This is a genomic window from Mediterraneibacter massiliensis (genome assembly GCF_001487105.1).
GTDB lineage: Bacteria > Bacillota > Clostridia > Lachnospirales > Lachnospiraceae > Mediterraneibacter > Mediterraneibacter massiliensis.
Window position 1 is genome coordinate 1 of record NZ_LN913000.1, and the last position, 461,373, is coordinate 461,373.

Genomic DNA, 461,373 nt, shown 5'->3' on the forward strand with positions numbered 1-461,373 from the left:
TAGTACGAGAGGACCGGGATGGACTGGCCGCTGGTGTATCTGTTGTTCAGCCAAGAGCATAGCAGAGTAGCCAAGCCGGGACGGGATAAACGCTGAAGGCATCTAAGCGTGAAGCCCCCCTCAAGATAAGATATCCCATAACGTAAAGTTAGTAAGACCCCTTGAAGACGACGAGGTAGATAGGACGGAGGTGGAAGTACAGTAATGTATGGAGCTGACCGTTACTAATAGGTCGAGGGCATAACCAAGCAAGGTGATAGGAGAATGGATGGAGAAAAGATCTTTTGTATGTAGTTTTGAAGGTATATACCTTCTATAGTTGAAATGCTTATCGCATGGCCCAGTGGCTCAGTTGGTTAGAGCGCCGCCCTGTCACGGCGGAGGTCGAGAGTTCGAGTCTCTTCTGGGTCGTATGTGGGGTCTTAGCTCAGCTGGGAGAGCATCTGCCTTACAAGCAGAGGGTCATAGGTTCGAGCCCTATAGGCCCCACTTAAAAAATATGGATGGATTCCCGAGTGGCCAAAGGGGGCAGACTGTAAATCTGTTGGCAACGCCTTCGAAGGTTCGAATCCTTCTCCATCCATTAGCCGATTTAATTCTTAGAACCGGGCGCCGCAGACTACTGAGTTCGCAAATGCTCACTAAGGGCATCGGTGAGTATCGCATAGGTGCGATTATAAGTAAGCCGATGTGGCTCAATTGGCAGAGCAGCTGATTTGTAATCAGCAGGTTATCGGTTCGAGTCCGATCATCGGCTTTATCTCGAAAGAGATAAAAAATTTCATATCGCGGGGTGGAGCAGTCTGGAAGCTCGTCGGGCTCATAACCCGAAGGTCGTAGGTTCAAATCCTGCCCCCGCAATTTACACGAGAAAGTTCAGCATATATATGGACTTTAGTGTATATGCCCAGATAGCTCAGTTGGTAGAGCAGAGGACTGAAAATCCTCGTGTCGCTGGTTCGATTCCGGCTCTGGGCATTTTCTCTGCAAAGAGAAAAAATTGAATATGGGAGTGTAGCTCAGGTGGTAGAGCACTTGACTTTTAATCAAGTTGTCCGGGGTTCGAATCCCCGCACTCTCATAAAACCAAACAGCGTAATCCACTTGTGGCTTGCGCTGTTTTGCTATATATAATAGGTAAGACCTGTTATCAGGAGGTGAAAATTATGAAATCATTGTATGAAGAATTGAAGAAATACAGTAAATCTGATTATTATGGTTTTCATATGCCAGGACATAAAAGAAATGCATCTGCAATGCAGGCGGATTTGCCATATAGCATGGATATTACGGAAATAGAAGGTTTTGACGATCTGCATCATCCAACCGGCATATTGCAAGAAGTACAGCGACGTGCTTCTAAAATTTATCATGCAGAGGAAACGTCGATTTTGATCAACGGAAGTACTGTGGGGATATTAAGTGCAATCATGGGATGTACTTGTGAGGGGGATAAAATACTGATTGCCCGGAATAGTCATAAATCTGTTTATCATGCAGTTTTTTTAAACAAATTAGTTCCTATATATGTATATCCTACATTTTATCCGGATAAAGGGCTAAATGGCGCTGTAGATCCAGAAAAAATACAAACGATATTGCAGGAAGAGCAGGGGATAAAGGCGGTTGTAATTACTTCACCTACTTATGATGGGGTACTTTCGGATATAGATAAGATCAGCACGATCGTGCATGCACATAAAATTCCGCTTATTGTAGATGAAGCACATGGTGCACATTTTGGTTTTCATCCCTACTTTCCTGAAAATGCCAATCAAAAAGGGGCAGATATAGTGATCCACAGTTTGCATAAGACATTACCTGCTTTAACACAGACAGCTTTGCTGCATAAAAATGGCAGCATTGTAGACTGGAGCCGAGTATGCTATTATTTAGATATGTTGCAGACAAGCAGTCCTTCTTATATTTTGATGGCATCGGCTGATGTGTGCATTTCAGAAATAGAAAAAAAGGGAAAACAATACTTTGAGTTCTATGTAAAATTGTTAAAAGCTGCACGAAACAGACTGCAGGAACTGGAAAATCTCAGACTTGTGCAGACAGAAGAATATGATTTTTCAAAGCTGGTAATTTATACAGGGAACACAGAATATACAGGAAAATACATATATGATATTCTGTTAAAAGAATATCATCTGCAAATGGAGATGGCGGCAGGAAATTATGTGTTGGCAATGACGTCTCCTGCCGATACGCCAGAGGGCATGGAACGATTTTGTAGTGCGATCATGGAGATAGACAGGAAAATAGTTTCAGAAGAAAGAAAAAATAAGAATACAGTGGAAATACAAAGTTCCTTACCTGAACTTGAACGAAAATATACAAGTGCAGAAATAAAAGAGAAGATAGATCTGTATAATAGGAGAGGATGCACGGGAAATATAAAAAGTAAAACATGGAAGACAAGCGTGGGACATATTTCTACAGAGTATGCGTATATGTATCCACCGGGTATTCCATTGGTCGTACCGGGAGAAATCATTTCAAAAGAAATTTCGATGAGTTTATGCAGATTCGAGGAAGCAGGATTTGAACTACAGGGGACGAGAAAAGCAGGAGAAATAGAGGTATGGATAGATGAATAGAATTTATTATATTATGGGAAAAAGTTCTTCTGGAAAAGATACCATATTTAAAGAACTCAAAAAGAGATGTCCACGATTAAACACGGTAGTTCCTTATACAACACGTCCCATTCGTTTTGGAGAAAAGGATGGAGAGGATTACTATTTTGTCGATGAAACGGTTCTTATGAGTTTACAGAGTAAAAATAAGGTGATTGAATTAAGAGCGTATAATACGGAATGTGGTATATGGAAATATTTCACTGTAGATGACGGGCAGATCGATCTGCAAAAGGACAGTTATCTGGTGATTGGAACACTGGAATCTTATAAGGAAATGTGTATATATTTTGGCGAGGAAAATCTCCTTCCTATTTATATTGAAGTCAGTGATGGCATGAGGTTAGAACGGGCTTTAAAGAGAGAACATTTACAGCAGAATCCTAAATACGCAGAAATGTGCAGAAGATTTTTGGCGGATGAACAAGATTTTTCAGAAAAGAAGTTGGAGGAGGCTGGAATCAAGAAACGTTTCCAGAATATAGAGCTTGAGAAATGTCTTGATGAAATCGAGGCATATATGATAAAAAGTGAATAGGATTTTGTAAGGGGCAGGGCTATATCTTCACATAAAAGTATGATATACTTATCAAGAAGTTCATATTTTTGTAAGAAAATTGTTGTAAAATATACTTTATATAAACAAACTTACAAATAAGAATGATTTTATATGAAAGAAACAGCAGGTGATAAGATGGGCAGTTTTAAAGATGTAGTAGGTCATAAAAATATTATAAAATATATAGGAAATGCGGTGAAAGCAGATGTTGTTTCTCATGCCTATATCTTAAATGGAGAAAGAGGCGCAGGAAAGAAAATGCTGGCAAATTTATTTGCTATGAGCCTGCAATGTCAGGATCGCGATGAGGATGGAGAGGCTTGCGGGAAATGTCAGTCATGCAGACAGGCGTTAGGGGGAAACCAGCCGGATATTATCCGAGTGACCCATGAAAAACCGAACACGATCAGTGTAGATGATATTCGTGAGCAGGTAAATAACGATATTGTTATCAAGCCTTACAGCAGCAAATATAAGATTTATATTATTCCGGATGCAGATCTGATGAGTGTACAGGCGCAGAATGCCCTTTTAAAAACGATCGAAGAACCACCGGAGTATGCGGTCATTATGCTTCTTACAGAAAATGCGGAAGTATTGCTGCCTACGATCCGCTCCCGGTGTGTTATGATGAAGCTGCGGAATATTAAGGATCAACTTGTGAAAAAATATCTGATGGAGCAGATGGAGATTCCGGACTATAAAGCAGATGTATGCGTCGCTTTTGCCCAGGGGAATATGGGGAAAGCAATTATGCTCGCTACATCTGAATACTTTAATGAGATAAAAGAAGAAGCGGTACATTTGCTCCGTAATATTGACGATATGGGCGTCAGTGAGCTGATAGAAGCCCTGAAGAAATGCATGACGTATAAGTTGGAGATCAATGATTACCTGGATGTTATTGCTATTTGGTACAGAGACGTTCTTATTTATAAAGCAACGAAAAATGTAGATCGGGTTGTCTTTTCAGATCAGCTTAGATATATTAAAGAACGTGCAAGTAAAAGTTCCTATGAGGGGATTGAAAATATTTTAGATGCGTTGGAAAAGGCAAAAGCAAGAATGAAAGCAAATGTAAATTTTGAATTGACAATGGAACTGCTTTTATTGACGATAAAGGAGAATTAAGTAGAATGACGAAGGTAATTGGCGTGAGATTTCGAACTGCCGGGAAGATTTATTTTTTTGCACCAGGGAAATTAACAGTCAGACAAGGAGATCATGTGATCGTGGAGACCGCGCGTGGCGTAGAATACGGCAGGGTTGTAAGCGGTCCCAAGGAAGTCAGGGATGAAGAGGTAGTACAGCCATTGAAACCTGTCATCCGGATCGCGACAGAACAGGATAAAAAAACAGTAAGTAAAAATAAAGAAAAAGAAAAAGAGGCATTCCGGATCTGTTTAGAGAAGATTCGGAAACATGGGTTGGAGATGAAACTCATAGATGCAGAGTATACATTTGACAATAATAAAGTTTTATTTTATTTCACAGCAGATGGAAGGATTGACTTTAGAGAATTAGTAAAAGATTTGGCGGCAGTTTTCAGGACGAGGATTGAATTGCGGCAGATTGGCGTCCGAGATGAAACAAAGATCCGTGGCGGGATTGGAATATGCGGTCGTCCTCTTTGCTGCAGCACTTATTTATCAGAGTTTGCTGCTGTCTCTATTAAGATGGCAAAAGAACAAAATCTTTCTTTAAATCCGACGAAAATATCAGGTGTATGCGGTAGGCTGATGTGCTGTCTGACAAATGAAGAAGAAACCTATGAAGAACTTAACAGCCAGCTTCCTTCTGTCGGAGACAATGTCACTACAGTGGAAGGGTTGACAGGGACTGTACATTCTTTGAGTGTTTTGCGCAAGCAGGTCAAAGTAATCGTGAATCTGGAAAATGATGAGAAAGAGATACGGGAATATAAGGCAGAAGAACTGCGATTTAAGCCGAGACGGAAAAAGTCCAGGATTTCAAAAGAAGAGATGAAAAAGCTTGCTGAACTTGAGAAAAATGAAGGAGCGTCTAAGTTAGATGACAAATAATTTGCTGCCGGGAGAACGGCTGGATGATCTGCAGTTAAATGGACTGGAATTGATACAAGATCCGGAACGTTTTTGCTTTGGCGTAGACGCAGTGCTGCTTTCCGATTTCGCAAGGGTAAAAGAAAATGAAACAGTACTGGATATGGGGACTGGTACAGGCATCATCCCTATTTTGCTATCGGCAAAAACAAAGGGAAAACATTTTACAGGTCTGGAAATACAGGAGGAGAGTGCACAGATGGCACGGCGCAGTGTTGCGCACAATCATCTGGAAGATAAGATTGAAATTGTCACTGGAGACATAAAAGAGGCAGCACAGATTTTTAAGCCTGCCTTTTTTGATGTGATCACAGTAAATCCTCCTTATATGCTGCACCAACATGGTTTACAGAATCCAAAAGATGCGATCGCGATCGCCAGGCATGAAATATTATGTTCGCTGGATGATATTTTGCGGGAAAGCATGAAGCTGCTCCAGGATAAAGGAAGGTTTTATATGATACACCGTCCTTTTAGACTGACAGAAATTTTGATAAAAATGAACCAGTATAAAATAGAACCTAAAAAACTTCAATTTGTACATCCATATATTCACAAAGAACCGACCATGGTATTGATAGAGGGCGTACGGGGCGCAAAATCCAGAGTCAGAATAGAGCCGCCTCTCATCATGTATCAATAGAAAAAAGTATATAGGAGTATTTTATGTCAGGAACACTTTACTTATGCGCAACGCCAATTGGAAATTTGGAAGATATGACGTTTCGTGTGATACGTATTTTAAAAGAAGTAGATTTAATTGCTGCAGAAGATACGAGAAACAGTATAAAATTACTTAATCATTTTGAAATACAGACTCCCATGACCAGTTATCATGAGTATAATAAATATGAAAAAGGGAAGAAATTGATCGAAAAACTGCAGGCAGGGCAAAATATTGCATTGATCACAGACGCAGGCACGCCGGGAATTTCAGATCCGGGAGAAGAATTGGTGCGTATGTGTTATGAGGCGGGTATCACGGTGACATCACTGCCTGGCGCAGCCGCATGTATTACGGCGCTGACACTTTCAGGGCTTTCTACCCGGAGGTTTGCATTTGAGGCATTTTTGCCGTCAGATAAAAAAGAACGGGAGTGTATCCTAAAAGAACTTACTGCCGAAACAAGAACGATTATTTTGTATGAGGCGCCGCACAGACTTTTAAAGACATTGGTACTATTAAGAGAAACACTTGGAAACAGGAAAGTCACTGTATGCAGAGAATTGACAAAAAAGCATGAAAACGTGATGACATTTACTCTGGAAGAGGCAACGGCATTTTATGCGGAACATACGCCAAAAGGGGAATGTGTACTGGCGATAGAGGGAAAAAGTGCAGAAGAAGTAAAGCAGGAAGAACGGGCTAAATGGGAGGAAATGAGTATAGAGGAACACATGCAGTTCTACATGGAAGCAGGAAAAGAGAAAAAGGAAGCCATGAAGTGTGTTGCAAAAGACAGAGGAGTATCCAAAAGAGAAATATATAATTATCTGCTGTAAAATAAGCCAGTGCCAAATCGGTACTGGCTGTTTTCTTATAGTCGTGCGTGCTGCGCACGATAAGGTATACCCATGCGGGCATCCCGTAATACATGCCTTGCAGGCAGGCGTGCTGCGCACGATAAGGTATACCCATGCGGGCATCCCGTAATACATGCCTTGCAGGCAGGCGTGCTGCGCACGATAAGGTATACCCATGCGGGCATCCCGTAATACATGCCTTGCAGGCAGGCGTGCTATGCACGATAAGGTATAGAGTATGCCGAATTACGGTGTTTCATTGGCCGGCTGTATGTGTGTGATACTGCCGTCTTTCATAAAAATAATTTTTTCTTTGAGGGAGACTGCCTCCTCATAATCATTGGTTACATATAAAACGGTGATTCTGAAGACTTTGTTGATTTTTAAAATATCTGCAATCATTTCCTTGCGGCGATGTTCATTTTGACGTGCGAAATCTTCATCTACCAGGAGAACTTTGGGATGACAGACGATCGCTCTGCCAAGCGCTACTTTTTGTTTGTCTGCTTCAGAAATGGCTTTTAGTTTTTTATTTAATATATCGGTAATTCCGAAAAAAGAAGCCGCGGTTTTTATGCGGGAATCTACAACGGTACGGGGGAGATTGCGCAGCCTTAATCCCAGAGCCATATTATCATATACATTGAGATGACGGTAAAGCTCATAGTTTTGAAACGCCATAGCGAGTTTTCTGTCACGGGGGAGAATATCATTTAGCAAATTTTTGCCAAGATAAATTTCTCCGGAAGAAATATCCTCCAGGCCTCCGATCATCCGCAGGATCGTAGATTTCCCACACCCGCTGGGACCGTGAAATACAACAAATTCTCCGTCCTCAATATGGAGAGATACATCTTTTACAGAAATAAAACCATTAGGATATGTCTTGGTCAAGTGCTCAAATGTCACGCTTGCCATAAAAACACCACCTTTTTGTACATTGATATTAACTTTATTCTAGCATAACCTATGTGACAAGACAATCCTGAACCCGCTGGATTCTATCAGACCCTAAGCCTGCCGGATCGTATCAGGCGGAGAAAATCTTTTTGTACAGGGCAAGGAATATAGAATCATAACATCATATCGGCAAGTATCACACTGGCAGCCAGACCGGCAAATGTGGCGATCATGGCGCCGGTAAGGGTATAACGGGATTTCTTAATACGTGCTGTCATAAAGTAGACACTCATAGTATAGAAAATGGTTTCTGTACAGCACATAGAAATGGAAGCGATCAAGCCTAAGCGTGAGTCTGTGCCATACTCTTTAAAACTGTCCAAAAGAAGTCCGGTAGCGGCAGAAGAAGAAAACATTTTCACAATGGTAAGTGGAACAAGTTCGCCTGGAAATCCGATAGAAGAAGTAAATTCTCCAAGTAAACGTCCAAGAAAATCCAGAAAGCCGGAAGCACGTAAAATGCCCACAGCCGCCATAAGGCCGATCAATGTCGGCATGAGTCGAATGACAGTGAGAAATCCATTTTTTGCTCCTTTAATAAAACAGTCATAAACATGGACTTTCATAAGAACGCCATATACTACAACAGACAGAACAAGGAAGGGAACAATAAAATCAGCAATATAAAGAAAAAGCTGCATATCAGATCCTCCTACTAGTTTGTGCGCTTTTTTTATTTATATGTCTGTGGAAAAAGTACGATTCCTGCTATTTAAGAATATCGTCTGAAAAGATTTCATAAGATATTACAAACAGATCAGGGGATTTTCTATGTCATTTCTATTTTCCCGGAATATAAAATCCGAAACAAACAGAATACGTTTTGATAAAAAGAGAGCAGGAGCATTAGCACTTGCTTTTCTTTTCCTATTTTCGCTTACAGCAGTCGGGTGTCATGTAAATACGCCACAGGACGAGAACAGTGCATTTCGCAGATACACAAAAATGGTATTTGCTCAGGAGGCGGCTTCTAACACGGTTAACCTTCATTATACGCTAAAAAATCCTGAGAATTATGGAATTGAAAATGCGCCGGTCACATTTGGAAATTTTCTTACGGATGAAACAGCTATGCACGTATCGATAGAAAATATGAAGGAATCTTTGTCTGCATTTTCTTATGAGGATCTTTCTGTGCAAAACCAATTGACATATGATGTAATGCGTGCATATTTCGAAATACTAGAAGCGGATGCCGATTACCTGTTATATGAAGAACCATTGGGACTAGTCAGTGGAATTCATACGCAGCTCCCGGTACTATTGTCAGAGTATCAGTTTTATGAAGAAAAGGATGTGGCGCTGTATCTGGAATTAATGCAGACGACCCCGGAATATTTTGACAGTCTGATCGCCTTTGAGAAGAAAAAATCAGAAAGGGGACTATTTATGGCAGATTATGCAGCAGATACGGTCATAGAACAATGTAATGCTTTCGTAGATATGGGAGATGGAAACTATTTGATTTCTACCTTTGTGAATAGAATACAGGAATTAGATGAGTTGACAGAGAAAGAAAAAAGTGACTATATACAAAAAAATGCCTTAATTTTAAAAAGCTATGTATATCCGGCTTATCATAAACTGGTGTCGGAAATACAGAAGCTAAAGGGAACAGGAAAAAATGAGAAAGGGCTGTGTTATCTTCCGGAGGGAAAAGCGTATTATGCACAGATCGTAAAAGAGTATACAGGTTCTGACAGAGATATTTCCGAACTGGAGGATATGACGCGCAGGCAGATCATAGCGGATCTGGAAGCTATGGAAACGGTTCTGGGGATCACGGCAGAGGAAGTACAGGAAACACTTTCCATGACAGAGACAGATCCGGAGGTGATCTTAAGTGATCTGAAAGGAAAGATCACAACTGCTTTTCCGGCAGAGCCAAAGACAGAACTGCAGGTAAAATATGTTCCTGAAGCGATGGAGGAACATTTAAGTCCGGCCTTTTATATGATACCGGCTATAGATGATATAAGTGAAAATGTCATTTATGTAAATCAGGCACATATGAACAATAGTCTGACATTGTTTACGACACTGGCGCATGAAGGGTATCCGGGACATTTATATCAAACGGTGTATTACGCCGGAACGGATCCGGATCCTGTAAGAAATATTTTTCATTTTGGCGGGTATATAGAAGGATGGGCGACCTATGCGGAAATGTGCAGCTATTATCTTGCCCCGCTGTCTAAGGAGCAGGCAGTGCTGCTGCAAAAAAACAGTTCTATTATTTTAGGCTTGTACGCTCTTGCGGATATGGGAATCCACTATGATGGATGGGATCGGATGGATACAGTGGCATTTTTCAAAAATTATGGGATAAAAGATACGGAAACGATAGAAGAGATTTATGAGCTGATTATCGGTTCACCCGGAAATTATTTGAAATATTATATTGGATATGTGGAATTTCTGGAGTTGAAACAAGAGTGGGCAAAGGAAAAGGGAGAAGATTTTTCCCAAAAAGAATTTCATGAAGCGGTTCTCTCGGTCGGACCTGCGCCGTTTGCGATCGTGGAAGAATATATGTGGAAAGATCTGAAAGGAGAGTAGAGGATGCTGAATTATCTGTGGGCAGGTATGATCCTTGTCGGAATCATCTTTGGTGCTTTTAACGGAAAAATGCCGGATATTACAAATGCCGCGCTGGATTCTTCAAAAGAAGCGGTTACGCTATGTATCACGATGATCGGAGTCATGTCTTTTTGGACCGGGATCATGGAGATTGCCTCGGAGGCAGGAGTCATAACAATGGCTGCAAGAAAAATGCGCCCTTTGATACGATTTTTATTTCCGAATATTCCGCAGGGACATAAGGCGAATGAACATATCACAACGAATTTTATCGCGAATTTTCTAGGACTTGGCTGGGCAGCCACGCCTGCCGGTCTAAAAGCGATGGAAGAACTGGAAAAGCTGGAGGAGGAAAGAAGGAGAAAGAAAGCGCCGGGACAAATGCGCAGTAAAGGGATCGCAAGCAACGAGATGTGTTCTTTTCTGATCTTGAATATTTCTTCTCTGCAGCTGGTTTCGGTCAATGTGATCGCATACCGCAGCCAATACGGAAGCGTCAACCCTGCGGCGATCGTAGGGGCGGGGATCATAGCGACGGCGGTAAGTACAGGAGCGGCGGTCATTTTCTGCAAGATCATGGATAGAAAAAGAAATGTTGACAGAAGATAGGAGAGGGGATATACTGGCAGATCGTAAGGCGGAATATAAAAGGCGCGCCGGATTTTGTCCTGGAGGTGATCTCTCCGGGAACAAGCAAAAGAGACTATGTATTCAAGCTCCAGAAATATGCGAATGCGGGGGTCAGAGAATACTGGATCGTAGCCCCTTACCAGAAGCGGGTACTGGTATATTTCTTTGAGAGCGAGACGGAACCTGCGATCTATCCGATCGATGCGGACATCCCCGTACATATTATGGAGGGCAAGCTGACGATCAGGATGGCATATGCGGCTAAATGGCTGGAATAAGAACGGCAAAATAAAAATATACAGCAGAAACAGCAGAGAAGAAACAGAGGAAAGTCTAATGAGGCGGATCCTCTGTTTTCTTTTCTTTCTTAATATATGTCAGATATGGTATAATGAAAAAGCAGTATACAGATAGATGATATAAAGTCAGAGGTACATATATGCAGATGCGATTTGATATACCGGATTCATTCTGGAGCTTGTTTCGATCGGTAAATCGAGAAATTTATATAGAATCATTATTATATATTAATGAGGAATATCAGTACAGTAATTATTTTCTTACAAAAGAGATCTGTGTACAGATATTGGGAGATATGAACGCCAAAAAGCGGATCCGGCTTATGCGGGAAGAAGATGAGACGGAGATCGATCTTTTGGAAACAACGGCTTCCAGAATTTTAAGATGGCTTTTGAAAAGCGGATGGCTGAAAAAGATCGAGGATTACAATACAATGACAACCAATATTGTCATACCGGATTATGCGGCTGTATTTATTGAGGCGTTTGAACGTCTGACTTCAGAGGAGATGGAAGAGACAGAAGTGTATATCCAAAATGTATATGCAACACTTTTTTCCTTTCAGAATAATCCCAGAGTGAATCTGAACATGCTCCGTACAGCGCTTATAAATACGAGGAAATTAAATAAGGCGCTGCAGGATATGCTTCACAATATGGACAAGTTTTTTGAAAGATTATTAAATAAAGAGACGTATGGGGAACTATTAAAGGAACATTTAAATGGATATGTGGAGGAAATCGTAAAAAAGAAATATCATATATTAAAGACTTCAGATAATTTTTATATCTACAAGATGGATATTAAAAAATGTCTGCGGGAAATGCGTGATAATGAAGAATGGGTGGAACGTATCCGCAAGAAAGCACAAAATACCGGAGATACAAAGGAAGACGTGCTGGAACTTCTTGATCTGATCGAGCGGGGGTTTGATGATATTGAGCACCGTATCTCGAACATGGATAAAGAACACTCCAAGTATGTAAGAGCGACGGTGACGAGGCTGAATTATTTGTTAAGCGGCGAGACAGATACCAAAGGGCTTGTGGTCAAATTGTTAAATCAGTTGGCACAGACAGAGGAGAAGGAAGAAGTTCTCAGCGTGATTTCAGAGAGAATGAATCTGTCCCATCTGGAAATCCTGTCAGAGAAATCCTTGTATAAGCGGCGGAAAAGCAGGGTTAGTTTTATTAGTCAGATGGCGGCAGAGGAGGAAACCGAAGATCTGTCCCGCGACGCCGTTTTGAAGCTCAACAGGATACAGACAAGATACAGTGTGTCAGAGATAGAAGATTTTATACAAAGACATATGCAGGACGGTATCATGGACGCAGGACAACTGGGCGAGATGGATGAGGAAGCGTTTGAAAAACTGATCCTTGCCTATGACTATAGTACAAAAAGGCACAGTAAATATCAGACCCTGGAGGAGGAGCCCGCCATGATAGAGAATGGAAAGTACCGTTATCCGGATCTGAAATTTATACCGCGGGGAAGATAAGGAGGAGTTCATGATCACATATTATGAAGAACTGGACGAAGAAGAACAGGATCGTTTAAAAAACGTGATACAGACATTGTACCGGCAGACTTTTCTTCTGGAAAGAAAATTTGACAAAAGAACCGGGAGGATGGCTGTGTCAGGAGAATATAGGACAGCCGGCAGGCATTTTACATTTTTAAAAGAATATTTCGCGGTTGCCGGTATTACTTTGCAGGAAAATGTGCATATGGGGCTGTTCTATATACAGGGAGAGACATTATGGGGAGAAAAACTTCCCCGGTTGGCGACCATTTATCTTCTGGTATTGAAACTTCTCTATGATGAACAGATGGCAGCAGTCTCATCCAGCAGTTCGGTCTGTGTCACCATGGGTATGCTCAATGGGAAGGCAGGAGAATTTCACGTATTGCCGGCGCTTCCATCACCAACTGAGATGCGAAGAACGATCGCGCTGCTGAAAAAATATCAGATCATAGAACCTATGGATGTGTTGGAAGAATTGAATGAAAATACACGTTTTATGATTTACCCAAGCATCCATGCGGTACTGCTAGGAGACGACGTCAGAGAATTGCTGAGTACATTTAGTGAGGAGGAATACAGTGGAGAAGAAGCAGTCGTTCAAAGCACTTTCGAAGATATGCCTGAATAACTGGCATTATATAGATCGGAAAATACTTTCGTTTCACAAAGAAATTAATTTCTTTACAGGACATTCGGGCAGTGGAAAGTCTACGGTGATCGATGCCATGCAGATCGTTCTATATGCCAATACAGACGGGAGAGGTTTTTTCAATAAAGCGGCAGCGGATGATTCCGACCGTTCTTTGATCGAATATCTTAGAGGAATGGTAAATATTGGGGAGAATAATGAATCCCAGTATCTTAGAAACAAGAATTTTTCCAGTACGATCGTATTAGAATTTACGGAGACTGGGACGGGAAAGAAACAATGTGTCGGTGTTGTATTTGATGTAGAGACGGCAACCAATGAGATTGGACGCCTTTTCTTCTGGCATGAAGGAGGATTGCTGGAGAATCATTACCGTGCGGATAAGAGGTGCCTGACGACGTCAGAAATACGTGAATATCTGCAGCGAAATTTTACTTCTGAAGAATTTTATTGCGGGCCCAGTAATGAAAGGTTTAGAAGACAGCTTTACAATATTTATCTGGGCGGGCTGGATATGGAGAAATTTCCGCGGCTGTTCCGTCGTGCGATCCCGTTTAAGATGAATATCAAACTGGAAGATTTTGTGAAAGAATATATCTGTATGGAACAGGATATTCATATAGAAGACCTGCAGGAAAGTGTCATGCAGTATGGAAGAATGCGCGGTAAGATTGAAGAAACCATAGAGGAAGTCCGCTGTTTGAAGGAGATTTCCCAGGAATATGACACATATGCAAAGAGTAGAGAAGAAGCAAAAGAGTGCTCTTATGCGATCGATAAATTGGAAATGCTGCAGATGAAGACGAAGCTGCAGGAATTTACAGATAGAGAAAAAGAAATTGCGTCTGTACTGCAAGAGCAGAAAGCAGAAGCTGAAAAACTAGAAAAAGAGCGTAAGAATTTACAGGAGGAATATGAAAACATTCTTTTGCAGATCGCAAAGAGCGGATATACAGCTCTTGAAGCGGAATTGAAGAATGTCAATGAAACCTTGGAACGGCTGGAGAACAGCAAGGCAAAATGGCAGAAGACAGCAGTGCAGCTGAAGAGATGGATGGAAGTCGAAGCGGCTCCAAATCAGACATTGTGGGATATTGAGCGTTTTGTGAACCAGAAGATCACAGAAGGAGAGTTAAGACGTTTAAAGGAAAGTCTGGCAGAGATACGCGAAGAACTGGAGGAAGAAAGACGAGATACAGACAGCAGACTCAGAGCAGTCAAGAGAGAAGAGAAAGCAGCGAGAGAGGAATTAAAAGAACTCAAACAAGGGAAAAAGGCATATCCATCAGAAGTGGAAGAAGCCAGATTCGAGCTGCGTACCCGTCTTAGCCGGCAATATGGAAAAACCGTACAGGTGCAGATACTTGCAGACCTTCTGGATATACGGGATGAGAGATGGCACAATGCAGTGGAAGGGTATCTGGGAAATAATAAACTGCTTCTAGTCGTAGAACCAAAGTATGCAAAAGCGGCGCTTGAGATCTACCGCGATATGGATAAGAGAAAATTCTGTCGTGCCGCAGTTCTGGATACAGAAAAGGTGATGGAGGGACAATTTCTTGCCAAAGAAGGTTCACTGGCGCAGGAAGTAGTGACAAAAGAAGAGTATGTGCGGGCTTATATACATTTCTTCCTGGGGAATGTGATGAAGTGTGAGAATGTAGAGCAACTAAGAAGATATAAGATCGGGATCACAGCGGACTGTGTGCTGTATCATAGTTTTCGTCTGCAGCATATCAACCCGGAAAATTATACAAGACGTGCCTATATCGGCGAGACAAGCATGCGCATGCGTGTCCGACAGCTGGAAGAGAAATGCCAGAATTTGCAGGCAGAAAGACTTCCTATGCAGGAGACGTTAGAAGAAATCAAGAGGGTACTTGATCTAGAATCTCTTACGCGTCCTTCTGAAGAATATATGGAATGGGCAAGTGATATGGAAGCAATAGCAGCGAAAGAGAAGAAAAAACGATCTCTGCGGGAACAGATGGATATACTCAGAGCGGAGTCCCTTTCTCTTTGGGAGGAGAAAAAGCAGATTCTGCTAAAAGAACAGGAAGAAAATACGAAAGCGGCAGAGAAGCTTAAGAAAGCTATATGGAACAATGAAGCGGCAGAGAAGCAGATAAAGGAAAAATACCTGGAAGCAAGTGAAAGGTTGACATGGAAAGAAAAAGATTTCTGTTATGATGAAAAGCAGGAAGAAAAATTTCTGGTATTTCTAAATAGCCACCGCTCCGGAAATTATGAATATTTAAAAGGTGAACGTTTGCGAGAGAAAAGTATGATCGAGCAAAAGAAAGAAAAAAATTATCAAACCTTGATAGATACACGAACGCATTACATTCAAAAATATCCAAATCGTACAATGTCGACGACAATAGAGAGCAATGCGCCTTATGAGAAACTGCTGCAGTCTCTTACGTGTGAAGATTTGGAAATGTACAGAGCGGCAGCCAAAGAACAGGCGTCATTTGCGGTGGAACATTTTAAAGAGGATTTCATCTATAAAATACGAAGCGCGATACGGGAAGCATACCAGCAGAAAGACGAGCTGAACCGGATCATCAGCAGACTGGATTTTGGAAAGGATAAATATCAGTTTGTGATCACGAAAAATAAAGGGCCGGATGGGAAGTATTACAAAATGTTTATGGACGAATCACTTGATATTAAACCTTCCCAGTTAAGTGACCATTTGGAAGATCAGATGGATCTTTTTACAATGGAACATGAGGAAGAATATGGAGATATGATGAATGAATTGATCCAGATTTTTCTTCCTCCCGACAATGCGACGCGGGAAGAGCTGGAAGAGGCAAAGAGAAATATGGAGAAATATGCGGATTACCGTACCTATCTTTCCTTTGATATGCAGCAGATCGTGCATGGAGAGAAAGAAATGCGGATCGGCTTAAGCCGTATGATCAAGAAGAATTCCGGGGGTGAAGGGCAGAATCCGCTGTATATCGCTCTGCTCGCAAGCTTTGCGCAGATCTATAAGATCAATCTGCCGGCAAAACTCAAAAGACCGTCTACGATCCGGTTGGTCGTACTTGACGAAGCATTTTCTAAGATGGATGCGGAGAAGGTAGCAAGCTGTATTTCTCTGATTCGTGGGCTGGGCTTTCAGGCTATTATCAGTGCAACCAATGATAAAATACAGAACTACATAGAAAACGTGGATAAGACTTTTGTATATGCGAATCCCAATAAACGGCATATCTCTATTCAAGAATTTGAAAGACAGGAGTTCGACCAACTATCAGATGGAGAGCAGACAGATGAAGAAAGACAATGAGAGAACATATATAGATGAGAAAATTTTGGACTCTGCTATCTGGGAGGACAGGGAATGTTTGTATCTTCTTGAAAAAATGATCGGACAGGGGAAAATAGCACTAGTCAGTGGAAACAGGGGAGTATAGGGAGGAAAAGTCTGGATATATAAGATGGGGCAGCTTTGCGACAGGGAGCATCTGCAGTCAGATGTATTGTCAGCGGCAGAAAAAATGGAAAGCGCAGGCATTTTTACGATCAAGTGGAGCAAAGGGTACAAAGGGTTTGAGTTTGCCGCTCTTACGTATCAGCTGGAAGATATGCCGCTGTTTTATGAAGTCTACAGAAAATATGTGGATGAGGATTTTCAGCCACGCTGGTATTGGACACAGAAGTATCAGTTCCTTTTGCGTCAGGAACTGGATGTGTGTAAAACATCCTGGATCCGAGCTTATTATACAGAGTTGTTTACCACTTCGATGAAAAAGGGACGGCAAAAGGAAAAGACGGGGGAAAAATTAGGCAGAAAGTGGCGGGAGGAATATGCTGCTTTGCAGGAGAGATGCCCGCTTTTTCGAGGATTAGATGTGCAGAAAGAACCAGTGTTTAAACGTCTTTTCAGTAAAAAATATCTAGGTTCTTCTAAAAAGTTTGAGAATACTTATCAATCCTATGTGATCGCACAGGCGAGAAGATTTTGTGCAGATGTAGATGAAGAGATGGATGACACAGCGGTGTTGTCCCAGATTTTTATCGAGGAATATGCGCAGGAACTTTCCATAAAAGGACCGCTGGAAGTGGAAATGAAAACGAGACAGGGAGAATTACGGCGTGTCAGTACAAAGAATTGGATATATGGGGCGACTTTTAACAGCGAAATGTTAAAGCGTACACAGATTCTTTCAAAACAGCCTGATCTGAAACGGATCATTACGATAGAAAACAAAGCGAATTTTGTATCGGTTCCATACAGAAAGGATACGCTTTATATATTCAGTCACGGATATTTTGCACCGAAAGAAAAAGAGTTTCTTAAAAAACTATATAGTGTATTAGAAAATGAAAAAGTGACATATTTGCACAGCGGAGATTTAGACTACGGCGGCATAAAAATCTTTCAGAATATAAAAGAAAAGGTGTTTCCGCAATTGCGGCCTGTATATATGAACACAGAAGTATTTGAAAAATACCAGGAATATGCAGAACCACTGGAGAAGCAGAAACTGGAAAAGATACGCAAACTAAAAGAGCCGCTGCTGCAGCCGCTCATTGAAAAAATAGCGGCGACGGGGCTGGGAATCGAGCAGGAGAGCTTTTTGCTGAAAGGAGAATATGATTTATGAAACTTATGATAGCGTCAGATATTCATGGCTCAGCATACTATTGTGGAGAGATGCTGGGGGCATATAAACGGGAGGGGGCAGACAGGCTTCTGCTTTTGGGAGACATTTTGTATCATGGTCCCCGCAATGATCTTCCGGAAAGATATGCGCCAAAGGAAGTAATCGCCATGCTGAATCCTCTGCGCCGGGAAATTATGTGTGTGCGTGGCAACTGTGATACAGAGGTGGATCAGATGGTACTGGAATTTCCGATCATGGCGGAATATGCATTTTTAGAATTGGGCGGTACGACTATTTTTGCTACCCATGGGCATGTATTTAATCCTCATAAGCCGCCTATGTTAAAGCAAGGAGATATCTTGCTGAACGGACATACCCATGTGCCGGCTTGCGAAGAGATATATGGGGAAGAGGGGGAGACATTCTGGTATATGAATCCGGGGTCTGTTTCTATTCCGAAAGAAAATTCAGCACACAGCTATATGCTATATGAGAATGGAAAATTTATGTGGAAAACTTTAGAGGGAGAGGAATATAAAGCATGGAAGATCGATATGCACTGTTGATCGATTCGGACAATGTGTCGGCAAAATATATCAAACCGATCTTGGACGAGTTGTCAAAATACGGGAATGTAACTTATAAAAGGATTTACGGAGACTGGACAAAGACGAATAATGCCGGGTGGAAAGGTGAACTTTTGCAGAATTCTATCACGCCGATTCAGCAATTCAGCTATACTTATGGGAAAAATGCCACAGATTCGGCGATGATCATCGATGCTATGGATATGCTGTATACGAGTGAATTGGAAGGATTTTGCCTGGTTTCCAGTGACAGTGATTTTACAAAACTGGCCAGCCGTCTAAGAGAAAGCGGCAAGACAGTGATCGGTATGGGGGAAGTGAAAACGCCGCAGCCATTTCGTAAAGCATGTGATATTTTTACAGAGCTGGAGCTTCTATTGGAAGATAATACATTAGAGAAAGAAGAACGCGCAAACAGCCATGCGCCGTCAGGAAAAGACAGTGACAAAGTAAACCGGGATATGGCAGTTTCTAAAAATCAGATTGAGGAAGCTGTAGTGAAGATTATCACAGAGAATCAAAATGATAATAAAGAAACGGGTTTGGGCGAAGTGGGAAGCCGGCTTGTCAAGCTGTATCCGGATTTTGACGTGCGTCGGTATGGATACAGCCTGCTTTCTAAATTTTTGGAGACTTTTCCAAAACTGAAACTGATCCAGGATGGTACAAAGGTCTCGGTGACATTGTATGAAGACAGAAGCAAAAAAGAGATGTTGGAAGAATATATTTTGCAGCTGCTGCGGGATGCAGGACGCCAGGGGGTGTCGCTGGGAACGCTGGGAAACAAGATCAGAAACCGGTTTGGGGATTTCAAAGTCCGGGATTATGGATATTCACAGTTTAAGCAGTATATTGAAAGCTTTCCGGATGTGAAGATAGAAGAAAATGGAGAGAAAAATACAGCGGTGTACAGTGGGAGGACAAAATAAGAAATAGAGAGTGCAACAGCCAGCCTTTCCGGTTTTATATTTCCGGAAGGGCTGGCTGTGTGTCTGCGATAATGACTTCCACGCCGGTTTGACGTATTTTCTCTAGTTCACAAGGGTCGCACTCTGCATCTGTGATCAGACAGGAAACATCCGATAAGTTTCCAAAGAAAAAGCTATGTTGGATCCCTACTTTCCTGTGATCTGCCACGACGATCACAGGGCCGCTGCAGTGGCGGATCATCGCCTGGTTGACGGCAGGATCTTGTACAGCCATAGAAGTAAGACCACCTTTTGCGCTGATGCCGCTTACTCCAAGAATACATTTTGTTGCGGATATTTTTTCTATTGCCTCGACTGCGAGAGTACCGGTCGTATACATTTTAGAATTGCCCATTTTTGTATTCCCGATCACTTCACCCCCGATCAATACAAGTTCTGTGCTTGAATCTCTGTCGGTAAATAAACTCCGTCCATTGTTTGTAATAATTGTGACAGCTTTATTTTTAATATATGGGATGACTCTAAGAGCAGTAGAACTACTGTTAAAAAAGACAGTATCCCCGTCTTCAAGTAAAGTGGCCGCATATTGGGCGATTTTATCTTTTTCTTCCGTGCAGGCGGAAGCACCTTTTTCGTCGTCGAATCTCGGATGACTTCTTTTTATATCCAGCATACAGATATTGTTTTTACATCGTATCGCTTCTCCATAATTGGCCAGAAGGTGTATATCTCTGCGTATCGTTGTATCCGATACGCCAAACATATCCGCAAGTTCTGTTATTTTTATGCAATTATTTTTACGCAGATAATTAATGATCTTATTCTGACGTGAAATGATTTCGCTTTTGCTTGTTTTCATGATAGCGTCCCTTCTATATGCAAAAATCATAATTATTTATAAATATGCTAATACAAAACAGAGATTTTGTAAATAAAATATATGCAATAAATGTGTAAAAAGAAGAAAAGTGTCGGAATAAACAAAATTATAAATGAAAAAATATACAAAATAAACAATATTTGCATAAAACAATAATTATATAAAAATATTTGACGTATATGACAAATTAAATGAAAAAATTATATTGAAAATGCGAATATTATTTTCATAAAAACAAATATATAATATTTCATATCAAAAAATTCACCGGCAAAACCGATGGGAAACAGGAGGGGAAAATGGGAACAAGTGAAGAGTTAATGCCCAAAATTGACAGAACACATATTTTTGAAAAAAACAAAGAATATGAAGATATGGACTTTGCGACCCGTGCAATTGATGTGGGAAATTATACAGACCGTTCAGCGGTACCGATCTACGCATCGGTTACATCAGGTACGACTTACCAGAGAAATGGAGATCCCAGTAGGGATGCACTGTGCGCGAATATCGCTTCCCTGGAAGGAGCAGCGTATACATTAGCGACGGCGAGCGGAGTGTCTGCAGTGACACTGCCGATCTTAGCGCTTCTTAATCATGGCGAACGCATTATCTGTCATAAGGATCTGTATCTTTGGACATATTTCTTTGTAAGAGAAGATTTGCCAAGACTGCTCAACGCAGATGTCGTCATGGTAGATATGACCAAGGAAGAAGAACTGGAAAAAGAATTGAAAAAAGGCGGCACAAAATTAATCCTGTCAGAGACAGTTACGAATCCGATGCTGGAAGTGATCGATCTGAAAAGGTGCAGTGAATTGGCTCATCAATATGGCGCTAAACATATCAATGACAATACTTTTGCCTCTCCCTATCTATGCAGGCCGCTGGAATTGGGCTGCGATGTAGTCTGTGAAAGCGCTACGAAATATATAAACGGGCATGGAGATGCACTGGGCGGCGCTATCAGCACAAACGAACATGAAATCTATTATAAACTTCAGAGGATGATGGGAGAATTAGGACCTTGTCTGAGTCCTTTTGGTTCTTTTTTGATCATGCGCGGCATACAGACTTTGCCTATGCGTATGGAGAGACACTGCGATAATGCGGAAAAGCTGGCGGCTTATTTGGCTGCAAAGCCGTTTGTGAAAAACCTGATCTATCCGGGACTTGCAGAACATCCGCAGCATGAACTGGCGAAAAAGCAGCTGAAAAGATTCGGCGGTATGCTGTGTTTCCAATTGGATGTAGATCATGAGACACTGCATGAAAAATTTATCCCGGAACTGAAATTGTTTAAACACTGGGTAAGCTTAGGGGAAGCGCATTCCCTGATCAGTCCGAAAGATGCAGATGACGAAAAGGGAATCCCAGCAGACCTGATCCGTGTCTCTGTCGGTTTGGAAGATGTTTCAGACTTGATCGACGATCTGGAGAACAGCTTTAAAAAGATAGGTCTGTAAATGATTTATAAAGAAAGCAAAAGAAAAATTTAAAGGAGAGAGATGATTATGGGAACTGAAAAGACAACAAACAGAAAAACGCCGTCATGGCAGTACTCGATCATAGCATTTACAGTGATCGTACTTTTTATAGCATTGGGTTTTGCTATTTTTAAAATTGATTTTGCGATTTTATTGTTTATATCATGGCTGCTTGCAGGCCTTTTTGCAATGCCTTTGGGATTTAAATTCCGGGAAATAGAAGATTTTGCCTATGAGTCTGCCAAGAAATGTATTCCTTCTTCAGCTATCATTCTGGCGGTAGGAATTATGATCGCGGCATTTATGGCAGCAGGAACGATTCCTTCTATCTTAGTTGGAGGTATGGAGATTATTACACCAAAATTTTTCCTGCCTTTTACCTTTTTATTCTGCTGTGTGATTTCTGTCGCTACAGGTACTTCCTGGGGAACTGCGGGAACAGTCGGGGTGGCGATGATCGGTATCGGAACAGCCTTAGGGATCAATCCGGCTTTTACATCAGGAGCAATCATATCAGGCGCATATTTTGGAGATAAAATGTCTCCACTTTCTGACACAACTATTCTGGCATCTACATTGACAGAGACAGATATTTTCGTACATATTAAAGCAATGTTATGGACTACGATCCCGGGGGCTCTTCTTTGTGTGATCGTGTATGCGGTCATGGGGATCACAACAGCAGGAGACACATATGACAGAGCTGCGGCAGACGCATTCGTGGAAGCTTTACAGGGACTGTATCACATTAATTTCCTGCCGGTTATCCCATTGATTGTTGTTATTGTCATGATCTTGATGCGGAAATCTACGGTGGTTTCTTTGTTGGTCGGCTCTTTGATCGCGGCAGTGATCGCTGTTGCATATCAGGGTGTATCTATTACGGAGCTGGGAACTTTCCTGACCAGCGGTTTCGTAGCAAATACAGAGGATACAATGGTTACCTCTATCTTAAACCGTGGTGGTTTGACAAGTATGCTGAAACTTTTGTCTATCTTCATCAGTGCATTGGGGCTGGGCGGAATTTTGACAGGTACAGGTATTTTACAGCCAATCTTTGCTATGCTGGTAAGAAAGATCAAGACAGGAAAGGGAGTTCTTGTATCCGCTTATGTTACTACATGGCTTGGGATTACTTTAGTACCTACATATAATTTCCCATTTGTTATGGATGCGACATTATTTAATCCTTTATTAAAGCGCTATAATCTGAAATCGGAAAATCTCTCCAGAATTATGGAAGATGTCGGAACCCTGGGGGGAACATTGATGCCATGGAGCACAGGACCGGTATTTGTGGCTGGCGTCTTAGGAGTATCTGCCGCTTCTATGTGCAAATACAATTTCCTTGCGATGTTTGTACCGGTGATTTCATTGATTTATATTTTGACTGGATTTGGGCTCAAGAAGATCGATCCTTCCCGCGATTTTTCCGCAATTGAAGGGGAGGCAGAAGAATAAAAGATAAAGTACCGCAAAAGGAGCAGACATGAAGATTTTTATATACGCTATGCGTGAATTTGATGAACTGGATGTAGCAGAGAGAGTAAAGCAAGAATATGGAATAGACTTTGGATGGAGCGAAGAGTATCCTACGATGGAGAATGCAGATCTGGCACAAGGGTATGACGCTGTCAGCACGACGCCTTGCGAAATAGGAGCCGAACTGTTAGAAAAGTTTCATGACCTAGGTGTGAAGTACATTACCACACGTTCTATAGGATATGATCATATTGATCTGAAGAAGGCAAAAGAGTTGAACATGCGTGTCAGCAATACAAAATATGATCCGGACGGAGTGTCGAATTATACGGTCATGCTGATCTTGATGTGTCTGCGGAATATGCCGTATATTTTGAAATGTGCTGAGGTACAGGATTATACGCTCAGAAAAAAGATCGGTAAAGATTTGTCTTGCTGTACGGTGGGAGTGATCGGAACCGGACAGATCGGCGCGAATGTAATACGGAATCTTTCAGGATTTGGATGCAGGATCCTGGCATATGATCTATATGAAAAGGAAGGGCTGCCCTGCGAATATGTGACATTAGAGGAACTTTACAAGGAATCGGATGTGATCACGATACATACGCCGGCAACGCCGGAGAGCTATCATATGATCAATTCAGAGACGATATCCCGTATGAAGAAAGGCGTAGTGCTGATCAACTGCGCACGCGGAAGTATGATAGATACAGAAGCCCTGATCGCTGGCCTTGAGTCTGGGCAGATCGGCGGCGCGGCTCTGGATGTGCTGGAAAAGGAGGATGGTCTGTATTATTACAACCGGATGGGGGATGTGATCGAAAACAGGACGATGGCGATCCTCCGCTCTTTCCCGAATGTTATCCTTTCTCCGCATACGGCGTTTTATACAGAGAGGGATGTGGAGAATATGATGCGGTATAATTTTGACAGCCTGTATCGTTTTGAAAATGGACTGGACAATCCACTGGAAGTGAAGCTTACAGTCTAAAATATGCATATAAATAGAGAACCTCAAACCAGAATGAACTTTAAAAAGTGAAATGGTTTGAGGTTTTTTGGTAAATGCAAAGCTGTCAACTTGTGTGTCTTGTCACATGTAAAAACATGTGGTATAATGATGTGAATTTACTGGGAGGAAGAGTATAGTTATGTCAATAGTAGATGAAATACATCAATTAAAGAAAGAAAAGAAAGCCGTGATCTTGGCCCATTATTATGTGCCGGGTGAGGTACAGGAGATTGCTGATTATATAGGAGATTCTTTTTATTTAAGCAAGATAGCTGTATCCTTGCAGGCAGATACGATCGTATTTTGCGGAGTTTCCTTTATGGGAGAAAGCGCCAAAATCCTCAATCCGGAGAAAACAGTGCTGATGCCGGACAGACAAGCAGATTGCGCTATGGCACATATGGCAGTGAAAGAAACGATCCAGAAAGTAAGAGAAAAGTATGAGGATCTGGCAGTTGTCTGCTATATCAATTCTACTGCGGAGCTGAAACGATATTCGGATGTGTGCGTAACGTCGGCAAATGCAGTGAAGATCGTGAAAGCGCTTCCGAATAAGCATATTTTTTTCATACCGGACAGAAATCTGGCACATCATGTAGCTAAACAAGTACCGGAAAAGCATTTCATTTATAATGAAGGATATTGTCCGATTCATGATGAAGTACGGGAAAAAGAAGTACGGAAGTTAAAAGACCTTCATCCGCAGGCACAGATCCTGACACATCCGGAGTGTTCGGAGAAGATCTGCCGTATGTCAGACTACATAGGGAGTACTTCCGGGATCATTGCATATGCAGGAAGAAGTCCGCAGAAGGAATTTATCATCTGTACAGAAGAGGGCGTAAGGTACATGCTGGAAAAAGAAAATCCGGAAAAAATCTTTTACTTTACAGATACAGTTCCAATCTGTAAAGATATGAAGAGTATTACTTTGGAAAAGATCAAACATGTGCTTAAAACCGGTGAAAATGAAGTACAAATGACAAAAGCTGAGGCGGCAGTGTATGAAAAGCCATTGAAGCGTATGCTGGAATTGGCAAAATAGATATGGGGGATGGGCATATGAAAATACAGGCGGATGTGGTGATCGTAGGGACCGGAGTGGCCGGACTTTTCAGTGCGCTGAATCTGCCTTTGGACAAGCAGATCATCATGCTGACAAAAGCAGATGTACAAAGCAGTGATTCTTTCCTGGCACAAGGCGGGATCTGTGTACTGCGGGATGAGAACGACTACGCAGGGTACTTTGAAGATACGATGAAAGCCGGACACTATGAAAACAGAAAAGAATCGGTGGATATTATGATCCGAAGCTCCAGAGAGATCATAGAAGATCTGGTTGCCTGTGGAGTTGAATTTGAGAAAGAAAACGGTGAATATATATATACAAGGGAGGGGGCTCATTCCAGACCTCGTATACTTTTCCACGAGGATATTACCGGAAAAGAAATCACGAGCAAGCTGCTTAAGCAAGTGCAGGAGCGGGATAATATACAGATATTAGAGTATACGACAATGACAGATATTATCGAAGCAGAGGGAATATGCAGAGGAGTATATGCTGTCAATAAAGCGGCAGAAGAACTGGAATTACATGCAGAGCATACAATCCTGGCAAGCGGCGGTATTGGAGGATTATACGAACATTCAACGAATTTTCCTCATCTGACAGGAGATGCGCTCACTGTTGCGAAAAGGCATGGGATACGTCTGGAACATCTGGATTATGTACAGATCCATCCGACGACATTATATTCAAAGAAACCGGGAAGGCGTTTCTTGATCTCGGAGTCTGTCCGGGGAGAGGGCGCAGTGCTGTATAACAAGGCCAAAAAACGATTCGTAGATGAACTGCTTCCGAGAGATGTAGTAACAAAGGCTATCCGGGAACAAATGGAAAAGGATGGAACAGAGTATGTATGGCTTTCTATGGAAAAAATGGACAAAACAGAGATCTTGAAGCATTTTCCAAATATATATAAACATTGTTTGGAAGAAGGATATGACGTGACTAAGGAGTGTATTCCGGTCGTACCGGCGCAGCACTATTTTATGGGAGGTATCTGGGTGGACTCGTACAGCCGGACCTCCATGGAACGGTTATTCGCTGTAGGAGAGACAAGCTGCAACGGTGTGCATGGAGCCAACAGGCTGGCGAGCAATTCCTTATTGGAAAGTCTTGTTTTCGCAAAACGTGCCGCAAGGAAGATTACGGCGGCATATGGACAGAAAGAAAAGGAGAGAAAGTAAAAGATGAATCACATAACTATGACGCTCCAGGCGGAGCATTTGATCTTAGAGGCATTGAAAGAAGATATATCCAGTGAGGATGTGAGTACCAATGCGGTAATGAAAGAGGCAGTAAAAGGAGAAGTAGAATTGATCTGTAAGCAGGACGGTATTATAGCCGGGCTGGATGTATTCAAGAAGGTGTTTGAACTGCTGGATGCAGATACAAAAGTGGAGTTTTACTGCCAGGATGGAGATGAAGTGAAAAAAGGACAGCTAATGGGAAAAGTTATGGGAGATATCCGTGTGCTGTTATCTGGAGAGCGGGTGGCGCTGAATTACCTACAGCGGATGAGCGGGATCGCTACTTATACACATTCTGTGGCAGAATTGCTGAAAGGAAGCAAAACGAAGCTTTTAGATACGAGAAAGACAACGCCGAACATGCGGATTTTTGAGAAATATGCGGTGCGTGTAGGCGGCGGATATAATCATAGATATAACCTGTCAGACGGCGTTTTGCTTAAAGACAATCATATCGGAGCAGCAGGCAGCGTGACAAAAGCAGTAAAGATGGCAAAAGAGTATGCTCCATTTGTAAGAAAAATAGAAGTAGAAGTGGAAAATCTGGACATGGTGCGTGAAGCGGCGGAGGCAGGCGCGGATATTATCATGCTGGACAATATGACGACAGAGGATATGGCAGAAGCTATACAGATCATAGATGGAAGAGCACAGACAGAGTGTTCTGGAAATGTGACAAAAGACAATATCAGCCGGCTTACAAGTCTGGGAGTAGATTATATTTCCAGCGGGGCATTGACACATTCCGCGCCGATCTTGGATATTTCCTTGAAACATCTGCATGCGGTATAGAGTGACAAGAGAAGGAGAAGAAAAAGAGGATGACTGGGCAGGAAAGACGAAATGCAATCGTGAGACAGATCAAACAAAGCGATGTTCCTGTATCCGGAAAAAGGCTGGCAGCGGATTATCATGTGAGCCGCCAGGTCATTGTACAGGATATAGCCTTGATCCGGGCAGCGGGACATGACATTCTTTCTACGAACAGGGGATATATTTTACAGGAGCCGTACCATGTGAGCCGTGTCTTTAAAGTGAAGCATACAGATGAGCAGTTGGAAGAGGAACTGATCTCAATCGTAGATCTGGGGGGAAGTGTCAAAAATGTCATGGTAAATCACAGAGTGTACGGACATCTGGAGGCAGAACTAAATATTACATCCCGCAGAAAGGTCATGCGGTTTCTGGATGACATAAAGAGCGGCAAATCCAGTCCTTTGAAAAATATTACATCGAATTATCATTATCATACGGTAGAGGCGGACAGTGAAGAAACACTGGATATGATAGAAGAAATGCTGGCGCAGAAAGGTTATTTGATCGAACCGGTTGAGATGTAGGAAGAGGTATATGCAAAATCGGCTGATTGGGAAAAACTTTAAAATCAAAGATCGTTTATAGAAATAAGTGCAAGGAGGAATCTCTCTTTGCGCTTATTTTTGTGTGCGCCTTGCGGCGCACGTCGCTAATGGGTGAAAGTCCCTAATCCGCCCTAGTAGTGGGAAGGATACAGCCAAGACCAAGGGTGTCGTGGGTGACTGCGAATCTGAAGGAAGGTGGAGGCAAATCTCTGGTCTGACGAACAGAAATCACATGAGGCTATAGTTAAGGATAAGGTTGCACAACAAACTAAAGTCCAATAACTACTCGGAATTAACTATAGTATATGTGGCAGATATATGGAGAGAAAGTGACGTGTGGTACCAAGGGAGATCTTGTCAGCAAGTGGAAACAGAGTAAGAAACTTGTAGTAACAATGAATGGCGAGAAGTCAGCAGAAGCCATAGTAAACCGATGGTTGCAAACATCGGCGAAGGGCTGAACTTTAGGAGGCACAAGCAATGAATGTAACTGAAAGTAGATTTAAGAACAGACAACTTCATATAGAGGACTATCTGCAAATGGTATCTGCGGAACAGAGAGAGTATGCAGAAGTGTTCGACTACTCTAAGATTACTGAAAAGAGCGGTGTCATCACAGACTATTGGACGAACAATCTTTTGGAATTGATTTTGCGGAAAGATAATCTTAACAATGCCTATAAGCAAGTCAAAAGAAACAGAGGCAAAGGCGGAATCGATGGTATGCAGGTGGATGAACTTCTGCCCTTCCTTAGAGAAAACCAAGAAACCTTAATCCAAGAGATAAAGGGAGGGAAATATAAACCCAACCCAGTGCGAAGGGTAGAAATACCCAAAGAGACAAAAGGCGAGTACAGAAAGCTGGGAGTACCTACGGTTGTCGATAGAGTGATTCAACAGGCAATCGCTCAGGAACTGTCTCCAATCTTTGAGGAGCAGTTCTCAGAGAACAGTTTTGGTTTCAGACCGAAAAGAGGGGCACACGATGCCCTAAGACAATGCCAAAAGAATGTAAATGATGGCTACGTATATGTAGTGGATATGGACTTGGAAAAGTTCTTTGATACCGTATGCCAGAGTAAGCTAATCGAGGTGTTGTCACGAACCATCAAAGACGGCAGAGTGATTTCATTGATACACAAATACCTGAATGCGGGAGTGATAGCAAACGGGAAGTTTGAGCGTACAGAAGTAGGAATGCCACAAGGTGGACCATTGAGTCCGTTGCTCAGTAACATAATGCTAAACGAATTGGACAAGGAACTGGAACGCAGAGAGGACAGATTTGTCCGCTATGCAGATGACTGTATGATTTTCTGTAAGAGCAGGAAGAGTGCAGAAAGAACCCTGAAGAACATCATTCCGTTTATTGAAGGAAAGCTTTTCCTAAAGGTGAACCGGAAGAAAACAGAAGTGGCTCATATCAGCAAAGTTAAGTATCTCGGTTATACCTTTTATAGATACAAAGGCAAATGCAGATTCAGAGTACATCAAAAGTCAGTAGTCAAGATGAGAAATAAAATCAGAGAGCTTACTGATAGGAACAAAGGCATTAGCAATGCAGAACGGGAAAGGAAATACCAGGAGTATGTGCGAGGATGGGTAGAATACTTTAGACTTGCAGATATGAAAGGACTTCTCAAAATAACGGACGAATGGGCAAGGCGTAGAATCCGGGCGGTCTATTGGAAACAATGGAAGAAAATCAAAACAAAGTATCGAATGCTGAAAGCATTGGGAATGGAACATTGGAAAGCAAAGGAACTCGCTTGTAGCAGAAAAGGTTACTGGAGAATGGCGAAAGTCTTGAACCAAATCTTTTCAAAGAAAATAATAGCCAAGCTAGGATATACATCCATGCTTGACTATTATCTGGTAGTTTGTGAAAACTAAGGAACCGCCTAGTACTGAACGGTATGCTAGGTGGTGTGAGAGGTCGGCTAATCAATTAATGATTAGCCTCCTACTCGATAATATAGAAAGGTGTTTTGTCCTATTTACAAGATTTTTTGTTGAAGTGGCTTTACAGGTTGCGGGAAGCGGCGGATTGTTTTACAATGTATAATTGAAAAAGCGCTGAAAAGAGGTGCCGGATATGGATGAATTAAAGAAGATATTAGAAAAGGTTATGGATATAAATTTTGTACGTGCAGTGATAAGTAATCCGCGGACAAAAGGGGAAATACTAAAGATAAAGGTACGACCGATAGAAAAGAAAGATGGTCTGTATTTTCAGTTTGAGTCGTATACGAAGACGCAGGTGTTTCACGAAAATATACCTGCTGTAAAGGCGGCAGAGCGGATCCTTTCCTATATAAATGTATTTAGACAGATGCAGATGACGGCAGGCGGGAAGGAATATACTGTACTGGTGAGCAAAAAAGGGAAAATGACTGTGACAGAAAAAAGGAATAAAGACAATTTGCCAAAGGTAGATCTTTCCCATAACAGGAGCAAAAAATATATATTAGAAGAAGGTAAAGCAGTTCCTTTTCTGGTAGATCTGGGTGTCATGACTAAAGAAGGGAAGGTTGTACATGCAAAATTTGATAAATTTCGTCAGATCAACCGTTTCTTAGAATTTATAGAAGATATTCTTCCACAGCTGGATAAACATAAAGAACTGACAATCTTGGATTTCGGATGCGGCAAATCATACCTGACCTTTGCAATATACTATTATCTGCATGAATTAAAAGGTTATGATATAAAAATCATAGGACTGGATCTGAAACAGGAAGTGATCGAGCGCTGCGGCAGTCTGGCGGTAAAATACGGCTATAAAAAGTTGTCCTTTTTGATGGGGGATATCGCAGAATATGAAGGCGTGGACTGTGTCGATATGGTCGTGACGCTCCATGCATGTGATACGGCAACCGATCATGCTCTTGCGAAAGCAGTTGGATGGAATGCAAAGGTGATCCTCTCGGTTCCGTGCTGTCAGCACGAACTGAATAGGCAGATAGGTAATGCAGATCTCAGCCCAATCCTGGATTATGGACTTCTAAAAGAACGCGCGGCGGCGCTTGTGACAGATGGACTGAGGGCGAAATATCTAGAGAGAGAGGGGTACGATACACAGATCCTGGAATTTATCGATATGGAGCATACCCCTAAAAATATATTGATACGCGCAGTAAAGAAGCCTTCCGGCAGCAATTGCAAAAAGGCGGCAGAAGAAATCAGAAGATGTGAGGAACTGCTCTGTGTACATCCCGTTTTGGGTACACTTCTGGATGAGAAAAAGGAGAAATAAATGAGAAAAAAACTGATAAAAGCAGGAGTGCTGCTAGGTGTATTTCTGACGGCGCTTGTGGTCAGCAGTCTGATCATAAACAGAGGGACGGAAGATGCCACTGTAGATATGGGAGACCCTACTCTGCCGCGTGTGTATTTTTCTGTAGAAGGATATAAGATCAATACACTTTTCGGTTATGTGGAAGAGATGGATATTACCGCAATGCGTGATACGATCACTCCGTTGGATGCCAAAGATTCTCTAACACTGGGGATAGAGAAGGGAAAAGAGAAAATCACACAGGTCAAGTATGAAGTATACTCCTTGGATGGGGAAGAAGTATATAAGACTGGTAAGGTGGAGGACTTTTCGGCAGAGGAAATACAGATCTGCCTGGACAGCGCCCTGGGGGAAGATGTACAGGAAGCAGTGCTGCGCATGATTTTAGTGACAGAAGAAAGAGAGATTTATTATTATACAAGGATTGAAAGACCGGATGAACTCTCTGTAAAAGAATGTCTGCAGTTTGCGCAGGATTTTCATGATAAGACCTTTGATGAATCTAAAGCAGAAGCGTTGAGTGTTTATCTGGAACCCGATGAGACAAGTGATAATACGACTTATCAGACGGTAAATATTCATTCGGATATCCACCATATTTCCTGGGGGGAGCTGCAGCCTGAAATTACCGGAGAGGTAGAATGGAGCCTTAAGGAAAGCAACACAGTGTATACATCTGTTCTCGCCAAATATCAAGTGGCTTGCAAGGGGGAGAGCAGTGAAGTTGAGACGTATAATATCAAAGAGTTTTTCAGAGTGCGCTTAAGTGAAGGGGAAATGTATTTGTTGGACTATAATCGAAGCATGAACCAGGTATTTGACGGAACTGCGAAAGTGTTGGATCAAAATGGGATATTGCTTGGAATCACACCACAGGATATTGCCTATGAGACGAACAATGAGGATACGATGCTCGCTTTTGTCCAGGAACGCGATCTTTGGCTGTATAACAAAGAAGAAGATACATTTACCCAGATATTTAGTTTTGCCAATAAAGAGGGATATGACGTGCGCAGTAGGAATGACCAGCATGCAGTACGCGTTATCAGTATGGAAGAAGACGGGAGTATGGTGTTTGCCGTATACGGCTATATGAATCAAGGGGGACACGAAGGAGAAGTAGGTGTTGCTGTGTATGATTATGACAGCAAGAAAAATGCCGTGGAAGAAAAAGCGTTTATCCCAAGTACCAAATCATTTGCGGTTGCGGAAGATGAATTTGGGAAAATGGTATATTACAGTAATGAACAGGAAGTATTGTATGTATTGGCAGGAGGAACATTGTATCAGATCGATCTGGACAAAGACAAGAAGGCTGTGCTGGCAGAGGATCTGGAGGAAGGGCAGTATATAGTATCGGCAGACGGCCATTTGCTGGCGTATCAGACAAATGGCTCTTTGAACAGCGCTTTGGAGATCAAAGTATTGGATCTGTCAGTGGGAGATTCCTATACGATAGAAGCGAAAAAGGGAGAGGCTGTCCGCCCGTTAGGTTTTGTGGCAGAGGACTTTATCTATGGCAAGATTCATCCAGAGGATGCCGGGAAATCTGTGGCCGGCGACGAGATAGCGCCTATGTATGAGTTAGAAATCCGTGATACAGAAAATAGAGCAGTAAAAAACTATGCGTCTGAAGATACATTTATTTCGGATATTATCGTGGAAGACAATCTTGTGACGATCAACCGAGTAGTAAAAAGCGGAGAGGTCTATCACGCGTCAAGTCCGGATTATATCACTAATAATGAAGAAAGAAACGACAGTGGGGTTGTTCTGGAAACAGTTGCGACAGACTTAAAAGAGACACAGATGCGCTTTACTTTTGAAAAAGAACTGAAAAGCCAGTCGCCGAAGATCCTTCGGGCAAATCAGGTGTTAAAAGAACGCCCGATCACAGTCAGCTTAAGTGATAAGAGCAGGCAAAAGAAATATTATGTATACGGAGTGGGGGAACTGGCAGCAGTATATGATAAAGCAGGATATGCGATACAGAAGGCAGAGCAAGTCTCCGGTGTGGTGATTTCTTCGGATCAGTCCTATGTGTGGGAAAAAGGAAACAGAGATTTAGTCTATTATACAGATGCGGGTACATTTAAGAAAGAAGAAGGTGAAAGTTCCCTGGAGGCGTGTGAAAGATATATGGAACAGTATGCGCCGGAAGCTGAGAAAATGGACTTAACCGGCTGTACATTAAACCAGGTGCTGTATGTGATCAATAAAGGCTGTCCGGTGATCGCGCTGACAGATTCCAGTCATGCGATCCTTTTGACCGGTTATTCTACAACAGATGTGACGTATGTAGACCCAAATACAGGAGAAGAGAACACCGTGAGTGTCAATGACATGGAGGCTATGATCAGCGGCAGCGGCAATACATTTATCGGCTATGTAAAATAAAAACTATACACAGATAAGACTTTTGTACAGTCCCTCTGCCAATTGTCAAAGGCAGAGGGACTGCTGTATTATAATAGGATTAATCTAAAAATGTTACACTGTCATCTTCGCCGATACCAAGTTTTAGATATGTAAGAGTATCTCCTTCATATAAGCTGTAGATACCGAGGAAATCTGTCTTTGGTGTAAGATCGTTTTTACTGTATGTTGTACCATTCAAGACAATAGCAGGTCCATCTGTCAGCACGCCCATGGCTGCTTGTGTTTCTACTGTCACTCCATCGCAGGCTGTAAACAATTTGATGAGGTTATCCTCCAGTGTGGTATCCTTTGCGGCATCTGGATCGACTGCCTCGCAGGAAACAATAGAACCGTCACCAAAAGAACAACCGTCATCCAAACTGATCATGGCATGATAGTCTCCTACAATCGTAAGACCACTGTTAAAGGTACAGCTCCCAAAAAAGATATCGCTGCGCATATCCTGAGCTCCATCTCGTGTGCTGTCTGGATCTACGGTGACGGTGACCATTTTGTCAAAAGTCATATCATAGACTTCGATCGGTTCGCCGGCTTTGAGTTGATAATTATATTGTATCTTGGTCTGCTCTTTCGTGTGGCCAGTGCCGGGCGTTTCAGTTTGCGCCGGTTTGTTTGCGTTTGTACAGGCACTGAGTGTCAGCAGCATGCATCCGGCAAGACAAAAGGCAAAATATTTGTGTTTTCTCATGTGGTAACCTCCCTCATATAGCAGCTTTGACTGCGTTTTTTTCACCATACCATATAAAGAACAAAAAGTGGTACGCCGGCAGCGGACTCTATTGGTATTGTATCTCAAATGATGTATGAGACAGCTGCGCCTCAGCCAAGGGCTGTTGTTCTTTGCTTAAGATTAAAAGTGTGAGCCAGGGGCAATCTGACAGAGGAGTAAGGTCAGTGAGTGGGTTCTTCCGCAGATCCACATCTGTTATGGCAGGTAATCGTGATAAAAAGGACAACTCATTTATGCCTGTTCCCCCCACATTTAGATAGTGCAGAGTAGGCAGTTGTGCAAGCTTATCTAAGTGAGAAATGGTGCTGCCGTACAGATCAAGATTTTGGAGCTTATGAAAACCGACAAAATAGGATAGATCAACATCTGGGGTAGAGTACAGACGAAGTTCCGTCAGATTCGTAAGTCCTTTTAGTGTTTCAGCTGTTCCGCTGGGCAGTTCTCCCACGATCAGGCGTGAGAGACTAGAACAGGATTCCAGCGGGGAAAAATCAGTAACCCAAGTGCTGCGCACATTGAGGGATTGAATATCACTTCCTTCAAAGAAATCTACAGACGTGATGCCGGTGGCCTCCAGAGTGATATCCCGCAGAGCGGGCAGTCCGGTTAACACTTCTGCCGAACGCACAGGATTTTCTCCCAAATCCAGCACCTGCAGTCTTGTTAGAGCAGACAGAGGAGTTAGATTAGAAATCTGATTGCCAGTAAGACTGAGATACTCCAAAGGCAGTTCAGAAAGAGGAGACAGATCCGTTATCTGTTGATAGTCCAGTACCAGTATCTGCAGATTGGTACATTGAGCCAGTAGTTCTAGATCATCGTCGCTGATATCTCCATGGTTTGTTTTTTCTGCATAGTAATCGTGAGTAGAATTGGCTAATTCCTCATGTTCTTGGAGTGTTCCAACCAGTGTCTGTCCACATACCAGCAGCTGTTCCACCTCATCCAAACGCTCTATGGGAATGGAGGCGCGCGCATCTAGCTGTAGTTCTTGTCGAAGCGCGTCTTCTAAAAGAGAAGAAGGGGGCTGCATCTTGGGCGTATAGATCTGGAAAAGACAGAGGATGACCGCTGCACAAATTATACTAACAGCAGCGGCGATAACACAGCGTTGCTGTCGATATTTCAGAGTTCGGTATACTGAGCGGATAGAGGCGTACCGATTCTTAGGATCAAAGGCAGTACAGCGTCGGATCACGCGATCTAGAAATCTAAAGTTGCTATCTGTTGATACTGGATCAAAATGTCCTGTGTGCAGAAAACGCATGAGCATACCTAGACTGTAGACATCGGAACGCGCATCTGTTTGCTGATAGCCGAATTGTTCTGGCGGAGCAGTCACCTGTGTTCCGAGGAATACCGTATCCTCCAGTTTTTCCGGCCGATGACGGCGGGCAGCTCCTAAATCTATGAGGTGGCAGCAGCCGGACGGATCAAGAATGACATTTTGAGGTTTTACATCCCGACATATGATCGGAGGATGCTGGCTGTGCAGATACTGAAGCGCCTGACACACAGAGAGGGTAAGTGTACGGACTTTATTAGACGGAACATGTCCTTGCGATGTGACAAGCTCATAAAGACTTACTCCTTCTACATACTCTCGAACCAGATATTCCTTCCCTTTCCATTCCAGATAAGCCAGAGGACGGGGGATCTGAGGGTGCCGCAGTTCCTGTAGTAAATGATATTCTTGACGCAGGGTATCCCTGCGTCCTGAAGACTGTACTTTCAGCACTGCCGGCCAACCTTCCCGATCTTGCATTAGATATACCTGCCGTTTGCCGTCCTTTAAACAGGATAAGATGTTGTACTGCGCACTTAAGCAAGGGGGAAGTACTATGTGCTCTAAAACCTGTGTTTGATATTCTTGTAAAAATTGTTCGCGTATTTTCATATCAGCTATCCTTTGCAAAGAGACTTCGTTCGGGAAGAGAGGCAAGCAGTTCTTCAGTTTCCAGAAGAGACATTTTTTGATTGAGCGCAAAAATTACAGCGGCATCCCGGCGTATTTTGGGATAGAGTGCTCCACAGTCTCCCACTGCCAGCAACCGCTGCGTTTCTTTCAAAGAAAGCTGTAACACAAGTGATGTACGCAGCAAGATATCGCGTCCGGGTATCCGATCTCCATTAAGGATCTGATATCCGTAAGATTTACTGATATCTGTACCGGCTATCCATTCCGGGGCCGACATTTTTGCGTTTTCCAATAATTCCCGTAAAATCCGGGCACAGGTAGGCGTATTCTGCGTTTGCTTTAAGAAGTTGGTTCCGCTTTTGCGGCTGCGCAGCTTATCAAACAGTGTACTTGTAGTTTCCATGATCGGCTTTCCTCCTCCCAAGAATTGTATTTATTATAACAGAAATCCTGTTTTTTTGTGAAAAAAAGCTCTGCACTGTGAAACAGTGAGAGCTAAAAAGTTTAGGTATAACTGTAATTTTGTCAAAGATATATTATGATTGAATTTTGAACAAAGTATATTTGTATTTAGCCAGTGCGTAATACAGGAGCATTCCCAGGATACCGCAGGAAACAATTTCTCCGATTCCAACTGTCAGCATCATAAATGGGATGGGAAGAGGAACCTGATATCCGTATTTCAGCACGAAAGGGACGATGAGAATATTGGCGGTGATCGGGGGGATCGGAGCAAAGAACTTGTTCAGATTCCGGAGTTTCCAGGTGAAAAACGCACCGAGCAGAGTCGCCAGACTGCCGAAAATAATGTCTGGGACGATACATCCGCCCAGGATATTGCTGAGCAGACAACCGATAAATAAACCTGGGATTGCCGCAGGGGTAAATACCGGAAGAATCGTCAGCGCCTCTGACAGACGAACTTGAACTTCACCATAGCTAAATGGAGCGAACAGAAGTGTGATCACTACATAGATGGCAGCAATCATCGCTGCCTGTGCCATAAACAGCACGGGGGTGTTTTTTGATACTTTCATTTTGTTATTCTCCTTTAGTTTTGTTTTACGTGTGGAAGGTCTCGAACACACGATTCATTTAACGCCGGAAATCGGCGGCAAGCCCGATAAGACCTTGGTTTTTGTGGGCTTTGCTACGGGTGGTAGTATAGCATGGAGCGGAATAAAATTCAAGTTGTACCCACAATTTACCCACAATGAAATAAAAAAGCACTCTATTTATAATTTTTAGATTGCTTTAATGAAATGGTAGCATTAGGAAAATCCTCTTTTAACGCTTCTAATTGACGAGTTAATGATAAAGACTCTCGTCGTTCCTTTTCTGCATCGTTAATAGCAATGTGGTAAATCCGTCGCTCTTTTCGGTCTGGGAGCTGTGAAATCAAGAAATGAGTATAATTATTAATATCTTCTATCAAATCTAAATAATCCACTAAATCCATTTCAATTTTATTTATTGAAACTTTGACGTTATGCGCAATAGCTGATTTACCATTTATTGTTATTTTAAGATCATTGCTGTATGTTGTATGTGATAGTTCTTTTTAGATGATATGAGAAATCATAGGCCTATAGAAGCAAATGAACAACTATTTTGTAATCATTTGCGAATATATTTAAAAGTAGAATGGATGGAGTAAAATCAATCGAGAAAGTAAGGCATTTTCTTGAAGATTACAAGAAAAAGTGAGTGTATATCCAACCATCAATAGGTGGTTGGTTTTCTTATGCCTTAGACTATGTAATGCTGTAAAAAAGCCGCCCCACTAGTTATGGTGTGGAGCGGCAGCCTTTTACTTAGATATCTATTGAACTGAAATCAATCTTCAGATCATCATAGATCCCGGCTTTAACAGCCTCAGAGAATGTGTAGTCTCCGGTGTCTTCAGATGCGAAGTTGTAAACGAGAATTCGGTTTTTGTCAGGGTCAACAATCCAGTATTCACGAACTCCGGCAGTACGGTATTTGAACAGCTTGGTATAGTAGTCTGTTCGTCTGCTGCCCGGTGAGACAATCTCAATAATCCAGTCCGGCGCACCTGTGCAGCCTTTGTCTGTGAGCTTGTCAGGGCTGCATATAACGCTTATATCCGGCTCGACATAGTCTTTATCATCTGCGTTGAGAAATACGGCAAATGGGGCAATATCGACCTCACAGGAGCCGCCTTTCTTGTCGATGTAGTCCGCAACCTTACGATAGAGGGCGCCAAGTATCTGCTGATGCTTCCGCGTGGGCGGCGCCATCATATATATCTGGCCGTCGATCAGCTCTGCCCGTTGTCCATCCGGAAGGGCATAGATATCATCAATGGTATACTCTTTGTTCTGCTGCAGTAATGGCATAGTAACACATCCTTTCTTGAAAATAAGATTGCTATTTGATAAATTCCCGGCTCATACTGCCAATGTCCATAATCCATGAGGCCCCGCAGGAATGGCAAAATATTGTGTGAAAAATAATCCCATGCTCAGGATCAAAATAAGCTTCTCCGTCCTCAGAATCAAAACAAGTGTCTATTAATTCTTCTGTAAAATCCACCTTGTTTCCGCAATTTGGACAGCGCCACCATAGTTTCATAAAATGCACATCCTTTCATGGTGAGAGTGTTTACAGTTGCGTTGTGGTTATTCTTCATCTTCCCAAAAGGCTTCGTCAGGCTCATCTTCGTATAATACCAAAATGGCTCGAGGGAAAAGAATAAATAGCAAAAAGAGAAAAAGTCTGTTGCTGGGAATTTTGCATATATCAAACTTCGGTCTGAGGAAAAAGAACATTATTGTTCACGCTCCATTCGTTCATCAATCGCTTTTTTGATATATCCATTTACGGATTCTCCGGCGTGTCCCGCTGCCGTTTTAATCTCCTCGTATTTCTCTTTTTGAACATCCAGAGGAATACGCTTAAGTTTCGTTTTGGCATACTGGATATCATATTTTGCCTTATCTTCTTTTGTTGGCATTCCTTCACCTACTTTCGTACACAACTTAATGGAGCGCTCAAATATTATGTTATCTTCTCCACCTTACGTTAAAAGTATAGCATATATTCAAGACTATGTACATAGTGAAATATGATGAAAAACTATGTGCATAGTATAATATAATCAAGATAAAGGTAAGGCAAACGAACAGCCCGAAAAGCTGTGAAGCTGAAGACCATATACCTGTGAGCGAAGTCGTGGACGAGGTGCAATAGTCAGGAAGATGATTCAGCCGGATGCAGCCACTATCTTGAAAAATCAATGGAAGGAGACGGGACTATGAAATACAATCTCAGGGCGATCATGCTGAGGGCATGGAAGAACTACCACAAGATGCGGCTTTCATTCGCAGAGTGCTTACATAGGGCATGGATCTCCGCGAAAGCGGAAGCGGTGAATGAGAAGCGTATCCAGAGAGCGAAAGCAGAAGCAGGGATCAGTGAGGACATGAACACATGGAGCGGATGGAAGGCTCTTGGTTATGAAGTGATACACGGCAGCAGGGCACTGTTTGGTACAGAACTGATCTGGGGCAGCAGGGGAGACGGAGCTGTATATAAGGCGAGATTCTTCGGACGCTCACAGGTGCAGGAGATAGCAACAGCATAAAGAAAATGCCCTTGCCAGTGCTGTAACATTGACAGGGGCGAGCATAGCCGGAGCTATACCAAATTCAACAGACATAGTATAGCAGAGATTCGGCGGAAAGAGCAAGAAGTAAATGAGCACAATTAGAATTAAACATAGCATTTATTCTTGCAATCTTACAATCTCCAGAGTATCATCACGCTGTATCCATTGAAAAAAAGACTCTGAAATGTTATCGTTAAGAGACCAAGACAAAAGGGAAGTGATGGTGTGTGAAACTGACAGTTAATGACATCAGACAATTATGGGAAAAGGGACAGGCAGAATTAGTGGCAGGAAAAGAGGGACTTGCTCATACTGTTGAAGTCTATGACATGATGGAGCAGCCGGATATCAAGCCGTGGCTTAGAAAGGATATGCTGTTGATCACTACAGGATATGCGATCCGCAACGATAAAGAAAAACTGCTGGACCTGATCCGGAATCTGCATGAGGCGGATGCCGCAGCGCTGGCGATTAAAACACGCTTTTTTGGAGAGTTTCCCAAAGAGGCGTTAAAGTTGGCAGATGAACTGCATTTCCCCCTCTTTTTTTTAAACAATGCTTTAGGCTTTATGGAAACGGTTTATCCGGTCATGACGGCAATAGTGAAAGCGAACAATGGAATAGAAATGCAGGATTGCTGTCAGATCGGACAGAGCGAAAAGAGGGAATTAGACCGAACATTTTATTTTGCTCTGGTTCAAGGAAAGATGAAAGAGGAGAAAGAGGCGCAAGTAAGGGCGCATTCTCTTTGCTGGCCAAAGGTACCGGTGCGTTGGATGGAAATCCGTCCCTTATATACAAAGAAAGGATGGGGTGGACAAAACAAAGAGAGAATGGAAGAGAAGGCGGAGTCGTTCTTTCAGAAACAGCAACTGCCCTATATTAAACTTTCATTTCCTGAGAAAACGACGATCTTGTTCTGCGAGCCGAAATATATACTTCCCTTTAAGAAAGCTTTGAAAGAGAGGCTGGAAAAGCTGGAGGAAGCGGCGCATACGGAATTGTGCATGTTGATATCTGACAGTATAGGCAGATACCTAGATATGCCAAAAGCGGCCGGGCAGCTGTCTGCCCTTTCACGGATCGCCGGAAATGTTTCTGTGGAAGAGAAAGTCCTGTGGAGAGAAGAAATGCAATATGAAGAGCTTCTGCTGGAAATCGCGAAACTGCCGCAGGTGAAGCTCTATGTGGAGGAGCGTCTGTACTGCCTGAAAGAATATGACAGGGAACATGGTACAAAATTAATAGAAACATTGGAAATGATGATGCGAAATGGAGGCTCAAAAAAGCAAACGGCGGAAAAGCTGTATCTTCATAGGAATACGATGCTGTATCGAGTGAAAAAGATAGAAGAAATACTGAAATGTGATATGAGAGATTTCAAAACGCTGCAGGAACTGGAATTTCTTTGCCGGGTGAAAGCGTATTTCTCAGAAAGTGAAGAAGGATAAGAGGGATATGTGCATGGAGCACAAAGAGTCTGTTTAAAAATTGTTTACATAGAATAAAGACTTTATTGAGATAAAGTGGTATGTTGTTATTAAATAGAAAACGTGTAAAGGAGAGTAAAAATATGTTGATGAAACAGATCATGGAAGCGTACGATATTCTGGATGATGGGAACGTAACAGGGAAGAAAGTGGAGGCATATCTAAGAGGCATAAAATCAGATGCAGATATCGAGGTGTATGAACTAAAAGGACCAAAGGGTTCTACTGATATGCTCAAGGTACGTATCCCTGGTTCTAAAGGAAAAACAAATGGCGGAACTGCGCCGACGATCGGGCTTCTTGGCAGACTGGGCGGGCTGGGAGCACGCCCGGAACGGATCGGTTTTGTATCTGATGGTGACGGAGCTCTTGCGGCGGTTGCCCTTGCCGCCAAAATTTTGGATATGCAGAACAAAGGAGATATGCTGGAAGGAGACGTATTGATCTCTACGCATATCTGTCCGGATGCACCGACGCAGCCTCATGATCCGGTTCCTTTTATGGGTTCTCCAGTAGAGATGTCTCAGGTGAACAAAGAAGAAGTATCGGATGATTTGGACGCTATTCTTTCTGTGGATACAACAAAAGGAAATCGCGTGATCAATACAAGAGGATTTGCCATTTCTCCTACTGTGAAAGAAGGGTATATTTTAAGGACTTCCGAGGACCTGCTGGATTTGATGCAGATCACGACGGGCAGACTTCCATATGTATTTCCGCTGGCTACGCAAGATATCACGCCTTATGGAAATGACGTGCATCATATCAACAGTGTATTGCAGCCATGCACGGCGACGAAAGCTCCGGTAGTGGGGGTTGCCATTACGACAGAGGTCATGGTGCCGGGATGTGCGACGGGAGCTACACATGCGACAGATGTAGAAGAAGCGGCACGGTTTATGTTGGAAGTTGCGAAAGCCTTTGGGCGCGGACAGTGTAAATTTTATGATGAAGCAGAATATGCCCGCATTGTGAAATTGTATGGGACTATGGAACATTTGCAGACGCTGGGGAAAGAGTAAGAGGTGAGTATATTGAAGATCGGTGCGATTACCATCGGACAAGCTCCAAGAACAGATGTGACAGCAGATATCATGGATATTTTTGAAGGGCAGGCTGAGCTTATACAGGCTGGCGGACTGGACGGTCTGTCTAGGGAAGAAATCGCTGACTTCCAGCCGAAAGAAGGAGACTATGTGCTTGTCTCCCGTCTGACAGACGGAACGTCGGTTACTTTTGCAGAATGGCATATCCTGCCAAGGCTGCAGGAGGCGATCGATACGATGGAGGCAGAAGGCTGCCGGCTGATCATGTTCTTTTGCACAGGGAAATTTCCCGAAACATTAACAGCCAGGCATATTCCCTTGATCTATCCGTGCGACATCCTAGATCGCCTGGTTCCTTTGATGACGAAAAAATCGAATATAATCTGTGTGACACCTTCTCCATTGCAGCTTGCGCAGACAGAGGAAAAATGGAGGCAATATGTAGATAAGGTGACTTCAGTCGCGGCTTCCCCTTATGGAGCATGGGAGGAACTGGAAAAGGCGGCAGAACGGGTGAAAGACATGGAGGCAGATCTGGTCGTTTTGGATTGTATTGGCTATACACAGGAAATGAAGCGTATGTTTGAAGAAAAAACAGGGAAAATGATTGTTCTTCCCCGTACTCTTCTCGCGCGGGTCGTATCTGAACTGACAGATTTAAAGAAAAGAGGATAAAAAGATAATGGAAGATTTAGTAAAGATCGCGGAGCAGGTGCTGGTATCCTGTCTGGGAGTCAGGCGGGGAGAAGAAGTTCTTGTGATCACTGATGATACGAGAAAAGAAATCGGAGAGGCATTGTATGAAGCTGCCGGTCATCTTGGCTGCGAAGGAATGCTGTTTGTCATGCGGGAAAGAGACGTCAGCGGGCAGGAACCGCCCAGGGCGATCGCAGAAGCCATGAAGGCGGCAGATGTCGTGATCGCGCCTACGGCAAAATCGCTGACTCATACAAACGCAAGGATCCAAGCGGCAAAAGCAGGAACCAGGGTGGCGACAATGCCGGGGATTACCAGAGAAATGTTCACTAAAGGAGCGATGACAGCAGACTATACAGCAGTAGAGAAACTGACTGCAAAGATCACGGATATGCTGTCAAAAGCAGACTGTGCGAGAATTGAAAAGAGTGGAAAGATATTACATATTTATTTAAAAGGAAGAAAGGGTGTTCCCAGTCCGGGTGTATATAGGGAAAATGGACAATGCGGGAATCTTCCTTCCGGGGAAGCGTATATCGCTCCTTTGGAAGATGGAGCAGATGGAGAAATGCTCATAGACGGTTCTATGGTAGGGATCGGGAAATTAGAAAGTCCGTTGTATATGCAGATCCGCGGAGGAAAACTTTGCCATGTGACAGGAGAAAAAAGTGAGAATCTGGACATCCTGCTGAAAAATCAGGAAAATGCGACGTTGTGTGAACTAGGAATAGGGACCAATGAGGCTGCTGTTTTAAACGGCATTATCTTGGAAGACGAGAAAGTGTATGGAACAGTGCACATTGCCTTTGGGACGAATACTTCCTTTGGCGGGGTAAATAAAGCAGATTGCCATATGGACGGCATTATTTTGCGGCCCACACTCTATCTGGACGATACATTGGTGATTAAAGAAGGAGTATTTCAAGTATAAAAATAACCCCCGCAGCCGGCAGAAAAGCTGTGGGGGTTTGTTGTGAGCCTGGTTTGGGCATTTGAAGGAGGAGACAAATGAGTAAGCAGGAAAAAGCATTTAAAATAGGATTGATCCGTGTCCTGACTAGTGAAGATCCGGAGGTACTATATGCTCATCAAAAGCAGATCATGGAGAAATTTCCTACTTTGACGGTAGAGACAAAATGTATTCCGGATCAGCCGGAGGGAATACACAGTCCCGAACTTTGTGAGATTGCAGTTCCCAAGATAGTAGAGACGGCAAAATCCTTTCAGAATGTGGATATGATCATTGTCAGCTGTGCGGATGATCCGGGAGTCAGGCAGATACGAAAGGCAATGCCGGGTATGCCGGTGACCGGAGGCGGGGAGACAACGGCGGCTCTGGCTCTGCGTTACGGGGAAAAAGTAGGCGTGCTGGGAATCACAGAGTATGCGCCGGACGCTTACAGAAGACTTCTGGCAGGAAAAATGATCCTGGAGAAGCCAAAAGGTGTGGACAGTACGTTGGATCTGATGACGCCGGAAGGAAGAAAACAGGTAATCGCCTCCGGCATGCGTCTGAAAGAAAAGGGAGCAGAAGTGATCGCTCTTGCCTGCACAGGTCTTGCGACGATCGGTGCGGCACAAGAGTTGGAGGACGTTACAGGGCTTCCTGTTATCGATCCGGTGATGGCAGAAGGTCTATTTGCCTACTATGAGAGTATCCGGTAATACGAAAAATCCGATTCGGCAGGTTTTGCCAGTTTTTAGGTTTATAGTTGTATTTCATGCGGGTTCAGTGTTATAATAATACCATTACCCAAAACAGCTGTTCTTGGGCAGCTTAAAAAGAAGAAGGAGTATTGGTTATGGAATTGGTAACGATTCGGGAGTTATTTAAAAACAGAGAGAAGTATCTGGACCAGAAAGTGACCGTAGGAGGATGGATACGCAGTATCCGCGACTCGAAAACTTTTGGCTTTATCGTAGTAAATGACGGTTCTTATTTTGAGCCGCTTCAGATCGTATATCATGATAAAATGGAGAATTTCGGCGAGATCTCGAAACAGAATGTAGGCGCGGCGATCATCGTGACAGGTACGTTGGTAGCGACACCGCAGGCAAAACAGCCTTTTGAGATCCAGGCGGATGAGGTGACGGTAGAGGGAACTTCCGCGCCGGATTATCCGCTGCAGAAGAAACGCCATAGTTTCGAATATCTTAGAACAATTTCGCATCTTCGTCCTAGAACAAATACATTCCAGGCGGTGTTCCGTGTTCGGTCGCTGGCCGCATATGCGATCCATAAGTTTTTCCAGGAGAGAGGCTTCGTCTATGTGCACACTCCGCTGATCACAGGGAGCGACTGTGAAGGCGCCGGAGAGATGTTCCGTGTGACAACACTGGATATGGGAAACGTGCCGAAGAATGAGGATGGAACGGTTGATTACACGAAAGACTTTTTCGGAAAAGAGACAAGCTTGACTGTAAGCGGTCAGTTAAATGGCGAGACATATGCGCAGGCATTCCGCAGTATTTATACCTTTGGTCCGACTTTCCGCGCGGAGAATTCGAACACGACAAGACATGCGGCGGAATTCTGGATGATCGAGCCGGAGATTGCGTTTGCTGATCTGGAGGATAATATGGATCTGGCAGAGGCAATGCTGAAGTATATTATTTCCTATGTGTTAGAAGAAGCGCCGGAGGAGATGAATTTCTTTAATTCTTTCGTGGATAAGGGTCTGCTGGAGCGTCTGCACAACGTGGTGAATTCAGATTTTGCCCGCGTGACATATACAGAAGCCGTAGAGATTCTTGAGAAGAATAATGATAAATTTGAATATAAAGTATCCTGGGGCTGTGATCTGCAGACAGAGCATGAGCGTTATCTGACAGAGCAGGTATATAAACGTCCGGTATTTGTCACGGATTATCCAAAGGAGATCAAGGCATTTTATATGAAGCTGAATGAAGACGGAAAGACGGTCGCTGCGGTAGACTGTCTCGTACCGGGGATTGGAGAGATTATCGGGGGCAGCCAGAGAGAAGACGACTATGAGAAATTAAGAGCCAGAATGCAGGAATTAGATCTGTGCGAGGAGGATTATAAATTTTATCTTGACCTCCGAAAATATGGTTCTACGAGACATGCAGGATATGGACTCGGTTTTGAAAGATGTGTCATGTATCTGACAGGTATGTCCAATATCCGTGATGTCCTTCCGTTTCCGAGAACGGTCAATAACTGTGAGTTATAAGCAGAAATATAAAAAGCAGGAAATACAGAAACGACCAGAGAGGCGCGGCGGATTGCCGCGCCTTACGTGTATAAGAAAGGAAAAAGAGCAATGCGGTTTATTCATATAGCAGATATACATCTGGGGGCGACCCCGGACGCGGGAAAGGCATACAGCGCAATACGTCCAAAAGAACTTTGGGATACATTTGAATATGTCATAGAAGTCTGTGAAAGAGAAAAAATAGATTTGCTGCTCATCGCCGGGGATTTATTTCACCGCCAGCCGCTGCTTCGCGAACTGAAAGAAGTGAATTTTTTATTTTCCAGCCTTTCCCATACAAAAGTGGTGCTGATCGCAGGCAATCACGATTATATCAGAAGAGATTCTTATTATCGTACATTTCAATGGAGCGAAAATGTATATCCGTTGTTTGGAGAAGAGATGGAATATGTTGCATTTTCGGAGCTTCAGACAGCAGTGTACGGGTTTAGTTATTACAGTAGGGAGATTGTGGAGGCGAAATATGATACGGCGGTAGCATGCGGCGTACAGCCCTTTGAGATCCTGCTGGCGCACGGAGGAGATGAGAAGCACATTCCTATACACAGAGAGAAACTGGAAAAAAGTGGTTTTGCCTATGTGGCGTTAGGGCATATCCACCAGACAGCGGAAAAACAGGAGAGAGGTTCTGGTTTTCTGAAACGACAGCGGATCTTGTATGCTGGTTCATTGGAACCTATCGATAGAAATGATATAGGCATACATGGTTTTGTCGAAGGCGAGATACGACAGGAAGGGGTATGCTGCCGCAGGGTGCCATGTGCAAAGAGGCAGTATATACATATGCAGATCCCAGTCGATGAGAGACAGACGGCAGGAAGCCTGTACAGGCTTATGAAGCAGGTGGTAGAAGAGACAGGCGTGGAAAATATATACAAGATCACCCTTAGGGGCAGCCGGGATGCGGACATCGTATTTGACACGGCAAATATGGATGCATATGGAAATATTCTGGAGATCCTGGATGAAACACATCCAGTATACGACTTTGCCCGCCTGGCTGAAGAAAATTCCCATAACCTTTTGGGAGTATACATCCGCATGCTGCAGGGCTGTCCCGAAAACAGTGTGGAATATAAAGCACTCTGTGAGGGCGTAGAGGCCATTCTGACAAATATGCATGGAGAAAAGGAAAAGCAGATATGATCATCAAAGAAGTGTACATACAAAATTTTGGAAAATTTTCAGAACAGCATTTTTGGTTTGAACCCGGAGTGAATATCATCTATGGGGAGAATGAATTTGGGAAAAGTACGCTCTGCGCTTTTATACGTGCCATGTTGTTTGGCTTGGAGAGAGGAAGGGGAAAAGCGGCGGCAAGAGATGATTTCAGCAGGTATGAGCCGTGGGATAACCCGAATCACTATGCGGGGAGCATGCGGTTTACCTGTGGTGGGAGGAATTTCCTGCTGGAGAGAAATTTTGACAGATATAGAAGATCTGCTGTTTTGATCTGCGAGGATGATGGGGAGGAATTGTCCGTAGAACAAGGAGACCTGGAAATCCTTTTGGGAGAGATGACGCCGGCTGTGTTTGACAACACTGTCCTAATCCGACAGATGTCGGCAAAGCCAGGACAGGAGTTAGCGGATAGTCTGCGGAATTATGCGGCCAACTATTATGAAACCGGAAGTGGAGAGGTCGATCTGCAGGGGGTGCTTAAATGCCTGAAGGAGAAACAAAAAGAGGCAGAGAGAAAGGTACAATATATAAGCAAAGAAGAGGAGCAAAAAAAAGAAAAGATCCGGCAGGAATGTAGATATATCGAGCAGGATATGGAAAAGATCCGGCAGGATTTCGCGGAAAATCAAAGCAGATATAATGTACAAGTCCGGATCGAAGCAAGCTTGCGTACCCGGCAGGAGCAGGCTGCAAAAAGCCGGGAAGAGGATGTGCCAGGTGCTGAAGATCCTAAGAAAGGACAGGAAAACAGGACTCTTCTTGCAGAAGGAGCTGCCGGGATCCTGGTCGGACTGATAGCAGTGATGGCAGGCTACTTTCTCAAACAGCAGGAGTGGTTTCCGGGCAGTGTGCCGCTCATGGTGCTGTCCAGCGTGATCCTGGTGATCGGCATAATCCTGCTTGGTGTGGGGCTGGTAAGAGAGATATATGCAGATAGATCTGCCGGACGCCAGAAGATGCAGGATATACAAAGGCAAGAGCAGGCTGAGGAAGAAAAAAGAGAGGCAAAGCAGGAGTTAAGCAAGGCGGAAGAAGAGAAGAAGAAACTGATGTGGCAGCGGGAAAAGCTGCAGTCTGACTGGAAAGAAAAAGAAATACGTCTGGAAAATCTGCGTGAGGAAGCCATGGATTTTTCTGTGCCGGAAGAATTGGCCCTGTCAGAAGAAAGTGTAAGAGCATTGAAATTGGCAGAGGAGACGATGCTTACAGCGTCGAAAAAACTGCGATACAGCATAGATGAGAGGATGAATGACAAGGCTTCTGAAATTTTAAGCATTGTGACAGGCGGACGTTATAAAGGATTGAAAATAACAGAAACGTTTGACATATCTGTGTGGGACGGAAAGCAGAGGATCCCTCTGTATCGTCTGAGCAGAGGGACGGTGGAACAGATCTACTTTTCTATAAGAATGGCAGCCTCTGCATTCTTAGGGGAAGAGGAGATGCCAGTCATTTTAGATGACGTATTTGCGTTTTATGATGAGAAAAGAGTAAAAAGTGCATTAAAATGGTTGAGGGATACGAAAAAGCAGGCTATAATATTTACTTGCCAAAAGAGAGAACAAGAAATTTTTTATAGACATATGGAAGGAAGATAGTAGATGAAAATAGCATTGCCGAAAAAGGTGCAAATGATCATTCAGAATCTGCAGCTGCATGGATATGAAGCGTATGCGGTTGGCGGCTGTGTGAGGGATTCTATCTTGGCACGGCGGCCGGAGGATTGGGATATTACGACGTCTGCTAGACCGGAAGAAATCAAACGTCTGTTTAGAAGAACAGTAGATACGGGGATCGAGCATGGGACAGTTACTGTGCTTATCGGAAAAGACAGTTTTGAAGTGACAACATATCGGATAGACGGGCTGTATGAAGACAGCCGTCATCCTAAAGAGGTCATTTTCACTAACCAATTAGAAGAAGACTTGCGCAGACGAGATTTTACGATCAATGCCATGGCATATAATGATGAAGTACGCCTGGTGGATGTGTTTGGAGGAATGCAGGATTTAAACCGCCATCTGATACGCTGTGTGGGAAATCCTAAGGAACGATTTTCAGAAGACGCGCTCAGAATATTGCGGGCAGTCCGGTTTTCTGCGCAGCTTGGGTTTCCGATCGAGGATAATACGGCAGAGGCGGTAAAAGAACTGGCGCCTACGCTTAAAAACATCAGCGCGGAGCGTATCCAGGTAGAATTAGTCAAACTTTTGACCTCGAATCATCCGGAAAAAATAAAAGATGCGTATGAACTAGGGATTACCAGGGTAGTTTTGCCGGAATGGGACGCAATGGTCGGTGTAAAGCAGAATACGCCGCATCATAAATACGATGTAGCAGAGCATACGCTGCATGCTTTAAAAAATGTAAAAAGAGATAAGATATTAAGGCTTACAATGTTGTTCCATGATATGGGCAAGCCCTCCATGAAAACGACCGATGAAAAGGGGATCGATCATTTTAAGGGACATGCGTTGGTGAGTGAAGAGATCGCGCGGAAAATACTGCGTCGTTTGAAATTCGATAACGATACAGTGAAAAAGGTGACCCGTCTGGTGTGCTACCACGATTACCGTATCGAGGCGACGCCTAAGAATGTTCGGCGCGCCATGAACCGGATAGGGGTGGAACTGTTCCCATATTATCTGGCAGTGCGGATGGCAGATGCGAAAGCCCAGAGTCCATATAAGAGAAGAGAAAAGATTGAGAATATTGTCGCCATGCGAGAAGTATATCAGGAGGTACTTCTTAATCAAGAGTGTGTTACACTAAGAGATCTGGCGGTGAGTGGAAGAGATCTGATGGCGCTTGGCATGCAGCCGGGAAGAGAACTGGGCAGCATGCTCTCAGAACTTTTGGAATGGGTCATCGATGATCCAGAGTGCAACAAAAAAGAGATTTTGTGTGAATATGTGAAAGAAAAACTTGGTTTATAGCATACTTGGGCTGTTCCCTTCATAGATTAGAAAGAACTATGAATCGCATAATGCAGGGGGCAGCCATGAAGGAGTATGAATTAGAAGTATTGGAACAATATGACATGGAAGTGAGAAGCACCCGCAGGATCAGGGGTGCGTTTTTTTGCGAAACAAATGAGGGGACGATGTTGCTGAAGGAGACAAAGATATCTGCGCGTCGTGCTCCTCTTTTGTATAAGTTGTTAAGCCGTCTGGAAGAGGAAACAAAGTTTAAAGTAGATACGCCGGTTTTTACAAAAAATGGCGAGCTGTTATGTTTGGGCAGAGACGGTACAAAATATATGCTGAAAAAGTGGTTCTCCGGGCGAGAGTGTGAGGTGAAACGAGAAGCAGATATTTTAGAAGCAGTCCGACAGTTGGCACGCTTGCATGAAGTGTTAAACTGGGATGAAAATTTTGGAGTTTCAAAAGAATGTATTCCGTTTACAGGCCGCGTGCCCGAAGAGGAAGTAAAAAGACACAATAGAGAATTAAAAAAAGTACGCGCCTTTATCAGAGGCAGAGTAACAAAAAATGAATTTGAATATTTGTTTCTGGAGCATTTTGAGCGGATGTATGAACTGGCAGAGAAAGTGACTGTCCGGCTGGGAAGTGAAACGTGCAGAAAGCTGTATGAGAAGTGTATAGAGAAAAAATATCTCATACACGGTGACTATAATTATCACAATGTTTTACTGCCCGGAACGGGCATGCCTGCAGTGACAAATTTTGAACATTTCCGGATGGATGTCCAGGCACAGGATCTATACTATTTTCTGAGAAAAGTGATGGAAAAGCATCAGTGGAATGAACGGCTTGGCAGGAAAATGTTGGATTGCTATCAGGCGGTAAGACCCCTGTGCAAAGGAGAGAAGGAGTATATTGCGCTACATCTTGCGTACCCGGAAAAATTTTGGAAAACAGCGAGCGGATATTATCATTCTAATAAAGCATGGATACCGGAAAAGAGTGTTGAAAAATTGCAGTTATCTGTTTTGCAGGCAGAAGAAAAGTTGGAATTTATAGAAAATATATTTACTTTAAATTTATAAAGGCCTGTTGTATAATAAAAATAGATTTATTATATGTCAGGAGGTACCAGTATGGACTACAGAAAAGGCTATGAGCAGTGGCTTTCCGATTCTTATTTTGACGATGAGACAAAGGCAGAATTAGAAGCTATCAAAGAAGATGATAAGGAGATCAAAGAGCGTTTCTATACGGAACTGGAATTTGGAACAGCCGGGCTGCGCGGCGTGATCGGCGCAGGAACGAACCGGATGAATATTTATACAGTGAGAAAGGCTACACAGGGGCTGGCAAACTATATTTTGAAAAAGAACGGGGAGAAAAAAGGTGTGGCGATTGCTTTTGATTCCCGCCGGATGTCGCCGGAATTTGCGCAGGAAGCAGCCTTATGCCTGGCGGCAAACGGAATCAAGGCATATGTGTTTGAGTCTCTGCGTCCTACGCCGGAACTTTCGTATGCTGTGAGAAAATTAGCGTGTATTGCCGGTATTAATATAACGGCAAGCCATAATCCGCCTGAATATAACGGATATAAGGTATACTGGGAAGATGGCGCGCAGATCACCCCGCCTCATGATAAAGGGATCATGGATGAGGTGAAAGCGGTAGAAAGTTATACAGAAGTAAAGACGATGTCACTGGAAGCGGCGAAAGAAGCAGGACTTTATGAGACGATCGGGGCACAGATAGACGATGCTTATATTGCGGAACTCAAAAAGCAAGTATTGCATCAAGATGCGATAGACGCAGCAGGAAAAGAACTGAAGATTGTATACACGCCGCTTCACGGAACCGGAAATATTCCTGCGCGCCGTATTTTGCAAGAACTCGGTTTTGAAAATGTCTATGTAGTGAAAGAACAGGAACTTCCGGACGGAGAATTCCCAACCGTATCCTATCCGAATCCGGAAGCGGAAGAGGCATTTGATCTGGGATTGAAACTGGCAAAAGAGGTGGACGCGGATATCGTCCTTGCGACAGATCCAGACGCAGACCGTCTGGGTGTACGTGTGAAGGATAAAAATGGCGAATACCATACGCTGACCGGTAATATGTCAGGATGCCTGCTTGCAGATTATGAGATCGGACAGAGAAAGGCGATCAAAGGACTGCCGGAGGACGGTTTCCTGATCAAAACGATCGTAACGACGAATATGGCAGACGCGATCGCAGACGACTATCACGTAGGGCTGATCGAGTGTCTGACAGGATTTAAATATATAGGACAACAGATCCTGGGATTTGAGACGAGCGGAAAAGGTGAGTACGTATTTGGTTTTGAGGAAAGCTATGGCTGTCTGATCGGAACACATGCAAGAGACAAAGACGCGATCGTTGCCACAATGGCGCTGTGTGAGGCGGCAGCATATTATAAGACAAAGAATATGACACTGTGGGATGCGATGATCGATCTCTTTGAACGTTATGGATATTACAAAGATGACATCAAATCTATCACGTTGAAGGGGATTGAAGGGATCGCGAAGATCCAGGAGATCTTGGAGACTCTCCGAAAGGATCCGCCTACAGCGATCGCAGGCTTAAAAGTATTAAAAGTAAGAGATTATAAGGCAGATACGATCAAGGATATGCAGACAGGAGAAGTGACAGGAACAGGGCTGCCTAATTCCAACGTACTTTACTATGATCTTGCAGATGGAGCATGGGTGTGTGTAAGACCTTCCGGAACAGAGCCAAAGGTAAAATTCTACTATGGAATAAAAGGAAATTCCCTTACAGATGCAGATGAAAAGGCGGAAAAGATGGGAAAAGAAATCCTTGCTATGATCGATACCATTATGTAAATGTTTATTATTGCGAAAAACAGTTTAAAAAGGCGCAAAAACAGTAAAACTTCTTGACAAAGAAGAACGAAACCGTTATAACATACATAAGGGTGCTTCGTGTGGCCGTTTATACACGAAACCTTTATAAAAGGGCAGAATATTTGTATTCTAGTACAATTAAGAGGAGGACATGATCCATGAACAAAACAGAATTAGTAGCAGCGATCGCTGAGACAGCAGAAATTTCTAAAAAAGACTCTGAAAAAGCATTGAAGGCTTTTATCGATGTAGTAACAGAACAGATGAAAAAAGGAGATAAAGTACAGTTAGTAGGTTTCGGAACATTTGAAGTAAGCGAAAGAGCTGCAAGAGAGGGAAGGAATCCTCAGACAGGCAAGACAATGAAGATCGCTGCTTGCAAGGCTCCGAAATTCAAAGCAGGAAAGGCATTAAAAGACGCTTTGAACTAATGAGTGTATAAAAAGAGGACAGGTTGTTGTCCCCTATAAGAAAGATATGAGAGCACTTATGATGTACGGCATTGTAAGTGCTCTTTATTATGACAGCGACAGAGTTGTCCGATTGGTTTTAAGGGAGGAGAAAGATGCGACTTGATAAATTCTTGAAAGTATCCCGTCTGATCAAAAGAAGGACGGTAGCCAATGAGGCTTGTGACGCAGGCAGGGTGTTGGTAAATGGGAAATCTGCAAAGGCATCCGTAAAGGTAAAACCGGGAGATGTCATAGAAATCCAGTTTGGAACAAGATCTGTGAAAGTGGAAGTTCTGGCTATACAGGATACAACAAAAAAGGAAGAAGCAAAAGAACTGTTCAAATATCTGTAAATTACAGACATAATCGAACATAACCCCTCATATATATAAAAAAGCACAGGAAGGGGGCGTCTGTATGGAAGAACAACGGATCATGAAAGCACATAAATTGATCATAAATAACCGAAAAACCAGTATGGTGACAGGAGTACTGGATGTCCTTTCATTTGATTTGAACGAGATATTGCTGGAGACAGAGATGGGAATGCTAATGGTAAAAGGAACAGACCTGCATGTGAACCGGCTGAGCGTAGAAAAGGGAGAGGTGGATCTGTCCGGGAATATTGACAGTGTCGCGTATTCCAATGCAAATCAGGCGAGCAGACAGAATGAGAACTTTTTTGCAAAATTGTTTAAGTAGGTGAGCACCTATGATGCTGGGAATAGAGACAGAAGCAATGATCTTTCTTTTTGCCGGATTGTCTGGAATCACGGTGATGCTTGTGTATGATATACTTGTGTTATTCCGCAAACTGATCCGGCACAGGTATTGGGCAGTCAGTGTGGAGGATTTCCTTTTTTGGTTTTTTGTCAGTATTTATCTTTTTTATCAGATGTATAGGACAACGTATGGCAGTATACGCTGGTTCTTTATTTTAGGGATCGTGTCAGGATGTCTGTTTGTATATTTTTTTCGTATGTTTTTAAAAAAAATATGGATGAAAGAACAGAAAAATCTTGAAAAGTATAAAAAAAACAGATAGAATATTTTTTATAACAAGGGGAAAATATTTTTAAATAGGGTGAGTATAAATGACGAAAAAGAAAAGCGGAAAAGTGGACAGGCAGCGTTCCAAGAAGATGTCACAGCTTCGCCATCATAAGAGAAGTATGATCGGGATCGGTTTTATTCTTTTGCTTTTAGCAGGGGTACTGACAGTCAATTCTTTCATGCTGCAGGCGAAAAATAAAGAATACAAATCGCAGGAAGCGGAATTGGAAGCAGAGATCCAAAAGGAAAAGGAACGTTCCGAGGAAATTGAAGATTACGAAGAATACGTGAAGTCAGACGAATATATAAAAGAGACGGCGGAAGAAAAATTGGGGCTTGTCGACCCTGATGAAGTGATTTTTAAGCCGGCGGAATAAGAACAAGTACGAAAGAAAACTCCAGGAGAAATTCTCCTGGAGTTTTTGCGTGCATGTGCAGGCGACAGGCCAAGAGGAAGGAGTATGAATACAATGAATGAAGGACAAGTATTACATAACAGCCCGTATGTTGCCCAGATAGAGAAATTTGCGGATTCTTTGAAACAGCTGTCTCGTACTTTTCTGGAACTGGAAGAAAAAAAGCAGGCATTTTCCAATGAAGAGATCGAGGATATGTTTCAGCGGGTAAAAGAAAAAGTATGCGGAAACTGTGAAAAATGCAGTTGGTGCTGGGGAGAAAATTTTGTACATACCTATCAGATGGGATATGAAATTTTATCTGCAATAGATCATTATGGCAATGAGATGAATATGGAAACAAAAAGAAAACTACAGCAGAAATGTATCATGGCACCCAGGTTCCTGCGGGAGATGCTGGAGGCATTTCATGATGCTAGACAGAATATGATCTGGGTCAATCGAATGGCAAGAAGCAGAGAAGGATGTGCGATCCAGATGGATACATTTGCGGATATGATACGCGTGACGGCGAAAGAGCTGGAAGACAGTATGTTTACGGATGAACGGTTGGAAAAGAAGATCAGTTCCGGATTAAAGAAAAGGGGGATCCGTGTATTATATACGCATTTTTTTATGAACCGGGAAGGAAAATATGAGATACACGTTACTGCGAGAGCTGTACAGAATCGTTGTGTCACACAGAGAGAACTAGTAAAAGGCGTGTCAGATATATTGGGAAGAAGATTTATTTTGGAAGAAAACAGTGGGCAGATGCTCGGAAAAGAATATGCCACAGTCGTCTGTATAGAAGGCCCGGCCTATTATATCATGCACGGAGTAGCTCGGATCGGCAAAGGATGCAGTCAAGTGTCAGGGGACAATTTTATGATGGTGGAACTGCCGGGAGGAAAACTGGCAGCAGCGCTCTCTGATGGAATGGGTTCCGGTGAGAAGGCATGCAGGGAAAGCACGCTGGTGATAGAATTGCTGGAGGAATTGTTGGAAGCAGGGTTTCCGGAGAAAACAGCGATCCAGATGATCAATACGACTTTGGTGATGGGCAGAGAGGAGATACAGTATTCGACGATCGATATGAGCGTGTTTGATCTGTACACAGGGGAATGCGAGCTGATCAAGGCGGGCGCGTCTTCCACATTTATCAAGAAAGGAGACGTGGTGGAGCATCTAAGTTCTACCAGTCTGCCGATCGGAGTCCTTCATTCGATTGAGATCGACACTGTAAAGAGAAAATTACAGGCAGGGGATTTTGTTATTATGGTGACAGACGGAGTACTGGATGCGCTTCCGGTGGGGGAACAGGATATTCTTCTGGAGACGATCATACAGGGCAGCGCGATCGTGAATCCCAAAGAAATGGCTCATCATGTACTGGAGCAGGTTTTAAATTGGACGGGAGAGGCGCCGACAGATGATATGACTGTGCTGGCGATTGGGTTATGGGAATGCTAAGGCAGAGATTCTTGCAATTTTGTCATAGATTGAGTATAGTTTACATATGATGAAAAAAATACAAGAGTTTATTCAAAAATATCATATGATACAGGAAAAAGATGTGGTGGTCACAGGCGTATCGGGCGGCGCGGATTCGGTATGCCTGCTTTTCGCGCTTTTAGAGCTGAAGCAGACATTGGACTTTCAGATCGTGGCATGTCATGTCAATCATCAGCTCCGTGGGGAAAGCGCAGATGCAGACGAAGCTTTTGTGAGACAGTTGTGCCGGGAGAAAGGAGTTCCCCTCAGAGTTTTTCGGGAAAATGTAGAATTAATCGCAGCAAAAAGGAAACAATCTCTTGAGGAAGCAGGACGCACAGTACGCCGAGAAGCCTTTTGGAAAGTATGTCAAGAGGTCGGCGGCACAAAGATCGCGACAGCGCATCATCGGAATGACAATGCGGAAACGATGCTTATGAATCTGGCAAGAGGGAGTGGGCTAAAAGGGATGCGTGGGATATGCCCGGTAAATGAGATTTTTATAAGACCACTGCTCTGCCTAGAGCGAGCGGAAATTGAACAATGGCTTGCCGGTCAGAGGCTCTCCTTTTGCACAGATGAGACAAATGATGAGGATGCATATACAAGAAACCGTATACGGCATAAGATCATACCGGAGCTTGAAAAAGGGGTCAATGCCTGTGCTGTCCGGCATATATGTGAAGCTTCCGTGCAGATACAGGAGGTATGGGAATATCTGGAAGAGCAGACGGAGAGGGCGTACTGCGATTGTATACGGCGTCAGGAAGAAGGTATTTTGATCTGCAAAGAAAAATGGGAAGCTCTGTCCGCCGTTATCCAAAAGCTTCTGGTGAAAAAAGTGATGGAACGCACAGCAGATTCGTGTCGGGATATTACTTCTGTCCATATTGAGGCAGTGCAGGATCTGCTTGCCGGTCAAGTGGGAAGACAGATCGATCTTCCCTACCACATAACCGCACGCCGTGTTTATCCGGGTGTTCTTATCAGACAGAAAAAGTCCGGTAAGGACAATACAGGAACAAAGGCATACAAAAAAGAACTATGCATACCGGGGGAGACGGAAATAGCAGAGCGAAGATTAAAAGTTTCATGTAGGATTTTTAGGAAAGAAGCGGATTTTTCTTTCTCTTCTATACCACAAAAAGGCTACACTAAATGGTTTGATTATGCTATAATTAAAAATAGGCTGCTTATCAGAACTCGTGAACCTGGAGATAGGATCGCGATTGACAAAAAGGGCAGCACACAGAAGTTGAAGAAGTATTTGATCAATGAAAAGATCCCGGAAGAAAAGAGAGGAACTCTTTTATTTATAGCAGATGGACAGCAGGTCATATGGATACCGGGAATGCGGCAAAGTCAGGTTTATCAAGTGACAGAAGAGACAAAACAAATATTAGAAATAAAAATAACGGAGGAAAAAGCAGATGTCAGAGACAATTCGAGTATTAATATCTGAGGAAGAAATAGAGGATAGAGTCCAGACATTGGGAAGACAGATCAGTGAAGATTATGCGGGAAAACAGGTGCATTTAATCTGCATCTTAAAAGGCGGCGCTTTCTTTATGTGTGAACTGGCAAAGAGAATCACAGTGCCGGTTTCTATGGATTTTATGAGTGTTGGAAGTTATGGAGACGGTACGGCGTCGAGTGGAGTTGTGCGTATCGCGAAAGACCTGGATGAGGCGATCGAAGGAAAGGACGTCCTGATCGTAGAAGATATTATCGATTCAGGCCGTACTTTGTACTATCTGATCGATGTTTTAAAACACAGAAATCCGAAAAGTGTGCGTTTATGCACCTTGTTGGATAAGCCGGACCGCAGAGTGAAAGATGTAAAAGTGGATTATGTCGGGTTTGAGATACCAGATGAATTTGTGGTAGGATATGGTCTGGACTATGCCCAGAAATATAGAAATCTGCCCTATGTAGGTGTGGTAGAAGGCGTAGAATAAACAGGAAGGAGACAAAACGGATTGAACAATAAGAAATACAGGGGCGTAAGCGGAGTTACGGTCATGACGTTTGCCCTTATCGTCGTGCTTGCATTTTGGTTGATGAACCGTATGCAGATGCATCAGCAGGAGCTGACTTACACCCAGTTTGAACAGGAAGTAGAAGACAAAAATGTGACAGATGCTGTGATCGGCCAAAATAAGGCTGTTCCTACAGGTTCTGTAACAGTCACTTTAAAAAATGAAGACAATGCCAGGACAGTGTATGTGTCGGATGTAAAAGAAGTACAAAAACTTCTGGAAAAATACGGCGTGGATTATAAAATGTCTAATGTGCAGCAGGATTCTGTTATGACGACAGTCATGCTGCCGCTTTTGATCACATTTGCGGGGATCGCGCTGATCTTTTTCCTTATGAATCGGCAGGGCGGCGGCGCTAATGCCAAGGCGATGAATTTTGGGAAAAGCCGTGCAAAAATGAGCACGCAAAGCGATATAAAAGTGACCTTTGCAAATGTGGCAGGTCTCAAAGAGGAAAAAGAAGAACTAGAAGAAATTGTCGATTTTTTGAAAGCGCCTAAGAAATATATCCAGGTCGGGGCGAGAATCCCCAAAGGCGTCTTGTTAGAAGGACCTCCGGGAACGGGAAAGACACTTCTGGCAAAAGCAGTTGCCGGAGAGGCGGGAGTACCGTTTTTTAGTATTTCCGGTTCGGATTTTGTAGAAATGTTTGTAGGTGTGGGAGCTTCCCGTGTCCGTGATCTATTCCAGGATGCAAAGAAAAATGCCCCCTGCATCATTTTCATTGATGAGATCGATGCCGTTGCGAGAAGGCGTGGAAGTGGTCTGGGCGGCGGACATGATGAAAGGGAGCAGACATTGAACCAGCTGCTTGTGGAGATGGATGGTTTTGGTGTAAATGAAGGAATCATCGTAATGGCAGCGACGAACCGCAAGGATATCTTGGATCCGGCGATATTAAGACCGGGTCGGTTTGACAGAAACGTGATCGTGGGTCGTCCGGATGTTGGAGGACGCGAAGAAATCTTAAAGGTGCATGCAAAGAATAAACCCCTGGGGGATGATGTGGATCTGAAACAGATCGCGCAGACAACAGCAGGTTTTACCGGTGCTGATCTGGAAAACCTTTTAAATGAAGCGGCGATACTGGCAGCAAAAGAAAACAGAGTATATCTCCAGCAGTCAGATATCCGCCATGCATTTGTAAAAGTAGGGATCGGGCCGGAGAAGAAGAGCCGTATCGTCTCTGAAAAAGAACGCCGTATTACAGCGTATCATGAGGCAGGGCACGCCATCTTATTCCATGTACTTCCAGATGTGGGGCCGGTGTACAGTGTATCCATCGTTCCTACAGGGGGAGCAGGCGGTTATACGATGCCGCTTCCTGAACGGGATGATATGTTTAATACAAAGGGGCATATGCTGCAGGAGATCACGGTATCTCTCGGCGGCCGTGTGGCGGAAGAAGAGATTTTTGATGATATTACAACAGGGGCTTCACAGGATATTAAGCAGGCAACAGCGATAGCCAAATCTATGATCACAAAATTTGGTATGTCAGAGCGTCTGGGACTTATCAACTATGATAATGACAGCGACGAGGTATTTATAGGAAGAGATTTCGGTCATACTTCCAGAGGATATGGAGAAAAGATCGCAGGTACGATAGATGAAGAAGTAAAGCGTATCATTGACGAGTGCTATATAAAAGCAAGAGCGCTGCTTAAAGAATATCATGCGGTATTAGAAGCTTGCGCACAGCTGTTGCTGGAAAAAGAGAAAATCACAAGAAGCGAGTTTGAAGCGCTTTTTGAAGAAGATAAGCTGGAAAATAAACCACAGCTTTCCGGCGGGGAATCCTAAGAGCGATTCCCTTGTGCCGGATGAGGAGGTTTGTATATGAACAAGGACGCACTATTTAGCGACGGCACATCAGGATATGTATGCCCTGCCCAGCCGGCTGAAAATGAGAAAGTCAGGCTTCGTTTCAGGACAGCCAAAAATGATGTGGATGAAGTGCGTATTCTGTTGAAAACCGGGAAAGATATTATGCGGAAAGTGTGTACAAAAGGAAGCTTTGACTATTATGAGATAGAATGTCAGCTTACAAAAGAACCTTTCCGCTATTCTTTTGAAATCCAGAAAGAAAATAGCGTCTGTTATTATAATCGGTGCGGTGTGTCAGAGGAAATAAAACCGTTTTATGATTTTGCCATCGTTCCAGGTTTTCAGACGCCGGATTGGGCAAAAGGCGCTGTAATGTACCAGATATTTGTCGATCGGTTTTATAATGGGGATACGTCGAATGATGTAGAAGACAGAGAATATATCTATATAGGGGAACCGTGCGGGAAAGTATGCGATTGGAACCAGCCGCCGCAGGCAATGGATATTCGTCGTTTTTATGGCGGCGATCTGGCAGGGGTTCTGGAAAAATTAGATTATCTGCAGGAATTGGGAGTAGAAGTGATCTACTTTAATCCGCTGTTTGTTTCTCCGTCTAATCATAAATATGACATTCAGGATTACGATTATATCGATCCACATTATGGAAAGATTGCAGAGGACGGCGGCGAAGTACTTTCAGAAGACAGCTGTGATAATCTGCGGGCGACAAAATATCAGGTCCGTACAGGAAAAAAGGAAAATTTAGAGGCAAGCAATGCTCTGTTTGCAAGGCTTGTGGAGGAAATGCACCGGCGTGGGATGCGTGTGATCTTAGACGGTGTGTTTAATCATTGCGGTTCTTTTAATAAGTGGATGGACAGAGAGAGGATCTACGAACAGCAGCCGGAATATCCAAAGGGGGCTTATGTGGATGCGAACAGCCCGTATCGTAAATTTTTTCATTTTTTTGATGAAAGAGACAGTGCATGGCCATATAACGAGAAGTATGACGGCTGGTGGGGGCATGAGACATTACCGAAACTGAATTATGAAGACTCACCGGAGTTGGAGCAATATATTATAGAGGTAGGAAAAAAGTGGGTCTCTCCGCCCTATAATGTGGATGGGTGGCGTCTGGACGTAGCAGCAGATCTAGGTTACAGTAATGAGTTTAATCATATGTTTTGGAAGCGGTTCAGAAAAGAAATCAAAAGCGTGAATCCGGAAGCTCTGATTCTAGCAGAGCATTATGGCGATCCGGCAGAATGGCTGCAGGGAGATGAGTGGGACAGTGTGATGAACTATGACGCTTTTATGGAACCGGTCACGTGGTTTCTGACTGGTATGGAAAAGCACAGCGATGAGAGAAGGATGGATCTGTGGGGCAATGCAGACAATTTTGTCAACACAATGAATCACTTTATGGCCTGCATGCTGACCCCTTCCCTCCAGGTAGCCATGAACCAACTTTCCAATCATGATCATTCTCGTTTTTTAACGCGGACGAACCATATCGTAGGAAGAGTAGAGAACCTGGGGACAAAGGCGGCAGAAGAAGGAATCAATACAGCTGTTATGCGCGAGGCAGTCGTCGTGCAGATGACCTGGCCTGGAGCTCCTGCCGTTTATTATGGAGATGAGGCAGGTGTCTGCGGCTTTACAGATCCGGACAATAGGCGAACCTATCCATGGGGGCATGAAGATAAGGAATTGATCGCTTTCCATAAAGAGATGATAGGTATACACAAAGAAGAAAAACCACTGCGCACAGGCTCTTTGAAGATGTTGTATTGGGGAAAAAATATTCTTGCTTACGGAAGGTTTCAGGAAGAGGAGCAGATTATTGTTGTATTGAATAACAGTAAAGAGTTAAAGGAGGTAACTGTGCCGGTATGGCAGGCAGAAGTTCCGGAAAAGGGCAGAATGATCCGTCTCGTGTATTCATATGAGGAAGGATATACAACGGAACAAGATGAATATATTGTGGAAAATGGCGAAATCGTACTGAATATGGGACGTCACTCCGCAATTGTGCTGAAGCCTTTGCATTTACAAAAAGCAGAGGGAGATTTTTGATATAGATTTTATTATATAAAACTGGACTGTATAAATATGATAGAACTGGTTATTTTGATATAACCAGTTCTATGTTATTATAACAGAAAATGCATAGTCGGATACAGAGTTGATTGCTGTGACGATGAAAGAGTCAGGAGATAAAATATGACAAAAAAGATAGCGGTTATTAATGATTTATCGGGATTTGGAAAATGCTCTCTTACAGCGGCGATCTCGGTGATCGCGGCAATGGGAGTACAGCCATGTCCTCTGCCTACGGCGGTTTTAAGCGCGCAGACAGGATATGACAGTTATTTCCTAGATGATTATACAGACAAAATGGAACCCTTTTTTCGAGAATGGGAGAAGATGGGGGCTGCCTTTGACGGTATCTATACCGGCTTTATGGCAGGAAGCAGACAGATAGAGCAGGTATTTGCCTTTTTAGACATATTTTATAAAAGAGATACATTTTTGCTAGTCGATCCGGTTATGGGAGATAATGGGAAGCAATATGCTATTTTTACGCCGGAGCTTTTGCGTCTTATGAAGCAATTAGTTTTACGGGCAGATATCATTACACCGAATCTGACAGAACTTTGTCTTTTGACGGATACAGATCACCGTATGATAGAAAATATGACAGAAGAAAGGCATTTGTTGACAGTTATTTCTCAAATGGCGCGAAATATCATGCAAAAAGGACCGAAGATGGTGATAGTGACGGGAATACAATTTTTGGATGAAGCGGACGGAAAGGAGAAAATGGGCAATCTGTCTGTCACAAAAACAGAGGAACATCTCTGTGCATTTCCGTATATAGGAGGCAGTTATTCCGGAACGGGTGATATTTTTGCTTCCGCAGTGGCAGCAGGGACTGCGAAGAAAGAAGAAATCACATCTGTAATGGAAAAGGTGGGAGCAATGATCGAATGTGCCATGCGGGATGCTGTACAGGAACAGATTCCGAGAAATGATGGTATAGAATATGAAAAATATCTTTGGATGCTGAAAGGAGAACAAGAATGAAATCTAATACTTCAAAAATCGTAACTACCGGTCTTTTTGCGGCGATGATCACGGTGATGACAGCGTATATTTGCCATATACCATATGGGGCAAACGGGGGATATATCCATTTCGGAGACACATTGATCTATCTGGCGGCAGTATTTCTGCCAAGACCATATGCCCTTGCCGCGGCGGCGATCGGAGGAGGTATGGCGGATATTCTGACAGCGCCTATGTGGGCGCCGGCGACTATTGTGATCAAGATGCTGATCACCCTTCCTTTTACAAGCAGACAGGAGAAAATCCTGACGGCCAAAAATATAGCGGCTCCTTTTATTGCACTGCCGATCTCAGCCGCAGGCTATTATCTGGCTGAGGGAATTTTATTTGGTTCTTTTATTGCTCCGATTGCATCGCTTACGGGCAGCCTGATCCAGTCGGGAGGAAGTGCCTTGATTTTCTTTGTGCTCGCCTCAGCACTGGATAAAGCTCACGTAAAAGGGAAAACAAGACAGATGCTACATTTACAGGACTGACAGGAAACAGCATGAGGAGGATTAAATAAGATGGCAGATATATTATATACATATAAAGAAAATGTCTATGTAAATTTGACAAATAAATGTGACTGCAGCTGCAAATTTTGTATTCGCAGCCATCGGGACAAAGTAGGAGATGCAGATACACTGTGGCATGAGAAAGATCCTACATTGGAGGAAGTGATTTCTGCGATAGACGCATTTGATTTCAGCGGATATAAAGGATTGGTTTACTGCGGATATGGAGAACCCACCTGTGCGTTGGAAAATCTTCTGCATTCTGCAAAATACGCAAAGGAAAAATATGGGCTTAAGATACGGGTGAATACAAACGGACTTGCAAATCTATATTATGGAAGAGACATCATATCAGAACTGGCAGGAATTGTTGACAGTGTATCTATCAGTTTGAATGCCCCAGATAAAGAAAAATATATGGATGTTACAAGACCCCAGTTTGAAAATGCGTTTGAGGGTATGCTGAAATTTGCGGAAGAATGCAAAGAATATGTGCCGGAAGTCAAATTTACGGTAGTAGATGTACTCTCGGAAGAAGAAATCCAAAAAAGCAGAGAATTGGCAGAAAAAATAGGGGTCGATCTGCGTATCAGGAAGTTTGTATAAAAATATAAATAAGGAAGAATAAAAGTTAGAGCTGGTATAGGAGAAAATCTCCTACACCAGCTCACTTTTATGCCGCCTCAGATAGTGCCCATCGCCTTTTTTTCCTAGAAATTGGTTATTCTTTACGATAGTATTCCCCCGGAGCATGACAAGTTCTATATCGCCTTTGACCTTCCAGCCTTCGTAACAGGTATAATCTCCGGCTCCGTGCATATCTGCCTGGGTAAGGATACGTTCTTTGGACGGATCCAGAATCACGATGTCTGCGTCTGATCCGGGCAGCAGAGTTCCTTTTTGCGGATATAGGCCATACAAGCGGCTTGGATTGGTGCACAGATATTTTACCATCTGTGGCAGTGTGATGCGCTTTTTCAGGACACCTTCGGAAAACAGGATGCGGAGGCGTTCTTCTACGCCAGGCGCTCCGTTGGGACAAGCGGTAAAATCATCTGCTCCAGCCTGTTTTTCTCTAGAGAACAAGAAAGGACAGTGATCGGTCGCCACGACGTCGAGTACATCGTCGTGAAGCGCCTGCCACAGAGCCTGTGTATCTTCTTCCTTTCTAAGAGGCGGGGACATGATGGCTTTGAGCCCTTCTTGATCGTCCTGATAGAGTGCGTCGGTTAAGGTAAGGTATTGCGGGCACGTTTCCACTGCAAAATGCTTTTGCTGGGCAGCCTTTGCCTTTTGAATTTCTAAAAGTCCCTCTTTGCTGGACAGATGTACGATATAGACAGGTGCGTCCCCGGCCATTGCCGCTAAGTGCAGCATACGGTTTACAGCCTCGGCTTCACAGCGCGCCGGACGGCTTAAAGGATGGTATTTCGGCTGTGTGCAGCCTTGTTCTATGTAAGAGCGTCGGAGATGATTTACGACGCCGTCATTTTCACAATGTACGGCAATGACGATGTCCTCCTTTTTCGCTTGTTTTAGCACCTGGTATATTTCGTCATCTTTCAGCATAAAATCGTAGGTCATATAGATTTTAAAGCTGGTGATCCCTTCGTTGTCAGCGATTTCTTTCATTTCTTTTAGAACAGAGGGATCCACATGCTGTATAACGCCGTGAAAACCGTAGTCCACGACGGCTTTGTTATCAGCCAGGCGGTGATATTCTTCTACCTGATGCCAGAGACTGCATCCTTGCGGACCGAACGCCATGTGATCGACGATCGAGGTCGTACCGCCGCACGCGGCTGCTACAGTTCCGCTGAAAAAGTCATCTACAGCACGGTATTTCCCTGCCTGCAGATCCATATGAGTGTGTACATCTACAGCGCCCGGGATCACATATTTTCCGGAGGCATCTAGTATTTCGGCGTCCGGGGCGGACAGAGATTCTCCGATTTCCCGGATGATACCGTCTTCTATCAGAATATCACTTTGAAATATATGAGAGTCTGTCGCGATGGTTCCGTTTTTGATTATTTTTTTCATATTGCGTCTCCTTTCAACAGATTACTTTAGAAATATCATACCATTTTTCGGATATATATGTATATGTAAAAATTATATTATCTTCTTGATTCACATTTTGGTGAGTATTATAATGCAAAACATGAGGATATAAGACAGAAAGGGAAATGACATGCTTCAGATTCAACACATATGTAAAGAATACAGGACAGGCAAATTGGTGCAAAAGGCGCTGGACGACGTAAGCTTGAATCTGCGGGACAATGAGTTCGTGGCGATCTTAGGTCCCAGCGGTTCGGGAAAAACGACACTTCTAAATATTATCGGGGGACTTGACCGTTATGATAGCGGAGATCTGATCATTAACGGTATTTCGACGAAAGAATATAAGGATAGAGATTGGGATTCTTATCGAAATCATACGATCGGCTTTGTGTTTCAGAGCTATAATCTGATCCCGCATCAGACGATACTGGCGAATGTGGAACTGGCGCTGACAATTTCCGGGATTGGCAAAGCAGAGCGCAGGGAGCGTGCGCAGAAGGCATTAGAACAAGTCGGATTAGGAGAACAGGTGCATAAGAAGCCCAGTCAATTATCGGGCGGACAGATGCAGCGAGTGGCGATCGCAAGGGCGCTTGTCAATGACCCGGATATCGTACTTGCGGATGAACCTACAGGTGCGCTGGACAGTGAGACCAGTATCCAGGTCATGGAACTCTTGCGTAAAGTCGCTAAGGATCGGCTTGTGGTGATGGTCACGCATAATCCGGAACTGGCCGATGCATACGCTACCCGTATCGTGAAATTAAAAGATGGGAAGATACGTGCGGATTCCGATGCGTTTACAGTGGAGGAGAGGCTCCTGGAAGCGCCGGAGCATAAAAATATGGGAAAAGCGTCCATGTCTTTTCTCACGGCGCTGTCTCTGAGTTTCCATAATCTGCGGACAAAGAAGGCAAGGACTTTGCTTACCTCCTTTGCAGGTTCGATTGGGATCATAGGGATTGCACTGATCCTAGCTCTTTCTACAGGCGTGAATAATTATATTCAGTCGGTGGAAGAAGAAACTCTTTCAGAATATCCGCTGCAGATACAAAGTACAGGAGTCGATCTGACGACTATGATGACAGGCGGAGAAGGACAAGGCACGGCCGCAAAGCCAGATGACGGAGAGGTGCATGTGATCCAGATGGTCACGGATATGTTTTCTACCATGGATTCCAATGATCTAGAATCACTAAAGCAGTATCTAGACAGCGAGGAGAGCGGCATTGAAAACTATACGAATGCAGTAGAATATTCTTATAATATCATGCCCCAGATATACAGGCAGGATGGGAGCGAGATACGGCAGGTCAATCCAGACAAGACGTTTTCCGCGTTAGGGCTTGGATCTTCCACATCTTCAAACAGCCTGATGTCCTCTATGATGAGTACGGATGTGTTCTATGAAATGCCGGAAAATGAAAGTCTTTACAAGGGACAGTATGATGTGAAAGCAGGACGCTGGCCCAAGAATTATAACGAATGTGTGTTAGTGCTTACTTCCAGCGGAAGCATCAGTGATTTCATGTTATATACCATGGGTCTGCGTGATGTAGAGGAATTACAGGATATGATTGAGCAGTTCCTGGCAGAAGAAAATATCGATGTACCGGAAGATATGGGAACATACACCTATGAAGATATTGTAGGGATCACATTCAAGCTGGTAAACAGTGCAGACTATTATGCCTATGACAGTCAATATAAAGTCTGGAAGGATAAGTCCGACAATAAAGAGTACATGAAGCGGCTTGTGGAGAATGGAGAAGATCTGACCGTTGTAGGTGTGGTACAGCCTGCAGAGGATGCCAATGCAGTGTCCCTAACCCCGGGTATCGGTTATCCGGTATCTTTGACAAAACATGTAGTGGAACAGGCAAAGGAAAGCGAGATCGTAAAGCAGCAGATAGCAGATCCGGATGTGGATGTGTTCACAAATGAGCTGTTTGGAACGGAGAGCGAGAAGGAAGAATTTGATATGAATTCGCTTTTTACTGTAGACGAAGCGGCGCTTCAGAAGGCCTTTCAGTTTGATGAGAGCGCGCTTTCCGGCGGAATGGAAAACAGCAATATCGCAGAGGCCTTTACAGTGGATAGTGGAACGTTTGATATGTCCGGCATGCTTGACCTGGACGCAATCTCGTTAGACACACCGGATATGCCCGGTATGAGCCTGGGAGATATGCTGGAGGATCTGGAATTGACGGTTACAGAAGAAGGGATGGCAAACTTGTCTGCGGGTCTGGTGGCGGGATATCAGGCGTATGCGGCACAGCACCCGGAAGCAGATTATTCCCGGCTAAATGAATTTTTTCAGGCGTATCTGCAGACGGAGGCTGCACAGCAGATTTTAAAAAATGCGGTTGCAGAGATCATACAGGCCAATGGAAATGTTGCCGTCTCTACAGAGCAGCTTAAGCAGATGACCCAGGATATCCTGACAGGGTATCAGAGTTATGCAGAAGGCGCAGGATATACACAGACAGAGGATTTTGGAAAATATCTTGCAGAATATTTGCAGACAGAAGGGGCGCAGGGGATCCTTTCACAATATACAGGCGGTATTTTTCAAGTTAGCCAGGATGTAGAGATCACACAGGAGCAGATCGCAAAACTGTCCAAAGAACTGACAGACGGATACAGCACATATGCGGCAGAGAATCACTTTCCGGATCCGGCTATGATGGACGATCATTTTATGGAATATCTAAACACGGCAGAAGGAAAAAAGATACTTTCCTATGGCGTGATGGGGATGTTGGATATGGAGAGTCTGGGCGATCAGATCTCCGGCGCCGTAGGCAGCTACATGCAGGAGGCAATGGGAGTTTATACAAGCGCTTTATCAGAGGAAATCTCCGGTCAGGTATCTTCTGTAATGCAGCAGGTGATCAGCCAGATCAGCGCAAACCTGCAAAGCGCGATGCAGCAGGCGCTTAACCAGGTAGGCAGCCAGCTGCAGGAGAGTATGGGAAAAGCGCTCCAGATCGATACCACTGCTTTCGCAAACGCTTTTCAGATGAATATGAGTGAGGAAGAACTCACAGAGCTTCTAATGTCCTTTGCGTCCAAAGAAGATGCTTCCTATGATGGAAACCTGCAGAAACTGGGATATGTAGATTTTAACAGTCCCAGCGCGATCGACATTTATCCGACGGATTTTGAGAGTAAGGAACAGGTTGTAAAGATACTGGATGCGTATAACAGCCGTATGGAGAAGGAAGGAAAAGAAGAACAGGTGATTACCTATACAGATATGGTAGGAACTCTGATGTCCTCCGTGACGGATATTGTTGATATTATCAGTTATGTACTGATCGCGTTTGTGGCGATCTCACTGATTGTTTCCTCGATCATGATCGGAGTCATTACCTATATCAGTGTGTTGGAGCGAAAGAAAGAAATTGGAATCTTACGGGCGATCGGCGCGTCAAAAGGAAATATTTCTCAGGTGTTTAATGCAGAAACCTGTATTATCGGTCTGTTTGCGGGTTTGATGGGGATCGCGATCACGCTGCTGCTCTTGATCCCGGGGAATGCTTTGATCCACCATTTGGCAGGAAATCAGGATATCAGCGCGGTGCTTCCGGCAGTTCCGGCGGTCATATTAGTTGTGCTGAGCATAGTGCTTACGCTTCTCGGCGGTTTGCTTCCCTCCAGGAAAGCGGCAAAGAGTGATCCGGTCGCTGCGCTGCGGACAGAGTAGTATGGGAAATCACGGAAAATAAAGGAAAAGATATGAAAATTCAGTATAGGATACAAAACCAGGAAATCGAAGTGGTCAGGTGCTTTGGGACAGACAGTAAGATCTGGGTGCCGGCAGCGATAGAGGGTATGCCGGTGACAAAGATTGCCGCATATGCTTTTTCGGCGAGGAAAGATAAAGAGGAAGAGGACGTACTGCTCTATGAGACAAAAGGAGTCTTAGCATTTGTAGAAGAACAACGTGTATTGGCAGGGGAAGAAGTAGAAGAAGTCAGGCTGCCGGATACATTGAGAGAAATTGGAAATTATATTTTCTACGGCTGCAAAAATTTAAGAACCTTAGCATTTTCCGATAGCCTTACACAGATCGGAAGCGGCGCGTTCACAGGGTGCAGCGGTCTTTCTAAACTACATGTACACATGCTGACGGGAGACAAATCTTGTGTGAAAGAGATCCTGGGTGATCTATGGCAGCGGATAGACGTTGTATTTTCCTATATAGATGGACGCAGGATACAGCTTGTATTTCCAGAACATTATGAGGAAGCTGTGGAAAATACTCCTGCCCGGATTTTATTTACACAGCACCATGGTTCCGGCAATAATTACAGACAGTGTTTCTATGATAAGAAAGTGGACTGCCGGAAATATGATGAACTGTTCCCGGTTGCAAAGGCGCGGGATAAGATTCCTGTCCTTACAGACTTGGTGTTTAGCCGTCTGTGTTATCCGGCAGAACTTACAGAAAGTGCGCGCCAAAGCTATGAACAGTTTGTAAGGGACAGGCAGAAAGAAGTACTTACTTATCTGATCGAGGCGGAGAAGATAGAGGAGTTAAGGGAGCTGTCCAGGCGGAGACTCTGGACTAAGGAAGGAATGGAAAGGGGAATTGAGGCGGCGGCAGGACAGCAGAAAACAGAAGTCATGAGTTTTCTTATGCAGGAGAAGCATAAGGCGTTTCCGGAGCAAAGAAAGAAATTTATACTATAGAACAGGAGGACTCTATGGAAAAATGGAAAGAAGGCGCAGAAGAGAGAATACAGAAAGAAGCGGCTGAGAAGCTTCAGCAGATCGGCTGTCAGATCCTGCGGGCTTCCAGAGATGAACTGTATCTTGGCATGCGTTTTCTGGATGTGGCTCTGAGCAGTTTTTTGTATGTGATGGATCCGTCTGTCACACCTTTTGGAACAGACGGGTATACGATGTATTTTCATCCGTCTCAGCTGGGTGGAATGTACAGACAGAATCGTATCCTCGTCAACAGAGGGTACCTGCATATGGTTCTGCACTGTATTTTCCGTCATATGGTAAAACGGGGGATGGACAACAGATACTGGAATGTAAGCTGCGATATAGCGGCAGAACATATCATAGATGGATGTGATCAGCGGGCGGTGCGTTTCTCCAGAAGCCTTTTGAGGAGGGAGACGTACCGGCGGTTAGAAAAAGAACAAAAAACACTTCATGCGGAACGAATCTATCAGCTGTTAACGGAGTGGGAACTTTCGGGAAAAGAGATAGAAAAATTGGAACAGGAGTTCTGCGTGGATGACCACTGTTATTGGGAAAATCAAGATCCACAGAAGAAACCGGATTCCAATCTGCAGAAAAAGTGGCAAAAGATCGACGAGAAGATGGAGACAGATCTGGAGATATTTTCAAAAGAAGCCTCAAAGAAAAGCGGAGATTTTTTAGAACAGCTGAAGGTACAGAATAAAGAACGCTGCGATTATAAAGAATTTTTGCGGAAATTCTCTGTATTTCGGGAAGAAGTCTCGGTAGATCCGGACACCTTTGATTATCATTTCTATAGTTACGGATTATCTTTGTACGGCAATATGCCGCTTATTGAGCCCCAGGAGACAAAGGAGGTCAAAAAGGTCAAGGAGTTTGTGGTCGTCATTGATACTTCTATGTCTTGTTCCGGCAGTCTTGTAAAGAGATTTTTAGAGGAAACATACAGTGTACTGACAGAGACGGACGGTTTCTTTCAAAAGGTCAATGTCCATATCATACAATGCGATGAAGAAGTACAGTCTGATGTAAAGATCACCTCCGCAGAAGAATTAAAAGAATATATGGAACATCTGCGGCTTTTCGGAGAGGGCGGGACGGATTTCAGACCGGCATTTTCCTATTGTACACGTTTGCTTGAGTCCGGCGAATTTGAAAACTTGAAGGGGCTTATTTATTTTACGGACGGATATGGTATATATCCGCATAAAATGCCGCCCTATCAGACTGCGTTTGTCTTTCTGGAGGAGGAGTATGAGGATGTAGATGTGCCTCCCTGGGCGATGAAATTAATATTGACCGAAGAAGAGTGGGAACAAAAATAGAAAGGGAGAAACAAGATGGATATAAAACGGGCAAAACAAGAGATCAAAGACTCTATAGAAGCTTATTTGAAAAAGGATGCCTTTGGGGAGTATGTGATCCCTGCTGTGCGCCAGCGTCCGGTCCTTTTGATGGGGGCGCCGGGGATCGGGAAAACACAGATCATGGAGCAGATCGCCAAAGAGCTGCATATCGCTCTGGTGGCCTATACGATCACACATCATACGAGGCAGAGTGCTGTGGGCCTGCCGTTTATCAAAGAAAAAGAATTTCAGGGACAGACGGTTTCTGTGACGGAATATACGATGAGCGAGATCATCGCCTCTGTCTATGAGAAAATGGAAAAAACAGGGATGAAAGAAGGCATTTTGTTTATCGATGAGATCAACTGTGTGTCAGAGACTCTGGCACCTATGATGCTGCAATTTTTACAGGGCAAAACATTTGGAAATCAGGCGGTACCGCAGGGCTGGATCATTGTAGCGGCGGGAAATCCGCCGGAATATAATAAATCTGTGCGTGAATTTGACGTGGTGACGCTGGACCGTTTGAAGAAAATAGATGTAGAGCCGGATTTTGCCGTCTGGAAAGAATATGCTTACAGACAGGAAATACATCCTGCCGTCATCTCCTATCTGGAACTTCGCGGAGAAAACTTTTACCGGATTGAAAATACAGTAGATGGAAAACTTTTTGCGACAGCACGGGGATGGGAAGATCTTGCCAGATTCATAGAGGTGTATGAACAGCTTGGGAAAAAGGTGGATCGAGACGTGGTATCCCAATATATCCAGTATCCTACCATCGCAAAAGATTTTGCCAACTATCTGGAACTCTGGTATAAATATAAGCAGGATTACGCTGTGGAAGACATACTAAAAGGCAGATGGACGGAGAACGTTTTAAAGAAGATCAAGGAGGCGGCTTTTGACGAGCATTTAAGTATCATCAGCCTGTTAAACGGAAAACTTTCCTCTCTTTTTACAGAGTGTTTTAAAATAGATGCATTTGTATCTAAACTGTATGAATATCTTGTATATTATCGGGACAACAAGGCGGTAATGATGCTGGAGGATGTAAAGAATCTGGCGCAGAAGGATCTGGAAGGGCAGAAAAAGGCGGAGAGCCTGACAAAGCGGGAAGAACAGATCTTTCTAAAAGTGATCGATACGCTGGAGCGGTATGCACGGGACCTGAAAGGGGAACTTTCTATCGGAGACGCCGCTTTTGACAAAGTGCGCAAATTCTTTGCGCATGAGACAGAAGAAAGAGAGATATATGTGGAACAGACCGGCGCGGCGCTGACTCATGTGTTTGATTTTATGGAAGCAGCATTTGGAGAAAGCCAGGAAATGGTTGCTTTTATTACAGAATTAAACGCGAACTATTACAGCGTCTGGTTTATCAAAGAAAATGGATGTGATCAGTATTACAGATATAACAAAGGTCTGTTATTTGATAACAGGCAGCAGGAGATATTAAGTCAGATGGATGAAGCGGAGGAGTTTTTGAATATGGGAATCAAATAGATTCCATTTGCAGGATGTGCTATAATATAGAAACAGGCGCATAGCGTGTGAATATGCAGTTGACGAGTATATCTGTCAAAGCGCCGATCGGGTTGTAGAATAGAAAGGAGCAGGGAAAATGGATGTCAGAGAGAAGAGAAACGACGCATTGGGAAAGCGGGTCGTAAAGGCGCTGGAATCCCGGAATATGGAAGCATATTATGTGAAAACAAAAGAAGAGGCAGTCTGTAAGGCACTGGAGCTGATCCCAAAAGGAAGTACTATCAATATGGGCGGTTCTGCGTCTGTCCGTGAAATCGGACTGACAGATGCGCTTTCCGGAGAAGAATATAGATTTGATGATCGTGACAAAGCGGGAAGCCCTGAAGAAAAACAGGCGATCGCAATGCGGGCATTTACCTGTGACTACTATCTGGGCAGTGTCAACGCCATGAGTGAGGACGGTATTCTGATCAACATTGATGGAAATGCAAACAGGATTGCGGCATATTCTTTCGGACCTAAGAATGTGCTTTTGATCGTTGGCATGAATAAGGTTGTAAAAACCGAGCAGGACGCCATGAGCAGAGCAAGAAATGAAGCTGCGCCTGTCAATGCGCAGAGGTTCGGGATCGATACGCCTTGTGTAAAGAACGGGAGCTGTTTTAATTGTAAAAGTGAGCAGTGCATCTGCTGTCAGATCTTAGTTACGCGGTTTTCAAGGATACCCAAAAGGATAAAAGTGATATTAGTAGGAGAGGACCTGGGATTTTAAGGAGCAAGAGATAAGATGGATAGAAAAAAAAGAAGCGGCGCACAGGATAACAGACAGCGCAGAAAACATGCACATTCTTCTGGACAGAAGAAAAAAGCGCAGGGTGGCAAAAAGACCTTTAATGTTATATCTACGATCGTTTTACTGGCAGCAGTCTGTGTCTTTGTTTTTTCGGCATATCAGTTGATCATGATGTTGGCGCCGTATTATGTAGGCGGAAAAGAATATGATGAGATCAAAGAGTTGGCGATCACGACAGATGATAAGGGGCAAGGATTTTCAGTAGATTTTGACGCGCTTCTGAAAGAGAATCCGGATACAGTGGCGTGGATTCGGTTTGACGAACCTTCTGTCATCAGCTATCCGGTGGTCAAGAGCAAAGATAATGAGGAGTACCTCACAAAGACCTTTACGGCCAACGACAATAAGTTGGGCGCGATCTTCATGGATATGAGAAGTAATTCCAGCTTTTCAGACAGGAATACGTTTATATACGGGCACCATTTGAACAGTGGAGGAGAAATGTTCTCCAAACTCAATGAATATGAAGAAGAAAGTTTTTGCAAGGAGCATCCATATTTTTATATTTATACACCGGATGGAAAAACAAGGACATATCAGGTATTCATGGCAGGGGTTATAAAAGATACAGCAGAAAACTATACAATGATGTATGCTACAGAAGAGGACTATGTAAAATATCTGGAAACCTGCCGGCAGTCATCGAATTATACAGTGGATGTGGAGCTGAACGCGCAGTCCAAAGTCGTGAGTCTTTCGACCTGTACGAATGTCCGGGATGATGAAAGATTTCTGGTACAAGGTGTGTTGGTAGAAGAAACAGGCGGAGAATAAAGGCGGGAGAGCAGAGAAAATGGCAGAAAAAACAGAAAAATATGAAGTCGGCGATACGATCCGGATGAAAAAACCGCATCCCTGCGGCAGCCATGAATGGGAAATCCTGCGGGTAGGGGCTGACTTTAGATTAAAGTGTACAGGATGTGGACATCAGATCATGGTGCCGCGCAGACTGGTAGAAAAAAATACAAAAGAAATTAAGAAAAAGGCTTGAAACAAACGGAACCTTATGGTATGATAGTTAACCGTGACATACTGTCGTTTAATGACAGAATTTAACAATCCTTGCTCCCGGTTTATCCGGGGGCCAAAAAGACCATAAGGAGGTGCAAGAACACATGAACAAGTATGAATTAGCTGTTGTTGTCAGCGCAAAACTTGAAGATGAGGCGAGAGCAGACGTCATCGAGAAGGTAAAGGCATTGATCGCACGTTTCGGCGGCAATGTAACAGATGTTGACGAATGGGGCAAGAGAAGATTTGCTTACGAGATCCAGAAGATGAAAGAAGGATATTACTATTTCGTCCACTTCGAATCTGACGCGACTGTTCCGGGCGAAGTGGAACAGCGTATCCGTATCATGGACAATGTTGTCAGATATTTGTGCGTGAAACAGGAAGCATAGAGAAAGAGGTATATATGAATAAGGCGATTTTGGTAGGAAGGTTGACAAGAGATCCTGAGATTCGTTATTCACAGGGGGAAAATGGAACAGCAGTCGGCAGATATACAGTAGCTGTAGACCGCAGATTTAAGCGGGACAATGAACCTACTGCAGATTTTATCCCGTGTGTTGTATTTGGGCGTTCGGCGGAATTTGCGGAGAGATATTTCCGCCAGGGAATGAGAGTTTCTGTTTCCGGGCGTATCCAGACGGGAAGTTATACGAATAAAGATGGCATCAAGGTGTATACGACGGAAGTTATCGTAGAAGAGCAGGAATTTGCAGAGAGCAGAGCCGAAAGTGAAGCAAATAGAGGCGCTTTCCAGCAGTCAGCTCCGAGTCCGGCGCCAAGTGTTGACGCAGGAGACGGATTTATGAATATTCCGGACGGAATTGACGAAGAATTGCCGTTTAATTAGAGAATTGTGAAAGGAGAGACTGATCATGGCTTACGAAAAAGGAAGCAGACCAGAGGGCGGTTTCAAGAGAAGAGGCCCGGCGCGCAGAAGGAAAAAAGTATGTGTTTTCTGTGGAAAAGAAAACAATGAAATTGACTATAAAGATGTAGCAAAATTAAAGAAATATGTCTCTGAAAGAGGCAAGATCCTTCCTAGAAGGATTACAGGAAACTGTGCAAAACATCAGAGAGCTCTTACAGTAGCGATCAAGAGAGCAAGACATATCTCTTTGATGCCGTATGTACAGGACTAATTCTATAAGAAATACAGCAGGATACTATATGGAAATAAAATTCCGTATAGTATCTTTTTTTGTTGACAAAAATTTGAGGGGGGGGGTATACTAAAATTATTATGGATAAAGAGCTATTAAGAAAGGGGAATTTTTAGGGTATGAGAAAGAAAGTATTACCGATGCTGTTGGCTCTATGCATGCTGGTAGCACTTCTTCCTATTACAACACATGCGCAGGACTATACCGAGTGGAATGACAGTGCGAACCTTCCGACGAGCGACGGCGTCTACAAGCTGACGACAAACGTGACTTTAGAAACAGAATTTTCCAAGTATCCCAGTGTTAGGGGAAATGTCGTTCTGGATTTGAACGGACATACGGTAACGGTTGCGGGATATGGACAATATGCATATTTTCTGTATTCCGGTGCAAGCCTGACGATCGAGGATAATCTGGGCGGCGGAAAGATCACGAATGCAGGAACGGGATCCATGAAAACGCTGATCCAGGTAAATGGCGGCAGCCTGACGTTGGCAGGGGGAACTCTGGAAAATGGCAGCGCTAATGGGTATGCACTCTTTGCAAACAGCGGAAGTGCGGTACAGATATCCGGCGGAACCGTGATCAACAACGCATCCGGCGGACATGCCCTGCAGGTAAACGGAGATGGTACGGCTGTCACAATGACAGATGGTGTCATTGAGAATACGGCAGAAGGCGCAGATGCAGTATATGTCAATAACGGCTCCTTTGCTCTGGGAGGAGGCACAGTTAAGACAAGCGCGACCTATTCTTCCAAAGCAGCAATTTATGCAAATAACGGTGCTGCGGCTGTGACGATCTCAGGAGGAAATATTGAGTCTGCATCAATGGGTGTCTATGCAGCGCTTACGCCTGTTTCCGTGACCGGAGGAACGATCACTTCTACAGGACATCCGTTCCAGACGCGATATACAACGATCGAACCGGCAGATGGCAGCGAGGTTATTGTCAACAGTGACAAAGAATTGTTCTATACATTCAGCGGTTCGAACAATAGTGTGCATGGCGGCGATTTTTATGTGCCGGGGATAACAAAGGCATATACAAGTGAGAACCCAAGTACGACTACGATCACAGCAGGTGTATTTGAGACGCCTCCGACGGACTATGTATCCGGGGATGAGATTGTATTGGGATATACAGGAGAAAATGGGAATCTGTATGTTGTCGGAACGGAAGATCTGATCAACGCAGCGATCGATGTGATGGCAGAACCAGGGTCTCAGCTGGAGATTTTAAAGGGAGACGCAGATCTGCAGATTGATAAAGCGGGAATAACGGTATCCAATTCCGGCGGCGGTTCTGTAAGTGTCAATGGTCAGGAAGTAACAGGACAGGATCCTGTTGTTACACATATCAATGTAAAGAAAGTTGAGAGAAAAGAAGCTACTTGTACAACAGACGGGAATATTGCATACTGGTATTGTGAAGATTGCGGAAAGTATTTCAAAGATGCCCAATTGACAGAAGAGATCACGCAGGAAGAAACCGTCCTGAAGGCAAAAGGACATACGGCGGTAAAAGTATCGGCAAAAGCAGCTACTGCGAAAGAAGCAGGAAATATTGAATATTGGTACTGCAGTGCTTGTGACAAGTATTTTAAAGATGCGGCTCTTACACAGGAAATCTCACAGAAAGATACGATCCTTCCGGCAACGGGAAGCAAGGATCCGGGAAAAGATACTGGCAAGACAGAGGAGAAAGCACCGGCTAAGACTTCCTCCGTGCCAAGCACGGGAGATCATGCGAACGTATCCGTTTTGTGGATCTTACTGGCGGCAGCAGCGGTGTGTGGAACAGGAGCTTTCGTAGGTATCAGAAAGAACAGAAGAAAATAAAACATATATGGCTCCGCCAAAGATGGAGTTGAAATATGCGGCCCTTGTCGTCTGAAAAATACAGACGGCAGGGGCGTTTTTCTTCTTGTTTTTTTTATTTTGTATACCCTGCGGCGACAATGGGGAGTTCACAAGTGTTTGTTTTGTGGTAAAATAATAGCGTCAGCATATAGCGGCGCCGACGATTTTTTATACAGGCAGAAGAAAGTGAAAATGTTACATTCCGACTAGGGAGCGAGAAGAAAAGGAGCAGGGCGGGAATATGGCAAAGAACTTAACGGGTATACAGCATATATTGCTGGCCGAACAGGTAGAAGAACAAATTTATGAATATATCACACAGCAGGATTTAAAGAGCGGAGAACGTCTGCCAAACGAGTTTAAGCTTGCTGAGAAATTTGGGGTCGGCCGCAGTACGATACGAGAGGCGGTGAAACTCCTTGTTTCCCGTGGAGTACTGGAGACGAGGCGGGGATCAGGAACCTATGTGCAAAATCTTGTGCCCTCTGATCTGGATCCGCTGAATCTTAGAAACGTCGAGGATAAGGTGGCTTTGGCCATGGAGCTGGTAGACCTGCGTATGATATTGGAGCCGGGGATTGCGGAACTGGCGGCCTACAATGCTACCGAAGAAGAAATTCAGATACTGCTTGCGAAGTGTGATGATACAGAGGCACGTATACGAAATAAACAGCCATATATCCAGTCAGATATTGCTTTTCATACACATATCGCGCTTTGCAGCAAGAACAAAGTGATCGAGCAGCTGGTGACGATCATTGAGACGGCAGTCATGATGTTTGTGAATGTGACCCATAAACAGCTGAGAGACGAGACAGTCACTACGCACCGTGCGATCGCGGAGGCGATCGCCGAGCATGATCCGATCGGAGCGAGAGCGGCGATGACGATGCATATCACGTATAACCGCAGTCTTATAAAAGAGATACTGAAAAAGGAAAAAAGGGTATGATAGTGAGAACGCTGGAGTTAGAGTTCCGAGTCAGGAACTCTTTTTCTTTGCGCAAAAGTAGTCAGACTAATTTTATACTAGAAAAGGATAAAATATATCAAAAAATGCAAAAATTAGCGAAAAGTACTAAAATAAAGCGGCGGAAATAGGAGAAAAACAAATTTTTTTAGTCAGAAAGTAGAACGAATATGTGACAACTTGATATGACAACTTTGAGATGTTATATTTTTTTTGAACAATATATATAACAGAATGAGAAAGGAAGGGAAAGGCAATGAGCTTGAAAACAGGAATCATAGGCTGCGGAAAAGTGGGAGATTTTCATGCGAAGGCGTATGCGGGACTGGAAAATAGTACTTTTACTGCTGTATGTGACGCAAATTACGAGCGTGCAAAGGCTTTTGCGGATGCATATCATGTAAAGGCATACACAGATATTGCAGAGATGATCCAGACAGAACACTTGGACGTAGTCAGTGTCTGTACACCGCATCCGTTACATGCGAATCCGGCAGTCATAGCAGCAGAAAATGGTTGTAATGTACTGATCGAAAAGCCCTTGGCTTCTACTCTTGCTGATTGTGATAAGATCATTGAAGCAGGCGACAAGAATCATGTGACGATCGGCACGATGGTACAGCGGCGCTTCTATCGTCCATGTATGCGTATCCATCAGGCGATCGAAGACGGCAAGATAGGCAAACCTGTGTTGGGCATGGTCACAATGCTCGGATGGAGAGATGAGGCCTATTACCAGAGTGACGCATGGAGAGGCACATGGGATGGCGAAGGCGGCGGTGTGCTGGTCAACCAGGCGCCTCATCAGTTGGATCTGCTTCTGTGGTATATGGGGGATGTAGATGAGGTCTACGGCGTATGGAAAAATCTGAACCACCCATACATTGAAGTGGAAGATACGGCAGTGGCAGTCGTGAAGTTTAAGAGCGGCGCGATTGGAAATATCGTGACAAGCAACAGTCAGAATCCGGCGCTGTACGGAAAAGTACATATCTTTGGCGAAAATGGAGCCGGAGTCGGTGTGCAGACAGACGGAGGAGCTATGTTCATCGCAGGTATGTCTACGATCACAGAGCCGCCGTATAACGACTTATGGACGGTGCCCGGTGAGACAGAGATGCTGGAAGAGTGGAAGAAAGGGGACTGTGATTTCTTCAATAGTGTAGATTCCATGTATCATTACCACCGTGAGCAGATAGAAGACTTCCTAAAAGCTGTGGAAAATGGTACGAAACCGCTTGTAGACGCCAGAGACGGACGCAAGACAGTAGAACTGTTTACAGCGATCTATCGCAGCACAGAGAGTGGAATGCCGGTGAAATTTCCGTTGAAATAAAGAAAAGAGGAAGACTATGTATACATCTTATAATGAAGCCTGCGGCAGAGACTGTTCAGATCTGATGACGGATCTGCAATTATGCGAGAAAGCAGGGATGGACTATATCGAGATCCGACTGGATATGCTCAGAGATTTTCTCAAAACGGGAACAATAGAAGAATTACAGAACTTTTTTGCAAAAAGCCATGTAAAGCCACATGCGATCAATGCTGTATATCTGCGTCAGGATTTTTTGAGAGAAGGACAGGAGGGAGCGGAGGATCCGGTTATGCAGGATTTCCTTTTATCCTGTGAAGTGGGAAAAGCAATCGGCAGCCATTATGTGATCATTGTGCCGCCGCTTGATCCAAGCGGAGTATTCACAGGCGATGTACAGGAGGCAGAAAAGGATTGTGTACGCATCCTCAAAAAACTTTCCCAATTGGCGCGTCCGTATGAAATGAATCTTTGTTTCGAGCTGGTGGGATTGAAAAAGAGCTGTGTACGGACGATCGAGGCTGCAGACCGTATTGTACGAGCCGTGGATGAAGACAATGTAGGGTTTGTCTTTGACTCTTACAATATCTATCTATGTGGGAAATGTAATGATTTCTCCAAGATAGAAGAGGTACAGTCTGAAAAGATATTTGCCGTTCATCTGATGAGCGCGGATGACGTGCCGGAAGAAGAGATGGGACAGGATAAGCGCTGTTTCCCAGGTGAGGGAGTTGTCGATACAGACGCTTTTTTGAAGACTCTGAAAAAGGCAGGGTACAACGGGATGGCATCTGTGGAAACGTTCCGGCCGCAGTATTGGCAGCAGACACCCGAATGGGTGATCGAGAATGCCTACAGGACAGTATATGCAGCTTTGCAGAAAAATGACTGCCTGTAGAAGTATATATAATTATCTAAATCAAGAAAGAGAGGAATTAAAAAAATGACACCATTACAATTTGTGATCATGTTGGCCGTAGCCATTGTTATTTTGACGATACTGACGTTGAAATTCAAAATGCATCCGGTCATGGTACTGTTTCTGACCGCTACATTCTGCGGTCTTGCATCTGGAAAAGGAATCGTAGATACGTTTGCTTCCATAACAGAGTATTTTGGTTCAACATTAGGCTCCATCGGTGTTATGATCATCTTTGGAGCGATCATCGCATCCGGTATCAACGATACAGGCGCTGCTACCAGTATGGTAAACTACTTTATCCGCCTGTTTAAAGGAAAATGCCTGGAGCTTGCTCCATCTTTGACAGGCTTCATCATGAGTATCCCGGTATTCGGCGATATCGCTATCATCCTGAACGCACCGATCTCTGCAATCCTTGCAAAGCGTAAGAAAATGGGTATGCAGCAGGTGGCTCCTTTTGTCAACTTAGGTCTGACACTGACACATGGACTTGTACCGCCTACACCGGGTATCCTGGCAGTATCTGTTCTGTTGGGCGCGGATATCGGTACAGTGATCATCTTGGGCCTGATCTGTTCTGTTATCTCTTTTGCAGTTGTATACCTTGGACTTCGTCCAATCTACGCAAAGAGCGAGTATGTAGCTCCATTGCCGCAGTATACAGAAGGAATAGAAGAAGTAGAAGATACGAAAAATGTAGAAGCGCTGCTGATCAAAGAAGACAATGTTCCAAAATCTATCGCAGCATTTACACCACTGCTTTTGCCGGCAGTTATGATCGCGGTTGGTTCTATCGGTAAGTTATTCTGTGAAGAAGGATCTGGCTTATACACATTCTTTAACATTTTCGGAAACACGGTACTGGCCCTGTTTGTTGGTATCTTGGCTGTAGGCTTCATGGCGCTTGGACGTAAGAAGAAAGTCATTGACAAAGCAAATGAGGATGGAAATGGCTGTGCATTGACAGAAAAGAGCAGCTGGTTTGAGATTGTTATGAATAACTGGGTAGAGCGTGCGTTAAAGATCGCTATCGGCGCCCTTCTTATTACAGCTATGGGCGGCGCTATGGGCGGTATCCTTCGTGAAAATGAAGCGATCCAGACAATCGGAGAAATGATCGGAGGAAGCTCTTTCCCTGCACTTCTTGTACCATTTATCATGGGGGCGATCCTGATGACAGTATGTGGTTCTATGACAACAGCGTCAATGACAGCAGCCGGACTGATGGCTGGATTGATGCCGGTTCTGGGATTGAACCCAGTCGTTACAAGTCTTGCTATCGGATGTGGTTCTATGGTAGGATGGCATGTAAATAACAGTGGATTCTGGATTTTCTCTTCACTGTATGGATTCAACGCGAAACAGGGACTCAAATATTTTACGACAACAAATGCTCTTGGCGGAATCGTTGCATTTATTGTTTTAGCTATCCTGGTCATGGTAGGTATAGCGTAATAGGGAAATAAGGCAGGAGGTTTAGAAGAAAGACACATGGAATTAGTAAGTCAGAAAATGAGGAAGTTAGCTCCCGAATTAGATCCGCTGCGGATCGGAACAGGCTGGAAAAAGGAGGAGCTGGACAAACCACAGATCATAATTGAAAGCACTTTTGGAGACAGCCATCCGGGAAGCGGGCATCTTGACAAGCTGGTAGAACAGGTACAGCGTGGTGTCCAGGATGAAGGAGGCAAAGGAGCGCGCTACTTCTGTACAGATATCTGTGATGGAGAGAGTCAGGGAACAGACGGTATTAATTATAGTCTTGCAAGCCGTGAGATCATTGCGGATATGATAGAGATCCATGAGAAAGCGACCCCTTTTGACGGCGGTGTTTTTCTTTCCAGCTGTGACAAAGGAATGCCGGGAAATCTGATGGGAATGGCGCGGGTCAATGTGCCGTCTCTGATGGTGACTGGCGGTACTATGAGCGCAGGACCTAACCTTCTGACTCTGGAGCAGCTGGGCATGTACAGCGCGAAATATGAGCGCGGTGAGATCGATGAGGAGACATTTAACTGGGCAAAATGCAACGCTTGCCCAAGCTGCGGCGCATGCAGTTTTATTGGTACGGCGTCGACTATGCAGATCATGGCAGAGGCTTTGGGGCTTACTCTGCCGGGAAGCGCTCTGCTTCCGGCGACCAGCCCAGATCTGCTGGAATATGCGTACCGCGCCGGCAGACAGGCAGTGCGCCTTGCATTGGCAGGATTAAAGCCGTCTGATATTGTGACAGAGAAGAGCTTTGAAAATGCGATTCTCGTACATGCGGCTATTTCTGGAAGTACGAATGCACTTTTACATATACCGGCGCTGGCACATGAGTATGGGCTGGAGATTACAGGCGAGACCTTTGACCGGCTGCACAGGGGCGCTCATTATCTTCTGGATCTGCGTCCGGCAGGACGCTGGCCGGCAGAATTCTTCTACTATGCAGGCGGCGTGCCGGCTATTATGGAAGAGATCAAAGATATGCTGCATCTGGATGTGATGACTGTGACAGGAAAAACACTGGGTGAAAATCTGGAAGAACTGCGTCAGAATGGCTTTTATGAAAAATGTCAGAAATGGCTGGAGCAGGCAAATGAGAAATATGGCATATCTCTGACGAAAGAAGATATTATCCGGCCTTACGATCAGGCAATCGGAACAGAAGGCAGCATTGCCATTTTAAAAGGAAATCTGGCTCCGGAAGGGGCGGTGATCAAGCATACCGCCTGCCCGAAAGAGATGTTTGAGGCTACACTGTATGCTCGTCCCTTTGACAGTGAGGAAGAATGTTTGGATGCCGTACTGCATCATAAAGTACAAAAGGGAGACGCGGTTATGATCCGATATGAAGGACCGAAAGCCAGCGGTATGCCGGAAATGTTCTATACATCAGAAGCAATCAGTTCAGATGCAGAACTGGGAAAAAGCATTGCCCTTATCACAGACGGACGTTTTTCTGGGGCATCTACAGGTCCCGTAATTGGACATTGCAGTCCTGAAGCAGCGGACGGCGGTCCGATTGCACTGGTAGAGGAAGGCGACCTGATCTACATCAACGTACAGGAGAGAAAACTGGAGATCGTAGGAATAAAAGGAGAACGCCGTACTCCAGAGGAGATCGACGATATCCTGGCAGAGCGCCGCGCAAAATGGACGCGCCGTGAGCGTAAGTATAAAAGCGGCGTACTTCGGATGTTCAGCGAGCATGCAGCTTCTACAATGAAGGGAGCATATCTGGAGTTTGATGATTAGAGAAAAGTTCTTTTGGTAGGATATAGCGTATATTTTACAGACACTTACGGGAATGACAGCTGTGAGTGTCTGTTTTTTTGTGCGTTCTGGGAATCAATTTGTGTAGGTGCGTGATAATAAAAGAAAAAGGAGTGCTGTTATGGCACAGATTAATATTAGAATAGAAGATGAAGTGAAAGCGAGTGCGGAAAGAACATGAAACGATATTGGCATGAGTATGTCTACGGCGATTAATGTATTTTTGAAAGCTGTAGCAAGAGAGCATCGGAGCCCTTTGGAATTGTCAGCAGAGCCCCTGAAAGGGAATTTATCGGGCTTTGGAATCGGTTATGACGAAAAAGTAGAATAATTATAAAAAAGGTGGTATAATAGGAGCACTTGGCAGGAGACTGCCTGTATGGGGAGCAGCGGCGGACTTTGAAGAAAGGCGCCGGTAAAATGTCTGTACTTGAAATGAGGAAGGAACAATGAAGAAAAATAAGATGCGTTTAAAAGGGCAGCTTAGGATGTATATGCGCTGGCCGCTGATCATGACGATCCTATTGCTTGCTATGGACATATGGATGTATGTGATAGACAAAAAAGCCGGAGTGATGCTGTCTATATTTATCATAATCTATTTTGTGATCGCAGGCGTGCTGTATTTTTACAATCGTTCTCTTATACTGGCTGATCTGATCCAGTTTTCTACACAGTATAAAGGCATACAAAATACACTTTTAAAGGAACTGGCTCTTCCGTATGCGATCGCATTGGAGGATGGAAGGATACTCTGGAAAAATGACAGCTTTGCGGCGCTTGTAGAGAGCAGGAAACGAGAGCAGTATTTAAATAAGATCATTCCAGAACTAAACAGAGGTGTGTTTCCTAAGGATGATATAGAGCACGTGGAACTGGAAGTTGCTTTTAAAGAAAGAAATTATCAGGCGGTACTTAAGAGAGTTTCGCTGGAAGGCTTTAGTAAAACAGAACAGCTGTTGCAGCTGCCGGAAGAAAAAGAGTATTTTATCGCCGTATATTTAAAGGATGTCACCGAACTGAATGCATATATCAAGGAAAATGAAGAACAGCGGCTGATTGCCGGCCTGATCTATATTGATAATTATGACGAAGTGATGGAAAGTGTGGAGGAAGTGCGTCAGTCTCTATTGGTCGCGCTGATCGACAGGAAGATTAATAAATATATCGGAGATCTTGACGGTATTGTTAAAAAACTGGAAAAAGATAAGTATTTTATTGTCATTAAAAAGAAAAGTTACAGGCAGATAGAGGCGGACAAATTTTCTCTTTTAGAAGAAGTAAAACAGGTCAATATTGGAAATTCCCGCTGTGCGACTTTAAGTATTGGGCTGGGATTAAATACTGCGACCTATGCGCAAAGTTATAATTACGCACGTGTTGCGATCGATCTTGCACTCGCCAGAGGCGGGGATCAGGCGGTTATTAAAGACTGCCGCGGCATTACGTATTTTGGAGGCAAGAAGGAGCAGACGGCAAAGAATACCCGCGTGAAAGCCCGAGTCAAAGCGGAGGCGCTAAGGGAATTTATAGAAGCCAATGATCAGGTCATTGTCATGGGACATAAGATCGCCGATGCGGATTCTTTCGGCGCCTGCATGGGTATCTACCGTGCTGTCGTAAGTCTGGAGAAGAAGGCACATGTCGTCATCAATGAAGTGACAAGTTCTATTCGTCCGCTCTATGATGAGATCGCAGAGAGTCCGTCTTACGAGGATGATATTTTCCTGACATCCGAACAGGCGCTGGACTGCATTTCAGATAATACGATGGTTATTGTAGTGGATACGAATAAGCCGCAGATGACAGAATGTCCGGAACTTTTGAAGCGTTCCAGGATGACAGCGGTATTAGATCATCACCGGCAAAGCAGCAATATTATCGAGAATGCGGTATTGTCTTATGTGGAGCCGTACTCCTCGTCTACTTGTGAAATGGTAGCGGAAGTACTGCAGTATATGGTAGATGATATTAGATTTCCGTCGGTGGAGGCGGACTGTCTGTACGCAGGTATTATGATCGATACACGAAACTTTATGAACCGGACAGGCGTGCGCACATTTGAGGCAGCGGCTTTTCTCAGGAGATGCGGAGCGGATATTACGAGAGTACGTAAGATGTTCCGTGATGACATGGCATCCTACCGGGCGAAAGCGGAGGCTGTCAGACAAGCAGAGGTATATCGGAAAGAATATGCCATCGCGGTATGCCCAAGTAATATAGACAGTCCTACCGTACTTGCGGCGCAGGCAGCGAATGAACTGCTGGATATAGGCGGCATTAAGGCATCCTTTGTGCTTACGGTATACGAAGGGAAGATTTATTTAAGCTGCCGTTCCATAGACGAAGTGAACGTGCAGATCATTGCAGAAAAACTGGGCGGAGGCGGACACATCAATGCTGCGGGCGCGCAGTTTGAGCATACAGATATAGACGAGGCAGTCAGTGCCTTGAAAGAGACAATAGACCAGATGATTGAGGAAGGAGATATTTAAAATGAAAGTAATTTTACTGCAGGATGTGAAATCTCTTGGAAAAAAAGGAGAGATTGTCAATGTGAACGACGGATATGCCAGAAATTTTATTCTGCCTAAAAAAATGGGAGTGGAAGCTACAGGAAAGAACCTAAATGACCTGAAACTTCAGAAGAACAACGAGGAAAAAGTGGCAAAAGAACATTTAGAAGCTGCGAAGGAACTGGGGGCGAAGATAGCAGCGGGAAAGGTAACACTGCAGATCAAAGTCGGGGAAGGCGGAAGAACTTTTGGCTCCGTATCCAGCAAAGAGATCGCAGCAGCAGCAAAAGAACAGATGGGACTGGATATTGATAAAAAGAAGATTCAGCTCAAGGAGACGATCAAGATGCTTGGCACGCATATTGTGCCGGTGAAACTACACCCGCAGGTGACGGCGGAATTAAAGGTTGTTGTGACAGAGGAAAATTGACAGGTACAGTAAGGAGATACATGCATTATGGAAGCAGCCATAAAGAGAATACTTCCGCACAGTGCGGAAGCGGAGCAGGCAGTTGTCGGTGCCATGTTGATGAACAAAGACGCGATCATCGCGGCTTCCGAGATCGTGACCGGCGACGACTTCTATCAATCAGCATATGGGATCCTGTTTGACGCTATGGTGGAATTGTTTCAGGCAGGGAAGCCGGTAGATCTGATCACCCTGCAGGAACACTTAAAAGAAAAGAATGTACCGCCGGAAGTAAGCGGGATGGAATTCGTCAGAGAGTTGATCGCAAATGTACAGACCTCTGCCAATGTGAAATACTATGCGCAGATCGTGCAGGAAAAGTCGATCTTGAGAAAGATGATAAAGATCAATGAAGAGATCGCCAATACCTGTTACCTGGAAAATCAACCGTTAGAAACGATTCTGGAACGGGCGGAAAAAGGGATCTTTGAGCTTGCGGAGCATGGAAGTGTACAGGAATACACACCGATCAAGCAAGTTGTGCTCAATGCGCTGGACGTCATAGAAAAGGCTTCTAAGACAAAGGGCACCGTGACAGGGATTCCGACAGGTTTTATTGATCTGGATTACAAATTGTCGGGTCTGCAGCGTTCTGACCTGGTTCTGATCGCAGCCCGTCCTTCTATGGGGAAGACGGCGTTTGTACTGAATATCGCGCAGCATGTGGCTTTCAGGCAAAATCTTGCTGTTGCTATCTTCAGTCTGGAGATGTCAAAAGAACAGCTGGTAAACCGTTTGTTTTCATTGGAGTCCCATGTAGATGCGCAGGTATTGCGTACGGGGAATCTAAAGGATACAGACTGGGAAAAGCTGATCGAAGGGGCCGGTACGATTGGAAAATCTAAAATGATCATCGATGACACATCAGGCATATCTATTGCGGAGATGCGTTCAAAGTGCCGCAAATATAAGCTGGAGATGGGGTTGGATCTGATCATCATCGACTACCTTCAGCTGATGAGCGGAAGCGGTGGGAGAAGCAACGAGAGCCGCCAGCAGGAGATTTCGGAAATCTCCCGTTCTTTGAAGGGTCTGGCTAGGGAACTCAATGTCCCGGTCATTGCGCTGTCACAGCTGAGCCGGGCGGTGGAGCAAAGAACAGATAAGCGTCCCATGCTTTCGGATCTGCGTGAGTCTGGGGCGATTGAGCAGGATGCGGATGTATGTATGTTTATTTACAGAGAAGATTACTATATTCCGGATACAGAAGATAAAAATATTGCAGAGATCATCATTGCGAAGCAGCGCAACGGCCCGGTAGGAACCGTGCGGCTTGCCTGGATGCCGCAGTACACGAGATTTGGGAATGAACTGCGGCAGCAGGATCGTATGTGAAAAAAGCACAGCTGACAGAGTGCGAACTTGTCGGCTGTGCTTTTTATTTTACGAAAAAATGTACGAAAAATATTAGCGAAAATATTATAGTAATGACTGAAAAGTTGTGCGATTTGTCGGAAAATACTTTCGTTATTTGCAGATATTGCAATATAAACTGCGCAATAATATAATCGGAATTGTTAAAAGACAATAAAAATTTTAACGGAAAAGGATACAAAATGAATATTCAGGAAATTGCAAAACTGGCTGGTGTTTCGGTCTCAACTGTATCGAAAGTGATGAATGGAAAAGACAAAGATATCAGTGAAAAAACAAGGAAAAAAGTTTTACAGATCATTAAAGATACTAGTTATATGCCTTATGCGAAATATAGAGCGAAGGAAGGATTGATCAATCGATTTATCGGTTTGATCATTGAGAAAAATAATCCGTATTACGCAGAACTGATAGCGTTTGTAGAAGAAGCACTCCGTGTACGTGATTTTTATCTTATTGTTTATACGATAGATTCTAGTGAAGAAGAAATCGAAAAAACTCTCAATGAATTACAGAAGCGAGGTGTGCCGGGGGTCATCATAGACAGTCCAAAGGTGATCCTAAGCAGTACGGAAGAATGTAAACTGGTTTACTTAGCTCACACAGGGAACTTTGAAAGCGAGCAGAAAAATACATTTTACTATCGTTGTTATGATGCCGGAAGACTTGCGGCGAAAACGCTTTTTGAAGCGGGGCATCAGAAAATCAGCTGTATGCTTCTGGAAACAGAAAAAACGATATTGGATGGTGTGGAAGCTGTTTCCAGAGAAAGAAACCATCGAAAAGAGTTTATTACTTCATACATTGCAAATTCAAAAGAGGAGATTTATCAAAACGCGCTTGAAATCTGTGTCGGCGACAATGCAACGGCTGTAATTTGTTCAGATGCCGAAATGGCGGGAGCGATTGTCGAGTATGCAAAGAAGATCGGTTTGAAAATACCAGAAGAATGTTCCCTTCTCTGTACAAGAGATCAAGAAGTTTTGAAATATCTTGCAGGAGGGATTTCAGCGATTGATTATCCGATTCATCAGATTGCGGAAGACGCTGTGTCGCATTTATTGAAAATGATAATTGAGAAGCAGGAAAGCGAGATCGCAAGACGATTTTTTCCGGAACTGCATGAGAGAAACAGCATTTGGAATATTTGCGCAGAATCAAAGACGGAAAAAATCATTGTTATTGGAAGTATGAATATGGATAACAGCATTGAAGGCACGCTTACACCTGTAAATGGAGAGACAACGATCGCGACAAATATTCTGATGATGCCGGGCGGCAAAGGCGCCAATCAGGCAGTCGGTGTTGGAAGGCTGGGCGGGGCCTCCTATATGATAGGGAAAATCGGTAAAGATGTTGACGGCAGAAGAATATACAAAAGTCTGATCGACAATAGTGTTCGAACAGAAGGAGTTGAATTTGATGAGCATGCATCCAGTGGCAAAGCATTTGTCCATATTGATAAAAAAGGCGAAAACGCAATTGTCGTATATAGAGGAGCCAATGGAAATCTGGATGAAGCACAATTGAGAAGACATGAGGATCTGTTTAAAAGCGCGAAGTATTGTCTGCTATCTTGTGAGTTATCCGGGGATATTTTAATTGCTGCAAAAAATATATGTAAAATAAATGGTGTTGAAATTATTTTAAAGCCTTCAGCGATAGAAAACATCGGAGAAGATTTTCTTGAAGGAATTGAGTATATTGTTCCAAATGAAAAAGAAATGGAAAGGATTTATCCAACAGACGACCTGAACCTGGAGGAAAGAGCCGAAAAACTTTTAGAACTTGGAGTGAAAAATATAATTGTTACACGCGGAAGACAGGGAGTCTACTTAAAAAATAAGCAGTATTCAAAATATTTTGATAAAAATCCATTTACTGCGATAGATTCGACAGGAGGCGCTGATGCATTTATCAGTGCGATGGCGGTTTCCCTCAGCGAAGGAAGAGATTTGATATATTCAATTGTATATGCATCATATGCAGCCGGTATAACGGTAACACGTTATGGTGTACAGGAAGCACTGCCGGATCGAAAGACAATGCATATCTATCATGATGAAATTGAAAGGCAATATAGAAAGGAAAAGGACGGAGGGGACTGAAAATGAAAAAGATAATGGTACTGGGAAGCTTGAACATGGATTTTGTGATTAGCGTAAAAGAGATGCCCCAGGTCGGTGAAACGATTCTTGGAAAAGATGTTCAGTTGGTTCCGGGCGGAAAAGGAGCGAATCAGGCATATGCTGCCGGTAAATTGGGCGGAAATGTTATGATGATGGGCGCTGTGGGAAAGGATCTGTATGGGGACAAGCTTTTAAATAATTTAAGCCGGGTGCATGTGGATACGAGCGCCATCCAGAAATTGGATGATGTTCCGACAGGCCAGGCGTTTGTATCCGTTTATGACACCGGGGATAATTCCATTATTGTAATACAGGGTTCAAATGGCTGTGTTGATCGAGCAATGGTTGATGCGAATAGGAAATACCTTGATGAATGCGAATACATTATTATGCAGTTGGAGATACCGCTGGAAACAGTTCGATATGTGAAAGATCTGGCGGTGAGCAAAGGAAAGAAAGTGATAATCGATCCGGCGCCGGCAGTGCCAGATCTGCCGGATGAATTTTGGAAAAATGTTACATTGATCAAGCCAAATGAAACAGAGATAGGAATACTTACAGGGAGAAAAGTTTCTACAGTGGAAGACGCAAAAGAAGCCGCTAAAATTCTTGTGGGAAAAGGGGTAGAGACTGTAATCGTTACATTGGGCGGAGATGGCTGCTTATTGGTAGATAAAGAAAATGAAAAATATTTTCCGGCCAATAAAGTCGAATGTATAGACACGACAGCTGCAGGTGATAGTTTTATTGCATCATTGGTTGTAGCATTGAGCGAAGGCAAGGATTACGAAAATGCGATCGCTTTTGCTCAGAAGGTTTCGTCAATTGTAGTTACACGACAGGGCGCGCAGACATCTATTCCGTGCAGAACAGAGATACAGGATGGTGAAAACGATTGAAAATCAGAAAGAACGTATTCTTTCCAACTGTGCTTGTGATTTTGGTGTTTTTAATTCTTTATGTGGTAGACGCTGAACGCTTTGATCGCGGACTGGAGTTTTTAAATAGTAGTTTAAATGCCACTTTTGGAGGCGTGTATTTAATCATCGCGCTTTTTCTGGTCATTGTTTCGGTGCTCGTCTTATTTTCCAAAATGGGAAAAATGACGATCGGCGGAGAAGGAGCAAAGCCGCTTTTATCAACCGTAAACTGGTTTACAGTTGTTCTTTGTACAACAATAGCGGCCGGCTTGATCTTCTGGGGCTCCTCGGAGCCGGTGTTTCATCTGATGGCACCGCCTGAGTTTGCGGACGTTGAACCGGGAACGCATGCTTCAGCAGTATTTTCGATGACAACGATGTTTCTGCATTGGACGATCACTCCGTATGCAATATATGGAATACCGGCATTGATGTTTGCAATTGCGGTATACAACGAGAAGAAACCTTTTAGTTTTTCTTCTTGTATTTCAGGAGTATTTCCAAAAGCAGGGACTCCGGTGAGTGCATCCATCATAGATTCTATGTGTGTGTTTGCGACAGTTATGGGAATGATCGCATCCTTAGGTCAGGGGATTCTGAGTATTGCGGGAGGAATTACACAGATCACAGGAAATAATAGTACAAAGGCGATGTGGACGTTGATCGGTGTTGCGATTGCGATTGTTTTTACCTTATCGGCATGCAGTGGTGTGTTAAAAGGAATTAAATGGATTTCCAATATCAATACGGGATTTCTGTTGGCACTGCTGGTTATGGTATTTCTGGTAGGACCTACCTCATATATTGTGCAGTTATCTTTAGAGTCATTTGGAGTCTATGTGGATAACTTCTTTACAAGAAGTCTGATGATAGGGGCAGGAACGGGAAGTGACTGGTCGTATTTCTGGACAATCTCTACATTTGCCAATTGGATGGCGTGGGCGCCTATTACAGGAATGTTTCTTGGAAAGATTGCTTACGGACATTCAGTCCGCAAGTTTATTGCCATCAATATAGGAGCAGCGGCTATGTGTTCTGGGCTTTGGATCAATGTATTCGGCGGAACGTCCATTTATCAGCAGTTAAATGGCGTTGAAATATATGAAACAATGCAGACAGCAGGAACAGAAAGTGCTGTATACGAAATGTTAAAAGCGCTTCCGTTTGGAAATATCTTAATACCGCTTCTTGTGTTTGCGGTTGCATTGTCAGTGATTACAGCGGCAGATTCAACAACCAATGTTTTGGGAGATTTGTGCTGTACAGTTGATGATACAGGGACCTGCATTGATGGAGAACAGCAGGGAAAAAGCAATAAAAATTTAAATCTGGTAAAGATTGTTTGGGGGCTTCTTCTGGGAAGCATGTCGGTGATCATGATTTGCTTCAAGGGGGTGGCAGGCGTAAAAATGATCTCCATGATCGGAGGTCTTCCGGCGGTAATTTTGCTATTGCTGTCAGGAATAGGACTTTTAAAAGTAACATTTAGGTATTTGCGGGAGTAAGCCCGTTGATGCATAGAAGGTTTTTCAAAAAGAAACAAAATCATATTTCAGAAATGGGAGGTAACAAAAAATGAGTGAAACAAAAAGAATTCCTATCGTGATGGATTTTGACACAGGTACAGATGATGCAATTGCATTGATTTCAGCGCTGATGCACAGAGATATTCTTGATATTTGCGCAATTACAGCAGTAGCAGGAAATGTACCTATCGAGGGGACCGCAGCAAACACATTGAATATCGTAGATATGCTTGGACATACAGATATTCCAGTGGCAAAAGGAGCAGCAGCGCCGTTAAAGAGAGAACTGCATTGTGCGATCTCACATGGGAAAACAGGACTTGGGGATGTGGTTGTACCGGATTCAGAAAGAGATTTTTATGAAAAAGACGCAGCGGATACGATTTATGAGGCAGCAGTGAAACACAAAGGGGAATTGATTGTTTTGGCAACAGGCCCACAAACGAATATGGCACTTGCAATCCAGCGTCATCCGGAAATTGTAGACATGATCAAACGAGTTTATATCATGGGCGGATGTCTTGTAGGTGGAAATATGACACAGGCTTCAGAGTTTAATGCTTATGTTGACCCGGAAGCAATCCAGATCCTGTTCCGTTCCGGTTTGGATATTGTGATGGTAGGTCTTGATGTAACACTTCAGACAGAATTACCGATGTGGGTAAAAGATAAACTTGCTGCATTACCTTCCAAAGAAGCAAAATTAGCCGTTCAGGTTATGAACTTTATGCTTCGCAGAAACAAAGATTTTGGATTTGACGTTGCAAATCTCCATGATGTAGTTGCATTTTGTGCAATCGTTCATCCAGAAGTGTTGAAACTTAAGAGATATTATGTGGATGTCGAGACAGAAGGTACAATTACGCGCGGAATGACAGTGGCAGATTTCAGAGATGTTTGCCCGGAAAAAGAAAAAAATGTGGATTGTGCGGAAGATATTGATGTTGACGCATTTTGGAGCTGGTTTGTTAAGATTTTTGAAGAGAGAGGAACGGTGTAAAGCATATGGCACAAAGTAGAAAAAAAATGTGGCTGATGTTACTTGTTATTTCCTTTGGCGGAAGTATCATTTACATCTTCCCGTATTTACAGTATACGTTTTATGACAGCATGATGGCGGAATTGAATTTCACACATACACAGATGGGAAATATCATGTCTATATATGGAGCATTGAACTTAATTGCTTATTTTATGGGTGGAATTATAGCAGACCGTTTTTCAAGCCGTAAATTGATTACATTTTCATTGGTAGTTACAGGTATTACAGGATTTTGGTTTGCAACTTTCCCATCGTATATTTCTATGATGGTCATCAGTGTGATCTGGTCATTTACTACAATTTTCACATACTGGCCGGCGGTTATTAAGGCAGTCAATCAGCTGGGAGAAAGTGATGTACAGGGAAGACTTTTTGGCTTCCGTGAAGCGCTCAACTCTTTGGGTGCGTTGATCTTCTCTTCAACAGCAATGTGGATTTTTACAAAGAGTGGAGAAAACTTTAAAAACGTAGTTATTTTCTATAGTATTGTATACGTAGTAATCGGTATCGTTAGCTTTATCTTCCTTCCACATGATAAGGGGGAAGAAAAGAAGGAAAAAGTAAATCTTTTCGCAGGTTTAGGTTATGTTTTAAAGAGCCCTATGATCTGGACAATTGGTTTTGTGATTTTCTTCGGTTACGCAGTTGGTTCTATCATGGGAAGACTTACACCATATTTGACCTCCGTATTTAAGATGGGTGTCACAACAGCAGGAATTGTTGGGATTATCAATACATATGGCGTGGGAAATGTCGGAGCTGTTGCAGGTGGTCTTATTACAGATAAAATGAAATCCTCAACAAGATTTCTTAGATGGTGTTTTGCGATCATGGCAGTTCTCCTCGTTATCTTCGTTGCAGTACCCGGTATCCCATCACTCCTTATGGTCGCTATTATCATGGGACTTTCGATCAGACTTGTGCAGACAGCTGTCAGAGGCGTGTACTTTGTACCGTTGGATGAAGCAAAGATTCCGGCTAAATATATGGGGACAGCAGCAGGTGTTGTAAGTGTTATCGGCTTTGCGCCGGACGCATTTTTGTTTACGGTATACGGAAAAATAATTGATAGTATGTCAGAAGTTGCCGGATACAAAGTAATGTTTGGTTCCTTGATCGGATTCTGTGTAGTTGGCTTTGTTTTAACAACTGTATTGATCAAAATGTTTAAGAAACGTACTGCAGAAGTAGGGGCGGCAAGTGCTGAATAGAGCGTATTAAATTGTAGATGGAAAAATGAAATAGGCGGATCGGTATAACGATCAAATTATCGATAAGAACATTATGGAGCATATCGCAAAAGTGATATGCTCCGTTTTGTTATCATATATACGAATAGTGTGCTTCTTATTTTATATATGGCCTAAGTAAGCATCTTTTTGAATTTCATGAGGGGATTGATTTTTACAGCTTCTTTGCGGTTTGCCTGCTGCTGCCGTATGAGGCAGTCGAGTTTGCGGAAGTGTTCTTCCTCCTGCCGTTCTTTTGCCTGGAAGAGAAAATCCATTTCACGTATCACATCCGTGGTGACAGATCTGCTGATTTCTTTTTTTAGTGTTTCGTTGTTGGCAGATACGACATCCGTCAGAACATCGCCGATCAGAGAACGCACTTGTTCTAATTGTGTGATTGGAATGACCTCGGCTGCAGTGCTTGTCGATACCGCTGAGGCAGGCAATGCAGATCCTGTGGCAATTTCCTCTTTTTCTGTTTCCGCCGCTTTTAGCTTCATGCGGGTCTTGGTCAGTTCAGGTATCAAGGGTTTTAAATCTTTTAAAAGCATACCTTCATCTTTTAGTTTTTTTATACAGCAAAACAGTTGTATATCCTCTTTGGTATAATATCGGTGTCCCATTTCCGTGCGTCCAATCTTCAGATCCAGTTCTTCTTCCCAGTATCTTAATACATGAGATTCCACTGCGACTTGTTTAGCGGCTTCGGAAATCATAAATCTGACTTCACCCATTCACTATTATACCTCCTTAAAACAATCTGAGAGCATGTCCATCAGTCTGGTACTATTATAGCATAGGTATCCGTACTATATAGAAGGAATCGTTCGTCAAATTCTGTCAGCAGAGGACAGAAAATAAACAGGACTCCAAATAGGATCGGGGTCCTGTTTTAAATCGTTATAAGAATGGAAAGCTTTAGTTTTCTGGAGTTTCTGCAGGAGGAACTGGGGCTGGTTCAGTTGGTTCAGTATAGCAGGCATTACAAGGTTCACACAGACTACATTCGTTTTTTAAATTTTTTTCATATTTTGGAGGACCTAATTCTAAAGGTTTGATCTCATAATCCAGCAGATCTCCGGATACAAAATCAAGACATACGCTGTCTTCATCGGGAACTACGCTGCCTTTTGGCACAACAGCCCTTCCGTTATGTGGAATCAAGTACTGTGAGAAGTATACGCTTTTTATATAGAAGGTGATCCCCACTGTGAGGGAAGGCGTTGTGGTATCAAAATTCAGTATTTTTGGGATCGCGATCATATTGAGTCCCTGCTGCAGCGTATTGTTGGTCGTGCTGAAACCAATATAGTTGATGGCAGGATCTGCTGTATTTGCATCTTGATAAGTCAGACCATAGGGGGCAAAAATTTCAAGCTCTACATTTGAAGGATTGGTCTCCTCATCGTGATATTGATAATCCGGAACAGAAGAACCGGAAGCCAGATATGTCGCAGTTTCGGTCAAGACACTGACTGTACGTTTGGAACAGTCGTAGATGGTCACGGCGAAAGTTACGGCAAGGTTTGTCAGCGTGATAAGATAACAGTTTGGACGGCCAGGGATCCGCTCTATGGAAGTAGCTGCTCCGTTCTGTGGTGCGAAGGATACTGTTAAGACCTGTACAGAAGCGCTCAATGGAAGTCCGGCGGTAGGAAGCGTACCTGTGAGAGGGACTTCTCGGCATAGGTTAATGCCGATCTCGTCATATACAATAGGCGCCAGCAATGTTAGATTATCTGCGGTTCCACAGATGGGAGCTGTGCAGACATCTATACAATCAGGATAGTTGGCGATACCACTGCTTACATACCGTTTTTTAGAAGCGCATTTGCAGCCTTTCGGCATATATTTTGGCATAGGAAAAATCCTTTCTCGAATATTACTTTGGTATAGTTTATGCATAGAAAATCTTTTTGTTCCGGCTTTTCTCTGCACATCTAAAAAAATGTGTTTTCCTGCATGTCAGGCAGAAAATAGAATATACTTAAAAAAAACAGGTGTATCAGTGATGAACAGTGTATATGATCTGCCGGATGGAAGAAAGAGTGTTATATATACAGAAGGGAACCGTATTATGCTGCATGCCTTTCCGGCGCGTAGAGGAACTTCGCTTTTTGCGTTAAAAGACGATTATTTATCGGATCTGACTTCCGTATCTTTTTATGGAATCATTTATTTTGCTTATATCAATCTTCAAGGGCAGGTTGTTTTTGATGGAATTGGAGAAGGAGAAGAAAAGGTTTTTGCCTGCCAAAGCAGGTTGGATGAAATGGAAATGCAGTCATGGTCTCATCTGAACCTTATTGCAGTGGGCGGAGAACTTTGGCTTTTGTGCAAGCGGTATGAGCCGGAACGAAAGAAATGGGGATTAAAAGCTCTGTCTCCTTTTGATGAAACGAAAAATTACGAGGTCATAGAACGGGATACAAATTTTATGTATCTGGCAGGAGCAATAGGGGGACGACAGATTGTTTGGGTCTTAGCAGGCGCAGACTTGGAAGCCTATATCTGGGAAAAACAGCATTTCCGGTTATACAAGGATGAAAAACAACAGACGATGTTGGCAGAGATAAAAGAAGCGGCAGGCAAGGCGGAAGAACAGAGAAAAAAAGAACAAAGAGAAAAGGCTGTGCTGCGGGAAAAGCTGGAACAGGAAAATGAGATGTTAAGAAGCCGGTTACAGAAGGCAGAGAAAAATCTGCGCTATGCAAAAGAAAGATATGACGATCTGGCCGCTATCGCAGTGAAATTACAGGAAGCGTGCCGTAGATGGCAGGAAGCATACGGAGGAGAAGAAAAGTGGATGATATGATTTGGTTTTCATTGACAAAAATATAAAAGAAGGAATAAAATTAAAACGTATAAATGTTTGTATATGTATAAACAAAGGAACGAAAGGGGAACATGATGAAGAAAACAAGGTATGGAAAATGGTCGGTATGTTTGGCCGCCGCAGCAGCGCTCCTTACAATGACTGCCGGCATGAAGGTATCAGCAGAAGATACCGATATACAGAAAAATGGTACGCAGAAAGCTCCGAGTAATATAATCTGTAGTGTAGACGGCGTTGGGTACTCCTCTTTGCGGGAGGCAGTGGATGCAGTTTCCGGTAGTGGAGCGGTCGTATTGGAAAAAGATATTACGAACTTGAAAACGGCAGATATTGTGACTATACCGGAAGGAAAAGACGTGACTTTTGATATGGCAGGCAAAAGCATTGCCGTAGATTCTGCAGACTTTGACGGGCGTGTGTTTGTCAACCGAGGAAGTCTGACGATCACAGGAAATGGTACGATCGATACAACAGGGAATATAAAAGGGCTTGGTCCGGTAGAAAATTACGGGACGCTTACCATAGAAAATGGAACATACAAAGGCTCTAGAGATACGAATGCTGTAGGTATCTGGAACCGTGCAGGCGGAACGGCGTATTTTAAAGGTGGTTCTTATGAGAATTTTCCAACCGTGATCCGTACAGCTTTTGGTTCTACAACCGTGATCAGCGGCGGAATATATACCAACGATCTGTATCCAGCTATTGACAATGATGGAGAGATGACGATTACAGGAGGAACATTTAAAAATACATCCTGCAGTTCTTGTGATTCTGTCAGATGGGGCTATACAGTGCGAAATGGTATTGGCGGGCAGGCGTCACATCTTGTGATCGAAGAAGCGGCGGCAGGTTCTGTTTCTATTACAGGTGTGCAGGGCGCCTTGGCAAATTCCTGCGGACTTTTGGAAGTAAAGAGTGGATCCTTTGAAACGATTGCCTGTGCGGTCCATGGAAGTGGTCCGTCCCATTATGCGCTCTATGTAGCGGGAGAGCGAGGCGATTCAAAAGCAGTGGTGACAGGAGGTACATTCCGGTCTGTATCTAAGACGGCTGTCCTGGTGGGAAATGACAATACGAACGGCGACGGTGGGATCAATGCCAATGCTACGACAGAAATAAAAGGAGGCACATTTATTGCGCCGGAAGGAGAAAAAGCAGTTACAGGAGCGCCTAAAACAGGAAATCCCAGTGTGACAGGAGGTACATTTTCCAGTGATGTAAGTGAATATATTCCGGAAGGGGCAGAAGTTGTTCCGAATGAAGACGGTTCTTTTGACGTACATGTCCATCAGATCGTGTATGTGGAAGGCACGAAAGCGGATTGTACACAGGATGGATACGGCGCTCATTGGGAATGTACGGAATGTAAAAAGTATTTTCAGGACGAAAAGGGCGAAACAGAAATTGATCCGGATAGTATAAAGGAAGCAGCAAAAGGACATACGCTTCAATATGTGGCAGAGAAAAAGGCTACAGAGAAAGAAGCGGGGAACAAAGCGTATTGGTTTTGCTCTGTATGTGGAGGATATTTCTTTGACGAAGAGGGGAAAGAGGCAACTACACTGGAAGCGGTTACGATTCCGGCATTAGGAGTGCAGAAACCGGATACAGACGGAAATTCCGGCACAGCGGGACAGAATGGAAAGACGCCTGATAAAAATAATGGTCAGTTATCGCAGGCTGTACAGACGGGAGATTCTGCACATCCTGTTCTGTGGATCGTTCTTGCGGCGTTGGCTGTAGGAACTGTAGTGTGTGTGGCGTTTGTAAGAAGACATAAGAGGTAGGAAAGAAAGATAAGAAACATAAAAAGGAGATGCATATATGGGTGCATCTCCCTTAAATTAGGCAGATCTTCAAACAGATATAAGGGTATCTGTTTGAAGGTTTTTTTATTTGCTTGTTAGTTTTTCTCCCAGACAGGAGATCAAGATTTCTATAAAAATCATATTTATCGGCTGGAGATCAAAAAAGTAATCAGAGCTAAAAGCCTTTGTAGTTGGAAGCTGTATGAGAAGATCCGTATACTTTTTCATTTTCGTGTTTCCATTCATTGTGATCAGCACGGTATATACCTTTTGTTGGCAGCTTGCTTTGATCGCCTCAAAAATGATCGGCGTTTCACCTTGTGTGGAAAAATAAAGATGCAGATCGCCAGGGCGTCCTTGGTTGGCAATTTCCGGGATCAGCACATAATCGGTGACTGCTTCTGCATCGAAATTGATTTTATGGAAACGCTGACGCAATTGTTGGGCAGAATGCCCGGTACGGTTTAACCCAAATATTTTAACCCGATCAGCAAGAATTAATTTTTCAGCAAGCAGATTCACGTCTGTATCATGTAGGAATTCGCCCATCAGACCAATTGTTTTTTGATAAATATCGGCAATTTCCTCTGTCTTTTCCCGATTTTCTGATGGCGTATGAAAGGAACCGCCATGGACGTAACGGGAGAAGTCATATTTGAATTCGGAAAAGCCATTGTAACCAATCTTCTGGGCAAAGCGTAATATAGCAGATCGGGAAACACCGGTCCATTTAGCAAGATCGTAAATATTACTATGAACGACACGGATCGGGTCTGCAAGGATATAATTGTAAATAACAAAATCGGTCTTGGTAAAATTGTGGGAAGCTAGGTTCATTTTTTCAATAGGGGTCATCTTCTATCCTCATTTCTAAAAATCATATATATGTTAAATATACGTCTTGTTTTTCCTTTTTACAAGAATCTAAAAAGAAAAATCTTTCTGATAGTAATTTTATAAGATATTTTGATAGTTTTCAAGATATATCACAAAAAATAAAAGAAAAATTGTGATATATATTGAAATATATTTTAAAATGTGATATAAATTAATAAAATAAATCACGAAGGAAGGAGAAAAAAGATGAATACACAGGAGAGGATGAATAATTTCCTGGGAAAGATTGCAACGTTTTTTAATACACAGCCACATATATCTGCAATCAAAGACGGGATAGTTACAGTAACACCATTTACCATCATAGGAGGAATTGCTTTAGTTATAGCTAATCCGCCCATACCAGAGAATATGGATATGACGTCATTTATAGGAACAATACTGGGAGGATGGAAAAAAATAGCAGAAGCATTGTCAGAGTATACAACTTTGGCCAACAGTCTTACGTTGGGTATATTATCCGTATATCTTACATTTACGATTGCCTATCTTTTGGCAGGGAAAAGAAAGTTAAATCAACTGACTACAAGTATAGGAGCCTTGATGGTATTTTTTGCAATCGCTGCGCCTGTTACAGGTTTTGACGGAACGAATGCGATTCCCGTTTCTTATCTGGACGCAAAAGGAATGTTTACGGCGATTTTGGTAGCCTGTGTTACCGTGGAAGTTACCAATTTCCTGATGAAAAAGAATATTCATATTAGGCTTCCGGAGGCAGTGCCGCCTATGGTAGCAGCGCCCTTTGAAGCGCTGATCCCATTTGTAGCTAACCTGATTTTATTTATGGGGATTGATGCAATATGCCAGAGTGTATTTAAGATGCAGATACCGGCATTGATCATGCAGATTTTTTCTCCGCTTGTGGCAACGTCAGATACGTTATGGGCGGCTATATTGTATGCATTTTTGATTAATGCATTCTGGTTCTTGGGACTTCATGGCAGTAATATCGTCGGCGCCATTATCAACCCCTTCCTTCTTATTAATTTAACAGCTAATGCGGAAGCTATGAGTGCAGGGAAGGAACTGCCTCATGTGTTGGTTCAGAACTGGAATATACTGGCAGTCAATTTTGGGGGATGCGGAGCAACATTGGCAATTGTAATCGCCTGTCTGCTCGTCGCAAAATCAAAATATATCCGATCAATTACAAAAATAGGAGGTTTTCCAACTATTTTTAATATAAGTGAACCGGTAACGTTCGGTATGCCGTTAATGTTGAATTCTTATCTTATGTTGCCTATTCTTTTAGTACCTACTTTAAACAGTGCAGTGACATATCTGTGTATGAGTTGGAATGTGATCGGACGGGCGTTTGTTCCAGTGCCATGGACACTGCCGGGACCTATAGCAGCATTTCTGGCAACGTTAGACTGGAAGGCGGCCGTTTTATGGGTACTTTTGGTCATAGTAGATATCCTGATCTATATGCCATTTATTAAAATGTATGACAGGACAAAGCTGAAAGAAGAAAAGGGAGAAGCGCAGGAAGGCTAAGTCCGTGCGCATATAGTGGGAGGCATCAAAATGAAAACAATGATGGACTATATTTCTGGGGCGCCTGACAAGATAAAAGAGAATCTGTCTGACAGTGGATGGTGTGAGAATCTGGTTGGTTTTATGAAACGGGAAAAAGAGAGGCTGGTCATTGTAGCTTCAGGCTCTTCTTGCAATGCTGCTAATTGTGCGAAAATGTTTATGCAGAAAACATTGGATATAGAGATAGAAGTAGTGACGCCGTATACGTTCAGCCATTACTATATACCGGTTAAAAAATGGTCTTATCTGTTGATTTCACAGTCAGGCAATAGTACCCATATATTGCAGGTCTTAAAAAAATTGAAAGAAGAAGAGTGTTCTCTTCATATCATAACAGATAATCCAAATATAAAAGAGGCTACAGGTAGAGGTGTATCTTATCTGGGAATCCATGGAGAGGAGATACCGTTTGTTACAATAGGATTTGACATGACTGTATTAATGCTTATGGCAGGCGCCTTGAAGGTGGCTGGAAAAGACGTAGCTTTGTTGGCAGATATGGCAGAATGTGCGGGAAAAAGTTATGAGAATGGCAAACGTTTTTATGCAGAGAACAGTATATGGCTTAAAAACGTGAAGCGGATCCATATATGCGGTGCGGGAATTGGACAAGGGATAGCACAGGAATGTGCATTGAAATTTTGTGAGACGCTGCAAATCGCTGCAACGTCATATGAAACGGAAGAGTTTCTGCATGGCGGCTTTTTAGAATTAGAAGAAGAACATGTGGTATTTTTACTTTCAACGGAAAGCGTGAAGGAGAGGACCCAACAGCTGGAAAAATATCTTCCTATGTTATGTAAGCATGTAGTGCTGGTTACCGGTGATCGGAAAATACCGGAAGAATTGCAGACGTTGAGTATAGTTCCATTTTTTCAGACGATTGTAGCACTGATGAACACAGGATGCGGCAATCCTATTCCAAAGATGCAAAAGAAATATATCGAATTTGAAAAAAAATTAAAATCTAAGATAGTTCCTTATGATGAGGTGAGAGATCATGTGTGAGAAGAAACTGAAGATTGTGACGATTGGCGGGGGCAGCAGTTATACGCCTGAATTAATAGAAGGATTGATCAATCGCTGTAAGAGTCTGCCTGTTACAGAACTGTGGCTGACGGATGTAGAAGAGGGAAAATATAAATTAGAAATTATCGGCAAACTGGCGCAAAGAATGGTAAAAAGGGCAGGAGTACCAATTAAGATATACTGGACTTTGGATAGAAGGGAGGCTCTGCCAGGCGCTGATTTTGTAACAACACAGTTCCGTGCAGGACAGCTGGAAGCAAGGGATAATGATGAACGGATTCCTTTGAAATATGGGGTCATAGGACAAGAAACAAATGGACCGGGCGGTATGTTTAATGCCTTTCGGACTATTCCGGTTTTATTTGGATTGATTGAAGATTGCAAAGAATTATGTCCGGATGCATGGATCATTTCCTTTACAAATCCTTCCGGGATGAATGCGGAGGCTGTAAGGAGATTTACAGATTGGGAGCGTTTTATTGGTCTGTGTAATGGGCCGGTAAATATGCAGAAAGATATAGAAAAAGTGCTGGGATTGACGAAAGAGGATCAGCTGGACGTAAAGTTCGGAGGCATCAATCATATGGTTTTTGCTCTGGAAGTCAAGGTGAATGGAAAAGACGTTGGAGAAGAGCTGATTGATAAAATGACAGGAGATGGGATACGGGAATCCCTGAAAAATATTGTAGATATCCCCTGGTCAGAAGAATTCCTGAAAGGGTATGGATACTATGGAATCGGGTATCTGCGGTATTATCTGCAAAAGCAGCAGATGCTTGCGCATTGTATGGAGGAGGCACAGGATCAACGCAACAGGGCGAGAGTTGTAATGGAGATAGAAAAAGAGCTGTTCCGTAAATACGCAGAGGAGTCCTTGGATATAAAACCACCGGAATTAGAGCAAAGAGGCGGGGCGTATTACAGCGATGCTGCCTGCAATCTGATGGATTCTATTTACAATGACAAACAAGATATTCAGACAGTAGATACGCTGAATCAAGGGGCTATTTCGAATATGCCGGATGATGTAGTCGTAGAAGTAAGCTGCCGGATTACTAAGGATGGACCCATACCGGTTCCGGGACTGATGCTGCCGATACAGGCTGCTGGCTTAGTGCAGCAGATGAAAGCGTTTGAGATCCTGACGACAGAAGCGGCAGTCAGAGGAGACTATAGAAAAGCACTTGTAGCCATGACGATCAATCCTCTTGTGCAAAGCGAACAGACGGCTCGTAAAATACTGGATGAGATGCTTTTGAAAAATGAGAGATATTTGCCCCAGTTTCGGGAAAAAATACTGGAATTAAAAAAGAAGTAGGAGGGGAGCGGGGTTGACTAATAGAGAAAAGAACACGGAAAAACGTCCGAATATAGTACTGTTTGTGAGTGATCATTTCCGAAGGGAAGCGTTAGGACATACTGGCAACGAAGTAAAGGCTACCCCCTTTTTAGATACATATGCAGGAACAGAAGCCGTAAGCTTTAAACATGCATTTTGTCAAAACCCTGTGTGTGTACCTAGTCGATGTAGTTTCCTGTCCGGGAGATATCCTCATGTAGAAGGCTTTAGGACCATGCACCATTTGCAGTCTGCAAGGGACCAGAATATTTTGAGGGAATTAAAAAAAGCTGGATATTATGTGTATTTTGGCGGGAAGAATGATGTTTTTAAAAAAGAAATACCGGTCAATGAATATTGTGATTATCGGTCAGATGCATTTCACGAGTATAATTGTATCCGAGATGGAGTGCCTTTGGAAGCTGAGTTTCATTCTGTTTTAGGAAAGTTTACGAAGGAAGAGATTTTAGCGGCAGAGAAAGAGAAAGAAAACTCCAGATATGAAAAAAATAAAAGAAATTACTATGCCCTTTATCAAGGCCTTATGGAGACGGACAATCCGTTGGCTGTAGGTTATACAGGACTGGAGGATGCGCAGATAGAAGATGCCCTCCGTTTTATCAAAGAATATAAAGGAGACAGACCGCTGTGCATATATCTTGCCCTTATGTTGCCTCATCCGCATTATGCTGCGACGGAAGCGGACTATCGTGCAATCGATGCAGATAAAATAGAGATTCCTGTAAGATTGGATGAAAAACAGAGAAAGAATAAAGCGTCAATATTAGAGGGGATACGGAAAAACCATAGATTGTATGAATGGAAAGATGAAGAATTGAAAGAATTCAAACATATGTATTATGCTATGGTGCATCATATCGATCATAATTTCTCCAGGATGATCACATGTTTAAAAGAAAAGGGTATTTATGATGATACAGATGTGTTGTTGTTTTCGGATCATGGAGACTATGCAGGAGAATATGAAATTGCAGAAATTAATCAGAATACATTTGAAGATGTGCTGACTAATATTCCTTTGCTTATTAAACCCCATAAAGGAATTGCATGTACACCCCGCATTTCAGAAGCTTTGATAGAATTGACAGATGTAGCGATAACTATAGCAGAATTAACGGGCATAAGGCTTCCGGAATCGCATTTTGGTATTTCCCTCCTGCCGCTGTTAGAAAAAGAAGAAGAAATCCGGGATGCGGTATTCTGTGAAGGCGGCAGGCTGGAAAATGAGATTCACTGTACAGATGGGGGGCATAAACCAGAAGCGCTGTATTGGGCAAGGACTTCGGTGCAGGAATCGATTCCCGAACATACAAAGGCAGTTATGATCCGTGATAAAGAATATAAGTATATTTATCGTCTTTATGAAGGTGATGAATTTTATGATTTGGAAAATGATCCTAAAGAAATGTATAATGAGATAAAAAATGTACATTTTGAAGAGAAAATTGCTATAATGAAGGAACGACTGCTTCGATTTTTGATCGAAACAACGGACTGTGTCCCAAAGTATAGAGATGAGAGGTAGTAATCTAGCGGAAAGGAGAGAAAAATGGGAAAGAGAAGGATCATGTTAGCGTGTGTGGCAGGAATGAGTACGAGTCTGCTAGTGAGTAAAATGCAGAAAGCAGCACAAGAGAAGAATATGGACATTGAAATTTTTGCTGTTCCTGCGCCAGAGGCAATGGAGGAAATAAAAAAGGAACTTGTAGATGCGGTGCTTTTAGGACCGCAGGTGAGATTTATGGAACCTGATTTTAAACAGCAGTTAGAACCGCAGGGGATTGTTGTGGGAGTCATACCTATGCTGGACTATGGGATGATGAATGGAAGTAAAGTCTTGGAGTTTGCAGTGAATTTACTGGAGAAATAAGAGGAAGAAAAATGGAAGAAAAAAATATAGAAACGATTATGCAGTTGATCGTGTATGGGGGAAACGGGAAAAGCTGTTCGATGGAGGCAATCCGCGCTGCAAAGTCAGGAGATTTCAAGTTGGCAGATGAGAAAATTAAGGAAGCGGAGGAATCTTTGCTACAGGCACATCACGCACAGACAGAAATGCTAACGGGAGAAGCGAATGGTGAGAAGGTAGAACTTTCGTTGCTTATGATACATGCGCAAGATCATTTGATGACAGGGACTGCGTTTAAAGATCTGGCAAAAGAAATCATTGATTTGTATCGGGTAAAATAAAGTCAGGGAGAGCGGCATTCTGCAAAATATAAAGAAAAGGCGGCAGAGCCGGAGACAACGGAGTAATAGAAGAGACGAGGGATATAAATCCTTCGTCTCTTTTGCTTGTGATCACTTTGCGATTTATTTCAAAGATTATTCTGCTGAAATAGCACCTGTCGGGCATGCAGCTTCACATGCTCCACAGTCTACGCATGCATCAGCGTCGATTTCATATTTGCCATCTCCTTCAGAAATAGCTCCTACTGGACATTCGCCTTCGCAAGAACCACAGCTTACACATTCATCACTGATTACGTGTGCCATAGTATGTACCTCCTTTATAAATTTACAACAGATATTTGCACCTGTTATCCCCATTCTAATACAATTAAAATAAATATACAAGCAGTTTTATGCTCTAAATTAAATACAAAGTAATAAAAAATTAAGAAAAATTTCCTTTCTTTTTTTTAAACTTTCATGTATTGTATATAGGTAGTGTACGTATCAGACAGGATGATATGAGATGGATTTATAATACTGGAGGCTGCAAAATGAAAAAGAGATTTGTTATACTTACATCGGCTGCCGTTTGTATAACAGCACTTATAGGCGGATGTGGTTCGGATCATGAAGGGAATACCTTTACGGGAGATAAGAAGGAGGAACCTGTGTATCAGGCGAATCTAAACGCTGTTTCTCCTGCGGCATACAGAAATGTAAAAGGCTTGGAACTTGAGCCGGGCACATATATTTCGATCATCGGGAAGGATGACAGTTCTTCCTATTGGAAAGCGGTACGCGCCGGTGTCGAACAGGCGGCGGCGGATTTAAATGAGGTGCTGGGCTATAGCGGGGATGAGAAGATAAAGGTCACCTATAATGCTCCAGATAGTGTGGAGAATATTGACGAACAGGTGAATATTCTGGATGAAGAATTGTCGAGGTATCCAAATGCACTGGGTATTGCGAGTATTGATGAATCTGCGTCCAGCGTACAGTTTGACCTGGCTACAGAAAATGGGATCCCGATCATCGGACTGGATTCCGGTAATACCTATCAGGGCATACAGTGCATATGTAAGACAGATAATGCTGATGCCGCTAAGACAGGAGCCTATAAACTTTGCGATGAACTGGAGGATGAAGGGGAAGTGATCCTGTTTGTCCATGATTCTGTATCAAGTACGGCGAAAGAACGGGAAGCAAGTTTTAAGGCGGAGATAGAGGCTGCGCATCCGGGCATGAAGGTTGTGGAAACAATCTACTGTGACCAGTTGGAAGAGATGAAAAAGACGGCAGCAGAAGAAATGAACGTCAAGAAAGCGAAAGAAAAGGAAGAAATCACGGCTGATAGTATGAGTGATGAGGATGTGATCCAGTATTATCTGGAAAAATATCCGGAAGTGAAAGGGTATTTTGGCACGAATGTTACGGCTACACAATTGATCGTTACAACATTGAAGCAGATGGAAACCAGAGAAGATGTCGTTGTGATGGGGTTTGATGCGGGAGAAGCACAGCTGGAATCTCTGAAAGACGGGGAAGTAGAAGGGCTGGTCGTGCAGAATCCATTCGGCATTGGGTATTCTTCTGTTGTAGCGGCAGCAAGAAGCGCATTGGAAATCGGAAATGAAGCTGTTGTGAACACGGGATATATCTGGGTGACAAAGGAAAACATGGAAGAAGATTCGATAAAGAACATGTTGTATGAGTAATATGTACAAGATGAAGCGATAAAAATACGAAAACCGGCGTACAGGCAGGAGGAGAAAGCTGCTGTATGCCGGTTCTTTTATTTAGTGTTATACTCCGTTATAGATTAATTTTTTTTCAATGACTTCATCCAGTTTTGCTTTTGCCGCAGTGTCCAGAGGAAGCAGCGGACGACGGACATTTCCAGCATGTATTCCCTGCCGTTTAAGGATATATTTGATGGAAGCAGGAAGACCGACAGTAAGGAGTGTTTGAAGAATATCTGTGGAAGCGGAAAGGATTTTATAAATCTCACTTTTCCGGGGCGTATCATATAATGCAACAATCTGTTTGTATTGCGGCAGCATGAAATTGAAAGTGCTTCCGATAAAACCATCACAATGATAGTTCAGCATGGGGATCATCCGGCTTTCAAAACCTCCCATGATTTTAATAGCAGGGTTGATGGATTTGATACGTTTCATTCTGTAGGACTGAAGATTGGTATGTTTTATCATTCCGACCGCACCAGATTTCAAAAGAGCGCGGATTTCTGCGTCATCCGTATTCAGATCTACATGTGTGCTGGAAGGAATATCATAATACAGGACAGGTTGTCCAGCAGCTTCTGCCAGATTATAATAGTAGTGTGCCAGTTCTTTTGTAGTAAATGCAAAATAAAAAGGCGGCGTGGAGGCAATCTGTTTTATGCCGCAGGCAAGAGCGGCTTTCGTCATTTCTATTGCGTGATCTGTGCTGATGGAACCAACGTGTGCAAAAGTTTCAAAATCCGGTAGAGTATTGGCAGCTAGTTCAAACATGTGGATCCGTTCTTCTGTAGAAAGTAAGAAACATTCGCCTACACTTCCGCCGATAAAGAAACCATCTGCCCCTTCTTTTATATTTTTTTTCCACAATTTTTGCATTTCCATATCATTGATTTGATTATTTTCATCGAAGATCGTAACGGAGGCTGCAATCATTTCTTTATGGTCTGTCATAATTCTCTGTTCCTTTCTATTGACCTCATATCAAGATCAAAGTAGTAAAATTGGCGTGATTGATTTTAAGGAAATAAGTAGTTATTTTTACCTTTTGCCTAAGCCTTGCTCAGAGAAAAAATAAATTCGGTTCCTACCCCTTCAGTACTGATCACATTGATGTGTTCGTCATGGGCGGAGATGATTTCCTTGACAATGGACAGCCCAAGTCCGGTCCCTTTTTTATCCTTGCCGCGGGAGAGATCTGATTTATAGAAACGCTCCCATATTTTATTCAATTCTTTTCTTGGTATTCCGATACCAGAGTCCTTTACGGAAATAAAAAGTTTATCATTTTTCTGCGTTACTTCTACGACAACAGAAGAGTCGTTGTCACTAAACTTAACGGCATTATCTACCAGATTGTACAGAACCTGCTGTATTTTACGTTTATCTGCATATACCTTCGGAGGAACGTGCAGAAGCAGCAGCTGTATAGAGACATGTTTGGCAGTACAGACGCCTTCGAAGGAGGCGGCTGTATTTTTTATGACATCCTGTATATCAAAGGCTGTTTTATCCAGCAGCAGTTCTTGTGTATCGAACTCATTCAGAGTAAGCAGATCTTTTGTCAGATCTGTTAAGCGTTCTGTTTCAAATAGAATGATCTTCAAGTATTTTTCGTGCAGTTCGGGCGGAATGGTGCCATCGGTCATTGCTTCCACATATCCCTTTATGGAGGTCAGAGGAGAACGAAAGTCGTGAGACACATTGGCGACAAACTTTTTCTGGTAGTCCTCCATGTCCTTTAACTGTGAGGACATATAGTTTAGAGAAGCGGACAGGTACCCCATTTCGTCATGGGTATAGACCGGGATTTCGTAATCCAGGTTGCCCAGGGCATACTGTTTGGCAGCTTCCGTGACCTGTGCAAGAGGACGGAAGATGAAAAAATGAAAGCCAAGCAGGAAGATAAAGGAGAGGATGTAAATGACGAGCAGGGTGATATAGATCGTAAACATCAGATCCTGGCAAGTTTTGTCAATAGAAGAAATAGGACTGTGTATGAGCAAATATCCTTTTGTTGCAAAACCTTGTGTGACAGGCGCCATGACGGTGATAACATCCTCATCAAAATAGCCATGATAATCCCCGATGATATACTGGTTGTTTCCAATCTCAGCAGGATCAAAATCTTCTATTGTCTCCGGGGCAATATTGTCATCCAGATTCGACGAAGTGATCAGGACTCCCGCTTTATCTACGAACCATAGAGAAGAGCCGAGATAGAGCTTCATTGCCGTTAACTGTGAGTGCACGGACCAAGACGTCATGTTTCCGGAGAAATAGGAAGGCAGGTACTCGTTAGAGATCAGATGTGCTTCCTTAAATAATGTCTGGGAGGTACTTTCTTCCAGTCGGTCTTTGATCAACTGCGGAGAAAGTGTGGCAGTTGCGAATATACTTAAGAATCCAAATATGATATATAAAATGATAAATTTTAAGTACAGAGTACTTTTCATAGAGCACTTCCTTTGGATATATAGTGTTTATTTCACTTCAAATTTATAACCGATCCCCCATACAGTGCTTAAACTCCAGGAGGCATGATCCTTGATCTTTTCGCGCAGACGCTTGATATGGACGTCTACGGTACGGGTATCTCCGATATATTCATATCCCCAGATACGGTCTAAGAGCTGCTCTCTTGTAAAGACCTGATTGGGGGAGGCTGCGAGAAAATAGAGTAATTCCAGTTCCTTCGGCGGCATTTCGACAGGTTTTCCATCGCAGAGAACGGAATAATTTGTCAGGTTGATGACTAAACCGTCATATTCTACACATTTTGTTTTCTCTTTCTCCGGTTCTTCGGTTTTGACCGGTTGGTAGCGGCGGAGGACTGCGCGGACACGCGCTACCATTTCCTTGGAGTCAAAAGGCTTCATGATATAATCATCAGCGCCCAGTTCTAGTCCTAAGACTTTATCAAATACTTCGCCCTTTGCGGACAGCATGATAATCGGGGTAGAAGATTTTGCCCGGATCTCTCGACATACCTGGTATCCGTCGATACCGGGAAGCATCAGATCGAGTAAGATAAGATTCGGACGGTAGGTTTCAAAAGCCGTCAGGGCATCTTCTCCGTTGTAAACCATTTTTGTATCAAAACATTCTTTTGTAAGATAGAGAGAGATCAGTTCTGCAATATTTTCGTCATCATCTACTATCAGAATTTTTTGTTTTCCTATCATAGCGTCCTCCTTATTATTTGTTTTGTGTTTTTATACTTATTTTAGTTCTACAATCGTGACGCCGGCATCTCCTTCTCCGAATTCTCCGAGGCGATATGACTTGACATGCTTTTGCCGGCGGAGATACTCATGTATGCCCTTTCGTAAAGCTCCTGTCCCCTTTCCATGTACGACGCGGACTGTATACAAATGGGATAAAAGCGCGTCATCTAAGTATTTGTCCAGTTCCATAACCGCTTCGTCTACTGTCTTGCCAAGAAGATTGATCTCTGGACGGACCGACAGGGATTTATTCATTTTCAATTTTCCCTTATTTGTATGTTTCAGGTTTTTAGCCGTATAAGATACAGGTTCTTCAATGATTTCTAAGTCGGAGATATGGGCTTTTGAACGCAGTATTCCCATCTGTACGGTTACATTTCCGCGGGCATCCGGAAGAGAGAGTACTGTTCCGGTCAGATTCATGCTCAATATTTTTACAGACTCTCCGAGCTTGAAATCGGAAGGCTTGTGCGTCTTTTTAGGTTTTTGTACCTGTATGGAAGAGGCAGAAGAAGTATCTTTCATTTTTTGACGGAGCCGTTCACGTTCTTTTTCCATCTCTGAGGCAGAGATATTTTCTTTTCCAAATCTGCGGAAGTTTTTCATTGTCTCGTCTGCAAATTCTTTCGCCTCACGTAAGATGCCGGCAGCTTTCTCATTTGCTTCCCGGATAATCCGGTCTTTCTGTTCTTCTAATTTTTCCTGCTTCTGTAATGTTTTTGCCTTTAAAGATTCGATTTCCCGTTTATAGGCTTCGATTTCTGTGCGTTCCTTCTCTATTGTATGCCGGCTCGTCTCCAGGTCTGTCAGCAGATCTTCAAAAGAAACATCCTGTTCGCTCAATCTTTTTCGGGCATCTTCGATGATATACGCAGGAAGACCCAGTTTACCGGAGATAGCAAAAGCATTGCTCTTGCCGGGGATCCCGATCAAGAGACGGTAGGTAGGACGCAGACTTTCTACATCAAATTCACAGCAAGCATTTTCTACGCCTTCTGTTGACAAAGCATAGACCTTTAATTCACTGTAATGTGTTGTTGCCATTGTGCGGATATCCCGGTTATGCAGATGAGAAAGGATCGCAATGGCAAGAGCCGCCCCCTCTGTCGGATCCGTTCCCGCGCCTAGCTCATCAAATAAAACAAGAGAACGCTGGTCTACTTTTTTTAAGAAAGAGACGATGTTGGTCATATGGGAAGAAAAGGTACTTAAACTCTGTTCAATACTTTGTTCATCTCCGATATCAGCGTAGACTTGACGGAAAACAGCAAGTTCGCTGCGGTCTCTGGCCGGGATGTGAAGCCCAGACTGTCCCATCAAGGTAAAAAGTCCGACAGTTTTCAAGGATACGGTTTTTCCGCCTGTATTTGGTCCAGTAATAATGAGCAGGGAGAAATCTTCTCCCAGAGAAACGGTGATGGGAACGACTTTTTTTACATCCAGAAGAGGATGACGCCCCTCTCGTATATGGATCCTGCCTTCTTCATTTAAAATCGGGCGGCTTGCGTTCATGGACAGGGCAAGGGCGCCTCTGGCAAAAATGAAATCTAAATCTGTCAGGATCCGGTAATCTGTGCGTATTTCTTCTATATAAGAAGCCGTGTCCTCACTTAACCGGGCAAGGATCACCTGTATTTCTTCTTGTTCTTTTGCGTAAAGTTCTTTTAAGTCATTGTTTAATTTTACCACTGCCATTGGTTCGATAAATAAAGTAGAACCGGTAGAAGACTGGTCGTGTATAAGACCCTGCACCTGCCCCCTGTACTCTGCTTTGACAGGGAGACAATAGCGGTCGCCGCGCATAGTGATAATGGGATCCTGCAGATAGGTGCGCAGAGGCCCGTTGACAAGACCATTTAAAGTGGCGTGTACTTTCCCGTTGAGGACTTCCATATTTCGGCGGATACTCTTGAGCGTGCTGCTGGCATCGTCGCTGATCTCTTCTTCAGAGATAATGCAGCGCTCGATTTCGCCTGACAGCAGTGTGAGCGGTTCCAGTGCTTCAAAATAGTTGTCCAGACAGTCTGCCAATTCCTCCTGCGTATCGTGCCTGCCGTAAGATTTGATTCGTGCAGTATTAAGGAGAAGACGGCAGATGCGGAGAAGTTCTCCACTTCCCAATGCGCCGCCGATCTCCAGACGTTTCATAGATTCTTCTACAGGGGAGGCATCGCCGAAAGAAGGGCGTCCCTTCTTGACAATGCGGGTAAACGCGGCGGCGGTCTGTTCCTGCCATGTATTGATCTTTTCTATATCTGTCATTGGTTTCAGGCGCCGACAAAGCTGTCTGCCGCGAAAAGAAGAGGCCTGTTCTTCCAATAAAGCTGTGATCTTATCATATTCTAGTTTCAGTAATGTTTTTTGGTTCATGTCGGTATATCTGCCTTTCTTTGTCAAAGGGGAGGTCGTAGTCCTGTTTGTTTTACTGCTCTTATCTTATCATATCGTTATTGGGCAGGCAAATCTTTTCGCTTTGCATAGCGCGAACCGTGAGAAATGAAGTTGAACAATTGCGGGGAATCGGTTATACTATTGACTGAAGGAGACCGAGTCTATGCTGTACGATGAAGACCCGAAACAGAATCTTAAAGAAGGTTCTGAGAAAAAAGAGGGAGAACATTTTTCTTTTTTACAGGAAACGATCAAGCCACAGCCTCTAAGCAGGGAAAAAATCTTGAGCCAGTTAGCGCGTATTGCGATATATGGACTGATTTTTGGCGCTTTTGCCTGCTTTAGTTTTTTTGCGCTTAAACCGCTGGCGGGGAAATATTTTCAGGGAGATCCTAAAACAGTTACCATACCGGAGGACGAGGAAACGCAGGAAAATGGCGGAACAGAAAGTACGGCGGAACAGGATGGCGCCCCAGAGGAGCTTAATGCGTTCAGCTATAATGAGATCATGGAGAGTATGTATACGACAGCAGCAGAGGCATTTAAAAGCTGCGTCTCTGTGACGGCTTCTTCAGATACGGAAGATTGGGAAAGTGTATCCACAGGGATACGGACAAATGTTACCGGGGTGATTGCGGCAGATAACGGACAGGAGCTTTTGATCTTGGCAGATCACTCAATCTGTGCAGATGCACAGGGATGGAACGTGATTTTTGCGGATGGGAGCAACTATGCGGCAACGCTGAAAAAGCAGGATAAGAATAGTGGACTTGCCGTTTTCGGAGTATCCAGAGAAGAGATCACATCGGATACATGGACGGCAATAAAAGTAGCAGATTTGGGTAATTCTAATCTGGTCAAGCCGGGAGACGTTGTGATCGCGCTTGGAAATACATTTGGTTATGCGGACGGAACAGGATATGGGATCATCAGTTCCAATTCTTATAAAGAAGTATTTTCAGATGGCGAGTGCAGGATACTGGCGACAGACATTGCATGTGCAGAGAACGGAACAGGAATCTTATTTAACCAGGCCGGGCAGGTGATCGGTCTGATCTCGCCCCATATCTGGGCAGAGAGAAAGGGAACTACGGCAAATGCTTTTGCGGTTTCGGATTTAAAGGCAGCTATTGAGCTGCTTGTAAATGGAGAAAGTGTTCCTTATATCGGTATTTCCGGCACTGCGGTGACAAATGAAATAGCGAAGCAACAGTCTATGCCTACCGGGATGTATGTTGTAGGGGTAGATGTAGATTCGCCTGCTATGGAGGCGGGAATTCAGAATGGAGATATTATCCAGGATGTAAATGGTACGGCTATCATGAATACTTCCACATATCAAAAGGCGGTTCTGGAATGTAAGACCGGAGAAAATGTGAAATTGAAAGGTAGCCGGCTTGGAGCAGGCGGCTATGTGGATATTGAGTTTACTGTGACGATAGGAAGTCAGGAATGATATGTGTGATAGAACGTCGGGAAAATGGCGGGAAGCAGATATAAAAACAGCATAATGAAGAGTATAGACAGAAAGAGGATATGAAAAGAATATGAGATATATAGATGGATTATGTGAGGGAGAAACAATCAGAAATATTTATCTGTGCAAAGGGAAACGTTCTGCTGAGACGAGAAATGGGAAACCATATGATAATCTGCTTTTGCAGGATAAAACAGGAACATTGGACGGGAAAGTTTGGGATCCGAATTCACAGGGAATAGCGGATTATGATGAGAAAGACTTCATTGAGGTGTATGGAGATATCATTAATTATAATGGAAATCTTCAGATGAATATCAAACAGATCAGAAAAGCAGAAAAGGGCGAATACGATCCTGCCGATTACATGCCAACGACAGAGAAGAGTGTGGATAGAATGTATGAGGAACTTCTGGCGTATATCCGTCAAATTTCCAATACGTATTTAAAGCAAGTATTGGAATATTATTTTGTCCATGATCAGGTGTTTATAAAGGCTTTTAAAGGACATTCTGCGGCAAAGACTGTACACCATGGATTTGCGGGCGGACTTTTAGAGCATACAGTAAGTGTACTTCATCTTTGTGAGTATTTTGCAGGGGCATACTCTATTTTAAACAGAGATCTGCTGTATACGGCGGCAATCTGCCATGATATAGGGAAAACGAGAGAGTTGTCGGAATTTCCAGATAATGATTATACAGATGAAGGACAGTTGATCGGACACATTGTGATTGGAATTGAAATGCTGGATGAAGCAATCCGTTCGATTGAAAATTTTCCCACAAGACTTGCTAATGAACTGAAACACTGCGTGATCGCACATCATGGAGAGTTAGAATATGGTTCTCCGAAAAAACCGGCGTTGGCAGAAGCGCTTGCATTGAACTTGGCAGATAATGCGGACGCAAAATTACAGACATTGACAGAAATATTCAAAGGGAAAACGGGGACAGACTGGCTGGGATATAATCGTTTGTTTGAATCCAATTTGAGAAGGACATCCATATGATCCTCATTGCAGAAATATAGGAACTATTTGCGGCAGAAAATCTATGCGATCATGCTGCTATTTAAATCTATTTTTGGAGAAAAGAAATATGCAGAAAAATGAAATTGTGAGAGTCACAATTGAAGATATTGGAATGAATGGAGAAGGTATAGGCAGAGTAAATGGCTATACCTTATTTATTAAGGACACAATTATCGGCGACGAGGTGGAGGCGAAGATCATGAAAGCAAAGAAGTCCTATGGCTATGCCAGGCTTCTTAAGATCTTGACTCCGTCTGCGGACAGGATTCCGCCATACTGTACATTTGCCAGAAAATGCGGTGGATGTCAGATCCAGGAGATGAATTATAAGAGTCAGCTGGTCTATAAGGAACGGAAGGTAAAGGGGAATTTGGAGCGGATAGGCGGTTTTGCAAAAGACATGCTCGATCAAGTGATGGAACCCATTGTGGGGATGGAACCGCCGGCAGATGCCAATGCAGGGGAAAAAGGAGAGAGCGGAAAGGCTCCCGGTTTGGCGTTTGGATACCGGAATAAAGCGCAGTTTCCGTTTGGTACGGATAGGGAGGGGAATCCGATCACAGGGTTCTATGCCGGGAGAACCCATGATATCATCTCTAATACAGACTGTGCACTTGGGGTTCCGCAGAATCAGGTTATCTTAGAAATACTCCTTTCTTTCATGAAGAAGTATAAAATAGCGTCCTATGATGAAAAGACGGGGCGGGGACTGATCCGCCACGTATTGATCCGGTATGGATTTAAAACAGAAGAACTGATGGTCTGTCTCGTGATAAATGGCAGCAGCCTGCCTCATGCAGGTGCTTTAATAGAACGGTTAAGTACGATAAAGAACATGACAAGTATTACGATCAGCCCAAATACAAGAAGAACCAATGTGATCATGGGAGATACGTATGAGGTACTCTGGGGACAAGATCATATTACAGATTATATAGGCAATATTAAATTTGCGATCTCGCCGCTTTCTTTTTATCAGGTCAACCCGGTACAGACAGAAAAATTGTATGGATTGGCTCTTGCATATGCAACACTGACTGGTACAGAGACGGTGTGGGATCTATACTGTGGGATTGGGACCATTTCCCTTTTCTTGGCACAAAAGGCGAAACAGGTCTATGGTGTAGAGATCATTCCACAGGCAATTGAAGACGCAAGAAAAAATGCAGAGCGCAATGGTATAGAAAATGCGCAGTTTTATGTGGGAAAGGCAGAAGAAGTACTTCCTGCATACTATATGCAGTATGAAAAGGAACATCCGGGAGAAAAAGCAAGCGCAGATGTCATCGTGGTAGATCCTCCCAGAAAGGGCTGCGACACAGTGCTGCTGGAGACGATTGTTAAGATGCAGCCGGAGAAAATCGTGTATGTGAGCTGTGATTCTGCTACATTAGCCAGAGATCTGAAGTATCTGTGCGAGAATGGATATGAACTGAGAAAAGGACGGGCTGTGGACATGTTTCCACATACAGTGCATGTGGAGACGGTTGTAATGCTTTCCCACAAAAAACCTGACAGTGTAATCAATGTAAAAGTCGAGTTTGGTGAGGGCGAGGGCAAAGTACCGCTTGATAATATTGCTAAAAGAGCAGAAGCGTATAAGCCAAAAGAGAGAGTTACCTACAAAATGATAAAGGAGTACATAGAAGCGAAATATGGCTTCAAGGTACATACCGCATATATTGCGGAGGTAAAAAGGGATTTAGGCTTGCCGATGTATGATGCCCCAAATGCGGTGGAAGAACTGAAACAGCCGAGGAAACATCCGACGGCAGAGAAAGTGGAAGCGATAAAGGACGCTTTGAAGCATTTTGAGGTGATTTAATAGTCATAAGCGTATCATTAGAAATAGTGGTACGCTTATTTTTATACTCCTATTACACATTTGAGTACCCTGACCGTTTTTCTATATAATGAAATCAAGAACGGAGGTGCTGACAATGAGAGAAACAAAATACCACGCATATCTGGATAGTGAGGAAAGAACAATTCTTTTACATAGCCTTGTGGAATTGAAAAATCAACTTATTCAGCAAGGCAGATATACAGACTGTGTTGACGAGCTGATTGTCAAAGTCATAAACGCCCCTGTGAAGAAACTAAAAGTATTGGTGTAGGAGGTTGTGATGTATGACAAAGATTTTGCCGAGCTTGTGAAAATTGCAGCGGAGAAATTAAAAGAAGATACCGTTTATAAAATGCTCATACACAGCGAGGATTATCAAAAAGAAAGCGACGAAAGGGATAAGGCGGAACGAAACTATGAAAATCTTGATTTGACAATGGAACAGAGAAAGGTCTGTGATGTTTTTTTAGATTATAGAGATAGGCAGAGCTTGGAATACTCTGATTATTCCTATTTGGCAGGCTTATATGATGCGTTCCGTATCATGGCGGTCATTTTCCCCGACAGGTGGGATATGGAGCAGATACAGAAAGCCTTATCCTTAATTAAAAATTGAATATAGAAATAGATACATAGCCGATTGGTGTGACAGCCAGTCGGCTTTTTTGCGTTCACCGCAACATTTAGAGCGAAGTACATAGCCGTCTTTGACAAAGCGGCTAAATAATAGGTAATTGCGAAACAAGTCCGCAATCCTGATTAAAAACAGGCAAAGGATCCTGTCATGCAGGATTCTTGAGATAGGAAGTGAAAATCGTTCATTTCTTGGCACAACAAATAAACCTCATGGGCTTATGAAGTTGGTAAGTCCTATGCTATGAGTGGTTTTAAACTTCGTATATATTGATGCTGGTGAATTTTATCAGCAACCATGACAGTTATTAACTGAGAAATTCCTGCAAGCAACAAATCTGCATGTAGTGTTTTCTCATTTTGGGTTTTACGACCGGCAATACAGAAACTGTCTTTAAAATGGTTGATTGATTTTTCAACGTTTACACGGATTTTGTAGGTCTCATCCCATTCTACGGAACCACGTTCCACACCGGGATAGGCACGCAGATTCTTTTCGGGGTAAATGTAAATCATTCTTCCACAGGAAGATGTGGTACAGGGGTTCTCACAGTGGCAGACACGGCGTTTCGTTTTGGTTTCGCGGTTGTATTCCCATTTCATTTTAGGGCATACAAACTTCATGCTGGGAAGTTTGCTTCTCAGATGAGATTTACTCCCTTCCCGTTTCATTGGAAGTGTGGAATCATGCGGACAGCAAGGAACACCATTTTCGTTGAAGGTGTAGCCATGTTCTTCCATTGATAGTTTTGTCCGGAGTGGAATCAATGCTTTTTCAAAGCCAAGATCATCCAAAAGGGCTTTGTAGATTTCAATGGTATCAAAAGCGGCATCGCCTAGAAAAGTTTTAGGGTTGATCAAAGGATGCTTCTGAAAGAAATCAATCAAAACAGGGAGCAGCGCCTTAGAGTCCGCAAGTGATTTATCTTCATCTGGCGAATCGGATTTCTTTTCAACAATGATATCAGGATGAGCATTTAGGAAATCTTTATTGTAGAAGGTAATATCGCGAACAATACCAAGACCATTCGTGACAATACCAAACTTATAGGCATAGCAGAAATGTCCGTTGATATACATCTGTTGGATAGCCGGGTTAGCAGCAGCGTGTGTGGGCATTGAGCCGTAAGCAGCTTTGTAAGGATCAAAGTTGTGAGCCTTTGCAAAGGCCTTTAACTGTTTTATGATACGGTTCGCGTATTTCGGATTATTTTCTGTCACCCATGCCTCAATTCCAGAAGTATCAAAGATGCTCATGGAAGCAAGGTTAGAATCAATACGTTGGCAGATCGGTTCAGTGATATCAACTAAGTGATCAAACATCGATTGTAAGTCCATAAGAAAGTCCTGTTTAAAACGGGTGAATTTTGAGGCATCAGGAACAACACGGAAGCCACAAAAATCCCGTAGTTCCTGAGAATATTTTAAAAATATGATCAGAAGAGTATCGGTCGGGATTGAGAAAATGCGCTGAATAAGGAGAGCCTTGATTATAGGATAAAGCTGATGCTTGCGAGGTCTTCCTGTAGAAGCGTGAAAATGAGTAACAAAAGAAACAGGAACAATTTCATCAAGATTAATGGTTTGGTCAAGTAGAGAAAGAAACTGATATTTGTCATTATCGAATTTATTTTGGCAATTTTCAAAAACTTCTGCCAAAGTGAGCTGCTTATATGTTATCATATAGGTACATCTCCTTTCGGGTGGTTGGTTTATAGTTTCTAGGCAACTCTATTTTACCACAATCCGTTGAGGAGATGTTTTGTTTTATAAAAGTTAAAATGCCGTATTTATGCGGCTTGTGGCGTTTCGCAAACGCCTATAGGCTAAATAAAAGCGAAAGGAGGACGCTATATGTCAAATTGCAAAGTGATTGCTCTGACCAATCAGAAAGGCGGTGTGGGTAAGACCACCACAGCCGTCAATCTGGGCGTGTGTCTATCAAATCAGGGGAAGAAAGTCCTGCTTGTGGATGCAGACGCACAGGCGAATCTTACAATGTCGCTTGGCTATCCACGACCAGACGATTTGCCCATATCCCTTGCGACGATTATGCAGGACATCATCGACGATAAACCCTTTGATGTTCAGAAAGGTATCCTGCATCACAGCGAGGGTGTTGATCTGTTACCCTCAAATATTGAGTTATCAGGTCTGGAAGTAAGACTTATCAATGCGATCAGCCGTGAGCGTGTTCTGACGACCTGTATTAACGAAGTCAAAAAGAATTACGACTATGTGCTTATTGATTGTATGCCGAGCTTGGGGATGCTGACAATGATAAGACGCGCCAATCTCCACAGTGGGCAGAATCGAAAAAAGCGTGTTTACAGTAGCAAGTATGCACTTTCCAGTATCGTGTACTGCTCCAAGTGTGGGGAGATTTACCGAAGAGTGGTCTGGAACAACAGGGGCGACAAATCGGTTGTGTGGCGTTGCTGCACAAGAATGGAGAACGGTCCCGGAGCCTGCGATGCCGATGCCATTCACGAATCCGAACTTCAAAGCCTTGTGATAAGAGCCATTAATAGGGTGCTTGCCAGAAAGGATACCATGAACGAAGCCTTGCAGAAAAATGTGGAAGCGGTTCTTACCGGAGCAGATGGCATTCCACTTGGTGAGATTGACAGCCGTTTGGAAGAACTGCAAAAGGAACTGCTCAAGGTGGCAAATACCAAGGGTAATTACGACAGCATCGCAGATGAGATTTACCGACTTCGTGAAGCAAGGCAGAATGCCCTGGTGGACAACGCCGAGCGTGAAGGTGTGAAGCAGCGAATCAGCGAAATGCAGCAGTTCCTTGCGGAGCAGACACAGGACATCACCGAATACGATGAGCAGTTGGTTCGCAGACTGATTGAGAAAATTACGGTCTACGAAGAAAAAGTCACGGTGGAGTTTAAATCCGGCACAAGCCTGGACATAAGAAGATAAAGGAATATTCCCTACAGTTGGCACCTTGCAGAAATGCAGAGTGTTTTCTGTTACAAAAAGTTCATAGGCAGTTTTTGCGGATGTATTGTAATTCTGAGAATTTTGCGATATAATAAGTTATCTGAAATGTGAAACAAGTTGCGGAGAGGTGGACGGTATGGTAAAAAACAATATTGAGTTAGATGTAAAAGTAAAGTGCATAGAGAACGGTACCACTCAAGCACAGATAGCGGAAGATATCCAGACCACCAAATCATATGTGAATCGTATCATCAAAAAGCAGGATAGTGTGGTTAACAACACTTTCATTAAAATGATGGAGGCTCTTGGGTACGATATTGAGTTGACCTATGTGAAGCGTGAAGTGTAAAACGTGAAATTCTGGTCTTGATGATTGGACTGTTAAAAAGAGAAAAATTTGATTTTTGCCAAGAGGTGAACGAAGTTATGTTAGAAGTAGTATTTAGTGATAGTGCCGCAGGAACTATGGCGGTTGCGATTGGACATAAGGGATATTTGGGCGGCGCTACCGGTGTAATTATCTCTAACAATGATGGTACGGTATCGCAAGAAGAAATCGAACAGTTTCAGCGTCAAGCAGAAGAACGAGAGCGTTCCGGCTGGGCGAATGCCGTTCCGTTTGAAGGTAACCGTAAGAACATTATCAATTTTCCGTTGGCTTTGTCGGTAGGCAATATTTCAGAGATAGGAATTGGTTTGGAGCGAGAGTCTGCATTATCTCTGCTGATGAGTATCCACCCCAGTATGGCTGCTGACGTTGTAGCCGAACTACTCGACACATCTCGTAAGAGTTATGCCACACTATTGGAACAGGTTCAAAACGGAGAGTCTATTCGTGTGTGGGTAGGACGAGAACCAGATGATGTGTGCAGTCTGTATTGGCTTATGGAGCAGTTACGACCTATCGGGTTTGAAAAGTTAGATGTGACCCTTGTAGAACTTCCATCGTGGGAAGAAAGGACTGACGGCTGCATTGTTCAGTATAACGGATGGGGCGAGGTTGAACCCTATCATTTAGGACGAATGGCATTGCAGGGAAAGAAACTGCCAACCAATTATCTTCGTAGTTTGGCAAACCATTGGAAAGAGCTTCAGCAGGAAAATTCTATCCTTCGAGCTGTTATAAATGGAAAATTGGTCAGCGTACCGGAAATTCTGTACGATACTTTTATTCTCCGTGAGTTGAATACTATGGAGGATGAATTTAAGGAAGGAGTTCTTGTTGGACGGGTTCTTGGAAAATACCAATTAGGAATAGGAGATGGGTGGATTGCCTTACGCATAGAAGAATTCATCAAAGACGGGCTTCTGATTCCAATCACAACTCCTGCAATAAATGCACCTATTTATCATCGCGTATTGAAGAAGATAAATAGATAGGCAACTTTCAGTTCTCGTTCGTGATTCTATATAAAAGTGTCACCACTGGTGACACAATCAAAATAACCGGAGGTGGTTGCGTTGGCAAAAAAGAAAAATGAAATAAGCATTCGTTCAAGTGCAGCAGAGTATCTTATCTATGTTGCTTCTGTCGGAGAACAGGAAGATAGCATTGAAATGCGCTACGAAGATGAAAATATATGGCTGACACAGAAAATGATGGCTACGCTTTATGATGTTGATGTGCGTACAATTAGTGACCACATCAAAAAGGTGTATTCAGATAGCGAGTTAGAAGAATCGGCAACTATCCGAAAATTTCGGATAGTTCAAACCGAGGGTTCTCGCCAGGTTCAGCGAGAAGTGAACCATTATAACCTGCAGATGATTATTGCTGTCGGTTTTAAGGTAAACAATGAACGTGCCGTACAATTCCGTAAGTGGGCAAACGGTATCGTAAAGGACTACACCATCAAAGGCTGGGTTATTGATGATGAGCGTCTGAAACGAGGTACTTATCTTACTGACAAGTATTTTGATGAACAGTTAGAACGCATCCGAGAAATCCGTGCGAGCGAAAGGAAGTTCTATCAGAAAATCACAGATATTTATGCCACTGCCATAGATTATGACAAAACCTCTGCAACAACGAAAAGGTTCTATGCAACCGTCCAGAACAAAATGCATTTTGCAGTTCACGGTCACACGGCTGCTGAATTGATTGTAGAGCGAGCCGACCACCAAAAGGAACATATGGGACTTACTACCTGGGCGGATGCTCCGGATGGCAAGATTAAGAAAAGTGATGTAACGATTGCAAAAAATTATCTGAGTGAAAATGAATTGCATCAATTGAACCGTATGGTAACAGCGTATTTGGATTTTGCTGAAAACATGACTTTAAGACGTATTCCTCTTACCATGGAGGATTGGGAAAAGAGACTCAACAGCTTTATTGAAATGTTTGATTATGGCATTTTGCAGGATGCCGGAAAGGTTTCTGCTGAAATTGCCAAACTCCACGCTGAAACGGAGTTTGAGAAATATCGTATTATTCAAGACAGATTGTTTATGTCAGACTATGACAAGTATCTGCTTGAGTTAGAAGAAAAAGCGAAGAAGTAGACAATTTTGCAGACATATTCCCACAAACGGCAAAACTGTGAAAAAGGCTGATGATATATTCCCGTAATCGGAAAAATATCAAAGAAATCCAGCGTATCCAGACGAGCCATGTGGAAAGTGTCGTGTTGCTTTCAAAACTTAAATCAAATAGGTTGAAGCATATCAATGTGGAATTAGAGATGGATGAACTTGATTTGACAGTGGTGGAGAGAAGCAGCCTATGAGGAAACTAAGTATTATAATCTGAAGCAAAGGGAATTGTATGTTAAGTGATATTATTGTGGAATGTATGGGGATATCGATGAGGAATTTTTTAAATACTCCGTATAAAGAACAGACTACCATAGAAATGTACGCGCCAGATGGTTTTGCGAACAAAGCGACTGGAATATGTCACTATTGTACGGTAGATACGCTTAAAGCAATTTTAAATAAGGAGTGTTTAAGGTTTAGTGATGTTCGATTTTTGAATGATTCAACAGAATTTGTAGAAATTTTGTTGTGGATAGAAAATGTGATTATGAATGGTTCATATAATGCTGATTTTCAGAAATTGATTCTTGAGAGTGATGCGATGAAAGAATTAAAAGAATATCAACAATCTTATATAGGGCATTCAAATATCACTCATCAATATGAAATAAAAACATACAGAACATATACATGTTCCTTTTCAACAGATATTGATGCACTTAGTATGTGGAATTATTATGCCCAATCTAGGGAAGGAGTAAACATAGTATTCAATCACTCATGGAATATATTTGCTGGTAGCAATAGTTCAGAAGTAAACAGCAGTGATGAATTAGAAAATAGTATTGCAATTCATAGAGGACTTGTTATCTATAAAAACAAAGATAAGAAAAAATGTATAATCGAATTACTTAATAGATTGCAAGAAGTATATAATAAAGCAAAGGATGATATTAAAAAATACCAAGGTTATATATTATTTGTCTTTAAAGAGGCGGTAAATAATATGAGCTGCTTTTTCAAAAATGAGTATTTTGAATGTGAAAATGAATATAGAATTGTATTAAGGATTCCAGAAGAATTACTGTTACAAAAGGAATGTCTCGGTGATATTGTAGAAAAAGGGCAATTTAAACGTGGTAATATATTGATACCCTATGTAGATTACAAATTTAGGAAAAGTAGTGTAAAACGAATTGTCACGAATCCTTACATTAAAGAAGAGAGTGATATATTTGAATTAGGAATTAAAGAATTATTGTGGATGAATCAAATGGAAGATATACATATTGTTCATTCTAATATTCCTGTTAGGAAATACAGTTAGAGGGAAAATGCAGCAGTTAAAGATTTTATGACAGTATATGAAGTCGTAATTCTTAATAAAAAGGAACGAGAGATACTTCATAGGCATTTTTGTTGTGCTTTTAAGTAAGTGAGACATGAAATATGAACTGTTTTCTGAAACCTTAAAAGAGAAAGTAAATGTTATTAAATCGTAATATGAAATGAAATTTTGAGAAAATATCAATAAATGGTTTGGAATGGTAGGATGGTGAAAAAATGGAGAGATTCGGAGACAACTTACATATGGTAGAGAACGAAATCCTCATCTATCAAACTGAAGATGGGCAGACGAAAATTGATGTTAAATTTCAAGATGAGACTGTTTGGCTTACACAGGCACAATTATGTGAGCTTTACCAAACCAGTAAATCTAATATCAGTGAGCATATTAAACATATCTTTGAAGAAGGTGAGTTAGAGGAAGCCGCAGTTGTTCGGAAATTCCGAACAACTGCGGCTGATGGGAAAAACTATAACACAATCCATTATAATCTTGATATGATTATTTCTCTTGGATATAGAGTAAAATCTAAAATTGCCACAAATTTCCGTCGATGGGCTACTGAACGATTAAAAGAGTACATGATAAAAGGCTTTACAATGGATGATGAACGATTGAAAAATCTGGGTGGCGGTAATTACTGGAAAGAGTTATTAGACCGTATTCGGGATATTCGTTCATCTGAAAAAGTGATGTACCGACAGGTACTTGACCTGTATGCAACAAGTGTTGATTATGACCCAAAGAGTAGTGAATCCATTGCGTTTTTTAAAATGGTACAAAATAAATTACACTATGCAGCACATGGGCACACGGCAGCAGAAGTTATATACGAGCGTGCGGACGCCAGTCAGCCTTTTATGGGATTAAAAAGTTTTTCTGGTGATTTTCCTGTATTGAAAGATATCAGTATTGCAAAAAATTATCTCAACGATGAAGAGCTAAAGATACAACTCATGTGGCTGGGATGGATATTGGATTTGGGGGAGCCTGGGAAGAACTGCAAAGGCTTATGCCCAATATGATTCTCACAGACCCCAATGCGGATATTACGAACGTGGTGGGTTGGATAGGGACTCTTAAAGATAGGTAGCTCTCTTATATTTTTGTCTGCCATACGCAGGATACGCTACTTGCAAGCAATCTCAATGATATGAGCAAGTACAACAATCTGAATCAAATCAAAAAAACAGACTTGCTTATGATAACATTATTGTTCAGCTATCAAAGGTAAATACCCGTTTCCAATATAAACGGATAAAAATAGGGGACGGCTTCTGAATTTGAAAACGATTGAAAGGCTTTCAATATTGTAGCCAATTCCTCCATAAGCGTCGCCTCTTTTCTTACCACATATAATTTGTATTCCCTTTCCGCCTATAGTATAATCCCGTCTTTGACAGTTAGAAGAGAAAAAAACGGCTACAAACCCAGTAAATATGGGAGGTGTAGCCGTTTCTTGTCTTGCATCGATATGTGCTATATTTCAGGTCTTTTTAAAATTTTTGTATTTTTAATGATTGTTCGCATAGAGGCTTTCGTAATGATCTCGTAATCCGTACGGAATCCAAAACTCTGATGCAGAGCATCTGTAAGTTCCGTGCGAGTATACGAAGGAATATAACTACTGGCAGCACTTAAAAAGGTCATATTCATGGCCCGCAGAGTTTGGATGATCTGGTCACAAGTGAATCTGTTCCCAATCTTTTTCTCTAAGAGCCGATAAATAATCAGGCTGATATAGCAAGTCATGAAATGGGCTTTGATCCGATCTTCTCGGCGGACAAATGCGGGACGGGAGCCGAGTTCATCTTTCATGATCCGGAAGTTTTCCTCTATTTCCCAACGCTGCTGATTAATCCGGATGATATCACCCACGTCTCCTTCCAGATTCGTCACTACTGCGTAGAACCCATCATACATTGCTTCTTTTTCTATCTGTTCCTGATCAAGTCCATACACTGTTTTTTCAGCAATCTCTCCATCTTTGGTAACAGTCGTACGTTTTACAAACCGCATAGGGTCATTTTGGTTTGTTCCTTTTCTCTTTTTTCCTGGTGAATCCAAGATCTTTTGTGCTCGTTCAATCTGACATTCCCGGAGCTTTCTCTGGTAAGCAGCATATTTCGGAGAATAGGTAACAATCAGTGTCTCATCCATATCTCCTGTTATAAGGGGATATTCCTTATAGTAAACGGAGTTATAGATTTCTTCATCTGTTTCATCCAGTGTACGAAGGTCGATGAACTTCTGTGCTCCTATCTTGCGGAACTGTGTGGGATTCATCGCTTCTTTTCGCTCTTCCGCCTTCATTTTTTTCAGGGAATGTGTGATTACATAAGCCCTGTGGTTGAAACTGTTGAAGCGGCGGTTGTTGTGAGAACCCAATCCACTGTCTGAACAGAAAATAAATTCGCTGCAGTTGAAATCCCGGATGATCTTTTGCTCTAACGGTTTTAAAGTGGTCTGCTCATTCTGGTTTCCGGGAAAAATATCGAAAGACAGAGGAATTCCATCCGCATCCATAAATAATCCCATGGTGACAATCGGATTTGGTCGGTGTTCTTTGCTTTTGCCGTATTTGCGTAGTTCATCTTCCTGCTCGATCTCGAAATAGAAGTTTGTGCAGTCATAGTACAGGATTTTTTTGTTCCGGGGATGGACAAAGTTGGAATTCCGGTATAACTCACTTTGTATAAAATCGGATTCTTCTGCAATAACAGAAAGGGCGCGGTAAACATCCTGCAAATGATACTTTGGTGGTTCCAGCAGAGTTTTGCAGTACTCATAGCTTTCACGTTTACTGGAAGGATGGAGAATGCGTGCATAGATCAGATCCGTAAAAACAGCGAGCAGGTCATACTGATACTTGTGACGACTTTTGATCGACCGACAGATCTTATCCAGCCGGAGCTCTGTAACCAGAGACTGGAGAAAGAGATATCCGGTATTAAAAAGGCGCTGTTCATTTTTTAGGATGCGAGCTCCTTGTGAAAAGTCCACTGATACTTTTCCATTTTTCAGATTATAAAGTTCGGTTTCTTTCTTTGCCTCGTTTCTGGCCCACGCCATCATCTTATCCTTATCATTGTCGAATTGTGCGAGGAGATCGTTCATCTTTCCCAATTTTTTATAGATATGGGAGGAAGTTTTTCCATTCTCTTTGCGGAAGGACTGATAAATATATACATCTTTGTTGTTTGCACTACCTGTGATATTTACGTACATAAAAAACCTCTTTTCTTTTTATTATATCACAACTAGCACAAACAAGCACTAATAAATTTAAAAAATTTGACAAAAAAAGTGCCTTTTTATAGGCATTGTAAGGTTTTTTTCTTTATTCAACTGTCAAACCCCCGTGAATTTGAAAACGATTGAAAGGCTTTCAATATTGTAGCCAATTCCTCCATAAGCGTCGCCTCTTTTCTTACCACATATAATTTGTATTCCCTTTCCGCCTATAGTATAATATCTTTATCATAATAGTGGCAAAAGGAGAGAAAAACGATGAACAAAATTGCAGAAGATATTATTTTTTTAAAAGACAATCTGGACAAAGGTGACCCGCAGTCTCTGGAGTCTATCAGAAAGAGAAATTGGGAAGAAGAGCGGAGTGCAAAAAATTATTGGGGGGGGTGCCGTACATCGCGGCACTGATTGTAGCCGTAATTTCTTTCTTTCCGGTGCGGAATTTTGCTGATGAAGTTCTTAGACTTTTGGACGGAACTATGTTGGCGCTGGCATTCGTGGGAATCGTATATGTATGCAATTACAGAAATCCGATCAGATACATTCTTTCTTCCATTTTGATTGTATGGGCGCTTGGTATCTACGATGCCTATCTGTGGTTTTATGATCCGATCGCGCCGAAGATTGCCGTCATAGCCGTCATAGCCGTTGTTATTGCGCTCATCGGCAACACGGTAAAGCGTAAAAAGAGGAAGACGCAGAAAAAACAAGTGCAAGTCAGAGAGGAAAAAGAGGACAAGCTGACCCAGAAGCTGCATCAGATGATGGAAATCGAATACCATCTGCATATAGCGCATTTAAATGATGCTATCGGGGAGAACGGCTGTTTTATGAAAGCGAAATCTCCGGAATATTATGCAGGCGGTATGAGCGCAGTCTGGGATATTGAGCGAAGAAGACGAAATGACAGAATTGCTTTTGTCAAGGCTTTCGACAGGGAACTTCAGTATCCGGCGGCACAGATTCCAGAAGAAAAAGAAGTCAACAGAGAAAAATTGTACGGAGATTTTCTTGTTTCCTCTGTTTTCGATGAGTCTGTCTGTAAGGCAGAACAGAAAGCCGGAATCCATTTGCGTCAGTTGCTTTTAAGTCGAGAAGAAACTTTGTACGTGAACAACGATAAGCGGGAAGCTTACCTTAAAATCCTTCGTAGCCTGCTTGCCGATATGCCGCAGCTAAAATTTAATGTAAACGCTGTTGCGGCTCTGGGTGAAAAGATTTTCGTCGGAGAATACATGTATGAGGAAAAGTACTGGCTGGAATTTCCGAATCTGAGAGCAGCAGCCTTGCCGGTTCTGCAGTCGCCGGCATTTAAAACGGTCGAGAGATTAAATCAAATCTATGAAGAAGAGTTGAAAGGTTTTAACGCTGACTTAAAGCGTACCTTAATCGGCGCAGATGGCGAGAGGGAAGTTGCAGAGACTCTCAACGATTTTGCTAAGCTTGCAGGTGCGGACAAAATGCGTGTTCTTGCCAATGTGCGCATGGAACCAGACGGAATGAGCTTGGAAAGTGATTTCATCGTGATTTGTCAGCACGGTGTGTTCGCGCTGGAAGTGAAGAATCTTGGCTCTACAGGATCCTATAATATTACCGTAGAAAAAGATGGTCTTTGGAAAAAGGTAATGAAAAATGGGCGCTGGAAGCAGATGCCGGATTCTATCAGCAGACAGAATGAAAGACATCTTATAGGCATTGAGCGGGTCATTAACACCAAGTTAAACAATTCGTCAGAACACTGGATTTCCGCTAAATCTTTAATCGTATTCGCCAACGCTGTGGTTGGAATCAGAAACTACTCCGATAATGTGATTATCCGAGATTCTGAAATCATGACAGAGATCCGAAAGCATCCAATCTGCTTAAATGAACAGCAGATTGCTGAAATTGCAGAGATTCTTCAGGCAGAGAGCCTGCCGGCAAAGAAGTACAAGATAGAAAACTGGATGACCAAACTGGTTCCGATTCATCTGGAGCTGGCACAGCGCACCCAGGAGTTGTACCCGTATCTGCAAGACTATATTGACATTATGACTGCTATCAATTATAAGATGAATCTGGGCGTATCTCTGCCCGATTATCAGGTAGCTGAGGAGAGTATTTCGCTTGCCGATGATGAGAGGGAATATCAAAAATCTGTAACAGAAATCGCAATGGAACAGAAAGCTGAAGAAGAGCGGAGGCAGGAAGCCATCCAGCGAGATCATGAAGCGGCGCAGCGCATAGAGGAAAGTCGTCGGGCACAGGCTGCGTATGATGATGAGATGAGTCCGGAGGAGCGCTACTTTAGCTTTGATGCCTATATGAAAGGCGAGACCCACAATATCTATTATCAGGACGGCAATAACAATAATAAGAAATAATCTATGATTGTAAAAGCCCAAGATTCTCAGCCTGAATCTTAAGCTTTTCCTAAATTGCCGGCAAAGTCCGGACGGAGGGTTAAAATACTATTGAGCTAGTTGTAATGCTAAAAAAGGAAGTAGAGCAGATCATGGAAGAAAGGTTACTAATCGTTGAAGATGACAAAAAATTAAATGAGGGAATACGTCTCGCCTTAAAGAATGATTCGTATATATTTTATCAGTGCAGAACCTTGCAGGAGGCGAGACAGATTCTAAATAAGGATAGTGTGACATTGATTTTATTAGATGTGAACCTGCCGGATGGAAACGGGATCGACTTTGTGAGAGAAATACGGAAAAACAGTCAAGTGCCGATCATCCTGCTTACTGTAAACAACATGGAAGTGGATATCGTAACAGGATTGGAAGCCGGAGCAAATGACTATATTACGAAGCCGTTTAGCTTGATGGTACTGCGCGCGCGAGTGGCTGTACAGCTGAGAAATAAAGAAATAATAAGTCAAGATCGTATAGTGTTGGATGCATTTGAATTTCATTTTGATAAAATGGAGTTTTTTAAAGATGGAGAGCCGATCGAGCTTAGCAAGACAGAACAAAAGTTGCTGCGAGTGCTGTGTGAAAACAGAGGAAAGATCTTGAAACGAGAATATCTGATCGATACAGTGTGGCAGGGAGATACAGAGTATGTGGATGATCATGCCTTGACAGTTGCGGTAAAACGGCTCAGAGATAAATTGGAAGAGGACGCGCAAATGCCTGCATATATCAAGACGGTCTACGGAATTGGTTATACATGGGCGGTGAAAGGATGACCGAAGAAATTTTATGTATTGTCGGAATGTTTGTCCTAATAGGAATCTTTTGGTACAGTGTTTTCTATCAGAGAGAAAAAAGGCTTTTGGATCGATTACAACAAATGCTGGATCATGCCATAGATGGAGAATTGGAATGTACAGAAATATCCGAAGAAAAATATTCCGTTCTTGAAAACAGCATGAAACAATATTTAGATACACATCTTTTGGAGAGGGAAAATCAGGAAGAACAAAAAGAAATTATACAGAGACTCATTTCCGATATTGCCCACCAGACACTGACACCTATTTCAAATTTGAAAATCTATGGGGAAATGCTCTCAGAGTCAAATGGAGAAAAGCAAGAGGAAATCTCTACCATTTTAGAGCAGACTGAAAAATTAGATTTTCTGATACGATCACTGGTGAAATTATCGCGAATGGAAAGCGGGATTATAGCAGTACATCCAAAAGCAGTGAGTACGAAACAGTTATTGGAGCTAATTTGGCGGGAGTTTGCAGCAAAAGCAAGGGAAAAGAATATTGGGTTGAAAATATGTGACACAGATTTGCATGTTGTCTGTGATCTGAAATGGACGGCAGAGGCATTGGGAAACATTGTGGACAATGCGATTAAATATACGCCAAATAACGGTATGGTTCAGATTAAAGTGGAGCAATATTCTTTCTTTGTCAGGATTGATGTGACTGACAATGGCATAGGGATAGAAAAGGAAGAGATACCAAAGATATTCGGACGGTTTTACCGGAGTTTGTCAGTGGCGGAACAGCCGGGAGTAGGAATCGGTCTGTTCCTCGCAAGAGAGATCATTCAAAACCAAAAGGGGTATGTGAAAGTAAAATCAGAGATAGGGAGGGGATCCACATTTTCTGTATTCCTTCCTGTATAAAGAACGTTAAGGTATACCCATCCGGGCATCCCGTAATACATGCCTTACAGGCGGACGTGCTGCGCACGGCAAGGTATACCCATCCGGGCATCCCGTAATACATGCCTTACAGGCGGACGTGCTGCGCACGGCAAGGTATACCCATCCGGGCATCCCGTAATACATGCCTTACAGGCGGACGTGCTGTGCACGGCAAGGTATACCCATCCGGGCATCCCGTAATACATGCCTTACAGGCGGGCGTGCTGCGCACGACAAGGTATCAGTATTGTGATATTTTGGAAACTAGTTGGAGACATTGTTATGTTATAGTCTGTATTGTAAAACGCAATACAGGCTTTTTATTTCATAGGAAACGTTGTTTTTATGTCATAAAAGTTTGTTGGGACTGCGCATTTTTATTAAACAGGGAGGAAGACATGTATATAGTAAAAGCAGTAAATCTACAAAAAATATACGGACAGGGAGAAACGGAAGTTCGAGCTCTTGATGGCGTGGATTTGGAAATAGAAAAGGGAGAATTCGCAGCGATTGTTGGAACATCGGGGAGCGGAAAGTCTACGCTGCTTCATATCATTGGCGGATTGGATATTCCGACATCCGGGCGGGTGATCGTCGATGGACAGGAGCTAAGTCATATGACAGATGAAGAACTTACCATTTTCCGGCGAAGGAATATCGGTTTTGTCTTTCAACAGTATAACTTGGTTCCGATGCTGAATGTGTGGGAGAACATTATTCTTTCTGTGAAACTGGATGGGAAAAAGATTGCAAAAAACTATGTGGATGAAATCATCGATATACTGGGAATTCAGTCGAAATTGGAAAATCTTCCAGGCGCTTTATCCGGCGGACAGCAGCAGAGAGTGGCGATTGCAAGGGCACTGGCGGCAAAACCTGCTATTTTGCTGGCAGATGAGCCGACCGGAAATCTGGATTCCAGAACCAGTCAGGATGTATTAGGACTTCTGAAAGTAACTAGCCGGCAGTTTCACCAGACGATCGTGATGATCACCCATAACGAGGAGATTGCCCAGATGGCAGATCGGATTTTACAGATCGAAGACGGAAAAATCGTTTCCGACAGCGGATTGATATAGCAGGAGGGCGATCATATGGTAAAAGTAGAGAATGAAGAGACGCTGCGGCTGCTGACAAAGCGTTTCATGAAAATAAATCGAGCCAGAAATATCATTGCGGTCATTGCAATTATGCTGACTTCACTTTTATTTACAAGTCTTTTTATGGGAAGTGCATCCATGATTCTTTCCAGAAGAGCAACGGAGATCAAGCAGTTTATGAATTCGGCGCATGCCAATGCACAGAATTTATCAGAAGAAGAAGCAAAGCGGCTGCAGCAGACAATAGAACAGAGTGAACAGGTAGAGAGATATGGAACGGGTATTTTCCTGGGCGCAGGGGTGGATGAGTGTTTTGGCTTTTCGGCAGAAGTCAGATATGCGGACAAAAATACGGCAGAAAGCTTTAATTGCCTGCCAACTACAGGGAGACTGCCGAAAGAAGAGAATGAAATTGCTCTCAGCAGTATTATATTGGAAGCGCTCGGTGTTGCACCAAAGATCGGTGAAGAAGTAACGATCACTTGGGAAGTGAATCCTACGCTTAAGAAATACCAGACAGATACCTTCAGGGTATGTGGTTTCTGGCAAGGGGATAAGGCGGTTTTAGGACAGATTATCTGGGTATCAGAAGCTTATGCACAAAAAGAACGCTATCCTGTGACGCAAAAAGAATTGGAAAACGGTATCTACAACGGCGGTAAGGAATATTGTGTCTGGTACAAGAACCTTTGGAATATAGAAAAAAAGACAGAAAGTCTGTCTAAGGCAGCTGGGTTTACGAAAGCGGGGACAGGAATGGAAGTGAATCCGGCATATAATCTTTTGGAGGAGGATTCCTTTTCGTTTTCTTCACTTATCGTAATGATTTTGCTCGTGATACTGGCGGGTTATCTGATCATTTATAATATCTTTAATATTTCTGTGAAAACAGACATTCGTGCCTATGGATTGCTGAAGAATGTAGGGACAACGGGAAAACAGCTGAAGAGAATTGTCCGCATGCAGGCGTGGCGGCTGTCGGCAGTCGGGATCCCGATCGGATTGTTTTGTGGGTATATTACAGGCGTCTGTATGGCTCCGTCGCTGACAGCAGATGCCGCGATCAGTGCAGAGGCAGAAAAGACGTCCCAGACAGTGATAGCAGCCAATCCATTGCTCTTTCTTGCCGCGGCGATCCTGACACTTTTGACGGTGTATCTCTCCAGTCTGCAGGCGTGCAAAATGGTGGAAAGAGTCTCCCCTGTTGAAGCTCTGCATTTGGCGGAAGGAGAGCAGACGCAGCGAAAAATAAAAAAGAATACTTCTGTATCCTGGTGGGGAATGGCAGTCCAAAATGTGTGCAGAAACTGGAAAAAGGGCTTTATCGTCATGCTTTCCATTGCTCTTTCTATGACAGTTGTAAACGGCATTGTCATGTTGGTACAAGGGTATGACTTTGATTCTTACAGAAAAGTATTCTTGGCATCCGACTTTCAGCTGGATCAGATGACCGGCAGTTTATCTAATACGAATTTTCATGGTATCACGCCGGAGATTAAAGAGATTTTGTATAAATGCCCCGGAAGTGAGAAAACAGGATATGTGTATTACTCCGAAGAAACACATACGATGGAACCGGAACTTCTGAAAACTTGGGAAACATTCGCAGATAAGTATGAAGAAAATTGGACCGATTATGAAAAGCAGATCTGGGAGGAGGCAAAAGTTTCTAATACAGTAAACGTACATTTTCTTGGAATCAGTGAGGCGGTGTTTGACAAATTGGAATGGAGAGGGGAAAAGTGCTCTTGGGATGCCTTCAAGAATGGTGACTGCGTGATCGTAGATTATGGGGATAAATATGCGGAACATCCGATTTCTTATTATCAGGCTGGGGATGTTTTTGAAATGGAGTACGCTAATGGCCAGAGTAAGGAGTATGAAGTCATCGGTGAAGCTTTGATGCCATATTCATTGGATTATCCATACGCTGATCTCATCTATATTACGGTATTGGTTCCGGAAGCGGAGTATATCGCCCGAACAGGAAATGAAGCGGCTATGTATGCTGCCATCGACGCAAAGAAAGGGGCGGATAAGCAGATAAAAGCATACATCGACGAAAATGTTTTGAAAGAAAATGATATGCTCCATGTTTTTTCGATATTGGATATGAAGGAGAGTTTTCAGCGGTTTGTCAGCAAATATTATATGATTGGCGGCTTCCTTGTAGCGATCTTAGCGTTTATCGGGATTATGAATTTCTTTAATACAACGGCGACTTCTGTTATAAGCAGGAAAAAAGAGCTGGCACTTTTGGAAGTCGTGGGAATGACGAAAAAACAGATCGCCAAAATGCTGATAGCGGAAGGGGGGATATATTTGGGAGGAGCATTTGTAATGGCGATCGTGTTGGTCGTGTTTGGAGCAGAGAAGATCTTAGCAAATACACTCGGTGCGGCATTTTTCTTCCGGATGCGTCTTACAATAACGCCATGCATTCTTATGCTCCCGATCTTAATGGGGATTGCCTATGTGATACCCAAGGTTCAGTTTAAAAAGATGAGCCGAGAAAGTATTGTTGACAGAATCCGCAAAGAATAGGCGCAGGCAAACTAGATCAAGTAAGATCAGAAGGGGATAACTTCCGGTATTTCAGAGGAGTTTCTCCTTCTCTTTTTTTAAACATCTGGATAAAGTGCGCCGTGTCAGAAAAACCGACCTGAGAGGAAATCGCCTCAATACTGTTGTTTGTTGTTTTGAGAAGACGTTTGGCTTCATTGATCCTTAATTGGATCAAGTATTCTTTTGGAGAGGAACCGGTATATTTGCGGAATTCTCTTGTCAAGTGCGTGCTGCTGATACCGAACTGTCTGGTCAATTGGCCGATCGTAATAAAATCAGATAAAGAGGACTTCATAAAGAGTATGATCTCTTCGATCACAGAAGGCTGTCCGGAATATGTCGGGGAGGAATCTGAGCCGACGAGAAGATCTGTCAACAAGATGTTGAACAGGCAGGATAATTTATATTCTGCGTAAGGCGTAAGCTTCTGTGTGATCTTCAGGATTTCGTACTGCATCATTTCAAAATTAGGACAGGAGGTGTCAGAGAATTTGACACTTCCTTTTTCTAAATATTTTTTGAATAGATGAGAAACCGGATTCCCGTGGAAATGCAGTACAGTACTTTTCCAATAGGTACTGTTGGTACGGTAATAGTGATGTTTATGGCAGTCGATAAAAAAGCCGTCCCCTTTTTTTAAAATATAGCTTTTCCCATTATATTCAAGGTATCCTTCTCCTTCCAGTGTATATCGGAGCTCATAAGCATGCAGACCGGAACGGTCGGTGTAATAAGAGGCGTCTTCTGTCAGGATGAGGAATGCAATCGGATAGATTAAATTGGCGCGAGCATTGCTGCTGATGATGAAATCAGATAACACCTGCGTTGTTCCTGATATGTGAAAGTGATCTGTCTGAAATTCTTTTAGCAGTGCCAGTCTGTCGGATGTCAGATGGTTGGAATTGCGGGCGTAGTAATCCTGGCGGTTTTTTTCGGATACAGATCCTTGTATGGTGATAAGCGGAAGTGACTGATAATTCATAATAGGCTCCTTTTAAATGGGTGAAAAATTATATTTTATGGGCTTTTACTCTATATCAATATAAAAAATATCCGGATATAATTAGAATATATCATATAAATTGGCCAAGAAAAAGATATGGGTAATAAATTATGCTATAAAGTACAAGGAGATAATTATGGGAAAAGAAGAAAAAGTAAAGGTCAGTCAGGGTGCGGCATTTGGAGCCGGAGCCATACCAAATATTTTGGCGAGTACGATTTTAGGGACATTTTTGACGATTTATCTGACAGATATCGCAGGACTGCCTGCTGCGCTGATAGGTACTGTGATCTTGCTTTTGCGTATTACGGATGGGATCAGTGATTTTATCATGGGATATGTGATCGACCACACAAAGAGCAGGTGGGGAAAGGCAAGACCCTGGCTTTTAGTAGGCGCTCTGGGTGTAGCGGTTTTGTTGGTTCTGCTCTTTCAGGTTCCGCAAAATATGTCTATGGGTGCCAAAATCGTCTACTTTGTGATCGCATATTTTAGTCTGATGACAGTATTTGTTACAATAAGCGGCGTTTCAATGGCGACGATGCTTCCGTTGGTAGAAAGCAACAGAAAAAAGCGAAATATCCTGGGTGCTGCGGAGATGGCGGGAACGATGATCGGCGGTATCCTGGCAACGACCGTTACCTCCGTATTGTTGAAACAATTTGGCTATACGCAAGAAGGCTACCGGAATACCATGCTTGTCTATGCAGCGGTGATCCTGCTCACAGGAGGATACAGTTTCTGGAAATTAAAGGAGCGGACAGAAAATAAAGACAGCTGTGAAGAAGAAGATAAACCGCAGGCTAAAATGTCTGTAAAAGACGCATTTGTGGGATTAAGTAAAAATAAATATTTCTTTTTTGCCACAGGCGCAGGGCTGCTGGTAAATTTGCGAAATGGTATCATCAGTGGGATTGGGATTTATTTTTGCAGGGATGTATTGGGGGATATCGATGTATTTACCTTTATGACATTGGTTATGCTGCTTCCGGTAATACTTGCGCTTCCGATAGCCGTTTCTTTATGCAATAAATATGGAAAATATAAGACGTTATGTGTGGGAAGTTGTTTTACGGTAGTGGGTTCTGTCGTAGTACTAGTGAGTGTATATTTCCCCAGACCAAGCGCAGCGCTGCTTCTGGTCGGAATGGGAATATGCGGAGTTGCGGGTTCTGCATTTTCTGCATGTTTTCAATCGCTTTTGGCGGAAGTATGTGATTATGGAGAATGGAAGACGGGTATGAAGATGGAAGGCATCATTTTCAGTTCTACCAGTATAGGAAATAAAGCCGGAGCCGGACTGGGGGCGGCGATTTTAGGATGGCTGCTCGCGTTTGCGGCGTATGACGGGCAGCTTGTGGCGCAGAGCGCTCATACGATCGCGGTGGAAAAAGCGGCAATGGCATTTTCGCCGCTTGTGTGCAATCTGCTTATTTTATTGTGTCTGAGTCTGTGCAATCTGGATAAGATCATGCCGGAAATTCAGAAGACATTGCGAAAGGAAAAGAATGACAGATCATGAAAATATGGAAAGAAAAGTTTATAGAGCCGGAATTAGACATCTGTACAGAGGAGGAACAGCCTGCCTCCTATATCAGAAAGGTTTTTGTGATTGAAAAACCGGTTAAACAGGCACAGTTGGAGATAACGGCATTAGGAGTATATAAAGGATATCTCAATGGAAAAGAATTAGATGAGCAGATGCTGCTGCCGGGATATACGGATTATAAATACAGAGTCCAATATCAGAAATATATTGTGACGGATAAGCTTCAGAGAGGAGAAAATGTACTGGCGGCAGCAGTCGGCGATGGATGGTACCGGGGCTGCCTTGGGATAGGCAGCAAGCGAAACAATTATGGGACAAAACTGCAGTTTTTTTGTCATCTTGCTATTGTGTATGAAGACGAGACTAAAGAAGAGATATATTCGGATGAAAGTTTTCGCGCTACGCAGACGGGTCCTATCCGGGAAAATAATATAAAAACAATCGAGCGGTATGATGCAACGAAAGAATTAGACGGATGGGATCGCCCCGGATATGACGACAGCAGATGGCACGGTGTCAAAAAGAGCTCTTATCATGGAAATCTGGAAGAAGCACATGGGGAAAAGATATTGCCCCATGAACGGTTTACACCGCAGGTCTTGCATACGCCGGATGGAAGTACAGTGTTGGATTTCGGACAAAATATGGCGGGATATGTACAATTTACAGTTTCCGGAAAGGCAGGACATACAGTCTGTCTGACGATGGGAGAGGTGTTGGATAAAAACGGCAACTTTACTATGGAGAATCTGGCCGCGGAAGGGGCGTCGCTTATCAGCGGGGAAGTAGGACAGCGCTTGGAATATATTTTAAAAGACGGGCGACAGGTTTACCGCCCCTTTTCTTTGATCAGCGGCTTTCGGTATGTGCGTCTGGAAAACTGGCCTGAAGAGATTAGAAGGGAAAATTTTCAGGCGAGAGCCGTGTATTCAGATCTTCCGTTTGTCGGAGATTTTTCCTGTTCTAACGAGTGTATCAATCAACTAGTCAAAAATGTACGTTGGAGTCAGAAATCGAATTTTGTAGATATACCGACAGATTGTCCCACACGGGAGAGAAGCGGATGGACTGCAGATATTTCGGTGTTTGGAGAAACAGCCTGCTATCTGTCAGACACGAGAAAATTCCTGAAAAAATGGCTGGTGGATTATCAGCTGGAACAGGGAGAAGATGGGAATCTGCCCTATGTGGTACCGGAAGGCGGAAAGCCGGGCAGGCAAAGAGGATGCATGGGATGGTCGAATGCCGTTTCAAATCTGGCATGGATCTTATATCGCTTTTACGGAGATCAGCAGATTCTGGAAGAGGTCTATGATACAGTAAAGCGATTTGTGGAGTTTAACATAAAAAGAGCATCTGAAACAAATCCATTTTTCTTCTTCAAGAGAGGGAGACATCGGAAATATATCATTGAAACAGGATTTCATTACGGAGAGTGGCTGGAGCCGGGAACGGCTATGTATAAAGACTTTTTCAAAGATTTGCTGTTCCCGGATACAGAAGTTACGACGGCGTGGTTTTACGAGACGGTAAAACAGCTGGCAGACATGGCAGAGCTGCTGGATAAAAAAGAAGATTTAGAGAAGTATCATAATTTACAGAAAGAGATACAAGAAGCATATCAGAAAGAATTTTTGAAAAAGGGGACGATTCGTTCCAAGAGACAGTGCAGATATGTACGTCCGATAGCGATGGGACTGCTGACAGATAAACAAAAAGAAGAAGCACTGATAAAGCTGAATGAAATGTGTGTGCAGAATCAGTACAGAATCGGAACCGGCTTTTTGACAACCTATCAGATTTTGTCTGTTCTGGCTGATGGAGGATATGTCGAAACGGCATATAGAATGTTGGAAAACACTAAACAACCCGGATGGCTGTTTGCGGTAACAAAAGGAGCGACAACGACATGGGAGAATTGGTATGGAATCACAGAGGACGGAAGTTCGATAGATTCTCATAACCACTATGCACCCGGCGCAGTTGTGGCTTGGCTGTTTTCGCGCTGCGCAGGGATTGTGCCAATAGAACCGGGGTTTAGGAGCATACGGATCAGACCGCTGCCTGGCGGCAGTCTGACATTTGCCCGGGCGAAGTATCAGAGTGTAAGAGGGGAGATCCTATCATCATGGGAAAAAGACGAAAAAGAATTCCATTTGCATGTAGAAATCCCGGAAAAAGTAAAAGCTGAAATTATTTTGCCAAATGGCGAGGAAAAGCATGTTATTGGAGGAATACATGATTTTATATGCTTGCACAAACAAAGAGGTGATGAAAGGAATGCCGCATGTTAAAAATAGCAGAACTTCAAATACAGCACCAATGCGTCCGTTCACAGATTATCGAGTTTGTGTTACGGAGACAGGAAGAAGAGGCGAATAGGTATTTGGCTGTTAGTAAAGTATAAATACAAATTACAATACCGGAACATGGCAAAACAGAAAAAACAGAGATTTGAACGAGAAAAGTCGCAATATTGACGAAAGACGGACTCAAAGCTATAATGAACATGTGTAATCCAGATCGTGCCATGGAGGTGGAATATGGGAGAAAAAAATAGTACATGGTTAACGCCGGTTCCGAAACAATCCTTATCGAAAATGGTCGTTGAAAAAATTAAAGAAGCACTTATTAATGGGGACATTAAGCCTGGAGATTTTCTGCCTTCTGAGACAGAATTGGCTGAATCTTTGGGAGTGGGAAAGTCAAGTGTGCGTGAGGCAATCAAGATGCTTGAGGCATTAGGCGTTGTGCAGATTTGTAAAGGAAATGGAAGCCGTGTCAGAACTTGTGTACATGCGTCTATGCTGAATCCTTTGATTTTTCAGCTGATATTGAATAGTAATGAAGAACGTCAGGCACAATTGGTAGAATTTAGAAAGATGATTGAGATTTCAGCAAGCTTGTTGGCAATTGATAATGCCACAGAAGAGGATATTGCAAAATTACGAGAAATACACGAACAGTTTAAGTCGGATTTTAATCGTGGAAAAGCAACGGTGGATAAAGATATGAAATTTCATAATGTAATTTATGAGAGCACACACAATCCATTTGTAGTGAGTATTGGCGTCTGCATTATGGAGCTGTTCCATCCGTCTCTTGTGATTGCAAATCGAGATTATTCGAAAATTGTTACCGATAATCATGAACAGATTTTGGCTGCACTGGAACAACGCGATAAAAAAGCAATGGAGACGGCAATACGTGATGCATTGGACGCATGGAGCAGTCTGGCGTTGACGGCTACATTAAGCAAGTAGTGTAAAGCAAAATATTTCTTGTAAATCATGAAAAAGATTCTTAGGTCAAAAATAAGAGACTAGGAATCTTTTTTTGTTTGTGCAAAATGTATAAAAAAATCTATATATATTGGGGAAATAGTTGAAATACAACAAAAACATTGACTTCATATATGCCTGGTGGTATTATGACATCAGATAGCAGTCATCAGATGACTAGCGGCATAACAAAAAGAAAAGGAGAAGGAACTATGGCTAATATTTATTATGACGAGGATGCAGATCTGGGATTAGTAGTTGACAAAACAGTTGCAATTATTGGGTACGGAAATCAGGGACGCAGCCAGGCGTTAAACATGAGGGATTCAGGTGTAAAGAATGTGATAGTAGGAAGTCGGCATGATGAATCTTATGATCAGGCAAATGCAGATGGTTTTATGGTGTATTCTATTGCAGAAGCAACTAAAAGAGCAGACATTATTTTCTTGCTATTACCTGATGAGGTTGCACCGGAAATTTATGAAGAACAGATAGCGCCGAACCTGGAGCCGGGAAATGTTTTGAATTTCGCATCAGGGTATAATATTACATTTCATCGTATCAAACCTGCAGAAGGCTTAGATGTTGTTATGGCAGCGCCCCGTATGATCGGAAAAGGTGTTCGTGAATTATATGAAAGCGGCGAAGGATCACCGGCATTCGTTGCAGTTCATCAGGATGCATCCGGAAAGGCTTTGGAATATGGAAAAGCTCTTTGTAAAGCGATCGGAGCAACAAGAAAAGGTGCGATAGAAGTGACATTTGACGATGAGACATGTTTGGATCTTATGGCAGAGCAGGGAACGTGGCCGATTATTTACAATGTATTTGTCGAGGCATTCAAATTACAGGTAGAGATGGGACATCCGGAAGAAGCAGTACTTATGGAAATGTATCTGTCAAAAGAGCCGGCAGTTATGATGGAAAAAGCAGCAGAGGTAGGCTTCTTCCGCCAGCTTCCATTCCATTCACATACCAGCCAATATGGACAGCTGGTCGGATTCCAGGATGTTGACACAACAGAGATCAGAAAATTCTTAAAAAATCGCTATGACAGAATTAAAGGCGGAGAATTTGCAGAAGAATGGGATAGAGAACAGCATGATAATCATCTCTCAACACTAAATAAGTTGGAAGAAGATGCTTTTAACTGTGAATTTACAAAGGCAGAAGATCGGCTGAAAGCAAGATTAAAATAATGGTTGAGAGATATTTGGTTATATGATAATAACAGAGGAGGGTTTCTTATGGATGTGAAGATTTTTTTATGGTTGGCAATATCGATTGCGATTATATTATTTACAATTTTAAAACTGAAATTAAACCCTGCGATTTCGCTAGTTCTTGGAAGTCTTTTTATGGGAATTGCATCTGGACTTGGAACAACAGAAACCATTACAACAGTAGGATCTGGATTCGGAAATTTGATGACAGGAATTGGCCTCTCCGTAGGTTTTGGAGTAATCCTTGGGCAGCTGCTTTCTGATTCCGGCGGAGCAAAGGTGATCGCAACAACAATGATTTCAAAGACATCTGAAAAATACGCATTATATGCGCTTGGAGTTACGGCATTTTTGTTATCGATTCCAGTATTTTATGACGTGACTTTCGTAATCTTGATTCCACTTGCGATTGCAGTCGGAAGACAGATCCGGAAACCGCTGCCGTACACCGTTGGTGCGATGGTTATCGGAGCCGGAGCAGCGCATACACTGGTACCGCCAACACCGAATCCGTTGGCGGCAGCAGAGATCCTACATTTTGATCTTGGAATTATGGTGATAGTGGGAACAGTACTTGGCTTAGTTTCAGCATTGATCGCGATGAAGATATTGTTTACTCTTTTTGATAAAGGTTTCTGGAAAGCGCAGAAAGACGAGACTGGCGTTGAAGTATACGAAGAACGAAAGAGTGCGGAAACAACAGGCGAACTGTCTTTCTTTATGGCATTGCTTCCAGTTATTCTACCGGTTATCTTAATTCTGATCGGAACGGTTATGGGAGCTTTGGGAGAAGTCCCGTCAATCATTACATTTTTGAGCAATAAGAACATGGCGCTTCTTCTTGGAGCATTAAGTGCATATCTTGTTGCGGCAAAAACAATGAATAAAGATGAAAGAGAGAAATCGTCTACAGAAGCATTAAAAAGTTGTGGTATAGTATTGTTGATCACGGGAGCCGGCGGATCGTTTGGGGCAGTGATCAGCGCGACAGGTTTAGCTGACATGCTGGCAGAGACAATCAAAAATATTTCAGCCTCACCAATTCTTGCGCTGTTTATCGCATTTGTTATTGCTGCACTGTTTCGAGTTGCGCTTGGATCGGGAACCGTTGCATCGATTACAACGATGACGATCATGGCATCTGTTCCGGCAGCTGTCGGAATGCATCCTGTATGGATGGCGATAGCATGTTTATCCGGTTCGCTGAGCTGCGGACATGTAAATGACAGTGGATTTTGGGTTAGTACGAATCTTTCCGGCTTTACCATTACAGGAGGCTTGAAGACATATACGTTCGGAAATGCCATTGTAGCGGTATTTGCAATGTTGTTTGCGGTAATTGGCTGTCTGGTACTTCCTATCTAAACAGAGAATAAACATAAGAGCGTTGTAAAATGGGTAAGTAATTACCTGTGGAGCAATGCTCTTTTTTGTGTTTTTGGATTTACGCAAAAAAAACCGATATTGGAGAAAAGGCAAGTTGAAAATGACAAAAAAGATTCTTATTCTAAGTATAAAGGAAGTACAGGCAAAATTGCCGCAAGATATAGTTGATGTGCTCATAGAGTTCGAACCAAATTTTCAAATGAACAAATGCCTTATTTCAAGACGTTTGCAGAGAATGTTCCTCCGTTTTACTGCCAAAGATTTATGGTATTACCTAGCAAATACGGGAATAAGTATTTGACTGTTAATAGGGGAAGGGATACGTAGTATGTCATTGGAAATATATATCTGCCTATTTACAAATAAAAAAATATGGAGTAATATATCTATATAGATAATATCTAGTTAGATATATAATTGCGCTGAGGGGGTGAGATTTTGGGAAGGACAGAAATGAAAATTCTGATCGGACTGCATAGAAATGTGAATACTTTAGACAAAAAGACGGCAAAAATAGCGGCAGAGTACAATTTGACATTTAGTCAGTTTATGGTTTTGGAAGCTCTCTACAGTAAAGGGGATATGACAGTTGGGGAGGTGAGAGAAAGAATACTCAGCAGTGTAGGGACGATTCCTTTGATAGTGAACAACTTAGTAAAAATGAACTATGTAGAAAGATTATCAGACGAAAAAGACAGGCGCGTATGTATATTGCATTTAACGAAAGACGGGTATGATGTGATCAGTAAGATCGCTCCTAAAAACGAGGCAATGATCGTAGAGAGTATGGCGGTTTTAGATGATGAAGAAAAAGAAGAATTCGTATATCTTTTAAAGAAAATAGGAGGTAAATTGGATGAAAAGAAAAGTGAAAATGAAGGTAAAAGGCTTCAAGGCAATAGACGGAGCGGGCGTAAATTTGGTAAGAGTCTTGGGCAATCAGACAACAAAAGAGTTTGATCCTATTCTAATGTTGGATTCTTTTGACAGTACTAATCCGGAGGATTACACAGCGGGCTTTCCAATGCATCCGCACAGAGGAATAGAAACGATAAGCTATGTATCAAGAGGAAAAATGGTTCACAGAGACAGCCTTGGCAATGAAGACGGCATTTCCGACGGAGAAGTGCAATGGATGAATTCTGGTTCTGGAATTATGCACGAGGAAATGGTGCCGGCTGCTGAAAGGCTTTTGGGAGTGCAGTTGTGGTTAAATTTACCTGCGAAAGATAAAATGAGCAAGCCGAGTTATAACAGTATAAAAAAGGACGCAATCAAAGAAATAGAAATTGAAGGCGGCAAAATACGACTTTTGGCGGGAACATACGAGGAATATCAAGGATATAGGGGAGACTATCTTCCTATGGATTATTATGATATTCATTTGCGCAGCAATGCAGAGATTACGCTTAATATGGCTATGGATGATTCTGTAATGATATTTACACTTTTAGGGGATGTATATATCAATAATGAACTTATAGAAGAAAAAACAGCGGTTAAACTGACGGAAGGCGATAGCCTTACAATTAAGAATAGCGAAAAAGACGCGCAAGTTTTATATATGAATTCAAAAGCGTTACATGAGCCGGTCGCATGGGCGGGACCGATCGTAATGAATACGCAGGAAGAACTGCAAAAAGCGTTTTCAGAGCTTAGAAACGATACATTCATTAAAGAAAAAGTTGAGTATTAGAAGCGGAACATAAGGAGGTAGTTATGAGTATTATAAAGTCGTTAACGAACAGAAGAACATATTATAACATTGATAAAAATATACCGGTCTCAGAAAAAGAGATCGAAGAGAAAATTAAAGAGATCACAGAATTAGTGCCGGATGCATTTAACATGAAAAGCGCGAGAATAGTTCTGGTTTTTGGAGAAAAACATGATCAGTTATGGGATGAAATTTATAATGTATTTGGGGGCAAAGTACCAAGAGAAAAGATAGATTCGTTTAAAGCGGGCGCCGGAACGGTATTATTTTTATACGATCAGGAAACAGTGAAGGCAATGCAGGAGCGATTTAGCACTTATGCGGATAATTTTCCTGTCTGGGCAGAACAGGCAAATGGTATGCTGCAGATTTCTGTTTGGAGTATGCTTAGAGAACTGAATGTTGGCGCTTCACTGCAGCATTATAATCCGGTAATAGACGCAAAGGTAAAGGAAATATTTGCTATTCCCGAGAATTATAAAATAGCAGCACAAATGCCGTTTGGTGGAATTGTTAAGGAGCCGGATAAAAAGGAAAGAGAAGATATAGATAAAAGAGTAACAGTAGTAAGATAGCGACGCTGCTTATCATAATAGCAATAAACAAAAAATATCCTCATCAACATAAAATAAGCAAAATATAGTATAAAAAAGGAAAATCTGGTATAAAAAAAGCGAAATCTGGCATAAAAGGAGTTGGATATATACAAAAAGTGAAAATTTGATTAAGATTAAAAAAGAGTCATATTCTAAACACAGTTTTAAAGCACAACATGGCTTGAAAAAGCGATGGTGTGCTTTTGTGTATTTGAGAAGGGAGCTATGAAAAAGGGAATATTTGTGAGACTGAAAAAATTGGAAAGAGGATGTAAAGGGGGCAGATATGAAGCGTAGAATTTTTGTTGTTTGTGTGTTTGTTATGCTGCTGTTAGGAGTATACGCAGTGCCGGCATCAGCAGATGAAGCAATATATGAAGCTTCTGATTTTGTTGAATTTAAAGCCGCAGTTGAAGAAATAAATGCGAAGACTGCTGATGAAACATATACGATCAGTTTGACAGGAGATATTGATTTTGGGAGCGCTGGGTATAATTGCGCATTTTTTAAGAATACAGTTATACTCGGAAACGGACACACAATTAATATAGGCAGCGAAATATCAAATGGAGAATTGAGAATAAGGAATGGCGCTGTCTTATCACTGGGGAAAAATAATGGTTCAAATAATGAGAATCAGCTGAAAGTTACTGTTAATGCGCCAAAACGCTCGTCTGCTTTGCTGCACATTGGGGCTTGGGAAGAAACAGGTATCTTAAATATTTATGATGGGGTTGAGCTGACAGGATGTACAACTAATGGATCTTCTTTAGGTTCTGCAGTTAATATTTCAAATGGTGAATTTAATATGTACGGTGGTGATATCCATGGTAACACCAATGAAGCGATAGCTGCAATGGGCGGCGCAGTTGCCGGCGATGGAAGATACGGAAAAGTCGTTTTTAATATGTATGGCGGGAGTATCAGAGATAATAAAACCCTTACGAATGCTTTCGGTTATGGCGGCGGCGTTTTCTTGGCAAATGCTGCATTTAACATGGAAGGTGGATCTATACGGGAAAATATAGTAGGAAAAACAACTGATAATGCACAAGGGTATGGCGGCGGAGTGATGCTATATGCAGGAGAAGCTGTATTAAGGGGAGGTGAAATCTCAAATAATACAAGTTCAAATTTTGGCGGAGGTATTTTTACTCATAACGGAGCTGATATTGTAATAAAAACTGGCTTTAGTATCACAGAAAATTCTGCTTCACAGGGAGGGGGATTATGCAATAATGGTAATAGTGCTACTGTGGAAGAAGGAGCTATTGTTGCGAATAATACAGCAGCTGTTAAAGGCGATGATATAGCGCATTACGGGAACTCTCTTACAATAGCACCTGCGCAGAGTATGAATATGCTCCTTTCGACAGATCATTCGAATCATCTGATCACAGGATGGTATTTAGATGATCCCCGCTGGCAGGCAGACAGTGCGCAGGAAATAGATGTAACTGTATCATTAGGGAAAGTTACTACATTTTTGAAAGCTGCATATGGAAGCAAATATGTGGTTACATATCGGTTTGTGAACGATTCAGAAGGAGAGGGATTGCCCGCAGAGATTGTTGCCTTGCTGCCGGCCGATACTCAAGAGCATCATGTAGGGGATACTGTTATTCCTATTCAACCGACACAGTTAAAGGTGGCGGTTGCAGGAGGCGTATGGGAATTTAAAGGCTATGATGCTGATCATAAAATAGTAGAAGACATAATAACAGAATTTGTCGGAACATGGGCATTTAAACCTAATAAGGGGTCTTTAAATGGAACACCAGGAACAAAGCCAAAGTCTGCGGCTGCAAGAGTCGAAGGAAAGGAGGAGCAGCTGCGGGAGAGCGGCGCTCAAAATATAAATATACCCAAAACGGGAGATGCAACAAATATCAAACTGTATAGTTTTCTTTTCGCAGCGCCTATTATGATACTGCTTGCTTTATTTTATTATAGAAAATGATACACGTTTAAAAAGGATGTATGTAAAATCTAAGTACCTATTCAAGTAATAGGATTTTTCTTTGGAGGCGAAGTGTTTTGGGGAAAATTTATCTAGAGAAGAATGTCTATACTGCTGCAATTGAAAGATTAGAAAAAATCTTTTCGGAAGATTTTGCCGTATATTTTTCGTTTTCCGGCGGCAAAGACAGTTCCGTTATGCTGCAGTTGGCGAATATGGTCGCGAAAAAGAAAAATAAGAAATTCGATGTTTTATTCATTGATCTGGAAGGAAATTATCAGTATACGGTTGATCATGTAAAAGAACTTAAAACGCTCAGTCAGATCAATGAGTTTTATTGGGTTTGTTTGCCGTTAGTTTTGAGAAATTCGGTAAGTCAACTAAGTACACATTGGATATGTTGGGATAAAAGGCAGAAAGAATTCTGGATAAGGGATATGCCGGATGCTTGTATCAATGAGGAGAATTATCTCCTTAAATATGGCTGGGATTTTTTTATAAGCGGCATGCAGTTTGAAGCTTTTATCGCAGCTTTTGCGAAATGGTATCAAAAGAAACACAATAAACCGGTCATGTGCGGCGTTGGTATTAGAACGAATGAAAGTTTTAATCGTTTTAGAACGATCGTATCACTTAGAAAAGAAAAATGGAAAGAGTATAATTGGACAACACTTGTTCAAAATGAATGGAATCTTCCGATTTATAATTTTTATCCAATTTATGACTGGCAGACGCGAGATATATGGATTGCTGTTTCCAAATTGGACTTGAAATACAACAGGCTGTATGAAATATTCTATAAATCCGGACTTTCTATACACGAAGCAAGGATCTGTCAGCCTTATGGAGACGATCAAAGAAAAGGATTGAGTCAATTTAAGGCAATAGAGCCAGAAACTTGGTCAAAACTTTTGATAAGAGTTGGAGGTGTTAATTTTGGAAATATGTATGCTAAGAGTTTGGCGCTTGGATATATGAAATTGGAAAAGCCAAAACATCTGACGTGGCAAGAGTATACGGTATTTCTTTTGGAAACTATAGGGATCGCGAATTATGATCTGATGATCCATTATGCAAGAAAAATTGAGCGATTTATTGAATGGTATGAGGTAAGAAAAGGAATACCGATGCAGGATTTTGGCCCTAAACATTTGGAAGCTAAAAAGAAAATAGCATCATGGAGAAGATGTGCGAAGATGATACTAAAGAATGATTATTACGGTAGGATCTTATCGTTTTCTCAGACCAAAAGGGATGATGCGGAACTAAAGGCAATGTTGGAAAAAGATGAAATAGAGAATAAGATAATATATTTTAACGAAAGGCTGGAGGAAAGTGACGCAAGAAGTTAAAATGTTGGCGATGGAAGTGAAATTAGTTCCTATCGAGGAAGTGTATGCAAATGACTATAATCCGAATATAGTAGCGGCACCTGAAATGAAATTATTGGAGATCTCGATCATAGAAAATGGCTTTTGTTATCCGATAGCGGTTATAAAGGATGAAAATCATAAGTACTGTATTGTAGATGGCTTCCATCGTTATACGATCGCAAAGAAATTACATCTAAAAGAGATACCGGTAGTTGTTTTAAAGCACAATATCGTTAAAAGGATAGCTGCAACGATACAATTTAATCGTGCGAGAGGGACACATCAGGTTTTAGACATGTCCAAAATAGTCATAAGACTGGTTGGAGAAGGAAAGACGGATGCGGAGATTGCAGAGATGCTGGGAATGGATGGAGATGAGGTTTTCCGCCTGAAACAGATTTCCGGTCTTAAAGAAGCGTTTAAGAATAAAGAATTTTCAAAGTCATGGGAAGAATTTACAAAGAAATATGAATGGGACTAGGCGGGAGACTTTATAAGGAAGCTGCCAGGGGGACTGTACTTCAAAGGAGGATTACATCTAGGATTCTCTGAGCGTTGATGCAGTCCCCCCCTCTTATAAGCTGCTGCGTTTTTATTTCTGACATTTGCAGCAGCCTGGGGCATAGTCCTTCTTTTTCGCAAGTTTCCGGATGTCACGAGGATAGACACCCTTGTATTTTTGGAAACAGGAGCTAAATTTACTGTGTGATGAATACCCTACAGATTCAGCAATCTCGCTAATGCTCAGAGAAGAGTTGAGAAGCAGCGTTTCTGCTATGTTCATCCGTCTTCTTTGCGAATATTCTGTAATGCTGATCTGGTATTTCTGCTTGAATAATTTTTTTAATTTTGTTCCGCTCATTGACGCAATTTTCTCAAGTGTTTCTTGCGAAACGTCGATGGCATAATGATCATCAAGATAATTTGACACGTCTTCTAATGCTTTGTTATCATCCTTTGAAATGTTGATACTCTTATTCGTAAAAAAAGCGTTTATAGTCAGACTGAGCCATTCTTTTGCCTTGGCTTCAAAAAAGAGTTCGGCAGCAGGAGAGCTCATTTTACAATTTAATATCTCTTTTGCCAATGGGGCGAAAGATTTAACAATCGCCGGTTTTGTGGAAGCAAATATATCGGAATAAGAAATATTTTTCTCCTTTTTTAAAAAGTACAAATATTCTTCAAGCATCTCTTTTTTAAAATTGATTCCTACGCTTAAATATGGAAAATTTCTGTGTAAAAGGAATTTATAATCTCTATGTATGTTTTCTGCGTCGATAACATACAAAGAATTGGCTGATAGTGTTTGGTAAGGATTAAAACTTTCGCCGTTTCCGGTGATTATGTACGAAGAAGAAAAAGATATAAAAGGTTTTATATTAGGAAACGTAGAATTGACTACGTCCTTTTTTATGAAAAAATCATGTATTTCTACGATGAAATGATTTGTTTCATAAAACCAATAACAGCCCTCGCCTTCTTCGCTGAGAATACAGAAAGTATTTCCGATATCGCAATATTTATGATTGTTCTCGCAGGGCTCAGTACCCAAATAGTTTTTGACAAATTCATAATAACTCATAATCTTTTTTCCTATCTTTATAAAAATATCCCGATCAGACATTATCCCGTTTGGACCTAAAAACTTATATTCATTGTAACACAAGAAATGAAATGATACAATATTGATTAGCAGAAAGGAGAATATAATTTGAAAATGAGATGATAAAATAGACTAATCGGGATGAAATATTCGTATACTTGAGCGTTTATTAAATTTGTATATGAAAGGATAGGGATACAATGAAAAAAGAAAAGAAAAAGCCTGTTTTAAAAAGAATCATGCCTTATGCCGGGAAAAGAAAATACATGCTTTTTTTAGCAATGTTTTTTTCAGCTCTTTCGGGAATCCTGCTGCTGATGCCCACGTGGTATATCCATAAAATCGTAAGCGTGATGATATTAAATGAGAAGATGACCTATGGGATGATAAGAGGAAACATACTGTATGCGGCAATACTCCCCTGTATTGGGCTTTGTCTGTATGTTTTTGCCGGTATATTGTCGCATCTTTTCGCGTTTGAGGTCGAGGATAACATTATAAAGGTCAATGTAAAAAAAGTATTGCATAAACCATTGGGTTATTTTGCGGACAAAGAAAGCGGAAAGCTGCGTGGAATCATTATGGATGGTGCGGCTGAAACACATAGTGTCTTAGCGCATCAGCTTCCAGATATCGCGTCAACACTCGTTTCACCGGCTGTAATACTCGTATTTTTATTCTTGTTTGATTGGAGGCTGGGAGTGGCCAGTCTTGTCCCTGTTCTCGTGGGATTTGTTTTCATGGCAACCATGATGAGTCCCCAGGGAAAGAAAAAAAGAGAAGAATATTATGAGCATATTAATATTTTATCTGCTGAGACAGTTGAATATGTCAGAGGGATCCCAGTGGTAAAAACATTTGGTCAGAGCATAGAAAGCTTTAAGCGGCTGTATGCTTCCATACTCAATATGAAAGACAGCGTTTTGAAAATGACCATGGGATATAGAAATAAAATGTCGATGTTTGAAGCGATTTCTGGGTCAACAGCGTTCTTTCTTGTTCCAACAGCGCTGTTCATTATTTTGGCGGGGGAAGACCCACATGAAGTCGTTGCGAATTCGGTGATATATTTTTTGATAGGTCCGATTTTTGGAGTTTTCATTATGCGTTCTGCGACGATCAGTCAATATCTTTACTTTGCGGAACTTGCTCTTGACAAAATAGAAGATGTCCTTGCGTACAAGGAGATGACTTATGGAAAAGCAAACCAAACAACAGGTGGACTTGAATTTAAAAATGTATCCTTTGCTTATGACGGTGAAAAAATATTGGACAACATATCTTTTAAGGTAAATAAAGGCGAGACAGTAGCCTTAGTGGGCCGTTCGGGAGGAGGGAAAACGACGATCGCCCGACTTGCCGCAAGATTTTACGATGTAGATGAGGGAGAAATTATATTGGGGGGAAGAAATATAAAAGACTATGATAAGAATTCTCTTATGCAAAACATAGCATTTGTTTTTCAAAACGCAAGACTTTTTAAAATGAGCCTAAGAGAAAATCTCCTGTTGGGAAAGGAAAATGCTGCAGATGCAGAAATAGAGCAAGCGCTCTCTAGTGCGGGAGCAAAAGAATTAGCAGGAAACTTAAAAGATGGGTTAAATACTGTCTATGGAGCGAAAGGAACGTATTTTTCAGGAGGCGAAGCGCAGCGTCTTGTGATTGCCAGAGCTTTCTTAAAGGACGCAGAATTTATTGTCCTGGATGAGGCAACCGCTTTTGCGGATCCTGAAAATGAACACATTATACAGGAGTCTTTTAGAAAATTAGCCAAAAACAAAACAACTCTGATGATCGCGCACAGGCTTTCTACAGTTGTAAACGCAGACAGGATCCTTGTGGTCGAAAATGGAAAGATCACAGAAGAAGGAAGGCATGAAGAACTTTTGAAAAAGCGGGGTAGCTATAAGAGGCTTTGGGAGGAATATCAAAGGTCAGTTAACTGGGAGATAGGAGGTAAAAATGCTTGATTATTTTATGAAAAAATATGCTATGTCTGAGACGGGAGCGCGTAACCTGAAAAAATCCATTTTTTCTCATACACTTTTAAATTTGACAAAAATGTTTCCGCCGATCATTGCTTTTATCTTTATGTTTCAATTTTTAAGCGATGTGGAAGATACAGGGACAGTCATGATGTTTTCGCCTAGCCGTTATATATGCGTCATACTGGCTATGCTGCTGACAATGTTTTTTGTTGCAAGATGGGATTATGCGCGGTTATATACAAATGTTTACAGCGAAAGTGCTAATGTCAGAATTGACATTGCGAATAGACTAAAAAAGTTACCTTTATCCTATTTTGGAAAAAGAAATACTTCAGATTTGGCTGCGACAATGATGAGTGATATGTCTTTGTATGAAGAAATATTTTCTCATGCAGTCCCACAGATCTATGCTACGGCGATTTCAACGGTGATCATTTCGATTTTGATCCTTAATTATAATTTAAAGCTTGGCGTAGCAGCGCTTTGGGTGATCCCTGTTTCTATTTTCGTTTTTTTCTTGTCTAAAAACAAAAGAAAGAAGAGCAACGACAAGTATATAGAACGAAACAGAGAGGTGCTTGACGACCTTCAAGAAAAAATAGAGCAGATTCAGGAAATAAAGTCGTATAACTTGGAAGAAAAGGCGCAAAAGGAATTCTTTGAAAAATTAGAGCAAAGCACAAAGATGAAGGGGAAGGTTGAGATCGTAACAGGAGTTGCGGTAGCGTTTTCCGGAATGCTTTTAAAAATGGGAATGGTAACGGTTGCGGTTACAGGCGCGCAAATGTTTTTTACAGGGGAGATCAATATCCTTGTATATATCGTATTTCTTATTATGACTGCAAGTATTTATCTGCCGATAGAAGGTATTATCGCCTTTATGGGCATGATAGATATGCTGGATAGTGTTGTCGGCAGAATAAAAGAAATAAAAACAATGCCGATCCAAGAAGGGAAAACAGAATTTTATCCGAGAAATTATGATATAGAATTTAAAAAGGTTTCCTTCGGGTATGAGGATCATTCGGTTATTAAGGATGTGAGTTTTACAGCAAAACAAGGTGAAGTAACAGCGCTTATCGGAGCATCGGGAAGTGGAAAAACAACCCTTACAAAACTTGCCGCAAGGTTTTGGGATATCAATGAAGGAAAGATCTTGCTAGGTGGGGAAGACATCAGTGGAGTGGATCCGGAAACGCTATTGAAGAATTTTTCCATTGTTTTTCAAGATGTAGTATTGTTTAACACAAGTATAAAAGAAAATATACGGATTGGGAAAAAAGGAGCCGGCGATGAAGAAATCTTTCGTGCCGCTAAAATAGCAAGATGTGATGAATTTATTGAAAAAATGCCCCAAGGAATAGACACGATCATAGGAGAAAACGGCGAGAGACTCTCAGGAGGAGAAAGACAAAGAATCTCGATCGCGAGAGCGATCCTCAAGGACGCTCCGATCATCCTGATGGATGAAGCGACGGCATCTTTAGATGTTGAAAATGAAAGTCTTATTCAGGAGGCGCTGTCAGAATTGATCAGACAGAAGACGGTTATTGTAATCGCGCACAGAATGAGGACAATCCGAAATGCCGACAAGATCGTTCTGCTGGACAATGGCAAAGTCGAGGCGATCGGTAAGGATAAAGAATTGTTGGAAAAATCTACAACTTACCGAAAGATGATAGACGATTCGAAAATGAATTGAATAATTATTGGAAGAAGGAGAACATGCTATGAAAAAGAAACTTGCGATAAAAGATTTTGTTTTAATGGGTATTTTCAGCGCTGTTATGTTTGCGTTGGCGATGTTTTTAATGATGGTCACGGGGATCACTCCGGCAGTATATCTGTTTTATCCGGCGATATTTTCATTTATATGCGCGCCGCTATATATGTTGTTGGCAGTAAAGATTCAGAAAAAAGGGGCGTTTTTGATACCATCTGTTGTTCTTGGGATCCTGCTGGGATTGATGGGAGCACAGACGCTGCTTATTTGCATGATCGTTTTTGGTATGGCTGCAGAAATAATCGTATCTTTGGATGGATATAAAAGTTATAAAAAAATGACGTTGGCTTATGTCGTTCTGATGATTGGATTTTATGGCGGAGATATTGCGCCGATCTACATATTTACTGATTGGTATATTAAACAGGCAACAGGAGGAGTATCGGGAACAGACATGGGGTATGTGGATGCTCTTGTGGATGCCGCAAGATCCTATCTTGGTATTACATCGGCGGTGGTTTTATTGGCTGCTGCCTTGCTTGGCACTGTATTTAGTAAGAAACTATTAAGAAAACATTTTGAAAAGGCGGGAATGATATAAAAAATGCCTCACATAGATCCAAGAACAAAAATATTGCATACATTCGCGCAGACCATTCTTTTGTTTGTGGTAAGAAGCAATTTAGGGATTATCATAAATCTGTGCTTTATGGCATTGATCTTGTCCTATTTAAAAAAAATTTATTATGTTAAGCGATTGTTGGCATATGGAGCAGCTCTGTTTCTGTGTATGGTTTTATTGAGTTTTTTAGGAGCGGCGGGTAAGTTTTTTGGACTGACTGCATACATACTATTTAAATTTTCACCTGTATTAGGAAATTATTATTTAATGACGAAAACAGTAAGCGTAAGCCAGTTTATTAGTTCTTTAGAAAGGATGAAACTACCAAAGAGTATAACTGTCACACTGGGCGTGACATTAAGATTTATCCCAACGATTGCGGAAGAACTGCGGATTATTAAGCAATCCATGAAGATCAGGAATGTTTCACTGGGGATAGGGAATATTTTGACAAAACCAATTACACTGTTAGAATATATGCTTGTGCCTTTGATGATGCGATTCGTCAAAGTGTCAGAAGAATTAGCGGCATCGGCAATTGTACGTGGAATTGAAAAACCGGGGCTGCGGACTTCGCTTACGGAGTTGAAGATCACTTGGAAAGATTTTATATATGTATTTGTAATTGTGATTTTTATGATTTTTATGTATTTTTTTGAGTTGTATGTTTAGAGGAGGTTACAATGGAAGGAATAAATTTTGAAAGGGTGTCGTTTAAATATCAGAATTCCCTTGTAAACTCCTTGAAAAACATTGACTTTAAGATTCGGAAAGGCGAGACACTTTTACTGACAGGGAAAAGCGGCTGTGGAAAAACGACGTTAACACGAACGATCAATGGTCTGATACCCAAATTCTATGAAGGTACATTAACAGGCAAAATCTTGATAGATGGCAGGAATATTGAAAATTTAGAAAGTTATGAGTTGGCAGATTTTGTGGGAATGGTGTTTCAAGATCCAAGGACACAATTTTTTACAACAGAAACGGTTTCAGAACTTGCCTTCGGATGTGAAAATCTACAATTTCCAAGTAAAATTATAAAAAAAAGAGTGGGCGAAGCCTTCTCTTTGCTTTATATAGAAGACCTTAGAGATCGAAGTATTTTCTCACTGTCAAGCGGAGAAAAACAAAAAATCGCCATTGCGTCTATCTGTGCGGTCGATCCGGAGATTTATGTTTTTGATGAACCCTCGGCGAACTTAGATATGAGTTCGACTATGAATCTGGCAAAAGTCATTAAAAAACTAAAAGATATGGGAAAAACGATCCTTATTTCTGAGCACAGAGTATACTATCTGCGTGATATTGTGGATAGAGTGCTCTATATGGACAGCGGAGAAATAGCAGAAGAAACAACATTTGAAGAAGCGCTTTTGCTGCAGGATGAAGAAATACGGCGAAGAGGGCTCCGCCTGTTCGATATATCTGATCTAAAAGTATCCGACCGTTTACGAAAAAGAGACAGACGAGAAAAAATATTGTATGAGGTCGAGGGGGTATCTGTTAAATTAGGCGGAAAGAAAATATTAGACAATATCAACTTAAAAGTGGATTCAAATAAATCGGGAATTGTCGGTATTATTGGCGCAAATGGCACAGGAAAGACAACGTTGGCAAAGGCAGCGTGCGGGATTATCAAAAAACAAACTGGTAAAGTAAAGTTAAATGGCAAAAAGCTTTCTGCCAAGGAATGTTTGAAAAAATCTTATTTTGTAATGCAGGAGGTTGATTATCAGTTATTTGCGGAAAGTGTACATGATGAAATGATTTTAGGCAGGAAGCAATCCGAAGAATTAGAGGAAAAAATAGAAAAATCTTTAGAAAAATTAAATTTAAAAGCGGTTACTGAGCAACATCCTATGTCGCTGTCAGGAGGACAAAAACAGAGAGTAAGCATTGCGGTCGCTTCAATAGACGAGGCAAAAATCGTATTTTTTGATGAACCGACCAGTGGTTTAGATGGAGAAAATATGAGAAAAGTCAGTCGAATTTTGAAAGATCTAAGTGAAGAAAAATTAGTTTTTGTCATTTCTCATGATATTGAATTTATTGTGGATATTTGCGACAGAGTGGTGTGTCTGCGTGACGGAAAAGTTTTCGAAGATTTTATATTAGACAGCAGGAATGTAAGGAAATTAAAGAGTTTGTTGGAATAAATGCGATGGAAACGAGATAAAAAAGAAAAATGCTCATTTGTACAAAGTCCCCCTCCCCTGCACACAGCGGTTGAAAATATTCTTCCGCGGGAATATAATAAATATATACGAGCAATGGTTTATTCCTGAAAATGTGGAAAAACCGGCAGAACCTTTCAAGGGTTACGACAAAGAAAAGAAACGGGGATCAAGCAGTGCGTTATTTGGGGAATAAAACGAAATTACTTGATTTTATTGAGAATGTCATTGACAAGTATCAGATCGAAGGAGAAGTGTTTGCGGATCTTTTTTCTGGTACGTCGTCAGTAGGAGATTATTTTAAAGATAGATATACGATCATTGCAAATGATTATATGGGTTTTGCAAGTGTCATAGCAAAGGCGAAACTGATGAACGCAGGCAGACCTTCTTTTGTTAAGTTCATTCGGAAGTATAAGACGGATCCGTTCCAATGGCTTAACGACAGAGAGTATGAGCCGTCATCAGATTTTTTTATGTACAATCACTATACGCCGATTGGCGACAGAATGTATTTTACTGAGGAAAATGCTATCAAGATAGATGGGATGCGGATTGATATTGAAGAAATTTATAAGCAGGGGATCGTAGATGAGTCGGAGTATTCTTATTTGATCGCTTCCCTGCTTGAGTCTGTTCTTAAGGTATCGAATACATCCGGGACCTATCAGGCTTTTTTTAAGTTCTGGGAACAGAGAGCGTTGAAATCCTTTGAGCTGCTGCCCTTAGAGTTATGCGAGAAAGACCTGCATGGCGTGAACCGGATATACAATGAGAATACGAACGTGCTTGTCAGACGGATCGAAGGTGATATAGCGTATATCGATCCGCCGTATACGATCACCCAGTATACAAATTCTTATCATATATTAGAGACACTTACAAAATATGATGCGCCCAAAATCTTTGGGAAAACCGGAAGAAGATGTAATCGTGAATTGTCTGGATATTCCAATAAGCAAAAGGTACTGACGGAATTTGAAGATCTGTTCCGGCAGCTGGATTTTACTCATATATTGGTAAGCTACAGTAACCAATCTCTCATTTCATTGGAAGATCTTGTCGGTATGGCAAGACTGTTTGCGGTAGAGGGGGAAGTGTATGTAGAGACGAGTGGGTACAGGGAGTATTCGACGAATAATGCAAGTTATAAAGGAAATGGAACACAGCTGAAGGAAGCTGTCATTTATTTTAGAAAAGACCGAAGTATCCATAAATCGCCGTTGAATTATTCCGGAAGTAAAGACGTGGTTTTGCCGATACTTATGAAACAATTGCCGAAGCACGTAGGGACTTTTGTGGACTGTATGGGCGGGGCGTTCAATGTGGGGGCTAATATCACGGCAATGGACAAAGTGCTGTATGTGGAATATAACCGGTATGTTTTTGAAATCATAGAGTGGATTATTGGGCAGGACGCAGAGCAGATCATCCATTCTGTGAAGCAGGTCATAGAAAAATATGGACTGAAAAAGAAGAATAAAGAGGCCTATTTAAAGCTGCGTGAACAGTATAATGAGAAAGAAAAGACAGCCTTAAACTTATTTGTATTACAGATCTATGCGTTTCAAAATATGATCCGTTACAATAACAGTCAGAAGATGAATACACCGGTAGGGAATAATGAATATTGCGAGGGGATTGAAGAACGCATAAAGAATTTTGCTGTCAGAGCGCCTGTGTATGAATTGAAGTGCGGACCGTATCATTCGATAAATTATAAAGACTTTCCTAAAGATACCATATTCTACTTTGATCCGCCGTATTTTATAACCAATGCGGAATATAATGATGGAAAAAGGGGACTGGAAGGCTGGAATGCAAATAATGAAGTCGAATTGCTGGCATATCTTAAGGAAATTGACGAGGCGGGATATAAGTTTATGCTGTCCAATGTAGTCAGACACAAAGGAAAGGAACATCATATTTTGCTGGATTGGATACAGGCACATGGCTACAATATGATAGAAATCGGGAAAACAGGCATCAAATATCCGCGGGAAGAGGTCGTGGTAACGAATTATAACATATTTGAATAGGAGGAAACATGGAGCGGATCATTCTTTTGAACGACAGGCAGTTCCCGGACGCTTTTCTGTTAGCTGGTGTTGTTCCCCCGGCAGGGGTCATGAAAATACCATATGTGGAACAGAAGATCATACAGGCTGTGAATACATACAATCCCAAATTACAGGTGCAAAAGATAGAATATGCGGCTATCGAGGCACAGTTTCCGTATTATAAAAAGGGAAAAGCGAATGGAGTGCTGATAGAAGAATTTGAGATCCATCCGGCAAGAAGTTCGGTTTATAGACGCAACGGATGCTATGTCTATACGCGGGGGACAAAATGTATGTGCAGACAGATATTGCTGTATCTGTTTGTTTCAGATGCGGGGGAAGATACGAGAAATGCGTTTGTCTCGCAGACGGTTTTTCCCACTTTGCTTGATTATGCGGCAGATCATCTGCAGTCGCCAAGTTATAGTATTGCAAACCATAAGTTTTGTTTTATCAATATACTGAATAAAAAATTGACTTCAAAAATGATCTTACGGCATCTGGCAGGATTATGTGCTGCGGGAATGGAGTATGTAGAAGTCTTTGGAAAAGATTCTGTCGTGCCGGGCGATATTCCAAGAGGTATGAAAGAGTTCCTTGCCAGATATGCTTCGGATTATGCGGCAAAGTATCATGCAAAAACGGACGTATATGAAGGTGAGCACTACAGCGTGGATTTTGCAAAGAAGACATTTGTCTGGAAGACGGCGTCTCTGCTCGGCGACATCATACCGAAAAGATCGGCGAAAAAGTCGTCGGCGGTTGACTTTAACGGCAGCGCGGAGAAATTCTACTGGATCGAAATATTGCCCATGGCCATTTTTGCCTACAAACAGGGATATAAAGTGGATTATAGTGAATACGGTAAGTTTGTTGCTGCTTATAGGACAAAGTTTTCTCCTAAAAGTGAGAAATTCGCCAGATGTGAAGTGCTGTTGAAATATATGGAAAAATTTATTGTGTAAGGAGTCGTTATCATGCATGAACAGTTGATATTATTTGGAGCCCCGGGAACAGGAAAAAGCTATAGACTCAAGGAATATTTAGACGGATATGGGGATGATAAGAAATTCAGAGTGACGATCCATCCGGAGTTTTTGTATACGGATTTTGTGGGACAGCTGCTGCCGGACACGACTCCGGGAGCGCCGGCGTCCTTTGTATTTCAGGAAGGTCCCTTTACAAGAGCTCTGATGGAAGCCTATGCGGACAGCAGCAAGGATGTATTTTTGATTCTGGAAGAACTGTCCAGGGGAAATGTAGCCGCTATCTTCGGCGATCTTTTCCAGCTGCTGGACCGGGACGATCATTTCGAGAGCAGATATCCTGTGCGGAATAAAAATATTGCGGATAAGATCCCTACTCTTACAACAGATGAGATTAAACTGCCGTCTAATTTTAATATACTCTGTACAGTGAATATGAATGACCAGAATGTATATCCGATGGATACGGCGTTTAAGAGAAGATTTGACTGGGAGTATGTTTCCACAGAGCCTGTGATCGACAAGGCGACCGGAACCAGAGATTCCCATTTGAATAATCCAAAAGTAAAGATTGCCGTTGACAAGAACAGGGCACATGATCTGGAGACGACCTGGCAGTCGTTTTATATGGCGTTGAATGCATTTATCACAGATAAAGAGAAAGGCATGGGAAAGAGAGAAGACAAGCAGGTAGGGCAGTTCTTTCTTGACTTTGCAGAGCAGGTTGTTCTGGATTCTCATTCCACGATCGTGTCTGCGGCGGACGCTGCAAATGAAAAAATAAATAAAATGATAAAGAACAAACTGCTGCTTTATCTGTGGCAGGACGTACAGGGGATCGCCGTCATGGGAGCAGAAACGAGTCTGTTTGACAAAGAGATAAACAGCTATGACGATCTGTATAAGAAATTCGGGACAGATAAAGTATTCAGTGATGCGTTTATTGAACATTTTCTAAGTCCGGGACTTTCTTCTTATCCTTACTGATCCGGGGAGGTGCACTATGATAACAGTGTGTGCGCATGACGGCGAGTCATGTGATACAAAGGCGATCAGTATGCATGGATTTCAGATAGATGAAAAAAGAGACAGTAAGGAAGTCTATGTTTGTGATCGGGTGACCGGGGAAAAAACAGATAAAACAGAAAGAATTTTTGATTTCGTCGGTTTTGTATCGAATGTGAAGGACGAATTGCTTGTTGTTTTTCCGAAGCATTATCGTGTGACAAAGGAAGAGACGGATGCCCGCAGAGTTTTTGCGTGTATTGCCGAACATATGCAGAAGAAACCGGAACTATACATAGGCGCGGACAGCCGGGATATATATCGTTCTAATTTCCCGTTTGCGGCTTTCTTTGGGATCTATGAGTATTTTGCCGCATATGGATTATATTTTCGGGATGAAACTTTTATCAGACCGAATACAGGCGGCCGTATCAGTTGGAAAGAAACGATCAGCAGGAGCGAGAAATATATGGCAGGGGGGAATATGATACTTTTCCCCTTGTATTACCGTAAAAATTATCATTTTTCGAATTTTGTGACGGAGTGTATGATATTCGCTATTGACTATACGATTCAGAAGTTTGGTATATTTATAGACGCAGCTCCTACAGGAGAAGAGTTCCCGCAGACACCGTTTTTGGAAAACAGGGAGTATGTTGTAACTGTTTTACAGCAGCTGCGCCAACAGACATTCAAGGATAATGAGCAGCGGTTGATCGATCATCTGACCGCGTTTTTCTCCGGCATACATGTAGGCGGCAGCTATTACTTGAAGCATTACGCATTTTCTGCTATATGGGAAGATATGGTGACTGCTTATCTGTGTAAATATTATAAAGGGATGGATGCGGCGCGAGCGATCGTATTTGACAAGATGTCCGGCAAACATTTGTCATTCTCCAAGCGGAAGTTTTATCCAAATCAAGCGAAACCGGCGCAGTATATCGAGCCGGATCACTATGCAGAGGATGGAGATATCCAGCTTATATTCGACGCCAAATATTATACTTATGTACGTGGGATGGATTATAAACAGATCGCTTATGTGTATATGCTGAGAGGGCGGCTGGATCCAAAGACAGGGCACTCTAAATTCCGAGATACCTATTCTGCTTTGATCTTGCCGGCAGAGCGCAGAGATACGAAAATACACTTTCAGTTAGCCGCGCCGTATGGAGGGGCAGATGAATTGCTCATTACAGAAGAATATCTGGATATCAGTGAAGTGATGGCAGCGTATCTTCAGGAGTGAGTTTTGCCAGAAAATGCTCCCTCTTAAGCGAATAAGTTTTTATTTTTTCCTTAAGAGGGAGAGTATCAAATATGTATCAGACGTGGAAGCGTGACTCTTTTATTTTTCCATCAGCCTTTTATGGAGGCGTCATATATTTCTTGAATGGAATTTTTCAGCGCCTGATCGAATTCTTCCTGTGTTTGTTTGACAGATAGATCAGAGAGCAGCGCCCTGGAAAAACTGGCGATCAGTCCGGGATTTTGTGCCAAAAGCGAGTTTGCCTCCTGGCGTGTATATCCGCCGGACAGGGCAACTACACGGATGACATGCACATCTTCCATGATTTCGGAGTAGGCTCCAGCGTTGGTAGGAAGCGTCAGCTTAAACATCAGGCGGACAGGATCTTCTAGTACAGCGAGATGTTTTTTGATCTCTTTAATAAGGAGCTTCTCGCAGATCTCCTTGTCGGGGCAGTGTATATCTACTTCCGGCTCCAGGATAGGAACAAAACCGGCCTGAAAGATATGAAGACCGATCTCGAATTGCTGTCTGACAATGGCGCTGATTCCTTTTTCGTTTGCTTCCTTGATGACGGAACGCATTTTGGTGCCGAAAATATGACGCTCTTTTGCAGTTTGTAATAAGTTGTCCAACTGAGGCATCGGTTTCATAAGCTGTACACCATCTTTTAATTCGGCAAGTCCTTTATCTACTTTTAAAAATGGGACGATCCTTTTCTTTTCCCAGAGATAATCTGCGGTATACATTTCTTCTACTTTCCTGTTCATCGTCATTTCAAATAAAATAGCTCCAAGTATGTGTGTAGAAGTAAAAGAAGGACTTGTGACAACACGGCTTCTCATCTGGTGGATCAGATCGAACATTTCCGTATCGGAAGAGTAAGCGGTATCGTCTACTCCATAGGCGCGCAGCGCTTTTGGAGTGCTTCCTCCGCTTTGGTCGAGTGCGGCAATAAAACCAGTATCATTTTGCATACGTTCCAATTGCTGTGTGTTCATAAAATTACCTCCTTTTTAAAAGATTGAAATAGGTTCCTATAATCTATTATACACATTTTTGATTTATTTTATATAGACAGAAGAGGAAAGTTAATTTACCCCTGTACTGTCAGTGGGGACAGATACAGGGGTAAGGGCATATCCATTTGGGTATCCTGCGATACATGCCTTTCAGGCGATGCGCGGTGCATAATACGGTATACTTTATATTTCTGCGTGATAGATATCTAAGAACTCTTCTTCGGTTAGAAGTCCTTTTTTCTCAATGCCTTTTTCTTTTACCTTTGCCAGGATGGAAGTAATCTGTTCCGGATTCGCAGAAAGGTTTAATTTATCCAGAAAATATTCGATAGAGGCTTTTCCGCTTTTCTTGCCTAGTACAATGTCGCCTTCGCGGCCAAAATATCTAGGATCTGTGGCATACATGGCAAGGGGCTGTTTTACGACAAGATCGATACCGATTCCGGATTCGCGGGTATAATTACGGAGTCCGGCCACCGGTTTATTGTTTGCAAGTGTGACGCCGGCAATCTTTTCCACTTCTTTGCACATTTGTGGGAGCATTTCAATTTTATAATCGTTTGGCATATCCATCATGATCTTCATGCACATCATTAATTCTTCAAGAGATGCATTGCCGGTACGTTCTCCTAAACCGTTGATACAGGAATGTACGCAGCTGGCTCCTGCGGCTATAGCGGCCAATTCAGTTGCAACTGCCATACCAAAGTCATTGTGCGTATGTACTTCTACGGGAAGTCCATTGGTCATTTTTTTCATTTTTTTCACGAGGTACTCGATTGTCTGCGGCATAGCACATCCCATTGTATCAACTACGCCGACAGAAGTTGGAGCGGCATCTCTCATGATCGCTGCCATCAGATTCTCTAAGTCTTCTACGCGGGAACGTGTCGTGTCATAAGGAAAGTAAACAGCTTTTAATCCTTGGCTCTTTGCGTAATTGATACAGTCTGCGCTTTTTTCAAATACTTTTTCCCATGTCCAGTTAAACTGATATTTCAGTTTTGGATAACCGATCGGAACTTCGATCACAACACCGTTGGCTCCGCAATCTAAAGCCATGTCGATGTCTTGCCTTGTTGCACGGGCAAATGTATAAATTTCTGCTTTTAGATTTTTCTTTGAGATTTCTTTGATCGCATCCTGGTCCATTTTGGAGACTGCGGGCATACCTGCTTCAATTCTCTCTACGCCTATCTGGTCTAACATTTCTGCGATATGGACTTTATCTTCTTTTGTAAATACTACGCCCGGTGTCTGCTCGCCGTCTCTGAGGGTTGCATCGTGAATCTCTACTTTCTGACCTTTTGTCATCAATGATTTTACTTCTTCTAAATCATTGTATGGGCTGGCCCACCATGCATTTTCTTTAAAATACGACATTGTTGTGCCTCCTTTATATAGATAGTTGATAGATTTAAAGGTATTATAATAATACCTTTATGATGATTTCATCATACCTCTATATCTATGAGAAGTCAAGAGAAAATATAAAATACCATATAAGAAAATGGGGAGATATCAAAGGAATAGGAGAGAAGAAGATGAAATTACCGGCAGGGAACACCTGCCGGTAAAAATAAAGAGATAATAGCGTATCATATTTGTAAAAATATTTATAAATGATCAAAATTTTCCTGCGAGATACGAGTCTGTTTAGAAGCCTCTGTCAACATCCGGCCTTGCAAGATACGAAGATGATCGGTATTCAGACTATAAGCCTTTTTGTAATTTCTGTCTTTTAGCGCATTTAAAATTTTTCTGTGGTAAGAATAGGAATGTTTGATCACACCTTCTACAGCACTGGAACGTTGAAGCTGTTCTTTTACAAATGGACTCAGGGCGCTCCAAAATTGAAATAGAAATTCGTTTTTTGAGAGCATGATCAATTGTGAATGAAAATCATAATCCAATTTGGCATATTCTTCCGGAGATTCACAGTACTCCTGTTTTTTTAAAGTCTGCTCGATAGAAATAAGCGCTCTTTCATCTAAACGTTCTGTAGCCAGTTTAAATGCTTCTTTTTCGATGCAGTGCCGGGCTTCAATATAATGAGAAAGCTGATAATTCCCAATCGTAAACATAGAACGAATGGCTTCCTTTACGCTGGAGTTGTCATCTGCTAAAAGCGGAAGAAGAGAATCTTCTTCTGCAGAAGTCAGAGACTGTGTTTCCGTTGATTTTTCCTCAGAAGTCAAGAGAGACATAGCAGAATCTGCATCGACTACATACGTTCCGTTTCCCTGTCTGATAGAGAGTATTCCAAAATATTCTAATTTTTTGAATGCTTCGCGAAGCGTCGTCCTGCTAACACCGAATTCCTGTGTCAACATTTTTTCGGAAGGAATTTTATTTCCCTCTTTAAAACGTCCGCTTTTAATTGCTTCTACCATCTGTTCTACGACAGCGTCTACCAAAGTAACACGCTTGACTTGTAATGAATTATTTTTTGGCACGAGTATCTCACCATTACTTTCTTTTCAATATATTTCCATACATACAATATTATCATACAACCCTTTGAAAAGCAATAAAATCAGGAATTACCTGACACATGCCTGTCAAATGAATTTGGAATGAGGGCTGTAGATTATGGCCAGATCCCACGCATATTTTTTGCATCGATGACACGTTTTACAGCGATCAGGTAGGCTCCGGTACGTAAAGTGACCTCTTTTTTCTGGGAAATATCCCAGACAGACTGGAAAGCCTGATCTAAGATCTCTTTTAACTGGTCGTTTACATGCTCTTTGCTCCAACTTACAGATTGGATATTCTGTACCCATTCAAAGTAGGAAACGATGACGCCTCCTGCGTTGGCAAGAATATCAGGAACCAGAACGACTCCTTTTTTCTGCAAGATTTCATCTGCTTCCATAGAAGTAGGTCCGTTGGCGCCTTCTACGATCACTTTTGCACGGATTTTATCTGCATTGCCGGCATGGATCTGGTTTTCTAATGCGGCAGGAACAAGCAGTGTGGTATCCAGTTCCAGAAGCTCTTCATTGGTAATGTGTTTCACATTATTTTTCTGGTAATCTTTTAAAAGATTCCCCCTTTTTGCGGACAAATAGGCGATGATGTCCGGGATATCCAGACCGTCCGCGCAGTAGAGTCCGCAGGAGACGTCGCTTACTCCGATGACTTTCATTCCTGCCATATGAAGAAGCTGTGCAGAGATACTTCCCACATTTCCCATACCCTGTACGACTGCGGTAGTTCCTTCTACAGAGATCTGCAAAGCGCGCAGGATATTGAGTGAAGTGATCATAACTCCTCGTCCGGTTGCCTCACTTCTTCCCAGAGCTCCGCCTAATTCCAGTGGTTTCCCTGTAACGACACCGGGCACACAATGCCCCTTTAACATGCTGTAAGTGTCCATGATCCAGCCCATAACATTGGCGTTTGTGCCTACATCGGGGGCGGGTATATCCTGCTCTGGCCCTATAATAGGAGCAATCATGGCTGTAAAACGCCGGGTAAGACGTCTAAGTTCTCCATCGGATAATTTGGAAGGATCACAGATGACGCCGCCCTTTCCGCCGCCATAGGGGATGTTTACCACTGCACATTTGAAAGTCATCCATGCAGCCAGTGCTTTTACCTCATTGCTGTCTACATTTGGATGATACCGGATACCACCTTTGGCAGGTCCGCGGGAAGTGGAATGTTGTACACGGTATCCTTCAAAGACACGAACGCTTCCGTCATCCATACGTACGGGGACTGACACTTTTAATTCCCGTTCCGGATGCAGGATAGCTTCATAGTCACTGGCCTCATATCCCAGGAGGGAGGCGGCATGTTTTACAGTTGCAATGACATTATCGTAGGGATTGTATTTGTTGTTAGATGTTGTACCCATTTTTATCTCCGTTCTGCACCTCTGACGCTTAAGGCACAAGTGTGATCACAAGGTGTGCGTCATTCACCAAAGTGTTTTTGCTAAGAGAGTTTATCCAGTACTTCTGTATTTACGATCCAGTCTGCTTGCTCGCCTTTTAGTACTTTTACCATCTGTTCTGCCGACTGTACGGCCATTTTTCTAGAGCCGCTGACAGTGAGAGCAGAAGAATGAGGGCTGACGATCAGATTTTCCAGAGAAAATAATTTCTGGTAAGTATCTAGAAGCTTTCCATCTTTGTCTGTCGGTTCTTCTTCAAAAACATCCAGAGCAGCACCGGCGATCTTTTTCTGTTCCAATGCTTCGATCAATGCTTTTTCATCTACGATAGGTCCACGTGAGCAGTTGATAAAGTAAGCGTCGGGTTTCATCAGGGCAAACTGCTCTCTGCTCATCATATGAATGGTTTCTTCTGATTGCGGGGTATGCAGCGTTACAAAATCGGCCTCTTGCAGGACACTGTTCATATTGGGCATCATTTTTGCTCCATATTTTTGTCCGTCTTCTTCTCTTAAACGAGGATCATATGCAATCACACGCATGTCAAAAGCATTACAGTATTTGGCAACGATACTGCCGATATGTCCCAGGCCGATGATGCCAACAGTTTTGCCTTCTATATCATCTGGTTTATAGGTGACTTTGATCGCAAAATTTCCCTTTTTTTGTTCTTTGTCTGCGGTCATAATCTTGCGCCCCAGCATGAGAATGTACATCATCGTGTGTTCTGCAACGGAAACCGTGGCTGCATGAGGCGTATTTGTTACGAGAACACCCTGTCTGGTCGCTGCTTCAAGATCGATAAGTTCAGTGCCGATCCCATGCCGGGCAATGACTTGAAGATTCGTACACTTCTCAATCATCTCGGCTGTCAGACGATTATGACGCACGATAATGCCGTCAATGGAGTCGTCCATCATGGAAAGAAGTGTCTCGGGTCTTGGATCCGGTGCAAGAACGACTTGTTCTACTGCGTCTTCCAGTATTTTCATGCCGTCTGGATGGATAAATTGTGTGATGAGGACTTTTTTCTTAAGTTTCATAGGATACCTCCTGTTCGGTAAATAATACTATTTATAGGATAGAAGATCGACGTCTGTGCTATAAAGTCAATAAAATGTCCAAAAGGACGGAGCGGGATATGCTGTGTATATCCCGTTCCGTTTGCTGTTTTATTTTATCATATTATCAGAAATCACTTTGATTGGATTGGCGATCTTGCCAATGCCTTCCACTTCTGTTGTGAGGACTTTTCCTTTTCCCAGATCTACATGCTGGAATTTCACTTTGATGTCTTTGCGTTTTTCAGCATGTTTTTCATCGCCGCCCTGCACAGTGCCCCAGGAAACAATGTCTCCTGCACAAAGTGTGTGCGCGCCGGAAAGATAGCTGATCAGGTAAGGAATCTTGAAGAACATATCGCGGGTATTTCCTGTCTGGATATGTTCTCCGTCAAGCCACGCGTCGATATCCAGATTATTTACATCTTCGATCTCGTCAGCGGTCACAAGATATGGTCCCATAGGTGCAAAGGAGTCGTAGCATTTATATCTGCCGGCATAGGTAAGCCTCTTGTCTCCTCCTTCTTCCGCAGAACGTTTGGAAACAATCCATTCCCTGTTGTCACGGAGCCAGTGAGCAGTCAGATCATTGTGTACCGTGTAGCCGTATACATAACTTTCAGCATCTTTTTCATCAATGAAACGTCCCTTTTTCGCAATGACAAACGCCATCTCGGATTCAGAACCTACATTGCCGATTTCTTTTGGAATTTCAAGTGTATCATAAGGACCTACTACACAGGTCGGAACTTTAATAAAGTAATACGGATGTTTTGGCCCGTCCGGCAGATCCGCTATCTCGTATTTCTGCCGATTGTTGATAGCGATGGAGAAAATTTTGGACGGGGCAGGAATCGGCGCCATATACGTAATCTCTTCCGGTGCGTAAATCAATGTTTCTCCTTCCGGTCCGGCTGCATCTGGATTTTGTGATGCATAGGCCATAGCTTCACGGATACATTCTTTTCCTTCTTCTCCGCTTTCAATGATTCCGATCATGCAGGGAGGAGTCATGACATCTGCGCGCTCTTGCGGTTTTGCCTTCCCGGCTGCCTTCAGAGCAGCTGCATATCCGTAATTGACATCCAGAATCTTCCCGTTGTCCATAAGGACACCTACACGTTGTTCACGACCTGTTTTAAAAGTACAAAGTTTCATAATTGTATTCTCCTTTTATTTTTTTATTGTTTTGCGCGGATGTCCGCTACAAATTTTCTTAAACGTTCCATACCCTCGACACAGTCCTCGTAAGATGTTGCATAGGAGAGGCGGAGGTTATTTTTAGAATCTGGTCCGAAATCACTGCCGGGGACACAGGCTACTCCATATTCTTCAAGAAAACGCTGGCAAAAAGTATCCCCATCCATGCCCAAAGAAGAAACATTGGGGAAAACATAAAATGCGGCCTGTGGATATGCGCAGGTAAGTTGCAGTTCTTGTAAGGTGCCGTATATCAACTTTCTTCTTTTATCGAATTGTTCCAGCATATACGCAATCTCATCTGATTCCTGAGTGAGAGCGGCCAACGCGGCATCCTGTGAGGACGCGGTCGCGCACAGTACGAGTTTTTGATGTACCCGGATCAAGATTGACATCAGTTTTTTGCAGGCAGCAATATAGCCTATGCGGAAACCGCACATAGAATGGCTTTTGGAAAAGGATTGGATCGTAATCGTTCTTTCCCACATGCCCGGTAGACTGGCGATAGATGTATGCACATGATCTTCATACAAAATACGCTCGTATGCTTCGTCTGCAATCACAAGAATGTCGTGGTCGATACAGATTTGACTGAGTTCTTCCAGGCTTTTTTTATCCATGATCGTACCCGTCGGATTGGAAGGGGTACAAAGCATGAGTAGTTTTGTCTTGGGGGTAATGCTCTGTCTTAGAGCCTGCAGATCAAAATTCCAGTTATCCTCTTCGCGTAAAGGGATATAAACAGGAACTGCGTTTGCAATTTTTACGATACTGTCGTAAGGGGAATATCCTGGATCCGAGAGAATGACTTCATCTCCTGCATCTACCAGTGCGAGGACAGCTGCAGCCATGGCCTCTTCACCGCCTACAGTGACCATGATCTCACTGCCCGGATCTGCGTGAATATGATTTTCCTTTTCTAATTTTTCTGCGATGGCTTTGCGCAGCGCCATGGTTCCGTAATTAGAAGTATAGCGTGTATTACCAGCCTGAAGAGAAGCGCATGCTGCTTCACGGATATACTTAGGCGTGACGAAGTCTGGCTGTCCGATTTCAAAATGGATTACTGATTGGCCATCTTCTTCTAATTGTCTGGCCCTTTCAAGAACACGTCGGATTCCGGTGAAGGTGATTGCCTTCATCTTTTTCGGTTCATAATCTTTCATGCCATTCATCCTTTCTTTTATATTTAGTTTTGCAGATACGACGGAAGACAGATATATCGTGAACCGTCTTTCACAACATCGCGTCTAACATAATATGATAATACCTTTTGAAAGGTATTCTGTCAATACGTTTAAGTAGAATAATTTGTACAAAAAAAGGAGGGAAAAACTAGTAATATATGACAGTTGACAGATTTTTAATTGATATGCATAATAAATACAAAGGTATTATAATATTATGATAATACTTAAAAATCGTAAATATAAAAGGAGGTAAGAATATGAATCAGGTAGATTCATTATTGAAGGGATCAGTGGATATGCATATCCACAGTGGTCCTGGATTAGTCAGTCGTTCGCTTGATCATGTAGAAGCGGCACAGGAAGCGATGGAGGCTGGACAAAAAGCGATCGTTATTAAGGATCAGCATATACCGTCGGCGGATACGGCAAATATCATTCAGAAATATATTGTAGGAGATGCACCCTTTCGTATATTTGGAAGTGTAGCTCTTAATAATGCGGCTGGAGGCGTGAATCCCCGTGTCGTAGAAGCAGCGCTTGGCTGTGGCGCAAAAGTGATATGGATGCCGACACTTTCCGCTAAATTTCATAAAGAAGGGCATGCAAAGATGTCTGCTAAGGCGCAGGCAGCAATGCCAAAGACAAAATTTGCGCTTTCTCAGGATCCTCCGCTGTCTATATTAAAAGAGGATGGGGGATTGATAGACGAAATCCATGAAATCTGTGAATTGATCGCACAGAAAAATGCAGTGCTTGGAACCGGACATCTTTCCTGGCCGGAGACATATGCGGTAATCAAAGCGGCGAAAGAGGCAGGAGTAGAGAAGATCGTTGTGGATCATCCGGAACATCTTTTGAAAGCGACCGCTGAACAGATGAAAGAACTGACAGATCAGGGCGTCTACGTAGAACATGTGTTGGCCTTGGTATATTCCAATAAGTCTTCCCATGAGAAAATCTATGAAATGATCCGTGCCCATGGCGTGGAATACTGTGTGGTAGCTTCTGATCTGGGGCAGGTGGGTCGTCCGCACCCGGTACAAGGTATGAGAAACTTTATCACAGATATGTTGGAAATGGGACTGACGGAAGCAGAGATCCGCAAGATTACTTCCCAAAATCCGGGAGAGCTTCTTGATGTATAGAAAGTTGTATAAAAAGTAAGAGATTTGAGGAATAGCATATGACGAAGGAACAAAGAGAACTTCTGGAAAAGAAAGAAATGTTTCGCAAGGGCGGCGGAATCAAGGCGATCGAGAAACAACATAGCATGGGAAAACATACGGCCAGAGAGAGATTGGAACTGCTGTTTGATCCGGGGACTTTTGTGGAAACCGGGTTGTTTGTGAAACATCATGCTTCTGCCTTTGGAATGGCTGAGAAAGTTATACCGGCGGATGGAGTCGTGACAGGATATGGATATGTTGAAGGCCACCTTGTATACGCATATTCTCAGGATTTTACAGCGCTTGGCGGTACACTTGGCGAGATGCATGCAAACAAGATCGCCGCAGTACAAGAGGAGGCGTTGAAGACAAGAGCTCCGATCGTGGCGATCAATGATTCGGGAGGCGCCAGGATCCAGGAAGGTGTAAACGCCCTTGGAGGATATGGAAAGATTTTTACAAATAATATCCGATCTTCAGGTATCATTCCTCAGATTTGTGCAATCTTAGGTCCTTGCGCCGGTGGAGCAGTCTATTCGCCTGCATTGATGGATTTTGTTTTTATGGTGGATGATATAAGTCAGATGTTTATTACAGGACCACGGGTACTAAAAGAGGTGACTGGCGAGACGGTTTCATCCCAGGAGTTGGGGGGTGCGAGAATACATAGCGAGATAAGCGGATGCGCACATTTTAGAGACAGTACAGAGGAAGAATGCTTTGCCCGTATACGGAAATTGCTCGTATTGCTTACGGAACCGGAACAACAGAAAGGAAAGGAGGAGATACAAGGGCTGCGGCGCGATCAGAATATGGACTATATTGTGCCGGCGAATCCAAGACAGCCGTACAGTATGCGCAGTGTGATCGACGGCATTGCGGATCGGGGAGAATTTTTCGAGTATCAGGCAGAGTTTGCTCCGAATATAAGAACGGGTTTTATTCGTCTCAATGGAAGATGTACAGGAGTGATCGCAAATGAACCTATGGTGCTGGCAGGGTGTTTGGATATCAATGCTTCGGATAAAGCGGCCAGGTTTATCCGGACTTGCGATGCGTTTGAGATTCCCCTTCTGACACTGGAAGACGTACCGGGATATCTGCCGGGAAAAAGCCAGGAATATGGAGGGATCATCCGGCATGGGGCAAAACTTTTATATGCCTATGCAGAAGCCAGCGTGCCTAAAGTTACGGTGATTACGAGAAAAGCCTATGGAGGAGCCTATATTGGTATGTGTTCGAAGCATCTGGGCGCAGATTATGTATTTGCCTGGCCCAGTGCTGAAATAGCTGTTATGGGGGCGGAAGGAGCTGCCAACATTATATTTGCAAAAGAAATCAGACAGGCAGAAGATCCGGAAGAAAAACGTAAGACCTGTATCCGCCAATATGAAGAAGTTATGATGAATCCATATTTGGCGGCGGAATCGGGATATGTGCAAGATATTATTGTTCCATCGCAGACAAGAGAGCGAGTGGGGGCGGCCTTTCACGCATTGGCACATAAAATGGAACAAAGAATACAAAAAAAGCATGGAAATATCCCGTTGTAGATGAGAAATGTGGGGAATTATGTAAAGAGAGGAATTGTGAGATGAAAAACGAAAAAATGACGGAAAGAAAAAGGAGAATACGAAGAGAACCTAAGGTCTGGCAGGCACTTCTAGCGCTTGTCTGTGTCATTGCCGCTGTTGTGGCAGCGATCAGAGGCGGAGTAGGAATCCAGATGGGGCTTGCCATGGGCGGATGTATTGCTATTGTATTTGCTTTATTGATGGGGAATAGGTGGGAGGATATACAAAATACGATTAAGCGTGTTGTTGGTGATTCGGCGACGACTTTGCTGATTTTGATCAGTGTAGGTATGATGGTAGGGATCTGGATCATAGGCGGAACCGTGCCGACGCTGCTTTACTATGGGCTGAAACTTTGTTCTCCGGCAGTGATCACACCGCTGACATTTGTATTGTGTGCGATCACATCCTTGTTTACGGGGAGTTCCTTCGGTTCTATCGCAACAATGGGACTTGCTCTGTTTGGTGTGGGGATCAGTATGGACATTTCAGCGCCTTTGATGGCGGGGGCTGTTTGTTCAGGCGCCTTTTTCGGCGATAAATTGTCCCCTTTATCCGATACTACGAATGTGGCTGCAGACATGTCCGGAACTCGTCTGTATGACCATATCGGTTCTATGATGTATACGACAGTGCCGGCTACTATCGTGTGTCTGATCTTATATACTGTTCTGGGCTTGAAGAGTGCGTCTGCAAATGCAGATTTAAGCAGTGTGCAGACGATCATGACGACGTTGGATTCTAATTTTAATATCAGCATTCTGGCATTGATTCCGGCGCTTTTGGTCTTGATCACATCAGCTATGAAAATGCCGGCAGTTCCTGCGATGTTGGGCTGTACCGCAGTTAGCGGCGTATTTGCGTGTGTGTTGCAGAAGGCAAGCTTGTCGGAAGTATTAGGAGCTGCAATGAATGGTTTTGTCTCTGAAACTGGTGTGGAGATGGTTGATAAGATCTTATCCCGCGGCGGTATGATCTCTATGTATGGTACAGTTGCGATCATCATTCTTTCCGCAACGATGGGAGCAGTATTGGAGAAGAGCGGTGTTATCGAATGTCTGGTAAAAGATGTATTGCTCAAGGCAGTGCACAAACCGCGCGGTCTGATCCTTTCCACAATGGTATACTGTTATTCTCTGTTATTTATCTCCGGGCATCAGGTAATGCCGATCATTCTCGGAGGACGTACATTCCGGCCGGCATATGATAAAATGGGTATACAGTCCCGGGTATTATCCAGGACATTGGAAGATACGTGTACGATCGGCGCGCCGTTAGTTCCATGGGGAACATCCTGCGCATATATGTATTCCGTATTAGGAATAGGAATTGCGTATATACCGTATGCATTTTTAAGCTTTATCGTACCATTGTTTGCAATCCTCTATGCATGTACAGGGTGGTTCATATGGCGTAAAGAACCGGCCGCAGAGGCAGAAACAGCATAACGATAGATTGTGGGGCGGCCCATTGCTTTTAGCAGGGCTGCCTTTTGGGAGAAAAGAATGATCAAGATAAAACCATCTGTAATAGCCAATCAGAAAATGACATATGCACGGGAAAATAAGCTTCATATACGCATCGATTGTTCCGATGGGATCAACGATCTTTTGCTGCCGGAGTGTTGTTCAAAAGCAGATCTGGCAGAATATCCCCAGGATAATACACTGCTGGATGAATTGGTTTTGTACTGGAAACAAGCGGCGGAAATAAGGAAAGATATGCTTTTGCTGGGAAATGGCTCCCAGCAGCTTTTGTATCTTGTCAATAAACTATTGATCGAGAAAGGGACAGATGTATTGGGATATGCGCCGCAGTATTCTTCTTATGGTTCGGACGTTGTATTTTGCGGCGGCGCCTACCGGGCTTGTTCCACGGGTGAAAACTACCGGTTTGAAGCAGCTCGCCTGCTGGAGCAGATGAAGAGTACGGACACGGTTATATACATAGACAATCCAAATAATCCTACAGGACAATGTATTGCGCTGGAACAAATCGAATATATCGTGAAAGAAGCGGCAAAAGATCATATATGTGTACTTGTAGATGAAGCATATGGGGAGTATATGCCTGTAGAAAATTCTGCTGTCACGCTTATAAAGGAATATGATAATATCATTGTGCTCCGCACATTTTCCAAAGGTTTTGGTCTTGCGGGACTCAGACTTGGATACCTGGTATCAAATCCTGAGATTATACGGGAGATGAAAAAATTGACTACGCCGTATGATGGAAATATACTTGCCCGGCGGATGGGCGTGCGAGTGCTTAAGGAAAAAAACTTCCTTCTTAATCTGCGCAAGACGGTACGCAGCATAAAACTTCCTATCCTGTATACTTCTTTTACTCATCTGAAAATTGCATGTACAGATCTGCATGTCCCTATTTTGCTTTTCAGTCATGTGGATCCGGATTTCGAATTGGCAGAGGCTTTGGCGGAGAAAGGACTCGGTACGGTGTCGGGACAGAATTTTTACTGCCTGGGAGCCAATGCAGTACGCATGCGCATCCCGACAAGAGGAGATTTAGACGAGGTGCTGAAGATTTTGCGAAAGATCGATCAGATGAAATAAGTACTTGTTTGTAAAGAAATACTGTTGACAACAATAATTATATTTGCTATATTACATATAGAACAAATACCCCGGAGAGATTCCGGGGATTCTTTTTCTTTATACAGAAGATTTTGATATTTCATACAGGAGAAAAAGTTCTTTGAACATTGTTGGAAAGATAGAGAGGTGATCAGAAATGGCAGAAAAAAGAGATTATTATGCGGTGTTGGGTATTGCTAGAAATGCAGATGAAAATGAGATTAAAAAGGCATACCGAAAACTGGCAAAGAAATATCATCCAGATACAAACACGGGGAATGTACAGGCAGAAGAAAAGTTTAAAGAAGTCACAGAGGCATATACTGTGCTCAGTGATAAAGAAAAGAGAACATTGTATGATAGATTTGGACATGCTGCCTTTGATGGGAGTGGAAACCCGAGTGAGAACGGTGGTTTTTACGGAGGAGAAAATTTTGGCGGAGGAAGAGGTTTCCGTGGACAGTCGGGCAACTATCAGGAATATCATTTCGAGAGTGGTGATATGGAAGACCTGTTTGGAGACCTGTTCGGCGATATGTTTGGGGCTGGAAAAACGAACACCCAAGGTTCTGACTTTTATGACTTTTCGGGAAGGGCTTTTTCAAAGCGGGGAAGTGACGTGCAGACGGAAGTGGAAGTAACCTTTGAGGAGGCGGTTTTTGGCTGTGATAAGCTGGTACATCTGCAGGAGGAGAACGGGAAGAGACAGTCCCTTAAGGTGCATATCCCGGCGGGTATTGATACAGGTAAGACCATTCGTCTGCGGGGTAAAGGGAGAAAAGGAGTCGGCACGGGGCAGCCGGGCGATCTTCTGATGAAAGTGAAAGTTGGCGGGAAACCGGGATTCAGAAGAGAAGGAATGGACGTGTATACGTCTGTTTCTATACCATTTACAACGGCTGTGTTTGGCGGAGAAGCAGAGGTTAGAACTTTGAATGGAAAGGTGAGATGCAAAATACAGGCAGGCATCCAGTCGGGGACGAAGATACGGTTGCGTGGGAAGGGCATTGTCTCTATGAAACAACCGCAGGTGTATGGAGATATGTATGTGACGGTACAGATCCAGGTCCCTGTGGATCTTAACAGAGAAGCCAGGCAAAAGCTAAAAGAATTTGAGGCTGCATATAGAAGTCAGGAAACCAAAAAGACGAGTGCGGCATAAGCACATCTGCCTGGCAGAGGGGGTTATGCGTCTTCCATCAGTATAGCGATGGCGACGGCGTCTTCTTCTGCAAGAGTCTGTGCACAAAGCAGGACATCCTGTACATAAGACTGTGCAAGACTCAATGCAGAGGCAATTTCTATGATACTTTTGCCCTCCTTGCAGAGGGACAAGATCTGCTCGATTTCCCGTGTTTTTAAGCGAAGTGTAGTATTAGTAACAGAAGAAGTGGATTGGTTCATTAAAAAGTCTCCTTTGAGGGAAAAATATTTGTGGCGTTATTATAGCATAGTTTTCCCGACATGGCAAAGTGCAGTGACTTTTTGATACCTTTTATATTGTTCTTCCCATAAGGGGCGTTCCTGCGGATGGTATTCTGTGATAGAAAAAGAATTCTTAAGAAGCCGGGCAGCTTCTTTTTCATTTTCGATATATCCTAAGGAGCGGAACTGAATGAGGGCGTTTCCGATGGCAGTTGCTTCTATGGGACCGGCGGCAACGGTTTTGCCGGTAGCATTAGCGATATACTGACAGAATGCTTTGTCTTGTGAAGCGCCTCCTAAAAGATGTACAGTATCTGTTTTATGCCCGGTGATCTGCTCCAGTTTTTCTATACTTTCTCTGTATTTAAAAGCCAAAGATTCCATCACTGCACGATAAAATTCTCCGGGGCGTGTGAGAGGAGGCTGCTTAGTTTTTATACAGTATTGGTTTATCGCTGCCTCCATATTTTCGGGGGAAGCAAAAAGACTATCATCCGGATCTATCAGGCAGGCAAATGCGGAAGCTTCGTCTGCAGCTTTGAGAAGCGTAGCATAATCGTCGGGCAGACCGTTTCTTTTCCAATAACGGCGTAGCTCCTGAATCAGCCACATTCCCATGATTGTTTTTACAAGTTTGACTTTTCCAAAAGCGGCGCCTTCGTTGGAAAAGCCGTTTTGATAGACGGTGTCTGTAATGACGGGTTGATCTGTCACCATACCGATAATGGACCAGGTGCCTGAATTGATAAAAATATAGTGAGGATCTTCTGCGGGCACTGCGTGAGCGGCAGAAGCTGAATCGTGCTGTGCTGTGGCGATCAAGGAAAGTTTTTTGCCGGAGGGGATACCAATCTGGCGTTTGATCTGCGGCAGTACATCCCCTTTATGTGTACCTGTCATCACAATTTCGGGAAAGAGTGAAGGGGACAGATGTAGTTTCATCAATATTTCCGGGCATAACTGTTGGTGTGCAAGATCATATAATTGTGTGGTGGAAAGGCTCGTATATTCCAGACTTTTTTGTCCTGTAAAAAAATATCCCAGCACATCGGCGAGCATAAGGAATACATGCGCATTTTCGAAAATCCTCGGATTACGACGTTGTATGCCCAGGATCTGGTACACCGTGTTATACCACATATCTTGTACTCCTGTTAAGGAGAAAAGTCCTCCTTTTTTAAAGAGAAGCACAGCCTTTTGTATCATTCCTTTCGCCTGTGCGTCTCTATATTGATAGGGAGGAGCGATGCATTCATCTTCTCCGTCCAGAAGCGCAAAGTCCACACCCCATGTGTCGATCCCAAAAGCTTCAGCAGAATCTGTTATGCGAAAAACTTTTTGCAGTCCGGTTAAAATTTCTTGGAATAAATAAAAGAGATCAGTATAAATACGGTCTTGTATGTGGATCCCTTCATTAGAAAAACGATGGACCTCTTCTAGATGAAGCGTATCATCTAGAAGTGTTAGCAGAATGACGCGTCCGCTGGATGCGCCCAGATCTACGGAAATTACACTTTTTTTCTTCATGGATAGTTTCCTCTTTTTTATTTCTGTGGTGTTTTTGATATGGATTTATAGAGTTCTGAAACAGAGTGGAACTTTTCTGCTTTTCCCGGGACAGGAAGCGCGCGTTTTTGTATGACAGTATCCAATTGTGCCACTGCTTTTTCAGGTATTGGTTTGAAATTGCCCAAAAGCTCTGCGATTACGACAGATTGCGCCATACATTCCATCATCTGCATCATCTCTACACCGTCTGCCGCGCCGTTAGGACTGCACATCAAAGCACCGTGGTTTTCCATAAGGAAACCGTTTGAATCTTCGATCACCTGGTCGAATTGCAGGGAGAGGGCTTCTGAAACCGGTGTTTCGTAGGGAACCATCAGAAGAGGACCTACCTCAAGTACCGGTTCCGGGAGTACAGGTTGGGCGAGCAGTGAAGACTTGGCGATCGCAAATCCTGTGAGAACAGGAGGGTGTGCGTGAACAACAGAACGGATGTCAGGACGTTTAGCCATGATACGCACGTGAAAAGGGGTTTCGCCGGTAGGTTTTTTTCCCTCTGGCGCGAAAACCGTCTCTCCATTCCGATTGACGATACAGATGTCTTCAAAACGGACAAGGCGTTTTGGTGTCTTTGTAGGTGTGATCAGGATAAGATCATCTTCTGTGCGCAGGGAGAGATTCCCTCCTGCAGAAGTAACGTATCCTAATTCCGCAAGTCTATGGCTTGCGTCTATCAGTTCAGTGATTTCTTTTTCGTATTTTATTTGCAAATGGTTCATAGTAGATTCCTTTCTTAATCGAAATATAATAAAAAAGTTTGTGCCGGAACGCATTCACTTCTTCTGGAAGTGAGGGGGACGCGGATGAGGCGGCATTCCGGCACAAACTTTTTTATTTCAGAGGTTCTGGTCCTAATTCGACTTCTCCTAATGTTTTTACTTCAAAACCATTTTTCTTAAATTCTTCGTAATCAAAAGCTTCCAGTTCATCATAAGCGAGTTTGTGGAATTCATAGAAGTTTTTCCAGTCTTCATAACCATCGCCCAAATTGTGCTCTAAAAATGCGTCGGCCATTGCGATTCCGGTCTGCGGAGCTACATAATGTGCGCCCATTGCCATTACGTTACAGTCGTTGCCGGTGATACAGCGCAGTGCAGAAGGAACACTTTCTACAACAGCTGCGTGTACGTGCGGACATTTGCTGGCTGCAATATGGATGCCCATGCCAGTACCGCAGAAGATCAGGGCTCTTTCAAATTCCCTTTCTGCGATTTTAGCGCCGACTTTCAGACCGATGCGATGGAACATCTCTGGATTTTCTTCGTCTTCTGTCTTTACCCCGATGTCTGTAACGGTCCAGCCCTTTGCCTTTAAATGTTCTACAACTGCATTTTTCAAAGGAACTCCTGCGATATCCGCGCCTACTAAAATTTGTTTGTCTTTTACTGTTTTCATAAAGATACCTCCTTATAGTTTTTATTTTTATTAGTTTCTTTTTTCAATTGCTGTGATCATATCCAGGCGATTCTGGTGGCGTCCGCCTTCGTATTTGGCGTTTAACCATTCGTCTACGATCATTTTAGCCAGTTCGATCCCTACGACTCTTGCGCCAAATGCCAAGATATTCGTGTTGTTATGCTGTTTTGAAAGTCTGGCAGAATAAGGTTCACTGCATACACATGCCCGTATACCATTTACTTTGTTGGCGCTCAAGGATATGCCGACGCCTGTTCCGCAAATAAGGATGCCGCAGTCCACTTCGCCGGTGGCTACCAGATTGGCCACTTTTTCACCGTAAACAGGATAGTCGCAGCGTTCCGGTGAATGTGTGCCTACATCTGTGACAGCGATACCCTGCTCCTGCAGATATTCTTTAATCTTCAATTTCATTTCAAGGGCAACGTGGTCGTTTCCAATTGCGATTTTCATAATCTGTTCCTCCACTGTTATGATCATATATTGTTTTTGAATATACCGCACATAGCATCCTGCTCAATACGTTCCAGCATACTATAAGCCATATGAAGATCGCTTCCAGATACGACTACGCCATGTAAAGGCATGATACAGCCGATCGGATAGGTTTCGGCAAGTTCTCTTCTGTTGTCCCAATACTTGTAGATTTCTTCATGCAGGTTTTTCGTGTATGCTTTTGTGTAAGGGATACACTCTACGGGGCCTCGTTTCATTGTGGCTTCCGTAATGTTTGGTATCGGCTTGGATTGTGCCACATATACCATGCAGTACTGCGGATGTGCGTGGATAGTAGCCTTGATATTGTTGAATTTTGTAAGGAGAAGGACGTGCATATATCCTTCCCGGGAAAGCTTTCCGGTTCCTTCCAGAATATCCATATTGGAGTTGATCAGAAGAAAATCTTCCGGCTGCAGTTCGCAGAAATGCCTTTCTGACATCAGGGAGGGAGAGATAAGGATACGGTCATCATCTACCCGCACGGCAAAATTTCCTCCCGCGGCATTGGTGAGGCGCCGGTCCCACATATAATGTGCGACTTTGCACATATCCTCACGGTCTTTTAAATAAGAAATTCCAGCCATAAATATCATCCTTTCTGAGTGTGAAACATAAGTTATTGTATATATTCCAAAAAGCGCTGTGTGTTTCTGTTGTCTGTAGTGCGAAAACCGACCGGATGAGGAGATTTCGTATACATTCCGTGAAAATCGCTTCCTCCGGTTGCCAGCAAGTCATAAGAAGCGGCAATCTCCAGACAGGTCTTTGTTACATCTTCCGAGTTCTTATAGTGCATACATTCGATCCCATGGATTACTTTCTCGCGAGCAAGACGGCGTATAAGGTCCACAGAATCGAATTGTCCGGGATGTGCGATCACAACGATTCCTTCTGCCTGGTGCATCACGTCGATCACTTCCAGAGTATCCGGGTAGTGGATCGGAACATAACAGGAGCCCTGCTTTCCTATCAATTCACCGAGCAGAGGACCGAAAGGGTGGTTGGTGATCCCTGCGTTTGCCAACGCCATCATAATATGGGACTCGAAAATAGATGCGCTGTGCCTGGAAAGATCAAGCACATCCTCTGTCTGCACGGCAGGATAAAGTTTTTGGATTTTTTCGGCCATTGCAAGTTTGGCTTCCCGGCGCCGTCTTGAGGTTTCATCTAGAACTGGCTCCAAAATAAGCGGTTTTTTTGGAGCGTAGCATAGAACATGAACCGGACGCCCGGTAAAAGGATCTTTTGTTGTACATTCCACGCCGGGAACGACTGTAAGAGAAGTTCCATCTGCATAAGTGCAAAGGCGGGAAATGCCGTTCATGGTATCATGATCTGTCAGAGCGATCAAGTCAAGTCCCTGGCGCAGTGCATATTTCCCGATCTGCTCCGGAGTGGCGGAACCATCTGAAAATATGCTGTGACAGTGAAGATCACCTTTCATAAGAAACACATCCTTATTTTTCTTTTAACATAGCGAAGAATTCATTCTCCAGTTCTTTTGGCGCATTTAGGTATTGATACAGATCGGGATTTTTCAAGAATTCTGTATATACCGGAACGTCTTTGTAAATTCCCAGTTTTGGACTGTCTGTCGGTACAACGATCTTAGGTTCGCATGCAAATGTGTAATTTGGATTTTTCTCGATCTGATACCCTGTCTCTGTGTGGTATACATAAGCGCTCATTCCGTGGCTTTGTTTTACACTGTCGTAGTAGTTCATACTGTTGACGGAGACGAGGTTGATAAATACCAGGGTTCCTTCACCGATATTTACTGTACAGTGTCCGTAATCCGGTGGGATGACAACGGTCTCTCCGGCGTGTACTTCGGCGAGAAGAAGATCGTTTACGGTTATAGGGCCTTCTTTTTTGTAATCATCGACACGCTGCATAACAAAGAGCGCAGTTCCACTGATCACCTGATATAGTTCTGGGAAGCTGAATGTTTCACCGGGGATTGGAAGGTGAAAGTGACCAGCGGTCTTTTTACATTCTTTTCCGGCATATCCCGGCAGGATAACGGTAGAATCATAGCGTAGAGCTACATCAGAAAAGGCTGTGCGTGTCTTATCGCTTACGATCGCTTTGTAAAAATCGTAGTATGGATCATCTGTCTTTTTGTAGTCCGGATCAGCCAGCAGACCTTCCATTTTGTCGGAATATTTGCGGGAGTAGTCTTCCCAGCGTATATCAGAAGAACTGCTTACAAGTTTTCCTGTTTCTTCATCTAATGCGATCGGCATGCCGAATAAAGTTAAATCTTTCATTTTTTCCTCCTAATTTTTGATACTTTGTCGGGCGAAGCCTGCCCGCCTGTAAGGCATGAATTGCGGGATGCCCGAATGGGTATACTTTGTCGGGCGAAGCCCGCCCGCCTGTAAGGCATGAATTGCGAGATGCCCGAATGGGTATACTTTGTCGGGCGAAGCCCGCCCGCCTGTAAGGCATGAATTGCGGGATGCCCGAATGGGTGTATTTTGTTGATACTATGATAAATGCGTACTATGCATGGCTTTAAAGCTCTTGATAGAATTTTACGGCCTTTGGATATTCTTCCGGTGTATAAGCATTGAATAATCCGGAAGTTCCCAGTACGAGGATGTCAGCGCCGGCCTCGACCAGTTTCGGAGCAGTTGTTTCTTTGACCTGTCCGTCTACCATGATCTCTACGTCTTTTCCTGCGTCTTTGAACATGGCGCGTATCTTGCGTATCTTATCGATCGTAGCAGGGATCAGTGTCTGTCCTGCAAATCCCGGATCTACTGTCATGACACAGATCAGATCGATGAAATCTAGCATATAGGTAAGCTGAGAAATATCTGTAGCCGGATTAATGGCAAGACCTGCTTTTTTTCCGAGAGAACGTATCTGTTTGAGGGCGCGGATAGGATGCGTGAGTGTTTCAATGTGCATCGTGATATATTCGGCTCCGCATTCTGCGAAGTAATCAATATATTCTGTTGGATTGGTGACCATTAGATGTACATCCAGCGGTGTGGATGATATTGCTTTGATATCTTTCATAAGATATCCGTTTAAACAGAAATTGGGAACGAAGTGACCGTCCATGATATCAATATGATAGAGGTCGACCCCGGCCTTATCCAGACTTTCGATTTTTTCTTTCAGTTCCATTGTGTTGATACACATAACGGAAGGTGATACTTTGTTCATTGTTTGTCCTCCTTAAAATGTTTATGATTTAATTTATTCCACATATAAATCCCTGCGCCCAATATTCCGGCGAAGGGATGATTGGACCCTTTTATGAAATCCAGCGAATCCGCCGGATAGGGTTTTCTGGTGTAAGTGTAGATTTTCTGGCACAGCTCCTGGTAGGGGAAATCCTTCATATGGACAACGCCGCCGGAGAGTATGATGTGTACGGGATCTAAAATATTGATTTCTGTAGACAAGGCTATGGCCATGAAATCCAGATATTCATGGAGTGCAGGCGTTTGCTTATAATAGGTAAAGATGTCTGCAAATGGAATAGCAGGCATGTATGTATCATGTAGCCGTTCTAATGCGCGGCCGGCACAGAAAAGTTCGATACAGCCTTTATTTCCACAAGGACAGGATGCGGCCTTTCCATAGACGGGAATGTGTCCGAGTTCTCCTGCCACGCCATTCTTTCCGTCTAAGAAACGTCCGTGTATAAAAATCCCATTTCCTAATCCGGTCCCTACATAGAAGGAGACGATACAGTCGGCATTTTCTAAGTGCTTTTGCCGCATATCATAAGAAAGCAAAAGCAGCACATCATGTTCTGCTACGACAGGTACGTGGAAAACTTCCTTAAGGGGCGCTGCTATATTCAGATCTGTAAAGGAAAGCAGGTTCGGACAGGATATGACCTTTTCCTTTGCGTGGTCTACTGTTCCGGGGAAACCGATACAGATTCCCTTCATATGATAAGAAGGGTAAGAAACAGTAAAATCTGAGATGATCTGTCCTAAGATCTCTATCGGTGAGCCGGTTTCAAACATGCTGCGGCTGCTGTATTTTAAGGGCTCTGCTATGAGAGTACCATCTTGTAAGATTCCGCCGATCCTAAAATTCGTTCCTCCTATATCAATACCGATCACATAGTCTTTTGTTTCAGCCGATATGTTCATAAATTTCCTCCTTCCTTCTTTCATTCGTGCACATTATAACACCTTACGGAAGGATAAACAATAAAAACGGGCAATAAACAGTCAAAAACGGAAATTATAACAAAAAACGTAGAAGGGAAATGTGAAAAATTCACAAAAACAAAAGACATAAGCAAAAAATACTTGAAAAAATGCATAATAAGATTTATTATTAAGCCATAAACAAAAATAAACAGCACAAAACAAAAATAAAACAACAAAAACGTGTGTGATTTTGAGAAGGAGTTGTCATAATGATATGCACCGTAACCGTTAATCCGGCAATTGATAAGGTAATCTACCTTACACGGTTCAACAGAGATAATACGAACCGAATCAAAGAGACCAAGGAAGTTCTCGGAGGGAAGGGGACACATGTATCTGTAAATTTAAGTATTTTAGAGTGTGTGAACAAAGCATTTGGCATCGACTTTGGAGAAACGGGACGCAGGATCGAAAGTCTCTTGGAAAAAGAGGATATTGAAATGAAGTTCCTGCATTATGATGAGGGCGAGTCGAGAATGAATTACGCACTGATCGAAGAAGACAAGACATGCACACTTATCAGTGAAAAGGGAAAAATTGTTTCAAAAGAACAATGCCAAGAATTAATAAGGAAAATATACGATGAAGTATCGGAGGGCGATATTCTCATTTTATCGGGAGATGCGTCCAATACAGAAATTCCTTTGATCTATGCAAATATAATAGAAGCGGTGGCTGACAAGAAAGTAAAAATCTTTTTAGATGCCAGTTCTGAAAATCTGACAGGTTCGTTGAAGTGGAAACCTTTTCTGATTAAGCCGAACGAGGATGAATTGTCTCAGATTTTAGGAAAAGAGATAAAGGGAGAAGCGATGATCCTGGAAGGACTTCAAAAGCTTTCACATACGGGGATTTCGTGTATCGCAGTATCTTGTGGAGGAAACGGTTCTTACATATGGTATCAGGATGAGATATACAGAGTACATCCGCTGAAAGTGAATGTGATGAATACGATCGGATGCGGAGATGCATTCCTAAGCGGGATGGCCTATGGTTTTGAGAAAGGATTGGAGTTTACAGAGATTTTGAAAATCGCAGCTTCTGTATCCTCTGCGACGGCAGAGTCAAACAGCACGGTTGGATTTGACAGAGAAAGAGCCCGTGAGCTTAGAAAAAGGGTGAAGATCGAAAAACTGTAGATGCATGATAAAGCGACGATCAGAGAGAACATTATATGTCGGCGAGACATTTAATGCATAAAAAATTATAAGAAAAGGAGAGAAGTATTATGAAAAACAAAGTAGTACGCAGAACCTTAAGCGTTCTGGCTGTCAGCGCAATGGTGCTTGGCATGGCAGGATGCGGCGGCAACAGTTCATCCGGAGGAGACAATGCTTCTAAAGAAGGCGGCAGTGATGAAGGAAAGACGATCGGTATATCCATGTGTGCGATCGAGTCACAGATGTGGGCAGAGTATCAGGATTCCATGCATAAAGCATGTGATGAGGCTGGTGTGAAGTATGCGGAGTCTATCGCAGAGAACGACGTACAGAAACAAAATCAGCAGATCGAAGACTTTATCTCTCAGGGTGTTGACGCGATCATTATCGCACCGGCAGACGGAGACGCAGTCGTATCAGCTATCCAGAAATGTAATGAAGCCGGAATCCCGGTTATCATGGCGAACCGCGCGGCTGGAGAAGGCGCAGAAGTATTCGCTACGATTTCTTCCGATAATAAAGAGATGGTAAAACGTGAGATCCAGTATGTGGCAGAGAACGCTCCGGAAGGAACGAAATATAAATGCCTCGAACTGGTAGGAAGCCTGACGGATGTCAATGCGATCGCAAGACAGGAAGGTTTTGAAGAAGCTATCGCAGAATATCCGGATATGTTCGAACTGGTTGCTACAGTTCCGACAGAGTGGAAAGGTGACCTGGCTCTGACAGGTGTACAGAATGCATTTGCATCAGATGATGACATCAACTTTATCTTCAGCCCATCAGATGCGCTTCTTCCATCTATTCAGTCCGGTTTACAGCAGCTTGGCAAATATGCAAAAGTGGGAGAAGACGGACATATCACACTTGTTACATTTGACGGCGCTGCAGATGCAGTAAACGCGATCCGTGAAGGATATGTAGATGTTGTTTCTGTACAGGACGCTACAGAACAGGGCAAGCTCTGTGTACAGGCTGCGCTCGATGCGATCGACGGAAAAGAAGCTTCTGATTATACAGATCCAGGATTTGAAGTAAGTACTGAGAATTGTGATACAGATTATGCAGATTTCAAAGGATATTGATCCTCTGCTGTCTAAATAGCAAAAGTGGAAGTGCCTCAAAAGGTTTCCTTTTGAGGCACACTCTATAAAAAGATTAAGGTGGGTTTCAACGTGAGTATAAAGAAGAGTTTAAAATCTATTGATGCGATTTTCTGGTTTGTGGGAATCTTTTTTATCATTTCTCTGATCTTCGTACCCGGCTTTGCACAGTTTTCTGCGATTAAAAGTCTGTTGAGCCAGACTTGTGTCCTGATGGTTTTGGCATGCGGCGTACATCTTACCGTACTAAACGGAGGTGTGGATTTTACCAGCGCGGCACTGCTTGCCCTGACTACGGTTGTGGGCGGTTCTATCATCAGTACAGGCGGCGCTCTGGGCGGAAGCGGTCTGGCAATTTTTCTGGGGATCGTGGTCATGCTCTTGTTAGGAGTAGGCTTTGGTATTATCAACGGTTTTTCGGTCGTTACTTTTAAAATGCCGTCTTTTATCGTAACAATGGCAACGCAGATGCTTGTAAACGGGCTTGCGGTCGTATATACAGGCGGCTCCAGTGTGACGGGAATGCCGGCGGCATTTGGCAATTTTGGAAACGGCAGTTTTTTTGTTGTACCGTATATTTTGATCATAGCAGTGTTGGTAGCAGTATGTATACATATTCTTCTGACGAAGACATTGCTTGGAAGACAGCTGTACGCGGTGGGAACGAATCCCAAGGCGTCTTTGATATCCGGTATTTCTACAAAAAAGACGATCTTTAAGATTTATGTTATCAGCGGATTATGTGCAGGGATCGCAGGCGTGATTGAATTGGCTTATATGCAGAGCGGTTCAGTTAACTATGGAAGTACGATGTTTAATGACATCATGGGCAGCATTATCGTAGGCGGCACAAGCCCGCTTGGAGGAAGAGGTAAAGTTATCAATACGGTAATGGGCGCGTTTCTTATCACAATGATAGGCAGTGTGCTGAATATCCTGAATGTACCGTATTATATGATTACTTTGATTAAAGGTCTGATCATTCTTGTTGCTGCAAGTCTTGATTTGGTTAAGACGAGAAAGAGCCTGGCGCAGTAAAGTGTGTCCGTAATAGGATTAAGACTACAGATTGGAAGTGAATAAGATGAGTGAAAATATTTTGGAATTAAAAGGGATTACAAAATCATTTGCGACCGTCAAGGTGTTGAAGGATATTACCTTTTCTTTAAAGAAAGGCGAGATATTAGGACTCGTAGGAGAAAATGGCGCCGGAAAATCTACGCTTATGAATGTGCTCGGAGGAATCTACCAAAGAGACGGCGGTGACATACTGCTGGATGGTAAGAAATTTGAACCACTCAATCCCAAAGTGTCCAGTGACGCAGGAATCGCGTTTGTTCAGCAGGAACTGAATTTATTTACAAATTTGACGGTTATGGAAAATCTCTTTATCACAGAGATGAAGAAAAGCAAGATTGGAAGTATCAATAAAAAAGAAATGAAGAAAATTGTCCGGGAAAAGATGGAGGAGCTTGGCGGAACAGGAATCTCACCGGACGATATCATAGGAAATCTTTCTATGGGGCAAAGACAGATGGTGGAGATCACCAAGTCGATCATGAAAGATTCCAGGATCATCATATTTGACGAGCCGACGACGTCTCTGTCAAATAAGGAAAAAGAAAAATTGTTTGAAATCATGCACAAAATGCAGGAACAGGGAAAATCTATTATTTTTATTTCTCATATCTTGGAAGATGTGTTTGCATATACGGATGAGATCGCAGTCTTGCGTGACGGAGAAATTATCTCCCAGAGGAAGACGAAAGAGGCAGATCCGAATACGGTCATCAAAGAGATGGTAGGCCGTGAACTTACGAATATTTATCCTGTTTGCGAAAAAGAAATCAAAGATATTGCATTTGAGGCGAAGAATATTTGTCAGAATGGAAGATTTGACAATCTCAATCTCCATATCAGGGAAGGCGAGATCGTGGGTATGTTCGGACTGATGGGAGCCGGGCGTACGGAACTGCTTAGGTGTCTGTTCGGGTTGGATGAGATGGATAGCGGCGAACTGTACTATAAAGGGAAAAAGATCGCGCCGATCAATCCGCAGAACTGTATTAAGAACGGTATGGCGTTTATTACAGAAAACAGGCGTGAAGAAGGACTTTTGATCCCGAAGACGTTGAAAGAAAATATTGTACTTTCCAGCTTGAGAGAACATAAAAAGAATGCATTGTTTATGAGTGCGGCAAAAGAAAAGGAAAGCACGGATAAGATGGTAAACAGTCTGAACGTAAAAACCTTTGACCCAGGAAAACAGACGGCGGGAACACTTTCCGGAGGAAATCAGCAGAAGATCGTATTTGCAAAATGGGTTTTGCGGGAGCCGCAGATCTTTCTTTTGGACGAACCTACCAGAGGTGTGGATGTCGGAGCTAAATATGAGATCTATACGATCATACAGGAATTGGCAAAAAAGAATTCTTGTGTATTGATGGTTTCTTCAGAAATCGAGGAACTGATGGGCGTATGTGACAGAATCCTGGTTATGAGCAACAACAGGATCACAGGTGAGCTTACGAAGGATGAATATGTTCCGGAAGAGATCATGAAATTTGCAGTGGGAGGTGTCAAATAATGGAGAAAGCGAAAAAGCAGCCGTCTACAGTCGGGGCAGGTAAGAGATTTGTCGATCTGTTCTGTACATACGGGTTGTACTTTATTTTCATCGTGCTGATCATATTTTTTGCGGTACAGCGGCCAAATTTCTTCTCCGTGAGCAATTTCCTTTTGATCTTGAAGTCATCTTCAGTTTTGGGCATTGCTGTTGTGGGTATGTTTTTTGTTCTGATCGTAGCGGGGATCGATATATCCGTATCTATGAACATGTACTTTTCCGCAGTAGTCGGGGCAACGGTTTTGAATAGTTTGGGAATGCCGCTGATCGTATCTTTTCTGGCTGCCGGTTTAAGCGGCCTGCTGATAGGATGTATCAATGGCTTCTTTGTGGCAAAAGTAAAGATTGTTCCCTTTATCGTAACATTGGCTACGTATTCGGTGGCAAAAGGGTTGGGGCTGTTCTTTACCAATCAGCAAATGGTATTTTTGGATAGTTCGGTCATGACACTGGCAAACGCAAAATTATTTGGAATATCTGTGTTCGTATTTATTTTCCTAGCAATCGTCTTGATCGCACATTTTGTGTTGACTTCTACACAGTTTGGACGACAGTTGTTTGCCTGTGGGAATAACCTGGTTGGGGCGAACAAAATGGGAATCAATGGTCCAAGAACAGTCTTTCTTGCCTATGCGATCTGCGGAGCCCTTGCAGGTATCGCAGGAATGCTGAGCGCCTGCAACTTAAGTGTGATCAATCCAAACTTTGCCCAAGGAGATGAATTTGTTGTTATCTCATCATCTGTCATCGGCGGAGCCAGCCTCTTCGGAGGAAAAGGAAGGGTACTTCCCGGAGCGATCATCGGTATTGTAATGATCCAGGCGATCATCAACGGACTCACTATGATGGGCGCGTCTGCATATTCCTATACGATTTTCAGAGGAATCATTATTTTTATCGCAGTTATGGTGGATAGCATTAAATTTAGTGGTGAGATAAGATAATTATGCCGCAAATCCTTTTTATGCTGTATAATGTTAAGTATCAATTTTAAGCTATGGGAGAAATGCGGATGAGAAAGAAAAACTATAGTATTGAACGGAAAACAAAGATACTTAAGACCCTGGAAAAGGATGGGAGAGTAGAAGTGGAGACGCTTGCGAAAGAATTAAACGTCAGCAAAGAGACGATACGCAGGGATTTAAGAGAGATGGAACAGGAGGGACTTTTAAAAAGGACCCACGGCGGTGCTGTAAGTATAAACAGTACACAGCAGTCTCCGGAGTATCCATATCTGATGCGTGAGATCCAATGTCTGGAAGAAAAAGAAAGGATTTGTAAAAAGGCGGCATCGTTAGTGAAGGACGGAGATACAATATTTATCGACAATAGTTCTACGAATATCTCTATTTTGAAGAACATCAATCCGGAGTATTCTGTAACTATCATAACAAATTCTATACGGCTTCTTCTTGAAAGTACAAGATATGCCAATGATAATTTTGTTTTTATCTCTTTAGGAGGAATGTTCCGTCATAAGAATTATTCCTGTGTAGGAGATATTGCTAATGAAATGTCAAATAAATTCCGGCCGAGCAAGGCATTTTTGTCTTGCTACGGTGTGGATACAGAAGGCGCGCTGTTTGACAGCAGCATGTATGAGATCGAAGTAAAAAGAAATTTGATCCGTCATGCCGGAGAGGTGTATATTACAGCGGATCATACAAAGATCGGGCGTAAAGGCGGCGTGCAGCTTTCAGAAATATCAAAGGCAGATTATCTGATCTGTGACCGCGCGCTTACAGAGGAAGAACAGAAAAATTTGGATATGCAGAATGTAAAAGTATTGGTGGCAGATATTTGAGAAAAGGACATGTCGGGATTGGAGAGACATGAAATATCTGGGATTTGACTTAGGCGCCAGCAGCGGGAAGATGATGCTGGGGGAATTAGATGGAGCACGCTTAAAGGCAGAAGTGATCCATCGTTTCCCTAACCGCCAGATCCTGGCGGCAGGCGGTTTGTACTGGGATATCCTCAATATATATTCAAATTTAAAAAATGGAATAGAAAAAGCAGTTTATGAGTCAGGCGCGGAGAAGTTGACACTGGGACTGGATTCCTTCTGCAATGATTTTGGTCTTGTCGATCGAGAAGGCAGGCTTGTCAATCAGGTATATTGTTACAGGGATGAGCGTACAAGGCGCAAAGCACAGGAAATCTACGCAAAAGTCTCCCAAAAGGAACTCTATATGGAGACCGGAAGCCAGACAGCGTTGTTTAACACAGTGATACAGATGGCGGCTATGGTGGAAGAAGGAGAAGGGTATCTCCTTGAAAAGTGCAGGCATGCCCTGATGCTGCCAGATCTGCTTGCATATTTTCTGACCGGAAGGATGCAGACAGAATATACGCTGGCCTCCGTGACGCAGATGTTGGACTGGAGGACAAACAGCTGGCATAGCGGGATTATGCGGCGGCTTGGAATTCGGGAAGATATTTTTCCTAAGATCGTGCCGACAGGTACCTCGTCAGGTGTCTTAGAGGGAACTAGGGTACCGGAGTTAGCCGGCGCTTGTGTGCAGGTCGTCTCAGTCTGTGGACATGATACGGCTTCGGCGATCGCTGCTCTTCCGACGACAAAGGAGCATGTTGCCTATATCAGCAGTGGAACCTGGTCTATCGTGGGGACAGAGGTGGAAAAGCCAATCCTGACGGAAGAAGCATTTCGTCTTAATATTGCGTATGAAGGTGGGATCGATTATCGATACCGCATGATCAAAAATGTGATGGGATTGTGGATCTTGCAGGAGTGCCAGAGCGATTATGCAAGGCGGATAAGAGAAGAATGTTCCCATGCCTATACTGCATACGAGGCGGAGAAGGCGCCGGCGAGACGCTATATGATAGAGCCGGATGATGCGAGCTTCTATATGCCAGGGAATATGCTGGAGAAAGTGGCGCAGTATTGTGAGAAGACTGGACAGGGAAGACCAGAGACATTTGGGGAGATTGTGCGTGCCGTGATGGAAAGCCTTGCTATGAAGTATCGGTATATGCTGGAAAAGATGGAAGAGATCCTGGGTTATCGCCTAGAGGAGATTTATATCCTGGGAGGCGGAGGCCAGAATCGGCTGCTCGATCAGCTTACGGCAGATGTCTGCGGCAGAGTAGTCTATGCGGGTCCTTATGAAGCTGGGCTTGTAGGAAATTTAATGGTGCAGATGCGCAGTGTTGGTGAAATACAAAGCTTGAAAGAGGGACGCCAGATGATCCGGGACTCATTCGAGATCGCAGAGTTTGTGCCGCAGAAGCATGAACTGTGGGAAGAAAGCTATAGTCAGTTTAAAAGGCTGCTTGAAATGTGAGAAGGGGATGCTGGTGACAGCCTGAGGGCTCGAGCCATGCATTCCTTTTTCTCATTCAGCAGCAATGCGGCGGATTGACCCGCCGCATTTTGGAAAGGAGTGCGTTAAAATGGAAAAAGAAATCTATGAAAAATTAAATAGAGTAAGAAAATTGATGTGTGAGGAAGATCTAGAAGCAATCCTTCTTACTTCTACGCCGAATTTCTTCTGGATAACAGGCGGAAAAAATGGTTTTGTAGATAAGGCAACACAGGATGCGGCTGTGAAGGTACTGATCACAGCGGATAAAGCATATGTCATCTGTAATTCCAGTGAAAGATATCGGGTGATGGAAGAAGAACTGACAGACGAAAGTTTTACATTGATCGATTTTTTGTGGCATGAGGATGAGGCAGAGGTTTTAAGACCGTATCTGGAAGGAAAACGGGTGGGAAGTGACTCGGGAATCTACGGAACAGAGAAGATCGGAGATAAAATACAGAAATTAAGATATGTGCTGACAGATGAGGAAGAAGCGCGCATGCGGAAAATCGGACCAGAATGTGCACAGATCTTGGAAGACTGTGTGCGGGAGATCCACCCAGGTGAGACAGAATTGGAAGCGGCTGGGCGAGTGACAGGAAGGCTAGTGGCAAAGGGATACCAGGTGCCGGTCTGTCTGGTTGCTTCTGATGAGAGGATGTATAAGTATCGCCATCCGCTTCCCACAGAGAAAAAGATCGAGAAATACGCAATGATCGCAATCTGCGGACAGAAGTATGGTTTGACGATCTCCATCAGCAGGATCATAAGCTTTGGACCTGTCCCTGAGGAAATACAGAAGAAATATGAGGCACTGCTGAAAATCGACGCTGCATACATTGTGCATACGCTGCCCGGTGTCCTATCTAAAGATGTGCTGGAGAAGGGATATGAAGCGTATAAAGAACAAGGATATGAGCAGGATTTCCATTTACATCATCAAGGAGGTGCTCTAGGGTATCTGACGCGGGATTACTGTACGAATGAGAGGACAGAGGAAGTGGTCTATGCACATCAGGGATATTCCTGGAATCCGACGATCGCGGGAGTGAAGCTGGAAGATACGTATATCATCCAGGAAACCGGACAAGAGATTGTATCAGATACAGGAAACTGGGTGTATCGTGAGATTACTGTAGATGGCAGGACTATCCGCCGCCCGGATATATGGATCCAAGAAGTGAAATAGAAAAGAGGGGGAAGGCAATGTCTATAGAAACGGAAAATTACAGGATCGTGAAAGAGCAAGAAGAAAGTTTAAGATTCGGCCATTTTGATAACGAGGATGCATGGAAACTTGGAAATATCATTGTAGAACAGGCTCGTGCCAAGCAGGTTGCTATTGCGGCGGAGATTTGGATAAACGGTTATCAGGTATTTCGTTATGGCTTTCAGGGAACGAATTCGTTCAATGATATTTGGCTTAGAAGAAAGGTAAATACAGTGAATATGCTGCATCGCAGTTCTCTGCGAGTACACTATATGCCTTATGTGGGAGAAGACGATATTTATGCAGACGGGCACTTGGATGCATCCGTATATGGCAATATGGGCGGAGGGTTTCCGATCTTTGTGAAAAATGTAGGTGTTATCGGCGTTGTGGCAGTATCCGGGCTTACACATACGCAGGATCATCAGATGGCGGTGGATGGGGTTGCCGCTATGTTGGGGATCCATGATCTGGAGAAGGTAAAGGAGGAAGAATAAATGGGGAAATCCTATAGAGAAGAATTAGTTGGCGTATTTGGGTATCCAGTGGATGAAAATCCGACGGTTGTAGTGGCGCAGACGGCATTTGAAGACCTGCAGGTACCATATCGATATCTGACCGTGGAAGTAAGGCCGGAGGATCTAAAGGATGCGATCCGGGCTCTGCCTGCATGGAATATGAAAGGGATCCATCTGACGATCCCACATAAAGTAGAGGTATTGAAATATCTGGATCATGTGGCAGAGGACGCGAAGATCATGGGCGCGGTCAATACAGTCTATGTAAAAGATGGGAAACTATATGGAGAAAATACGGATGGAAAAGGCTTTATAAAATCCCTTGTAAATGCAGATATAGCACTGGAAGGGAAAAAAGTCTTTATGCTGGGTGCCGGAGGCGCGGCGAGAGCGATTGCGGTAGAACTTGCCAATGCAGGCGCAAAAGAACTGATCATCCTGAACCGCTCCAGAGCCAGAGGGGAAGAACTGAAGGCATTGCTGGAAGAACATACAAAATTGCAAGTGGAGTATCGGGAGTGGGACCATACGATGCCGATCGACGAGGATACAGATATTTTAGTGAATACGACAAGTATTGGCTTGTATCCGGAGGTGGATGCAAAGCCGGATATTGTATTTGATACGATCCTGCCGCATATGGTCGTCTGTGATGTAATCCCCAATCATCCCCATACACAGCTTCTCAAAGAGGCGGAGAAAAGAAATGCCAAAACTATAGATGGACTGGGAATGCTGATTAATCAGGCGGTGGAAAGTATCCGTATGTGGACAGGAAAAACGGCAGATGCTGAAAAGATGAAAAATGCGCTTGCGAAAGAATACGGGATCGCAGACGTGCATTATTGATGACAGGAAAATGAGGATGTTATGAAAGAAAGAAGATGGATAGGCATCGTACTGATCATAGCAGGCATGTATTTTGGCGCTACCGGACTTTCAGGCGCAGTATTGCCTTTGCGCGCAGGAGAGGCAGTAAGCGGTCTGGTAATCTTTACAGGGATTATAGGGATTCTGGGAATTGCCATGATCATAATCGGTGGTATTTTATTTATGAAGAAATGACAAAGGTACACTATTCTCTATTTTAGATTAGGATATAATCGACAAAAAGACAAAGGGTATCCCTTATGCTATTTTGGGCTTGGGGGTATCCTTTTATATTGTGCTTTTAAGACATAAAGTATATAATATTTAAAACAAGAAAAGGGTCATTTGACCTTTTTTGAAAATAGGAGAAATGGTATGATCAGTGCAGTTGTATTTCAAAATATTCCAGAACGTCTGTATAAAAACGCAGTCCTACTGTATATAAAGAAAGGGGGCATACTCGTTCAAAAGGGAGCAAAAACGGAATATGCATATTATATAGTAAATGGAAAGGCTTATGTGCAGGCAGACTTCCTCAATGGAAATGTATATCAGTTTTCTTATCTGGGAAAGGGAGACTATGTTTCCGATGTGGAAGTACTGGCGGAAACATATATCAATGCAGCTACCTTGATCGCGGCGGAAGATATGCATGTTTTGAAGATTCCGGCCTCGGTTTTCGCAGAAGAACTAAGGATAAATAGAGAATTTTTGTATGATATAGCAATGAATATGGCGAAAAAAATGTACAATACCAGCTGTCAGCAGGGACAAAATCTATTTAAAAAGGGCATTTTTTAAGTCGTGGTGTATCTGCTCCGCTGCTATAAGACAGAGGAACTGGAAGGGGATACAGTAAAAATAAGAAAAACAAGACCTGTGATCGCAAGTGAGATAGGGATCAGTATCAAAACATTGAACCGTTCTGTAAAACAGTTGTGCAGGGAACAGCAGATATCTACAGACAAGGGGAAGATCACGATCAATAAAAGACAGTTTCAGGCATTGTCCGCACTGGCGCAAAGAGAAAATTTGTATTGAACGTAAGTGCGGTGGAAGAAAGGAGAATGGGGTATATGTATGCAGAGAAACTATATTTGCAGTGGAAAGAAAAAGTAAAAGAGCAGGAAGAACTGCGAAGAGAATTAGAGGAAATGGATGGACACGAGGAAGAAATAGAGGAATGTTTTGGAAAAGCGCTGGAATTTGGAACGGCAGGACTTAGAGGAAAGCTGGGAGCAGGGACAAATCGCATGAATGTGTTTACAGTAGGAAAAGTGACACAGGGAATTGCGGAATATATCGCAGAGCAAGGTGAGAACTATAAGGACAGAGGCGTTGTGATCGCGTATGACTGCCGACATTATTCGGAAGAATTTGCTCAATTGGCAGCAGAGGTTTTTGCGGCCAACGGAATAAAGGTATTTACCTTTTCGTCTTTGCGGCCGACGCCGGAGTTATCCTTTGCAATCCGTCAGTTAAAGGCCGCCGCCGGTGTGAATATAACCGCTAGTCATAATCCTAAACAATACAATGGGTACAAAGTATACTGGGAGACAGGCGCACAAGTGATGGCAGATATCGCAGATGAAATGTTGGAACATATCCAAAAAGTGAACATGTTTGAGGGAGTGCGCCGCATAGGGTTTGAGGATGCGGTGAAAAGCGGAAAGATCGTTATACTTTCTGAGGAGATGGATGAAAAGTATCTGCGTCTCGTAAAAACGTTGGCAATCCATGAGGGGGAGGAACTGGCGTCAGATGTCGCGATCGTATATACTCCTTTAAATGGGGCGGGCAGCATACCGGTACAAAGGATTTTAAAGGACAGAGGCTTTTCGAATGTATCTGTCGTGGAAGAACAAAAAGATCCGGACCCGGATTTTACAACAGTTGGTTATCCGAACCCAGAGGACAGCAAAGCATTTGCTCTGGCTGAAGCACTGGGGAAAAAGACAGGAGCGGAAGTACTGATCGCAACGGATCCGGACAGTGACCGGATGGCGGTAGAGACCAGAGACGAGAATGGAAATTATATTGCTCTGAATGGAAATCAGACAGGGGTTCTCCTGATCGCATATATTCTGGAAGGACGAAAAGAGAAAAAAAGTCTGCCTGCAAAGGGCGGCATGATCAAATCTATTGTGACAGGAGATATGGGAGCGAAGATCTGTGAGGCTTATGGGGTGAAGACCTATGAGACTTTGACCGGTTTTAAAAATATATGTGGGAAAATACCGCAGCTGCAAAGAGAAGGAAGAGAATACGTATTTGGATATGAAGAAAGTATAGGATATGCGTGCAGCGAGGAAGTCCGAGACAAAGATGGGATCAGCGCCGCTATGCTTGTATGCGAAATGGCTGCGTACTATAAAAAGCAAGGAAAGACGCTCATACAGGTGCTGCGCGCCTTGTATGAACAGTACGGGCATTACAAAGAAGAACAAGTTTCTTTTGTGCTGGAAGGGACGCAGGGAACAAAGAGGATACAACGTATCATGGAAAATTTTCGAAAACAGCAGTTTGCAAAGTTCGGCGGCATGAAAGTAGAGGAAAAGATAGACTATAGCAATGGCTATAAAGAAATCGACAGGTCAGACGTGTTAAAATTTATGTTGGAGGACGAGAACTGGTTTGCAGTCCGTCCATCAGGGACAGAACCCAAAATTAAATTTTATTTCTATGCGAAGGCAAAAAATGAGCCGGAATCTTTACGCCGTCTGCAAGCAGTGAAAGAAGAAGTGCTCGCTTTTGCGGAAGGAGTGGAATAAAAAGAAAATAGTATCCACAGATCGGCCGGGGGATGGAAATCTCTGCAGAAGTGGTTTATAATAAACGGCGTTGCAGAATAAACCAAAAACAAAAAATAGAAAGAAAAGGGACAAGGATGAAGGGGAGAGGAAAAAACAACATTTTGCTGATGGTAACAGCGTTTATTTGGGGAAGTGCCTTTGTGGCGCAAAGTGCGGGAATGGAGTATATAGGACCGTTTACATTTAACGCTGTACGGTGCCTGTTAGGGGCGGCGGCGCTGCTTCCGGTCATATGGATCCTGGATAAAAAGAAAAGCATCACAGAAAACAGAGAGGTCTCTGCTGCTATAGAAAGAAAGGAAAGGCATACGTTACTTTTGGGCGGATTGTTTTGCGGATGTTTGCTGGGAGCTGCGAGTACCTTACAGCAGATAGGAATGGTGTATACGAGTGCAGGAAAAGCCGGCTTTATCACGGCGCTGTATATTCTGCTCGTACCGATATTTGGCATTTTCCTTGGGAAAAAAGCAGGATTGAAAATATGGGCAGGGGTTATTCTTGCAATTATCGGTATGTATTTTTTATGTATCACGCAAGGCTTTACAATCGGAAAAGGTGACCTGCTTGTATGTATTTGTTCTGTCATTTTTTCCGTACATATTTTAGTGATAGATTATTATGCGCCGCGGACAGACGGAGTAAAACTGTCTTGTATACAGTTCCTTGTGAGCGGGCTGCTGTGTGCAGTGCCGATGTTTTTCTTTGAAAAACCTTCTCCGACAGACATAGGAGCGGCATGGCTGCCCCTTTTCTATGCAGGCGTCTTGTCCTGCGGGGTAGCTTATACTTTGCAGATCCTTGCGCAGAAAAATACAGATCCCACGGTGGCCTCCCTGATCTTGAGTTTGGAGTCTGTCTTCGCGGCGCTTACTGGCTGGCTCGTACTGGGAGAAAAATTATCAGGACGAGAAGTGTTCGGGTGTACGCTGGTCTTTGCCGCGATCATACTGGCACAGCTCCCCGCAAAGAAGACAGGTGATAAAGAAAAGACACAACCATGGAAAAATAGAGGCGAGAAAGTATGTGGAGAAAGTACGGAATAAAGAAAGAACAGCTGTTGTTTGATGATCGTGCCCTGGCGGCACTGATCATACCATTGATCATAGAGCAGCTTCTGACTGTGCTGGTTGGAATGGCAGATTCTGTTATGGTGGCAAATGTGGGAGAAGCGGCCGTATCAGGGGTTTCCCTTGTAGATAATGTGATGATCTTGTTTATTTATTTGTTTGCGGCGCTGGCATCCGGCGGCGCAGTCGTTGCCGGACAGTATTTAGGACAGAAAAACCGACAGATGGCGTGTAAGGCGGCGACGCAGATGCTATGGTTCGTAGCATTTATAGCGCTGTTTGTCATGGCGGGGATCTATCTGTCGAAATGGTTTATCCTGCATATCGTATTCGGACAGACAGAGGCAGAAGTTATGCGGCAGGCGGAAATATATTTGCTGATCGTGACGGCATCGATTCCCTTTATTGCTATTTATGATTCCGGAGCGGCAATCTTCCGCATCATGGGAAATTCTAAAATATCTATGCAAGTATCCATTTTGATGAATATCGTGAATGTGTCGGGAAATGCGCTGTTGATCTATGGCTGCGGCTGGGGCGTGGCGGGAGCGGCGGTTCCGACCTTGCTGTCGCGTATGCTGGCAGCTATCTTGATCACTGCGTTGCTTGCGCAGGAGAAAAGAGCAGTGCATATAGAAAAAACGTTTCGTTATGTGCCGGATTGGAGAATGATCAAAAGGATCCTTGGGATCGGTATTCCCAATGGTCTGGAAAACAGTATGTTTCAGATAGGAAAGATTTTGGTGCTGAGCATTGTTTCGACGTATGGGACAACTGCGATAGCGGCAAACGCCGTAGGAAATGTGATAACAAGCTTCCAGACGCTTCCGGGACAGGCGGTGACACTGGCAATCACCACTGTGATCGCTCGCTGTGTGGGAGCGGGGGACTATAAGCAGGCGGAAATTTTTACTCGAAAACTGGTCGGGATCACCTATGGGAGTCTGCTGCTTGTCAATCTTGCTGTATTCCCTTTTATCCCGTCTATACTTTCTGTCTACCACCTTTCCTTACAGACAGCGGAGACAGCGCGGCAGGTGCTGTCTTTCTTTACGGTAAGCTGTGTACTCATCTGGCCTGTATCTTTTGCGCTTCCGGCAGTTTTAAGAGCGGCAGGGGATGCAAAGTTTACCATGTATGTGGCGTTAAGCTCCATGTGGATATGTCGGGTCGTGTTAAGCTATGTGTTGGGAACTTGTCTGGAAATGGGGCTGATGGGGGTGTGGGTTGCCGGAGTTGTAGACTGGTGCGTCCGGTCGATTCTCATGGGGCTCCGGTATAAAAACGGAAAATGGAAAGAAATACGGGTCATATAAACAGCATCAGCATATATATTGTTTTCTGTATTGCAGCGGAGTCATACCGGTATATTTTTTGAATATCCGTTCAAAGTATGTCAGATTGTCATAGCCTACAGCCTCGGAGACAGCCGAGATGTTTCTGTCGTTTTGTACAAGAAGGCTGCGGGCTTTCTGGATCCGCTGCGTGTGCAGATATTCCAGGACAGTAAAACCGGTACATTCTTTGAAGATACGGCTCAGATAGCACTTGTTCATGTAAAAATGCGCTGCTACGGAAGACAGCGTCAGCGGTTCGTCATATTGTTCCGCAATATACGCCGCGATCGCTTCCGCTTGTCTGTGGCGAGGGTTTTTAGCTGTTGGAACTGCGGATGCAGAAGAAATGTCCGCGTGTCTGAGAGCAAAGATGAACAGTTCTGCGATCTTATTTTGTATGAGCAGGCGCCAGCCGTCTTCTTTCCTTTGTATTTCCCGGCTGACGCAGAGAAGTAAGTTTTTTATAAAATGTTGTTCTTCTGTATGTAAAGGCAGTATGATACAGTCTTTCCGGAAAAAGGAAGAAAGCTTTATCTCTCCGGTCGAGGAAAAAATGTGATGCAAAAGGGCGTGGGAGATTTCTAAAAGTATCCGGTCATGGTGAGCTTCTTTGACAAGACCGGTCTTGTGGATGACATTACGTTTGATAAAAAGAAGCGTTCCGGGAGTGATATGATACATTCTTGTCCCTATAAAGTAGTAACGTTCGCCTTCCAACAGATAGTAGACTTCATAATCATTGTAATGAATGTGCACATCCGGCATAGTGTAGTCAAAGTCCCGCACAATACGACTGATGGAAAAACCCTCCATGGATCCTTCAAAAAGTATGTGTTTCATAGGCTCTCCTTTCTATTTGTGGCAAGAAGAAGTAAATATTGTATGTAAAATATGCGAATAAAGCAATATTAGTTGAGATTATTATACAATATTTTACTATAATGTCCAGTGTAGATAGATATTTCCGGGATATGCCGGAACACTTGAATGTAGAAAGGTGTGTGTGTTATGATTTATAAGGAAAACAAAGCGGAAGAAGTACAGATCGCGTATATTGGAGGTGGATCCAGAGGCTGGGCATGGACATTTATGACAGATCTTGCCCTGGAACCGGATATGAGCGGAACGATACGCTTATATGATATAGACCGAGAGGCAGCAAAGGCAAATGAAGTGATCGGGAATGCAGTCAGCGCCAGAGAAGACGCAAAAGGGAAATGGGAATACCGGACTTGTGATTCCCTCGGTGAGGCTCTTACAGGAGCAGATTTTGTGGTGATTTCTATTCTTCCGGGAACTTTTGATGAGATGGAAAGTGATGTGCATATGCCGGAGCGGCTGGGCATCTATCAGTCTGTAGGAGATACAGCAGGTCCCGGCGGTATGATACGCGCATTGCGGACGATCCCTATGTTTGCAGAGATCGCAGAGGCAGTGAAGAGATATGCACCGTCTGCATGGGTCATTAACTACACTAATCCAATGTCCCTATGTGTAAAAACGCTGTATCATACATTTCCGCAGATCAAAGCATTTGGCTGCTGCCATGAAGTATTCGGGACACAGAAGGTGCTCAAAGGAATTGTGGAAGAAGTCTATGGAATACAGGATGTAAAACGAGAGGATATTCATGTGAATGTGCTCGGTATCAACCATTTTACATGGTTTGACTATGCTTCTTATAAAGGTATCGATTTATTCCCGGTATATAAGGCATATGTGGATGCACATTTTGAAGAAGGATATGAAGAAAGAGACATGAACTGGCTCAATGCTTGCTTTAAATGCTCCCATAGAGTAAAATTTGACCTGTTCAGAAGATATGGACTGATCGCCGCGGCGGGAGACAGACATCTTGCGGAGTTTATGCCGGGGGATGAATATTTGAAAGATCCGCGGACAGTGGAGGAGTGGAAATTTGCATTGACTTCTGTCGCATGGAGAAAAGAAGATCTAAAAGATCGTCTGGAAAAGAGCAAACGCCTGTTAAACGGAGAAGAACAGGTGGAGCTGCAGCCGACGGGCGAGGAAGGGATCCTTTTGATAAAAGCGCTTTGCGGACTTACTCGGATGGTAAGTAATGTAAATATCCCGAATCATGTTCTGCAGATAGGCAATCTCCCAAGCGAGGCCGTGGTAGAGACAAATGCGGTATTTGAGCGGGATACAGTGCGGCCGCTGTTTGCAGGTGATCTTCCGGAAGATATAAAAGCGCTCATGCTGCCGCATATAGAAAATCACGAAAGAATACTAAAAGCTGCGCTTACCTATGATAAAGAAGCAGTTGTACAAGCGTTTCTGCACGATCCGCTCGTGCAGGGAAAGAAGTGTCAAGAAGAGGATATACGGCTTTTGGCAGAGGATATGATCCGTGCGACTTTGCGGTATCTTCCAAAAGAGTGGGCGAAGTAGAGAGGAGAAATACATATGCAGAAGGTAAAACAATGGCTGCTGAAACTGCCGATACGTACAGTACTTACGATTTTATTGTTCCCGTTTTTCCTTCTGCTGGTGTTCTGCTGTGTTTCTTTTTACATTTCAGGTGTGACACATTACACGAGCATGGTAAAAGAAAACGCAGAATCTCTTGTGACGCAGAGCAGGAATTATTTGAGTGATGATATGACCAATATCCAGGAGGTGGCAGAAAGCCTTTTGGATGAACGTGTTTTTTATACAATGGAAGAAAATATCAAAACGGATCAAGATCCAATCGAGCCGAGAGAGTATTTGCAGCTGTCGAATGGGTTTACAAATTTCCTTCAGCATTACTCTACGTATGTGGAAAGTATGGGTATGTGGCTGTCTGATAATTCCATTTATTACTATCAGTCTAATACGGGAAACTCTTTGTCAATCATGCGGGATGTAGAGTATAGGCAGTTTTTAGGAGAAAATGCAGAGCTTTGCTGGATCAGCATGTCGGAAGTGCTGCCAGATCAGATTGCCCGGCAGCTCCCTTATCATTTTGCCATGGCGCAGACACTAGGGACTTCAGACAGTCAAGTTAGCGGAGTGGTATTGATTGGGATACGGGATGAAATGATATTTAATCAGATCCAAAACAGCAGACCGACACCAAACAGTGAAATGGCGCTTATCCGGCAGGATGGGGAGATCATGGAGAGCAGAACGGATACAGAAGAGACAGATACAGCGCTTAGTATGCTGGATGAAACAGAGATAGAAAAGATACGTAAGGAGATCAGCCAGGAACAAGGGGAGGAAGTACGTTCTTTTGCAATAGATAAATACTATGTCATTTATACGCCTATTGAAATGAAAGATACGGGGATACTTGCGGTGGTTCCCAAGAATGAGCTATATATTAATTCACGGGAATTTACGCATATTTTTATATTCTTTGCGCTGGCGGTCATCCTCATATTTATCATATTGTATTTTGTAATCCCGCGATATTTCTCTCAGCCGATCCGCAAACTTTTAAAGCAGATGAAGAAAATACGGGAATTGTCAGACGGACAGCGGATTGAGGTGAGCGGATACCAGGAGATCAGTCAGATTGGAAACGGCGTCAATGAGATGATGGACAGGATACAGAATCTGACAGAATCTATTCAGAGGGAAATGAAGGCAAAACAGGCGACACAGCTGCAGTACCTGTTTGCCCAGATCAATCCGCATTTTTTGTACAATACTTTAGATTGTATCAAGGAATTGTGCGCGTGCGGAGAAAATGAAAAGGCGGAAGAAATGATCGAGCAGTTGGTGGTATTCTATCGGATCGGCGTAAGCAAAGGAAAATCCTATATTACGCTGGAAGAGGAATTAAAGCACATATCTGCGTATTTGTCTATTTTGCAGACAAGGTTTGAAGATTTTCAATTTTGTATCATTATACCGGATGATTTAAAGCAGGCAAAGACATTGCGGATGATATTACAGCCGATCGTTGAGAATGCAGTGTATCACGGTATACGTCCTTATCGCACAGATGGCACTATCCAGATTACTGTGAGGCGTAAAGAAGAAGATATAGAAATCTGTGTAGGTGACGACGGCGGCGGTGTCGCAGAAGATGTTCTGATGAAAGTAAGGCAGTCTCTGGATGAGCCTATCTGCGAGTATTCTGAAAAATCTTATGGGGTGTATGGCCTGAAAAATGTACAGGACAGAATACAGATCGCATATGGCAAACAATATAAGATACGAGTCGAGACAGAGATCGACTGTGGAACAGAAGTGATTCTTACAATACCGTATGAGGAGGAACACAAATGACCAAGATAGTATTCGTGGACGACGATGCGATCATCAGACGGGGGATTGAGGCGAAGATCGACTGGAAGGCAAACGGCTGGGAATTGATCTATACAGCAAGGGATGCGATGGAAGCGCTGGATTTTATAAAGGACAATCAGCCGGATATCATACTGACAGATATTAAAATGCCAGGCATGAACGGGATCGAAATGGCCACGATCGCAAAGGACTATTATCCGAATATTAAGTTTATCTTCATCTCCGGATTTAAAGATTTTGAATATGCACAGCAGGTACTGAAACTTAACGCGGTAGATTATCTGACGAAGCCGGTGGATCATGACCAGCTGATCGAAGTGATCAAAAGGGCAGAAAATCTATACAAAAGTGAGCGTAAGACGAGTGAGATACTGAATGAAAAATATCCCCAGATCAAACGCAATTATATATCCAAGCTTATGCGTGAAAATTTCCAGCACATGGATGATTCCTTTTTTGAGGCATTTGACATCAATATCAACAATGGTTATGGAATCGTGGCGTTTATCGATCTGCATTACAGTGAAGATATTCCTTATGAATCGGTACAGGATAAGATCGAGCATTATTGTGAAGTCCTGACAAATGGATTTAAGGGGAGTTTTTTCTTCTGTATGGATAACCTGCAGATTTTTATGATCTATACGGGCAGCGATTCTGGCGGAGAATCGGAATTTTTTGGAAAATTGGGAGATCTCGAGGTTGCAGTCAACCAATTCGCCCAGATTCAGCTGGGAGGAGATAAAGCGTCCTTTTTCTATGGAAGCCTGATGCATTCTCTGTATGAACTGTATTCTTCCTATCAGGCGGCGCTGCAGAAAATGAATTCAAATGTGGACAGCCTGGTTTTAGAAGTACGGCAGTATATCGAACAGAATTATGCGGATTGTGAACTGTCACTTGTGAAAATCGCGGATCATTTTAATATCAATCACTGTTACCTGACTAGTGTATTTAAGAAGAAATTTGATATTAACCTGTATGACTATATCATCCGCATACGGATGGAAAATGCGGCCCGGCTGATCGTAGGAAGCGATTTGAAAAATTACGAGATCGCAGAGGCGACAGGGTATAAAAATCCGCAGTATTTCAGCATTAGTTTTAAAAAATATTACAATTGTACTGTCACACAGTATAGGGAAAAACATAAAGAGGTGTAAAAATGGCAGAAAATAAGATATGGTGTGCTATAGGAGATTCTTTTACATATCTGGACAGCCATCTGGATGAGACAGGTTATCGCCTGAAAAAGGGGTATCTGACCCGGACAATGGAAAAACTGCGCTATCCGGCAGAACTGATCAATATAGGGATCAACGGTTCTTCTACGGCGGACTGGCTGAAACAAGAACTGGTCTGCGCAGATGTGTACACAGTGCTCCTGGGAACAAATGATTGGTTTAGTGCTCACACGCCATTGGGGAGTAAGGAAGAGTATTGTGCGGGAAGAGAAGGGAGTATTCTTGGAAATTTAAGAGTTCTAATAGAGCATATCCGTATTTTGAATAAGGCGGCGCCGATCATTGTGATGAATCCTGTAGAGAGAGGTGATTTTGTGTATATTGCCGACCACACGAACCATGCACATGGCAGTTATGCGCCGGAAAATGGATTGTGGCTCTCAGAAGTCGCAAAAGCCATTTATGAAGTTGTGTCAGGCGATAATATTTATACATTGGATCTGCATAATAAGGCCGGCTTTACACCAGAGAATGCCGTACATTTTAAACGGGTAAGAAAGGCAGGAAAAATCGTCGATCTGCCCTATCCGGAATATACAGCTGTTCCGTATCATCCACAGGAAGATCCATATCCTTATCCAGAAGAAGCAGTCAATATGACTTATGACGGTCTGCATCCGTCCGATAAAGGCTGCGAGAAGATCGCGGAATTACTGGCGGAGAGATTAAATGAAATAGAAATTTAGGAAAGGATTATCTGTAAATATGAAGAACGGGATGGAAGAGGTGCTTAAGGGAAAAGGAGAAAATTATATTCTGCCGTTTTTGTGGCTGCGTGGGGAAAATCGTGAGAGACTAGGCCTGGAAATGAAGAGGATCCATGATAGTGGGATAGGCGCTGTCTGTATAGAGTCACGGCCGCATCCGGACTTTTTAGGAGAACAGTGGTGGGAAGATACAGGATATGTGATGAAGCTGGCGAAGGAATACGGTATGAAGGTCTGGTTTCTGGATGATTCACATTATCCTACAGGATACTGCGCAGGCAAACTTACGGAAGATTCTCCGTATGTGAAGCAGTATATATCTCATTATATGGTGGATGTCGTGGGTCCTGCCAAGGAGCTGTCTTTCATGGTAAAGCTGGAAAAAGGGGAGAGGTTTTTAGGTGCGCTTTTATTGGAGCGGGACAAAGAGGCGCAATTTTCCTTCAGCAATATAAAAGATATATCGGATAAAATACAGGGAGATTTTATTTGTACGGAGATACCGGAAGGCTTTTATGCCGTGATGATCATTAAAGTGACAAAGAAAAGTACCGGGCGTGAGAAATATTTGAATGTAATTGATAAAGAGGCAGTACGCTTTTTTATCGATACAGTGTATGAAGCGCATTATGCGCACTATAAAAAGGAATTTGGAAATACATTTGCAGGCTTCTTTTCGGATGAACCGGGATTTGGAAATATCGGCTGGGAACACGAACATGCGATTTATCTGGGACGTTATGATATGGATCTGCCATGGTGTGAAGAGTTGGAAATAAAACTAAAAGAAAGATGGGGAGATACATATAGGGTCTCTCTTGCCTCGCTGTGGGGGGAGACACCGGAAGCTCCACGACTGCGCTATGATTTTATGGATCTGGCAACACAACTATATGCAGATAATTTTTGTGGGCAGATAGGAACATGGTGCAGGGAAAAAGGCGTAGAATACATGGGACATATCATTGAAGACGGAGGGATGCACGCAAGACTTGGAGGCGGCGCGGGACATTATTTCCGTGCTTTATGGGGGCAGGATTATGCAGGTATTGACGTTGTGCTGCAGCAGATCCGTCCACAATTAGATGATACTGCTTTTTATCGTGTTGGCGGCAAACAGTTTTATTATGGAGAATTTTATCATTACGGACTGGCGAAACTGGCGCTTTCTCTTGCCTTTCTGGATCCCAAAAAAGAAGGAAGAGCCATGAGTGAAATATTTGGGGCTTATGGATGGGCTGAAGGGCTGAAAATGATGACCTGGTTGGCAAATCATATGATGGTAAGAGGAATCAATGTATTTGTTCCACATGCATTTTCCATGAAGCCATGCCCAGATCCGGACAGCCCGCCGCATTTTTCAGCAGATGGAAAGAATCCGCAATTTCCGTATTTTAAAAATCTGATGACATATATGAACCGTGTCTGCCATTTGATCCAAAATGGAAGGCGCAATGTGTCGATAGGAGTGCTTTACACGGCAGAGGCAGAGTGGATGGGAGATAAGCAGCCTTTTGAAAGAGCAGGGAAATGGTTGACAAGAAATCAGATAGATTATGATGTGCTCCCGATGGATCTGCTGACAAGGGCAGAAGTGGAAAACGGGAGTATAAGGATCAATCAGGAAGTACTGCGGCTTTTGGTCGTGCCTTCCAGTGAGCATCTTCCGGCACATTTTTTAAGCTGGATGAAACAGGCGCAAGAGAAGGGGCTAAAGATTGTCAGAACAGCAGACAAATGGAATACGGAAGGACTAGATGAAAAGAATCTGCTTCACTTGATCCGGCAGGAAAAGTTAGATGAAGTAGATGTAAAAGCGGAAAATTACGCGCCATATCTAAGAAGTTACCGGTATTTCAGAGAGGAAGGAGAGATTCTGCTTTTATTTAATGAGAATACGATCGAAACATTGGATGTTTCTTTACAAATTCCTAAATCAAGAGAAAAATATATCGTAGAGTATGATGCCTGGAAGAACACATTACTGCAGACAGACAACAAGAACGAAAAACTCAGGTTACAGTTTGCCCCGGGAGAGATGCGGATCTTCTTTTTAGTGGATGTGGACAGGAAAAAATGCACACTAGAGGAAATGCCAGAAATAAAGCAAAACAGAGAACTTTTGCGTGTGAAAAAAGAAGAAACTATTTCTTTGGCAGATTTTCAATTGTATCTCGAAGAGGAAGGAACAAAAAAACCGATCGCATATGATATGAAACAAAAAACAGGCAATGTGACAAGTGCAGGAGAGAAACCGGATTTTTGTGGGAAAATGATCTATCGCACTTCTTTTTCCTGTAAAAAGACAGAGGAGAAGTGTGAGCTGGATCTTGGAGAAGTATATGAGACAGCAGAAGTCCTGGTGAATGGAAAATCGGCAGGTGTACGCCTGACAGCGCCATACTGCTTTGACTTAACAGATATAGTCAGAGAGGGGGAAAATCACCTGGAGATCAGAGTTGTCAACACATTGGTACATCGGATAAAAGATTGGCAGTCCATGAGTATGCCGGTAGAACCATCAGGATTACTGGGGCCTGTAAAATTACGTCAAATTATATAAGATTGAATTGACGAACTGCCTTTTAACTTCACGACCAGAAGGCAGGTCCCGCCATTAGATTTCAGAAGAAAAGACGACTTCATGCTGTTATATATCTCTGATCAGAAGAAAATACATACTTCTGATCAGAGATATATAACGGCGTGAAGTCGATTTTTTTATGTTTTGAATATAAACGTAATCTTCTGACATGCCGCAGGTATTTGTTCCAGGGGTATCCGGGGTGTCTGCCGCCTGCCGGTTTAAAAATATTATACTAAATTTCTAAATTTATTAAATTTACGTAAAGGGAAAAGAATGTTTAAATATTAACAGGATGAAACATGTAAATATGTTCGGGATACGTCAGGGGATATTTTCAGGGGATCCCGTAATACATGCCTTTCAGGCGGACAGGTTCTGCGTGGCAGGGTATAAACATAGGAGAGAAAGGTGAGAGAGATGAAAAAGGTAAAACAGAGTTCCGTACCTGTTGTAAAACAGAAAATGGTATGGACTCCCTATTTGCTGATACTTCCGGCAGTGCTTTTGATTGCGGGCGTTATGCTTTACCCGCTCTGTAAGACATTTTACTTAGCATTTCAGCATTATAATCCTGCGATGCCATTCGCAAATGGATTTGCGGGTTTTGAAAACTTCATAAAGATTTTTACTACAGAGGAATTTTATTCTTCTCTGTGGGTATCCTTAAAGTGGGTAGTCGCATTAGTGCTGCTTCAGCTGGTCTTTGGTATGATCGTGGCTCTGATACTGAATCAGAACTTTAAGGGACGTGGTTTTTTCCGCGCATTGGTATTCGTACCGTGGGCAATGTCAGGAGTATTGACTGCTGTATTGTTCAGCCTGATCTACAACCAGAATTACGGGGTGTTAAATGACCTTCTCATGAAAATAGGCTTGATCAGTGAACCGGTAGCATGGCTGGGAAATCAGCATTTGGTACTTGGTTCTGTTATCATCGCTGAGTTGTGGAGAGGAATTCCATTTTTCGCTATCAGTCTTTTGGCAGCAATGCAGGGACTGCCGCAGGATGTATATGAGGCAGCCAGGGTAGACGGAGCGACAAAATGGCAGTCATTCAGATTTGTGACATTACCGCTTCTGAAAGATACGATCGTGCTGACAACGCTGCTTCGTACTATCTGGGAATTCAACAGTGTGGATCTGATATTCAGTCTGACAAACGGAGGTCCGGTCGGAAAGACGACGACACTCAGCGTATTGATCGCAAACCAGGCGTTGACCACAAACAACTATGGATATGGTTCGGCAATTTCAGTAGTCAGCTTCTTTATTCTGGCGATCGTTGCAATTATTTATATGAAGGTATCCGGTTTTGGGAAAGGAAGTGATTCATAATGAAAGAGAAAAAAAGAGATATCGTCTTTTTAAGATGGCTTCCATTACTGCTTATTTGTACATATGTAGTGTTCCCGATCTACTGGGCAGTCAATACGGCATTTAAAGAAGAATCAGAAATTCTGGGAAAGAGTGTTACCTATCTGCCTAAGAACGGTACAGTGGCAAACTTTGTGGATGCCTGGACAAATGTGGGATTTGATAAATACTTTTTCAACAGTTTGAAAGTCAGTGGTATTTCTGTCATCTTTATCGTTATTATATCCATTATGGTAGGATACGCACTGAGCAGATATAAATTCAAATTTAAAATGGCCTTTTTAGGATTGCTGCTTGCTGTACAGTTTATCCCGGCGGCCGTATTACTGGTACCGTTGTTCAATATTTTCAATGGCGTAGGCTTAGTTGGTTCTCATATTGCCTTGATCCTTGTCAATGTCACCTTCCAGACACCATTCTGCTGTGTTATGATGAGAGGATTTGTAGAAGGTGTTCCGTATGCATTGGAAGAAGCGGCAATGATCGACGGCTGCAGCAGGATCCGAGGGATTTTCAAAGTCGTGATTCCGATGTTAGTGCCCGGAATCGTAACAGTTGCCGCATTCGCATTGATCGGTTGTTGGAATGAGTTCCTGTTTGCGATGATGTTCTTAAATGATCCGAATAAATATACGGTTCCGATCGGACTGAAGATGATGCAGGGCGAATACGGCATACATTATGGCGCAATGGCGGCAGGCGCGATCATCGCGATGGCGATACCGGTCCTTTTGTTCGCCTATATACAGAAATATCTTGTAACCGGCTTAAGCGCCGGCGCTGTCAAAGGTTAATACCGGAAGTGGTTTAACATAATTTCAAAAATGGAGGTAAAGAAATGAAAAAGAGATTAGTAGCAGTATTAATGACATGTGCTATGGGAATGACTCTCCTTGCAGGATGCGGAAGCGATTCATCCAAAGGCAAAGATGACTCATCCAAGAACAGCGATGGAAAAGTTGAAATTACATTTTGGGACAATTACGCAGATACGATCCATACAGAAGTTTATACCCAGTTGATCGAGGATTTTGAAAAAGAAAATCCAGACATCACAGTAAAATATGTTCCATTGCCATCTGATCAGGCAAAATCTAAATATGATGTAGCGATCCAGTCTAATTCTACACCGGATTGTGGTGTGATCTATCAGTACTGGATGAACGATTTCGTTATCCAGGACGCTCTGGCTCCGCTTGATGAGTATTATGGAGACAGCGACATGCTTCTGGATACATTTGTAGACAGCATGAAGAACACAGCTCCGGATGGAAAATTATATAGTCTTCCATTCTATGTAGTTCCGCCGGCATTGTGGTACAACACAGAGTTATTGGATGCGGCAGGACTGGAAGCTCCTGCAAACTGGGATGAAGTATTCGAATATGTAGAAAAGCTGACAGATAAAGACAATGGCGTATATGGTTTCTCTATCCGCGGCGGCGCCGGAAGCTCTCAGCAGTTAGAGCAGATGCTGTATCAGTATTCTGGAATCACAGAAATGTTTGACAAGGACGGAAATTCTACGATCAATGATCCTAAACATGTAGAATTCCTGGAGAACTTTGCAGCACTTTACAATAAATATACACCAGAAAGCGATATTACAAATGCAAGTACAGAGATGATCTCCGCATTTGATTCTGCTTCCGCAGCTATGATCTTCCACAACATTGGCTCTTATGGACAGCACAGAGATACGTTGGGAGAAGGCAAATTCGGCGCAGCGATTGATTTAAAGGCAGAAGATGGTTCCAGCGTTATGGTTTCCAACGGTGTGGCTTCCTTGTCTGTATTCAAGAATTCTGAACATCCGGAAGAAGCTTACAAATTCATCAGCTATCTGGCAGATCATACAGCAAACAGTCTTTTCAATGAGAAACTTGGTTCTATTCCATGCAACAAAGAGGCGCTGGCAGACGAGTGGGTACAGAATTCTGCACCGGTTAAGGCAGCAGCAGATATGCTCTTAAACCCAGAGACAAAGATCGCAACACTTCCGGTAGAAGTAACAGGATACTTTGATCTGCATACAAATACACTGGCAACAGATTTCCAGAATGTACTTCTTGGAAATGAAACAGCACAGGAGTATCTGGATAAATGGGCAGAGCAGATGACATCCCTGAAGAAGACATATGATGAAAATGTCGTAAGCAAATAAGAAATATCTGAGTAAATAACGGCATAAGGTTATATCAGCCGGGAGTTGTGGGAGGTTTAGCGAGACTAGACCTCCCACATTCTATAAAGATACAGATATGCAAAACGCCTTTTTATATTGATATTGGAAATAAAAGAAAATAACAGTACAAGAAAGGAAAAAGGGAATGGACTGGTTAAAAGAGTTTGAGAATCCAGGCGTATTCTATAGAGTGAAACCATTTTGGTTCTGGAATGGGGATATTACAGAAGAAGGAATAGAGAAGCAGATCAAAGAAATGTATGAGAAAGGTATCGGAGGATTTTATCTGTCTCCACGACAAGGACAGGCTGTTCCTTATCTTTCGAAAAAATGGTTTTCTCTCGTAAAATATGCATGTGACAGAGCAAAAGCATATGGACTCGAAGCATGGCTGTATGATGAATACCCATATCCGAGCGGTATGGGAGGCGGAGAAGTTTTAAAACTGCATCCGGAAGCAGAACATAAGATTTTGTGCCATGAACGATTTGAAGCAGAAGGGCAGATGGAGATCAGCAAAGAGTTTGAAAATGGGGAAATACTCTATGCAAAGGCATTTCCGGTAAAGGACGGAGCACCGGAATGGGAAGAAGGCATTGACCTTACAAAAGACATTGGCGTGCTGCAGACGCAGGAAATCTATCAGATCACAGGGCTTACTATGTATAACAATAAACGGTTCTTTTCCGCGGGTCCTCAGAGCGTCCTTTCTGTCGTACTGCCGGAAGGAAAATGGACAGTGGAAGTCTTTTATCAGAAACCGATGGGAGATTTTAAGTTTTATGGAGGATATTTTGATCCTTGCCATAAAGACGCGGTGGAGACGTTCATCCATCTGACCCATGACGCCTATAAAGAAGCACTGGGTGGAGATCTGCCTGCACAGGTCAAGGGAATCTTTTCTGATGAGGTAGGGATGCTAAGTCCGATCCCCTGGACAGACAGACTGCCGGAGGCGTTTCAGGAGAGAAAAGGATATTCTATACTGGAAAATCTTCCTGCTTTGTCTGATCCATCCTGGGAGGGAGCGTACAGGATACGCTATGATCTATATGACGTGATCCATCAGATTTTTGTGGAAAGTTATCATAAACAGATCGCAGATTGGTGTGACGCAGAAGGAATACAGTATTGTACAGAAGTACCGTTCATGCGTCTGTCCACACAGCGTTACAGTCATATTCCGGGAGGCGATACCGCACATGAGAAGGCGGGAAGAGAGCTGGAATGGATCTATGACAAATATCTGTGTGCGTTTCGCTACAGCGCAAACGCAGTGGCTTCTCTGGCCCGGCAGCTTGGCAGGAAACAATGCCTGATCGAGAGTTTCCACAGCGTAGGCTGGACAATGACGCTGCAGGACGCAAAATGGATGCTGGATCGTCTGGCGGCGAGCGGCATTAATCTGTACGTATTCCATGCGTTTTATTATACGATCGAATCTATCCACAAGCATGATGCGCCGCCGTCACAATTCTATCAGAATCCGTATTGGGAGCATTATCGCAAATTGGCGGATTATGCGGCGAGACTGAGCGCTTATGTCACAGCCACAGAAGAAAATACGGAGATTGCCGTGTTGGATCCGCTTCCGAGTCTCTGGGCGCTTCTTGGCAATCCGTTCCAGGGGTTTCCATACATGGGAGAGTCGGAAGAAGAAAAGAAACAGTGCGACATGCTGCGTGATAATTGGGTCTTTACGACGAAAACACTTCTTTTGCATCAGTTTCAGTTTAATCATCTGGATTCCGAGATGCTTCCAGATTTTGTGGTGGAGAACGGAAAACTGAAAATGGGGAATGCCGCGTATAAGATCGTAGTTGTGCCGCCGGCATTGTTCTATGAAAAAGCTGCTTTTATGAAGCTGAAAGAATTCGTAGAAGCGGGAGGATATATGATCTTTCTTGGCAATCTTCCGTATCTGTCTCTGGAGAAAGAGACAAGCGACAGGGAAGCGGCAGATATGTGGCTGCGTCTTCTTAAGGAATATCCGCAGCAGGTGGTGTTTTTAGAAGCAAAGGGAAGCCTGCAGAGCGCAGGTATTGAAGCGGAGTTTATAGAGAAAGTAAGAACGATCGCACAGGAACCTTTGGAGGTTGTGTTGGCAGATGAGAAAGAAAGGAAAAATTTCATCACGTCCATACGAAAGGACGAAGAGGGAAAGCTATATCTGTCTTTGGTAAATCAGGGCAAGAGATGTGCGCATGCAGTTATAAAAAATAGAGCCGGCACGAAATTTGCGGTAGAGGAATTGTCCATGGAAGAAGGAACGGTAAAAGCGAGAGGAAAGCTGGAAACAGAGAAGACTGTAGAATTTCATCCATACCAGAGCAAATATTTATGTCTCAAACCGGTGCATGAAGAAAAGACAGAGACGCCGGAAGCACCGGAGAAGAAAAAGCTGGTCATCTCCACAGAGCAGCCGTTCGAGGTCAGTTTATCTGGACTGAATGTGTACCGACTTGCAAAATTTTCTATTTCAAGAGATGGAGAAAATTGGTATCAGACAGAACCGATGACGTTGATCGAACAGGCGGCGGCATTTCCGCTTCTTGGAAAGGATGATTACAAGTATGAGAGTACATTCGGAACGCCGAAACATATCCATATGAATCTCCCATTGTCCGTTACGTACCGTACTGCATTTGAGATGGAAGAGAAAACAGAATGGATAGAACTTTTACTGGACAGACGGGCGATCACCGGTGAATGGCAGATAAAGATCAATGGGAAAGAACTGGACAAAGAGCAGTTTTATCATCGCTTTATCAATGATGAAAATAACCGGCTCATCAATATAACGGATTATGTAAAACAAGGCGAGAATATACTGGAAGTTTCTGTGACGGCACAAAAAGAAGAAGACGGACTGCGTGATCCTCTGTATGTATTGGGAAAATTCGGCGTGAGTGAGAAGCACACGCTGACTAGTCTGCCGAAGGAAGCAGTCTTTAACAGCCATTACATAAAAGGCTTTCCATATTACAGCGGCAAAATGACGCTGAAACAAAAAATCGTACTTCACCCGGAGGAACTGCCGGAAGAATTTGTACTGTCATTTGACTTTGGAGATTCCTGCATGGACTGCCTGGAAGTAAAATTAAACGGAGAATCATTGGGAGTACGCGCATTTACTCCTTACCAATGGAATTGTAGGAGAGCGTTTGTAAAACAGGGATACAATGAGATCGAACTAGTAAGAGTGAACACACTGGCAAATATGTTGGACGGCACGTATTTTGATTATGAAAAGCATGAATTAATACATATATAGGAGGATAGATATGGATTATATCATTACAGAATTTGGCGCTGTGGCTGACGGCGCTACGAACAATCAAAAGGCAATTCAGGATGCAATAGATAAATGTACAGTGGCAGGCGGCGGAAGAGTTGTCGTGCCCAGCGGACATTTTTTGAGCGGTACGATTGTTCTGAAAAGCAATGTAACACTGCATCTGGAAGAAGGAAGTGTTTTGATCAGCAGCCTGAACAAAGAGGATATCATTGATTTCGCGAGGAATGTAGATGATCCGAATGAAGATATCGGGTGGGAAGGCGGATGTTTCTTGTGTGCCTTCCATGAGAAAAATATCAGTATTACAGGTGCAGGAATCATTTACGGACAAGGGGATAAGGTATTTTATGACGATAACGCGGATGAAGGTCTCCATGAGTGCCCTAAGAATGTGAGGATAGAAGAACGTCCGCGGACCACATTTTTTGAAGATATTGAGAATCTGACTGTACGGGGCGTGACTTTTCAGGACGCGGCATTTTGGACCTTGCATATGGCAGGCTGCCGTCATGTTATTGTAGATGGGATCCGCATTTTAAATGATGTCAGAGGCGCAAATAACGACGGGATCGATCCGGATACATGCCAGGATGTGGTGATCACGAACTGTATCGTGAAAGCAGGAGATGACGCGATCGTTGTGAAAAATTCTGCGCCGATGGCGAAAAAATATGGAGCTTGTGAGAATGTTACGATCAGTAACTGCGTGCTGTATTCTCATGATTCAGCACTAAAAGTAGGAACGGAGACATGTGAGGCTATCCGGCATGTCATGTTGAGTGACTGCGTGTTCAGAGACTGCTCAAGAGGCGTGGGCATCTGGGTGCGCGACGGCGCAGTGATCGAAGATATTCATGTGCACCATGTGTCAGGAAATACAAAACGCTATGCGGATTGTCCGAAGAGAGCGTTCGCTCCGCGTTGGTGGGGAAAAGGCGAACCTGTATTTATCAGCGCTACGCCGAGAAGAAAAGGTGAACACCCGGGATATATCCGGAATATTTCTTTTGATCATATCTATATGACAGTAGAAGCGGCTTTATTTATCGCAGGGGAACCGGAATGTGAGATAGAAAATGTGACGATCGAAAACATGGATCTGACAATGAGAAGCCAGGGGACACAGAAAGCTGATCTGTTTGATGAACAGCCATCTGTCAGAAATGTATATCCTCATGATATACCGGCAGTTTATGCGCGCAGTGTGAAAGATTTGTCCGTCAGCGGAAAGGTAAGAAGAGAGGGCTGCTATAAAGAATATCCGCTTACAGAGCTTGTGCAGTGCAAAGACGCACAAGTATGCGTGAAAGAATACTAAGATAAAAGAGGCACGTCAGAAAAGAAAGCAGAGAAAAGGGAGGCGCACAATGAAACAGGTCATCCGTGCACAGTACAGGGCGGCGTTAAAAACAGATATTGCAGAGAAAGAATTGCAGAAGGCAGTTCTTTCCTGCCGCTCAAAAATGGAGAAGGAAGTACAGAAAGAAAAACTGCTTACAGGAGGTATGTTCCGGTATAAGAATATGTTGTTTTTGTATATGGAATGTATCGTAGATACAGAGACATATGCAGCGAAAGAAGTATGCGAAGGGCAAAAATATATAGAACAGCTTCCGGAACTGTGGTTTACTGAGATGGCGCCATTTCTTCATACATGGCCGGAAATAACAGGCGAAAAGAAATGGGCGTATATGTATCCGGTATTCTGGTTTGATACACCCAAAGATCTGGAGACATGGAAACGAAAACAAAAACCGGATAAATGCTGTGGAAGAATTGCGGTGTTGTATCCTGACAAATTATTTTCCTATGTCTGCCATCATCAGGCAATCGTAAAAGAAGGGCTGCTTGTGGGAGATCGTTATCAGATGATCTCCCTGCATGAAAATATTTTATTTTCTTATTTTGAGACACCACGGGAGAGAGAACAGGTCAATATCAGGCATGTAGCACAAGAGTCACAGAAAATCAAAAAATGGGAAGCGGCAGACCCGGAAAGCCATTTCTGCCATTTTCCAGAGGCAAAAGGAGAAAATTTCCTGGTTATCGAGACAATACTTTCCGTTTAAAAAATCGACTTCACACTGCTGTGTCTTTCCGCTGGAGGGTAAAAAACACTTTTGTTTGGAACTCTGCAGCAGTGTGAAGTCGTTTTTTTCTGAAATTCTATTTCCGCAGGAATTCCCGGACAGTTTCTATATCTGTTTCCAGCATTTCTGCTATATCTTCAGCGGAATATCCCTTTTGCACTTTCTTTTCTATTAATTCCTGTAGTTTTTTCAGTTCTCCCTGTACCAGCCCCTCTTTCAATCCGGAAGCATGACCTTTTGAGATTCCTTCTTTTAATCCGGAAGCACGGCCTTCTAAGATTCCGGCTGCATGCCCTTCCTCACGCGCCTTATTCTGTTCCATGATCTTTTCTTCCCAAGCCTGCATATATTTCACCCCGATCTTTTCACTGGATTTGATCGCCTGGATACGTTTCTGGATGTTATGGATCCGCTCGCTGGTACAGATCCTGCTCATTTCTTCTGTGGTGTGCTCCATATACTTGAGGAGTTCTATCAGTTCTTTTGACACGCCCCCGGTATTCGGTCCATGGGTATTGAGGAAGATACGGACAGCGTCGTCTTTTAATGAAAGTTCCGGTACTTCCTCACACTGCATACGGAAGGTATAGCGGTACAGTCCGTATCCGAACAGGTCAAAGGGACAGATCAGGATGATATACACGGGATTTAATTTCTGAAAGCCGATCTCTCCCGGAGCCAACAGATTCGAGTCGATCAGTGCCTGATAGAAGCGACTCCGTTTCGGAATGTTTCCCGTGTTCTCTTTCTGGACTTCTGTATTATATACCGTGTCCTCCTCATCCATGGCCCATACATCCAGCCGCACATAGCGGTTTAAAGGATGGGTGCGCTGTTCCTTCTCCGTCTGGGGCAGCAGTTTTAATACAACCTCTTTCCCCAAGATGATCTCCAGCATATCCCGCATAGTATCCGGGTCGTCCGCCGCCTGTGCGAATAAAAAACGATCCAGCAGGTTCAAATCCTTCAATGGCTTTTGTTTTAGTTTCATCTGTACTTTTCTCCTTTCATTATAGGGAAAAGCCTGCCGGTTTACAACACTTTTCCCTAAATTGCCTGTGACGTAAAATTTCTCCGGCACAAATATGTGATTTTGTTTCTTTGGATAAATGTTTGCGAATATCCCGGATAAAGATCCGGATATATTGATGATCCGGCAACCGGATAAAACAGAATGATCTGTATAGAGCAGATCATCAGACTGTGCTTTTGGAAAAACACAAAACTCTTTTTTATAGATGCGCCTCTAAAAAGATACTCTTACTTTAACACAATAAAAGGCAAACTACAACAAAAATAAATTCCGCTTCCGCTCCATTTCGCTATCGGCAGTCGCCGAATGAAAAGAAACAGATCATACCCTGTTTACATGCAAGCATGACACATGGCATGATCTGTTCTTTTCGCACTGCTTGTTGCTTCGTTAAATTTCTATTTTACTGCATAAATGTCTGAATGACATGGAGTATTCCGTCTTCATCATTGGATCTGGTGATGAAATCAGCACTGTCTTTTACAATAGACTGTGCATTTTCCATAGCGACGCCTAATCCGGCATATTCAATCATGGAAACATCATTATAACCGTCGCCGCAGCAGATCATCTGTTCCGCTGTCAGTCCGATACTGTTTAGTAATTTCTGGAGGGAATATGCCTTGTCAATATGCTGCGGCATGATTTCCAGGAAAAATGGTTCGGAGCGATAAATATTTAAGAAGCTGTGATATTGCGCCTTTAATTGAGACATGCATGTTTTCAAAACAGTAGGTTCACCCGGGATTAAGAGCTTATTTACAGGAAAAGACAAGGCAGAGGGAAAATCATCTACCAAACGTACCTTCATTTTATTAATAAAGGCTTCCTTTTGTGTATATTCGTTTGGGGCAATGCCGGAAATAATGGTATCTGCGTCATAGGAAATGATATCCAGTCCGGGAAAATTTCGAATAAATCGGTAAATAGGCTCAATGACTTCATGGGGGAGTGTCTTGTTATAGACGGTCTTTCCTGTGGAACACTGGGTGATACGCGCTCCATTGAAGGAAAGGATATAACTTCCGTATTTTTGTAATTCTAGTTTTTCGGCAAGCGGCAGGACACCATTGATGGGGCGGCCGCTTGCAAGAACGACTTTTTTGCCGTTTTCCTGTATATGGAGAAGTGCTTGACGGGTAGGTTCAGTAAGTTCTTTTTTGGAGTTAGTCAGGGTACCGTCAAGATCTAGGACGAGCATCTGATAATCCATCATTTTTACCTCATTTCTTTTAAATGTTCGACAATTTCAGGAAATTCCATTCCGTGAGAGGCTTTGACAAGAACCGTATCGTTTTTCTTAAGGAGCGTATTGGCCTTTTCCAGAAATTCTTCTTTTGTTTTAAAATAGTAAATAGCTGTTTTAGCGTTTTCGGAGCCGGTAAAATTTGCTGCTCCTTTTGCCATATATGCAGAATGCTCACCTATACAAATGAGGACATGGATACCGCTTTGTGCGGCGTAAGCGCCTACTTCTGCGTGCAGCTCGTTGATGGTAGGACCTAACTCAAACATGTCTCCCAAAACGGCAATGGTACGAGTGTCTGCTTTGGCAAGTACGGAAAGAGAAGACTTCATGGAGGCGGGATTCGCGTTATAACAGTCATCGATGATCGAGAGGAATTTTGTCTGGATCAGATGGTTTCTGCCGGCAAGAGGCACTAAACTTTCGATGCCCTTTATCATTTCCTCCTCCTTCATACCAAGTGCCTGTCCTACAGCGATGCCTGCAAGCGCGTTATATACCATATGTTCTCCGGGAATGCGGATATGGGCGTGAAAGGCTATACTTGGAGTAGAAAACCTTGCGGATGTACCGTTTAATCCCTGATCGTCTATATGATCCGCATGATAAGGCAACATGGCATCAAGACCAAAATATATCGGAGAAATACCGTTTGCGGGAACAAAATTCTTGAGTTTATCATCATCCCCATTGAGTATGATGGAGCCGGAAGGATTCATATACTCCAACATTTCTGTTTTGGCTTTCAGTATGCCGTCACGGGATTTTAGATTTTCCAGATGAGCGCAGCCGATATTTGTGAAGACACAGATATCCGGACGCGCAATTTTCGCAAGTCGGCTCATTTCGCCAAAATCACTGATCCCCATTTCGAGTACAGCGATCTCATGTTCTTCTTTCAAACGAAAAACAGTAAGAGGGAGGCCAATCTCATTATTAAAGTTGCCTTCTGTTTTCAGTACATTGAACTTTTGAGACAAGATGGAAGCAATCATTTCTTTTGTACTTGTTTTTCCCACACTGCCGGAGATACCGATCACTTTGACATCCAGGGAGCGGCGGTAATGTTCGGCTATATCCTTTAGAGCCTGCAGAGTAGAGGAGACAAGAATATAGGGAAAATCTGCGTGTTCCAATTTGTGTTCTGACACTGCGCATAGAGCGCCGGCCTTCATCACCTGCGGGATGAAAGCATGCCCATCTGCACGGGCTCCTTTTACTGCGATAAACAGGCTGTCCTGTTCGACTTTCCGACTGTCGATCACGACACTTTTGACTTCTTTCAGAGCGGTCTTAGGGCTGCCGAAATAGGTACCGCCGCAGGCGGCGGCAATTTCTTTTAAAGACATATGTTTCATAAGGTTAAGTCCCTTCTGTGTTCATTTCTTTTATGGTTCTGCACAAAGTATTAAAAAAGTTTGTATTTATCAAAGGCGTTGTTACGATCTAAGTGTACATCTTTCAAAAACCAGATGATCCAAAGCAAAAATATAGGAATGGCAATCCATTGCCGGATAAGTGTAAGTAAGGCTCCTTTTTAGATAGAAAGTATAATGGAAAGTATAGATGTGTGTATCAATTAGAAGGTATATAACGTGCTTCTAAAGACTTCTGTATGATCAGTTCACATAAATCTCCATACTCAATGCCCACGGCTCTTGCCTCTTTGGGCAGAAGGCTTGCGGCAGTCATTCCGGGGAGTGTGTTTATTTCAAGACAATACAGTGTTCCTGCTTCATCCAGGAGAAAATCTGCTCGGCTGTATACGTTTAATTTAAGCGCGTGATAAGCTTTTACGGTCAGATCCATCATTTTCTTTTCAATCTCAGAACTGATATCGGCCGGGCAGACCTCCTTAGAAGCCCCGTCTTGGTATTTGTTGGCATAATCGAAAAAGCCGGTCTTAGGAATGATCTCAATAGGCGGAAGGGCTTTGCCGTCGATGATGCCGCAGGCAAATTCACGGCCTTTGATATAGGGTTCTATGACGACTTCATCTTCATAGCAAAAGGAATTTTGAAGCGCTTCTTCATATTCTTTTTCTGTATGTACGATGTATACACCGATACTGGAGCCGCCGGAACAAGGTTTTACAACAACCGGAAGAGAAAGCCCGAATCGAGCGAGTGATCTGTCTGTATCTTTTTTATGCAGACAGCCGCCTCCGGGGGTATCTACTCCTGCCTGTAGGAATATTTGCTTTGTCAGACCTTTATCCATAGCGACGGCACAGCCGAGAGAGTCAGGGCCGGTGTAGCGTATCCCGAGCAGATCGAAAGTTGCCTGGAGCTTGCCGTTTTCTCCTTCTCCGCCGTGCAGTCCAAGGAAAGTAATGTCTGCCATACGGCACAGTTCAATGACATTAGGCCCCAGAAAACATGCAGATTTGTCGGTACGAGATGCTTTGACAGCCGCTATATCAGGTTCTGTAGTGTGGATGCCTCCAGCAATCTCCAATCCATGTCCAGGGAGAGTAAAGACATCCTCCAGATTGTCAGGTGGAGTTTCTAGTCCCAGAAATACATCGAGCAGATAAGCGTCATGTCCCTTTTCTAATAGTGTTTTACAGATTCCGGCGCTGGACATAAGAGAAACATCTCGTTCTGTGCTTAAGCCTCCTGCCAGTACAATGATTTTCATAATGATTGCTTCCTTTCTTTAATGCAGAGTGTTGTTTGACTTGATTTTACCTGTCTAGACACTTAAAGAGTCCAAGAGTTTGGTTTTCGTATCGTAGAGTCTTTGAGACAGATCTACATATACCTTGTGTGGATAAAATAATCGTTTCGTTTCATCCCACAGGGTCTCTTTTTCCTGACGGCAGTAATCTGCGATTTCCATGACAGAAGGAGACGTATAGACACATTCACCGTGTATGAATACAGGTTTTAGAAGTTCACGTATTGTATAGCTGCCCCCGGGCAGGCGTGTCTTCTTCCATGTAGCATTTGGATCAAACAACAGAAGTTCTTCAGAAGTATCATAGGTTTCTTCTGCAAAACAGATCAGATCGGCACGTATTTTCCCGGTTTCTTTATCATAAATGCGATATATGGTCTTATTGCCGGGATTCGTGATTTTTTCTGTATTTTCTGAAATCTTGATCTTAGGAACAAATTCCCCGTTTTCATTTTGAATAGCAGCGAGTTTATAGACACCGCCGAAAGATGGGCAGTCTTTGGAGGTGATTAGATTTGTACCTACGCCCCAGGAAGTGATAGCGGCTCCCTGCATTTTCAGATCATGGATCAGTAATTCGTCCAAGTCGTTGGAAGCGGCGATCACAGCGTCAGGAAAACCTGCCTCATCCAGCATTTTACGCGCTTTTTTAGAAAGATATGCCAAGTCTCCGCTGTCAAGACGGATTCCGTAGCTTCTAGGTTTTATGCCGGCTTCTTTCATTTCTTTAAATACTCGGATGGCATTGGGAACGCCGGATTTCAAAGTATCATAGGTGTCCACCAGAAGTGTACAGGAATTGGGGTACAGTCTTGCATATTCTTTAAAAGCTGTGTATTCATCTTTAAAACTCATGATCCAGCTATGGGCATGAGTTCCCATTACAGGTACGTCGAACATTTTGCCGGCAAGGACATTGGATGTGCCGACACAGCCGCCGATCATAGCGGCGCGCGCACCGTAAAGTCCGGCGTCCGGTCCCTGTGCCCTTCTCAGACCAAATTCCATGATACCGTCACCTTGTGCGGCAAAGACAACACGGGCTGTTTTGGTAGCGATCAAACACTGATGATTGATGATATTTAGGATAGCGGTTTCGACAAGCTGCGCTTCCATAATAGGCGCAATGACCTTGAGAATGGGTTCTTTTGGAAAGATGACCGTTCCTTCGGGAACTGCATAGATATTACCACTGAAATGAAAACCACTTAGATAATGCAGAAACTCTTCGCTGAAGATTCCCAGTTTTCTTAAATAGTCTACGTCTTCATAGGAAAAATTCAGATTTTTGATATATTCGATGACCTGCTCCAGGCCGGCCATGATGGAGTAGCCGCTTTTGTTTGGATTCTCACGGAAAAATACATCAAAGACAACCGTTTCATTTTCCTGTGTCTCAAAATACCCCTGCATCATGGTCAGTTCATACAGGTCTGTCAGTAATGTCAGATTATGCGCACTCATAATTTTCTCCTTTTTTATAAAAACCAGCTGTCTTGCGGCAGACAGCCATAGAGTAATCGGGGAGCCGCACTTACTGCGGCTTTGCCCTTGACGCATATTATAGCATATATATAAAGTAAAAAACAGGTATCAATCAAAAAATTGATACCCGTTCTTTTACACCAGTTCCGCATTTTTCTCTATCGTTTCCCGGATCACATTCTGCACATAACTGCCGATATGCTTTTTAGTCTCTTTATCGAGATCATCCGGATAAATAGGCTTGCCGTATTCGAGCACAACATGGACTTTTCTGATCTTGGGAAATTGATTCTCAAAAATTGCCGCTGTATTGTTCATGGAGATCGGTATGATCGCGCACCCTGTCTTGGTAGCAATCTTAAAGGCGCCCTCTTTGAAGGGGAGCAGACTTAATTCTTCGCCTTTGTTTCTTGTACCCTCCGGGAATATACAGATAGAAATCCCTTTTTTGATATAGTCGATTGCAGTCAAGATTGTTTTTAGCCCTTCTTTTGGATTTTCTCTGTCCAGAAAGAGACAATATAAAAAGCGCATCCAGGTAGACAAAAGCGGGATGTGCTCCATCTCTTTTTTGGCCACATAGCCGGTGAGACGCTTGCAGCGACTGTATGTAAGCAGAATATCAAAGAAACTTCTGTGGTTGCCGATAAAAAGTACAGGTTCATCCGGGATATTTTCTTCTCCGATGATCGTTGTCTGAACGGAGGTCATTTTTAGGATCATTTTAAATCCCCACTGCACGATACGCAGGGAGCTGTAGTCTCTCTTTTTACGGCTGCACTTTCCGATGATCCACTCTGCCAGAAATACAGGGATCGATAAGATGAGATAGAGTACGAGAAAAATCACAATACAGATAAAACGAAACATTTCATACATCCTCTTTTCTTTAAAAATGTCACATTTAAAACAATAGTAACGTAAATATAGATGCTTTTCAAGCATAATTATATATTATTATAAAATAAATTTATATAATTTTACATTATGATAAGGAGGCGTATAATAAAAAACAGATATAGGAAACATATGGAAGAACAAGAGGAAAATGAAAAAGGAAAGGATGAGGATGATGGTCTACGATATACTTATAATCGGAGCAGGACCGGCAGGCATCAGCGCAGGCATTTATGCGGTGAGCAGAGGAAAAAGAACAGTATTGCTGGAAAAGGAAGCAGTGGGAGGTGTGATCGGAAAAGTATCTACAGTCACACATTACTCTGCTTTGCTTCCAAATGAGACGGGATCTTCTTTTGCAGAGCGTATGAAAGAGCAGGCTTTGCATGCAGGAGTGGAAATCCGGTATGAAAATGTAACAAGGGCAGAACTAAACGGAACCATAAAGAAAATTTATACAGAAAAGGGACGTTACGAGGCTAAAAAGGTAATTCTTGCAAACGGCACTACTCCGAGAAAGCTCCATATCCTTGGAGAAACAGAATTGGCAGGCAGAGGGATTGGTATGAACGCTGCGAAATGCGGAAAAAACTATACCGGCAAGAATATATATGTTGTAGGAGGTGCGGACGGCGCTGTAAAAGAAGCACTATATCTGGCGCAGTTTGCAAAGAAATTGACGATTCTCCATTTTGAGGAACGCCTGGGCTGTATTCCGGAATTTTTAAATAAAATAAAAGAGACGCCGAATATATGTGTGCGTACGGGCTTTAGACTGCAGGCTGTATATGGTAAGGAACATGTGGAAAAACTAGAGATCAGAGGAGAACGGGATGGGCATGTGGAAACGATAGAAGACGATGGATGCGGAATCTTTGTCTATGCGGGCGCCGTGCCCAACACCGGACTATACGGAGATATTACCCTTGCAGACGGCTATATTGTGACGGATGAAAAAATGGGTACAAATCTGCCGGGCGTATATGCGGCAGGGGATATCCGAGCAAAACAAGTGCGCCAGGCAGCCACAGCAGTTGCAGACGGGGCAATCGCAGCGATCAATGCTGCGGCAGAATAGATATAAAGAAGAAAAATCTTTTGACAGCAGGGTATAATCCTGCTGTTTTTTTAATATGATAATAGAGAAAATATGCCGCGGAGAATGGAGATGGGAAAGAAAACATGTAAGTATATATGGCTTTTCTTCCTGGCGGTGCTTTTTCTGACGGGGTGTGTATCCCGGATACAGAAAACAGAAAAATTACAGGATCTTTCATTTACAGTATTGGATAAGGAGGCGGTGCCGGAGGAGTTAAAAGAGATGATCGAAGAAAATAAATCAAAGCCATTTAAACTTACCTATGCGGATCAGGGATACTTGTATATCGCACAAGGATATGGAGCACAGAAAAAAACGGGATACAGTGTAGAGGTCCTGGCGCTTTATGAGACGGAGAATGCTGTTTATATACATACCAACCTGCTTGGACCGGAGAAAGGAGAACAGACAAAAGAAGCAGCCACATTTCCTTATGTGGTCGTACAGCTTAAATATATAGAAAAGAATGTGATGTTTGATTAAGGAGGCAAGTATGGAACTGATAAAAAAGCAGATACATTATAATCAGGAAGGAAAGCATACGTTTGACCAGTTTGTGCTGGATGAAGATTATAATGTGCCGGACGCAAAAGAGGATGTGCGGCAGATCATTCAAAATATAGGAACGATCAAGGTGGAAGACATTCGGATGGTGGAAAATTATATCCGAGTCACAGGGAAGTTTTATTTCCAGATCTTATATTTGACAGATGCAATGGAAGCAAGACCGGGGGTGTTGGAAGGCAAACTCCCTTTCGAGGAAATGGTATATGCGGAGAATGAGGAGGGAGCAAACTATTATATCGAAAATATCCGGGATGAGTTCACAGTATCTGTGGTAAATTCCAGAAAAATCGGATTGCATGTAATGATTGAGATGGAGATAGGAAAAGAGAAGTTAGAAGACGAGGAGACAACTGTTGATGCAGAGAGTACAGTGCCGATCTATAAAAAAATGAAATCGGTAAATCTTCTAAAACTCAATACGACTAAAAAAGATACATACAGAATAAAAGAAGAGATCACACTGCCCGGTACAAAAGAGAGCATAGGCGTACTGCTCGTATCCAGTATAAGCAGCAGAAAGTTAGAGATCAGACCGGAGATGGATGCTCTCCTGATAAAAGGAGAACTGCTTGTATTCTGCCTGTATCTGTCAGAGGATGAAAAGACAGACTGGATAGAACAAAGTGTTCCTTTTGAAGGGCGTCTTGCCTGCGACGGAGTAGAAGAAGGCATGTATTATCACGTGCAGCATACGTTGGAAGATACGCTGGTAGATGTCCGTATGGATGAAGATGGAGAAATGCGGATCTTAGGGATTGAGGGTACCATCAATCTTCGGCTCAATATCTATGAGGAAGAGGAAATGGAATTGCTTGCTGATATGTACGCACTAGAGAAAAAATGTGAGTTTGAGACGAGGGAAGTAGTATACGAGGAACTCCTGATGCAGAATCATTCTAAATGTAAGATCGGGGAACGTCTTGAACTTCCGGAATTGAAAGATAATGTGCTGCAGATATGCCATAGCGAAGGAAATATTCAGACAGAGCATATAGAAAAAACAGATGAGGGGTTACGGATAGAGGGGATTTTACATCTGTCGTTTTTATATCTGCGTGCGGACGACAATATACCGTTTGGCAGCTGGCAGGGAATGATCCCGTTTTCTTACCTTATGGAATGTCCGGGGATCCCAGAGGATGTGAGATATAATTTATCCTATCATGTAGAACAGTTGTTGGTAACATTAGCAGGAAGTGAAGCTGTAGAAGTAAAGGCTGTTCTTGCATTTGATGTCTTCCTTAGAAAACCGATTCCTATGCAGGTCATCACAGAGGCACATCTGATAGAGACAGATGCCGAAGCGATGGAAAACCGTCCGGGGATCGTGGGCTATATCGTCAAAGCAGGAGATGAACTGTGGGATCTGGCAAAAACATATATGACGACGGTGGAAGGGATCAAAGAGGTCAACGCATTAGAATCAGATACGATAAAAGCAGGAGATAAGCTGTTGATTTTTAAAGAAAATATGAGTATACTATAAGTATTATGTATACAAGATACAAAGAAAAACAAACGATAACAGACAGGATCTGAAAAGTACAAGACGGAGGAAGCTAGATGAGACAGATAGAGTTAAAAGCGCTTGCCAAGATCAATCTTGGGCTGGATGTACTTGGAAAAAGGGAAAACGGTTATCATGACGTGCGCATGATCATGCAGTCGATTTATCTGTATGATGATGTGAAGATAGAAAAAACAGAAGAAAGCGGTATATTTCTGGAGACGAATCTGCATTTTCTTCCGACGGACAGCAGTAATATCGCTTATAAGGCGGCACAAATGTTGTTGGAGGAGTTCGATATCAGTCAGGGCGTGAAGATCGGACTGAATAAGCATATACCTGTGGCAGCAGGGCTGGCAGGCGGCAGTTCTAACGCGGCGGCAGTACTGTTTGGAATGAACCGCCTGTTTGCGTTGCATTTGACACAGGAAGAGCTGATGGAAAGAGGCGTAAAATTAGGAGCAGATGTTCCCTACTGCATTATGCGTGGGACGGTACTGGCCGAGGGGATCGGTGAACAGCTGCATAAACTTCCGGCTATGCCCAAATGTACAGTGTTGATCGCAAAACCGCCGGTCAGCGTGTCTACAAAAATGGTATATGAGGCATTGGATGCGAAAGAGATTCTTGTACATCCTGATATTGATGGTTTGATACAGGGACTGGAACAGGGCTCGCTTCGCCGGGTCGCTTCCTGCATGGGGAATGTGCTGGAAGACGTGACTATACCGATGTATCCGGTGATCGATAAAATAAAAGAAGAGATGCAGGCATGTGGAGCGCTCAATGCTATGATGAGTGGCAGTGGTCCTACTGTGTTCGGATTGTTTGAGAATCGGGCAGATGCAAGAAAAGCACAGGCAAGGATCAGGGAAAAAGCACTGGCAAAGCAGGTGTTTGTGACGAATATACACGGAGTAAGGGGGAAGCAGGATGGAACCGAAATTTGAAGTAACAATGAATGAGTATCTTCCTTTAAGAGACGTTGTGTTTAATACATTGAGACAGGCTATCTTGCGCGGAGAGTTAAAACCTGGAGAGAGACTAATGGAGATCCAATTGGCAAATAAGCTGGGCGTAAGCCGCACGCCCATTCGGGAAGCAATCCGAAAATTGGAACTGGAAGGACTTGTTTTGATGATCCCGCGAAAGGGAGCGGAAGTCGCGGAAATCACAGAAAAAAATCTGCGAGATGTACTAGAGGTGCGCTGCGCACTTGAAGAATTGGCCGTACAGCTCGCCTGTGACAGAATTGATAAGCAGGGAATACACAAGTTGCAGCAGGCGGCAAAAAACTTTGCGTCTGTGCTGGACAGTGAAGACATTACAAAAATAGCAGAGGCGGATGTTGCGTTTCATGATATTATCTATATGGCGACAGAGAATCAGAGACTCATCCAGCTCTTGAATAATTTGCGGGAGCAGATGTACCGATACAGAATCGAGTATTTGAAAAAGAAAGAGTATTATCCGCGGCTTTTAGCAGAACATCAGGATATCATCCAGGCAATCGCAAACAGAGAACATGAGCGGGCAACGAAGATCACAAGCCAGCATATTGACAATCAGGTAGAGACAGTGGCAGACACGCTGCGTCACAAGTAAGAGATATTTTTGTATAAATACAGCAGATATGTCCATACTCTTTATATCAGTTAGATGGAAGGAGAATACATATGGACAGAACGTATATAGAGAAACATGCAAATCAGTTGATTTTTTTTCTGGCTATCTTAATTGCTACGATCGTGACTGCGGCGGCTATAGGCAGAACGCGGACGGCGGAAGCGGCAAAGAGACAGGAACATCTTGCAGAGGAGGTCTTGAGATTCCATGTTCTGGCAAACAGTGACAGTCAAAGAGACCAGGAACTTAAATTGAAAGTGCGGGATGCAGTGCTTAAATGGATGGAAGGCGAGCTTCCCAAGGCGCTTGACGTAGATGAGACGGCAGGCTGGCTTAGGAGGCACACGGATGAACTGGAAGAGATCAGTAAAAAGACTCTTTTGGAAAACGGTTCGGACGATACCGTGAGCGCCGCAGTGACGACCTGCTATTTCCCAGATAAGACATATGGGGATGTGACATTTCCGGCGGGCAACTATGAGGCGCTCAGGCTAGAGATTGGAAATGCCAAAGGGCATAACTGGTGGTGTGTTCTGTATCCGGATCTATGCTTTCTAGATACGACGAATGCGGTGCTGCCGGATGAAGGAAAGAAAAAATTAAAAAATGTACTAACGGAGGAGGAATATTCTCAGATCACAGCAGAGACGAAGTTTCGGATCAAATGGTATTTCTGGGGAGACGATAAATGACAGAATTTTTAGTCAGACATTTTGTAAAAGATTATAAAGAAGTAGAGAAGGTGTCCGTGCGGACGGCATATGGAGTGCTCGCCAGCATTGTGGGCATCTTCTGTAATGTGTTTTTGTTTGGAGTGAAGTTTATCATCGGTATTTTGACGGGGAGTGTTTCCGTTACGGCAGATGCCTTTAATAATCTGTCCGATGCGGGATCTTCTGTGATCAGTTTTATCGGAGTGAAGATAGCCAGTAAGCCGGCAGATCAGAGCCATCCATTTGGGCATGGAAGAATGGAATACATAGCGGCCTTGGTAGTGGCTTTTCTGATCCTGCAGGTAGGGTTCACCTTTTTGAAAGATTCCTTTGGGAAGATTCTGCATCCGGCAGAGTTGGAATTTCAGATCGTATCTGTACTGATATTGGTCTTGTCTATCGGTGTGAAATTGTGGCTTGGACTGTTTAACAGGAAACTGGGTGAAAAGATCGATTCAAAGGTGATGAAAGCGGTATTTGTGGATTCTATGGGAGATGTGGTCACAACGAGCGCTACGATCCTTTCCCTTATCGTTTTCGGCTTCACGCAGATCAATATAGATGGTTTTATAGGAGTCGGCGTAGCTCTGGTGGTCATGTGGGCAGGTATTGGGATCGCGAAGGATACGCTGGAACCGCTGATAGGGGAAGCTATTGATCCGGAAGTCTATGGGAAGATCAAAAAGTTTGTGGAGAGTTATGATGGAATAGAAGGTACACATGATCTGATCGTACATAATTACGGACCGGGAAGAAGTATGGCGTCTATCCATGCAGAAGTGCCCAATGATGTGGATATTGAGCAGTCTCATGAGATCATCGACAGGATTGAACGGGACGCCGCGAAAAAGATGGACATTTTCCTTGTGATCCATATGGATCCTGTGGAGATGAAAGACGAGAAAGTGCTTATCCTAAGGAAAAAAACAGAAGAACTGCTAAAAGAGGTGGATCCTGCATGCAGTATCCATGATTTCCGTATGGTACATGGAGAAGAACAGACCAACCTAATCTTTGATATGGTGATCCCGATCGAATACGACGAAGACAGACGCAACCGGATTCCCTTGGAACTAATGGAAAAATTACAGAAGTTAGATCCCCGTTATCAGTGTGTGATCACGGTGGATTATAATTATGTCGCAAAAGAATAAAAGAAAATTTGGAATGCTAAGAGAAAAGAAAGAAGGAAAAACGCATGTATACGTTTGACAGTAGAGTACGCTACAGTGAAATAGACCATCAGGGCACTATGACCCTGCCGGCATTGATCAACTATTTCCAGGACTGCAGTACCTTTCAGTCAGAAAGCCTAGGGCTTGGGATGAAAGCTTTAAGAGAAAAGAAGAAAGCCTGGGTACTGTCATACTGGCAGGTTGTGGTAGAACGTTTCCCAAAACTGGCTGAGAAGATTACGACAGGGACGTTTGCTACGGAGTTTAAAGGATTGTATGGGAACCGTAATTTTTTCATGCAGGATGAAACAGGCAAAAGAATCGCCTGTGCAAATTCTATATGGGTATTCATGGATATAGAGAAGGGACGTCCGGCTCGTCCAGAGGAAGACGACATCCTTCCTTATGGGACAGAGGCACCTCTGGATATGGAGTATGAAGGGAGAAAAATTAAAATACCCCAGGAATGCAAGAGCCTGGAACCATTTCCAGTGAGAAAATATCATATTGATACAAATGAGCATGTAAATAACTGCCAGTATGTGCAGATGGCTCTGGAAGTCATACCGGAGGATACACCCGTACATCAGCTGCGGGTAGATTATAAAAAATCTGCCGTTTATGGCGATATGATCTATCCTAAAGTAGCCTTTGAAGCAGACAGGACAGTAGTAGAATTGTGTACGGCAGACAGCAAACCATATGCAGTTGTAGAACTAAAGGGAAATGAGAGGAGGATATAGATGCGATTAGGAGAAAAACAGATGCTGACCGTGGTGAAAAAAGTAGACTTCGGGGTATATCTGGGAAATGAAGAACAGAGAGTTTTGCTGCCGAAAAAACAGGTTCCGGAAGGGGTGGAACCGGGGGATCCTGTGGAAGTATTTTTATATAAAGATTCTGCAGACAGATGGATCGCGACGACCAACGAACCTAAGATCACGTTGGGGAAATTAGCCGTTCTTGAGGTGGCGGATGTAGGAAGAATGGGGGCATTTTTAGACTGGGGACTGGAAAAAGACTTATTCCTGCCTTTCAAAGAACAGACGGCAAAAGTAAAAAAAGGAGATGCCTGTCTTGTCAGTCTGTATATCGACAAGAGTGAGAGACTGTGCGCCACAATGAAAGTATATCCTCTTCTGCGGACAGATTCTCCTTACAAAAAAGATGATCAAGTGACGGGGATCATTTATGACACAAGTAAAGAATTTGGCGTTTTTGTAGCAGTGGATCATATGTATTCTGCCCTGCTCCCAAGGAAAGAAGTTTTTGGAAATCTGCGGGTCGGACAGGAGATCACGGCGCGGGTGACAGCAGTAAAAGAGGACGGCAAATTGGATCTGAGCATAAGGGCAAAGATTCCCGAGCAGATGGATAAAGATGCGGAGAAAATTCTTGAGGCGATCAATCGGTATGGCGGGGAGCTTCCCTTTACTGATAAGGCAGATCCGGAGAAGATCAAACAGGAATTCGGTATGAGTAAGGCGGCGTTTAAGAGAGCTGTGGGGAGACTCTTGAAGCAGGGGAAAATAGAAATATTGGAAAATAGTATAAGGGGATAGTGAGGAAACGCTGCAAGCGTTGCAACAAATGCGTTATATAATGTGTTTGTGCAACGCTTGCAGCGTTTTATGATAAGGCAGATATAAGCAAAAGGGGATGCGAAAAGTTGGCACACAAATTGCTATATATTTTAATGTAAGAAAAACACATTGTATATATAAAGGAGAGTGGATAGGATGGACTATACGAATTTGTGGGCAGGCTGTGCAAAGAAGAAGTCGATTGTAGGTATTATTGGAGCAACTCGTGGATATGGTTATACGTTGTTGGCGCAAATTCCAAAAGTAGAGTATATGGAACTGCGTGTCATCTGTTCCAGACATTCGGAAGAATGTTTTGATGTCCTCACAGAAATTGGCTATGAGAAAGATAATATGGTACTCTGCCGTAGCAAAGAGGAAATTTTACAGGCGGGAGAAAATAAGATCCTTATAGTGGAGGATTATAAACTCGTTATAGAGTGCGGTATTACAGCTCTTGTTGAATGTACCGGAAACACAGAAATCAGTTCTGCAGCTGCGATGATGGCACTTAAGCGAGGTATTAATGTGTACATGGTCTCAAAAGAGACAGACAGTGTATGTGGTCCTGTATTGAATAAAACGGCAGAAGAAAATCATGCGGTATATGCCTTAGTAAATGGAGATCAGCCGCGGAATTTGTTAGATCTTTATTCTTGGGGCCGAGCGCTTGGTCTGGAGATTATTGCGGCAGGAAAAGCAAGTGAGTACGATTTTGTCTGGGATTATGAGACAGGGGAACTGACGTATACAGACGGAACAGACAATATGAAGATTCTTCCAGAGATGAAGGAGTGCTGGAGATATGGGGGAATAGAGACTTTGCAGAAGAGAAAGGAACTCTTAAAGAGCTATACGGAAGTGATTTCTGCGGATCTCTGTGAGATGAATCTGGTATCTAATGTAACAGGGTTGATTCCATCTTCTGCTTTTTTGAGTTATCCGATCGCTAAGACCAGTGAACTGGCAGATATCTTTATTCCGGAAGAAGATGGTGGAATTTTGAAGAAAACAGGCGTGGTAGATGTCTTTTATAATCTGCGGGGAAAGGATGAGGCAAGTTTTTGCGGTGGAGAATTTATCATTGTAAGATGTGAAAATAAGAAAATGTGGGATTTGTTAAGGAGTAAAGGACATGTCATGAGTAAGAACGGAAAGTATGCGTGCATATATCTGCCCTATCATTATATGGGATTGGAGACGCCGCTGTCTATTCTGCTGGGAGATTTAAGCGGTCTCGGTACACATCCGGAATGCAGGCAGATTTCTGTGATGGCAGGAGTAGCTCAGAAAAATATAGAAAAGGGTACTGTGCTGAAAGTGGCAGGACATCATCACTCTATAGAGGGATTAGAGCCAGAGTTGATCGAGAGAAAGTCTGCGGATGATCTGGCGCCCTTCTATCTTTTGAATGGAGCAACACTGCTTAGAGAGGTGAAAAAGGGGCAGCCTGTTACTCTGAGGGATGTAGAACTGTCAGGAAATGCGTTTGAGATTTACAAGCAGGGATTAAAACTGTAGAATAGAAGGAAGGCAGCAGGGAGCACGCTTTGAGCCGGCAGAGGGGAGAAGGGGATCCCTGCTTTGTTGACGGCAGTATCTGGAGAGGAGGAATTTCTGGTGAATATATTATTGATCGTTCCATACCCGAAATTGGAAAAGACGGTGAGAAAAATTTATGAGGAATCTTTTAAACGGAAGAATCTACAGGTGGATATTCGCGTTTTAAGAGATAGAGAAGTGGAAGAAATAGATGCCGGCGGAAGATATGATCTGTTAATCGGAAGGGGCAATACGGCTGCGATTTTGAAGAAAAAATATCCAGATAAGTCTATTTTAGAAATTCCTATTACCGGGTACGATATCATGCGCAGTATTTTAGCAGCAAAGTCCCGTTTCGAGTCAAAACGGATTGCTATTATTGTTTCTTCTGCATATAATCATGACGAGAATGTATTAAGTATGGTGTTCGGTTCTCGCATTACAGTGCGGAAGGTATCGGATTACAGCAGGACAGCAGACTTAGTTGACGGATTGATACAGGAAGGATACGATACAGTAATAGGAGGCTATTCGGTAGAGTCGGCTGCAAAAGAGAAAAATATCCATGCGCTGACCGTTGAGACAGGAGAAGAGGCTGTTACACAGATTTTAAATGATGCGGTTAATATGACAGAGGTCATACAGACAGAAAGAGAAAAAAAGACGCTTTATGAAACGATCACACAGTCATCTAAGGAAGGAATCATATATGTAGGAAGGACGGGGCTGATCGAGCTGGTGAATCAAAAGATGCTGCAGCTTGGAGGAAACAGTAAGAGGATGGTAAACGGAGAAAAACTGTCAGAAATTTATCCCTTCTTTAGAGAAGGATGCGAGACAGTGCTACAGAAAGGAACAGCGCTTAACAACGAAATAGCAAGAACAGGATCCAGTGTCTTTTCGGTAGATTATATGCCTGTGAGCGTGGGAAATAAGGTGATGGGCGTTGTGATCACCTGCCAGAATGTAAAGAAAATCCAGCAGATTGAATCACAGCTTAGAAAAAAATTGTCTGAAAAAGGACTGGTGGCCAATTATACGTTTGCTGATATTATCCGAAAGAGCGAATTGATGGAAAAAACGATTAAAAACGCAGAAAAATATGCACAGGTTTCTTCCAGCATTTTGATTGTTGGTGAGACGGGGACGGGAAAAGAGTTGATGGCGCAGAGTATCCATAACGCCAGCAATAGACATGACGGCCCGTTTGTAGCTGTAAACTGTGCGGCGCTGCCGGAAAATCTTTTGGAAAGTGAATTGTTTGGTTATGTGGACGGAGCGTTTACCGGAAGCAGAAAGGGCGGAAAGATTGGTTTTTTTGAACAGGCGCATACAGGGACATTATTTTTGGATGAAATTTCAGAGCTGCCTTTAAGTTTTCAAGGAAAATTTTTACGTGCCCTGCAGGAAAAACAGATACGTCGTATAGGCGACGACAAAGTGGTAAATGTAAATGTGCGTATTATTGCAGCGACAAACAGGAACCTGGCTCTCATGGTGAAAGAAAAGAAGTTTAGGCAGGATCTGCTGTACAGGTTAGATGTTTTGAAAATATATATTCCTCCCCTCAGAGAAAGAAAAGAAGATATTCTTCCATTATTTTATTCTTTTATACAAAAGTATAATAAAAAATTTGACAAGGAGATCCGCTTTTGTACGAAGGAGGCAAAACATTTGTTGGAGAGTTATGCGTTTGAAGGAAATATTAGAGAATTGAGGAATCTGGCGGAAAGAATCGCCGTAATCTGTGAAGAAGAACAGATTACAGAGTATATGGTAAAGACAGCATTATATCCGGAGGATATATTTGCTGTGCAGGAACATCTCAGTCAGAAGGAAAAAGTAGATCCATATGTACAAAAAGAAATGTCAGAACAGGAAAAAATTGCACAGGCATTGCATATCAGCGGCGGAAAGAAGAAAGATGCGGCTGCTTTATTGGGAATGGACAGAACAACACTTTGGAGAAAAATGAAGTTTTATCATATGGAATAAAGAAGGACTTAAAGTCGGTTTGGAGGAAAGTGATGGATAAAAATCAAAATAGAATATTGCTAGGCTGTGTGGCGGATGATTTTACAGGAGCATCGGATGCGGCGAGTTTTTTGCAGGAGGCAGGAATGTGTACGCTTCTGACAAATGGAATCCCTGCAAAAGCAGAGATCCCTGCGGAAACAGAAGCAATCGTAGTGGCGTTAAAATCTCGTACCCAAAAGACGGCGCAGGCAGTGCAAGATGTGCTTGAAGTCATAAAGTGGTTGGAAAAGAAAGGGGCGGAGCAGTTTTATTTTAAATATTGTTCCACCTTTGATTCGACGAAGGAGGGGAATATAGGTCCTGTTACAGATGCTGTCTTAGAATATCTGAAAGCAGGATATACAATCTTGTGTCCGGCGCTTCCAGTGAACGGACGGACGGTAAAAAAGGGATGTCTCTATGTGCATGGAACACCTTTGCATGAAAGTTCCATGAAGGATCATCCGCTTACTCCTATGTGGGACAGCCGTATTAAATATTTGATGGAAGCCCAGGGAAGATATACTGCTTTCGAGCTTTATAAAGAGTCTATGGAAGATATTTATGCCAAGACATCCGGAGAGAAACATTTCTATGTAATTCCGGATTACGAGACAGAAGAAGACGGCAATACGATTGCGGCGGAATTTGGAGATTTGAAATTTCTTACAGGTGGTTCGGGACTTTTGAAACCTTTAGGAAAATATTTGCTGGATAAAAATAATAGAAAGCAGATGAAACGAGATAAAGAAAAGAAATACGATTTTACAAAAGCAGCGCTTTTTGCAGGCAGTTGTTCCGCGGCGACATTGGAGCAGATCGCTGATTATCAGATAAAAGGCGGAGTGTCTGTTCAGATTTCACCCCTAAAGCTGTTGGAGGGAACGCAGACAAAGGAAGACATTCTTAAGTTTATACGTACACACTCTGACAGAGACGTGCTGGTCTATTCTTCTGATACTGCTGATAAGGTGAGAGAAATACAGAAAGCTGGGAGGGAAAAAATCGCAGAGCTGATAGAAGATACCATAAGCGGTACAGCAAAAGAATTAGTGAGAGAAGGCTACAGCGGCATTATATCCGCAGGAGGAGAGACATCAGGAGCAATTATGAAAAAACTGGGATTTGATACATTTTTGATCGGAGACTCCGTTGCTCCAGGCGTGCCGGTCATGATGCCGCTCGATTGCCAAGAACTGAAACTTGTCTTGAAATCAGGTAACTTTGGACAGCCGGACTTTTTTACAAGAGCATTGAGAATACTGAAAGGGAAGGAAGAAAATGACTGAATTAGAGAAGAAGATAGAAGATGCCATATGGGTGGCGAAGGAATTATTTGAAAGGGGAAAAGCGACAGGGTCTTCTGCGAATTTAAGTTTTAAACATGACGGCTGCATTTATATTACAGGAAGCGGCACTTGCTTTGGGCGGCTGACGCCGGAGAGCTTTTCAAAAGTGGATGAAACCGGCGCATGGGAAGGGGAAAAGCCGAGCAAAGAACTGCCTTTGCATAAAATATATTATGAAAAATCAGAAAATATTAAAGCAGTCATCCATACGCATAGCTTTTATAGTGTCATGTATACATTTTTACAGCATAGCCAAACGAAGGATATTGTACCGGATCATACGCCTTACCTGAAAATGAAGGTAGGAACAATTGGGCTTGTGCCATATGCGGCTCCGGGAAGCGAGGAACTGTTTTCCTATTTTAAAAAGGCAGTGCCGTACAGTGATGCATTTCTCTTAGCGCAGCATGGTTCTGTAGTTGGGGGAAAAACAATCATGGATGCATTCTTTGGGATTGAAGAATTAGAAGAGAGTTGTAAAATAGCATGGACTCTGAGAGGGAATAAAATATTATAGGAACAATAAACAGACAGAAAAGGTAAACAGTACCCTAATATAAGATACAGAAAAAGAAATTGTGCTGAACTATTAGGGTACTGTTGAGTATGTTTGATTTTCATACCATGTTAATTGGTTCTCCGTTTAAAAAACTCTGTACATTGTTTATTGCTATATCCATCAAACGTTTTCTGCTTTCTTTTGCAGCCCATGCTATGTGAGGGGTAATAATACAATTCTCTGTTTGTAGAAGGGGATTATTTGCCAGTATTGGCTCTGTGGATACGACATCCACTGCAGCAGCATACACCTTTCCACTTTCGATTGCATGTGACAATGCCTGTTCATCTATAAGTGCACCTCGTGAGGTGTTTAAAAGAATAACTCCCTGTTTCATTTTTTTCAATGTAGATTCTCTTATTAAATTTTCTGTTTCCTTTGTTAATGGACAATGTAATGAGATGACATCTGAACACTTAAAAATAGTATCAAGATCTACATATTCTGCTATATCTTTTCCTTGCAGATTGGGATGTGCATCATGGGCATATACTTTCATACCAAGTGCTTTCATTCGTTTCCCCACTGCTTGTCCAATTCTTCCGAAACCAATAATTCCGGCTGTTTTTCCAGCCAGTTCAATGAGTGGATAATCCCAAAAACACCAGTCTTTACATTGTTGCCACTTACCGCTTTTTACTGCTGCATTGTGATGACCGATATGATGACATATTTCAAGCAGCAATCCAATTGTATATTGTGCAACCGCATCCGTTCCATATGTAGGAACATTTGTCACCACAATACCTTTCTGATGGGCAGCTTCTACATCAATAACATTATATCCCGTTGCTAAAACACCTATATATTTTAATTTTTCACTATGCTCTATCACATAGTTTGAGATAGGTGTTTTATTAGTCAATACAATTTCAGCATCTTTCATTCTCTGTATAATTACCTCGTTATCATTTCCTGTCCGATCATATATTTCCAACTCTCCTATACATTCAAGCTCGCTCCATGAAAGATCCCCCGGATTTTCTGTATATCCATCCAAAATAACTATTTTCATAAGCCATATCCTCCAATCACTAATATTAAAAACTAGTAAAAAGTACTTCGAAGCGGATTCAACCATCCGCTTCGAAATATAAAATTTTTAAAATTTATCATAGTCTTTTTTATTTTCAAGGTGTTCTAACAATTCTTTTGCCTCTTTTACACTATATTTTTCATGTATGAGATATCTAAGTACAATGACAAGAGCTGTAACATCTTTATAATCCCAAATAAAGCGACCCATTGTAACACCTCCGACCCCACAATCCATAGCATCTCTTATCATATTAAGATAATCATCTAATGTATGACAAGCATCACCGCCTTGAATAACGACTCTAAACGATGACGGTACACAAGATATTGCCTTTGCCATAGAATCAGGATCACCTGTATAAGTTGTTTTTACAATATCCATGCCTAACTCACAAGCGCTTCTAACACAATATGCGATATTTTCCCAAGCTGTTCTCTCTTGCAATGGTACATTTTCACCTTTTGGATAAACATGTCCGATCAAAGGCATTCCTTTTCGCATACATTCCTCTGATATTTTTCCGATTTCTTCAAATTGTTTTCCCTGAAAATCTCCCATAGTGATCGCGCCAACGGATACTCCATCCGCTCCCATTCTAATGGCCTCATCTACAGTGCCAAATACCACATCTCTGGTTAGATTGGCTGGAGCCGGATTAGATATTTTCATTAATATGGACGCCTCTCCGACATGTTTCCACATACAATGTTCTGCGATTCCTTTTGTCATTGTAAGCGCATCTGGTTTTCCGCGTAATATCTTATCTATTGCGCTCTGAATATCTTGGATTCCTGTCATATTAGCAATCCCTCGTGATATTGCATGATCGACTGTAATAGCCATCATTTTATTACTTTTGGGATTCACCAATCTACTCATACGCACTTCTTTTCCAAGCATTGCCATCTTTTTTCCTCCTAACTTTATCATCTATTATGTTAACGGCATTAATGTAGCTCCGATTAAGCAAAGAATAAATGCCATTCCATTTAAAGTAACTGTATTTAATGTATATGTTTTAAATCCGCCAGTAACACTTGCCCCTGACATATTAGTTACAACCCAAAAACCGGAATCGTTTACATGTCCTATAAAATTACCTCCTGCCAATGCGGCAATCGCTATATACACGGGATGACATCCAGCTGATCCGGCTACAGATGCCATAATTGTCATCGCGGTAATTGAAGCGACTGTTCCTGACCCTTGAGCCACTCTGAACAAAACGCCAATTAAGAATGTTACACACAAAATTAAAATGGTTGATGTTTCCCCTTCTGTTAAGCCGGAGACAAGTACTTCTCCTATATTTGTTGCTTGGATAACAGATCCAAATGCTCCGCCGGCACCGGTAATAAGAAGAACAACGCCGGCTTGTTTCAATGACTTGCTTACAGAATCCCCAATGGAAGCTAAGCCCATTCTCTTAACAAGAATTAAATAAGCAGCTAATAGTCCCACCAAAATAGCAATAGTCTTTTGCGCAAAGAAGGATACTAAAGCCGGTGCCTCATTTCCGGTTACAACTGGCCAAAAAGATCCAATTAAAATACATATTACGGGAAGAATAATTGGAATAAAGGCACTCCATGGTGAAGGCAGATTTTTGTCATCATTATTTGTTACCGTTATTTCTAACATACCCGTTTCATCTTTTTCGACATTCCAAAATTTGGGACGGTCCAGCAGTTTAAACCAGATAAACATTGCTACCATAGCAGAAAGAAGTCCTACGAGCATTCCCACAACTATAATATAAGATAAATCAAATCCCAAAATGCTTGCCGACGCCAACGGATTAGGAGTTGGCGGCACAAATGTTTGTGAACTTACTCCGCCTATCGCGATAGCTCCTGCGAAATAAGGCAATGGTTTTTTGGTTTTTTTGGCAACCGCTATTCCTAATGGGATTAAAATAACAAATGTTACATCAAAAAAGACTGGAATTGAAAGTAAAAATGCTGTAATACCTAAAGCCCAGGGTGCTTTCTTTCCTGGAAAGATTTTTAATATAAACCTTGCCAAAGATTCTGCAGCTCCGGAATCTTCTAATATTTGACCCATCATAATTCCAAATCCTATTGGAAAACCAATTCCTGTCATAAGGTTTCCAAAACCACTATTAATTGACTCTACAGTACCAACTAATCCCAGTTTACATGATAATCCCATATAAAGACTTGCAATAACCATGGAAATAGTCGGATTTACTTTAAATTTCAATATTAATATTAAAATGATCGCAATCGATACAATTAAATTAATGGTTAAAAATCCAGCACTCATTATACATACCTCCTCATGTTGTATTAACACACAATCAAGAAAGTATCATAAATCATCTGTTCACTCATTTTATATGTTTCATATTAAAATAAAATTTGACAAATATTTACATTCATTTTATTATGATAGAGTGCGGCTAGAGATTTTATGATTCACTTTCTTTAGTCCCTCATATATATCCTGATATTCAGATGCTCTTACCCCATATTCATTTAGCATCTGTTTATCAGGATAAAAAATTCTTTTTACATGTATCATATTACTTATTGCTTCTTTAAAATCTTTATAATATCCCTTTGCTACCGCTCCTATTATAGCTGCACCTAGTGATGCTGTCTCATCTGTTTGCAGTGTGACGATTTTTTTGTTAAATATATTAGCCTTTATTTGCACCCATTTGGCGGTTTTAGCTCCTCCACCTATCATTCGAATCTCGTTTATTGAGCAATCCGTTGATTTTTCTATGACTGCTAAATTCATTTTCATTTCATATGCCAAGGATTCTAAGACAGCTCGTGTAATATCTTGCTTCGTGTGTCCTACTCTCAAGCCTATAATTGCTCCTAATGATTTTGGATCATTATATGGTGTACCAGCTCCTTCTAAATGCGGAAGGACATAAATATCCGATGGAGTGTCTGTAGATTCTTCTATCATTTGTGTATATACATCTTTTCCATTTGCTGCACTTTTGCAATATAAAGTATTCTTATACCATTTTAAGAACAATCCGCCATTAATATTCATTCCCATCGTAATATAATTCGTATTATCTACATGACGATAGCAAGACAAACCATTCTTTTGCATTTCATGTTTCAATGTGACTTGAGGGAGAACTGTTACCATTGCATCAACCGTTCCGCATGCATCCATTAACATGCCTGGTTTTACAACTCCACTTCCAAGTGCTCCACATGCTTGATCATGCCCTCCAATCACAACTTCACAACGAGTGTCCAAACCACATAATTCTCTAACTTCTCTTGTCAGACTTCCTACAATAGTTATTGATGATACGGGGGTTGATAACTTGCTCTCACTAATATCGGCTGCTTCTAATACTGTTTTATTCCATTCAGGTTTCTCTACAGACAGCATCATGGTTCTGCCAGCCATTGAATAATCAATGTACGGACCTTCACCGGTTAACTTAAATGCGATATAATCTTGTACACAACAAAATTTCCATGCTCGATTATAGATATCAGGTTCATTTTGTTTGTGCCACATTATCTTATTAACTGTGTAAATTGAGCTAAAAGCATTTCCTGTTTGTTTATACAATTCGTTTTCCTCAAAATGATCTTTCCAAAACATATATTGAGGTACAGTACGATTGTCCATTGTCACTATAATATTGTACAATGGTCGTCCTTCCTTATCGATAGGAAGCACAGCTTGTGCCTGCGATGAAATTGTAATGGTTTCCACTGACGCTTTTGAATCGTGAATCGCTTTCTTTATTGCGGCAAGCACTTTATCTGCATAATCATAAGGATTAAGTTCTGCCCATCCCGTTTTAGGTGTTATTAATTCACATTCATAACGTGCGCATGAAAGAAGAGTTCCCTGTTCATCATAAACTGCCGCCTTTATGCTTGAAGTTCCTAAATCAATTCCACAAAACATATCTATCACCCTCTTTCTACTTTTATAATAAAATTTTGTTATTTCACCTCCTATATTTTTGTTGAGTCAAGAGCTTTTCTCGTTTTTACGATGTTGTTATAAGCTTCATCGTATTTTTTAAATGCAACACCTACATATAACATATCAACAATAGCTAATTCGGCAATTCGTGATGAGAGTGCATCACTATTAAATGCAGTTTCGCTTGATGATGTATAAAGCACGATGTCTGCTTTTTTCACTATTGGAGATTTTCCATAATTCGTAATTGCAATAGTTTTAGCGCCTGCCTGTCGGGCAATATCCAATGCTGTCAAAATATCTTTAGAGGCACCTGAATGGGATATCGCGATCACGACTGATCTTTTATTCAGCACTGATGCCGCCATTGCCTGAAGATTGCTATCAGTAAAAGCCAAAGCTAAATAGCCTATTTTAATAAACTTATGCTGACAATCTAATGCAATGCTTCCAGATCCTCCTATACCAAAAAAAAGCAATTGTTCACTTTCTCGGATCATATTGATGGCACATTCTATCGCATCTTGATCTAAAATCTCATGTGTTGCCTTTAATGACTGAATATCAGACTCTATAATTTTATCTACTATAGCAGAAATAGTATCTGTTTTTGCCAGTCTGCTGTAAATTTGCTGCTCAGGTTCGATCGTTTCCTGCGCAATGCTGATTTTCATTGCCTGATATCCCTTGTACCCCAATTTTTGAGCAAATCTTACAATTGATACTTTGCTAACACCACAAGTTTCTGCCGCTTCATCAATAGACATATGGATAATCTCTTTTTTGTTTTTTTCAATAAACTCGTAAATCTTTTTTTCATTCTCCTTTGTGATACTAGAAAGCACTCCACGAATTCTAACTTGGTAACTTGCATTTATTTGGGTCATCGCTCTTCCTCCTTTAACCAGATTATACATGATTTGAAATATATTTTCAATATATTTTTTAAATAATGAAATTTTTATTCAAAGCTGCATGCTATATTTACTGTCTGTAAAATTTTATGAGTACATAATATTAATTGTTATAACAAATTTTTAAATGAAGCAAGTGGATGTTGTGAAAATAGAAAGCAGGCAGAAATGTTGCAACAAATACAACGAAATGCAGCAATTGTGCAGCACAACAGGAGATACTTTTAAAATCAAGTTTTAAACAGCTGGTAAAAAGTGCATAAACAGAAGGTTTTATTGATACACAGCAGAGAGTTCCGGAAAAAATAAATTGGCATGAAGTTTGCTTATACATTATATAACAAAACATATGCTGCGCGGCTGTGAAAATATAGTAGGACGAAAGAGAGGTAAAGGATATGAAGATATGTGCGACAATGAAGAAATTTCCAGGAGGGATGATGGTAATTCCATTGTTGATCGGATGTCTGGTTAATACATTTATTCCGCAGTGTCTGGAGATCGGAGGATTTACGACGGCATTATTTAAGAGTGGACAAGCGACGCTGGTAGGGCTGTTTATCTTCTGCAGCGGGGCTACAATCAATGTGAGACAGGTAGGAATGCCGCTTTATAAAGGTGTGGTACTGACTGCTCTGAAGCTGGCCATTGGCGTGCTTATAGGGTATTTGTTGAATATGGCATTTGGGCCGGCGGGAATACTGGGGCTGACGCCATTTGCAGCAATTTCGGCGATCACGAACTCGAATGGAGCGATCTATACTGCATTGGCAAAGGAATTTGGTGATGACACAGATATGGGAGCGATCGCGGTATTGTCTTTGAATGACGGACCATTTCTTACTATGATTGCATTAGGGACCACAGGGCTTGCGTCCATTCCTGTTATCGACATTGTAGCGGCCATCATACCGCTTATCATAGGGATGATACTTGGAAATCTAGATTCGGATTTCAGAGAACTTCTTTCCAAAGGTTTAAATATGATACTTCCAGTTAATGGTTTTGTATTCGGAGCAAATATGAGCTTGATCACGATTGCCAAGGCAGGGGTACCGGGAATTATTCTAGGGATTATTACAGTTCTTTCAACGGGAGTACTCACGTATTTTATTTACAGCGCCATCAGAAGAAAACCTGACCCTATGGGAATGGCAATTGGAACAGTAGGCGGTAATGCAGTTGCGACACCTGCTGCTGTAGCTGCGGTAGATACGAGCCTTGAACCATATGCGGCATCCGCCACAGCACAGATAGCGGCATCTGTCGTTATTACAGCCATTCTGACTCCTTTGCTGACTGGTTTCGTAGCAAGGCGAAGCCAGAAAAAATTACAAAAGAAGGCAGAACAAAAGAACGAGTAAGTGTAAATCATATACGGATTAAAATAACGTTACATGAGGAAGAAGGAGGATGAAGATGGAACAGTATATAGTAAAAGCAAAGAATATAATAGCAGGACGTAAGCTACAAGTACTTCAAAATGCGGCCGTAGAAGTGAAAGATGGAAAGATCGAAGAAATTTATGAGTCGGAGACACAGATACCGGAAGAACTCAAAGACAAAGTGACGGATTTGGGAGACGTTACCTTGATGCCGGGGATGATCGACTGCCACAACCATCTTGCTCTTGATACTCGTTTAGAAAATCATCTCATAAAAATGAATGACTGCGAATGTGAACAGACGATCCGGGCATTGAAGACCATGAAAGACGATCTGGAGGCGGGTGTGACAACGTCCAGATGTATGGGAGACAGATACTATATAGATGTCACCTGCAAAAAAGCGCAGCAGGATGGAAGAATAGCAGGGCCGAAACTGGTCGTAAGCGGAATCGGAATGCGGGCGTCACACGGACACGGGTATGTGGGAATGCCTTTTGACGGACCAGAACAGTTCAGAAAGCAGGCAAGAGAAAATATTGCACATGGAGTCGATTTTTTGAAAGTTTTTACGACCAAGGTTATCAATGCGACGCCGTTTATTTATCATTTTATGAGTCCGGAAGAACTTAAAGCGGTTGTACAGGAGGCAAAGAGTGTAGGAATTACGACTGCCTGTCACTGTTCAGGAGGGCAGGGGCTGGAAGATTGTCTGGAAGCAGGTATTGACTGTCTGGAACATGTGTATTATATCACGCCCGAGCAGGTAGAAAGAGTAAAAAAAGCAGACAAATGGGTGGTATATACGCCAAGCTATGCTTTAAATGATACCTTATTGTTTAAGTTTTCGCCTCAGGGTAGAGAAGGAAGTCTGAAAGAAAAAGAAATTATCTGTCGCTGTCTTGAGGGAGCTATTTCGGGTGGATTAAAGTTTGGGATTGGAACAGACGGAATTCATACAGGTCTTCCCCAAGAAGCAGAATATATTGCTTCTTTAGGCGCATCGAATGAGCAGGTTCTTGCCGGTATTACAGTGAATGCAGCAAAGCTGTGCGGTGTGGATGATAAGACAGGGGCGATTGAAAAAGGTCTAGCAGCAGATTTTGTGGTACTTGCAGGAAATCCACTGAAGGATATAAGTGCATTAAAACAGGTAAGATCTGTATACCAGGATGGGAAGAAGATACGGTAGAAAAAAGATATTTAAAATGTAAGATTTTGGAGAAATGGCGTTTGCTCTTTATAAAGGAGTGAACGCCATTTTTTGTGAGATATACTGTTTTGTCTTGATGACAATTTTAAATTAAATTCAATACAGCTTTTTTCTGTGTCTTAGTATTAGGGTACAGCTTACCTCTTTCTTAACTGATAATAGAAAAATTAGTCTTCTCTTTCAATATTGAGTTCAGTTCGAAAGGCTCTGATTGATAATTTGTTGGAAAGATAAAACAAAAATGTTAATATTACAGCAATAACAGCATAAATAAACCATGCGGCACGATAACTGCCGGTTATATCGAAAATTCCAGCGCAAAGAGGAATTCCGAAAGAACTTCCGAGGAATAGGATAGTTGTGAATAAGCTGACATTTGCAGCATAATCAATTCTGCCAAATATGCGCTGTGTTGTAAATGTTGGCAGGATTACAAGTTCAGCAGTTACGATACCAAATAATACGCTTGGAACAAAAGCACTTATATCCCCGAGGCATAATGCGAGTGAAACGAAAGCTACAGCACATATAACCCCACATACGATAATGGATTTAGAACTTCCAAGGCGATCAAAGACATTTCCAAGCATAATTTTGGCTACGAGTCCAATGATCATAACAAGGGAGTATAAAGCAGCAGCTTTCTCGGCAGAGATCCCTTCAGAAGTCCAATATGTTACAAGTTGCTGAGATGTACCAGATACAATTAATCCAATCAAAAAGATACCAACTGTATAGAGCCAAAACCAGGATTTTTTCATGGCATCTCTGCGCATAAAACCGGTAGGTTGTATCTCAGCCTCTGTCTTACCAGCAGTGCCATAAGGTTTTTGTCCAATGTCTTCTGGTTTTAGACGAATTAAAAGTATTGTAATACATACGATGACTATGATAGATATAGCAAGAATACGATAACTTGCGCGCCATCCAAATTCAATAATCAACTTCGATACAATAGGAGAAAGCAGGGAAGTGATTAAGCTGGACCCGGTATAGGCGATTCCGGTCATAGTTCCACGTTTGTCATAAAACCAGTTAGAAAGTAATAAATTCATTGGAATTGTTCCAAATAATCCAGAAGAGGCACCGGCAAGAATTCCGCCAATATAGAAAAACCATACATTAGGAGCCGATGAATAGATTAAATGTGCACAAGCTTAAACCAATGACAGAAGAGGATATCAGAGAGATATTGAACAATTGTTACAAATAGAAGAAAGAGTCGGAATCTAGTGTCTGTTTCACATACGTCTGGAATTTTACAAGATAAAAAGTGGGGTATTGCTGTAGATTTGAGCAATACCCCATTCTATACAGGGAAAAGAAGGAATAAAATGAGAGATAAAATAAGAATGGTAGGATGAGATTTAGATGGTACACTGTTGAACGGCGAAAAGAAGCTGACATCTTATACACGGAAGATTTTGGATAGAGCAATAGCAAAAGGAACGGAGATAGTGATTGTAACGGGACGAAATTGGGAAGAGGTACCGGAAGATATTAAAAATTTTTCGGGAATACATTATATGATCACTGCGAATGGTGCCAGAATTACAGAAGTAGAGACAAATAAAATATTGGGGAACATTTACTGTCCTATAAGAAAGCAAAAAAAGCATTGGAAATGGTCCAAAAATACCAGTCTATACAGGATCTATATTATAAGGGGGGAAGGTTATGTTTCGGAAAAACAATATTGGGAAATCGAAGAATATTATCAGGACCCGAAAATATGTCAGTATCTGCGCGCGACAAGAAAACGGGTACCGGATTTAATTGCCTTTTTGGAAGAAAAAAGATGTGAACTCGATAAAGTGGAAATTTTATTTAAGAGAAAAGAAGAAAAAGAACAAGCATGGCAGGAACTGAAGACTATAAAAGGAATTCGTCTTCTTAGCCTGCCGCAATTTAATAATATAGAAGTCAATGATATGGAGAATGCAGTCAAAGAAGTAAAAGCTGCCTCAGATTATGTTACAGATAGTAATGAAGAAGAAGGGGCGGCTAAAGCAATAGAAAAATTTGTTCTGTAATATACTTGCAATCCCTTTCAAATAGGGTATAATAGCAATATAGGCGTAGTGGCAGAAAGTGTTTGCCTTGTACAGCGCCGAGTAAAATCCAATGAAAATATGAAAGGAGTTTAAGAAATGAAAGTACAAAATATTACAGACATAGACGCATTCTTTAAGGTAGTAGATTCTTGCAAGGGAAGAGTAGAGTTGGTAACAGGAGAGGGAGACAGACTGAATCTGAAGTCCAAACTTTCCCAGTATGTATCTATGGCGAATATCTTTTCTAATGGTGAGATTCCGGAACTGGAAATAATCGCATATGAAAAAGAAGATACAGATAAATTGATCAATTTTATGTTAAACGGCGGACAATAGAAGTACGCGTTAACAGGAAAAGGCTGGTTCGGTTTTTGAAGCAGGTATGTTATAAGGGCAGTTCCCCGACGGGACCGCCCTTTTTGTATCGTAGGATCTAAACGGGGAAAAGGAGTTTGCTTTTTCGTACTCCCGGATGATCTGAGTCAGGAAGAATGGCAAGGGGTGAAACATGAATTTTACACATTTACATGTCCATACAGAGTATAGTCTGCTGGATGGTTCTAATAAGATAAAAGAATATGTAGCCAGAGTCAAAGAGTTGGGGATGGACAGCGCTGCGATCACAGATCATGGTGTGATGTACGGTGTGATCGATTTTTACAGAGAAGCGAAAAAGCAAGGCATTAATCCCATACTTGGGTGCGAAGTCTATGTGGCGCCGGGTTCCAGGTTTGACAGAGAAATTTCCGGTGGAGAGGACAGATATTATCATCTGGTACTATTGGCGGAAAATAATACGGGATATGCAAACTTGATGAAGATTGTTTCGAAAGGCTTTGTGGAGGGATACTATTATAAGCCCCGTGTAGATAAACATCTGCTGCGCGAATACAGCGAGGGGATCATTGCCTTAAGTGCCTGCCTGGCGGGGGAAGTACAGCGCTATCTGACTAAGGGGCTGTATGAAGAAGCCAAAAAAGCGGCGCTTGAATACAAGGAAATTTTCGGAGAGGGAAATTATTTCCTAGAACTGCAGGATCATGGAATACCGGAGCAGAAAATGGTAAACCAGCGTCTGCTGAAAATGTCAGAAGAGCTGGGGATCGAATTGGTAGCGACAAATGATGTCCACTATACCTATGCGGACGATGCACAATCCCATGATATCCTTCTGTGCATACAGACGGGGAAGAAGCTGGCTGATGAGAACCGGATGCGCTACGAAGGCGGACAATATTATGTGAAATCTCCGGAAGAGATGCGTGCCTTGTTTCCCTATGCCGTACAGGCGTTGGAAAATACGCAGAAGATTGCAGACAGGTGCCATGTGACGATCGAGTTCGGAGTGACAAAACTCCCCAAATATGATGTGCCGGATGGATACACGTCCTGGGAATATTTGCAGAAACTTTGTTATGAAGGGCTGGAAAAGCATTATGCGGATCCTTCAGAGGCATTGAAAGAGCGTCTGCAGTATGAGTTGACTACCATAAAAAATATGGGGTATGTTGATTATTTTCTGATCGTGTGGGATTTTATCAAATATGCTAAAGATCATGGCATCGCGGTGGGACCTGGCAGGGGAAGCGCGGCAGGAAGTATTGTGTCTTACTGTCTGGAGATCACGACGATCGATCCGATCAAATATCAGCTCTTGTTTGAACGTTTTTTAAATCCGGAGCGGGTATCCATGCCGGATATAGACGTGGATTTTTGTTACGAGCGCAGACAGGAAGTCATTGACTATGTGGTGCGAAAATATGGCAAAGACCGGGTCGTTCAGATCGTTACATTCGGTACTCTTGCCGCACGGGGCGTGATCCGTGACGTAGGCAGAGTGATGGATCTTCCGTATGCGTTTGTAGACACGATAGCCAAAATGATCCCTACAGAATTGAATATCACGATTGACAAGGCACTGCGGGGAAATCCGGAATTAAAAAGAACATACGAGAGTGATGAACAAGTCAAATATCTGATCGATATGGCAAAACGTCTGGAAGGACTTCCTAGGCACAGTTCCATGCATGCGGCAGGCGTTGTGATCTGTCAGAAGGATGCGGATGAATATGTGCCTCTTTCCCGTGCTTCAGACGGAACGATCACGACGCAGTTTACGATGACAACGCTGGAAGAACTGGGACTTCTCAAGATGGATTTCTTAGGGCTTAGAACGCTTACAGTTATCCAGAATGCAGTGCAGATGGCGAGGGCGAAGACGCCCGATCTGGATATGACGAAAATCGATTACAATGACGCAGATGTATTAGAGTATATCGGAACAGGCAAGACAGATGGGATCTTCCAGCTGGAAAGCGGGGGGATGAAAGGGTTTATGAAAGAATTAAAGCCCCATAGCCTGGAAGATATCATTGCCGGGATTTCTTTGTACCGCCCGGGACCTATGGACTTTATCCCACAGTATATCAAGGGGAAAAACGACGCGTCGTCGATCACTTATGATTGTCCGCAGTTGGAGCCAATCCTGGAACCTACCTATGGCTGCATCGTATATCAGGAACAGGTCATGCAGATCGTGCGGGATCTGGCTGGTTATACATTGGGAAGAAGTGATCTTCTCCGTCGTGCGATGTCAAAGAAAAAAGGGGACGTGATGCAGAAAGAACGCCAGATCTTCGTACATGGTGATGAAGAGACGAACGTGCCGGGCTGTATCAAAAATGGGATAGATGAAAAGACGGCGAATAAGATTTATGACGAAATGATCGATTTCGCGAAATATGCTTTTAATAAATCTCATGCTGCCGCGTATGCGGTTGTAGCATATCAGACGGCATATTTGAAATATTATTATCCGGTGGAATTTATGGCGGCTCTTATGACATCGGTGATTGAAAATCCTTCTAAAGTGGCAGAATATATTTATGCATGCCGGCAAATGAATATCCAGATACTTCCGCCGGATATCAACCAGGGAATTGCGCGTTTTTCCGTGGACGGAGGAAATATCCGATATGGGCTGGCGGCGATCAAAAGTATCGGAAAACCGGTGATCGAACTGATAGAGCAAGAAAGAAAAGAGTTTGGACCTTTTAAAAATCTGGAAAACTTTATCAGCCGCATGTCGATAAAAGAGACATTGAATAAGAAGGTCATTGAAAACTTTATTAAGTCTGGGGCTTTAGATTGTCTCGGAGGAACGAGAAAGCAGTTCATGAGTATCTATATACAGATCATGGAGCACGTCAGTCAGGAGAAAAAGTATGCTATGACAGGCCAGATGACGCTGTTTGATCTAGTAGATGAGGAGCAGAAGAGTGAATTTGAGATCAAACTGCCGGATGTAGGAGAGTATACAAAGGAAAATCTGCTCGCCTTTGAAAAAGAAGTGCTCGGAATCTATATCAGCGGTCACCCATTGGAAGAGTATGAAGAAAAGTGGAAAAAAGTAATTTCTGCAACCACATTGGATTTTCAGCCGGATGAGGAGACTGGAAGGACAAAAGTACACGATGGGGAGAAGGAGATCATTGGAGGGATGATCACAGACAAAACAGTGAAACATACGAAGACAAACCAGATGATGGCATTCGTCACGGTAGAAGATCTGCTGGGGACGGTAGAAGTCGTAGTCTTTCCTCGTGATTATGAGAAAAATAGAGAATATCTGGAAATAGATAATAAGGTCTTTATACGCGGGAGAGTGTCAGAGGAGGACGAGCGTGCCAGTAAGTTGATCTGTGAGAAAGTGATCCCTTTTGAAAAAACAAAGAAGGAACTCTGGATTCAGTTCCCCGACAAAGCGTCTTATCTGGAAAATGAACAGATCGTCTACGGATATCTGGCTGATACAGAAGGAGAAGATGAAGTGGTGATCTATTGTGCGAAAGAGCGTGCTGTGAAACGTCTGCCTAAAAATCGTAACATTCAGATCAGTCAGGAAATCTTAGGGAGACTGATGAACCATTATGGCGAAAACAGAATAAAAGTGGTAGAAAAAGCTATTGAAAACCATTTCTAAATGGGGTAGAATATTACCCAAAGTGTTAAAAAATAATCAATGAAGCCAATGTATATAGACAAAGGCTGCTTTTAAAGCAAAAAAATGGGTTTAGGTTATTATTTTGGGAAAGGTGGAATTGAAACATGGCAGAGACAAAAGAAAACAAAACAGCAGCGGATAAGGCAAGAATGTTGGATGAGATCGAAGACAGGATCCGTACCATCGGCGTATTGACAAGTGGGGGAGATGCGCCGGGGATGAATGCAGCTATCCGCGCGGTAGTCAGAACAGCGTTGGCAAGAGGTCTCAAGGTACGTGGTATCCGCAGAGGCTATCATGGGCTTTTAAAAGAAGAAATCATCGATCTGTCTGCCCGTGATGTTTCCGATACGATCCAGCGAGGAGGAACGATCCTGCAGACAGCCAGATGTCAGTCTATGAGAACAGAAGAAGGGCAGCAGAAAGCCGCGGCAATCTGTAAAAAATACGGGATTGGCGGATTAGTCGTTATTGGAGGTGACGGCTCTTTCGCAGGTGCGCAGAAGCTGGCAAATCTTGGGGTAAATACGATCGGGATCCCGGGGACGATTGATCTGGATATCGCATGTACAGATTATACGATCGGCTTTGATACAGCTGTTAATACGGCGATGGAAGCCATTGATAAAGTGCGTGATACATCCACTTCTCACGAGAGATGCAGTATCATTGAAGTTATGGGAAGAGATGCGGGATACCTTGCATTGTGGTGTGGGATCGCAAACGGTGCAGAGAGGATCCTTATGCCGGAAGAGAAAGATTTTAATGAAGAAGAATTGATCGCTGATATTATGGAAAATAAAAAACGCGGCAAAAAGAATTATATCATCATCAATGCAGAAGGCATTGGAGATTCTATTAATATGGCAAAAAGGATTGAGGATGCAACCGGGATCGAGACGAGAGCAACGATCCTCGGACACATGCAGCGCGGCGGAAGCCCTACATGTAAAGACCGAGTGTACGCGTCTACAATGGGCGCCATGGCGGTGGATCTTCTGTGCCAGGGAAAGAGCAACCGTGTGGTAGGCTACAGAAATGGACAATTCGTGGATTTTGATATGGAAGAGGCGCTGGCCATGAAAAAGAATATTCCAGAATATCAGTATGAGATTTCAAAAGTATTGGCAATCTAGGAGAGAAAAATAAAGTGAAGGTGACAGGAAAGAAGGCGGCGCCGATCGGTGTATTTGATTCCGGAGTCGGCGGCCTGACGGTAATGCGGGAAATCTCCCGTCAGCTGCCCAGTGAGAATATTATATATTTTGGAGATACGGCGCGTGTGCCTTATGGGAGCAAATCCCAAAATAATGTGATCCGTTTTTCAGAACAAATCATCCGTTTCTTAAAGGCGAAACAAGTAAAAGCCATCGTGATCGCCTGCAATACAGCTAGTGCGCTTGCGTTGGAAACAGTGCAGAAAGAGTTTGATATTCCCATTATGGGGGTGGTGATCCCAGGAGCTCGCGCGGCAGTTGAAGCGACACAGAACCGGAAGGTAGGCGTTGTAGGGACAGATGCGACGGTGCAGAGCCGGATGTATACGAGGATCATCCACGAGATGGCGCCGGATATTACGGTATTAGAAAAAGCATGTCCGCTATTTGTTCCGCTTGTGGAGGAAGGCTTTAAAGAACACGTTGTGACAGAAGAAGTTATAGAGTACTATCTGACTTCTATGCGAAATACGGAGATTGACGCCATGATCTTAGGGTGTACGCACTATCCGCTGCTTCGCTCTAAGATCCGCGCTTTTATGGGAGAGAAGATACAGATTGTAAATCCGGCCTATGAAACGGCTATGGATCTGAAAAAACTTTTGAAAGAGTCGGGATTGGAAAATGACGGAACGACAGAAGAATGCAGACATTATGAGTTTTATGTCAGCGACGCGGCAGAAAAGTTCCGAAAATTTGCCAATACGGTGATGCCGTTTGATGTCCCGACGACAAATGTAGTAAATATTGAGGAATATTAAGATATGACAAAAGATGTAATCGTAAGTATTTCTGGTCTTCATATGGATATGATGTCCACTGCGTTCAAAGACGAGGAAGATGCAATTGAAGTTGTAACTCCGGCAAATTATTACTGCAGGAACGGAAAACATTATATCCTCTATGATGAAGTGCTGGAAGGTATGGCGGGAACGATTAAAAATAAAATAAAAATCACCGGTACGGACAGCCTGGAGATTATGAAAACAGGCGTGTCCAACACGCATATGGTTTTTGAGAGAAATAAGAAAAACCTTACTTATTACCGTACTCCATATGGTCAGATGCTGGTGGGAGTCAATACCCGCGATATGGAAATTAAAGTGACAGATGAAAAAATAGATATATTCGTAGATTATGAGCTGGATGTCAATCATGAGCCAATGGCAGACTGCCGGATTAAAATGAATATCATGCCTAAAGAAAGTAAAGATTTCTCCGTGTTGAGTTAAGAGAGCACGGAGAAATCTTTTTTTCATAGGAAATTACTCTGTAATGTTTCTATGAGAGAAAAATGTTCTGCAAGGATCACGTTGCAGCGTAGAGGTATTGCATTAGTTGAAATGAAGAGGATATAATAGAAAAGATTTGTGATAAGTGTTTGTATATGGACACAAATACCATAGCGTATATAAAAAATTAGAAAAACAGCATGCCAGAAAGTGCGGTTTCTTCTGAAAAATAGATTCTTGTACAGAAGCCCTTTTGCATGTTAGAATATAAAAAAGATATTGCAAAAGTTTTCTTTCCTCCGGGGATTGGCGTATGATCTGCTGTCGGAAAGAAACGTGAGGGAGATTTCAGATGGCAAAAGGCTTTGTTTATATACTTACTAACCCTTGCCTTGATGGATGGGTTAAAATTGGCATGACAGAACGCAATGATATTGAGAGCAGGCTGCGCGAGCTGAACGCGCCGCCCAACATCCCTCTTTCGTATCGCTGCTATGCTGTCTATGAAGTGGAAGATCCACTGGAGGTAGAAAGAAGAATACATAGTATTATTGACAGAGTAGATGATTCTTTGCACGCAAGGGAGCATCTGGAAAACGGCAGAGTCAGGATACGTGAGTTTTTCAAGATCTCCCCGGAAACGGCCTATGGCATATTTAAGGATATAGCAAGTTTGCGTGGAGATACAGATAAGCTGCAATTATATACACCGACTTTAGAACAATCGCAGGAACAGGAAATAGCAGAGAGAAAGACAAAGCGCTCCAACAATTCATTTAAGCTGCTGAATATCGCTGTTGGGGAAGAAATTTTCTTTTTGTATGATGAACAGGTCGCGGCAAAGGTGGTAAATGACAGAAACCAGATCGAATATGAGGGCGCAAGGTATTCTGTTACCGCTCTGGCTCGTAAGCTGTTGATCGAGAAACATGGATGGTCTGAAAATTTACATGTCAATGGTTGGATGTATTTTATAAAAGACGGGATTTCTTTAAGCGATTTGCGTGATCGTATAGAGAATACAGAGTAAAATTCAGCGTGAAGCCGATATTTCAAATGAAAGATCAGCCTCACGCTGTTGCTTTTTCCTGACGGAAGTCAGTTTGCCATTTGCATTTTATCCTAAGAAGAAATCCAGGTATTATTCTCCTAAGAAATATCTGCCGTAGGCGTCAGCCGCTTTAATGGCAGCACATACGGAATCTGGAGTTACAGGGAAAGGCATATTGTGCAGGGTATCATTCTCGGCACATGCCGCTTCTGCGACTTGCATGAGCTTTTCGTCTGTGACTTCTGTGATACCTAATTCTTTTAATGTGACCGGAAGTCCCAGTTCGATGCACCAGTCGATGATGTCTTCCAATTCCTCAGCAGGGATATTTTCCAGGACAAGCTGTGTGATCGTGCCAAAGGCTACTTTTTCACCGTGATACATATGGTGACATTCCTCCAGCACAGTGAAACCGTTGTGGATCGCATGAGCTCCGGCAAGACCGCCGCTCTCAAAACCAATGCCGCTTAATAGTGTGTTGGCTTCGATGACTTTTTCTACTGCGGGAGTTAAAGCGCCGGTTTCCAGTGCGAGTTTTGCCTTTACGCCTTCTTCCATGAGCGTGTCAAAACAAAGCTTTGCCAATGCGATCGCGGCGGAAGTGATCTGCCCACCGGCACATGTTGTAGCGCTGCTTGCCTGACAAGCCCTTGCCTCAAAGTAGGTTGCGAGTGCGTCTCCCATGCCGGATACGGTCAGTCGGACAGGAGATTTTGCAATGATGTCGGTATCCATAAGCACCATATTTGGATTCGCCGGAAGGAAGAGATATTCTTCAAATACACCGTCATCTGTATAGATCACAGAAAGCGCGCTGCAAGGTGCATCTGTAGAAGCGATCGTAGGACAGATCAGCACAGGCAGGGATTTATAATAGGCGACAGCTTTGGCTGTGTCCAGAATTTTCCCTCCACCGATACCAATGACCATATCACAGTTTTCTTTTTCAACAATAGCTGTTAGTCGGTTGATCTCATTTTTACTGCACTCTCCGTTGAAATAGTCAAATACGATCTGTGCGCTGCTGTCTTTAAAACCTGCCTCTACTGTGCCGCCGCATCTTTTGTATCCGGAAGCAGTGATGAGGATCAATGCCTTTTTGCCGTATTTTTCAGCGTATGCTCCCAGTTTTTTCAGTTCTCCTGCACCCTGCACATATTTGCTGGGGCTGATTAAAATATTTGCCATAACAGGCCCTCCTTTGTGGACAAAATAAGCTTTCTGAGAAAAGGATCGAGATTGCTTATATTGTCATTTTTATAACAATGATTTTATTTTAATCCCCGCTTGCTCTGCTGTCAAGCGGCAGTGAACTGCTATGCAGGATAAATCTGCATAGTAAGCGGGGCTGCAGCAAAATCAGAAGCTGAACGTGTAGGACAACATGTAGGATAAAGAGAAAAATGATATACACAAAAAAGAAAAATAGTTTATAATAAGAACAGGATTTTATCCATACAGGAGAGAAGGAAATAAGATGTTGATTGCTGATCTGCATATACATTCCAGATATTCCCGTGCTACCAGCAGGGAGTGTACGCCGGAACACTTGGAACTATGGGCAAGGAAAAAGGGGATACAGATTGTCGGAAGCGGCGACTTTACACATCCGGCATGGCGGGAAGAATTAAAAGAGAAGTTAAAACCTGCGGAAGATGGAATGTATGTATTAAAAAAGGAGTACCGGCTTCTGGATGACGCAGCGACAGACGCCTTTGAGCCGCGGTTTGTGATCACTGGAGAGATCAGTTCGATCTATAAAAAGAACGGGCGTGTGCGCAAGGTACATAGTCTGCTTATACTGCCGGGATTGGAGGCGGCGGAAAAAATAGCGGAAAAGTTGGAGGAGATTGGAAATATCCATTCTGACGGCAGACCCATACTGGGTGTAGACTGCCGAGATTTATTGGAAATTGTCTTGGAGATCTGTCCCAATGCGATGTATGTTCCAGCTCACATATGGACACCGCATTTTTCATTGTTCGGAGCATTTTCCGGGTTTGATACAGTGGAGGAATGCTTTGAAGATTTGTCTGCCCATATCCATGCGATGGAGACCGGTCTGTCCTCTGATCCGCCGATGAACTGGAGGATTTCCGCATTAGACGGGTATCAGCTCCTTTCGAATTCGGACGCGCATTCTCCCGCAAAGCTGGGAAGAGAGGCAAATATGCTGGATATAGAGTTGTCTTATGCGGGGTTGTATAAGGCAATCCAGCAAGGAGAAGGTCTGGTCGGAACAATCGAATTTTTCCCGGAAGAGGGGAAATATCATATGGATGGGCACCGGAAATGTAATTTGTGTCTTACTCCTTTGGAGACGGAGAAATATAAGGGGATCTGCCCGGTATGCGGAAGGAAGATCACGATCGGAGTTTCGCATAGAGTAGAGCAGCTGGCAGACCGTGCGGAAGGATTTATAAAAGAAGGAGCAAAGCCTTTTGAAAGTCTTGTGCCGCTTCCGGAAGTAATCGGAGCGTCCATGGGATACTCTGCGGCAAGTGTGAAAGTGCAGAAAGAATATCAGCATATGCTGCATTGTCTTGGATCAGAGTTTGAGATCTTGCGGACGATCCCGGCAGAGGAGATCATGCGAGTATCGGGACGGCGGCTTGCAGAGGGGATCGAACGGCTGCGAAGCGGCAAGGTAGAGAGGATTCCGGGATTCGATGGAGAATATGGGACGATACAGCTTTTTGATGCACGGGAAATAGAAGAACTGGATGGACAGATGAGTTTTTTTGACACTCTTGGCATTGGATCGGAAAAGCCAAGAAGAGAGCGGATGACGCCTGTGAAGGCAGATAAAAACGGCAGAAAAGCAGAGCCAGAAACGATACAGGCACAGACGATACCGGCAGATAGGACAAAAGGGCTGAACTCTAAGCAGAAGAAAGCTGTAGAAACGTCGGGAAGAGATATTGCCGTGTCGGCAGGACCGGGCACAGGGAAAACAAAAACCTTAGTTTCCAGGATCGTCTATCTGTTAAAGAACAGAAAAGTAAAACCGTCGGAGATCACAGCTGTGACATTTACTAATCTTGCGGCAGCACAGTTATATGAAAGAGTACAGAAAGAGATGGGGAAAAACAGGCGCCTTTATCATTTACAGATCGGAACCTTTCATGCAGTGTGTCTTACGCTTCTAAAAGAACAGGGAATGGAATTTACACTGATCGACAGAGCGGAGGCGCAAGAAATCGCTGAACAGGTATTAGAGGCACAGACATATCCGATGTCGGCTCGTGAATTTTTGGAAGCAGTCTCCAGACAGAAGGCTGGTATAGAGCAGCGCGTGACAGAAGAGGAAGAATGGCAGGCAGTATATAAGAGCTATGCGGAGGAACTTGAGAACAGGCGGCTTTTGGATTTTGACGACTTACTTGTAAAGACAGTGGAGAAGATACGAAGTAAAGAGATGGTTCCGGGATGGGAAAAAAGGTTTTCTTATCTGTTGATCGATGAATTTCAGGATATGAATCCTATACAGATGGAATTGATGTGGCTATGGAGAAGTGCGGGCAGAGAACTATTCGTGATCGGAGACGCGGATCAGTCGATCTATGGATTTCGGGGCGCAGATGCAGGCTGTTTTGAGAGGCTTAAGAAGGCAATGCCAGATGTATGTGTGATAGAACTGGAAGAAAATTATCGGTCATCTCCTGAAATCTTATCGGCAGCATTTGCGGTTATTTCGGGAAATCCAGGCGGCAGACAGGCGCTGCGCGCAAATTGCCCTTCCAATATCCCGGCGCGTCTTGTCCATGCGCAGTCCGATATGGCAGAAGCGATTTTTATCGCAAAGGAGATCGGAAGCCTTACAGGAGGGCTTGGTATGTTAGAAGCGCAGAGGCATGCGGAACATAGGCAGGAGAGAAAAGTGAGGGGGTTTGATGAGATTGCGGTACTTTACCGTACGCACAGACAGGCGCAGCTTTTGGAAACCTGTCTGAAAAAGGAAGGGATTCCTTATATTGTAGCAGGAAGAGAAAGTTTTCTTGAAGAAGAAAATGTGCAGGGAAGTATCCAGTTTTTTAGATATATACAGGATCGTGAGAATCTATGTGCCAAGGAGCAAAGCCTTGCCTGGCTGTGGAAATTGGAGAATTCTGTGCTGTCTGAGGAGATCGTGGATAAGACGGCACAGAGATTTGCCTCGCTTTATGCGCAGAAATCTCCACAGGAGTTTATACAGCTCTGGATAGAGGAGATGGGGCTTGTGGAGAATGCAGCTATGAAAAAACTGGTCAAGATGGCTGTGTTTTATGATAAAATGGATGATCTTATGCAGGCGCTGACTTTTGGCGTGGAGAGTGATCTAAGACGCTGTGGGGATAAAGAGTACAGCGCCGGCGCTGTTACGCTTATGACCTTACATGGCGCGAAGGGGTTGGAATTTCCGGCGGTATTTATCTGCGGAGTGAAAAAAGGGTGTATCCCGCTGGAAAACGGAAAATATCCTGTAGATGTAGAAGAAGAGAGACGTCTGCTCTATGTGGGAATGACAAGAGCAAAAGAGGAATTGATCCTCACATTTGCAGAGGAAGAGTCTGGATTTTTAAAAATACTTGATCCAGGTATGCTTAAAAAAGAAGAGGCAGTCAGACGCAGAAAAGAAATCGGTTATCAGCAGTTAAGTCTGGCCTTGCCCGGTGGAGAAAGTGAGGGGAACAATGAAAAGACAGGTGGAATTGTCTGAGATTTCAGATGGAAGGCTCTATACGGCCAATGACATGGTAAGGGCAGACTGCCGGGGATGTGAAGGCTGTTCTGCATGTTGCCGCGCAATGGGAACGTCGGTCGTATTGGATCCGCTGGATATCCATAGGTTGTGCAGAGGACTGCATGTTAGCTTTGCGCAGCTTCTGGAGACTGGTGTAGAGCTGCATGTAGTGGATGGGCTGGTCCTTCCAAATCTGAAAATGACAGGGGAGACAGAGGCGTGTACATATTTGGATGCACAGGGCAGATGCAGTATACATGCGTTCAGACCGGGTATATGCAGGCTGTTTCCTCTGGGACGCTACTATGAAGAAGATGGATTTAAGTATTTTCTGCAAATACATGAATGTAAAAAGGATATGCGGGGCAAGGTAAAAGTGAAAAAGTGGCTGGAGACGGAACAGATAAAAGACTATGAGTCATATATTTTTAAATGGCACAATTTTTGTCTGGCATGTGAACAGGCACTGCAAACATTGGATGAAGAAAATGCCAGGATCTTGACGCTGTATATCCTGCGGACATTTTATCAGACGCCTTACGGGCAGCAGAACCTAAAGGAAATGCCTATAGACGGCGGTTTCTATCCTGAATTTGAAGAAAGGCTCAAAGAGACGGAAAGGAAACTGGGGCTGTCAGCACAGGTAAATAGGATGAACTTAGGGCAGGACAAGAAAAAATCACCCGGGAGATCCTAAGCAAAAGAAAATTGCAAAATATACTCGAATTGTCTCGTGTAATATGAGACAATAGATGTATATGGTATAGCAGCATTTAAAGAAGGAGTAGGAGGAACAATCAGATGAAATGTCCAAATTGTGGCAGTAAAGTAACAGAAGGATCTGCGTTTTGTGAGAATTGCGGAGCAAAGATCCCGCCAAAAGAAAGCAAAAAGAAAGAGAAAGGGAGTTTTTGTCCTTTCTGCGGTGCATGGAATGAAGGAGACGACCGGTTCTGCGCAGAATGTGGAAGGGATCTGGCAGAGATAGAAGATGAGATACAAGATTTTCAGGAAGAACAAGTTACAGGAAAAGGCGGAAAGAAAAAATCGCGCGGTCCGTTGATTGCCGTAATCTGTATCCTTGCGGCGTTTATCATAATCGCCGGCGTGGGCGGCGGTGTGTATTATGTACACATGAAGCAGGAAAAAGCAGCTGAAGAAGAACGTAAAGAAAAAGAGGCGAGGGAAGCGGAAGAAAAGAAAGAACAGGAAGAAAAAGAGAAAGCGGAGAAAGAAGCAGAGGAAAAAGCGGCTGAAGAAAAGGCGGAGAAAGAAGCAGAAGAAAAGGCAAAGGAAGAACAGGAAAAGAAAGATAAGACGAAAGATAAAAAAGAGACGGCGGACAGATTGGAAGCAGACTATATCTTGCCGGATAGTTCTACGAAATTGCTGACCCAGTCTGACATTTCTGATCTGACATTACAGGAGCTTAATTATGCCAAAAATGAAATTTTTGCCCGCTATGGAAGAAAATTTAGCTCTCCGGAACTGCAGGAATATTTTAATAGTAAGAGCTGGTATCACGGCACTATCAGTCCGGAAGAATTTGACGCGAATTATGCGGATTCTTTGAGCGAGACGGAGAAGAAAAATATAGAACTTTTGAAAAGTGCAGAGTATGCAAAGGATGCAAACGGTTACCAACTGGATCAGTAAGAAGTAAAAAGCGGCAGTATGGGAAAGAGGGAAGGAAAAGACAGTGGAAGTAAGAAGAAAACGGAGAATAAGGGGAGGCATTTTGTGTGCGGTATTGTGTGCTTCCCTTGTGCTCTTTGGATGCCATAAAGCAGAAGAAACTTCTGAAAAGGAGAAGGAAGAAGAACAGCAAAGGGAAGCAGAACAAAAGGCGGCGCAGGAGGAAGCGCGCAGAAAGGCGCGAGAGGAAGAACAGGAGAAAGCAGAACAAGCCAGAAAAGAAGCGGAAGAAGCAGCAAAGAAAAAAGGAATCACGATCGTTATAGATCCAGGGCATTCCAGTGTGGTAGAAGAAAAGCAGGAACCGGTGGGACCTGGCGCGCAAGAGTATAAGGCGGGAGACACATATGGAACAAGCGGCATCAGCACAGGTATGCCGGAATATGAACTTACGCTTGCTTTGGCGCAGCAGCTGAAGGCGGAATTGGAAAACAGAGGGTACACGATTGTGATGACACGGGAAAACAATGAAGAACCGCGAAGCTGTGTGGAAAGAGCAGAGATCATGAATAATGCCGGAGCTTCTGCATGTGTACGTATACATGCCAATGGTTCGGAGGATACATCGGTACAGGGAGCGATGACGATCTGTACGACACCGGATAATCCATATGTACCGCAGTTATATCAGTCTTCCAGGTATTTGTCAGACTGTGTACTTAACCATCTGGTAAATGCAACCGGATGTATCAGTCAGGGGGTATGGGAGACAGATACTATGAGTGGAAATAACTGGAGCCAGATACCGGTTACAATCGTAGAGGTAGGGTATATGACGAATCCAGATGAAGACATGCGTATGTCACAGCCGGATTACCAGGCACAGATCATACAAGGAATCGCAGACGGAGTCGAAGAATTCGCAAATACTATTTGAAGATGATAAAAGGAGGATTCTATGAAAGCGGTAAAATTAAGAGATGATTTTTATTGGACAGGAATTGTGGATGATCAGTTAAGAGTATTTGACATCATCATGTATACAGAATTTGGTACGACGTATAATTCCTACGTGATGAAGGCGGGAGATAAGATCGTTTTATTTGAGACGGCAAAGGCGAAATTTTTTGAGGAATATCTGGAAAAGTTAAAAGAAGTGATCGATGTCACAAAAATCGATTATCTGGTAGTCAGCCATACAGAACCGGATCATGCCGGCAGTGTGGAGCGGCTTTTAGATTATAGTCCGCAGATGAAGATTCTTGCTACAGGATGCGCGATCGGATTTTTGAAGGAAATCGTGAACAGAGATTTTGTCAGTATCGCAGTAAAAGACGAACAGACAATGACGATTGGCAATAAGACGCTGCGTTTTATGTTTGTGCCGAATCTGCACTGGCCAGATACAATGTATACTTTTATTGAAGAGGAGCAGATATTGGTAACCTGTGATTCTTTTGGCGCGCATTACTGTCTGCCGGAGGTCGTATCCACAAAGATCACAAAAGAGGCAGATTACCAGAAGGCACTGAAATATTATTATGACTGTATCATCGGACCATTTAAGCCGTTTATGTTAAAAGCGTTGGACAGGGTGGAACATATGGATATTACAATGGTCTGCACAGGACATGGTCCTGTGCTTGTAGGCGAACGTATCAAAGCAGTGATGAAGCAATACAGAGAATGGTCCACAGTTGTCAATCCTAATCCTAGAAAGACAGTCATCATTCCCTATGTAAGTGCATATGGCTATACGAAAACACTGGCAGAGAAGATAGCGGAAGGGGTGAAAGACAGCGGAGACATTGATGTACGTTCTTATGATATGGTGGAAGCGGACGAGGTAAAAGTAAATGAAGAATTGTTGTTTGCAGATGGTATACTGTTCGGGACACCGACAATCGTAGGTGAAGCGCTCAGACCGATCTGGGAACTGACCTTGAATATGTTTGCGGGTACCCACGGAGGTAAACATGCCTCAGCGTTTGGAAGCTATGGATGGAGTGGAGAAGGAGTTCCCAATATCATACAGCGGCTAAAGCAGCTTAGGATGAAAGTGTGTGAAGGCTTTCGGATACGTTTTAAGCCGTCGGAGGCCGATCTGGTAAGTGCTTATGAATATGGATATCAGTTTGGGTGTCTTGTGCAGGAAAAAGAACCTGTGCGTCCGCAGAAGAAAGGGACAAGGAGTCTTGTGAAATGTTTGGTATGCGGTGAGATATTTGACGCTTCTCTGGAGATCTGTCCGGTATGCGGAGTGGGAAAGGAAAATTTCGTTCCGGTTGAGGCAGAAGAGACTGGGTTTGAGAACAATACAGAAGAATATTATGTGATTCTTGGAAATGGCGCGGCAGGCTTCAATGCGGCCAAAGCTATCCGGGAGAGAGATAAAACAGGCGCGATCACGATGATCTCGAATGAGCCCTATCTTTCCTATAACCGGCCTATGCTGACAAAATCAATCGTTGCGGGACTTACTGCAGAGCAGATCGCCATAGAGAGTGCAGGCTGGTATGAGGAAAATAAAATATACCAGATACTGGGCAGACAGATCGTATCGGTAGATACACAGAAAAAGGAAGTCTGCCTGGACGATGGGAGCAGGATACATTTTACGAAGTTGATCTATGCACTTGGAAGTGAGTGCTTTGTGCCGGATATGAAAGGAAGCAATCTTCCGGAAGTGGTTGCTATCCGACGCCTGGCAGATGTAGATCAAGTAAAAGAATTGATGAAGGAAGCGAAAAACGCAGTAGTGATTGGCGGCGGTGTTCTGGGACTGGAAGCAGCCTGGGAATTGAAAAAGGGCGGTTTGCATGTAGAGGTGCTGGAGGTGGCTCCGGTACTCATGGGACGTCAGCTTGATGCGGGTTCGGCAGAACTGCTGAAGAAGGTCGCAGAGAAAAATGGGGTGCGGATCCATACGGGCATTTCTGTGGAGGCGATTGAAGGAAGCGAGCACGTGACCGGTGTACGTACAGCAGACGGCATGTCTTATCCGGCAGATCTGGTGATCGTATCGGCAGGTGTGCGTGCAAATGTGGAACTGGCAAAGGAAATCGGACTGGAGACAGAACGTGCGGTGGTCGTTAATCAGCAGATGGAAACAAATGTGCCGGGAATCTATGCGTGCGGCGACTGTGCGCAGTATCAGGGGACAAACTACGCAATCTGGCCGGAGGCGTCAGAAGAAGGACGTGTTGCCGGGGCGAATGCGGCAGGAGAGGCAGTAGAATATACACCGGTATCAGCGGCGCTTACATTCCACGGAATGAATACAGCAGTATTTGCGGCAGGAGATAACGGCAAGAATCCGAATCTGTTGTATAAAACGGTAGAATTCCAGGATATGGGAAAAGGACAGTACCACAAATATTACTTTTTAAATAATCGACTGTGCGGTGTGATCTTACTGGGAGACTTAACGGATATGGCAAGACTTACTATGGCTTTGGAAAAAGGCGCTTCTTATAAAGAGGTCATGGAAGGGTGAAGACGTGAAACTGCATTTGAAAAATAAAATACTGATTGGGATTACATTGTTTTCTATGTTTTTTGGGGCGGGAAATTTGATTTTCCCGCCATTTCTTGGCAATATGGCGGGCAGAAGCATAGTGCCTGCATTTTTAGGCTTTGCTTTAAGCGCAGTGTGTCTTCCTGTATTAGGGGTGATCGCTGTGACGAAATCCGATGGGTTAGAAGCTCTTGCTTCCAAGGTGCATCCTCTATTTTCCAAGGTATACATACTGCTTTTATATTTGGCGATCGGCCCTTGCCTTGCAATCCCCAGGACGGCAAGTACGTCGTTTTCGATGGCGGTTCCGCCTTTCCTTTCAGGAGGAAATATGATCTGGCTGATCCGGAGTATCTATACGATATTGTTTTTTTCGGCGGCATTTGCCGTGGCGCTCCATCCTGAAAAACTGACAGAATATCTAGGGAAAAAGTTGACACCTGTACTTCTTATTTTAATCGTAATTGTATTTGCGGCAACCGTGTTTTCGTGGGACGGAAGTGTGGCTGTACCGGCAGCAGACTATATCAAACAACCTGCCGTGAAGGGTTTTTTAGATGGGTATCAGACAATGGATACACTGGCAGGGCTGAATTTTGGTATGATCGTTGTTATGAACCTGCGTGAAAAGGGGGTAAAAAAAGAAGAAGATCTAGTCAGGGAAACCGTGTCAGCCGGCTGGATAGCAGGAGGCATACTGTTTTCTGTGTATGCGATGCTGACATTCATTGGTGTGAATGCAGGATCGTGGTTTGGGGCGGCGGCAAATGGAACAGAGACATTGACGGAGATGGTTTCCGCCTTGTTCGGACAGGCAGGAACGGTACTGCTGGCTTTGATTTTTGTGATCGCCTGTTTTAATACTTGTGTGGGACTTTTAAGCTGCTGCGGGAAATATTTTCAGGGGGTGTTTCCGCGGATCAGTTATAGAAAATGGGTATTTATCTTCGCTTTTGTCTCTATGCTGATCGCCAATGCAGGACTGGATACTATATTGAAATTGTCTGTACCTGTATTAAACGCGATCTATCCACTGGCGATACTGCTGATCTTTCTCTCTTGTATGCAGCGTCTGCTTGGAAGATACCGGGCGGTATATCCGAGTGCGGTTTTGTTGTGCGGAGGCGCCAGTGTGATCACGGTAATGGATATGCAAGGACTTCAGATCCCACTGCTGACACGACTGATTAGAAATCTGCCGGCATATGATGCAGGATTTGGATGGCTGGTTCCGACTGTCGCAGGGATCGGTCTTGGCATACTGCTCTCCACCGTACATAGAAAGAGACCGAAAAACGGAGATCAATACAGGAAAGTCTAAAAAGAAAAGGAAGTACCTTGTGGCGTCAGGTATGCTGTGGTAGAATAAGGCAATACTGAAAGCAGAAAGTTATAAAGGAGATAAGAATGAAACTGGACAAAGAAACAATAAAAAAACTCAGAGGACTGATTGTGTTTACGATCGTTATCTTGATCTTGCTTTGGAAATATGAGGCAGTGCTGGAATGGATCGGTTATTTGTTTGGGATTGTATTTCCTTTTTTTCTGGGCGGCGCTATTGCATTTATTTTAAATGTGCCTATGAGTTTTCTGGAGGAAAAGATCTTCCGCAATAAACGATGGAAAGAAAATAAACACGTGAAAAGGATGGCGCGTCCGGTCAGTATGGTACTGACGATCCTTTTAGTATTTGGGATCATTGTGCTTGTTATGTTTGTGGTTGTGCCTGAATTAGGAAAGACATTTTTATCTCTTGGAACGAGTATCAGTGAATTTGTGCCGCGAGCACAGAAATGGTTGGAGGAATTATTTGTTGATAATAAAGAAGTGCTGGCGTGGCTGGAAGAACTTAATATGGATTGGGATAAAATCATCAACAGCATAGTCGGCTTTTTTCGCAGCAGTGCGGGGAATGTAGTGAATTCGACTGTATCTGCCGCCACAGGGATCATAAACGGGGTGGCTACCTTTGTGATCGCCTTTGTATTTGCCTGCTATATTTTGCTGCAGAAAGAAAAATTAAGTATACAGATCAGAAAGGTTATGTTTGCCTATCTTCCTCAATCCCGTGTGGAATGGATGCTGGATATTTGTTCTTTGACTTACCGTACATTTTCCAGTTTTCTTACGGGACAATGTCTGGAAGCGCTGATTTTGGGGGTTATGTTTTTTGTTGTGATGACAATCATCCAGATGCCGTATGCATTGTTGGTGGGAGTCTTGATTGCGTTTACAGCGTTGATACCGATTTTTGGAGCATTTATAGGCTGTTTTATAGGGACATTTCTGATCCTTATGGTAGATCCTTTGCAGGCGCTGATTTTTGTAATCATGTTTTTGGTCCTGCAGCAGATAGAAGGAAATCTGATCTACCCCAAAGTAGTTGGAAGTTCAGTGGGTCTGCCGTCTATCTGGGTATTGGCGGCAGTCAGCATAGGCGGCAGTTTACTGGGAGTGGTAGGTATGCTGATCTTTATTCCGCTCGTATCTGTGGTCTACAGCCTGCTGCGCAGAGATGTATATAAGAGGCTGGATAAAAAACAGATCAAGATTTAAAGGGGTATGGCATATGAAGATGGGCTGCCTGTACTTGTAAATATCTTTTATTCTTTGTAGAATTCACGCAAAATAGGTATAAAACTGTGCGGATTGATAGACGCACAGTTTTATTTTTGTAAAAATAAAGATTATAAAAGTGTGCTTGTGTACTTTTATAAATAAGTGCGAAAGGATAGAAGTAAGGGGTATGTTTAAGAAAGTAAAAAGAAGGTATAGTGCCGCTGCTTTGGCGGTGATTTGTTTGCTGTTTGTTTGGGGAACAGCAGTTTTTGCTCAAGAAGGAGCGACTGCTGAAGAAAAGGATTTGTCTGTGCTTCTGGAGGCGGCAGCAATGACAAAGGATGGCGCAGATTTGTTTGACGGGGTGACACGCCCTTTTGATGGGGGAAATTTAGAAGTTAAGCTTATGTATGATGTGGATGAAGAAGATGCTCCTGTTATTTCGGAAGGAGATGTGCTGTCGGTTCAGTTAGTTCCGACAGATACCCAAAAAGATTTTATCCAGATCGATTATCCTACAAGTCAATTGAGAATATTGGAAGATGAAGGAATAAAACTGGCGGATTTGGATCTGACAGGGAGAAAAGGAGTTGTTTTTACATTTGCTGATATACAGGCATCTTTTACAGCAAAGCTGAATATGCCTTTTGTGGTAAATAAAACACGTCTTGTAAAATATTTTCAGGAACATCCCGATGAGGAAAACGTAGAATTTCAGTATACACTGCAGTATAACGATTCTGACACCGGCAAAATGGCAAGGTTTTCTTTGCAAAAACCTGAGATACAGCCGGCCCAAGCCAGATTTGTCAAAACAAGAGGCATTTATGAGCAGTCTGGTGATCTGGGACAGGGAAATATATTATATAATATATTTCTAGGTACAGAACTTAATAGGATGAATGAGTTTGTTATTTATGATACGCCGGATGTCAATATAGGATTTGATGGAAACATGAAAGTGTATATTCCCACAAATTATGGAAATCTGGATAATGTAGTTTTGCAGAATGGTAATTATTATGCGGAACCAGGGAATATGGATGACGAAGGCAAGATGGAGATTTATATCTATGATCTGTATTATCTGACAGAAGAGGCAAATGCTGTTTCGATGCCAAGACAGGCCGGGTATACAGAAGAATATGTGACATTTTCGCGCAGGGACATTACAACAGGCGCAGATTCGATCAAAAGTATGGAGGCTGTAACAGTACCTAAAAATATCCTTCTTGAAAAACTGGCGGGAGAGGAACTGACAGAGGCGGAAAAACAGCTGATAGATGCCAATGGGGGCTTGTATAAGAAAGTGGGCAAAGGCTTTAAAATACGGATCAAAAACTTTAAAGGGAATCAGCAGGATCCGGGAGGGTATTTGACGTTTGTCTATACATTGAATATAAAGAATAATTCTCCGAAAGTAGATGAGAACAAGTTTCCGATCTATCTGAATACTGGCAGTTATTATGCGCAGGAGATTCCGACTTGTACAGCGGATGATGAAAACTGTGTCCCGATCAAAAATGAAAAAACACAGCTTGACGCAGTACTCAGCGGAAATTATACAACAGAAGGTAAAGTGACACCGGGTAATGTCAGCGCAGAGGTAGATAAATTCAGCAGAGTGGAGTTTCAAAAAGTGGCAGAGGACGACAAGGGACTTCCGAATATGAGCAAGCCATTGGAAGGAGCTGTCTTTACTATATATAAAGTGGATGAAGATGGAAGCAAAGAGGTGGCGCATAATAAAGATCATATAAAAATGGAGAATTTAGTCACAAATAAAGACGGAATTCTCTGTGAAGATGTGCCGGAAAAGACGGTCATAAATTTACAGCTGGAACGAGGAAATTATATCTTTGAAGAAATATCCGCCCCCGCAGGCTATGAGATAGAGACACAAGAGACGGCGATATCTGTGGGACTTTTAAATAACCGGATTACGGTAGCAAACAGACCTAAAGAAGAGCAGATCGCTCCTCCTTCAGGCGGAAAGGATAAATCTGCTGCCGATAGAACCACTGTCAATAGGATAAAATTGACAGACAATGCAGACGGAAAAGCCGTTAAGACGGGAGATAACACGGATATATATGTATGGTTTATTTTGGGGATCGCGGCGGTGATCGTTTTTATCATATTGTATATCCTCAATGGAAAGAAAAAGAAATAAACAGATATAAGCTGTATAAAACAGAATAAAGGGATATACGAAAAAAGCACTGTTTATGAAAGCAGTGCTTTTTTCATAGCAACCCCGGTTTTTATGGCTGTTCCTGTGTTGTAAACGTACGAAAAATCTGCAGGATTGTCTTGCGCAGCCAGGGAAGATACTTGTCCATAGAAACGGGCTGCTCCAGCAGGATGCAGTTATAGCATGTAGAACCAATCAGTTCGATGATGGTAAAAAGCAGAAGCTCCGGTTCTTCACAGTGGATACCATTTTGCTTCATAGACTTTAAATAATAGTCGTAAAATTGGATAGACTCCTGAGGGACATTGCTGGAAAAAGCATTTCTGAAAATGCCCCAGGATAAATTTTTAGAAATAAATTTCAGAAGATTATGCTGTGCCTGGAGGCGTTCAATGATATAGTCCGTGACAAATAAAAGCTGCTCTTCAAAGGAAATATTCTGATAATTTGCAATAGCATTATGGGCATCTGCAAATAGCTGACTGGCTTTGTACACGACCAGTTTATCTCTTAGATCATATTTGTCTTTAAAATAAAGATAAAAAGTTCCCTTTGCCAGTCCGGCACGTTCTGCGATATCCGCAATAGTAGTTTTTGCAAATCCTTTATCTGTAAACAGATCAAAGGCATTTTGAAATAAGGCGTTTTTTTTCTCTTTCTTTTTTACTTCGATTTTTCCCATTCCTATACCTTCCTTTATCCTAATGGTAAGTATTGCTATTATTATGCTCCTGAATATAAGAATTGTCAATAAAATGACCAAAGTTCATTTTCTATATTGACTATTGGCCATTTTTGTATATAATGATACTGTGAAGAAAAAAGTCAGGAGATGATGAAATGATAAAGGCTGGAAAATGGATAGCCAGACATCGGATCTTTATTTTGTTTTGCGGGATCCTTTTGTTGGTGCCCTCTATACTGGGTATAACAAAAACACGTATCAACTACGATCTGTTAAGTTATCTGCCGGAGGAACTGGAGACGGTAGAAGGTCAGGATATCTTAGTAGATGAATATGGAATGGGCGCCTTCTCTATGGTAGTAGTAGAAGGCATGGAATCGAAAGATGTACAGAAGCTGGAGAAGAAATTCAGTGAAGTTGAGCATGTCAAAGATGTGCTTTGGTATGATGATGTGGCAGATATTTCTCTTCCGGTAGAAATGTTGCCGAAAGATTTAAGAGAAGCTTTTTTTCATGGGGATGCAACAATGATGTTGGCGTTGTTTGATAATACGACGTCCTCAGATGAAGCAATGGATGCATTGACGCAGATGCGAAAGGCTGCAAATGAGCAGTGTTTTATCAGTGGCATGACAGGAATCGTAACAGATATTAAGAATCTTTGTTTGAAGGAACTGCCGATTTATGTATTGATTGCCGCGGCGTTGGCATTTTTGATATTGGAACTTACGGGAACCTCCTTCCTGGTCCCTGTATTTTTCTTATTGAGCATCGGCGTGGCAATTATATATAATCTGGGAAGCAATGTCTTCCTAGGGCAGATCTCCTATGTCACGCAGGCATTGACTGCGGTGCTTCAGTTAGGAGTTACGATGGACTATTCTATTTTCCTGTTGAATAGTTATGAAGAAAATAAGCTGCGGTTTCCCGGAGAAAAGGAGCGTGCGATGGGGCATGCGATCGCAAATACTTTTAAGTCTGTAGTCGGCAGTTCCGTAACTACAGTGGCAGGGTTTGCCGCACTTTGTTTTATGACATTTGCCCTCGGTAAAGATCTGGGGATCGTTATGGCAAAAGGAGTCGTGATCGGTGTTATCTGCTGTGTGACGCTGCTTCCTTCTCTGATCCTGATCTTTGATAAATGGATAGAAAAGACAAAACATAGACCTCTTGTTAAGAATGTGGATAAATCTTCCGCCTTTATCACAAAACATTATAAAGCTTGGATCCTCTTGTTTTTAATATTGCTGTTTCCGGCGATCTATGGGAATAACCATACCGAAATTTATTATAATATCGCACAGTCACTTCCGGAATCTTTGCAGTCTAATGTTGCCAATGAAAAATTAAAAGAAGATTTTGACATGGAAAACGTCCATATGATCATGATGGACAAAAATATAAGCGCAAAAGAAAAAGCAAAGATGTATGAAGAAATCGATAAAGTGGATGGAGTGAAATGGACATTGGGATTAAACTCGTTGATCGGTCCGGCGGTACCTGATTCTATGATACCGGATGACGTAAAGAGTATGCTGCAGAGTGATAAATACGAACTTGCCTTTATCTGCTCTAAATATGCGTCGGCAACGCCTGAGGTCAACGCGCAGATAGCACAGATCGACAAAGTGGTGAAATCATACGATAAGGGAGCGCTTGTGATCGGAGAGGCTCCGATGATGAAAGATCTGCAGGATGTAACGGACATTGATCTGAAAGTAGTCAATGCCATATCGATCATCGCGATTTTCCTTATTATCATGATCGTGTTCAAATCGCTGCTTCTTCCAGTAATCCTTGTATCGGTCATAGAATTTGCGATATTTGTAAATATGGCAGTTCCATATTATCAAGGCGTCAGTCTGCCGTTTGTAGCAAGCATTGTTATTGGAACGATCCAGCTGGGCGCAACCGTGGACTATGCCATACTGATGACAAGCCGTTACCAAAAAGAACGCAGACGCGGAAGAAAGAAAAAAGAAGCGATTTCTATTGCGCATAAAACAAGCATGTTATCTATCTTAAGCAGTGGGCTGAGCTTTTTTGCCGCGACATTTGGAGTGGCATGCTATTCAAAGGTCGATATGATCGGATCTATCTGTACCTTGCTTGCAAGAGGAGCGATCATCAGTATGTTTGTTGTAATCCTGGCGCTACCCGCTATGTTTATGGTCTTTGATAAACCTATCTGCAAATTGTCGATAGGATTTCTTGGAAAAAAGGAAGAAAAACCAGCAGTGACAAATTGATATAGGAGGTAATCGATATGAAAAACAGAGAATTTAGAATGTTAGTTGCAGGAACACTCCTTGCGGCGCTGACGGTCGGAAGCCTGGCAGGTTCTCCGGTATATGCGAAGGAAAAAGAACAGACAGCACAGACAAGCGAAAGTACTTCCGTGCAGACAGATAAAAAAGACAACACAAAAAAAGAAACCGCAAAAAGCAGCACGAAACCAGTAAAAGACGAGACGGTGTATGCAAAGATAGGCGCAAATGGAACCGTGAAATCTGTGATCGTGTCCGACCAGCTCAACAATGTGGAAAATGTATCGGAAATAAAGGATATGTCTGTATTGAAAGAGATACAAAATGTCAAGGGAGATGAGAACTTCTCGAGCAGCGGACAGAATCTGGTATGGGAAGGAGATGGCCAAAATATCGTCTATCAGGGGACGACGGATAAAACGCTGCCCGTAGGACTGGACATTACTTATACGTTAGATGGAAAAGAAATCAGCGCTGAAGAAATGGAAGGAAAGAGCGGTCATCTTGTCATGCGCTATACGTATAAAAATACATCAGAAGAGGAAAATGGCACCTATGTTCCTTTTTTGATGGCTACGGGAATGCTGTTGGATGAGGAAGTGTTTTCTAATGTCAGTGTGATAAATGGAAAGCTTATATCGGATGGGAGCAAGAATATGGCTATCGGGCTTGGTATGCCCAATATGCAGGAAAAATTAGGGACAGATATCCTGGAGATCCCCTCCTATTTTGAAGTAGAGGCGGATGTAACTAATTATCAGACACCGGAAGCGATCACAGTGGCAACGAACGATATGTTTAATGAACTGGAGGCGGATCAATTTGACAGTGTTTCTGATCTAAAGGGATCTATGTCAGAACTGCAGAATGCGGCAGATCAGCTTGTAAGTGGTTCTGGGGAATTAAAAGCAGGACTGGATACGCTTTTGTCCTCCTCCGGTACGCTGACAAGCGGTATCCAGGCTTTGGCAAATGGCGGGACTGCGCTGGAAACTGGAACACTTACATTGACAGAGGGGGCACAGCAGGTTGCTGCCGGATTGGGCACGGCGTCTGATAAGGTAACGTCGGTTCTGGTCCCGGGAGCAGAGGCACTGGATACAGGCGTTTCACAGATGCAGCAGCAGTTGGAAACACAGCTTCCTGCTTTATCCGGCGGCATCGAGACATTGTATACAGGAATCAATTCCGTGGCGCAGGGAATGGAAAGCTTAAATGGGAATATGGGTACTATAGCGGCAGGCGCCCAGTCTGTGAGCCAGGGGATCAATGCGATTGCTGCAAATACAGGGACGCTCTATGGCGGAGCAGAGGCTGTGTATACGTATTTAAGCGGAATATCGACAACAGACGCAGGCATAGCGGATACAACATCCAGTCAGGATGAGATCACAACACTTCAGAATTTGATCGCCAGTGGGACAGTTACAGGGGAAACAGCGGAAGAACTCGAAGCGGTGATTGGAAGCCTGTCTGCAGACCAACAGACGAGAGATACTGTGAATTCGCAGAGAGCGGCGCAAACTTCCGGTGTACCGCAGGAAGTATTGGGAGCTGCAGAAGCTGTGAAAAACGGATTGTATACGTTTGACCAGTCATTCCAGGGAGAAAAGGGCTTGGCTGCAGGCGCGCAGAATTTAAGTACAGCATTAAGCGCGCAGGGGGCAGTAGGCAGCGGAATTGCTCAGCTTGACGCAGCTTTAAATAAGGGGGAACCTTCAACAGGAACGCCCAGTATTGTGGCGGGAATGGAGTCTTTGAAAACAGCAGTCAGTGGAGACAACGGGCTTGCTGCACAGGTTTCTGCCGGAATGGCGCAGATAAAGGGAGGTACCTCCGGTATTTTGGAAGGCGTGGCAGGCGAGAATGGACTGTCATCCGGATTATCCGCGTTGTATGCCGGTGCAGGGCAGGTTTCAGCGGGAGCAGAAAGCTTATACGCCGGAGCGGGCACATTGACAGACGGATTGGGAACTTTACAGACAGGTTCTGGCACGCTTATAGATGGTGTTACGCAGCTGGATGAGGGCGCAGGTACACTAAATGACGGTATGATCCAGTTCAATGAGGAGGGGATCGAAAAACTAGTCGATGTATTTAGCGGTGATGTAGGAGATCTGCTGGATAAAATGAACGAAATGCTGGAGAATTCCAGAGGCTACAATAACTTTAGCGGTATTGCGGATGGAATGGACGGCAATGTGAAATTTATCTTTGTATCGGAATAGAAAAAGTGATAATGATTGGAAAGCAGTAACTGGAAAGAGTTGCTGAAAGCAGGAAAAAGGCTTGACTTCCATGCTATGCTATGATACAATTTTCTAGCGAATGGAAGTAGGTCTTTTTTTTATGCCTAAAAATGGATGGTTTCGCAGCCATCAGTAACACGTAGTGAATATGTTAAAAGCGAGGTGGAAGTTGTGCGCACAAGAATCACATTGGAATGTACGGAATGCAAGAATCGTAATTACAACATGATGAAAGACAAGAAAACGCATCCGGAACGTATGGAGACAAAGAAGTACTGCAAATTCTGTAAATCACACACACTGCACAAAGAGACGAAGTAGTCGCTGAAGGGAAGTGGACGTATGAGTGAGAAAACAAAAACTCAGAAGAAAAGCTGGTTCAAAGGACTTCAGGCAGAATTTCGCAAAGTTATTTGGCCAGACAAGATAACACTTGCAAGAAAGACGGCGGCAGTAGTTGTAACTTCTGTATTTTTAGGGGTGTTGATCACGGTGATCGATATCATCCTGAAATATGGGATAGACTTATTGGTGAAATAGCCGGACCTAAAGCAGAAAGGTGATTTTATGTCAGAGGCAAAATGGTATGTGGTTCATACTTATTCAGGGTATGAAAACAAAGTAAAAGCGAACATTGATAAGACCATTGAAAACCGTCATCTGGAGGATCAGATTTTAGAAGTACGAGTTCCGATGCAGGAAGTTGTAGAATTGAAAAATGGCGTCCAGAAAGCAAGCCAGAAAAAAATGTTTCCGGGTTATGTGATGATCCATATGATCATGAACGACGACACTTGGTATGTTGTGCGAAATACGCGCGGCGTAACCGGGTTTGTTGGTCCTGGATCTAAGCCGGTTCCTTTGGAAGAAGGAGAGATGGCAGGATTGGGGATCAAGCAGGAAAATATCGTGGTGGATTTTGCGGTCGGAGATACTGTCTCTGTGTTAAGCGGAGCATGGGAAGGCACTGTGGGTGTGATCCAGAGTATGAATGAACAGAAGCAGAGCCTGTCGATCAATGTAGAGTTGTTTGGCCGTGAGACTCCGGTTGAACTTAGTTTTTCAGAAGTAAGAAAGATGGATTGAAAATGCGTGGGAGGGATACGCTGATCCCGCCAATACCACAAGGAGGTAATGAACAATGGCAAAAAAAGTAGAAGGTTATATCAAGTTACAGATTCCTGCTGGAAAAGCAACTCCGGCACCACCGGTTGGTCCTGCACTTGGACAGCATGGTGTAAATATCGTGGAATTTACAAAACAGTTCAATGCCAGAACTGCTGATCAGGGAGATTTAGTTATTCCTGTTGTGATCACGGTATATAATGATAGAAGTTTCAGCTTCATCACAAAGACACCGCCGGCAGCAGTACTGATCAAAAAAGCATGTAAGCTTAAATCTGGTTCAGGCGTGCCGAACAAGACAAAAGTTGCTACGATCACAAAGGCACAGTTGCAGGAGATCGCTGAGACAAAGATGCCAGACTTAAATGCGGCAACTGTTGAGGCGGCAATGAGCATGATCGCAGGAACTTGCCGTTCCATGGGTGTAACTGTAGAAGAGTAAATGCAAAAGTGGGAGGGGTTCGTTCCCGCCAATACCACAAGGAGGTTATATAAATGAAACGAGGAAAGAAATATATTGAAGCTGCTAAACTGATCGAAAGAGGAAATCTTTACGACAAAGAAGAAGCGGTAGCATTAGTGAAAAAGGCAGCAGTAGCAAAATTTGATGAAACAATCGAAGCTCATATCAGAACAGGATGTGACGGACGTCACGCTGATCAGCAGATCCGTGGTGCAGTCGTACTTCCTCACGGAACAGGAAAGAAAGTGCGTATTCTTGTATTTGCAAAGGATGCGAAAGCAGAAGAAGCAAAAGCTGCGGGAGCAGACTTTGTAGGTGGAGATGAATTGATCCCGAAGATCCAGAATGAAGGATGGCTGGATTTTGACGTTGTTGTCGCTACACCGGATATGATGGGTGTGGTAGGACGTCTCGGACGTGTACTCGGACCAAAAGGTTTAATGCCAAATCCGAAGGCGGGTACTGTTACAATGGACGTGACAAAAGCGATCAATGATATCAAAGCTGGTAAGATTGAATACAGACTTGACAAGACAAACATTATCCATGTGCCGATCGGTAAAGCATCTTTTACCGAAGAACAATTAGCGGACAACTTCCAGACGCTTATTGATGCGATCAATAAAGCAAAACCGGCAGCGGTGAAAGGACAGTATTTAAAGAGTATCGTTCTGACATCTACAATGGGACCTAGCGTGAAGGTAAACCCACTGAAGCTGGCATAGATTTTAAAAAGAAATACAGGGGCGGCAGAGGGATGTTTTCTGCCGCTTTTAAAATTACTAAAATGAAGAAAATGCTTGACAGTATGTAGATAACGTGCTATTTTATATTAGTAACTGCCAAAGACAGCAGGTGCCGTAAGGCATAAGTTGAAAACGCCTGCCGAGGATGAGTGAAATTCTTGTAAGGAATTTAGAGCCTTCTGTGTCTTTGTGCGCAGAGGGTTTTTGTTTTTATAGTAAAACCCCTCCGGGTATAGGCAGTATACGCAAATAAAATAAGGAGGTGTACCAGAAAGTGGCAAAAGTTGAATTAAAACAACCAATCGTAGATGCAATCGCAGAAGAAATTAAAGATGCTGAGTCAGTTGTTCTTGTAAATTATCGTGGTCTTACTGTGGCACAGGACACAGAACTGCGTAAACAGCTCAGAGAAGCAGGTGTGCTTTACAAAGTATATAAGAACACAATGATGAAAAGAGCTTTCGAAGGAACTGTATGTGAAGGTCTGGAAGAACATCTGGAAGGACCAAGCGCATTAGCAGTTTCCAAAGATGACGCTACAGCACCGGCAAGAATCCTCTGCAATTTTGCTAAGACGGCAGACAAGCTGGAATTAAAAGGCGGTGTCGTAGAAGGAACAGTTTACGATACAGCGGGATTGACAGAACTTGCTAAGATTCCATCCAGAGATGAATTACTTTCCAAGTTGCTTGGAAGTATACAGTCACCGATCACAAACTTTGCTCGTGTTATTAATCAGATCGCAGAAAAAGGCGGCGCAGAGAATTGTGAAGCGGCTCCGGCTGAAGAAGAAGCACCGGCAGAAGCTCCTGTTGAAGAAGCAGCGGCACCGGCAGAAGAATAAGAGCCTGGTACAAGTAAGACAGGCAGTTGTATAAAAAATAAAAGAAATGATATGGAGGAAATAAAAATGGCTAAATTGACAACAGCTGAAATGATTGAAGCAATCAAAGAGTTATCAGTATTAGAATTAAATGAATTAGTAAAAGCTTGTGAAGAAGAATTTGGTGTATCTGCAGCAGCAGGTGTTGTAGTTGCAGCGGCAGGCGGAGAAGCAGCAGCAGCTGAAGAAAAAGATGAGTTTGATGTAGAACTTGTATCTGCTGGTTCTTCTAAGGTTAAAGTAATCAAGGCTGTTCGTGAGATCACAGGACTTGGATTAAAAGAAGCAAAAGAGCTTGTTGACGGAGCTCCTAAGGTAGTAAAAGAAGCTGTTTCCAAGGCAGAAGCTGAAGAGATCAAGGCTAAACTGGAAGGCGAAGGCGCAGAAGTAAACCTGAAATAATCGTCTCCAAAAGAGAGATTAAGACCGCAGAAGATAAAACTTACTTCTGCGGTTTTTTGCATATACAGGAGATATAAATGTGAGTGGCTGCTATCACATTTGAAATAAAATGTCAAGAGAAAAATGAAAAAACAAGAGAAGAATGTTGACAATAAAAAGTGTTTTGTGTTATAGTAAAAAATGCGCTATTATGGAAAGGTATGCCATATAGAGGCAGAAACACTGCCGCAGAGCACTTTTCCTGTAAGTTAGTCAATTTAAACTGTTAAGGAAGACTTAGCAGTTTATAAATGCTGTTGTCCGGAGAAAGAGTTTCTGTGAAAAAACGGGCGGCAGTGCAAATAATAAATGAGGAGTGAAACGTCAATGGAGAAAAACAGAATTCGTCCCATCACAAATGGAAAAAGTTTTCGCATGAGCTATTCCAGACAAAAAGAAGTATTAGAGATGCCGAATTTGATCGAAGTCCAGAAAGATTCTTATCAGTGGTTTCTGGATGAAGGGTTAAAAGAGGTTTTTGATGATATTTCCCCAATTGCTGATTACAGCGGCCATTTAAGCCTGGAATTTGTGGATTTTACGCTCTGTGAGGATGACGTAAAGTACACGATCGAAGAGTGCAAAGAACGTGATGCAACGTATGCGGCGCCTTTAAAGGTGAGAGTGCGGCTTTACAACAAGGAAAATGATGAGATAAACGAACACGAGATCTTTATGGGAGATTTGCCGTTGATGACAAAGACAGGTACGTTTGTGATCAATGGCGCAGAACGTGTTATCGTAAGCCAGCTTGTACGTTCACCGGGGATATATTATGGGATCGCTCATGATAAGCTTGGGAAAGAGCTGTATTCAGCGACTGTGATCCCAAACCGCGGCGCATGGCTTGAATATGAGACAGACTCCAATGACGTTTTTTATGTACGTGTAGACAGAACAAGAAAAGTCCCCATCACAGTACTCATCCGTGCTCTGGGAATCGGTACGAATGCAGAAATTCTGGAATTATTCGGGGAAGAGCCTAAGATCCTTGCCAGCTTTGGAAAAGATACGGCAGAAAACTATCAGGAGGGTCTGCTAGAGTTATATAAAAAGATCCGTCCGGGTGAGCCGCTCGCGGTGGACAGCGCGGAAAGCCTGATCACAAGTATGTTCTTTGATCCAAGAAGATATGACCTGGCAAAAGTGGGCCGTTATAAATTTAATAAAAAATTGCTGCTGAAGAACCGTGTAAATGGTTGTATCCTTGCAGAGGATGTGGTGAGTCAGATAACCGGGGAAGTAGTAGCTGAAAAGGGGACAAAGATTACCCGGGAGATTGCGGATGCGATCCAGAACTGTGCTGCTCCGTATCTTTGGGTAGAAGGGGAAGATGAGAGCCGTAATATTAAGATCTTATCCAATATGATGGTGGATCTGCAGGCTGTAGTAGACATCGATCCGAAAGAAGTTGGCGTGACAGAACAGGTATATTATCCTGTACTTGCAGGAATACTGGAGGAGTCAGCAGGAGACATCGAGGAACTGAAAAGTCTGATCCGTCGGGATATACATGATCTGATTCCGAAACATATTACAAAGGATGATATTCTTGCATCCATTAACTATAATATCCATTTGGAATACGGCATGGGAAATGACGATGATATCGACCATTTAGGAAACCGCCGTATCCGTGCGGTCGGAGAGCTGCTCCAGAATCAGTACAGAATCGGTCTGTCCAGATTAGAGAGAGTTGTCCGAGAAAGAATGACAACACAGGATCAGGATGGTATCTCTCCGCAGTCATTGATCAATATTAAGCCGGTTACTGCGGCTGTGAAAGAATTCTTTGGTTCTTCCCAGCTGTCACAGTTCATGGATCAGAACAACCCGCTCGGCGAGCTGACACATAAGAGACGTCTGTCTGCATTGGGACCGGGTGGTCTGTCCAGGGATCGTGCCGGATTCGAGGTGCGTGACGTACACTATTCCCACTATGGAAGAATGTGTCCTATCGAGACGCCGGAAGGTCCGAATATCGGCCTGATCAACTCTTTGGCTACGTACGCAAGGATCAATGAATACGGTTTCGTGGAGGCGCCGTACCGCAAGATCGACAAGACAGATCCGGAGAATCCGGTCGTGACAGAAGAAGTTGTCTATATGACAGCTGATGAAGAAGATAATTACCATGTTGCACAGGCGAATACGCCATTGGATGCAGAAGGACATTTCATAAATAAGAATGTATCCGGTCGTTACCGTGAAGAGACACAAGAGTATGAGAAAAGCAAATTTGATTACATGGATGTGTCTCCGAAGATGGTATTTTCTGTGGCTACCGCATTGATTCCTTTCCTGGAAAATGACGATGCGAACCGCGCTTTGATGGGATCTAACATGCAGCGTCAGGCAGTGCCCCTTTTGACAACGGAAGCACCAGTCGTAGGGACAGGTATGGAAGTAAAAGCAGCGGTAGACTCCGGTGTATGTATTGTCGCAGAGCAGGCAGGAACAGTAGAACGTTCTACTTCTAAGGAAATCATTATACGGCATGAGGATGGAACAAAGAAAACATATAAGCTGACGAAATTTTTGAGAAGTAACCAGAGCAACTGCTACAATCAGAGACCAATCGTAGAAAAGGGCGAACAGATAGAAGCAGGACAGGTTATCGCAGATGGTCCGTCTACAGCAAACGGAGAAATGGCGCTCGGTAAGAACCCATTGATCGGCTTTATGACATGGGAAGGCTACAACTATGAGGACGCAGTTTTGCTCAGTGAGAGACTGGTGCAGGATGACGTTTATACTTCTGTGCATATTGAAGAGTATGAGGCAGAGGCAAGAGATACAAAGCTGGGACCGGAAGAGATCACAAGAGATATTCCGGGTGTAGGCGATGATGCGCTCAAAGACCTGGATGAGAGAGGAATCATACGTATAGGTGCGGAAGTGCGTGCAGGGGATATTCTGGTCGGGAAAGTAACTCCAAAGGGAGAGACAGAACTGACGGCAGAAGAACGCTTGCTGCGTGCGATCTTCGGTGAGAAGGCAAGAGAAGTCAGAGATACCTCTTTGAAAGTACCGCATGGTGAATATGGTATTGTCGTAGACGCAAAGGTATTTACAAGAGAAAATGGGGATGAACTGTCTCCGGGCGTAAATCAGGCAGTTCGCATTTATATCGCGCAGAAGAGAAAGATCTCTGTAGGAGATAAGATGGCGGGACGTCATGGAAACAAGGGTGTTGTTTCCCGTGTGCTTCCGGTAGAGGATATGCCGTTCCTTCCGAATGGACGTCCGCTTGATATTGTTCTGAATCCTCTGGGTGTGCCGTCACGTATGAATATCGGACAGGTATTGGAGATCCATCTAAGTCTTGCGGCGAAAGCACTGGGATTCAATATCTCTACACCTGTATTCGACGGTGCGAACGAGATAGATATTATGGATACACTGGATCTGGCAAATGATTATGTCAATCTGGAATGGGAAGAATTTGAGAAGAAACATGGAGAAGAGCTGCTTCCGGAAGTATTGCAGTATCTTTCTGACAATAGAGAGCACAGAAAATTATGGAAGGGTGTTCCGTTGTCCAGAGATGGAAAAGTACGCCTGCGCGACGGACGTACCGGAGAGTTCTTTGACAGTCCGGTTACGATCGGACACATGCATTATCTGAAACTGCATCATCTGGTTGATGATAAGATCCACGCACGTTCGACAGGTCCTTACTCACTGGTAACACAGCAGCCTCTGGGCGGAAAGGCTCAGTTCGGCGGACAGCGGTTCGGAGAGATGGAAGTATGGGCGCTGGAAGCATATGGAGCATCCTATACACTGCAAGAGATCTTGACTGTGAAGTCTGATGATGTGGTTGGCCGTGTCAAGACTTACGAAGCCATCATTAAGGGAGAGAATATTCCGGAACCAGGTGTTCCAGAGTCTTTCAAAGTATTGTTAAAAGAGCTGCAGTCACTTGCTTTGGATGTACGTGTGCTGCGTGATGATAATACAGAAGTAGAAATTATGGAAACTGTAGATTATGGTGAGACAGATCTGCGTCATATCATTGAAGGCGATAAAAAGTATCGCGATGAAAATGAGTCATTTGGCGCACATGGATTCACCGAACAGGAATTTGTCGGAGAAGAACTCGAAGATGTAGAACCGGAAGAAGAACCGGATGAGGAAGAACTGAATCTGGAATTTGACGAATACCTGGATGACGAAGAATAGGAGGAGCCGATCATATGCCAAACAGTAATGAACAACAGTATCAACCATTAACTTTTGATGCAATCAAAATCGGGCTGGCTTCACCGGAAAAAATCATGGAATGGTCAAGAGGCGAGGTTACAAAACCGGAAACGATCAATTACAGGACCTTAAAACCAGAAAAAGACGGGCTTTTCTGTGAACGTATTTTCGGACCAAGCAAAGACTGGGAATGCCATTGTGGAAAATATAAAAAGATCCGCTACAAAGGGGTTGTGTGTGACCGCTGCGGCGTTGAGGTCACTAAGGCAAGTGTACGCCGTGAACGTATGGGGCATATCGCCCTTGCGGCTCCGGTCTCACATATTTGGTATTTTAAAGGAATTCCAAGCCGCATGGGACTGATCTTAGATATATCGCCAAGGACACTGGAGAGAGTACTGTATTTTGCGTCTTATATCGTATTGGATAAGGGGGAGACAGATCTGCAGTACAAACAGATCTTATCCGAGGCAGAATATCAGGAACAGAAAGAAAAATGGGGATACGGCTCCTTCCGTGTAGGAATGGGCGCAGAGGCGATAAAAGAACTTCTGGAATCCATTGATCTGGAAAAAGAATATAAAGAACTGCAGGCAGGACTGGAAAATGCAACGGGACAAAAGCGTGCAAGAATCGTAAAACGACTCGAAGTAGTAGAGGCTTTCCGCGAATCCGGCAATAAACCGGAATGGATGATCCTCACTGCGATCCCGGTCATCCCACCGGATCTGCGTCCTATGGTACAGTTGGACGGAGGACGTTTTGCAACCTCTGATTTAAATGATCTGTACAGAAGGATCATCAACCGGAACAACCGACTGAAAAGATTGTTAGAGTTGGGAGCGCCGGATATTATCGTAAGAAACGAAAAGCGTATGCTGCAGGAAGCGGTAGATGCGCTGATCGATAACGGACGCCGTGGCCGTCCGGTAACAGGACCTGGAAACAGAGCTTTGAAGTCTCTGTCTGATATGCTGAAAGGGAAATCCGGACGTTTCCGTCAGAATCTGCTCGGAAAACGTGTTGACTATTCCGGACGTTCGGTTATCGTCGTAGGACCGGAACTGAAGATCTATCAGTGCGGTCTGCCTAAAGAAATGGCAATTGAGCTGTTTAAACCATTTGTTATGAAAGAACTAGTAGCAAATGGAACAGCACACAATATTAAAAATGCAAAAAAAATGGTAGAGAGACTTCAGCCGGAGGTATGGGATGTTCTGGAAGAAGTGATCAAAGAGCATCCGGTTATGTTAAACCGTGCCCCCACACTGCACAGACTTGGTATTCAGGCATTTGAACCGATCCTGGTAGAGGGTAAGGCGATCAAGCTGCATCCGCTGGTATGTACTGCGTACAATGCCGATTTTGACGGAGACCAGATGGCCGTACACGTACCGCTGTCCGTGGAAGCACAGGCAGAGTGCCGTTTCCTGCTTCTCTCACCGAACAACCTGCTGAAACCATCGGATGGTGGTCCGGTGGCGGTGCCTTCACAGGATATGGTACTTGGTATTTATTATCTGACACAGGAAAGACCAGGCGCTAAAGGGGAAGGCATGTTCTTCAAGAGCGTCAGCGAAGCAATCCTTGCATACGAGAATGGATATATTACTTTGCACTCCAAGATTAAAGTACGTGTTTCTAAGGAGATGCCGGATGGAACGCTGAAGTCTGGTACGATCGATGCGACTTTGGGACGGCTTTTATTCAATGAGATCATTCCGCAGGATCTGGGATTTGTAGACAGAGAAGTTGAAGGCAACGAATTGTTGCTTGAAGTAGACTTCCACGTAGGAAAGAAGCAGTTAAAGCAGATCCTGGAGAAAGTTATCAATACCCATGGAGCTACACAGACGGCAGAAGTGCTGGATGATGTAAAAGCGATCGGATATAAGTTTTCTACGAGAGCGGCCATGACGGTATCTATCTCTGATATGACTGTACCTCCGCAGAAACCGCAGATGATCGAAGAAGCGCAGAATACGGTAGACAGGATCACGAAGAATTACAAACGTGGTCTGATCACCGAGGAAGAACGCTATAAAGAAGTTGTAGAAACATGGAAAGCAACGGATGATAAGCTGACAGAAGCATTGCTTTCTGGTTTGGATAAATATAATAATATCTTTATGATGGCAGACTCCGGAGCCCGTGGTTCTGATAAGCAGATTAAACAGCTTGCAGGTATGCGTGGTCTGATGGCAGATACGACAGGACGTACGATCGAGCTGCCGATCAAGTCCAATTTCCGTGAAGGTCTGGACGTACTGGAATATTTCATGTCTGCGCATGGTGCTCGTAAAGGTCTGTCTGATACGGCGCTGCGTACAGCCGATTCCGGTTACCTGACAAGACGTCTTGTGGATGTTTCTCAGGAACTGATCATACATGACAGCGATTGTGTAGAACCGGGCAAAGAAATTCCAGGTATGTATGTAAAAGCTTTCATGGATGGCAATGAAGAGATCGAAAGTCTCCAGGAACGTATTACCGGACGTTTCTCCTGTGAGGATATTAAAGATAAAGAGGGAAATGTACTTGTAAAAGCAAATCATATGATCACACCAAGACGTGCTGAGAGAGTTATGAAAAAAGGTGTGGACGAGAATGGTGAGCCGCTCCAGAAAGTAAAGATCCGTACGATCCTTACCTGTAAGTGTAAAGACGGCGTATGCTCTAAGTGTTACGGTGCTAACATGGCGACAGGAGAGGCGGTACAGGTAGGAGAAGCAGTTGGTATCATTGCTGCGCAGTCTATCGGTGAGCCGGGTACACAGCTTACTATGCGTACTTTCCACACGGGTGGTGTTGCCGGTGATGATATCACACAGGGTCTTCCTCGTGTCGAAGAACTTTTCGAGGCGAGAAAGCCAAAGGGTCTTGCAATCATTACAGAATTTGCAGGAAAGGCAACGATCAGCGATACAAAGAAACGGCGTGAGATCATCGTGAATAATGATGAGACAGGCGAATCCAAGGCATATCTGATCCCTTATGGCTCCAGGATTAAGATTCAGGATGGAGCAGAGTTAGAGGCCGGAGACGAATTGACAGAAGGTAGTGTCAATCCGCATGATATTCTGAAGATCAAAGGCCTGCGTGCAGTGCAGGATTACATGATCCAGGAAGTACAGCGTGTATACCGTCTGCAGGGAGTTGAAATCAATGACAAGCACATTGAGGTCATCGTGCGCCAGATGCTGAAAAAAGTGCGTGTAGAAGAAAAAGGCGACAGTGATTTCCTTCCAGGCATGATGGAAGATGTCTTGGAGTTTAACGAGGTAAATGAACGTCTGGAGGCCGAAGGCAAAGAGCCTGCTACAGGAGAGCAGATCATGCTCGGTATCACAAAGGCATCTCTTGCCACGGATTCCTTCCTTTCAGCAGCTTCTTTCCAGGAGACGACAAAAGTCCTGACAGAAGCGGCAATCAAAGGAAAAGTTGACCATCTGGTAGGCTTAAAGGAAAATGTCATCATTGGTAAGCACATTCCTGCCGGAACAGGTATGAAGAAATACCGTGACGTCAAACTCAGTACAGAGTTAGAGCAGGAAGAGGACATCAGTTTCGAGGAAGAAGTGGAGTTAGAAGAGGAATTGATGCCTGCAGAAGAGACAGAATAAAGAGAATTTCATAAAAGAAATAAGTATTTTATAAGAACCGTTGTCAAGGGTGAAAATTCTAAAAAATCTAAGACAACGGTTTTTTATGTCTATATTTTCGGGGATACTTGTAAATAGAAAAAAATAATTGTATATAATACACAAAAAGTATTGACAATAAAAGATGTATTGAGTAATATAGAATAAAAATACATTAGTGATATATCACTGATGTATAAATAGGATTTTATAAATATATCATAAGGGAGGGAAGAAATGGCAAAGAGACAGTCTATGACCGAGCGAGTTCTCCAGGAGCTGAGGAATGATATTATCAATTGGAACTATGAAGAAAATGATATGATCACAGAGGCAGAAATATCGGAGAAATTTGGTGTTAGTAAGACACCATCCAGAGAAGCTCTGAATTATCTATGCATGGAAGGATTTCTTGAGAAAATTCCAAATAAAGGGTATCTGGTGAAGGGAATATCTGTCACTGAGCTGCAAAGCCTTTTTCAGTTTAGAGGTGTACTGGAAAAAGCCTCTGCCGAGATGGCGATTCAATATGCTACAGATGAGGAACTGAAATTTTTGAAAGACTATACGAAAGAACAGATCGCGAAAATTGAAGGAAGCACATATCAGGAATATAGTGAGATGAATATGCAGTTTCATATGTCTGTTGCATATTTATCGAGAAATCCGTATTTGATGTCATCTCTTGAAAGCATATTGAATAAACTAAGGCGTGTACTGGTGAAAGACTGGAAAAGTTCAAAAGCTAAAAGCCTTATGGAGGAGCATTTAAAGCTGATCGATGCTCTATGCGCAAGGGATGTGGAGAAGGCGAAACAATATGTGGAAAGAGAGATGGGAGGTGTAGAATATAGACTATATTTTAGAGAAGGAAAGAATTTTTAAATATGTTTCCGTGGAGTAAATGTTGGGCTGTTTCCAAAATCTTCGCTGCATATCAAAACAAGAAGAGGGGAGGAATGCATGATGAAAAAGGTACTGCTGCTTACGACAGGCGGGACAATTGCAGCGCGAAACGGAGAACAAGGGCTAGTTCCGGATATAAAATGCCAGGATATTTTAGAAATGCTGCCGGAAATAAAAGGCTGCTTTGAAGTAGACAGCCAGGATATCCTGAATCTAGACAGTTCAAATGTACAGCCTGAGGAATGGCAGTATATCGCAGAAATTGTTACAGAGAATCTGGCTCTATATGATGGGATTATTATTACACATGGGACAGATACGATGGCATATACAGCTTCTGCGCTCAGCTATATGCTCCAGAATCTGGATAAGCCGGTTATCTTGACCGGAGCACAGATTCCGATCGAGAAAATGTTTACCGATGCAAAGCGAAACCTACAGGCCGCATTTGCTGCGGTGAATACGGACATAAAAGGAGTAGCGATTGCATTTGATGATAAAATTATAAACGGATGTAGGGCAGTAAAGGTTAGAACATTGGGATTTAATGCTTTTGAAAGTATTTCTGCGCCATACGTGGGAGAAGTATATGCGGACGGTATGCATGTGTATAGAAAAGATATGCATCCAGCGAAAGAGCAGAAGCCATTCTGTCTGAAAAAGGAACTTTGTACAGATGTATTTCTGTTAAAACTGATACCCGGAACGAATCCGGAAATATTTGACCGGCTGCTGGATATGAAATATCGAGGCATTGTAATTGAAGCTTTCGGAGCCGGAGGCACACATTTTGAAAGAAGAAACTTAATTCCTAAGCTGCATAAACTTGTAGAAAATGGAATCAGTATCGTGGCATGCAGCCAATGTCTGTACGAAAAAAGCGATTTTTCTATGTATGAAGTGGGACAAAAGCTTTTGGAGTGCGGCGTCATACCGGGAAGAGATATGACGACAGAGGCGATCGTTACAAAGCTGATGTGGGCATTAGGGCAGACAAAAGATCCGCAGAAGATCAGAGAAATATTCGACACAGATTATGCGGGTGAAGTAACATTAGGGTAAAAAGGGACAAAGACTAGAAGGAGGGAATTTATGCAGGAACAAGAAAAGAAAGTGAATGTTGAGGAAGTAGTAGACACAGAGTATATGCTGGAACCAGTTCCCATGGATAAGAGAAGGTCCACGTACAGTCAGATCATGGTATGGGTCGGTTTTGGTTATTGTGCAACAGGATTGTTTGTCGGAGGTACACTTGCAGGATACGGGGGAGCGCCAGGCTTAAATCCTATGGATGCACTCCTGGCAATTATATTGGGAGAAGGCTCCTTGTTGATCATGACAGCGCTTCTCGGAATTGCAGCCCATAAAACCGGATTAAATCTGTCTTTGATATCCAAATATTCATATGGGAGTAAGGGCTTCATTATTCCCATGGCTGTAATGGCACTTTTGACGTTAGGATGGTTCTCCAGTATTGTAGGAATGATTGCTGATATATGGGGTGGATTTATAGGAAATCCAAGTGGTATTACAGTATTTAGTCCTGCAGATTGGGGGTATCAAGGAGTACCGGATATTACATTGGAAGTATTGATCGCTGTAATATTCTGGGGTGTTGTGTTTACGATCAGTGCGATCCGAGGGATCAGTGCTATAGAAAAAATCGCGAAGGTAGTATGCCCGCTTATCCTTCTGGTCGCGATCATTGCCGGAATCGGCATGATCAATGAAGGCGGCGGAGTCAGCAGTTTTATAAATAAGGCAAGCGAACTGGACGGCTTGGGACTGGGAACCGGAATCACAGCGGTCGTAGGCAGCTGGGTAGCAGGAGCAGTAATGGGAGTAGATATGTTCCGCTTCAACAAAAGTGTGAAAGCAGTCTGGTGGTGCGCGGCAGCATGCTTTGTATTTACGAATCCGCTTTTGAATATTGTGGGATATATCGGAAGTGTAAGCGCCGGACAATATAACTATGTTGCGTGGATGATGGGCTTTAGTGTAATTCTTGCACTTGTTGCCGTATTTACATGGACCACGTCTCTGTGGACGACAGACAACAGTGAACTATACTGCAACTCTCTGTATACAGGACCGATCCTGGATGCGGTAGGTGTGAAGGTAAACAGAAAGATCTTGGTTGCTGTCTGTGGTATTTTGGGAACGATCCTTGGAGCAATCGGTTTCTATCAGATTTTCTTTGCCAACTTTATCAATACTTTAGGAGCAATGGCTCCTCCGCTATGCGCGCCGATCCTTGCAGATTATTATCTGATCGGGAAAAAGAAATATGATGCGAAACTGCTGCATAAACAGCCAAAATGGCGTTGGGCAGGTGTGATTTCTTTTGTAATAGGCGCGGGATTGGGGTATTATTTCCAGTATGTGACACCTCTTCCGTATAACTTACCGTCAGGACTGTTTGCGCTGATTGTTTCTGTTATCATCTATTTTGTCATCTACAGATTCATGCCAGATAAAAAGGCAGACCAGGAATTGGTAAAAGAAGTATAAAAAATGACGGGACGCATGACGTTAACATATTTGCCGAAAAAGTAAAATCATATAAAGGAGGATATAGACATGAAAAAAGTATTTTTAAATGAGATGAGCGCACGTGAGGTAAAGGCAATGTTAGAGCACGCAGAGGATGTGACGGCGATCACCTGCTTTGGTTCCTGTGAGAGCCATGGCTGGCACTGCTGTCTGGGACCGGATTATTTTGTTCCTACAGAAGTGGCGAAAAGAGTAGCTGAAAAGCTGGATAATGTAGTAGTCGTTCCGGCAGTTCCGTTTGGTACTTCCATCCATTATAATCAGTATCCGATGTCCGTTACACTGCGGTATGATACAGAGATCGCTATTGCAGAAGATATATTTGAAAGCTTGATACATAACGGGATCAAACATATCTATATTTTAAATGGCCATGATGGAAATATCCCAGCATTGGAAATCGCGGCACATAATGTAAAGGATCGTCATAAAGATGCCAAATTCCTGTATATGCCTGCATGGTGGAATAAGGTGGGACCGATCATGGGAGACAGGTTTGAAGTGTGGAATGGACTTGGACACGGTGGAGAAGGCGAGACATCTATCATGATGGCAGTACGTCCGGAATTAGTAAATCTGGAATATGCGGAGAGTCAGGTTCCGGAGAAGGTAATCGATGTGAATAAGACGACAGATATTATCTGGGACATCAAGGAAATTACAAAAACAGGCGCTACGGGAGATCCGACAAAGGCTTCTATTGAAAAAGGTAATCAGATGCTGGATATTTTAGTCGGGTTAGTGGCAGACGCGATCGAAGAGATGAATCGTACAGGCTGGACGTACAATACAAAATAAAATAGAAAGATTCTGTTTTGTACTGGAAAAATATCTGGGAACCGGGGGAGAAATACTTCCGGTTTCCGGATGTTTTTTATTTTACAGAAATTTTATGCAAAATGCACAAAAAATAAGGCATATTTTTTAAATATAAAGGCATATCTAATAGATGAAAGTTGTGATAGAATAGGGGTAGAGAGTTCGAAATCTGTAAAAGGGATTAAATCTGCGGATATAGCAGATAAAAAATAGAAGGAGGGTAAAAAATTATGAAAATAGGAGGAGTCACGATCGGACAGTCGCCAAGGGTGGATGTAACACCGGATATTCTGCCAATATTTGGGGAAGATGTAGAACTGCTTGAGGCAGGAGCGCTGGATGGACTTACGCGGGAAGAAATCGAGCAGATGAAGCCGAAAGAGGATGATTATGTACTTGTTTCCAGATTAAATGACGGTTCCTATGCGAAATTTGGAGAAAGCTTTATCTTGGAGCGCCTGCAGGGATGTATCGAAAAGCTGGAGGCAGAAGGCGTGGAATTGATCATGTTTTTCTGCGGAGGTACATTTCCGGATGTCTTTAAGGCGCATGTACCGTTGATCTATCCGTCAGGACTGTTAAATGGAGTGGCAAAGGGATTAAGTCCACGCTCCAAGATCATCCTGATAACTCCCGATAAAGAACAGATCCAGCAGGCATATGATCAGTGGGGCAGTGTGGTCAAGACACTGCATCCCGTAGCAGCCAATCCATATGGGGATATACAGGAAGTGATCGATGCGGCTAACGCGGTCAAAGATATTGATGCCGACTTGGTTGTGATGGACTGCATCGGATATACTGAAAGATCAAAGAAACTGGTGAAAGAGATTACGGGGAAACCAGTTATCATGTGCAGAACGCTGCTGGCAAGAGTGGTATGTGAGATGCTGGACATCAGTTAGAGGAGATAAAAAGAAGCATAAAAATACAAAATGGCGCGGGTCAGAAGGAAGGGACCTGCGCCATTATATTGAAGGATAAAATTATTAAGGTGAAATTTTTAATCCGTCAGGGCATAACCATAACGAATTTTCCGGTAAACTTTCTGGATGATCATAACAGGAAGACTAATAAGAATAAACAGGGATGAAAATACTCCCACAGAGCCTCCGATGATCATAAGTAACAATAAACCGATATTCATATGATGTACACTCCTTTGACGTTTAAAATTTCTAAACGTTATTATAAAGGGAGCCTATCTATATGAAAAGAAAAAAGAGGAGTTCTTAGCAGTATTTTAACATGAAAAGGCAGGGGGAGATATTATTCTTCTTCCTCATCTTCTGCCATTCTGTATCCTACGCCTACTTCTGTGAATATATATTTTGGCTGTGCAGGATCTGATTCGATCTTACGGCGGATATTCGCCATATTTACACGCAGGATCTTATTGTCATCATCAGCAAAAGGTCCCCATACATTAGACAGGATAGATGCATATGTGATGACCTTGCCGGAATTTTGTGCCAGATAAGAGACGATTTTATATTCAATAGGAGTTAAGTGTACTTCTTTGCCGTCTATGGTGATCAGCCGACGGGCAAAATCGAGTCTCATTCCCTTATGGGAGTATGGGCGGATGTACAGAGGATTATCTGTGTTCATGCGGTTACTGTGGCGGAGTGAGGCGCGGATACGCGCCAATAATTCAGAAGTGCCAAAGGGTTTTGTGATATAGTCGTCCGCACCCTGGTCGAGAGCAGCGACTTTTTCACGTTCTGCATTTCTGGCAGAAATGACGATAATAGGAGTACTGGTCCAGGTACGTACTTCTTGGATGATCGTATTTCCACTTATATCAGGAAGTCCTAGATCCAACAGAATTATATCGGGACACTGCGAACGGATGAGGTCCAGCCCGTCACGACCGGTATCAGCGCAGAAAACGCGATAGTCATGGCGTTTTAATATTTTCCCCATGAAAGTCTGGATATTCTTTTCGTCTTCTATGATCAAGATTGAAAATTTATGCAGCATTATTTTCCTCCTTTTCTTTGGGCAGAGTAAATGAAAATTCTGCGCCATGTCCATGGTTTGCGGCGGCAATATGACCATCATGTGCCTGCACGATCGTTTTGCAGATCGAGAGTCCGATTCCGATGCCCTTATGTCCGTCGGAGGCATCAGAGGAATACTGGCCTTCAAAAATAAAAGGCAGCTGCGCTTCATCCAGTCCGATCCCATAGTCGCGGATAGTAAAAGTAACAGAGTCTGGATTTTCTATGATGATCAGATCAGACGGTTCTTTACTTTTGGAATGTATATAAGAATTTTCCAGAAGGTTGATCAAAACTTGTTCGATCAGTGTGGCGTCTAAGGGGAGCATGAGAAAATCATTTGGCATTGTTACTGTGACTTTCATATCAGGATGGCGCTTCTGGAGTCGTACGATTGCCTCAGATACGACTTCTTCTACTACTTCCAGAGATTTTTTGACTTTTCCAGTGTTGCCTGAGATACGAGTGACGGTCAGCAGATTTTCTACCATGTTTAAGAGCCACTCCGAATCTTCTTTTATATTCGAAACGAGTTCTGTGCGTTCTGCTTCCGAAAGATCTGTGTAATTCTCCAAATAAGAGGAAGAAGAACCGATGATACTGGTGAGCGGCGTGCGCAGATCGTGAGACACGGCTCGCAGCAGATTGGCCCGCAGTTTTTCTTTATCGGCTTCCATCAGCTTTCGTTCCCGCTCAGCAATCAAATGTTTTTGACGTTTCATAGAAGAAGTGATGGCGCTGGTGATCAAAGAAATTGCCAGCATGCCGATAAAAGTGACCGGATATCCGTCCAGCGTGAAATTGATTTTAAAATACGGGTATGAGAAAAAGTAATTGACAGCGACGACTCCGAATAAAGCGGCTGTGATCCCATAGAAATAGCCGTCTGTATACAGAGAGATCAAAATCAGCGCCAATATATAAAACAATGCGATATTGGCTGAATTTTTATGACCAAAGTGGAAAAAAAGAAAGGCAAATGCGGTTGCTGCACCAAGCAAAAGAAAAGTCACTGCCAGATTTTTTACGAACTGCTTTTTCATAAGTATCCATACTCCTGATTTGTTCTTTTGTTCCTATTATAGGAAAAAGTGCATAGATTTACAATACTTATCCGGAGGTTCTGCGAGCGCGTTAAGACCTGAATGAGAAGATATAAATATTTTATTAAATTTCACTAAAAAAAATATTGACTTTTTCAATGTAAAGTGATAAAACATAATAGAACACGAAAAATGCAGTGAATGGGACAGGCAGTGCAGATGTTTTCAGTACAGAGAGCCGCTGGCGGGTGGAAAGCGGTGTGAAGAGTCTGTGATGCATCACCCGGGAGCATCCCTCTGAACGTAATTGCAGTAAGAAGGGACGGTTTCTCGCCGTTAAAGGAGACGCTGTTTTGGATGACAGCAGGTGAGCGGCTATAAAAGTAATTATAGCAAACAGAGTGGTACCGCGGAGTAAAATTTCGTCTCTGTAATTTCCTGTCAGGAGATTACAGAGTTTTTTTATTATATAGGCTTCCTATGCAATAAAAAACGGGGACCCTGCATTGACTGTGTGAAATACAAGGAAGAAAGAAGGAAGAAAAATGAGTGGAATACTTATGATGATCATTGCCCTTGTTGTGCTCATTGGAGCATATCTGATCTATGGGCGATATCTTCAGAACAAATGGGGGATTGACCCAAATGCCAAGACACCGGCATATGAGATGGAGGATGGGGTAGACTATGTACCGGCAGATACTAATGTTGTATTTGGACATCAGTTTGCGTCGATCGCGGGTGCAGGCCCGATCAATGGACCTATCCAGGCAGCAATCTTTGGATGGCTCCCGGTACTGTTATGGATCTTGATCGGAGGCGTATTCTTTGGTGCTGTCCAGGATTTTGCGGCTATGTATGCTTCTGTCAAGAATAAAGGACGTACGATCGGTTACATTATTGAAGAATATATTGGAAAAACAGGAAAGAAATTATTCTTGTTATTCTGCTGGCTGTTCTGTATCTTGGTTGTTGCCGCATTTGCAGATGTCGTGGCAGGCACGTTCAACGGATTTTCAGTGGATCCGGAGACAGGAAATGTATTGGGCAATATCACAGCGAATGGCGCTGTCGCAATGACATCTATGATCTTTATCGTAGAAGCAGTTGCGCTCGGTATGCTGCTGAAATACGGTAAATTGAATAAATGGGTAAACACAGCGATCGCGATCGCTCTGCTCGTAGGGGCAGTTGCCCTGGGATTAAATTTCCCGATTTATATCAGCCAGAGTACATGGCATATCATCATTTTTATTTACATACTGATCGCATCTGTTGTGCCAGTATGGGCGCTGCTTCAGCCGCGTGATTATCTGAACAGTTATCTGCTGATCTTTATGATTTTGGCCGCAATCGTGGGTGTATTTGTAGCAAATCCGAAATGTAATCTAGCTGCATTTACAAGCTTTAACGTAGACGGACAATATTTGTTCCCGATCCTTTTTGTAACGATCGCCTGCGGAGCGGTATCCGGTTTCCATTCACTGGTATCTTCCGGTACTGCTTCTAAACAGATCAAGAACGAGAAGAATATGCTGCCGGTATCCTTTGGCGCTATGCTGATGGAGAGTATGCTTGCTGTGATCGCTCTGATCGCAGTCGCATCCTTTGCGTCTGGCGAGGCGGCAGCACAGGGCTTGACGACACAGCCGCAGATTTTTGCAGGGGCGATCGCCAACTTCTTGACAGCTATAGGACTGCCATATGAGTTGGTGTTTACATTGATCAACCTGGCAGTTTCCGCTTTTGCGCTGACATCTTTGGATTCTGTTGCACGTGTGGGTAGACTCTCTTTCCAGGAGTTCTGGCTGGATGATGATGTAGACGAAAATAATATGAGTCCATTTTTAAAGTTGATGACAAACAAATATTTTGCGACTGTTATCACACTTGTTCTGGCATATCTGCTCGCCAAGGTAGGATACCAGAATATATGGCCGCTGTTTGGTTCCGCGAACCAGTTGTTGTCTGTGCTGGCTCTGGTAGCATGTGCCGTATTCTTAAAGAAAACAAAACGGCAGGGCGTTATGCTCTGGCTTCCTATGCTGTTCATGATGGCAGTTACATTTACGGCACTTGGTATGACGATCTATAAACTGGGCGGACTGCTTATCGCAGGACAGTTAGACTTCGGCAATACACTGCAGCTTATCTTTGCTGTACTGCTTCTGATCCTTGGTGTGATCGTTGCTCTGCAGGGCATTAAAAGACTGACTGAAAAGAAGAACGAAGCGACAGCTTAATTTTCTATACCGTGTTTTGTGCATACTGTGCAAAACACGGTATATGTTTATTGTCCAGAAGTGACGAAAATCAGCAAAAAATGTAAAACAACTTACTTCCTATCCGGAAAGATGTTAAAATAAATAGTAAGAATATCGAAAAAGACCGTTACAGTATTTGTACCGGTCTTTCTTTGGCTATACTTATACTGACAGAAGGAGCAGAAAGGAGGCAAAGCATGCTCAAATCCGGAGACGCGGTTGTGTATAAATGCAGAGGAGTCTATAAAATTGAAGAGATCGGAACGTTAAATTTTTCATTTGCGGACAAGAAACGAAAATATTATACGCTGCAGTCTGTAGACAATTCCAGAGATAAGGCGTATGTTCCTATGGATGACGTAAGTAATATCAGACAGCCGGTCAGCAAAGAGGAGGCGTTGGCGCTGATCGGAAGACTGGATGAGATAGAAGTATTGGGGATCCAAAACGAAAAGTACAGAGAACAGGAATATAAGAATTGTATTTCTGGATACCGGCCGGAGAGCTGGGTAAGAGTACTTAAGACGTTGTACAAAAGGACGAAGAGCCGAGGCAGTATGACGAGTATGGATAAGAAATATCAGATGCTCTTAGAACATGCGCTGTTCAGTGAATTCGCATTTTCACTGGGGATTCCAAAAGAAGATATACCGGAATTTATTCAAAGGCAAAAAGATATAAAGCAGGAACAGAGCAAAAAATAGAAAATGGAAATCAAATCTGCTTCTTGCGAAAAATATATGTACATGATATACTCCTTCTAAAAATATTTTGCAGAAGACAGGATACCTGCCGTGATACAGTGTTTTTGCAGTTAAGAACGGCAGAAACTGTCTTAGATTTAGGAGGAGTTATTTTTTATGGATGCAGACCCTGCGGGAAACTCGATTATTTCAACTTTATTGCTGCTGCTCTTTTTCACATTGATGAATGCTTATTTCGCCGGAGCAGAGATGGCCGTTGTATCGGTAAACAAGAATCGGATACGTGCACTTGCCGAATCAGGCAATAAGAAGGCGAAAGTGGTGGAAAGCCTATTTGAAGATTCCACGAAGTTTCTGTCGACTATCCAGGTCGCGATCACCTTTGCCGGCTTCTATTCCAGTGCTTCGGCGGCAGCGGGGCTGGCGCCTTATGTTGCCGGATGGCTGGCGCAGTATCAGATCCCTTACAGCGGCTCTATCGCAAGAAACGGACTGACGCTGGTGCTGATGTTTTTCAATCTGGTCTTTGGAGAATTAGTACCTAAGAGGATTGCCCTGCAGAAGGCAGAAGCTTTTTGTATGCTGACGGTCATGCCAATACACTATATATCGATCGTACTTTCCCCATTTATCAAGTTGCTTTCTGTATCGACAAAATGTGTATTGAAACTGCTGCGCATGAAGACAGAAGATCAAGAAGAAGCAGTGACGGAAGAAGAAATTCGAACGCTTTTAAAAATGGGAAATGAGACAGGGACGTTTGATGATGAAGAACGTGAAATGATCGATTCGGTCTTTGCTTTTGACGACAGAACGGCAAGAGAGATTATGGTTCCCAGAAGAGAGGTATATACGCTCAATATAGAAGAACCGCTGGAATATATATTGGATGAAATTTTGGAGACGAGACATACAAGAATTCCTGTGTATGAAGAAAATATTGATAATATCATCGGGATCCTGCATGTGAAGGATGTTATGATCGAAATGCGCAAAAGGAGTCTGGAGCAAATGGATGTCCGCAGTATGCTCCACAAACCATTTTTCGTACCGGAGACAAAGTATGCGGCGGAGTTGTTCCGTCAGATGCAGGAATCCAGGCGCCATATGGCAGTACTTGTAGATGAGTATGGAGGCTTTTCAGGAATCGTAACAGTAGAAGATTTGGTGGAAGAGATCATGGGCGATATTAATGAAGAATATGAAGAGGTAGAGCCGGAGATCGAAAGGCTGGATGCGTGTACGTACCGTCTTGACGGAAGCATATTGATAGAAGATTTAAATGAAGAATTACAGCTGAAGCTGGAGACCGAGAATTATGATACACTTTCGGGATATCTGATCGAGCGTCTGGGATATATTCCGGCAAAAGAAGATAAGACGGTGATAGAAGAAGAAAACTTGGTCTTTACAGTAGAAAAAATGAAAGACAATCGTATCAGCAAGGTATTCCTTATTATGAAAAACTAGAATCCGTATTGAACTTGCGGGTGCACAAATGTATAATAGCAGATGAGAGATGATTCCCGCCTTCTTGAGGCGGCGAGAAGCAAAGGAGAAGCGCAAATATGAAGATGTTATCAATCGAGCAGGAACTTCGGGAAAATTCTTACCCGGGGAGAGGCATCATTATCGGAAAGAGTAAGGATGGAAAAAAAGCGGTTGCCGCGTATTTTATCATGGGACGCAGTGTGAACAGCCGGAATCGCATTTTTGTAGAAGAAGGAGAAGGGATACGGACACAGGCGTATGACGAATCAAAATTGACAGATCCAAGCCTGATCATTTATGCTCCTGTACGAGTGCTGGGGAATAAAACAATTGTGACCAACGGAGATCAGACAGATACGATATATGAAGGCATGGACAAGCAGATGACATTTGAACAGACATTACGCAGCCGCGAATTCGAGCCGGATGCTCCGAACTTTACGCCGCGTATATCCGGGATCCTGCATGTAGAGAATGGAACATACAACTATGCAATGTCTATTTTGAAAAGCAATAACGGAAGCAGTGAGAGCTGCAACAGATATACGTTTGCCTATGAGAATCCAATGGCGGGAGAAGGGCATTTTATTCATACTTATCAGTGTGATGGAGATCCACTGCCAAGTTTTGAAGGAGAACCGAAGCTGGTATCTATTGAGGAAGATATAGAAGTATTCACAGATCTTTTGTGGAATAGTCTGAATGAAGAAAATAAGGTTTCTCTGTTTGTACGCTATATCGATATTGAAACAGGAAAATACGAGACAAAGATCATAAATAAGAATAAGTAAAGGAGCGCACGGTCATATGAAAGAATTAGAATTAAAATATGGATGTAACCCGAATCAAAAACCGTCCCGGATCTATATGAAGGACGGAAGTGAACTGCCGATCCAGGTACTTTGCGGGCGTCCGGGGTATATCAATTTCCTAGATGCGTTCAATGGCTGGCAGTTGGTCAGCGAGCTGAAAAAGGCAACAGGGCTTCCGGCAGCCACTTCCTTTAAGCATGTATCGCCGGCGGGAGCGGCAGTTGGTATCCCGCTGACGGAGACACTGGCTAAAATCTATTGGGTAGACGATCTGGGAGAACTTTCTCCTCTTGCCTGCGCTTATGCACGTGCGCGCGGTGCTGACAGAATGTCTTCTTTTGGAGATTTCATTGCCCTTTCCGATGTGTGTGACGTGGATACGGCAAAACTGATCAAAAGAGAAGTATCTGATGGTGTGATCGCACCGGGATATGAACCAGAGGCGCTGGAACTCTTACAGCAGAAGAAAAAAGGCAATTACAACATCATTCAGATAGACGAAACATATGTGCCGGAAGTATTGGAACATAAGGAAGTATTTGGCATTACTTTTGAGCAGGGCAGAAATGAACTGCATATCGATAAAGATTTCTTCTCTGATGTAGTGACAGATAATAAGGAAATCCCGGAGGATGCAAAGCGCGATCTGGCGGTCGCTATGATCACTTTGAAATATACTCAGTCGAACTCTGTATGTTATGTGAAGGGGGGACAGGCGATCGGGATCGGAGCAGGGCAGCAGTCCCGGATCCACTGTACACGTCTGGCAGGGCAGAAAGCAGATAATTGGTGGCTTAGACAGAGTCCGCAGGTACTTGGACTTAAATTTAAGTCAGGGATCGGGCGCGCGGACAGAGACAATGCGATTGACTTATATATTGGTGAAGAATATATGGATATTCTTGCAGACGGTGTGTGGGAAAATACATTCGAAGAAAAACCGGCAGTATTTACGAGAGAAGAAAAAAGAGCATGGCTTGATAAGATGGCAGACGTGGCGCTCGGCTCGGACGCGTTTTTCCCATTTGGAGATAATATTGAGCGGGCACACAAAAGCGGCGTAAAATATATTGCGCAGCCGGGCGGATCTGTCAGAGATGATCATGTGATTGCCGCATGCGATAAATACCAGATGGCAATGGCGTTTACTGGAATCCGTCTGTTCCACCATTAAAAGAACAGGGGGATGAAATGATACTGGAGACAAAAAGTCCTGAAGAGACGTTTTCGGTTGGCAGACGAATGGGAGAAAAGGCACATCCGGGACAGGTCTTTACCTTGATGGGAGATTTGGGCGTTGGAAAGACGGTCTTTACAAAAGGCCTGGCCAAAGGTCTGGGTATCGAGGAACCTGTGAGCAGTCCGACTTTTACCATTGTACAGGTATATGAAGAAGGGAGAATACCATTCTATCATTTTGATGTATACCGGATCGGGGATGTTGAGGAGATGGATGAAATAGGATTTGAAGAGTATGTCATGGGGGACGGTGTATCCCTGATCGAATGGGCAAATCTTATAGAAGAGATTCTTCCCATACCCCGTACGGAAATAACGATCGAGAAGGATCTGGAGCAAGGATTCTCATACAGGAAGATTACTATAGAAGAAATAAACGAAAAGAAATAGAGCAGTGTATGGAAGGGGTCAGACAGGTACTGACCCCATTTTATCCTGCAAAGTGAAAAGGAGAGGAAGCCATGAAAGTATTAGCGATTGACAGTTCCGGGCTGACGGCGGCGGCTGCTGTCGTAGATGAGGAGCAGACGATTGCGGAATATACGGTGAACTATAAGAAGACACATTCACAGACATTGCTGCCGATGATAGATGAAATTGTGAAAATGGTAGAAATGGATCTAAAGGAGATCGACGCAATTGCCGTGGCGGGCGGACCAGGTTCCTTTACGGGATTAAGGATAGGTTCCGCGACGGCGAAAGGATTGGGGCTTGCTCTTGATAAACCATTGATCTCTGTGCCTACGGTGGATGCGCTCGCCTATAATGTATACGGATGTACAGATATTATCTGCCCTCTTATGGATGCCAGGAGAAAGCAGGTCTATACGGGGATGTATACATTTTCCAGAAAAGCCGGGGAGATAGAAGGAGAAAATTTGGTAAGACCGGTCTTTCAGGTTATGAAGATGCAGATGGCGATTTCGGTGGAGGAATTGATCGGGCGGCTGAATCGATATGGACGTCCGGTGGTATTTCTTGGTGACGGTGTGCCTGTCTATGCGTCTTTGCTGAAAGAGGGATTAAAAGTGCCATACTCTTTTGCGCCCTCCTATATGAATCGGCAGAGGGCGGCTGTATTGGGCGCCCTGGGAATCGTTTACTATAAAGCGGGAAAATACGAATCTGCCAGAGAACACAGACCGGATTATCTGCGTGTATCTCAGGCGGAGCGAGAGCGCGCCTTACGGGAAAGTCAGGAAAAATTGTTCGTGAGAGAACTGAAAGAAGAAGACGCCGCAGCGGTGTCTGAGATGGAACACCAGCTGTTTTCGGATGGCTGGAGTGAAAAGGGGATCATAGAGACGATTAAAAATTCGAATACGATCTGTTTGGCTGCTGTAAAGGCAGAAAAATTAATTGGTTATATGTTTGTATATTTTGCCGCAGGTGAAGGAGAGATCGCAAAGATCGCTGTGACAAAGGAGAAGCAGCGGCAAGGGGTAGCGCACCAGATGATGAAGGAATTGGAGCGTATTTGTAAATCTAGGAAAATAGGTAAGCTGATGCTGGATGTAAGGCAGAGCAATGAGGCGGCACAGACATTTTATAAAGCACAGGGCTTTGTCCGTGATGGAGAGAGAAAAGCATTTTACGAGAAACCATCCGAGGACGCTGTATTGATGAGCAGAGAAATCGCCTATTGGTAGAGACAGAATGGAAATCTTGTGGAGTATAAGGAAGCACTTCCCAGTAGGAAATGAGGCGCAGTATCGTTATAATATAGGCGTAGCAAGTAGAAGATCTGTTTTGCACAGGAGGAGACTATATGCGCCAGTATCAGGTAAAAGAGACAAAAGAAATCAAAAAGATTATTTGTAATAAATGTGGAAAAGAAATTCCGGTCATAAATGGAAGAACGGAGGAAGGCGTATTTAGCGTCGATCATATGTGGGGATATTTTTCAAACAAAGATGGGGAAAAACATACGTTTGATCTATGCGAATCTTGTTATGATGAATGGGTCCGTACCTTCCAGATACCGGTGGAAACAGAGGGATGATATGTTAGATGTATGTTTGCTTGGAAGCGGCGGTATGATGCCGCTCCCATATCGCTGGCTGACAGCGCTGATGACGAGATTCAATGGAAGCAGTCTGTTGATAGACTGCGGAGAGGGAACGCAGATCGCGATCAAGGAAAAGGGATGGAGTTTCAAACCTATTGATGTGATCTGTTTTACGCACTTCCATGGAGATCATATAAGTGGTCTGCCGGGTCTGCTTTTGACAATGGGAAATGCAGATCGGCGGGAACCCCTGACATTGATAGGACCTAAAGGACTGGAACGTGTTGTAAACGCGCTGCGTGTTATAGCGCCGGAACTGCCGTTTCCTATTATTTTTCGGGAAATCGAAGGGGCAGAGCAGACATTTGCGTTAAATGGATACAGATTGAAAGCCTTTCGTGTAAATCATAATGTTGTGTGTTACGGATATACAATGGAAATAGACCGTGCGGGAAAATTTGATGTAGAGAGGGCAAGAGCACAGGGAATCGAGCAAAAATACTGGAGTATCCTGCAAAAGGGAGAAACGGTAGAAACGGCAGAAGGAAGATTGACGCCGGACATGGTGCTTGGGCCTGCACGCAAAGGGATCAAGCTGACGTATACGACAGATACCCGTCCTACGAACTCTATCCGTGAGAATGCGAAAGGGGCGGATCTGTTTATCTGCGAAGGAATGTATGGAGAGAAAGAGAAGGCGTCGAAGGCTGTAGAGTATAAGCATATGACGTTCTATGAGGCGGCGCAGATAGCTAAAGATGCACAGGTGAAAGAAATGTGGCTGACACATTACAGTCCTTCTTTGACTCGTCCGGAAGAATATATGGATGAGGTTCGAAGGATATTTCCGGCGGCTAAAGCCGGAAAAGACAGGATGTCAACGGAATTAACTTTTTCATAGAGGAGAACCGGCAAAAAGGAGTTTGTGCAGCCGGGAGAGAAGAGAGGCTTTTTATGAAAGAAATCAAAGATATGAACATACTGGCGATTGAAAGTTCCTGCGATGAGACGGCAGCAGCTGTCGTGCATAATGGCAGAGAAGTGCTTTCTAATGTCATTTCATCGCAGATCGATCTGCATAAATTATATGGCGGCGTAGTACCAGAGATTGCATCCAGAAAGCATATTGAAAAGATCAATCAGGTGGTAGAAGAAGCATTGAAAGAGGCGGAGGTAACACTGGATGATATAGACGCAGTGGGGGTGACGTATGGTCCGGGGCTTGTGGGCGCTCTGCTGGTTGGTGTGGCTGAAGCAAAGGCAATCGCCTATGCAAGGAACCTTCCGCTTGTGGGTGTGCATCATATAGAAGGACATATTTCTGCAAATTACATCGAGCATCCGGAGTTAGAACCTCCTTTTTTCTGTCTGGTCGTATCAGGAGGACACACACATCTTGTGAAGGTAAAAGACTATGGCGTATATGAGATATTGGGAAGGACAAGGGATGACGCGGCAGGGGAAGCCTATGACAAAGTGGCGCGCGCGATCGGATTAGGATATCCGGGCGGTCCCAAGATCGATCGGCTTGCCAAGGAAGGCGATCCGGCGGCGATACGTTTCCCAAAGGCTCATATGGAAGACGCGCCCTATGATTTTAGCTTCAGCGGGTTGAAATCTTCTGTCCTCAACTATATCAATGGCTGTAAGATGAAAGGTGAAACTTATGATCCGGCAGATATTGCCGCGTCTTTTCAAAAAGCGGTGGTGGATGTATTGGTAGAAAAAGCGATGCGCGCGGCAGAAGAATTTGGTATCTACAAGTTTGCGATCGCAGGAGGAGTGGCGTCTAACAGTGCGCTGCGTGCCGGGATGGAAGCGGCATGCCAAGAGAGAAAGATCCAGTTTTACTATCCGTCTCCTATATTGTGTACGGATAATGCAGCTATGATCGGAGCTGCGGCGTACTATGAATACCTTGCAGGGACGAGACATGGCTGGGATTTAAATGCGGTACCGAATTTAAAATTGGGAGAGCGATAGGAGTATGGAAAAGAAAAAGTGTACAGCCATTGTCCTTGCGGCAGGACAGGGCAGACGTATGGGAACAAAGGTACGTAAGCAGTATGTATTGTTGGAGGGACGCCCGATCCTCTACTATTCGCTTCATGTATTTGATCTTTCTCCTTATATAGATGAGATCGTTCTCGTTGTAGGCAAAGGAGAAGAAGAATATTGTCGTAAGGAAATCGTAGAAAAATACGGGATCCAAAAAGTGCGGCGAATCATTCCGGGAGGTGCAGAGCGCTATCACTCTGTCTGGAAAGGATTAAGTGAAATCGAAGGCGAGGGGTACGTGTTTGTGCACGATGGAGCGCGTCCATTTGTGGATACTGCCATGATAGAGCGTGCATATGAGGCAGTATGCGTGTGTAAAGCGTGTGTGGTAGGAATGCCGGTGAAAGATACGATCAAGCTGGCAGACGAAGAAGAATTCGTCAAAGAAACTCCAAAGAGGGAATTTGTATGGCTTGTGCAGACTCCACAGGTATTTGACGCCGCTTTATTAAAGGAGGCGTATGAGCTTCTTTCACATAAAACACATATCCAGGTGACGGACGACGCTATGGTGGTAGAGCAGATGCTGCAGTATCCGGTAAAACTGGTCTGTGGCTCCTATGAAAATATCAAGATCACGACACCGGAAGATCTGGAAGTGGCGAAAGTGTTTTTATCAAGAAAACCCTTGACACAGTGACGGTGATTATGGTAGAATAATCCACGTCGCACAGAGAGGAATATGTTCTGTGTGAGTGGACTATATCAGGAGAGGTATCGAAGTGGTCATAACGAGGCGGTCTTGAAAACCGTTTGTCCGCAAGGGCGCGTGGGTTCGAATCCCACCCTCTCCGTTTAAAAGAAAAAGTGATAAAGCTTATGCAGAAAGCTTTATCACTTTTTTTATGAAAATTCCAGAGAAAATTTCTATATAAGTTTCTCTGAAGGAGGTTTTGCGACTGCAGCTATATCATGAAGAAAGCACACAACATATAGTACTTAAAATGTAGAAAGAGTACTGTATATTTGGGGAGAAAAAAATGTTTGAGAAAAGTGAAAAAAGTACTGGACAAGGACGGGGATTTCGTGTATATTAAATAGCGAACGTTTTGGAGAAGTACCCAAGCTGGCCGAAGGGGCTCCCCTGGAAAGGGAGTAGGTCGTTAGTAGCGGCGCGAGGGTTCAAATCCCTCCTTCTCCGTTTGTTTCTCTTTTTGGAGAAAAGAGAAGCAATGTGTCGGATAAGTTAAGAATATAGAAAGAAATGTAAAAAAACTTTACAAAATGTCTTGACAAAACCACACAAAAGATGCTAATATGGTTAAGCTGACTCGCAAGGGAAAGCGAAAAGAAATTAGCAAAGAAAAATAAAAAAGTTCTTGACAACAGGCAATGAGTTTGGTAAGATAAAGAAGTTGTCGCTCAAGAGCGAAACAAAGCACCTTGATAACTGAACAATAGACAACGATCCTTGAAAATTCTTAAGAGAAAATTCAAAGAACGGTTTGAAAAACGAACCAAGAACAGTAAAGAGGGAAAGAATTGCTAGTAGTGATTTTTGACCAAGACAAACACTTATAACGAGAGTTTGATCCTGGCTCAGGATGAACGCTGGCGGCGTGCCTAACACATGCAAGTCGAGCGAAGCGCTTTGGTGGAATTCTTCGGAAGGAAAGTGAAGTGACTGAGCGGCGGACGGGTGAGTAACGCGTGGGTAACCTGCCTCATACAGGGGGATAACAGTTAGAAATGACTGCTAATACCGCATAAGACCACAGCACCGCATGGTGCAGAGGTAAAAACTGAGGTGGTATGAGATGGACCCGCGTCTGATTAGCTAGTTGGTGAGGTAGAGGCTCACCAAGGCGACGATCAGTAGCCGACCTGAGAGGGTGACCGGCCACATTGGGACTGAGACACGGCCCAAACTCCTACGGGAGGCAGCAGTGGGGAATATTGCACAATGGGGGAAACCCTGATGCAGCGACGCCGCGTGAGCGAAGAAGTATTTCGGTATGTAAAGCTCTATCAGCAGGGAAGAAAATGACGGTACCTGACTAAGAAGCACCGGCTAAATACGTGCCAGCAGCCGCGGTAATACGTATGGTGCAAGCGTTATCCGGATTTACTGGGTGTAAAGGGAGCGTAGACGGAGCAGCAAGTCTGATGTGAAAACCCGGGGCTCAACCCCGGGAGTGCATTGGAAACTGTTGATCTAGAGTGCTGGAGAGGTAAGTGGAATTCCTAGTGTAGCGGTGAAATGCGTAGATATTAGGAGGAACACCAGTGGCGAAGGCGGCTTACTGGACAGTGACTGACGTTGAGGCTCGAAAGCGTGGGGAGCAAACAGGATTAGATACCCTGGTAGTCCACGCCGTAAACGATGACTACTAGGTGTCGGGTAGCAAAGCTATTCGGTGCCGCAGCCAACGCAATAAGTAGTCCACCTGGGGAGTACGTTCGCAAGAATGAAACTCAAAGGAATTGACGGGGACCCGCACAAGCGGTGGAGCATGTGGTTTAATTCGAAGCAACGCGAAGAACCTTACCTGCCCTTGACATCCGGGTGACCGGCGAGTAATGTCGCCTTCTCTTCGGAGCAGCCGAGACAGGTGGTGCATGGTTGTCGTCAGCTCGTGTCGTGAGATGTTGGGTTAAGTCCCGCAACGAGCGCAACCCTTATCTTTAGTAGCCAGCGGATAAGCCGGGGACTCTAGAGAGACTGCCAGGGATAACCTGGAGGAAGGTGGGGATGACGTCAAATCATCATGCCCCTTATGGGCAGGGCTACACACGTGCTACAATGGCGTAAACAAAGGGAAGCGAAGCTGTGAAGCGGAGCGAATCTCAAAAATAACGTCTCAGTTCGGATTGTAGTCTGCAACTCGACTACATGAAGCTGGAATCGCTAGTAATCGCGAATCAGAATGTCGCGGTGAATACGTTCCCGGGTCTTGTACACACCGCCCGTCACACCATGGGAGTCAGTAACGCCCGAAGTCAGTGACCCAACCGTAAGGAGGGAGCTGCCGAAGGCGGGACGGATAACTGGGGTGAAGTCGTAACAAGGTAGCCGTATCGGAAGGTGCGGCTGGATCACCTCCTTTCTAAGGAAGAAGAAGTAGAGAAGAGTTGTCTATTGTTGAGTTATCAAGCAGAGCACTTGAAGAGGGAATGGCGGAACTAGAGGGACGGATTTCCTTGTAAAGAGCAGGAGATAACAAAAAATTTTGGTGGCGATGCGCCTGCGGGGAACACCCGTACCCATCCCGAACACGATGGTTAAGCCGCAGACGGCCGATGGTACTGCACTGGAGACGGTGTGGGAGAGTAGGTGGCCGCCAAATTTAAAAAAGAATATGGGCTTATAGCTCAGCCGGTTAGAGCGCACGCCTGATAAGCGTGAGGTCGGTGGTTCGAGTCCACTTAAGCCCATATATTAAAAAAATAAAATGGACGGGGGATTAGCTCAGTTGGGAGAGCGCCTGCCTTGCAAGCAGGAGGTCACGAGTTCGAATCTCGTATTCTCCATTAGATGATTTAAGAGCACTCAGTGCGAGGACTCTGGATTGTCTTATGTACCTTGAAAACTGCATACGAAAGAGATAGATAGAAATATCAAAGACATCCGAGGTAATGTTATTAACAACATTAACGAGTCTGAAGAAAACAGACAGAAATAAAATTGACTATTACCAACGCGTGCAACGCTATGCATGTGTAGATGAAGTCCGTACCCGCGGACGGCATCAGTTGGTTATGCTGATAAGAGCGTATGGTGGATGCCTTGGCACTAAGAGCCGATGAAAGACGTGATAAGCTGCGAAAAGCTTCGGGGAGGAGCAAATATCCATAGATCCGGAGATATCTGAATGGGGAAACCTAACTGAGAAAACCTCAGTTATCCTAACGCCAATCCATAACGTTAGGAAGGGAACCCGGTGAACTGAAACATCTAAGTAGCCGGAGGAAGAGAAAACAACATGTGATTTCCAAAGTAGCGGCGAGCGAAATGGAAAGAGCCCAAACCGGAGTGCGTGCACTCCGGGGTTCGGACCGCAGGATTGATTCAACGAGTCTAGCAGAATGGTTTTGGGAAAGCCAGCCAGAGAGGGTGAAAGCCCCGTAAGCGAAAGGCGAGTTGACAAGGCGGTATCCAGAGTAGGTCGAGACACGAGAAACCTTGACTGAAAGAGCGGGGACCACCCCGTAAGGCTAAATACTCCTTAGTGACCGATAGCGCATAGTACTGTGAAGGAAAGGTGAAAAGGACCCCGGGAGGGGAGTGAAAGAGAACCTGAAACCATATGTTTACAAGCTGTGGAACCGCTTTAAATGCGGAACTGCGTACTTTTTGTAGAACGGTCCGGCGAGTTACGTCGGCTGGCGAGGTTAAGCACTTAGAGGTGTGGAGCCGAAGGGAAACCAAGTCTGAAGAGGGCGAAACAGTCAGCCGGAGTAGACCCGAAACCGGGTGATCTATCCATGTCCAGGTTGAAGTTGCCGTAAAAGGCAATGGAGGACCGAACCCACATCCGTTGAAAAGGGTGGGGATGAGGTGTGGATAGGGGAGAAATTCCAATCGAACCCGGAGATAGCTGGTTCTCCTCGAAATAGCTTTAGGGCTAGCCTCATACGAGTCTTGCGGAGGTAGAGCACTGAATTCCTAAGGGGGCGTCAAAGCTTACCAAGGGATATCAAACTCCGAATGCCGTGTAGATGATGTATGGGAGTCAGACTATCCGAGATAAGTTGGGTAGTCGAAAGGGAAAGAGCCCAGACCTACAGCTAAGGTCCCAAAATGTGTGTTAAGTGGAAAAGGATGTGGGATTTCAAAGACAACTAGGATGTTGGCTTAGAAGCAGCCATACATTAAAAGAGTGCGTAATAGCTCACTAGTCGAGAGGTCCTGCGCCGAAAATGTCCGGGGCTAAAACACACTACCGAAGCTTAGGAACTGACGAATGTCAGTTGGTAGAGGAGCATTCTTAAAGAGAAGAAGCTGTACCGGAAGGAGCAGTGGATCATTAAGAAGAGAGAATGCCGGAATGAGTAGCGAGAGGAAGGTGAGAATCCTTCCGGCCGAATATCTAAGGTTTCCAGAGTAAAGCTGATCTGCTCTGGGTAAGTCGGGGCCTAAGGCGAGGTCGAAAGACGTAGTCGATGGATAACAGGTTGAGATTCCTGTACTATTTTATGACAGAACTGTGGGGACGCAGGGAGAGAGCGCGAGCCGGGAATGGAAAGCCCGGTGCAAGCGAAGTACCCGTACATCAGGCAAAACCGGTGTGCAAGGGGAAGGCGTGAAGCGGACCGAAGTAAGAGTAGGGAAGAGCGTGAGCTAACTGCCAAGAAAAGCCGCTATTGTTCATAAAATACCCGTACCGTAAACCGACACAGGTGGATGAGGAGAGAATCCTAAGGCCGACGGGAGAAGCATTGTTAAGGAACTCGGCAAAATGACTCCGTAACTTCGGGAGAAGGAGTGCCTGGGAGACCAGGCCGCAGAGAATTGGCCCAAGCAACTGTTTAGCAAAAACACAGGTCTATGCAAAACCGAAAGGTGAGGTATATGGGCTGACGCCTGCCCGGTGCTGGAAGGTTAAGGGGAGAGGTTAGCGCAAGCGAAGCTTTGAACTTAAGCCCCAGTAAACGGCGGCCGTAACTATAACGGTCCTAAGGTAGCGAAATTCCTTGTCGGGTAAGTTCCGACCCGCACGAAAGGCGTAATGATTTGGGCACTGTCTCAACAATGCACCCGGTGAAATTGAAATACCAGTGAAGATGCTGGTTACCTGCGCCAGGACGGAAAGACCCCATGGAGCTTTACTCCAGCTTGATACTGGGATTCGGTATTGCATGTACAGGATAGGTGGGAGGCTAGGAAGTGGCAACGCCAGTTGCCATGGAGCCGCTGTTGGGATACCACCCTTGCAGTATTGGGTTTCTAACCAGCAGCCGTGAACCGGCTGGGGGACAATGTCAGGTGGGGAGTTTGACTGGGGCGGTCGCCTCCGAAAGGGTATCGGAGGCGCTCAAAGGTTCCCTCAGAATGGTCGGAAACCATTCGAAGAGTGCAAAGGCAGAAGGGAGCTTGACTGCGACACCGACGGGTGGAGCAGGTACGAAAGTAGGACTTAGTGATCCGGTGGTATAAAGTGGGATTGCCATCGCTCAACGGATAAAAGCTACCCTGGGGATAACAGGCTTATCACTCCCAAGAGTTCACATCGACGGAGTGGTTTGGCACCTCGATGTCGGCTCATCGCATCCTGGGGCTGAAGTAGGTCCCAAGGGTTGGGCTGTTCGCCCATTAAAGCGGTACGCGAGCTGGGTTCAGAACGTCGTGAGACAGTTCGGTCCCTATCCGGCGTGGGCGTAGGATATTTGAGAGGAGCTGTCCTTAGTACGAGAGGACCGGGATGGACTGGCCGCTGGTGTATCTGTTGTTCAGCCAAGAGCATAGCAGAGTAGCCAAGCCGGGACGGGATAAACGCTGAAGGCATCTAAGCGTGAAGCCCCCCTCAAGATAAGATATCCCATAACGTAAAGTTAGTAAGACCCCTTGAAGACGACGAGGTAGATAGGACGGAGGTGGAAGTACAGTAATGTATGGAGCTGACCGTTACTAATAGGTCGAGGGCATAACCAAGCAAGGTGATAGGAGAATGGATGGAGAAAAGATCTTTTGTATGTAGTTTTCAGGGTATATCCTGAAGAATAGTTATATTCCTCCTTAGCTCAGTCGGTAGAGCACTCGGCTGTTAACCGAGTTGTCGTTGGTTCGAGTCCAACAGGGGGAGGTTATAGACCGTAAGCACATACTTGCGGTCTATAAAAATATAAGAGGTAATTTTAATATTTGGCTCCGTGGTCAAGCGGTTAAGACATCGCCCTTTCACGGCGGTAACACGGGTTCGATTCCCGTCGGAGTCATTGAATGTAGTTTGCCGATATGGTGCAATTCAATAAAATTGAATATGCCGATGTGGCTCAATTGGCAGAGCAGCTGATTTGTAATCAGCAGGTTATCGGTTCGAGTCCGATCATCGGCTTTGTTCCTATATGGGACATATTTAATGTGGACCTTTAGCTCAGCTGGTTAGAGCAATCGGCTCATAACCGATCGGTCCCGGGTTCGAGTCCCTGAAGGTCCACTATTTAAAAACAGAATATAAGCAAGGCCCAGTGGCTCAGTTGGTTAGAGCGCCGCCCTGTCACGGCGGAGGTCGAGAGTTCGAGTCTCTTCTGGGTCGTTGACATCAATTATAATTAGGTATATAATAATTTTTGATGTTGAGATGGAATCTTAGCTCAGCTGGGAGAGCATCTGCCTTACAAGCAGAGGGTCATAGGTTCGAGCCCTATAGGTTCCATATGCCGCAGTGGCGGAACTGGCAGACGCCCGGGACTTAAAATCCCGTGGGTAGTGATACCCGTACCGGTTCGATTCCGGTCTGCGGCATTGAAAAGCCTCTGATTTTCAGGGGTTTTATTTTTTTGTGTTGCATTTCGTGTTGCATAGTTGCTCAAAATGATTATTTATGATGTCGGACATTTCTTTAACTTTGCTTTCCATAGCATGTCTGTGTATATAGCCTTTAATACCCCGTCATTTTCCCAACCTGCCCGCTGTATTATGTAGGCATCCGGAACGCCAAGAGCGTGCTGGATACATTTGAGGCACTCTCCGAGGAAGAAAAGACAAGCAGGATGAAGGCAGCAGAAAAGAAATACAGAGCTGCCGGAGCAGACGCTGTTGTAAGAGATATACGAGGGATATTGGAATATATTTAGAAGTTGAGAAAAACACTGTATCAAAACCGCTGCATATAAGCATAACGGTGATACAGTGTTTTTAACAATGCGCCGGAAGAACACGCTTTATCAGCTGGAGAGCCTTCCATACAGCTTTGTCATATGCTGCAGCTGTGCTGCCAGTTCTTTTGTGAGCTGCTCATTTGTAAGCCGCCATGTCCAGTTGCCTCCTAGGGTAGAAGGCGTATTGATGCGGGCGTGTTCGTCAAGGCAGAGACAATCCTGGATCGGAATGACACATAAATTAGCTACACTACTCATCGCCATGGCGATAAAATCCCAGGACAGGCTGTCTGTATCCAGAAGTGGCTTGTGTAGGTATTCCGCCGCAAAATCTCGGCATTCTTTCGGCGCGTGGCGATACCAACTGCGGGTCGTATCATTGTCATGTGTCCCGGTATATACAACGCAGTTGGCAGGATATGTGTAGGGAAGATAATTAGATGACTCCCGGTCGTCAAAGGCAAATTGGATGACTTTCATACCGGGAAAACCGCTGTCTTTTAGTAAGTTTAACACACTGTCTGTAAGAAAACCTAGGTCTTCTGCAATAATAGGCAGCTGTCCCAATTTCTTTTCTATAGTACGGAAAAAATCTAGTCCTGGTCCAGGCATCCACTGTCCGTGTTCCGCTGTTTTATCACCGTAAGGAATCGCGTAATATTCATCAAAGCCACGAAAATGGTCGATCCTTACAATGTCATATAATTTTAAACTATGTGCGATACGACGTGTCCACCAGGCATAGTCCGTTTCCTTATGATACTGCCAGTTGTAAAGAGGATTGCCCCAGAGCTGTCCGGTGGCAGAAAAGGCATCCGGCGGACAGCCGGCAACATGGACTGGAGTATGATTTTCTGTGAACTGGAACAGATTTGGAGCCGCCCAGGTATCTGCACTGTCAAAGGCTACATAGATGGGGAGATCGCCAATGATCTGTACGGCATTTTTATTCGCATAGGCTTTCAGTTGTGTCCATTGTTTGTCGAAGGTAAACTGTAGGAAAGAATAGAAACCGATCTCGTCTGCATACAGTTCTTTGGCCTTCCTTAAAGCATCCGGCTGACGGGTGCGCAGAGGCGTTTCCCAGGAAGACCAGGGCATGCCGTCATGAGCGTCTTTGACTGCCATATAAAGGGCATAGTCAGACAACCACCAGGTGTTTTGTGAAATAAAGGTTTCATATGTCTTATCAGGGCAAAAACGCTGATAGGCTTTACGCAGGATTCCAAATCTTGCGTGATAGAGTTTTTCATAATCAATAGAAACAGAATCTCTCCCAAAATCGTAAGCTGCGCATTCTTGTTCTGTCAGAAGATGTTCTTCAATCAGAGTTTGTAAATCTATGAAATAAGGATTTCCAGCAAAAGTGGAAAAGGACTGGTAGGGCGAATCGCCATATCCGGTCGGCCCCAGGGGCAGGATCTGCCAGCGGGTCTGTCCCGCTTCCTTTAAAAAATCAATAAATGCATAGGCTTCTTTAGAAAAGCAGCCGATGCCATACTTAGACGGCAGAGAAAAAACAGGTAATAAAATGCCGCTTGCTCTCATAATGCTTCCTCCGGTGTTTAAATCGTTTTATTGTCAGGTGTGTAAGTCTTTACAGTCGCCATATATCGCGGTTGTATTCTGTTATAGTGCGGTCAGAAGAGAAGAAACCTGCATGGGCGATATTCACCAGCATCTTTTCTGCCCAGGCAGTCCTGTCTTCATATGCCCGCAGTGCTTCCTCCTTTTTCGCCTTGTAAGCTTGGAAATCCAGCAGTGTCATAAACCAGTCTTTCGTAAGCAGTTCATTTTGCAGGCGTGTCAGCTGTTCTTTGTTTCCAATGGAAAGCAGTTCTTTGCCCGTTATAAAATCTATGGCTGCTTGAATGTCCTTATCCTTTTCATAATACGCTTTTGCTGAATAGTCGGCGTTTTTATAATGGCGGATGACCACATCACTGGATGCGCCGAACAGGAAGATATTCTCATCACCTACTTGTTCATGTATTTCTACATTGGCGCCGTCTTCTGTGCCGAGAGTTATGGCTCCGTTCAGCATGAATTTCATATTGCCGGTACCGCTCGCTTCTTTGGAAGCAAGAGAGATCTGTTCCGAAATATCGCAGGCAGGGATCAATTTTTCTGCTTTTTCCACGGCATAATTTTCAACCATCACGATCTGCAGATAAGGAAGGACATCCGGATCCCGCCGGATGAGTTCCTGCAGACAGAGTATCAGATGGATGATGTCTTTGGCGATCGTATAAGCAGGAGCCGCCTTTGCGCCGAAGATAGCGGTAATCGGCGTGGAGGGCTTATTGCCGGCTTTGATCTGCAGATATTTATCGATCAGATACAGTGCGTTCATCTGTTGACGTTTGTATTCGTGTAAGCGCTTGATCTGGATATCAAAGACGGAATCCGGATCAAGCGTGATATCTTGCGTGCTTTTTAGATACTCACATAGTCGTCTTTTGTTTGTATATTTTATTTCCAAAAGTTGGCGCAGGATTTCCGGATCTGTCTTGAAACGGAGAAATTCTTCCAACTGAGCCGGTTCTTTATAAAAGCCGGTGCCAATGCAAGAGACAAGCAGCTGTGTCAGCAGGGGATTGCAGTGGAGCAGCCACCTGCGGAAAGTGATTCCATTCGTTTTGTTCTTGAACTTTTCCGGATAGATCTGATAGAAATTATGCAGTTCATTTTTCTTCAAGATCTCCGTGTGCAGGGCGGCAACGCCATTGACGCTGAAGCCATAGTGGATATCTATATGAGCCATGTGGACGGTATCGTTGCGGTCAATGATAGCGATGCTTTCATCGGTAAATTTCCTTCGTACTTTATCATCCAGGATCTCAATGATAGGAACCAGGGACGGGACAACTTTCTGCAGGTAAGAGAGCGGCCATTTTTCCAATGCTTCTGCCAAAATGGTATGGTTCGTATAGGCGCAGGTCTTGGAGACTACGGCGATTGCTTCATCCATTGTAAGGCCTTTTTTGGTCAGAAGCCGGATGAGTTCGGGGATCACCAGAGTCGGATGGGTGTCATTGATTTGGATGACTGCATAATCCGGAAGATCCAGGAGCGTACATCCTTTTGCCGTACATTCATCCAGTATCAACTGCGCGGCACAGCTGACCATGAAGTACTGCTGGTAAATTCTGAGAAGGCGTCCATTTTCATCACTGTCATCAGGATAGAGAAAGAGGGTGAGGTTTTTGGGGATATTTTCTTTGTCAAAGGTGATCCCGTCATGTACGATCTCTTCTGCCACGGTATCCACATCAAAAAGATGGAGCTTGTTAGTGCGGTTTTCATATCCGGTCACGGCAATGTCATACATTCTGGAATGCAGAGTAAAACCACCGAATTCTACAGGATAGGTGACGTCTGTCTTTTCCAGCCAGCTTTTTTTTTCAATCCAGGGATCAGGTGTCTCTTTTTGAAGAAAATTTTCAAAGGTCTGTTTGAAAAGTCCCAGATGATAGTTGAGACCAATGCCGTCTCCGTTAAGTCCCAGTGCGGCGATAGAATCCAGAAAGCATGCGGCGAGGCGGCCAAGTCCGCCGTTGCCAAGAGATGGCTCCGGCTCCAGTTCCTCGATTTCACTTAAATTCTTGCCATTGTGCGCAAGAAATGCTTTTACTTCCTCATAAATTCCAAGATTGATCAAGTTGTTGGACAGAAGTTTGCCAATGAGAAACTCGGCGGAAATATAATAGAGTTTCTTTTTGCTGTCAGCTGCTTTTTTGCCGGCAGCCGCTTCTTGCACAAGGGCAAGGAGCGCGTGATAGATTTCTTTATTGGAAGCCTCCGAAACGGATTTTCCAAGGTACCGGGGCAGTGTTTCCTGTATATGCATAGTAGATCTCCTTTCACAGTTCAGAACCACTCATGAGCAGAAAGAAAGCGTCAAGGTGGCGTATATCAGATTTATTTTAGCATACTATGCAGGAAAAATGTAGAGGAGGAGAGAAATCCCTCTGCTTGCGCCGGGGAGCGATTTAGTATATAATGAATCCACTTGTAATATATAAATTACAAAGACTTTAGTGTCATCTGACTTAATAAGGAACAGTGTGGAATTCACTGGCAGCTTACACCTGAGGTAAGGCGGACAAGATTTCAATCAGGCCATTGCGCGAAGTGAAGCGTGAGAAGGCGGAATCGAGGAAGATGCCAAGCCCTAAGACTTGCTAAAGTTATCTTGCAAATTTCCGGTAAGGGGAAGGAGGAAGGGGACGAGAAAAATGAAAATCGTATAACACACCTGTAAAAAAGACAGATATTCCCGTAAATGAAATCGAGAAAAGAGAGGAAATGACGATGAAGAGAAAAATTGTAAGCGCAGCATTATGCGCAGGCCTCCTCTGTGTCCTTGTTGCAGGATGTGGGAAAAATAAAGAGGCAGAAGGAGCAAAAGAGGCAAAGAAGACACAAAGCGATTATACACCTGTGACGGTTACTTTGAATTTGGAACGTTCCGGACTGGGGGAGAATGTGGAGTATACCTTTACAGAAATGCCGGATCATATCGTGGCATCCGGAGATCAGATGGCAGATTTTTTCTTTGATCTTGGCTTGGAAGAACAGATGGCCGGATACACGAAAGGTTCTTGCTGGAGTCTGGTTTCGGAATATCCGGCAAGAGAGGAGATCCCGCAGCTTGTAGAAGCCGGAAAAGGGATCACAACTTTATCGAAAGAAGAAATGATCGCAACAGGATGTGACTTTCTGGTGGGGTGGGATTCTGTGTTTTCAGATAAGAACTTCAGTCCGAAATTCTGTGAAGAAAATGGAATCGCTATGTATTTCCCTTATGTGTGTTCAGACAGCGCTACTTTCGAAGATTTATATAAAGATTATGAGACACTGGGAAAGATTTTCAAGGCAGAGGATACGGCGGAAGAAAAGGTACAGGAGATGAAAGATACGCTGCAGGATGTGGAAGACACCTTGGGCAGCGAGGTATATGAAGATCCCATTACTGTGTTTGCCTATGATTCAGGGGAAGAAGCTCCATTTACCGCATGCCAGGGGATGCCGGGGGATATTTTGAAACTGGCCGGCGGCATTTCGATTTTTGACGATATAGAGGCGGGATGGGCGACGCCATCCTGGGAAGAAGTCGTGGAGCGCGATCCGGATGTGATATTGATCTTGGATTATGAAGGCGGAGAGGAAGTAGAGAAAAAAGCAGAATTTTTGCGGACGAATGATGCAACGAAAGATCTGCGGGCAGTGAAAGAGGGCAGGATCATTTCCGCGTGCTGCTCTGATATGCAAGGCTCCGCCGGTTCTGCGAGACTTGTAGAAGACATTGCGAAGCAGTTATATCCGGAGAAATACGAATGAAGAAACAAAAAATGATCCGAAACAGGGGGCAGTATCTGGCATTTATGGCGTCAGTCTGCGCCCTTTTGCTGGTTGCCGCGTTTTTGTCCATATCCATAGGAGCCGTGGAAATGGATCCGGCAGACATTTTAGAGATCCTGATAAATAAAATAGCGGGAACAGAGTTGTTTATACCCACATGGGAAGAAAATCTGGAAACGATCATCTGGAATATCCGTTTTCCCAGAGTGCTTTTGTCCTGCATCGTAGGCGCGGGACTGTCCGTCTGCGGCGTGCTCATGCAGGCATTGACGAAAAATGCGTTAGCCGATCCGTATGTATTGGGGATTTCTTCCGGTGCCTCCGCCGGTGCGGTAGCGGCGATCGTTCTTGGCTGGTTTGCTTTTTTAGGCGGATATTCTACGATCGCAGGGGCAGTATTGGGAGCGGCGGCTTCTATCCTTTTGTCTTTGAACATGGCTGTTTATCGAGGCAGGATCACCTCCAGCCGGCTTGTGTTGGCGGGGATTGCGACAGCGGCTTTGTTCACTGCTGTCACAAATTTTATCATTTATGGATGCAACAGTGGCTCAGATAAGACAAAGACCGCACAGTACTGGATGGTTGGTTCTTTAAGCGGGGCAGATTGGGGAAAAGTAAAATATGTGGCGGTCGCGTTTGCTTTTATCATTGTTCTGATCTTGCTGTTTGTAAATGAATTGGATGTTCTGCTCCTGGGAGATGATGTGGCAGAAAGCCTGGGAGTCAATACAGGAAGGATCAAGCGCATCATCATATTGGCAGCGACAGCGCTGACCGGTGTCGTAGTCTCTGTAAGCGGAGTGATCGGTTTTATCGGTCTGGTGGTGCCGCATATTGTAAGATCAATAGTCGGTTCGAAACATAAGAGGCTGCTCCCGGCAGTGATCTTGACAGGCGGACTGTTTACAATGCTGGCGGATGTCATATCCAGGATCGTCATAGCCCCGGAAGAACTGCCGATCGGCATCATATCGGCCTTTATCGGAGCGCCGTTTTTCTTGTATCTGATCAAGAAAAATCGAGCAGGATAGGAGGGGAGAATATGCAGAAAGATATGGGGGCAGATATGCAGTTAAAGGTAACAGATCTGGACTATACGATAGAGGGGACGCAGGTGTTGGATGCCGTTTCCCTTTGTGTAGAGGAAGGCGGTTTTGTCGGACTGATTGGACCGAATGGATGCGGAAAAACTACATTGCTCAAGAATATATATAAAACCTATAAACCGACAAGAAATGCAGTGTTTATCAGCGGAAGAGATGTGATGACGCTGCCGCCTAAAGAGATGGCCCGGGAAGTATCAGTAGTGGCGCAGGAAAACACAGTGGAATTTGATGTAGAAGTGTTGGATATGGTGATGTATGGCAGATATGCGCACCGGAGATTTTTAGAAAGAGCAAAGAAAGAAGATATAGATCTTTGCAGGAGTGCTCTTTGGGACGTCGGAATGGATGGGTATGCGCACAGAATGTATTTAAGCCTTTCGGGCGGAGAGAAGCAAAGAGTATTGCTGGCAAGAGCGTTGGTACAGCAAAGCAGGCTGATCGTTCTGGATGAACCGACAAATCATCTGGACATCCGCTATCAGTATTTGATCATGCAGACATTAAAGAAACAAGATATTACAGTGCTGTCTTCGATCCATGATCTGAATATTGCTGCCATGTATTGTGACAAGATCATATTGATGGACAAGGGAAAGATCGTGGCGGCAGGGTCTCCGGAGGAGATCATCACAGAGAAATATATAGGGGAAGTATTTGGTGTACGGTCGCAGATAGGAGTCAATGAGATCACGGGAAAGATACAGATTTATTATCTGCCCGATGAATAGGAAAGGAGAAATGGGTACATGGGGACGGAAAAAGAGAAGTATACGCAGATAGACCGTGCACAGATAGAAAAGATCATGTGCAGGCAGAAACAGTTTTTTCAGACAGGGAAAACGCTGGATGTCCACTTTCGTGCAAAGAACCTGCAAAAACTTTACCAGGCCATTCAGATGGCAAGAAAAACAATCGAAAGAGCACTTTTTCTGGATCTGGGCAAACACAGGGCAGAAGCTTATGAAACGGAGATTGGTCTGGTCCTTTCCGACATACGGTATACGCTGAAACATCTGTCTTATTGGACCAGGGAAGAAAAAGTACACACGCCTGTACATTTATTTCCAGGAAAAAGCAGAGTGCGAAAAGAACCTTATGGACAGGTTTTGATCATGGGTCCTTATAATTATCCTTTTCAATTACTGATAGAACCACTTATCGGCGCTGTAGCCGCCGGTAACTGCGCTGTGCTCAAACCATCAGAACTGGCACCACATACTGCGGCAGCCGTAAAGGAAATGGTAGAAAAGACATTTGAGGAAAGGTACATCTGCTGTGTCTGCGGAGGGATAGAGGCGAATCAGGCATTGCTGGCACACAGGTTTGATTATCTGTTTTTTACGGGCAGCGTAAGAGTCGGGAAACTTGTTATGCAGGCAGCGGCAGAGCATTTGACACCTGTGACTTTGGAATTGGGAGGGAAGAGCCCCGTGATCGTCGAGAAAAGCGCGAATATAAAGCAGGCGGCATACAGGATTATGTGGGGAAAGCTTCTCAATGCCGGACAGACTTGTGTGGCGCCGGATTATGTGCTGGCAGATGAATCTGTCAAGGAAGAACTGTTAGAGGAACTTAAGGCGGCAGTTGTAAAATTATATGGGACAAATGTACAGAGCAATACAGAGTTTGGAAGGATTGTTAATGAAAATCATTTTGACAGGCTAAGCAGAATCTTAAAACAAGATGAGGCATATGAGGTCTTTTTCTGTGGAAGAGACAGACAAGAGCGGTATATAGGTCCGGTGATCCTGGATCTTCAGGATTTGGGGGAGAATGAACAGGCGGCATGTATGCAGGAGGAGTTGTTCGGTCCGATACTTCCGGTTTTGTCCTACAAGACGCTGAAAGAGGCAGTGCATTTTGTGCAGAAAAGAGAAACTCCTCTGGCGCTGTATATTTTTACAAGAAACAGCAAAGTGGCAGACTGGATCCTACAACACACAAGATCGGGTGGAGCGGCAGTAAACGATACAATCAGCCACCTGGTGGGGCCCGATCTACCATTCGGCGGAGTAGGCAATTCCGGCATAGGAAAGTATCATGGGAAATACAGCTTTTCTGCCTTTACCCACGAACGGAGCGTTTATCGGAAGCCGGCGGGAATACAGCTGTCTGTGGGATATCCGCCGTATAAAAAGTGGAAAGAAAGACTTGTGCGCAGTATTTTAAAATAAGAGTACGGTGGTCAGCTTCCCGGCTCGTAATCTATAAGATCAAGGAAGGAATGATGGATCAGGTAGTCATAGGCTTCCATGAATTCTTCCGGGTGCAGGCAAGTGCCATGCAGAATATGATACTTAAGTGAAGCAGTGATCCCGGCTGTATAGAATCTGGCTAGGGTGTCTTTTGTAAAAGGCTTCAGATGATCGGGGGATCTTAGCGGATATTTCTCCAACAGCTCTAGAAGTAAAGTATGGATATACTGAAACATAAGAATTTCAAAAGAGTTGGATCCCTCGATCAGATACAGACGTTTGTATAATTCAAAGTCCTTTAAAAGACAACTGCACAGAAGTTGAAAAATATTTTTTTCCATGTTGTTGTCAATGAGTACCTGGATTTTTTCTTTTATATTTTTTTCCAGGATATATTCGGGAATTTCATATTTGTCCTGAAAATATTTGTAAAAGGTAGGACGGATGACACCGGCACCGTCTGTGATCATACGGACAGTAATTTTTTCAAATGGGTATTTTAGAATCAGAGTCTTAAAAGAATTTGTCAGCAGGTCTTTTGTCATTTCTTTTTTCTTTTCCATGAGTAAGATCGATCTCCTTTGTAATCATTCGTAAATGTATTGGATAAGTATAGCATAAAATAGAACAAAAGTTTATCAGAAGTATACAAAAGGACTGAAATGTTCCAAAAAAGGAGCAAATGTGCAGGAATGTCTGTATAAAAGTACGGATATGGGAAGTTGCATATTACGAAAGAGATGCTAAGAGCCTATAATATAGGCAGCAGACAGAACGAAGAAATAGTTTGCTTATGTACAATATAAATGCAAGGGAAAGGATAAGAGTTATGAAAAATTTGAAGCATCAGACAGAACGTGCTGCGTTTTCAGCGGCAGCAGACGGTGTACTAAAATACATGAACAACGAAGAAAGCAGACAAAAGGCGCTTCTGAAACTAGTAGATCTGACGGAAAATTTTGCAGGGGATCGATTTAAAGCAGCATCCTACGAAAAAGCCCGTGAACTGATAGAGGATCCAGAAAGTAAATGGATGCAGTACTTAAACCGGCTCTTTGATGAGGTGAGTCCACATGTACTCAAGACAACTGCTTTGAATCTTGGATTTGAAGCTATGTTGTATGGAACGAAGGTGATGCATTTGTCTCGAGAAAAATATCAGTGCAATATCCCCTGGCTGATCTTAATGGATCCTACCAGTGCGTGTAATCTACGATGTACCGGATGCTGGGCGGCAGAGTACGGACATCTTTTGAATTTAAGTTTTGAAGAGATGGATACGATCATAACACAGGGAAAAGAATTGGGGATTTATCTGTATATGCTTACGGGGGGCGAACCGCTTGTACGCAAAAGAGATCTACTGCGCCTATGTGAGAAGCATAACGACTGTGAGTTTCATGCCTTTACAAATGGTACGCTGGTAGATGAAGCATTTTGTCAGGAAATGGAAAGAGTGGGAAATCTGACACTTTCTCTAAGCCTGGAAGGATATGCAGAGGTTAATGACGGAAGAAGAGGAAAGGGCGTATTTGACCGTGTGATGGAGGCAATGGATCTGCTGAGACAGCATGGACAGATCTTTGGCACGTCGATCTGCTATACACGAGCAAATATAGAGACAGTTACATCGGATGAATTTCTGGATATGATCATAGAAAAGGGGTGTCGGTATGCCTGGTATTTTCATTATATGCCGGTAGGAAATGCGGCGGCAGTAGACTTATTGCCGACAAAAGAACAGAGAGAGTACATGTATCACAGAGTGCGTGAGATCCGTGGCATGACAGGGGGGAAAGAGATATTCGCATTTGATTTTCAAAATGACGGAGAATATGTCGGAGGCTGTATTGCAGGCGGAAGGAATTATTGCCATATCAATGCAAACGGAGATGTGGAACCATGTGTATTTATTCATTATTCAAGCGCTAACATCAAGCAGGTGACTTTGCTGGAAGCTCTTAGACAGCCGCTATTTATGGCTTATAGAGAAGAACAGCCCTTTAACAAGAATCATCTTCGTCCGTGCCCTATGCTGGAGAATCCGGAAAACTTGTCGAGATGGTAAAAAGGACGAAAGCGAGGTCTACGGATCTGGAATCCCCTGAGACGGCAGAGCATTTATGTGGGAAATGCCAGGAGTATGCGAAAGCTTGGAAGGAAAAAGCAGAGGAACTTTGGGAAAAAGCATAAAATAAAAACCCCAAGCGGAAAAATATAAAATGCCCCTAAAGGGCAGAGTTCTTAAGGGGCTGTGAAAAAATGAGAAATCATTTTTTCACAGTCCTCTTTTTATACATAAGCACATTTTTTTCTAAAAATGCGTATAACTCCCCCTTACCCCCCATAAGTCTAATGATTGAATGGCTTATGCGGCGGCTGCAGACCTTATCTTTTTATTGTGAAATTTATAGAGATTCTGTCCAATAGAAACCAGAAATACTTCCAGCCGAACCGATTCTATTCCTCTTCGTACGATTCGCTTATACCATCGATCATTCTTCATAATACCGAATGTTCCTTCCGCCTGTATCGAACGGTTCATCCTGAGCAGTGCTCCCTGGATGCTTTCCAGATTTTCTATCACTTCACGGTGCATGGCTGTGAGTTCTCGATTGACCCGCACCGTACGGTTCTTATCTGTCTTTTTACACTTCTCTGCATACGGACATCCGCTACAGTCTTCGCATTGATACACTTCTTCCTGTCTGCCGTATGCATTCCCTTTTACATTTTGGCGATACTGCAAGTGAAAGGCTTTTCCATTCGGGCACCGCATCATTCCATCTTCGCCAATCGGAAAGTTGGCTGCTCTGAATGGGTCTTCCTGATATTTCTTATCCGTTGTTTCCTTCTTGAACATTGGAAACTTCATATACTTTTCCATTTCATTCTGCTCACAAAAAATGTAATTGTTGTAGGAACCGTAGCCGGCATCTGCAACAGGATATTTCGGATAGAATCCATAAATATCTTTGAACTTGTCCATCAGCGGCACAAAGCAGTCCATGTCGCTGCGGTATTGATTCACCTCTACTACTGCTATATATTCATCTGCAACACCGATCTGGACATTATAGGCAGGAAGCAGCTGATCATTTCCCATATAATCTGTCTTGATACGCATAAATGTTGCGGAATGGTCCGTCTTGGAATAGCTGTTCCGCCCTTCTCCGCATATATGGATTTTCTCCACATATTCTTCCAATTTTTCCGCATATTCCATCAGCTTCTCATAGTGACGCTGCTGCATCGATTTATGATGGCCACGGCCATGTACAAATGTGGTTTCGTCTATCTGCCACATCTGAGCATATTTGCCGACGGCCTCCTTTAGGTATTCCGGTGCATACTCCGTATTGATACAGAGCCTTGTCCCAGTATAAGCAATCTCTTCATTGATCTCCTGCAGAAGTTTCGTAATCCTATCAAACAAGCGGTATCTGGACTTCTCGGTTGCCTTTTTCCATACCCAGGAATATTTGTTTGCATTTGCTTCAAATTTGGAACCGTCGATATACAGATGCTGCAGATCCACATGTTCTGTTTCAAAGATCTTCCGGTTGATATCGTTAAATATCTCTTCGATAGAATCTCCGAGCACTTCGTTGATAAAGTAGCCGAATGTCCTATAAGACGGGGTTTCATGATCCATAAGGTACATGAAGCGAAGATTCACCTTGCAACTGTCTTCCAGTTCCCGTAGTGAGATATACCCGTTTGCCATAAATCCGAATAAGACTGTTTTCAGCATGCTGACCGGGTTGTATCTGAGTCTTCCCGTATAGTGTTTCGGGATTCCTTTCAGATATTTCTCCAAATCCATTTCCTCCATAAAACGGTCAAATGTCAGCACTGGATCACAGATATCCAGATAATCCGAAATAAGTATTGGCAAAACTGCCTGTTTTGCGTTAGAATTAGACTTGTTAATAATTATCATCACAAGTTAATTTTAACACAAAAGAAGGACCTTGGGCTTATTTTTGACCCATGGTCCTTCTTTGTTTTTAGGCTATGCTTTTTTCACAGCCCCTGTTTTTGTATCTAGTTGGATATCTTGTTTCTGTAAGCTATAGTACTATAGGATAGTACGTATATTTAAGCTGACCGCGAATGCCGTAAATTCGAAAAAATGGGTTGACAAACATAAATTACTAGTGTACTATCTAACTATATCACTAGAACATCTGGACGAAGAGTATATGCGCAGTACGAAGAGAAAAGATGTGATAGTACAAAGGAGGGACATATGGATTATAATACAGAAATGCCGATCTATTTGCAGGTGATACATGATTTGAAAAAAAAGATGGTCCAGGGTCAGTTAAAACCGGGAGATAAGATGCCTTCTAACCGGGAACTTGCTGTGATCTATAAGATCAATCAGAACACAGCGGCGAGGATCTACAGGGAAATGGAGACAGCAGGCTATTGTTTTACAAGGAGAGGGATAGGAACATTTGTCGTGGAGGAAGAGAAAATGTTTGGGATGATCAAGAAAGAAATGGCGGAGGAACTTTTGAAGAATTTTATGAGAGAAATGCAGGATCTAGGGTATCAGAAGGATGATATCATATTTCAGATCGCGGATTATAAGGAGGAAGAACAATGATTTTACAGTGTACAGGATTAAATAAATCCTTTGCAAATAAGAAAGCGGTGAGTGATTTTAATATAAAGCTTTCAGAAGGAAAAATATATGGCCTGCTTGGAGAAAACGGGAGCGGAAAGACGACCTGGATGAAAATGGTAGCAGGGCTTACAAAGCCTACATCAGGGGAAATCTGCTATAAGGGTGCTCCCTGGACATATAAATATAAAAATGAGATTGCTTATATGTCTACAGAACCATTTTTCTATGATTATATGACGGTAAAGGATGTGGGAAGATATTATGCAGATTTCTTTATGGATTTTGATACAGAGAAGTTCCGGCAGATGATAGGAAAAGTAGGTCTGGAAGAATCTATGAAGGTAAAAGCACTGTCCACAGGGATGACAGCAAAATTAAAGGTCGTAGTGACGCTTTCCAGAAAGGCTTCTTTGTACTTATTGGATGAACCACTCAATGGAATCGACTTTAAGGCAAGAGAAGAGATCGTGTCTATGATCTTGGATGAAGCAGACAGCAAGAATTGTTTCGTGATCTCGACACATCTGATCAACGAGATAGAAAGTTTTATCGACGAGGCGATTTTTGTGAAAAATGGACAGCTGCTCTTGCAGACGGAGACAGAAAAAGAACGTATGCAAAATGGCAGATCGATCGCGGATATTTATATGGAGATTATGTAAGGGGGAGAGAACGATGGGAAAAATTATAAAATATGAATGGAGAAAACAGCGTACGGCCCGGCTCATCATACTGTTTGGACTGGCGGTATGTTTACTTACCTTTTTGGCAGGGCTGATTTTTAACAGAGATACCACGATGGTTGTAAGCATTGGAATTTTGTTTCTGGGGGCATTTCTGGTGATTTTTTATACAGGCATTGAAAGTTTGCTCGTATTTAACAGAGATCTTAGGACAAAACAGAGTCATATGCTCTGGATGATCCCAAAGTCAGTGTGGGAGATACTGGGTGGTAAATTTATTTCGGCAATCTTACAGATGCTATTTGTATTTGCGGCATTTATAGCCGCAGGCTGTATCTGTTTTACCGCAGGCATGGTAAAGATCGGCGGTCTGCAGATGGTGCTGGATGCCGTGAAGCGTTTTGTGGATGCGGTCTTTTCTGTAGGAGTCGACTGGAAATGGTTCTTTATGATGATAGTTCTGTTGTTTATCGCATGGACGGAAATTATTATGGTCGGATTTCTTGCGATCATCATATCCAGGACACTTTTCTTGAATTCCCGTTTTGCAGGTTTATTTTCAGTGCTCCTGTTTTTCCTGTTCAACTGGATCGTAGAAAAGGGGTATTCGCTTATAAGTGATATGCTCCATGTGTCAGCATTTGAGATCCAGGCATGGGATTATCTGTATTACGTCATCGTATGTATTGTCCTCTTCTTACTGTCTGGGCTTCTTGCAGACAAAAAACTGAGCGTATAGGCAAGCAGAGGAGTGAAGTTTTTAAAAATCAGGAAATAAAGCTGCCATATCTTTTGGCAGCGGTGCGGTAAAGCACATGTTTTTCCCTGTGATGGGATGGGGAAAGGAGAGACGCCAGGAATGAAGTGCCTGGCGTTTTATATATTCCATATCAGGGTTGTACAAGTAATCTCCGATCAGTGGAAAGCCGAGGTACTTCATATGTACACGTATCTGGTGTGTGCGGCCTGTCTCAAGCTTCAGCCATACGAGGCTGTGGGTATTGTCCTCCCTTAGCTGTGTCGCTGCCAAAGTTTTGTAATGCGTAACAGCATGTTCTCCATGTTCAAAGTCCACGGTACGTTCCACCAGGGATGTCCCTTTTCTGGCGATGGGTGCGCATATGCTTCCCTGAGAAGGCTCTACCTTTCCTTTTACGACGGCAAGATATTCTCTTATTATTGTATGGTGCCTCGTCATAGAAGAAAGAAGATTAGAACTAAGCATATGCTTTGCGATCACTGTTATGCCGGACGTGTCTCGGTCCAGACGGTTTGTACAGCGAAAGATAAAGGGTTTATGCTGCTCTTGATAATACCAGGCGAGAGCGTTGGCAAGAGAGTTTGTGTAGTTGTTTAAAGAAGGATGTACAGGCATTCCTGCCGGTTTATTGACGACTACGATATCTTCATCTTCATAAAGAATAGTAAGAGGGAGACACACGGGCGGAATTTTATCCGAAGAAGTGGTTTCCTGTATTCTCACGACCAGTGTATCACCTGTATACACACGCTGGTTTAAGCGGCTCCAGTGTCCGTTTACCAGTATACTTTCCGGCATCTTCTTTAAATCTGTCAGATTTTGTCGAGAATATCCCTGTCTTCTCAAAAATTGTTCGATATGAAGAGCATTTTCATTTTCTTTTATTGGATAAATCAATGTACGGTTCATGGGACAATCATAAGGCTGGAAGCAGGGGATGTCAAGGGAAAATGCTTTTTTGATTTTGAGTTTCTTTTGCGATTTTCTTGTAAAAACAAGGTTTTTTCGTGTATAATGAGGAAAGCCGCGGCAAGCTGATTTGCACGGCATAAGAGAAAATGTGAGGTACAAGAAAAATGGACATTAACCAAAAACTGACAGAAGAATTAGCAGTCCGGCGCGAACAGATAGACGCGGCGGTCAAATTGATAGATGAAGGAAACACGATCCCGTTTATCTCCAGATACCGTAAGGAAGCGACGGGTTCCCTAAATGACGAGCAGCTTCGTAAATTGTATGAAAGGCTTGTCTATCTTAGAAATCTGGAAGAAAAGAAAGAACAGGTATTGTCTAGTATAGAGGAACAAGGAAAGCTGACAGAAGATCTAAAAAGTCAGATCCTCGCGGCGGAGACGCTGGTCGTCGTAGAAGATCTGTATCGCCCGTACCGCCCAAAGAGAAGGACAAGAGCGACGATCGCGAAAGAGAAAGGTCTGGAACCGCTTGCAGCAGTTATTACTTTGCAAAAAACGAAAGAGTCTGTGGAAGATGTGGCGAAAGCGTATATTTCGGAGGAAAAAGGCGTCGCAGACACGAAAGAAGCAATCAACGGGGCAAAAGATATTATTGCGGAAGCGATTTCAGATGATGCCGATCATCGAAGCTGGATCCGGCGGATCACGATGAAAAAGGGAAAACTGCTCTCCACGGCGAAGAATGCAGAAATAGAATCCGTATATGAGATGTATTATAACTTTGAGGAATCTGTCATGAAATTGGCGGGTCACAGGATCTTAGCGGTAAACCGTGGAGAAAAGGAGAAGATCTTAACGGTGAAGATCGAGGCGCCGGAAGAAGAAATATTGCGCTTCCTGGAAAAACAGGTTATCCATACAGAGAATCCATATACAATGCCTTTGTTAAAAGAAGCAGTGGAGGACAGCTATAAGCGTCTGATCGCGCCGGCGATCGAAAGAGAGATCCGCAATGAATTGACAGAAAAAGCAGAGGATGGGGCGATCGAAGTATTTGGAAAGAATCTCCATCAGCTTTTGATGCAGCCGCCTATTGCCGGACAAGTTGTGCTTGGCTGGGATCCGGCATTTCGTACCGGTTGTAAACTGGCGGTGGTAGACGCTACAGGAAAGGTGCTGGGGACGACGGTGATTTATCCGACGGCTCCGACGACACCACAGAAGATCAAGGCGTCTAAGGAGCTGCTCAAAAAGATCATCCCTAAATATCATATTACATTGATCTCCCTGGGAAATGGAACGGCTTCCCGGGAATCAGAACAGTTTATCACAGAACTTTTGAAGGAAATTCCGGAGAAAGTACAGTATGTGATTGTAAATGAGGCGGGAGCGTCGGTATATTCTGCAAGTAAACTGGCAAGCGAGGAGTTCCCTAAATTTGACGTAGGACAAAGAAGCGCTGCCTCGATTGCAAGGAGACTGCAGGATCCGCTGGCGGAATTAGTAAAGATCGATCCGAAATCTATTGGGGTAGGTCAGTATCAGCATGATATGAACCAGAAAAAACTGGGGGAATCTTTGACAGGAGTTGTAGAGGATTGTGTAAATAAAGTAGGCGTGGATCTAAATACGGCTTCTGCTCCGTTATTATCTTATATATCTGGGATCACTGGTACGATCGCGAAAAATATCGTGGCGTACAGAGAAGAAAACGGAAAATTCGAGAGTCGTAAGGAATTGCTGAAGGTAGCAAAATTAGGACCAAAGGCATTTGAGCAGTGCGCAGGCTTTATGCGCATCCAGGGAGGAAAAAATCCGTTGGACGCGACAGGTGTGCATCCCGAATCTTACGGGGCAGCGGAAAAACTCCTAAAAAAGCAAGGTTTCAAACCGGAAGATATCACAGGCGGAAATTTAACCGGGCTGTCGCTTACGATCAGGGATTATGCGCGCCTTGCCGAAGAATTAGGAATCGGAGAGATCACGCTGAGAGATATTGTAAAAGAATTGGAAAAACCTGCCCGTGATCCGCGTGAAGAGATGCCGAAACCGATCCTGCGTACGGATGTGCTGGAGATGGAAGACTTAAAAGAAGGAATGGTATTAAAAGGCACTGTCCGTAATGTCATTGATTTCGGCGCGTTTGTAGATATAGGTGTACACCAGGATGGGCTGGTACATATTTCGCAGATCACAGACCGATATATAAAACATCCGTTGGAAGCTGTCAGTGTGGGAGACATTGTAGACGTAAAAGTGATGAGTGTAGATTTGAAGAAAAAGAGAATCCAGCTTACTATGCGAGGAATATAGGAAAAGACAGAAAAATAGTTCCTCTGTTTTAGAGGAACTGAAGTGCAGACTTAAGTTTCCGTCCGATGAAAACGGCAGCAGCGATTTTGAGGGCATCTCCGATCAAATAGGGAACAACGCCGATCATAAGAGCTGCTGTAAAATTCACATGTAATTGCACGGCAAGCCATACAGTTCCGAACAGATAGCAGACAGCGGTGCCTGCAAGTAGTCCGCCTATTTGCAAAGAGAGTGTATCCGAAAAATGTTCAACAAAAAAGCCGCCGATGACTACGAGAAAAAGATAACCGACCAGATAGCCGCCGGTGGGTCCGGCAATCTTTCCAATCCCGCTTCCAAAAGAAGAAAAGACAGGAATGCCTGCGATTCCGATCAGGATATAGAGGATACAGCTTATGGCGCTGTTTTTCATTCCAAGCACATAGCAGGACAGATAGAGTCCAAAGGTGGCGAGAGATAGAGGAACCGGACTAAATGGCAGAGGGATGGTAAAAGGGCTGATAATGCAGAGGACGGCTGTCATCAGTGCGATACGAGTAAGACTGTGGGTAGTGGTGCGTGTTGTTTCCATAATAATAGACTCCTTTTGTGTATTCCATATTCCTATATTTGCAGCATACATAAAGTATAAAAGAAAAATGATATAATGTCAACCTTATAATAAAAATAGTTAACAATTGCGTCAAGCAGAAAAGATTTACAAAAATTTTATATGGGTTAAAAATGAGCTGTGTTATACTAAAAACCATATATAAATAGGATAATAGAGATATGGAGAAAAGATATGTTTGGTTATGTGACCATATGTGAACCAGAATTAAAAGTTAAAGATTTGCGCAAATATAAAGCATATTACTGCGGACTTTGCCATATCCTGAAAGAAAAATACGGTATATCCGGACAGATGACACTGACGTACGATATGACATTTGCGATCATTTTGCTGACGTCTCTATATGAGAGCCAGACTTGTACAGAAGTGCATAGATGTAAAGTGCATCCGATAAAAAAACAGCAGATGCTGCAAAACGAGATTACGGAATATGCGGCAGATATGAATGTTTTGCTTGCATGGTATCATCTAGAAGATGACTGGCGGGATGAAAAGAAAGTAAGCGCATTTCTGGCAAAGGGGGCGCTGAAGCGTAAGGCGAAACGGATCATTGCAAAGTATCCGCGTCAGAGCCAGGCAATCGAAACCTCCCTGAAAGAACTTGCCGCCTGCGAAAAAGAAAATAGTACAGATCTTGACCGGACGGCGGGATGCTTTGGGCGTTTGATGGAGGAATTGTTTGTCTGGCAGGAAGATATGTGGGAAAAGAGTTTGCGCCGAATGGGATTTTTCCTGGGAAAGTTTATATACATCATGGATGCGTATGAGGATCTGGAAGAGGATCTGAAAAAGGGCTGCTATAATCCGCTTAAGAAACTTTGCACGCAGGAAGGGTATGAAGAAAAATGCAGGGAGATCCTCTGTATGATGATCGCAGAGTGCAGTGTGGAATTTGAAAAGCTGCCATGTATCGTAGATGTGGACATTTTGAGAAATATATTGTATGATGGAGTCTGGAATCGCTATCATAAGATACAGTTGAAGAAAAGAGAAGGAAAGGAAAAGAAAAATGACGAAAAATCCATATGATGTACTGGGCGTGTCACCCAATGCATCGGATGATGAGATAAAAAGGGCATACCGTGATCTGACGAGAAAATACCATCCGGATGCAAATGTAAATAATCCGCTGGCAGATCTGGCGGAGGAGAAATTCAAAGAAGTACAGGAAGCGTATGATACGATCATGAAAGAACGCTCCACCGGAAGCACAGGGGGATATTCCTACGGCTACGGCGGCGGATATAATCAGGCGCAGCAAGATCCGCAGATGCAGGCAGCCATAAATTATGTGAACAGCCGTCATTACCGGGAAGCTTTGAATGTGCTTGATCAGATCCAGAACCGTTCGGCAATGTGGTATTATGTCAGCGGATGTGCCAACGCAGGGATTGGGAATAATCTTGTGGCAAGAGAGCATGCGGCACAGGCCGTCAACATGGAACCGAATAATCTGCAGTACCGTCAGTTCCTAAATCAACTCGATTTTAGCAGCCGCAGATACCAAAGCAATCCATATGGCGGCGGATATGGAACAGGAGGATCTTCCTGCGGCACAGGAAATATGTGCTGTGACCTGTGGTGTGCAGACAGTTTGTGTGAATGTATGGGAGGAGATCTTTGTTCATGCATGTAAAAGCAAAATCTATGGCATTCGGCGGCCTGCTGCTTGCAGTGTCGGTCGTATGCATGTCTCTTGGCAGTGTGATTGAGACAAATACATTGTTCCTTTTAGCGGCAGCCTCTTATTTTGTAGGTATTGTGATCCGCGAATATGGCTTGAAGATAGGGGCCGCCTTTTATCTGGCAGATGTTTTGCTGGGAGTTTTGGTCGCGCCAAATAAAATTTATGTGCTTTCATTTGCGGCTATGGGGTTTTATATTTTGGCAGTGGAATGTATCTGGCATGTGCTGGAAAAGCATCCTAACATAGAGAAACGCCATATTTTATTCTGGGTGATGAAATATGTGATCTTTAATGTTATGTATATCCCTATGGTACTGGTTTTTCAGGAACTGTTGTTTTCAAAAGCCATTCCGGGTTCTATGCTCCTCATCGTTATTGCGGCAGGCCAGGCCGGTCTATGGGTCTATGACAGGGCATATGAGTATGTACAGGGACATATATGGAATAAAATGCGCGGCAGACTGCTGCGGTAGAGAGTCCGTAAAGGGCTCTTTTTGTTTGGTTTTTCTGTTGGTCTGTATACAAAAAATGTGTGTGATGATATGAAAATTCTTGAAAAATCCAAAAGGTACTCGTATAATAAAAACCGAATTGTATAAGAAAGGAGAAATGTTCGTTATGAGTATAAGAATTGGGATTTTAGGATATGGAAATCTGGGGCGCGGCGTAGAATGTGCGATCAAGCAGAATCCGGATATGGAACTGGCTGCTGTATTTACCCGCAGAAATCCAGAGGATGTAAAGATTTTAACAGAAAGCGCGGCAGTATGTGCTTTAGCAGAGGCGGAAAACTGGAAAGATAAAATAGATGTTATGATTTTGTGCGGAGGCAGCGCTACAGATCTGCCGGAGCAGACGCCGGTCTATGCAAAATTATTTAATGTGGTGGACAGCTTTGATACACATGCACGTATCCCGGAGCATTTTGCAAATGTAGATGCGGCTGCAAAAGAAGGAGGAAAAGTAGGACTCATCTCTGTAGGCTGGGATCCGGGGATGTTCTCCCTGAACAGAATGTACGCAAACGCGATCCTGCCGCAGGGGAACGATTATACATTCTGGGGCAAAGGAGTCAGCCAGGGACATTCTGACGCGATCCGTCGTGTGGAAGGCGTAAAAGACGCAAAACAGTATACAGTTCCTGTTGAGGAAGCTTTAAAGGCAGTTAGAGATGGAGAGAATCCAGAATTGACAACACGCCAGAAACATACAAGAGAGTGCTATGTAGTATTGGAAGAAGGCGCGGATGCGAAGAAAGTGGAAGAAGAGATCAAAAATATGCCGAACTATTTCGCCGATTATGATACAACAGTGCACTTTATCAGTGAAGAAGAGTTAAAGAAAGAGCATAGTGGAATTCCCCATGGCGGATTTGTGCTCCGCAGTGGAAAGACAGGCTGGAATGAAGAAAATGCTCATCTGATCGAGTATAGTTTGAAATTGGATTCCAATCCAGAGTTTACTTCCTCCGTGATCGTTGCATATGCAAGAGCAGCGTACAGACTGGCAAAAGAAGGACAGACAGGCTGCAAGACAGTATTTGATGTCGCGCCGGCGTATTTAAGTATAAAGAGTGGAGAAGAACTAAGAGCACATATGCTGTAAATAGGAAGTTAATCGACAAAGCAGCGCAAATGTGTCTTATATATTTTCTTCCCGATCTTTTCACTGGATTTGATTGTCTGGCTTTGTTTCTGATATAAGAAAACAAAATAAGCCTGCCGGCGCGGCAGATAAGCATTTCCTGCTGCGCCGGCAGGCTTATGTATCTTTATAAAAGGAAAGAGCCACATATTGCTGTGACTCAAAGGGGGAAAAAGTTTATGAAAAAGTGTTCTATCTTTAGAACAATTATAGTATATAAAATAATTGTGTAAAAAGTGTGATGGACTTTTGAATGGATTATGAACAAATCTATAAAAAAATATGAAGAGTTCCCGCTAAGTTAGTAATTGCAAATGCAATTGCAGTATATTATAATACTTTTATAAAAAGGGGTGCTCGCGTTTAAAGCGGGCTGAGAGTAAGCTGAGATGCTTTAACCCATAACCTGATTTGGATAATGCCAACGTAGGGATATACGATCATGGACAGAGGATTAAGATGACCGGACTGCCGCAAAGTATATGTATACGTTGCGGCAGTTTTTTTGCTGCAATAGTATTGTCTGATGAAGGAGCAAGAAAAGAAAGGTGGAAGAATATGATGAGAAACTTCTCGACACAGATGGAGGCAGCAAGAAAGGGAATCATAACAGAAGAATTAAAAAAAGTAGCGCAAAAGGAAAGGATGACGACAGACGAGTTATTGCCGCTCGTAGCAGAAGGAAAAGTGGTGATATGCGCAAATAAAAATCATACTTGCATAGACCCGGAGGGAGTCGGTTCTATGCTCCGTACAAAAATAAATGTAAATTTAGGAGTTTCGCGAGACTGTAAAGACTATGATATAGAGATGAAAAAAGTGATGGAAGCTGTTAATATGGGAGCACATTCTATCATGGATCTTTCTTCCCACGGGGATACGATCCCTTTCCGGAGAAAGCTGACGGCAGAGTGTCCGGCAATGATCGGGACTGTGCCGGTATATGATTCAGTGATCCACTATCAGAGAGATCTAGATACATTATCGGCAAAAGATTTTATTGATGTGATCAGGCTTCATGCAGAGGACGGCGTGGATTTTGTGACACTGCACTGTGGAATAACAAGAAAGACGATTGAGCAGATACGAAATCACAAAAGAAAGATGAATATTGTATCCAGAGGGGGATCGCTTGTTTTTGCATGGATGTGCATGACCGGGGAGGAAAATCCTTTTTATGAATATTATGATGAAATTCTGGATATTTGCCGGGAATATGATGTCACGATTTCTTTGGGAGACGCATGTCGTCCCGGCTGCCTTGCGGATGCGACAGATGTATGCCAGATGGAAGAACTGATCCGGCTGGGTGAACTGACAAAACGTGCCTGGGCGAAGGATGTGCAGGTGATGGTAGAAGGACCGGGACATATGCCGCTGGATCAGATCGCGGCCAATATGAAAGTACAGCAGTCTGTATGCCAAGGCGCACCTTTTTATGTGTTAGGGCCATTGGTGACAGATATTGCGCCAGGATATGACCATATTACCGCGGCGATCGGAGGCGCAGTTGCCGCAGCGGCAGGAGCTGCCTTTTTGTGCTATGTAACGCCGGCGGAACATTTGGCTTTACCAAATGTAGAGGATGTAAAGCAGGGGATCATTGCCTCTAAGATCGCCGCGCATGCCGCAGATATAGCAAAAGGAGTAAGAGGAGCCAGAGAAATGGATGACCGGATGGCAGACGCAAGAAAAGCGCTGGATTGGGAAGCGCAGTGGGCATGTGCCTTTGACCCCGAGACAGCAAAGGCTATACGGGATGACAGAAGCCCCGAACATGATGATACTTGTTCCATGTGCGGAAAGTTCTGTGCAGTTCGCAGTATGAACAAAGCCTTGGCAGGAGAGCATATTGATATTCTATAGATAACAAAGATTTATAGCCGAAGCAGCCACCCATTAGGCGGGTGGCTGTGTCTATCAAGCTTCTTCTCATGCTTTATCAGCAATTTTCTTGACTGCTTGAAGTTTTGCCCATTGTTCTTCAGCGGTCAGTTTCACAAATGCAATGGATCATTTCCAATAAAGATATTTTGCAATTGGTTTATAGCCTCTGGAAAAAGCCCAAAAATCTTGATTTATAGATACAAAAAGAGTATACTAAATACATAAATAAGAAAATTCTTCGGGGTCGGGTGTAAGTCCCAACCGGCGGTAAAGTCCGCGACCTGCCTTATGTAGGCAGCTGAATCGGTGACATGGTGAGAAGCTGTGAATTCCGATACCGACAGTAAAGTCTGGATGAGAGAAGAAATTGTGTCATAGAAATAGCGACGGGACCTCGAACAATGATTCGAGGCTTTTTTTATTAAGATATGCCTGCATAAAAGCTCCGGACAGATGTTTGAGAATATGTGACTGAGAAAATGACAGAATTGCCAGGAAGATGTTTTCTTTTCTATCGGATCAAACAATCCGAAAACATAAAAAGAAAAGGAGAGAAATGAAATGAGTTCAGAGACAAATGTAGCGGAAAAACAAATGCACAAAACAGGTGTGAAGATGGTGGTTCAAGTAGGGATGTTGGCAGCCTTGGCATTGATTTTGATGTTTTTCGAGATTCCTCTTCCCTTTGCGCCGGCTTTTTATGAAATAGACTTCAGTGAGGTCCCGGTCTTGATCGGGTGTTTTACAATGGGGCCTATGGCGGGGGCAGCAGTCGAACTCGTAAAAATCTTACTTGCTTTAGTATTGAAAGGAACGACTACGGCAGGAGTTGGTGAACTGGCCAATTTTATCATCGGGTGTTCTTTCTGTGTGCCGGCAGGACTGATCTATAAGAAAAACCGCACCCGAAAAAGTGCATTGATCGGAATGGGAACAGGGACTATTTTGATGACTGTGATCGGATGCGTGATTAATGCGTTTGTGCTTCTTCCAGTATATTCAGCGGCCTTCGGGATGCCTTTGGAAGCGCTGGTGGATATGGGAACAGCGGTCAACAGCCATATTACTAATCTTACGACTTTTGTCATGCTGGCTGTGGCGCCGTTTAATTTATTGAAGGGCATATTGGTGTCTGTGATCGTATTTTTGATCTATAAAAAAATCAGTCCTATATTTAAGATGCATTAAAATAGATTTTTAGCAGGCAGAACTAAATACATAGGCAACCGGATCCGGGATCTTGCAGGAAGTTGAGAGATCTAAGGCGGAAACATGTAAAATTTAAGTAAATAAAATAGAGAAAGCGTTAAATGAGTCGAACTGTGTAGAAATAAAAAAGTTGACAGAATAGATTTTTTATATTAGAATAACGTCTGTAACATTTTTGTAATATCTGTAATATATATGAAAAGATATTGCAATAAATCGGAGGTAGGAGTATGAAACAATATAAAAAATTTATTGCTATGCTGTCGGCTGTCACTATATGCACAGCGGCGGTCCCGGGGGTTGACAGTATAGCGGCGCAGCCAGAAGAGGCTGCTGTATCTGCTATGATCTTAAACCAGAGGAACGGGGAGTGGACTCTGGAGAGGATTTTAAAAGAAATACCGAGTGCCGCTATAAAAGATGCAAAGGGAATGGCGGAAAAAGCGAAAACATCTTATACCATAAAGAAAAAAGAGGAAGAAAAAAAGGAGCAGGAAGAAGCACAGAAGAAAGCGGAGGAAGAACGGCTTGCCCAGGAGGCGGCGCAGGCAGCGGAAGAGGCCAGACAACAGGAGGCGGCGCAGGCAGCGATACAGGCACAGGAAGCGGAGGATTCTGCGTCCTGGAGTCAGGAGGGTGTACAGGTATCCTGGGATGAGCAGAGCCTTCTGGCAGCATTGATATACTGTGAGGCAGGCAATCAGCCCTATGAGGGGCAAGTGGCTGTAGGCGCAGTCGTCATGAACCGTGTGAGAAGCGGAGCGTATCCCAATACAATAGCAGAAGTCATTTATCAGCCTGGACAGTTTGGACCGGCTATGACAGGATGGTTGGATTCGGTGCTTTCAAGCGGAGGATATACAGATACCGCCATGCAGGCGGCAGCAGATGCACTGGCAGGCAGCAATCCGATCGGAGACTGCATGTCTTTTGGCAATGGAAACTGGGGGATCCAGATAGGAGATCATTATTTCCATTAGGAGTAAACATACAGTTATCGCGCTTACGTTCTTCCGCACTTAAGTTTATATTCAAAACGTAAAAAATCGACTTCACGCTGCTGCGTATTTTCGCCGAAAGGCAAAAACACTTCTGTTTGAAAGTCGGCAGCAGCGTGAAGTCGTCTTTTTTTGAAATTTCATTGAGGAATCTGCCTTCTGATAGTGGAGTGAAACTTCTGCTTGGAAGAGACAGTGGTTCTTTGCGTATCTTCTATAATAGATTTCACTCTTTCTCTAAAAGGCAGTTCGTCAGTTAAGTTTATAATTTCAGTTTGGAAAGCGCATCTGCAAAGGCGTTGTTGATAGGGGCTTCAGCCTCTTTTTTTTGTTTTTTTAAATAGGCGTTTACATCTTTTTTTGTAGCGCTTTTTCCTTCCTTTTTCTTCCGGTCCTGGAAGGAACTTAGTTTTTCTTTATATCCACAGGAGCAAACAAAACGCTGTCCATCCGCTTTGCCGACCAGCTCCATTTTTTTGTGACACATGGGGCAGCGGGCGTTGGTCAGTCGGGAGATTGTCTCGCGGTGTCCGCATGTTCTGTCCTGGCAGACGAGCATGCGTCCATGTTTTCCATTGACCAGCAGCATATATTTCCCACATTTTGGACACTTGGTCCGTGTCAGGTTGTCATGCCTGAAGGTACCGGAAGCTGTCCGGATATCCTGTATGAGAGTCTGCGTATATCCCTCGATCTCGTGCATGAAATGTCGGTCCGATTCTTTGCCTTTTGCGATGGACTGCAGACGCAGTTCCCATTGAGCGGTAAGTTCCGGGCTTTTTAGATCTTCCGGCACAAGGGCAAGCAATTGTTTTCCTTTGGAGGTGATATGCAGTTCATGTCCCTTCTTTTCCATAAGAAAGCTGCTCAATAATTTCTCAATGATATCTGCCCGTGTAGCCACGGTTCCGAGGCCTCCTGTTTCTCCAAGTGTGCGTACAAGTGTTTTATCCTTGCGTGCCATGTATTTGGTTGGATTTTCCATAGCGGAGATGAGAGTGCCCTCTGTGAAATAGGCGGGCGGTTTTGTTTTCCCCTCCGTTATGGCAAGAGAAGAAATGAGAATCGATTCTCCCTTCTGGACGGCAGGAAATGTCTGGATAGAAGAAAGAGCGTCTTCACTGTCCTCTTCTATTCCCGGTATGTCTGCATCGTATGCTTCCCGCCAGCCGGCAGTCAGGAGTCGCTGTCCCTTGGCGGTAAAGACAGCTGGATCCTTAGATCCTTGTATGGAGACACAGCCTTGGAGAGAAGTTTCTTCATACTCACAGGCAGGAGATAAAACAGCGAGAAAACGCCGTACGACTAAATCGTAGATTTTTCTTTCTTCATTTGTCATATGTTCTAACTGTACAAACTGTTCAGTTGGAATGATCGCATGGTGGTCGGAGACTTTGCTGTTGTCTACAAAAGATTTATTTGGTTTTATCTTTTGAAAGGAAAGCTTGCCCGCCAGTCGTCTATAAGGTCCTACGGCACATGCCTGAAGACGTTCTTTCAGCGTATCTGTCATGTCGCTTGTCAGATAACGGGAATCTGTCCTTGGATACGTCAATACCTTGTGATTTTCATAAAGTCTCTGCATGATATTGAGCGTTTCCTTTGCAGAAAAACCAAATTTGGCATTTGCTTCCCGTTGTAGTGCGGTTAGGTCATAAAGTGCGGGGGAAAAAGACTTTTTTGCCTTTTTATGAACATCTGTGACAGTCAATCTATCTGCCGCATGCTGACAAAGCTTTTGTATATGCTCCTTATTGGGCGTACGGTTCGTGTTTGTATGGCTGTTTATCCAAGTAAAGGTAATGCCGTTTGCTATAGCCTTCATGCCATAGTATGGCTGGGGAGTGAAGTTTTTAATCTCCTCTTCACGTGCAGCGATCATGGCAAGCGTTGGTGTCTGTACACGTCCGCAGGAAAGCTGCGCGTTATATTTACAGGTCAGGGCTCGAGTCGCATTGATGCCTACGACCCAGTCGGACTGTGCTCTTGCCACGGCAGCTTTATAAAGCGGTTCGTAAACTTTTCCCGGTTTTAAGTGTGCAAATCCATCCCGGATCGCTTTATCAGTGACAGAAGAAATCCAGAGCCGCTGTACTGGCTTTTTGCTGCCGGCTTTTTCCAAGATCCAGCGGGCGACCAGTTCCCCTTCACGGCCGGCATCTGTGGCAATGATGATACTGTTTACGTCTTTTCGATACAACTGTTCTTTTACAGCACGATATTGCCGGGATGTCTGTTTTATGACGGTCAGTTTCCAGTCTTTTGGCAGTATAGGTAAAGTATCTATATCCCATGTTTTATATTGCGTGCCATATTCTTCCGGATCTGCCAAAGTGACGAGATGTCCGAGCGACCAGGTGACGATATATTTTTCTCCCTCCAGAAAGGTATCGGTTTTCTTTTTACAGTTAAGGACACGGGCAATATCCCGTGCCACAGATGGTTTTTCAGCAATGACCAGTTGTTTCATGATAAGGACTCCTTTTGTTGACAAAGTTTTAAACACTATGGAAGCCTTTGCCTATGATCTCACTTGTATTAGAGATTAGAATAAAAGCTTCCGGCTGTGTCTCTTTGATATAATTACGCAGGCGGACGGCCTGGGGGCGGTTTAATGCCGTAAGGACAATGTATTTGTCTTTTCCGGAGAAGGCGCCCTGCGCATGACATATCGTCGCACTCCTATGTAAAGTCTGGACGATGAATTTGCAGACAGACTGTGGATGGTCACATATGACATTGCAGTATTTGGACAAGTTAAAACTCTCAATAAAAGTATCGATCATAAAGGAGCGGATAGCAAGTCCAAGGAAGGAATAAAGTCCTGTTTCAATATCAAACATAAAACAGCCGGCTACGGTAATGAGTATGTCCGTGACAAGTAAAGCTTTCCCAATATCAAAACTGGAATATTTCTTAAGGATCATGGCGATAATATCGGTGCCGCCGCTGGAGGATCCAATATTAAAAAGAATAGCTGAACCAAGTGCCGGAAGGGCAATAGCAAAGCACAGTTCCAGCATGGGCTGATCGGTAAGCGGACCGCTCATAGGACAGATACGTTCCAGAACGGAGAGCGAAAAGGATAGAAGAATACTGCAGTAAGCGGTTTTTGCAGCAAATTTTTTCCCGAGAATCAGGAACCCTATGATAAGTAAAATCATATTCATGACAAAGGTAAAATCACTGGCGGACATAATGCCGGTATGGGCAACTAAAACAGCCAGTCCGGTGATCCCTCCAAAAGTAAAATTGTTTGTAAATTTGAAAAAATAGGTTCCTACAGCCATGATCAGCGTACTTGCTGTGAGCAGCAGAAAATGGCGGACTTTTTCTTTCATCTGCAGAGCCTCCTCATTCGCGATAATCGACTTTCTAAACGAATTGTAACGTGTCGAATATGAAAAGTCAACGCATTAAGAGTCGGTTATCGGGAAATACTATTTTTCCGTAAGGAGGACGAAATCTATGTATCGCTATTTACCGATTCGAGATATTTACGCGAGAGAAATCACAGATTCCAGAGGTAACCCTGCTTTTGAGGCAGAAGTTCTGGCAGGAGAGGATATTCGGGGGTTTGACAGTTGAATAAAGAAAAAAACCTTACAATGCCTATAAAAAGGCACTTTTTTTGTCAAATTTTTTAAATTTATTAGTGCTTGTTTGTGCTAGTTGTGATATAATAAAAAGAAAAGAGGTTTTTTATGTACGTAAATATCACAGGTAGTGCAAACAACAAAGATGTATATATTTATCAGTCCTTCCGCAAAGAGAATGGAAAAACTTCCTCCCATATCTATAAAAAATTGGGAAAGATGAACGATCTCCTCGCACAATTCGACAATGATAAGGATAAGATGATGGCGTGGGCCAGAAACGAGGCAAAGAAAGAAACCGAACTTTATAATCTGAAAAATGGAAAAGTATCAGTGGACTTTTCACAAGGAGCTCGCATCCTAAAAAATGAACAGCGCCTTTTTAATACCGGATATCTCTTTCTCCAGTCTCTGGTTACAGAGCTCCGGCTGGATAAGATCTGTCGGTCGATCAAAAGTCGTCACAAGTATCAGTATGACCTGCTCGCTGTTTTTACGGATCTGATCTATGCACGCATTCTCCATCCTTCCAGTAAACGTGAAAGCTATGAGTACTGCAAAACTCTGCTGGAACCACCAAAGTATCATTTGCAGGATGTTTACCGCGCCCTTTCTGTTATTGCAGAAGAATCCGATTTTATACAAAGTGAGTTATACCGGAATTCCAACTTTGTCCATCCCCGGAACAAAAAAATCCTGTACTATGACTGCACAAACTTCTATTTCGAGATCGAGCAGGAAGATGAACTACGCAAATACGGCAAAAGCAAAGAACACCGACCAAATCCGATTGTCACCATGGGATTATTTATGGATGCGGATGGAATTCCTCTGTCTTTCGATATTTTTCCCGGAAACCAGAATGAGCAGACCACTTTAAAACCGTTAGAGCAAAAGATCATCCGGGATTTCAACTGCAGCGAATTTATTTTCTGTTCAGACAGTGGATTGGGTTCTCACAACAACCGCCGCTTCAACAGTTTCAACCACAGGGCTTATGTAATCACACATTCCCTGAAAAAAATGAAGGCGGAAGAGCGAAAAGAAGCGATGAATCCCACACAGTTCCGCAAGATAGGAGCACAGAAGTTCATCGACCTTCGTACACTGGATGAAACAGATGAAGAAATCTATAACTCCGTTTACTATAAGGAATATCCCCTTATAACAGGAGATATGGATGAGACACTGATTGTTACCTATTCTCCGAAATATGCTGCTTACCAGAGAAAGCTCCGGGAATGTCAGATTGAACGGGCACAAAAGATCTTGGATTCACCAGGAAAAAAGAGAAAAGGAACAAACCAAAATGACCCTATGCGGTTTGTAAAACGTACGACTGTTACCAAAGATGGAGAGATTGCTGAAAAAACAGTGTATGGACTTGATCAGGAACAGATAGAAAAAGAAGCAATGTATGATGGGTTCTACGCAGTAGTGACGAATCTGGAAGGAGACGTGGGTGATATCATCCGGATTAATCAGCAGCGTTGGGAAATAGAGGAAAACTTCCGGATCATGAAAGATGAACTCGGCTCCCGTCCCGCATTTGTCCGCCGAGAAGATCGGATCAAAGCCCATTTCATGACTTGCTATATCAGCCTGATTATTTATCGGCTCTTAGAGAAAAAGATTGGGAACAGATTCACTTGTGACCAGATCATCCAAACTCTGCGGGCCATGAATATGACCTTTTTAAGTGCTGCCAGTAGTTATATTCCTTCGTATACTCGCACGGAACTTACAGATGCTCTGCATCAGAGTTTTGGATTCCGTACGGATTACGAGATCATTACGAAAGCCTCTATGCGAACAATCATTAAAAATACAAAAATTTTAAAAAGACCTGAAATATAGCACATATCGATGCAAGACAAGAAACGGCTACACCTCCCATATTTACTGGGTTTGTAGCCGTTTTTTTCTCTTCTAACTGTCAAAGACGGGATTGTAACGTGTCGAATATGAAAAGTCAACGCATTAAGAGTCGGTTATCGGGAAATACTATTTTTCCGTAAGGAGGACGAAATCTATGTATCGCTATTTACCGATTCGAGATATTTACGCGAGAGAAATCACAGATTCCAGAGGTAACCCTGCTTTTGAGGCAGAAGTTCTGGCAGGAGAGGATATTGTAGGCAGGGCATCTGTGTCGGCAGGAATTCTTGCAGAAGGCTATGAAGCCGCAAGATCAAGAGACTGGAAAAACGGAAATATGGAAAGAACCATGGAACAGGCGGTAGAATATGTCAATGCTGAGTTAGCGCAGGCTATACTGGGGCTGAATGTATTTGACCAGGCGGAACTGGACAAAGTGTTGTCAAAGTCAGCATGTAACTTTGACAAAAGAAATCTGAGAGTGAATACGATCTTAGGAATCTCGATGGCAGCGGCACGTACGGCGGCGACAGCGCTTAAACTTCCGCTTTACAGGTATCTGGGAGGAATGAGGACAAAGAGAATGCCAATCCCTATGTTCAGCATTTTAGACGGCGGCATATATGCAGAGAATACATTCGATATACAAGAAGTTCTGCTCATACCTGGAAAAACAAAGAATTACAGAGAAGGTTTTTGTATCTGTACAAAAGTTTATCAGAGTCTAAAAGAACTTTTGAAAGAAAAAACAGATATCGTGCGTACAGGTGTTGCGGGAGGATTTGCTCCGGATCTGACAGATGTGAAGGAAGCGCTGGAATTAACAGAAGAAGCAGTAAAAAGAGCGGGCTGCCAGATGAAACAGGATATTTCCATTGTTCTTCATACAGCGGCTTCCAGGCTGTATAATGCAGACAGAAAAGTATACGATTTTCCGGGAGAGAGTAAGAGAAAGGGGCAGAAGATCCTAAGGAGTACAGAAGAATGGATTTCTTATTATGAAGAATTGGCAGAACGTTTTCCGATAGATCTGATAGAAGAACCATTGGGGAACAATGACAGGGAAGGATGGGAGAAGATAGAAGAACGTCTGGGCGGAAAAGTACAGCTGGCAGCAGATGTTCCGTGCACAGAGGATATACAGAACTCTGCTAAGGAAGGGCAAGTAAAAACAGTCGATACAGTTGTGCTGAACCTTGCGCAGATGGGGACACTCAGCGAAGCGTTGGACGTATCGGAGAGTGCAAGAAAGGCAGGGAAGCAGACCATACTTTCCTGTCGCTGCGGAGGGACAGAGGATACAATGCTTGCAGACGCTGCCGTGGCATTTCGGACAGATTATATCAAAGTAGGAGCACCTTGGGGAACAGAGCGGACAGCACAATATAACCAGCTTCTTAGAATAGAAGAAGATATGGGATTTTAAACGTTTGACAGACCTGCTGGGGTATGTTACGCTCTGTTTACAGGTGTATACGTATTTTCGTGCAGTCAGTGCTGCCTGCTGTTTAAGCGTGAGCGGACTGTCTAGGAAAAGGCGGCTGTCGTGCGGACAGGAGAATATCGGCATACAAAGAGACAGATTCTTGCTGTATGCCGATTTGTGTACAGGATAAAGAAAAAGGGTGGGAGAGAAGAAATGAAATATGAAAAGTTATCCATAAGAGCGCTTTACTGTATGTATGTGGCGGGGATACTCGTATGTGCGGTTTCGCTTGTAGTCATAGGCGCAGTAAATTATTTCTGGATATTTCCGGAAAACATCAGAATTGGAAAGGCTATATCCGTGCTCCTTATAGTATTGCTGCTGCTGGATACGCTTATCAGTCCGTATTTTCGTTATCATAGATACCGCTACAGTATCAATGAAGAGTGTATTGATATACGGGAAGGCTACTTGTTCATAAAAAGAAATATTGTTCCGATCGAGCGTTTACATAAGCTGAAAACAGTAAAAGGACCGATCGATCAGCTTTTTAAAGTGGAAAAGGTGGTCGTTACTACAGGTGGAGGTGATGTTACGATTTCTTTCCTGGAAGAAAAACGGGCGGAACAGATCGCAGAATCTCTGCGCAGGCGTATCAATGAGATTGCGGCAGAACAAAAGGAGAAGGACAGAAGTGATGAAGGAAGAGAAGGAGAGGTTTAGAAATCACATATCGATCGTTCTGGAGCAGTTTGGCAGCTTTTTTTATATTGTTTTGATTATGGTGGTCAGTGGCCTTGCGCAGAACCTGGAACGGCTCAAAAGCGAAGATTTTCAATTTTTGTTTACAGACAGAGCGTTTATAGGGGCGCTTGTCTGCCTGTTTGTTATATTCTTACTCATAGGAAGAAATCTGTTTGTGTGGGCAAAAACATACATATCCGTTCAGGATCAGGCGATTGTTATTGAATGTAACACACTCAATAAAAGAAAGCATACGATCGGGATCAAAAATATATCTAACATCAATACAGAACAGAACTTGTTTGAAATGCTGATCGGGACATATAAAGTAAAATTGGATACGAACAGTTTGTCGACAGCAGATAAAACGGATGTGAAGATCGTGCTGAAAAAGAAAGACGCACTTCGATTTTGTGAGCAGATCACACAAATGCTCCTGCAATATCAGAATCCGGACATGGAAGAAGCGACGGTACAAGAACAAGGGAAAAAAGAAGAGATTTTGTATGATATTACGACAGATCTTGCCGGCCTGTGTGTGCATGGACTGTTTTCCATCAGTATTTTGTCGCTCTTTCTTACAATAGCTGGCGCAGTAGGCGCAGTGGCAGTACTTATCGGGATCATCAGGGAGCCGAGTGGCGTGCAGACGATCCTGGGAGCGTTCGCAAGTATACTGATCGCCGCGTCTGTATTTTTTTCTGCTTTTTGGGATACGATAAAGGGTTTTATACAGTATTATGATTTCCGGGCAAAGAGGCAAAATGATAAGATCTATCTTTGCTATGGTCTTTTAAAAAAAGTAAGCTATACGATCCCGGTCGATAAGATCCAGGCGCTCAAGATACACCAGACAATGCTGGCAAGAATAGCAGGGCGATACATGGTGGAAGTCGTCAATGTAGGGATGAATGACGAGGCGGGACAGAAAGCTTTTCTTGTCCTGTACAGCACAAAAGAACAGCTGAAAGACAAAATACATTGCCTTCTTCCAGAGTTTAGGGATGCGGTGGATCTGGAAATCAAAAGACAGCCGGGGACAGTCTGGGCGGCATGGCTGTTTCCTTTCAGTATTTTTATCGTATGTACAGCCGCAGTGTGTATGACGTGTATAGCGTACCGGCCTGCATATGCTCTCTGGCTTTTAGGAGCGGAGGCAGGAATCCTTGTCACAGCAGTACTCTGCATGTTTTTAAAGTATAGAACTGCCGGAATAGGAATGGACAGTATGTTTCTGAAAATATGCGGAGGATACGCAGGACGACATTATGTCTTGCTGCGGTATAACAGGATCCAGTACCTGGAGACGTCGCAGAATTTCCTGGCAAAAATGTGCAGGATCGAAAAAGGTGAGCTGAAACTGCTTGCATCTGCGGCCGAATCTTCACAAACACTGCCCTATTTTCGTTCGGAGCACACAGAGCAGATAAGGAAGCGGATGCTAAAAAATTGAAGCGACAAAGAAAAAAAGCAGATTTTTATTTATTTAGAGTTATATATATGTTAGAATAAAGCAGCTTAAAAAAATTATATCATTGGGAAGGTATGAATGTGAAGAATATACAAAAAGTGTGTATGATTACTTGTATGGTCAGTGTGTTCTCCTTTTTTTGCGGTTCTCTTGGCAGCTATGCAATGGATGCCGCGGGGACAGACAGAGTGGGACAGGTGACAGAATATATAGATGAAGGCGGAGAGAAACGAACTATTTACTGGGCAGATCATATTACGCCCCCGAAGATGGGAGGCGGCGACAGTGAATTTCAAAAACATGAATATGAGCAGGGCGGTACTAGATATGTAGAATATATAGCTCCCTATACGGCCGGAAATGGGTGGTATGATGTAAATAAGACGCCGGATCAGACCCAGGATGCCAATCTGTGTTTTTCTGCCGCTGCTGCTAATACACTTCACTGGTGGCTGGATCAGAATACGACATATATAGACCGGTATCTGGCAGCATATCCGGAAGCGCCGAAGGCAGAGGAAATACGGGAACTGAAGGGGCAGACTCCGGGACAGCATGACAGTAAGATATATGCGCGGTTTGTAGAACAGTTTGCAAACAGGACGACAGGAAACTGGCCGGATATCCTGCAGGATCAGTTTATCAACGGATACCCGCCGAAGGAAAACGGCGGTACAAATGATCCAGAGTATGACGGGAAAAAACTTATGGAAACAGGGCCGGACAAGCGGGGCGGATTTTTCTATCCTGTATTCGGACCTGATATTTTGACACAGCGCCGTTTCTACGATTTTACAGGGAATTATCAAAGTATCTCTGCAGACATGAAGCAGTTTTTTGAGCAGGGACAGATCGTTACCCTGACATATAAATTATGGGAAAGCGCTCATGTTGTTACAGTATGGGGCGCGGAATATGATTCTGCCGGCAATCTCAGCGGCGTATATTTTTCAGACTCAGACGATATGGATGAATATGGCATGCATCGATACCGTGTGGTGAATAAGAAGGGACAGGCATATGTCACAACCGATATGTCGGATGACGGGGGCGGAAGTCCGATCACCTGTCTTACAACTCTTTCGACAGGAACCAGGTATTGGGAGAAGGTGTTAACTCCGACAGAACTTGAACTTGTATGGGGAGATACGCAGTTTGTGTATAATGGCAGTCCTCAGATACCGACGCTTACTGCAGGAAATATTGCTGACGGAGATGATGCATGGCTTTCGGTAAAGGGAGAAGGCGTAGAAGTGGGGACATATTCCGCCAGTGCGATGTTAAGTGGAAATGATGCCGGTAAATACAGTCTGCCGGCTGAAGACGCCGGGGTATCTTTTGTGATTACACAGTCAGGAACTGTATTTGAGGGAGGGGTGAAGGCCTATCTCGGTACGAAAGAAACAACGGATGTACAGTATGGAGATACGATCACGATAAAGGTATCTCCAAGAGCGACGGGAAACGCACCGGATTCATCAGAGCCGCCGAGTGTTTCGGTAAAACCGACCAATGGACAAGTAACATTTTTCGCAGGCGGTCAAAAGCTGAACGAGGCGGTAAATACAGATGAAAATGGTGTATATACGCTGACGTATGATACGAAAAAAGGCGCGCTTAAAGCAGGTGCCAATCAGCTGACAGTAAAATTTCATGATGACAAAAATATGGCAGATCACGAGGAAAAACTTACGATCTTTGTGAAAGCGGCAGAGCATATTCCAGGTGGGGAAGAACCACCTGCGCAGGAAGGAAATGGGGAAAAGGCGCCTGTATATGGAGAAAACGGGGAAAAGGCAGACCGTGCAGATAGGGCTGTAAAAACAGGCGATGATACGTCTGGTCTTATATGGATGTTTATATCTGCAGGGGCGGCGGCTGTTGTATATGGTCTGTATGTGCGAAATAGAAAAAAGGCATAGGCAGCTGCACACTCTACTGAAAAGGTGGTTGCAAATTATGGATAACTGTGATAAACTAATTTTGGTTTATCCACAGGAGGTGTAAGGATGGATATATTAAAAATTATTTTGACGATAATATTTGTTATAGATTGTATTGCATTATCAGCAATTATTCTTTTGCAGGAAGGGAAATCAGCTGGTTTGGGAACGATCAGCGGAGCTGCAGATTCATATTGGGGGCAGAATAAAGGACGCTCTATGGAAGGTGCGCTTGTAAAGTCTACGAAGTTTCTTGCGGTGTTGTTTTTGGTGCTGGCTTTGGTTTTGAACCTGGGAGTATTTAACTAAGAAGATGAAATGACAAAACACTCTATACGGATGCTATAGGGTGTTTTTTCTATATGTATTACGGAAAGGTGGATATATGGAGCAGACATTTGAAAAGCGCAAGAAGGTGATCTACAGTTTTATCTGTGACGATCTTTATGTGCCTATGAAGATAAAAGAGATGGCTGTTATCCTGCAGGTTCCGAAAGAACAGCGGCAGGAATTAAAAGAGGTGCTGGACGCCTTGGTGGAGGAAGGGAAGATCTCTGTCTCTAAAAAAGGGAAATATACAAAGGGAGGGGCAAAGCGTCTGACCGGTATATTTCAGGCAAATGCCAGAGGGTTTGGCTTTGTGATACAGGAGAATGATACAGAAGATATTTTTATTTCCGAAGAAAATACAGGAGGGGCTTTCCAGGGAGACGAGGTGGAGTGTATCATTTTGAAATCTCCGGAAGGACGCCGCAAAGAAGGGAAGATCGTAAAGATACTTTCTCATGGAACGGTGAAGATCGTAGGATTATATGAGAAGAACAAAAATTTTGGTTTTGTGCGCCCGGACGATCAACGTGTCATGACAGATATTTATATTCCGGCGGGGAAAGAGATGGGCGCCATGACGGGGCATAAGGTCGTTGTGGAAATGATTTCCTATGGCGGAGAGAATCTGAAGCCGGAAGGAAAGATCGTGGAGATCCTCGGGCACGTCAATGATCCGGGGACGGATATTATGTCTATTGTAAAGGGGTATGACCTTCCTGTGGAATTTCCTGAGAAAGTTTTAAATCAGGCGGTGCGGGTCGGCAAGGAGGTAAGTGAGGCAGACAGAGAGGGAAGGCTGGATCTGCGCAGCTGGCAGATGGTGACGATCGACGGAGAGGACGCAAAGGATTTAGATGACGCGGTATCTTTGACATGCGAAGGCGAATACTACCATCTGGGAGTCCATATAGCAGATGTCTCGAATTATGTTCAAGAGAAAAGCGCTCTGGACAGAGAGGCTTTAAAACGGGGGACGAGCGTATATCTGGCAGATAGGGTGATCCCCATGCTGCCACATAAGCTCTCCAATGGTATCTGCTCCCTAAATGCAGGGGAAGATCGTCTTGCTTTGTCCTGTCTTATGACGATCGATCAAAAAGGAGAAGTGGTGGACCATCAGATTGCGGAAACGGTCATCCGTGTGGATGAGAGGATGACTTATACGGCGGTGGCAGCGATACTGGATGATAAGGCGGATATATCAGAAAAAATGCAGTATACGGAAAGATATGCTGACTTGGTTCCTTTATTTCAGCGGATGGCGCAGCTCTCGGCGATTTTGAGAAAACGACGTCATAAGAGAGGTTCCATTGATTTTGATTTTCCAGAGACAAAAATCGTCCTGGATCAAAACGGAGTTCCACAGGATATCCAGCCATATGAACGTAATGTGGCGACAAAGATCATCGAAGATTTTATGCTCCTTGCCAATGAGACGGTGGCGGAGGAATATTTCTGGAGAGAACAGCCATTCCTTTACCGGACTCACGAAGCGCCGGATGAAGAGAAGATAAAAAGGTTAAGCACTTTTATCAATAATTTTGGCTATCATATCCATATGGGCAATGAAGTGCATGCAAAAGAAATACAAAAGCTTCTCGGAAAGATCGAAGGAACACCGGAGGAGGCGCTCATTAGCAGGCTTGCGCTGCGTTCTATGAAACGGGCGAAATATACGCCGGAAAATACGGGACATTTTGGGTTGGCGGCCAAGTATTATACACATTTTACCTCCCCTATCCGCAGGTATCCGGATCTGCAGATACACCGGATCATAAAGGAAAATATCCGGGGCAGGATGACACCGGAAAGAATGGAACACTATGAGAAGCTCCTGCCGCAGGTATCCATGCAGGCAAGCGAACGGGAGAGGCGTGCCGAAGAAGCAGAACGGGAGACAGTGAAGCTGAAAAAAGTGGAATATATGAAACGGCATATCGGCGAAGAATATGAAGGGGTGATCTCCGGCATTACAAAATGGGGCGCTTATGTAGAACTTTCGAATACAGTGGAAGGACTTGTGCACGTGGTGAATATGCAGGACGATCACTATGAATACAGAGAAGAACAGTACGATCTGATCGGAACACACACGCGGCATGTGTACAAATTAGGGCAGACGGTACGGGTACGGGTTATTGGCGCTGATAAACTACAGCGGACCGTGGACTTTGTATTTGTCGGCGAAGAACAGAAATACGATGACGGAAATGAGGAGGAGTAATGGCAAAGACAGAAGGCAGATTGATCGACAACAATAAAAAAGCATATCATGAGTATTTTATTTTAGAGAAATATGAGGCGGGGATCGTCCTGCATGGGACAGAGGTAAAATCTCTGCGCATGGGAAAGTGCAGCATCAAGGAGGCATTTATCCGGATCGAAGAAGGCGAAATGTATATCTATGGTATGCACATCAGTCCTTATGAGAAAGGAAATATCTTTAATAAAGATCCGCTGCGTATCAGAAAACTTCTGCTGCACAGAAAAGAAATCGACAAAATCTATGGGAAAATGAGAGAAAAGGGGATTACGGTCGTTCCCCTTAGAGTGTACTTCTCTGATAGTCTGGTCAAGGTGGAGATCGGTCTTGCAAAGGGGAAAAAACTCTATGACAAAAGAGAAGATATTGCGAAAAAAGACCAGAGAAGAGAAGCACAGAGAGAATTTAAGAAGGGGTTGTCAGGCAGTAGCTTTTGAGGCAAAAGGGCTGCTGCCTTGTCTGGACAGGCAAGAGGCGGTCAGCAGCCTTTTGCCAGTTCTATTTTTATGGCATCTATGTCGCCGGTAAATACAAACCCGTCCATACCAAGTTCTCTGCCGGTCTGGATATTGATCGCGGTATCGTCGATAAAGAAGCAGTCTGCCGGTTTTAGATGAAAAGCCTGAAAGAGATAGCGGTAGATAGAAGGAGCAGGCTTTGCCATTTTAAGAGGCCCGGAAAATACGATTCCATCGAACAGCTGTAAGATCTCAAAGGTATCCGGCGCTTCTTGGGCAAACTTAGTGGGAGCATTGGAAAGAAGATAGATACCTACATTTTTGCTCTTGAGTTCCCTGATAAAATCCCATGTGGCAGGGATCGGGCGGACATATTGCACCCAGTCTGCAAAAAAAGCGCGCCCGGTTTCTTTGAGTCTGTCCGGAAGAAGCTCTATACAAGAGCGGGCATTTTCTTCATAGTCTATCATTCCTGCATCCAGAGCACCCCAATTTTTGAAAATAACACAAGAGAGCAGATCGAAATCTTCTGCAGATCTGCAGAATGGTTTCAGGATAGAAGCAGTCTGAAAAGTTCCGATCACATTTCCAAAATCAAAGATGATATTTTTATAGCGCATAGGTACCTCCTTTATATACTCATGTGGCACTTATGGAGGCGCATCCGCCTGCAAGATATGTGCTGTGGGAGCCAGGTGAGTATACGTTTATTTTATTATATCGAAGAACAGGCAAAGATACAAATTAAAATGGGAAGGCTTTCGTTTGTCGAAAGTCCTTCCCATTATGATATATGTCTGGAAATTTATGCGGTATATTTTTCCAATGTCTGACGTACAGCGCCTGTTGAGCGTGTCATTTCTTTAAAATATTTGCAGACCAGTTCTGCCATATCGACAGCATACAGATCGACACCGAAGATTTTTGCGTTTTCTAATACAGGCTTCAACACTGTTTCTGCGTCAAAATCACTTCCCAATTTGATGTCTGCAACATATGGGCAGACAGTATCTAGAAGTGGATCCGGACTCAGATCGAAAGCTTCTCCGCTGTCGTTTACTGCCATGAGATAGCGCAGCCATCCGGCAAATACGAGCGGGATCAATTTCAGATCTGCGGTATCAAGTTCGGGTGATGCAGCGTATGCTTTGATCGTCTCGCCGAAACGAATCGCAAGTTTTTGTGAGGTATCTGTAGCGATACGCTGTGGAGTATCCGGCATGAATGGATTGGGAATACGGACATTGAGTACGGTATCAATGAAGTCTCTTGGATCCAGAATGCCAGGGTTTACAACAACAGGCAGTCCCTCTTTATAGCCGATTCCTTCTACCAATTTCTTTAAAGTTTCGTCTTTCATTTCTTTAGAGATCAAGTCATATCCCAGCAGACATCCAAATACGGCGAGTGCGGTATGAAGCGGATTTAAGCAGGTGCAGACTTTCATCTTTTCCACCTTGTCTACTGTTTCACGTGCAGTGAACATAAGCCCGCCTTTTTCCAGCGCAGGTCTGCCATTTGGGAAAGCATCTTCAATGACGAGATATTCACATTCTTCCGCATTGACAAAAGGAGCAATGTACGTATTTTTTCCGGTGATAACAGGGTCTAATTCTTCCACTCCGTCCTTTTGGAGAATGGCTTCTACAGAAGGATCCGGGCGTGGTGTGATCTTGTCGATCATAGACCAAGGGAAGGATACTTTCTGTGGATTTTTGATATACTCTGCAAAAGTAGCGTCAACAAGCTTGTTTTCTACCCATTTGTCTGCAAATGTGCTTACTGCGTCATATAATTTTGTACCATTATGGGAGCAGTTATCCATGCTTACCATAGCAATAGGTTTCTGCCCTGCCAGAAAACGAGCATAAAGGAGAGAAGTTACTTTTCCGATATAACTTGCCGGTTTTTCAGGACCATTTTCCATGTCCGCTTTTACATCTGGCAAAATAACGCCCTTGCCGTTTACGAGGCTGTATCCTTTTTCTGTGATGGTAAAGCTTGCCATCTGAAGAGAATCGGTCTCAAAAATTTCCTTGAGACGCGCAAATGAAACGGTGTTGTCAGAGTCAAGAGCCAGGGATTCTACAACGCTTCCGACAACGGTTTTTTCTACATTTCCATCTGCTTTTAATGTGACGAGGATACTGTAGCTGTCGTGTGGAAGATTCATCTTTTCGATGATCTCATAATCGTATCCTTCTGCTACGATCAGACCGGTATCGAGAATACCTTCATTTAAGAGATTCTGTACTACATTTGCCTGGAAGGCACGGAAGATATTGCCGGCGCCGAAGTGGATCCAGCGAGGGTTTTTCTTTGTGTTTTCTGTGACGGCTGTTCTGTCAAATTTGGGAAGAGCATAGCCTTTTTCTTCCCATTCTTTGCGGTTTGCAAGACCTGCTTCATTTAATTTCATGATTATCTTGCTCCTTTCTGGATTGCTTCCCAGAGTCCGTTTAAATACGTAGCCCCAAGTGCTCTGTCATAGAGACCATAACCTGGCATTGCAACTTCTCCCCAGATCATACGGCCGTGATCCGGACGAACTGGACCGTCAAAGCCGATTTCATAAAGCGCTTTCATGATCTCGTACATATCAAAGGTCCCATCTGTAGAGAGATGTGCGGCTTCTTCAAAGTCGGTCGGAGAGTTGAACTTTAAGTTTCTTACGTGTGCAAAGTGGATTCTTCCTTTTAAGGAACGGATCATATCCGGCAGATCGTTTTCCAGATTTGTGCCGTAAGAACCGGAACAGAAGGTTACACCGTTGTGTGGGTTGTCTACCATCTTCATCATGCGCAGGATATTTGCTTTGTTGATGATGATACGTGGGAGTCCGAATACGCTCCATGCCGGATCGTCGGGATGGATCGCCATGTTGATATTGTATTTGTCACAAGTCGGCATAATACGTTCCAGGAAGTATTTCAGATTTTCAAACAGCTTTTCATCATCAATATCTTTATACATTTCGAATAATTCTTTGATATGCGCCATACGTTCCGGCTCCCATCCAGGCATGACTGTTCCGTTGGTGTCAGCCGCTATGGAATGGAACATATCTTCTGGATCGATCGCATCTACTGCTTCCTGTGTATAGGCAAGTACAGTAGAACCATCCGGTCTTACGCGGGCAAGTTCAGTACGTGTCCAGTCAAATACAGGCATAAAGTTATAACATACTAGATGGATATCCTCTTGTGCCAGATTTTCTAATGTCTGGATATAATTATCAATGTATTTGTCTCTGTCAGCAGAGCCCACTTTGATCGCATCGTGTATATTTACACTCTCGATACCTGAAATGTGAAGGCCGGAAGCTTCTACTTCTGCTTTCAGTTCATGGATGCGCTCACGGCTCCATACTTCTCCTGGCGCTGTATCATATAGAGTTGTGATGACTCCAGTCACTCCAGGGATCTGGCGGATCTGCTGCAAGGTTACAGTATCAAATTTGCTTCCATACCATCTCAATGTCATTTCCATAGTAAAATACCATCCTTCCTTAGCCAATCTCAATAAAATTGGGGTTCATTTATTTCTATGTCTTTATTATATCCCATTTGCAGAAAAATCAAATTGATGAGATTGCGGGAGATATTGTAAAAGTTGCGGTATTACAATAAAGTAAAGACAGATTTTTATAAGGTGACTCCTTGTTTGAAGATCGCCATATCATGGAAACCGGCTTTCTCTGATTTTACTTGTTCACCGGAAGCGACAGAAACTACATAATCAAAAAATTTATCTCGTAGTTCAGGAAGTGTATCTCCCTCAACAAGAGTTCCACAGTTAAAATCAATCCAGTTGTTCTTTTTTTCGAAAAGTGTATTGTTTGTAGAAATCTTTATTGTCGGTACAGGAGAAGCAAAAGGAGTTCCTCTTCCAGTTGTGAACAGGACAATATGTGCGCCTGAGGCTGCCAGCGCGGTGGCTGCGACCAGATCGTTTCCTGGAGCACTTAACAGATTCAAGCCCTTGACTTTAACAGGCTCGCCATAAGAAAGAACGCCTGTTACGGCAGCGGTACCTGATTTTTGCGTGCAGCCCATAGACTTGTCTTCCAATGTAGAAATCCCACCCTTTTTATTACCGGGAGAGGGATTTTCGTAAATTGTCTGGTTATGCCGCTTGAAATATTCTTTGAAGTCGTTGATCAGATCCACGGTTTGTTCAAACAACTGTTCATCTGCACAACGATTCATCAACTGGGTCTCGGCGCCAAACATCTCCGGAACCTCGGTCAGAATAGTAGTCCCTCCTTTAGAAATCAACAGGTCGGAAAAGGCACCGACTGTCGGATTGGCTGTAATACCGGACAGACCATCAGAGCCGCCGCATTTCATGCCGATGATCAACTCGCTGCAGCTGATCGGTTCGCGGTGAAAGCTGCCTGCGTATTCTGCAAGCTCGGATAAAAGTTTTAAGGCATCCTCGATCTCATTATCGGACTCTTGACAGACGAGAAATTTTACACGATTTGGATCATATTCCCCAATATATTCTTTTAATATGTCAATATTACTGTTTTCACAGCCAAGACCAAGGACAAGTACTCCGCCTGCATTAGGATGATTGATCAGATTGGCAAGAATCTGCCGGGTGTGTTCCTGGTCATCCCCCATCTGGGAGCATCCATACGGATGTGGAAAAGCGGCAACTGCTTCAACAGAACCCTGGATAAGATCCTGTGCTTTGTGTTCTATAGAGGTGGCAACATTATTTACACATCCTACAGTAGGGATGATCCAAAGTTCGTTGCGAACCCCGACTTTTCCATCAGCGCGGCGAAAACCCTGGAAGAAACGTTCTTCGGTAGGACGAATGTCTGTATCCTGTTTGTTATAAGTATACGTCAATAAATCTCCCAGTCCGGTGCGGATATTCTGGATATGGATCCAACTGCCCACAGCGATGTCTTCTTTGGCAAAACCGATCGGGTATCCATATTTGATGATCTGCTCATCTTTTTTGATGTTGGTGAGAGCAAATTTGTGACCTTGCGGGATGTCTTCTTTTAAGTTAAAAGAGAACGAATCAAAGTTTATAGGGGTTCCAGCTGACAAAGGAGTGAGCGCAACTGCAACATTATCCTTGAGATTGATTTGTAAATATGTTTTCATAACGGCTTCCTTTCGTATTATTTATAGCTGCATAATGTAAGTGCTTACATTTAAGCTACACCATTTTAAAACATACGTCAAGATAAAAACAAAGATGCGGGGAATAATACGAAAAAAATAGCAGAATAGATAAAAATATAAGAATGATTTTGGGAGATTTATATGAAAAAAGGCATTGTAAATCAAGAGATTATTCTATATAATGAAAGAAAATGTAAGCGGTTTCGCAAATGAGAAAAGCGAAAATATCAATAAGAAGTTATGGCAAGAGCAAGGCGGAGGTACCAGTGAACATTTATGATATAGCAAAAATAGCAGGTGTTTCTATTGCAACGGTTTCCAGAGTGGTAAATGACAGCCCGAGAGTTAGTGAAAAGACAAAACACAGAGTAAGAGCGGTGATGGAAGAATATCATTATACTCCGAATGTGTTTGCGAGAGGACTGGGACTGAACTCTATGCAGACGATCGGGATCATTTGTCCGGATGTGGCAGATTCCTATATGGCGTCAGCAGTAGCGTTTTTGGAGAGAAGACTTCGTGAATACGGTTATGACTGTATTTTATATGCCAGCAGTTATAAGCAGAAAAAGAAGGAACAGGCGATCGAATTAATATTAAAAAAAAGGATAGATGCCCTTGTCATGGTTGGGTCGATCTATGCCGGAGGTGAGGAGGACGCCTCTGTCCAATATATCAGAAAGGCAGCAGAAAAGGTGCCGGTATTTTTGATTAACGGACAGTTGAAAGGGGAAAATATATATAGTGTATATAGTGAGGACTGCCAGGCGACTTTTGCTGCCGCCTCTCAGCTGATAGAAGCAGGCAGAAAGAAAATTTTGTTTCTTACAGATTCCCATTCCTACAGTGCTAAGAGAAAGATGGAAGGATATGAGACGGCGCTTAGGAGCCATGGACTGCCTGTGAGAGGAGAATTGAAATTATATGTGCAGAATCAGATACATTATGTGAGGGATATCCTTCTTTCCAGACGGGATCTGGAATTTGACAGTGTACTTGCTACGGATGACGGACTTGCAGTAGGCGCTGTGAAATATGCCCATGCAAAAAAAATGAAGATGCCGGAAGAACTTTCGGTCATCGGATACAATAATTCAGAGCTTTCAGTCTGTTGTGAACCAGAGTTGACGACTATAGATAATACCGGAGAACGACTTTGTAATATTACGATCGATAATATGATGCGGCTTCTGTGCGGGCAGGAAGATATACCGGCAGAGGTTCCGGTTGCGTGTCATCTGGTGAAACGGTGTACAACAGACTTTTAGCAATTATAGAACTTATAAAAGAGGAGGAAATAAAAATGAACAAATTAGAAGAATTAGGATTTGAACTGCGTCACATTGGGATCAATTGTGCGGATGAAGGAGAGGCGTGCAAGGTAGCGGGCAGATTTGATGAGATTTTCGGATTTGCAAAAAAAGTGGGAAATAGCTCTGTATTTGCCGGAACAGCAGTGGAAGCGATGAAGAAGCCTTATCTTGGAGAAAAAGGGCACATTGCGATCGGAACTACAGATATAGAGAAGGCAGTTGCTTACTTGGAAGAACAAGGTGTAGAGATAGATATGGAGACTGCGAAGTATAAAAACGAAAAACTGACAGCTGTATATATCAAAGAAGAAATAGGCGGATTTGCGGTACATCTGGTACAGAAATGATACGAAAGGAGGAAAAAATGAGGGCGATCAAGAGAATGATATCAGCAGGACTCTGTGCAGCGCTGCTTTTGGGCACGGCGGGGTGCGCATCTTCATCAGGAGGGACAGCTTTCACGGATGGAAAGAGAATTATCCGCATTTCCCACGGACAGTCGGAGACGCATCCGGAGCATATTGGTCTGCTTGCGTTCAAAGAATATGTAGAGGAAAACCTCGGGGATGAATATGAAGTGCAGATCTTTCCAAATGAAATTTTAGGAAGCGCGCAAAAGGCAATCGAATTGACGCAGACAGGCGCGATTGATTTTGTTGTGGCGGGAACTGCCAATCTGGAGACATTTGCGGATGTATACGAGATCTTCAGTATGCCCTATTTGTTTACCTCAGAGGAAGCATATCATGAAACAATGGAAGACACAGAGTATATGGAAAAGATATATGAATCAACGGATGATGCGGGTTTTCGTGTGCTGACATGGTATAATGCCGGAACAAGAAATTTTTATGCGACAAAACCGATCTATGAACCGGGGGATCTAAAAGGCTTGAAGATTCGTGTGCAGCAAAGTCCGGCCAGTGTTTCTATGATGCAGGCATTTGGAGCGGCAGCTTCTCCTATGAGCTTTGGTGAAGTATATACGGCGATCCAGCAGGGTGTGATCGACGGAGCAGAGAACAATGAACTGGCATTGACGAACAATAAGCACGGAGAGGTCGCAAAATATTATTCCTATAATATGCATCAGATGGTTCCAGATATGCTGATCGGAAATTTGAAATTTCTGGAAAGCTTAAGTGAAAAAGAACTGGAGATATTCCAGGAAGCGGCACGTATTTCGACAGAAGTGGAAATGGAAGAGTGGGACACACAGGCACAGGAAGCAAAAGAGTATGCCGAAAGTGAGATGGGTGTAGAATTTATCGAAGTGGATGTAGACAAATTTAAAGAGAAGGTAGAACCACTCCATGAGAAGATGCTGAAAGAAAACCCCCATATCCAGGATATTTATGATCATATCCAGGAAATCAATGCGAAGGCCGAAGCAGAGGAGGGAAAATAAAATGGAAGTGTTAAAGAAAATCCGAAAAGGACTGGATAATCTACTGACCTTTTTATGCGTATTTCTATTTGCGGTAATGGTGATCATCGGGACATATCAGATCGTGGTACGGTACTTTTTTAACAGTCCGAGTACAGTTTCCGAAGAATTACTAACCTATAGTTTTACATGGATGGCCTTATTTTCCGGGGCTCTCGTGTTTGGAAAACGTGATCATATGAGAATGGGATTTCTGGCGGATAAACTGACGGGAAAGAAGCGGATGATACTGGAAATTGTGATTGAAGTGCTGATCTTTCTTTTCACCCTGGCTGTGCTTGTGATCGGAGGCATAACCATCACAAAACTGCAGTTCGCGCAGGTAACGGCGTCCCTGGGTATTCCAATGGGGGCGGTGTATCTCGTGCTTCCGTTTAGCGGCATTGTGATTCTCATATATAATATACTGAATCTGATAGATATAGTGAAGGCAAAGGGCCAAATTTCGCGGCAGGAAGAATAAGGAGGGAGGAAAAACATATGGATATTGCAGTATTAAGCGGCTTGATCATATTGATATTACTGATTATTATGCTGATAGCGGGTGTTCCGATCGCAGTGGCGCTTGGTATATCGTCGATCTGTGCGATCCTGCCTGTCATGTCTTTCGATATCGCGGTTGTCACAGGCGCGCAGCGTATATTTTCCGGTATTTCCGTATTTTCCCTGCTTGCTATACCATTCTTTATCTTAGCAGGAAATATTATGAACAAAGGTGGGATCGCCATCCGGCTGATCAATCTTGCCAAATTATTGTGTGGACGAGCTCCTGGCGCGTTGGCGCAGACCAATGTTGTGGCGAATATGCTTTTCGGAGCTATCTCCGGTTCGGGTACAGCGGCAGCATCGGCGATGGGTTCTATTATCGGACCTGTAGAGGAAGAAGAGGGATATGACAGAAACTTTTCCGCGGCAGCGAATATCGCGACTGCGCCGACCGGACTTCTTATCCCGCCAAGCAATGTTATGATCACATTCTCCCTTGTCAGTGGAGGAACCTCTGTTGCAGCCTTGTTTATGGCGGGGTATATCCCAGGTATTTTGTGGGGACTTGCGTGTATGTTGGTGATCTTCGTGCTGGCAAAGAGAAATGGATACATCAGCACAGTGAAGATGACGGGAAAAGAAAAATTAAAAGTATTTTTACAAGCACTGCCGTGTCTGCTTTTGATCGTTATCGTGATCGGAGGGATCATAGCGGGGATCTTTACCGCGACAGAAGGGTCTGTTGTGGCGGTTGTGTATAGCCTTATACTTTCTTTGTTTTTCTATAAATCTATTAAACTAAAAGATCTGCCGAAAATTTTTAAAGACAGCGCTGAAATGACAGGGATCATTATTTTCCTGATCGGTGTATCCAGTATCATGTCATGGATCATGGCATTTACACAGATTCCGACAGCGATTTCCAGTGCTTTGCTGGGATTGACGGATAATAAATATATTATCCTGCTGATCATTAATATTTTGCTGTTGTTTGTAGGTACTTTTATGGATATGACACCGGCGTGCCTGATTTTTACGCCGATTTTTCTGCCGGTATGTACAGCGCTTGGAATGAATACAGTTCATTTCGGCATTATGATGATATTCAACTTGTGCATCGGTACGATCACACCGCCAGTTGGAACGACTCTGTTTGTCGGAGTAAAAGTCGGCAAAGTCAAGATAGAAACGGTATTCAGGCAGCTTTTGCTATATTTTGCAGCGATATTTGCCGTATTGCTGCTTGTCACGTATATTCCGCAGTTATCCTTGTGGCTGCCAAGTCTGATGGGATACGTATAAAAATATAGAAAGCACAAAATAAGGTAATATTTTAAAATCATAAGTTAAAAGACAGGAGAGATGGGATTATGAAACAATTTATGGATAAAGATTTTTTACTTCGCACAGAGACAGCAAAGGAGCTGTATCATGACTATGCGGCTAAAACACCGATCCTTGACTATCATTGCCATATTAACCCGCAGGAGATCGCGGAGGACAGAAAATTTGAAAATATCACACAGGTATGGCTTGGGGGAGATCATTATAAATGGCGTCTGATGCGTTCCAATGGTGTGGAGGAAAAATATATCACAGGCGATGCGTCTGATCGGGAAAAATTCCAAAAATGGGCGGAAACGTTGGAGCGTGGGATCGGAAATCCGCTGTATCACTGGAGCCATCTGGAATTACAAAGATATTTTGGATACTATGGTGTACTGAATGGAAAAACAGCAGAGGAGGTATGGAATCTCTGCAATGAGAAATTACAGCAAGATTCGATGAGTGTGCGGAATCTGATCAGCCAGTCAGGTGTCACTTTGTTATGTACAACAGATGATCCGGCCGATTCTCTTGAATGGCATAAAGTATTAAAGGCAGATGACAGTTTTACTGTGCAGGTACTTCCGGCATGGCGTCCGGACAAGGCAATGGGAATTGAAAAACCGACCTTTGCAGAGTACATAAAGACTCTTGGAACGGTAAGCGGCATGGAGATCGGTACATTTGCGGATATGAAAAAGGCATTGGAAAAAAGAGCAGAATTTTTCCATGAGATGGGATGCCGCGCTTCCGATCATGCACTGGAGTATGTGATGTATGTACCAGCATCAGAAGAAGAAATAGAGTCTATATTTGCGAAGAAACTTTCTGGAAGTGAACTGACAAAAGAAGAAGTGCTGAAATATAAGACGGCATTTATGCTTTTTGTGGGCGGTCTGTATCACAGGCTTGGATGGGCGATGCAGCTCCATTACGGATGCAAGAGAGACAACAATACGCCTATGTATGAAAAAATGGGGCCGGATACAGGATTTGACTGTATCAACAATTATGCACCTTCCGGTCAGATGGCTGACTTTTTGGATGCATTAAACAAAACGGGTGATCTGCCGAAGACAATCATATACAGCCTGAATCCAAACGATGATGAAGCAATCGGAACGATCCTTGGCTGTTTCCAGGACTCCAGCGCAGCTGCAAAAATACAGCAAGGCTCTGCATGGTGGTTTAATGACCATAAGGTGGGGATGACAAAACAACTGACATCCCTTGCAAATCTTGGCTGTCTGAGCAATTTTGTAGGTATGCTGACGGATTCCAGAAGTTTTCTGTCCTATGCGAGACATGAATATTTCAGAAGGATACTCTGCGATCTGTTTGGTACATGGGTAGAAAACGGAGAATATCCAAAAGATATGGAAGTACTTGGCGGTATTGTGAAAGACATCTCTTACAATAATGCAGTGAGATATTTTGGCTTTGACCTGGAAGAGGTAAAATAATATAAAACAGAAAATCCAGAAAAAGACATCCCCGTTCTCTGCTATGAACGGCGGATGTCTTTTTTTTGTGGCGCGCCAGGCGGCGCACATTTCTAATGGATAAAAGTCCATGTTCCAAAAGATTCGATGGAGAAAGTATAACCCCAATCCTGTTCGGCGGCAGAAATACCCAAAGAAACAAACGGAAAGTTTGAGAGAAAAGTAAATAAAATAAGTATTCACCTCCTGCCGATTTAGATTTTACGATTGTACCAGCGGATCAGTTTGGATGAAAGATAAAAATCAAATAAAAAATTAGGAGCGTATATATCCCCGGCAATTTCTTTGATCTTTTGTAAATGAAGACGCACTGTATTTCTGTGTACATAGAGAGCTTCTGCTGTCTGATTGATATTTCCCCATTTTTCTATAAATGTCTCCAAGGTATGCGCATATTCTGTATTGTGTTCTTTATCAAATGCCCGCAGGAGACTGTAACCACGACTGAGCAGACCCTCGTCACAATACTGGGCAGGAATTCGATTTAAGACGTGGCTCAGGAAATCATCATCATACTGAAAAAGCTGATATTCTCCGGGATTATGCACTTGTGCGATCGTGGCAGATTCTAAGGCAAGGGTATAATGGTAGGGGAGTGCGGTAAGTGTATGGAAATATCTGCCTGCGCCTGCCTGCAGCCGATTATGTTTTAATATAGAATTAAGTTGGCGGTATGCGAGAGCAAAATCAGCCTCTTTTCGGGCATTGAGCAAAACGATCAGATTCCCAGAATATTCTGTGACTGTGCAGATCGGCAGTGTGTTCATGATATCCCGCTTTAAATATTTTTGAAAGTAAGAACTTGTATCAGAAGGATGGAACAGGATGACGATAATGGAAAAAAGAGACAGCGGCTTCCATTTTGCGGATAATAGACGATCTTCTAAAATAGAGGGCTCCCTAAGGTTTTGGTGCAGGAGATCCTGGATGATATTTGCTTTAATGCTGTCATTTTCTTCATAGATCAGCGGACTCTGCTGCAAAAGGATGGAAAGGATCTGGCAAAGAGTATCTAAAAGGAACTTGGTCTCTTCTGTAATCTTGCTGGTCAACTGATAGATACCAATATAAGCGATCGTCTTATCCTTTGCCTCTATACGTTGTATCAGGCGGGGAATATCCTTTCCTACACTGAAATTGATCCATGTAGAGCCAGAGGCGGTATGGACTGCCGAAGTGACGCCGGTACTTTTAAAATTGTCGATAGAATCAGCGCTGCAATATCCATATTTGGAACAAAATTGCCAAATTGGATCGGGATTTTCTACACCGGTAGTATTGATCAGTGAAATAACTTTATAACCGGCTGTAGTCAAAATGATCGGGTTGTGAAAAAGTTCTCCGGCCGTATGCAAAACTGTTTCCAGACCGTAAGGAAGGCACTCATATAATGCGAGGCGTTCTTTTACATTTTGTTCGAGATTCAATAGACTTCCTCCTTCTGTATGAAGTGTGCATAATGCACTATAAATTATATATATTATGGCATTAAGCACATAGGATAGTCAACTTAAATACTGTAAAATAAAAAATAGAATACACGCAGCAAAATGAAAAGGAGGGAACAGGATAATGAATAACAATTATTCACATTTGCTTTCAAGAGGGCAGATCGGAAAGCTAAAATTAAAGAACCGTATGGTAATGGCTCCAATGGGAACTTTTTCAGAGAACCGTGACGGTTATCCATCTAAGGCGCAGATCGAGTATTATGCAGAACGTGCAAAAGGCGGTTTGGGGATGATCATTACAGAAGTACAGTATGTAACGAACAAGACAGATCCCTGGATCGATTACATTATGACAGCGGGTACGGATGAACAGATGAAAGGCTGGGCGCTTTTGACAGAAGCGATCCATGCGCATGATTGTAAGGTATGTATTCAGTTGGGATGCGGGCTGGGGAGAAACGCATTTCCATTTTCGTCGGATCAGATGGTCTCCGCGTCCGCGGTTCCGTCATTTTATTTTCCAGATCAGTTGTGCCGTCCGTTTACTATTGAAGAAATCAAAGATATTATCGAAAAATTCCGCCTTGCCGGGCGGCATGCGGTCATAGCTGAGGCAGACGCGATTGAGATACACGCACACAGCGGTTATATTCTGGATCAGTTTATGACACCGGCATGGAATAAAAGAACAGATGAATATGGCGGAAGCTTTGAAAATCGTATGAGATTGGTGAGAGAAATTTATGAAGTGCTGCGTGAGGAAGTGGGACCGGATTTCCCGATCCTGCTCAGAATGGGTGCCTACCATGACTTTGAGGGAGGCCGTACGCTGGAAGAAAGTATAGAGATCGCCAAATATCTGGAAGATCTGGGCATCGATGCTCTGGATGTAGACTTGGGCTGCTACGAGAGAAAACAATGGATCGTTCCGTCTATCTATGCAGGGGATAGTTGTATGGCAGAGGCTGCGTCCCGCATAAAGGAAGCGGTACATATCCCGGTTTTGAATGCAGGCAACCATACGCCGGAAACAGCAGAACAGTTAATAAAAGAAGGTAAAATAGATTTTGCTATGTTTGGAAGACAGGTAGTGGCAGATCCATATATGCCGGAAAAATTGCGCTGGAATGAAAGAGAAGACGTAAGACCTTGTATTTTGTGCAATGAAGTCTGTGTACGTCGGTTATATGAAAATAGAGTCATTTCCTGCGCGGTGAATCCGCAGGCAGTATTTGAAGCAAATTATCCTCTGACACCGGCTGCGCATACTCGAAAAGTGGCTGTTATCGGCGGAGGTCCCGGAGGAATGGAAGCAGCACGTGTGGCTGCTGTCAGAGGACATGAGGTGACTTTGTATGAAAAATCGGGAGAGTTGGGCGGACAGCTGTTGGCAGCGTATACACCGCCGTTTAAGTCCAGGCTTAGAGAGTTTGTAAAATGGCAGAAATTACAACTTGAGAAAGTAGGCGTACAGGTTTGTCTACATACAGAGATCACGGAAGAATCTGAAGAATTAAAAGAGGCAGATCAGATCATTGTGGCAGTTGGAGCAACAGCGATTTGTCCGCCAATCCCGGGTATAGACGCAGAAAATGTAGTGGACGTACTAGATGCGCATACACAGCCGGAACGAATAAAAGGCGAGACTATATTGGTAGCCGGCGGAGGACTTTCTGGTTGTGATTATGCTTTGGAAATGGCTATGCAGGGCAGAAAAGTTATGATCGTTGAGATGAAAGAGGAGATTGCACAGGATGCATTGCTGGATAATCGAAATCCATTGCTGTTTAAACTGGAAGATTATGGTGTGAAAATGTATACAAATTGTAAGATAACGCAGATCACACCGGAAGGGATCCATGCTGTATACAATGGAGAAGAAACAGAAATCAAGGCAGATACTATTGTAACAGCATTTGGCATGAAAAGCCGTCTGGAATTAGCAGATAAGATTGCGGATAAATATCCCAATACGTCGATCGTTGGAGACTGTGGCAAGATCGGACAGGTGGCGCAGGCAGTCCGCGGAGGCTTCTTTGCCGGATGGGCAGTCAGATAGGAGCAGAATAAAAAACGGGAGCGTTGCAAAGTCTTTTGATGGAGCAAAGCTCCCGTTTAGCTTTGCGTTTGTATATGCCGGCCTTCTCTGGGAGAAAAACCGAATTCTTTTTTAAATGCACGATAAAAGCTGGAATATTCTTTAAAGCCGAATTTGAGGTAGACCTCGCTGATGTTTTCTCCGCTTTGTATTGCGTTTTGGCAGGCAGCAAGCCGCTTTTTTAAGATATACTGGTGCACAGAGAGACCCATATTTTCTTTGAATACATGTGCGATATGGTATTTGCTTAAATAAAATATTTCGGAGAGTTTTTCGAGAGAGAGATCTTCTTCTATATGGTCTTCAATGTAATACAGGAGGTTTTGATACAGATTTTGTCTGCCTCTGACCTCTTTAGGATTTTCCTGTTCATGGGCCTGACGGTTTAAATGGAGCAGAAGATCATTTACGCAGAGGGAAACCTGTGCCGCATGACCAAAACGATCAGAACGGCTCTCCTCGATCAGACGTAGTACCTTGGACTGTACAGCATTAAAGGCAATGACATCATTATGAAAAATATAACGTTTCATGACCTGCGCACGCTGCATTAAATAGAGATAGTCCGGGGAAAGGGAGAGCAGACGGCTGCAATACTCTTCACTGATCCAGAGCACAAAGCGGCGATAAGGCTGTTCATGACTGTTTATGATGGCATAATGGTGTACTTTCGGCGGGATAAGGACAACATCCCCCTGTTTTAGAAGAAAGGAGGAGTCTTCTATGATCATTGTTACGTCTCCCTCCAGGAAAAAATAAAATTCATAGTACGTATGCGCGTGATTTTCTACTCTGTTCAAATGACGGGTACTATAATAATAGATCTCAAAATCTCGTGACAACATATACTGCCGGGTACTGAAGGCGGTCTGAAGATTTTTTTTCATGGGCACAGCTCACTTTCCATCTGTTCTTTTGTTTTTAGCACATAGTGGGACAATTCTTGGATACGGTCATTATCCATGCGGTTGACTGGCGCGGAAATACTGAAAGCATAGCGTACTTTACCTGCGTGGTCTTTTAAACTTGCGGCGATACAGCGGACGCCAGTCTCGTTTTCTTCGTTATCCAGTGCATATCCCCGTTTACGGACGTCAGATAGGTTCTCTTTAAATTGTTCAAAATTTGTGATCGTATAAGGCGTCATGCGGACAATGGAGCTTCTTTCCCAGATATCCCTTACTTCCTGCTCAGGAAGGTGAGCGGCGATCGCTTTGCCGACACCAGAACAATAAAGAGGAATACGGCTGCCGATCCTGGATACCATCTGGATCCCGTTGGTGAAAGATTCTACCTTATCTATATAGACGGCGTCCAGACCATCTCGTTCCACAAAGTGGACCGTCTCTTTTGTGTTTTCCACCAAATCTCTTAAATGCGGACGGACAAGATTGACAATGTCCACTTTGCCCATGATCTTATTAGACATGTCTACAATTTTAAAGGTAGGTTCATATTTGCCGTTCACTTCATTTTGCCTCGCATATCCCATATAAATGAGAGAATTTAAAACTCTGTGTACGGTACTTTTATTTAGCTGCAGGCTGCTGCTGATCTCCATCAGACCAAGAGAACCTTTATCAGCCAAAAGCTCCAGCGTCTCAAAAAGCCTGCCGGCAACCTGGATTGGATTCTTGGTTTCCATAAAAAACACCTCTGTTTCACAATATGAAACAAATTTTATCATATTTTCGAAGTTCGCGCAACTGTTACTTATTCACAAAAGAAATGGCTGTATTTTAAGCAATTTTGATACTTGACTTTTTGCTTTCCGTGAGTATACTAATAAGTATGATGTATCACATCGTGGAACATATTTTCATATTATGAAACTATTGAAGGAGAAATGAAAATGAACGAAGTATTAAAACAAATCGGTGAGATCGGTATTGTTCCAGTAGTTGTTTTAAATGACGCAAAAGACGCAGAGCCTCTCGCACAGGCTCTTTGTGACGGAGGACTTCCATGTGCGGAAGTGACATTCCGTACGGATGCGGCAGAAGAGTCTATCCGTATTATGGCAGAAAAATTTCCGAATATGCTGGTGGGGGCAGGTACTGTGCTGACAACAGAGCAGGTGGATCGTGCAGTAGCAGCAGGCGCAAAGTTTATTGTGAGCCCCGGATTGAATCCGAAGGTTGTAAAATATTGTGTAGAGAAAAATATCCCGATCACACCGGGATGTGCAAACCCAAGCGATGTAGAGCAGGCTTTGGAAAATGGTCTGGAAGTTGTAAAATTTTTCCCGGCAGAACAGGCAGGCGGACTTGCTTATATTAAAGCGATCGCTGCTCCGTATGTAGGAATGAAATTTATGCCTACAGGCGGAATTAATCCAAAGAATGTAAAAGAGTATCTTGCGTGCGATAAGATCCATGCCTGCGGCGGCAGCTGGATGGTAAAAGGTGATCTGGTAAAGGCTGGAGAATTTGACAAGATCAGAGAACTTGTAAAAGAAGCAGTAGAAATTGTAAAAGAAAGCAGAGGAAAATAAAATGGCAAAGAAAGTAATTACATTTGGTGAAATTATGTTGAGACTGGCTCCGGAAGGATATTACCGTTTTGTACAGGCAGATACTTTTGGCGCTACTTATGGCGGAGGAGAAGCAAATGTTGCGGTTTCTCTGGCAAACTATGGCTTTGATGCAAAATTTGTTACAAAGCTGCCAAAACATGAGATTGGACAGGCAGCAGTGAATTCCTTGAGAAAGTATGGAGTAGATACTTCTTATATTGCGCGCGGCGGCGACAGAGTAGGAATCTACTTCCTGGAAAAAGGTGCTTCACAGCGTCCGTCTAAAGTTATCTATGATCGTGCAAATTCTTCGATCGCGACAGCAAGTGCTTCAGACTTTAACTGGAAAGAGATTTTTGACGGCGCAGAATGGTTCCATTTCACAGGCATTACACCGGCGTTGAATGACGACGTGGCAGCAATTTGTCTGGAAGCATGTAAAGCGGCAAAAGAAGCAGGTGTTACCGTTTCCTGCGACTTGAACTACAGAAATAAATTATGGTCTAAAGAAAAAGCAGGTCAAGTAATGGGAGAACTTTGCCAGTATGTAGACGTATGTATCGCAAATGAAGAAGACGCAGCAGATGTATTTGGAATTAAAGCAGCTGATACAGACGTAACAAAGGGTGAAGTAAATCACGAAGGATATAAAGATGTTGCAAAACAGCTGGCTGATAGATTTGGCTTTTCTAAAGTTGCGATCACACTTCGTGAGTCGGTATCTGCAAATGACAATAATTGGTCAGCTATGTTATATGATGGAAAAGACTACTATTTCAGCAAAAAATATAAAATGCACATTGTAGACCGTGTAGGCGGTGGAGACAGCTTTGGAGGCGGTCTGATATGTGCTTCCTTAAACGGATATGATTCTCAGGCTACGATCGAGTTTGCAGTTGCGGCTTCCTGCCTGAAACATTCTATAGAGGGAGACTTCAACATGGTATCTATGGATGAAGTTCTCAAACTGGCAGGCGGAGATGGATCCGGACGTGTCCAGAGATAATGAACCAGCTAACCCATTTTAAATAAAATAGATTAAGTCGAGAGATGCTGTCTGCCATGCAGCATCTCTAATAATATACGGAGGTAGGAACATGAATAAATCATTTGATCTGCTGGCGCTGGGAGAAGTATTGCTGCGCCTGTCACCACCGAGCAATGAGCGGCTGGTACGCGGAGAAACACTGCAAAAGCAAGTAGGAGGAGCCGAGCTGAATGTTGTGTCAGGCGTATCTTTGTTAGGACTTAGGACCGGAATCATCTCAAAGCTCCCGGCAAACGATATTGGTACTTATGCAAAAAATAGGATCCGTTTCTGTGGCGTCAGCGATGATTATCTTGTATACGACAATTCTCATGACGCACGTTTAGGAGTCTATTATTATGAAAACGGGGCATATCCGAGAAAGCCGGGGATCGTCTATGACCGTGTATATACCTCTGTAAATAAAATAGATGTTTCTGATTTTTCTGAGGAATTGTTTTCCTCTGCCCGCTGTTTCCATACGAGTGGGATCACATTAGCTTTGAGCAGACAGTGCCGGGATACGGCGATAGAAATGATGAAAAGATTTAAAGAGGCAGGCGCGTGGATTTCTTTTGATGTGAATTTCCGTGGAAACCTCTGGACCGGAGATGAGGCGCGGGAATGTATTGAGCAGATACTGCCCTATGTGGATATTTTCTTTTGCTCAGAGGATACGGCGCGTCTGACGTTTTTGAAAGAAGGAGATGCAAAAACGATCATGAAGAGTTTTACGGAAGAATATCCGATCTCCATCGTCGCCTCTACACAGCGGATCGTTCACAGTCCGAAAGTCCACACATTCGGTTCTGTTATTTATGACGCACGTAAGGACAAATTTTACGAAGAAGAACCATACCGCAATATTGAAGTAGTAGATCGCATCGGCAGTGGGGATGCATATGTATCCGGCGTTCTGTACGGACTTCTGTCAGAACCTGACGACTGTCAGCGGGCTCTGGAAATAGGAAATGCGACAAGCGCTGTGAAGAATACCATTCCGGGAGATTTGCCATCTTCAGATCTGCGGGAGATAGAGACAGTTATAAAGACACATAAAGCAGTAGGACCACAGCTGGAAATGGCAAGATAATAGAATATAAATTTAACGAAGCAACAAGCAGTTCTTTTCGCACTGCTTGTTGCTTCGTTAAATTTATATTCTGTTTATTATCTGCACGTATAGAGCGGCATAGGCATATATTGTTCATATAATGTCGGAATGGAAGTGTAGGAAATATGAGTCGCAAACTGCCTTATTACATGGCATATCCTCTGCCATTTGTCTATGATGATGACAAAATGGAAAGAAGGGATATGGAGTACATGAAAAGTATGTATCCGAATATTCCTAAGAAGATACTGCCCTACGTGGAAGAAGAATGTGATCGATCAGAGTATGAGAACAGTATGATATATGACGAGTATCCAGATAAACTGCAGCTTCGTATGATGTGTAGTCGGATCTATGAAAATGTGCTGAAAAATGAAAAACTATTTTATGGGACAGAATATGCAGAGATGCTCTCTGCTGAAAGACGGAAGGAGCCGATGGAACAGGATCTGGCGATGCCAAGTTTAGGGGTTGGAGAGAACTGGCTGCGGGATATGATAGAAGTGATGCTGTACCAGGAATTGTACAGACGCCGCTGTGATCACCGGAGGTGTCAGCGTCGATTTTACTAATAAAAAAAAGTATGCTATACTAAAAAAAATTATTTTCATTCGGACATTCCGCAATATTTGTCATTAGAGAGGGAATCGTCTAAAAGGAAATAATAAACGGGACATAAAAGGATGGAATACATATGAAGAAAAACCTTATCTTTATTGGGATGCCGGCAGTGGGAAAGAGTACGGTCGGCGTTGTAGTGGCGAAAAGGCTTGGCAAGCAATTTATTGATACAGATCTGTTGATCCAGAAGCAAGAAAAGAAACTGCTCCGTGAGATTATAGAAGAGGTAGGAGAGAAAGGCTTTTTAAAAATAGAAAATCAGGTAAACAGAGATGTAAACGCGGAAAATTCTGTGATCTCACCGGGAGGAAGCGTTGTCTACTGTGAAGAGGCCATGCGGCATTTTAAAGAGATTGGTATTATTGTATATTTACAAGCTTCTTATCAAACAATAAAAAAGAGGATACGAAACCCTAAAAAAAGAGGGGTCGTATTGCGGGAAGGCCAGACATTGCAGGATTTGTATGATGAGAGAGTGAAATATTTTGAAAAATACGCGGACATTATAGTAAGCGAGGACAGCTGTCAGATCGAAGAGACGATCGAGAATGTTCTTGAACAAGTTGAAAAATATGAAAATGGTCAAAATTAACTTAAAATAGTTACATGGAGAAAAATGATTTTACAAAAATCGTTTTTGTGGTATAATGTCACAGTGTATTATGAAATAAAACGGCAAAAAATATATTTTAGCAGACGAAACATATTCCCTTGAAGGGCATGCATTGTATAATATACCTGCTGGGGATGCCTGTAAGAATATAAACGGATATAGATGAGTAAAGCAGGAGAATATACGAAAATAATATCGAATGATCGAGGTGCAAGATGGAGCAATATATTATCAAAGGCGGCAATCCGCTTGTGGGTGAAGTGGAAATAGGCGGCGCCAAGAATGCGGCTTTAGCGATTTTGGCGGCAGCCATTATGACGGACGAAACAGTTCTGATCGATAACCTGCCGGATGTAAATGACATTAATGTTATGTTGGAAGCAATCAGCGGGATTGGAGCTACTGTACAGCGGCTGGACAGACATACAGTTAAGATCAATGGAAGCGCTATCGGTAGTTTTAATATCGAATATGATTATATCAAGAAGATAAGAGCGTCCTACTATTTATTGGGGGCGCTGCTTGGAAAGTATAAAAGAGCAGAGGTGGCTCTTCCCGGGGGATGTAATATAGGGAGCCGACCGATCGATCAGCATCTGAAAGGTTTCCGAGCCCTGGGTGCGGATGTAGATATTGAACACGGGAAGATCGTGGCAGATGCGGAGCAGCTTCGGGGTACGCATCTATATTTTGACGTTGTCTCTGTTGGAGCGACGATCAATGTCATGATGACCGCAGCGATGGCAGATGGAATCACAATCATGGAAAATGTAGCGAAAGAACCGCATGTTGTAGATGTTGCTAACTTTTTAAACAGTATGGGAGCAAATATCCGGGGCGCAGGGACAGATGTGATTAAGATCCGCGGCGTGAAGACACTTCACAAATCAGAATATTCCATTATACCGGATCAGATCGAAGCGGGGACTTTTATGTTTGCCGCAGCCTGTACAAAAGGGGATGTGACAGTTTTAAATGTGATCCCAAAACATTTAGATGCGACAATCTCTAAATTGGTCGATATTGGATGTGAAGTGGAAGAGTTTGATGATGCAGTAAGAGTAGTCGCAAAGAAGAGACTTAGAAGCACACAGGTGAAAACGCTGCCATATCCAGGATATCCGACAGATATGCAGCCGCAGATCGGAGTGGCGCTGGCACTTGCGGAGGGAACCAGTACGATCACAGAGAGTATTTTTGAAAACAGATTTAAATATCTGGATGAATTGGCGAGAATGGGGGCAGCTATCAAAGTAGAAGGAAATTCTGCTACCATTGAAGGTGTAGAGAAATTTTCGGGTGCGAGAGTCAGTGCGCCGGATCTTAGAGCGGGAGCAGCACTCTGCATCGCAGGACTTGCGACAGACGGGATCACCATTATAGATGATATCGTATATATTCAGAGAGGATACGAATGTTTTGAACAGAAACTGCAAAGTTTGGGCGGTATGATCGAAAAAGTATCCAGCGAGAAAGAAATACAAAAATTTAAGCTGAAGGTTGGCTGATGCTTAAGCTGAAATGTCGGAAAAAATTCAGTATGGATTTCAAAAAACAGATAGAACGTGTAGTACTTAACTGTATGGATACAGAAAAAGTGCTGCACGTTTTTGCATTGTACGCAAAACATATCGTATGTGTACATTTTTGACAGAAGAACTTGCGGCATCAGCAGTGGACAAAGTATTGACTTTTATGTACCGGAATGGGAAAATCTATAACAGAAGGGTACAGATTTACCAAGCATCGACAAAGAGATAAGAGGGAGGAAAATGATGGAAGGCGGAAGATACAGCAGAGAGCGGCGCGAGGCAATGCGCAGAAGGCGAGCAAGACAGGTAAGGAAGCAGATGGCAGTGCTAGGAGGGGGGATTCTGGTTTTTGTTCTGGCAGTTTCGGTTGTCGGTGTAAATATATATAAAAATTCAAAAGAAAAAAAGCAGCGCGCACTTGTTAAAAGTGCTGTAGAATCCTGCTATGGGGCATTTGCCGCAGCAAAACAGGAGACTGTTCAGACTGCTGATGTAGACAAAGAAGAAGCGGATTTTGCGGATTGGTTTATCAAGCAGTATTCTCAGCAGGCGAAAGGGGTACTTTTAGAAAAGGCAGAAAAAGGGAAGATCACACAGAAAGATATCTATGAGGCGACTGGAGAGACTTTACAGGTACTAGAAGACAGGAGAAAAGGATGGCTTGCGGACGAGCAGACAGCAGAGGAACATCAGATCTACTTGCGGGAAAGCAAGGGAAAGAAAAAGGCAGAGATAACTGTGGCAGGAGATATCTGTTTTGCAGAGGATGGTTTCGTGCTTGACCATTATGATGAGACAGAAGGATTAGAAGCCTGCATTTCTCCTGAAATTTTAGACATGACAACACAGGCAGATGTATTTTATTTGAATCATGAATATTGTGTCAGTGAAAGGGGAGAGCCTCTGGAAGGAAAACTATATACATTCAGAGCTAAGCCGGAGCGTATGGAACTTTTGCATCAGATGGGGACAGATCTGGTCTCTCTTGCCAATAACCACGTATATGATTACGGTGAGGAGGCTCTCTTAGATACGCTGGAGTATTTGGATGGAGCAAAATTGCCTTATGTGGGGGGCGGAAAAGATAAAGAGGAAGCTGTACGGCCGGTATATTTTATCGTGAATGGAATCAAGATCGGTTTTGTGGCGGCGACAAATGCGGAGATTGTATATTATACGCCTGCAGCTACGGAAGATTCCCCGGGCGTATTGGAGGCGTATGATACGACAGAATATAAGCAGATCATCAAAGAAGCCTCCCAGGAATGCGATTATCTGATCGCCTATATTCATTGGGGACCGGAGGACACAAATCAGTATGCAGATTATCAGACAGAGCAGGGGCGCGAATTTCTTGCCTCCGGAGCAGATATTGTGGTCGGCGGACATCCGCATGTACTGCAAGGGATCGAATACGCAGACGGAAAACCGATCATATACAGTATGGGAGATTTTTGGTTCAATGATGAGACGAAATATACGGGACTCTTAAAGCTGGAGATCACGTATGATGGTCTGCAAGAGATGTCTTTTGTCCCTTGCCTGCAGACTGGGTATACGACGCAGTACATAAGCGACAAGGCTGAACAAAGAGAGATGTATGATTTTCTGCAAGGGCTTTCTCCAAATGCGGTCATTGATGATGCAGGAGTGATCACGCAGAAAAACGAATAGCAGATTTCAGCCAAATGATAAAATACATATTGACATTTTCCCTGATACAGTGTAAAGTTCCTATTGAACCAAATAAAATGAAATAGTGTAAACTTTCTCTTATTCAGAGCAGTGGAGACACAAAGGGTCTGGGAAGCTGCGGCAACCCCTTCATTTAAGGAAGGTGCCAACCTGAGCGAGTAATCGAACAATAAGAGGATTGTTATGAGATAACGACAGTCCGCTTTGTGTGGGCTGTTTTTGTTGGCGGGAATTTGTACAGCGTCTCCTGGAAAGGAAGCTGTCCATATCCAGACGAAAACAGGACATACAGGAGAGAAAGTGAAGAAAGGAGTTGTACTATGGAAAAAGTATTGTTTACATCTGAATCGGTAACAGAAGGACATCCGGATAAAATGTGCGATCAGATCTCCGATGCGATCCTGGACGCTTTGATGGAACAGGATCCTATGAGCCGTGTGGCATGTGAGACATGCTGTACGACGGGTCTGGTGATGGTAATGGGTGAGATTACGACCAATGCGTATGTGGATATTCCCAAAATCGTAAGAGAGACGGTGCGCGAGATTGGCTATACCAGAGGAAAATATGGGTTTGACGCAGATACATGCGGCGTTGTCACGACTATTGACGAGCAGTCGGCAGATATTGCTCTTGGAGTAGATAAAGCTCTGGAGGCAAAAGAACATATAATGGAGGAGCAGGATATTGAGGCGATCGGCGCCGGAGATCAAGGGATGATGTTCGGATATGCTTCTGATGAAACGGAGGAATATATGCCTTATCCGATTGCTATGGCACATAAACTAGCACGGCAGCTTACCAAGGTGCGCAAGGATGGGACTCTTGCCTATCTGCGTCCGGACGGAAAGACGCAGGTCACGGTGGAATACGACGAGGAAGGCATTCCTAAACGTTTGGATGCAGTCGTGCTTTCTACACAGCACGATCCGGATGTGACACAGGAGCAGATACACAAAGATATCAAAAAATACGTATTTGATGTGGTGATTCCGGAGACTATGATTGATGAAGAAACAAAATTTTTCATCAATCCTACAGGAAGGTTTGTAATAGGCGGCCCGCATGGAGACAGTGGCCTGACGGGTAGGAAGATCATTGTTGATACGTACGGTGGAATGGCAAGTCATGGAGGCGGCGCTTTTTCCGGTAAGGATTGTACAAAGGTGGACAGGTCTGCGGCATATGCGGCGAGATATGCGGCGAAAAATATTGTGGCAGCAGGGCTTGCAAAAAAATGTGAGATCCAGCTTTCGTATGCGATCGGAGTTGCCCAGCCGACTTCTGTTATGGTAAATACATATGGAACAGGAAAGATAGCAGACGCGGAACTGGTAAAAATCATAAGAGAGAATTTTGATCTGCGTCCGGCGGGTATCATCCAAATGTTGGATCTGCGTCGTCCAATCTATAAACAGACGGCTGCTTACGGGCATTTTGGACGTAACGATCTGAATCTTCCATGGGAAAAACTGGATAAAGTAGATGTACTGAAAAAATATATCGGATAATACCGTAAAGATATTGTAAAGGACTGTGGTTTGCGTATCCGAAATATTGAATTTAACATGCGCAGTATGGTATACTAAATCATTATAGGATTTAAACCAGGTGCGGATAAAAAGGCGGGCGCCGTTTGGAAGTGCCTGCCTTTTTCAGAATCCTATTATGAAAAAGGAAAGGAGCCGGCTATGAAATTAAAGACAAAATTGATCATTGCGTTTATGACAGTCATGATTCTTCCGACTATTTTTACGACAGTTGCGATGTATACATTTTCGTCGCGCAAGGTCAACGAGATCCAACAAATTTATCTCCTGATCGTATTTTTGACAGCAGCGCTTCTTATATACTGGATCTATCGTACTGTATCCGTACCATTGACAAAGCTGCAGCGGGCTGCGCGCAATATAAAGGAAGGAAACCTGGACTTTGAGATCAAGAGAGAGGCTGATGATGAAATCGGTCAGCTGTGCCAGGATTTTGAGGAGATGAGATTGCGCCTGAAAGCAAACGCAGAGGAAAAGGTGGCATATGACAAGGAGAATAAAGAACTCATCAGCAATATATCCCATGATCTAAAAACGCCGATCACGGCGATCAAAGGGTATGTGGAAGGAATCATGGACGGAGTGGCGGATACCCCTGAAAAAATGGACAGGTATATCAAAACCATATATAATAAGGCTAATGAGATGGATCTGTTGATCAATGAGCTGACGCTGTATTCTAAAATAGATACAAACCGTATTCCGTATAATTTCACAACGATCTCGGCAAAAAATTATTTTGGAGATTGTGCAGAGGATTTATATATGGAATTAGAAGCGAAAGGCGTTCAATTTGTATACCGCAACTATGTGGAGACAGATTCTAAGGTGATCGTAGATCCGGAACAGCTTAGGCGGGTTATCAATAATATCGTTTCAAATTCCCTGAAATATATGGATAAGCCAAAGGGAAAGATTACGATGAATCTAAAGGACGTAGGGGATTTTATCCAGGTAGAACTAGGAGATAATGGAAAGGGGATCACGGCAAAAGATCTGCCCTATATATTTGACCGTTTTTACAGGACGGACGCTTCCAGAAATTCTTCAAAAGGAGGAAGCGGGATCGGACTTTCCATTGTAAAAAAGATCGTAGAAGAACATGGCGGAAATATCTGGGCGACCAGTGAAGAAGGGGTTGGAACGACCATGTATTTTGTAGTAAGAAAATATCAGGAGGTACCGATGGATGAGTAAACGTATTTTGATCGTGGAAGATGAAGAAAGCATCGCAGAACTGGAACGAGATTATTTGGAATTAAGCGGTTTTGAAGTAGAGGTTGCGACAGATGGAGAAGTTGGCCTGCAAAAAGGGCTGGATGAAGATTTTGATCTTATCATCCTGGATCTGATGCTCCCGGGAGTAGATGGGTTTGAAATCTGCCGTCAGGTGCGCGATCAGAAAAACACGCCGATCATCATGGTGTCGGCGAAAAAAGACGATATTGATAAAATACGGGGACTTGGATTGGGTGCGGATGATTATATGACGAAACCTTTCAGTCCAAGTGAACTGGTGGCGCGTGTAAAGGCACATCTTGCGAGATATGAACGTCTGATAGGCAGTACGGCAGAAGAAAATGAGATTATAGAAATACGCGGTCTGAAGATCGATACAACAGCAAGACGGGTATGGGTCAACGGAGAAGAACGCTCTTTTACAACGAAAGAGTTCGATCTTCTTACATTTCTTGCAAAACATCCAAACCATGTATATACAAAAGAAGAATTGTTCCGGGAGATATGGGACATGGAATCGATCGGGGATATTGCGACCGTGACTGTGCATATTAAGAAAATAAGGGAAAAAATAGAGTATGATACCTCACACCCGCAGTATATCGAGACGATTTGGGGCGTGGGTTATCGGTTTAAGGTATAATGGACACGAAGCAATATAGTGATAAAAAATATGAAAATCACAAAAAAACAATGAAAAAATTGAGACTTACGACTATGCAAAGGATTGCCATGGGCTTTTTAGGCATTATTTTGCTGGGCGGCGTACTTTTATGGCTGCCGATCTGCAACCAGAAGCCGATCGCATTTTTTGACTCTCTCTTTACATCCGTTTCTGCAGTCTGCGTGACAGGACTTGTGACGATCGTTCCGGCGGAACAGTTCACCCTTTTGGGAAAACTGGTTTTGCTGCTTCTGATCCAGATCGGAGGTCTGGGAGTCATTGCGTGTACAATCGCATTTTTTCTGGCTCTTCGCCGCAGGATCACGATGAAAGAGCGGGTGGTGATACAGCAGGCGTATGGATTGGATACACTGACAGGTCTTGTCAGGTTTATCATCCGCATTTTAAAAGGAACACTGCTCATAGAAGGAATAGGAGCAGTCTTGTTTTCTTTGCAGTTTATCCCAGAATATGGAGTGTATCCCGGAATAGGATATGGTATTTTCCATGCAATCTCCGCATTTTGCAATGCGGGAATAGACATATTAGGGCAGAATAGTTTTATTGACTATGTGGGCTCCCCGCTTGTAAATCTTACGACGATGTTTTTGATCGTGATGGGCGGATTAGGTTTTCCTGTATGGCATGATATCCACGTCAATACGAAAAAAGTGCTGAAGGGAAGAAAGCCAAAAGGCAGACTGATAAAAAGGCTGGGACTGCAGAGCAAAATCGTGCTGACCATGACAGCGGCGCTGCTTTTGCTGGGAACTGCCGGCTTTTTCCTTTTAGAATACAATAATCCGGAGACAATGAAGAATTTTAGCCTGGGGCAGAAACTGATGGCTTCTGGATTCCAGTCTGTTACAACAAGGACAGCCGGTTTTGCGGCAGTGCCGCAGGGAGGCCTTACAGAAGGTTCTAAGCTTTTGGGGTGTGTTCTAATGTTTATCGGTGGCTCCCCTGCCGGAACCGCAGGCGGTGTTAAGACGACTACAATAGCAATGCTGCTTTTGACAGCTCTGTCTGTCTTGAGAGGCAGGAAGGACACGGAGTGCTTTGGAAGAAAGCTGGATGACTCGATCGTTCGTTCCGGTATTACGATCACACTGGTGACTTTTTTATTTTGGCTTATTGGAACAGGGGTGATCACTGTGCTGGAGCCGAGGGCAGAGTATCTGGATATTATGTATGAGACAACGTCCGCGATCGGTACAGTGGGATTGTCTGCGGATCTGACACCGTCTCTTTCGAGGGCGAGCCAGGTCGTGCTGATGATATTGATGTATGCAGGCAGAATCGGTCCCATGACGATGGCGTTAGTATTTGCGGGAAAGGCAAGGGCAGGCACGCAGTTCAGAGAACTGCCGGAGAAACGGATTATGTTAGGATAGGAGAACACAAAATATGAGAAAGCAGTTTGCTGTGTTTGGATTGGGAAGTTTTGGATGGAGTGTGGCTTTGACACTGGAGAGTCTTGGATGTGACGTGCTGGTGGTAGACAAGTCCTATGAAAAAATACAAGAGATAGCAGATCAAGTGTCCTATGCAATGCGGGCAGATGTGGCTGATCCGGAGGCAATGCAGGCGCTTGGAGGACGGAACTTGGACGGGGCTGTAGTGGCCATATCAGAAAGTCTGGAAGCAAGTATCATGGCAACGATGCTGAGCAAAGAGATGGGGATTCCCTATGTGCTGGCAAAAGCACAGGACAACCTGCAGGGTACGATCCTTGAAAAAGTAGGTGCAGATTCTGTTGTTTATCCCGAAAGGGAGATGGGAAGCCGGGTGGCGAAGAATCTGGTGTCGAATACATTTTCCGACTGGATCGAACTCTCGTCAGAATACAGTATGGCAGAAAGCAAAGTACCTGAAAAATGGGTGGGAAGGAGCCTTTCTGAATTAAAGGTTCGAGAAAAATATGGAATCAATGTGGTTGGGATCATCCAGAATGAGCAGGTAAATGTAACGTTTGATCCGCATGCGCCGCTTCCTGAGGACGGGATCTTGATCATTATAGGAGCAACTTCTGTATTGGAAAGATTTCATATGGAATAACAGGGTGAAAATAGTGATGATAACAAGTACGGGAAATCAGAAAGTAAAAGAATTGATACAACTCCAGAAAAAGAGCAAGATACGGAATAACGAAGGGGTTTTTATCGCAGAAGGCTCCAGGATCGTGCGTGAGATGCCGGCAGAACGAATCAAAAGTCTGTATGTGGCAGAGAGTTGGTGGAAACAGCACAAAAAAGAGATGGAAGAACTTCAGAAAAAACCGGAAATCCTTTCGGATCCTGTATTTGCCCATGTCTCTGACACAAAGAGTCCGCAGGGGATCTTGGCAGTCGTGCGGCAGATGGCGTATGATTTTTCAGATATTACCGGTATAAAGCAAGGGAAGAAAGCACATATTCTTGTATTGGATAATTTGCAGGATCCGGGAAATCTGGGAACCATATTCAGAACAGCAGAGGCCGCAGGCGCTACAGGTATCTTGCTGAGTGCAGACTGTGTGGATATATATAATCCTAAAGTCATCCGTTCTACGATGGGGGCTGTTTGCAGAGTTCCTTTTTACTATGCGGAAGATATATGCGGCGAGATACGGAAATTAAAGCAGGAAAAAATAAAAATATATGCGGCGCATCTAGAGGGAATACATGAATATGATGGAGAAGACTACAGAGATTCCTGCGCATTTCTGATAGGAAATGAAGGGAATGGGCTTAAGGAAGAAGTGGCTGCCTGCGCGGATGTCAAAGTACGTATCCCCATGCAGGGAAAGGCAGAATCTCTGAATGCGGCAGTCGCTTCTGCGATATTGATGTTTGAAGCAGGACGGCAGAGAAGAAAACAGAGGTGAATTTATGGAGCCGATATTGGATCTATCTAAAGAATATGGCATTGTGCTGGACGGCGGTGGCGCGCGGGGCGCCTATCAGATCGGGGCTTGGAAAGCCCTGAAGGAAGCTGGGATAAAGATCAACGCAGTGGCGGGTACTTCAGTAGGAGCCCTAAATGGGGCGCTTATCTGTATGGATGATATAGAAAATGCAGAAAAAATCTGGAGTGAGATGACTTTCTCTAAAGTGATGGATGTAGATGACAACTGGATGGAGGAACTTTTTGCCGGCAAGCGTAAGTTTTCGGAGGTGATCGCAGAGATATGGAGCACACTGTCAGAGGGAGGGGTGGATATCACGCCTCTTCGACATCTGATCCACGGAATGGTGGATGAAGAGAAAATACGCCATTGTGAAAAAGAATTTTGTATTTTGACGTTTTCTCTTACAGATATGAAAGAACTAGATCTAAGCATAGAAGATATACCAGAAGGTATGTTGGAAGACTTTTTGCTGGCGAGCGCATACCTGCTAGGCTTTAAAAATGAAAAGCTGCACGGGAAGCGGTATATTGACGGCGGGGTAGTCAATAACGTACCTTTGAATTCTCTTGTAAAGAGGGGATATACCGATATCATAGAGATCCGGATCTACGGACCGGGGCGGGAGCCGAGAGTAAAAATGCCAAGTGACAGTGAGGTCTATGAGATCGGTCCGCGGGTCCGTCTCGGAAGCATCATAGAATTTGAAGGCAAGAGAAGCCGGCAGAATTTGAAAATCGGATACTATGATGCCAAGAGGATGCTGTATGGACTGGAAGGATTTATGTATTATCTGGAACAGAATCATGAGGAAATATGGTATAATGAAAAACTAAGCGGTATTTCTGACAGAGAAAAGGCGGAGATGGCATTTGTGCTTAAACTTCCGCTTGGCTTTACAGACAAGGCATTATATCTGGCAATGCTGGAGGCCAGCGCAAAGCTTCTGCGTGTGCCGAAATATCAGATCTATACGATAGATGAGATACTTATGATCGTAAAGGAACGTTATGCGGCTCTGGCAGACAAGATCAACCTGCCGCGTTTTACGCATGTACTAATGGATATAGGAGAGGACAAAGAGATGAATTTAAAAGGAAGAAACTTTTTAACACTGAAAGATTTTACGCCGGAGGAGATTACGTATCTGCTGGATCTGGCTGCGGATGTGAAAGAAAAAAAGAAAAACGGCATATCGGTGGAACAGTATAGAGGAAAGAATATAGCGCTGATCTTTGAGAAAACAAGTACGAGGACACGCTGTGCATTTGAGGTAGCAGCGCATGATATGGGAATGGGAACAACCTATTTAGATCCGTCGGGCTCCCAGATTGGAAAGAAGGAAAGTATCGAGGATACGGCTCGTGTACTTGGCAGAATGTATGACGGGATCGAATATCGTGGTTTCGGTCAGGAGATCGTGGAGGAACTGGCGAAATATGCGGGTGTTCCTGTGTGGAATGGTCTGACGAACGAGTATCATCCGACGCAGATGCTGGCGGATCTTCTGACCATCCGCGAGAATTTTGGTTCGCTTAAGGGAATTAAGCTTGTCTATATGGGAGATGCCAGATTCAATATGGGAAATTCTTTGATGATCGCCTGTGCGAAGATGGGAATGGATTTTGTGGCATGTACGACAAAGAAATATTTTCCGAATGAAGAACTGGTAAATATCTGTAAGGGATATGCTGCTGAGAGCGGGGCTACGATCACACTTACGGAAGATGTAAAAGCCGGCACAGAAGATGCGGATGTGATCTATACAGATGTCTGGGTGTCTATGGGAGAGCCGGATGAAGTATGGGAGGAACGTATCCGTGAATTGGCGCCTTACAAAGTGACAAAAGAAGTGATGGAAAATGCGAAAGAAGAGGCAATCTTCCTGCATTGTCTGCCGGCATTTCACGATCTGAAGACAAAGATTGGAAAAGAAATGGGAGAGCGGTTTGGTATCAAGGATATGGAAGTGACAGACGAAGTATTTGAGTCCGCTCAGTCCAAGGTATTCGATGAGGCGGAAAATCGTATGCATACGATCAAAGCCGTCATGATGGCTACATTGGGAGAAGTAAAATAAATATACAACCAGGGTGAAAATTTGTGAAAACAGAAATTTTGAAAATGCTGCGGGAAAGCGGCGGATATGTATCCGGACAGCAGCTCTGTGAGAAATTAGGCGTCTCACGTACAGCAGTGTGGAAAGTGATCGGACAGCTAAAAGAAGAAGGATATCATGTGGAGGCGGTAAGAAACCGCGGATATCGCATCGTGGATAGTCCGGATATACTGACAGCAGAAGAATTGAAAAGTCTTTTTCATACAAAATGGGCAGGGCAGCAGGTCGTCTGTTATAAAGAGACAGATTCGACCAATATCCGGGCGAAGGTCTTGGGAGAAGATGGTGCGCCCCATGGGACGCTCGTTGTGGCGGATATGCAGAAGTCCGGCAAAGGCAGACGTGGAAGAGCCTGGGAATCAAAGCCGGGCATAAGCATTTATATGACGCTTCTTTTAAGACCGGATATCCCACCGGTAAAGGCGCCTATGCTGACACTGGTGGCGGCATGCGCAGCGGCGGAAGCGCTGAAGAAATGTACGGGTTTGGATGTGCAGATCAAATGGCCGAATGATATTGTCGTACATGGAAAGAAGCTGGCAGGTATTCTGACAGAGATGAGCACGGAGATTGATTATATCAATTATGTGGTGACAGGGATCGGCATCAATGTGAACACAGAACAATTTTCGAAAGAGATCGAGAATAAGGCTACATCGCTCTTTTTGGAGACTGGAAGTACGGTAAAACGCGCTTTGCTGATCGCAGAAATCGTAAGAGCTTACGAAGAATATTATGCAAAGTTTTTGGAGACGGAAGATCTGTCTCTGCTGAAAGAAGTGTATAATGAGAGGCTCGTAAACCGTGACAGGGAAGTGCGTATATTGGGGAATGATAAGACATATACAGCACGAGCTCTCGGGATTACTGCAACAGGAGAACTGATCGTACGCAGACAGGACGGGACAGAAGAAAAGATCTATGCCGGAGAAGTATCTGTCCGGGGTGTATATGGATATGTGTAGAACATGTGAAATAAGCACTATTTGATATCTCGTACGGGAAAGGGAACATATGGAAGAAGAAATCGTATTATGCGCGGCGAGCGCGTATGAACAAAAATTTTATTTAAATCCGGAGTTTAACGCACTGCCGGAAGGGATCAGACAGGAACTGCAGATCATGTGCGTGCTCTATACAGAGGATGTGGGCGGCGTTCTTATGCTTGTATTTGACGAAGAAGGCAATCTGGAATTGAAAGTAGATCACCGGGAAGAGGATTTTACTTTTGATGAGATCGGAAGTGTGCTTAAAATAAAGGAACTGCAGAAGACAAAGAGAGGATTGTTTGAATCATTAGAATTGTTTTTTAAGATTTTTTATTTGGGAGAAGAGTTTGAGGAGGAAAAAGATGCTTCTGACGATTGATGTGGGAAATACAAACGTGACAATGGGCGTATTCGAGGAAGAAGAGTTGATCGGAACATTCCGGATGACAACAAAACAGGCACGTACATCCGATGAATATGGCTTTACCATCTGTGGCATATTAGAGCACAGAGATATTTCGCCTAAAGATATTAAAGCGGTGATCATAGCGTCAGTGGTGCCGGATATCATGCATTCTCTGATAAGCGGCATTATCAAATATCTGCATGTAAGACCGTTGATCGTTTCTGCCGGGATCAAGACAGGCATACGTATCGTGACGGAAAACCCAAAAGAGATTGGACCGGATCGTATCGTAGATGCGGTAGCAGGATATGAGAGCGCAAAAGGGGCAGTGATCGTCGTAGATTTTGGTACAGCTACGACCTATGATCTGATCGGACCGGATGGAACATTTGAAGCGGGTATCACGGCACCCGGTATAGAAACAGCGGGACGCTCCCTGTGGGGCGGAACGGCTATGCTCCCGGCAGTGGAGATCAAGAAACCGAAGTCGATTCTGGCAAAGGAAACGATCAGCAGTATGCAGGCAGGACTTGTGTACGGCGCGATCGGGCAGACAGAGTATATCATCCAGAAGATCAAACAGGAGGCGCCATACGAGAAAATCGCCGTTATTGCAACAGGGGGACTGGGAAAGATCATAGCGGAATCTACGGACAGTATTGATACGTATGATCCGCAGCTTACTCTGAATGGTCTGCGTCTGATCTATAATAAAAATAAAAAATATTGGGATAATGTAAGATGAGACAATGTACGATAGGAAATGTAAAACTGGATAACTGTTATATATTGGGACCCATGGCAGGCGTGACCGACCTGCCATTTCGCTTGTTGTGCAAAGAGCAGGGAGCAGGGCTTATGTGTATGGAGATGATCAGCGCCAAAGGGATTTTGTACCAAAATAAAAATACAGAAAGCCTGCTTGCTATCGATCCGAAAGAAATGCCGGTTTCCCTGCAGCTGTTTGGCTCTGATCCAAAAATTGTCAGTGAGATGGCAAAACAGATCGAGGATCGTCCTTTTTCAATCTTAGATATCAATATGGGCTGTCCTGTACCCAAGATAGTAAAAAACGGGGAAGGTTCGGCTCTTATGAAACAACCGAAACGGGTATATGAACTTGTAAATGCAGTTGTGAAAGCAATCCAAAAACCGGTTACGGTGAAGATCAGGAAGGGCTTTGACGAGGAACACGTCAATGCGGTCGAGATCGCAAAGATCGCAGAAGAGGCAGGCGCCTGCGCAGTGGCAGTCCATGGGCGGACAAGGGAACAGTATTACAGTGGGAAAGCAGATTGGGAGATCATACGGAAGGTGAAAGAAGCGGTGCAGATACCGGTCATCGGAAATGGGGATGTGACATCGGCGGAAAAAGCAGTCAAAATGCAGAAGATGACAGGATGCGACGGTGTGATGATCGCAAGAGGCGCACAGGGTAATCCCTGGATATTTTCAGAATTGACTGCTTATGAAAAGACAGGAGAGATTCCCGCCAGGCCGGATATCCAGGAGGTGAAGAACACCATGCTGCGGCATGCCTCTCTCCAGATACAGTGTAAGGGGGCGTATATCGGCATACGCGAGATGAGAAAGCATGTAGCATGGTATACGAAAGGACTTCATGGAGCAGCAAAATTGCGTGAGAAGATCAATACAGTGGAGTCTTATGAAGAACTGGAAAATCTCTTGACATCATTATAGGTATTGGGTATAATATTGAAATTGTGAAATATAATTGAAAAGAATGGTGTCTCTTCTGAAAAATACATGGAAGAGAAAAGCTTAAATCAATATAGAATAAAAAACACGGGAAAGAAAGGAAGCAGAAAGAATCATGGCAGAGGCAAAGAAAAGACTGCTGACTTATGCTGGATTGAAGGCTCTGGAGGATGAGCTTGAAAATCTGAAAGTAGTCAAACGAAAAGAAGTTGCACAGAAAATCAAAGAGGCGAGAGAGCAGGGCGACTTATCTGAAAATGCGGAATATGATGCTGCAAAGGACGAGCAAAGAGATATAGAGGCTCGTATCGAGGAACTCGAAGGCATCCTGAAAAATGCAGAAGTCGTTGTTGAGGATGAGGTTGATTTTGACAAGATCAACGTAGGGTGTAAGGTAAAAGTATTCGACATTACGTATGATGAAGAAATGGAATTCAAAATTGTGGGATCCACAGAAGCAAACAGTCTGGAGGGAAAGATTTCCAATGAATCTCCTGTCGGACAGGCACTTCTCGGAAAGAAAGTCGGAGAGATAGTAGACGTGGAGACACAGGCGGGAGTTATCCAGTATAAGGTCCTGGATATCAGCCGATCCATGTAAATAATGTTTTGAATCCAGACCCCTGTAATAAGGGGTCTGAATTCGCTTATAAAGAAAGGAGAAAAGCAGTGTCCAAACAGCAGAATAATCATGTACAGGAACCAGATCTGAACGAGTTAAGAAAGGTACGCCGGGAAAAACTGGCAGAGATACAAGCGAGCGGAAAGGATCCGTTTGCCATTACCAAATATGAGCAGACACATCACAGTAAGGAGATAAAAGAGCATTACGAAGAATTGGAAGGGAAAAAAGTTTCTATTGCGGGGCGTATGATGTCGAAACGTGTCATGGGAAAGGCCTCTTTTTGTAATGTTCAGGATCTGCAGGGAAACATCCAATCCTATGTGGCAAGGGACAGTGTAGGAGAAGAAAACTATAAAGAGTTCAAAAAAATGGATGTAGGTGACATGATCGGGATCGTGGGCGAAGTATTTAAGACGAAAACGGGAGAAATTTCTATCCATGCATCTGCTGTTACGCTGCTCTCAAAAAGTTTGCAGATTCTTCCTGAAAAATATCATGGCCTGACAAATACAGATTTGCGGTATCGCCAGAGATATGTGGATCTTATCATGAATCCAGATGTGAAAGATACATTTGTAAAACGTTCCAAGATTTTAAGAGCAATCCGTACCTATCTGGATGGACAGGGATTTATGGAAGTTGAGACACCGATGCTTGTAGCGAATGCAGGCGGTGCGGCGGCAAGACCATTTGAGACTCATTTTAATGCGTTAAACGAAGACCTTAAACTGAGAATTTCCTTGGAACTGTATCTGAAAAGACTGATCGTTGGAGGCCTGGAGCGCGTATATGAAATTGGTCGAGTATTCCGTAATGAAGGTCTGGATACAAGACACAATCCAGAGTTTACATTGATGGAACTTTACCAGGCATATACAGACTATCATGGTATGATGGATTTAACGGAGAATTTATATCGTTATGTTGCACAAGAAGTTCTTGGAACAACGCAGATCGTATATAAAGGTGTTGAGATTGATCTTGGAAAACCATTTGAGCGTATCACAATGATAGATGCCGTGAAAAAGTACGCAGGTGTTGACTGGAACGAAGTTCATACATTGAAAGAAGCAAGAGCTCTTGCAAAAGAGCATCATGTAGAATATGAAGAACGTCATAAAAAAGGTGATATTCTTGCATTATTCTTTGAAGAATTTGCAGAGGAACATTTGATCCAGCCTACATTTGTAATGGATCATCCAATTGAGATTTCCCCTCTTACAAAGAAGAAACCAGAGAATCCGGAATATGTAGAACGATTTGAGTTCTTTATGAATGGTTGGGAGATGGCAAATGCTTACTCAGAGCTTAATGATCCGATCGATCAGAGAGAACGTTTCCGTGCACAGGAAGAACTTCTCGCACAGGGAGACGAAGAAGCAAATACAACAGATGAAGACTTTATGAATGCGTTGGAGATCGGTATGCCACCAACAGGCGGTATTGGATATGGTATTGACAGAATGTGTATGCTGCTGACAGGAGCAGAGGCAATTCGAGATGTACTGTTATTCCCGACAATGAAGTCACAGGGCGCTGCAAAGAACGAAGCAAACAACGCCGCACAGTCTGCTCCGGTAGCTGCAAAGGTAATTGTTCCGGCAGAAGAAGCAGCTGCACCGGCGAAGGCTGAGATCGATTTCTCCAACGTAGAAGTAGAGCCTTTGTTCGAAGATATGGTTGACTTTGAGACATTCAGCAAGTCAGATTTCCGTGCTGTAAAGGTAAAAGAATGTGAAGCAGTTCCAAAATCTAAAAAGCTTCTGAAGTTCGTATTAGACGACGGAAGTGGCGCAGATCGTGTGATTCTAAGCGGGATTCACGATTACTATGAGCCGGAAGAATTGGTCGGAAAGACATTGCTTGCAATCACAAACCTTCCGCCACGTAAGATGATGGGAATCGATTCCTGCGGTATGATCATCTCCGCTACACACCTTGTAGAGGGAAGAGAAGGACTCAATGTTCTGATCCTTGATGATCACATTCCGGCAGGAGCAAAGCTCTACTAATTTGATGTAAGGATGTACCGTTTTGCCTGATAAAACGGGATGTACTTCATTTGGTGAATTTCATAAAAAACAGCAATTTACATCAAACTTACATCATTTGATGCAGGAAACGATGCAGAGCTGAAAAAATCGCATAATTAGCAGAAAAAATGGGCAGTCCTACAAAGGATTGCCCATTTTTAGAAAGAGAACTATAAGTTGCAGATTATATTTTCATTGTAGTGGTTGGGAAGAATAGATATAATGAAGATATATATATAACGATAAATAAGAATTTGGAAAGGAGCGCTGAATATGGGATTATTTGATAAATTTAAGAAGTCTAATAATAATGTAAATGTATGCAAAAAAGAGTTAGCAACAGGTAGTGGTATGTGGGCACTTTGGGACTATGACACCTATAAAGAAATTGATGACTATGGTAAATGGGAACTATTTTTTTGTGAAAATGATGATATAAAGAAACAAATATCTAAAAATTATTTTGTACCAATATACATATTTGAAGATGGTTGTCGCTCTTTTACATTAAAAATAGATAGAGACTTGACAGAAAGAGAACAACGATATATTTGTGTGCAATCGGAGCCATATTTATTTAATGCAAACGGTAAAATTATCTTGTCAGGAATAGAATATATAAACAAAACTGTTTCAGAAGAAGAAGCAATTATATTAGAAGTTCCCCAAGGACTCTACCAAGTTAATGTTTATCTTTTGTCTTGGGACGAAGAACCTAATGCATATTTGAAAGATGGTTCTATAAATCCTAATGCTCTTTCTGATTTTGTGGTAATTTTAAAATCTAATGCAGATGTAAATAAGATGTATCGTTCGAAGATTAATACTTTTTCAGAAGATGATTAGTATCATATAACATTTAGTAACGCAAAGATTTGAGGTGATTAATACAGACATTAAGTATCTTAATCCGAAGCATTTTTCTAAATGAATTTATAAAGTATTGTAGACTCATTAAAGAATGATATATCTGGAAAATAAAAGATGAGTCTTAGCTGTTAGCATAAAATCCCAGTTTGAATAAGAAAATTGAAAAAGTACGAAAATCTCTTGACCTGTACGCAGCGTACACTCTTATACTATCACCAAAAGGAGGTGTTCCCGATGCTATTGAACGAGATTATAAATGAAGTCGGAATGACAAAGCGTGCAGTTAAGTATTATGAAGAAAAAGGTTTGTTATCAGTAGAGAAAGATAGCAACGGTTACCGCAACTATTCTGTACAAGATGTTGAAACTTTAAAAAAGATTTCAGTATATAGAAAGCTTGGTATTGGTATTAAAGATATACAAAGTCTTTTGGAAAGTGGAGATAAAAGCATTCTTCTTCGTATTTACCAAGAAAAACTGAGGGAAAAGGCTTTACAAGAATCAGAACTTGAAGCTTTGAGAGAATTTATTGATGATGGTAATGCAGATAAAGCAAATGAGTTGCTTGATTACCAGACTGTTGAAAATGCAATTGAGTCTTTGCTGCCGGGAAAAGATTGGGGCATTTACTTAAAAAGTCACTTTAAACCATTTCTTCATATAAGAATAAGAACGCCGGAGCAGAAGCAAGCTCTAAGGAATATATTAGAGTATTGTGATGAAACTACATTGAAAATTCCTTTTATTATGGGAATAGGAGTGAAGCTGGCAGGCGGGATTATTCAAGAAACAAGAACTGCTGATGAGATGATAGCCCATTATCGTGATATGAGTGAAAGCGAATACGAAAGATTAAAAAAAATGGTATGGAAGGGTGCTGAAATGAAAACTGGTATCATGAAATACCATCCCTCGTTTGTCGCACAGAGAAAAATGCAGAAAGAGTTTCAGGATAAAGGATATAATGATATATTCATTCCTAACATGATGGTTCTGTCACCGCAGTATGCAGAATATAAGAAAGCATTAAATAAAGTGAACGATAGAATGTGCAGAGAGCTTGGACTGCACTATGATAGCAATTACAACTTGGCTATAAAAAAGTCCAAGTGAAATTGCTGTATCTAATTATAGAGTAAAAGACTGATGCAATGCAATTTCCAGCTTTACAGAGAGATTGAAAACATGTAAGCGTCTAGATTTTATGCTATAATTACAGATGTTAGTTTGCGTTGCTTGTGGCAACGACTGTTTTGATATTTAATAGATGTATCAAAACAAAGGAGGCACAGGTTATGTTAAATGAAAATATTAGAAATCTGCGAAAAGCAAAAGGGCTTTCACAAGAAGAGCTGGCTATAAAGCTAAATGTAGTAAGGCAAACAGTATCGAAATGGGAAAAAGGATTATCGGTTCCTGATTCAAGTTTGCTTGTCTCATTAGCAGAAGAGTTGGATACTTCTGTAAGTATTTTGCTCGGAGAAACTGTACAGGAAGAAAGTTTGAATGAAGGAAGTTTAAAGAATATTTCTGAAAAACTCGAAGTGATCAATCTTCAGCTTGCAAAAAGAATTGAGATGAGAGCTCCAACAATTCGTTGTCTGCTCATTATAGTGTGTGCGATCATTATAATAGTATTTATTGCTCTTGCAGGTATCAATAGTGAATATTTGACTTGGAATTTTAATGACCCGGAGTTGGCAATTGTAGGTACTCTATTACATGGCTTTGAATTTTTGTTTGTAAGATTGGCGCCATTCGTTTTTATAAGTTCTGTAATTGGAATTATATTCACATATAGAAAACAATAATTTCCAGTTGATATTTCACTTATTTTAGAATATTTAATAACTGTTATATTTGATTATCAAATTCATCACAAACCCTTGAAAATACTAAGTTTGTAGCAAGTGAACTTTCCCTTACTCTTTCCCTTGTGTTATAATCTCCCATTGGCTTTCATGAACCTTAATATGGGAAAAAATAAGGGAAAGATAATTTTGTAACACAGTATAACATATAACAATAACGACATGGTGAACTGATTGAAATGTTTTCGATATTTAACTCTGTAACTGATTATTAAAAAATGGAGATAAGATACGATGAGAACAATTTATGCAGAATACAACATACACCACGATAGTATTGATGTTTACACAAGTGCTGGATATATGCTTCGCATTGATTGCTGGGAAGCTGAAAAAAATCTAAAAACCACATACGGATCAGAATGTGCGCTTACTTCATTGGCTGTGGATGAGCCTTTGGAATATGCAAGATTATATCTTGATGGCAATTTACAGATGTGGGTGGATGCAGAAGATTCACTTGAATTATAGATAATTTGATAATAAATTTTATATCTAATTTTCGATTATCCGCATAAACACTATACTTTCAAGTATTTTGAAGTATAGAAAAAACTCATTTTACCACGAATTTACCACGATTGAATGAGCCTTGATATGACCTATAAAATAACACCCAAAAGACATCATTACACCTAAATGGTGTCTTTTTAAAAAGCAGTCAATCCTAAGACTAACTGCTTTGTGTGTATGGATATGAAATTGTCAAACTGGGATTTGTCTTACAACAATTTATATATGCATAAAAAGCAATATATTTATGAAAACACCCTAAATCCAAAATCTACTCAATTCATTTTTCCTTACATAAAATGTTCTCGTATATTTCACTTCCTCACCAAGTGTTTCCCCTATCAAAACTTCAAAATCATTGATATCAAATTCTGGAAAGAATGTATCTCCATCTTCAATATTTAAATCTACTTCTGTGATATACATTTTATCTACTATTTGCAAAGCTTCCTTAAATAGTCCATATCCACCAGATATGTATACATCTCGTCCTTTAGCCAATAATAATGCATCTTCTAATGATTTAACTGAAACTAAATTATCTCCTTGATACTCTGTTGTGGTGGAAACAACAATATTCATTCTATTAGGCAACGGATGACCGATTTCTTCATAAGACTTTCGCCCCATAATAACCACATTACCCGTTGTTAACTCTCTAAATTGCTTTTGTTCTCCCTTTATTTTCCATGGTATATTACCATTCTTGCCTATAACATTATTCTTTGACCTCGCAACAATCAAACCTATCATCTATTTCATCCTCCATAATATGATGTCGTACCTGTGATTCCATCAAGTGCACCACATCTTAACAAACTCAAAATTATCTCGAACTAACCAGCTCGACAAATTCTAGTTTGTCCGTTTCTTCATATCCACATTATATCATTTTCATATCTGCACCACAATAAAATTTTATGCACCGATAATCTTAGTGAACAGCTCTAACAAACACCATTTCATCACTCCAATCTGAAATTTAGGTATGAAAAAAGCAGTCAATCCTAAGACTAACTGCTTTGTGTATAGAGATATGAAATTGTGAAATAGAATTTGCCTATTTCAAATCAAAAAGAGAATTTTCATAGTCCTTTACATAGTATCGTATATTTTTACGCCCCTTTTGAATAATGGTATGTCCCTCTGCTTCTAATTTTTCTTTCTGTGCTTCAATACCATTTGGATATTTAGCATTTAATTCTCCGTTTGCTTTTAATGTTCTCCAATAGGGTGTTTCATCTTCGGAACGCTGATAACTCGCCCACGCTACAATAGAAACAAATATACCCGCTGTAATCGGCTCTGTAAAATCTGCACCACTCAATTTTGCAAAGTGTTCTCGTATTTTTCCAACCGTAATCACTTTACCATACGGAACTTTTTTCATTACTTTGTCATAGTCAATCGGGGGAGCAAAATACATTTTGTTTCCACCATATTTCTCAATACTTTTCTGGTCTATGATAATTTGAAATTTTGGCATATCCTTACTATCATGCAACATAGCATTAAAATCTTTTTTATCTTCATTTGCCATTTGTGCCACCTCCTACTTTAAGGATAGTCTGTTTCTTATTTCCATGCAATGAGGCTGTTTGAAAATTATTAACACTTTCAAATTTGTCGCTTTCTTCATATCCATATTATAACAGTTCCATATATCCGCCACAATAAAAATCAGCATACCCTTAGCATTTATGGAACAAAAATGCACACTTTTTCTTTCTTCCTCTTGATTACCCCACAACAGAAAAGAAAAAGCCCTGTCAAGAGCCTTGCCACCATTGGTGGTGCTTTGCACTCTTTACTGGGCTTTTTGTTTGCTGTATCTTCCATGCAAGAGGAAATTAAAGACCTCTGTTCCATTTCGCCTTTAGATAATCTTCATAGTCTGCTTCATTGAAGTCTACTTGTGGAGAAGTGTCGGGAATGTTGTTTCTGTTGTCTATATCCGCAAGCTGACGAAATATCCAATCATCATAAGGGTCATGGTATTTATACTCTTTGGGCTGTTCTCTGTATCGGTCTAACCCTCGCATTTCCTTATGCACTTTTATCATGCGTTCCAGTTTTTGACGCTGTATCAACTGCTTGATTTCCATAAGTTCTTCCAACTCCGTAACCTCATTGGTAATGTAGTTATGGATATACTGTATGAGTTTATATGCCTTGTAAAATGTGCATTCTTTTTCATCATCGAAAAATTCATTTTCAGACAGGTAATCTAAGGAAACATTGAAGTCTTGTTCCCGTTTGATAATATCCATGATATAGGGCTCGGTGTGGTCAATATACTTCCATTCTCCCGACAATAATTCATTGGGCGTTACACCCAGCACGTCCATTATCTTCTCTAACGTATCAAAGGTAGGATAATTCACGCCACGTTCAATCTTGGAAAGGCTCTGCATATTGATACCGATTTTGTCCGCAAGTTCCTGTTGTTTCATTCCTCTGTGTTTTCTTATGGTCTGTATGTTTTCTCCTAAGAAACTGATTTTCTTTTCATAATGCTCCATAACTTAGTATAACCGCTCCTTTCGTTGCTTTTCTTGGTATTTATAAGCATATCATACTTAATCTATATCTAAAAGTCAACAAAAACTTCTTGACAAGTAATTCTAATGGAGTTATTATCGTATTAGACAGAGTGATTAAGCACGCTAGGGTCAATCACACGCTTGAGTAAGCATATAAAATATATATTTTCACTTTGATAGCATGAATAAGCATGGACTATCAGACCGAAAATAAGGTTTCTGACTGGGGCTGTTCCGTTTAGCCACGAGCCTTACAAGGCTCGTGAGCGTTAAGAACGGGGCAGACACAGGAAGAAAGGGAACGCCTTTAGGCGTTCGTAAAGGGCGTATATGTAACACCGCCCTGCGCATACATGTCATAGTACCTAGAAACTGTGATAAATAAAGGACAAAACACGATTTTTACCCCGCAAAAAAACGGGAAGTACGAAAGGAGTAATGCACTATAACTACACACAAAAATTTATCCGTTAAGATTGATTACATCAGCATTGTATTTGATACTGCAACCGCTGAAGATGTAATCATGCACATTTTAGGTTTACCGACTGACATTTTCAATGTTTATCCAGCAACGATAAAATTCAAGACTTATCAAGCACGCTGGCAGATTGGAGATATTTATGTATCGGGGGACGCAAGAAAGACAGAGGACAACCCACAGGGGCTAGGCTGTTATCTTGTTATGACTGGCAGAGGTTGTGATGATATTTTCCGTATTCTCGATAGTAGGAATTGTACCTTTGGAGATATGTTCCGACGTTGTGAGCGAAGATACGGACTGGATAACTTCCATTTTACAAGACTTGATATTGCCATTGATGATAAGAACGAAAAGCCATTCTTTACCATAGAGCAGATAAAGAAGAAATGCGAAAAAGAGGAATTTATTTCTAATAGTGAGGGCTACCACTTTGACGAAAGCAAGTTTGATGATTTCGACACCGCAAAGACTGTTTATATCGGTGCTGGTAAATCGGGATTGTCCTACCGCTTTTATGATAAAGATAAGGAAGTCTGTTCAAAACATAATAAGACACTTGATGAAGTTGGCAGTTGGAAACGGACAGAAATGCAACTGCGTGATGATAAGGCTCATGCTTTTGCCATGACATTCAAAGACAGACCGCTGGAACTTGGGGAACTGGCTTTCGGGCTATTGGCAAACAACCTACGCTTTGTCGTGCCAAACAGAAATGAAAGTAATAAGAGCAGATGGAAAACGTGTCGGTTTTGGGAACGCTTTTTAGGGGCTGTGGAAGTCTTGAAAGTGCAAGTACCGAAACTACATAATTCTCTTGAAGAAACACAGCAATGGCTCACAGAGGGTGGCGTGATTTCCGCTGTCAAAAGTTTTTACTTCTTAGAAGAACATGACGCATTAGGTGGACTGGAAAAAGTGGGAACTATGCTTGATAAGGCAAGATACAGTAATTCCCTTTCCAGCAAACTAACCGCCCACTTACAGAGGATAAACCGCACCGACCTTATCCCCTATATCCAGTATGACACAAAACAAGGGAAAGGGGGTATCTAATGAATAACAACGATATTCCTGTATGGGAAAAGTACACCCTTACCATTGAAGAAGCGTCAAAATATTTCCGTATCGGAGAAAACAAGTTAAGACGATTGGCAGAGGAAAACAAGGACGCTGGCTGGCTCATTATGAATGGCAACCGCATACAGATTAAACGCCGACAATTTGAAAAGGTCATTGACAAATTGGACGCAATCTAATGCAAATGAGCCTTGTATGTGTTATGATGAACACAAGTCATATCAAGGCTCTTTCCAACAAGGAAAGGAGCAGACACCATGAAAGAAAAAAGACGGGATAGCAAAGAACGTATCCTGCATACTGGAGAGAGCCAACGAACAGACGGAAAATACTTATATAAATATGTGGACGCATTTGGAAACACAAAATATGTGTATGCTTGGAGATTGACACCCACAGACCCGACACCAAAGGGAAAACGGGAAAAACCCTCACTTCGTGAACTGGAACAGCAGATAAGACGGGATATTGAGGACGGTATCGACAGCACAGGCAAGAAAATGACGCTTTGCCAACTCTACGCTAAACAGAACACACAGAGGGCAAACGTGAAGAAAAGCACACAGAAACAACGGGAACAGCTCATGCGGTTATTGAAAGAGGACAAGTTAGGTGCTAGGAGCATTGATACGATAAAACCCTCTGACGCTAAGGAATGGGCATTACGCATGAAAGACAAAGGCTTTTCCTATAACACCATTAACAACCATAAACGCTCGTTAAAAGCGTCATTCTATATCGCCATACAAGACGATTGTGTAAGGAAAAACCCTTTTGATTTCAAGTTAAGTGAAGTCCTAGAAAATGATACCAAAGAGAAAGTCGCATTGACAGAGGAACAGGAACAAGCCCTACTCTCATTCATCAAGACGGACAATGTGTATCACAAGTATTATGATGATGTGCTGATACTGTTAAAGACAGGACTTCGTATCTCGGAACTGTGCGGACTGACAATCATGGACGTTGATTTTATCCATGAGGTTGTGGTTATCGACCACCAGTTACTAAAGAGCAAGGAACAGGGTTATTATATTGAAACGCCTAAGACAAAGAGCGGAATAAGGCAAGTGCCATTAAGCAGAGAAACAATACAGGCATTTCAACGGGTTATGAAGAAACACCCAAAGGCAGAACCATTTGTGATAGACGGACGGAGCAATTTCCTATTTGTCAATCATAAAGGCAAGCCCAAAGTTGCGATTGATTACAACGCCTTATTTGTCCGTATGATAAAGAAATACAACAAGCACCACAAGGACAATCCCTTGCCACATATCACACCGCATACGCTACGCCATACATTCTGCACAAGGCTGGCAAGCAAGAACATGAACCCGAAAGATTTACAGTATATCATGGGGCATTCAAATATCAGTATCACAATGAACTGGTATGCTCATGCGTCCATAGATACCGCAAAATCAGAGGTTCAGCGTCTAATCGCATAAGAAGTATTTACCACGATTTTAACCACGCTTGATAGCGAAAATATAAGAAGATAGACCTAGATATGTGAGGTTTACCACAAAAGAAAAATGCCCGTAGAGCCTATAAAATAAGGCTTTGCGGACATTTAAGAAGATATAAAAAGATAGTCAAAAAGACATATATAATTTATAAAAAAGTTTATATCTGATTTTCGATTGGAAGAATGAACAAGATACAAGCAAGGAGAAATCGTTGACACAGAAAATTTTTACATAGTCAAAGTGGCAGGGAGAAATCTCTGCCGCTATTCTTTTGGTATTACTATTTATAATTCTTTTCTTACTATTGTTCGTTTAACCGTCTATATGGGCTTAAAAATGGAAATGTGTTGGAACCGTCCTGTGGTGTAGGAAATTTCATGGGATTAGTGCCAGAGAATATACGTGAAATGAAAATGTATGGTGTGGAACTGGATAGTGTATCCAGTAGGATTGCTAGACAGTTATACCCAAAAATAGGTTGCGATACTAAGATTTGAAAAAACTGCGGGAGAAGCAGGCGGCGATTGCTCTGCGAAGTGGGAAACAGCCACAGGAACAGATGATGGATATGGAGCGTAGAAAACAATAAAAGCAAGGAGGATGGTTACTTTACATAGTGCCATCCCCCTTGCTTTTATTTTGTTAAGCGATACCGGGTAATGTTTTTCCAGTTTGCAGGAAATCCCATTTTTTCCAGTAAATCAGTATGTTCTATGTGGATCAGTTTTTCCGAAACATTATCTATTGACTTTGCCAGACGTTTTTTGAAAAGACGGAAATCTTTGTCGGGCAGTAAATATCGAAAAGCAATGACAACGGCAAATAAATCATTTTTTCCGTATTGATACTGGCTTCCCTGCATAGGGATAGATAGTTTACGATGCAGTGGTAAATCAGAAATCGTATCTCGTGTGCGATAGGTAAAGAGCCGTTCACTGTGGGCACATACATTTCTGAATTTTGTAAGTACAGATAGAAATTGTTCCATCTGTTTTTGATTGATGATTCCAAAATTTTTACAGATTTTTGACTGTAACGATTGAGGAAAAACTTTATACATCTTAGAAAGATTACCAAACGTAAGGACAGAGACTAAAACCCAAAGGGGGATGTTTCCATAAGTGTCCCGCTGGTAATTGATAAATTCATAATCGGTAGTATTCGTTGCATACTTTAGGGTGGAAATCAATCGAGCTACTACTTTTTGATTGCGTCGGTTTGTATTATAGTTTGAACTATCCAGATAGGCGTCCTGTGATTCCCCATACTTTTCCGTAAAATAATAGGACATAAGCGAACGGAGGTTACGTTCGATCTGGAGTAAATATTTAAAAAATAAATCTCGTAAATCAGAGTCGAATTCATATAAAGCAACAATTTCCTCGAATGTTGTTCCATTTTTATATGTTTTTGTAAACGGAACTCGGAATAAGTGCTTGTACCCACCAATCAAAGGGAAATATCCGATTTGTTTTAGCATAGCTTCTGCATAAGCTCGATCAGATATGATGATTCCTTTGTCCTCTAAATGTTGTATTTGCTGCTCAAAGCTGGCAAATGTTTTTTTCGTCATAGTATTTACCTCTATATAACAAAAGAGGGAGAGACCCGCAGGCTCTCCCCCGGTCACGGGCTTCGCAAGTTTCCGCAACACGATCACTGAACCTAATATAACAAACCAATGTAAAAATGTCAACTGCTTCCGAAGGAATCTTCCACAGGAGATTTACAAAGGATTATAAGGTTCTAAGATAGTATATGCATTGGCTAGAAAAATAGTACATCAGAGAAATAGATGAAAAATGAATACAAAATAGATGGTATTTATTGAGAAATCATTGTGTTTCTAGTATAATATTCACGATATTTTTTGAGAGGTGGATTGTGTGTATAATATTGTAATTTGTGATGATGAAGAAACACTCATTGATGAGTTGAAAGAAAATCTTATAAAATATGCCGCTGAAACGAAGAAAGAGTTTTGCTTTTTTATCTATCACGACGGCAGCGAGTTATTGCAGGAATACAGGTCAGATTATGACCTGATTTTTATGGATATAAAGATGGAAAAACTAAACGGCTTAAAGACAGCGGAGGAAATTCGCAAGATGGACAGCACCGTTGGGCTTATTTTCTTAACCTCTTTGAAGAAATATGTATGGAGAGGTTATGAGTACGGTGCAGTCAATTATCTCTTAAAGCCTGTAAAATATAGCGTCTTAAAAATGGAACTTGACCGCTATTTTGCCCGCTATCAAGGGAAAGAAGAGCCGTATATGAGCTTTCAGAACGATAGCGGAAAGTATAAGGTGCTGTATAAAAATCTTTGCTATGCGGAAACCGATAAGAGAAATGTTATGCTTCATTTTGAGGGACAAAAGCAGATTATTTATAAAAATATGAAAGAAGTATCTGCCCTTCTCTTAGCACATCCGCAGTTTGCCTGTCCGCACCAGAGCTTTGTAGTCAATATGGCTTATGTGAAAAGTGTGGAGAGCTTGGAACTTGTGATGACCACAGGAGAGCATATTCCAATCAGTCAGCCGAAGCGTAAAGATTTTATGATGAAACTGACGGACTTTTGGGGGGATATGCTATAATGTGGATTTATCAATGTTTAGACATAATATCGACACTGACTGAAGTATTGGGATTATATTTGGTTAGCACATTATTTTGTAAAAACCCAAGATTTAGCACTTTTATAAATAAATGGATTATTATTGGTGGTAACTTTGCACTTGTATATGTTTTAACATGGTGTACTGAGTTAGGAGCATATAAAATTCCATTGCTTTTTATTATTTCAGTAATTATGTTAAAAATATGTTATAGAGACTCTATATATTGTTGCATCATTAGTGAAGAAGTGCGATTTATGACAGTAGTATTATTGTCCGAAGGAATAGGTCTGCTTTTAGGAAATTATCTATATGGAGAAAATATGATTCTCTGGATAGAGGGATATTCTTTATTAAGATGGGAAATATATATTATCACTTTAGTAGTACGACTTTTATCTTTTTTTGCCTTATATAGAATCTATAGAAAGTTTACAAATCAGTTTCGTGTTAAAGATTTTTTAATAATTACCATTGTTTTTATTATCGGAATGCTGAGTTATCTGTATGGTAGTGTTGGGCATTTGAATATACATAAAGTAGAAGATTTCATTTATTATATCATTACATCTTTATTACCGACACTTTTTATTCTGTTTTTTGTGTATGTACAAAATACGATACATATTAGAGAGCAAGAGCAAAAAGATAAAATGCAGATTGCACAGCTTGAACAGCAATTTGCCTACTATCAGGAAAAACTCAAAGATGAGGAAAAGGTACGCTCTGTTTATCACGATATGAAAAATCATCTGGTTGTCTTACAAAGACAAATCAACTCTCCCGAAACGGCAGAAATGGTTGAAAAGTTGCGATCGCAGGTGGTTATGTACGAGGACTATGAGCATACGGGTAACGATATTCTTGACATTATTTTGAAAGAAAAATCGGAAAAGGCAAGGGAAAAGCATATCGCCTTATCCGTAACCGCTGATCTTAATGGTGTAGACTTTATTGAACCTTTGGACATCAGTACCATTTTCGGAAACGGACTTGATAACGCCATAGAAGCGAGTGAAAAACTTCCCGAAGAACAGAGGGCAATCCTAGTGAAAGCTGGGAAAATGCAAAATTTCTTTTCTATATTGATTGAAAATAACTGCTTGCAGAGCAGCAATAACACAAAAAAACGTACAACTAAAAGTGATGATTTTCTTCATGGTTTTGGTATATCTAATATGAGAAAAGCTGCTGAAAAATACGGAGGTCAGTTGCTAACCAAATGTGAGAATGAGAAATTCATATTGAAAATCTTAATCCCAATTCCATAATAAAAATATTATTTATGAGCCTGTTGTCTCTTACGGACAGCAGGTTTTTTTGTGTACATATTAGAATTTACGCTTTCAGTATTAGAAACTGCGTCTGGTCTTGTATCTTTTATTTAACAGGATATGATGAATGTATCAGTAATATCAAGGAGGATAAAAATGATGCTGCAAGTAAATCATTTATTTAAAAGTTATCAGACTGGAAAAGTTACTTATCCAGTATTAAAAGATGTTTGTTTTGAAGTGAACAAGGGGGAATTTGTCGGAATCATGGGAGCATCCGGAAGTGGAAAGACAACGATGTTAAACTGTATTTCCTGTTTTCTTCCCTTTGATAAGGGAGAAATCCGTCTGAAAGGTACGCAGCTTTCCCAGTTGGACGAAGGACAGATTGCCAAGGTGCGTAACGAACAGTTGGGGTTCGTGTTTCAGGACTTTATGCTGTTAGATGGTCTTACGGTATTTGAAAATGTATGTGTGCCAAAAGTTATCAAAAATGAACCGTACAAACCAATGGAAAAGAAAGCCAGAGAATTGTTGAAGATGTTTGGGATTGAGCATATTGCAGATAAGTTTCCGGCAGAGATATCCGGGGGACAAAAGCAGCGAGTGGCAGTAGCACGTTCTCTTATGAACGATCCATTACTTATTTTGGCTGATGAACCTACGGGAAATCTGGATAGTCGTTCCAGCGAAGCAGTTATACAGGCATTTATCGAGGCGAAGGAGCAACTGGGAGCAACGACACTTATGGTAACACATGATACTTTTTCTGCCAGTTATTGTGACCGGGTAATCATGATGAAAGATGGCTCCGTTCACTCAGAATTGGTCAACCACGGAGATCGAAAAGCGTTTTTAGAAGATTTACTAAATGTACTCCGGGAACTGAATGGTGGTGATGATCATGACGCTGCTTAATATTCTGCAAAAAATAAAGAAATATAATAAAGGAAATTATCGTCAGTTTTCATTGTGTTTTGCAATGTCTGTAATGCTGGTGTCAGCACTTACTCTTTTTATGACTAGTCCATTTGTTATGAGCCGCCTGCCGGTAGGTGGAGATTCAAGGAAAATGTTGTACATGGTTTATGCGGTGGCGGTCATCGGATGTGTGTTGTTCACTGTTTATGCGACCAGCCTGTTTTTGAGATTTAAAAGCAGGGAGATCGGTGTGTTATTGGCATTAGGAACAGATAAGAGAACATTGACGAAAACTTTGATGAAAGAAATAGGGGGGCTGACTGTAAAAATAGCAGTTCTCAGTATTCTGGCAGGTGCATTGCTTTCATTTGGGATTGGTAAGCTCTATGAATCTATGATTCAAAGTGCAGGAGGAGACCACTTTGGCTTTTCGATTTTAGGAATCGGTATTTCCGTTTTGTTTTTTCTGATTGTAGGTGCAATGATTATGATGATGACATCACGATTTATGAAACGTGCGAATGTCATTGAAATTTTAAATGAGGAACGGCGAAACGAACCAATAAAACAACAAGTAGGGGAGAGATATCTACTGACAGGAGTTATTTGCGTAGTTGTGGGGATTTTCAGCGGTCTTGTTGTTCCGTATTTAGTATCTGTTATCTGGAAAATGAAACTGGGAGCATATATGTATGGATTTTATCTGCTGGTATTGATTGGGTTGTATAGGATCATGGTATATTCTGTGGCAGTTCATAAGCGTGGAAGAAAACCGCAGAAGTATTATAAGAATCTGATCTCCTTTGGTTTGATGAAATTTCAGGGGATTTCCGTTGTCAGAAATATGCTGATCATTACGTTGCTTTTGGCGGGAACCCTGTTTGCAGTCTTTTTTTCAGTAGCAAATTATATACAGGGTTCAATGACCGCATCAACGGAAGCGAATGACATCTCATATCAATATCTGGGTGGTGCAGATGGATTGACGGAGGAGAAGGTAAAAGACCTTGCCTCAGAATATCAGGTACAGATAGAAGATTACAGAGAAGCAGAATTTATCCGCTTATTGGGAAGTGGTGTTTGCAGAGAAAATTATGACAAAGATGGTAAGTTAATTGAGGAATACCGTGAAAAGGATTTTTATAAGAATTTCATTAGTGCTACTGTATTTTCAGAGGTAACAGGACTTAAAGTAACGGTGGAACCGGGAACATATCAGTACATCAGCAGGGAAGGAAATTCGGAAAGTTATTGGTTTTTGCCGGAGGATCTGGATAGGGCAGAAAATACGACAACCGGGAACATACAGGAGCTGATTTATGCCGGAACAGTGGAATATAGCAGTTTTTTCTGGAATCGGGGACAGGATGGAAGTGCGGCATATATTTTAAATGATACCGATTATGAGAAACTAAAAGAAGGCATTTCTGAAGAATTGACACTTCGCCATGTGTTATTTAATCTGACAGAAGAGGGAGATGCTTATGGCTTTTCTAAAAAACTATATGGAGAATATTGCAATTCTGTTCCAGATAATATGAGGGTTATGAGCAACTATGATGAGTACAGAGCATCTGTTGATAAAGACTACGAATACGGAGAAACAGTGGAATTATATCCTGACAGACCGGAAATGGAAGTAGACTGGAAGTATGCTCCGGTATTTGTTCCGCTTCAGGAAAAGATTTTCATTTTAACTTATGCTACCCTGTTATTGGTATTTGTTTTTGTGGCATTCATCTGCCTGATAGCTGCCGGAGTGATTGGTTATACAAGAAGCATGACGGTAGCCTGCAAGAGTAAGCGGGTTTTGGTGGATGTACAGAAATTGGGAGCAGACAGAAACTATTTGACGGGCATTTTAAAGATGCAGATAAAAAAGGTATTTGTACTTCCTACTATTATAGCAATCATTATAATGTTTGCGTACTATATGCTTGTTTTATGGCAGAATGATGGATGTATTAATGCTCAGGAATATCCGGTGATTCTAATAAATGCAGGAATCTGTCTGGTATTGGGTGGATATCAGTATGTGATATACAGGTGCTCGTTAAAGAAAGCGGAAGAAGTTGTATTTGATTCAAATATGAAAGTGATTCAATAAAAAGACAGGGGGAAAACTTGTGCGAGAATACAAATTGAAAATCAAAGGCGGAAGTGATTTTGTAATCGTATCTCCAAAAGTAATCGCTGCTTTAGTGAAAGAGATTTACAATACTCCTCAAAAAGAACTGTCTGTTGCTGTGGAAAGAATCATGCCAGAGGACTTCACGCAGTATTTAATGAGAGTGATCAATAGCAATCGTTATACCAATGACCAGTTTCGATTTCGTAAGATTTTAGAAGATCCGATTACCAATCAACATATCTATCAAATTCTTCAGGAACAGCTTGGTGAAATGAGGATGGATGATAATTCATGTTTTGAATATTTTGAATTGGAAAGTGTAGATGGTGAGGCTGGAATTAACATGGAATGTAGTGAAGCTTTCTTTTGGGCATGTAAAGATTGTGCAGCAAGATTTGTATATATGTTTCCGGGTGGAGGTCAGGAGCGTATCGTTGTGGAATATCTGAAAGAAAATTAATGGAGAAATCTATGAGCATAGCTAAAGAATTAGATTGAAGAACCAATCCTTGTACTGGCAAGAGGGCGACAGCAAAAAATACTGCCGCCCTTCTTTTAACGGTTTGTCCAGTAAAGAGTGTTCAGATAATATCGGATTCCAAGATATATTCCCTGTATAAATAGTAAAAGGAACAAAAGATTTATAGGCATTACTTTTTGATGGATTCTCCAAAATAAATGATGACAGCAGCACTTGTCAGTATCATCAGTAGAGTAATAACATCCCAACAGTTTTTCTTATATAATTCTATAACCTTTATTTCTGTCAGTATCACCAGAATACCGGTTCCTGCTACGCATATTCCAACAACCAATATCAGCAATAACCAATATATGATTCCGGCTATAAACGCATTGGGAATTTTTATACTAATCTGTGCCACAGATTGCCCGACATCAATCGTCCAACCTATAAAAGTTTGTATGAATGACGCTGCATCATGGAAGAATGATTTGCAATCGGAAAGAAACACATCTGACTGTACTGCCTGAAAAAGAGTGGTTGTCAGCGAATACCATGCAAGAAGGAACAAGGTTGTTTGGAATATTACCGTTTTTGCTTTATACTGTCCTGCAAGTCGCTCTTTTTGTGTTTCGTATTTCGCTTTTTCATTCTGATAGGCTGTCCGGTCACAGGCTTCACATTTTTCATAGAGTACCGGCTTTTCTACCGGTATCTCTACGATTTTCTGATGTGTCCGGGCATAATCCCGTTGTTGTGTTAAGCATCGTATTTTATCTTGACATTCCCCTATCGTGACGTTTGCGCTTCGCAGCTTCTCTTTCTCGATCTGCAATGCTCTGTCTGCCAGCTTCAAGTCGTTCTTTAATGCTTGAATATTCCCGGCTCTGTTCTCTTTGTTTAATTTCTCGTTCAAGGTCAGAGATTCGCTGAGCTGCGTCTTCAGTTCCACGATAAGCTGGTCTTTCTGTTCCAGTTCTTCTTGTATCTCCTCGGTCAAGAGCAGAAGTTCTTCCAACTGTTCGTCGTTCTTTGATTCTCTGGATTCGTTCATCTATATCACGTCCCTTCCTTATTTGCTGTTCCAGTTCAGCAATTCGGTGTTCTGTTTCAGCAATAAACTGTTTTCGCTGTTCAGCTTCTGTGCCAATTTCTGCCATTGCTGATTTTCGTTTTCCAAAAGTTCTATCTTCGTTTTCTGTTCTTCCATCTTGGAAAGCAGTTCCTCGGTATTTGGCAAAATGTTGAGCAGCTCGGATAACTCGCTGTTTAATTTTTGCAATTTCTGATTCTGTTCCTGCATAAGAGAGAGTTGGGTGTCCCAGTTCTGCATTTCCAGAATCATTTCTGTCATTAAGGTCTGCTGTTCTTCGATTTGCCCAATCATGGACTCCATTAAGGGTATAATTTCCCGGCTTTCTTCTAATGTCATTTAATCGCTCCTTCCATAATGATAATGCACCCGATACTTTTCCAAAGGTGTCCAGTATCTTTTGCAATAACGTGTTTTGTTGTTTTATGATTTGATTTTCCGCTACTTTCCACGAACCTTTTATTTCCTGCCCGATAAGAAACTTTTGTTCAATCTTTCTTGCGTCAGCACCTTCATGGATGGTAGGAATCTGGAGTTTTCCCTGTTTTTCATAAGAACGGTGATCGACCTGATTATGCAAAGGAAGATGTTCATTACACACCTTTGCCCACTCACTCCGCCATAGTTCACAATTTTTTGGATTGTTCCATCCAGTAGCATCGGTCAGCACCCGTTTCCATTGCAGGCGGTTTCTTGCACCAATCTTCTGAATTCCGTTTTCGTCTAATACAGGGATACGGATTCCATGACGGTCAGGGTTTTTCTTATCCTGCCACCAGTTCGGATGGGATTCATCAATCACGATATTTCCGTTTTTATTTCTGACAAAATCCCAATCCTTGACTTCTTTCTTTCCCCAAGAATGATCCGGGTTAAAAGGACGCATCGTCAGAAGCAGATGGACATGGGGGTTGCCATCCCCTTTATCGTGGATACTCCAATCAGCGCACATTCCTCTATCTACAAAAGTTTTTTGGATATAGTCAGTTGTATATTGAATTTGTTCCTGTCTGTTCCATTCTTTGGGAAGGGCAAATTCAAATGACCTGCCAAGTTGGGCATCCGCACTTTTTTCAATCTTCAATACCTCATTCCATAACCTCTGTTTCTGAAATGTGATTTTAAATTTTTATAAAGCAGCTTCTTTATCTGCTGACCTTTTGTATCGGACAGATTTTTGAAAGCGTTTTATATTTTCTTCTGGTACTATCTGCCATTCAGGAGGTGCGTTTTCACACATCATCAGCCGGGTGTAGACCACTTCTTTTTTAGAAGTGTAATAACTGATTCTCCCGGTTTCCTCGTTTTTCATCACATCCCCATTGAGATATGCGGAAGCGGAGATAACAGATTTTCCTTTACTTCGTCCAACTATTTTGATTGTGTAATGAAAAATCGCCATGTCTGGATTCCTCCTTTCCGCACATCCGGCATAGATTTCCGGCAACAATGCTTTCGATTTTAGAAAAGACAGCATTGCCGGAACGCCCTCTGCGTAAGAGTGCCTCCTGCGGCATGAGCAGGTCTGGCTGAAAGCCCCGCCGACGGAACGAGCCCGGCAAGCGTGAGCGCAGACCGGTTGCCATTTGTGGCAAACTTATTGGGACGACCTCTGGTTGTCCATAAGTGCGCCCTTCATGAAAAAGCAATGAAGGGAATGAAAAACTCATCCCCTCTGCCATTACACTTCCTCCATATCGGTATTTGTTTCTTTCTGCATTGCCTTTGAGAAAAATTTCCCATTGGCTTCCTGCTTTTTCAGAAAACCAATCAGCTTTGGAATGTCTTCCTCCTCAATAGGCGCACCAAGAACGGATTCCACCGCACCGCCAACCTGACAGAGCCTATGGGTTCGTTTTTTACTTTCTTCGGCTTTCTTTCGTTTCAGAAGTTCTTTCTTCTGTGCTGCATATCGTTTTGCTTTTTCAAGGCTTTCCTGTTCCTTCTTTTCCATTTCAAGCATTCGTTCTTCATAACTTTTTGTTGATTTTGCCATTATTACATTCCCCTTTCTTTTACAAACATAAGTTCTTGGTTGCGTATCAGAAGAAGCACATGGTATAATCTTCTTGCGTGTAGGTATATCATGGCTTCGGTCTGATAGAACCTTTGGCGGTTTCTTTGGAAGCCGCCTTTTTAATTTGCCACAGTTCTTGTTACAGCTTTTACATTTCCTCTATCCCTCAAATCACGACCTTCATTCGCTTCCATAAACATTTCCAGAATATCGGTTTTGATCAGCACTTTGCGACCAACCTTTAATACCGGAAGTTTCTTCCATTCTACAAGCTGTCTTAAGGTGTTTCTGCCGATTCCCGTATAGTCGGCAGCTTCTTCGATGGATAATGCAATTTTTCTTTGCGTCACATAATCACCTCCTTATAAATTGCATTATGCAATTCTTGTGATGTAAGTATATCCTTTTCATATCTTTTTGTCAAGCGTTAAGAAATATTAAAAACAAACTTTATATTGCATATTGCAATTTTGGAAAAACAATGCTATAATTCATACATACCGAAAAAGGAGGCAGTCAGCATGAAAGATAAAGAATTACGCAAGCTGATAGGGAGCAGAATAAAACAGCGCCGTCTGGAATTGAATCTGACACAGCCTTATGTCGCAGAAAAGATGGGTGTTACCGCTTCTACAATCCTGCGTTATGAGAATGGTTCGATTGACAATACGAAAAAAATGGTGCTGGAAGGTCTTTCGGAAGCACTCCATGTATCTGTGGAATGGCTCAAAGGGGAAACAGATGAATATGAAACCGACATTACGGATAAGAGAGAGTTACAGATTCGTGATGCGATGGGAGATATTCTGAAACAGTTACCGCTTGCCCTTACCAAAGAAGAAGATGCTTTTTCAAAAGATTTATTACTGCTGATGTTAAAACAATATGGTCTGTTTTTGGATTCCTTCCAGTTCGCCTGCAAAAATTTTAAGGGGAATGCTGGTCAGACGGATATTGCCAAAACAATAGGGTTTGAATCGAATGATGAATATAATGAGATTATGTTTTTAAGGGAAATCACTCACACCATCAATGCTTTTAATGAGATGGCAGACGTTGTAAGGCTCTATTCCAAGAAACCCAAAACAGCAGAACAAAGGCTTGCAAATCTTTTATCAGAAGTCTTATACGAAGATTCCGAATCGGTATAGTAAGACAACCGGAGTTATGATATACTTACACGCACGAAGCATTTCATCAGTTCCGATTGTCCAATATCGAAAGGAGACATACGATTATGGCAAAAGGATCTGTAAGAAAAAAAGGAAAGAAATGGTATTACCGCTTCTATGTAGAGGACGCAAGCGGCAATCTTGTTCAGAAAGAATGCGTTGGAACAGAAAGCAAAAGTGAAACTGAAAAGCTGCTCCGTCAGGCAATGGATGATTATGAGAAAAAGAAATTTGTTGCCAAAGCGGAAAATCTCACAGTCGGACAGCTTCTGGATGTGTGGGCAGAGGAGGAATTAAAAACAGGTACGCTCAGCAATGGTACTGTGGAGAATTACCTCGGAACAATCCGAAATATTAAGAAACACCCATTGTCAGAACGGAAATTAAAAAATGTAACCTCTGAGCATTTGCAATCCTTCTTTGATTTGCTTTCCTTCGGGGGAGTTCATCCCGACGGAAAAGAGAGAAAGGGTTACAGCAAAGATTACATCCATTCTTTTTCCGCAGTCATGCAACAGTCCTTCCGTTTTGCAGTATTTCCAAAGCAGTATATTACGTTCAATCCCATGCAGTATATTAAACTGCGGTATCAGACGGATGAAGTGGATTTGTTTTCCGATGAGGATATGGACGGAAATATCCAACCAATTTCACGAGAAGATTATGAAAGATTGCTTGCTTATCTGCAAAAAAAGAACCCAGCCGCAATACTTCCAATCCAGATAGCCTATTATGCCGGACTTCGCATTGGAGAAGCCTGCGGTTTGGCATGGCAGGACGTAAATCTGGAAGAACAATGCCTTACCATAAGACGCAGCATCCGATATGATGGCTCAAAGCGCAAATATATCATCGGACCAACCAAGCGGAAAAAAGTAAGAGTTGTTGATTTTGGAGATACACTGGTAGAGATTTTCCGTAATGCCCGGAAAGAACAGTTAAAAAATCGGATGCAGTACGGAGAACTTTATCACACGAACTACTACAAAGAGGTCAAAGAGAAAAACAGAGTGTACTACGAATATTACTGCTTAGACAGAACAGAGGAAGTCCCGGCAGATTATAAAGAAATTTCTTTCGTCTGTTTAAGACCAGATGGTTGTCTGGAACTTCCAACTACTTTGGGGACTGTTTGCAGAAAAGTGGCAAAAACATTAGAGGGATTTGAAGGCTTTCATTTTCACCAGTTACGTCACACCTATACAAGCAACCTTTTAGCAAATGGGGCTGCCCCAAAAGATGTGCAGGAACTGTTAGGACACTCAGATGTAAGTACCACAATGAATGTCTATGCTCACTCCACAAGAGATGCTAAACGAAAATCAGTTAGGCTTCTTGATAAAGTGGTAGGCAATGATTAAAAAAATTCCCTTATTTCCCTTGTGATTATCTCATAAGGGCAAAAATAAGGGAAACTACATATCATTTCACTAATGGACAGGCTGGAAAGCCTATAAAATAGGGAAAGTTAGAGAGATAATTATATAAATTCCAGTTTGTGGAATTGCTCTTTGAGAGAGGAACACCCTTTCTCAAAGAGCTTTTTTATTCACATATTCGCAAACTTGGGGAAATATCCTTTTCTTCATATAATAAAGCCAAAGGAAGGAGAGGATTTGCTATGCGTAATCTTTTGTCAGAAGTACATCCGGAGCTTATTAGAGAATGGTCAGATAAGAACCTACCGCTGACACCTGATAAGGTAACCTTTGGTTCAAATAAAAGAGTTTGGTGGAAAGGTGTTTGTGGTCACGAATGGCAGACAAGCGTTAAGGCTCGTTCAAACGGAGAGAAATGCTCGATATGTTCGGGAGCAAGAGTAGTGAAAGGAATTAACGATTTAGCAACACTGAAGCCGACCGAGGTTTCAATAGGTTCTCATAAAAAGATTGTATGGAAAGGGAAATGCGGGCACGAGTGGATAGACACTATAAAAAGCAGAGCAACATACAGTTATATTTCTGTGCGATACCTGCTGTCTGAAAGATTGAATTTTCTAATTCCTGTTTCTCTTTTGCTTTATTAAGTGTCGCTTGGTGCTGTGCCTGTCCAAAACGGTTGATGAAAATAAAATCTGTGTATCCGTCAATTGTAACTTCACAGTGAATGCCCAAATCTTTCTGTTTCTGCTTTTCAATTTCAAATGCTTCTCTTACAAAATCGAGCATAGGGACTTAAAGCGTCTGGATTATCAGCAGGAAGAAGGACTTATGAGCAGTCTTCCGCTTGGTGTAAATCATATTCCTATTAAGAGAGCGTTGACAACGACCAGTACAGCCATTTTCGTACCATTTACCACACAGGAATTATTCATGAGCGGTGATTCTTTGTATTATGGATTGAATGCTACCAGCAATAATCTGATCGTGGTAGACAGTAAGGATTATATCAATCCGCTGCCTTCCGCTTGTATATCAGAATTATTTTTCTGATCCCAAACCAGAAAATATGCCGATTCTTGGAGATTTGTATGACTGTCTCCGAAAACAGAAGGAATCCCAGGCACAAAGGATTGTTACAGCTTTGATATCAAGGAACTTGGAAAGAAAATCTACTTGGCACTATGTTGATGAATGCCATCTCCTTCTGAAAGAAGAGCAGACGGCAGCTTATTCGGTAGAGATCTTCAAGAAGTTTAGGAAGTGGGGCGGAATTACGACTGGAATCACGCAGAATATAAAGGACATCCTTTCCAGCCGGGAAATCGAAAATATTTTTGAAAATAGTGATTTTATTTTAATGTTAAATCAGGCTGCAGGTGACCGGCAGATCCTGGCAAAACAATTAAATATCTCACCGTATCAGTTATCTTATGTTACGAATTCTGGGGAAGGAGAAGGGCTTCTCTTTTATGGGATAACAATCGTTCCGTTTAAGGAAAAGTTTGATAAGTCCCTAAAGTTATATTCTCTCATGACAACAAAGCCAGAAGAAGTGAAGCAAAGGGAAAAGGAAGGGAGGATTCATTAGTCAAAATGTGATATAAAAATCAATATAAGTGTCAAATCATTACAAATGCATTGAATTAGAAGTGATTAGGCATTATAATAAAGAAAAACGGAGGTGTGAAATATGTCAAGTACAATACAAATTCGAGTCGATGATGAGTTAAAAACGAAATCCGATCAGCTTTTTAAAGATCTTGGAACAGATACAACTACAGCGATTCGGATGTTTTTAACGCAAGCTGTGGCAAATAATGGTTTTCCATTTGAAATTAAAAGAATAGTACGAAGTCCATATAGTCCTATGACGGAAGAAGAGATTTTAGAAAAACTGGAGAAATCCAGAGAGTCAGCAACAAAAGGAAATTACAAATCAGCGGAAGTGGCTGTTTCAGAACTGAGGGGAAAATATGGATTATAAGGTTGTTGTTACATCAGATGCAGAAGAAGATTTCGATAGATTTATTCAACATCTTCTCTTTGAAAAGAAAAATGAACAAGCAGCCAGAAATATTCTTGATGATTTTGAAGATACATTAAATTGCTTGAAAAATGTTGCAGGAAGTTTGTCTTTATGTGAGAACCAAAGACTTAGAGCGTTAGGTTATCATAGAATGAATTTTTTAAGACATCGATATTTTATGCTCTATAGAATCGAAGAAAATATGGTGTTCATAGATAACATATTTCATGAACTTCAAGACTACGAAAACAAAATGAAATAAAATCGAGATAACAAAATAAAGGAAAAGTGCATTCACACTTTTGGGAAAAGTCATTTACTGTAAAAATGTAAATGGCTTTTTGTTTTTCTCGATGGAAAGGAGAATATATTTTGCAGGAAAAGAATTTGCAGGAAAAGATACGGTCGTGCCCAAAATGACAAGAGACGGCCTGACAGAAGAAAATCTGGCAGATGGCTCCGTAAAAGATATCAGCCATAAAAGCCGGGGCAGACCGCCGGAAATGAAACAGGACTTTGTTTTTGACCGGGAAAAGAAGAAAGCGGAGCTGCCGGATGGACAAGGCGGGGAAGGGAACCTAAAAAGAAAGCAGATGCTTTAGATAAGGTAAACGATAGAATATGTAGAGAACTTGGACTGCATTATGATAGCAACTATAACTTGGTTATAAAAAAGTTTGAATAAATGGGTGTATCTAAAAAGGAACAAAAGTTGAAAGACTACAAATTCAGTTTGCGGAACTCAATGCCAATTAAATAATTGCTGCTTTTAAAGTAGTATTACTGAGCAGGAAGGCAGGGTGTGACGGAAGAACTGAAAGCAACGGATATGATGAGATGGATATTGTTGACAAGTAAACTTGGCGTGATTACAATTAAAGTGTGCAAAGAAAACTTGGAGCGGAGGTGCTTTTATGGAAAAAGACGAAATCTTAAATGCAAGTAGAAAAGAACATGGAAATAAAGACTTGGCTGAAATGGAAGTGATATATCAGGCAGGAAGTCATGCAGGCAGAGTGGGTGCTTTGGTGTGCTGTCTGCTTTCCTTATTATCTTCTCTGCTTGCCCATACTATGCTTTACAGTCCGTGGGTTATATACTTTAGTATTCTTGCAACACAATGGTTAGTTCGTTTTATCAAAATGAAGCGAAAGAGTGATTTGGTATTAACCATTACGTTTTTAATTCTTTCCATTTTGGCATTTGTTGGATTTATTTACCGAATTTTAGAGGGAAGTATATGAAAGAACAATTACACCTGAAAAATCACTTAAAGGAAGTTCGTACTGAGGCAAATCTTTCTCAAGCTCAGCTTGCAGAAATGGTAGGAGTATCAAGAAATACCATTAGTTCTATCGAAACTGGACAGTTCAATCCAACAGCAAAGTTGGCATTGGTTTTATGTATTGCTTTAGACAAGAAGTTCGAGGAACTGTTCTATTTTTAGGAGGTAATTATGGAGAACATTATGTTATTGATTTTAGGAGTATTCATATCTGTTATAGGAATTGTAAATATAAAAGGAAATATTAGCACAATTCATTCTTACAACAGGCGAAAAGTAAAAGAAGAAGATATACCAAAGTATGGAAAAACGATTGGAATCGGAACACTGATTATAGGAATATCTCTTGTGTTAGGTTTTATCGCTTCGTTTTGGAGCGGAGAAATTATGGGCTTTATCATTCTGCCAGCGGTTATTGTCGGATTGGGGTTGATGCTTTATGGGCAATTCAAATATAACAAGGGTATTTTTTGAGCAGTAGATATAAAATTATATTAGACAAAAAGCAGCATAGAAATGCGGTGTTTTTTATTTTCAGACGGAAAGGAGAGCGAAAAATCATGAAGCAAACAAAATGGTAAGATCCAAAGAAGATTATACGGAACTGACTGCACTTGCAAAGGAAGGAATCTCGAGCCGAGCAGGGTTTAAAAAACTGAGAGGAAGCGGACGGTTATAATAGAAAATCAGTTATATAAAATGGAATTCTAAATTTAATCTTACCGCATATTTTTTACTTTTCCTCATGGTCATGAGGATTTTTTGCTTAAATCCTATCTATATGAACCATTCTGCTTTTTGGCTTTCTACAAGAGTATAGCAGAGGTGATCATACAGCAGGAATCCATTCCCATCATCTTACGTGGCGGGAGGCTTATGATTGCAACTTCAATTCATTTTACATGGATAAAGTCTATATCCATACATCTCACCACTTGTAACTTTTTCACATTCAAAAATTGCTGTATCGGGAGAAAAAGCAGCATATTTTTTTGAATAATTGATATCTTCATATGGATAAATTAGCAATGGCGTTAGTGCTGTATAAGCATTTTTGAATATTTCATCATACACCACTTCATTGTTTAAAACAAAAATCATTCCTGAAGTTAAATCAAGGGAACCTTCATATCGCACCCCTATTGCTTCTTCAATCTCTTTTTGGGTAATAGGATATCTAAAAATCAGTAATGTATCCCATTCAAACTGTGTAAAATCAGATATTTTTACACAAGTTTTTTCCTGCATATTTTCATCTAAATATGAAAATATGTCCTTTTGTAACGACACATTTTGACTTTTACATCCCCCCAAAATAGTTACTAACATAATAAATAGCATACTATTTTTATTGACTTTTTAAACATTTTGCTGCCTCCTTAAACCTCATTGCTAGAGAGTTGACGGGTTATTTTTTAAATGATATTGCTTTATATTTGTAAATTCCTCGCTGCTTGATGAAAGGACATTCCATTATTTGAATACCAAGTTCTTGTGCAATGAGATAAGGGGTACGAGTTCCACATCGTCTGCATATTTGCTTGGATTTTATCAGTATGATACATTTTACAGAAACTAGTTTTATATTAGCTTTTTTACGGGGCTTAAATACATCAGCTTCTGTAATTGAAATCGTAAATCTGTTGGACAAAGTCCTTGGAATGAAAACATTCAGTCATTTGTTTCCGGTTATTCTGACAGATAATTATTTCTGAACGTATTATACCATATCGAAATACGAATGAAAATCTGAGGATCTTGGTACAGATACAACTACAGCAATTAGGATGTTTTTAACACAAGCTGTGGCGAATGACGGTTTTCCATTGGAAACCAAAAGAATAGAGGAAATGAATTTTTAAAGAGAGCAATGATATGATAGAAAAAGGTTATAAAATGACAGAAAAAGGTTATAAGATGACAGAAAAAGGTTATAAGATGACAGAAAAAGGGGTTTGTTGTCTTGCTTATAGCAATGCAGTATAATATAATAGACGTAGAAAAAGCGAAAAATACGGGAGGGATAACCATGAGGCTGGTCAAAGGGGTAACTGCGGGATTTCTTACGCTGACTATGGCGTTAAGTTTGATGCCGCAGATTGTATTTGCCGAAGAAACAACGGATTCTCATCTTCAATATGATGTGACACAAGAGAGCAGTGGAGAAAAAACAGAAGAGTATGATGTGACACAAGAGGGCGGAGAAACAGATCCGGAAGAGCAGGATGTGACGCAAGAGAGCAGTGAAGAAAAAGCAGAGGCTTTGAAATCTGAAGCGATTGGAACGGAGGAAAAGGCTCAGAATCCGCCTGTTGCATATTCTGCAAAAGTAAATACGGCTGCTTCTTGGGGCGATTTGAAAACGGCGATTGAAGGAGCCTCTGTCGATACGACGATTTCAATCAGTGGAAGGATCGTAAAGAGTTCGTCAGATGAAAGAATTACGATTCCGGCCGGCGTAGAAATTACTTTGGCAGGAACAGACGCGGTAATCGTGCGTCCGTCAACATCTGACGTGGGAGAATTTTATGTTGGTGACAATGGGCGATTAACATTGCAGGGAAATTATGTAATAGAAGCAGACATGTATGACCAAGGAAAAGGTACATTAGCTCATGCAAATTTTGTTGAAGTGAGTGAAAATGGGATATTTTCGCTAGACGGCAGTTTGAAAGCCAATACTTCAGATGGCTTTTTTAATGGAAGATATGGCGTAAAAGGTTTGATATATTGCCAAGGTCAAATGCGGATGTCAGAGCAGGCATCTATATCAGGTTGGACGGTTTATGATACAACATCGAGGGCAGACAGCAGAAATGCTGCCGTTGTACTTGATGGCGCCAAAGCAAGCTTTGTCATGGATGGCGGCGAGATCACCGGTAATTATAATGTAGGCTCAAATGCTGTTGCAGGAGCTGCCGTTCAAGTTCATAATGGGGCATCTTTTGTTATGAACAATGGAAATATCCATGATAATGGAGTGATCGCTAAACCCAAAGATAATGTACATTATGGCGCCGGGGTTTTTGTATATGGAGAAAACAGTTCTTTTAAAATGACAGGAGGAGCGATCCAAAGTAATGATGGTATGGTTGGCGCCGGAGTGTATGTCTATGGTTCTTTAAATGGAAAAGCTTCCTTTGAGATGACGGGCGGAAAAATTGATGATAACAGTATCACAAACGTAGGAAAATATGCTTGTGACGGCGGCGGTATCTATGCAAAGTATGCCAAGGTTGATATTTTGGGAAAAGAGAATGCAAAAATAAGCATTTCAAATAATGGAACAAAAGATTTCGGTACGGAATATAATTCTGCACAAAGCAGTGGAGGCGGAATTTATGCAGAAAAAAGTACAGTAAATTTAAATTATGTTGTAATTGATCATAACACTGCATGCGGAAACAATACCCAGGGAGGAGCCGGAATCTGGACAAAAGACAGCGATGTTACCATTAAGGGAGGAAGTATTTCAAACAACCAAGGCGGGAAATATAATCAAAACGTGTATGGAGGCGCATTAAGAATCGAAGGAACTGGAAATGTGCGTGTAGAAGCTGTGACCTTTGAGAATAATCGGGTTTCTCCTGAATCGGATTATCAATGGAATGTCGGGCACGGCGGGGCGATCATGATGAATGGTGAAGATACACTTGTGCTTCAAGATTGTGTCATAAAAGGAAATCATGCAAGTGGTTCCGGCGGCGGTATCTATGCAAATCAAGGCGTGACAGAAATAAAAGGCAGTACGGTGATCGAAGGGAATACCTGCAACAGTAAAGGTTTATGATCAAGTACAGATTGATAAAGAGAATACAGTAGGTTTGGAAAGTGACAGGAATGGAACAGCAGTTCTTACTATGGCAAATGCATATACGGGAATCAGTGAAGAATATCCGGTTGCTATAGAAAGTATGAGCCAAGATGTCGAACAACTTCCAGACACAAAAGGGACACCGTTGGTTGCCTTTTTAGATGAAGCAGGAGGCGAGCAAGGCGCGGCATATGCAGACGAGCATCACCATTTTATCGTAAGTTCTTATATGCCTGCGACATTACATATCGGTCGAAGTGAAGAAAATAAAAATATTTTAACTTATGTTGCAAACCGTGCTCCGGTAATTTACGCGGAAGATAAGACTGTTGCGGTGGGAGATACGTTTAAACCGTTGGAAGGCGTATCGGCAAAAGACGCAGAAGACGGAGATCTTACGTCAGCAATAGAAATTGTGGAGAATGAGGTGGACACAAGCAGATCCGGGGTTTATAAAGTAACATACCAGGTGACAGACAGTAATGGTGTTTCTGTGACGAAGACGATCAAAGTTACTGTAAAAGAAAAAGGTACGTCGACAGTTCCAAATGATCCGGATAAACCAAACAAACCAAATGGGCAGAATACAGCAAATACACCGGGCGATAATAAAATCGAAGCTGCGGGAAGTGTAGCAACGGGGGATCATGCTAATATGACGGTTTGGATCGTGTTACTGGCTATTTCTGGTGTCGGAGCATTTAGTATATATAGAAGAAAACGAAAATCAAATTAATAATATCTTATAAGGACAGCGGTCTAAATATGGGCGCTGTTCTTTTTTAATAGGGGTCGGATAGACCCAGTTGAGTACGTTGGAGTTTCTCAACAGAGAAACGGAAACGTGCGAAATATAATCCACCTGCTATGCGGGTGCGCGACGTTAGTTATACAAAAAATCACCTTTCCTTTATAATAGAGGTGTTCAGGCCACTATTAAAGAAAGGAAAGGTGATTTCAATGGCAAAGCAAACGAATTCGCTCGCACATACGAAGTGGATGTGTAAGTATCACATCGTCTTCACCCCCAAGTATAGAAGAAAAGTTGTTTATAATCAATACAAAAATGATTTGCGGGATATATTGAAACAATTGTGCAGTTACAAAGGAGTGGAGATATTGGAAGGGCATCTGATGTCAGACCATGTGCATATGCTGGTAAGTATACCGCCGAAAATCAGTGTATCATCATTTATGGGATACTTGAAAGGAAAAAGTGCGCTGATGATGTTTGACAGACACGCAAATTTAAAGTATAAGTTTGGGAATCGTCATTTCTGGTCGGAAGGATACTATGTGAGCACAGTCGGATTAAATGAAGCCGCGATAAAGAAGTATATACAAGAACAGGAAAAAGCGGATATTATGCAAGACAAACTCAGTGTGAAAGAATATGAAGACCCTTTTAAGGGTCAAGGCTGAGTAGTACAAACACCCCTTTAGGGGCAGCGACGAGTCAATAGCAATGTGGCTTGAACGGAGCCGTGGGAAGGCTACAAAGGGTAGACTTCCCATGGCGTAAAAAGAGAAAGCCAGCGCCTTGAGGCGCGGCCAAGTAGGGCGGGCTTAGAGCCCGCGTCCCGAGCCACCTGTTTTACGGGTGGGGGCGACTCTATGTATTTATGTAAAGTTGCAAAAAATAACCAACATTTTTGTTGAAATGGAAAGTGACAGATTGACTGAATTTTTGTTTAAAAATGTAATTAAAGGGATTGTTTGTGTAAAAGAAGGGATTTTTATACCCCACCTATAGATTTAGAATGTAACCATCAAAGAAAACAGAGCATAATTTTTTGAAAAATGGAGGAGATCATAATGAAGGGATTTCATACAGGAGATGGTTACATGGGACTGGTAGAGGGCAGATATATCTTATTTGCCAGCGAAGCGGATTACTATGATTATATGAACGATCGATAAGATTGTGAGTTGAGAAAGATCTGGAATTATCTGAGAAGGTTCGGGTGCGTGAGATTGTAGAAACGAAAGGAGAAACAAGATGAGAAAAGTATTTATCACACTGACAGGAACGAAATACTATTACGGAGCTGATTTTCTGAAAAAAGGAATGAAAATTAAATTGGAGAAAGAGCCGGACAATAAGTATGATAAAGAAGCGATTAAAGTGATGTATGACGGGCTTGGAAAGATTGGATATGTGGCGAATAGTTCCTATACAGTCATCGGTGAATCGATGAGCGCCGGCCGCCTGTATGATAAAATTGCAGATACTGCGTATGCAAAAGTGGTATTGGTCACAACGTCAGGGATTCTTTGCAAAGTTTGTAAAAAGAGTTTCAAGGACGGACAGGATCTACAATTGGCATAAAGCAGCCGAGCGATCACGTTTCCTTCCATATATGTCCGAAATGTCAGCACGTGCATAGAGGAGTATACATAGATGTAGCTCTTAACTCATACATTTCTTGTATTTGAATTTTATGTAAAGTATAATGTGAGAAAGGGAGTTTCGGAAAAATGCAAAAGATTTTTGTGAAGTAGAGTACCCGAAGAAGATACTGTCCCTACAGAATGAATATACGAGAAGATGAAGGGAGTCAAACACGATGCCCAAGGGAACAAATCAGAAATTTAAGTTATATCGGTTGGCACAGATCATGCAGGAAAATACAGATGATGAACATTATATCACGATGCCGGAAATTAAGGCGGCTTTGGAGGAATATGATGTGACAGCAGACCGAAAGAGTATTTATGCGGATCTGCGAGATTTGCAAGCTCTGGGGGTAGAAGTAGAAGGGGAGTCTGTCGGAAACCGTTATCATTATCATGTAGTGAGCCGCCTGTTTGAATTGCCGGAACTAAAACTTCTGGTGGATGCGATCCAGTCTTCTAAATTCATCACAGAAAAGAAAACGAATGCCTTGATCAAAAAGCTGGAAAAGCTTGTCAGTAAGTATGACGCGCAGAAGCTGCAGAGACAGGTGTATGTATCCGGCAGGATCAAGACGATGAATGAAAGTATCTATTATATAGTGGACGCGATCCATAATGCTATATCGGAGAATAAGAAGATAAAATTCCAGTATTATCAGTGGAATGTAAAAAAGGAAATGGAACTTAGGCATGGCGGGGCATGGTATCATATCAGTCCGTGGGGACTTTCCTGGGATGATGAAAATTATTATCTGGTCGGATATGATACAGAGGCAGAGAAGATTAAACATTACCGGGTGGATAAGATGCTCCATATCAGGATGTCAGACGAAGCAAGGGAAGGCAGAGAACATTTTAAAAAATTAGATATGGCGGATTATGCCAAGAAAAGTTTTGGCATGTTCGGCGGAAAAGAACAGACTGTAAAACTTCTGGTGGATAATGCGCTGGCAGGAGTTATCATCGATAGGTTTGGCAAAGAGGTTATGTTGATACCGGCAGATGAAGAACATTTTACTGTCAATGTACATGTCCATGTCAGCAGGCAGTTCCTGGGATGGGTGTTTTCGCTTGGAAAGAACGTCAAGATCATCGGGCCCGATGAGGTAGTGGAACAGATGAGACAGGAGGTTCAAAGATTAACAGAACAGTATAGTTGTTGACATGGCTCTCTGCGAAAAAGGATAAGGGGCAGAGAGCGGTGTGCGGATGTATAGAAAGTATAGATATAGGAGCTTATAATACGTGTTTAAATGGATGTAAATACTGTTATGCGAATTCTAGTCCGATAACGGTCAAAGAAAACATAGAGAAATATGATCCGCGTTCTCCTCTCCTATGCAGCGACATTACAGAAAAAAACGCTGAAAACATGTCTGTTTTCAGCGCTTTTTTCTGTAACGATCTTAACTGATTTTGATCGAGGTTACGATATCCCTGCATGCGGAATAAAAAATACCTACATCGACAGAGTTAGCGATATATTTTACGCCTAGAGATTTCCAGTAGAGCGCGTCTTTTGATGTATCAACAAAAGTGCCGACAGCAACATTAGCGTTTTTGGCTTTTTCAACAATGAGTTTCATTTGCTCGATCACATTTGGATGATGTACATTTCCAGGCAGTCCAAGTGATTGAGATAAATCATAAGGTCCGATGAAAATAATATCGATCCCGGGGACGGATAATATTTCATCCAAATTTTGGATTCCCTCGATTCCTTCTATTTGCAGGATGATCATTGCTTTATTTGCTTCTTTGAAATATTGAGATTTTTCAAGAGAAGAGTATTCCGCTGCTCTTACGTATCTGCATACGCCTCTATTTCCCTGGGGATAAAATTTGGCATATTGTATGGCTTTTTCTGCTGCTGTTTTATTATTTATCTGTGGGATCTGGATCCCGGCAGCGCCTAAATCCAAAGCTTTGCTTATATATTCTTCGCAGTTATCGGCTACACGTACGATGGGCAGCGTATCTGTACATTCGCACGCACGGATCAGATTGGGAAGGTGTTCATAACTGACCGGGCCATGTTCCATATCGAGTATACAAAAGTCGATTCCGCTTTTTCCAGAACTTTCGATAAATGAACCATCGTTGGTTTTGGAAAAGATACCAATGACGCAATCGGAATCCATCTGTTGCTTAAATGTGCGTATATCTGACAGTTTCATTGAGAAAGCCTCCTTTGCTTAAATGCTAGAGATGGAGAAAAATTTATTCTTCATTAGTTGTTTCTGTGTTTGTGTTTGACTCTTTCCTGATAAGATCTAGGTAATTATAAAGCGTAAATCGTGATATCTTTAAATGTTCACAAATCCGTTCGCTAGATTTGGTCACTAAAAAAGCACCCTTTTGATCTAAATATCTGACAAATTCAATCTTTTCTTCTCGTGAAAGCTCATCTACAGGTTTTCCGGCTCGGTTGTCGGCTTGGGTAATTAAAAATTCCAGGACTTCTGTAATATTATTTGCAAATACTTCTGAATCGGAAGGGGAATCAGAAGGTAAGATATTTGCCGCGGCAGGCTTTTGTGAAGTGGGAAGAATACTTTGGTCAGTATCCTCTTCTATCTCATAGCTATTGTATCGCTTTAAAAATTCTTCTAATCGTACAGTTTCGGTGATGTCGAGATTGATGCATAAGCAGCCAATAACATTACCTTCATCATTTTTGATAAACATAGTAGAGGAACGCAGGATCTTGCCGTCTCTTGTGTATACAACATAATTGTAACGGTCCCCTTCTTGTACGGTGCCGCGAAGGACTTCCAGGCCGAGATTACTTCCGCAGTCTCCTATATTTCTGCCGGTAATATGTCCGTTTCTTATATCGACAATAGTATGATTATAATCTTTTGTCAGATCATGAAGGATTATTTCGCAATTTGAACCAAATTGATGTTCTAACATGGACATAAGACGTTGCCATGTATCCCAATCGTCATAAATAGTCTTCATTATAAAGTTCCATCTCCCTTGTATTAGTTTTGATAATGAAATGTTAGCATATAAAATGTTATCTGTAAAGATGCAATATAACAAAAAGTATGGTTTGTGTGGCTTTTTGATGAAAAAAGAATATAAAAAATGATGAAGCTGACAAAAAATAATGAAAATATTAGATGACAGATGGAGGAAATATTTAAAATTTCAAACAAATTGTATTGCTTTTTGGTGGCGAAATAATGATGAAAAATATGGAAAACAAGAAAAATATAGTGGAAATAGGTGAAAAAAACAAAAAAATTGTTGAATATGCATAAAAATATGAGATATAATTATGTAAATTTACTATTTACAAAAATCAAATTAATTGTTAGTATTCAAATAAATAGTTTGATTAATCAAAAAGCACGTGTGAAATGAAAGTAACTAGAAAATTTAGCAAAGACGGAGGTTGAAATATGAGTGCAGAGGAAAGAGTAAAGGAATTAGGTATTATTCTTCCTATTCCTGCAAAGCCGGTAGCAGAATATGTCCCTGTGAAGCAGGTGGGAAAGCTCTTATATATATCAGGGCAGGATTGTAAAAAAGATGGAAAACTTCTTTATGAAGGAAAAGTCGGAAAAGAGCTTACTGTAGAGCAAGGCCAGGAAGCGGCAAGGCAGTGTATGATTAACGCGCTTGCAGTTTTGAAACAATATTTAGGAAATTTGGATGAGATAAAGCAAGTTGTGAAAGTATTAGGTTTTGTCAATTCTGCGGATGGGTTTGTGCTGCAGCCGGCGGTGATAAATGGGGGATCAAAGTTATTGGTAGAAGTATTTGGCGAAGATGGAAGACACAGCAGAAGCGCGATATCTTCAAATGAATTACCTTTTAATACACCGGTAGAAATTGAATTGATCGTGGAAATAAAGTAAAAGGATGATAGAGGAGGAGAGAGAATGGATATCATTACAATTTTGATCATGGCATCGATCGTAGCGTCTACGCTTTTGATGATCATTGGACCGATTTTGGAATTCAGAGGTAAAATTTTCTTCTTAGAAAGCAAACATGCACCTGTTACGAGCAAACGGTACGGAATGTGGATCATGGCATTGGGAGCGGCTATGTTTATAGGCGGATGTGTATTGAGGAGTATGATCTCCGGACAGATCATCAATATTCTTGTTCTTGGAGGATATGCGGTATGGTTTGTAGGCGGCTTTATTAGCGTAAGCCGAAATGAGGTTATTAAGATGTTAGAAAAATAAGGGGGTGTTTTTGTGAATATTTCATTTCTTGATATTGCAATTATGGTATTATATTTAGTGTTCACATTATTTATAGGATACTATGTCTCAAAAAAAGTAAATGGTTTTGAGGATTTTGCCTTGGGCGGCCGGTCGTTTGGCCCATTTGCCCTGGCGGCAACATTTGGAGCAACGAATTTTTCTACATGGAGTATGGTCGGAAAGCCTGGTGTTGTTTATAATTCTGGTATCTCGGTTGTGTGGATCGCGCTGAATGCCTGTGCTTGTGTGCTGGCAGCGGTCGTGTTTGTGCCTATTTATCGTAAGTTGCGTTATACAACGATGTCAGAGATTTTTGAAGACAGATATGACGGAAAGGTACGAAGTGTGATCAGTGTGATCTGGGTCATCGCAGATACAATGAACCGCATGGGTGTTACTACTTATGCGGCGGCAGTAATTATAAGTCTGTTATTCGATATTCCTTTGTGGATTGTGATCATTGGTACAGCGATCATCGTTTTGATCTATACCTATCTTGGCGGTCTGACATCCGTTGTTGTAACAGATGTTATTCAATTCGTCCTGATGTGGATCGGCTTATTTATTGGAATGGTATTTATTTTTAAAGAATTTGGCGGATGGACTGGACTGGTTGATGCTGTTCCGGCGGAAATCATGGAAATTGTTCCCGGAATCGAACATCCAAACGGATGGCCGTATATTATCGCGATGACATTATTAGGCTTCCCTTATTTTATTACGAGTCAGTTTGTTATGCAGCGTGGATTGGGAGCCAAAACAGTAAATGTTGCCAGATGGGGAATTTTATTTGCAGGACTGATTGCAATCCCAATGGCGATCATGGAGATCCTTCCGGGAATTGCTGCGAAAGCAATGCTTGATCCAGCTACTGTTGCGTCTATGAATCCGGATATGGTCGGACCGACTATCTTTATGCAGTTATTGCCGACAGGGTTATTAGGAATTTTCTTTTCCGCACTTATAGCAGCCGGGCTGTCTACTGCTGATTCAGCACTGTGCGCTTCTTCTTCTTTGATCACAGAAGATTTTTATAGAAAATGGAAGCCAAATGAATCTTCAGAAAAGTATTTAAAAGTGTCTCGTATCGTAACGATCATCATGGCTGTTTTGGGAACATGTTGGGCATTGTTAGTGCCAAAGATCGGCGGCGCATTGAATGCAATCCTGAATGTAATTGCGATAACAGATATGCCAATATTTGTAATTATTGTTTTAGGATTATTTATTAAGAAGATAAATGCGACAGGAGCATTGGCAGGACTGCTTGCAGGAACAGTGTGCGGAGCAATCGTATCCTTTACCGGAACCGGCGGGATCCAGGCACTGGCGGCTACAACGGCCACAAGTACATGTGTATCATTGATTGTTTGTCTGTTTGTTTCTTATCTGACAAGAAGAAGTACAGTGGAAGAAAATAGAATGAGTAAGTTCTTTAACAGAATTTCTATGCCGGAAGAAGAGTAATGAAAAGAAGAGGGTGTCTTAATTTGCAGGATTAAGGGGCCCTCTTTGATAAGTAGGAGGTTTATATGAAAAAAGTTAAGTTTGGAATTGTAGGAGTTGGAGACTTTGGGGTCATGCATATTCAGGCATTAAAACAATTGCCTGAGGCGGAAGTCCATGCAGTCAGCTGTAGAACAGAAAGCCGATTGAAAACAATCTGTGAGAAATATAAAATTCCTAATTGGTATACGAATGTGGATGATCTTATGAATGATCCGGAGATCGATGTGATCATTGTTGCTACAGGGGAGGATACACATTACAGCTTTACAGAGAAGGCGATCCGGGCCGGAAAACATGTGTTATTAGAAAAACCCATTTGTTTAAATATGGAAGATGGGAAAAAGCTGCTAGAATTAGAGCAAAGTACGGATCTATATATTTTGCCGGGACATATCTTACGTTATGACGCATCTTACAATAATGCTTATAGAATATTACAAAATGAAGATATGTATGGTAGAATTTTATCCATCAGAGTAAAAAGAAACGTACCGATCGAGAGATTTTCGCTGCATTCAAGAACACATCCGGTTTTTATGGCATTGGCGCATGACATAGATATCATTACATGGCTGACAGATTCTCACATAAAAAGCGTCTGTGGAATCCAGAAAAAATCGAAAGAGGAATATAGAAGTCCTGATATTGTGTTTGGGATCGCAGAAATGGAAAATGGCGTAGTATGTAATCTGGAAACGCAGTGGAGGCTGCCTAATGAATTTGGACAGTATTTGGATACGGAATTGACAGTGATGACGGAAAAAGGGCAGTTGAAACTGAATTGTCCGGGGAATACACTTGTATCTATGTTTGATGGAAAGTTAGAAAGTCATGACATGACATTATGGCCGGAAATCAACGGTGAGATTACAGGAGCTTTGGTAAACGAAAATAAGCATATGATCGATCTGGTTTTGGGGAGAACGAAGAAACCGGTCGTTACTGTTGAACAGGCAGTGCGCGGTATTGAATTTTGCCAGTATTTAATTGAATCTTGTAATACCGGTAAAATTGTGGAAAGGGGATGAATAGCCAAATGAGATTAACGGAAGATATTTACTTGGTGGGAAGTGCGGAATTTGGGATTTCCAATGCATATGACTGTCATGTTTATTTGATCGACGGCGGCGAAGAAGCGGCGTTGATCGACTGTGGCGTGGGGTATGATACTGGACAGATCATCCGAAATATAGAAAAATATATAGATATAGAAAAATTGAAAAAAGTATATCTTACGCATCTGCATGCGGATCATTGCGGGGGTGGAAGGGACCTGCAGGAATTAGGGATAAAAATCGCCGCGCCTCGAAATGAATGGGAAGATATGCAGGCTCATCCAGATGAGATAAGAGAAGCTTATGAGATTTCCCAAAATTCAGGATGTTATCCGGAGGGAAAAGAATTTATTTTCCCCAATCCTGACTTGTATGTTACGGATGGAGAAGAACTTAAAGTAGGAAAATATACATTAAGATGTATTGAATTACGTGGGCACAGCGCAGGGCTGATGGCATATTTTTTAGAGGATGGAAAAAGAAAAATCTTGTTTTCCGGAGATTATGTCTTTGTCAATGGACTAGTCGGACTGTTGAATTGTCCGGGCTGTGATCTATCTTTATATAGACAAGATATTAAAAAATTAAAAGGACTTGAAGCAGATATATTATTGCCGGGACATCGGATGGTCGTAATGGATCGTGCACAGGAACATATTGACAAAGCGATTTATCATATGTCCAGAGCATTTATACCGCCGTCGTTTTAAGAGTGAGAAGAGTATGAAAAGAGAAATCAGTCAGATATTAAAAGAGTTTGTAGAAATTCCAAGTGTAAATCCAGGAAATTGTAAATTAGAAGACAACGATTTTTTCGGGGAAGCTGCTTTTGTGGAGCATGTGTATGAAATGTTTTGCGCAGAGGGGTATTATTGTGAGAAACAAGAAGTGCTGCCCGGCAGATGCAATCTGCTGATCCGTATGAATGAGCGTTTAGGAGAGAAACCAATCGTTCTGTTTCAGACGCACAGCGATGTCGTAGATGTAAAAGAGATGAAAGACGCATTTTCTCCAAAGATCCGTGAAGGGAAACTGTGGGGACGAGGGAGCTGTGACGCCAAAGGGCAGCTGTGCGCAATGCTTTTGGTAATGGAACAATTGAAGGAACAAAAGGAGGAGCTTCCGTTTGATCTTTGTCTGGCATTGTGCTGTGATGAAGAATTTCAGCACAGAGGAGTGGATGAATTTTTAAATTGGGAATATAGAGATAAGGTTGTTTTTGCTGTGGTCGGTGAGCCGACAGAATTAAGAGTGGCTTCAGCCTGTAAAGGAAGTATCCGCTTTTGCATTGAGACAACAGGGACTGCAGCACATACATCTATGCCGGAAAAGGGAGAAAATGCGATTTATTTAATGGCAAAGATCATCCAGATCTTTCAAAATAAAATCGAAAAGCAGACTGTATGCAAACATGACTCTGCGTGCAAAAATGCAACAGTAGCTGTGTCTCTGATACAAGGGGGAACGATCGTAAATTCGGTCCCTGACCGCTGCGTTATTCATATAGACAGAAGGATGATACCGGGAGAAACATGGGAAACGGTATATCAAGAGATTGAAGATATGGTCTGTGAAGAATTAAATGAGAGCGAAAAAGCTCGTGTTATATTCCAAAAACCATATTTGATAGATCCGTCTTATGGAACGAAACTCGAAGAAGATAGGAAGAGGATCATCGGTGAAGTATTGAAAAAACATGGTTTGCATGAACAGATAATAGGTTTGCCTTACGGCTGTGACGCAAGCAAACTGGCGAAATGGGAAATTCCGGTATTTGTTTTTGGACCCGGTTCCATAGAACAGGCACATACGAAAGAAGAATATATTGAAATAGAGCAAATTGTGAAAGCGTCAGAAGTATTAAAAGATGTAGTCTTAAAACTGACAGAGAAGGAGTGAGAGTATGGGGGCTTTGGAAGAAATCATTTGTGATATAAGAAGTACGGCGCAAAAATGCTATTTAGATACAGGCGCCATGTCTTTGATGCCTAAAACAGTGTTTGAAGCGGTTGAAGATTTTCATGAGAGACGCAGAAGAAATGGACCGTCATTTGCAGAGTATTGGAAAGAAGTAGACACGTTGCGAAGCAGAACCGCGCAATTGATAGGAAGTGCCCCGGAAGAGATCATGTTTTTGCAGAATACTTCTCTGGGAATCAATCTGGCGGCAAAAGCTGTGGATCTAAAAGAGGGAGACAATGTTGTTGTTACCAATATAGAATTTCCATCCAATATATACCCATGGATGAATCTGGAATCACAAGGGGTAGAAGTGAGGATGATAGATTTAAATGATGGGATACTTAACGAGGAGAAACTGGCAAAGATATGCGACGAAAAAACGAAGGTGCTGAGTATAAGCTGGGTACAGTCGTTAAACGGTATGGTGACAGATCTGCAGATGTGCAGTGAGTTTTGCCAGGCACATGATATCGTATTTGTCGTGGATGCGATACAAGGACTCGGCGTACTGCCGATTGATGTGAAGAAGGTACATATTGATTTTTTGGTAAGCGGATTTTTTAAATGGCTTTTAGGCCCTGATGGAATCGCGTTTGTTTATATCAATCAAGAAATACTGAGAGATTTGAAAAATCCATTTATCGGTTGGGCAGGAATGAAAAATAAGTTTGATTACACGACATATAAATTTGATCTGTCGTTAGAAGCTAGGCGATATGAAACTGGGAATATGAATTTTTCCGGAATTTTTGGAGCGAGGCAAGGAGTAGAAATCATTTTAGAACATCAAGAAGAGATATGTAAAAAAGTACAAAATCTAACACAGTATTTGAGAGACGCAGTTCAAAAAATGGATGGAGCAGAAGTTTTGTCTCCGCTAGAAGGAGAAACGGCGGGAATCACACTTATAGGCTGCAAAGATTCGAAACAAAAGTATGAGCTGCTGCAAAAGAAAGGAATAACAGCAAATTATAGGAATGGTATACGAGTTTCCCTGCATTTCTATAATACAACGGAGGATATTGATTATTTTTTAGATACTATACGATAACATGGAAGCTGAAGGATTCTGTTTCATAGGTGGACGATCATCTATGAAGCAGGGTTCTTTTTTATGCTTTTATAGGTACAAAACTAATAAATCAAAGAAGGGCAAAAAACTTGCATTTACTTTTTCATTTTAGGGTAAACCCAAAATAATAAAAAAATTAGCACTCACCTCTTGACAGTGCTAACATATATGTGCTATATAATAAGTAGAACAAAGAAAAAGGAAAAAGATATAACATATCGTATTTCTGATTCTTTAGATTCCACGCTTACAACACTTGCGAAGGACTTCAAGGGTGCTGATGGCAACTGCGTAAGCGGTTCATAGAAAATTTTGAAAAGCAGAAAGTGAAAGGAGAAATGACGTATGATGATGCCTAGTATTTTTGGAGAAAATTTATTTGATGATGATTGGATGAGTTTCCCGTTTGAAAGTGACTTCTGGGGAAAGAGAAATCCACTATATGGGAAAAACGCAAAAAATATGATGAAAACAGATATCCGCGAACATGATCAAGGGTATGAGATCGATATTGATCTTCCGGGATTCAAGAAAGAAGAGATCAGCGCTCAGCTGGAGGATGGATATCTGACCATATCTGCTTCCAAAGGTTTGGATAAAGAGGAAGAAGACAAGAAAGGTAAATATATCCGTAAAGAGCGTTATGCTGGAGCTATGCAGAGAAGCTTTTATGTAGGAACAGCCCTTACCCAGGAGGATATAAAGGCGAAATATGAAAACGGTATTTTAAGACTTTCCATTCCAAAGAAGGATGAAAAGGCTGTAGAGACGAAAAAGCATATTGCGATCGAAGGATGATAACTAGAGGTACTCATAAAGTAAAGTCCTTATCACATAGAACATCCCGGTTCTCAATAAAATTTGAGAGAGCCGGGATGTTTTTGATTTATACGACGGGACAGCAGTAATGGACATATACTTAAAATTTTTTAAGAATGCTTGAACAGGAACGCTCCTTTTCCTATACTATTGGGTAAAAAGGAGGGCTATATATGATTGATGAGCTTATAAAATATAACCAACAGTTTGTGGAGAAAAGAGCGTATGAGCCATATGTTGCCAGTAAGTATCCGAATAAGAAACTGGCGATCTTGACATGTATGGACACGAGGCTGACAGAGCTTTTGCCAGCCGCACTGGGAATAAAAAATGGAGATGTGAATATCATTAAGAACGCGGGCGGTGTGGAGGATATGTACGGCAGTGTCATGCGGAGTCTTCTTATTGCGGTTTTAACGTTAGGAGTAGAAGAAATTATGGTGATCGGACATACGGATTGTGGAGTGCAGGGAATGATTGGAGAGCAGCTGTTGAAGAAACTAAAGGAGAGAGGGATACAGCAGGAGCAGATGGATAGTATAAAAAATAGAGGAATAGATTTGGAGAATTGGCTTAATGGCTTTGATTCGGTGGAGCAGTCAGTAGAGGATACAGTGCATGTTCTGAAAAGTCATCCCTTGATGCCGTCAGACGTTGAAATCAAAGGCTTCATTATGGATTCGACAACGGGATTATTACAGGATGTATTATGTGTAAAGAATAGAAAATAAAATTTGGAAGTACGAAAAAGCGCGGTTATCTTAACAAATATTAAGGTAACTGCGCTTTTTCTTGTAAGATTTGATTCTTATACTAAATAAAAGAAACAGGGTAAGTGTTTTGACGGATAAAGGAGGATGGAACATGAAGATTAAAAGACCTGCCGTAGCAGGAACATTAGAATCCAGCGACTGTCAGGTAGCAGTGGAAGAGGGAGAAGGGATAATAGAGTTGTCGTTGCGCAGCGTCGTGATCAATCAGTATGGAGATCAGATAAAGAGGGTCGTCTATGAAACATTGGGAAATCTTGGCGTAAAAGATGTAAAAATTACAATTGTAGATAAAGGAGCGCTTGACTGTACGATCAAAGCGAGAGTAGAAGGCGCAGTATATCGTTCTGTGGGACAGAACGAAAATTTACCGTGGGGAGGTGCTATTCGCCCATGAATCCGAACAAAAAACGATTAAGAAGAACCATGATGTTTCTAAACGTACAGAAACCGGGGCTCATAAAGGATCCGTATATTTATAAGCCAGATTCTATTATGTTGGATTTGGAGGATGCAGTTGCAGAAAATCAAAAGGATGTGGCAAGATTTTCCCTATTTCATGCTTTGCGTACGATTGATTATAGAGGGTGTGAAAGAGTCGTCAGAATTAACGGCTTGGATACGCCATATTGGAAAGAAGACATTCGCTGCGCCGTAGCTGGAGGATGCGATTCTATCCGAATACCTAAGACCGAATCCGGACAGGATGTAAAAATGGTTGAAAGAGAGGTGCAGTATGCGGAGAGGGAGTTTGGAATACCGGATGGAAGCATACTGATCATGGCAGCAGTTGAGTCGGCGCGAGGAGTTATGAAGGCATTGGAGATCTGTGAATCTTCTGAGCGATTATTTGGAATTGCCCTTTCCGGAGGGGATTATACAAAGGATCTGCAGACGCATATCACAGGAACGGGGATCGAATTGATGGGAGCGCGCCAAAATTTAGTGATTTCGGCAAGAGCAGCGGGTGTACAGTGCTTTGATACCGTGTATACGGATCTGAATAATATGGATGGTTTTCGGCAGGATGTGAAAACCATCCATTTGATGGGATTTGACGGAAAGTCTGTAATCAATCCGCGACAGATAAATGTAGTACATGAGATTTTTACACCGACAGAGAAGGACATTATTTTCGCGGAAAAAGTAGTAAAAGAAATAGAATCAAAGAAAGCACAGGGGATCGGTGTATTTACTGTAGACGGTAAGATGATCGATATCGCTTTTTATGACGGCGCAAAGCGGACGATAGACCTTGCGAAGGCATCGGGTGTATATAAGGGGGATTTGAAAGATGATTAACGCGGTAGGAAGAGAAATTCCGGAAGACATTCTTAAACTGACAGGAAAAGAAGTGTTTCATGGAAACCACTATTATGATGGATATGAGTACAAAAAGGATAGTCCTAAAACAACATGTGTGATTAATTCGAACGGCAGTAAATTGGTGGACAGTATCCATGATGTGTTGGAAAAATGTGAAATCAAAGATGGGATGACAGTCAGCTTTCATCATCATTTCCGGGATGGAGATTATATCGTTAATATGGTCATGAGTGAGATTCATAAGATGGGAATCAACGATATCACGATCTGTGCAAGCTCGCTTGGTAAAGCGCACGATCCCATTGTGGAATATATCGAAGATGGAACCATTACGAATATTCAGTCATCCGGTGTGCGAGGAAAAATAGGAGAAGCGATTTCAAATGGAAAATTGAAGGGGCTTGCGATCATGCGGTCTCATGGGGGGCGTGTGCGTGCAATTGAGACAGGTGAAACGCATATCGATATCGCGTTTATCGGAGCGCCTACTTGTGACGACTATGGTAATTGCCGTGGTATAGGAGGGAAGAGCAATTGCGGAGTGTTGTCTTATGCGATGGTAGACGCTATGTATGCGGATAAGGTAGTAGCGATTACAGACTGTCTTGTGTCGTTTCCGAATTTTCCGGCACACATTAGTATGACGGAAGTCGATTATGTGGTGCAAGTCGATGCCATTGGAGATCCAAAAAAAATTGCTGCGGGAGCGGCAAAACCGACGACGGATCAGAGAAAATTGATGATGGCGGACTATTGTACGAAATTTGTGACAAATTCTCCATATTTTAAGGATGGATTTTCTTATCAGACTGGTGTAGGAGGTGCGTCGATTGCATCAACGATATATTTGGCAAAAGTCATGAAAGAGAAAAATATACGTATGAGATTCGGCGTAGGCGGTCTGACAAAGCCAATGTGTGATCTTTTGATCAACGGGCAAGCAGATTGTCTGTTAGATACACAGGATTTTGACCTGGATGCTGTGGAATCGGTAAAAAATCTGAATCATTTCCGGATCAGCGCAGGTGAATATGCAGATCCATTTAATAAAGGAGCGGTCGTAAACAAATTGGATTTTGTGATCCTGGCAGCGTTGGAAGTAGATATAAATTTCAATTGTAATGTAGTAGTCGGTTCAGAAGGGATGATAACAGGGGCGCAGGGCGGGCATCCGGATACGGCAGAGGGAGCAAAATGCTCTATTGTGATTGTACCGCTGCTTCAGGGTAGGATTCCGGCGATTTGTACAGAAGTAACAACAGTAACGACACCAGGGGAAAGTGTAGATGTTGTCATTACAGACTATGGGATCGCTATAAATCCGAGAAGACAGGATCTGATAGATGCAATGAAGTACGTAGATCTTCCTTTTACAACGATTGAAAATTTGCGTGATATTGCATATGCTATTGCCGGAGAACCGAAAAAGGTACAATTTTATGAAAGAGTTGTCGGTATTATAGAAAGCAGAGACGGGACTATCATGGACGTAGTACGGCAAATCAAACCGTTTGAATTTGAAGAGTAGGCAAGGAGTCAGATTGTGGAAGTAACAGTACAGGATGTTTTGAAATTTCGAGATAAAAAAGCAGAGATACAGAAACAATTAACCGAAAAGTTTCCAAACAGTATTATAGTCAGTTTGGGGATGAATATTCCAGGACCTGTGAAAACTGGTCTAGCAGTGTACTATGGTTTTTGCGAAGGAAAAGAAAATCTGGAGTGGCTCCTTTCCTGTCGGGGGACGATCCGGAAGAAAATGCAGATAGAGGATAAAGCAGGATATGCGGCAGTCTATGCAGTGGACGGGGAGGAGCGGCAGCATATAAAGGAGCGGACGATAGAATTAGAAGAGACACATCTGCTGGGGAGAATATGGGATATAGACGTGCTGGATGAACAAAGTGTGCCGCTTATGCGTCAGCAGCTTGGGATAGCGGAAAGAAAATGTCTGCTCTGTAACAGCAATGCCAGAGAATGTTGCAGAAGTAGAAAACACTCAGCAAAAGAGCTGCAGGAAAAGGTGTTTGCAATCCTGGAAAGCTGGATGGCCGAACAGGATCCTCCTGTATTTTAAAAGAAAGGCAGAAGAGATGGGGAAGCAGGCCGACACAAAATATAGGAAACAGATTGCTTTGAGAATCGGAAGTCTTGCGCGCAAAGCATTGTTGGAAGAAGTGTATACGACGCCGAAGCCGGGACTTGTAGATTTATGTAGTAATGGAGCACATACAGACATGGATGTTTCTGTGTTTGAGAAAAGTATAGACGCTCTTTTTCCTTGGTTTGTCAGAATGGCAGAACAGGGATATACATGGAACTGTTCTACAGAAGAACTGTTTCTGGGTATACGAAAGACAGGTATTCTGGCAGAAAAAAAGATGTACCAGATAACAGGAGGGATAAATACACATAAGGGTCTGATTTTTACATTGGGTATTTTTTGTGCAGCAGCAGGACGGTGCGCCAGGGAGGGGGGTGTGCTCACGCTGGAACGCTTAATAAGAACAGAACAACAGATGACATATAATGTGCTGATGAAGGAAATAGAGTTTTTAAAAGAAAAAGAACCAGACAGCAACGGAGAACAAAATTTGAAAAAATATGGCTCTTATGGCGTGAGAGGAGAGGCAATTTTAGGCTATCCTGTGATTACAAAGCTGGCAATGCCGGTTATGAAAGAAGGAATGAAACGGCAGGAAGAGTGGAATCGGATCAAATTACAGACATTGTGTGTGCTGATGAGTCAAGTGGAGGATTCGAATGTCCTTTTCCGGAAGGGACCGGCAGCGGTAGTTCAAATGCATCGATATGCAGAAGACTTTTTAGAAAAGGGCGGCGCTTACACGGAAGGTTCATATAAGTACTTGTTAGAATGGGACAGAGAATATATCCGGGAAAATATCAGTCCGGGAGGCTGCGCAGATTCTTTGGCGGCGGTGATATTTTTAACAGCATTGTTAAGAGAATTCGGAGGAATAGAGCCATGATACTGGAAGGGAGGCCTTTGAAAGGAAAAGAACTGGTAAATCTGAAACAATTTCTCAATCGGATGGAGTTGAAGTATGAGGATGAGATAGAGTATTCGATCTGCATTTTAGATAATGATTCTTATGAGATCATAGGAACTGGTTCAGTCGAGCAGAATGTAATTAAATGTCTTGCTATTGATCCTTTGCATCAGGGGAAAGGATTAGCATCTATAATTATCAGCAGTCTGGTACAGTATAGTTTTGAAAAAGAAGTTACACATTTGTTTATTTATACAAAGCCAAAGAATCAGAAGCTGCTTGCGGAGATGGGGTTTTATAGGATTCTCATGACAGAGGATATTTTATTTATGGAAAATCGGCAGGAGGGTTTTTCATCTTTTTTAAAACAGCTGCTGGAAGAAACACCGTCGGAAGCATTGGAACATAAAAAGCAGATAGGCGCTGTAGTAGCTAATTGCGATCCCTTTACGAAAGGGCATCGTTATCTGATTGAAAGCGCTTTGAAAAAGTGTGATTATCTGCATTTGTTTATCTTATCGGATGATAGAGGGAGGTTTCGTGCAAAGCAGCGATATGAAATGGTGAAAGAAGGGATCCGTGGGTTAGACAATGTGATTCTGCATCATACTTCAGATTATATGATTTCTTCGGCTACATTTCCAACCTATTTTTTTAAAGACAAAGTACAAGGCCAAAGGGCAAACTGTAAACTGGATTTGGAGTTATTTGTGAAAAAAATTGCCCCGGAACTTAGAATTACAAAACGGTTTGTAGGAACAGAGCCGATGTGCAGGATTACAAATAGTTATAATGAAGAGATGAAAAAGTGGCTGCCGCTTCATGGAATCTATGTAGAAGAGATACAGAGAAAAGAACTGAAGGGAAAACCAATCAGTGCGTCAGAAGTAAGACAGTTTCTAAAAGAAAAGCAGTATACGAAAATAAAAGAGTTGGTACCTGAGCAGGTGTATGGAATCTTGATGAAAATAAACGGAGGATGGTCGTGACCGGGCAGGTCAGCCATCCTTTGTTTTATAGATTTGAAGTATTGGGTTTTATGGGAAAAAGCGGTATCCAAGTCCGCGGACAGTTATGATGTGTCTAGGATTTTGTTTATCGTCTTCGATCTTGCCGCGGAGTCGGTTGATGTAGACCATAATTGCATTATCGTCTACGGCAATTGTATTTCCCCATACATGTTCGTAGATCATATTCCTGGTAAAAACTTGCTGGGGATGCTTTATAAAAAGTAAAAGCAAAGTACTTTCTTTTGATGAAAGGAAAAGTTCTTTCCCGTTTTTGTAAAAACGCATCGCAGAGTTATCGTAGGAAAAAGGACCACATTCTAATAGGCTGGAGCTTTCCAGAATTAAATTTTTATTGCGTCTGATCAGTGCCTTCACTTTCGCGCCCAGTACAAGGGGGCGGAAGGGCTTGGTAATATAATCGTCAGCACCCAGTGATAATCCATATAAAGAGTCGTAATCTTCATTTCTTCCACTGATGATCATAACAGGTGTGGTGATTCCGTGGGCACGGATTTTTTTAATAATTTCAAAACCCTCTATATCACCGAGCATAATATCCATGAGGATTACGTCAAAGATATGGCTGCTAAGTATAGATAATGCCTCTTTACCGCTGTTGACAACGGTTGTTTCCAGTTCGTTGCTGCGCATTACTTTTTGTAAAAGTTTACAGATAGCCGGGTCATCATCGACAATGAGGACTTTATCGGACATACAGGAACCTCCTTTAAAAAGTAAAATGAATCTTTTCTAAGATTATATAGTATTGTGGGAAGTGAAACAAGGTATCTTAGGTTTGTCAAACATATGTTACAACATACTGAATAAAATCTCCAAGAGTTCTTTCTATTCTTTCATTGTATGAGAGTATCGGGAGAAGTCCGAAAGGATTAAAAACAGCGAAAAGAACTGGGGAAAAAGAAGGATAAGGCAGGGGACAGAGTTTATGAACAAGATTGTTAAAAAGAGAGCGTTGAAAACGCAGATAGGGATTATCTTTGTACTGCTTGTACATATTATTGTAATCTTGCTGTTTGGAAGGTATATCTGGAATGGATACCGCGATGTTTTGCTGGATAATCAAAAAGCGCAGATGATGAATACAACGCAGATTTTGGGACAAAATATCAGCACGCTGTTGGCAGACTATAGAGCTGATCTGGAATTGATCGTAAAAATGGAGCAGGAAGGAAGAGGAGACGACAGCTTTTACAGAGAATATCTGGACACGCAGGAAAGGTTTGAAGTTGATCTGATCTGGAAAGATAGAATTGGTCAGACGGAAAAGAGTGTGCGGAAAATCACATTGAGCAATCCGATATTGTTTACGCAGATGGATGAAAAATACAGTATCTGGCAGTACGAGGATTCGGCGGGTAAAAAATATTTAGTATTTCAAAGAACATTGGAGTCAGGCGGCTCATGCAGTCTGGTAGTTGACGAAGAGACGTATTATCAGAAGATGATCTCAGGCATCCATATAGGAACAAATGGATATGTAGTCGTGAAGAGCGAGGAGGGTAAAATTATTATGCATCCTGAGAAGGAACAGTGGGGAATCGATGTCATAGAAGGGCGTAAAACCATGTATCCGAATCTGGATTTTTCAAGTCTGGAAGAACTCGTAAAGCGGCAGAGCAGCGGCAAAAGCGGTGTTTTAGAATACTATTCTTATTGGTGGATGAAGGAAGAACTTCCAAAGGTAAAAAAAGTGAGCGCCTATACGCCGGCAGAGGCAGGCGATAGTTTCTGGGTAGTCAGTGCAGTCATTGATTACGAAGATTTATCTGCGCCTATGACGGACGGCTTTCGCAGCCTGGTCCTGATATTTGGGGTGAGTATTATATTTTTTATTATTCTTGCAGGCTATATTACAAAGCTTCTGTTTGATCGGCGAAAGGCTGCCTCAGAGATTACCTATTTAAGGAAATTAAATCAGATTTTGGAAGATCTGCATCGAAGTGAAGAGACGATTGCGCACCAGCAGAGATTACAAATCATGGGGACTATGACTGGAGGGATCGTTCATGAATTTAATAATTTTTTGACACCGATCATGGGACATGCGGAGCTGTTGATGCTGGGACTTCCTGAAGGCTCTGACGAGTATGACAGCGCAAAAGAGATTTATGAGGCATCTGAGAAAGCCAAGGATGTAATCTGGCAGATTTCGCTTATGAGCAGAAAGAATGTGGAAACGGTATATAAACGAATCGAGGGTGAAAAGTTTTTAAAGCGAGTGGCTAGGATGGTAGAGTCTGTATGCCCTCCAAATGTCGGATTATCTATGGAAGTTGAAAAAAATGTATTTCATATTCTAGGAAATTCTACACAGTTGAGTCAGGTAATCTTGAATATAGGCATCAATGCGATTCATGCAATTGGGCATGCAGAAGGAAAGCTGCTGATCAGAAGTAAAAAAATTTCTAGAGAAAGGTTGAAGCAGTACATACAAACAGAGATTACCGGAACATGGCAGCACTATCTTCAGATAGATATACAAGATAATGGGAGCGGTATGGATACGGAAACATTGAAACAGATTTTTGAACCGTTTTTCACGACAAAGAAAAATGGAGAAGGAACCGGACTTGGTCTGTCCCTGGCAGAACAGATCATTAGTTCTCATAAAGGATATATCTGCGCAGAAAGCGAATTGAACAAGGGAACCATATTTCATATATTTCTTCCGGTTATAGAAACAGAAGAACTGCCGATGAAAACGGAAGGGAGCAGACGGCTTCGTTTTATACTTGCTGATGATAATGTGAAAATACTGCAAATGCTGCAAAAGAATTTAGAAGGGCAGCAGGCGGAGGTCATTGTATGCCGAAATAAAGAGGAATTGGAAAAAAACGTCAAAAAGCAGGCCGTGGATGTATTGTTGATTGATGAAAGTCTGGAAGATGGAAGTGGAATAGAGTATTGTATGACTCTGATGGGCAGACAGGAAAAGATTATTTGTATCTTGATGGTAAACCAGGTGACAAGGGAAGTGGCAGAGGCAAAACAAAGAGGGATAATCAATAAATATATTGAAAAACCGGTATCAGACCAGACAATATTTGAGGCGGTGTATCAATGTATCCGAGAAACGAAAGTTTAGATTTCATAAGGGGGAGAGTTCTTAATGAATTTTAAGGAGAAATATGTATTGTTGTAAGGTTGCTCTTTTATACTGTAAACATCATATAAAGAAGAGAAAGGAAGGGAATGGACGATGAATGAAATGATGCTTGCAATAGTGGGTTTTGCAACGATCATTGTGATTATTGTTTTACTATTGAAAAATGTGACGGTACCTGCATTGGCATTTGTAGGGGTGTCCACCGTGACGACAGTAATCTTAGTAGCGACCGGAACATTTACGATACAGGAGATGGGAGGATTTATCAGTTCGGGAGTTGCCGGCGTACATTCGACAGCAACGCTGTTTATTTTTTCTGTACTTTTTTTCGGAATTATGACAGATGCGGGAATGTTTGATAAAATCATCAATGCGCTGATGAAAAGGGTAGGAAGTAGTGTGATCGGAGTTGCAATGATAACATGTATTATTGCAATGATCGGACATTTGGACGGCGGCGGTGCATCTACATTTTTGATTACGATTCCGGCAATGCTCCCAGTATACAAGAGACTGAAAATGCGGCCGACTACTCTTTTGCTGATCTGCGTAACTTCTATGGGGGTTATGAATCTGCTTCCATGGGGAGGCCCGACAATGCGTTCGGCTACGGTACTCCAAATAGAACCGAATAAGCTTTGGATGCAGCTGCTTCCAATGCAGGCAGTCGGAATTGTAATCGCGCTTGCTACAGCGTTTATATGGGGAAATATTGAGAAAAAAAGGATCAATGGAATGAGTGTGGCGACGCTGGCGGCAGAGACTGGAGAGTATGACAATGAGGAAACAGCGGGATCCGATGTGAATGAACTCGCAAGACCGAAATTGTTTGCCTTGAATTTGATTTTAACACTTACAGTAATCGGGTGTCTGATATTTGTAAAAGTGCCGTCGTATTATATTTTTATGATAGGTTGTGCAATTGCTCTGTTTGTGAATTATCCAGGCGCGAAAATACAAAACAAGATCATCAAATCTCATGCTGCGCCGGCTTTAATGATGGCATCTACTATTTTAGCGGCAGGTGTATTCTTGGGGGTACTTGAAGAAAGCGAGATCATGGTACATATGGCTAATGTATTGGCTGCAGGTATTCCACAATCAATGGGAAGATTTCTTCCGCTTATTATCGGAGTTCTATCTGTACCGTTAACGCTTATGTTTTGCACGGATTCTTACTTTTTTGGACTGCTTCCCGTATTAATCGGTATTGGAAATAAATTTGGCGTGGATCCGGTTCATACAGCGATCGCTATGGTTGTCTGCAGAAACTGTGCTACATTCATCAGTCCGGTCGTTCCAGCTACATTTCTAGGTATAGGACTTGCCGGAGTGGAGATCAAGGATCATATAAAAACATGTTTCTTATGGATATGGGGAGTCAGTATTGTATGCTTGATTTCAGGAATAGTACTTGGTGTACTTCATTTTTAAGGGGCCAGATATGTCCAGATCATATCTGGATCTATAAATAAAGCAAAAGTTTTGCCAGAAAATGGGGAGATGGAAATCTCCCTATTTTCTTTTTCGACATAAGTATGATATGATACCTTCATCAGTAGGAGAGGAAGTAAACTATGCAGTACACAATTTATGAGCTTATTTGGTTTTATTATATCTATTCTTTTATAGGATGGACAGCGGAAGTAGCATTGGCTGCCTATAAGAGACATACATTTGTCAATCGGGGGTTTATAAGTGGACCGCTTTGTCCCATCTATGGCGCCGGAGCGGTGGCAGTAGCGGTATTTCTCCCGGAACTTGAACATCAGCTTGTCTTTTTATTCTTAGGCGGTATGATCATTACAACATTTATTGAATATCTGACAGGCAGAGTAATGGAAAAAATGTTTCAGCGCAAATGGTGGGATTATTCGAATGAACGTTTTCAGTTGGACGGATATATCTGCCTGAAAAGTTCTGTGCTGTGGGGGCTCTGCTCTGTCGTTATGATCTGCTTTACCGATCCGCTGCTTCGTGAAGGCATAGCATGGATTCCACGCTGGATAGGAGAGATCCTTCTGTGGATACTGACAGGACTTTTGCTGGTAGACTATATAGGTTCCGGGCTGGCGGTTCTGGGGCTTAAGAAAAAGAACGGAAAGATTGAACAGATCACAAATGAATTAAAAAAGACTTCAAAAGTGATCGAAAATGCGATGACCCGGCAGCTTCAGAAACGTATGGTAAAAGCATTTCCCAATATAAGCCAGGAGGATGTTGCCTGTCGGGAAAAACATGTTCCGGCAGTATTTGCCGAAGGATGTGGATTTTATAAATTGATTTCTCTGTTTTTTATCGGCGCATTTCTGGGAGACATTGTAGAAACGATCTTTTGTCTTATTACGACAGGGCGGTTGATGAGCAGAAGCAGTGTCGTGTATGGCCCATTCAGCCTGGTGTGGGGGATTGCGTGCGCGCTTCTGACGTGGATACTGTACAGATACAGAGATAAAAGCGACCGATATATTTTTATTTTCGGTACCTTTCTGGGAGGGGCGTATGAATACATATGCAGCGTGTTTACAGAGGTGGTATTTGGAACAGTATTTTGGGATTATAGTAAAATCCCCTTTAATCTGGGCGGAAGGATCAATCTGTTGTATTGCTTTTTCTGGGGAATAGCGGCGGTCGTATGGATGAAAGGCATCTATCCGAAGCTGTCACAGTGGATAGAAAAACTTCCGATAAAGCTGGGAAAAGCGTTAAGTATCTGCATGATCGTATTTATGTCTGTGAATATCGTAATATCTGCTCTGGCACTGAATCGTTATACAGAGCGACAGACAGCAGACAGCGCAGAGACGGCGATCAGCGCTTTCTTTGACGAGCATTTTCCGGATGACAGGATGGAAAAGATTTATCCAAATATCATTTTGACAGAATAAACCGCACTTGGTTGTGCATGGTTTTTGTAATTTGATTTTGCGGCGGTTTTACCTTTTGCGCAGTTTTTGAAAAAAATACTTGCAATTTGATCTGATATATGATAACATACCACTTGTGTCAGAGATGACGCGGGTGTAGTTCAATGGTAGAACACCAGCCTTCCAAGCTGGATACGTGGGTTCGATTCCCATCACCCGCTTTTTTCATATCTAGAGGTAAAATATCCTGTGAGTCTGCAAAAGCAGACTCTTTATTCATATATAAAGATATGCTATACTATATGCGTATGGGACAAAGAAAGGTGATATATAGTTATGAAATTTAACATGATGGATAACGTGGTTACAAGAGCGCTTTCGCGTGTCTGTGATTTTGTGATCCTAAATGTCCTCTGGCTGGTCTGTTCTATCCCGATCGTGACGATCGGCGCTTCCACGGCAGCATTGTATTCTGTGATGCAGAAGATTATAAGAAATGAAGAAGGGTACATAGCGAGCGGCTTTTTTAAGGCGTTTAAAGAGAATTTTAAACAGAGCACGATCATGTGGCTTGTGATTGTGATCCTTGGCAGTATCCTTTCGGTGGATCTGAGCGTGGCGAGGATGCTGGAAGGTACAATGAAACTAGTGTTCCAGGTCATATTTGGCTTTTTTAGTTTTTGGCTGTTTGCTGTCTTCCTCTATATATTTCCATTGACAGCGCGGTATGAAAACAGCATAAAAGCGACGTTTAAGAATGCGATTATCTTGTCCATTGCCAAACTGCCATATACAATCTTGATGATGGTGATCACAGCAGGGCCGGTATTACTGTCTTTGCTTACAGTCAGAACACTTCTTGTATCGGTTCCGATCTGGATGGGGATTGGAGTTTCTATAGTAGCATGGTTAAATGCGTATATTTTAAAAAGAGTATTTAAAATATTTGAGACAGATCAGGAGAGGGAATAAAGGATGAATTTTTTAGAAGAACGAATCGTAAAAGACGGAGTAGTCAAAGAAGGAAATGTACTAAAGGTAGATAGTTTCTTGAACCATCAGATGGATATTGAGCTGCTGGAACAGATGGGAGAAGAATTTAAGCGCCGTTTTGAGGGAAAGACGATTAATAAAATCCTCACGATCGAGGCTTCGGGTATAGGTATCGCCTGTATCACAGCACAGTATTTCCATGCGCCGGTGGTATTTGCAAAGAAGTCACAGAGCATTAATCTGGACGGAGAGATGTATGTGGCAGAAGTAGAATCTTTCACGCATAAATGTAAAAACCACGTGATTGTCGCGCAGAAATTTTTAGGACCGGAGGATCATGTGCTGATCATCGATGACTTCCTCGCGAACGGCTGTGCTCTGCAGGGGCTTATACAGATCGTACAGGCGGCCGGGGCGACCGTGGAAGGGATTGGGATCGCGATCGAGAAGGGGTTCCAGTCCGGCGGAAGGATCATCAGAAACTTAGGTTTTCAGTTAGAATCCCTGGCAATCGTAGAGGGGATGGACGCGCAGACCGGGGAGATCCAGTTCAGACCCCAGAAGGCGAAAGAATGATGCAGAAACGACCAGCGCCGATTGAGGGGCTGGTTTTTGATATGGACGGACTGCTTGTGGATTCCGAGAAGATCGTACAGCGATCGTGGGCGTATGCGGGCGAAATATTAGGATATCCCGATTTTGGTTCTCATATCTACCATACGATCGGGATGAATCTGGCGGGGAGAACGAAATACTTTCAAGAGCATGTATCGAAAGACTTTCCGATGGAAAGATTTACGATCATGACAAGGGAAAAATTCCATGAAATCGTGGATAAGGAAGGATTAGACATTAAGCCTGGGGCAAGAGAATTACTCCTGTTTGCCAAAGAACATGGGATTAAGACCGGACTTGCCACATCTTCCCGCAGACAACATGCACAGGAAAATCTGACCCGTCTGGGTTTGCTCGCATATTTTGATGATATCGTCTGTGGAGATATGGTGTCAAAGAGCAAACCGGCGCCGGAGATTTATGAGAAGGCATGCTGCGCTATCGGTACCGATCCGAAACATACCATTGCGCTTGAAGATGCGCCCTCGGGAGTGCAGTCTGCGTGCGCCGCAGGCATGCCTGTGATCATGATTCCGGACATGGTAGAGCCATCTAAAGAGATCGAGAAACTTCTTTTATACCGTTTTGATACGTTGTTTGATGTCATAAAGATGTTGGAACATATTTTTTAGTGCAGGAGTTTCTGGCACGTAAGATTTTCGCCATATGACTCTTGCAGACAAACGAGGCTGCCTGATAAAGCGGTCTCTTTCTTTATTCTTAAGAAATTCTTTAAAATCTTATAGCGGCCTCCTTTAGAATTACAGAGTATCCTGTAAACAGTTAAAGGAGGCTTATCTTATGAATATCCAGACACTGACAAATTATTTTCTTGAATATGGAGCCTTTTTTATTTACCTGATCGTTTTGCTGGAATATCTGAACCTGCCGGGTTTTCCGGCAGGGGTGATCATGCCTCTTGCCGGGATATGGGCGGCAAAAGGGGACATCAGTTTTCCACTCGTGATGGTATTGACTGTACTGGCAGGGCTGACAGGGAGCTGGCTTTTGTATTTCCTTGGAAGACTGGGGGGACCAAAGGTGATGGGATGGTATTTTAAAAAGTTCCCGAAGCATAGAGCAGTGATCGAAGAGAAGATGGAGATGCTTAGAGAAAAGGGTGGAAAAGGCGTGTTTGTAAGCAAGTTGCTGCCCATGGTGAGGACGATCATCTCGATTCCGGCAGGGATGGTCCAGATGGAGTTCATGAAATATACGGTGAGTTCTCTGCTTGGCATTTTTATCTGGAATCTGGTATTCGTCGGAGCTGGCTACTTCTTTGGCGAGGCGGCAATCCAAGTTTTATCATAGAGGGGGAAAAGGACATGAAAATCGCAATGCTTACGAATAATTACAGACCCTTTGTAGGAGGCGTTCCGGTATCTGTAGAAAGGCAGGCGCAGGAACTGATAAAGCGGGGACATGAAGTGACCGTGTTTGCACCGGAATATGAAGGCTATACAGATGACAACGCAATACCAGAGCGGGTTGTCCGGTTTAGAACGATGAAGCGTACGATGGAAAACGGAATGGTATATCCAAGAGTCTTCATCCGTGAGATCACAGACGTATTCAGCCGGGAGCATTTTGATATGATCCATGTACATCATCCGATGTTTGTAGGTCCATGTGCCTTGTATCTGGGAAAGAAATACCGCATTCCCGTTGTGTATACATGGCATACGAGATATGAGGATTATCTGCATTATATCCCTTTCTTTCAGCTAAAAGAAAATAGCGGATGGGCAAAAAAGAGATTTGTTTCTTATCTGAAAGAACGTCTCGTCCCAGGATATATGCGCTGGTTTACGAATCAATGCGACATGGTGTTTGCTCCTTCCGAAGGGATGAAAGAGCAGATGCAGTCGAATGGTACATGGACACCGACGGCAGTACTTCCTACGGGACTGCATGAAGACTTTTTTAGGCAGGACAAAGAGCGTGCGCGTAAGATACGTGAAAAATATGCAGGAAAAAGGAAATATTTACTGTGTACCGTGTCACGTTTGGAGAAAGAGAAAAATACGGATTTTCTGTTGGAAGGAGTTGTAGAGATAAAAAAGAAACTTGGCGGCAGTTTTCGGGTGTTGTTTATAGGAGACGGAAGCCAGAAACAGGTAATGCAAAAGAAAGTGGAAAAACTCGGATTGCAGGAAGAAGTGCTCTTTACAGGAAATATCCCGAATGAAGAGATCAAAGACTATCTGGGAGCATCGGATCTATTTTTGTTTGCGTCTAGATCAGAGACGCAGGGGATTGTGCTGGCAGAAGCACTTGCGGCGGGAGTACCTGTAGTCGCAGTGCGGGCAGTCGGGGTCGACGATAGTATCCTGGACGGGCAGAATGGGTACCGGACAGCAGAAAATACAGAGAAGTGGGCGGAGAAAGCAGCGCTGGCTCTAAAGCCTGACATACACATGGCGTTAAAAAGAGGGGCCATCCTTATGGCAGAGAATTATCGGGCAGAACGGATCGCCCTGCGTGAAGAAAATCTGTATATGCAGTGCATTTTACGCAAACAAGAGGAGATACGGGCCAAAGAGAAATTAGAAGAAGGCTGGGCATATGGGGAAAGGAGAAGCAGGATATGAGAGTAAGACAGACGGGGCAGTGGATACTGCGTCATATATTTACCGGTTATCTGAGAATTTTGGAGAAGACTGTGAAGATCCAATGGCAGGAAAATACACAGTACGGAGAGAGCCAGATCTTTGGCTTCTGGCATGAAGACAGTTTTTTTATGAATTTGGTATTGGAAGAGCTGGCACATAAGACCAGTCCGGTGGATGTGATCGTAACAGCTGATACAAGGGGGAATTATATCGAGCATATGGTAGAAAGATGCGGCGGGAGCGCATTACGAGTGCCGGATGGGTTCAAAGCATTTCGTGAACTGAAGAAGATCTTACAGGCATCTTATGAAAAGACACATTCGCTGGCGATCGCTCTGGATGGACCGCTCGGTCCAAGGCATGAGCCGAAAAAGCTGGCATTTTATCTGTCGGAACAGGCGCAGGAAGAATTTGTAGGAATCACGGTATCTTATTCCTTATGTATCCGTCTGCACAAAAGATGGGATAAATACGTCATTCCTCTTCCTTTCACGACTGTACGAGTACAGGTACAGGACTATGGAATCGTAAAAAAGAAAGAAATTCCTGTGCTTCCCACAGAGGCGGATTTCCAAAACTGTGGTATAATAGCAGAGGCGCACGGCATACAGGAAGAATGTGTGCCTGCGCCGGTCAAGTGATAACGGCGATAGTAAGACAACAGTTTGAGGAGGAAAAGATGGAAACAAATCATATATTGATCGTAGAGGATGACAAAGAAATACGGGAAGGAATCCAGATATATTTAAAAAGCCAGGGATATGAAGTGTTTCAGGCGTCGGATGGAGTCGAAGGACTGGAAATCTTAGAAAAAGAAGAAATCCATCTGGCGATCGTGGATATTATGATGCCGCGGATGGATGGAATACACATGACGATGAAGCTCAGGGAGAAATATGATTTCCCGGTCATCATGCTCTCGGCGAAGTCAGAGGAAGTCGACAAGATCACAGGACTGAATCTGGGCGCAGACGATTATGTGACAAAACCATTTACACCGATGGAGCTGATGGCGCGGGTTAATTCCCAGCTGAGGCGTTACAGAAAATTTATGGAGAAACTGGCTCCTAAAGAGAACGTGCACGTTATAGGCGGCTTGGAGATCAATGAGGATACAGTAGAGGCTGCGGTGGATGGAAATCCGGTCAAGCTGACGCCGATCGAATATAAGATCTTGCTTTTACTGGCGAAGAATCCGGGCAGAGTGTTTTCGGCTGAAGAAATCTATGAGAGAGTATGGCAGGAAAAAGCGATCAACACGGATACGATCATGGTGCATGTGCGCAATATCCGGGAAAAAATAGAAATGGATCCGAAAAATCCAAAATATTTGAAGGTGGTGTGGGGTGTTGGATACAAAATCGAAAAACAAATCTAGGCAGGGTATCCTGATCTTATTTATCGTGGTCTGTCTGTGTGCCGCAGGCATGCTGTCCACATATAGGATGATAGGGGAGGATATGGAGTCAGTCTCTATCCAGCAAAATGCCTGGAACGACGTATATTATGGCATGGCGGATGATCTGTGTGAAGGAAATTATTTTCTCTATAATGAATATTCCCAGGAAACCGACAAGGCAGATATTCTTTCTGATTATATGGAAAGCAACTTTCTATTACTACGTAAATATATGGACTGCGGGTTGTTCGACCGGGCGGGAGAGTCGCTGCTTGAGAACTTGTCAGCAGATGTATCGGAGAATTTGCAGGAAGAAGATACAGGGTACGCGTTCCGTGCGGAATTTACCTTCCAGGAAGATGGGGACTTGTCTGATATCAGTGTGACCGGAACAAAGATAGACGAGGAAACACAGTACTATGCCCAGAAAAGTTACCTAAAGGAAATGGAAAATACAGAAATATCCTATTGGAGCGATATATCTACGCCGCAAGGGGTGACCGTTATCTATGGTATGACAGAAGAAAATCTGAATGCCTATGCGGATTCGGTCAGCACGACGAGATTTCCGTCGGCATACAATGTGATCGCCTACAGCAGGATGCTGACATTTGCCATGTTGTTTGCGGCATTTGCGGCAGCGGCGGCACTGCTTTTGCCTTTCCGACACAAATTCGATATAGGAAATGCGGCGATATTTACGGCTCCTTTGGAAGTAGTACTGTGCGTACTGTGGTTTTTGTATATAAGTCTTTATCCGGCGGCATCGGTCGTACTGGCAACGATCAACCAGGAACTGCCGCAGATTGTTCAGGGGCAGAACAGTCTGTTAAACGACCAGTTTGCCATATGTATTAACTTCCTCATGTGGTTTTTGATTTACCTGGCGGTATATTGGGTATTTACTTGTCTAAGGGCGATTTTTACGATGAAGAGAGAATATTTTATAAAACGGACGCTGACGGCGAAGGTGATAGGCTGGCTCAAAGACGGAGGTGGAAGCATAGGAAAGAAAATCGGAAGCGGGATCAAAAATATTTGGAAACGTATCCGTACATTTGCGGCAAAGCAGTACGATTCACTGCTGCATTTGAATTTTCAGGATAAGACAAACCGTACGATCTTCAAGATCATCGGGATTAATTTTATCGTCTTGGCGATCATATGCAGTATGTGGTTTTTCGGTTTGTTTGCGCTGTGTATCTATTCGGTTTTACTGTTTTTCTTCCTGAAGAAATATTTCCACGATCTGCAGGACAAATATAAAGTATTGTTACAGTCTACAAACCAACTTGCAAATGGAGATCTAGACACGCCGTTGGAGGGAGATCTGGGGATATTTGCCCCGATCCAGGAAGAACTCAAAAAGATCCAGAAGGGCTTTAAGAAGGCGGTGGAGAAGGAAGTAAAAAGCGAAAGGATGAAAACAGAACTGATCACCAATGTTTCACATGACCTAAAGACTCCGTTGACAGCGATCATCACATATACAGATCTGCTGAAAACAGAGCGGGATGAAGCCAAAAGAAAGGAATATATTGATGTATTAGAAAGAAAATCTCTTCGTCTGAAAGTCCTGATCGAAGATCTGTTTGAAATCAGCAAGGCGGCGAGTAAAAATGTGATCATGCATTATATGAAAGTAGACATTGTAGATCTGTTGAAACAGGTAGGTCTGGAAAACGATAATAAGATCAAAGAGGCAAATCTGGAATTTCGTTGGAAGCTTCCGGAGCATAAAGTGATACTGAACCTGGACAGTCAGAAAACCTACCGGGTATTTGAAAATCTGATCGTCAACATCACGAAATACGCAATGCCCCATACGAGAGCATACATTGAAATGGAAGAAAGTGATTCACAGGTGCGTATTTTTATGAAAAATGTTTCCGCGACAGAACTGAATTTCAATGTAGAAGAGATTACAGACAGATTTGTAAGGGGAGATTCTTCACGAAATACAGAAGGCTCCGGACTAGGGCTTGCGATCGCAAAGAGCTTCACACAGCTGCAGCACGGAGAGCTGAAGATCGAGACAGAGGCGGATCTTTTTAAGGCGGAGATTATATTCCCGAAAAATATAGAGATCACAGATACGGAAGAATCTGACACATCATCTGGTGGTGAGAACAGCGTTTCATAAAGATACTTGCCTTTTTATACAGGTCGTGGTATAGTTTCTTCAGAATCAATGAAAGAGGTGGAAGGATGATTAACTTTTCTTGCAGATAAGATCGGAATATACAATAAGGCTGCTTTTGCAGGATTATTGTGTCTGTTGCAAGAAAGTGATCAATCGTTCTCTCATGGCATAGTTTCCTTCATTTATTGAAGAATTGTTTTGCGTATAATGAGCTGTAAGAGTTACTTTCTTGCGGCTCTTTTTGTATTTCATAGGAAATTACTTAATTATGAAAGAAGAGAAGATTGCAGGGATCGCACTGCGGCGGAAAGGTATCGTGTTGCTGAAGCAGCCTGCCACAGGCGGAGAATGCTGCGATGTGGAACTTTTTCTGAATGAAGGACATTTTCTGCTTATAGACGAATCAACAAACCATTTAGATTCGGATGCCCGTAAAAAAGTATCCGCATATCTTAGAAAGAAAAAAGGATTTATTTTAGTATCCCATGACCGGCGGTTTTTAGATGGATGTGTGGATCATATTTTGTCCTTAAATAGAGCAGACATAAAAGTACAAAGTGGAAACTTTTCATCCTGGATGGAAAATTTTGCATGGCAGCAGAAGGCGGAGATTTCGCAAAATGAGCGGTTAAAGAAAGACATACGCAGGCTGCAGAAAGCGGCGAAGCGTTCCGCGGTATGGTCTGAACGGATAGAGGCTTCTAAGATCGGCGCGGCAGATAAAGGATATGTCGGACATAAAGCCGCAAAAATGATGAAAAGGTCTAAGACCATGGAAAAACGTCAGCAGCAGAGTATGGAGCAAAAAGCGGCATTGCTTAAAAATGCGGAAACCATAGATACATTAAAGCTCTATCCGATAGAGTATCATACAAATCTGCTTGCCGCATTTTCAGATGTAGCGGTGCTGTATGACGGACGGCAGATCTGCCGGTCTGTATCGTTCCAAGTGCGGGAGGGAGAGCGTATTTTTATTGAGGGAAAGAATGGAAGCGGAAAAAGCAGTCTGCTAAAATTGCTGTCTGGTCATCCGATCGAACATACAGGCACATTGACGATAGGATCCGGGCTTGTGATTTCTTATGTGCCCCAGGATACGTCGCACTTGATGGGGACATTGGCGGTATTTTCGGAAGAGAACGGTCTGGATGAGAGTCTGTTTAAGGCGGTTCTCAGAAAGATGGATTTTGAGCGTGTACAGTTTGAAAAAGATATGAAAGATTTTTCAGAAGGGCAGAAGAAAAAAGTCCTGCTGGCAAAAAGTCTTTGCGAGAAGGCACATTTATATGTGTGGGACGAACCGCTGAATTTTATTGACGTCTACTCTCACAGGCAGATCGAACAGCTGATAGAAAGTTTTTCTCCTACTATGCTTTTGGTAGAACACGATATTGCTTTTCGAGAAGCGACAGCGACAAAAACGATCAAATTATAGATATACATAGAGCAGGAAAGAACGTTTAGACACTACAAAGACAGTTGTGGTATAATCAGAAAAAGGATAAAGAAAAAGGAAAAGAGGGAATATGATTGAGTGAGGACAAGGAAAAGGAATACAGAACGCTGCGTCCCTGGCAGGGCTTTCTTGTGATCGTCATCGCGGCAGTGTATCTGTTTTTGATTGCGCCTAAGTTCATAGGGCGGTTTGGAAGAATAGGGAGTCTTTTAGGAGAGGCAGGTTTTTTGCTTTTGTCTGTGACTGCTGTCTGGATATGGAAAGGGGATTTTAAAGTAGTATTTCCGTTCAGGAAACCGTGTTTTACTACAATGGCAGGAGTCGGGATATTATGGATGGGAATGATGCTTTTGATCTCCGTTGCGACGATGCTCTTACAGTTGTTTTTTCCGGAGGTATATTTTGAAACAGGGATTGAGACAGCGCTCGGATATACGGGTATTCCGGTACTTTTGCTGACAGCGATCCTGGCGGTATCTCCGGCGATTTGTGAGGAAGCGCTGTTCCGGGGGGTGTTTGTCAACAGTTTGTTGCCATTGAAAAAGAAATGGCTGATCATTTTGATCAGCAGTGTTATATTCGGATTGTTTCACGGCAGTCCGGCGAAATTTGTTCCGACTGCGCTGGGCGGTGCCGCATTAGGGTTTGTTTTTTTGGAGACAGGAAATCTGTTTTATAGCTGTCTATACCATTTTATCAATAATATGTCTTCCGTGATCGTGCTTGCGGCCATGGGAGATATATACAAATATATGGCGCGGACAGGGGCTTTTTCTGAAATGCAGCAGATTCCGCTGACAAGTATAGGATTATCTGTGATGATGTCTGCGGCGGCTCCGGCATGTCTGTATATCGGCAACTATCTGCTGCACAGCCAGACGGAAGGATACCGAGAGACACTGTTTCCCAGAAGGAAACCAGGTATCGTGATCTCCCTGATCGCGGTTTCCGGTATTCTCTTTGTATCAGGAGTGTATCTTTTCCTATATGGAATGATAGAAATAGGACTGCCTGCTTTTTAAAGCGGACAGTCCTATTTCTATTGAAAAGAGACGTTTTAAAAAAGATATGC

General features: G+C 42.8%; 401 protein-coding genes, 19 tRNA genes, 4 rRNA genes, 12 pseudogenes, 4 riboswitches and 2 other annotated features. Of the genes and pseudogenes, 348 read left to right on the forward strand and 88 right to left on the reverse strand.

Annotated elements, in window-relative coordinates; all coding sequences use genetic code 11:
- From BN3282_RS00840 to rsmI, 14 genes are all read left to right on the forward strand, one after another.
- Positions 1–248 (forward strand): 23S ribosomal RNA (locus BN3282_RS00840); the annotation flags it as partial.
- Between the two features lie 89 nt (positions 249–337).
- A tRNA-Asp gene (locus BN3282_RS00845) sits at positions 338–411 on the forward strand.
- A gap of 5 nt (positions 412–416) precedes the next feature.
- A tRNA-Val gene (locus tag BN3282_RS00850) sits at positions 417–489 on the forward strand.
- A gap of 12 nt (positions 490–501) precedes the next feature.
- Positions 502–583: transfer RNA gene (locus BN3282_RS00855), tRNA-Tyr, on the forward strand.
- A 101-nt stretch (positions 584–684) separates the two neighbouring features.
- A tRNA-Thr gene (locus tag BN3282_RS00860) sits at positions 685–757 on the forward strand.
- A 30-nt stretch (positions 758–787) separates the two neighbouring features.
- A tRNA-Met gene (locus tag BN3282_RS00865) sits at positions 788–861 on the forward strand.
- A 44-nt stretch (positions 862–905) separates the two neighbouring features.
- Positions 906–978, forward strand: a tRNA-Phe gene (locus BN3282_RS00870).
- 30 nt (positions 979–1,008) lie between these two features.
- Positions 1,009–1,081 (forward strand) — tRNA-Lys (locus BN3282_RS00875).
- An 85-nt stretch (positions 1,082–1,166) separates the two neighbouring features.
- The gene (locus tag BN3282_RS00880; RefSeq protein ID WP_059066270.1) at positions 1,167–2,606 is read left to right on the forward strand and encodes an aminotransferase class I/II-fold pyridoxal phosphate-dependent enzyme; all 1,440 of its coding nucleotides are present in this window, start codon (positions 1,167–1,169) and stop codon (positions 2,604–2,606) included.
- A complete protein-coding gene (locus BN3282_RS00885; RefSeq protein WP_059066271.1) occupies positions 2,599–3,183 on the forward strand; it encodes a nucleoside/nucleotide kinase family protein in 585 nt (194 codons plus the stop codon). The genes BN3282_RS00880 and BN3282_RS00885 overlap by 8 nt, the downstream gene beginning before the upstream one ends.
- 156 nt (positions 3,184–3,339) lie before the next feature.
- Positions 3,340–4,335 carry a DNA polymerase III subunit gene (locus tag BN3282_RS00890; protein WP_059066848.1) on the forward strand — a complete coding sequence of 332 codons (996 nt, stop codon included), beginning with the start codon at positions 3,340–3,342 and terminating at the stop codon, positions 4,333–4,335.
- Between the two features lie 5 nt (positions 4,336–4,340).
- Complete coding sequence (locus BN3282_RS00895; RefSeq protein WP_059066272.1) at positions 4,341–5,246, forward strand: PSP1 domain-containing protein; 906 nt, start codon at positions 4,341–4,343, stop codon at positions 5,244–5,246.
- A complete protein-coding gene (locus tag BN3282_RS00900; protein ID WP_059066273.1) occupies positions 5,236–5,928 on the forward strand; it encodes a tRNA1(Val) (adenine(37)-N6)-methyltransferase in 693 nt (230 codons plus the stop codon). Before BN3282_RS00895 ends, BN3282_RS00900 begins: the two co-directional genes overlap by 11 nt.
- Positions 5,929–5,951: 23 nt before the next feature.
- On the forward strand, positions 5,952–6,788 hold the full coding sequence (rsmI, locus tag BN3282_RS00905; protein ID WP_059066274.1) for a 16S rRNA (cytidine(1402)-2'-O)-methyltransferase: 837 nt from the start codon (positions 5,952–5,954) through the stop codon (positions 6,786–6,788).
- A gap of 267 nt (positions 6,789–7,055) precedes the next feature.
- Here the strand turns inward: rsmI and BN3282_RS00910 are convergent, their stop codons facing one another.
- A complete protein-coding gene (locus BN3282_RS00910; protein ID WP_059066275.1) occupies positions 7,056–7,727 on the reverse strand; it encodes an ABC transporter ATP-binding protein in 672 nt (223 codons plus the stop codon).
- Between the two features lie 155 nt (positions 7,728–7,882).
- Positions 7,883–8,410 carry a spore maturation protein gene (locus BN3282_RS00915; protein ID WP_059066276.1) on the reverse strand — a complete coding sequence of 176 codons (528 nt, stop codon included), beginning with the start codon at positions 8,408–8,410 and terminating at the stop codon, positions 7,883–7,885.
- 130 nt (positions 8,411–8,540) lie between these two features.
- Here BN3282_RS00915 and BN3282_RS00920 point away from each other — a divergent pair, with 130 nt between their 5' ends.
- From BN3282_RS00920 to BN3282_RS00960, 10 genes are all read left to right on the forward strand, one after another.
- The gene (locus BN3282_RS00920) at positions 8,541–10,328 is read left to right on the forward strand and encodes a DUF885 domain-containing protein (protein ID WP_059066277.1); all 1,788 of its coding nucleotides are present in this window, start codon (positions 8,541–8,543) and stop codon (positions 10,326–10,328) included.
- A gap of 3 nt (positions 10,329–10,331) precedes the next feature.
- A complete protein-coding gene (locus tag BN3282_RS00925) occupies positions 10,332–10,958 on the forward strand; it encodes a nucleoside recognition protein (RefSeq protein ID WP_059066278.1) in 627 nt (208 codons plus the stop codon).
- Between the two features lie 35 nt (positions 10,959–10,993).
- Positions 10,994–11,257 carry a Uma2 family endonuclease gene (locus BN3282_RS00930; RefSeq protein WP_267304002.1) on the forward strand — a complete coding sequence of 88 codons (264 nt, stop codon included), beginning with the start codon at positions 10,994–10,996 and terminating at the stop codon, positions 11,255–11,257.
- Between the two features lie 161 nt (positions 11,258–11,418).
- Entirely contained in the window at positions 11,419–12,780 is a 1,362-nt protein-coding gene (locus BN3282_RS00935; RefSeq protein ID WP_059066280.1) for a Wadjet anti-phage system protein JetA family protein, read from the forward strand.
- A gap of 10 nt (positions 12,781–12,790) precedes the next feature.
- Positions 12,791–13,435, forward strand: a complete 645-nt coding sequence (locus BN3282_RS00940) for a DUF4194 domain-containing protein (protein WP_059066281.1) — start codon at positions 12,791–12,793, stop codon at positions 13,433–13,435.
- Positions 13,386–16,757 carry an ATP-binding protein gene (locus BN3282_RS00945; RefSeq protein ID WP_059066282.1) on the forward strand — a complete coding sequence of 1,124 codons (3,372 nt, stop codon included), beginning with the start codon at positions 13,386–13,388 and terminating at the stop codon, positions 16,755–16,757. The genes BN3282_RS00940 and BN3282_RS00945 overlap by 50 nt, the downstream gene beginning before the upstream one ends.
- Positions 16,741–16,884 carry a hypothetical protein gene (locus BN3282_RS14950; RefSeq protein WP_162858201.1) on the forward strand — a complete coding sequence of 48 codons (144 nt, stop codon included), beginning with the start codon at positions 16,741–16,743 and terminating at the stop codon, positions 16,882–16,884. Before BN3282_RS00945 ends, BN3282_RS14950 begins: the two co-directional genes overlap by 17 nt.
- A gap of 24 nt (positions 16,885–16,908) precedes the next feature.
- Positions 16,909–18,078, forward strand: coding sequence for a Wadjet anti-phage system protein JetD domain-containing protein (locus tag BN3282_RS00950; protein ID WP_059066283.1), 1,170 nt, complete (start codon positions 16,909–16,911; stop codon positions 18,076–18,078).
- On the forward strand, positions 18,075–18,644 hold the full coding sequence (yfcE, locus tag BN3282_RS00955; RefSeq protein ID WP_059066284.1) for a phosphodiesterase: 570 nt from the start codon (positions 18,075–18,077) through the stop codon (positions 18,642–18,644). Before BN3282_RS00950 ends, yfcE begins: the two co-directional genes overlap by 4 nt.
- Entirely contained in the window at positions 18,620–19,594 is a 975-nt protein-coding gene (locus BN3282_RS00960) for an NYN domain-containing protein (RefSeq protein WP_059066285.1), read from the forward strand. Before yfcE ends, BN3282_RS00960 begins: the two co-directional genes overlap by 25 nt.
- A 34-nt stretch (positions 19,595–19,628) precedes the next feature.
- Here BN3282_RS00960 and BN3282_RS00965 read toward each other — a convergent pair whose 3' ends face one another.
- Complete coding sequence (locus BN3282_RS00965) at positions 19,629–20,453, reverse strand: DeoR/GlpR family DNA-binding transcription regulator (protein WP_059066286.1); 825 nt, start codon at positions 20,451–20,453, stop codon at positions 19,629–19,631.
- A 320-nt stretch (positions 20,454–20,773) separates the two neighbouring features.
- On the opposite strand from BN3282_RS00965, the gene BN3282_RS00970 reads away from it, so the two are divergent.
- From BN3282_RS00970 to BN3282_RS01015, 10 genes are all read left to right on the forward strand, one after another.
- Positions 20,774–21,940, forward strand: a complete 1,167-nt coding sequence (locus BN3282_RS00970) for a trans-sulfuration enzyme family protein (protein WP_059066287.1) — start codon at positions 20,774–20,776, stop codon at positions 21,938–21,940.
- A gap of 48 nt (positions 21,941–21,988) precedes the next feature.
- Positions 21,989–23,422 carry a Na+/H+ antiporter NhaC family protein gene (locus tag BN3282_RS00975; protein ID WP_059066288.1) on the forward strand — a complete coding sequence of 478 codons (1,434 nt, stop codon included), beginning with the start codon at positions 21,989–21,991 and terminating at the stop codon, positions 23,420–23,422.
- Between the two features lie 28 nt (positions 23,423–23,450).
- The gene (locus tag BN3282_RS00980) at positions 23,451–24,437 is read left to right on the forward strand and encodes a D-isomer specific 2-hydroxyacid dehydrogenase family protein (RefSeq protein ID WP_059066289.1); all 987 of its coding nucleotides are present in this window, start codon (positions 23,451–23,453) and stop codon (positions 24,435–24,437) included.
- Positions 24,438–24,597: 160 nt separating this feature from the next.
- Positions 24,598–25,503, forward strand: a complete 906-nt coding sequence (gene nadA / locus BN3282_RS00985; protein ID WP_059066290.1) for a quinolinate synthase NadA — start codon at positions 24,598–24,600, stop codon at positions 25,501–25,503.
- Positions 25,504–25,520: 17 nt separating this feature from the next.
- On the forward strand, positions 25,521–26,708 hold the full coding sequence (locus BN3282_RS00990) for an L-aspartate oxidase (RefSeq protein WP_059066291.1): 1,188 nt from the start codon (positions 25,521–25,523) through the stop codon (positions 26,706–26,708).
- A 3-nt stretch (positions 26,709–26,711) separates the two neighbouring features.
- Positions 26,712–27,563, forward strand: a complete 852-nt coding sequence (nadC, locus tag BN3282_RS00995) for a carboxylating nicotinate-nucleotide diphosphorylase (protein ID WP_059066292.1) — start codon at positions 26,712–26,714, stop codon at positions 27,561–27,563.
- A gap of 29 nt (positions 27,564–27,592) precedes the next feature.
- Positions 27,593–28,111 (forward strand): transcription repressor NadR, encoded by a 519-nt coding sequence (locus tag BN3282_RS01000; protein ID WP_059066293.1) that lies wholly within the window; start codon positions 27,593–27,595, stop codon positions 28,109–28,111.
- Between the two features lie 501 nt (positions 28,112–28,612).
- Positions 28,613–30,025: a group II intron reverse transcriptase/maturase gene (gene ltrA / locus BN3282_RS01005; RefSeq protein WP_059066294.1), complete on the forward strand. Its 1,413-nt coding sequence runs from the start codon at positions 28,613–28,615 to the stop codon at positions 30,023–30,025.
- 202 nt (positions 30,026–30,227) lie between these two features.
- Positions 30,228–31,388: a class I SAM-dependent methyltransferase gene (locus tag BN3282_RS01010; RefSeq protein ID WP_059066295.1), complete on the forward strand. Its 1,161-nt coding sequence runs from the start codon at positions 30,228–30,230 to the stop codon at positions 31,386–31,388.
- Entirely contained in the window at positions 31,389–33,827 is a 2,439-nt protein-coding gene (locus BN3282_RS01015) for a C39 family peptidase (RefSeq protein WP_059066296.1), read from the forward strand.
- Positions 33,828–33,906: 79 nt separating this feature from the next.
- Here the strand turns inward: BN3282_RS01015 and BN3282_RS01020 are convergent, their stop codons facing one another.
- The 8 genes from BN3282_RS01020 to BN3282_RS01050 all read right to left on the reverse strand — a co-directional run bounded on the left by BN3282_RS01020 (position 33,907) and on the right by BN3282_RS01050 (position 39,494).
- The gene (locus tag BN3282_RS01020; RefSeq protein WP_059066297.1) at positions 33,907–34,557 is read right to left on the reverse strand and encodes a hypothetical protein; all 651 of its coding nucleotides are present in this window, start codon (positions 34,555–34,557) and stop codon (positions 33,907–33,909) included.
- A gap of 88 nt (positions 34,558–34,645) precedes the next feature.
- Entirely contained in the window at positions 34,646–36,496 is a 1,851-nt protein-coding gene (locus BN3282_RS01025) for a protein kinase domain-containing protein (RefSeq protein ID WP_059066298.1), read from the reverse strand.
- Between the two features lies 1 nt (position 36,497).
- Positions 36,498–36,920, reverse strand: a complete 423-nt coding sequence (locus BN3282_RS01030; RefSeq protein WP_059066299.1) for a transcriptional regulator — start codon at positions 36,918–36,920, stop codon at positions 36,498–36,500.
- Positions 36,921–37,053: 133 nt separating this feature from the next.
- A complete protein-coding gene (locus BN3282_RS01035; RefSeq protein ID WP_059066300.1) occupies positions 37,054–37,554 on the reverse strand; it encodes a QueT transporter family protein in 501 nt (166 codons plus the stop codon).
- Between the two features lie 194 nt (positions 37,555–37,748).
- A complete protein-coding gene (locus BN3282_RS14955; protein WP_154821474.1) occupies positions 37,749–37,976 on the reverse strand; it encodes a hypothetical protein in 228 nt (75 codons plus the stop codon).
- 355 nt (positions 37,977–38,331) lie between these two features.
- Positions 38,332–38,877, reverse strand: coding sequence for a Uma2 family endonuclease (locus BN3282_RS01040; RefSeq protein WP_059066301.1), 546 nt, complete (start codon positions 38,875–38,877; stop codon positions 38,332–38,334).
- A gap of 31 nt (positions 38,878–38,908) precedes the next feature.
- A complete protein-coding gene (locus BN3282_RS01045; protein WP_059066302.1) occupies positions 38,909–39,112 on the reverse strand; it encodes a hypothetical protein in 204 nt (67 codons plus the stop codon).
- Positions 39,113–39,308: 196 nt separating this feature from the next.
- Positions 39,309–39,494 (reverse strand): hypothetical protein, encoded by a 186-nt coding sequence (locus BN3282_RS01050; RefSeq protein WP_059066303.1) that lies wholly within the window; start codon positions 39,492–39,494, stop codon positions 39,309–39,311.
- Positions 39,495–39,794: 300 nt separating this feature from the next.
- On the opposite strand from BN3282_RS01050, the gene BN3282_RS01055 reads away from it, so the two are divergent.
- The 25 genes from BN3282_RS01055 (at position 39,795) to BN3282_RS01175 (ending at position 65,102) form a co-directional block, all read left to right on the forward strand.
- Entirely contained in the window at positions 39,795–40,124 is a 330-nt protein-coding gene (locus tag BN3282_RS01055) for a hypothetical protein (protein ID WP_059066304.1), read from the forward strand.
- A 251-nt stretch (positions 40,125–40,375) separates the two neighbouring features.
- Positions 40,376–41,599: a PucR family transcriptional regulator gene (locus BN3282_RS01060; RefSeq protein ID WP_059066305.1), complete on the forward strand. Its 1,224-nt coding sequence runs from the start codon at positions 40,376–40,378 to the stop codon at positions 41,597–41,599.
- Between the two features lie 122 nt (positions 41,600–41,721).
- Positions 41,722–42,660, forward strand: a complete 939-nt coding sequence (locus tag BN3282_RS01065) for a DUF1177 domain-containing protein (RefSeq protein ID WP_059066306.1) — start codon at positions 41,722–41,724, stop codon at positions 42,658–42,660.
- Between the two features lie 3 nt (positions 42,661–42,663).
- Positions 42,664–43,359, forward strand: a complete 696-nt coding sequence (locus tag BN3282_RS01070) for an AroM family protein (RefSeq protein ID WP_330382119.1) — start codon at positions 42,664–42,666, stop codon at positions 43,357–43,359.
- A 7-nt stretch (positions 43,360–43,366) separates the two neighbouring features.
- Positions 43,367–44,311: an aminopeptidase gene (locus tag BN3282_RS01075; RefSeq protein WP_059066308.1), complete on the forward strand. Its 945-nt coding sequence runs from the start codon at positions 43,367–43,369 to the stop codon at positions 44,309–44,311.
- Positions 44,312–44,388: 77 nt separating this feature from the next.
- Positions 44,389–45,045 carry an aspartate/glutamate racemase family protein gene (locus BN3282_RS01080; protein ID WP_059066309.1) on the forward strand — a complete coding sequence of 219 codons (657 nt, stop codon included), beginning with the start codon at positions 44,389–44,391 and terminating at the stop codon, positions 45,043–45,045.
- Positions 45,046–45,182: 137 nt separating this feature from the next.
- The gene (gene asnS / locus BN3282_RS01085) at positions 45,183–46,574 is read left to right on the forward strand and encodes an asparagine--tRNA ligase (RefSeq protein ID WP_059066310.1); all 1,392 of its coding nucleotides are present in this window, start codon (positions 45,183–45,185) and stop codon (positions 46,572–46,574) included.
- 90 nt (positions 46,575–46,664) lie between these two features.
- Positions 46,665–47,762: a metallophosphoesterase family protein gene (locus BN3282_RS01090; protein ID WP_059066311.1), complete on the forward strand. Its 1,098-nt coding sequence runs from the start codon at positions 46,665–46,667 to the stop codon at positions 47,760–47,762.
- Entirely contained in the window at positions 47,759–49,396 is a 1,638-nt protein-coding gene (locus tag BN3282_RS01095) for an ATP-binding protein (protein ID WP_059066312.1), read from the forward strand. Before BN3282_RS01090 ends, BN3282_RS01095 begins: the two co-directional genes overlap by 4 nt.
- Before the next feature lie 3 nt (positions 49,397–49,399).
- Positions 49,400–50,734 (forward strand): CCA tRNA nucleotidyltransferase, encoded by a 1,335-nt coding sequence (locus BN3282_RS01100; RefSeq protein WP_059066313.1) that lies wholly within the window; start codon positions 49,400–49,402, stop codon positions 50,732–50,734.
- A 65-nt stretch (positions 50,735–50,799) separates the two neighbouring features.
- Positions 50,800–51,807: a CotS family spore coat protein gene (locus BN3282_RS01105; RefSeq protein WP_059066314.1), complete on the forward strand. Its 1,008-nt coding sequence runs from the start codon at positions 50,800–50,802 to the stop codon at positions 51,805–51,807.
- A 51-nt stretch (positions 51,808–51,858) separates the two neighbouring features.
- On the forward strand, positions 51,859–53,589 hold the full coding sequence (locus BN3282_RS01110; RefSeq protein ID WP_059066315.1) for a phospho-sugar mutase: 1,731 nt from the start codon (positions 51,859–51,861) through the stop codon (positions 53,587–53,589).
- Positions 53,590–53,768: 179 nt separating this feature from the next.
- A complete protein-coding gene (locus BN3282_RS01115; RefSeq protein ID WP_059066316.1) occupies positions 53,769–54,041 on the forward strand; it encodes an HU family DNA-binding protein in 273 nt (90 codons plus the stop codon).
- 134 nt (positions 54,042–54,175) lie between these two features.
- Entirely contained in the window at positions 54,176–54,415 is a 240-nt protein-coding gene (locus BN3282_RS01120) for an RNA-binding S4 domain-containing protein (RefSeq protein WP_059066317.1), read from the forward strand.
- Between the two features lie 64 nt (positions 54,416–54,479).
- Positions 54,480–54,764, forward strand: coding sequence for a sporulation protein YabP (gene yabP / locus BN3282_RS01125; protein ID WP_059066318.1), 285 nt, complete (start codon positions 54,480–54,482; stop codon positions 54,762–54,764).
- A 10-nt stretch (positions 54,765–54,774) separates the two neighbouring features.
- The gene (yabQ, locus tag BN3282_RS01130; RefSeq protein ID WP_059066319.1) at positions 54,775–55,107 is read left to right on the forward strand and encodes a spore cortex biosynthesis protein YabQ; all 333 of its coding nucleotides are present in this window, start codon (positions 54,775–54,777) and stop codon (positions 55,105–55,107) included.
- A 49-nt stretch (positions 55,108–55,156) separates the two neighbouring features.
- Positions 55,157–55,492: an FtsB family cell division protein gene (locus BN3282_RS01135; protein WP_059066320.1), complete on the forward strand. Its 336-nt coding sequence runs from the start codon at positions 55,157–55,159 to the stop codon at positions 55,490–55,492.
- 93 nt (positions 55,493–55,585) lie between these two features.
- Complete coding sequence (locus BN3282_RS01140; RefSeq protein WP_059066849.1) at positions 55,586–56,983, forward strand: SpoIIE family protein phosphatase; 1,398 nt, start codon at positions 55,586–55,588, stop codon at positions 56,981–56,983.
- Between the two features lie 46 nt (positions 56,984–57,029).
- The gene (tilS, locus tag BN3282_RS01145; protein WP_059066321.1) at positions 57,030–58,466 is read left to right on the forward strand and encodes a tRNA lysidine(34) synthetase TilS; all 1,437 of its coding nucleotides are present in this window, start codon (positions 57,030–57,032) and stop codon (positions 58,464–58,466) included.
- Complete coding sequence (gene hpt, locus BN3282_RS01150) at positions 58,435–58,962, forward strand: hypoxanthine phosphoribosyltransferase (RefSeq protein ID WP_059066850.1); 528 nt, start codon at positions 58,435–58,437, stop codon at positions 58,960–58,962. The genes tilS and hpt overlap by 32 nt, the downstream gene beginning before the upstream one ends.
- A 63-nt stretch (positions 58,963–59,025) precedes the next feature.
- Positions 59,026–60,846, forward strand: a complete 1,821-nt coding sequence (gene ftsH / locus BN3282_RS01155) for an ATP-dependent zinc metalloprotease FtsH (protein WP_205408515.1) — start codon at positions 59,026–59,028, stop codon at positions 60,844–60,846.
- A gap of 36 nt (positions 60,847–60,882) precedes the next feature.
- Positions 60,883–62,946, forward strand: coding sequence for a glycoside hydrolase family 13 protein (locus tag BN3282_RS01160; RefSeq protein ID WP_059066323.1), 2,064 nt, complete (start codon positions 60,883–60,885; stop codon positions 62,944–62,946).
- 147 nt (positions 62,947–63,093) lie between these two features.
- Positions 63,094–63,957 (forward strand): pyridoxamine kinase, encoded by an 864-nt coding sequence (locus BN3282_RS01165; RefSeq protein ID WP_059066324.1) that lies wholly within the window; start codon positions 63,094–63,096, stop codon positions 63,955–63,957.
- Complete coding sequence (locus BN3282_RS01170) at positions 63,954–64,475, forward strand: TIGR04002 family protein (protein WP_059066325.1); 522 nt, start codon at positions 63,954–63,956, stop codon at positions 64,473–64,475. The genes BN3282_RS01165 and BN3282_RS01170 overlap by 4 nt, the downstream gene beginning before the upstream one ends.
- A 30-nt stretch (positions 64,476–64,505) precedes the next feature.
- The gene (locus BN3282_RS01175; RefSeq protein ID WP_059066326.1) at positions 64,506–65,102 is read left to right on the forward strand and encodes a TIGR04100 family radical SAM protein; all 597 of its coding nucleotides are present in this window, start codon (positions 64,506–64,508) and stop codon (positions 65,100–65,102) included.
- 51 nt (positions 65,103–65,153) lie between these two features.
- On the opposite strand, the gene hydA is transcribed toward BN3282_RS01175, so the two are convergent.
- A complete protein-coding gene (hydA, locus tag BN3282_RS01180) occupies positions 65,154–66,539 on the reverse strand; it encodes a dihydropyrimidinase (RefSeq protein WP_059066327.1) in 1,386 nt (461 codons plus the stop codon).
- Positions 66,540–66,690: 151 nt separating this feature from the next.
- On the opposite strand from hydA, the gene BN3282_RS01185 reads away from it, so the two are divergent.
- From BN3282_RS01185 to BN3282_RS01300, 25 genes are all read left to right on the forward strand, one after another.
- Entirely contained in the window at positions 66,691–70,272 is a 3,582-nt protein-coding gene (locus BN3282_RS01185; protein WP_059066328.1) for an ABC transporter ATP-binding protein/permease, read from the forward strand.
- 32 nt (positions 70,273–70,304) lie between these two features.
- Positions 70,305–71,261 carry a leucine-rich repeat domain-containing protein gene (locus BN3282_RS01190; protein WP_059066329.1) on the forward strand — a complete coding sequence of 319 codons (957 nt, stop codon included), beginning with the start codon at positions 70,305–70,307 and terminating at the stop codon, positions 71,259–71,261.
- Positions 71,262–71,275: 14 nt separating this feature from the next.
- Positions 71,276–72,610: a vWA domain-containing protein gene (locus tag BN3282_RS01195; protein ID WP_059066330.1), complete on the forward strand. Its 1,335-nt coding sequence runs from the start codon at positions 71,276–71,278 to the stop codon at positions 72,608–72,610.
- 15 nt (positions 72,611–72,625) lie between these two features.
- A complete protein-coding gene (locus BN3282_RS01200) occupies positions 72,626–74,137 on the forward strand; it encodes an ATP-binding protein (protein WP_059066331.1) in 1,512 nt (503 codons plus the stop codon).
- Between the two features lie 118 nt (positions 74,138–74,255).
- Positions 74,256–74,891, forward strand: coding sequence for a lactate utilization protein (locus BN3282_RS01205; protein ID WP_059066332.1), 636 nt, complete (start codon positions 74,256–74,258; stop codon positions 74,889–74,891).
- A 15-nt stretch (positions 74,892–74,906) separates the two neighbouring features.
- A complete protein-coding gene (gene srtB, locus BN3282_RS01210) occupies positions 74,907–75,746 on the forward strand; it encodes a class B sortase (RefSeq protein WP_082667419.1) in 840 nt (279 codons plus the stop codon).
- Between the two features lie 19 nt (positions 75,747–75,765).
- Entirely contained in the window at positions 75,766–75,963 is a 198-nt protein-coding gene (locus BN3282_RS01215; RefSeq protein WP_059066333.1) for a DUF951 domain-containing protein, read from the forward strand.
- Between the two features lie 124 nt (positions 75,964–76,087).
- Entirely contained in the window at positions 76,088–76,375 is a 288-nt protein-coding gene (gene rpsF, locus BN3282_RS01220; protein ID WP_059066334.1) for a 30S ribosomal protein S6, read from the forward strand.
- 14 nt (positions 76,376–76,389) lie between these two features.
- Positions 76,390–76,833, forward strand: a complete 444-nt coding sequence (locus tag BN3282_RS01225; RefSeq protein ID WP_059066335.1) for a single-stranded DNA-binding protein — start codon at positions 76,390–76,392, stop codon at positions 76,831–76,833.
- A 25-nt stretch (positions 76,834–76,858) separates the two neighbouring features.
- Positions 76,859–77,125, forward strand: a complete 267-nt coding sequence (gene rpsR, locus BN3282_RS01230) for a 30S ribosomal protein S18 (RefSeq protein WP_015527519.1) — start codon at positions 76,859–76,861, stop codon at positions 77,123–77,125.
- Positions 77,126–77,265: 140 nt separating this feature from the next.
- Complete coding sequence (locus BN3282_RS01235) at positions 77,266–78,987, forward strand: hypothetical protein (RefSeq protein ID WP_059066336.1); 1,722 nt, start codon at positions 77,266–77,268, stop codon at positions 78,985–78,987.
- Between the two features lie 262 nt (positions 78,988–79,249).
- Complete coding sequence (locus tag BN3282_RS01240) at positions 79,250–79,960, forward strand: FadR/GntR family transcriptional regulator (RefSeq protein WP_059066337.1); 711 nt, start codon at positions 79,250–79,252, stop codon at positions 79,958–79,960.
- 274 nt (positions 79,961–80,234) lie between these two features.
- A complete protein-coding gene (locus BN3282_RS01245; protein ID WP_059066338.1) occupies positions 80,235–81,314 on the forward strand; it encodes a Gfo/Idh/MocA family protein in 1,080 nt (359 codons plus the stop codon).
- 16 nt (positions 81,315–81,330) lie between these two features.
- Entirely contained in the window at positions 81,331–82,191 is an 861-nt protein-coding gene (locus BN3282_RS01250) for a sugar phosphate isomerase/epimerase family protein (RefSeq protein WP_059066339.1), read from the forward strand.
- A gap of 45 nt (positions 82,192–82,236) precedes the next feature.
- Complete coding sequence (locus BN3282_RS01255; RefSeq protein ID WP_059066340.1) at positions 82,237–83,670, forward strand: GntP family permease; 1,434 nt, start codon at positions 82,237–82,239, stop codon at positions 83,668–83,670.
- Positions 83,671–83,706: 36 nt separating this feature from the next.
- The gene (ilvD, locus tag BN3282_RS01260) at positions 83,707–85,455 is read left to right on the forward strand and encodes a dihydroxy-acid dehydratase (protein ID WP_059066341.1); all 1,749 of its coding nucleotides are present in this window, start codon (positions 83,707–83,709) and stop codon (positions 85,453–85,455) included.
- Positions 85,456–85,666: 211 nt separating this feature from the next.
- A complete protein-coding gene (locus BN3282_RS14830) occupies positions 85,667–85,804 on the forward strand; it encodes a hypothetical protein (protein ID WP_242866570.1) in 138 nt (45 codons plus the stop codon).
- Between the two features lie 118 nt (positions 85,805–85,922).
- The gene (locus BN3282_RS01265; RefSeq protein ID WP_059066342.1) at positions 85,923–87,968 is read left to right on the forward strand and encodes a DHH family phosphoesterase; all 2,046 of its coding nucleotides are present in this window, start codon (positions 85,923–85,925) and stop codon (positions 87,966–87,968) included.
- Position 87,969: 1 nt separating this feature from the next.
- The gene (gene rplI / locus BN3282_RS01270) at positions 87,970–88,419 is read left to right on the forward strand and encodes a 50S ribosomal protein L9 (protein WP_059066343.1); all 450 of its coding nucleotides are present in this window, start codon (positions 87,970–87,972) and stop codon (positions 88,417–88,419) included.
- 24 nt (positions 88,420–88,443) lie between these two features.
- The gene (gene dnaB / locus BN3282_RS01275) at positions 88,444–89,793 is read left to right on the forward strand and encodes a replicative DNA helicase (RefSeq protein ID WP_059066344.1); all 1,350 of its coding nucleotides are present in this window, start codon (positions 88,444–88,446) and stop codon (positions 89,791–89,793) included.
- A 221-nt stretch (positions 89,794–90,014) separates the two neighbouring features.
- A complete protein-coding gene (locus tag BN3282_RS01280) occupies positions 90,015–91,940 on the forward strand; it encodes a PfkB family carbohydrate kinase (RefSeq protein ID WP_059066345.1) in 1,926 nt (641 codons plus the stop codon).
- A 2-nt stretch (positions 91,941–91,942) separates the two neighbouring features.
- Positions 91,943–92,860: a ribokinase gene (gene rbsK / locus BN3282_RS01285; RefSeq protein ID WP_059066346.1), complete on the forward strand. Its 918-nt coding sequence runs from the start codon at positions 91,943–91,945 to the stop codon at positions 92,858–92,860.
- Positions 92,857–94,386 carry a BCCT family transporter gene (locus tag BN3282_RS01290; protein ID WP_059066347.1) on the forward strand — a complete coding sequence of 510 codons (1,530 nt, stop codon included), beginning with the start codon at positions 92,857–92,859 and terminating at the stop codon, positions 94,384–94,386. The genes rbsK and BN3282_RS01290 overlap by 4 nt, the downstream gene beginning before the upstream one ends.
- A gap of 70 nt (positions 94,387–94,456) precedes the next feature.
- A complete protein-coding gene (locus BN3282_RS01295; protein ID WP_059066348.1) occupies positions 94,457–95,407 on the forward strand; it encodes a nucleoside hydrolase in 951 nt (316 codons plus the stop codon).
- Positions 95,408–95,433: 26 nt separating this feature from the next.
- The gene (locus BN3282_RS01300; RefSeq protein WP_162858202.1) at positions 95,434–96,660 is read left to right on the forward strand and encodes an MFS transporter; all 1,227 of its coding nucleotides are present in this window, start codon (positions 95,434–95,436) and stop codon (positions 96,658–96,660) included.
- Between the two features lie 152 nt (positions 96,661–96,812).
- Here BN3282_RS01300 and BN3282_RS01305 read toward each other — a convergent pair whose 3' ends face one another.
- Together BN3282_RS01305 and BN3282_RS01310 are read right to left on the reverse strand one after the other, a co-directional pair.
- Positions 96,813–97,415 carry a helix-turn-helix domain-containing protein gene (locus BN3282_RS01305; protein WP_059066350.1) on the reverse strand — a complete coding sequence of 201 codons (603 nt, stop codon included), beginning with the start codon at positions 97,413–97,415 and terminating at the stop codon, positions 96,813–96,815.
- Positions 97,416–97,599: 184 nt separating this feature from the next.
- The gene (locus BN3282_RS01310) at positions 97,600–98,541 is read right to left on the reverse strand and encodes a hypothetical protein (protein WP_059066351.1); all 942 of its coding nucleotides are present in this window, start codon (positions 98,539–98,541) and stop codon (positions 97,600–97,602) included.
- Between the two features lie 151 nt (positions 98,542–98,692).
- Here BN3282_RS01310 and BN3282_RS01315 point away from each other — a divergent pair, with 151 nt between their 5' ends.
- Positions 98,693–99,496: a hypothetical protein gene (locus tag BN3282_RS01315; RefSeq protein WP_059066352.1), complete on the forward strand. Its 804-nt coding sequence runs from the start codon at positions 98,693–98,695 to the stop codon at positions 99,494–99,496.
- A gap of 95 nt (positions 99,497–99,591) precedes the next feature.
- A complete protein-coding gene (locus BN3282_RS01320; RefSeq protein WP_059066353.1) occupies positions 99,592–101,307 on the forward strand; it encodes a hypothetical protein in 1,716 nt (571 codons plus the stop codon).
- Between the two features lie 105 nt (positions 101,308–101,412).
- Here the strand turns inward: BN3282_RS01320 and BN3282_RS01325 are convergent, their stop codons facing one another.
- A complete protein-coding gene (locus BN3282_RS01325) occupies positions 101,413–102,183 on the reverse strand; it encodes a MurR/RpiR family transcriptional regulator (protein WP_059066354.1) in 771 nt (256 codons plus the stop codon).
- A 228-nt stretch (positions 102,184–102,411) separates the two neighbouring features.
- On the opposite strand from BN3282_RS01325, the gene BN3282_RS01330 reads away from it, so the two are divergent.
- Genes BN3282_RS01330 through BN3282_RS01355 form a run of 6 tightly spaced genes read left to right on the forward strand, consistent with a single transcriptional unit; the run spans position 102,412 to position 108,343 of the window.
- On the forward strand, positions 102,412–103,722 hold the full coding sequence (locus tag BN3282_RS01330) for a PTS sugar transporter subunit IIC (protein ID WP_059066355.1): 1,311 nt from the start codon (positions 102,412–102,414) through the stop codon (positions 103,720–103,722).
- 30 nt (positions 103,723–103,752) lie between these two features.
- Complete coding sequence (locus BN3282_RS01335; protein WP_059066356.1) at positions 103,753–104,772, forward strand: SIS domain-containing protein; 1,020 nt, start codon at positions 103,753–103,755, stop codon at positions 104,770–104,772.
- Positions 104,765–106,111 (forward strand): 6-phospho-beta-glucosidase, encoded by a 1,347-nt coding sequence (locus BN3282_RS01340; RefSeq protein WP_059066357.1) that lies wholly within the window; start codon positions 104,765–104,767, stop codon positions 106,109–106,111. Before BN3282_RS01335 ends, BN3282_RS01340 begins: the two co-directional genes overlap by 8 nt.
- Positions 106,112–106,124: 13 nt before the next feature.
- Positions 106,125–107,678, forward strand: coding sequence for a sulfatase family protein (locus BN3282_RS01345; RefSeq protein ID WP_059066358.1), 1,554 nt, complete (start codon positions 106,125–106,127; stop codon positions 107,676–107,678).
- 24 nt (positions 107,679–107,702) lie between these two features.
- The gene (locus BN3282_RS01350) at positions 107,703–108,023 is read left to right on the forward strand and encodes a PTS sugar transporter subunit IIB (RefSeq protein WP_059066359.1); all 321 of its coding nucleotides are present in this window, start codon (positions 107,703–107,705) and stop codon (positions 108,021–108,023) included.
- A gap of 11 nt (positions 108,024–108,034) precedes the next feature.
- Complete coding sequence (locus BN3282_RS01355) at positions 108,035–108,343, forward strand: PTS sugar transporter subunit IIA (RefSeq protein WP_059066360.1); 309 nt, start codon at positions 108,035–108,037, stop codon at positions 108,341–108,343.
- A gap of 135 nt (positions 108,344–108,478) precedes the next feature.
- Here BN3282_RS01355 and BN3282_RS01360 read toward each other — a convergent pair whose 3' ends face one another.
- Positions 108,479–108,649, reverse strand: a complete 171-nt coding sequence (locus BN3282_RS01360; protein ID WP_009244075.1) for a DUF362 domain-containing protein — start codon at positions 108,647–108,649, stop codon at positions 108,479–108,481.
- 230 nt (positions 108,650–108,879) lie between these two features.
- Here BN3282_RS01360 and BN3282_RS01365 point away from each other — a divergent pair, with 230 nt between their 5' ends.
- Positions 108,880–110,043, forward strand: a complete 1,164-nt coding sequence (locus tag BN3282_RS01365; RefSeq protein WP_059066361.1) for a substrate-binding domain-containing protein — start codon at positions 108,880–108,882, stop codon at positions 110,041–110,043.
- Between the two features lie 87 nt (positions 110,044–110,130).
- On the opposite strand, the gene BN3282_RS01370 is transcribed toward BN3282_RS01365, so the two are convergent.
- The 4 genes from BN3282_RS01370 to BN3282_RS01385 all read right to left on the reverse strand — a co-directional run bounded on the left by BN3282_RS01370 (position 110,131) and on the right by BN3282_RS01385 (position 115,664).
- Positions 110,131–111,021 carry a dihydrodipicolinate synthase family protein gene (locus BN3282_RS01370; RefSeq protein ID WP_059066362.1) on the reverse strand — a complete coding sequence of 297 codons (891 nt, stop codon included), beginning with the start codon at positions 111,019–111,021 and terminating at the stop codon, positions 110,131–110,133.
- A 98-nt stretch (positions 111,022–111,119) separates the two neighbouring features.
- Positions 111,120–112,523 carry a sensor histidine kinase gene (locus tag BN3282_RS01375; RefSeq protein WP_059066363.1) on the reverse strand — a complete coding sequence of 468 codons (1,404 nt, stop codon included), beginning with the start codon at positions 112,521–112,523 and terminating at the stop codon, positions 111,120–111,122.
- A 27-nt stretch (positions 112,524–112,550) separates the two neighbouring features.
- A complete protein-coding gene (locus tag BN3282_RS01380; RefSeq protein WP_059066364.1) occupies positions 112,551–113,252 on the reverse strand; it encodes a response regulator transcription factor in 702 nt (233 codons plus the stop codon).
- A 36-nt stretch (positions 113,253–113,288) separates the two neighbouring features.
- Complete coding sequence (locus BN3282_RS01385) at positions 113,289–115,664, reverse strand: endonuclease MutS2 (RefSeq protein ID WP_059066365.1); 2,376 nt, start codon at positions 115,662–115,664, stop codon at positions 113,289–113,291.
- Positions 115,665–115,848: 184 nt separating this feature from the next.
- On the opposite strand from BN3282_RS01385, the gene BN3282_RS01390 reads away from it, so the two are divergent.
- The 5 genes from BN3282_RS01390 to BN3282_RS01405 all read left to right on the forward strand — a co-directional run bounded on the left by BN3282_RS01390 (position 115,849) and on the right by BN3282_RS01405 (position 120,657).
- The gene (locus BN3282_RS01390) at positions 115,849–117,141 is read left to right on the forward strand and encodes a S1C family serine protease (RefSeq protein ID WP_059066366.1); all 1,293 of its coding nucleotides are present in this window, start codon (positions 115,849–115,851) and stop codon (positions 117,139–117,141) included.
- Between the two features lie 91 nt (positions 117,142–117,232).
- Positions 117,233–118,174 (forward strand): 3'-5' exoribonuclease YhaM family protein, encoded by a 942-nt coding sequence (locus BN3282_RS01395; RefSeq protein WP_059066367.1) that lies wholly within the window; start codon positions 117,233–117,235, stop codon positions 118,172–118,174.
- 88 nt (positions 118,175–118,262) lie between these two features.
- Positions 118,263–120,020, forward strand: a complete 1,758-nt coding sequence (gene rlmD, locus BN3282_RS01400; protein WP_059066368.1) for a 23S rRNA (uracil(1939)-C(5))-methyltransferase RlmD — start codon at positions 118,263–118,265, stop codon at positions 120,018–120,020.
- 115 nt (positions 120,021–120,135) lie between these two features.
- Positions 120,136–120,312 carry a hypothetical protein gene (locus tag BN3282_RS14960; RefSeq protein ID WP_009320322.1) on the forward strand — a complete coding sequence of 59 codons (177 nt, stop codon included), beginning with the start codon at positions 120,136–120,138 and terminating at the stop codon, positions 120,310–120,312.
- A gap of 9 nt (positions 120,313–120,321) precedes the next feature.
- The gene (locus BN3282_RS01405; RefSeq protein ID WP_059066369.1) at positions 120,322–120,657 is read left to right on the forward strand and encodes a hypothetical protein; all 336 of its coding nucleotides are present in this window, start codon (positions 120,322–120,324) and stop codon (positions 120,655–120,657) included.
- A 325-nt stretch (positions 120,658–120,982) separates the two neighbouring features.
- On the opposite strand, the pseudogene BN3282_RS01410 reads toward BN3282_RS01405, so the two are convergent.
- A pseudogene (locus BN3282_RS01410) lies at positions 120,983–122,357 on the reverse strand (transposase).
- A gap of 171 nt (positions 122,358–122,528) precedes the next feature.
- Between BN3282_RS01410 and BN3282_RS15165 the strand changes: the two are divergent.
- From BN3282_RS15165 to rhuM, 8 genes and pseudogenes are all read left to right on the forward strand, one after another.
- Positions 122,529–122,954: pseudogene (locus BN3282_RS15165) on the forward strand (ParA family protein); the annotation flags it as partial.
- A 78-nt stretch (positions 122,955–123,032) separates the two neighbouring features.
- A pseudogene (locus BN3282_RS14510) lies at positions 123,033–123,608 on the forward strand (zinc ribbon domain-containing protein); the annotation flags it as partial.
- A 157-nt stretch (positions 123,609–123,765) separates the two neighbouring features.
- Positions 123,766–123,978: a helix-turn-helix domain-containing protein gene (locus BN3282_RS01420; protein WP_059066371.1), complete on the forward strand. Its 213-nt coding sequence runs from the start codon at positions 123,766–123,768 to the stop codon at positions 123,976–123,978.
- Positions 123,979–123,998: 20 nt separating this feature from the next.
- The gene (locus tag BN3282_RS01425) at positions 123,999–125,009 is read left to right on the forward strand and encodes a DUF3658 domain-containing protein (RefSeq protein ID WP_082667421.1); all 1,011 of its coding nucleotides are present in this window, start codon (positions 123,999–124,001) and stop codon (positions 125,007–125,009) included.
- A gap of 81 nt (positions 125,010–125,090) precedes the next feature.
- A complete protein-coding gene (locus BN3282_RS01430) occupies positions 125,091–126,134 on the forward strand; it encodes a virulence RhuM family protein (protein ID WP_059066373.1) in 1,044 nt (347 codons plus the stop codon).
- A gap of 50 nt (positions 126,135–126,184) precedes the next feature.
- Positions 126,185–126,358: a hypothetical protein gene (locus BN3282_RS14965; RefSeq protein WP_162858200.1), complete on the forward strand. Its 174-nt coding sequence runs from the start codon at positions 126,185–126,187 to the stop codon at positions 126,356–126,358.
- A 38-nt stretch (positions 126,359–126,396) separates the two neighbouring features.
- Positions 126,397–127,434 (forward strand): DUF2971 domain-containing protein, encoded by a 1,038-nt coding sequence (locus BN3282_RS01435; protein WP_059066374.1) that lies wholly within the window; start codon positions 126,397–126,399, stop codon positions 127,432–127,434.
- Between the two features lie 236 nt (positions 127,435–127,670).
- A pseudogene (rhuM, locus tag BN3282_RS01440) lies at positions 127,671–128,444 on the forward strand (RhuM family protein); the annotation flags it as partial.
- A gap of 490 nt (positions 128,445–128,934) precedes the next feature.
- On the opposite strand, the gene BN3282_RS01445 reads toward rhuM, so the two are convergent.
- Complete coding sequence (locus tag BN3282_RS01445; RefSeq protein WP_059066375.1) at positions 128,935–130,683, reverse strand: IS1634 family transposase; 1,749 nt, start codon at positions 130,681–130,683, stop codon at positions 128,935–128,937.
- Between the two features lie 282 nt (positions 130,684–130,965).
- On the opposite strand from BN3282_RS01445, the gene BN3282_RS15170 reads away from it, so the two are divergent.
- From BN3282_RS15170 to BN3282_RS01470, 6 genes are all read left to right on the forward strand, one after another.
- A complete protein-coding gene (locus BN3282_RS15170; RefSeq protein ID WP_205408507.1) occupies positions 130,966–131,115 on the forward strand; it encodes a hypothetical protein in 150 nt (49 codons plus the stop codon).
- Positions 131,116–131,141: 26 nt separating this feature from the next.
- Positions 131,142–133,070, forward strand: coding sequence for a nuclease-related domain-containing protein (locus tag BN3282_RS01450; protein ID WP_205408508.1), 1,929 nt, complete (start codon positions 131,142–131,144; stop codon positions 133,068–133,070).
- A gap of 131 nt (positions 133,071–133,201) precedes the next feature.
- Positions 133,202–133,885 carry a response regulator transcription factor gene (locus tag BN3282_RS01455; RefSeq protein WP_059066852.1) on the forward strand — a complete coding sequence of 228 codons (684 nt, stop codon included), beginning with the start codon at positions 133,202–133,204 and terminating at the stop codon, positions 133,883–133,885.
- Positions 133,882–134,778, forward strand: coding sequence for a sensor histidine kinase (locus BN3282_RS01460; RefSeq protein ID WP_059066377.1), 897 nt, complete (start codon positions 133,882–133,884; stop codon positions 134,776–134,778). Before BN3282_RS01455 ends, BN3282_RS01460 begins: the two co-directional genes overlap by 4 nt.
- A gap of 419 nt (positions 134,779–135,197) precedes the next feature.
- Complete coding sequence (locus BN3282_RS01465; protein WP_059066378.1) at positions 135,198–135,878, forward strand: ABC transporter ATP-binding protein; 681 nt, start codon at positions 135,198–135,200, stop codon at positions 135,876–135,878.
- Positions 135,879–135,893: 15 nt separating this feature from the next.
- Positions 135,894–138,443 carry an ABC transporter permease gene (locus BN3282_RS01470; RefSeq protein WP_059066379.1) on the forward strand — a complete coding sequence of 850 codons (2,550 nt, stop codon included), beginning with the start codon at positions 135,894–135,896 and terminating at the stop codon, positions 138,441–138,443.
- A 16-nt stretch (positions 138,444–138,459) separates the two neighbouring features.
- Here the strand turns inward: BN3282_RS01470 and BN3282_RS01475 are convergent, their stop codons facing one another.
- Entirely contained in the window at positions 138,460–139,446 is a 987-nt protein-coding gene (locus BN3282_RS01475; protein ID WP_059066380.1) for an AraC family transcriptional regulator, read from the reverse strand.
- A gap of 157 nt (positions 139,447–139,603) precedes the next feature.
- On the opposite strand from BN3282_RS01475, the gene BN3282_RS01480 reads away from it, so the two are divergent.
- From BN3282_RS01480 to BN3282_RS01535, 11 genes are all read left to right on the forward strand, one after another.
- The gene (locus BN3282_RS01480) at positions 139,604–140,989 is read left to right on the forward strand and encodes an MFS transporter (RefSeq protein WP_059066381.1); all 1,386 of its coding nucleotides are present in this window, start codon (positions 139,604–139,606) and stop codon (positions 140,987–140,989) included.
- Positions 140,986–143,310 (forward strand): family 78 glycoside hydrolase catalytic domain, encoded by a 2,325-nt coding sequence (locus tag BN3282_RS01485; RefSeq protein WP_059066382.1) that lies wholly within the window; start codon positions 140,986–140,988, stop codon positions 143,308–143,310. The genes BN3282_RS01480 and BN3282_RS01485 overlap by 4 nt, the downstream gene beginning before the upstream one ends.
- A 249-nt stretch (positions 143,311–143,559) precedes the next feature.
- Complete coding sequence (locus tag BN3282_RS01490) at positions 143,560–144,279, forward strand: FadR/GntR family transcriptional regulator (protein ID WP_059066383.1); 720 nt, start codon at positions 143,560–143,562, stop codon at positions 144,277–144,279.
- A 230-nt stretch (positions 144,280–144,509) separates the two neighbouring features.
- Positions 144,510–145,496: a ketol-acid reductoisomerase gene (ilvC, locus tag BN3282_RS01495; RefSeq protein ID WP_059066384.1), complete on the forward strand. Its 987-nt coding sequence runs from the start codon at positions 144,510–144,512 to the stop codon at positions 145,494–145,496.
- A gap of 48 nt (positions 145,497–145,544) precedes the next feature.
- Complete coding sequence (locus BN3282_RS01500; RefSeq protein ID WP_059066385.1) at positions 145,545–146,885, forward strand: GntP family permease; 1,341 nt, start codon at positions 145,545–145,547, stop codon at positions 146,883–146,885.
- A gap of 459 nt (positions 146,886–147,344) precedes the next feature.
- Complete coding sequence (locus BN3282_RS01510) at positions 147,345–147,866, forward strand: MarR family winged helix-turn-helix transcriptional regulator (protein ID WP_082667422.1); 522 nt, start codon at positions 147,345–147,347, stop codon at positions 147,864–147,866.
- Entirely contained in the window at positions 147,763–148,602 is an 840-nt protein-coding gene (locus tag BN3282_RS01515) for a pirin family protein (RefSeq protein ID WP_059066387.1), read from the forward strand. Before BN3282_RS01510 ends, BN3282_RS01515 begins: the two co-directional genes overlap by 104 nt.
- A gap of 23 nt (positions 148,603–148,625) precedes the next feature.
- The gene (locus BN3282_RS01520) at positions 148,626–149,198 is read left to right on the forward strand and encodes a nitroreductase family protein (RefSeq protein WP_059066388.1); all 573 of its coding nucleotides are present in this window, start codon (positions 148,626–148,628) and stop codon (positions 149,196–149,198) included.
- Between the two features lie 307 nt (positions 149,199–149,505).
- Positions 149,506–151,179 (forward strand): SHIRT domain-containing protein, encoded by a 1,674-nt coding sequence (locus BN3282_RS01525; RefSeq protein WP_059066389.1) that lies wholly within the window; start codon positions 149,506–149,508, stop codon positions 151,177–151,179.
- A 77-nt stretch (positions 151,180–151,256) separates the two neighbouring features.
- A complete protein-coding gene (locus tag BN3282_RS01530; RefSeq protein WP_059066390.1) occupies positions 151,257–152,531 on the forward strand; it encodes a DUF3440 domain-containing protein in 1,275 nt (424 codons plus the stop codon).
- Positions 152,515–153,033 (forward strand): ParB N-terminal domain-containing protein, encoded by a 519-nt coding sequence (locus tag BN3282_RS01535; RefSeq protein WP_242866571.1) that lies wholly within the window; start codon positions 152,515–152,517, stop codon positions 153,031–153,033. Before BN3282_RS01530 ends, BN3282_RS01535 begins: the two co-directional genes overlap by 17 nt.
- Before the next feature lie 111 nt (positions 153,034–153,144).
- Here BN3282_RS01535 and BN3282_RS01540 read toward each other — a convergent pair whose 3' ends face one another.
- A complete protein-coding gene (locus BN3282_RS01540) occupies positions 153,145–154,134 on the reverse strand; it encodes a helix-turn-helix domain-containing protein (protein WP_059066392.1) in 990 nt (329 codons plus the stop codon).
- A 221-nt stretch (positions 154,135–154,355) separates the two neighbouring features.
- Between BN3282_RS01540 and BN3282_RS01545 the strand changes: the two genes are divergently transcribed.
- The 9 genes from BN3282_RS01545 to BN3282_RS01585 all read left to right on the forward strand — a co-directional run bounded on the left by BN3282_RS01545 (position 154,356) and on the right by BN3282_RS01585 (position 165,968).
- Positions 154,356–156,125 (forward strand): ABC transporter ATP-binding protein, encoded by a 1,770-nt coding sequence (locus BN3282_RS01545; protein ID WP_059066393.1) that lies wholly within the window; start codon positions 154,356–154,358, stop codon positions 156,123–156,125.
- Entirely contained in the window at positions 156,118–157,845 is a 1,728-nt protein-coding gene (locus tag BN3282_RS01550) for an ABC transporter ATP-binding protein (protein WP_059066394.1), read from the forward strand. Before BN3282_RS01545 ends, BN3282_RS01550 begins: the two co-directional genes overlap by 8 nt.
- 28 nt (positions 157,846–157,873) lie before the next feature.
- Positions 157,874–158,467, forward strand: coding sequence for an MptD family putative ECF transporter S component (locus BN3282_RS01555; protein ID WP_059066395.1), 594 nt, complete (start codon positions 157,874–157,876; stop codon positions 158,465–158,467).
- A gap of 3 nt (positions 158,468–158,470) precedes the next feature.
- On the forward strand, positions 158,471–159,160 hold the full coding sequence (locus BN3282_RS01560) for an energy-coupling factor transporter transmembrane component T (RefSeq protein WP_059066396.1): 690 nt from the start codon (positions 158,471–158,473) through the stop codon (positions 159,158–159,160).
- 11 nt (positions 159,161–159,171) lie between these two features.
- Positions 159,172–160,647, forward strand: a complete 1,476-nt coding sequence (locus BN3282_RS01565; RefSeq protein ID WP_059066397.1) for an ABC transporter ATP-binding protein — start codon at positions 159,172–159,174, stop codon at positions 160,645–160,647.
- 131 nt (positions 160,648–160,778) lie between these two features.
- Positions 160,779–162,704, forward strand: a complete 1,926-nt coding sequence (locus tag BN3282_RS01570; protein WP_205408509.1) for a Dam family site-specific DNA-(adenine-N6)-methyltransferase — start codon at positions 160,779–160,781, stop codon at positions 162,702–162,704.
- Between the two features lie 8 nt (positions 162,705–162,712).
- Positions 162,713–163,690 carry a hypothetical protein gene (locus BN3282_RS01575; RefSeq protein WP_059066398.1) on the forward strand — a complete coding sequence of 326 codons (978 nt, stop codon included), beginning with the start codon at positions 162,713–162,715 and terminating at the stop codon, positions 163,688–163,690.
- Positions 163,691–163,702: 12 nt separating this feature from the next.
- The gene (locus BN3282_RS01580; RefSeq protein ID WP_059066399.1) at positions 163,703–164,698 is read left to right on the forward strand and encodes an AAA family ATPase; all 996 of its coding nucleotides are present in this window, start codon (positions 163,703–163,705) and stop codon (positions 164,696–164,698) included.
- 16 nt (positions 164,699–164,714) lie between these two features.
- A complete protein-coding gene (locus tag BN3282_RS01585) occupies positions 164,715–165,968 on the forward strand; it encodes an LlaJI family restriction endonuclease (protein WP_059066400.1) in 1,254 nt (417 codons plus the stop codon).
- A gap of 110 nt (positions 165,969–166,078) precedes the next feature.
- Here BN3282_RS01585 and BN3282_RS01590 read toward each other — a convergent pair whose 3' ends face one another.
- Both BN3282_RS01590 and BN3282_RS01595 read right to left on the reverse strand, forming a co-directional pair.
- Entirely contained in the window at positions 166,079–166,969 is an 891-nt protein-coding gene (locus BN3282_RS01590) for a fructose bisphosphate aldolase (RefSeq protein WP_059066401.1), read from the reverse strand.
- Positions 166,970–167,173: 204 nt separating this feature from the next.
- Positions 167,174–168,373 carry a homocitrate synthase/isopropylmalate synthase family protein gene (locus BN3282_RS01595; protein WP_059066402.1) on the reverse strand — a complete coding sequence of 400 codons (1,200 nt, stop codon included), beginning with the start codon at positions 168,371–168,373 and terminating at the stop codon, positions 167,174–167,176.
- Between the two features lie 59 nt (positions 168,374–168,432).
- Between BN3282_RS01595 and BN3282_RS15375 the strand changes: the two genes are divergently transcribed.
- The gene (locus tag BN3282_RS15375; RefSeq protein ID WP_278308704.1) at positions 168,433–168,567 is read left to right on the forward strand and encodes a hypothetical protein; all 135 of its coding nucleotides are present in this window, start codon (positions 168,433–168,435) and stop codon (positions 168,565–168,567) included.
- Positions 168,568–168,606: 39 nt separating this feature from the next.
- Here the strand turns inward: BN3282_RS15375 and BN3282_RS01600 are convergent, their stop codons facing one another.
- The 5 genes from BN3282_RS01600 to BN3282_RS01620 all read right to left on the reverse strand — a co-directional run bounded on the left by BN3282_RS01600 (position 168,607) and on the right by BN3282_RS01620 (position 174,321).
- Positions 168,607–169,446, reverse strand: a complete 840-nt coding sequence (locus tag BN3282_RS01600; protein ID WP_059066403.1) for a FadR/GntR family transcriptional regulator — start codon at positions 169,444–169,446, stop codon at positions 168,607–168,609.
- Positions 169,447–169,580: 134 nt separating this feature from the next.
- A complete protein-coding gene (locus BN3282_RS01605; protein WP_059066404.1) occupies positions 169,581–170,855 on the reverse strand; it encodes a Glu/Leu/Phe/Val family dehydrogenase in 1,275 nt (424 codons plus the stop codon).
- A gap of 80 nt (positions 170,856–170,935) precedes the next feature.
- Positions 170,936–171,937, reverse strand: coding sequence for a hydroxyacid dehydrogenase (locus BN3282_RS01610; protein WP_059066405.1), 1,002 nt, complete (start codon positions 171,935–171,937; stop codon positions 170,936–170,938).
- A 129-nt stretch (positions 171,938–172,066) separates the two neighbouring features.
- Positions 172,067–173,113 (reverse strand): fumarylacetoacetate hydrolase family protein, encoded by a 1,047-nt coding sequence (locus tag BN3282_RS01615; RefSeq protein WP_059066406.1) that lies wholly within the window; start codon positions 173,111–173,113, stop codon positions 172,067–172,069.
- A gap of 23 nt (positions 173,114–173,136) precedes the next feature.
- The gene (locus tag BN3282_RS01620) at positions 173,137–174,321 is read right to left on the reverse strand and encodes a pyridoxal phosphate-dependent aminotransferase (protein WP_059066407.1); all 1,185 of its coding nucleotides are present in this window, start codon (positions 174,319–174,321) and stop codon (positions 173,137–173,139) included.
- A 281-nt stretch (positions 174,322–174,602) separates the two neighbouring features.
- Here BN3282_RS01620 and BN3282_RS01625 point away from each other — a divergent pair, with 281 nt between their 5' ends.
- The 5 genes from BN3282_RS01625 (at position 174,603) to BN3282_RS01645 (ending at position 180,841) form a co-directional block, all read left to right on the forward strand.
- Positions 174,603–175,490 (forward strand): DUF6282 family protein, encoded by an 888-nt coding sequence (locus BN3282_RS01625; RefSeq protein ID WP_059066408.1) that lies wholly within the window; start codon positions 174,603–174,605, stop codon positions 175,488–175,490.
- Positions 175,491–175,528: 38 nt separating this feature from the next.
- Complete coding sequence (locus BN3282_RS01630; protein ID WP_059066409.1) at positions 175,529–177,064, forward strand: acyl-CoA carboxylase subunit beta; 1,536 nt, start codon at positions 175,529–175,531, stop codon at positions 177,062–177,064.
- Between the two features lie 41 nt (positions 177,065–177,105).
- Positions 177,106–178,533, forward strand: coding sequence for a Na+/H+ antiporter NhaC (nhaC, locus tag BN3282_RS01635; protein ID WP_059066410.1), 1,428 nt, complete (start codon positions 177,106–177,108; stop codon positions 178,531–178,533).
- Between the two features lie 57 nt (positions 178,534–178,590).
- Entirely contained in the window at positions 178,591–179,658 is a 1,068-nt protein-coding gene (locus BN3282_RS01640; RefSeq protein ID WP_059066411.1) for a pyridoxal phosphate-dependent aminotransferase, read from the forward strand.
- 178 nt (positions 179,659–179,836) lie between these two features.
- The gene (locus BN3282_RS01645) at positions 179,837–180,841 is read left to right on the forward strand and encodes a DnaJ C-terminal domain-containing protein (RefSeq protein WP_059066412.1); all 1,005 of its coding nucleotides are present in this window, start codon (positions 179,837–179,839) and stop codon (positions 180,839–180,841) included.
- Between the two features lie 23 nt (positions 180,842–180,864).
- Here the strand turns inward: BN3282_RS01645 and BN3282_RS01650 are convergent, their stop codons facing one another.
- The 10 genes from BN3282_RS01650 to alsK form a co-directional block, all read right to left on the reverse strand.
- Complete coding sequence (locus tag BN3282_RS01650; RefSeq protein WP_059066413.1) at positions 180,865–181,083, reverse strand: hypothetical protein; 219 nt, start codon at positions 181,081–181,083, stop codon at positions 180,865–180,867.
- 39 nt (positions 181,084–181,122) lie between these two features.
- Positions 181,123–182,631 carry a rhamnulokinase gene (locus tag BN3282_RS01655; protein WP_059066414.1) on the reverse strand — a complete coding sequence of 503 codons (1,509 nt, stop codon included), beginning with the start codon at positions 182,629–182,631 and terminating at the stop codon, positions 181,123–181,125.
- A gap of 17 nt (positions 182,632–182,648) precedes the next feature.
- Positions 182,649–183,389, reverse strand: coding sequence for a class II aldolase/adducin family protein (locus tag BN3282_RS01660; protein ID WP_162858203.1), 741 nt, complete (start codon positions 183,387–183,389; stop codon positions 182,649–182,651).
- 112 nt (positions 183,390–183,501) lie between these two features.
- Entirely contained in the window at positions 183,502–184,065 is a 564-nt protein-coding gene (locus BN3282_RS01665; RefSeq protein WP_059066416.1) for an RpiB/LacA/LacB family sugar-phosphate isomerase, read from the reverse strand.
- Between the two features lie 30 nt (positions 184,066–184,095).
- The gene (gene rpiB, locus BN3282_RS01670) at positions 184,096–184,539 is read right to left on the reverse strand and encodes a ribose 5-phosphate isomerase B (RefSeq protein WP_059066854.1); all 444 of its coding nucleotides are present in this window, start codon (positions 184,537–184,539) and stop codon (positions 184,096–184,098) included.
- A gap of 23 nt (positions 184,540–184,562) precedes the next feature.
- The gene (locus BN3282_RS01675) at positions 184,563–185,168 is read right to left on the reverse strand and encodes a class II aldolase/adducin family protein (RefSeq protein WP_059066417.1); all 606 of its coding nucleotides are present in this window, start codon (positions 185,166–185,168) and stop codon (positions 184,563–184,565) included.
- A 32-nt stretch (positions 185,169–185,200) separates the two neighbouring features.
- Entirely contained in the window at positions 185,201–186,028 is an 828-nt protein-coding gene (locus BN3282_RS01680) for a PHP domain-containing protein (protein ID WP_059066418.1), read from the reverse strand.
- A gap of 13 nt (positions 186,029–186,041) precedes the next feature.
- Entirely contained in the window at positions 186,042–186,854 is an 813-nt protein-coding gene (locus BN3282_RS01685; protein ID WP_059066419.1) for a glucose-6-phosphate isomerase family protein, read from the reverse strand.
- 247 nt (positions 186,855–187,101) lie between these two features.
- On the reverse strand, positions 187,102–187,761 hold the full coding sequence (gene rpe / locus BN3282_RS01690) for a ribulose-phosphate 3-epimerase (protein ID WP_059066420.1): 660 nt from the start codon (positions 187,759–187,761) through the stop codon (positions 187,102–187,104).
- Positions 187,758–188,705 (reverse strand): allose kinase, encoded by a 948-nt coding sequence (gene alsK, locus BN3282_RS01695; protein WP_059066421.1) that lies wholly within the window; start codon positions 188,703–188,705, stop codon positions 187,758–187,760. The genes rpe and alsK overlap by 4 nt, the downstream gene beginning before the upstream one ends.
- Before the next feature lie 272 nt (positions 188,706–188,977).
- On the opposite strand from alsK, the gene BN3282_RS01700 reads away from it, so the two are divergent.
- The 16 genes from BN3282_RS01700 (at position 188,978) to BN3282_RS01775 (ending at position 204,780) form a co-directional block, all read left to right on the forward strand.
- A complete protein-coding gene (locus BN3282_RS01700; protein WP_059066422.1) occupies positions 188,978–189,907 on the forward strand; it encodes a 1-phosphofructokinase family hexose kinase in 930 nt (309 codons plus the stop codon).
- Positions 189,908–189,996: 89 nt separating this feature from the next.
- Positions 189,997–191,013, forward strand: coding sequence for a sugar ABC transporter substrate-binding protein (locus BN3282_RS01705; protein ID WP_059066423.1), 1,017 nt, complete (start codon positions 189,997–189,999; stop codon positions 191,011–191,013).
- A gap of 90 nt (positions 191,014–191,103) precedes the next feature.
- Positions 191,104–192,069, forward strand: a complete 966-nt coding sequence (locus tag BN3282_RS01710; RefSeq protein ID WP_059066424.1) for an ABC transporter permease — start codon at positions 191,104–191,106, stop codon at positions 192,067–192,069.
- Between the two features lie 46 nt (positions 192,070–192,115).
- Entirely contained in the window at positions 192,116–193,618 is a 1,503-nt protein-coding gene (locus BN3282_RS01715) for a sugar ABC transporter ATP-binding protein (protein WP_059066425.1), read from the forward strand.
- The gene (locus tag BN3282_RS01720; protein WP_059066426.1) at positions 193,618–194,601 is read left to right on the forward strand and encodes an ABC transporter permease; all 984 of its coding nucleotides are present in this window, start codon (positions 193,618–193,620) and stop codon (positions 194,599–194,601) included. The genes BN3282_RS01715 and BN3282_RS01720 overlap by 1 nt, the downstream gene beginning before the upstream one ends.
- Before the next feature lie 68 nt (positions 194,602–194,669).
- A complete protein-coding gene (locus BN3282_RS01725; protein ID WP_059066427.1) occupies positions 194,670–195,461 on the forward strand; it encodes a DeoR/GlpR family DNA-binding transcription regulator in 792 nt (263 codons plus the stop codon).
- 28 nt (positions 195,462–195,489) lie between these two features.
- On the forward strand, positions 195,490–196,965 hold the full coding sequence (locus BN3282_RS01730) for a rhamnulokinase (RefSeq protein WP_059066428.1): 1,476 nt from the start codon (positions 195,490–195,492) through the stop codon (positions 196,963–196,965).
- A 109-nt stretch (positions 196,966–197,074) separates the two neighbouring features.
- The gene (locus BN3282_RS01735; RefSeq protein WP_059066429.1) at positions 197,075–198,175 is read left to right on the forward strand and encodes a M24 family metallopeptidase; all 1,101 of its coding nucleotides are present in this window, start codon (positions 197,075–197,077) and stop codon (positions 198,173–198,175) included.
- Positions 198,176–198,192: 17 nt separating this feature from the next.
- Entirely contained in the window at positions 198,193–198,693 is a 501-nt protein-coding gene (locus BN3282_RS01740; protein WP_059066430.1) for a heme-degrading domain-containing protein, read from the forward strand.
- Entirely contained in the window at positions 198,694–199,563 is an 870-nt protein-coding gene (gene aroE / locus BN3282_RS01745) for a shikimate dehydrogenase (protein ID WP_059066431.1), read from the forward strand. It begins immediately after the preceding gene.
- A 21-nt stretch (positions 199,564–199,584) separates the two neighbouring features.
- Complete coding sequence (locus tag BN3282_RS01750) at positions 199,585–199,779, forward strand: hypothetical protein (protein ID WP_059066432.1); 195 nt, start codon at positions 199,585–199,587, stop codon at positions 199,777–199,779.
- 180 nt (positions 199,780–199,959) lie between these two features.
- The gene (locus tag BN3282_RS01755; protein ID WP_059066433.1) at positions 199,960–200,385 is read left to right on the forward strand and encodes a Crp/Fnr family transcriptional regulator; all 426 of its coding nucleotides are present in this window, start codon (positions 199,960–199,962) and stop codon (positions 200,383–200,385) included.
- A 3-nt stretch (positions 200,386–200,388) separates the two neighbouring features.
- Entirely contained in the window at positions 200,389–200,625 is a 237-nt protein-coding gene (locus tag BN3282_RS01760) for a helix-turn-helix domain-containing protein (protein ID WP_059066434.1), read from the forward strand.
- Positions 200,626–200,660: 35 nt separating this feature from the next.
- Positions 200,661–202,355 (forward strand): phospho-sugar mutase, encoded by a 1,695-nt coding sequence (locus BN3282_RS01765; RefSeq protein WP_082667427.1) that lies wholly within the window; start codon positions 200,661–200,663, stop codon positions 202,353–202,355.
- A gap of 149 nt (positions 202,356–202,504) precedes the next feature.
- A complete protein-coding gene (locus BN3282_RS01770) occupies positions 202,505–203,440 on the forward strand; it encodes a DMT family transporter (RefSeq protein ID WP_242866586.1) in 936 nt (311 codons plus the stop codon).
- Positions 203,419–204,780: an MATE family efflux transporter gene (locus tag BN3282_RS01775; RefSeq protein ID WP_059066435.1), complete on the forward strand. Its 1,362-nt coding sequence runs from the start codon at positions 203,419–203,421 to the stop codon at positions 204,778–204,780. Before BN3282_RS01770 ends, BN3282_RS01775 begins: the two co-directional genes overlap by 22 nt.
- Positions 204,781–204,786: 6 nt before the next feature.
- Here BN3282_RS01775 and BN3282_RS01780 read toward each other — a convergent pair whose 3' ends face one another.
- Positions 204,787–205,641 carry a helix-turn-helix transcriptional regulator gene (locus tag BN3282_RS01780; protein ID WP_059066436.1) on the reverse strand — a complete coding sequence of 285 codons (855 nt, stop codon included), beginning with the start codon at positions 205,639–205,641 and terminating at the stop codon, positions 204,787–204,789.
- Between the two features lie 168 nt (positions 205,642–205,809).
- On the opposite strand from BN3282_RS01780, the gene BN3282_RS01785 reads away from it, so the two are divergent.
- From BN3282_RS01785 to BN3282_RS01835, 11 genes are all read left to right on the forward strand, one after another.
- Complete coding sequence (locus tag BN3282_RS01785; RefSeq protein WP_059066437.1) at positions 205,810–207,213, forward strand: family 4 glycosyl hydrolase; 1,404 nt, start codon at positions 205,810–205,812, stop codon at positions 207,211–207,213.
- A gap of 15 nt (positions 207,214–207,228) precedes the next feature.
- The gene (locus tag BN3282_RS01790) at positions 207,229–209,043 is read left to right on the forward strand and encodes a cache domain-containing sensor histidine kinase (protein ID WP_059066438.1); all 1,815 of its coding nucleotides are present in this window, start codon (positions 207,229–207,231) and stop codon (positions 209,041–209,043) included.
- Positions 209,040–210,227 (forward strand): response regulator transcription factor, encoded by a 1,188-nt coding sequence (locus tag BN3282_RS01795; RefSeq protein WP_059066439.1) that lies wholly within the window; start codon positions 209,040–209,042, stop codon positions 210,225–210,227. Before BN3282_RS01790 ends, BN3282_RS01795 begins: the two co-directional genes overlap by 4 nt.
- 2 nt (positions 210,228–210,229) lie before the next feature.
- Positions 210,230–210,994: an SGNH/GDSL hydrolase family protein gene (locus BN3282_RS01800; protein ID WP_059066440.1), complete on the forward strand. Its 765-nt coding sequence runs from the start codon at positions 210,230–210,232 to the stop codon at positions 210,992–210,994.
- Positions 210,995–211,013: 19 nt separating this feature from the next.
- Positions 211,014–213,578, forward strand: a complete 2,565-nt coding sequence (locus tag BN3282_RS01805) for a glycosylhydrolase-like jelly roll fold domain-containing protein (RefSeq protein WP_059066441.1) — start codon at positions 211,014–211,016, stop codon at positions 213,576–213,578.
- Between the two features lie 441 nt (positions 213,579–214,019).
- Positions 214,020–214,937 carry a carbohydrate ABC transporter permease gene (locus tag BN3282_RS01810; protein ID WP_059066857.1) on the forward strand — a complete coding sequence of 306 codons (918 nt, stop codon included), beginning with the start codon at positions 214,020–214,022 and terminating at the stop codon, positions 214,935–214,937.
- On the forward strand, positions 214,937–215,770 hold the full coding sequence (locus tag BN3282_RS01815; protein ID WP_059066442.1) for a carbohydrate ABC transporter permease: 834 nt from the start codon (positions 214,937–214,939) through the stop codon (positions 215,768–215,770). The genes BN3282_RS01810 and BN3282_RS01815 overlap by 1 nt, the downstream gene beginning before the upstream one ends.
- Before the next feature lie 44 nt (positions 215,771–215,814).
- Positions 215,815–217,140, forward strand: coding sequence for an ABC transporter substrate-binding protein (locus BN3282_RS01820; RefSeq protein WP_059066443.1), 1,326 nt, complete (start codon positions 215,815–215,817; stop codon positions 217,138–217,140).
- Positions 217,141–217,306: 166 nt separating this feature from the next.
- The gene (locus tag BN3282_RS01825) at positions 217,307–220,435 is read left to right on the forward strand and encodes a glycosyl hydrolase (protein WP_059066444.1); all 3,129 of its coding nucleotides are present in this window, start codon (positions 217,307–217,309) and stop codon (positions 220,433–220,435) included.
- 10 nt (positions 220,436–220,445) lie between these two features.
- Complete coding sequence (locus BN3282_RS01830; RefSeq protein WP_059066445.1) at positions 220,446–221,777, forward strand: glycoside hydrolase family 28 protein; 1,332 nt, start codon at positions 220,446–220,448, stop codon at positions 221,775–221,777.
- Between the two features lie 49 nt (positions 221,778–221,826).
- Entirely contained in the window at positions 221,827–222,528 is a 702-nt protein-coding gene (locus tag BN3282_RS01835) for a hypothetical protein (protein WP_059066446.1), read from the forward strand.
- A 97-nt stretch (positions 222,529–222,625) separates the two neighbouring features.
- On the opposite strand, the gene BN3282_RS01840 is transcribed toward BN3282_RS01835, so the two are convergent.
- The 6 genes from BN3282_RS01840 to BN3282_RS01865 form a co-directional block, all read right to left on the reverse strand.
- The gene (locus BN3282_RS01840; protein ID WP_059066447.1) at positions 222,626–223,540 is read right to left on the reverse strand and encodes an Rpn family recombination-promoting nuclease/putative transposase; all 915 of its coding nucleotides are present in this window, start codon (positions 223,538–223,540) and stop codon (positions 222,626–222,628) included.
- Between the two features lie 445 nt (positions 223,541–223,985).
- Complete coding sequence (locus BN3282_RS01845) at positions 223,986–224,795, reverse strand: Cof-type HAD-IIB family hydrolase (protein ID WP_059066858.1); 810 nt, start codon at positions 224,793–224,795, stop codon at positions 223,986–223,988.
- 5 nt (positions 224,796–224,800) lie between these two features.
- Complete coding sequence (locus BN3282_RS01850) at positions 224,801–226,186, reverse strand: UDP-N-acetylmuramoyl-tripeptide--D-alanyl-D-alanine ligase (protein ID WP_059066448.1); 1,386 nt, start codon at positions 226,184–226,186, stop codon at positions 224,801–224,803.
- Positions 226,187–226,403: 217 nt separating this feature from the next.
- The gene (locus BN3282_RS01855; protein ID WP_059066449.1) at positions 226,404–227,468 is read right to left on the reverse strand and encodes a D-alanine--D-alanine ligase family protein; all 1,065 of its coding nucleotides are present in this window, start codon (positions 227,466–227,468) and stop codon (positions 226,404–226,406) included.
- A gap of 54 nt (positions 227,469–227,522) precedes the next feature.
- Positions 227,523–228,971 carry a nicotinate phosphoribosyltransferase gene (locus BN3282_RS01860; protein WP_059066450.1) on the reverse strand — a complete coding sequence of 483 codons (1,449 nt, stop codon included), beginning with the start codon at positions 228,969–228,971 and terminating at the stop codon, positions 227,523–227,525.
- A gap of 156 nt (positions 228,972–229,127) precedes the next feature.
- A complete protein-coding gene (locus tag BN3282_RS01865) occupies positions 229,128–229,862 on the reverse strand; it encodes a lysophospholipid acyltransferase family protein (RefSeq protein ID WP_059066451.1) in 735 nt (244 codons plus the stop codon).
- A gap of 202 nt (positions 229,863–230,064) precedes the next feature.
- Between BN3282_RS01865 and BN3282_RS01870 the strand changes: the two genes are divergently transcribed.
- The 13 genes from BN3282_RS01870 (at position 230,065) to BN3282_RS01930 (ending at position 243,583) form a co-directional block, all read left to right on the forward strand.
- Entirely contained in the window at positions 230,065–230,967 is a 903-nt protein-coding gene (locus tag BN3282_RS01870; protein ID WP_059066859.1) for an NAD(P)/FAD-dependent oxidoreductase, read from the forward strand.
- A 90-nt stretch (positions 230,968–231,057) separates the two neighbouring features.
- Positions 231,058–231,471, forward strand: coding sequence for a protease complex subunit PrcB family protein (locus tag BN3282_RS01875; protein WP_059066452.1), 414 nt, complete (start codon positions 231,058–231,060; stop codon positions 231,469–231,471).
- A gap of 10 nt (positions 231,472–231,481) precedes the next feature.
- Positions 231,482–233,041, forward strand: coding sequence for a DUF3794 and LysM peptidoglycan-binding domain-containing protein (locus BN3282_RS01880; protein ID WP_059066453.1), 1,560 nt, complete (start codon positions 231,482–231,484; stop codon positions 233,039–233,041).
- Positions 233,042–233,118: 77 nt separating this feature from the next.
- Entirely contained in the window at positions 233,119–234,012 is an 894-nt protein-coding gene (ispE, locus tag BN3282_RS01885; protein WP_059066454.1) for a 4-(cytidine 5'-diphospho)-2-C-methyl-D-erythritol kinase, read from the forward strand.
- Positions 233,996–234,667, forward strand: coding sequence for a GntR family transcriptional regulator (locus BN3282_RS01890; RefSeq protein WP_059066455.1), 672 nt, complete (start codon positions 233,996–233,998; stop codon positions 234,665–234,667). Before ispE ends, BN3282_RS01890 begins: the two co-directional genes overlap by 17 nt.
- Positions 234,668–234,738: 71 nt before the next feature.
- A complete protein-coding gene (gene spoIIR / locus BN3282_RS01895; protein ID WP_059066456.1) occupies positions 234,739–235,380 on the forward strand; it encodes a stage II sporulation protein R in 642 nt (213 codons plus the stop codon).
- Positions 235,377–236,555 carry a cation diffusion facilitator family transporter gene (locus BN3282_RS01900; RefSeq protein WP_059066457.1) on the forward strand — a complete coding sequence of 393 codons (1,179 nt, stop codon included), beginning with the start codon at positions 235,377–235,379 and terminating at the stop codon, positions 236,553–236,555. Before spoIIR ends, BN3282_RS01900 begins: the two co-directional genes overlap by 4 nt.
- 44 nt (positions 236,556–236,599) lie before the next feature.
- A complete protein-coding gene (locus tag BN3282_RS01905; protein WP_059066458.1) occupies positions 236,600–237,319 on the forward strand; it encodes an acyl-[acyl-carrier-protein] thioesterase in 720 nt (239 codons plus the stop codon).
- On the forward strand, positions 237,320–238,138 hold the full coding sequence (locus tag BN3282_RS01910; RefSeq protein ID WP_059066459.1) for a CvfB family protein: 819 nt from the start codon (positions 237,320–237,322) through the stop codon (positions 238,136–238,138).
- A gap of 177 nt (positions 238,139–238,315) precedes the next feature.
- Positions 238,316–239,680 (forward strand): hypothetical protein, encoded by a 1,365-nt coding sequence (locus BN3282_RS01915; RefSeq protein ID WP_059066460.1) that lies wholly within the window; start codon positions 238,316–238,318, stop codon positions 239,678–239,680.
- Between the two features lie 99 nt (positions 239,681–239,779).
- Positions 239,780–241,696: a sigma 54-interacting transcriptional regulator gene (locus BN3282_RS01920; RefSeq protein WP_154821477.1), complete on the forward strand. Its 1,917-nt coding sequence runs from the start codon at positions 239,780–239,782 to the stop codon at positions 241,694–241,696.
- Between the two features lie 32 nt (positions 241,697–241,728).
- On the forward strand, positions 241,729–243,006 hold the full coding sequence (gene otnK, locus BN3282_RS01925) for a 3-oxo-tetronate kinase (protein ID WP_059066461.1): 1,278 nt from the start codon (positions 241,729–241,731) through the stop codon (positions 243,004–243,006).
- Positions 242,999–243,583: a class II aldolase/adducin family protein gene (locus BN3282_RS01930; protein ID WP_059066462.1), complete on the forward strand. Its 585-nt coding sequence runs from the start codon at positions 242,999–243,001 to the stop codon at positions 243,581–243,583. Before otnK ends, BN3282_RS01930 begins: the two co-directional genes overlap by 8 nt.
- A gap of 100 nt (positions 243,584–243,683) precedes the next feature.
- On the opposite strand, the gene BN3282_RS01935 is transcribed toward BN3282_RS01930, so the two are convergent.
- The 5 genes from BN3282_RS01935 to BN3282_RS01955 form a co-directional block, all read right to left on the reverse strand.
- Complete coding sequence (locus BN3282_RS01935; RefSeq protein WP_059066463.1) at positions 243,684–244,640, reverse strand: D-2-hydroxyacid dehydrogenase; 957 nt, start codon at positions 244,638–244,640, stop codon at positions 243,684–243,686.
- A gap of 87 nt (positions 244,641–244,727) precedes the next feature.
- Positions 244,728–245,570: a class I fructose-bisphosphate aldolase gene (locus BN3282_RS01940; RefSeq protein ID WP_059066464.1), complete on the reverse strand. Its 843-nt coding sequence runs from the start codon at positions 245,568–245,570 to the stop codon at positions 244,728–244,730.
- Between the two features lie 27 nt (positions 245,571–245,597).
- A complete protein-coding gene (locus BN3282_RS01945) occupies positions 245,598–246,950 on the reverse strand; it encodes a GntP family permease (protein WP_059066465.1) in 1,353 nt (450 codons plus the stop codon).
- 120 nt (positions 246,951–247,070) lie between these two features.
- Positions 247,071–248,582, reverse strand: a complete 1,512-nt coding sequence (locus tag BN3282_RS01950) for an FGGY-family carbohydrate kinase (RefSeq protein WP_059066466.1) — start codon at positions 248,580–248,582, stop codon at positions 247,071–247,073.
- Positions 248,583–248,632: 50 nt separating this feature from the next.
- Positions 248,633–249,490, reverse strand: a complete 858-nt coding sequence (locus BN3282_RS01955) for a MurR/RpiR family transcriptional regulator (RefSeq protein WP_059066467.1) — start codon at positions 249,488–249,490, stop codon at positions 248,633–248,635.
- Positions 249,491–249,915: 425 nt separating this feature from the next.
- Here BN3282_RS01955 and BN3282_RS01960 point away from each other — a divergent pair, with 425 nt between their 5' ends.
- Together BN3282_RS01960 and BN3282_RS01965 are read left to right on the forward strand one after the other, a co-directional pair.
- Complete coding sequence (locus tag BN3282_RS01960) at positions 249,916–250,881, forward strand: 2-keto-3-deoxygluconate permease (protein WP_059066468.1); 966 nt, start codon at positions 249,916–249,918, stop codon at positions 250,879–250,881.
- A 55-nt stretch (positions 250,882–250,936) separates the two neighbouring features.
- On the forward strand, positions 250,937–252,094 hold the full coding sequence (locus BN3282_RS01965) for an amidohydrolase family protein (RefSeq protein ID WP_059066469.1): 1,158 nt from the start codon (positions 250,937–250,939) through the stop codon (positions 252,092–252,094).
- Positions 252,095–252,282: 188 nt separating this feature from the next.
- On the opposite strand, the gene BN3282_RS01970 is transcribed toward BN3282_RS01965, so the two are convergent.
- Positions 252,283–253,257: an MFS transporter gene (locus tag BN3282_RS01970; RefSeq protein ID WP_082667429.1), complete on the reverse strand. Its 975-nt coding sequence runs from the start codon at positions 253,255–253,257 to the stop codon at positions 252,283–252,285.
- Positions 253,258–253,491: 234 nt separating this feature from the next.
- Here BN3282_RS01970 and BN3282_RS01975 point away from each other — a divergent pair.
- The 7 genes and pseudogenes from BN3282_RS01975 to BN3282_RS02005 all read left to right on the forward strand — a co-directional run.
- Positions 253,492–254,148: pseudogene (locus BN3282_RS01975) on the forward strand (HAD hydrolase family protein); the annotation flags it as partial.
- A 117-nt stretch (positions 254,149–254,265) separates the two neighbouring features.
- Entirely contained in the window at positions 254,266–254,505 is a 240-nt protein-coding gene (locus BN3282_RS01980; protein WP_059066472.1) for a hypothetical protein, read from the forward strand.
- Positions 254,506–254,677: 172 nt separating this feature from the next.
- On the forward strand, positions 254,678–258,151 hold the full coding sequence (locus BN3282_RS01985; RefSeq protein WP_059066473.1) for a DNA polymerase III subunit alpha: 3,474 nt from the start codon (positions 254,678–254,680) through the stop codon (positions 258,149–258,151).
- A gap of 125 nt (positions 258,152–258,276) precedes the next feature.
- A complete protein-coding gene (gene pfkA, locus BN3282_RS01990; protein WP_059066474.1) occupies positions 258,277–259,308 on the forward strand; it encodes a 6-phosphofructokinase in 1,032 nt (343 codons plus the stop codon).
- A gap of 20 nt (positions 259,309–259,328) precedes the next feature.
- Positions 259,329–260,150, forward strand: a complete 822-nt coding sequence (murI, locus tag BN3282_RS01995; protein WP_205408518.1) for a glutamate racemase — start codon at positions 259,329–259,331, stop codon at positions 260,148–260,150.
- 3 nt (positions 260,151–260,153) lie between these two features.
- Positions 260,154–260,621, forward strand: coding sequence for a YwiB family protein (locus BN3282_RS02000; RefSeq protein WP_059066476.1), 468 nt, complete (start codon positions 260,154–260,156; stop codon positions 260,619–260,621).
- 352 nt (positions 260,622–260,973) lie between these two features.
- A complete protein-coding gene (locus tag BN3282_RS02005; RefSeq protein ID WP_059066477.1) occupies positions 260,974–261,651 on the forward strand; it encodes a GIY-YIG nuclease family protein in 678 nt (225 codons plus the stop codon).
- Positions 261,652–261,762: 111 nt separating this feature from the next.
- Here BN3282_RS02005 and BN3282_RS02010 read toward each other — a convergent pair whose 3' ends face one another.
- A complete protein-coding gene (locus BN3282_RS02010) occupies positions 261,763–262,860 on the reverse strand; it encodes a glycerol dehydrogenase (protein ID WP_059066478.1) in 1,098 nt (365 codons plus the stop codon).
- Between the two features lie 289 nt (positions 262,861–263,149).
- Between BN3282_RS02010 and BN3282_RS02015 the strand changes: the two genes are divergently transcribed.
- The 8 genes from BN3282_RS02015 (at position 263,150) to BN3282_RS02050 (ending at position 276,279) form a co-directional block, all read left to right on the forward strand.
- Positions 263,150–266,371, forward strand: a complete 3,222-nt coding sequence (locus BN3282_RS02015; RefSeq protein ID WP_059066479.1) for a UvrD-helicase domain-containing protein — start codon at positions 263,150–263,152, stop codon at positions 266,369–266,371.
- On the forward strand, positions 266,346–267,092 hold the full coding sequence (locus BN3282_RS02020; RefSeq protein WP_059066480.1) for a YkgJ family cysteine cluster protein: 747 nt from the start codon (positions 266,346–266,348) through the stop codon (positions 267,090–267,092). The genes BN3282_RS02015 and BN3282_RS02020 overlap by 26 nt, the downstream gene beginning before the upstream one ends.
- Positions 267,093–267,196: 104 nt before the next feature.
- The gene (locus tag BN3282_RS14840; protein ID WP_059066481.1) at positions 267,197–268,051 is read left to right on the forward strand and encodes a YARHG domain-containing protein; all 855 of its coding nucleotides are present in this window, start codon (positions 267,197–267,199) and stop codon (positions 268,049–268,051) included.
- A 43-nt stretch (positions 268,052–268,094) separates the two neighbouring features.
- Positions 268,095–268,967, forward strand: a complete 873-nt coding sequence (locus BN3282_RS02030; protein WP_059066482.1) for an N-acetylmuramoyl-L-alanine amidase — start codon at positions 268,095–268,097, stop codon at positions 268,965–268,967.
- 21 nt (positions 268,968–268,988) lie between these two features.
- Complete coding sequence (locus tag BN3282_RS02035) at positions 268,989–271,526, forward strand: FAD-dependent oxidoreductase (RefSeq protein ID WP_059066483.1); 2,538 nt, start codon at positions 268,989–268,991, stop codon at positions 271,524–271,526.
- A gap of 4 nt (positions 271,527–271,530) precedes the next feature.
- Positions 271,531–272,868, forward strand: a complete 1,338-nt coding sequence (brnQ, locus tag BN3282_RS02040; RefSeq protein WP_082667431.1) for a branched-chain amino acid transport system II carrier protein — start codon at positions 271,531–271,533, stop codon at positions 272,866–272,868.
- An 86-nt stretch (positions 272,869–272,954) separates the two neighbouring features.
- Positions 272,955–274,103 carry an AI-2E family transporter gene (locus tag BN3282_RS02045; RefSeq protein WP_059066484.1) on the forward strand — a complete coding sequence of 383 codons (1,149 nt, stop codon included), beginning with the start codon at positions 272,955–272,957 and terminating at the stop codon, positions 274,101–274,103.
- Positions 274,104–274,293: 190 nt separating this feature from the next.
- On the forward strand, positions 274,294–276,279 hold the full coding sequence (locus tag BN3282_RS02050; RefSeq protein ID WP_059066485.1) for a prealbumin-like fold domain-containing protein: 1,986 nt from the start codon (positions 274,294–274,296) through the stop codon (positions 276,277–276,279).
- Positions 276,280–276,370: 91 nt separating this feature from the next.
- Here the strand turns inward: BN3282_RS02050 and BN3282_RS02055 are convergent, their stop codons facing one another.
- Positions 276,371–276,982, reverse strand: coding sequence for a TetR/AcrR family transcriptional regulator (locus BN3282_RS02055; protein WP_059066486.1), 612 nt, complete (start codon positions 276,980–276,982; stop codon positions 276,371–276,373).
- A gap of 158 nt (positions 276,983–277,140) precedes the next feature.
- On the opposite strand from BN3282_RS02055, the gene BN3282_RS02060 reads away from it, so the two are divergent.
- From BN3282_RS02060 to BN3282_RS02135, 16 genes are all read left to right on the forward strand, one after another.
- The gene (locus BN3282_RS02060; protein ID WP_059066487.1) at positions 277,141–279,234 is read left to right on the forward strand and encodes an efflux RND transporter permease subunit; all 2,094 of its coding nucleotides are present in this window, start codon (positions 277,141–277,143) and stop codon (positions 279,232–279,234) included.
- Positions 279,235–279,251: 17 nt separating this feature from the next.
- The gene (locus tag BN3282_RS02065; RefSeq protein ID WP_059066488.1) at positions 279,252–281,480 is read left to right on the forward strand and encodes an autotransporter outer membrane beta-barrel domain-containing protein; all 2,229 of its coding nucleotides are present in this window, start codon (positions 279,252–279,254) and stop codon (positions 281,478–281,480) included.
- A 192-nt stretch (positions 281,481–281,672) separates the two neighbouring features.
- Positions 281,673–281,822 (forward strand): 50S ribosomal protein L33, encoded by a 150-nt coding sequence (gene rpmG, locus BN3282_RS02070; RefSeq protein ID WP_059066862.1) that lies wholly within the window; start codon positions 281,673–281,675, stop codon positions 281,820–281,822.
- Between the two features lie 21 nt (positions 281,823–281,843).
- Positions 281,844–282,041: a preprotein translocase subunit SecE gene (gene secE, locus BN3282_RS02075; protein ID WP_059066489.1), complete on the forward strand. Its 198-nt coding sequence runs from the start codon at positions 281,844–281,846 to the stop codon at positions 282,039–282,041.
- Between the two features lie 27 nt (positions 282,042–282,068).
- Positions 282,069–282,587: a transcription termination/antitermination protein NusG gene (gene nusG, locus BN3282_RS02080; RefSeq protein WP_059066490.1), complete on the forward strand. Its 519-nt coding sequence runs from the start codon at positions 282,069–282,071 to the stop codon at positions 282,585–282,587.
- A gap of 55 nt (positions 282,588–282,642) precedes the next feature.
- Positions 282,643–283,068, forward strand: coding sequence for a 50S ribosomal protein L11 (rplK, locus tag BN3282_RS02085; RefSeq protein ID WP_059066491.1), 426 nt, complete (start codon positions 282,643–282,645; stop codon positions 283,066–283,068).
- A 53-nt stretch (positions 283,069–283,121) separates the two neighbouring features.
- On the forward strand, positions 283,122–283,814 hold the full coding sequence (gene rplA / locus BN3282_RS02090) for a 50S ribosomal protein L1 (RefSeq protein ID WP_059066492.1): 693 nt from the start codon (positions 283,122–283,124) through the stop codon (positions 283,812–283,814).
- A gap of 99 nt (positions 283,815–283,913) precedes the next feature.
- Positions 283,914–284,051, forward strand: a sequence feature (ribosomal protein L10 leader region).
- 58 nt (positions 284,052–284,109) lie between these two features.
- On the forward strand, positions 284,110–284,679 hold the full coding sequence (gene rplJ / locus BN3282_RS02095) for a 50S ribosomal protein L10 (protein ID WP_059066493.1): 570 nt from the start codon (positions 284,110–284,112) through the stop codon (positions 284,677–284,679).
- Positions 284,680–284,745: 66 nt separating this feature from the next.
- The gene (rplL, locus tag BN3282_RS02100) at positions 284,746–285,120 is read left to right on the forward strand and encodes a 50S ribosomal protein L7/L12 (RefSeq protein ID WP_059066494.1); all 375 of its coding nucleotides are present in this window, start codon (positions 284,746–284,748) and stop codon (positions 285,118–285,120) included.
- A gap of 366 nt (positions 285,121–285,486) precedes the next feature.
- On the forward strand, positions 285,487–289,344 hold the full coding sequence (gene rpoB / locus BN3282_RS02105; RefSeq protein WP_059066495.1) for a DNA-directed RNA polymerase subunit beta: 3,858 nt from the start codon (positions 285,487–285,489) through the stop codon (positions 289,342–289,344).
- A 14-nt stretch (positions 289,345–289,358) separates the two neighbouring features.
- The gene (rpoC, locus tag BN3282_RS02110; RefSeq protein ID WP_059066496.1) at positions 289,359–292,988 is read left to right on the forward strand and encodes a DNA-directed RNA polymerase subunit beta'; all 3,630 of its coding nucleotides are present in this window, start codon (positions 289,359–289,361) and stop codon (positions 292,986–292,988) included.
- A 255-nt stretch (positions 292,989–293,243) separates the two neighbouring features.
- A complete protein-coding gene (locus BN3282_RS02115; protein WP_242866574.1) occupies positions 293,244–293,891 on the forward strand; it encodes a GntR family transcriptional regulator in 648 nt (215 codons plus the stop codon).
- 78 nt (positions 293,892–293,969) lie between these two features.
- On the forward strand, positions 293,970–294,974 hold the full coding sequence (locus BN3282_RS02120) for an asparaginase (RefSeq protein ID WP_330382126.1): 1,005 nt from the start codon (positions 293,970–293,972) through the stop codon (positions 294,972–294,974).
- 30 nt (positions 294,975–295,004) lie between these two features.
- Positions 295,005–296,423: a purine-cytosine permease family protein gene (locus tag BN3282_RS02125; RefSeq protein WP_059066498.1), complete on the forward strand. Its 1,419-nt coding sequence runs from the start codon at positions 295,005–295,007 to the stop codon at positions 296,421–296,423.
- A gap of 69 nt (positions 296,424–296,492) precedes the next feature.
- The gene (locus BN3282_RS02130; protein WP_059066499.1) at positions 296,493–297,263 is read left to right on the forward strand and encodes a creatininase family protein; all 771 of its coding nucleotides are present in this window, start codon (positions 296,493–296,495) and stop codon (positions 297,261–297,263) included.
- 251 nt (positions 297,264–297,514) lie between these two features.
- The gene (locus BN3282_RS02135; RefSeq protein WP_059066500.1) at positions 297,515–298,189 is read left to right on the forward strand and encodes an AroM family protein; all 675 of its coding nucleotides are present in this window, start codon (positions 297,515–297,517) and stop codon (positions 298,187–298,189) included.
- A 98-nt stretch (positions 298,190–298,287) separates the two neighbouring features.
- Here the strand turns inward: BN3282_RS02135 and BN3282_RS14970 are convergent, their stop codons facing one another.
- From BN3282_RS14970 to BN3282_RS02145, 3 genes are all read right to left on the reverse strand, one after another.
- Entirely contained in the window at positions 298,288–298,431 is a 144-nt protein-coding gene (locus tag BN3282_RS14970) for a hypothetical protein (protein ID WP_162858204.1), read from the reverse strand.
- 122 nt (positions 298,432–298,553) lie between these two features.
- Positions 298,554–299,264 (reverse strand): response regulator, encoded by a 711-nt coding sequence (locus tag BN3282_RS02140; RefSeq protein WP_059066864.1) that lies wholly within the window; start codon positions 299,262–299,264, stop codon positions 298,554–298,556.
- The gene (locus BN3282_RS02145) at positions 299,257–300,330 is read right to left on the reverse strand and encodes a sensor histidine kinase (protein WP_059066501.1); all 1,074 of its coding nucleotides are present in this window, start codon (positions 300,328–300,330) and stop codon (positions 299,257–299,259) included. Before BN3282_RS02145 ends, BN3282_RS02140 begins: the two co-directional genes overlap by 8 nt.
- A gap of 188 nt (positions 300,331–300,518) precedes the next feature.
- Positions 300,519–300,763: a binding site (T-box leader), on the forward strand.
- A 112-nt stretch (positions 300,764–300,875) separates the two neighbouring features.
- On the opposite strand from BN3282_RS02145, the gene BN3282_RS02150 reads away from it, so the two are divergent.
- The 26 genes from BN3282_RS02150 to BN3282_RS15380 all read left to right on the forward strand — a co-directional run bounded on the left by BN3282_RS02150 (position 300,876) and on the right by BN3282_RS15380 (position 318,643).
- Complete coding sequence (locus tag BN3282_RS02150) at positions 300,876–302,573, forward strand: carbon starvation CstA family protein (RefSeq protein WP_059066502.1); 1,698 nt, start codon at positions 300,876–300,878, stop codon at positions 302,571–302,573.
- Between the two features lie 218 nt (positions 302,574–302,791).
- On the forward strand, positions 302,792–303,298 hold the full coding sequence (locus BN3282_RS02155; RefSeq protein WP_059066503.1) for a CarD family transcriptional regulator: 507 nt from the start codon (positions 302,792–302,794) through the stop codon (positions 303,296–303,298).
- A 156-nt stretch (positions 303,299–303,454) separates the two neighbouring features.
- A complete protein-coding gene (locus tag BN3282_RS02160; RefSeq protein WP_059066504.1) occupies positions 303,455–304,768 on the forward strand; it encodes a hemolysin family protein in 1,314 nt (437 codons plus the stop codon).
- Positions 304,769–304,866: 98 nt separating this feature from the next.
- Positions 304,867–305,580, forward strand: a complete 714-nt coding sequence (locus BN3282_RS02165; RefSeq protein WP_059066505.1) for an IMP cyclohydrolase — start codon at positions 304,867–304,869, stop codon at positions 305,578–305,580.
- 16 nt (positions 305,581–305,596) lie between these two features.
- Entirely contained in the window at positions 305,597–306,775 is a 1,179-nt protein-coding gene (locus BN3282_RS02170; protein WP_059066506.1) for a phosphoribosylaminoimidazolecarboxamide formyltransferase, read from the forward strand.
- A 17-nt stretch (positions 306,776–306,792) separates the two neighbouring features.
- Positions 306,793–307,230, forward strand: a complete 438-nt coding sequence (gene tsaE / locus BN3282_RS02175) for a tRNA (adenosine(37)-N6)-threonylcarbamoyltransferase complex ATPase subunit type 1 TsaE (RefSeq protein ID WP_059066507.1) — start codon at positions 306,793–306,795, stop codon at positions 307,228–307,230.
- Between the two features lie 71 nt (positions 307,231–307,301).
- Entirely contained in the window at positions 307,302–308,489 is a 1,188-nt protein-coding gene (tsaB, locus tag BN3282_RS02180) for a tRNA (adenosine(37)-N6)-threonylcarbamoyltransferase complex dimerization subunit type 1 TsaB (RefSeq protein ID WP_059066508.1), read from the forward strand.
- Positions 308,490–308,608: 119 nt separating this feature from the next.
- Positions 308,609–308,842: a hypothetical protein gene (locus BN3282_RS02185; protein ID WP_059066509.1), complete on the forward strand. Its 234-nt coding sequence runs from the start codon at positions 308,609–308,611 to the stop codon at positions 308,840–308,842.
- A gap of 1 nt (position 308,843) precedes the next feature.
- Positions 308,844–309,749 (forward strand): ribonuclease Z, encoded by a 906-nt coding sequence (locus BN3282_RS02190; RefSeq protein WP_059066510.1) that lies wholly within the window; start codon positions 308,844–308,846, stop codon positions 309,747–309,749.
- A 53-nt stretch (positions 309,750–309,802) separates the two neighbouring features.
- Complete coding sequence (gene tsaD / locus BN3282_RS02195) at positions 309,803–310,831, forward strand: tRNA (adenosine(37)-N6)-threonylcarbamoyltransferase complex transferase subunit TsaD (RefSeq protein ID WP_059066511.1); 1,029 nt, start codon at positions 309,803–309,805, stop codon at positions 310,829–310,831.
- A gap of 4 nt (positions 310,832–310,835) precedes the next feature.
- Complete coding sequence (gene ispD / locus BN3282_RS02200) at positions 310,836–311,546, forward strand: 2-C-methyl-D-erythritol 4-phosphate cytidylyltransferase (RefSeq protein ID WP_059066512.1); 711 nt, start codon at positions 310,836–310,838, stop codon at positions 311,544–311,546.
- Between the two features lie 68 nt (positions 311,547–311,614).
- Positions 311,615–311,700, forward strand: a tRNA-Ser gene (locus BN3282_RS02205).
- A 257-nt stretch (positions 311,701–311,957) separates the two neighbouring features.
- Positions 311,958–312,047 (forward strand) — tRNA-Ser (locus BN3282_RS02210).
- A gap of 375 nt (positions 312,048–312,422) precedes the next feature.
- A 16S ribosomal RNA gene (locus BN3282_RS02215) occupies positions 312,423–313,953 on the forward strand.
- Positions 313,954–314,075: 122 nt separating this feature from the next.
- A 5S ribosomal RNA gene (rrf, locus tag BN3282_RS02220) occupies positions 314,076–314,193 on the forward strand.
- Between the two features lie 14 nt (positions 314,194–314,207).
- Positions 314,208–314,281 (forward strand) — tRNA-Ile (locus tag BN3282_RS02225).
- Positions 314,282–314,304: 23 nt separating this feature from the next.
- Positions 314,305–314,377, forward strand: a tRNA-Ala gene (locus BN3282_RS02230).
- 224 nt (positions 314,378–314,601) lie between these two features.
- Positions 314,602–317,498: ribosomal RNA gene (locus BN3282_RS02235) — 23S ribosomal RNA — on the forward strand.
- A 78-nt stretch (positions 317,499–317,576) separates the two neighbouring features.
- Positions 317,577–317,649 (forward strand) — tRNA-Asn (locus BN3282_RS02240).
- Between the two features lie 61 nt (positions 317,650–317,710).
- A tRNA-Glu gene (locus tag BN3282_RS02245) sits at positions 317,711–317,782 on the forward strand.
- Positions 317,783–317,828: 46 nt separating this feature from the next.
- A tRNA-Thr gene (locus BN3282_RS02250) sits at positions 317,829–317,901 on the forward strand.
- Positions 317,902–317,929: 28 nt separating this feature from the next.
- A tRNA-Ile gene (locus tag BN3282_RS02255) sits at positions 317,930–318,003 on the forward strand.
- Positions 318,004–318,028: 25 nt separating this feature from the next.
- Positions 318,029–318,102 (forward strand) — tRNA-Asp (locus tag BN3282_RS02260).
- 47 nt (positions 318,103–318,149) lie between these two features.
- A tRNA-Val gene (locus BN3282_RS02265) sits at positions 318,150–318,222 on the forward strand.
- Between the two features lie 3 nt (positions 318,223–318,225).
- Positions 318,226–318,311, forward strand: a tRNA-Leu gene (locus BN3282_RS02270).
- Positions 318,312–318,511: 200 nt separating this feature from the next.
- A complete protein-coding gene (locus BN3282_RS15380; protein WP_267304283.1) occupies positions 318,512–318,643 on the forward strand; it encodes a hypothetical protein in 132 nt (43 codons plus the stop codon).
- A 90-nt stretch (positions 318,644–318,733) separates the two neighbouring features.
- Here BN3282_RS15380 and malQ read toward each other — a convergent pair whose 3' ends face one another.
- Positions 318,734–320,215 (reverse strand): 4-alpha-glucanotransferase, encoded by a 1,482-nt coding sequence (malQ, locus tag BN3282_RS02275; protein ID WP_059066513.1) that lies wholly within the window; start codon positions 320,213–320,215, stop codon positions 318,734–318,736.
- 49 nt (positions 320,216–320,264) lie between these two features.
- Positions 320,265–322,517 carry a glycogen/starch/alpha-glucan phosphorylase gene (locus BN3282_RS02280; RefSeq protein ID WP_059066514.1) on the reverse strand — a complete coding sequence of 751 codons (2,253 nt, stop codon included), beginning with the start codon at positions 322,515–322,517 and terminating at the stop codon, positions 320,265–320,267.
- 171 nt (positions 322,518–322,688) lie between these two features.
- Positions 322,689–322,870: riboswitch (cobalamin riboswitch) on the forward strand.
- A 111-nt stretch (positions 322,871–322,981) separates the two neighbouring features.
- Between BN3282_RS02280 and BN3282_RS02285 the strand changes: the two genes are divergently transcribed.
- Genes BN3282_RS02285 through BN3282_RS02300 form a run of 4 tightly spaced genes read left to right on the forward strand, consistent with a single transcriptional unit; the run spans position 322,982 to position 327,311 of the window.
- Positions 322,982–324,010, forward strand: a complete 1,029-nt coding sequence (locus tag BN3282_RS02285) for an ABC transporter substrate-binding protein (RefSeq protein ID WP_059066515.1) — start codon at positions 322,982–322,984, stop codon at positions 324,008–324,010.
- Positions 324,007–325,062 (forward strand): FecCD family ABC transporter permease, encoded by a 1,056-nt coding sequence (locus BN3282_RS02290; RefSeq protein ID WP_059066516.1) that lies wholly within the window; start codon positions 324,007–324,009, stop codon positions 325,060–325,062. Before BN3282_RS02285 ends, BN3282_RS02290 begins: the two co-directional genes overlap by 4 nt.
- Before the next feature lie 11 nt (positions 325,063–325,073).
- Positions 325,074–325,865, forward strand: a complete 792-nt coding sequence (locus BN3282_RS02295) for an ABC transporter ATP-binding protein (RefSeq protein WP_242866575.1) — start codon at positions 325,074–325,076, stop codon at positions 325,863–325,865.
- 18 nt (positions 325,866–325,883) lie between these two features.
- Positions 325,884–327,311, forward strand: coding sequence for an aldehyde dehydrogenase (locus tag BN3282_RS02300; RefSeq protein ID WP_059066517.1), 1,428 nt, complete (start codon positions 325,884–325,886; stop codon positions 327,309–327,311).
- An 11-nt stretch (positions 327,312–327,322) separates the two neighbouring features.
- On the opposite strand, the gene BN3282_RS02305 is transcribed toward BN3282_RS02300, so the two are convergent.
- Complete coding sequence (locus BN3282_RS02305; RefSeq protein WP_059066518.1) at positions 327,323–327,895, reverse strand: TetR/AcrR family transcriptional regulator C-terminal domain-containing protein; 573 nt, start codon at positions 327,893–327,895, stop codon at positions 327,323–327,325.
- 266 nt (positions 327,896–328,161) lie between these two features.
- On the opposite strand from BN3282_RS02305, the pseudogene BN3282_RS02310 reads away from it, so the two are divergent.
- Positions 328,162–329,525 (forward strand): annotated as a pseudogene (locus BN3282_RS02310) (radical SAM protein).
- Positions 329,526–329,700: 175 nt separating this feature from the next.
- On the opposite strand, the gene BN3282_RS02315 reads toward BN3282_RS02310, so the two are convergent.
- Positions 329,701–331,275 carry an IS1182 family transposase gene (locus BN3282_RS02315; RefSeq protein ID WP_059066519.1) on the reverse strand — a complete coding sequence of 525 codons (1,575 nt, stop codon included), beginning with the start codon at positions 331,273–331,275 and terminating at the stop codon, positions 329,701–329,703.
- Between the two features lie 309 nt (positions 331,276–331,584).
- Between BN3282_RS02315 and BN3282_RS02320 the strand changes: the two genes are divergently transcribed.
- The 3 genes from BN3282_RS02320 to BN3282_RS02330 are packed head-to-tail and all read left to right on the forward strand — an operon-like array spanning position 331,585 to position 333,390.
- Positions 331,585–331,947, forward strand: coding sequence for a GntR family transcriptional regulator (locus BN3282_RS02320; RefSeq protein ID WP_059066520.1), 363 nt, complete (start codon positions 331,585–331,587; stop codon positions 331,945–331,947).
- Positions 331,944–332,630 (forward strand): ABC transporter ATP-binding protein, encoded by a 687-nt coding sequence (locus BN3282_RS02325; protein ID WP_059066521.1) that lies wholly within the window; start codon positions 331,944–331,946, stop codon positions 332,628–332,630. The genes BN3282_RS02320 and BN3282_RS02325 overlap by 4 nt, the downstream gene beginning before the upstream one ends.
- Before the next feature lie 13 nt (positions 332,631–332,643).
- Complete coding sequence (locus BN3282_RS02330) at positions 332,644–333,390, forward strand: hypothetical protein (RefSeq protein ID WP_059066522.1); 747 nt, start codon at positions 332,644–332,646, stop codon at positions 333,388–333,390.
- A gap of 21 nt (positions 333,391–333,411) precedes the next feature.
- Here the strand turns inward: BN3282_RS02330 and BN3282_RS02335 are convergent, their stop codons facing one another.
- Positions 333,412–334,320, reverse strand: a complete 909-nt coding sequence (locus BN3282_RS02335) for an RluA family pseudouridine synthase (RefSeq protein ID WP_059066523.1) — start codon at positions 334,318–334,320, stop codon at positions 333,412–333,414.
- 167 nt (positions 334,321–334,487) lie between these two features.
- Here BN3282_RS02335 and BN3282_RS02340 point away from each other — a divergent pair, with 167 nt between their 5' ends.
- A complete protein-coding gene (locus tag BN3282_RS02340; protein ID WP_059066524.1) occupies positions 334,488–336,638 on the forward strand; it encodes a Tex family protein in 2,151 nt (716 codons plus the stop codon).
- 28 nt (positions 336,639–336,666) lie between these two features.
- Here the strand turns inward: BN3282_RS02340 and BN3282_RS02345 are convergent, their stop codons facing one another.
- Positions 336,667–337,209, reverse strand: coding sequence for a biotin transporter BioY (locus BN3282_RS02345; RefSeq protein ID WP_059066525.1), 543 nt, complete (start codon positions 337,207–337,209; stop codon positions 336,667–336,669).
- Positions 337,210–337,422: 213 nt separating this feature from the next.
- On the opposite strand from BN3282_RS02345, the gene BN3282_RS02350 reads away from it, so the two are divergent.
- The 7 genes from BN3282_RS02350 to BN3282_RS02385 all read left to right on the forward strand — a co-directional run bounded on the left by BN3282_RS02350 (position 337,423) and on the right by BN3282_RS02385 (position 344,658).
- The gene (locus BN3282_RS02350) at positions 337,423–338,280 is read left to right on the forward strand and encodes a DUF5685 family protein (protein WP_059066526.1); all 858 of its coding nucleotides are present in this window, start codon (positions 337,423–337,425) and stop codon (positions 338,278–338,280) included.
- On the forward strand, positions 338,261–338,887 hold the full coding sequence (locus BN3282_RS02355; protein WP_059066527.1) for a J domain-containing protein: 627 nt from the start codon (positions 338,261–338,263) through the stop codon (positions 338,885–338,887). The genes BN3282_RS02350 and BN3282_RS02355 overlap by 20 nt, the downstream gene beginning before the upstream one ends.
- Positions 338,878–339,411: a hypothetical protein gene (locus tag BN3282_RS02360; protein WP_059066528.1), complete on the forward strand. Its 534-nt coding sequence runs from the start codon at positions 338,878–338,880 to the stop codon at positions 339,409–339,411. The genes BN3282_RS02355 and BN3282_RS02360 overlap by 10 nt, the downstream gene beginning before the upstream one ends.
- A gap of 145 nt (positions 339,412–339,556) precedes the next feature.
- On the forward strand, positions 339,557–340,543 hold the full coding sequence (locus BN3282_RS02365) for a diaminopimelate dehydrogenase (protein ID WP_059066529.1): 987 nt from the start codon (positions 339,557–339,559) through the stop codon (positions 340,541–340,543).
- A 378-nt stretch (positions 340,544–340,921) separates the two neighbouring features.
- A riboswitch (TPP riboswitch) is annotated at positions 340,922–341,032 on the forward strand.
- Between the two features lie 111 nt (positions 341,033–341,143).
- Entirely contained in the window at positions 341,144–342,448 is a 1,305-nt protein-coding gene (thiC, locus tag BN3282_RS02375; protein ID WP_059066866.1) for a phosphomethylpyrimidine synthase ThiC, read from the forward strand.
- Positions 342,449–342,699: 251 nt separating this feature from the next.
- A riboswitch (FMN riboswitch) is annotated at positions 342,700–342,839 on the forward strand.
- 191 nt (positions 342,840–343,030) lie between these two features.
- On the forward strand, positions 343,031–343,657 hold the full coding sequence (locus tag BN3282_RS02380) for an ECF transporter S component (protein WP_059066531.1): 627 nt from the start codon (positions 343,031–343,033) through the stop codon (positions 343,655–343,657).
- 251 nt (positions 343,658–343,908) lie between these two features.
- Positions 343,909–344,658: a cell wall hydrolase gene (locus tag BN3282_RS02385; protein WP_059066532.1), complete on the forward strand. Its 750-nt coding sequence runs from the start codon at positions 343,909–343,911 to the stop codon at positions 344,656–344,658.
- A gap of 280 nt (positions 344,659–344,938) precedes the next feature.
- Here BN3282_RS02385 and BN3282_RS02390 read toward each other — a convergent pair whose 3' ends face one another.
- A complete protein-coding gene (locus BN3282_RS02390) occupies positions 344,939–347,146 on the reverse strand; it encodes a DNA topoisomerase III (RefSeq protein ID WP_059066533.1) in 2,208 nt (735 codons plus the stop codon).
- A gap of 28 nt (positions 347,147–347,174) precedes the next feature.
- The gene (locus BN3282_RS02395; protein WP_059066534.1) at positions 347,175–348,017 is read right to left on the reverse strand and encodes a YitT family protein; all 843 of its coding nucleotides are present in this window, start codon (positions 348,015–348,017) and stop codon (positions 347,175–347,177) included.
- Positions 348,018–348,380: 363 nt separating this feature from the next.
- On the opposite strand from BN3282_RS02395, the gene BN3282_RS02400 reads away from it, so the two are divergent.
- From BN3282_RS02400 to smpB, 8 genes are all read left to right on the forward strand, one after another.
- A complete protein-coding gene (locus BN3282_RS02400; protein WP_059066375.1) occupies positions 348,381–350,129 on the forward strand; it encodes an IS1634 family transposase in 1,749 nt (582 codons plus the stop codon).
- A gap of 175 nt (positions 350,130–350,304) precedes the next feature.
- Entirely contained in the window at positions 350,305–351,576 is a 1,272-nt protein-coding gene (gene eno, locus BN3282_RS02405; RefSeq protein ID WP_059066535.1) for a phosphopyruvate hydratase, read from the forward strand.
- Positions 351,577–351,789: 213 nt separating this feature from the next.
- A complete protein-coding gene (locus tag BN3282_RS02410; RefSeq protein ID WP_059066867.1) occupies positions 351,790–352,299 on the forward strand; it encodes a PH domain-containing protein in 510 nt (169 codons plus the stop codon).
- Complete coding sequence (locus tag BN3282_RS02415; RefSeq protein ID WP_059066536.1) at positions 352,274–353,773, forward strand: PH domain-containing protein; 1,500 nt, start codon at positions 352,274–352,276, stop codon at positions 353,771–353,773. The genes BN3282_RS02410 and BN3282_RS02415 overlap by 26 nt, the downstream gene beginning before the upstream one ends.
- A 98-nt stretch (positions 353,774–353,871) precedes the next feature.
- The gene (locus BN3282_RS02420) at positions 353,872–355,713 is read left to right on the forward strand and encodes an IdeS/Mac family cysteine endopeptidase (RefSeq protein WP_162858205.1); all 1,842 of its coding nucleotides are present in this window, start codon (positions 353,872–353,874) and stop codon (positions 355,711–355,713) included.
- Between the two features lie 87 nt (positions 355,714–355,800).
- Positions 355,801–356,043, forward strand: a complete 243-nt coding sequence (gene secG, locus BN3282_RS02425) for a preprotein translocase subunit SecG (protein WP_059066538.1) — start codon at positions 355,801–355,803, stop codon at positions 356,041–356,043.
- A 76-nt stretch (positions 356,044–356,119) separates the two neighbouring features.
- A complete protein-coding gene (gene rnr, locus BN3282_RS02430) occupies positions 356,120–358,288 on the forward strand; it encodes a ribonuclease R (RefSeq protein ID WP_059066539.1) in 2,169 nt (722 codons plus the stop codon).
- The gene (gene smpB, locus BN3282_RS02435) at positions 358,288–358,764 is read left to right on the forward strand and encodes an SsrA-binding protein SmpB (protein ID WP_059066540.1); all 477 of its coding nucleotides are present in this window, start codon (positions 358,288–358,290) and stop codon (positions 358,762–358,764) included. Before rnr ends, smpB begins: the two co-directional genes overlap by 1 nt.
- Positions 358,765–358,805: 41 nt before the next feature.
- Here the strand turns inward: smpB and BN3282_RS02440 are convergent, their stop codons facing one another.
- The 4 genes from BN3282_RS02440 to BN3282_RS02455 all read right to left on the reverse strand — a co-directional run bounded on the left by BN3282_RS02440 (position 358,806) and on the right by BN3282_RS02455 (position 363,911).
- Positions 358,806–359,405 (reverse strand): HAD family hydrolase, encoded by a 600-nt coding sequence (locus BN3282_RS02440; RefSeq protein WP_059066541.1) that lies wholly within the window; start codon positions 359,403–359,405, stop codon positions 358,806–358,808.
- Positions 359,406–359,590: 185 nt separating this feature from the next.
- On the reverse strand, positions 359,591–361,204 hold the full coding sequence (locus tag BN3282_RS02445; protein WP_059066542.1) for a mannitol dehydrogenase family protein: 1,614 nt from the start codon (positions 361,202–361,204) through the stop codon (positions 359,591–359,593).
- 2 nt (positions 361,205–361,206) lie between these two features.
- The gene (gene uxuA / locus BN3282_RS02450; RefSeq protein ID WP_059066543.1) at positions 361,207–362,274 is read right to left on the reverse strand and encodes a mannonate dehydratase; all 1,068 of its coding nucleotides are present in this window, start codon (positions 362,272–362,274) and stop codon (positions 361,207–361,209) included.
- Between the two features lie 155 nt (positions 362,275–362,429).
- Positions 362,430–363,911: a UxaA family hydrolase gene (locus tag BN3282_RS02455; RefSeq protein WP_059066544.1), complete on the reverse strand. Its 1,482-nt coding sequence runs from the start codon at positions 363,909–363,911 to the stop codon at positions 362,430–362,432.
- A gap of 287 nt (positions 363,912–364,198) precedes the next feature.
- Here BN3282_RS02455 and BN3282_RS02460 point away from each other — a divergent pair, with 287 nt between their 5' ends.
- From BN3282_RS02460 to uxaC, 6 genes are all read left to right on the forward strand, one after another.
- Positions 364,199–365,200 (forward strand): LacI family DNA-binding transcriptional regulator, encoded by a 1,002-nt coding sequence (locus tag BN3282_RS02460; RefSeq protein ID WP_059066545.1) that lies wholly within the window; start codon positions 364,199–364,201, stop codon positions 365,198–365,200.
- 35 nt (positions 365,201–365,235) lie between these two features.
- Positions 365,236–365,592 carry a VOC family protein gene (locus tag BN3282_RS02465; protein WP_059066546.1) on the forward strand — a complete coding sequence of 119 codons (357 nt, stop codon included), beginning with the start codon at positions 365,236–365,238 and terminating at the stop codon, positions 365,590–365,592.
- Positions 365,593–365,609: 17 nt separating this feature from the next.
- Positions 365,610–366,653, forward strand: a complete 1,044-nt coding sequence (locus tag BN3282_RS02470) for a TRAP transporter substrate-binding protein (protein ID WP_059066547.1) — start codon at positions 365,610–365,612, stop codon at positions 366,651–366,653.
- A gap of 1 nt (position 366,654) precedes the next feature.
- A complete protein-coding gene (locus BN3282_RS02475) occupies positions 366,655–367,155 on the forward strand; it encodes a TRAP transporter small permease (RefSeq protein WP_059066548.1) in 501 nt (166 codons plus the stop codon).
- Positions 367,156–367,172: 17 nt separating this feature from the next.
- Positions 367,173–368,480 carry a TRAP transporter large permease gene (locus BN3282_RS02480; RefSeq protein WP_059066549.1) on the forward strand — a complete coding sequence of 436 codons (1,308 nt, stop codon included), beginning with the start codon at positions 367,173–367,175 and terminating at the stop codon, positions 368,478–368,480.
- Between the two features lie 68 nt (positions 368,481–368,548).
- On the forward strand, positions 368,549–369,967 hold the full coding sequence (gene uxaC / locus BN3282_RS02485) for a glucuronate isomerase (RefSeq protein ID WP_059066550.1): 1,419 nt from the start codon (positions 368,549–368,551) through the stop codon (positions 369,965–369,967).
- 233 nt (positions 369,968–370,200) lie between these two features.
- Here uxaC and BN3282_RS02490 read toward each other — a convergent pair whose 3' ends face one another.
- Complete coding sequence (locus BN3282_RS02490; RefSeq protein WP_059066551.1) at positions 370,201–371,433, reverse strand: PucR family transcriptional regulator; 1,233 nt, start codon at positions 371,431–371,433, stop codon at positions 370,201–370,203.
- Between the two features lie 145 nt (positions 371,434–371,578).
- Between BN3282_RS02490 and BN3282_RS02495 the strand changes: the two genes are divergently transcribed.
- Positions 371,579–373,516: an oxidoreductase gene (locus BN3282_RS02495; RefSeq protein WP_059066552.1), complete on the forward strand. Its 1,938-nt coding sequence runs from the start codon at positions 371,579–371,581 to the stop codon at positions 373,514–373,516.
- Between the two features lie 56 nt (positions 373,517–373,572).
- Here BN3282_RS02495 and BN3282_RS02500 read toward each other — a convergent pair whose 3' ends face one another.
- Together BN3282_RS02500 and BN3282_RS02505 are read right to left on the reverse strand one after the other, a co-directional pair.
- A complete protein-coding gene (locus BN3282_RS02500) occupies positions 373,573–374,442 on the reverse strand; it encodes a helix-turn-helix domain-containing protein (RefSeq protein ID WP_059066553.1) in 870 nt (289 codons plus the stop codon).
- On the reverse strand, positions 374,439–375,200 hold the full coding sequence (locus BN3282_RS02505) for an IclR family transcriptional regulator (RefSeq protein WP_059066554.1): 762 nt from the start codon (positions 375,198–375,200) through the stop codon (positions 374,439–374,441). The genes BN3282_RS02500 and BN3282_RS02505 overlap by 4 nt, the downstream gene beginning before the upstream one ends.
- Positions 375,201–375,407: 207 nt before the next feature.
- Between BN3282_RS02505 and BN3282_RS02510 the strand changes: the two genes are divergently transcribed.
- The 25 genes from BN3282_RS02510 to BN3282_RS02625 all read left to right on the forward strand — a co-directional run bounded on the left by BN3282_RS02510 (position 375,408) and on the right by BN3282_RS02625 (position 400,115).
- Positions 375,408–376,049, forward strand: coding sequence for a bifunctional 4-hydroxy-2-oxoglutarate aldolase/2-dehydro-3-deoxy-phosphogluconate aldolase (locus BN3282_RS02510; RefSeq protein ID WP_059066555.1), 642 nt, complete (start codon positions 375,408–375,410; stop codon positions 376,047–376,049).
- 1 nt (position 376,050) lies between these two features.
- The gene (locus tag BN3282_RS02515; RefSeq protein ID WP_059066556.1) at positions 376,051–377,076 is read left to right on the forward strand and encodes a sugar kinase; all 1,026 of its coding nucleotides are present in this window, start codon (positions 376,051–376,053) and stop codon (positions 377,074–377,076) included.
- A 91-nt stretch (positions 377,077–377,167) separates the two neighbouring features.
- The gene (locus tag BN3282_RS02520) at positions 377,168–378,190 is read left to right on the forward strand and encodes a sugar kinase (protein WP_059066557.1); all 1,023 of its coding nucleotides are present in this window, start codon (positions 377,168–377,170) and stop codon (positions 378,188–378,190) included.
- 146 nt (positions 378,191–378,336) lie between these two features.
- On the forward strand, positions 378,337–378,783 hold the full coding sequence (locus BN3282_RS02525) for a hypothetical protein (RefSeq protein ID WP_059066558.1): 447 nt from the start codon (positions 378,337–378,339) through the stop codon (positions 378,781–378,783).
- Between the two features lie 122 nt (positions 378,784–378,905).
- On the forward strand, positions 378,906–379,424 hold the full coding sequence (locus BN3282_RS02530) for a shikimate kinase (protein WP_059066559.1): 519 nt from the start codon (positions 378,906–378,908) through the stop codon (positions 379,422–379,424).
- Positions 379,425–379,660: 236 nt separating this feature from the next.
- The gene (locus tag BN3282_RS02535; RefSeq protein ID WP_059066560.1) at positions 379,661–380,953 is read left to right on the forward strand and encodes a UDP-N-acetylglucosamine 1-carboxyvinyltransferase; all 1,293 of its coding nucleotides are present in this window, start codon (positions 379,661–379,663) and stop codon (positions 380,951–380,953) included.
- Positions 380,954–381,080: 127 nt separating this feature from the next.
- Positions 381,081–381,206, forward strand: coding sequence for a hypothetical protein (locus BN3282_RS15385; protein ID WP_278308705.1), 126 nt, complete (start codon positions 381,081–381,083; stop codon positions 381,204–381,206).
- 11 nt (positions 381,207–381,217) lie between these two features.
- Positions 381,218–382,651, forward strand: coding sequence for a CapA family protein (locus BN3282_RS02540; protein WP_242866576.1), 1,434 nt, complete (start codon positions 381,218–381,220; stop codon positions 382,649–382,651).
- 96 nt (positions 382,652–382,747) lie between these two features.
- Positions 382,748–382,848: riboswitch (SAM riboswitch) on the forward strand.
- 144 nt (positions 382,849–382,992) lie between these two features.
- Positions 382,993–384,183, forward strand: a complete 1,191-nt coding sequence (gene metK / locus BN3282_RS02545; protein ID WP_059066561.1) for a methionine adenosyltransferase — start codon at positions 382,993–382,995, stop codon at positions 384,181–384,183.
- A gap of 180 nt (positions 384,184–384,363) precedes the next feature.
- Positions 384,364–385,419 (forward strand): sensor histidine kinase, encoded by a 1,056-nt coding sequence (locus tag BN3282_RS02550; protein WP_059066562.1) that lies wholly within the window; start codon positions 384,364–384,366, stop codon positions 385,417–385,419.
- A complete protein-coding gene (locus BN3282_RS02555) occupies positions 385,412–386,104 on the forward strand; it encodes a response regulator transcription factor (protein WP_059066563.1) in 693 nt (230 codons plus the stop codon). The genes BN3282_RS02550 and BN3282_RS02555 overlap by 8 nt, the downstream gene beginning before the upstream one ends.
- A complete protein-coding gene (locus tag BN3282_RS02560; RefSeq protein ID WP_059066564.1) occupies positions 386,104–387,519 on the forward strand; it encodes a TrkH family potassium uptake protein in 1,416 nt (471 codons plus the stop codon). Before BN3282_RS02555 ends, BN3282_RS02560 begins: the two co-directional genes overlap by 1 nt.
- Before the next feature lie 13 nt (positions 387,520–387,532).
- Positions 387,533–388,183, forward strand: coding sequence for a potassium channel family protein (locus BN3282_RS02565; protein WP_059066565.1), 651 nt, complete (start codon positions 387,533–387,535; stop codon positions 388,181–388,183).
- A 16-nt stretch (positions 388,184–388,199) separates the two neighbouring features.
- Positions 388,200–388,991: a TrmH family RNA methyltransferase gene (locus BN3282_RS02570; RefSeq protein WP_059066566.1), complete on the forward strand. Its 792-nt coding sequence runs from the start codon at positions 388,200–388,202 to the stop codon at positions 388,989–388,991.
- 4 nt (positions 388,992–388,995) lie between these two features.
- Positions 388,996–391,092: an ornithine carbamoyltransferase gene (gene argF, locus BN3282_RS15530; RefSeq protein ID WP_082667433.1), complete on the forward strand. Its 2,097-nt coding sequence runs from the start codon at positions 388,996–388,998 to the stop codon at positions 391,090–391,092.
- Positions 391,093–391,115: 23 nt separating this feature from the next.
- Positions 391,116–392,096, forward strand: a complete 981-nt coding sequence (locus BN3282_RS02580; RefSeq protein ID WP_059066567.1) for a biotin--[acetyl-CoA-carboxylase] ligase — start codon at positions 391,116–391,118, stop codon at positions 392,094–392,096.
- A gap of 49 nt (positions 392,097–392,145) precedes the next feature.
- Positions 392,146–392,499, forward strand: a complete 354-nt coding sequence (locus BN3282_RS02585; protein ID WP_059066568.1) for a DUF6145 family protein — start codon at positions 392,146–392,148, stop codon at positions 392,497–392,499.
- On the forward strand, positions 392,483–393,271 hold the full coding sequence (locus BN3282_RS02590; protein WP_059066569.1) for a type III pantothenate kinase: 789 nt from the start codon (positions 392,483–392,485) through the stop codon (positions 393,269–393,271). The genes BN3282_RS02585 and BN3282_RS02590 overlap by 17 nt, the downstream gene beginning before the upstream one ends.
- Positions 393,268–394,227 (forward strand): tRNA dihydrouridine synthase DusB, encoded by a 960-nt coding sequence (dusB, locus tag BN3282_RS02595; RefSeq protein WP_059066570.1) that lies wholly within the window; start codon positions 393,268–393,270, stop codon positions 394,225–394,227. The genes BN3282_RS02590 and dusB overlap by 4 nt, the downstream gene beginning before the upstream one ends.
- A gap of 133 nt (positions 394,228–394,360) precedes the next feature.
- On the forward strand, positions 394,361–394,846 hold the full coding sequence (greA, locus tag BN3282_RS02600) for a transcription elongation factor GreA (protein WP_059066571.1): 486 nt from the start codon (positions 394,361–394,363) through the stop codon (positions 394,844–394,846).
- 68 nt (positions 394,847–394,914) lie between these two features.
- Entirely contained in the window at positions 394,915–396,882 is a 1,968-nt protein-coding gene (gene lysS, locus BN3282_RS02605; RefSeq protein WP_059066572.1) for a lysine--tRNA ligase, read from the forward strand.
- Positions 396,883–397,176: 294 nt separating this feature from the next.
- Positions 397,177–397,749: a hypothetical protein gene (locus tag BN3282_RS02610; protein ID WP_059066573.1), complete on the forward strand. Its 573-nt coding sequence runs from the start codon at positions 397,177–397,179 to the stop codon at positions 397,747–397,749.
- 258 nt (positions 397,750–398,007) lie between these two features.
- Positions 398,008–398,886, forward strand: a complete 879-nt coding sequence (locus BN3282_RS02615; RefSeq protein ID WP_059066574.1) for a MerR family transcriptional regulator — start codon at positions 398,008–398,010, stop codon at positions 398,884–398,886.
- A 182-nt stretch (positions 398,887–399,068) separates the two neighbouring features.
- On the forward strand, positions 399,069–399,584 hold the full coding sequence (locus tag BN3282_RS02620; RefSeq protein WP_059066575.1) for a helix-turn-helix domain-containing protein: 516 nt from the start codon (positions 399,069–399,071) through the stop codon (positions 399,582–399,584).
- 294 nt (positions 399,585–399,878) lie between these two features.
- A complete protein-coding gene (locus BN3282_RS02625) occupies positions 399,879–400,115 on the forward strand; it encodes a DUF6061 family protein (protein ID WP_059066576.1) in 237 nt (78 codons plus the stop codon).
- Between the two features lie 300 nt (positions 400,116–400,415).
- Here the strand turns inward: BN3282_RS02625 and dfrF are convergent, their stop codons facing one another.
- The 3 genes from dfrF to BN3282_RS02645 all read right to left on the reverse strand — a co-directional run bounded on the left by dfrF (position 400,416) and on the right by BN3282_RS02645 (position 402,679).
- Positions 400,416–400,910, reverse strand: coding sequence for a trimethoprim-resistant dihydrofolate reductase DfrF (gene dfrF, locus BN3282_RS02630; protein WP_002322211.1), 495 nt, complete (start codon positions 400,908–400,910; stop codon positions 400,416–400,418).
- 307 nt (positions 400,911–401,217) lie between these two features.
- Positions 401,218–401,697 carry an MGMT family protein gene (locus BN3282_RS02635; RefSeq protein WP_002322212.1) on the reverse strand — a complete coding sequence of 160 codons (480 nt, stop codon included), beginning with the start codon at positions 401,695–401,697 and terminating at the stop codon, positions 401,218–401,220.
- A 310-nt stretch (positions 401,698–402,007) separates the two neighbouring features.
- Entirely contained in the window at positions 402,008–402,679 is a 672-nt protein-coding gene (locus tag BN3282_RS02645; protein WP_002322214.1) for a helix-turn-helix domain-containing protein, read from the reverse strand.
- A gap of 496 nt (positions 402,680–403,175) precedes the next feature.
- Between BN3282_RS02645 and BN3282_RS02650 the strand changes: the two genes are divergently transcribed.
- The 3 genes from BN3282_RS02650 (at position 403,176) to BN3282_RS02660 (ending at position 405,712) form a co-directional block, all read left to right on the forward strand.
- Positions 403,176–404,237, forward strand: coding sequence for a replication initiation factor domain-containing protein (locus tag BN3282_RS02650; protein WP_173816749.1), 1,062 nt, complete (start codon positions 403,176–403,178; stop codon positions 404,235–404,237).
- Positions 404,237–404,440 carry an excisionase gene (locus tag BN3282_RS02655; protein WP_002610247.1) on the forward strand — a complete coding sequence of 68 codons (204 nt, stop codon included), beginning with the start codon at positions 404,237–404,239 and terminating at the stop codon, positions 404,438–404,440. The genes BN3282_RS02650 and BN3282_RS02655 overlap by 1 nt, the downstream gene beginning before the upstream one ends.
- A 78-nt stretch (positions 404,441–404,518) precedes the next feature.
- Positions 404,519–405,712 carry a tyrosine-type recombinase/integrase gene (locus BN3282_RS02660; RefSeq protein ID WP_003127058.1) on the forward strand — a complete coding sequence of 398 codons (1,194 nt, stop codon included), beginning with the start codon at positions 404,519–404,521 and terminating at the stop codon, positions 405,710–405,712.
- A gap of 655 nt (positions 405,713–406,367) precedes the next feature.
- On the opposite strand, the gene BN3282_RS02665 is transcribed toward BN3282_RS02660, so the two are convergent.
- Positions 406,368–407,306 (reverse strand): Abi family protein, encoded by a 939-nt coding sequence (locus BN3282_RS02665; RefSeq protein WP_059066577.1) that lies wholly within the window; start codon positions 407,304–407,306, stop codon positions 406,368–406,370.
- A 313-nt stretch (positions 407,307–407,619) separates the two neighbouring features.
- Here BN3282_RS02665 and BN3282_RS02670 point away from each other — a divergent pair, with 313 nt between their 5' ends.
- The 5 genes from BN3282_RS02670 to BN3282_RS02690 all read left to right on the forward strand — a co-directional run bounded on the left by BN3282_RS02670 (position 407,620) and on the right by BN3282_RS02690 (position 413,140).
- Complete coding sequence (locus BN3282_RS02670; protein WP_059066578.1) at positions 407,620–408,333, forward strand: LytR/AlgR family response regulator transcription factor; 714 nt, start codon at positions 407,620–407,622, stop codon at positions 408,331–408,333.
- Positions 408,333–409,625 (forward strand): sensor histidine kinase, encoded by a 1,293-nt coding sequence (locus BN3282_RS02675; RefSeq protein ID WP_082667434.1) that lies wholly within the window; start codon positions 408,333–408,335, stop codon positions 409,623–409,625. The genes BN3282_RS02670 and BN3282_RS02675 overlap by 1 nt, the downstream gene beginning before the upstream one ends.
- Before the next feature lie 162 nt (positions 409,626–409,787).
- Positions 409,788–410,546 carry an ABC transporter ATP-binding protein gene (locus BN3282_RS02680; protein WP_059066870.1) on the forward strand — a complete coding sequence of 253 codons (759 nt, stop codon included), beginning with the start codon at positions 409,788–409,790 and terminating at the stop codon, positions 410,544–410,546.
- Positions 410,533–412,656 (forward strand): FtsX-like permease family protein, encoded by a 2,124-nt coding sequence (locus tag BN3282_RS02685; protein ID WP_059066580.1) that lies wholly within the window; start codon positions 410,533–410,535, stop codon positions 412,654–412,656. Before BN3282_RS02680 ends, BN3282_RS02685 begins: the two co-directional genes overlap by 14 nt.
- Before the next feature lie 19 nt (positions 412,657–412,675).
- Positions 412,676–413,140, forward strand: coding sequence for a hypothetical protein (locus BN3282_RS02690; protein WP_059066581.1), 465 nt, complete (start codon positions 412,676–412,678; stop codon positions 413,138–413,140).
- A gap of 95 nt (positions 413,141–413,235) precedes the next feature.
- On the opposite strand, the pseudogene BN3282_RS02695 reads toward BN3282_RS02690, so the two are convergent.
- The 5 genes and pseudogenes from BN3282_RS02695 to BN3282_RS02710 all read right to left on the reverse strand — a co-directional run bounded on the left by BN3282_RS02695 (position 413,236) and on the right by BN3282_RS02710 (position 416,603).
- Positions 413,236–413,999: pseudogene (locus BN3282_RS02695) on the reverse strand (DUF6040 family protein).
- Positions 413,917–415,638, reverse strand: a pseudogene (locus BN3282_RS02700) (MobA/MobL family protein). The pseudogenes BN3282_RS02695 and BN3282_RS02700 overlap by 83 nt, the downstream one beginning before the upstream one ends.
- Positions 415,595–415,918 carry a hypothetical protein gene (locus BN3282_RS14545; protein WP_118977221.1) on the reverse strand — a complete coding sequence of 108 codons (324 nt, stop codon included), beginning with the start codon at positions 415,916–415,918 and terminating at the stop codon, positions 415,595–415,597. The pseudogene BN3282_RS02700 and the gene BN3282_RS14545 overlap by 44 nt, the downstream one beginning before the upstream one ends.
- On the reverse strand, positions 415,918–416,232 hold the full coding sequence (locus BN3282_RS02705; protein WP_006859028.1) for a hypothetical protein: 315 nt from the start codon (positions 416,230–416,232) through the stop codon (positions 415,918–415,920). Before BN3282_RS02705 ends, BN3282_RS14545 begins: the two co-directional genes overlap by 1 nt.
- Before the next feature lie 140 nt (positions 416,233–416,372).
- Positions 416,373–416,603, reverse strand: a complete 231-nt coding sequence (locus BN3282_RS02710; RefSeq protein WP_008704241.1) for a helix-turn-helix domain-containing protein — start codon at positions 416,601–416,603, stop codon at positions 416,373–416,375.
- Positions 416,604–416,774: 171 nt separating this feature from the next.
- Here BN3282_RS02710 and BN3282_RS02715 point away from each other — a divergent pair, with 171 nt between their 5' ends.
- The 3 genes and pseudogenes from BN3282_RS02715 to BN3282_RS14550 all read left to right on the forward strand — a co-directional run.
- Positions 416,775–417,404 (forward strand): helix-turn-helix domain-containing protein, encoded by a 630-nt coding sequence (locus tag BN3282_RS02715; protein ID WP_059066582.1) that lies wholly within the window; start codon positions 416,775–416,777, stop codon positions 417,402–417,404.
- An 86-nt stretch (positions 417,405–417,490) separates the two neighbouring features.
- Complete coding sequence (locus tag BN3282_RS02720; RefSeq protein WP_059066583.1) at positions 417,491–418,786, forward strand: tyrosine-type recombinase/integrase; 1,296 nt, start codon at positions 417,491–417,493, stop codon at positions 418,784–418,786.
- Between the two features lie 260 nt (positions 418,787–419,046).
- Positions 419,047–419,322 (forward strand): annotated as a pseudogene (locus BN3282_RS14550) (zinc-ribbon domain-containing protein); the annotation flags it as partial.
- Positions 419,323–419,353: 31 nt separating this feature from the next.
- On the opposite strand, the gene BN3282_RS15635 reads toward BN3282_RS14550, so the two are convergent.
- Complete coding sequence (locus BN3282_RS15635) at positions 419,354–419,593, reverse strand: hypothetical protein (RefSeq protein WP_059066584.1); 240 nt, start codon at positions 419,591–419,593, stop codon at positions 419,354–419,356.
- 6 nt (positions 419,594–419,599) lie between these two features.
- Here BN3282_RS15635 and BN3282_RS02735 point away from each other — a divergent pair.
- The 7 genes and pseudogenes from BN3282_RS02735 to BN3282_RS02765 form a co-directional block, all read left to right on the forward strand.
- Positions 419,600–420,395 (forward strand): annotated as a pseudogene (locus BN3282_RS02735) (hypothetical protein); the annotation flags it as partial.
- A 102-nt stretch (positions 420,396–420,497) separates the two neighbouring features.
- Complete coding sequence (locus BN3282_RS02740) at positions 420,498–420,791, forward strand: type II toxin-antitoxin system RelB/DinJ family antitoxin (RefSeq protein WP_059066587.1); 294 nt, start codon at positions 420,498–420,500, stop codon at positions 420,789–420,791.
- On the forward strand, positions 420,781–421,095 hold the full coding sequence (locus tag BN3282_RS02745) for a type II toxin-antitoxin system RelE/ParE family toxin (protein WP_059066588.1): 315 nt from the start codon (positions 420,781–420,783) through the stop codon (positions 421,093–421,095). The genes BN3282_RS02740 and BN3282_RS02745 overlap by 11 nt, the downstream gene beginning before the upstream one ends.
- A gap of 91 nt (positions 421,096–421,186) precedes the next feature.
- The gene (locus tag BN3282_RS02750; RefSeq protein ID WP_242866578.1) at positions 421,187–421,435 is read left to right on the forward strand and encodes a hypothetical protein; all 249 of its coding nucleotides are present in this window, start codon (positions 421,187–421,189) and stop codon (positions 421,433–421,435) included.
- A gap of 312 nt (positions 421,436–421,747) precedes the next feature.
- A complete protein-coding gene (locus BN3282_RS02755) occupies positions 421,748–422,077 on the forward strand; it encodes a DUF6442 family protein (protein ID WP_059066590.1) in 330 nt (109 codons plus the stop codon).
- Positions 422,074–422,280 (forward strand): helix-turn-helix transcriptional regulator, encoded by a 207-nt coding sequence (locus BN3282_RS02760; protein ID WP_059066591.1) that lies wholly within the window; start codon positions 422,074–422,076, stop codon positions 422,278–422,280. Before BN3282_RS02755 ends, BN3282_RS02760 begins: the two co-directional genes overlap by 4 nt.
- 9 nt (positions 422,281–422,289) lie before the next feature.
- Entirely contained in the window at positions 422,290–422,592 is a 303-nt protein-coding gene (locus tag BN3282_RS02765; RefSeq protein WP_059066592.1) for a hypothetical protein, read from the forward strand.
- A 414-nt stretch (positions 422,593–423,006) separates the two neighbouring features.
- Here BN3282_RS02765 and BN3282_RS02770 read toward each other — a convergent pair whose 3' ends face one another.
- Complete coding sequence (locus BN3282_RS02770) at positions 423,007–423,447, reverse strand: hypothetical protein (RefSeq protein WP_154821478.1); 441 nt, start codon at positions 423,445–423,447, stop codon at positions 423,007–423,009.
- A gap of 230 nt (positions 423,448–423,677) precedes the next feature.
- On the opposite strand from BN3282_RS02770, the pseudogene BN3282_RS15175 reads away from it, so the two are divergent.
- The 8 genes and pseudogenes from BN3282_RS15175 to BN3282_RS15545 form a co-directional block, all read left to right on the forward strand.
- Positions 423,678–423,824 (forward strand): annotated as a pseudogene (locus BN3282_RS15175) (IS30 family transposase); the annotation flags it as partial.
- A 45-nt stretch (positions 423,825–423,869) separates the two neighbouring features.
- Positions 423,870–423,959 (forward strand): annotated as a pseudogene (locus BN3282_RS15540) (type II toxin-antitoxin system RelB/DinJ family antitoxin); the annotation flags it as partial.
- A 188-nt stretch (positions 423,960–424,147) separates the two neighbouring features.
- Positions 424,148–425,908, forward strand: coding sequence for a right-handed parallel beta-helix repeat-containing protein (locus tag BN3282_RS02775; RefSeq protein ID WP_059066594.1), 1,761 nt, complete (start codon positions 424,148–424,150; stop codon positions 425,906–425,908).
- Positions 425,909–425,942: 34 nt separating this feature from the next.
- Entirely contained in the window at positions 425,943–426,668 is a 726-nt protein-coding gene (locus BN3282_RS02780; RefSeq protein WP_059066595.1) for an immunoglobulin-like domain-containing protein, read from the forward strand.
- Between the two features lie 224 nt (positions 426,669–426,892).
- Positions 426,893–427,354 carry an IS200/IS605 family transposase gene (gene tnpA, locus BN3282_RS02785; protein ID WP_059066596.1) on the forward strand — a complete coding sequence of 154 codons (462 nt, stop codon included), beginning with the start codon at positions 426,893–426,895 and terminating at the stop codon, positions 427,352–427,354.
- A gap of 577 nt (positions 427,355–427,931) precedes the next feature.
- The gene (locus BN3282_RS02790) at positions 427,932–428,261 is read left to right on the forward strand and encodes an HIRAN domain-containing protein (RefSeq protein ID WP_059066597.1); all 330 of its coding nucleotides are present in this window, start codon (positions 427,932–427,934) and stop codon (positions 428,259–428,261) included.
- A 238-nt stretch (positions 428,262–428,499) separates the two neighbouring features.
- Entirely contained in the window at positions 428,500–429,492 is a 993-nt protein-coding gene (locus BN3282_RS02795; protein ID WP_059066598.1) for a helix-turn-helix transcriptional regulator, read from the forward strand.
- Between the two features lie 38 nt (positions 429,493–429,530).
- The gene (locus tag BN3282_RS15545; RefSeq protein ID WP_408606313.1) at positions 429,531–429,743 is read left to right on the forward strand and encodes a DUF1848 family protein; all 213 of its coding nucleotides are present in this window, start codon (positions 429,531–429,533) and stop codon (positions 429,741–429,743) included.
- Here BN3282_RS15545 and BN3282_RS02805 read toward each other — a convergent pair.
- Both BN3282_RS02805 and BN3282_RS02810 read right to left on the reverse strand, forming a co-directional pair.
- Positions 429,736–430,506, reverse strand: coding sequence for an HpcH/HpaI aldolase family protein (locus BN3282_RS02805; RefSeq protein WP_059066600.1), 771 nt, complete (start codon positions 430,504–430,506; stop codon positions 429,736–429,738). The two genes, BN3282_RS15545 and BN3282_RS02805, sit on opposite strands and share 8 nt — an antisense overlap.
- A 43-nt stretch (positions 430,507–430,549) precedes the next feature.
- A complete protein-coding gene (locus BN3282_RS02810; protein WP_059066601.1) occupies positions 430,550–431,293 on the reverse strand; it encodes a helix-turn-helix transcriptional regulator in 744 nt (247 codons plus the stop codon).
- Between the two features lie 446 nt (positions 431,294–431,739).
- Between BN3282_RS02810 and BN3282_RS02815 the strand changes: the two genes are divergently transcribed.
- The 15 genes from BN3282_RS02815 (at position 431,740) to citC (ending at position 445,068) form a co-directional block, all read left to right on the forward strand.
- Entirely contained in the window at positions 431,740–432,198 is a 459-nt protein-coding gene (locus tag BN3282_RS02815) for a RidA family protein (RefSeq protein WP_059066602.1), read from the forward strand.
- A 24-nt stretch (positions 432,199–432,222) separates the two neighbouring features.
- Entirely contained in the window at positions 432,223–432,534 is a 312-nt protein-coding gene (locus tag BN3282_RS02820) for a hypothetical protein (RefSeq protein WP_059066603.1), read from the forward strand.
- 12 nt (positions 432,535–432,546) lie between these two features.
- Complete coding sequence (locus BN3282_RS02825; RefSeq protein WP_059066604.1) at positions 432,547–434,022, forward strand: SLC5 family protein; 1,476 nt, start codon at positions 432,547–432,549, stop codon at positions 434,020–434,022.
- A gap of 65 nt (positions 434,023–434,087) precedes the next feature.
- Positions 434,088–435,092, forward strand: coding sequence for a Gfo/Idh/MocA family protein (locus BN3282_RS02830; RefSeq protein WP_059066605.1), 1,005 nt, complete (start codon positions 434,088–434,090; stop codon positions 435,090–435,092).
- Between the two features lie 8 nt (positions 435,093–435,100).
- Positions 435,101–435,829, forward strand: a complete 729-nt coding sequence (locus tag BN3282_RS02835; protein WP_059066606.1) for an MBL fold metallo-hydrolase — start codon at positions 435,101–435,103, stop codon at positions 435,827–435,829.
- A gap of 13 nt (positions 435,830–435,842) precedes the next feature.
- Positions 435,843–437,018, forward strand: a complete 1,176-nt coding sequence (locus BN3282_RS02840) for a M20 family metallopeptidase (RefSeq protein WP_059066607.1) — start codon at positions 435,843–435,845, stop codon at positions 437,016–437,018.
- Positions 437,019–437,022: 4 nt separating this feature from the next.
- Positions 437,023–438,132, forward strand: coding sequence for an aminotransferase class V-fold PLP-dependent enzyme (locus BN3282_RS02845; protein WP_059066608.1), 1,110 nt, complete (start codon positions 437,023–437,025; stop codon positions 438,130–438,132).
- Between the two features lie 366 nt (positions 438,133–438,498).
- On the forward strand, positions 438,499–438,951 hold the full coding sequence (locus tag BN3282_RS02850) for an Hsp20/alpha crystallin family protein (RefSeq protein WP_059066609.1): 453 nt from the start codon (positions 438,499–438,501) through the stop codon (positions 438,949–438,951).
- 194 nt (positions 438,952–439,145) lie between these two features.
- Positions 439,146–439,703, forward strand: coding sequence for a beta-class carbonic anhydrase (locus BN3282_RS02855; RefSeq protein ID WP_059066610.1), 558 nt, complete (start codon positions 439,146–439,148; stop codon positions 439,701–439,703).
- Between the two features lie 133 nt (positions 439,704–439,836).
- Positions 439,837–440,139 (forward strand): citrate lyase acyl carrier protein, encoded by a 303-nt coding sequence (gene citD / locus BN3282_RS02860; protein WP_059066611.1) that lies wholly within the window; start codon positions 439,837–439,839, stop codon positions 440,137–440,139.
- Positions 440,136–441,044: an aldolase/citrate lyase family protein gene (locus BN3282_RS02865; RefSeq protein WP_059066612.1), complete on the forward strand. Its 909-nt coding sequence runs from the start codon at positions 440,136–440,138 to the stop codon at positions 441,042–441,044. The genes citD and BN3282_RS02865 overlap by 4 nt, the downstream gene beginning before the upstream one ends.
- Positions 441,037–442,596 (forward strand): citrate lyase subunit alpha, encoded by a 1,560-nt coding sequence (gene citF, locus BN3282_RS02870; RefSeq protein ID WP_059066613.1) that lies wholly within the window; start codon positions 441,037–441,039, stop codon positions 442,594–442,596. The genes BN3282_RS02865 and citF overlap by 8 nt, the downstream gene beginning before the upstream one ends.
- Before the next feature lie 15 nt (positions 442,597–442,611).
- Complete coding sequence (gene citX, locus BN3282_RS02875) at positions 442,612–443,145, forward strand: citrate lyase holo-[acyl-carrier protein] synthase (protein WP_059066614.1); 534 nt, start codon at positions 442,612–442,614, stop codon at positions 443,143–443,145.
- A 58-nt stretch (positions 443,146–443,203) separates the two neighbouring features.
- A complete protein-coding gene (locus tag BN3282_RS02880; protein WP_162858206.1) occupies positions 443,204–444,058 on the forward strand; it encodes a triphosphoribosyl-dephospho-CoA synthase in 855 nt (284 codons plus the stop codon).
- On the forward strand, positions 444,055–445,068 hold the full coding sequence (citC, locus tag BN3282_RS02885; protein WP_059066616.1) for a [citrate (pro-3S)-lyase] ligase: 1,014 nt from the start codon (positions 444,055–444,057) through the stop codon (positions 445,066–445,068). The genes BN3282_RS02880 and citC overlap by 4 nt, the downstream gene beginning before the upstream one ends.
- A gap of 48 nt (positions 445,069–445,116) precedes the next feature.
- On the opposite strand, the gene BN3282_RS02890 is transcribed toward citC, so the two are convergent.
- On the reverse strand, positions 445,117–445,803 hold the full coding sequence (locus BN3282_RS02890; RefSeq protein ID WP_059066617.1) for a response regulator transcription factor: 687 nt from the start codon (positions 445,801–445,803) through the stop codon (positions 445,117–445,119).
- Positions 445,804–446,035: 232 nt separating this feature from the next.
- Between BN3282_RS02890 and BN3282_RS02895 the strand changes: the two genes are divergently transcribed.
- The 14 genes from BN3282_RS02895 to BN3282_RS02960 all read left to right on the forward strand — a co-directional run bounded on the left by BN3282_RS02895 (position 446,036) and on the right by BN3282_RS02960 (position 461,323).
- A complete protein-coding gene (locus BN3282_RS02895; RefSeq protein ID WP_082667441.1) occupies positions 446,036–448,195 on the forward strand; it encodes an ATP-binding protein in 2,160 nt (719 codons plus the stop codon).
- 114 nt (positions 448,196–448,309) lie between these two features.
- Positions 448,310–449,650: a CitMHS family transporter gene (locus tag BN3282_RS02900; RefSeq protein WP_059066618.1), complete on the forward strand. Its 1,341-nt coding sequence runs from the start codon at positions 448,310–448,312 to the stop codon at positions 449,648–449,650.
- A 143-nt stretch (positions 449,651–449,793) separates the two neighbouring features.
- Positions 449,794–451,104 carry a putative ABC transporter permease gene (locus BN3282_RS02905; RefSeq protein WP_059066619.1) on the forward strand — a complete coding sequence of 437 codons (1,311 nt, stop codon included), beginning with the start codon at positions 449,794–449,796 and terminating at the stop codon, positions 451,102–451,104.
- Between the two features lie 129 nt (positions 451,105–451,233).
- Positions 451,234–451,304, forward strand: a tRNA-Gly gene (locus tag BN3282_RS02910).
- 115 nt (positions 451,305–451,419) lie between these two features.
- Positions 451,420–452,055, forward strand: a complete 636-nt coding sequence (locus BN3282_RS02915; protein ID WP_059066620.1) for a YesL family protein — start codon at positions 451,420–451,422, stop codon at positions 452,053–452,055.
- Positions 452,056–452,058: 3 nt separating this feature from the next.
- On the forward strand, positions 452,059–452,652 hold the full coding sequence (locus tag BN3282_RS02920; RefSeq protein WP_059066621.1) for a xanthine phosphoribosyltransferase: 594 nt from the start codon (positions 452,059–452,061) through the stop codon (positions 452,650–452,652).
- A complete protein-coding gene (locus tag BN3282_RS02925; protein WP_059066622.1) occupies positions 452,649–453,323 on the forward strand; it encodes an HAD family hydrolase in 675 nt (224 codons plus the stop codon). Before BN3282_RS02920 ends, BN3282_RS02925 begins: the two co-directional genes overlap by 4 nt.
- A gap of 169 nt (positions 453,324–453,492) precedes the next feature.
- Complete coding sequence (locus BN3282_RS02930; RefSeq protein ID WP_059066623.1) at positions 453,493–454,002, forward strand: DedA family protein; 510 nt, start codon at positions 453,493–453,495, stop codon at positions 454,000–454,002.
- A 14-nt stretch (positions 454,003–454,016) separates the two neighbouring features.
- Positions 454,017–455,282, forward strand: a complete 1,266-nt coding sequence (locus BN3282_RS02935; protein ID WP_059066624.1) for a glycosyltransferase — start codon at positions 454,017–454,019, stop codon at positions 455,280–455,282.
- Positions 455,279–455,944 (forward strand): lysophospholipid acyltransferase family protein, encoded by a 666-nt coding sequence (locus BN3282_RS02940; RefSeq protein WP_082667442.1) that lies wholly within the window; start codon positions 455,279–455,281, stop codon positions 455,942–455,944. The genes BN3282_RS02935 and BN3282_RS02940 overlap by 4 nt, the downstream gene beginning before the upstream one ends.
- 38 nt (positions 455,945–455,982) lie before the next feature.
- On the forward strand, positions 455,983–456,681 hold the full coding sequence (locus BN3282_RS02945) for a response regulator transcription factor (protein ID WP_059066625.1): 699 nt from the start codon (positions 455,983–455,985) through the stop codon (positions 456,679–456,681).
- The gene (locus tag BN3282_RS02950; protein WP_059066626.1) at positions 456,653–458,845 is read left to right on the forward strand and encodes a sensor histidine kinase; all 2,193 of its coding nucleotides are present in this window, start codon (positions 456,653–456,655) and stop codon (positions 458,843–458,845) included. The genes BN3282_RS02945 and BN3282_RS02950 overlap by 29 nt, the downstream gene beginning before the upstream one ends.
- A 268-nt stretch (positions 458,846–459,113) precedes the next feature.
- Complete coding sequence (locus BN3282_RS02955; RefSeq protein ID WP_082667443.1) at positions 459,114–460,280, forward strand: ATP-binding cassette domain-containing protein; 1,167 nt, start codon at positions 459,114–459,116, stop codon at positions 460,278–460,280.
- A 95-nt stretch (positions 460,281–460,375) separates the two neighbouring features.
- Positions 460,376–461,323, forward strand: coding sequence for a type II CAAX endopeptidase family protein (locus BN3282_RS02960; protein WP_059066627.1), 948 nt, complete (start codon positions 460,376–460,378; stop codon positions 461,321–461,323).
- The last annotated feature ends 50 nt before the right edge of the window (positions 461,324–461,373 follow it).

Bases quoted from the DNA above. Each gene is read 5' to 3' on its own strand.
- BN3282_RS00880 (WP_059066270.1), top strand. From the start codon at position 1,167: ATGAAATCATTGTATGAAGAATTGAAGAAATACAGTAAATCTGATTAT.
- BN3282_RS00885 (WP_059066271.1), top strand. From the start codon at position 2,599: ATGAATAGAATTTATTATATTATGGGAAAAAGTTCTTCTGGAAAAGAT.
- BN3282_RS00890 (WP_059066848.1), top strand. From the start codon at position 3,340: ATGGGCAGTTTTAAAGATGTAGTAGGTCATAAAAATATTATAAAATAT.
- BN3282_RS00895 (WP_059066272.1), top strand. From the start codon at position 4,341: ATGACGAAGGTAATTGGCGTGAGATTTCGAACTGCCGGGAAGATTTAT.
- BN3282_RS00900 (WP_059066273.1), top strand. From the start codon at position 5,236: ATGACAAATAATTTGCTGCCGGGAGAACGGCTGGATGATCTGCAGTTA.
- rsmI (WP_059066274.1), top strand. From the start codon at position 5,952: ATGTCAGGAACACTTTACTTATGCGCAACGCCAATTGGAAATTTGGAA.
- BN3282_RS00910 (WP_059066275.1), bottom strand. From the start codon at position 7,727: ATGGCAAGCGTGACATTTGAGCACTTGACCAAGACATATCCTAATGGT.
- BN3282_RS00915 (WP_059066276.1), bottom strand. From the start codon at position 8,410: ATGCAGCTTTTTCTTTATATTGCTGATTTTATTGTTCCCTTCCTTGTT.
- BN3282_RS00920 (WP_059066277.1), top strand. From the start codon at position 8,541: ATGTCATTTCTATTTTCCCGGAATATAAAATCCGAAACAAACAGAATA.
- BN3282_RS00925 (WP_059066278.1), top strand. From the start codon at position 10,332: ATGCTGAATTATCTGTGGGCAGGTATGATCCTTGTCGGAATCATCTTT.
- BN3282_RS00935 (WP_059066280.1), top strand. From the start codon at position 11,419: ATGCAGATGCGATTTGATATACCGGATTCATTCTGGAGCTTGTTTCGA.
- BN3282_RS00940 (WP_059066281.1), top strand. From the start codon at position 12,791: ATGATCACATATTATGAAGAACTGGACGAAGAAGAACAGGATCGTTTA.
- BN3282_RS14950 (WP_162858201.1), top strand. From the start codon at position 16,741: ATGAAGAAAGACAATGAGAGAACATATATAGATGAGAAAATTTTGGAC.
- BN3282_RS00950 (WP_059066283.1), top strand. From the start codon at position 16,909: ATGGGGCAGCTTTGCGACAGGGAGCATCTGCAGTCAGATGTATTGTCA.
- yfcE (WP_059066284.1), top strand. From the start codon at position 18,075: ATGAAACTTATGATAGCGTCAGATATTCATGGCTCAGCATACTATTGT.
- BN3282_RS00960 (WP_059066285.1), top strand. From the start codon at position 18,620: ATGGAAGATCGATATGCACTGTTGATCGATTCGGACAATGTGTCGGCA.
- BN3282_RS00965 (WP_059066286.1), bottom strand. From the start codon at position 20,453: ATGAAAACAAGCAAAAGCGAAATCATTTCACGTCAGAATAAGATCATT.
- BN3282_RS00970 (WP_059066287.1), top strand. From the start codon at position 20,774: ATGGGAACAAGTGAAGAGTTAATGCCCAAAATTGACAGAACACATATT.
- BN3282_RS00975 (WP_059066288.1), top strand. From the start codon at position 21,989: ATGGGAACTGAAAAGACAACAAACAGAAAAACGCCGTCATGGCAGTAC.
- BN3282_RS00980 (WP_059066289.1), top strand. From the start codon at position 23,451: ATGAAGATTTTTATATACGCTATGCGTGAATTTGATGAACTGGATGTA.
- nadA (WP_059066290.1), top strand. From the start codon at position 24,598: ATGTCAATAGTAGATGAAATACATCAATTAAAGAAAGAAAAGAAAGCC.
- BN3282_RS00990 (WP_059066291.1), top strand. From the start codon at position 25,521: ATGAAAATACAGGCGGATGTGGTGATCGTAGGGACCGGAGTGGCCGGA.
- nadC (WP_059066292.1), top strand. From the start codon at position 26,712: ATGAATCACATAACTATGACGCTCCAGGCGGAGCATTTGATCTTAGAG.
- BN3282_RS01000 (WP_059066293.1), top strand. From the start codon at position 27,593: ATGACTGGGCAGGAAAGACGAAATGCAATCGTGAGACAGATCAAACAA.
- ltrA (WP_059066294.1), top strand. From the start codon at position 28,613: ATGAATGTAACTGAAAGTAGATTTAAGAACAGACAACTTCATATAGAG.
- BN3282_RS01010 (WP_059066295.1), top strand. From the start codon at position 30,228: ATGGATGAATTAAAGAAGATATTAGAAAAGGTTATGGATATAAATTTT.
- BN3282_RS01015 (WP_059066296.1), top strand. From the start codon at position 31,389: ATGAGAAAAAAACTGATAAAAGCAGGAGTGCTGCTAGGTGTATTTCTG.
- BN3282_RS01020 (WP_059066297.1), bottom strand. From the start codon at position 34,557: ATGAGAAAACACAAATATTTTGCCTTTTGTCTTGCCGGATGCATGCTG.
- BN3282_RS01025 (WP_059066298.1), bottom strand. From the start codon at position 36,496: ATGAAAATACGCGAACAATTTTTACAAGAATATCAAACACAGGTTTTA.
- BN3282_RS01030 (WP_059066299.1), bottom strand. From the start codon at position 36,920: ATGGAAACTACAAGTACACTGTTTGATAAGCTGCGCAGCCGCAAAAGC.
- BN3282_RS01035 (WP_059066300.1), bottom strand. From the start codon at position 37,554: ATGAAAGTATCAAAAAACACCCCCGTGCTGTTTATGGCACAGGCAGCG.
- BN3282_RS14955 (WP_154821474.1), bottom strand. From the start codon at position 37,976: ATGGATTTAGTGGATTATTTAGATTTGATAGAAGATATTAATAATTAT.
- BN3282_RS01040 (WP_059066301.1), bottom strand. From the start codon at position 38,877: ATGCCATTACTGCAGCAGAACAAAGAGTATACCATTGATGATATCTAT.
- BN3282_RS01045 (WP_059066302.1), bottom strand. From the start codon at position 39,112: ATGAAACTATGGTGGCGCTGTCCAAATTGCGGAAACAAGGTGGATTTT.
- BN3282_RS01050 (WP_059066303.1), bottom strand. From the start codon at position 39,494: ATGCCAACAAAAGAAGATAAGGCAAAATATGATATCCAGTATGCCAAA.
- BN3282_RS01055 (WP_059066304.1), top strand. From the start codon at position 39,795: ATGAAATACAATCTCAGGGCGATCATGCTGAGGGCATGGAAGAACTAC.
- BN3282_RS01065 (WP_059066306.1), top strand. From the start codon at position 41,722: ATGTTGATGAAACAGATCATGGAAGCGTACGATATTCTGGATGATGGG.
- BN3282_RS01075 (WP_059066308.1), top strand. From the start codon at position 43,367: ATGGAAGATTTAGTAAAGATCGCGGAGCAGGTGCTGGTATCCTGTCTG.
- BN3282_RS01080 (WP_059066309.1), top strand. From the start codon at position 44,389: ATGAGTAAGCAGGAAAAAGCATTTAAAATAGGATTGATCCGTGTCCTG.
- asnS (WP_059066310.1), top strand. From the start codon at position 45,183: ATGGAATTGGTAACGATTCGGGAGTTATTTAAAAACAGAGAGAAGTAT.
- BN3282_RS01090 (WP_059066311.1), top strand. From the start codon at position 46,665: ATGCGGTTTATTCATATAGCAGATATACATCTGGGGGCGACCCCGGAC.
- BN3282_RS01095 (WP_059066312.1), top strand. From the start codon at position 47,759: ATGATCATCAAAGAAGTGTACATACAAAATTTTGGAAAATTTTCAGAA.
- BN3282_RS01100 (WP_059066313.1), top strand. From the start codon at position 49,400: ATGAAAATAGCATTGCCGAAAAAGGTGCAAATGATCATTCAGAATCTG.
- BN3282_RS01105 (WP_059066314.1), top strand. From the start codon at position 50,800: ATGAAGGAGTATGAATTAGAAGTATTGGAACAATATGACATGGAAGTG.
- BN3282_RS01110 (WP_059066315.1), top strand. From the start codon at position 51,859: ATGGACTACAGAAAAGGCTATGAGCAGTGGCTTTCCGATTCTTATTTT.
- BN3282_RS01115 (WP_059066316.1), top strand. From the start codon at position 53,769: ATGAACAAAACAGAATTAGTAGCAGCGATCGCTGAGACAGCAGAAATT.
- BN3282_RS01120 (WP_059066317.1), top strand. From the start codon at position 54,176: ATGCGACTTGATAAATTCTTGAAAGTATCCCGTCTGATCAAAAGAAGG.
- yabP (WP_059066318.1), top strand. From the start codon at position 54,480: ATGGAAGAACAACGGATCATGAAAGCACATAAATTGATCATAAATAAC.
- yabQ (WP_059066319.1), top strand. From the start codon at position 54,775: ATGATGCTGGGAATAGAGACAGAAGCAATGATCTTTCTTTTTGCCGGA.
- BN3282_RS01135 (WP_059066320.1), top strand. From the start codon at position 55,157: ATGACGAAAAAGAAAAGCGGAAAAGTGGACAGGCAGCGTTCCAAGAAG.
- BN3282_RS01140 (WP_059066849.1), top strand. From the start codon at position 55,586: ATGAATGAAGGACAAGTATTACATAACAGCCCGTATGTTGCCCAGATA.
- tilS (WP_059066321.1), top strand. From the start codon at position 57,030: ATGATGAAAAAAATACAAGAGTTTATTCAAAAATATCATATGATACAG.
- hpt (WP_059066850.1), top strand. From the start codon at position 58,435: ATGTCAGAGACAATTCGAGTATTAATATCTGAGGAAGAAATAGAGGAT.
- ftsH (WP_205408515.1), top strand. From the start codon at position 59,026: ATGACGTTTGCCCTTATCGTCGTGCTTGCATTTTGGTTGATGAACCGT.
- BN3282_RS01160 (WP_059066323.1), top strand. From the start codon at position 60,883: ATGAACAAGGACGCACTATTTAGCGACGGCACATCAGGATATGTATGC.
- BN3282_RS01165 (WP_059066324.1), top strand. From the start codon at position 63,094: ATGACAAAAAAGATAGCGGTTATTAATGATTTATCGGGATTTGGAAAA.
- BN3282_RS01170 (WP_059066325.1), top strand. From the start codon at position 63,954: ATGAAATCTAATACTTCAAAAATCGTAACTACCGGTCTTTTTGCGGCG.
- BN3282_RS01175 (WP_059066326.1), top strand. From the start codon at position 64,506: ATGGCAGATATATTATATACATATAAAGAAAATGTCTATGTAAATTTG.
- hydA (WP_059066327.1), bottom strand. From the start codon at position 66,539: ATGAAAAAAATAATCAAAAACGGAACCATCGCGACAGACTCTCATATA.
- BN3282_RS01185 (WP_059066328.1), top strand. From the start codon at position 66,691: ATGCTTCAGATTCAACACATATGTAAAGAATACAGGACAGGCAAATTG.
- BN3282_RS01190 (WP_059066329.1), top strand. From the start codon at position 70,305: ATGAAAATTCAGTATAGGATACAAAACCAGGAAATCGAAGTGGTCAGG.
- BN3282_RS01195 (WP_059066330.1), top strand. From the start codon at position 71,276: ATGGAAAAATGGAAAGAAGGCGCAGAAGAGAGAATACAGAAAGAAGCG.
- BN3282_RS01200 (WP_059066331.1), top strand. From the start codon at position 72,626: ATGGATATAAAACGGGCAAAACAAGAGATCAAAGACTCTATAGAAGCT.
- BN3282_RS01205 (WP_059066332.1), top strand. From the start codon at position 74,256: ATGGATGTCAGAGAGAAGAGAAACGACGCATTGGGAAAGCGGGTCGTA.
- srtB (WP_082667419.1), top strand. From the start codon at position 74,907: ATGGATAGAAAAAAAAGAAGCGGCGCACAGGATAACAGACAGCGCAGA.
- BN3282_RS01215 (WP_059066333.1), top strand. From the start codon at position 75,766: ATGGCAGAAAAAACAGAAAAATATGAAGTCGGCGATACGATCCGGATG.
- rpsF (WP_059066334.1), top strand. From the start codon at position 76,088: ATGAACAAGTATGAATTAGCTGTTGTTGTCAGCGCAAAACTTGAAGAT.
- BN3282_RS01225 (WP_059066335.1), top strand. From the start codon at position 76,390: ATGAATAAGGCGATTTTGGTAGGAAGGTTGACAAGAGATCCTGAGATT.
- rpsR (WP_015527519.1), top strand. From the start codon at position 76,859: ATGGCTTACGAAAAAGGAAGCAGACCAGAGGGCGGTTTCAAGAGAAGA.
- BN3282_RS01235 (WP_059066336.1), top strand. From the start codon at position 77,266: ATGAGAAAGAAAGTATTACCGATGCTGTTGGCTCTATGCATGCTGGTA.
- BN3282_RS01240 (WP_059066337.1), top strand. From the start codon at position 79,250: ATGGCAAAGAACTTAACGGGTATACAGCATATATTGCTGGCCGAACAG.
- BN3282_RS01245 (WP_059066338.1), top strand. From the start codon at position 80,235: ATGAGCTTGAAAACAGGAATCATAGGCTGCGGAAAAGTGGGAGATTTT.
- BN3282_RS01250 (WP_059066339.1), top strand. From the start codon at position 81,331: ATGTATACATCTTATAATGAAGCCTGCGGCAGAGACTGTTCAGATCTG.
- BN3282_RS01255 (WP_059066340.1), top strand. From the start codon at position 82,237: ATGACACCATTACAATTTGTGATCATGTTGGCCGTAGCCATTGTTATT.
- ilvD (WP_059066341.1), top strand. From the start codon at position 83,707: ATGGAATTAGTAAGTCAGAAAATGAGGAAGTTAGCTCCCGAATTAGAT.
- BN3282_RS14830 (WP_242866570.1), top strand. From the start codon at position 85,667: ATGAGTATGTCTACGGCGATTAATGTATTTTTGAAAGCTGTAGCAAGA.
- BN3282_RS01265 (WP_059066342.1), top strand. From the start codon at position 85,923: ATGAAGAAAAATAAGATGCGTTTAAAAGGGCAGCTTAGGATGTATATG.
- rplI (WP_059066343.1), top strand. From the start codon at position 87,970: ATGAAAGTAATTTTACTGCAGGATGTGAAATCTCTTGGAAAAAAAGGA.
- BN3282_RS01280 (WP_059066345.1), top strand. From the start codon at position 90,015: ATGAATATTCAGGAAATTGCAAAACTGGCTGGTGTTTCGGTCTCAACT.
- rbsK (WP_059066346.1), top strand. From the start codon at position 91,943: ATGAAAAAGATAATGGTACTGGGAAGCTTGAACATGGATTTTGTGATT.
- BN3282_RS01295 (WP_059066348.1), top strand. From the start codon at position 94,457: ATGAGTGAAACAAAAAGAATTCCTATCGTGATGGATTTTGACACAGGT.
- BN3282_RS01300 (WP_162858202.1), top strand. From the start codon at position 95,434: ATGTGGCTGATGTTACTTGTTATTTCCTTTGGCGGAAGTATCATTTAC.
- BN3282_RS01305 (WP_059066350.1), bottom strand. From the start codon at position 97,415: ATGGGTGAAGTCAGATTTATGATTTCCGAAGCCGCTAAACAAGTCGCA.
- BN3282_RS01310 (WP_059066351.1), bottom strand. From the start codon at position 98,541: ATGCCAAAATATATGCCGAAAGGCTGCAAATGCGCTTCTAAAAAACGG.
- BN3282_RS01315 (WP_059066352.1), top strand. From the start codon at position 98,693: ATGAACAGTGTATATGATCTGCCGGATGGAAGAAAGAGTGTTATATAT.
- BN3282_RS01320 (WP_059066353.1), top strand. From the start codon at position 99,592: ATGAAGAAAACAAGGTATGGAAAATGGTCGGTATGTTTGGCCGCCGCA.
- BN3282_RS01325 (WP_059066354.1), bottom strand. From the start codon at position 102,183: ATGACCCCTATTGAAAAAATGAACCTAGCTTCCCACAATTTTACCAAG.
- BN3282_RS01330 (WP_059066355.1), top strand. From the start codon at position 102,412: ATGAATACACAGGAGAGGATGAATAATTTCCTGGGAAAGATTGCAACG.
- BN3282_RS01335 (WP_059066356.1), top strand. From the start codon at position 103,753: ATGAAAACAATGATGGACTATATTTCTGGGGCGCCTGACAAGATAAAA.
- BN3282_RS01340 (WP_059066357.1), top strand. From the start codon at position 104,765: ATGTGTGAGAAGAAACTGAAGATTGTGACGATTGGCGGGGGCAGCAGT.
- BN3282_RS01350 (WP_059066359.1), top strand. From the start codon at position 107,703: ATGGGAAAGAGAAGGATCATGTTAGCGTGTGTGGCAGGAATGAGTACG.
- BN3282_RS01355 (WP_059066360.1), top strand. From the start codon at position 108,035: ATGGAAGAAAAAAATATAGAAACGATTATGCAGTTGATCGTGTATGGG.
- BN3282_RS01360 (WP_009244075.1), bottom strand. From the start codon at position 108,649: ATGGCACACGTAATCAGTGATGAATGTGTAAGCTGTGGTTCTTGCGAA.
- BN3282_RS01365 (WP_059066361.1), top strand. From the start codon at position 108,880: ATGAAAAAGAGATTTGTTATACTTACATCGGCTGCCGTTTGTATAACA.
- BN3282_RS01370 (WP_059066362.1), bottom strand. From the start codon at position 111,021: ATGACAGACCATAAAGAAATGATTGCAGCCTCCGTTACGATCTTCGAT.
- BN3282_RS01375 (WP_059066363.1), bottom strand. From the start codon at position 112,523: ATGAAAAGTACTCTGTACTTAAAATTTATCATTTTATATATCATATTT.
- BN3282_RS01380 (WP_059066364.1), bottom strand. From the start codon at position 113,252: ATGATAGGAAAACAAAAAATTCTGATAGTAGATGATGACGAAAATATT.
- BN3282_RS01385 (WP_059066365.1), bottom strand. From the start codon at position 115,664: ATGAACCAAAAAACATTACTGAAACTAGAATATGATAAGATCACAGCT.
- BN3282_RS01390 (WP_059066366.1), top strand. From the start codon at position 115,849: ATGCTGTACGATGAAGACCCGAAACAGAATCTTAAAGAAGGTTCTGAG.
- BN3282_RS01395 (WP_059066367.1), top strand. From the start codon at position 117,233: ATGAGATATATAGATGGATTATGTGAGGGAGAAACAATCAGAAATATT.
- rlmD (WP_059066368.1), top strand. From the start codon at position 118,263: ATGCAGAAAAATGAAATTGTGAGAGTCACAATTGAAGATATTGGAATG.
- BN3282_RS14960 (WP_009320322.1), top strand. From the start codon at position 120,136: ATGAGAGAAACAAAATACCACGCATATCTGGATAGTGAGGAAAGAACA.
- BN3282_RS01405 (WP_059066369.1), top strand. From the start codon at position 120,322: ATGTATGACAAAGATTTTGCCGAGCTTGTGAAAATTGCAGCGGAGAAA.
- BN3282_RS01420 (WP_059066371.1), top strand. From the start codon at position 123,766: ATGGTAAAAAACAATATTGAGTTAGATGTAAAAGTAAAGTGCATAGAG.
- BN3282_RS01425 (WP_082667421.1), top strand. From the start codon at position 123,999: ATGATTGGACTGTTAAAAAGAGAAAAATTTGATTTTTGCCAAGAGGTG.
- BN3282_RS14965 (WP_162858200.1), top strand. From the start codon at position 126,185: ATGATATATTCCCGTAATCGGAAAAATATCAAAGAAATCCAGCGTATC.
- BN3282_RS01435 (WP_059066374.1), top strand. From the start codon at position 126,397: ATGTTAAGTGATATTATTGTGGAATGTATGGGGATATCGATGAGGAAT.
- BN3282_RS01445 (WP_059066375.1), bottom strand. From the start codon at position 130,683: ATGTACGTAAATATCACAGGTAGTGCAAACAACAAAGATGTATATATT.
- BN3282_RS15170 (WP_205408507.1), top strand. From the start codon at position 130,966: ATGAACAAAATTGCAGAAGATATTATTTTTTTAAAAGACAATCTGGAC.
- BN3282_RS01455 (WP_059066852.1), top strand. From the start codon at position 133,202: ATGGAAGAAAGGTTACTAATCGTTGAAGATGACAAAAAATTAAATGAG.
- BN3282_RS01460 (WP_059066377.1), top strand. From the start codon at position 133,882: ATGACCGAAGAAATTTTATGTATTGTCGGAATGTTTGTCCTAATAGGA.
- BN3282_RS01465 (WP_059066378.1), top strand. From the start codon at position 135,198: ATGTATATAGTAAAAGCAGTAAATCTACAAAAAATATACGGACAGGGA.
- BN3282_RS01470 (WP_059066379.1), top strand. From the start codon at position 135,894: ATGGTAAAAGTAGAGAATGAAGAGACGCTGCGGCTGCTGACAAAGCGT.
- BN3282_RS01475 (WP_059066380.1), bottom strand. From the start codon at position 139,446: ATGAATTATCAGTCACTTCCGCTTATCACCATACAAGGATCTGTATCC.
- BN3282_RS01480 (WP_059066381.1), top strand. From the start codon at position 139,604: ATGGGAAAAGAAGAAAAAGTAAAGGTCAGTCAGGGTGCGGCATTTGGA.
- BN3282_RS01485 (WP_059066382.1), top strand. From the start codon at position 140,986: ATGAAAATATGGAAAGAAAAGTTTATAGAGCCGGAATTAGACATCTGT.
- BN3282_RS01490 (WP_059066383.1), top strand. From the start codon at position 143,560: ATGGGAGAAAAAAATAGTACATGGTTAACGCCGGTTCCGAAACAATCC.
- ilvC (WP_059066384.1), top strand. From the start codon at position 144,510: ATGGCTAATATTTATTATGACGAGGATGCAGATCTGGGATTAGTAGTT.
- BN3282_RS01500 (WP_059066385.1), top strand. From the start codon at position 145,545: ATGGATGTGAAGATTTTTTTATGGTTGGCAATATCGATTGCGATTATA.
- BN3282_RS01515 (WP_059066387.1), top strand. From the start codon at position 147,763: ATGAAAAGAAAAGTGAAAATGAAGGTAAAAGGCTTCAAGGCAATAGAC.
- BN3282_RS01520 (WP_059066388.1), top strand. From the start codon at position 148,626: ATGAGTATTATAAAGTCGTTAACGAACAGAAGAACATATTATAACATT.
- BN3282_RS01525 (WP_059066389.1), top strand. From the start codon at position 149,506: ATGAAGCGTAGAATTTTTGTTGTTTGTGTGTTTGTTATGCTGCTGTTA.
- BN3282_RS01540 (WP_059066392.1), bottom strand. From the start codon at position 154,134: ATGAGTTATTATGAATTTGTCAAAAACTATTTGGGTACTGAGCCCTGC.
- BN3282_RS01545 (WP_059066393.1), top strand. From the start codon at position 154,356: ATGAAAAAAGAAAAGAAAAAGCCTGTTTTAAAAAGAATCATGCCTTAT.
- BN3282_RS01550 (WP_059066394.1), top strand. From the start codon at position 156,118: ATGCTTGATTATTTTATGAAAAAATATGCTATGTCTGAGACGGGAGCG.
- BN3282_RS01555 (WP_059066395.1), top strand. From the start codon at position 157,874: ATGAAAAAGAAACTTGCGATAAAAGATTTTGTTTTAATGGGTATTTTC.
- BN3282_RS01560 (WP_059066396.1), top strand. From the start codon at position 158,471: ATGCCTCACATAGATCCAAGAACAAAAATATTGCATACATTCGCGCAG.
- BN3282_RS01565 (WP_059066397.1), top strand. From the start codon at position 159,172: ATGGAAGGAATAAATTTTGAAAGGGTGTCGTTTAAATATCAGAATTCC.
- BN3282_RS01570 (WP_205408509.1), top strand. From the start codon at position 160,779: ATGTGGAAAAACCGGCAGAACCTTTCAAGGGTTACGACAAAGAAAAGA.
- BN3282_RS01575 (WP_059066398.1), top strand. From the start codon at position 162,713: ATGGAGCGGATCATTCTTTTGAACGACAGGCAGTTCCCGGACGCTTTT.
- BN3282_RS01580 (WP_059066399.1), top strand. From the start codon at position 163,703: ATGCATGAACAGTTGATATTATTTGGAGCCCCGGGAACAGGAAAAAGC.
- BN3282_RS01585 (WP_059066400.1), top strand. From the start codon at position 164,715: ATGATAACAGTGTGTGCGCATGACGGCGAGTCATGTGATACAAAGGCG.
- BN3282_RS01590 (WP_059066401.1), bottom strand. From the start codon at position 166,969: ATGAACACACAGCAATTGGAACGTATGCAAAATGATACTGGTTTTATT.
- BN3282_RS01595 (WP_059066402.1), bottom strand. From the start codon at position 168,373: ATGTCGTATTTTAAAGAAAATGCATGGTGGGCCAGCCCATACAATGAT.
- BN3282_RS15375 (WP_278308704.1), top strand. From the start codon at position 168,433: ATGATGATTTCATCATACCTCTATATCTATGAGAAGTCAAGAGAAAAT.
- BN3282_RS01605 (WP_059066404.1), bottom strand. From the start codon at position 170,855: ATGGGTACAACATCTAACAACAAATACAATCCCTACGATAATGTCATT.
- BN3282_RS01610 (WP_059066405.1), bottom strand. From the start codon at position 171,937: ATGAAACTTAAGAAAAAAGTCCTCATCACACAATTTATCCATCCAGAC.
- BN3282_RS01615 (WP_059066406.1), bottom strand. From the start codon at position 173,113: ATGAAACTTTGTACTTTTAAAACAGGTCGTGAACAACGTGTAGGTGTC.
- BN3282_RS01620 (WP_059066407.1), bottom strand. From the start codon at position 174,321: ATGAAAGATTATGAACCGAAAAAGATGAAGGCAATCACCTTCACCGGA.
- BN3282_RS01625 (WP_059066408.1), top strand. From the start codon at position 174,603: ATGAATCAGGTAGATTCATTATTGAAGGGATCAGTGGATATGCATATC.
- BN3282_RS01630 (WP_059066409.1), top strand. From the start codon at position 175,529: ATGACGAAGGAACAAAGAGAACTTCTGGAAAAGAAAGAAATGTTTCGC.
- nhaC (WP_059066410.1), top strand. From the start codon at position 177,106: ATGAAAAACGAAAAAATGACGGAAAGAAAAAGGAGAATACGAAGAGAA.
- BN3282_RS01640 (WP_059066411.1), top strand. From the start codon at position 178,591: ATGATCAAGATAAAACCATCTGTAATAGCCAATCAGAAAATGACATAT.
- BN3282_RS01645 (WP_059066412.1), top strand. From the start codon at position 179,837: ATGGCAGAAAAAAGAGATTATTATGCGGTGTTGGGTATTGCTAGAAAT.
- BN3282_RS01650 (WP_059066413.1), bottom strand. From the start codon at position 181,083: ATGAACCAATCCACTTCTTCTGTTACTAATACTACACTTCGCTTAAAA.
- BN3282_RS01655 (WP_059066414.1), bottom strand. From the start codon at position 182,631: ATGAAGAAAAAAAGTGTAATTTCCGTAGATCTGGGCGCATCCAGCGGA.
- BN3282_RS01660 (WP_162858203.1), bottom strand. From the start codon at position 183,389: ATGAACCATTTGCAAATAAAATACGAAAAAGAAATCACTGAACTGATA.
- BN3282_RS01665 (WP_059066416.1), bottom strand. From the start codon at position 184,065: ATGAAAACAGTAAAAGACAAACAAATTTTAGTAGGCGCGGATATCGCA.
- rpiB (WP_059066854.1), bottom strand. From the start codon at position 184,539: ATGAAAATCGCAATTGGAAACGACCACGTTGCCCTTGAAATGAAATTG.
- BN3282_RS01675 (WP_059066417.1), bottom strand. From the start codon at position 185,168: ATGGCTGGAATTTCTTATTTAAAAGACCGTGAGGATATGTGCAAAGTC.
- BN3282_RS01680 (WP_059066418.1), bottom strand. From the start codon at position 186,028: ATGAAAGGTGATCTTCACTGTCACAGCATATTTTCAGATGGTTCCGCC.
- BN3282_RS01685 (WP_059066419.1), bottom strand. From the start codon at position 186,854: ATGAAAGATTTAACTTTATTCGGCATGCCGATCGCATTAGATGAAGAA.
- rpe (WP_059066420.1), bottom strand. From the start codon at position 187,761: ATGAACAAAGTATCACCTTCCGTTATGTGTATCAACACAATGGAACTG.
- alsK (WP_059066421.1), bottom strand. From the start codon at position 188,705: ATGAACATATCGGCTGAAACAAAAGACTATGTGATCGGTATTGATATA.
- BN3282_RS01700 (WP_059066422.1), top strand. From the start codon at position 188,978: ATGATATGCACCGTAACCGTTAATCCGGCAATTGATAAGGTAATCTAC.
- BN3282_RS01705 (WP_059066423.1), top strand. From the start codon at position 189,997: ATGAAAAACAAAGTAGTACGCAGAACCTTAAGCGTTCTGGCTGTCAGC.
- BN3282_RS01715 (WP_059066425.1), top strand. From the start codon at position 192,116: ATGAGTGAAAATATTTTGGAATTAAAAGGGATTACAAAATCATTTGCG.
- BN3282_RS01720 (WP_059066426.1), top strand. From the start codon at position 193,618: ATGGAGAAAGCGAAAAAGCAGCCGTCTACAGTCGGGGCAGGTAAGAGA.
- BN3282_RS01725 (WP_059066427.1), top strand. From the start codon at position 194,670: ATGAGAAAGAAAAACTATAGTATTGAACGGAAAACAAAGATACTTAAG.
- BN3282_RS01730 (WP_059066428.1), top strand. From the start codon at position 195,490: ATGAAATATCTGGGATTTGACTTAGGCGCCAGCAGCGGGAAGATGATG.
- BN3282_RS01735 (WP_059066429.1), top strand. From the start codon at position 197,075: ATGGAAAAAGAAATCTATGAAAAATTAAATAGAGTAAGAAAATTGATG.
- BN3282_RS01740 (WP_059066430.1), top strand. From the start codon at position 198,193: ATGTCTATAGAAACGGAAAATTACAGGATCGTGAAAGAGCAAGAAGAA.
- aroE (WP_059066431.1), top strand. From the start codon at position 198,694: ATGGGGAAATCCTATAGAGAAGAATTAGTTGGCGTATTTGGGTATCCA.
- BN3282_RS01750 (WP_059066432.1), top strand. From the start codon at position 199,585: ATGAAAGAAAGAAGATGGATAGGCATCGTACTGATCATAGCAGGCATG.
- BN3282_RS01755 (WP_059066433.1), top strand. From the start codon at position 199,960: ATGATCAGTGCAGTTGTATTTCAAAATATTCCAGAACGTCTGTATAAA.
- BN3282_RS01765 (WP_082667427.1), top strand. From the start codon at position 200,661: ATGTATGCAGAGAAACTATATTTGCAGTGGAAAGAAAAAGTAAAAGAG.
- BN3282_RS01770 (WP_242866586.1), top strand. From the start codon at position 202,505: ATGGTAACAGCGTTTATTTGGGGAAGTGCCTTTGTGGCGCAAAGTGCG.
- BN3282_RS01775 (WP_059066435.1), top strand. From the start codon at position 203,419: ATGTGGAGAAAGTACGGAATAAAGAAAGAACAGCTGTTGTTTGATGAT.
- BN3282_RS01780 (WP_059066436.1), bottom strand. From the start codon at position 205,641: ATGAAACACATACTTTTTGAAGGATCCATGGAGGGTTTTTCCATCAGT.
- BN3282_RS01785 (WP_059066437.1), top strand. From the start codon at position 205,810: ATGATTTATAAGGAAAACAAAGCGGAAGAAGTACAGATCGCGTATATT.
- BN3282_RS01790 (WP_059066438.1), top strand. From the start codon at position 207,229: ATGCAGAAGGTAAAACAATGGCTGCTGAAACTGCCGATACGTACAGTA.
- BN3282_RS01795 (WP_059066439.1), top strand. From the start codon at position 209,040: ATGACCAAGATAGTATTCGTGGACGACGATGCGATCATCAGACGGGGG.
- BN3282_RS01800 (WP_059066440.1), top strand. From the start codon at position 210,230: ATGGCAGAAAATAAGATATGGTGTGCTATAGGAGATTCTTTTACATAT.
- BN3282_RS01805 (WP_059066441.1), top strand. From the start codon at position 211,014: ATGAAGAACGGGATGGAAGAGGTGCTTAAGGGAAAAGGAGAAAATTAT.
- BN3282_RS01810 (WP_059066857.1), top strand. From the start codon at position 214,020: ATGAAAAAGGTAAAACAGAGTTCCGTACCTGTTGTAAAACAGAAAATG.
- BN3282_RS01815 (WP_059066442.1), top strand. From the start codon at position 214,937: ATGAAAGAGAAAAAAAGAGATATCGTCTTTTTAAGATGGCTTCCATTA.
- BN3282_RS01820 (WP_059066443.1), top strand. From the start codon at position 215,815: ATGAAAAAGAGATTAGTAGCAGTATTAATGACATGTGCTATGGGAATG.
- BN3282_RS01825 (WP_059066444.1), top strand. From the start codon at position 217,307: ATGGACTGGTTAAAAGAGTTTGAGAATCCAGGCGTATTCTATAGAGTG.
- BN3282_RS01830 (WP_059066445.1), top strand. From the start codon at position 220,446: ATGGATTATATCATTACAGAATTTGGCGCTGTGGCTGACGGCGCTACG.
- BN3282_RS01835 (WP_059066446.1), top strand. From the start codon at position 221,827: ATGAAACAGGTCATCCGTGCACAGTACAGGGCGGCGTTAAAAACAGAT.
- BN3282_RS01840 (WP_059066447.1), bottom strand. From the start codon at position 223,540: ATGAAACTAAAACAAAAGCCATTGAAGGATTTGAACCTGCTGGATCGT.
- BN3282_RS01845 (WP_059066858.1), bottom strand. From the start codon at position 224,795: ATGGATTATCAGATGCTCGTCCTAGATCTTGACGGTACCCTGACTAAC.
- BN3282_RS01850 (WP_059066448.1), bottom strand. From the start codon at position 226,186: ATGAAACATATGTCTTTAAAAGAAATTGCCGCCGCCTGCGGCGGTACC.
- BN3282_RS01855 (WP_059066449.1), bottom strand. From the start codon at position 227,468: ATGAAAATCATTGTACTGGCAGGAGGCTTAAGCACAGAACGAGATGTT.
- BN3282_RS01860 (WP_059066450.1), bottom strand. From the start codon at position 228,971: ATGAGTGCGCATAATCTGACATTACTGACAGACCTGTATGAACTGACC.
- BN3282_RS01865 (WP_059066451.1), bottom strand. From the start codon at position 229,862: ATGTTTCGTTTTATCTGTATTGTGATTTTTCTCGTACTCTATCTCATC.
- BN3282_RS01870 (WP_059066859.1), top strand. From the start codon at position 230,065: ATGGTCTACGATATACTTATAATCGGAGCAGGACCGGCAGGCATCAGC.
- BN3282_RS01875 (WP_059066452.1), top strand. From the start codon at position 231,058: ATGGGAAAGAAAACATGTAAGTATATATGGCTTTTCTTCCTGGCGGTG.
- BN3282_RS01880 (WP_059066453.1), top strand. From the start codon at position 231,482: ATGGAACTGATAAAAAAGCAGATACATTATAATCAGGAAGGAAAGCAT.
- ispE (WP_059066454.1), top strand. From the start codon at position 233,119: ATGAGACAGATAGAGTTAAAAGCGCTTGCCAAGATCAATCTTGGGCTG.
- BN3282_RS01890 (WP_059066455.1), top strand. From the start codon at position 233,996: ATGGAACCGAAATTTGAAGTAACAATGAATGAGTATCTTCCTTTAAGA.
- spoIIR (WP_059066456.1), top strand. From the start codon at position 234,739: ATGGACAGAACGTATATAGAGAAACATGCAAATCAGTTGATTTTTTTT.
- BN3282_RS01900 (WP_059066457.1), top strand. From the start codon at position 235,377: ATGACAGAATTTTTAGTCAGACATTTTGTAAAAGATTATAAAGAAGTA.
- BN3282_RS01905 (WP_059066458.1), top strand. From the start codon at position 236,600: ATGTATACGTTTGACAGTAGAGTACGCTACAGTGAAATAGACCATCAG.
- BN3282_RS01910 (WP_059066459.1), top strand. From the start codon at position 237,320: ATGCGATTAGGAGAAAAACAGATGCTGACCGTGGTGAAAAAAGTAGAC.
- BN3282_RS01915 (WP_059066460.1), top strand. From the start codon at position 238,316: ATGGACTATACGAATTTGTGGGCAGGCTGTGCAAAGAAGAAGTCGATT.
- otnK (WP_059066461.1), top strand. From the start codon at position 241,729: ATGGATAAAAATCAAAATAGAATATTGCTAGGCTGTGTGGCGGATGAT.
- BN3282_RS01930 (WP_059066462.1), top strand. From the start codon at position 242,999: ATGACTGAATTAGAGAAGAAGATAGAAGATGCCATATGGGTGGCGAAG.
- BN3282_RS01935 (WP_059066463.1), bottom strand. From the start codon at position 244,640: ATGAAAATAGTTATTTTGGATGGATATACAGAAAATCCGGGGGATCTT.
- BN3282_RS01940 (WP_059066464.1), bottom strand. From the start codon at position 245,570: ATGGCAATGCTTGGAAAAGAAGTGCGTATGAGTAGATTGGTGAATCCC.
- BN3282_RS01945 (WP_059066465.1), bottom strand. From the start codon at position 246,950: ATGAGTGCTGGATTTTTAACCATTAATTTAATTGTATCGATTGCGATC.
- BN3282_RS01950 (WP_059066466.1), bottom strand. From the start codon at position 248,582: ATGTTTTGTGGAATTGATTTAGGAACTTCAAGCATAAAGGCGGCAGTT.
- BN3282_RS01955 (WP_059066467.1), bottom strand. From the start codon at position 249,490: ATGACCCAAATAAATGCAAGTTACCAAGTTAGAATTCGTGGAGTGCTT.
- BN3282_RS01960 (WP_059066468.1), top strand. From the start codon at position 249,916: ATGAAGATATGTGCGACAATGAAGAAATTTCCAGGAGGGATGATGGTA.
- BN3282_RS01965 (WP_059066469.1), top strand. From the start codon at position 250,937: ATGGAACAGTATATAGTAAAAGCAAAGAATATAATAGCAGGACGTAAG.
- BN3282_RS01980 (WP_059066472.1), top strand. From the start codon at position 254,266: ATGAAAGTACAAAATATTACAGACATAGACGCATTCTTTAAGGTAGTA.
- BN3282_RS01985 (WP_059066473.1), top strand. From the start codon at position 254,678: ATGAATTTTACACATTTACATGTCCATACAGAGTATAGTCTGCTGGAT.
- pfkA (WP_059066474.1), top strand. From the start codon at position 258,277: ATGGCAGAGACAAAAGAAAACAAAACAGCAGCGGATAAGGCAAGAATG.
- BN3282_RS02000 (WP_059066476.1), top strand. From the start codon at position 260,154: ATGACAAAAGATGTAATCGTAAGTATTTCTGGTCTTCATATGGATATG.
- BN3282_RS02005 (WP_059066477.1), top strand. From the start codon at position 260,974: ATGGCAAAAGGCTTTGTTTATATACTTACTAACCCTTGCCTTGATGGA.
- BN3282_RS02010 (WP_059066478.1), bottom strand. From the start codon at position 262,860: ATGGCAAATATTTTAATCAGCCCCAGCAAATATGTGCAGGGTGCAGGA.
- BN3282_RS02015 (WP_059066479.1), top strand. From the start codon at position 263,150: ATGTTGATTGCTGATCTGCATATACATTCCAGATATTCCCGTGCTACC.
- BN3282_RS02020 (WP_059066480.1), top strand. From the start codon at position 266,346: ATGAAAAGACAGGTGGAATTGTCTGAGATTTCAGATGGAAGGCTCTAT.
- BN3282_RS14840 (WP_059066481.1), top strand. From the start codon at position 267,197: ATGAAATGTCCAAATTGTGGCAGTAAAGTAACAGAAGGATCTGCGTTT.
- BN3282_RS02035 (WP_059066483.1), top strand. From the start codon at position 268,989: ATGAAAGCGGTAAAATTAAGAGATGATTTTTATTGGACAGGAATTGTG.
- BN3282_RS02045 (WP_059066484.1), top strand. From the start codon at position 272,955: ATGAAACTGGACAAAGAAACAATAAAAAAACTCAGAGGACTGATTGTG.
- BN3282_RS02050 (WP_059066485.1), top strand. From the start codon at position 274,294: ATGTTTAAGAAAGTAAAAAGAAGGTATAGTGCCGCTGCTTTGGCGGTG.
- BN3282_RS02055 (WP_059066486.1), bottom strand. From the start codon at position 276,982: ATGGGAAAAATCGAAGTAAAAAAGAAAGAGAAAAAAAACGCCTTATTT.
- BN3282_RS02060 (WP_059066487.1), top strand. From the start codon at position 277,141: ATGATAAAGGCTGGAAAATGGATAGCCAGACATCGGATCTTTATTTTG.
- BN3282_RS02065 (WP_059066488.1), top strand. From the start codon at position 279,252: ATGAAAAACAGAGAATTTAGAATGTTAGTTGCAGGAACACTCCTTGCG.
- secE (WP_059066489.1), top strand. From the start codon at position 281,844: ATGAGTGAGAAAACAAAAACTCAGAAGAAAAGCTGGTTCAAAGGACTT.
- nusG (WP_059066490.1), top strand. From the start codon at position 282,069: ATGTCAGAGGCAAAATGGTATGTGGTTCATACTTATTCAGGGTATGAA.
- rplK (WP_059066491.1), top strand. From the start codon at position 282,643: ATGGCAAAAAAAGTAGAAGGTTATATCAAGTTACAGATTCCTGCTGGA.
- rplA (WP_059066492.1), top strand. From the start codon at position 283,122: ATGAAACGAGGAAAGAAATATATTGAAGCTGCTAAACTGATCGAAAGA.
- rplL (WP_059066494.1), top strand. From the start codon at position 284,746: ATGGCTAAATTGACAACAGCTGAAATGATTGAAGCAATCAAAGAGTTA.
- rpoB (WP_059066495.1), top strand. From the start codon at position 285,487: ATGGAGAAAAACAGAATTCGTCCCATCACAAATGGAAAAAGTTTTCGC.
- rpoC (WP_059066496.1), top strand. From the start codon at position 289,359: ATGCCAAACAGTAATGAACAACAGTATCAACCATTAACTTTTGATGCA.
- BN3282_RS02115 (WP_242866574.1), top strand. From the start codon at position 293,244: ATGGCAAAGAGACAGTCTATGACCGAGCGAGTTCTCCAGGAGCTGAGG.
- BN3282_RS02120 (WP_330382126.1), top strand. From the start codon at position 293,970: ATGATGAAAAAGGTACTGCTGCTTACGACAGGCGGGACAATTGCAGCG.
- BN3282_RS02125 (WP_059066498.1), top strand. From the start codon at position 295,005: ATGCAGGAACAAGAAAAGAAAGTGAATGTTGAGGAAGTAGTAGACACA.
- BN3282_RS02130 (WP_059066499.1), top strand. From the start codon at position 296,493: ATGAAAAAAGTATTTTTAAATGAGATGAGCGCACGTGAGGTAAAGGCA.
- BN3282_RS02135 (WP_059066500.1), top strand. From the start codon at position 297,515: ATGAAAATAGGAGGAGTCACGATCGGACAGTCGCCAAGGGTGGATGTA.
- BN3282_RS14970 (WP_162858204.1), bottom strand. From the start codon at position 298,431: ATGAATATCGGTTTATTGTTACTTATGATCATCGGAGGCTCTGTGGGA.
- BN3282_RS02145 (WP_059066501.1), bottom strand. From the start codon at position 300,330: ATGAAAAAGCAGTTCGTAAAAAATCTGGCAGTGACTTTTCTTTTGCTT.
- BN3282_RS02150 (WP_059066502.1), top strand. From the start codon at position 300,876: ATGAGTGGAATACTTATGATGATCATTGCCCTTGTTGTGCTCATTGGA.
- BN3282_RS02155 (WP_059066503.1), top strand. From the start codon at position 302,792: ATGCTCAAATCCGGAGACGCGGTTGTGTATAAATGCAGAGGAGTCTAT.
- BN3282_RS02160 (WP_059066504.1), top strand. From the start codon at position 303,455: ATGGATGCAGACCCTGCGGGAAACTCGATTATTTCAACTTTATTGCTG.
- BN3282_RS02165 (WP_059066505.1), top strand. From the start codon at position 304,867: ATGAAGATGTTATCAATCGAGCAGGAACTTCGGGAAAATTCTTACCCG.
- BN3282_RS02170 (WP_059066506.1), top strand. From the start codon at position 305,597: ATGAAAGAATTAGAATTAAAATATGGATGTAACCCGAATCAAAAACCG.
- tsaE (WP_059066507.1), top strand. From the start codon at position 306,793: ATGATACTGGAGACAAAAAGTCCTGAAGAGACGTTTTCGGTTGGCAGA.
- tsaB (WP_059066508.1), top strand. From the start codon at position 307,302: ATGAAAGTATTAGCGATTGACAGTTCCGGGCTGACGGCGGCGGCTGCT.
- BN3282_RS02185 (WP_059066509.1), top strand. From the start codon at position 308,609: ATGCGCCAGTATCAGGTAAAAGAGACAAAAGAAATCAAAAAGATTATT.
- BN3282_RS02190 (WP_059066510.1), top strand. From the start codon at position 308,844: ATGTTAGATGTATGTTTGCTTGGAAGCGGCGGTATGATGCCGCTCCCA.
- tsaD (WP_059066511.1), top strand. From the start codon at position 309,803: ATGAAAGAAATCAAAGATATGAACATACTGGCGATTGAAAGTTCCTGC.
- ispD (WP_059066512.1), top strand. From the start codon at position 310,836: ATGGAAAAGAAAAAGTGTACAGCCATTGTCCTTGCGGCAGGACAGGGC.
- malQ (WP_059066513.1), bottom strand. From the start codon at position 320,215: ATGAGAGCAAGCGGCATTTTATTACCTGTTTTTTCTCTGCCGTCTAAG.
- BN3282_RS02280 (WP_059066514.1), bottom strand. From the start codon at position 322,517: ATGCATATACAGGAAACACTGCCCCGGTACCTTGGAAAATCCGTTTCG.
- BN3282_RS02285 (WP_059066515.1), top strand. From the start codon at position 322,982: ATGAAGAGAAAAATTGTAAGCGCAGCATTATGCGCAGGCCTCCTCTGT.
- BN3282_RS02290 (WP_059066516.1), top strand. From the start codon at position 324,007: ATGAAGAAACAAAAAATGATCCGAAACAGGGGGCAGTATCTGGCATTT.
- BN3282_RS02295 (WP_242866575.1), top strand. From the start codon at position 325,074: ATGCAGAAAGATATGGGGGCAGATATGCAGTTAAAGGTAACAGATCTG.
- BN3282_RS02300 (WP_059066517.1), top strand. From the start codon at position 325,884: ATGGGGACGGAAAAAGAGAAGTATACGCAGATAGACCGTGCACAGATA.
- BN3282_RS02305 (WP_059066518.1), bottom strand. From the start codon at position 327,895: ATGGAAAAGAAAAAAGAAATGACAAAAGACCTGCTGACAAATTCTTTT.
- BN3282_RS02315 (WP_059066519.1), bottom strand. From the start codon at position 331,275: ATGATAATTATTAACAAGTCTAATTCTAACGCAAAACAGGCAGTTTTG.
- BN3282_RS02320 (WP_059066520.1), top strand. From the start codon at position 331,585: ATGGATTATAATACAGAAATGCCGATCTATTTGCAGGTGATACATGAT.
- BN3282_RS02325 (WP_059066521.1), top strand. From the start codon at position 331,944: ATGATTTTACAGTGTACAGGATTAAATAAATCCTTTGCAAATAAGAAA.
- BN3282_RS02330 (WP_059066522.1), top strand. From the start codon at position 332,644: ATGGGAAAAATTATAAAATATGAATGGAGAAAACAGCGTACGGCCCGG.
- BN3282_RS02335 (WP_059066523.1), bottom strand. From the start codon at position 334,320: ATGAACCGTACATTGATTTATCCAATAAAAGAAAATGAAAATGCTCTT.
- BN3282_RS02340 (WP_059066524.1), top strand. From the start codon at position 334,488: ATGGACATTAACCAAAAACTGACAGAAGAATTAGCAGTCCGGCGCGAA.
- BN3282_RS02345 (WP_059066525.1), bottom strand. From the start codon at position 337,209: ATGGAAACAACACGCACCACTACCCACAGTCTTACTCGTATCGCACTG.
- BN3282_RS02350 (WP_059066526.1), top strand. From the start codon at position 337,423: ATGTTTGGTTATGTGACCATATGTGAACCAGAATTAAAAGTTAAAGAT.
- BN3282_RS02355 (WP_059066527.1), top strand. From the start codon at position 338,261: ATGACGAAAAATCCATATGATGTACTGGGCGTGTCACCCAATGCATCG.
- BN3282_RS02360 (WP_059066528.1), top strand. From the start codon at position 338,878: ATGCATGTAAAAGCAAAATCTATGGCATTCGGCGGCCTGCTGCTTGCA.
- BN3282_RS02365 (WP_059066529.1), top strand. From the start codon at position 339,557: ATGAGTATAAGAATTGGGATTTTAGGATATGGAAATCTGGGGCGCGGC.
- thiC (WP_059066866.1), top strand. From the start codon at position 341,144: ATGAGAAACTTCTCGACACAGATGGAGGCAGCAAGAAAGGGAATCATA.
- BN3282_RS02380 (WP_059066531.1), top strand. From the start codon at position 343,031: ATGAGTTCAGAGACAAATGTAGCGGAAAAACAAATGCACAAAACAGGT.
- BN3282_RS02385 (WP_059066532.1), top strand. From the start codon at position 343,909: ATGAAACAATATAAAAAATTTATTGCTATGCTGTCGGCTGTCACTATA.
- BN3282_RS02390 (WP_059066533.1), bottom strand. From the start codon at position 347,146: ATGAAACAACTGGTCATTGCTGAAAAACCATCTGTGGCACGGGATATT.
- BN3282_RS02395 (WP_059066534.1), bottom strand. From the start codon at position 348,017: ATGAAAGAAAAAGTCCGCCATTTTCTGCTGCTCACAGCAAGTACGCTG.
- BN3282_RS02400 (WP_059066375.1), top strand. From the start codon at position 348,381: ATGTACGTAAATATCACAGGTAGTGCAAACAACAAAGATGTATATATT.
- eno (WP_059066535.1), top strand. From the start codon at position 350,305: ATGTATCGCTATTTACCGATTCGAGATATTTACGCGAGAGAAATCACA.
- BN3282_RS02410 (WP_059066867.1), top strand. From the start codon at position 351,790: ATGAAATATGAAAAGTTATCCATAAGAGCGCTTTACTGTATGTATGTG.
- BN3282_RS02415 (WP_059066536.1), top strand. From the start codon at position 352,274: ATGAAGGAAGAGAAGGAGAGGTTTAGAAATCACATATCGATCGTTCTG.
- secG (WP_059066538.1), top strand. From the start codon at position 355,801: ATGGATATATTAAAAATTATTTTGACGATAATATTTGTTATAGATTGT.
- rnr (WP_059066539.1), top strand. From the start codon at position 356,120: ATGGAGCAGACATTTGAAAAGCGCAAGAAGGTGATCTACAGTTTTATC.
- smpB (WP_059066540.1), top strand. From the start codon at position 358,288: ATGGCAAAGACAGAAGGCAGATTGATCGACAACAATAAAAAAGCATAT.
- BN3282_RS02440 (WP_059066541.1), bottom strand. From the start codon at position 359,405: ATGCGCTATAAAAATATCATCTTTGATTTTGGAAATGTGATCGGAACT.
- BN3282_RS02445 (WP_059066542.1), bottom strand. From the start codon at position 361,204: ATGAAATTAAATGAAGCAGGTCTTGCAAACCGCAAAGAATGGGAAGAA.
- uxuA (WP_059066543.1), bottom strand. From the start codon at position 362,274: ATGGAAATGACATTGAGATGGTATGGAAGCAAATTTGATACTGTAACC.
- BN3282_RS02455 (WP_059066544.1), bottom strand. From the start codon at position 363,911: ATGAAAACATATTTACAAATCAATCTCAAGGATAATGTTGCAGTTGCG.
- BN3282_RS02465 (WP_059066546.1), top strand. From the start codon at position 365,236: ATGAACAAATTAGAAGAATTAGGATTTGAACTGCGTCACATTGGGATC.
- BN3282_RS02470 (WP_059066547.1), top strand. From the start codon at position 365,610: ATGAGGGCGATCAAGAGAATGATATCAGCAGGACTCTGTGCAGCGCTG.
- BN3282_RS02475 (WP_059066548.1), top strand. From the start codon at position 366,655: ATGGAAGTGTTAAAGAAAATCCGAAAAGGACTGGATAATCTACTGACC.
- BN3282_RS02480 (WP_059066549.1), top strand. From the start codon at position 367,173: ATGGATATTGCAGTATTAAGCGGCTTGATCATATTGATATTACTGATT.
- uxaC (WP_059066550.1), top strand. From the start codon at position 368,549: ATGAAACAATTTATGGATAAAGATTTTTTACTTCGCACAGAGACAGCA.
- BN3282_RS02495 (WP_059066552.1), top strand. From the start codon at position 371,579: ATGAATAACAATTATTCACATTTGCTTTCAAGAGGGCAGATCGGAAAG.
- BN3282_RS02500 (WP_059066553.1), bottom strand. From the start codon at position 374,442: ATGAAAAAAAATCTTCAGACCGCCTTCAGTACCCGGCAGTATATGTTG.
- BN3282_RS02505 (WP_059066554.1), bottom strand. From the start codon at position 375,200: ATGGAAACCAAGAATCCAATCCAGGTTGCCGGCAGGCTTTTTGAGACG.
- BN3282_RS02510 (WP_059066555.1), top strand. From the start codon at position 375,408: ATGAACGAAGTATTAAAACAAATCGGTGAGATCGGTATTGTTCCAGTA.
- BN3282_RS02515 (WP_059066556.1), top strand. From the start codon at position 376,051: ATGGCAAAGAAAGTAATTACATTTGGTGAAATTATGTTGAGACTGGCT.
- BN3282_RS02520 (WP_059066557.1), top strand. From the start codon at position 377,168: ATGAATAAATCATTTGATCTGCTGGCGCTGGGAGAAGTATTGCTGCGC.
- BN3282_RS02525 (WP_059066558.1), top strand. From the start codon at position 378,337: ATGAGTCGCAAACTGCCTTATTACATGGCATATCCTCTGCCATTTGTC.
- BN3282_RS02530 (WP_059066559.1), top strand. From the start codon at position 378,906: ATGAAGAAAAACCTTATCTTTATTGGGATGCCGGCAGTGGGAAAGAGT.
- BN3282_RS02535 (WP_059066560.1), top strand. From the start codon at position 379,661: ATGGAGCAATATATTATCAAAGGCGGCAATCCGCTTGTGGGTGAAGTG.
- BN3282_RS15385 (WP_278308705.1), top strand. From the start codon at position 381,081: ATGTGTACATTTTTGACAGAAGAACTTGCGGCATCAGCAGTGGACAAA.
- BN3282_RS02540 (WP_242866576.1), top strand. From the start codon at position 381,218: ATGATGGAAGGCGGAAGATACAGCAGAGAGCGGCGCGAGGCAATGCGC.
- metK (WP_059066561.1), top strand. From the start codon at position 382,993: ATGGAAAAAGTATTGTTTACATCTGAATCGGTAACAGAAGGACATCCG.
- BN3282_RS02550 (WP_059066562.1), top strand. From the start codon at position 384,364: ATGAAATTAAAGACAAAATTGATCATTGCGTTTATGACAGTCATGATT.
- BN3282_RS02555 (WP_059066563.1), top strand. From the start codon at position 385,412: ATGAGTAAACGTATTTTGATCGTGGAAGATGAAGAAAGCATCGCAGAA.
- BN3282_RS02560 (WP_059066564.1), top strand. From the start codon at position 386,104: ATGGACACGAAGCAATATAGTGATAAAAAATATGAAAATCACAAAAAA.
- BN3282_RS02565 (WP_059066565.1), top strand. From the start codon at position 387,533: ATGAGAAAGCAGTTTGCTGTGTTTGGATTGGGAAGTTTTGGATGGAGT.
- BN3282_RS02570 (WP_059066566.1), top strand. From the start codon at position 388,200: ATGATAACAAGTACGGGAAATCAGAAAGTAAAAGAATTGATACAACTC.
- argF (WP_082667433.1), top strand. From the start codon at position 388,996: ATGGAGCCGATATTGGATCTATCTAAAGAATATGGCATTGTGCTGGAC.
- BN3282_RS02585 (WP_059066568.1), top strand. From the start codon at position 392,146: ATGGAAGAAGAAATCGTATTATGCGCGGCGAGCGCGTATGAACAAAAA.
- BN3282_RS02590 (WP_059066569.1), top strand. From the start codon at position 392,483: ATGCTTCTGACGATTGATGTGGGAAATACAAACGTGACAATGGGCGTA.
- dusB (WP_059066570.1), top strand. From the start codon at position 393,268: ATGAGACAATGTACGATAGGAAATGTAAAACTGGATAACTGTTATATA.
- greA (WP_059066571.1), top strand. From the start codon at position 394,361: ATGGCAGAGGCAAAGAAAAGACTGCTGACTTATGCTGGATTGAAGGCT.
- BN3282_RS02610 (WP_059066573.1), top strand. From the start codon at position 397,177: ATGGGATTATTTGATAAATTTAAGAAGTCTAATAATAATGTAAATGTA.
- BN3282_RS02615 (WP_059066574.1), top strand. From the start codon at position 398,008: ATGCTATTGAACGAGATTATAAATGAAGTCGGAATGACAAAGCGTGCA.
- BN3282_RS02620 (WP_059066575.1), top strand. From the start codon at position 399,069: ATGTTAAATGAAAATATTAGAAATCTGCGAAAAGCAAAAGGGCTTTCA.
- BN3282_RS02625 (WP_059066576.1), top strand. From the start codon at position 399,879: ATGAGAACAATTTATGCAGAATACAACATACACCACGATAGTATTGAT.
- dfrF (WP_002322211.1), bottom strand. From the start codon at position 400,910: ATGATAGGTTTGATTGTTGCGAGGTCAAAGAATAATGTTATAGGCAAG.
- BN3282_RS02635 (WP_002322212.1), bottom strand. From the start codon at position 401,697: ATGGCAAATGAAGATAAAAAAGATTTTAATGCTATGTTGCATGATAGT.
- BN3282_RS02645 (WP_002322214.1), bottom strand. From the start codon at position 402,679: ATGGAGCATTATGAAAAGAAAATCAGTTTCTTAGGAGAAAACATACAG.
- BN3282_RS02655 (WP_002610247.1), top strand. From the start codon at position 404,237: ATGAATAACAACGATATTCCTGTATGGGAAAAGTACACCCTTACCATT.
- BN3282_RS02660 (WP_003127058.1), top strand. From the start codon at position 404,519: ATGAAAGAAAAAAGACGGGATAGCAAAGAACGTATCCTGCATACTGGA.
- BN3282_RS02665 (WP_059066577.1), bottom strand. From the start codon at position 407,306: ATGACGAAAAAAACATTTGCCAGCTTTGAGCAGCAAATACAACATTTA.
- BN3282_RS02675 (WP_082667434.1), top strand. From the start codon at position 408,333: ATGTGGATTTATCAATGTTTAGACATAATATCGACACTGACTGAAGTA.
- BN3282_RS02680 (WP_059066870.1), top strand. From the start codon at position 409,788: ATGCTGCAAGTAAATCATTTATTTAAAAGTTATCAGACTGGAAAAGTT.
- BN3282_RS02685 (WP_059066580.1), top strand. From the start codon at position 410,533: ATGACGCTGCTTAATATTCTGCAAAAAATAAAGAAATATAATAAAGGA.
- BN3282_RS14545 (WP_118977221.1), bottom strand. From the start codon at position 415,918: ATGGCAGAGGGGATGAGTTTTTCATTCCCTTCATTGCTTTTTCATGAA.
- BN3282_RS02705 (WP_006859028.1), bottom strand. From the start codon at position 416,232: ATGGCAAAATCAACAAAAAGTTATGAAGAACGAATGCTTGAAATGGAA.
- BN3282_RS02715 (WP_059066582.1), top strand. From the start codon at position 416,775: ATGAAAGATAAAGAATTACGCAAGCTGATAGGGAGCAGAATAAAACAG.
- BN3282_RS02720 (WP_059066583.1), top strand. From the start codon at position 417,491: ATGGCAAAAGGATCTGTAAGAAAAAAAGGAAAGAAATGGTATTACCGC.
- BN3282_RS15635 (WP_059066584.1), bottom strand. From the start codon at position 419,593: ATGCTCGATTTTGTAAGAGAAGCATTTGAAATTGAAAAGCAGAAACAG.
- BN3282_RS02740 (WP_059066587.1), top strand. From the start codon at position 420,498: ATGTCAAGTACAATACAAATTCGAGTCGATGATGAGTTAAAAACGAAA.
- BN3282_RS02745 (WP_059066588.1), top strand. From the start codon at position 420,781: ATGGATTATAAGGTTGTTGTTACATCAGATGCAGAAGAAGATTTCGAT.
- BN3282_RS02750 (WP_242866578.1), top strand. From the start codon at position 421,187: ATGGAAAGGAGAATATATTTTGCAGGAAAAGAATTTGCAGGAAAAGAT.
- BN3282_RS02755 (WP_059066590.1), top strand. From the start codon at position 421,748: ATGGAAAAAGACGAAATCTTAAATGCAAGTAGAAAAGAACATGGAAAT.
- BN3282_RS02760 (WP_059066591.1), top strand. From the start codon at position 422,074: ATGAAAGAACAATTACACCTGAAAAATCACTTAAAGGAAGTTCGTACT.
- BN3282_RS02765 (WP_059066592.1), top strand. From the start codon at position 422,290: ATGGAGAACATTATGTTATTGATTTTAGGAGTATTCATATCTGTTATA.
- BN3282_RS02770 (WP_154821478.1), bottom strand. From the start codon at position 423,447: ATGTTAGTAACTATTTTGGGGGGATGTAAAAGTCAAAATGTGTCGTTA.
- BN3282_RS02775 (WP_059066594.1), top strand. From the start codon at position 424,148: ATGAGGCTGGTCAAAGGGGTAACTGCGGGATTTCTTACGCTGACTATG.
- tnpA (WP_059066596.1), top strand. From the start codon at position 426,893: ATGGCAAAGCAAACGAATTCGCTCGCACATACGAAGTGGATGTGTAAG.
- BN3282_RS02790 (WP_059066597.1), top strand. From the start codon at position 427,932: ATGAGAAAAGTATTTATCACACTGACAGGAACGAAATACTATTACGGA.
- BN3282_RS02795 (WP_059066598.1), top strand. From the start codon at position 428,500: ATGCCCAAGGGAACAAATCAGAAATTTAAGTTATATCGGTTGGCACAG.
- BN3282_RS02805 (WP_059066600.1), bottom strand. From the start codon at position 430,506: ATGAAACTGTCAGATATACGCACATTTAAGCAACAGATGGATTCCGAT.
- BN3282_RS02810 (WP_059066601.1), bottom strand. From the start codon at position 431,293: ATGAAGACTATTTATGACGATTGGGATACATGGCAACGTCTTATGTCC.
- BN3282_RS02815 (WP_059066602.1), top strand. From the start codon at position 431,740: ATGAGTGCAGAGGAAAGAGTAAAGGAATTAGGTATTATTCTTCCTATT.
- BN3282_RS02820 (WP_059066603.1), top strand. From the start codon at position 432,223: ATGGATATCATTACAATTTTGATCATGGCATCGATCGTAGCGTCTACG.
- BN3282_RS02830 (WP_059066605.1), top strand. From the start codon at position 434,088: ATGAAAAAAGTTAAGTTTGGAATTGTAGGAGTTGGAGACTTTGGGGTC.
- BN3282_RS02835 (WP_059066606.1), top strand. From the start codon at position 435,101: ATGAGATTAACGGAAGATATTTACTTGGTGGGAAGTGCGGAATTTGGG.
- BN3282_RS02840 (WP_059066607.1), top strand. From the start codon at position 435,843: ATGAAAAGAGAAATCAGTCAGATATTAAAAGAGTTTGTAGAAATTCCA.
- BN3282_RS02845 (WP_059066608.1), top strand. From the start codon at position 437,023: ATGGGGGCTTTGGAAGAAATCATTTGTGATATAAGAAGTACGGCGCAA.
- BN3282_RS02850 (WP_059066609.1), top strand. From the start codon at position 438,499: ATGATGATGCCTAGTATTTTTGGAGAAAATTTATTTGATGATGATTGG.
- BN3282_RS02855 (WP_059066610.1), top strand. From the start codon at position 439,146: ATGATTGATGAGCTTATAAAATATAACCAACAGTTTGTGGAGAAAAGA.
- citD (WP_059066611.1), top strand. From the start codon at position 439,837: ATGAAGATTAAAAGACCTGCCGTAGCAGGAACATTAGAATCCAGCGAC.
- BN3282_RS02865 (WP_059066612.1), top strand. From the start codon at position 440,136: ATGAATCCGAACAAAAAACGATTAAGAAGAACCATGATGTTTCTAAAC.
- citF (WP_059066613.1), top strand. From the start codon at position 441,037: ATGATTAACGCGGTAGGAAGAGAAATTCCGGAAGACATTCTTAAACTG.
- citC (WP_059066616.1), top strand. From the start codon at position 444,055: ATGATACTGGAAGGGAGGCCTTTGAAAGGAAAAGAACTGGTAAATCTG.
- BN3282_RS02890 (WP_059066617.1), bottom strand. From the start codon at position 445,803: ATGTCCGATAAAGTCCTCATTGTCGATGATGACCCGGCTATCTGTAAA.
- BN3282_RS02895 (WP_082667441.1), top strand. From the start codon at position 446,036: ATGAACAAGATTGTTAAAAAGAGAGCGTTGAAAACGCAGATAGGGATT.
- BN3282_RS02900 (WP_059066618.1), top strand. From the start codon at position 448,310: ATGAATGAAATGATGCTTGCAATAGTGGGTTTTGCAACGATCATTGTG.
- BN3282_RS02905 (WP_059066619.1), top strand. From the start codon at position 449,794: ATGCAGTACACAATTTATGAGCTTATTTGGTTTTATTATATCTATTCT.
- BN3282_RS02915 (WP_059066620.1), top strand. From the start codon at position 451,420: ATGAAATTTAACATGATGGATAACGTGGTTACAAGAGCGCTTTCGCGT.
- BN3282_RS02920 (WP_059066621.1), top strand. From the start codon at position 452,059: ATGAATTTTTTAGAAGAACGAATCGTAAAAGACGGAGTAGTCAAAGAA.
- BN3282_RS02925 (WP_059066622.1), top strand. From the start codon at position 452,649: ATGATGCAGAAACGACCAGCGCCGATTGAGGGGCTGGTTTTTGATATG.
- BN3282_RS02930 (WP_059066623.1), top strand. From the start codon at position 453,493: ATGAATATCCAGACACTGACAAATTATTTTCTTGAATATGGAGCCTTT.
- BN3282_RS02935 (WP_059066624.1), top strand. From the start codon at position 454,017: ATGAAAATCGCAATGCTTACGAATAATTACAGACCCTTTGTAGGAGGC.
- BN3282_RS02940 (WP_082667442.1), top strand. From the start codon at position 455,279: ATGAGAGTAAGACAGACGGGGCAGTGGATACTGCGTCATATATTTACC.
- BN3282_RS02945 (WP_059066625.1), top strand. From the start codon at position 455,983: ATGGAAACAAATCATATATTGATCGTAGAGGATGACAAAGAAATACGG.
- BN3282_RS02955 (WP_082667443.1), top strand. From the start codon at position 459,114: ATGAAAGAAGAGAAGATTGCAGGGATCGCACTGCGGCGGAAAGGTATC.